The organism is Mucilaginibacter sp. SMC90 (genome assembly GCF_022811725.1).
Classification (GTDB): Bacteria; Bacteroidota; Bacteroidia; order Sphingobacteriales; family Sphingobacteriaceae; genus Mucilaginibacter.
Window position 1 is genome coordinate 749,729 of the sequence record NZ_CP094527.1, and the last position, 461,373, is coordinate 1,211,101.

General features: G+C 42.2%; 407 protein-coding genes, 2 tRNA genes and 1 riboswitch (2 of these 410 only partly in view). Of the genes, 233 read left to right on the top strand and 176 right to left on the bottom strand.

The genetic code is table 11. The annotated features are described in order from the left end of the window. Together MTO98_RS03325 and MTO98_RS03330 are read right to left on the bottom strand one after the other, a co-directional pair. Nucleotides 1-40, bottom strand: the 5' end (the start) of a protein-coding gene (locus tag MTO98_RS03325) for an FAD:protein FMN transferase (RefSeq protein WP_243485215.1). Its footprint begins 899 nt before the window's first position; 40 of the gene's 939 nt are visible here — the first part of the coding sequence; its start codon is at nucleotides 38-40; its stop codon lies beyond the left edge, outside the window. A 482-nt stretch (nucleotides 41-522) separates the two neighbouring features. Continuing rightward, nucleotides 523-999, bottom strand: a complete 477-nt coding sequence (locus MTO98_RS03330) for an Lrp/AsnC ligand binding domain-containing protein (RefSeq protein ID WP_090532141.1) — start codon at nucleotides 997-999, stop codon at nucleotides 523-525. A gap of 152 nt (nucleotides 1,000-1,151) precedes the next feature. Here MTO98_RS03330 and MTO98_RS03335 point away from each other — a divergent pair. The 4 genes from MTO98_RS03335 (at nucleotide 1,152) to MTO98_RS03350 (ending at nucleotide 8,876) form a co-directional block, all read left to right on the top strand. Further along, nucleotides 1,152-1,262 (top strand) — tRNA-Asp (locus tag MTO98_RS03335). Nucleotides 1,263-1,587: 325 nt separating this feature from the next. Continuing rightward, nucleotides 1,588-1,983 carry a DUF1801 domain-containing protein gene (locus MTO98_RS03340; RefSeq protein ID WP_243485216.1) on the top strand — a complete coding sequence of 132 codons (396 nt, stop codon included), beginning with the start codon at nucleotides 1,588-1,590 and terminating at the stop codon, nucleotides 1,981-1,983. 204 nt (nucleotides 1,984-2,187) lie between these two features. Then, nucleotides 2,188-5,610 carry a ThuA domain-containing protein gene (locus tag MTO98_RS03345; protein WP_243485217.1) on the top strand — a complete coding sequence of 1,141 codons (3,423 nt, stop codon included), beginning with the start codon at nucleotides 2,188-2,190 and terminating at the stop codon, nucleotides 5,608-5,610. A gap of 221 nt (nucleotides 5,611-5,831) precedes the next feature. Then, nucleotides 5,832-8,876 (top strand): FG-GAP-like repeat-containing protein, encoded by a 3,045-nt coding sequence (locus tag MTO98_RS03350; protein ID WP_243485218.1) that lies wholly within the window; start codon nucleotides 5,832-5,834, stop codon nucleotides 8,874-8,876. A gap of 81 nt (nucleotides 8,877-8,957) precedes the next feature. Here MTO98_RS03350 and MTO98_RS03355 read toward each other — a convergent pair whose 3' ends face one another. After that, on the bottom strand, nucleotides 8,958-9,530 hold the full coding sequence (locus MTO98_RS03355) for a porin family protein (RefSeq protein WP_243485219.1): 573 nt from the start codon (nucleotides 9,528-9,530) through the stop codon (nucleotides 8,958-8,960). A 193-nt stretch (nucleotides 9,531-9,723) separates the two neighbouring features. On the opposite strand from MTO98_RS03355, the gene MTO98_RS03360 reads away from it, so the two are divergent. The 6 genes from MTO98_RS03360 (at nucleotide 9,724) to MTO98_RS03385 (ending at nucleotide 15,262) form a co-directional block, all read left to right on the top strand. Then, nucleotides 9,724-9,939 carry a hypothetical protein gene (locus tag MTO98_RS03360; RefSeq protein ID WP_243485220.1) on the top strand — a complete coding sequence of 72 codons (216 nt, stop codon included), beginning with the start codon at nucleotides 9,724-9,726 and terminating at the stop codon, nucleotides 9,937-9,939. Between the two features lie 64 nt (nucleotides 9,940-10,003). Beyond that, complete coding sequence (locus tag MTO98_RS03365; RefSeq protein WP_371825401.1) at nucleotides 10,004-11,755, top strand: S41 family peptidase; 1,752 nt, start codon at nucleotides 10,004-10,006, stop codon at nucleotides 11,753-11,755. 127 nt (nucleotides 11,756-11,882) lie between these two features. Beyond that, complete coding sequence (locus tag MTO98_RS03370; protein ID WP_243485221.1) at nucleotides 11,883-12,383, top strand: hypothetical protein; 501 nt, start codon at nucleotides 11,883-11,885, stop codon at nucleotides 12,381-12,383. 251 nt (nucleotides 12,384-12,634) lie between these two features. Further along, nucleotides 12,635-13,510, top strand: coding sequence for a flagellar motor protein MotB (locus tag MTO98_RS03375; protein WP_243485222.1), 876 nt, complete (start codon nucleotides 12,635-12,637; stop codon nucleotides 13,508-13,510). 375 nt (nucleotides 13,511-13,885) lie between these two features. Further along, nucleotides 13,886-14,461: a hypothetical protein gene (locus MTO98_RS03380; RefSeq protein WP_243485223.1), complete on the top strand. Its 576-nt coding sequence runs from the start codon at nucleotides 13,886-13,888 to the stop codon at nucleotides 14,459-14,461. Between the two features lie 144 nt (nucleotides 14,462-14,605). Beyond that, entirely contained in the window at nucleotides 14,606-15,262 is a 657-nt protein-coding gene (locus MTO98_RS03385; protein ID WP_243485224.1) for a metal-dependent transcriptional regulator, read from the top strand. 143 nt (nucleotides 15,263-15,405) lie between these two features. Here MTO98_RS03385 and MTO98_RS03390 read toward each other — a convergent pair whose 3' ends face one another. Together MTO98_RS03390 and MTO98_RS03395 are read right to left on the bottom strand one after the other, a co-directional pair. Continuing rightward, on the bottom strand, nucleotides 15,406-15,903 hold the full coding sequence (locus tag MTO98_RS03390; RefSeq protein WP_243485225.1) for a hypothetical protein: 498 nt from the start codon (nucleotides 15,901-15,903) through the stop codon (nucleotides 15,406-15,408). Between the two features lie 250 nt (nucleotides 15,904-16,153). Then, nucleotides 16,154-17,137 carry a pyruvate dehydrogenase complex E1 component subunit beta gene (locus MTO98_RS03395; RefSeq protein ID WP_121233488.1) on the bottom strand — a complete coding sequence of 328 codons (984 nt, stop codon included), beginning with the start codon at nucleotides 17,135-17,137 and terminating at the stop codon, nucleotides 16,154-16,156. A 153-nt stretch (nucleotides 17,138-17,290) separates the two neighbouring features. Between MTO98_RS03395 and MTO98_RS03400 the strand changes: the two genes are divergently transcribed. Continuing rightward, nucleotides 17,291-17,635 (top strand): hypothetical protein, encoded by a 345-nt coding sequence (locus MTO98_RS03400; protein ID WP_243485226.1) that lies wholly within the window; start codon nucleotides 17,291-17,293, stop codon nucleotides 17,633-17,635. 5 nt (nucleotides 17,636-17,640) lie between these two features. Here the strand turns inward: MTO98_RS03400 and MTO98_RS03405 are convergent, their stop codons facing one another. Together MTO98_RS03405 and pdxA are read right to left on the bottom strand one after the other, a co-directional pair. Further along, nucleotides 17,641-18,828 carry a DUF5009 domain-containing protein gene (locus tag MTO98_RS03405; protein ID WP_243485227.1) on the bottom strand — a complete coding sequence of 396 codons (1,188 nt, stop codon included), beginning with the start codon at nucleotides 18,826-18,828 and terminating at the stop codon, nucleotides 17,641-17,643. Between the two features lie 83 nt (nucleotides 18,829-18,911). After that, on the bottom strand, nucleotides 18,912-19,967 hold the full coding sequence (gene pdxA / locus MTO98_RS03410; RefSeq protein ID WP_243485228.1) for a 4-hydroxythreonine-4-phosphate dehydrogenase PdxA: 1,056 nt from the start codon (nucleotides 19,965-19,967) through the stop codon (nucleotides 18,912-18,914). 296 nt (nucleotides 19,968-20,263) lie between these two features. On the opposite strand from pdxA, the gene rsmA reads away from it, so the two are divergent. The 3 genes from rsmA (at nucleotide 20,264) to MTO98_RS03425 (ending at nucleotide 22,201) form a co-directional block, all read left to right on the top strand. Continuing rightward, nucleotides 20,264-21,043 (top strand): 16S rRNA (adenine(1518)-N(6)/adenine(1519)-N(6))-dimethyltransferase RsmA, encoded by a 780-nt coding sequence (gene rsmA / locus MTO98_RS03415; protein ID WP_243485229.1) that lies wholly within the window; start codon nucleotides 20,264-20,266, stop codon nucleotides 21,041-21,043. A gap of 61 nt (nucleotides 21,044-21,104) precedes the next feature. Continuing rightward, a complete protein-coding gene (locus tag MTO98_RS03420; protein ID WP_243485230.1) occupies nucleotides 21,105-21,686 on the top strand; it encodes a hypothetical protein in 582 nt (193 codons plus the stop codon). Between the two features lie 50 nt (nucleotides 21,687-21,736). Beyond that, on the top strand, nucleotides 21,737-22,201 hold the full coding sequence (locus MTO98_RS03425; RefSeq protein WP_243485231.1) for a hypothetical protein: 465 nt from the start codon (nucleotides 21,737-21,739) through the stop codon (nucleotides 22,199-22,201). A 418-nt stretch (nucleotides 22,202-22,619) separates the two neighbouring features. On the opposite strand, the gene MTO98_RS03430 is transcribed toward MTO98_RS03425, so the two are convergent. Next, nucleotides 22,620-23,042 carry a VOC family protein gene (locus tag MTO98_RS03430; protein WP_243485232.1) on the bottom strand — a complete coding sequence of 141 codons (423 nt, stop codon included), beginning with the start codon at nucleotides 23,040-23,042 and terminating at the stop codon, nucleotides 22,620-22,622. 167 nt (nucleotides 23,043-23,209) lie between these two features. Between MTO98_RS03430 and bshA the strand changes: the two genes are divergently transcribed. From bshA to MTO98_RS03445, 3 genes are all read left to right on the top strand, one after another. Continuing rightward, complete coding sequence (bshA, locus tag MTO98_RS03435) at nucleotides 23,210-24,352, top strand: N-acetyl-alpha-D-glucosaminyl L-malate synthase BshA (RefSeq protein ID WP_243485233.1); 1,143 nt, start codon at nucleotides 23,210-23,212, stop codon at nucleotides 24,350-24,352. A 107-nt stretch (nucleotides 24,353-24,459) separates the two neighbouring features. Beyond that, a complete protein-coding gene (locus tag MTO98_RS03440) occupies nucleotides 24,460-24,651 on the top strand; it encodes a hypothetical protein (protein WP_243485234.1) in 192 nt (63 codons plus the stop codon). A 551-nt stretch (nucleotides 24,652-25,202) separates the two neighbouring features. Then, nucleotides 25,203-25,267: riboswitch (Fluoride riboswitch) on the top strand. 57 nt (nucleotides 25,268-25,324) lie between these two features. Next, nucleotides 25,325-26,707, top strand: a complete 1,383-nt coding sequence (locus MTO98_RS03445) for a voltage-gated chloride channel family protein (protein WP_243485235.1) — start codon at nucleotides 25,325-25,327, stop codon at nucleotides 26,705-26,707. Between the two features lie 5 nt (nucleotides 26,708-26,712). Here MTO98_RS03445 and MTO98_RS03450 read toward each other — a convergent pair whose 3' ends face one another. Both MTO98_RS03450 and MTO98_RS03455 read right to left on the bottom strand, forming a co-directional pair. Beyond that, nucleotides 26,713-27,459, bottom strand: a complete 747-nt coding sequence (locus MTO98_RS03450) for a bifunctional 2-polyprenyl-6-hydroxyphenol methylase/3-demethylubiquinol 3-O-methyltransferase UbiG (protein ID WP_243485236.1) — start codon at nucleotides 27,457-27,459, stop codon at nucleotides 26,713-26,715. Between the two features lie 165 nt (nucleotides 27,460-27,624). Then, the gene (locus MTO98_RS03455) at nucleotides 27,625-28,245 is read right to left on the bottom strand and encodes a polysaccharide deacetylase family protein (RefSeq protein WP_243485237.1); all 621 of its coding nucleotides are present in this window, start codon (nucleotides 28,243-28,245) and stop codon (nucleotides 27,625-27,627) included. Between the two features lie 101 nt (nucleotides 28,246-28,346). Here MTO98_RS03455 and MTO98_RS03460 point away from each other — a divergent pair, with 101 nt between their 5' ends. From MTO98_RS03460 to MTO98_RS03480, 5 genes are all read left to right on the top strand, one after another. Continuing rightward, nucleotides 28,347-29,792: a TolC family protein gene (locus MTO98_RS03460; RefSeq protein ID WP_243485238.1), complete on the top strand. Its 1,446-nt coding sequence runs from the start codon at nucleotides 28,347-28,349 to the stop codon at nucleotides 29,790-29,792. A 36-nt stretch (nucleotides 29,793-29,828) separates the two neighbouring features. After that, on the top strand, nucleotides 29,829-31,166 hold the full coding sequence (locus MTO98_RS03465; RefSeq protein ID WP_243485239.1) for an efflux RND transporter periplasmic adaptor subunit: 1,338 nt from the start codon (nucleotides 29,829-29,831) through the stop codon (nucleotides 31,164-31,166). A 261-nt stretch (nucleotides 31,167-31,427) separates the two neighbouring features. Next, nucleotides 31,428-32,435 carry an NAD(P)H-dependent glycerol-3-phosphate dehydrogenase gene (locus tag MTO98_RS03470; protein ID WP_243485240.1) on the top strand — a complete coding sequence of 336 codons (1,008 nt, stop codon included), beginning with the start codon at nucleotides 31,428-31,430 and terminating at the stop codon, nucleotides 32,433-32,435. Between the two features lie 32 nt (nucleotides 32,436-32,467). Further along, the gene (locus MTO98_RS03475; protein ID WP_243485241.1) at nucleotides 32,468-32,779 is read left to right on the top strand and encodes a hypothetical protein; all 312 of its coding nucleotides are present in this window, start codon (nucleotides 32,468-32,470) and stop codon (nucleotides 32,777-32,779) included. A gap of 44 nt (nucleotides 32,780-32,823) precedes the next feature. Continuing rightward, complete coding sequence (locus MTO98_RS03480; protein ID WP_243485242.1) at nucleotides 32,824-33,144, top strand: hypothetical protein; 321 nt, start codon at nucleotides 32,824-32,826, stop codon at nucleotides 33,142-33,144. A 215-nt stretch (nucleotides 33,145-33,359) separates the two neighbouring features. Here the strand turns inward: MTO98_RS03480 and MTO98_RS03485 are convergent, their stop codons facing one another. The 4 genes from MTO98_RS03485 to MTO98_RS03500 form a co-directional block, all read right to left on the bottom strand. Next, nucleotides 33,360-35,222: a DEAD/DEAH box helicase gene (locus tag MTO98_RS03485; protein ID WP_243485243.1), complete on the bottom strand. Its 1,863-nt coding sequence runs from the start codon at nucleotides 35,220-35,222 to the stop codon at nucleotides 33,360-33,362. Between the two features lie 203 nt (nucleotides 35,223-35,425). Beyond that, entirely contained in the window at nucleotides 35,426-36,067 is a 642-nt protein-coding gene (locus tag MTO98_RS03490; protein WP_243485244.1) for a response regulator transcription factor, read from the bottom strand. After that, nucleotides 36,054-37,988 (bottom strand): ATP-binding protein, encoded by a 1,935-nt coding sequence (locus tag MTO98_RS03495; RefSeq protein ID WP_243485245.1) that lies wholly within the window; start codon nucleotides 37,986-37,988, stop codon nucleotides 36,054-36,056. Before MTO98_RS03495 ends, MTO98_RS03490 begins: the two co-directional genes overlap by 14 nt. Before the next feature lie 136 nt (nucleotides 37,989-38,124). After that, entirely contained in the window at nucleotides 38,125-38,592 is a 468-nt protein-coding gene (locus tag MTO98_RS03500; protein ID WP_243485246.1) for a DUF4293 domain-containing protein, read from the bottom strand. A gap of 129 nt (nucleotides 38,593-38,721) precedes the next feature. Here MTO98_RS03500 and truA point away from each other — a divergent pair, with 129 nt between their 5' ends. Together truA and MTO98_RS03510 are read left to right on the top strand one after the other, a co-directional pair. After that, a complete protein-coding gene (gene truA / locus MTO98_RS03505) occupies nucleotides 38,722-39,516 on the top strand; it encodes a tRNA pseudouridine(38-40) synthase TruA (protein WP_243485247.1) in 795 nt (264 codons plus the stop codon). A 216-nt stretch (nucleotides 39,517-39,732) separates the two neighbouring features. Further along, a complete protein-coding gene (locus MTO98_RS03510) occupies nucleotides 39,733-41,481 on the top strand; it encodes an ABC transporter ATP-binding protein (RefSeq protein WP_243487911.1) in 1,749 nt (582 codons plus the stop codon). A gap of 119 nt (nucleotides 41,482-41,600) precedes the next feature. On the opposite strand, the gene MTO98_RS03515 is transcribed toward MTO98_RS03510, so the two are convergent. Further along, a complete protein-coding gene (locus tag MTO98_RS03515; RefSeq protein ID WP_243485248.1) occupies nucleotides 41,601-41,804 on the bottom strand; it encodes a hypothetical protein in 204 nt (67 codons plus the stop codon). A 416-nt stretch (nucleotides 41,805-42,220) separates the two neighbouring features. Between MTO98_RS03515 and MTO98_RS03520 the strand changes: the two genes are divergently transcribed. The 5 genes from MTO98_RS03520 to MTO98_RS03540 all read left to right on the top strand — a co-directional run bounded on the left by MTO98_RS03520 (nucleotide 42,221) and on the right by MTO98_RS03540 (nucleotide 46,376). Next, entirely contained in the window at nucleotides 42,221-43,099 is an 879-nt protein-coding gene (locus MTO98_RS03520; protein ID WP_243485249.1) for an ABC transporter permease, read from the top strand. A 90-nt stretch (nucleotides 43,100-43,189) separates the two neighbouring features. Then, a complete protein-coding gene (locus MTO98_RS03525; RefSeq protein ID WP_371825402.1) occupies nucleotides 43,190-43,483 on the top strand; it encodes a DUF3098 domain-containing protein in 294 nt (97 codons plus the stop codon). An 89-nt stretch (nucleotides 43,484-43,572) separates the two neighbouring features. Continuing rightward, entirely contained in the window at nucleotides 43,573-44,367 is a 795-nt protein-coding gene (locus tag MTO98_RS03530) for an undecaprenyl-diphosphate phosphatase (protein WP_243485250.1), read from the top strand. Between the two features lie 270 nt (nucleotides 44,368-44,637). Beyond that, nucleotides 44,638-45,369 carry a tRNA pseudouridine(55) synthase TruB gene (gene truB, locus MTO98_RS03535; protein ID WP_371825422.1) on the top strand — a complete coding sequence of 244 codons (732 nt, stop codon included), beginning with the start codon at nucleotides 44,638-44,640 and terminating at the stop codon, nucleotides 45,367-45,369. 80 nt (nucleotides 45,370-45,449) lie between these two features. Next, nucleotides 45,450-46,376 (top strand): bifunctional riboflavin kinase/FAD synthetase, encoded by a 927-nt coding sequence (locus MTO98_RS03540; protein WP_243485252.1) that lies wholly within the window; start codon nucleotides 45,450-45,452, stop codon nucleotides 46,374-46,376. Between the two features lie 82 nt (nucleotides 46,377-46,458). Here the strand turns inward: MTO98_RS03540 and MTO98_RS03545 are convergent, their stop codons facing one another. After that, nucleotides 46,459-47,082 (bottom strand): LysE family transporter, encoded by a 624-nt coding sequence (locus MTO98_RS03545; protein ID WP_243485253.1) that lies wholly within the window; start codon nucleotides 47,080-47,082, stop codon nucleotides 46,459-46,461. A 178-nt stretch (nucleotides 47,083-47,260) separates the two neighbouring features. On the opposite strand from MTO98_RS03545, the gene MTO98_RS03550 reads away from it, so the two are divergent. Together MTO98_RS03550 and MTO98_RS03555 are read left to right on the top strand one after the other, a co-directional pair. Continuing rightward, nucleotides 47,261-48,187 (top strand): cobalamin-binding protein, encoded by a 927-nt coding sequence (locus MTO98_RS03550; RefSeq protein WP_243485254.1) that lies wholly within the window; start codon nucleotides 47,261-47,263, stop codon nucleotides 48,185-48,187. Between the two features lie 186 nt (nucleotides 48,188-48,373). Further along, nucleotides 48,374-50,932, top strand: a complete 2,559-nt coding sequence (locus MTO98_RS03555) for a family 20 glycosylhydrolase (RefSeq protein ID WP_243485255.1) — start codon at nucleotides 48,374-48,376, stop codon at nucleotides 50,930-50,932. Between the two features lie 222 nt (nucleotides 50,933-51,154). Here the strand turns inward: MTO98_RS03555 and MTO98_RS03560 are convergent, their stop codons facing one another. The 4 genes from MTO98_RS03560 to MTO98_RS03575 all read right to left on the bottom strand — a co-directional run bounded on the left by MTO98_RS03560 (nucleotide 51,155) and on the right by MTO98_RS03575 (nucleotide 57,245). Continuing rightward, nucleotides 51,155-53,233, bottom strand: a complete 2,079-nt coding sequence (locus MTO98_RS03560; RefSeq protein ID WP_243485256.1) for a TonB-dependent receptor — start codon at nucleotides 53,231-53,233, stop codon at nucleotides 51,155-51,157. 354 nt (nucleotides 53,234-53,587) lie between these two features. Continuing rightward, nucleotides 53,588-54,715, bottom strand: coding sequence for a TlpA disulfide reductase family protein (locus MTO98_RS03565; RefSeq protein ID WP_243485257.1), 1,128 nt, complete (start codon nucleotides 54,713-54,715; stop codon nucleotides 53,588-53,590). Between the two features lie 102 nt (nucleotides 54,716-54,817). Then, nucleotides 54,818-56,005, bottom strand: coding sequence for a TlpA disulfide reductase family protein (locus tag MTO98_RS03570; protein WP_243485258.1), 1,188 nt, complete (start codon nucleotides 56,003-56,005; stop codon nucleotides 54,818-54,820). Nucleotides 56,006-56,063: 58 nt separating this feature from the next. Further along, complete coding sequence (locus MTO98_RS03575) at nucleotides 56,064-57,245, bottom strand: formimidoylglutamase (protein WP_243485259.1); 1,182 nt, start codon at nucleotides 57,243-57,245, stop codon at nucleotides 56,064-56,066. Between the two features lie 190 nt (nucleotides 57,246-57,435). Here MTO98_RS03575 and MTO98_RS03580 point away from each other — a divergent pair, with 190 nt between their 5' ends. Together MTO98_RS03580 and MTO98_RS03585 are read left to right on the top strand one after the other, a co-directional pair. Continuing rightward, on the top strand, nucleotides 57,436-58,404 hold the full coding sequence (locus MTO98_RS03580) for an NAD-dependent epimerase/dehydratase family protein (protein ID WP_243485260.1): 969 nt from the start codon (nucleotides 57,436-57,438) through the stop codon (nucleotides 58,402-58,404). 281 nt (nucleotides 58,405-58,685) lie between these two features. Next, complete coding sequence (locus MTO98_RS03585; RefSeq protein ID WP_243485261.1) at nucleotides 58,686-59,975, top strand: HAD-IB family phosphatase; 1,290 nt, start codon at nucleotides 58,686-58,688, stop codon at nucleotides 59,973-59,975. On the opposite strand, the gene MTO98_RS03590 is transcribed toward MTO98_RS03585, so the two are convergent. Then, nucleotides 59,972-60,451 (bottom strand): universal stress protein, encoded by a 480-nt coding sequence (locus MTO98_RS03590; protein ID WP_243485262.1) that lies wholly within the window; start codon nucleotides 60,449-60,451, stop codon nucleotides 59,972-59,974. The two genes, MTO98_RS03585 and MTO98_RS03590, sit on opposite strands and share 4 nt — an antisense overlap. Nucleotides 60,452-60,533: 82 nt before the next feature. On the opposite strand from MTO98_RS03590, the gene MTO98_RS03595 reads away from it, so the two are divergent. Next, a complete protein-coding gene (locus tag MTO98_RS03595; protein WP_243485263.1) occupies nucleotides 60,534-61,487 on the top strand; it encodes a tryptophan 2,3-dioxygenase family protein in 954 nt (317 codons plus the stop codon). Nucleotides 61,488-61,616: 129 nt separating this feature from the next. Continuing rightward, nucleotides 61,617-62,687 carry a branched-chain amino acid aminotransferase gene (locus MTO98_RS03600; RefSeq protein ID WP_243485264.1) on the top strand — a complete coding sequence of 357 codons (1,071 nt, stop codon included), beginning with the start codon at nucleotides 61,617-61,619 and terminating at the stop codon, nucleotides 62,685-62,687. Nucleotides 62,688-62,908: 221 nt separating this feature from the next. On the opposite strand, the gene MTO98_RS03605 is transcribed toward MTO98_RS03600, so the two are convergent. Both MTO98_RS03605 and MTO98_RS03610 read right to left on the bottom strand, forming a co-directional pair. Continuing rightward, nucleotides 62,909-63,457 carry a histidine phosphatase family protein gene (locus MTO98_RS03605; protein WP_243485265.1) on the bottom strand — a complete coding sequence of 183 codons (549 nt, stop codon included), beginning with the start codon at nucleotides 63,455-63,457 and terminating at the stop codon, nucleotides 62,909-62,911. An 18-nt stretch (nucleotides 63,458-63,475) separates the two neighbouring features. Then, nucleotides 63,476-63,757 carry an ATP-dependent Clp protease adaptor ClpS gene (locus MTO98_RS03610; protein WP_112568816.1) on the bottom strand — a complete coding sequence of 94 codons (282 nt, stop codon included), beginning with the start codon at nucleotides 63,755-63,757 and terminating at the stop codon, nucleotides 63,476-63,478. Nucleotides 63,758-63,856: 99 nt separating this feature from the next. On the opposite strand from MTO98_RS03610, the gene MTO98_RS03615 reads away from it, so the two are divergent. Further along, on the top strand, nucleotides 63,857-64,720 hold the full coding sequence (locus MTO98_RS03615; protein ID WP_243485266.1) for a hypothetical protein: 864 nt from the start codon (nucleotides 63,857-63,859) through the stop codon (nucleotides 64,718-64,720). Between the two features lie 94 nt (nucleotides 64,721-64,814). On the opposite strand, the gene MTO98_RS03620 is transcribed toward MTO98_RS03615, so the two are convergent. Next, the gene (locus MTO98_RS03620; RefSeq protein WP_243485267.1) at nucleotides 64,815-67,532 is read right to left on the bottom strand and encodes a carboxypeptidase-like regulatory domain-containing protein; all 2,718 of its coding nucleotides are present in this window, start codon (nucleotides 67,530-67,532) and stop codon (nucleotides 64,815-64,817) included. Between the two features lie 204 nt (nucleotides 67,533-67,736). Next, a complete protein-coding gene (dcd, locus tag MTO98_RS03625; RefSeq protein ID WP_243485268.1) occupies nucleotides 67,737-68,273 on the bottom strand; it encodes a dCTP deaminase in 537 nt (178 codons plus the stop codon). Nucleotides 68,274-68,484: 211 nt separating this feature from the next. Here dcd and MTO98_RS03630 point away from each other — a divergent pair, with 211 nt between their 5' ends. From MTO98_RS03630 to MTO98_RS03650, 5 genes are all read left to right on the top strand, one after another. Further along, a complete protein-coding gene (locus MTO98_RS03630) occupies nucleotides 68,485-69,129 on the top strand; it encodes a 4'-phosphopantetheinyl transferase superfamily protein (protein ID WP_243485269.1) in 645 nt (214 codons plus the stop codon). Beyond that, nucleotides 69,126-69,881 (top strand): lipoyl(octanoyl) transferase LipB, encoded by a 756-nt coding sequence (gene lipB, locus MTO98_RS03635; RefSeq protein WP_243485270.1) that lies wholly within the window; start codon nucleotides 69,126-69,128, stop codon nucleotides 69,879-69,881. Before MTO98_RS03630 ends, lipB begins: the two co-directional genes overlap by 4 nt. Then, nucleotides 69,881-70,600, top strand: a complete 720-nt coding sequence (locus MTO98_RS03640; RefSeq protein ID WP_243485271.1) for an SGNH/GDSL hydrolase family protein — start codon at nucleotides 69,881-69,883, stop codon at nucleotides 70,598-70,600. Before lipB ends, MTO98_RS03640 begins: the two co-directional genes overlap by 1 nt. Before the next feature lie 67 nt (nucleotides 70,601-70,667). Beyond that, the gene (locus MTO98_RS03645) at nucleotides 70,668-71,075 is read left to right on the top strand and encodes an antitoxin Xre/MbcA/ParS toxin-binding domain-containing protein (RefSeq protein WP_243485272.1); all 408 of its coding nucleotides are present in this window, start codon (nucleotides 70,668-70,670) and stop codon (nucleotides 71,073-71,075) included. Next, nucleotides 71,072-71,533, top strand: a complete 462-nt coding sequence (locus MTO98_RS03650) for an RES family NAD+ phosphorylase (protein ID WP_243485273.1) — start codon at nucleotides 71,072-71,074, stop codon at nucleotides 71,531-71,533. Before MTO98_RS03645 ends, MTO98_RS03650 begins: the two co-directional genes overlap by 4 nt. Nucleotides 71,534-71,536: 3 nt before the next feature. Here the strand turns inward: MTO98_RS03650 and MTO98_RS03655 are convergent, their stop codons facing one another. Continuing rightward, on the bottom strand, nucleotides 71,537-72,964 hold the full coding sequence (locus MTO98_RS03655) for an L-serine ammonia-lyase (RefSeq protein WP_243485274.1): 1,428 nt from the start codon (nucleotides 72,962-72,964) through the stop codon (nucleotides 71,537-71,539). A gap of 142 nt (nucleotides 72,965-73,106) precedes the next feature. Here MTO98_RS03655 and MTO98_RS03660 point away from each other — a divergent pair, with 142 nt between their 5' ends. Together MTO98_RS03660 and MTO98_RS03665 are read left to right on the top strand one after the other, a co-directional pair. Further along, complete coding sequence (locus MTO98_RS03660; protein ID WP_243485275.1) at nucleotides 73,107-73,583, top strand: DUF5684 domain-containing protein; 477 nt, start codon at nucleotides 73,107-73,109, stop codon at nucleotides 73,581-73,583. Continuing rightward, nucleotides 73,583-73,942: a DUF2752 domain-containing protein gene (locus MTO98_RS03665; RefSeq protein WP_243485276.1), complete on the top strand. Its 360-nt coding sequence runs from the start codon at nucleotides 73,583-73,585 to the stop codon at nucleotides 73,940-73,942. The genes MTO98_RS03660 and MTO98_RS03665 overlap by 1 nt, the downstream gene beginning before the upstream one ends. On the opposite strand, the gene MTO98_RS03670 is transcribed toward MTO98_RS03665, so the two are convergent. Continuing rightward, nucleotides 73,936-74,670: an RDD family protein gene (locus MTO98_RS03670; RefSeq protein ID WP_243485277.1), complete on the bottom strand. Its 735-nt coding sequence runs from the start codon at nucleotides 74,668-74,670 to the stop codon at nucleotides 73,936-73,938. The genes MTO98_RS03665 and MTO98_RS03670 overlap by 7 nt on opposite strands. A 90-nt stretch (nucleotides 74,671-74,760) precedes the next feature. Here MTO98_RS03670 and MTO98_RS03675 point away from each other — a divergent pair, with 90 nt between their 5' ends. From MTO98_RS03675 to MTO98_RS03705, 7 genes are read left to right on the top strand one after another with little or no spacing between them, the layout of a single operon-like run. After that, complete coding sequence (locus tag MTO98_RS03675) at nucleotides 74,761-75,723, top strand: stage II sporulation protein M (protein ID WP_243485278.1); 963 nt, start codon at nucleotides 74,761-74,763, stop codon at nucleotides 75,721-75,723. Continuing rightward, a complete protein-coding gene (locus MTO98_RS03680; protein ID WP_243485279.1) occupies nucleotides 75,724-76,596 on the top strand; it encodes a hypothetical protein in 873 nt (290 codons plus the stop codon). It begins immediately after the preceding gene. 7 nt (nucleotides 76,597-76,603) lie between these two features. Further along, on the top strand, nucleotides 76,604-77,368 hold the full coding sequence (locus MTO98_RS03685; RefSeq protein ID WP_243485280.1) for a DUF4129 domain-containing protein: 765 nt from the start codon (nucleotides 76,604-76,606) through the stop codon (nucleotides 77,366-77,368). After that, on the top strand, nucleotides 77,365-78,546 hold the full coding sequence (locus MTO98_RS03690; protein WP_243485281.1) for a DUF4350 domain-containing protein: 1,182 nt from the start codon (nucleotides 77,365-77,367) through the stop codon (nucleotides 78,544-78,546). Before MTO98_RS03685 ends, MTO98_RS03690 begins: the two co-directional genes overlap by 4 nt. A gap of 2 nt (nucleotides 78,547-78,548) precedes the next feature. After that, nucleotides 78,549-79,526: a MoxR family ATPase gene (locus MTO98_RS03695; RefSeq protein ID WP_243485282.1), complete on the top strand. Its 978-nt coding sequence runs from the start codon at nucleotides 78,549-78,551 to the stop codon at nucleotides 79,524-79,526. An 8-nt stretch (nucleotides 79,527-79,534) separates the two neighbouring features. Beyond that, nucleotides 79,535-80,881: a DUF58 domain-containing protein gene (locus MTO98_RS03700; RefSeq protein WP_243485283.1), complete on the top strand. Its 1,347-nt coding sequence runs from the start codon at nucleotides 79,535-79,537 to the stop codon at nucleotides 80,879-80,881. Between the two features lie 3 nt (nucleotides 80,882-80,884). Next, nucleotides 80,885-82,039: a hypothetical protein gene (locus MTO98_RS03705; protein ID WP_243485284.1), complete on the top strand. Its 1,155-nt coding sequence runs from the start codon at nucleotides 80,885-80,887 to the stop codon at nucleotides 82,037-82,039. Here the strand turns inward: MTO98_RS03705 and MTO98_RS03710 are convergent, their stop codons facing one another. The 5 genes from MTO98_RS03710 to MTO98_RS03730 all read right to left on the bottom strand — a co-directional run bounded on the left by MTO98_RS03710 (nucleotide 82,040) and on the right by MTO98_RS03730 (nucleotide 89,523). Continuing rightward, nucleotides 82,040-82,831: a mechanosensitive ion channel family protein gene (locus tag MTO98_RS03710; protein WP_243485285.1), complete on the bottom strand. Its 792-nt coding sequence runs from the start codon at nucleotides 82,829-82,831 to the stop codon at nucleotides 82,040-82,042. Nucleotides 82,832-83,198: 367 nt separating this feature from the next. After that, nucleotides 83,199-84,830, bottom strand: coding sequence for a chaperonin GroEL (groL, locus tag MTO98_RS03715; protein WP_243485286.1), 1,632 nt, complete (start codon nucleotides 84,828-84,830; stop codon nucleotides 83,199-83,201). Between the two features lie 146 nt (nucleotides 84,831-84,976). Then, on the bottom strand, nucleotides 84,977-85,252 hold the full coding sequence (gene groES / locus MTO98_RS03720; RefSeq protein ID WP_090530466.1) for a co-chaperone GroES: 276 nt from the start codon (nucleotides 85,250-85,252) through the stop codon (nucleotides 84,977-84,979). Between the two features lie 584 nt (nucleotides 85,253-85,836). Continuing rightward, entirely contained in the window at nucleotides 85,837-86,598 is a 762-nt protein-coding gene (locus MTO98_RS03725) for a hypothetical protein (protein ID WP_243485287.1), read from the bottom strand. Nucleotides 86,599-86,784: 186 nt separating this feature from the next. After that, nucleotides 86,785-89,523: a DNA gyrase/topoisomerase IV subunit A gene (locus tag MTO98_RS03730; protein WP_243485288.1), complete on the bottom strand. Its 2,739-nt coding sequence runs from the start codon at nucleotides 89,521-89,523 to the stop codon at nucleotides 86,785-86,787. A gap of 343 nt (nucleotides 89,524-89,866) precedes the next feature. Between MTO98_RS03730 and MTO98_RS03735 the strand changes: the two genes are divergently transcribed. The 4 genes from MTO98_RS03735 to MTO98_RS03750 all read left to right on the top strand — a co-directional run bounded on the left by MTO98_RS03735 (nucleotide 89,867) and on the right by MTO98_RS03750 (nucleotide 94,094). Continuing rightward, nucleotides 89,867-90,532: a hypothetical protein gene (locus MTO98_RS03735; protein ID WP_243485289.1), complete on the top strand. Its 666-nt coding sequence runs from the start codon at nucleotides 89,867-89,869 to the stop codon at nucleotides 90,530-90,532. A 282-nt stretch (nucleotides 90,533-90,814) separates the two neighbouring features. Beyond that, entirely contained in the window at nucleotides 90,815-92,713 is a 1,899-nt protein-coding gene (locus MTO98_RS03740; RefSeq protein WP_243485290.1) for a DNA topoisomerase IV subunit B, read from the top strand. A gap of 230 nt (nucleotides 92,714-92,943) precedes the next feature. Beyond that, nucleotides 92,944-93,435, top strand: a complete 492-nt coding sequence (locus tag MTO98_RS03745; RefSeq protein ID WP_243485291.1) for a cytidine deaminase — start codon at nucleotides 92,944-92,946, stop codon at nucleotides 93,433-93,435. Continuing rightward, on the top strand, nucleotides 93,435-94,094 hold the full coding sequence (locus MTO98_RS03750) for a GDSL-type esterase/lipase family protein (RefSeq protein ID WP_243485292.1): 660 nt from the start codon (nucleotides 93,435-93,437) through the stop codon (nucleotides 94,092-94,094). Before MTO98_RS03745 ends, MTO98_RS03750 begins: the two co-directional genes overlap by 1 nt. A gap of 69 nt (nucleotides 94,095-94,163) precedes the next feature. On the opposite strand, the gene MTO98_RS03755 is transcribed toward MTO98_RS03750, so the two are convergent. Beyond that, a complete protein-coding gene (locus MTO98_RS03755; RefSeq protein WP_243485293.1) occupies nucleotides 94,164-94,592 on the bottom strand; it encodes a nuclear transport factor 2 family protein in 429 nt (142 codons plus the stop codon). Nucleotides 94,593-94,763: 171 nt separating this feature from the next. On the opposite strand from MTO98_RS03755, the gene MTO98_RS03760 reads away from it, so the two are divergent. The 5 genes from MTO98_RS03760 (at nucleotide 94,764) to MTO98_RS03780 (ending at nucleotide 99,553) form a co-directional block, all read left to right on the top strand. Then, nucleotides 94,764-95,276 carry a YdeI/OmpD-associated family protein gene (locus tag MTO98_RS03760; RefSeq protein WP_243485294.1) on the top strand — a complete coding sequence of 171 codons (513 nt, stop codon included), beginning with the start codon at nucleotides 94,764-94,766 and terminating at the stop codon, nucleotides 95,274-95,276. Between the two features lie 16 nt (nucleotides 95,277-95,292). Beyond that, the gene (locus tag MTO98_RS03765; protein WP_243485295.1) at nucleotides 95,293-95,628 is read left to right on the top strand and encodes a winged helix-turn-helix domain-containing protein; all 336 of its coding nucleotides are present in this window, start codon (nucleotides 95,293-95,295) and stop codon (nucleotides 95,626-95,628) included. A 117-nt stretch (nucleotides 95,629-95,745) separates the two neighbouring features. Then, a complete protein-coding gene (locus tag MTO98_RS03770; protein ID WP_243485296.1) occupies nucleotides 95,746-97,752 on the top strand; it encodes a TonB-dependent siderophore receptor in 2,007 nt (668 codons plus the stop codon). A gap of 153 nt (nucleotides 97,753-97,905) precedes the next feature. Then, nucleotides 97,906-99,048: a cytochrome-c peroxidase gene (locus MTO98_RS03775; RefSeq protein WP_243485297.1), complete on the top strand. Its 1,143-nt coding sequence runs from the start codon at nucleotides 97,906-97,908 to the stop codon at nucleotides 99,046-99,048. A 10-nt stretch (nucleotides 99,049-99,058) separates the two neighbouring features. Next, the gene (locus MTO98_RS03780; protein WP_243485298.1) at nucleotides 99,059-99,553 is read left to right on the top strand and encodes a molybdopterin-dependent oxidoreductase; all 495 of its coding nucleotides are present in this window, start codon (nucleotides 99,059-99,061) and stop codon (nucleotides 99,551-99,553) included. 438 nt (nucleotides 99,554-99,991) lie between these two features. Here MTO98_RS03780 and MTO98_RS03785 read toward each other — a convergent pair whose 3' ends face one another. Both MTO98_RS03785 and MTO98_RS03790 read right to left on the bottom strand, forming a co-directional pair. Beyond that, nucleotides 99,992-100,294 (bottom strand): DUF4286 family protein, encoded by a 303-nt coding sequence (locus MTO98_RS03785; RefSeq protein ID WP_243485299.1) that lies wholly within the window; start codon nucleotides 100,292-100,294, stop codon nucleotides 99,992-99,994. Nucleotides 100,295-100,409: 115 nt separating this feature from the next. Continuing rightward, nucleotides 100,410-102,218, bottom strand: a complete 1,809-nt coding sequence (locus MTO98_RS03790; RefSeq protein ID WP_243485300.1) for a tetratricopeptide repeat protein — start codon at nucleotides 102,216-102,218, stop codon at nucleotides 100,410-100,412. A gap of 184 nt (nucleotides 102,219-102,402) precedes the next feature. Here MTO98_RS03790 and MTO98_RS03795 point away from each other — a divergent pair, with 184 nt between their 5' ends. From MTO98_RS03795 to MTO98_RS03805, 3 genes are read left to right on the top strand one after another with little or no spacing between them, the layout of a single operon-like run. Next, a complete protein-coding gene (locus tag MTO98_RS03795; RefSeq protein WP_243485301.1) occupies nucleotides 102,403-104,265 on the top strand; it encodes a prolyl oligopeptidase family serine peptidase in 1,863 nt (620 codons plus the stop codon). 6 nt (nucleotides 104,266-104,271) lie between these two features. Next, the gene (locus MTO98_RS03800; RefSeq protein WP_243485302.1) at nucleotides 104,272-105,918 is read left to right on the top strand and encodes a sensor histidine kinase KdpD; all 1,647 of its coding nucleotides are present in this window, start codon (nucleotides 104,272-104,274) and stop codon (nucleotides 105,916-105,918) included. Nucleotides 105,919-105,921: 3 nt separating this feature from the next. Next, nucleotides 105,922-106,614 carry a response regulator transcription factor gene (locus MTO98_RS03805; RefSeq protein WP_243485303.1) on the top strand — a complete coding sequence of 231 codons (693 nt, stop codon included), beginning with the start codon at nucleotides 105,922-105,924 and terminating at the stop codon, nucleotides 106,612-106,614. 175 nt (nucleotides 106,615-106,789) lie between these two features. Here MTO98_RS03805 and MTO98_RS03810 read toward each other — a convergent pair whose 3' ends face one another. From MTO98_RS03810 to MTO98_RS03835, 6 genes are all read right to left on the bottom strand, one after another. Further along, a complete protein-coding gene (locus MTO98_RS03810) occupies nucleotides 106,790-107,416 on the bottom strand; it encodes a bifunctional 2-polyprenyl-6-hydroxyphenol methylase/3-demethylubiquinol 3-O-methyltransferase UbiG (protein ID WP_243485304.1) in 627 nt (208 codons plus the stop codon). Between the two features lie 3 nt (nucleotides 107,417-107,419). Beyond that, entirely contained in the window at nucleotides 107,420-108,310 is an 891-nt protein-coding gene (locus MTO98_RS03815; RefSeq protein ID WP_243485305.1) for a hypothetical protein, read from the bottom strand. Between the two features lie 33 nt (nucleotides 108,311-108,343). Continuing rightward, complete coding sequence (locus MTO98_RS03820) at nucleotides 108,344-109,657, bottom strand: metallophosphoesterase (protein ID WP_243485306.1); 1,314 nt, start codon at nucleotides 109,655-109,657, stop codon at nucleotides 108,344-108,346. Nucleotides 109,658-109,672: 15 nt separating this feature from the next. Further along, the gene (locus MTO98_RS03825) at nucleotides 109,673-111,178 is read right to left on the bottom strand and encodes a sigma 54-interacting transcriptional regulator (protein WP_110585774.1); all 1,506 of its coding nucleotides are present in this window, start codon (nucleotides 111,176-111,178) and stop codon (nucleotides 109,673-109,675) included. 124 nt (nucleotides 111,179-111,302) lie between these two features. Continuing rightward, the gene (locus MTO98_RS03830) at nucleotides 111,303-112,400 is read right to left on the bottom strand and encodes a VWA domain-containing protein (protein ID WP_243487913.1); all 1,098 of its coding nucleotides are present in this window, start codon (nucleotides 112,398-112,400) and stop codon (nucleotides 111,303-111,305) included. A gap of 187 nt (nucleotides 112,401-112,587) precedes the next feature. Next, nucleotides 112,588-113,466 (bottom strand): PfkB family carbohydrate kinase, encoded by an 879-nt coding sequence (locus MTO98_RS03835; protein ID WP_243485307.1) that lies wholly within the window; start codon nucleotides 113,464-113,466, stop codon nucleotides 112,588-112,590. Nucleotides 113,467-113,665: 199 nt separating this feature from the next. On the opposite strand from MTO98_RS03835, the gene MTO98_RS03840 reads away from it, so the two are divergent. Together MTO98_RS03840 and MTO98_RS03845 are read left to right on the top strand one after the other, a co-directional pair. Further along, the gene (locus tag MTO98_RS03840; protein ID WP_243485308.1) at nucleotides 113,666-114,085 is read left to right on the top strand and encodes a DUF4440 domain-containing protein; all 420 of its coding nucleotides are present in this window, start codon (nucleotides 113,666-113,668) and stop codon (nucleotides 114,083-114,085) included. Nucleotides 114,086-114,285: 200 nt separating this feature from the next. Continuing rightward, nucleotides 114,286-114,771 (top strand): adenylyltransferase/cytidyltransferase family protein, encoded by a 486-nt coding sequence (locus MTO98_RS03845; RefSeq protein WP_243485309.1) that lies wholly within the window; start codon nucleotides 114,286-114,288, stop codon nucleotides 114,769-114,771. 5 nt (nucleotides 114,772-114,776) lie between these two features. On the opposite strand, the gene MTO98_RS03850 is transcribed toward MTO98_RS03845, so the two are convergent. Continuing rightward, nucleotides 114,777-115,628, bottom strand: a complete 852-nt coding sequence (locus MTO98_RS03850; protein WP_243485310.1) for an AraC family transcriptional regulator — start codon at nucleotides 115,626-115,628, stop codon at nucleotides 114,777-114,779. 127 nt (nucleotides 115,629-115,755) lie between these two features. Between MTO98_RS03850 and MTO98_RS03855 the strand changes: the two genes are divergently transcribed. After that, nucleotides 115,756-116,730, top strand: a complete 975-nt coding sequence (locus MTO98_RS03855) for a phytanoyl-CoA dioxygenase family protein (RefSeq protein ID WP_243485311.1) — start codon at nucleotides 115,756-115,758, stop codon at nucleotides 116,728-116,730. A gap of 230 nt (nucleotides 116,731-116,960) precedes the next feature. Here MTO98_RS03855 and MTO98_RS03860 read toward each other — a convergent pair whose 3' ends face one another. The 4 genes from MTO98_RS03860 to hemW all read right to left on the bottom strand — a co-directional run bounded on the left by MTO98_RS03860 (nucleotide 116,961) and on the right by hemW (nucleotide 120,868). Beyond that, nucleotides 116,961-117,842, bottom strand: a complete 882-nt coding sequence (locus tag MTO98_RS03860; RefSeq protein WP_243485312.1) for a cupin-like domain-containing protein — start codon at nucleotides 117,840-117,842, stop codon at nucleotides 116,961-116,963. Between the two features lie 68 nt (nucleotides 117,843-117,910). Next, the gene (locus MTO98_RS03865) at nucleotides 117,911-118,846 is read right to left on the bottom strand and encodes a cupin-like domain-containing protein (RefSeq protein ID WP_243485313.1); all 936 of its coding nucleotides are present in this window, start codon (nucleotides 118,844-118,846) and stop codon (nucleotides 117,911-117,913) included. Nucleotides 118,847-119,089: 243 nt separating this feature from the next. Further along, nucleotides 119,090-119,635, bottom strand: a complete 546-nt coding sequence (locus tag MTO98_RS03870; protein ID WP_243485314.1) for a fasciclin domain-containing protein — start codon at nucleotides 119,633-119,635, stop codon at nucleotides 119,090-119,092. A 111-nt stretch (nucleotides 119,636-119,746) separates the two neighbouring features. Then, on the bottom strand, nucleotides 119,747-120,868 hold the full coding sequence (gene hemW, locus MTO98_RS03875; RefSeq protein ID WP_243485315.1) for a radical SAM family heme chaperone HemW: 1,122 nt from the start codon (nucleotides 120,866-120,868) through the stop codon (nucleotides 119,747-119,749). Nucleotides 120,869-120,973: 105 nt separating this feature from the next. On the opposite strand from hemW, the gene MTO98_RS03880 reads away from it, so the two are divergent. The 8 genes from MTO98_RS03880 to MTO98_RS03915 all read left to right on the top strand — a co-directional run bounded on the left by MTO98_RS03880 (nucleotide 120,974) and on the right by MTO98_RS03915 (nucleotide 129,616). After that, complete coding sequence (locus tag MTO98_RS03880) at nucleotides 120,974-121,681, top strand: hypothetical protein (protein ID WP_243485316.1); 708 nt, start codon at nucleotides 120,974-120,976, stop codon at nucleotides 121,679-121,681. 168 nt (nucleotides 121,682-121,849) lie between these two features. Further along, nucleotides 121,850-122,794 carry a DUF4271 domain-containing protein gene (locus MTO98_RS03885; RefSeq protein ID WP_243485317.1) on the top strand — a complete coding sequence of 315 codons (945 nt, stop codon included), beginning with the start codon at nucleotides 121,850-121,852 and terminating at the stop codon, nucleotides 122,792-122,794. 18 nt (nucleotides 122,795-122,812) lie between these two features. Then, on the top strand, nucleotides 122,813-123,571 hold the full coding sequence (locus tag MTO98_RS03890; protein ID WP_243485318.1) for a uroporphyrinogen-III synthase: 759 nt from the start codon (nucleotides 122,813-122,815) through the stop codon (nucleotides 123,569-123,571). A 252-nt stretch (nucleotides 123,572-123,823) separates the two neighbouring features. Continuing rightward, nucleotides 123,824-125,143 (top strand): SUMF1/EgtB/PvdO family nonheme iron enzyme, encoded by a 1,320-nt coding sequence (locus tag MTO98_RS03895; protein WP_243485319.1) that lies wholly within the window; start codon nucleotides 123,824-123,826, stop codon nucleotides 125,141-125,143. Between the two features lie 65 nt (nucleotides 125,144-125,208). Further along, entirely contained in the window at nucleotides 125,209-126,012 is an 804-nt protein-coding gene (gene gldL / locus MTO98_RS03900; RefSeq protein WP_243485320.1) for a gliding motility protein GldL, read from the top strand. A 42-nt stretch (nucleotides 126,013-126,054) separates the two neighbouring features. Continuing rightward, nucleotides 126,055-127,572: a gliding motility protein GldM gene (gene gldM / locus MTO98_RS03905; RefSeq protein ID WP_243485321.1), complete on the top strand. Its 1,518-nt coding sequence runs from the start codon at nucleotides 126,055-126,057 to the stop codon at nucleotides 127,570-127,572. Between the two features lie 6 nt (nucleotides 127,573-127,578). Beyond that, nucleotides 127,579-128,556, top strand: coding sequence for a gliding motility protein GldN (gldN, locus tag MTO98_RS03910; protein WP_243485322.1), 978 nt, complete (start codon nucleotides 127,579-127,581; stop codon nucleotides 128,554-128,556). A gap of 664 nt (nucleotides 128,557-129,220) precedes the next feature. Then, the gene (locus MTO98_RS03915) at nucleotides 129,221-129,616 is read left to right on the top strand and encodes a hypothetical protein (protein WP_243485323.1); all 396 of its coding nucleotides are present in this window, start codon (nucleotides 129,221-129,223) and stop codon (nucleotides 129,614-129,616) included. Nucleotides 129,617-129,689: 73 nt separating this feature from the next. Here the strand turns inward: MTO98_RS03915 and uvrC are convergent, their stop codons facing one another. The 4 genes from uvrC to MTO98_RS03935 form a co-directional block, all read right to left on the bottom strand. Next, nucleotides 129,690-131,510 (bottom strand): excinuclease ABC subunit UvrC, encoded by a 1,821-nt coding sequence (gene uvrC / locus MTO98_RS03920; protein ID WP_243485324.1) that lies wholly within the window; start codon nucleotides 131,508-131,510, stop codon nucleotides 129,690-129,692. Between the two features lie 79 nt (nucleotides 131,511-131,589). Beyond that, complete coding sequence (locus tag MTO98_RS03925; protein WP_091215597.1) at nucleotides 131,590-131,973, bottom strand: four helix bundle protein; 384 nt, start codon at nucleotides 131,971-131,973, stop codon at nucleotides 131,590-131,592. A gap of 51 nt (nucleotides 131,974-132,024) precedes the next feature. Continuing rightward, the gene (locus MTO98_RS03930) at nucleotides 132,025-134,289 is read right to left on the bottom strand and encodes a transglycosylase domain-containing protein (RefSeq protein ID WP_243485325.1); all 2,265 of its coding nucleotides are present in this window, start codon (nucleotides 134,287-134,289) and stop codon (nucleotides 132,025-132,027) included. Nucleotides 134,290-134,292: 3 nt separating this feature from the next. Then, the gene (locus tag MTO98_RS03935) at nucleotides 134,293-137,283 is read right to left on the bottom strand and encodes a tetratricopeptide repeat protein (RefSeq protein ID WP_243485326.1); all 2,991 of its coding nucleotides are present in this window, start codon (nucleotides 137,281-137,283) and stop codon (nucleotides 134,293-134,295) included. A 45-nt stretch (nucleotides 137,284-137,328) separates the two neighbouring features. Here MTO98_RS03935 and MTO98_RS03940 point away from each other — a divergent pair, with 45 nt between their 5' ends. The 10 genes from MTO98_RS03940 (at nucleotide 137,329) to MTO98_RS03985 (ending at nucleotide 144,620) form a co-directional block, all read left to right on the top strand. Continuing rightward, a complete protein-coding gene (locus MTO98_RS03940) occupies nucleotides 137,329-137,559 on the top strand; it encodes an AtpZ/AtpI family protein (RefSeq protein WP_243485327.1) in 231 nt (76 codons plus the stop codon). Then, nucleotides 137,556-137,942: a hypothetical protein gene (locus tag MTO98_RS03945; protein WP_243485328.1), complete on the top strand. Its 387-nt coding sequence runs from the start codon at nucleotides 137,556-137,558 to the stop codon at nucleotides 137,940-137,942. Before MTO98_RS03940 ends, MTO98_RS03945 begins: the two co-directional genes overlap by 4 nt. 32 nt (nucleotides 137,943-137,974) lie before the next feature. Then, complete coding sequence (gene atpB, locus MTO98_RS03950; RefSeq protein ID WP_371825403.1) at nucleotides 137,975-139,039, top strand: F0F1 ATP synthase subunit A; 1,065 nt, start codon at nucleotides 137,975-137,977, stop codon at nucleotides 139,037-139,039. Between the two features lie 47 nt (nucleotides 139,040-139,086). Then, complete coding sequence (atpE, locus tag MTO98_RS03955) at nucleotides 139,087-139,296, top strand: ATP synthase F0 subunit C (RefSeq protein ID WP_090530334.1); 210 nt, start codon at nucleotides 139,087-139,089, stop codon at nucleotides 139,294-139,296. 107 nt (nucleotides 139,297-139,403) lie between these two features. Further along, nucleotides 139,404-139,895, top strand: coding sequence for a F0F1 ATP synthase subunit B (atpF, locus tag MTO98_RS03960; RefSeq protein WP_243485330.1), 492 nt, complete (start codon nucleotides 139,404-139,406; stop codon nucleotides 139,893-139,895). Between the two features lie 113 nt (nucleotides 139,896-140,008). Then, nucleotides 140,009-140,551, top strand: a complete 543-nt coding sequence (gene atpH / locus MTO98_RS03965) for an ATP synthase F1 subunit delta (protein WP_243485331.1) — start codon at nucleotides 140,009-140,011, stop codon at nucleotides 140,549-140,551. 43 nt (nucleotides 140,552-140,594) lie between these two features. Continuing rightward, entirely contained in the window at nucleotides 140,595-142,169 is a 1,575-nt protein-coding gene (atpA, locus tag MTO98_RS03970; protein WP_243485332.1) for a F0F1 ATP synthase subunit alpha, read from the top strand. 145 nt (nucleotides 142,170-142,314) lie between these two features. After that, nucleotides 142,315-143,202, top strand: coding sequence for an ATP synthase F1 subunit gamma (gene atpG, locus MTO98_RS03975; protein WP_243485333.1), 888 nt, complete (start codon nucleotides 142,315-142,317; stop codon nucleotides 143,200-143,202). 277 nt (nucleotides 143,203-143,479) lie between these two features. Then, nucleotides 143,480-143,908, top strand: a complete 429-nt coding sequence (locus MTO98_RS03980) for a hypothetical protein (RefSeq protein WP_243485334.1) — start codon at nucleotides 143,480-143,482, stop codon at nucleotides 143,906-143,908. Between the two features lie 160 nt (nucleotides 143,909-144,068). After that, nucleotides 144,069-144,620, top strand: coding sequence for a transposase (locus tag MTO98_RS03985; protein ID WP_243485335.1), 552 nt, complete (start codon nucleotides 144,069-144,071; stop codon nucleotides 144,618-144,620). A gap of 111 nt (nucleotides 144,621-144,731) precedes the next feature. Here the strand turns inward: MTO98_RS03985 and MTO98_RS03990 are convergent, their stop codons facing one another. Then, nucleotides 144,732-145,232, bottom strand: a complete 501-nt coding sequence (locus tag MTO98_RS03990; RefSeq protein ID WP_243485336.1) for a hypothetical protein — start codon at nucleotides 145,230-145,232, stop codon at nucleotides 144,732-144,734. A gap of 80 nt (nucleotides 145,233-145,312) precedes the next feature. Between MTO98_RS03990 and MTO98_RS03995 the strand changes: the two genes are divergently transcribed. The 3 genes from MTO98_RS03995 (at nucleotide 145,313) to MTO98_RS04005 (ending at nucleotide 146,691) form a co-directional block, all read left to right on the top strand. Further along, entirely contained in the window at nucleotides 145,313-145,600 is a 288-nt protein-coding gene (locus MTO98_RS03995; protein WP_243485337.1) for a hypothetical protein, read from the top strand. After that, complete coding sequence (locus tag MTO98_RS04000) at nucleotides 145,542-146,432, top strand: DUF4349 domain-containing protein (protein WP_243485338.1); 891 nt, start codon at nucleotides 145,542-145,544, stop codon at nucleotides 146,430-146,432. Before MTO98_RS03995 ends, MTO98_RS04000 begins: the two co-directional genes overlap by 59 nt. A 61-nt stretch (nucleotides 146,433-146,493) precedes the next feature. Further along, on the top strand, nucleotides 146,494-146,691 hold the full coding sequence (locus MTO98_RS04005) for a hypothetical protein (protein ID WP_243485339.1): 198 nt from the start codon (nucleotides 146,494-146,496) through the stop codon (nucleotides 146,689-146,691). A 67-nt stretch (nucleotides 146,692-146,758) separates the two neighbouring features. On the opposite strand, the gene gldB is transcribed toward MTO98_RS04005, so the two are convergent. Then, nucleotides 146,759-147,796, bottom strand: coding sequence for a gliding motility lipoprotein GldB (gene gldB, locus MTO98_RS04010; protein ID WP_243485340.1), 1,038 nt, complete (start codon nucleotides 147,794-147,796; stop codon nucleotides 146,759-146,761). A gap of 148 nt (nucleotides 147,797-147,944) precedes the next feature. On the opposite strand from gldB, the gene MTO98_RS04015 reads away from it, so the two are divergent. Next, on the top strand, nucleotides 147,945-149,594 hold the full coding sequence (locus MTO98_RS04015) for an NAD+ synthase (RefSeq protein ID WP_243485341.1): 1,650 nt from the start codon (nucleotides 147,945-147,947) through the stop codon (nucleotides 149,592-149,594). 110 nt (nucleotides 149,595-149,704) lie between these two features. After that, nucleotides 149,705-153,445, top strand: coding sequence for a S8 family serine peptidase (locus MTO98_RS04020; protein WP_243485342.1), 3,741 nt, complete (start codon nucleotides 149,705-149,707; stop codon nucleotides 153,443-153,445). 28 nt (nucleotides 153,446-153,473) lie between these two features. Here MTO98_RS04020 and MTO98_RS04025 read toward each other — a convergent pair whose 3' ends face one another. Beyond that, nucleotides 153,474-153,968 carry a hypothetical protein gene (locus MTO98_RS04025; RefSeq protein ID WP_243485343.1) on the bottom strand — a complete coding sequence of 165 codons (495 nt, stop codon included), beginning with the start codon at nucleotides 153,966-153,968 and terminating at the stop codon, nucleotides 153,474-153,476. A gap of 244 nt (nucleotides 153,969-154,212) precedes the next feature. Between MTO98_RS04025 and ggt the strand changes: the two genes are divergently transcribed. Further along, entirely contained in the window at nucleotides 154,213-155,934 is a 1,722-nt protein-coding gene (gene ggt / locus MTO98_RS04030; protein WP_243485344.1) for a gamma-glutamyltransferase, read from the top strand. A gap of 149 nt (nucleotides 155,935-156,083) precedes the next feature. Then, entirely contained in the window at nucleotides 156,084-156,527 is a 444-nt protein-coding gene (locus tag MTO98_RS04035) for a MarR family winged helix-turn-helix transcriptional regulator (RefSeq protein ID WP_243485345.1), read from the top strand. 26 nt (nucleotides 156,528-156,553) lie between these two features. Here the strand turns inward: MTO98_RS04035 and MTO98_RS04040 are convergent, their stop codons facing one another. Beyond that, on the bottom strand, nucleotides 156,554-157,336 hold the full coding sequence (locus MTO98_RS04040; RefSeq protein WP_243485346.1) for an SDR family NAD(P)-dependent oxidoreductase: 783 nt from the start codon (nucleotides 157,334-157,336) through the stop codon (nucleotides 156,554-156,556). 46 nt (nucleotides 157,337-157,382) lie between these two features. On the opposite strand from MTO98_RS04040, the gene MTO98_RS04045 reads away from it, so the two are divergent. From MTO98_RS04045 to MTO98_RS04055, 3 genes are all read left to right on the top strand, one after another. Further along, nucleotides 157,383-157,532 carry a hypothetical protein gene (locus MTO98_RS04045; RefSeq protein WP_243485347.1) on the top strand — a complete coding sequence of 50 codons (150 nt, stop codon included), beginning with the start codon at nucleotides 157,383-157,385 and terminating at the stop codon, nucleotides 157,530-157,532. A gap of 162 nt (nucleotides 157,533-157,694) precedes the next feature. After that, a complete protein-coding gene (locus MTO98_RS04050; protein ID WP_243485348.1) occupies nucleotides 157,695-158,195 on the top strand; it encodes an FKBP-type peptidyl-prolyl cis-trans isomerase in 501 nt (166 codons plus the stop codon). A 76-nt stretch (nucleotides 158,196-158,271) separates the two neighbouring features. After that, nucleotides 158,272-159,198, top strand: a complete 927-nt coding sequence (locus MTO98_RS04055) for an FKBP-type peptidyl-prolyl cis-trans isomerase (protein ID WP_243485349.1) — start codon at nucleotides 158,272-158,274, stop codon at nucleotides 159,196-159,198. A 5-nt stretch (nucleotides 159,199-159,203) separates the two neighbouring features. On the opposite strand, the gene MTO98_RS04060 is transcribed toward MTO98_RS04055, so the two are convergent. From MTO98_RS04060 to trxA, 10 genes are all read right to left on the bottom strand, one after another. After that, nucleotides 159,204-160,517: a deoxyribodipyrimidine photo-lyase gene (locus MTO98_RS04060; RefSeq protein ID WP_243485350.1), complete on the bottom strand. Its 1,314-nt coding sequence runs from the start codon at nucleotides 160,515-160,517 to the stop codon at nucleotides 159,204-159,206. Then, complete coding sequence (locus MTO98_RS04065; RefSeq protein WP_243485351.1) at nucleotides 160,507-161,415, bottom strand: TIGR01777 family oxidoreductase; 909 nt, start codon at nucleotides 161,413-161,415, stop codon at nucleotides 160,507-160,509. The genes MTO98_RS04060 and MTO98_RS04065 overlap by 11 nt, the downstream gene beginning before the upstream one ends. Before the next feature lie 211 nt (nucleotides 161,416-161,626). Then, nucleotides 161,627-163,075: an SDR family oxidoreductase gene (locus MTO98_RS04070; RefSeq protein WP_243485352.1), complete on the bottom strand. Its 1,449-nt coding sequence runs from the start codon at nucleotides 163,073-163,075 to the stop codon at nucleotides 161,627-161,629. Between the two features lie 32 nt (nucleotides 163,076-163,107). Further along, nucleotides 163,108-165,228, bottom strand: a complete 2,121-nt coding sequence (locus MTO98_RS04075) for a hypothetical protein (protein WP_243485353.1) — start codon at nucleotides 165,226-165,228, stop codon at nucleotides 163,108-163,110. Between the two features lie 184 nt (nucleotides 165,229-165,412). Beyond that, entirely contained in the window at nucleotides 165,413-165,727 is a 315-nt protein-coding gene (locus tag MTO98_RS04080) for a Dabb family protein (RefSeq protein ID WP_243485354.1), read from the bottom strand. A gap of 45 nt (nucleotides 165,728-165,772) precedes the next feature. Beyond that, nucleotides 165,773-166,165 carry a hypothetical protein gene (locus MTO98_RS04085; RefSeq protein WP_243485355.1) on the bottom strand — a complete coding sequence of 131 codons (393 nt, stop codon included), beginning with the start codon at nucleotides 166,163-166,165 and terminating at the stop codon, nucleotides 165,773-165,775. A gap of 12 nt (nucleotides 166,166-166,177) precedes the next feature. Then, on the bottom strand, nucleotides 166,178-166,747 hold the full coding sequence (locus MTO98_RS04090; RefSeq protein WP_243485356.1) for a hypothetical protein: 570 nt from the start codon (nucleotides 166,745-166,747) through the stop codon (nucleotides 166,178-166,180). Between the two features lie 77 nt (nucleotides 166,748-166,824). Next, the gene (locus MTO98_RS04095) at nucleotides 166,825-168,159 is read right to left on the bottom strand and encodes an AarF/ABC1/UbiB kinase family protein (RefSeq protein ID WP_243485357.1); all 1,335 of its coding nucleotides are present in this window, start codon (nucleotides 168,157-168,159) and stop codon (nucleotides 166,825-166,827) included. Nucleotides 168,160-168,163: 4 nt separating this feature from the next. Next, complete coding sequence (locus MTO98_RS04100) at nucleotides 168,164-168,817, bottom strand: TetR family transcriptional regulator C-terminal domain-containing protein (protein ID WP_243485358.1); 654 nt, start codon at nucleotides 168,815-168,817, stop codon at nucleotides 168,164-168,166. Nucleotides 168,818-169,085: 268 nt separating this feature from the next. After that, nucleotides 169,086-169,382: a thioredoxin gene (gene trxA / locus MTO98_RS04105; RefSeq protein WP_243485359.1), complete on the bottom strand. Its 297-nt coding sequence runs from the start codon at nucleotides 169,380-169,382 to the stop codon at nucleotides 169,086-169,088. 200 nt (nucleotides 169,383-169,582) lie between these two features. On the opposite strand from trxA, the gene MTO98_RS04110 reads away from it, so the two are divergent. Further along, nucleotides 169,583-170,464, top strand: a complete 882-nt coding sequence (locus tag MTO98_RS04110) for an alpha/beta hydrolase (RefSeq protein ID WP_243485360.1) — start codon at nucleotides 169,583-169,585, stop codon at nucleotides 170,462-170,464. Nucleotides 170,465-170,625: 161 nt separating this feature from the next. Here MTO98_RS04110 and MTO98_RS04115 read toward each other — a convergent pair whose 3' ends face one another. From MTO98_RS04115 to MTO98_RS04135, 5 genes are all read right to left on the bottom strand, one after another. Beyond that, a complete protein-coding gene (locus MTO98_RS04115) occupies nucleotides 170,626-171,456 on the bottom strand; it encodes a DUF6263 family protein (protein ID WP_243485361.1) in 831 nt (276 codons plus the stop codon). Between the two features lie 60 nt (nucleotides 171,457-171,516). Beyond that, nucleotides 171,517-171,903, bottom strand: a complete 387-nt coding sequence (locus tag MTO98_RS04120) for a hypothetical protein (RefSeq protein WP_243485362.1) — start codon at nucleotides 171,901-171,903, stop codon at nucleotides 171,517-171,519. Nucleotides 171,904-171,951: 48 nt separating this feature from the next. Further along, complete coding sequence (locus MTO98_RS04125) at nucleotides 171,952-172,821, bottom strand: hypothetical protein (protein WP_243485363.1); 870 nt, start codon at nucleotides 172,819-172,821, stop codon at nucleotides 171,952-171,954. 76 nt (nucleotides 172,822-172,897) lie between these two features. Further along, complete coding sequence (locus MTO98_RS04130) at nucleotides 172,898-173,044, bottom strand: hypothetical protein (RefSeq protein WP_243485364.1); 147 nt, start codon at nucleotides 173,042-173,044, stop codon at nucleotides 172,898-172,900. A 190-nt stretch (nucleotides 173,045-173,234) separates the two neighbouring features. Beyond that, nucleotides 173,235-174,479: an alkaline phosphatase family protein gene (locus MTO98_RS04135; protein WP_243485365.1), complete on the bottom strand. Its 1,245-nt coding sequence runs from the start codon at nucleotides 174,477-174,479 to the stop codon at nucleotides 173,235-173,237. Nucleotides 174,480-174,633: 154 nt separating this feature from the next. Here MTO98_RS04135 and MTO98_RS04140 point away from each other — a divergent pair, with 154 nt between their 5' ends. Then, nucleotides 174,634-175,866 (top strand): serpin family protein, encoded by a 1,233-nt coding sequence (locus tag MTO98_RS04140; protein ID WP_243485366.1) that lies wholly within the window; start codon nucleotides 174,634-174,636, stop codon nucleotides 175,864-175,866. A 17-nt stretch (nucleotides 175,867-175,883) separates the two neighbouring features. On the opposite strand, the gene MTO98_RS04145 is transcribed toward MTO98_RS04140, so the two are convergent. Beyond that, entirely contained in the window at nucleotides 175,884-176,738 is an 855-nt protein-coding gene (locus MTO98_RS04145; RefSeq protein ID WP_243485367.1) for a LysR family transcriptional regulator, read from the bottom strand. Between the two features lie 89 nt (nucleotides 176,739-176,827). On the opposite strand from MTO98_RS04145, the gene MTO98_RS04150 reads away from it, so the two are divergent. After that, nucleotides 176,828-177,799, top strand: a complete 972-nt coding sequence (locus MTO98_RS04150; RefSeq protein WP_243485368.1) for an alpha/beta fold hydrolase — start codon at nucleotides 176,828-176,830, stop codon at nucleotides 177,797-177,799. Between the two features lie 70 nt (nucleotides 177,800-177,869). Here the strand turns inward: MTO98_RS04150 and MTO98_RS04155 are convergent, their stop codons facing one another. The 5 genes from MTO98_RS04155 to MTO98_RS04175 all read right to left on the bottom strand — a co-directional run bounded on the left by MTO98_RS04155 (nucleotide 177,870) and on the right by MTO98_RS04175 (nucleotide 182,596). Then, a complete protein-coding gene (locus MTO98_RS04155; RefSeq protein WP_243485369.1) occupies nucleotides 177,870-179,099 on the bottom strand; it encodes an RNA polymerase sigma factor in 1,230 nt (409 codons plus the stop codon). A gap of 172 nt (nucleotides 179,100-179,271) precedes the next feature. Beyond that, nucleotides 179,272-179,625, bottom strand: coding sequence for a YciI family protein (locus MTO98_RS04160; RefSeq protein ID WP_243485370.1), 354 nt, complete (start codon nucleotides 179,623-179,625; stop codon nucleotides 179,272-179,274). A gap of 293 nt (nucleotides 179,626-179,918) precedes the next feature. Beyond that, nucleotides 179,919-180,710, bottom strand: coding sequence for a cytidylyltransferase domain-containing protein (locus MTO98_RS04165; protein ID WP_243485371.1), 792 nt, complete (start codon nucleotides 180,708-180,710; stop codon nucleotides 179,919-179,921). A gap of 168 nt (nucleotides 180,711-180,878) precedes the next feature. Further along, entirely contained in the window at nucleotides 180,879-181,595 is a 717-nt protein-coding gene (locus MTO98_RS04170) for a DUF4397 domain-containing protein (RefSeq protein ID WP_243485372.1), read from the bottom strand. A gap of 200 nt (nucleotides 181,596-181,795) precedes the next feature. Continuing rightward, complete coding sequence (locus MTO98_RS04175) at nucleotides 181,796-182,596, bottom strand: SDR family oxidoreductase (RefSeq protein ID WP_243485373.1); 801 nt, start codon at nucleotides 182,594-182,596, stop codon at nucleotides 181,796-181,798. 133 nt (nucleotides 182,597-182,729) lie between these two features. Between MTO98_RS04175 and MTO98_RS04180 the strand changes: the two genes are divergently transcribed. After that, complete coding sequence (locus tag MTO98_RS04180) at nucleotides 182,730-183,098, top strand: helix-turn-helix domain-containing protein (RefSeq protein ID WP_243485374.1); 369 nt, start codon at nucleotides 182,730-182,732, stop codon at nucleotides 183,096-183,098. Between the two features lie 71 nt (nucleotides 183,099-183,169). Here MTO98_RS04180 and MTO98_RS04185 read toward each other — a convergent pair whose 3' ends face one another. The 8 genes from MTO98_RS04185 to MTO98_RS04220 all read right to left on the bottom strand — a co-directional run bounded on the left by MTO98_RS04185 (nucleotide 183,170) and on the right by MTO98_RS04220 (nucleotide 192,432). Then, nucleotides 183,170-183,997 carry a hypothetical protein gene (locus MTO98_RS04185; protein WP_243485375.1) on the bottom strand — a complete coding sequence of 276 codons (828 nt, stop codon included), beginning with the start codon at nucleotides 183,995-183,997 and terminating at the stop codon, nucleotides 183,170-183,172. 138 nt (nucleotides 183,998-184,135) lie between these two features. Next, nucleotides 184,136-184,546 carry a DUF2000 domain-containing protein gene (locus MTO98_RS04190; protein WP_243485376.1) on the bottom strand — a complete coding sequence of 137 codons (411 nt, stop codon included), beginning with the start codon at nucleotides 184,544-184,546 and terminating at the stop codon, nucleotides 184,136-184,138. A gap of 15 nt (nucleotides 184,547-184,561) precedes the next feature. Continuing rightward, on the bottom strand, nucleotides 184,562-185,515 hold the full coding sequence (locus MTO98_RS04195; protein WP_243485377.1) for a bifunctional helix-turn-helix transcriptional regulator/GNAT family N-acetyltransferase: 954 nt from the start codon (nucleotides 185,513-185,515) through the stop codon (nucleotides 184,562-184,564). A gap of 201 nt (nucleotides 185,516-185,716) precedes the next feature. Next, nucleotides 185,717-188,272: a phosphocholine-specific phospholipase C gene (locus MTO98_RS04200; protein WP_243485378.1), complete on the bottom strand. Its 2,556-nt coding sequence runs from the start codon at nucleotides 188,270-188,272 to the stop codon at nucleotides 185,717-185,719. A gap of 149 nt (nucleotides 188,273-188,421) precedes the next feature. Continuing rightward, nucleotides 188,422-189,561, bottom strand: a complete 1,140-nt coding sequence (locus MTO98_RS04205; RefSeq protein ID WP_243485379.1) for a TIGR03364 family FAD-dependent oxidoreductase — start codon at nucleotides 189,559-189,561, stop codon at nucleotides 188,422-188,424. Between the two features lie 50 nt (nucleotides 189,562-189,611). After that, complete coding sequence (locus MTO98_RS04210; protein ID WP_243485380.1) at nucleotides 189,612-190,955, bottom strand: DUF5690 family protein; 1,344 nt, start codon at nucleotides 190,953-190,955, stop codon at nucleotides 189,612-189,614. Between the two features lie 4 nt (nucleotides 190,956-190,959). Continuing rightward, complete coding sequence (locus MTO98_RS04215) at nucleotides 190,960-191,646, bottom strand: HAD hydrolase-like protein (RefSeq protein WP_243485381.1); 687 nt, start codon at nucleotides 191,644-191,646, stop codon at nucleotides 190,960-190,962. A gap of 207 nt (nucleotides 191,647-191,853) precedes the next feature. Beyond that, complete coding sequence (locus MTO98_RS04220; protein ID WP_243485382.1) at nucleotides 191,854-192,432, bottom strand: helix-turn-helix domain-containing protein; 579 nt, start codon at nucleotides 192,430-192,432, stop codon at nucleotides 191,854-191,856. A 250-nt stretch (nucleotides 192,433-192,682) separates the two neighbouring features. On the opposite strand from MTO98_RS04220, the gene MTO98_RS04225 reads away from it, so the two are divergent. From MTO98_RS04225 to MTO98_RS04245, 5 genes are all read left to right on the top strand, one after another. Continuing rightward, the gene (locus MTO98_RS04225; RefSeq protein WP_243485383.1) at nucleotides 192,683-193,267 is read left to right on the top strand and encodes an HD domain-containing protein; all 585 of its coding nucleotides are present in this window, start codon (nucleotides 192,683-192,685) and stop codon (nucleotides 193,265-193,267) included. Between the two features lie 179 nt (nucleotides 193,268-193,446). After that, nucleotides 193,447-196,770 (top strand): SusC/RagA family TonB-linked outer membrane protein, encoded by a 3,324-nt coding sequence (locus MTO98_RS04230; RefSeq protein ID WP_243485384.1) that lies wholly within the window; start codon nucleotides 193,447-193,449, stop codon nucleotides 196,768-196,770. A gap of 37 nt (nucleotides 196,771-196,807) precedes the next feature. Then, on the top strand, nucleotides 196,808-198,385 hold the full coding sequence (locus MTO98_RS04235) for a SusD/RagB family nutrient-binding outer membrane lipoprotein (protein WP_243485385.1): 1,578 nt from the start codon (nucleotides 196,808-196,810) through the stop codon (nucleotides 198,383-198,385). Between the two features lie 75 nt (nucleotides 198,386-198,460). After that, entirely contained in the window at nucleotides 198,461-199,558 is a 1,098-nt protein-coding gene (locus tag MTO98_RS04240; RefSeq protein ID WP_243485386.1) for an alkaline phosphatase family protein, read from the top strand. Between the two features lie 215 nt (nucleotides 199,559-199,773). Beyond that, nucleotides 199,774-200,619 (top strand): metallophosphoesterase, encoded by an 846-nt coding sequence (locus MTO98_RS04245; protein WP_243485387.1) that lies wholly within the window; start codon nucleotides 199,774-199,776, stop codon nucleotides 200,617-200,619. A gap of 388 nt (nucleotides 200,620-201,007) precedes the next feature. On the opposite strand, the gene MTO98_RS04250 is transcribed toward MTO98_RS04245, so the two are convergent. The 5 genes from MTO98_RS04250 to MTO98_RS04270 form a co-directional block, all read right to left on the bottom strand. Beyond that, complete coding sequence (locus MTO98_RS04250; RefSeq protein WP_243485388.1) at nucleotides 201,008-201,973, bottom strand: Gfo/Idh/MocA family protein; 966 nt, start codon at nucleotides 201,971-201,973, stop codon at nucleotides 201,008-201,010. Between the two features lie 154 nt (nucleotides 201,974-202,127). Further along, nucleotides 202,128-203,201: a DUF4148 domain-containing protein gene (locus MTO98_RS04255; RefSeq protein WP_243485389.1), complete on the bottom strand. Its 1,074-nt coding sequence runs from the start codon at nucleotides 203,199-203,201 to the stop codon at nucleotides 202,128-202,130. Nucleotides 203,202-203,320: 119 nt separating this feature from the next. Continuing rightward, on the bottom strand, nucleotides 203,321-204,211 hold the full coding sequence (locus MTO98_RS04260) for a class I SAM-dependent methyltransferase (RefSeq protein WP_243485390.1): 891 nt from the start codon (nucleotides 204,209-204,211) through the stop codon (nucleotides 203,321-203,323). A gap of 123 nt (nucleotides 204,212-204,334) precedes the next feature. After that, complete coding sequence (locus tag MTO98_RS04265; RefSeq protein ID WP_243485391.1) at nucleotides 204,335-205,087, bottom strand: ABC transporter ATP-binding protein; 753 nt, start codon at nucleotides 205,085-205,087, stop codon at nucleotides 204,335-204,337. After that, nucleotides 205,084-205,815: an ABC transporter permease gene (locus tag MTO98_RS04270; RefSeq protein WP_243485392.1), complete on the bottom strand. Its 732-nt coding sequence runs from the start codon at nucleotides 205,813-205,815 to the stop codon at nucleotides 205,084-205,086. The genes MTO98_RS04265 and MTO98_RS04270 overlap by 4 nt, the downstream gene beginning before the upstream one ends. A 166-nt stretch (nucleotides 205,816-205,981) precedes the next feature. Here MTO98_RS04270 and MTO98_RS04275 point away from each other — a divergent pair, with 166 nt between their 5' ends. The 4 genes from MTO98_RS04275 to MTO98_RS04290 all read left to right on the top strand — a co-directional run bounded on the left by MTO98_RS04275 (nucleotide 205,982) and on the right by MTO98_RS04290 (nucleotide 209,203). Continuing rightward, complete coding sequence (locus tag MTO98_RS04275; RefSeq protein WP_243485393.1) at nucleotides 205,982-206,686, top strand: SDR family oxidoreductase; 705 nt, start codon at nucleotides 205,982-205,984, stop codon at nucleotides 206,684-206,686. A gap of 33 nt (nucleotides 206,687-206,719) precedes the next feature. Next, nucleotides 206,720-207,319 (top strand): PspC domain-containing protein, encoded by a 600-nt coding sequence (locus MTO98_RS04280; protein ID WP_243485394.1) that lies wholly within the window; start codon nucleotides 206,720-206,722, stop codon nucleotides 207,317-207,319. A gap of 4 nt (nucleotides 207,320-207,323) precedes the next feature. Then, nucleotides 207,324-208,310 (top strand): LiaI-LiaF-like domain-containing protein, encoded by a 987-nt coding sequence (locus MTO98_RS04285; protein ID WP_243485395.1) that lies wholly within the window; start codon nucleotides 207,324-207,326, stop codon nucleotides 208,308-208,310. 209 nt (nucleotides 208,311-208,519) lie between these two features. Further along, the gene (locus tag MTO98_RS04290) at nucleotides 208,520-209,203 is read left to right on the top strand and encodes a carboxypeptidase-like regulatory domain-containing protein (RefSeq protein WP_243485396.1); all 684 of its coding nucleotides are present in this window, start codon (nucleotides 208,520-208,522) and stop codon (nucleotides 209,201-209,203) included. A gap of 159 nt (nucleotides 209,204-209,362) precedes the next feature. Here MTO98_RS04290 and MTO98_RS04295 read toward each other — a convergent pair whose 3' ends face one another. From MTO98_RS04295 to MTO98_RS04305, 3 genes are all read right to left on the bottom strand, one after another. After that, nucleotides 209,363-209,986 (bottom strand): NUDIX hydrolase N-terminal domain-containing protein, encoded by a 624-nt coding sequence (locus MTO98_RS04295; protein WP_243485397.1) that lies wholly within the window; start codon nucleotides 209,984-209,986, stop codon nucleotides 209,363-209,365. A 64-nt stretch (nucleotides 209,987-210,050) separates the two neighbouring features. Further along, entirely contained in the window at nucleotides 210,051-211,025 is a 975-nt protein-coding gene (locus MTO98_RS04300) for an integrase core domain-containing protein (RefSeq protein WP_243484318.1), read from the bottom strand. Nucleotides 211,026-211,216: 191 nt separating this feature from the next. Then, nucleotides 211,217-211,954, bottom strand: coding sequence for a hypothetical protein (locus tag MTO98_RS04305; protein WP_243485398.1), 738 nt, complete (start codon nucleotides 211,952-211,954; stop codon nucleotides 211,217-211,219). Nucleotides 211,955-212,084: 130 nt separating this feature from the next. Between MTO98_RS04305 and MTO98_RS04310 the strand changes: the two genes are divergently transcribed. Continuing rightward, complete coding sequence (locus MTO98_RS04310) at nucleotides 212,085-213,344, top strand: prephenate dehydrogenase (protein WP_243485399.1); 1,260 nt, start codon at nucleotides 212,085-212,087, stop codon at nucleotides 213,342-213,344. A 272-nt stretch (nucleotides 213,345-213,616) separates the two neighbouring features. Here MTO98_RS04310 and MTO98_RS04315 read toward each other — a convergent pair whose 3' ends face one another. The 4 genes from MTO98_RS04315 to MTO98_RS04330 form a co-directional block, all read right to left on the bottom strand. Then, nucleotides 213,617-214,222 carry a hypothetical protein gene (locus tag MTO98_RS04315; RefSeq protein WP_243485400.1) on the bottom strand — a complete coding sequence of 202 codons (606 nt, stop codon included), beginning with the start codon at nucleotides 214,220-214,222 and terminating at the stop codon, nucleotides 213,617-213,619. A 157-nt stretch (nucleotides 214,223-214,379) separates the two neighbouring features. Then, on the bottom strand, nucleotides 214,380-214,778 hold the full coding sequence (locus MTO98_RS04320) for a nucleoside deaminase (protein WP_243485401.1): 399 nt from the start codon (nucleotides 214,776-214,778) through the stop codon (nucleotides 214,380-214,382). An 81-nt stretch (nucleotides 214,779-214,859) separates the two neighbouring features. After that, nucleotides 214,860-215,732 carry an alpha/beta fold hydrolase gene (locus MTO98_RS04325; protein ID WP_243485402.1) on the bottom strand — a complete coding sequence of 291 codons (873 nt, stop codon included), beginning with the start codon at nucleotides 215,730-215,732 and terminating at the stop codon, nucleotides 214,860-214,862. Nucleotides 215,733-215,862: 130 nt separating this feature from the next. Then, complete coding sequence (locus MTO98_RS04330; RefSeq protein WP_243485403.1) at nucleotides 215,863-216,423, bottom strand: TetR/AcrR family transcriptional regulator; 561 nt, start codon at nucleotides 216,421-216,423, stop codon at nucleotides 215,863-215,865. A 290-nt stretch (nucleotides 216,424-216,713) separates the two neighbouring features. Here MTO98_RS04330 and MTO98_RS04335 point away from each other — a divergent pair, with 290 nt between their 5' ends. Continuing rightward, nucleotides 216,714-218,426: a hypothetical protein gene (locus MTO98_RS04335; protein WP_243485404.1), complete on the top strand. Its 1,713-nt coding sequence runs from the start codon at nucleotides 216,714-216,716 to the stop codon at nucleotides 218,424-218,426. Between the two features lie 98 nt (nucleotides 218,427-218,524). Here MTO98_RS04335 and MTO98_RS04340 read toward each other — a convergent pair whose 3' ends face one another. Then, a complete protein-coding gene (locus tag MTO98_RS04340) occupies nucleotides 218,525-219,352 on the bottom strand; it encodes a hypothetical protein (RefSeq protein ID WP_243485405.1) in 828 nt (275 codons plus the stop codon). Between the two features lie 564 nt (nucleotides 219,353-219,916). Here MTO98_RS04340 and rplC point away from each other — a divergent pair. The 29 genes from rplC to rplQ all read left to right on the top strand — a co-directional run bounded on the left by rplC (nucleotide 219,917) and on the right by rplQ (nucleotide 235,398). Next, the gene (rplC, locus tag MTO98_RS04345; protein WP_243485406.1) at nucleotides 219,917-220,534 is read left to right on the top strand and encodes a 50S ribosomal protein L3; all 618 of its coding nucleotides are present in this window, start codon (nucleotides 219,917-219,919) and stop codon (nucleotides 220,532-220,534) included. 1 nt (nucleotide 220,535) lies between these two features. Beyond that, the gene (gene rplD / locus MTO98_RS04350) at nucleotides 220,536-221,168 is read left to right on the top strand and encodes a 50S ribosomal protein L4 (RefSeq protein WP_121233539.1); all 633 of its coding nucleotides are present in this window, start codon (nucleotides 220,536-220,538) and stop codon (nucleotides 221,166-221,168) included. Nucleotides 221,169-221,170: 2 nt separating this feature from the next. Continuing rightward, nucleotides 221,171-221,461 (top strand): 50S ribosomal protein L23, encoded by a 291-nt coding sequence (gene rplW, locus MTO98_RS04355; RefSeq protein WP_091215952.1) that lies wholly within the window; start codon nucleotides 221,171-221,173, stop codon nucleotides 221,459-221,461. 8 nt (nucleotides 221,462-221,469) lie between these two features. Next, on the top strand, nucleotides 221,470-222,297 hold the full coding sequence (rplB, locus tag MTO98_RS04360; protein ID WP_243485407.1) for a 50S ribosomal protein L2: 828 nt from the start codon (nucleotides 221,470-221,472) through the stop codon (nucleotides 222,295-222,297). Then, nucleotides 222,297-222,563 (top strand): 30S ribosomal protein S19, encoded by a 267-nt coding sequence (rpsS, locus tag MTO98_RS04365; RefSeq protein ID WP_022832979.1) that lies wholly within the window; start codon nucleotides 222,297-222,299, stop codon nucleotides 222,561-222,563. The genes rplB and rpsS overlap by 1 nt, the downstream gene beginning before the upstream one ends. A 6-nt stretch (nucleotides 222,564-222,569) precedes the next feature. After that, nucleotides 222,570-222,998 (top strand): 50S ribosomal protein L22, encoded by a 429-nt coding sequence (rplV, locus tag MTO98_RS04370; protein WP_090529276.1) that lies wholly within the window; start codon nucleotides 222,570-222,572, stop codon nucleotides 222,996-222,998. Nucleotides 222,999-223,004: 6 nt separating this feature from the next. Then, complete coding sequence (rpsC, locus tag MTO98_RS04375; RefSeq protein ID WP_090529273.1) at nucleotides 223,005-223,877, top strand: 30S ribosomal protein S3; 873 nt, start codon at nucleotides 223,005-223,007, stop codon at nucleotides 223,875-223,877. A 162-nt stretch (nucleotides 223,878-224,039) separates the two neighbouring features. Next, the gene (gene rplP / locus MTO98_RS04380; protein ID WP_090529269.1) at nucleotides 224,040-224,462 is read left to right on the top strand and encodes a 50S ribosomal protein L16; all 423 of its coding nucleotides are present in this window, start codon (nucleotides 224,040-224,042) and stop codon (nucleotides 224,460-224,462) included. Between the two features lie 124 nt (nucleotides 224,463-224,586). Further along, nucleotides 224,587-224,796 carry a 50S ribosomal protein L29 gene (gene rpmC / locus MTO98_RS04385; protein ID WP_090529266.1) on the top strand — a complete coding sequence of 70 codons (210 nt, stop codon included), beginning with the start codon at nucleotides 224,587-224,589 and terminating at the stop codon, nucleotides 224,794-224,796. Between the two features lie 19 nt (nucleotides 224,797-224,815). Beyond that, nucleotides 224,816-225,070 (top strand): 30S ribosomal protein S17, encoded by a 255-nt coding sequence (rpsQ, locus tag MTO98_RS04390; RefSeq protein WP_090529263.1) that lies wholly within the window; start codon nucleotides 224,816-224,818, stop codon nucleotides 225,068-225,070. 1 nt (nucleotide 225,071) lies between these two features. Next, complete coding sequence (gene rplN / locus MTO98_RS04395) at nucleotides 225,072-225,440, top strand: 50S ribosomal protein L14 (protein ID WP_090529260.1); 369 nt, start codon at nucleotides 225,072-225,074, stop codon at nucleotides 225,438-225,440. 1 nt (nucleotide 225,441) lies between these two features. After that, complete coding sequence (gene rplX / locus MTO98_RS04400; protein ID WP_121233543.1) at nucleotides 225,442-225,771, top strand: 50S ribosomal protein L24; 330 nt, start codon at nucleotides 225,442-225,444, stop codon at nucleotides 225,769-225,771. After that, nucleotides 225,771-226,334, top strand: coding sequence for a 50S ribosomal protein L5 (gene rplE / locus MTO98_RS04405; protein ID WP_112574510.1), 564 nt, complete (start codon nucleotides 225,771-225,773; stop codon nucleotides 226,332-226,334). The genes rplX and rplE overlap by 1 nt, the downstream gene beginning before the upstream one ends. Beyond that, the gene (gene rpsN / locus MTO98_RS04410; RefSeq protein ID WP_091215973.1) at nucleotides 226,327-226,596 is read left to right on the top strand and encodes a 30S ribosomal protein S14; all 270 of its coding nucleotides are present in this window, start codon (nucleotides 226,327-226,329) and stop codon (nucleotides 226,594-226,596) included. The genes rplE and rpsN overlap by 8 nt, the downstream gene beginning before the upstream one ends. Nucleotides 226,597-226,735: 139 nt before the next feature. Next, nucleotides 226,736-227,134 carry a 30S ribosomal protein S8 gene (rpsH, locus tag MTO98_RS04415; RefSeq protein ID WP_090529247.1) on the top strand — a complete coding sequence of 133 codons (399 nt, stop codon included), beginning with the start codon at nucleotides 226,736-226,738 and terminating at the stop codon, nucleotides 227,132-227,134. A 17-nt stretch (nucleotides 227,135-227,151) separates the two neighbouring features. Then, nucleotides 227,152-227,709 (top strand): 50S ribosomal protein L6, encoded by a 558-nt coding sequence (gene rplF, locus MTO98_RS04420; RefSeq protein WP_112653529.1) that lies wholly within the window; start codon nucleotides 227,152-227,154, stop codon nucleotides 227,707-227,709. Nucleotides 227,710-227,714: 5 nt separating this feature from the next. Further along, entirely contained in the window at nucleotides 227,715-228,065 is a 351-nt protein-coding gene (rplR, locus tag MTO98_RS04425; RefSeq protein ID WP_091215983.1) for a 50S ribosomal protein L18, read from the top strand. Nucleotides 228,066-228,077: 12 nt separating this feature from the next. Then, entirely contained in the window at nucleotides 228,078-228,596 is a 519-nt protein-coding gene (rpsE, locus tag MTO98_RS04430) for a 30S ribosomal protein S5 (RefSeq protein ID WP_090529238.1), read from the top strand. Nucleotides 228,597-228,602: 6 nt separating this feature from the next. Beyond that, entirely contained in the window at nucleotides 228,603-228,782 is a 180-nt protein-coding gene (gene rpmD, locus MTO98_RS04435; RefSeq protein WP_110585874.1) for a 50S ribosomal protein L30, read from the top strand. Nucleotides 228,783-228,786: 4 nt separating this feature from the next. Continuing rightward, nucleotides 228,787-229,233, top strand: a complete 447-nt coding sequence (rplO, locus tag MTO98_RS04440; RefSeq protein WP_090529235.1) for a 50S ribosomal protein L15 — start codon at nucleotides 228,787-228,789, stop codon at nucleotides 229,231-229,233. Between the two features lie 5 nt (nucleotides 229,234-229,238). Next, the gene (secY, locus tag MTO98_RS04445; RefSeq protein WP_243485408.1) at nucleotides 229,239-230,582 is read left to right on the top strand and encodes a preprotein translocase subunit SecY; all 1,344 of its coding nucleotides are present in this window, start codon (nucleotides 229,239-229,241) and stop codon (nucleotides 230,580-230,582) included. 6 nt (nucleotides 230,583-230,588) lie between these two features. Then, nucleotides 230,589-231,380: a type I methionyl aminopeptidase gene (gene map, locus MTO98_RS04450; protein WP_243485409.1), complete on the top strand. Its 792-nt coding sequence runs from the start codon at nucleotides 230,589-230,591 to the stop codon at nucleotides 231,378-231,380. A gap of 64 nt (nucleotides 231,381-231,444) precedes the next feature. Continuing rightward, a complete protein-coding gene (gene infA / locus MTO98_RS04455; RefSeq protein WP_022833270.1) occupies nucleotides 231,445-231,663 on the top strand; it encodes a translation initiation factor IF-1 in 219 nt (72 codons plus the stop codon). Nucleotides 231,664-231,667: 4 nt separating this feature from the next. Beyond that, entirely contained in the window at nucleotides 231,668-231,784 is a 117-nt protein-coding gene (gene ykgO / locus MTO98_RS04460; RefSeq protein ID WP_022833269.1) for a type B 50S ribosomal protein L36, read from the top strand. A gap of 99 nt (nucleotides 231,785-231,883) precedes the next feature. Beyond that, entirely contained in the window at nucleotides 231,884-232,261 is a 378-nt protein-coding gene (rpsM, locus tag MTO98_RS04465; protein ID WP_090529226.1) for a 30S ribosomal protein S13, read from the top strand. Nucleotides 232,262-232,398: 137 nt separating this feature from the next. Further along, on the top strand, nucleotides 232,399-232,788 hold the full coding sequence (gene rpsK, locus MTO98_RS04470) for a 30S ribosomal protein S11 (RefSeq protein ID WP_112574505.1): 390 nt from the start codon (nucleotides 232,399-232,401) through the stop codon (nucleotides 232,786-232,788). A gap of 67 nt (nucleotides 232,789-232,855) precedes the next feature. Continuing rightward, nucleotides 232,856-233,464: a 30S ribosomal protein S4 gene (gene rpsD, locus MTO98_RS04475; RefSeq protein ID WP_110585879.1), complete on the top strand. Its 609-nt coding sequence runs from the start codon at nucleotides 232,856-232,858 to the stop codon at nucleotides 233,462-233,464. A gap of 179 nt (nucleotides 233,465-233,643) precedes the next feature. Beyond that, complete coding sequence (locus MTO98_RS04480; protein WP_090529218.1) at nucleotides 233,644-234,636, top strand: DNA-directed RNA polymerase subunit alpha; 993 nt, start codon at nucleotides 233,644-233,646, stop codon at nucleotides 234,634-234,636. 210 nt (nucleotides 234,637-234,846) lie between these two features. Further along, nucleotides 234,847-235,398: a 50S ribosomal protein L17 gene (gene rplQ, locus MTO98_RS04485; RefSeq protein WP_243485410.1), complete on the top strand. Its 552-nt coding sequence runs from the start codon at nucleotides 234,847-234,849 to the stop codon at nucleotides 235,396-235,398. 189 nt (nucleotides 235,399-235,587) lie between these two features. Here the strand turns inward: rplQ and MTO98_RS04490 are convergent, their stop codons facing one another. Together MTO98_RS04490 and MTO98_RS04495 are read right to left on the bottom strand one after the other, a co-directional pair. Next, the gene (locus MTO98_RS04490; protein WP_243485411.1) at nucleotides 235,588-236,094 is read right to left on the bottom strand and encodes a GNAT family N-acetyltransferase; all 507 of its coding nucleotides are present in this window, start codon (nucleotides 236,092-236,094) and stop codon (nucleotides 235,588-235,590) included. A 492-nt stretch (nucleotides 236,095-236,586) separates the two neighbouring features. Then, entirely contained in the window at nucleotides 236,587-236,877 is a 291-nt protein-coding gene (locus MTO98_RS04495) for a hypothetical protein (RefSeq protein ID WP_243485412.1), read from the bottom strand. Between the two features lie 258 nt (nucleotides 236,878-237,135). Between MTO98_RS04495 and dnaK the strand changes: the two genes are divergently transcribed. Then, nucleotides 237,136-239,031 carry a molecular chaperone DnaK gene (gene dnaK, locus MTO98_RS04500; protein ID WP_243485413.1) on the top strand — a complete coding sequence of 632 codons (1,896 nt, stop codon included), beginning with the start codon at nucleotides 237,136-237,138 and terminating at the stop codon, nucleotides 239,029-239,031. Between the two features lie 194 nt (nucleotides 239,032-239,225). Here the strand turns inward: dnaK and MTO98_RS04505 are convergent, their stop codons facing one another. Next, nucleotides 239,226-241,499 carry a glycoside hydrolase family 31 protein gene (locus MTO98_RS04505; RefSeq protein WP_243485414.1) on the bottom strand — a complete coding sequence of 758 codons (2,274 nt, stop codon included), beginning with the start codon at nucleotides 241,497-241,499 and terminating at the stop codon, nucleotides 239,226-239,228. Nucleotides 241,500-241,636: 137 nt separating this feature from the next. On the opposite strand from MTO98_RS04505, the gene MTO98_RS04510 reads away from it, so the two are divergent. Both MTO98_RS04510 and MTO98_RS04515 read left to right on the top strand, forming a co-directional pair. Then, on the top strand, nucleotides 241,637-242,017 hold the full coding sequence (locus MTO98_RS04510) for a hypothetical protein (protein ID WP_243485415.1): 381 nt from the start codon (nucleotides 241,637-241,639) through the stop codon (nucleotides 242,015-242,017). Nucleotides 242,018-242,377: 360 nt separating this feature from the next. Further along, nucleotides 242,378-242,764 carry a hypothetical protein gene (locus MTO98_RS04515; protein ID WP_243485416.1) on the top strand — a complete coding sequence of 129 codons (387 nt, stop codon included), beginning with the start codon at nucleotides 242,378-242,380 and terminating at the stop codon, nucleotides 242,762-242,764. An 80-nt stretch (nucleotides 242,765-242,844) separates the two neighbouring features. Here MTO98_RS04515 and MTO98_RS04520 read toward each other — a convergent pair whose 3' ends face one another. Both MTO98_RS04520 and MTO98_RS04525 read right to left on the bottom strand, forming a co-directional pair. Beyond that, nucleotides 242,845-243,747 carry a sugar phosphate nucleotidyltransferase gene (locus MTO98_RS04520; RefSeq protein ID WP_243485417.1) on the bottom strand — a complete coding sequence of 301 codons (903 nt, stop codon included), beginning with the start codon at nucleotides 243,745-243,747 and terminating at the stop codon, nucleotides 242,845-242,847. Nucleotides 243,748-243,843: 96 nt separating this feature from the next. Beyond that, a complete protein-coding gene (locus tag MTO98_RS04525) occupies nucleotides 243,844-244,959 on the bottom strand; it encodes a M42 family metallopeptidase (RefSeq protein WP_243485418.1) in 1,116 nt (371 codons plus the stop codon). Between the two features lie 314 nt (nucleotides 244,960-245,273). On the opposite strand from MTO98_RS04525, the gene MTO98_RS04530 reads away from it, so the two are divergent. Beyond that, a complete protein-coding gene (locus tag MTO98_RS04530; RefSeq protein WP_243485419.1) occupies nucleotides 245,274-246,170 on the top strand; it encodes a DUF6340 family protein in 897 nt (298 codons plus the stop codon). Nucleotides 246,171-246,235: 65 nt separating this feature from the next. Here MTO98_RS04530 and MTO98_RS04535 read toward each other — a convergent pair whose 3' ends face one another. Beyond that, complete coding sequence (locus tag MTO98_RS04535) at nucleotides 246,236-246,670, bottom strand: GNAT family N-acetyltransferase (protein WP_243485420.1); 435 nt, start codon at nucleotides 246,668-246,670, stop codon at nucleotides 246,236-246,238. A gap of 214 nt (nucleotides 246,671-246,884) precedes the next feature. Continuing rightward, a complete protein-coding gene (locus tag MTO98_RS04540; protein ID WP_371825423.1) occupies nucleotides 246,885-248,381 on the bottom strand; it encodes an acyl-CoA carboxylase subunit beta in 1,497 nt (498 codons plus the stop codon). Nucleotides 248,382-248,532: 151 nt separating this feature from the next. On the opposite strand from MTO98_RS04540, the gene MTO98_RS04545 reads away from it, so the two are divergent. The 5 genes from MTO98_RS04545 (at nucleotide 248,533) to can (MTO98_RS04565) (ending at nucleotide 253,260) form a co-directional block, all read left to right on the top strand. Further along, a complete protein-coding gene (locus MTO98_RS04545; RefSeq protein ID WP_243485422.1) occupies nucleotides 248,533-248,865 on the top strand; it encodes a hypothetical protein in 333 nt (110 codons plus the stop codon). Nucleotides 248,866-248,947: 82 nt separating this feature from the next. Beyond that, the gene (locus tag MTO98_RS04550; RefSeq protein WP_371825404.1) at nucleotides 248,948-250,552 is read left to right on the top strand and encodes a SulP family inorganic anion transporter; all 1,605 of its coding nucleotides are present in this window, start codon (nucleotides 248,948-248,950) and stop codon (nucleotides 250,550-250,552) included. A gap of 12 nt (nucleotides 250,553-250,564) precedes the next feature. Beyond that, complete coding sequence (can, locus tag MTO98_RS04555) at nucleotides 250,565-251,281, top strand: carbonate dehydratase (RefSeq protein ID WP_243485423.1); 717 nt, start codon at nucleotides 250,565-250,567, stop codon at nucleotides 251,279-251,281. A gap of 552 nt (nucleotides 251,282-251,833) precedes the next feature. Further along, a complete protein-coding gene (locus tag MTO98_RS04560) occupies nucleotides 251,834-252,583 on the top strand; it encodes a YoaK family protein (protein WP_243485424.1) in 750 nt (249 codons plus the stop codon). A 20-nt stretch (nucleotides 252,584-252,603) separates the two neighbouring features. Further along, on the top strand, nucleotides 252,604-253,260 hold the full coding sequence (gene can / locus MTO98_RS04565; RefSeq protein ID WP_243485425.1) for a carbonate dehydratase: 657 nt from the start codon (nucleotides 252,604-252,606) through the stop codon (nucleotides 253,258-253,260). A gap of 267 nt (nucleotides 253,261-253,527) precedes the next feature. Here can (MTO98_RS04565) and pruA read toward each other — a convergent pair whose 3' ends face one another. Beyond that, the gene (gene pruA / locus MTO98_RS04570; protein WP_243485427.1) at nucleotides 253,528-255,165 is read right to left on the bottom strand and encodes an L-glutamate gamma-semialdehyde dehydrogenase; all 1,638 of its coding nucleotides are present in this window, start codon (nucleotides 255,163-255,165) and stop codon (nucleotides 253,528-253,530) included. Between the two features lie 182 nt (nucleotides 255,166-255,347). Between pruA and MTO98_RS04575 the strand changes: the two genes are divergently transcribed. The 3 genes from MTO98_RS04575 to MTO98_RS04585 all read left to right on the top strand — a co-directional run bounded on the left by MTO98_RS04575 (nucleotide 255,348) and on the right by MTO98_RS04585 (nucleotide 257,350). Then, nucleotides 255,348-256,484: a hypothetical protein gene (locus MTO98_RS04575; RefSeq protein WP_243485428.1), complete on the top strand. Its 1,137-nt coding sequence runs from the start codon at nucleotides 255,348-255,350 to the stop codon at nucleotides 256,482-256,484. Between the two features lie 18 nt (nucleotides 256,485-256,502). Further along, a complete protein-coding gene (locus MTO98_RS04580; protein ID WP_243485430.1) occupies nucleotides 256,503-256,886 on the top strand; it encodes a DUF1801 domain-containing protein in 384 nt (127 codons plus the stop codon). A 116-nt stretch (nucleotides 256,887-257,002) separates the two neighbouring features. Further along, entirely contained in the window at nucleotides 257,003-257,350 is a 348-nt protein-coding gene (locus tag MTO98_RS04585; protein ID WP_243485431.1) for an MmcQ/YjbR family DNA-binding protein, read from the top strand. Nucleotides 257,351-257,934: 584 nt separating this feature from the next. Here MTO98_RS04585 and leuS read toward each other — a convergent pair. Further along, the gene (gene leuS, locus MTO98_RS04590) at nucleotides 257,935-260,739 is read right to left on the bottom strand and encodes a leucine--tRNA ligase (protein ID WP_243485432.1); all 2,805 of its coding nucleotides are present in this window, start codon (nucleotides 260,737-260,739) and stop codon (nucleotides 257,935-257,937) included. A 662-nt stretch (nucleotides 260,740-261,401) separates the two neighbouring features. On the opposite strand from leuS, the gene MTO98_RS04595 reads away from it, so the two are divergent. The 4 genes from MTO98_RS04595 to sucD all read left to right on the top strand — a co-directional run bounded on the left by MTO98_RS04595 (nucleotide 261,402) and on the right by sucD (nucleotide 265,964). Beyond that, on the top strand, nucleotides 261,402-262,199 hold the full coding sequence (locus MTO98_RS04595; protein ID WP_091216080.1) for a hypothetical protein: 798 nt from the start codon (nucleotides 261,402-261,404) through the stop codon (nucleotides 262,197-262,199). Nucleotides 262,200-262,514: 315 nt separating this feature from the next. Then, nucleotides 262,515-263,294: a hypothetical protein gene (locus tag MTO98_RS04600; protein WP_243485434.1), complete on the top strand. Its 780-nt coding sequence runs from the start codon at nucleotides 262,515-262,517 to the stop codon at nucleotides 263,292-263,294. Between the two features lie 317 nt (nucleotides 263,295-263,611). Next, complete coding sequence (dctA, locus tag MTO98_RS04605; protein ID WP_243485436.1) at nucleotides 263,612-264,838, top strand: C4-dicarboxylate transporter DctA; 1,227 nt, start codon at nucleotides 263,612-263,614, stop codon at nucleotides 264,836-264,838. 247 nt (nucleotides 264,839-265,085) lie between these two features. Next, nucleotides 265,086-265,964, top strand: coding sequence for a succinate--CoA ligase subunit alpha (gene sucD, locus MTO98_RS04610; RefSeq protein WP_110585905.1), 879 nt, complete (start codon nucleotides 265,086-265,088; stop codon nucleotides 265,962-265,964). A gap of 460 nt (nucleotides 265,965-266,424) precedes the next feature. Here sucD and MTO98_RS04615 read toward each other — a convergent pair whose 3' ends face one another. After that, nucleotides 266,425-267,636 (bottom strand): asparagine synthetase B, encoded by a 1,212-nt coding sequence (locus tag MTO98_RS04615; RefSeq protein WP_243485437.1) that lies wholly within the window; start codon nucleotides 267,634-267,636, stop codon nucleotides 266,425-266,427. Nucleotides 267,637-267,884: 248 nt separating this feature from the next. On the opposite strand from MTO98_RS04615, the gene MTO98_RS04620 reads away from it, so the two are divergent. From MTO98_RS04620 to MTO98_RS04640, 5 genes are all read left to right on the top strand, one after another. Then, on the top strand, nucleotides 267,885-268,388 hold the full coding sequence (locus MTO98_RS04620; protein WP_243485438.1) for a hypothetical protein: 504 nt from the start codon (nucleotides 267,885-267,887) through the stop codon (nucleotides 268,386-268,388). Between the two features lie 105 nt (nucleotides 268,389-268,493). Continuing rightward, nucleotides 268,494-268,931, top strand: a complete 438-nt coding sequence (locus MTO98_RS04625; RefSeq protein ID WP_243485439.1) for a peptidylprolyl isomerase — start codon at nucleotides 268,494-268,496, stop codon at nucleotides 268,929-268,931. Between the two features lie 80 nt (nucleotides 268,932-269,011). Further along, complete coding sequence (locus MTO98_RS04630; protein ID WP_243485440.1) at nucleotides 269,012-269,518, top strand: DUF5606 domain-containing protein; 507 nt, start codon at nucleotides 269,012-269,014, stop codon at nucleotides 269,516-269,518. A gap of 166 nt (nucleotides 269,519-269,684) precedes the next feature. Beyond that, nucleotides 269,685-269,948 carry a type II toxin-antitoxin system HicA family toxin gene (locus MTO98_RS04635; RefSeq protein ID WP_243485441.1) on the top strand — a complete coding sequence of 88 codons (264 nt, stop codon included), beginning with the start codon at nucleotides 269,685-269,687 and terminating at the stop codon, nucleotides 269,946-269,948. After that, nucleotides 269,941-270,333, top strand: coding sequence for a type II toxin-antitoxin system HicB family antitoxin (locus MTO98_RS04640; protein ID WP_243485443.1), 393 nt, complete (start codon nucleotides 269,941-269,943; stop codon nucleotides 270,331-270,333). The genes MTO98_RS04635 and MTO98_RS04640 overlap by 8 nt, the downstream gene beginning before the upstream one ends. A 54-nt stretch (nucleotides 270,334-270,387) precedes the next feature. Here MTO98_RS04640 and MTO98_RS04645 read toward each other — a convergent pair whose 3' ends face one another. The 6 genes from MTO98_RS04645 to rlmH form a co-directional block, all read right to left on the bottom strand. Then, nucleotides 270,388-271,104, bottom strand: a complete 717-nt coding sequence (locus MTO98_RS04645; RefSeq protein WP_243485445.1) for a hypothetical protein — start codon at nucleotides 271,102-271,104, stop codon at nucleotides 270,388-270,390. 86 nt (nucleotides 271,105-271,190) lie between these two features. Beyond that, entirely contained in the window at nucleotides 271,191-271,598 is a 408-nt protein-coding gene (locus MTO98_RS04650) for a Dabb family protein (RefSeq protein WP_243485446.1), read from the bottom strand. 61 nt (nucleotides 271,599-271,659) lie between these two features. Beyond that, nucleotides 271,660-271,962, bottom strand: a complete 303-nt coding sequence (locus tag MTO98_RS04655) for a hypothetical protein (RefSeq protein ID WP_243485447.1) — start codon at nucleotides 271,960-271,962, stop codon at nucleotides 271,660-271,662. A gap of 1 nt (nucleotide 271,963) precedes the next feature. After that, nucleotides 271,964-272,245 carry a hypothetical protein gene (locus MTO98_RS04660; RefSeq protein ID WP_243485448.1) on the bottom strand — a complete coding sequence of 94 codons (282 nt, stop codon included), beginning with the start codon at nucleotides 272,243-272,245 and terminating at the stop codon, nucleotides 271,964-271,966. Between the two features lie 469 nt (nucleotides 272,246-272,714). After that, entirely contained in the window at nucleotides 272,715-273,659 is a 945-nt protein-coding gene (locus MTO98_RS04665; protein WP_243485449.1) for a cation diffusion facilitator family transporter, read from the bottom strand. Nucleotides 273,660-273,824: 165 nt separating this feature from the next. Further along, nucleotides 273,825-274,298 carry a 23S rRNA (pseudouridine(1915)-N(3))-methyltransferase RlmH gene (gene rlmH / locus MTO98_RS04670; RefSeq protein ID WP_243485450.1) on the bottom strand — a complete coding sequence of 158 codons (474 nt, stop codon included), beginning with the start codon at nucleotides 274,296-274,298 and terminating at the stop codon, nucleotides 273,825-273,827. 63 nt (nucleotides 274,299-274,361) lie between these two features. Here rlmH and MTO98_RS04675 point away from each other — a divergent pair, with 63 nt between their 5' ends. After that, nucleotides 274,362-276,170, top strand: coding sequence for a DNA mismatch repair protein MutS (locus MTO98_RS04675; protein ID WP_243485451.1), 1,809 nt, complete (start codon nucleotides 274,362-274,364; stop codon nucleotides 276,168-276,170). Nucleotides 276,171-276,364: 194 nt separating this feature from the next. Here the strand turns inward: MTO98_RS04675 and MTO98_RS04680 are convergent, their stop codons facing one another. The 5 genes from MTO98_RS04680 to MTO98_RS04700 all read right to left on the bottom strand — a co-directional run bounded on the left by MTO98_RS04680 (nucleotide 276,365) and on the right by MTO98_RS04700 (nucleotide 285,648). Then, nucleotides 276,365-278,908, bottom strand: coding sequence for an outer membrane beta-barrel family protein (locus MTO98_RS04680; RefSeq protein ID WP_243485452.1), 2,544 nt, complete (start codon nucleotides 278,906-278,908; stop codon nucleotides 276,365-276,367). An 802-nt stretch (nucleotides 278,909-279,710) separates the two neighbouring features. Then, the gene (locus MTO98_RS04685; protein WP_243485453.1) at nucleotides 279,711-280,523 is read right to left on the bottom strand and encodes a DUF4249 family protein; all 813 of its coding nucleotides are present in this window, start codon (nucleotides 280,521-280,523) and stop codon (nucleotides 279,711-279,713) included. Then, nucleotides 280,514-283,318 (bottom strand): TonB-dependent receptor, encoded by a 2,805-nt coding sequence (locus MTO98_RS04690; RefSeq protein WP_243485454.1) that lies wholly within the window; start codon nucleotides 283,316-283,318, stop codon nucleotides 280,514-280,516. Before MTO98_RS04690 ends, MTO98_RS04685 begins: the two co-directional genes overlap by 10 nt. 594 nt (nucleotides 283,319-283,912) lie before the next feature. Beyond that, the gene (locus MTO98_RS04695; RefSeq protein ID WP_243485455.1) at nucleotides 283,913-284,617 is read right to left on the bottom strand and encodes a LytTR family DNA-binding domain-containing protein; all 705 of its coding nucleotides are present in this window, start codon (nucleotides 284,615-284,617) and stop codon (nucleotides 283,913-283,915) included. Beyond that, a complete protein-coding gene (locus MTO98_RS04700) occupies nucleotides 284,614-285,648 on the bottom strand; it encodes a sensor histidine kinase (RefSeq protein ID WP_243485456.1) in 1,035 nt (344 codons plus the stop codon). Before MTO98_RS04700 ends, MTO98_RS04695 begins: the two co-directional genes overlap by 4 nt. Nucleotides 285,649-285,876: 228 nt before the next feature. Between MTO98_RS04700 and MTO98_RS04705 the strand changes: the two genes are divergently transcribed. Both MTO98_RS04705 and MTO98_RS04710 read left to right on the top strand, forming a co-directional pair. Beyond that, nucleotides 285,877-286,245: a glyoxalase superfamily protein gene (locus MTO98_RS04705; protein WP_243485457.1), complete on the top strand. Its 369-nt coding sequence runs from the start codon at nucleotides 285,877-285,879 to the stop codon at nucleotides 286,243-286,245. Between the two features lie 479 nt (nucleotides 286,246-286,724). Further along, complete coding sequence (locus tag MTO98_RS04710) at nucleotides 286,725-287,282, top strand: transposase (RefSeq protein WP_243485458.1); 558 nt, start codon at nucleotides 286,725-286,727, stop codon at nucleotides 287,280-287,282. 457 nt (nucleotides 287,283-287,739) lie between these two features. On the opposite strand, the gene MTO98_RS04715 is transcribed toward MTO98_RS04710, so the two are convergent. The 4 genes from MTO98_RS04715 to MTO98_RS04730 all read right to left on the bottom strand — a co-directional run bounded on the left by MTO98_RS04715 (nucleotide 287,740) and on the right by MTO98_RS04730 (nucleotide 292,296). Then, on the bottom strand, nucleotides 287,740-289,839 hold the full coding sequence (locus MTO98_RS04715; RefSeq protein WP_243485459.1) for a putative porin: 2,100 nt from the start codon (nucleotides 289,837-289,839) through the stop codon (nucleotides 287,740-287,742). Further along, on the bottom strand, nucleotides 289,839-290,654 hold the full coding sequence (locus tag MTO98_RS04720) for a purine-nucleoside phosphorylase (protein WP_110587356.1): 816 nt from the start codon (nucleotides 290,652-290,654) through the stop codon (nucleotides 289,839-289,841). The genes MTO98_RS04715 and MTO98_RS04720 overlap by 1 nt, the downstream gene beginning before the upstream one ends. Beyond that, nucleotides 290,638-291,681, bottom strand: a complete 1,044-nt coding sequence (gene lpxK / locus MTO98_RS04725) for a tetraacyldisaccharide 4'-kinase (RefSeq protein WP_243485460.1) — start codon at nucleotides 291,679-291,681, stop codon at nucleotides 290,638-290,640. The genes MTO98_RS04720 and lpxK overlap by 17 nt, the downstream gene beginning before the upstream one ends. Before the next feature lie 156 nt (nucleotides 291,682-291,837). Beyond that, entirely contained in the window at nucleotides 291,838-292,296 is a 459-nt protein-coding gene (locus tag MTO98_RS04730; protein WP_243485461.1) for a hypothetical protein, read from the bottom strand. Between the two features lie 121 nt (nucleotides 292,297-292,417). Between MTO98_RS04730 and MTO98_RS04735 the strand changes: the two genes are divergently transcribed. The 6 genes from MTO98_RS04735 (at nucleotide 292,418) to MTO98_RS04760 (ending at nucleotide 301,921) form a co-directional block, all read left to right on the top strand. Next, nucleotides 292,418-293,326: a serine hydrolase gene (locus MTO98_RS04735; protein WP_243485462.1), complete on the top strand. Its 909-nt coding sequence runs from the start codon at nucleotides 292,418-292,420 to the stop codon at nucleotides 293,324-293,326. Nucleotides 293,327-293,780: 454 nt separating this feature from the next. Further along, nucleotides 293,781-296,141: a TonB-dependent receptor gene (locus MTO98_RS04740; RefSeq protein WP_243485463.1), complete on the top strand. Its 2,361-nt coding sequence runs from the start codon at nucleotides 293,781-293,783 to the stop codon at nucleotides 296,139-296,141. Nucleotides 296,142-296,448: 307 nt separating this feature from the next. Further along, nucleotides 296,449-296,976, top strand: coding sequence for a hypothetical protein (locus MTO98_RS04745; protein WP_243485464.1), 528 nt, complete (start codon nucleotides 296,449-296,451; stop codon nucleotides 296,974-296,976). Nucleotides 296,977-297,154: 178 nt separating this feature from the next. Then, nucleotides 297,155-297,898, top strand: a complete 744-nt coding sequence (gene fabG, locus MTO98_RS04750) for a 3-oxoacyl-[acyl-carrier-protein] reductase (RefSeq protein WP_243485465.1) — start codon at nucleotides 297,155-297,157, stop codon at nucleotides 297,896-297,898. A gap of 223 nt (nucleotides 297,899-298,121) precedes the next feature. Beyond that, complete coding sequence (locus MTO98_RS04755) at nucleotides 298,122-300,203, top strand: hypothetical protein (RefSeq protein ID WP_243485466.1); 2,082 nt, start codon at nucleotides 298,122-298,124, stop codon at nucleotides 300,201-300,203. A gap of 521 nt (nucleotides 300,204-300,724) precedes the next feature. Further along, nucleotides 300,725-301,921 (top strand): acyltransferase, encoded by a 1,197-nt coding sequence (locus MTO98_RS04760; RefSeq protein WP_243485468.1) that lies wholly within the window; start codon nucleotides 300,725-300,727, stop codon nucleotides 301,919-301,921. Between the two features lie 208 nt (nucleotides 301,922-302,129). Here MTO98_RS04760 and MTO98_RS04765 read toward each other — a convergent pair whose 3' ends face one another. From MTO98_RS04765 to MTO98_RS04820, 12 genes are all read right to left on the bottom strand, one after another. Next, complete coding sequence (locus MTO98_RS04765) at nucleotides 302,130-302,453, bottom strand: septum formation initiator family protein (RefSeq protein WP_243485469.1); 324 nt, start codon at nucleotides 302,451-302,453, stop codon at nucleotides 302,130-302,132. A 203-nt stretch (nucleotides 302,454-302,656) separates the two neighbouring features. Beyond that, nucleotides 302,657-304,030, bottom strand: a complete 1,374-nt coding sequence (locus tag MTO98_RS04770) for a DEAD/DEAH box helicase (protein ID WP_243485470.1) — start codon at nucleotides 304,028-304,030, stop codon at nucleotides 302,657-302,659. 184 nt (nucleotides 304,031-304,214) lie between these two features. Continuing rightward, nucleotides 304,215-304,751: a signal peptidase II gene (lspA, locus tag MTO98_RS04775; protein WP_243485471.1), complete on the bottom strand. Its 537-nt coding sequence runs from the start codon at nucleotides 304,749-304,751 to the stop codon at nucleotides 304,215-304,217. A gap of 332 nt (nucleotides 304,752-305,083) precedes the next feature. Continuing rightward, the gene (gene eno / locus MTO98_RS04780; protein ID WP_112575826.1) at nucleotides 305,084-306,379 is read right to left on the bottom strand and encodes a phosphopyruvate hydratase; all 1,296 of its coding nucleotides are present in this window, start codon (nucleotides 306,377-306,379) and stop codon (nucleotides 305,084-305,086) included. 529 nt (nucleotides 306,380-306,908) lie between these two features. Beyond that, nucleotides 306,909-307,646, bottom strand: a complete 738-nt coding sequence (locus MTO98_RS04785) for a DUF2490 domain-containing protein (RefSeq protein ID WP_243485472.1) — start codon at nucleotides 307,644-307,646, stop codon at nucleotides 306,909-306,911. Between the two features lie 454 nt (nucleotides 307,647-308,100). Beyond that, on the bottom strand, nucleotides 308,101-309,228 hold the full coding sequence (locus MTO98_RS04790) for an ABC transporter permease (protein WP_243485474.1): 1,128 nt from the start codon (nucleotides 309,226-309,228) through the stop codon (nucleotides 308,101-308,103). A gap of 122 nt (nucleotides 309,229-309,350) precedes the next feature. Continuing rightward, the gene (locus MTO98_RS04795; RefSeq protein ID WP_091218636.1) at nucleotides 309,351-310,115 is read right to left on the bottom strand and encodes an ABC transporter ATP-binding protein; all 765 of its coding nucleotides are present in this window, start codon (nucleotides 310,113-310,115) and stop codon (nucleotides 309,351-309,353) included. A 518-nt stretch (nucleotides 310,116-310,633) separates the two neighbouring features. Next, nucleotides 310,634-310,840 (bottom strand): DUF2945 domain-containing protein, encoded by a 207-nt coding sequence (locus tag MTO98_RS04800; protein ID WP_121233578.1) that lies wholly within the window; start codon nucleotides 310,838-310,840, stop codon nucleotides 310,634-310,636. A 695-nt stretch (nucleotides 310,841-311,535) separates the two neighbouring features. Further along, nucleotides 311,536-312,249, bottom strand: coding sequence for a siderophore-interacting protein (locus MTO98_RS04805; protein ID WP_243485476.1), 714 nt, complete (start codon nucleotides 312,247-312,249; stop codon nucleotides 311,536-311,538). Between the two features lie 76 nt (nucleotides 312,250-312,325). Beyond that, a complete protein-coding gene (locus tag MTO98_RS04810) occupies nucleotides 312,326-313,177 on the bottom strand; it encodes an AraC family transcriptional regulator (protein WP_243485478.1) in 852 nt (283 codons plus the stop codon). A gap of 103 nt (nucleotides 313,178-313,280) precedes the next feature. After that, nucleotides 313,281-313,607 carry a DUF6686 family protein gene (locus MTO98_RS04815; protein WP_243485479.1) on the bottom strand — a complete coding sequence of 109 codons (327 nt, stop codon included), beginning with the start codon at nucleotides 313,605-313,607 and terminating at the stop codon, nucleotides 313,281-313,283. Nucleotides 313,608-313,696: 89 nt separating this feature from the next. Next, nucleotides 313,697-314,620, bottom strand: coding sequence for a DUF6607 family protein (locus MTO98_RS04820; protein WP_243485480.1), 924 nt, complete (start codon nucleotides 314,618-314,620; stop codon nucleotides 313,697-313,699). Between the two features lie 489 nt (nucleotides 314,621-315,109). On the opposite strand from MTO98_RS04820, the gene MTO98_RS04825 reads away from it, so the two are divergent. Next, the gene (locus MTO98_RS04825; RefSeq protein WP_243485481.1) at nucleotides 315,110-317,554 is read left to right on the top strand and encodes a hypothetical protein; all 2,445 of its coding nucleotides are present in this window, start codon (nucleotides 315,110-315,112) and stop codon (nucleotides 317,552-317,554) included. On the opposite strand, the gene MTO98_RS04830 is transcribed toward MTO98_RS04825, so the two are convergent. Next, nucleotides 317,544-318,089 carry a DUF892 family protein gene (locus tag MTO98_RS04830; protein WP_243485482.1) on the bottom strand — a complete coding sequence of 182 codons (546 nt, stop codon included), beginning with the start codon at nucleotides 318,087-318,089 and terminating at the stop codon, nucleotides 317,544-317,546. The two genes, MTO98_RS04825 and MTO98_RS04830, sit on opposite strands and share 11 nt — an antisense overlap. A 632-nt stretch (nucleotides 318,090-318,721) precedes the next feature. Between MTO98_RS04830 and MTO98_RS04835 the strand changes: the two genes are divergently transcribed. Then, nucleotides 318,722-319,276 (top strand): hypothetical protein, encoded by a 555-nt coding sequence (locus tag MTO98_RS04835; protein WP_243485484.1) that lies wholly within the window; start codon nucleotides 318,722-318,724, stop codon nucleotides 319,274-319,276. A 131-nt stretch (nucleotides 319,277-319,407) separates the two neighbouring features. Beyond that, nucleotides 319,408-321,591 carry a TonB-dependent receptor domain-containing protein gene (locus MTO98_RS04840; protein WP_243485485.1) on the top strand — a complete coding sequence of 728 codons (2,184 nt, stop codon included), beginning with the start codon at nucleotides 319,408-319,410 and terminating at the stop codon, nucleotides 321,589-321,591. A 220-nt stretch (nucleotides 321,592-321,811) separates the two neighbouring features. On the opposite strand, the gene MTO98_RS04845 is transcribed toward MTO98_RS04840, so the two are convergent. Both MTO98_RS04845 and MTO98_RS04850 read right to left on the bottom strand, forming a co-directional pair. Next, nucleotides 321,812-322,183 (bottom strand): response regulator, encoded by a 372-nt coding sequence (locus MTO98_RS04845; protein WP_243485487.1) that lies wholly within the window; start codon nucleotides 322,181-322,183, stop codon nucleotides 321,812-321,814. Between the two features lie 133 nt (nucleotides 322,184-322,316). Continuing rightward, nucleotides 322,317-322,898, bottom strand: coding sequence for a thymidine kinase (locus tag MTO98_RS04850; RefSeq protein ID WP_243485488.1), 582 nt, complete (start codon nucleotides 322,896-322,898; stop codon nucleotides 322,317-322,319). 73 nt (nucleotides 322,899-322,971) lie between these two features. Between MTO98_RS04850 and MTO98_RS04855 the strand changes: the two genes are divergently transcribed. Continuing rightward, nucleotides 322,972-324,042: a hypothetical protein gene (locus MTO98_RS04855; protein WP_243485489.1), complete on the top strand. Its 1,071-nt coding sequence runs from the start codon at nucleotides 322,972-322,974 to the stop codon at nucleotides 324,040-324,042. A gap of 220 nt (nucleotides 324,043-324,262) precedes the next feature. Here MTO98_RS04855 and rodA read toward each other — a convergent pair whose 3' ends face one another. The 9 genes from rodA to MTO98_RS04900 form a co-directional block, all read right to left on the bottom strand. Further along, complete coding sequence (rodA, locus tag MTO98_RS04860) at nucleotides 324,263-325,528, bottom strand: rod shape-determining protein RodA (protein WP_243485490.1); 1,266 nt, start codon at nucleotides 325,526-325,528, stop codon at nucleotides 324,263-324,265. Continuing rightward, the gene (gene mrdA, locus MTO98_RS04865) at nucleotides 325,525-327,558 is read right to left on the bottom strand and encodes a penicillin-binding protein 2 (RefSeq protein WP_243485491.1); all 2,034 of its coding nucleotides are present in this window, start codon (nucleotides 327,556-327,558) and stop codon (nucleotides 325,525-325,527) included. The genes rodA and mrdA overlap by 4 nt, the downstream gene beginning before the upstream one ends. Continuing rightward, nucleotides 327,555-328,073 (bottom strand): rod shape-determining protein MreD, encoded by a 519-nt coding sequence (locus MTO98_RS04870; RefSeq protein ID WP_243485493.1) that lies wholly within the window; start codon nucleotides 328,071-328,073, stop codon nucleotides 327,555-327,557. Before MTO98_RS04870 ends, mrdA begins: the two co-directional genes overlap by 4 nt. Continuing rightward, complete coding sequence (gene mreC, locus MTO98_RS04875) at nucleotides 328,066-328,899, bottom strand: rod shape-determining protein MreC (RefSeq protein ID WP_243485494.1); 834 nt, start codon at nucleotides 328,897-328,899, stop codon at nucleotides 328,066-328,068. The genes MTO98_RS04870 and mreC overlap by 8 nt, the downstream gene beginning before the upstream one ends. A gap of 89 nt (nucleotides 328,900-328,988) precedes the next feature. Next, the gene (locus MTO98_RS04880) at nucleotides 328,989-330,011 is read right to left on the bottom strand and encodes a rod shape-determining protein (RefSeq protein WP_090528947.1); all 1,023 of its coding nucleotides are present in this window, start codon (nucleotides 330,009-330,011) and stop codon (nucleotides 328,989-328,991) included. Nucleotides 330,012-330,283: 272 nt separating this feature from the next. Then, nucleotides 330,284-331,810, bottom strand: a complete 1,527-nt coding sequence (gene purH, locus MTO98_RS04885) for a bifunctional phosphoribosylaminoimidazolecarboxamide formyltransferase/IMP cyclohydrolase (RefSeq protein WP_243485495.1) — start codon at nucleotides 331,808-331,810, stop codon at nucleotides 330,284-330,286. Nucleotides 331,811-331,960: 150 nt separating this feature from the next. After that, the gene (locus MTO98_RS04890; protein WP_243485496.1) at nucleotides 331,961-332,326 is read right to left on the bottom strand and encodes a four helix bundle protein; all 366 of its coding nucleotides are present in this window, start codon (nucleotides 332,324-332,326) and stop codon (nucleotides 331,961-331,963) included. 95 nt (nucleotides 332,327-332,421) lie between these two features. After that, nucleotides 332,422-333,000 carry a phosphoribosylglycinamide formyltransferase gene (gene purN / locus MTO98_RS04895; RefSeq protein WP_243485497.1) on the bottom strand — a complete coding sequence of 193 codons (579 nt, stop codon included), beginning with the start codon at nucleotides 332,998-333,000 and terminating at the stop codon, nucleotides 332,422-332,424. A 113-nt stretch (nucleotides 333,001-333,113) separates the two neighbouring features. After that, entirely contained in the window at nucleotides 333,114-333,620 is a 507-nt protein-coding gene (locus tag MTO98_RS04900; protein WP_243485498.1) for a DUF5004 domain-containing protein, read from the bottom strand. Nucleotides 333,621-333,710: 90 nt separating this feature from the next. Between MTO98_RS04900 and yiaK the strand changes: the two genes are divergently transcribed. After that, on the top strand, nucleotides 333,711-334,703 hold the full coding sequence (gene yiaK / locus MTO98_RS04905; protein WP_243485499.1) for a 3-dehydro-L-gulonate 2-dehydrogenase: 993 nt from the start codon (nucleotides 333,711-333,713) through the stop codon (nucleotides 334,701-334,703). 253 nt (nucleotides 334,704-334,956) lie between these two features. Here the strand turns inward: yiaK and MTO98_RS04910 are convergent, their stop codons facing one another. Next, the gene (locus MTO98_RS04910) at nucleotides 334,957-335,682 is read right to left on the bottom strand and encodes an RluA family pseudouridine synthase (RefSeq protein ID WP_243485500.1); all 726 of its coding nucleotides are present in this window, start codon (nucleotides 335,680-335,682) and stop codon (nucleotides 334,957-334,959) included. A 136-nt stretch (nucleotides 335,683-335,818) separates the two neighbouring features. Further along, nucleotides 335,819-336,634, bottom strand: a complete 816-nt coding sequence (gene panB, locus MTO98_RS04915) for a 3-methyl-2-oxobutanoate hydroxymethyltransferase (RefSeq protein ID WP_243485501.1) — start codon at nucleotides 336,632-336,634, stop codon at nucleotides 335,819-335,821. Nucleotides 336,635-337,016: 382 nt separating this feature from the next. Here panB and carA point away from each other — a divergent pair, with 382 nt between their 5' ends. Further along, entirely contained in the window at nucleotides 337,017-338,117 is a 1,101-nt protein-coding gene (gene carA, locus MTO98_RS04920; protein WP_243485502.1) for a glutamine-hydrolyzing carbamoyl-phosphate synthase small subunit, read from the top strand. 115 nt (nucleotides 338,118-338,232) lie between these two features. After that, nucleotides 338,233-338,730, top strand: coding sequence for a helix-hairpin-helix domain-containing protein (locus MTO98_RS04925; RefSeq protein WP_243485503.1), 498 nt, complete (start codon nucleotides 338,233-338,235; stop codon nucleotides 338,728-338,730). Between the two features lie 199 nt (nucleotides 338,731-338,929). On the opposite strand, the gene MTO98_RS04930 is transcribed toward MTO98_RS04925, so the two are convergent. Continuing rightward, nucleotides 338,930-339,790 carry an RNA polymerase sigma factor RpoD/SigA gene (locus MTO98_RS04930; protein WP_090528912.1) on the bottom strand — a complete coding sequence of 287 codons (861 nt, stop codon included), beginning with the start codon at nucleotides 339,788-339,790 and terminating at the stop codon, nucleotides 338,930-338,932. A gap of 335 nt (nucleotides 339,791-340,125) precedes the next feature. Further along, entirely contained in the window at nucleotides 340,126-342,648 is a 2,523-nt protein-coding gene (locus MTO98_RS04935; protein ID WP_243485504.1) for an AsmA-like C-terminal region-containing protein, read from the bottom strand. Between the two features lie 141 nt (nucleotides 342,649-342,789). Between MTO98_RS04935 and MTO98_RS04940 the strand changes: the two genes are divergently transcribed. The 4 genes from MTO98_RS04940 (at nucleotide 342,790) to MTO98_RS04955 (ending at nucleotide 346,246) form a co-directional block, all read left to right on the top strand. Then, nucleotides 342,790-343,464 (top strand): NAD-dependent epimerase/dehydratase family protein, encoded by a 675-nt coding sequence (locus MTO98_RS04940; RefSeq protein ID WP_243485505.1) that lies wholly within the window; start codon nucleotides 342,790-342,792, stop codon nucleotides 343,462-343,464. 157 nt (nucleotides 343,465-343,621) lie between these two features. After that, entirely contained in the window at nucleotides 343,622-344,428 is an 807-nt protein-coding gene (locus MTO98_RS04945; protein ID WP_243485506.1) for an alpha/beta hydrolase, read from the top strand. Between the two features lie 321 nt (nucleotides 344,429-344,749). Further along, on the top strand, nucleotides 344,750-345,616 hold the full coding sequence (locus MTO98_RS04950; protein WP_243485507.1) for an AraC family transcriptional regulator: 867 nt from the start codon (nucleotides 344,750-344,752) through the stop codon (nucleotides 345,614-345,616). 87 nt (nucleotides 345,617-345,703) lie between these two features. Beyond that, nucleotides 345,704-346,246, top strand: a complete 543-nt coding sequence (locus MTO98_RS04955) for a YbhB/YbcL family Raf kinase inhibitor-like protein (RefSeq protein ID WP_243485508.1) — start codon at nucleotides 345,704-345,706, stop codon at nucleotides 346,244-346,246. A 370-nt stretch (nucleotides 346,247-346,616) separates the two neighbouring features. Here the strand turns inward: MTO98_RS04955 and MTO98_RS04960 are convergent, their stop codons facing one another. After that, nucleotides 346,617-348,110 carry a family 43 glycosylhydrolase gene (locus tag MTO98_RS04960; protein WP_243485509.1) on the bottom strand — a complete coding sequence of 498 codons (1,494 nt, stop codon included), beginning with the start codon at nucleotides 348,108-348,110 and terminating at the stop codon, nucleotides 346,617-346,619. A 138-nt stretch (nucleotides 348,111-348,248) separates the two neighbouring features. Beyond that, entirely contained in the window at nucleotides 348,249-349,130 is an 882-nt protein-coding gene (locus tag MTO98_RS04965) for an AraC family transcriptional regulator (protein ID WP_243485510.1), read from the bottom strand. A 305-nt stretch (nucleotides 349,131-349,435) separates the two neighbouring features. On the opposite strand from MTO98_RS04965, the gene MTO98_RS04970 reads away from it, so the two are divergent. The 11 genes from MTO98_RS04970 (at nucleotide 349,436) to MTO98_RS05020 (ending at nucleotide 367,272) form a co-directional block, all read left to right on the top strand. Then, on the top strand, nucleotides 349,436-350,884 hold the full coding sequence (locus MTO98_RS04970; protein WP_243485511.1) for an arabinose isomerase: 1,449 nt from the start codon (nucleotides 349,436-349,438) through the stop codon (nucleotides 350,882-350,884). Nucleotides 350,885-351,433: 549 nt separating this feature from the next. Beyond that, on the top strand, nucleotides 351,434-353,140 hold the full coding sequence (locus MTO98_RS04975) for a ribulokinase (protein ID WP_243485512.1): 1,707 nt from the start codon (nucleotides 351,434-351,436) through the stop codon (nucleotides 353,138-353,140). Between the two features lie 7 nt (nucleotides 353,141-353,147). Continuing rightward, nucleotides 353,148-353,846: an L-ribulose-5-phosphate 4-epimerase gene (locus MTO98_RS04980; RefSeq protein WP_243485513.1), complete on the top strand. Its 699-nt coding sequence runs from the start codon at nucleotides 353,148-353,150 to the stop codon at nucleotides 353,844-353,846. Between the two features lie 2 nt (nucleotides 353,847-353,848). Beyond that, complete coding sequence (locus MTO98_RS04985) at nucleotides 353,849-355,360, top strand: glycoside hydrolase family 27 protein (RefSeq protein WP_243485514.1); 1,512 nt, start codon at nucleotides 353,849-353,851, stop codon at nucleotides 355,358-355,360. Between the two features lie 41 nt (nucleotides 355,361-355,401). Then, nucleotides 355,402-356,892, top strand: coding sequence for an L-arabinose isomerase (gene araA, locus MTO98_RS04990; protein ID WP_243485515.1), 1,491 nt, complete (start codon nucleotides 355,402-355,404; stop codon nucleotides 356,890-356,892). A 488-nt stretch (nucleotides 356,893-357,380) separates the two neighbouring features. Continuing rightward, nucleotides 357,381-359,081, top strand: a complete 1,701-nt coding sequence (locus MTO98_RS04995) for a sodium/solute symporter (protein WP_243485516.1) — start codon at nucleotides 357,381-357,383, stop codon at nucleotides 359,079-359,081. A gap of 213 nt (nucleotides 359,082-359,294) precedes the next feature. Then, a complete protein-coding gene (locus tag MTO98_RS05000) occupies nucleotides 359,295-360,467 on the top strand; it encodes an aldose epimerase family protein (RefSeq protein WP_243485517.1) in 1,173 nt (390 codons plus the stop codon). A gap of 7 nt (nucleotides 360,468-360,474) precedes the next feature. Further along, complete coding sequence (locus MTO98_RS05005; protein WP_243485518.1) at nucleotides 360,475-362,445, top strand: alpha-L-arabinofuranosidase C-terminal domain-containing protein; 1,971 nt, start codon at nucleotides 360,475-360,477, stop codon at nucleotides 362,443-362,445. A gap of 3 nt (nucleotides 362,446-362,448) precedes the next feature. After that, nucleotides 362,449-363,453, top strand: coding sequence for an arabinan endo-1,5-alpha-L-arabinosidase (locus tag MTO98_RS05010; RefSeq protein WP_243485519.1), 1,005 nt, complete (start codon nucleotides 362,449-362,451; stop codon nucleotides 363,451-363,453). Nucleotides 363,454-363,728: 275 nt separating this feature from the next. Beyond that, on the top strand, nucleotides 363,729-364,706 hold the full coding sequence (locus MTO98_RS05015; protein ID WP_243485520.1) for a glycoside hydrolase family 43 protein: 978 nt from the start codon (nucleotides 363,729-363,731) through the stop codon (nucleotides 364,704-364,706). A gap of 337 nt (nucleotides 364,707-365,043) precedes the next feature. Next, a complete protein-coding gene (locus MTO98_RS05020; RefSeq protein ID WP_243485521.1) occupies nucleotides 365,044-367,272 on the top strand; it encodes a glycoside hydrolase family 2 protein in 2,229 nt (742 codons plus the stop codon). A 532-nt stretch (nucleotides 367,273-367,804) separates the two neighbouring features. Here MTO98_RS05020 and MTO98_RS05025 read toward each other — a convergent pair. Further along, nucleotides 367,805-371,356 carry a VCBS repeat-containing protein gene (locus MTO98_RS05025; protein WP_243485522.1) on the bottom strand — a complete coding sequence of 1,184 codons (3,552 nt, stop codon included), beginning with the start codon at nucleotides 371,354-371,356 and terminating at the stop codon, nucleotides 367,805-367,807. Between the two features lie 243 nt (nucleotides 371,357-371,599). Here MTO98_RS05025 and MTO98_RS05030 point away from each other — a divergent pair, with 243 nt between their 5' ends. After that, on the top strand, nucleotides 371,600-372,916 hold the full coding sequence (locus MTO98_RS05030) for a vanadium-dependent haloperoxidase (protein ID WP_243485523.1): 1,317 nt from the start codon (nucleotides 371,600-371,602) through the stop codon (nucleotides 372,914-372,916). A gap of 452 nt (nucleotides 372,917-373,368) precedes the next feature. On the opposite strand, the gene MTO98_RS05035 is transcribed toward MTO98_RS05030, so the two are convergent. Then, nucleotides 373,369-377,409, bottom strand: a complete 4,041-nt coding sequence (locus tag MTO98_RS05035; RefSeq protein ID WP_243485524.1) for a two-component regulator propeller domain-containing protein — start codon at nucleotides 377,407-377,409, stop codon at nucleotides 373,369-373,371. Nucleotides 377,410-377,556: 147 nt separating this feature from the next. Between MTO98_RS05035 and MTO98_RS05040 the strand changes: the two genes are divergently transcribed. The 9 genes from MTO98_RS05040 to MTO98_RS05080 all read left to right on the top strand — a co-directional run bounded on the left by MTO98_RS05040 (nucleotide 377,557) and on the right by MTO98_RS05080 (nucleotide 393,353). Then, entirely contained in the window at nucleotides 377,557-380,781 is a 3,225-nt protein-coding gene (locus tag MTO98_RS05040) for a TonB-dependent receptor (RefSeq protein ID WP_243485525.1), read from the top strand. A 24-nt stretch (nucleotides 380,782-380,805) separates the two neighbouring features. Next, nucleotides 380,806-382,746 carry a RagB/SusD family nutrient uptake outer membrane protein gene (locus MTO98_RS05045; protein WP_243485526.1) on the top strand — a complete coding sequence of 647 codons (1,941 nt, stop codon included), beginning with the start codon at nucleotides 380,806-380,808 and terminating at the stop codon, nucleotides 382,744-382,746. Nucleotides 382,747-382,767: 21 nt separating this feature from the next. Beyond that, nucleotides 382,768-383,466 (top strand): DUF3823 domain-containing protein, encoded by a 699-nt coding sequence (locus MTO98_RS05050; protein WP_243485527.1) that lies wholly within the window; start codon nucleotides 382,768-382,770, stop codon nucleotides 383,464-383,466. Nucleotides 383,467-383,559: 93 nt separating this feature from the next. Continuing rightward, complete coding sequence (locus tag MTO98_RS05055) at nucleotides 383,560-385,401, top strand: glycoside hydrolase family 2 protein (RefSeq protein WP_243485528.1); 1,842 nt, start codon at nucleotides 383,560-383,562, stop codon at nucleotides 385,399-385,401. Between the two features lie 11 nt (nucleotides 385,402-385,412). Continuing rightward, on the top strand, nucleotides 385,413-387,485 hold the full coding sequence (locus MTO98_RS05060; protein ID WP_243485529.1) for a beta-L-arabinofuranosidase domain-containing protein: 2,073 nt from the start codon (nucleotides 385,413-385,415) through the stop codon (nucleotides 387,483-387,485). Nucleotides 387,486-387,499: 14 nt separating this feature from the next. Continuing rightward, complete coding sequence (locus MTO98_RS05065; protein ID WP_243485530.1) at nucleotides 387,500-388,525, top strand: family 43 glycosylhydrolase; 1,026 nt, start codon at nucleotides 387,500-387,502, stop codon at nucleotides 388,523-388,525. A gap of 33 nt (nucleotides 388,526-388,558) precedes the next feature. Continuing rightward, nucleotides 388,559-389,698 (top strand): sialidase family protein, encoded by a 1,140-nt coding sequence (locus MTO98_RS05070; RefSeq protein ID WP_243485531.1) that lies wholly within the window; start codon nucleotides 388,559-388,561, stop codon nucleotides 389,696-389,698. A gap of 174 nt (nucleotides 389,699-389,872) precedes the next feature. Beyond that, nucleotides 389,873-390,943: a cellulase family glycosylhydrolase gene (locus tag MTO98_RS05075; RefSeq protein ID WP_243485532.1), complete on the top strand. Its 1,071-nt coding sequence runs from the start codon at nucleotides 389,873-389,875 to the stop codon at nucleotides 390,941-390,943. Between the two features lie 319 nt (nucleotides 390,944-391,262). Further along, nucleotides 391,263-393,353 carry a hypothetical protein gene (locus MTO98_RS05080; RefSeq protein WP_243485533.1) on the top strand — a complete coding sequence of 697 codons (2,091 nt, stop codon included), beginning with the start codon at nucleotides 391,263-391,265 and terminating at the stop codon, nucleotides 393,351-393,353. Between the two features lie 505 nt (nucleotides 393,354-393,858). Here the strand turns inward: MTO98_RS05080 and MTO98_RS05085 are convergent. Both MTO98_RS05085 and MTO98_RS05090 read right to left on the bottom strand, forming a co-directional pair. Continuing rightward, nucleotides 393,859-394,665 (bottom strand): phytanoyl-CoA dioxygenase family protein, encoded by an 807-nt coding sequence (locus tag MTO98_RS05085; protein ID WP_243485534.1) that lies wholly within the window; start codon nucleotides 394,663-394,665, stop codon nucleotides 393,859-393,861. Nucleotides 394,666-394,933: 268 nt separating this feature from the next. Beyond that, a complete protein-coding gene (locus MTO98_RS05090; protein ID WP_243485535.1) occupies nucleotides 394,934-395,710 on the bottom strand; it encodes an SDR family oxidoreductase in 777 nt (258 codons plus the stop codon). 226 nt (nucleotides 395,711-395,936) lie between these two features. On the opposite strand from MTO98_RS05090, the gene MTO98_RS05095 reads away from it, so the two are divergent. Then, nucleotides 395,937-397,100, top strand: coding sequence for a hypothetical protein (locus tag MTO98_RS05095; RefSeq protein WP_243485536.1), 1,164 nt, complete (start codon nucleotides 395,937-395,939; stop codon nucleotides 397,098-397,100). 3 nt (nucleotides 397,101-397,103) lie between these two features. On the opposite strand, the gene MTO98_RS05100 is transcribed toward MTO98_RS05095, so the two are convergent. Then, the gene (locus MTO98_RS05100) at nucleotides 397,104-398,132 is read right to left on the bottom strand and encodes an LD-carboxypeptidase (RefSeq protein WP_243485537.1); all 1,029 of its coding nucleotides are present in this window, start codon (nucleotides 398,130-398,132) and stop codon (nucleotides 397,104-397,106) included. Nucleotides 398,133-398,315: 183 nt separating this feature from the next. On the opposite strand from MTO98_RS05100, the gene MTO98_RS05105 reads away from it, so the two are divergent. Further along, nucleotides 398,316-399,590: a formylglycine-generating enzyme family protein gene (locus tag MTO98_RS05105; RefSeq protein WP_243485538.1), complete on the top strand. Its 1,275-nt coding sequence runs from the start codon at nucleotides 398,316-398,318 to the stop codon at nucleotides 399,588-399,590. Between the two features lie 396 nt (nucleotides 399,591-399,986). Here MTO98_RS05105 and MTO98_RS05110 read toward each other — a convergent pair whose 3' ends face one another. Beyond that, nucleotides 399,987-400,718, bottom strand: a complete 732-nt coding sequence (locus MTO98_RS05110; protein ID WP_243485539.1) for a GntR family transcriptional regulator — start codon at nucleotides 400,716-400,718, stop codon at nucleotides 399,987-399,989. A 481-nt stretch (nucleotides 400,719-401,199) separates the two neighbouring features. On the opposite strand from MTO98_RS05110, the gene MTO98_RS05115 reads away from it, so the two are divergent. Continuing rightward, nucleotides 401,200-402,582, top strand: coding sequence for a right-handed parallel beta-helix repeat-containing protein (locus MTO98_RS05115; protein WP_243485540.1), 1,383 nt, complete (start codon nucleotides 401,200-401,202; stop codon nucleotides 402,580-402,582). Nucleotides 402,583-402,829: 247 nt separating this feature from the next. Here MTO98_RS05115 and MTO98_RS05120 read toward each other — a convergent pair whose 3' ends face one another. The 3 genes from MTO98_RS05120 to MTO98_RS05130 all read right to left on the bottom strand — a co-directional run bounded on the left by MTO98_RS05120 (nucleotide 402,830) and on the right by MTO98_RS05130 (nucleotide 404,963). Then, a complete protein-coding gene (locus MTO98_RS05120) occupies nucleotides 402,830-403,228 on the bottom strand; it encodes a response regulator (protein WP_243485541.1) in 399 nt (132 codons plus the stop codon). 218 nt (nucleotides 403,229-403,446) lie between these two features. Then, complete coding sequence (locus MTO98_RS05125) at nucleotides 403,447-404,010, bottom strand: dihydrofolate reductase family protein (protein ID WP_243485542.1); 564 nt, start codon at nucleotides 404,008-404,010, stop codon at nucleotides 403,447-403,449. A gap of 164 nt (nucleotides 404,011-404,174) precedes the next feature. After that, the gene (locus tag MTO98_RS05130) at nucleotides 404,175-404,963 is read right to left on the bottom strand and encodes a CHAD domain-containing protein (RefSeq protein ID WP_243485543.1); all 789 of its coding nucleotides are present in this window, start codon (nucleotides 404,961-404,963) and stop codon (nucleotides 404,175-404,177) included. A gap of 513 nt (nucleotides 404,964-405,476) precedes the next feature. On the opposite strand from MTO98_RS05130, the gene cynS reads away from it, so the two are divergent. From cynS to MTO98_RS05145, 3 genes are all read left to right on the top strand, one after another. Then, nucleotides 405,477-405,917 (top strand): cyanase, encoded by a 441-nt coding sequence (cynS, locus tag MTO98_RS05135; protein ID WP_243485544.1) that lies wholly within the window; start codon nucleotides 405,477-405,479, stop codon nucleotides 405,915-405,917. Between the two features lie 87 nt (nucleotides 405,918-406,004). Beyond that, complete coding sequence (locus MTO98_RS05140) at nucleotides 406,005-406,667, top strand: carbonic anhydrase (RefSeq protein WP_243485545.1); 663 nt, start codon at nucleotides 406,005-406,007, stop codon at nucleotides 406,665-406,667. A 24-nt stretch (nucleotides 406,668-406,691) separates the two neighbouring features. Next, nucleotides 406,692-407,573 carry an AraC family transcriptional regulator gene (locus MTO98_RS05145; RefSeq protein WP_243485546.1) on the top strand — a complete coding sequence of 294 codons (882 nt, stop codon included), beginning with the start codon at nucleotides 406,692-406,694 and terminating at the stop codon, nucleotides 407,571-407,573. A gap of 165 nt (nucleotides 407,574-407,738) precedes the next feature. On the opposite strand, the gene MTO98_RS05150 is transcribed toward MTO98_RS05145, so the two are convergent. Beyond that, the gene (locus MTO98_RS05150) at nucleotides 407,739-408,530 is read right to left on the bottom strand and encodes a (Fe-S)-binding protein (protein WP_243485547.1); all 792 of its coding nucleotides are present in this window, start codon (nucleotides 408,528-408,530) and stop codon (nucleotides 407,739-407,741) included. A 79-nt stretch (nucleotides 408,531-408,609) separates the two neighbouring features. Further along, on the bottom strand, nucleotides 408,610-409,908 hold the full coding sequence (locus tag MTO98_RS05155) for a (Fe-S)-binding protein (RefSeq protein WP_243485548.1): 1,299 nt from the start codon (nucleotides 409,906-409,908) through the stop codon (nucleotides 408,610-408,612). A gap of 205 nt (nucleotides 409,909-410,113) precedes the next feature. Here MTO98_RS05155 and MTO98_RS05160 point away from each other — a divergent pair. After that, a tRNA-Phe gene (locus MTO98_RS05160) sits at nucleotides 410,114-410,186 on the top strand. A gap of 176 nt (nucleotides 410,187-410,362) precedes the next feature. Next, nucleotides 410,363-411,262 (top strand): UbiA family prenyltransferase, encoded by a 900-nt coding sequence (locus MTO98_RS05165; RefSeq protein WP_243485549.1) that lies wholly within the window; start codon nucleotides 410,363-410,365, stop codon nucleotides 411,260-411,262. 125 nt (nucleotides 411,263-411,387) lie between these two features. Here the strand turns inward: MTO98_RS05165 and MTO98_RS05170 are convergent, their stop codons facing one another. Next, on the bottom strand, nucleotides 411,388-411,870 hold the full coding sequence (locus tag MTO98_RS05170) for a hypothetical protein (protein ID WP_243485550.1): 483 nt from the start codon (nucleotides 411,868-411,870) through the stop codon (nucleotides 411,388-411,390). A 46-nt stretch (nucleotides 411,871-411,916) separates the two neighbouring features. Between MTO98_RS05170 and MTO98_RS05175 the strand changes: the two genes are divergently transcribed. After that, a complete protein-coding gene (locus MTO98_RS05175) occupies nucleotides 411,917-412,402 on the top strand; it encodes an ABC transporter ATPase (protein WP_243485551.1) in 486 nt (161 codons plus the stop codon). Nucleotides 412,403-412,519: 117 nt separating this feature from the next. On the opposite strand, the gene MTO98_RS34235 is transcribed toward MTO98_RS05175, so the two are convergent. Continuing rightward, complete coding sequence (locus MTO98_RS34235) at nucleotides 412,520-412,654, bottom strand: hypothetical protein (RefSeq protein WP_256464361.1); 135 nt, start codon at nucleotides 412,652-412,654, stop codon at nucleotides 412,520-412,522. A 329-nt stretch (nucleotides 412,655-412,983) separates the two neighbouring features. Between MTO98_RS34235 and MTO98_RS05180 the strand changes: the two genes are divergently transcribed. Then, nucleotides 412,984-413,385, top strand: coding sequence for a hypothetical protein (locus tag MTO98_RS05180; RefSeq protein WP_243485552.1), 402 nt, complete (start codon nucleotides 412,984-412,986; stop codon nucleotides 413,383-413,385). Nucleotides 413,386-413,445: 60 nt separating this feature from the next. Here MTO98_RS05180 and MTO98_RS05185 read toward each other — a convergent pair whose 3' ends face one another. Both MTO98_RS05185 and MTO98_RS05190 read right to left on the bottom strand, forming a co-directional pair. Then, nucleotides 413,446-414,132 carry a PAS domain S-box protein gene (locus tag MTO98_RS05185; protein WP_243485553.1) on the bottom strand — a complete coding sequence of 229 codons (687 nt, stop codon included), beginning with the start codon at nucleotides 414,130-414,132 and terminating at the stop codon, nucleotides 413,446-413,448. A gap of 87 nt (nucleotides 414,133-414,219) precedes the next feature. After that, nucleotides 414,220-415,464 carry a BamA/TamA family outer membrane protein gene (locus MTO98_RS05190; protein WP_243485554.1) on the bottom strand — a complete coding sequence of 415 codons (1,245 nt, stop codon included), beginning with the start codon at nucleotides 415,462-415,464 and terminating at the stop codon, nucleotides 414,220-414,222. A gap of 90 nt (nucleotides 415,465-415,554) precedes the next feature. On the opposite strand from MTO98_RS05190, the gene MTO98_RS05195 reads away from it, so the two are divergent. From MTO98_RS05195 to pyrH, 8 genes are all read left to right on the top strand, one after another. Further along, nucleotides 415,555-416,214, top strand: a complete 660-nt coding sequence (locus MTO98_RS05195) for a hypothetical protein (protein ID WP_243485555.1) — start codon at nucleotides 415,555-415,557, stop codon at nucleotides 416,212-416,214. Nucleotides 416,215-416,366: 152 nt separating this feature from the next. Continuing rightward, nucleotides 416,367-416,837, top strand: a complete 471-nt coding sequence (locus MTO98_RS05200; RefSeq protein WP_243485556.1) for a hypothetical protein — start codon at nucleotides 416,367-416,369, stop codon at nucleotides 416,835-416,837. 189 nt (nucleotides 416,838-417,026) lie between these two features. Further along, on the top strand, nucleotides 417,027-417,464 hold the full coding sequence (gene rplM, locus MTO98_RS05205) for a 50S ribosomal protein L13 (RefSeq protein ID WP_090529488.1): 438 nt from the start codon (nucleotides 417,027-417,029) through the stop codon (nucleotides 417,462-417,464). A gap of 25 nt (nucleotides 417,465-417,489) precedes the next feature. Continuing rightward, complete coding sequence (gene rpsI, locus MTO98_RS05210) at nucleotides 417,490-417,876, top strand: 30S ribosomal protein S9 (RefSeq protein ID WP_110587286.1); 387 nt, start codon at nucleotides 417,490-417,492, stop codon at nucleotides 417,874-417,876. 18 nt (nucleotides 417,877-417,894) lie between these two features. Then, nucleotides 417,895-418,737, top strand: a complete 843-nt coding sequence (gene rpsB / locus MTO98_RS05215; protein ID WP_121233668.1) for a 30S ribosomal protein S2 — start codon at nucleotides 417,895-417,897, stop codon at nucleotides 418,735-418,737. 167 nt (nucleotides 418,738-418,904) lie between these two features. Then, complete coding sequence (gene tsf / locus MTO98_RS05220) at nucleotides 418,905-419,756, top strand: translation elongation factor Ts (RefSeq protein WP_243485557.1); 852 nt, start codon at nucleotides 418,905-418,907, stop codon at nucleotides 419,754-419,756. A 183-nt stretch (nucleotides 419,757-419,939) separates the two neighbouring features. After that, nucleotides 419,940-421,064 carry an N-acetylglucosamine-6-phosphate deacetylase gene (gene nagA / locus MTO98_RS05225; RefSeq protein WP_243485558.1) on the top strand — a complete coding sequence of 375 codons (1,125 nt, stop codon included), beginning with the start codon at nucleotides 419,940-419,942 and terminating at the stop codon, nucleotides 421,062-421,064. A gap of 125 nt (nucleotides 421,065-421,189) precedes the next feature. After that, nucleotides 421,190-421,894, top strand: coding sequence for a UMP kinase (gene pyrH, locus MTO98_RS05230; RefSeq protein ID WP_091220417.1), 705 nt, complete (start codon nucleotides 421,190-421,192; stop codon nucleotides 421,892-421,894). Nucleotides 421,895-422,140: 246 nt separating this feature from the next. Here pyrH and MTO98_RS05235 read toward each other — a convergent pair whose 3' ends face one another. Beyond that, on the bottom strand, nucleotides 422,141-424,582 hold the full coding sequence (locus tag MTO98_RS05235; protein ID WP_243485559.1) for a M1 family metallopeptidase: 2,442 nt from the start codon (nucleotides 424,580-424,582) through the stop codon (nucleotides 422,141-422,143). Nucleotides 424,583-424,930: 348 nt separating this feature from the next. On the opposite strand from MTO98_RS05235, the gene MTO98_RS05240 reads away from it, so the two are divergent. The 4 genes from MTO98_RS05240 to MTO98_RS05255 all read left to right on the top strand — a co-directional run bounded on the left by MTO98_RS05240 (nucleotide 424,931) and on the right by MTO98_RS05255 (nucleotide 435,347). Next, nucleotides 424,931-427,711, top strand: a complete 2,781-nt coding sequence (locus MTO98_RS05240; protein WP_243485560.1) for an ABC transporter permease — start codon at nucleotides 424,931-424,933, stop codon at nucleotides 427,709-427,711. Between the two features lie 142 nt (nucleotides 427,712-427,853). Beyond that, nucleotides 427,854-430,283 carry an FtsX-like permease family protein gene (locus MTO98_RS05245; protein WP_243485561.1) on the top strand — a complete coding sequence of 810 codons (2,430 nt, stop codon included), beginning with the start codon at nucleotides 427,854-427,856 and terminating at the stop codon, nucleotides 430,281-430,283. A 188-nt stretch (nucleotides 430,284-430,471) separates the two neighbouring features. Continuing rightward, nucleotides 430,472-432,832 (top strand): ABC transporter permease, encoded by a 2,361-nt coding sequence (locus tag MTO98_RS05250; RefSeq protein WP_243485562.1) that lies wholly within the window; start codon nucleotides 430,472-430,474, stop codon nucleotides 432,830-432,832. A 121-nt stretch (nucleotides 432,833-432,953) separates the two neighbouring features. After that, the gene (locus MTO98_RS05255) at nucleotides 432,954-435,347 is read left to right on the top strand and encodes an ABC transporter permease (protein ID WP_243485563.1); all 2,394 of its coding nucleotides are present in this window, start codon (nucleotides 432,954-432,956) and stop codon (nucleotides 435,345-435,347) included. A gap of 271 nt (nucleotides 435,348-435,618) precedes the next feature. Here the strand turns inward: MTO98_RS05255 and MTO98_RS05260 are convergent, their stop codons facing one another. Next, complete coding sequence (locus MTO98_RS05260) at nucleotides 435,619-436,029, bottom strand: BrxA/BrxB family bacilliredoxin (protein WP_243487916.1); 411 nt, start codon at nucleotides 436,027-436,029, stop codon at nucleotides 435,619-435,621. Nucleotides 436,030-436,229: 200 nt separating this feature from the next. Here MTO98_RS05260 and MTO98_RS05265 point away from each other — a divergent pair, with 200 nt between their 5' ends. From MTO98_RS05265 to ahcY, 3 genes are all read left to right on the top strand, one after another. Continuing rightward, nucleotides 436,230-437,096: a M23 family metallopeptidase gene (locus MTO98_RS05265; RefSeq protein ID WP_243485564.1), complete on the top strand. Its 867-nt coding sequence runs from the start codon at nucleotides 436,230-436,232 to the stop codon at nucleotides 437,094-437,096. Nucleotides 437,097-437,214: 118 nt separating this feature from the next. Beyond that, a complete protein-coding gene (locus MTO98_RS05270; protein WP_243485565.1) occupies nucleotides 437,215-437,598 on the top strand; it encodes a polymer-forming cytoskeletal protein in 384 nt (127 codons plus the stop codon). A gap of 126 nt (nucleotides 437,599-437,724) precedes the next feature. Next, nucleotides 437,725-439,041, top strand: coding sequence for an adenosylhomocysteinase (gene ahcY, locus MTO98_RS05275; protein ID WP_243485566.1), 1,317 nt, complete (start codon nucleotides 437,725-437,727; stop codon nucleotides 439,039-439,041). 88 nt (nucleotides 439,042-439,129) lie between these two features. On the opposite strand, the gene MTO98_RS05280 is transcribed toward ahcY, so the two are convergent. Then, nucleotides 439,130-441,529 carry a hypothetical protein gene (locus MTO98_RS05280; RefSeq protein ID WP_243485567.1) on the bottom strand — a complete coding sequence of 800 codons (2,400 nt, stop codon included), beginning with the start codon at nucleotides 441,527-441,529 and terminating at the stop codon, nucleotides 439,130-439,132. 231 nt (nucleotides 441,530-441,760) lie between these two features. Between MTO98_RS05280 and MTO98_RS05285 the strand changes: the two genes are divergently transcribed. Then, a complete protein-coding gene (locus tag MTO98_RS05285) occupies nucleotides 441,761-442,159 on the top strand; it encodes a hypothetical protein (RefSeq protein ID WP_243485568.1) in 399 nt (132 codons plus the stop codon). Between the two features lie 511 nt (nucleotides 442,160-442,670). Then, a complete protein-coding gene (locus MTO98_RS05290; protein ID WP_243485569.1) occupies nucleotides 442,671-443,267 on the top strand; it encodes a hypothetical protein in 597 nt (198 codons plus the stop codon). Between the two features lie 91 nt (nucleotides 443,268-443,358). Here the strand turns inward: MTO98_RS05290 and MTO98_RS05295 are convergent, their stop codons facing one another. Further along, nucleotides 443,359-444,357: a polysaccharide deacetylase gene (locus MTO98_RS05295; protein ID WP_243485570.1), complete on the bottom strand. Its 999-nt coding sequence runs from the start codon at nucleotides 444,355-444,357 to the stop codon at nucleotides 443,359-443,361. Beyond that, complete coding sequence (locus tag MTO98_RS05300) at nucleotides 444,338-444,874, bottom strand: hypothetical protein (RefSeq protein ID WP_243485571.1); 537 nt, start codon at nucleotides 444,872-444,874, stop codon at nucleotides 444,338-444,340. Before MTO98_RS05300 ends, MTO98_RS05295 begins: the two co-directional genes overlap by 20 nt. A gap of 55 nt (nucleotides 444,875-444,929) precedes the next feature. On the opposite strand from MTO98_RS05300, the gene MTO98_RS05305 reads away from it, so the two are divergent. Continuing rightward, the gene (locus tag MTO98_RS05305; protein WP_243485572.1) at nucleotides 444,930-445,646 is read left to right on the top strand and encodes a pyridoxine 5'-phosphate synthase; all 717 of its coding nucleotides are present in this window, start codon (nucleotides 444,930-444,932) and stop codon (nucleotides 445,644-445,646) included. Here the strand turns inward: MTO98_RS05305 and MTO98_RS05310 are convergent. The 3 genes from MTO98_RS05310 to MTO98_RS05320 form a co-directional block, all read right to left on the bottom strand. Continuing rightward, the gene (locus tag MTO98_RS05310; RefSeq protein ID WP_243485573.1) at nucleotides 445,643-448,000 is read right to left on the bottom strand and encodes a gliding motility-associated C-terminal domain-containing protein; all 2,358 of its coding nucleotides are present in this window, start codon (nucleotides 447,998-448,000) and stop codon (nucleotides 445,643-445,645) included. The genes MTO98_RS05305 and MTO98_RS05310 overlap by 4 nt on opposite strands. Before the next feature lie 163 nt (nucleotides 448,001-448,163). Next, nucleotides 448,164-451,091: a gliding motility-associated C-terminal domain-containing protein gene (locus MTO98_RS05315; protein ID WP_243485574.1), complete on the bottom strand. Its 2,928-nt coding sequence runs from the start codon at nucleotides 451,089-451,091 to the stop codon at nucleotides 448,164-448,166. Then, nucleotides 451,045-451,596, bottom strand: a complete 552-nt coding sequence (locus MTO98_RS05320) for a hypothetical protein (protein WP_243485575.1) — start codon at nucleotides 451,594-451,596, stop codon at nucleotides 451,045-451,047. Before MTO98_RS05320 ends, MTO98_RS05315 begins: the two co-directional genes overlap by 47 nt. Before the next feature lie 127 nt (nucleotides 451,597-451,723). Here MTO98_RS05320 and gcvP point away from each other — a divergent pair, with 127 nt between their 5' ends. The 3 genes from gcvP (at nucleotide 451,724) to MTO98_RS05335 (ending at nucleotide 455,669) form a co-directional block, all read left to right on the top strand. Next, nucleotides 451,724-454,615, top strand: a complete 2,892-nt coding sequence (gene gcvP / locus MTO98_RS05325; protein WP_243485576.1) for an aminomethyl-transferring glycine dehydrogenase — start codon at nucleotides 451,724-451,726, stop codon at nucleotides 454,613-454,615. A gap of 57 nt (nucleotides 454,616-454,672) precedes the next feature. Beyond that, nucleotides 454,673-455,047 (top strand): antibiotic biosynthesis monooxygenase, encoded by a 375-nt coding sequence (locus tag MTO98_RS05330; RefSeq protein ID WP_243485577.1) that lies wholly within the window; start codon nucleotides 454,673-454,675, stop codon nucleotides 455,045-455,047. A gap of 202 nt (nucleotides 455,048-455,249) precedes the next feature. Next, the gene (locus MTO98_RS05335) at nucleotides 455,250-455,669 is read left to right on the top strand and encodes a response regulator (protein ID WP_243485578.1); all 420 of its coding nucleotides are present in this window, start codon (nucleotides 455,250-455,252) and stop codon (nucleotides 455,667-455,669) included. Here MTO98_RS05335 and MTO98_RS05340 read toward each other — a convergent pair. Then, entirely contained in the window at nucleotides 455,666-456,436 is a 771-nt protein-coding gene (locus MTO98_RS05340) for an MBL fold metallo-hydrolase (RefSeq protein ID WP_243485579.1), read from the bottom strand. The genes MTO98_RS05335 and MTO98_RS05340 overlap by 4 nt on opposite strands. Before the next feature lie 82 nt (nucleotides 456,437-456,518). Here MTO98_RS05340 and recJ point away from each other — a divergent pair, with 82 nt between their 5' ends. The 3 genes from recJ (at nucleotide 456,519) to MTO98_RS05355 (ending at nucleotide 460,645) form a co-directional block, all read left to right on the top strand. Next, on the top strand, nucleotides 456,519-458,216 hold the full coding sequence (gene recJ / locus MTO98_RS05345) for a single-stranded-DNA-specific exonuclease RecJ (protein WP_243485580.1): 1,698 nt from the start codon (nucleotides 456,519-456,521) through the stop codon (nucleotides 458,214-458,216). A gap of 157 nt (nucleotides 458,217-458,373) precedes the next feature. After that, nucleotides 458,374-459,114, top strand: a complete 741-nt coding sequence (gene lptB / locus MTO98_RS05350; RefSeq protein WP_243485581.1) for an LPS export ABC transporter ATP-binding protein — start codon at nucleotides 458,374-458,376, stop codon at nucleotides 459,112-459,114. Nucleotides 459,115-459,121: 7 nt separating this feature from the next. Next, on the top strand, nucleotides 459,122-460,645 hold the full coding sequence (locus MTO98_RS05355) for a GH3 auxin-responsive promoter family protein (protein WP_243485582.1): 1,524 nt from the start codon (nucleotides 459,122-459,124) through the stop codon (nucleotides 460,643-460,645). A 232-nt stretch (nucleotides 460,646-460,877) separates the two neighbouring features. Here MTO98_RS05355 and folP read toward each other — a convergent pair whose 3' ends face one another. Next, nucleotides 460,878-461,373: the 3' portion of a dihydropteroate synthase gene (gene folP, locus MTO98_RS05360; RefSeq protein ID WP_243487917.1), read on the bottom strand. The gene runs 383 nt beyond the window's last position; the window shows 496 of its 879 coding nt (coding positions 384-879); its start codon lies off the right edge, out of view; it ends in the stop codon at nucleotides 460,878-460,880.

Below are 461,373 nucleotides of genomic sequence, written 5' to 3' on the forward strand. Positions count from 1 at the left end.
AGACTGTTAAATTATCGGTTAAAGTTTTTATAGCCAGCATAATAATAATCTTTTAAGTATCTAAAATGAACACAAAATGTATTGTAATATACCTTACGCAGGTTAAATCAATTACGCTACATTAATCCTTTACAACAACGAAAGTAACGGCGCTTTATGAAATTGAGATGAAAAAGGCCTTTGGATTAATGTAATTAACTGATTTTGACATTTTTTAACACATTGATGATAAAAGAGTGTGATGATGCAGGGAGGTATAAACAGCAAAATGGTAAATTGATGTCATTGAGGAACCACCAGGGAAGTCCCGGAAAAAATTGTAATGATATGTAAACATATTTTAAGATGGTGGCCCCCGCGCGCCTTCACTAATATATTATACCTCATTATGCTTTTTTCAGGATTTACGTGATGATTATTCACAGCAGTGACATAGCTCCATAAGTTCATTTTCATAAAAAACAAACGCCCATAGCCCGGTAAAAACCAGGCTATGGGCGTTTTAATAATTTGAGTAAAAATTTATTCCAGCGTTATTTGCCTCCTGATACTTTCTTCAAGCGAAATGAAGGTTTCGGTACGTTGAATACCTCTCACACCCTGGATCTGTTCATTCAAAACTTCGCGCAGGTGAGTAGTGTCATGACATACTATTTTAGCAAAAATACTCCATTCGCCGGTAGTATAATGCAGTTCAACAATTTCTTTGATCGTTTTTAGCTGTTTCACAGCTTCGTTATACTGTGATCCTTTTTCGAGGTAAATACCCAGGAATGCTGTGATGTCATATCCTAATTTTTGCGGATCTACCTCAAGGCTGGCCCCTTTTATTACACCCATCTCCTCTAACTTTTTCATCCGCACGTGTATGGTTCCGCCAGAAACAATCAACTCTTTAGCTATCTCGGTATACGGAGTGGTAGCGTTTTTCATTAATATTGATAAAATCTGGATGTCAAGATTATCAATTTCTAAATTTTGAGCTTTTCTGTGGGACATAAATTTGAATATCTATATTGAAATACAAGTTTAATTAAAATTCAATTAAAAATAAAATATTTTTGTTGAAATATTTGCAAGAAATAGATAGTCCTATTAAATTTGTATCAAGCAAAAGGGAAATGCTTACCTGTTCTTTAAACGAAAAACAATGTTGGGTGGTGAAATTTTTGGCAGACACACCTCCTTGTCCCGGTGGCGGAGATTATGGAAAACCCGTAAGGGCTAACCACTCTGTGAAGGTTCGAATCCTTCCCCAACAGCAAGTTTAAGTACAAAGTCAGAAGTCTTGAGTCAAACGACTTAGAACTTCAGACTAACGACTTAAGACTTACAACACTGTAGGATGGTGAAATTTTTGGCAGACACACCTCCTTGTCGCGGTGGCGGAGAAATTGGGAAACTTTTAGCAATAAAAATAACCACTCCGTGAAGGTTCGACTCCTTCTCCTACAGCTCTTCTCATAATTTAGGTTTATAATTGGTTAGTAAAGGCCCCTGCCCATCAGGGGCTTTGCTGTTTTTATAGGTTTTTTTACCATGCTTCAGGCAAAAAAATATTGTAGCTTAGTATCACAAGCTAATCTCATGACCCCTTCAGAATATATTCTTGAACAACCAGCAGATAAGCAAGCATTTTTAACGGGCATACATAATGTTATAACTGGTAACGATAACTCAGTTACAGCCCAGGTTGAAAACATGATGGGTAAGCAAATGATCCTTTACAAAGAAAAGGGTTACATGAAATATGCACTTGCAATGGCAAAGGGCTATATATCCCTGCATTGTTTGCCTATTTACATGAACCCGGCGCTGCATGCAAAGTATGTTGAATTACTGCCTGCAGCTAAATTTCAAAAAGGTTGTATCAACTTTAATAATGCCGAACAGCTTCCCCCGGGTATATTTTCGGCACTTATTATTGAATGCTCCGGAATTGATATTGCTGAAGTGCTTGAAAACCGGAAAAAGAAGAGATAGCACTCTGATCTGTAATACAAGTAAAAACCGTCATTTTTAAAATAAAAATAATGTGTCATTTTTACACATTGGGTATTGTTTCGTAAATATTTAGTTATAAATTTGGTAGGCAGCAATTTATTGCAATCGATTGAGTAACTTGCTGCAAAAACCCTAAATTCATTAATATTAAAACCAATTAATCCCAAAACACAATAAGTCGATATGAAGAAAATCGTCCTGATAGTTTTTGTGGCATTTAGCTGCATTTACTTATCCTGTAACAAAACACGCCCGAATAAGCCGCGGGTACTTATCTTTTCAAAAACCATGGGCTTCCACCACGCATCTATTGATGCCGGCATAGTCGCTATCAAAAAACTTGGCGAAGAGAATGGCTTTGATGTGGATACCACAAAAAATTCGGCCATGTTTAATGAGGATACACTTAAAAAATATTCAACGGTTATTTTTTTAAGTACCACCGCCGATGTGCTTGATTACAGGCAGGAAGCAGCTTTTGAACGGTACATACAAGCCGGAGGTGGCTATGTAGGCATTCACGCTGCAGCCGATACTGAATATGACTGGGGCTGGTATGGCCGCCTGGTTGGTGCCTGGTTTTATGACCACCCGGGCATTCATGACAAAAACCCTAATGTACAACCCGGCACCTATAATATAGTTGATGCCAATAACGATGCTACTAAAGATTTGCCAAAAGTTTGGAAACGTACCGACGAGTTTTACAGTTTCCGCAAACCATTGGCCAGCGATATACATGTGCTGATCACGCTTGATGAAAGCACCTATAAAGGCGGCAAGCGCATGGGGTTGCATCCTGCTACCTGGTTTCATGATTTTGACGGTGGCCGCGCATTTTATACTGCTATGGGCCATACCGACGAAACTTATAAAGAAGCCGGTTACCTGAAAATGCTGCTTGCGGGTATCAAATATGCTATAGGCGAAAACAAAGAATTGGATTACAGCAAGGCAAAAACCCAATTGCCGCCGGATGAAGATCGTTTTAAGAAAACGCAATTATCTACTGGCGAATTTTTTGAGCCTACCGAAATGACCATATTGCCGAACTTTGATATTATGGTGATCCAGCGTCGGGGCGAGATCATGCTGTACAAGCACGATACCCAAAAAGTTAAACAGGTTGGCTTTTTTGATGTGTATTGGAAAGCCCACGTGCCCAACGTAAATGCCGAGGAAGGTATGCTCGGCCTCGCTAAAGACCCTGATTTTGCAAAAAATAACTGGATCTACATTTACTACAGCCCTGCTGATAGCTCGGTGAACCGCCTTTCGAGGTTTACCTTTAAAAATGATACACTGGATAAAAAAACCGAGAAAGTTATTTTAGAGGTGAAAGCTCAGCGCGATATCTGCTGCCATACAGGCGGTTCGATAGCTTTTGGGCCGGGGCCTGATAAAACCCTGTTTTTCTCGGCTGGTGATAACTCAACGCCGTTTGATGAAAAAGGACAAAAATATGTAAGCAGCGGTTATGCTCCTTTAGATGACAGGCCAGGCCATTTACAGTTTGATGCACGTCGTTCGGCTGGTAACACCAATGATCTTCGCGGTAAAATTATGCGCATTAATCTTAAGGATGATGGCACATACGAAATCCCTGAAGGCAACCTGTTTCCGAAAGGAACGCCAAAAACCCGCCCCGAAATTTATGTTATGGGCGATAGGAACCCTTACCGTATCTCGGTAGATCAAAAAAATGGTTACCTGTATTGGGGCGAAGTTGGGCCAGACGCACACAATGATAGTTTAGATACACGCGGCCCAATGGGTTACGACGAGGTTAACCAGGCAAAAAAAGCGGGCAACTTTGGCTGGCCGTATTTTGTGGGCGATAATAAACCTTATCATCTTTATGATTACGCTACCGGCAAATCAGGTCCGGCGTTTGATCCTAAACATCCGGTTAATAATTCGCGTAATAACACAGGTTTAACCGATTTGCCGCCGGCACAACCAGCATTTATCTGGTATCCGTATGGCCCGTCGGCTGATTTTCCGCAGGTTGGTGCAGGTGGCCGTAACGCTATGGCTGGCCCGGTTTACTATACTGATATGTTTCCGGAAGAAACCCGCCTCCCGGATTATTATAACGGCAAGTTTCTGGAATATGACTGGATGCGCGGCTGGATAAAAGCTATCTCACTCACCCCTGAAGGCGACTTTGATAAAATGGAGCCATTCTTCCCTAAATTGAAAGTAAACTCCATGATTGATATGGAGGTTGGCCCTGATGGCAGGCTTTATGGTTTGGAATATGGTAGTGGCTGGTTTTCGCATAACCCCGATGCCGGATTGTTCCGTATTGATTATATCGCCGGAAACCGTCCGCCGGAAATATCATCGTTCAAGGCCGAAAAAACCTCTGGCGTTTTACCATTCACAGTTAAACTTGCTGTTGCAGCTACCGACCCGGAAAAAGACAATATCTCTTATACCTGGAACCTGGGCAATGGGGTAACTAAGGAAACAACTACACCATCACTTAGCTACACTTATACAACAGCAGGCGATTTCAAAATTACCGTTGAAACAAAAGACGACAAAGGCGCATCAAGCAAAAGCGCTCCGGTTAGTGTATATGCAGGTAATGAACAGCCTACGGTTAGTATCAATATCAGCGGCGGTAATAAATCATTCTATCTGCCGGGCGTACCATTCAAATACGCGGTTAACGTAACCGACGGACCGGATACCAAGAATGTCGATCCGAAACGTATCTATGTTGGCCTTGATTACATCGAAGGGTTTGACAAAGCACAATCGGCAGCACAGCATGAACAAGGTGAGCCCGAAAACCGTGGCAAAACCCTTATGTTAACCATGGACTGCAAAAGCTGCCATAAGGAAGATGGCAAGTCAATAGGCCCGTCATTTGTACAGGTAGCGGCCAAATACAAAAAAGACCCTAATGCCATGGCCAAGCTTACCCAAAAAGTAATAAAAGGCGGTGCCGGTGTTTGGGGTGAAACTGCTATGTCTGCCCATCCAAATATTAAAAAGGGTGATCTTGACCAGATCATCAACTGGGTGCTTTCGCTTGACAATAGCGATCAAAAGCCGTCATTGGCTGCATCGGGCACGATCATGCCTGCTCCGCCAGAGAAACAGCAATCGGCAGCGTTGGTTTTATCGGCCAAATACACTGATGAGGGGGGTAACGACATCAAAAAATTAACAGGAAGCAGCATTGTATCATTAAACAGCAGTACTTATCTGTTTAAAGGCACCGAAAAATTCAATGGGTTTACTGCCTTTAAATATAACGGCATTAACCTGATGATCTATCCTGGAGCTGAAGGCTGGTTTGAGCTGGACAACATCGATCTTTCAGGTGTACGCTCTATCAACCTAACCAACTTCTGGCAGGCACCGCCAACTGCACCACTTAATTTTGAGTTGAGGATTGATTCAGAAACGGGTGCCCTTGCAGGCAAAGGCAGTATGCCGGTGCCGGCCAAGGATGCCAAAGGCGGCGCGGTGCACATAGTACTTACACCGGTTACTGACGGAAAAATGCACAAATTATTCTTTGTGTATAAACCCGCAAGCAAGGCAGCTATGACAGCCGGGGTAACATCGGTTGTGTTTAGTGCAAAATAGATGTAATCTGTAAGTTTGGGTAGGCATTACAAGTTCGTAGTGCCGTTGCCCAATTAATTGACAAGCAGTTTTATATATAACAAAGTAACAAGACCGGATCATAAATAGATGATTCGGTCTTGTTATTTTATGGGTAATGAGTTCGCATTGTTAAGATAGTTTCCGATCACTTTAATATTATATCTTAGCGCAAATTTTTCAACTTGAACCTTGCACTTCTTATGATATTACAACGTATCGGTGCCATTTTATCAGTTTTTTTATTTATCGCTGTAAATGCCGCTGCTCAGGCGCCGGTTGTAAACGCGTTCACTCCTTCAAGTGGTCCCGTTGGCACATTAGTTAATATTGATGGTTCCCGTTTTAATGCGAGTGCTTCAGGCAATACTGTTTATTTTGGGGCAGTAAAGGCCAATATCATATCGGCAAGTAATACACGTATAACCGTCAGCGTTCCAAAAGGTGCAACTTGTCAGCCTATTACTGTTACCAGCAACGGGCTTACCTGTTACGCCAGTCAACCTTTTATAACAACCTTCAACAGTATTCCTTTTACCACTGCCTCATTGAACGGAAAGATTGATATTCAATCCGGAAATTATCCGTATGGTGTTGCCATAAAGGATTTGGATGGCGATGGCAAGCCTGATATTGTAGTTGTTAACAGTGGTAATGATAACGTTTCATTTTTTAAAAACAACAGCGAGCCGGGGGCTCCATCCTTTGCTTTGGCTACTCAAAAAGCAGTGAATAATTATTCAAATGGTTTAACGGTCGACGATTTGGATGGGGATGGTAAACCAGATGTTGTAGTTGCAAATTTTAGTAACAACACTATTTCTATATTCAAAAATACGTCTGCTAATAACCAGATTAATTTCGATAACGCCATTACATTTAATACCGGTCAAAGCCCATATGCCATCGCTATTGCCGATTTCAACGGAGATGGCAAACCTGATCTGGCGGTTACAAATGAATATAGTTATCCCTCATACATTTCGGTATACACAAATTCAACCACGCAAAATGGGCAGATATCTTTTTTAGCAGAAAGGGATTTTCCTTCATTAACCAATTCAAGAGGTATAAGTGCAACCGATGTAGATTTAGATGGCAAAGCAGATATCATAGTGGCAAGCCAGGACGGCTTTGTTTCGGTATTTAAAAATACATCGGCCGGCAGCACCATCAATTTTGATGCAAAAATAGATTATAATGTACCATCAAGCGGCGGCGGGGCCGAAAGTATTGTAGTTTTGGATTTTGATGGAGATTTAAAGCCGGATATTGCAGTTGCTGATAATAATTTGCCCGGAAGTGTTTCGGTATGGAAAAACAATAGTTCGGTGGGTTCAGTTTCTTTTGTCAGCAGGCAGGATTTTTCAACAGGCCAAAATCCTTTTAGTATTTGTGCCGGCGATATTAATGGAGATGGCAAGCCAGACCTTGCCGTAACCAACCAGGTTGATAATACGATATCGGTACTGATAAACAGCAGCTCATCGGGTAATATTATGTTTAATAGTAAATTAAATTTCCCGACAGGTGATTATCCCCGAAGCGCCAATATGGGTGATATAGACGGAAATGGCAGGCCTGATCTTATTGTGGGGAACAACGCTGGCAGCACGGTGTCGATATTGCTGGCAAACATCCAAAAATTGCCATCAATAATTACTTTCCCACCCCCGGATGCAATGATTATCGATAACAACAATATTCTGCATCCTGGAGCAACCAGTACAAATACAGATCCCGCAACCCCTATCACTTATACCAGCAGCAATCCTGCGGTTGCTTATGTAGATGTAAATGGATTGATCCATGTAATTGCACCTGGTGTAACAGTAATAACAGCATCGCAAAGTGGCAACGATAATTATGATCCGGCAACCCCTGTACAGGAAACATATACCATTAAAGAGAACCTGATACTCTATTTACCTCCTTTTACAACCAAAACAACCTGTACCGCCGACTTCAATGCTAACGTTAGCAAAAGCAACGCTACAATACCTGTAACTTATACCAGTAGCAACCCGGCTGTCGCCACCATAAATGCCCAAGGCTTAATCCACATTATAGGCCCTGGAACGACAATTATTACAGCCAATCAAACGGGGGACGAGCAACACAATTCCGCCACCCCGGTATCTCAGCAACTGACGGTCGTATCACCGGTTAATCCAACGGTAACTATAACCGTTGATAATGCCCCGGCTTGCGAGGGCTCATCTATAAACTTTACCGCTACACCGGCCAATACCTCTGGAGGGGTAATAAACTACCAATGGAAGATAAACGGCATAAATACCGGAACTAATAGCCCAACCCTAACAATAACATCAGCCGCAGCAACCGATGTTTTCAGTTGTACTATTACAGAAAACGGAGCGTGTTCTCTACCTGTAAATTCTAACAATATAAGTAATATCCATTTTTTCCCTTATCAAACCCCTTCGGTTACAATAACATCTTCGGCCACAGGCCCCGTGTGTAGCGGAACCTCCGTTAACTTTATTGCAATACCAACTATTGATGGGGGCAATCCAACCTATCAGTGGAAAATTAATGGGATAACAGCAGGTGGCAATCAAGCTACTTTTAGCAGTAATACCCTAAACAACAACGATAAAATATCTTGTGACATCAGCTACAATAACTCCCTTTGCTTAGTTAATGCAAGCGCTACATCAAATATCATTTCAGCAGATATAATATCTAATTCAGGCCCGGTACTAACAATTTCAATAAGCGCTTCGGAAAGTAATATTTATGAAGGCTCAATAGTTGATTTTATGGCCGTTCCCTCAAATGCGGGAGTAGTAAGCAGCTATCAATGGCAAATAAACGGTATAAACGCCGTAAATGGTAACAATGCTACATTCAGCACTAATCAACTGAAAAATAACGATGAAGTAACATGCATAGCTACTACTACCAACGCCTGTAGCGTGCCTGTAATTAGTAACCCGATTAAAATAACGGTACAACTTTTAAATGTTAATATACCAAATACCTTTACACCCAATGGCGATGGGGTAAATGACTTTTGGAGTATTCCCGCTTTATCAAGCTACCCCGGCTGTTCTGTGAAAATTTTCACCCGGTATGGGCAGATGGTATTTGATACAAAAGGGTATGGAAATCCGTGGGACGGAACCTATAAAGGTAAATTATTGCCAGCGTCAACATACTACTATGTTGTTAAACTGGATAATAAAAAAATGCCTTTCAGCGGTTATGTTACTATTATCAGGTAGAGTAATACATCACACAATAATACAAACAGGGCTGTATTACAAAATACAGCCCTGTTTAACATATCCTTACAAACTTCAAGCTTAAAAAATCTTAAAGCCTACGCTCAATGCCCAAAGGTTTTGGCGTTTAGCAAAGCTATCGCTCACTTTGGTTAAACCGCCTTCATAGCGTAAGTCGGCGGTGATAGAGCCGATATCGACACCTGCACCGGCTTGGAAGCCAAGGTTGCTTTTGTTAAAATCGCTGGCGGCGTTGTTGATATTGCTACCCAAACTTACACTTTGATCAAGCGCGTAGGTGTAAATAGGCCCTGCCATAATGCGGAAATTAAGGTCTTTTTCGCCAAATGATTTACCTATCAGTAATGGTACGTTCAAATTAGTGAATCTTACTTTACCACTAAAAGCGGTGTTATTGTCGTTTGACTCAAATTTACCACCGGTACCGCTCAGGTAAAGCTCGGGTTGTAAATAAACGCTGTTACCGATACGGGCAAACAAACCTGCCTGGTAACCGGTCAGGTTTTTGTCGCTGACATCGTCAAAATGAATTTTTGAAAAATTGACGCCACCTTTTACCCCTAAAGAAAACTGTGCCCTGGCACTGAGGCTTACTGCTATCAGTAATGCCGCACTTAATAGATACTTTTTCATGATTTTCAATGTTAAATGTAAAGCCGTAACGCACATCATCCTTAAAATTGTATACAGCTCTACGCTATTAATTTAGTTTGGTTTATAACCCGGCCTGTATTAAGGCCGTATTAGGCATTATCAATACGCGAGCCAAATATTTAAACAGCAGCAACTTGGTATTTTTTATATTTTTGCTGAAAATAAATTAAACATGGCTGAAATCAGTATTACAAACAAGGACTGGGAACGCGTAAAAATTAAAATTCAACGTAAATACAATCATCTTACAGATGAGCAGTTGAAATACAGTGAAGGACAAGAAGAAAACCTGATTATCAAACTGATGGACCTGGTAAACCGTGACCGTAAGTATGTGGTTTTCACCTTAAAAAAGGCCCTGGTTAATATTGATACCAACCGACTGTAAAATAGACACTACGGTTATACAAACTGGAAAGCTTTTTTGTATTTTTATTTTTTTTCGAGGATAAATGATGAAACAGGGGTTAGTGTTCAAAAAAGGATACAAAAGAGCAGGTCTATTTGCAGGTATTGCATTGCTGGCCGCGGGCGTAGTAGGTTTTAATGACGACCTGTTTCAGATCTCGAAGAACCTTGATGTTTTCGCTTCGGTTTATAAGGAGGTTAATATTAATTATGTCGATGATATAAATTCGGCCAAATTGGTTAAAACCGGTGTTGATGCTATGCTTGATGGCCTTGATCCTTATACCGAGTTTGTTCCCGAATCGGAAATTGAAGATTATAAGCTGCATTACGTAAGTACCCAATATGGCGGTATCGGTGCCAGTATTTTTGTACGTAACAATAAGATATTTGTATCGGAGGTTTTCTCGGGTTTTCCTGCTCAAAAAGCTGATGTACATCCCGGCGATCAGCTTTTGAAAATAAATGATGTTGACCTGAACGGTAAAAATAACGACCAGGTAAGCCAGCTGCTCAAAGGCTCAAAAGGAGCCCCGATAAAACTGTTCATCAAACGCGATAACATACCTCAGCCTTTTGAAAAGAACCTGGTCCGTGATGAGATCAAGCAGCCCAACGTATCATATTTTGGTATGGTTGATGGCAATATGGGCTATATTAAACTGGATAAGTTTCTTGAAAACTCAGCAGCTGAAGTTACCAATGCCCTTACAGAACTAAAAAAGAAAAATCCCAGCGGTATCATCCTCGATCTTCGCTCAAATGGCGGCGGCATATTGCAGGAAGCGGTAAAAATAGTGAACCTTTTTGTGCAGAAAGATGTAGAGATCGTATCGCAAAAAGGAAAAATAAAGGAAAAGAACTTTACTTACAGCACTATCAGTACACCACTTGAACCCGAATTGCCCCTTGTTGTATTGGTTAACAGCCATTCAGCATCGGCAAGCGAAATTGTTGCCGGTTCATTGCAGGACCTTGATAGGGCGGTAATTATAGGGCAGCGCAGCTATGGTAAGGGCCTGGTGCAGCAAACGTTTAATTTGCCATACAATAGCCTGGTAAAAATTACCATAGCCAAATACTATGTACCATCGGGCCGTTGTATCCAGGAGTTGGATTATACGCACCGCAAAGATGACGGCAGCGTGGTGAAAGTGGCCGATTCACTTATCCATGAGTTTAAAACAAAGAATGGCCGCTCTGTTTATGATGGCAGCGGCATTTATCCTGATATCTTCATTAAACAGGAAAAGTTTGCAAACGTTACACAGGCGTTGGTTGGCAAGCTATTGATATTTGATTATGCAACCGTTTACCGCGATAAGCACAATAAAATATCAGATGCACGTACGTTTAAATTATCTGATGGTGATTACAACGATTTTGTGAAGTATCTGGCAGATAAAAACTATAGCTACACCACCACATCCGAAAAATTGCTTACCCGTTTAAAAACCGAAGCTACCAGGGATAAACAATTCAACGATATTCAGGCTGAGTATGAAGGTTTGAAAACCAAGTTAATGGCCAGCAAAAAGAATGACCTTATTCAACATAAAGACGAAGTAAAACAGGTGCTTGAAAACGAAATAGCTTCACGCTATTACTATGAAAAAGGCCGGTACGAAACCAACTTTAAATATGATAAGGAACTTGCACAGGCCGTAAAAACCATGCAGGACAAAGCTCAGCTGGCCTCTATACTCAAAGGCGAAGGCAGTTATAAAGTTATCGGTAAACCGGTGCTTGCTATGGCTGCTAAAAAAGCAGCAGATAAGGACAGCGACGACGAATAGATTGGTTATCAATCAGTCCCCTCTCCATTGAAACATTGTAACCAATTAGTTACCCGTTACAACACATAATTGGTTAAACTTTTATGTTGCGTTATTGTCATACCTACAAACAAAACAATAACACAACATGAAAAAGATAATTTTAACAGCTGCCATTTTAGTAAGCAGTTTAACTGTAAAAATAGCCAGCGCCCAAATAAGCTTAAGCATTAACATTGGCAGCCAGCCCGCCTGGGGCCCTGTAGGTTATGACCATGTAGACTACTACTACCTGCCCGATATTGATTCTTATTATGATATCAACGCCCATCAGTATGTTTATTTTGATAACAATACCTGGGTTCATGGAGCAGCTTTGCCACCACGTTTTGGTAACTATGATGTGTATAAAAGCTATAAGGTAGTGGTTAATGACCGTAACCCATGGGTTCGTAACGATGTTTACAAACGTAAATATGCCTCATACCGCGGCCGCCATGACCAGGTTGTAATTCGCGATAGCCATGACGAAAAATATCGTAATCATTATGTTGAACATAGAACTGTACGCAGGGGAGATGTAAAGCATAGGGCAAACCATGACAACCGTGGACATGATGGTCATGATGACCATGGCCACCGCAATTAAGGTTTGTATTGTTATAATTTTGATTGTTTTTATGAAGGACTGTCCCCCAAAAAGGACGGTCCTTTTTTATGGAAAATCCCTCCAATTTTGGCTGTGGATGACATTACCAGGCTTCGGCACAAAAGTTGCCGACTTATGTCACACTCAGGTTAACTTTATTGTTTATCAGTATATGTTTAGCTGTAAACAAACATTATATTCGTTATTTAGTTAACCGATTTATTGTTAAATAATTTAAATCAATTTACACTATGAAATACCGAATATCCATTTTGGCGCTGCTTGTAACCGCAGTATTAGGCCAAAGCTGTGTAAGCAGCAAAAAGTACAAGGAGCTGGATGCCAATTATACCCAGCTGCAAAATAGTACTAAAGACCTAAGCATCAAATATCAAACCAGCGAACAGGCCCTTGCAGTAGCTAATAGCCGCAACAAAAGCCTTGAAGAACAAATTGCCCTGCAAAAGTCAAACGTAACAGCTTTGCAGGATGCTTTGAACAAATGTTTGAATTCAAGCAGTCAGGGTAATGTTAACATTTCAAAACTGGTTGATGAGATCAATGCATCAAACCGTTATATTCAGCAATTGGTTAACGCTAAAAACAAAAGCGATTCACTTAATATGGTGTTAACCAACAACCTTACACGCTCATTAACTCCTCAGGAAACCCAGGATGTTGATGTAAAGGTGTTGAAAGGTGTAGTTTATATCTCTTTGTCTGATAACATGCTGTACAAATCAGGCAGCTACGAAATATCTGATAAAGCAGGCGCTACCTTAAGCAAAATTGCTAAGATCATCATGGACTACAGCAATTACGATGTATTGATTGAAGGTAACACCGATAACGTGCCTATTTCGCAGAAAAATATTCGTAACAACTGGGATTTAAGTGCTTTGCGTGCATCATCAGTGGTGCAGGCACTGCAAACCACTTACCAGGTTGATCCTAAGCGTTTAACTGCTGGTGGCCGTGGCGAGTACAATCCAATTGCGGATAATTCAACTCCAACGGGTAAAGCTCAGAACAGGCGTACACAGATCATCATAACACCAAAACTTGACCAGTTTATGGATTTGATTGGTAAAGCACCGGCAGATCAACCAACTGCGCCTAAACAGTAATTTAGTTTAATTTTGTTATTCTAAAGCCACTCCAATATTGGGGTGGCTTTTTTTTTGCTGCTATTATTGTATGTTTTTGCATACAATAATAGCAGGAGCTGCTTTTCTGGCTTAAGGCGCTAAACTCCTTTTTTTGCATCCTTGATTTTTAATTATTAGCCATAAAATGCCGCTATTTTAATTGAAAACATTGCTCATTTAATTAATACAATAACAATCTGTACTAACTAAATGGCTGTTACTTAAATTCAGTTTAGTACACTAAGGTAATGATAGCAGTGGCATTTATTTTGAATAAACAGCGCAACAGGTATTAAAACAGTTAAACCATGAGCTTTAACCATAGTCATACCTACATAACTTATTACACGCTTTATGAAAAAGATCGTTTTATCGGCAGTTATATTGTTAAGCTGCTTCACTTCAAAAATAGCTTCGGCCCAGGTTAGTGTTGGTTTAGGTATTAACATTGGCAGTCAGCCCGATTGGGGCCCTGTAGGCTATGATCATGTTGATTACTATTACATGCCCGATGTTGATGCCTACTATGATGTACCAACCCATAATTATGTTTACTTCGAAAACAATGTTTGGGTACACCGCAGGTTTTTGCCTGCAAGGTACCGCGGATATAATATGTACAATGGCTACAAAGTAGTTGTTAACGAGCGTAACCCATGGATGCGCAATGCATACTACAGGGATCATTATGCCGGTTATCGTGGCCGTCATGATCAGGTTATAATCCGTAACAGTCGCGATGTAAGGTATGCCAATCACTGGCGCGGCGGTAACCGTTATGTAAGCCGCACCGTTTATCACGGAAATAATGGCTGGCACGGCCGTAACCCCAATAGGGGAGGTGGCTGGCATGGCGGCGGTGATCACGGGCATGGCGGCTGGCACGGCGGTGGCGATCATGGTCATGGTGGTGGTCACGGTCATCATTAATAAAGATATTCATATAACAAGGTGGGCTTCCCGAAACGGAGGCCTATATTGTTTTAGCTCTTGTTTGCACCCAATTAGTAACGTTTAACATATCATAAGCGTCCTCCTTTTGCTTATGTTTGTATTTTATCAAATCCATTACTGATGTACACGCTGTCGGAAGAAAATTATTTAAAAGCTATTTATCGCCTTGCATCGCAGGGAAAGGATTTTAAAATAACACCTACTGCCATAGCCGAATCTCTTAATAACAACCCGGCATCGGTGGTGGATATGATCCGTAAGCTTACCGAAAAGCAACTGATTGAGTATGATAAAAAGAAAGGTGTTAGGTTAACGCAGCAGGGCTTAAAAGATGCTATATTAATTGTACGCCGGCATCGCCTTTGGGAAGTTTTTTTACTGGAGAAGCTGGGTTACCATTGGGATGAGATCCATGATATTGCCGAAGAACTGGAGCATATTAATGATGCAACTCTTGCCGACAGGCTGGATAAGTTTCTGGGTTTCCCGGAATATGACCCACACGGCGACCCAATTCCCAAAGCCAATGGCAAAGTGCCTAAATCATATTCGGTAAGCTTGTCTGAACTTAAACCCGGCTCGCAAAGTAAGGTTGCTGCTGTGCGTGATACCAGCAGCTCGTTTTTGCAATACCTGCAAAAACTGAACATAGGGATAGGCACAAAAATTCAGTTAATCGAAAAAATCCCGTATGATAATTCGCTGGTGATCAAAATTGAAAACCGTGAGGATACTACGGTTTCGCAAAAGTTTGGGGAAAATATATTGGTGGATTGATTTTGAGGTGAAAGGTAAAAGGCAAAAGGCTGCTTTAGCTTCGATACACAAAATCAGACAAAAAGAATAAAGATGAATAGTAGCCTCCTAAATAGGATTAGTAAAAACCTTTAACCTTTCGCCTTTTACCTTTCACCTCAAAACTAAGGTTTCCCCGTTATGGTTGATGATTGGGCAAGTTCTGCGTCTACGTCCACATCAAAATAGAGACGGTAAATTTCCCAATCGTTTTTAGGCTTATAAAACATAAAAGTGATACGTGCAGGCTGGCCTTCATGTTTAAGCAGGTAGCTGTACAATACCAGGCTGTTTGAGGCTTTACGTTGCATTATCAGGTCCTTGCCCAGGTACTTTCCTATAACGCTGCGCATGGAGTCTATTTTGACGATAAGCCCGGTAAGCCGGGTTGAATCCATCAGCTTATTGGTCTTGAAAATATCTATAACCGCGCGGGCAGTGCTTTGCTTATCATATTCTTTAAAAAATTTATCGATATGGGTTTGTACCCCTGCTACCGGGGCTGCGGCCAGTGTACTTGCAGCTGCAGGCTGGGTTTGTGCCGAAGCAGTATTCGCGAAGAATATCAGTGCTGATAATAAAGAAAATAATGGCTTAAATGCTTTAAAGTAGGTGTAACGCATGTTCAAAAAAGTTAATTTTTAAAAGTAGGTATTTTTTATAAATCCCCCAATACCGGCTGCTAAGATGATTGAAATGTGGCAATGCTGGCCCTCATTTTTTGCAAGCGACATGCCGCCTGCTTTTCCCTTTGCTGTTTGTTGAAATGACGGCGGTTTTCAGCGACCAAGTCCCGGCGTGCAGTTCCTTACCAAACAAAAAGAGCCCGGTATTTTCATATCGGGCTCTTTTGATATTTTATTTAAAAAACGATTACTTGGTAACGTACAATACTTCTTTAACCGCTTTGATCACCCTTTCAGGATTTGGCAGGTATTCCTGGATCAAAGTTGGAGCGTAAGGAAGCGGAACGTCGCCACCCATGATACGCAGGATAGGAGCATCAAGATAATCGAATGCATCTTTTTGTACTTTGAATGCAACCTCGGTAGCAATTGAACCTAAAGGCCAGCTTTCTTCAATAATTACCAAACGGTTTGTTTTCTTTACCGATTCAATAACTGTAGCGTAATCAATAGGGCGTACAGTACGCAAATCAATTACTTCAGCATGGATACCTTCTTTTTCCAGTTCGGCAGCAGCAGCAATAACCACTTTCATGATCTTGCCAAAGCTAACCAAAGTAACATCGCTACCTTCTTTAACAACTTTTGCTTTACCCAGGGGGATATAGTAAGTTTCTTCAGGAACTTCACCTTTGTCGCCATACATTAATTCCGACTCCATGAAAATAACCGGGTCCGGATCAAGAATAGCTGATTTTAACAAGCCTTTAGCATCGTAAGGGTTTGATGGAACAACCACTTTTAAGCCCGGGCAGTTAGCATACCAGTTTTCAAAGCACTGGCTGTGCTGTGAGCTAAGCATACCTGCGTTACCGGTAGGGCCGCGGAAAACAATTGGCACTGAGAACTGGCCGCCACTCATTGACATCATCTTGGCAGCGCCGTTGATGATCTGATCGATAGCTACCAGTGAAAAGTTGAAAGTCATGAACTCGATAACAGGACGTAAGCCGTTCATCGCCGAGCCAATGCCGATACCGGCAAAGCCCAATTCAGAGATAGGCGTATCTATAACACGTTTTGCGCCAAACTCGTCCAGCATTCCCTGGCTTACTTTGTACGCGCCGTTATATTCGGCAACCTCTTCACCCATCAGGTATATATTCTCGTCGCTGCGCATTTCTTCGACCATGGCCTCTCTTAGCGCTTCTCTGAATTGTATTTCTCTCATTATAGTAAAATGATGTTTTTTTGCGAACGCAAATATAAACACTAATGTGTTAAATGCAATTAACCGTGGTATTGGTTTGATTTTTAATACATATATTTTACATTTTAAATCGAAAAGGACTTAAATGAGAGGGCTTGAACGGGAAATTAAACGATGAATTATACAGTAAAAGATAATAAAGTAACGTTTGCCGGAAATATCAATGTTGATTTTGAATATCCTGTGGAGGAAGTTTTTGAGGCCGGTGATATTTTAATTGTTATATTAAAAATACCAAACGTGGTTCACTACCGTCGTAATGTTTTTGCATTTGACAGGCTGGGCGATTTTTTGTGGCAGATCAAGGATGTGCCGCTATATTATGAGGGCAAAGATTGCCCTTTTGTCGGGGCATTAATCAATGATCAACACGAATTGGTTTTATTTAACTGGTGCGATACAGCAGTAATTGTAGATCCCAGCACAGGTGATCTCATCAGGACTTACCAAACCAAATGATCTGCCTATATCTTTATCCGGATATTGATCTTATCCAGCAAACCCGTAAGCCACACCATTACAAAGGCAAATATGATACACTTAATAAGGCCTCCGGTACCTTCGCTCATGTATTCGGGGTAGCCTATCCGGCTCATTTCATATATAGGATAAAATAGGAAAGGTACTATATAGCAGGTAAAGGTATTGGTGCCGGCAGGCTCTATTACCTTAAACCAGTTGTATTTGTTTTTAACATCAACCAGGAAAATAAAAAAGGCATATACCACCAGGCTGATGCCGGTACAAATAAGTACCCATGATGGCGTATCGCGTTCTTTAGAAATGCCGCCACTGAAATAACGTACAATAAAGCCGAGGTTGAACAAGATTATCGCTATCAGGATCATGGCCACCCAAAGCATTTTCATTTCGTTGTTGGCCTTAAGGCGCATGTAGAGCACCGATATAAATACCCCTGCCATGGTAAACGATTGCATAGCACCATTACCAGCTATCCAGATATAACCTTGCAGCTTGTCGATAAAATCAAGAAAACCGAAATGAACATCGAGGTTAAAGAACATGAAGAACATCCAGGCGGCCAGCTGTATCCATAAATGTCCGTCGGAGTAATAATAGATAAGGGCGCAAAGCATGTATGACCAGCCTATCAAGCCTAAAATACCCCACCAGGTAAAATGCAGCCAGGTATGTCCGGGATCGCTGGTACGGTAAAGGGCGGCCATACCTGCAAGCAGCAATATACCAAAGCCCTGTAATAAATACCGTTTGATAGGTGGCGTATCCTTGCTGTAATCTAAAAAGATGAAGAAAAAACTGAATGTAACCAGGCTTTCCCAAACAGGTTTGGGCAGTAGTGTGGTGGCTTCATTATAGGTTTCCATATTTGCATGAAAAAAACCTATAAAAATAAGCGCGAACGAACGGCTCACTATCCGCGACAAAAGCTTGAAATTATCGCCCTGCTTTAACCTGTTTTGAAAGGCGAAGGGGATTGATAGCCCGACTATAAACAAAAATGCAGGGAAAATGGTATCGGCCAAACCCAGCGCATCAACATTTGAGCCCGCGTGTTTTAGCCATGTTGGGGTATTCGGAATGCCATCCAGGTCATTCACAAATATCATCAAAAACATTGTTACAGCGCGGAAAGCATCAATTGAACGTATACGACTCAGAAAATTACTCATTCAGACATGTAAATGCACATAGCGGCGTAAATGTTTTAATTTAACGGCAATTAAATTGAAACATTACTATTACATAGCTTTTTTTAATCTCTGTCGCGGCTCAGCTTGCTAAACAAAAGCGGATTTTCATTGAGTTCAAGTCCTTCCCGGCGGTTTTTTACAATGTGAATAGCAGTAAATAATGCTTCGCGGAATGAAATCTCCGAGGCTTGGTTTTTACCCGCTATATCATAAGCGGTGCCATGATCGGGCGAGGTGCGTACAAAATTTAAACCGGCTGTAAAGTTAACGCCCGATTCAAAAGCTATCTGCTTAAAAGGGATCAGGCCCTGGTCATGGTACATAGCCAGCACAGCATCAAACTGCAGGTAGGTACCGTTAGCAAAAAAGCCATCTGCCGAATACGGGCCAAATGCAAGGATGTTGTTTGAGCGGGCTTCCTCAATGGCAGGTATAATAATATCCTTTTCTTCACTACCGATAAGGCCGTTATCTCCTGCATGCGGGTTAAGCCCTAACACAGCAATTTTGGGTTTGCGGATCCAGAAATCATTTTGGAGGCTGCTGTTCATCAGCTTTAACTTAGCCAATATTTTTTCGGCAGTAATGCTTTCGGCAATTTTTGATACAGGGATATGTCCGGTAACTACGCCAACGCGCAAGGTATCGCTCACTAAAAACATCAGCGATTCGGCGGCACCGTCGTATTGCTGCAAATATTCGGTATGGCCCGGAAAGTTGAATTGCTCGCTTTGAATGTTATCCTTATTGATTGGAGCGGTAACCAGGGCATCTATATAACCTTCTTTCAGGTCATACACGGCACGTTCCAACGATTTAAAAGCGTATTTGCCGCCTGCTTCGGTAACCTGGCCCAACTCTATCTTCACATCCTCTTCCCAGCAATTGATCATGTTGGGTTTGCGGAAATGCGTTTGTGACGGATCATTGATCACTAAAAAGTTAAGCTCATTAACATGGGTTGCACGACGGTGAAAAGAGGCCACCTTGGTATGTCCGTAAACAATAGGTGTACAATACTCATAAATTTTGCTATCGGCCAAAGTTTTAATAATTATTTCTAACCCGATACCGTTTACATCGCCAATGCTGATCCCAATTTTTAATTTATCGCTCATTTCTTTATGTGGATTCCACCGATTAAATTATGATTTCACCGATTTTTAGCAGTGATTTCAGAGGATTTAACAGTGATGATTATTAATGGTTTATAAAAGCTTAACCAACCTTTTGCCTTTTACCATTCGCCTTTAACCTTTAATGGTTTATAAAAGCTTTAGTGTTTAAAGTAAACCTTTTACCTTTAACCTTTCGCCTTTAACCTATCTTTGCACCTGCAAATAAAAGATTTTAAGCTTACAGTTCCTGATAAAAGCACAAATATGATTTAATTTGCTCAAATATTTGATTAATAATGACATTGGTAAGGGCAAAAAAACATTTAGGGCAACATTTTCTTACTGATAAAAACATAGCAGCCAAGATAGTTGACAGTCTGAGGCCCGAAGGGCGTTTCGGCCACGTGCTTGAAGTGGGGCCGGGGATGGGCGTGCTGTCTGATTTCCTGCTGCAAAAAACTGAATACGAAACATCGCTTATAGATATTGATACGGAGTCATACGATTTCCTGAAAAAGAAATATCCGCAGTTAGGCACACGATTGATCAATGCTGATTTCCTGGAGCTTGATTTTCAAAGCATCTTCCCCGAAAGTTTCGCCATCATCGGTAATTTCCCTTATAATATCTCATCGCAGATCCTGTTTAAAGTGCTTGATAATCGCCAACAGGTGGTTGAGGTAGTGGGCATGTTCCAGAAAGAAGTAGCCGAGCGCTGTGCCGCAAAACCGGGGAGTAAGGAGTACGGCATCCTCAGTGTGTTTTTACAGGCCTACTACAAGGTTGAATACCTGTTTACGGTAAAGGCTGGCGTGTTTAACCCGCCGCCTAAAGTGCTTTCGGCGGTGATCAGGCTTACCCGAAATGATAAGCAAACGCTTGATTGCGATGAGAAACTGTTTTGGCAGATAGTAAAAGCAGGTTTTAACCAACGCCGCAAAACTTTACGTAACGCCATATCATCACTTATTAACAAAGAGAAACTAACTGATGAGCCAGTGCTTGACCTGCGTGCGGAAAGATTAAGTGTGGACGATTTTGTGAAGCTGACTAACCTGGTATCAGCAACGAGATAGGTTTAAAAAATAATTTATGGAAATTGCGTGGTAATTACATCTTATCCGTAAATTATTAATCATGAAAAAACTTATCACAGTATTAGTAGCAGTTTTTAGTGCGTTTAGTGTAATGGCGCAAGCTGATAGCACAAAAACTGTCAAGATCAAGGCTTCCGATTCGTTGTACCGCCATTTGCCTGATGCAAAGGAAAAGCAGCCGCTAATTATTGTTAACTCAAATATCATTAGCGGGCTTGGTCAAATAAACCCTAATGATATCAGTTTGTTCACCGTATTGAAGGATGGGAATGTTCCGGCAAGCCTGGCCAACCTGAGTAAGTTTGGTGTAATAATGATAACACTTAAAAAGGGAGCGAAGATTGAAACAAGCACCTTCAATGATATAAAAAAGAAGTTTAATATAAAAGGGAAAGCCAGATTTGCTATAGATGGCTATTTTGTTGACGATGAAAGCATGCTAATTTCTGCACAGGACATTAACGAAATAAACCTAACCTGGAAAAAGAATAAAGACGCATCATCAGATGTTACAATCAATATATGGATGCTGGTGCCTGAAGCCCGCAAAGGAGGTGTGTATAGATCGAACCCCAACGCTAAACCGGGTGAGATTTATATAAGAGGACAGGCATCAAAATAATTTTATTCCGGATAAAATCTTTTCTTTTGCTGCTCGTCATACTATAATATATGTACGCCTTTATTTTAGCACTGCACTCCCTTATCCGCTGGTTTGTTTTAGCCAGCTTACTATTTACCCTCTATCGTGCTTATGCCGGATGGCTTGGTAATAAAGCTTATTCAAAATTTGACGACCGGGTGCGGATTATCACCGCTACCATTGCCCATATTCAATTAACCGTTGGGCTTTGGCTGTATTTTATTAGTCCGATAGCCAATTACTTTATCAGCCACTTTAAAGAAGCGGTGCACGAGCGGCAGATCCGCTTTTTTGGTATGGAGCATATAACTATGATGCTGATTGGCATTACGCTGATCACCATAGCTTCGGCAAAAGCTAAACGGAAAACAACTGATCAGGAAAAATTTAAAACTATGGCTATCTGGTTAACCATTGCCTTACTGGTTATATTAAGCTCTATCCCATGGTCTTTTTCACCGTTGATCAGTCGACCGTTGTTCAGGCCGTTTTAGTGCGAATTGATTTCTCGCAGAGGTGCCATAGCCGTTAACTTAAGGGCGCAATTTGGCTCAAGCCCTTTAAAATCCCCTCTTGAGAGGAGGCGCGAAGGAAAAAGCGGGAGGAGGGGTGTGTTATACAAGCGATAAGCCGCTCGCAGACTAACACCCCCCTCCACCCCTCTCAAGAGGGGAATCGCACATCCCCACGCATTTGAGGAGTTTTTTTCATTAAATTAACGGCTATGGCAGAGGTGAAAAGAAAAAACTTCGCGCCTTTGCCATAGCCTATATTAATTGCGTCGTCATCAGCTGCCTACCATCAGGTCTCATCTGCAATTCGATCATTTGTTTGCAAATAGACCTCAACTTAAGATGACAATGTGTTAATTAGTACGTACTAAGTCCGAAATCGAACATCCGAAATCCCAAATCAAAGCACCTGGTTAAATTCCAGCCGCTCGCCATCAGGCCCGGTGATGTTGAAATACTTGCAGCCATTTTTCCAGAATTGCAGAAACACAGGCTCGGGTTCAAGAATGTTTAAACCGGCCTCCTTAATAGTTTTAAAAGTAAGTTCGATATCATCAACATCAAACGCCACATGATCTACATGGCCGTTTGAGCGTGACCGGATCTCTGCTAATGAGGCTTCCGGAAGTTGATATAGCTCCATGATCATATTGCCGCGCTGCATCATTATGCAGGTACCTGTTCCATCGTTATCTGTAAACGGAGCCTGCATTGCGTTACTAAAGCCCAGCAGGGTGTAAAATTGCTGTGATACTTCAATGTTGGTTACCGGTATGCCTATATGTTGTATGCCGTTAATTGCTAAATTTATAACGTTTGTCATGTTGATAATCAGCTATTTGTTTATGCAGCTAATATACATTTAAACATACGTAATAAACTTAGGTTGGGCGGTTGTGTATTGACCATTATCATCCGGTCATCATTTTACACAGCCTTAACACATTTGATGTAAATTGCTGTTAAACTTGCACCAATTAAAACATATTAATGAAAATCGGAATTGTTTGTTACCCAACCTTTGGCGGAAGCGGGGTTGTTGCCACCGAACTTGGTAAAGCTCTTGCAGACCGCGGTCACCAGGTTCATTTTGTGACCTATAACCAGCCGGCCCGGTTGGATCTCTTTTCTGAAAATTTATTCTATCACGAAGTTTCGGTTGCCAACTATCCGCTGTTCGATTTTCCGCCCTATGAGCTGGCCCTGGCAAGCAGGCTGGTTGATGTGGTGCGCCACGAACAGTTGGATGTATTGCATGTTCATTACGCCATACCCCATGCTTCGGCTGCGTTTATGGCAAAGCAGATATTAATGACCTATGGTATTTATATCCCGGTAGTAACTACGCTGCACGGTACCGATATTACATTGGTAGGTAAAGACCGTACCTTTAAACCGGTTGTAACTTTTTCAATAAATCAAAGCGACGGTGTAACAGCTGTATCGCAAAACCTTAAGGACGATACCTATAAGTTTTTTGATATAAAAAAGGACATCCTTGTGATCCCTAACTTTATTGATCTTACCAGGTTCAGCCTTAAACCTAAAGATCATTTTAAGAAAGCCATTGCCCCATCGGGCGAAAAGATCCTGGTGCATACCTCCAACTTCCGTAAGGTAAAACGTACCGAAGATGTGGTTAAGATCTTTGCTAAAGTGATCAAAAAAATCCCTTCTAAATTACTGATGGTAGGCGATGGGCCGGAACGTTCCATGTGTGAGCAGCTTTGCCGCGATTTGGGTGTTACAGATAATGTGCGCTTTTTGGGTAAGCAGGATGCTGTTGAAGAGATCCTTTCGGTATCTGATTTGTTCCTGATGCCATCACAATCAGAAAGCTTTGGCCTGGCAGCGCTTGAAGCTATGGCTTGTAAAGTGCCTGTGATTAGTAGTAACGCGGGTGGTTTGCCCGAATTAAATGTTGACGGCTTAACCGGATTTTTGAAAGATCCGGGCGATGTGGACGGCATGGCCGAAAAAGCAATATTTATTTTGGAAGATGAAGAACGTTTAGCTAAATTTAAAGAAAATGCGCTGGCGCACGCCAAAGAGTTTGAATTGTCGACCATTTTGCCCAAGTACGAAAACTTTTACCTTGAGGTAATTGAGCAAAGCAGGACTAAGGCTATTTAACCAACAGTTGTAATAAACCTGATACAATTCTAAAAATATTCTTAAAAAGTTAAATTTTATCGGTTTCGTTAATTAATTTAGTTTTTCACTCCTAAAAGTTAAAACTTATGGCAAAGCACACACTAAAAAGCGGACAACTCCTTAAGTACATCGGAAAAAAATGGAAAAACCTTCACATAGGCCATCCATTAAAATTTATGGGGTACGATGGGAATGGTTTCGCCGACATCTGGGTGGAATACCAGGGTAAATTAATGCTTCTGGCACTTAAGGATGTGGAAACACTAAGCGTAGCTTAAGTAGAATAACTTGAGCCGGTTGGTTCAAACCAACCTGGAAAAATAGCCTTACTCATGCATTCGTGCTAAGTAAGGCTATTTTGTTTTAATGAGTTTTAAGGAGGAGGCACCTACGGAGCCAGTACATGTGCTTCATTTTTCTATAAACATGGTACTCCTACGGAGTTTGAACGGCAGGTTCACAAAACTCCGTAGCTGTACCCTGTTTATAGCCTGCGCAATTGAGAGATATTCGGCTCCGTAGGTGCCTCCTGTTTGTACATTGTCTAAAGTGACTTCCCAGGGAAATTGCTTTTAATAATGTATGCCGATAGGAAGCGAATGAATAATAAATTTTTACACTAATTTTTTCGAACTAATCGAATTACACGAATTTTTTAATTGATTAAATTTGAAATTCGTGGCATTTGATTAATTGTGGTAAGTATGAAAAATAATTCGTGTAAAAATTTCTTACTTCGATTTTATTAAACACATTAGATTATTAAAAAAACGATTTTCCTGAGCGATTTTCCCTATTTTATTTTTAACAAAAGAAACCTATCTTAGCCTCATCAAAAGGAAATGGTGTCTTCCTACTTAACCGCCCTAAAAAGCTGATGGCGCCTACAGATAATTAATTCACAGGCTTTGCCCTGTGCTAATTTTTTGTGGGTAAATAAATATCAGCATTATGCAAAATCAAATTTTTTCTTCTCAGCATTTCGCAATCCTTAAAAACGCTCTCCGGTGGACGGTCATTGTTATTCCTATTGCAGTTGTTATAGGCAGCGCTGTAGCTTTGTTCCTGTGGCTTTTGAGTTGGGCCATTCATTTTCGGTTTGCTCATAACTGGTTGCTGTATTTGTTGCCGCTGGCGGGTATCGCCATATACTTCATCTATAAAATCTTCGGCGGTTCGGCAGAAAAGGGGAATAATTTAATTATTGACGAAATTCATAATCCTGGCGGCGGCGTTCCTAAGCGCATGGCCCCATTAGTGCTGATCACTACTATTATTACGCATTTGTTTGGCGGTTCGGCCGGACGCGAAGGTACAGCAGTACAAATGGGTGGGAGCTTAGCCCAAATGATAGGTAAATGGCTTAAGCTAAATGAAGCCGATACGCAAACGGTACTTACCGCAGGTATAGCAGCGGGTTTCGGAGCTGTGTTTGGCACACCATTAACAGGTGCTGTTTTTGCTATGGAAGTATTAACTATTGGCCGGGTGCAGTATAGCGCCTTACTTCCATGTCTTATTGCAGGCATTGTTGGTGATGTTACGGTGGCCGCCTGGGGTGTTCATCATACGCCTTACCATATTGATATTATCCCTGTTATTCCGCATTGGTTTTCGGGCTATATTTCAACTGATCTGTTGCTGATCATTAAAACTATAGTAGCTTCTATCGCTTTCGGGCTGGCCAGTTACCTGTTTGCGAAAATGGTTCACGGTATTAAAAGTTTTTTTTTCAAACACGTAAAAAAGCCCTGGCTTATCCCATTTATCGGCGGGCTTATTATTATTGCGCTTACCTTTATAAATGGCAAGCCCGATTATTTAAGTTTAGGTGTAGATGCCGAACATGTGGGTGCTGTTACTATTCCATCAGCTTTCCATGCCGGCGGTGCCGATACCTGGAGCTGGCTTTGGAAAACCATTTATACCACCGTAACCTTAGGTACAGGTTTTAAAGGCGGCGAAGTAACGCCGTTGTTTTATATCGGCGCTACTTTGGGCAATACCTTATCCGGCTTGCTCAATGCTCCTGTAAGCCTGTTTGCTGCTTTAGGTTTTATTGCAGTTTTTGCGGGAGCAACCAATACTCCGTTGGCCTGCACTTTTATGGGCATAGAGCTTTTTGGTGGAGAGCATGCGCTTTTGTTTGCCATAGCCTGTTTCACTGCTTATCTTTTCAGCGGGCATACGGGCATTTACGGCTCCCAAAGAATAGGGGTAACTAAGTCAAATGATGGCCCGGCCGATGATAAAACACTTTCAGATGCCATGAAAAGGCGCGGGTATTTATATCAGAAACTGGCAAAATATAGTTTCCTGAAAGGGAATGCGTAAGCTTTCTATTTAGTAGCCGTAACTATAATGTAAGGTGATAATAATTTAGATTCTATAGGAACGATTTTGGTGAAAATCTTACCCGCTATCCAAACCATTTTAGTAATAGTTTTAGCTACGGCTGGTTTCTTAGCCTTATCCTCCAGCCAAACAGAAAATTTACCGTAGTAGTAAGCTTCAACATTTTTTAGTCCCAGTTCTTTACAGTAACTGGCCAGCAGAGTAGGATCCATGCTGCTGATGTTATGCTTTTCGTAATTATGGAGATCGTAGTTGCGCTGCACCCAGCCATTAACACCGGTAAAGTTAGGTAGGGTAATGAAGAGTGTGCCGCCGGGCTTCAGAAACGAAAGGTGTTTTTCAATGATATCTTTGGTATCGTTAAAATGCTCAATCAATCCGCATGAAAGCACCAGGTCATATTCGGTTTCGGGTTGATATTTGAACAGATCGCCTTCAATAACCGCTACGTCCCGGTCATTAAGTTGGTTAACATCCAATACTTCCTTTAAAACTTTCGGATGAACATAAAAATCAAACAGTGTAGTTTTGAGCCCGAAATACTTTTTTAAAAAAATAGCAAAATAACCAGGAAAGCCGCCAAGTTCAATAGCGGATGCCGGTTTATTGGTATCGATGATGTTTTTTAACAGCTTATGAAAGGTATAGTTAGCAGGCACATTAAAAGCCAGGTCTTTTTTTGATTCCCAATAACCGGCCCAAAATGCCTTGTCGGTGAGTTCGTTGCTCATGGTTGCAAATGTATAAAAAGTAGGCAGTATTCGGTAGGCAGTGTGCAGTTGGTAGTTTTCATTGTACAGTGAGCAGCGAGTTAATAAACGGAAATGTTTAAACAACTTACAGTCGCTAACCGGGTACTGACAGCTGCTAACGGGGTACTGCCCGCTCAAACCTGCTTACTGCAAAGTATTAAAACCATATCCTTCCTTACTCCAAACTTCAAGGGCCCTTGGCAACACGTATTCCAGCCGTTTAAAAGCTTTGATACTATCGTGAAATACGACCATCGATCCTGCTTCGGTATGCTTAAGCACCCCTTTTAAACAAACTTCGGGTTCAAGCGAAATATCAAAATCACCGCTGAGTACATCCCACATAAAAATATTCAGATCGGGTTTGGCAGCTTTCAGCGCGCGGGCCTGGGCCCTCTTTATTCTTCCATAAGGCGGGCGGAACAGGGAGGTATTCAGTAATTTGTCAGCCTGTAAAAAATTATCGAGATAGGTTTGAGTGTCGGTTTTCCAGCCTTTAAGGTGATTGAAAGTATGATTGCCAATAGCATGGCCGTCGGCTTTTACCTGTTCAAAAATATCGGGGTGTTTACGTACATTGTCGCCAATGCAAAAAAAGGTGGCTTTGGCATTATATTGTTTTAAAATATTTAATACAGCGGGTGTAACAATTGGTATAGGGCCGTCGTCAAAAGTGAGATAAATGCAACGGTCAGTTGATCTTATATCCCAGGTAAGTTCGGGATAAAGCTTTTTCAGCAGCCAGGGAGTTTTAACCAGGTACATACAGATGAGGTAGTTTGTGTTTTATCCCTATTAACAACATTTAACAAAAATAAACACTGCAATGTAATGAACAGTTGCTTACCATTGTATAGAAAAACCTTATGAAACTAAAATTACTACTATCAGTTAAAGCAACGCTCATTTGCACAATTTTATTTTCGGTATGCGGTTTTAATGCCGGCGCACAGGAAGTAATAGGTTTGCAAAAAGCGGTAGACCTGGCCCTTGATCGCAACCTTACTATCAAACAGGCCGAATTTACAGCCGCAATAACCAACGAAGACCTTAAGCAGTCAAAATATAACCAACTGCCTAACTTAAATGTTAGTCCGCAGGGATCATTCAATTTTGGCCGTAATATCGACCCTTCAACCAACTTATTCAGTAACCAGCGTATTTTAGCCGTTAATGGTAACTTTACCTCGCAAGTTACCCTGTTTCAGGGTGGGCAATTACGCAATACTGTAATTCAGAATAAAATTTTGCTTGATGCCGATAAAACCAATGTTGCCAAGGTAAAAAACGACCTTATCCTAAACGTGGTTACCACCTACCTGCTGGTATTAACCAACCAGGACCTGGTGACTGCTGCCCAACAACAAATTGATGTATCCAAAATAGCTTTAGACCGTGCCCAGAAAAGCTTTGACGTTGGCAATCAAACCCTTGCCGATCTGTCGCAGGCCAAAGCACAGCTATCAACTAATGACCTGAACTATACCAATGCCGAAAATCAGCTGGAGCAATCATTGCTGACTTTAAAGCAATATATGGAGATGGACCCCGGCACTGATATTAAAGTGGAAAGGCCCGATATCAGTAAGCTGAATAACGTTAAAACTGTGTATGATGCACAGGAAGTTGTTAAAACCGCTATGGCTGTAAACCCTGATGTGTTACTGGCTGAAGAACGTCAGAAAGCTGCTGCGCAGGGTGTTAAAATTGCAAGGGGTAATTATTATCCGTCTGTAGTATTATTTGGCGCTGCTGGATCATACTTTTCTGATGCTAAGAACACACCTTTTGGTGCTACGCCAACCGGTAGATTTGATACTGTTGGTTTTGTACAAAATTCACAACAAGCGGTTGTGGTGCCTAATTACAAAGTTGGTTTCAAGAGTAATCCGTTTTTCAGGCAGCTGAGTGATAACTTTAACCAATCGGTAGGAGTAAGCTTGCAGATCCCTATTTTTAATAGGTTTCTGTCGCGCACTGCCGTTAGGAAAGCAAAACTGCAGAATCAAAATGCCGAAGTTACAGCACAGCTGGCACGCAATAACCTGAGCAAGATCATTTACCAGGCTGTATGGGATTTGCAAGCCGCCGATAAACGCTATCAATCGGCAACGCAAACCTTCAATGCAAATAAAGATGCGTTTAACATTATACAGCAACGCTACACTGTGGGCCTGGTTAACTCGCTTGACTATAACACCTCGTTAACCAACCTCAACAAATCGCAGTTTGATATGATTGAGGCGCAATACCAGGTGATTTTCAGGAGCAAAGTCATTGACTATTATTTAGGCAACCCTATAACACTTTAATAAAATCTTAACCGTAAAATATCCAAATTCACCGTCATGGGAAAAACTACTAAATATATTCTGATAGGTCTTGGAGCACTGATTGTCCTGCTGATCATTGCTAAGGTAACGGGCCTAATAGGTAAGCCCGCGCTAACCCAGGTAGCTACCGAAAAGGCCGAAACACGTGAAATAAACGAAACAGTATCGGCCAGCGGAAAGATCAAACCGCATGTTGAGGTTAAGATAAGCCCTGAAGTTTCAGGTGAGGTTGTTGAGCTGCCAATTAAAGAAGGTGATGTGGTTAAAAAGGGCCAGCTGCTTTGCAAGATCAGGCCGGATATTTTAAAATCAGGTTATGACCGGGCCATTGCATCATACAATACACAAAAGGCCAGTGTGGGTAACTCAAGCCAGATGCTTAAGCAAGCTGAAGCAACTTATGCTAACCAGGCTGGTATTTACAAACGCAGTAAAGAGCTTTTTGATAAAAAGGTATTAACTATTTCGGAATTTGAAAATGCCAAAGCTGCATATGAAGGCGCTAAAGCATCGCTTGAGGCTGCCAAACAAAATGTAGTAGGGTCACAATACGGTTTGGCCCAGTCACAGGCATCGGTTAAGGAAGCGCAGGATAACCTGGCAAAAACCACCATTTACTCGCCGGTTGATGGTGTTGTTTCAAAACTATCTGTTGAAAAAGGCGAACGTGTTTTGGGTACCCAGCAGTTTGCCGGTACCGAGATCATGACTATCTCTGATTTGAGCAAAATGGATGTTAACGTTGATGTGAACGAGAACGATATCAACCGGATCTCTCTTGGCGATTCATCAAAAATTGAGGTAGATGCTTTTTTAGGAAAGAAATTTACAGGTGTGGTAACTGAAATAGGTAGTTCGGCAAACGTAGTAGGTACATCTGCCGATCAGGTAACAAACTTCACTGTTAAGGTGAGGATCAATGCCGAATCATATGCAGCCCTGTTGAAAAAAACGGCAGATAACCCGTCGCCGTTCCGTCCGGGCTTAACTGCTACTGTTGATATCAGCACCAATTCGGCCAAAGCACTATCAGTACCAATTCAGTCGGTAACTACCCGCGAGGAAAAGAAAGAGGAGAACGGCCCGCCGAAAGCAGATGACGATAAAAGCAAACCACAAATTAGCCCTGTAGCTAAGGAATATGTATTTGTATTGAATGCAGGTAAACTGAAACAGGTACAGGTAACCACCGGTATCCAAAATGATAGCTATATTCAGGTGTTGTCTGGCCTTAAGGGTGGCGAAGAGGTTGTATCAGCGCCATATTCGGCCATTTCAAAAACGCTTAGTGATGGCCAAATGGTTCAGAAAGTTGATAAATCAAAACTGTTTAACGCAGATAATAATAAGTAATTGATTTTAGATGTGCAGATGATAAGTTAGAATTTAGCGCCCGGCGAAAGCCGGGCGTTTTTCGTTTTATTATACAAATGTCATTGCGAGCGCAGCGCGGCAATCGCACGGAGGCAGAGCCGCTCTGTATAATATGCGATTGCTTCGTCGTCCCTCCTCGCAATGCCATGTGTGGTTTCCATTCATTCGCCAATCTGCATAATATTTCATTAATTTGCTTTGCCGTTTAAAATCAGGCAGCGATATTTCTATTATTTATTGATGGATAAAAAATTAAACAAGATCACAGTTGTTGGCGGAGGGAGCTGGGCTACGGCCAATATCAAAATGCTTATCGACAACACTTCCAAAAAGGAAATTTTTTGGTGGATGCGTAACGCAGAAGCTGTGGAACATCTGCAAAAGTTTGCACGCAACCCGCACTACCTTAGTTCGGTTGAGATCAAGCTTCCCGAACAAAATATATCTACCGACCTAAAACCCCTTATAGCGGCTGCCGATATTGTGTTGCTTAACGTACCTGCTGCTTTTTTAAAAGAAGCACTGAAAGGTATTACTGCTGCCGATTTGAAAGGGAAAAAGATAGTATCGGCTATAAAAGGTATTGTACCCGACGAAAACCTGATAATTGCCGAATTTCTTCATCAAAAATACGATATATCGTTTGATGATTTTATGGTGATCAGCGGCCCATGCCATGCCGAAGAAGTGGCGTTGGAAAAATTATCATACCTCACAATTGCTTCCGGAGATACTGAACTGGCGTCGCAGTTTGCAGGCATGATCAATACCCGGTACATCAAAACCAATATATCTGACGATATCTATGGCACCGAATACGGCGCTGTTTTAAAGAATGTTTACGCTATTGCCAGCGGTATTTGTCATGGTGTAGGCTATGGCGATAACTTTCAGGCAGTGCTTATATCAAACGCCATCCGCGAATTGGAACGTTTTGTGGCCGCTGTACATCCAATCGACAGGGATATTAAAGAGTCGGCATACCTTGGTGATTTGCTGGTTACTGCGTATTCGCAATTTAGCCGTAACCGCACATTTGGCAATATGATAGGTAAGGGATATACCGTAACATCTGCCCAATTGGAAATGAATATGGTTGCAGAGGGTTACTATGCAGTAAATTGCCTACACGAGGTTAATAAACAATATGGGGTAAGTATCCCTATTTGTGAGGCCGTTTATGCTATTTTATATCAAAAACGCTCACCTGTGATAGAAATGAGAAATTTGGCCGAAAAATTGAGTTGAATTTATTAAATGAAACTTAATTACTGTCACTTATGAAAAATCTATTTAAAGTAGCCTTGTTTGCTGCGGGTACATTTATGGTTAACCCCGGCTTTGCTCAAACACATAAAGATTCGACCCTTGGCGGTAAAATCAGCAAAACCACAAAAAAAATAGGTCACAAAACATCGGAGATTGCCGTAAAAGGTGCAGCTGCGGTAGCAGATAAAAAATACGCCGGCAAGGTTGGCCCTAATGGCGAAACCATTTACATAGATAAAAATTCACATTATTTTTATGTAGATAAGAAAGGTCATCGCGTATACCTGAAAAAATCTCAGCTGGTTGATAAACCTGCTCAATAGTTAAATTTGACAAAGGCATAGCCGTTTTAAAATCCTGATCCGTCATGAAAAAGTTTGCTCCGATATTTGCTGCAGTTGCAGGTATATTACTGATATATTCTTGTTCAACCGCACCGGCACCCAATAAACAACTGGAAGGTAACTGGAAATCAAAAGATGGTTCAACCAAACTTTCCATAACCGACAAGAATTTTATTATGGATGACGGACAGGCCAGTAAAGAAGATTATTTTGTAAAAAATGATACCATTTACACCTCATATCAAGGGAGCAGGCCTTATACTAAGTTTTGCATTAAGGAACTTACCGATGGTAAACTGACGCTTTGTTATCCTGATTCGGATATTGTTGAATTTAGCCGTTAAACAACAAAAGCCTTTATTCCCGTATGCAGCGGTTAAAAGGCTTTGTTAACAAAACTAAACTAAAACTAATGCTTCTTACTAAAGGAAGCTCATGAAAACCACCCTGTGAGTTTTAAGTCTCAAGTCGTAAGTTCTAAGTCTAAAGTTCATCGCTTTTCTACTTTGAACTCAAGACTTTCGACTCCGGACTTAAAACCCACCCGGTGGTTTGTAAATTAAAATCTCCTTCTGCGTTCAGGGCGATCTTCGCGAGGTTTGCCGGAAAAATCACGGAAACCACCACCACTGTGTTCGCGCTTTTCGCTGCCACGGTAGCCACCGCCTTCACGACGTTCGCCACCACGGTAACCGCCTTCGCGACGATCTCCGCCACGGTAACCACCGCCTTCACGACGTTCGCCACCGCGATATCCACCTTCACGGCGCTCACCGCCACCACGGTTATCACTGGTACCTTCTCCTGAAATTTCTATCCTTACAGGACGACCTTTATGTTCGGCTTCTTTAAAGCTGGCCATCACTTTATCAACGTCTTCGTTCTGCACTTCAAAGAAAGAGTACACACCTTTAACATCGATCTTACCTACGGTACGACCGCTTATTTTGGTGGTGTTACAAATGTAACCCAGCAAATCGCCGCGGTTAAATTCGTCAACTGAACCTAAGTTTATAAATAAACGGGTAAAGTTGCCACGTACGCCGTTACCGCGTTCGCCACGATCTTCAAACCTGTTACGGCCTTCTTCAACGCTGGCATTCAGGTCGGGAGCGTTTTTGTAATAATCAAGGAAACGGTTAAACTCAATTGAAGCAAAGCGTTTAATGAAATCCTCTTTAGTGAAATCTTTAAATTCCTCGTAAATACGTGGTAAGTATTGATCAATTTGCTCTTCGTTTACAGTTACGTTGTGTACTTTGTGAACTATAGAGAATAATTGTTTTTCGCAAACGTCAAAACCTGTAGGGATTTCGGCTTTTACAAACTTTTTACCAATAACACGCTCAATCTGGCGAATCTTACCTAATTCTTTAGCGTTTACGATAGAGATTGATACACCTGTTTTACCTGCACGGGCTGTACGACCGCTACGGTGAGTGTAATTTTCAATTTCATCAGGTAATGAATAGTTAATAACGTGTGTTACGTCGTTAACGTCGATACCACGGGCTGCAACGTCAGTAGCAATTAACAATTGCAGGCTGCGCTCACGGTAGCGTTTCATTACTTTATCGCGTTGTTGCTGTGAAAGGTCACCGTGCAATGAATCGGCATTATAACCGTCTTTGATCAGTGATTCAGCAATTTCCTGGGTTTCAATTTTAGTACGGCAAAATACGATACCAAAAATGTCAGGGTTAAAGTCAACAATACGTTTAAATGCGGCATACTTGTCACGGGCACGTACTATGTAGTACTCATGCTCGATATTGGCATTGCCGGTGTTTTTTGCGCCCATGGTAAGCTCAAACGGATTATCCATGTACTTTTTGGCAATCCGCCTAACTTCTGCAGGCATGGTGGCCGAGAATAGCCAGGTTTTTTTCTCTTCGGGTGTGGTAGATAAGATACTATCAATGTCTTCCTGAAAGCCCATATTGAGCATTTCGTCAGCCTCATCCAATACTACATACTTCACAGCCGAAAAGTCGATAGCCTTACGGTTTATGATATCAAGCATACGACCAGGTGTAGCAACTACGATCTGCACGCCGCGTTTGATCTGGCGTAACTGATCCATAATGCTTGCACCACCATAAACGGCAACAACGTGTACGTTGTTCATTTTTTTGGCGTAATTCTTAATGTCGTTCGCGATTTGTAAACAAAGTTCGCGTGTTGGGCATAAAACAAGTGCCTGTGGATGATTTTCTTCGAAATCAAGCAGTTCCAACAGTGGTAGGCCAAAGGCAGCAGTTTTTCCGGTCCCGGTTTGGGCTAATCCGACAAAATCGTTGCTGCCTGTTAACAATACCGGGATTGACTGCTCCTGGATTGGTGTAGGATTTTCAAATCCTAACTCAGAGATGGCATTAACAATATCATGACGGATTCCCAGTTCAATAAATGGGTTGTTCATGAATTAAAATAACGAATTTGACAACATCGTCAAATCGGGCGCAAAGATAGTGTTAATGTTTTGTAATTACAATAGTGAAATCAATATGAATTGATGCTTTGTTGTTTTATTGTGAATTTGGTGTTAATTGATTGAAAAAAAATAAGTTAATTATTGATTTTGCAATGCATCCGCTTCTTTTTTAAACCTTGTTTCACAATTTTTTAGCTTACAATTTTATTATTTAAAGCAAAAACTATCAGTTCGGTGATATTTTTTACTTCCAGCTTACGGAAAATATTTTTGCGATGAGTTTCGATAGTGAGGCTGCTTAAAAAAAGTTTATTGGCTATTTCTTTAGTTGTAAGCCCGTTTTTAAGCAACTGAATGAGTTCGATCTCCCGTTTGGTAAGTTTGTATTTTTTGATGAGGTCATCATTATATGGTTGCTTAAATATCAAGGGCTTGGCATGATGAAAATATGTGTTACCATCAATAACTGTATTAATAACGTTGATGAGCTCTTCGGTAGTTGAAGCTTTTGGGATGTAACCATCGCCATATAGCATACATTGCTTAATTATAGAACTTTCCTCATACATCGATATAAAGATGATTTTGATGGAAGGGAAATTTTTCCTGATCTGCACGGCCGCTTCAATGCCGTTCATGTGCGGCATTAGCACATCCATCAGTATCAGATCGGGCTTTTTGATATTGAGCAGTTGCAAAAGCTGTTTGCCGTTAAGCACCTTATCAATAATTTGCATATTGGGTACTTTGGCCAATGATTGCTCCACCCCAAATGAAAAGGTGGGATGATCTTCTGCAATAATGATGTTTATGGTGTCTCTATTTGTTATCATTTGCCTCGTCGGTTTTTAAAACAGGTATGGTAATTATAAAGGTTGAACCATTATTGCCGCTGTCGATATGAATGATACCATTCAGAAATTCAACCCGCTTGGCTATGTTCCTTAACCCTATGCCACTTTTGTTGGTGACATTGTTCATACCAATGCCGTTATCTTCAATAATGATCTGGATGTAGGTATCAAGCAGAGCCAGCTGAACCGATGCTTCGCTGGCATCTGAATGTTTGATGATATTGGTTATCAATTCGTTGATGATCCGGTAAATGATCATAGCCGTAGTGCGGTCTATTGATTTTTCATCACCCTCAATAACCAGCTGAAACCTTGTTTTGCCATTGTAGTTTAGTTCATCTATGCGGTTTTGCAATGAAAAAAACAGGCCATCGTTAATAAAATCGTGAGGTAACAGGTCATGTGCTATTACCCGTACATCATCTGTTATTTTGGAGATAAGTTCCATTGTACGCTGGTAATCTGCTGTTTCCTGTTTATCCCGCACTTTATCAGGCGTATTGCTCAGGTGCAGTTTCAACGTGCTCAGGGTAGCGCCAACATCGTCATGCAGATCGCGGGCAATACGTTCCCGTTCGCTCTCCTGTACTTTAATGATTTCCTGCGCCCAGCTTTTGCGCAGTATCACAGTTTCATTGAGTGCCCGGATACTGTTGTTTTTTTCGTCTTTATATTTAAATACAAACATAACAGTGAGTGCCAGGATCTCGAAAGTGAAGGCGATAGTGATGTTGCCGGGTTCAATAAAAAACAGTTGACCAACCTGCAATGTGTTTAATATAAAATCAAGAAATGCCATCAATAAAAAAATAGTAGAGATGGAATAAAGAATAGTGTAGTAATGCCGCCTGATGATTCCGGCAATAATATTAAGCACCAGCAGTAATAGCCCCGAAAATGATAAATAATAGGCAGCCTGCCGGCCGATAGATGCAAATTGGTTATTGGCCGGGAGCGCAAATGAGTTAAATAGTACAATTGCCAACGCCACAAGAGCCATGATTTTGTACGCCCTGAAGATTTGGTAAAACAGCGGGAATTCCTGTTTTTGATTTACAAAAAGCTGAAAAATATTGAAAGAGAGGTACACCGGCAACAGTAGGAACAGGGATTTTGGTAAAAGCACCCAAAGGTTGTATATCCAGTCGGGAAAGGTAAATGAATCAAATAAAAACTCGTTGAGGTTGAAGCCGATAAGCGTGAGCACATATGCCGCATGCCAAAGGTGGATGCTATTTTTTAATGCAAGCCAAAGCAGGATGTTAAAGACCAGCGCAAACAAAAAATAGCCTATAAACTTGCCTATTAAAAAGGAGTAGTGTGTTTCCCAATCTAAATAATCCTCAACAGTAGTGATATCAGTAGGGAAGTAGATATTATCGGCATTGAAAGTTTCGGCTTTAACCAATAGTAATTTCGATTCGTGGGGTTGGAGTACTATTTTGAATGATGTACTGCGTACAGGATATGGCCGTTTATCAAGCGGGTCAAGGCTTGAGGAACTACCCACATAAATAAGTGAATCTTTGTTTTTATTAGCCTCGTAAAGGCTGAAGGTAATGTTGTTATTGTAAAAGCTCCATAAAATTGGTAAACGATAGGTTGTATCGTTTTTTACATGTACAGCAAGCCAGTAACTACTGTTGGTAAAACCCTGGTTAAAGGAACTTATACCCTTAGTTTCTGTAAACCTGCCTGCTTTTAAGCTATCAAATACTGCCGCCGGCGAAAGTTTACGGCTGCCATCCTTAAACCATGTATAATAATTACTCAGGTAATCGTTTATCGGGCCTTTAATGAACAATGTATCCACCCGCTGTGCCGAAGCCAGAAAGCAGGATAATATCAGCCATGAAAAGATAAGGCCTTTAAGTTTGGCGGGTTTTAATAGCCTGTTCATTAGGTTTGTTCATCAGTAAAATTAGCAGTTTTGATATATTTACTAATACCTGTTAACAGGTAATTGCGAACAACTTAATGAAAAAGCGTTTAAATAACGCCAAGGACATTCATAAAAACGTATAGGATAAGATTTCTTATCTCAACCTGTCGGCAGATTTTACCAGCTTCTCATCTTTTTTGATGCTTTTTTGTGCAAAGATGATCAATATGATGCTTAGTGAAGTAAGGAACAGGCCAATGCCCATGGAGTGTGTATCAAGGGTAATGTTGCCTGCTGTGCCTTTAACGGTTTGTGCCATCCAAAAGCTATAGCCAATAAGTACAAGTATAGCACTGTAGCAAAAGGCTATTTGCTGCTTGCGATTTTTATATAAAAAGATAATAACCAATGGAACAAGGGCCACAATAGCTGTAATAGCAGTAAGCGCCACAAACGTTTGGGTATGTTGTTGTACGCCGTTCACATCCTGGTAAATGCCTGTAACCATTATACTGGAAGGTTTATCATTTATATAAATGTTGTGGGCAAGCGGAAAAAAGAAAAGTGCAAACAGCACAAGGCTGGCGAACAAAAGGTAGATGCTTTGGATGCGTTGAAGCATGATATTAAATTATTATATGGGCAAATATAATTGTTTTGGTTATAGAGTGTAGCCGATTTGTTGCAGCGCTGAAATACTATGACCAAATTATGAACCCGCCATCGGCGGCAGATTATTAACTTTGCCATCGTGAACACCAATCAGCGTTATTTTATTGAACTGGCTTATAACGGTACTGCCTACCACGGCTGGCAGGTGCAGCAAAATGCTGTAAGTGTACAGGAACTATTGAACAAGGCCCTGAGTACCATATTGCGGCAGCCAATAGAAACAACAGGCTGTGGCCGTACTGATACCGGTGTACATGCCAAAGAGTTCTTCGCACATTTTGATGCCCCCCTACCCCCTGAAGGGGGAGTAAGCGCATTAGAAGGCATCCCCTTCAGGGGGCGGGGGGGGCTAAACGCCCTGCTCCCCTACGATATTGCCATAAAAAACGTTATCCCTGTTCATGCTGATGCACATGCCCGGTTTGATGCTACTGCACGCTCTTATCAATATCACATCCACTTTAATAAAGATCCTTTTTTGCACGGGGCTTCGTGGCAATTACGTGATATGCCCGATCTTGACCTGATGAACCAGTCGGCGGCTGTCATGATGGAATATATTGATTTTAGTTGTTTTAGCAAGTCAAATACCCAGGTTAAAACCAATAATTGTAAAATAACCCGTGCCGAATGGGTGAAAACTGAAAACGGAATAGTTTTCCATATAACTGCCGATAGGTTTTTGCGTAACATGGTACGTGCCATAGTAGGGACATTAATGACGATTGGCAGGGAAGAAATGAAGCCCGAAGGCATCCGTAATATTATTGAAAGTAAAAACCGTTCAAACGCAGGTACAAGTGTACCCGCCTGCGGATTGTATTTGACCGAGGTTAAATATCCCTATCAGCTTGGCACTCCATTAGCCCCCTAACCCCCTGAAGGGCGAACGATGGCGGAGGGTTGGTGAGATTGGATGATATATAAATTATACTTTAACTTTGAAATAGTGGCTAAAGAAAAAAAAGATACTAAGCAAGAAGCTTCAACATCAACGAATGGGGAAGCGATCAAACAAGCAGCACCCCCTTCAGGGGGCGGGGGGGGCGTAACCGGAAAGGCCCTTGACTGGAAGCTACTTGGCAGGGTAATGCATTACGTTAAGCCCTACAACAGAACGTTTGTTATAGCTACTTTCCTGACCATTTTTATAGCTGCCAATGCTTTGCTGCAGCCTATTTTGATTCAACGTACGCTGGATGTTAATATCCTGAACGATGATTACAACGGTTTGGTTTTTATGGTTGAGATCATGATAGCCCAGCTTATTATTCAAACCATTGCTCAGTATTATCAAACTTACTCAACCAACGCGCTTGGCCAGTATGTCATCCGCGATTTAAGGATCGATATTTTTAATCATATCACCAGCCTGAGGCTGAAGTACTTTGACCGCACTCCGATTGGTATGCTGATAACCCGCACAGTTTCCGATCTGGAAACTATTGCTGATATTTTTTCGGAAGGGCTGATCTCTATCATGGGTGATATGCTGCTGGTTGTGGCCGTGATTGGCTATATGCTTTGGCAAGACTGGAAACTGGCCCTGATCACCCTGATACCAATGCCTTTTTTGTTTGCTTCAACTTATGTATTTAAAGAGGCCATCAAATCATCGTTTCAGGAGGTGCGTACCCAGGTAGCCCGGCTCAATACCTTTTTGGCCGAGCATATTTCGGGCATCAGTGTGATCCAGATATTTGCCCGCGAAGACCAGGAAATGCGCAAGTTTAAAGCGGTGAACGAAAAATACCGGGATGCCAACATCCGCTCAAATTGGTATTACTCGATATTTTTTCCGGTGGTCGAAATTCTGTTTGCTATATGCATGGGGTTGCTGGTTTGGTATGGCTGTAAGCGCATGTTGTCTGATAGTCAAATGATGACCATTACGGCATCTGGTAAAGGTATTACACCAGGTTTGATCACCAGTTTTATCGTACTGCTCAACATGCTGTTCAGGCCTATCCGTCAATTAGCTGATAAATTTAATACCCTGCAAATGGGTATGGTTGGTGCCGACAGGATCTTTAAAGTATTGGATACCGACGAGGTGGCCGAAAATAAAGGTACACTTACCACAGGCAGATTGCAGGGCGATATCAGTTTTGACAAAGTTTGGTTTGCCTATAATGATGAAAACTGGGTGCTCAAAAACATCAACTTTCATATTAAACCCGGTGAAACATTGGCTTTGGTTGGTGCTACCGGTGCTGGTAAATCATCAACCATTAATATCCTGAACCGTTTTTATGAAATAGGCAAAGGATGTGTTAGGGTAGACGGGCATGATATTCATGATTATGATGTTAGCTATCTGCGTTCGCAAATAGCTACCGTGATACAGGATGTTTTTTTATTTAGCGATACCATTGCCAATAACATCAGCCTGAATAATCCTGCCATCACCCGCGATCAAATTATAGCCGCTGCCAAAGATGTTGGTGCGCATGATTTTATTGAGCGGTTACCCGGCGGATACGATTATAATGTGATGGAGCGCGGCTCAACGCTCTCGGCAGGGCAATCGCAACTGATCTCTTTTATCAGGGCATTGGTTTATAATCCGGCAATTTTGGTTTTGGATGAGGCAACTTCGTCTGTTGATACTGAAACGGAGATCCTGATCCAGAATGCCATCAATAAACTAATGGAGGGCCGTACAGCCATAGTGATAGCCCACAGGCTCTCAACCATTCAAAATGCCGACAGGATCATCGTACTTGACCACGGCGAGATCATGGAAATGGGTACACACCAGGAGTTGCTAAAAATTGAGAACGGCCACTACCGTAAGTTATATGACCTGCAGTTTAATTCGGCAGGGATTGCGAGGTGAGTTTGGGATATATAAAACCATGTCATTGCGAGGTACGAAGCAATCGCACGGAAGCATGGCCGCTCTGTATAGTATGCGGTTGCCACGCTATCGCTCGCAATGACATTTAAAATACTAAGCTATTTCTTCGGTACACTCTTAACCGAATGCACCGGCTGCTCTTCTTTTTCATGCTTTTTGGCGATATCGCCGCCATGAGGATTATCAGCATGATATTGTTTATCTTCTTTATGTACCTTGCTTTTGTGGCCATCATCAGCCGGCCTGTGGGTTGGTGTATCTGATGGCGAAGGCTTATCTTTTTCGTTTGCTGGCTTTGTCATAGTTTTAATAACAATAGCAATGGCGCTTTGTTTAACTCCAGATTTATATCAGAATTAACAGTTTAATTTGTCTGAACCAGGATTTGATGGGATTTGTCTGATTTAGCGGATTTTGTCTGAACCGGAATTTTTTGAATTAAGGAATTGTCGAATGCAAAAACAAATTCTGTAATTTATATAATTCGTTTAATTCGAGTTCAGATAAAAAATCAACGCAATCAACGAAATCAAAAAATCAACGGTTAGCTGTTAATAAATGTTAAATATGTTAAGGTAAGTTGTTATTAAACATATTTATAAGCAATAAACTTTTACCTTTAGGGTGGGTTTCTTATTTTCGCACAAATATGATGTTAACATGAGAGGGCAGGCTATCTCAAATCTCAGGTCTAATATCTCACATCTAACAAAAGTAAATGGAAGAATTTGAAGCAAGCGCATCCTCAAAAAAAACAAAAACCATATACATTTCAACTGTATTTGGTATTGCCATGGTGCTTTTAATGGTAGGATTGTTGGGTTTAATACTGGTGTATGCTAAAAATATCTCGAGCTATGTTAAAGAAAATATAGTGCTTAATATTTTTGTTGATGATGCTGCCCACGAAAGTGATGTACTGCAGCTTCAAAAACAATTGGATGGCAACATAATAGTAAAGCAAACCCAGTATGTGAGTAAAGAGCTTGCCGCCCGTAACCTGCAAAAAGATCTTGGCGAAGACTTTGTGAAGTTTTTAGGTTATAATCCGCTGTCGCAATCTGTTGATGTTTACCTGAAAGCAGAGTACGCCAATAATAAAGACATTGAAAAGTTTAAAGCCGAACTGCTTAAAAACCCCTTGATAAAAGAGGTTAAATACCAGCAATCACTTGTTGATCAGATGAACCAGAATGTGACAACCATCAGTTTGATCATTCTTACATTTGCCGGTATTTTTGTGGTGCTTTCGGTAGCGCTGATCAATAATACAATAAGGTTGGCCATTTACTCGCAACGGTTCCTGATCAAATCAATGCAGCTGGTTGGGGCAACCAAAGGCTTTATCCGTAAGCCGTTTTTGTTGTACGGTATCTGGCATGGTTTATTAGGCGGACTGATTGCCATTATCCTGCTAATAGGTACCTTATATGTAGCTTACGATAATGTACCCGACCTGGTGTTTTTACAAAACTACACTGAGTTTGGTATAGTGTTTTTAGGTGTTGTTGGCCTGGGTATTTTTATATCGGGCTTTAGTACCTTTTTAGCAGTTAACAAGTTTTTACGTTTAAAAATATACGATCTGTACAGATAGAGGATAAAGGCAAAAGGTTAAAACTGAAAGGTTTTGCCAGGGCTTTAAGTCAATAATTAATTAACTCGATAATTCAATCATTAAAAATATATGGCACAAAAATTTAAACCAACCGCTCCTGTAAAAACAGCTGCCACAGCTTCGCCGGCAACAGCAGGTGCTGCAAAAGCTACTGCGCCGGTGCAACAGGTACAATTCATATTTGATAAAAGCAATTACCGTATGCTGATCATCAGTGTGGCTGTTGTTGCTTTGGGCTTTGTGCTGATGTCTGGCACTACAGATATTTACAGTACTACTAAAATAGTTGTAGCCCCAATTGTAGTTTTGGGAGGCTTTGCTTTAGGATTCTTCGCTATTCTTAAAAAGCCATCGGCTAATTAATAAAGTATTATGCTGATTTTTACAGCAGGTTTGTTTAAGCAACCTGCTGTAAATAACATATACCTCTACCTCAACCCCTTAAATTTCCAATGAATCTCATCCATGTTATTATCCTTGCAATAATTGAAGGGATAACTGAATTTTTGCCTGTTTCGTCGACAGGACACATGATTATTGCCTCATCAATTATGGGCATAGCTTCCGATCCATTTGTTAAGCTTTTTACCGTTGCCATACAATTAGGCGCCATATTATCAGTAGTGGTATTATATTGGAAAAGGTTTTTGCAATCGGTTAATTTTTATTTAAAATTATTTATAGCATTTATCCCTGCTGCCGTGTTCGGCTTTTTATTTAGTAAAAAGATCGACGCGTTAATGGAGAGCGCTCTTACCGTAGGTATTACGCTTTTTGTAGGCGGCATTATTTTGTTATTTGTTGATAAATGGTTTAACAAGCCGGTGATTAAAGAAGAAAAGGAAATCAGCAATTTGACAGCTCTTAAAATAGGTTTTTTTCAGTGCCTCGCCATGATTCCGGGTACCTCACGTTCGGCGGCTACTATAGTTGGCGGGATGAGTCAAAAGCTGAGCCGTACTGCTGCAGCCGAGTTTTCTTTCTTTTTAGCGGTGCCTACTATGTTTGCTGCGACTGCAAAGAAACTGCTTGATTTCCATAAAGACGGGCATGTTTTTACCGGCGAAGAAATTAAATTATTGGCTATCGGCAACGTTATAGCATTTATTGTGGCTATGCTGGCTATTAAAACCTTTATTACTTTTCTTGAACGCAAAGGATTTAAACTGTTTGGTTGGTACCGTATTGTTATAGGTGCTATCATTATCGGCTTGATATATAGCGGCCATCCACTGCAAACGATATAGAATTACTGAGATATTAATTTTATAAAACGCCGGATCATCATCCTTATTTAAAGATGATGATCCGGCGTTGTAATTTAAGGAGATCGATTTTAAAAGACGCAGCTCCTGTAGAGCCGAAGAAATTAAGGTTGTTTATAGCCTAAGCCGGAGTGATTTAGACTCCATAGGTGCCACGTGTTGAATGTTAGTTTTATACGCAATTTCCCTCCCTCCTTCAATCAATCCTAAAATCGTACCTTTGCCAAAAAGCGGATAATTTGATCCGGGTAAATAAAAGATTTGAAGAACACGTACACCAAAATAGAAGAATTTGCTGAAGGCCAGCTGTTGTTAGTTAACAAGCCATACCAATGGACAAGCTTTGATGTGGTTGGCAAACTTCGTAATTCGTTTAAGCCGTTAAAACTTAAGGTAGGCCATGCGGGCACACTTGACCCACTGGCTACAGGGTTACTCATCATCTGTACCGGTAAAATGACCAAGCAGATAGATACTTTCCAGGCCGAAGAAAAGGAATATACCGGTACTATGGTATTAGGCGCAACAACGCCATCATATGATATGGAAACCGGGCCCGACAAAAGTTTCGATATCAGCCAACTGACCGAAGAAATGCTGCGTAATAACTGCGGACAGTTTATCGGCGACATCCAGCAATATCCTCCGGCACACTCAGCCATAAAAGTTGATGGTGAGCGCTTGTACGAAAAGGCACGCCGCGGCGAAGATGTGGAGCTAAAGCTGCGTAACGTAACCATAATGGAATTTGAGCTAACCCGTATTGAACTGCCCGAAGTTGATTTCAGGGTAGTGTGCAGCAAGGGTACCTATATTCGCTCATTGGTGAATGATTTTGGAGCTGCTTTGAATAACGGGGCTTATCTGTCAAAATTAAGGCGTACGCGCAGTGGCAATTTCAAAATTGAAGATGCCTGGGAGGTGATGGAGCTGGTAAATACTGTAAGGGAATTAAAAGTATCAGATGTGCATACAGCACGGTAAAAGAAATTTACAAAGCGCAAACACTCCGGTTGTTAATCCCATCAACTAAAAATTAACTTTGTGTTTTACTCATATCATTAATGAGGGTTTATAATAATATTGACGAATTTACAGCGGTAAACAATGCAGTAGTCACCATCGGTACATTTGATGGGGTACACATTGGTCACCGGAAAATTATATCAGGTATTAAGGAACTGGCCGAAAGCACAGGCGGCGAAACGGTCATCCTTACTTTTTTTCCGCATCCGCGTATGATCTTGCATCCGGAAGATGAAAGCCTTAAACTGATAACCACCATAGCCGAAAAGGCCGAGCTTATGGATCAGCTTGGTGTCGATCACCTTATTATCACCCCATTTTCAAGAGACTTTTCTAATCAATCTGCAGAAAGCTATATCCGCGACGTGCTGGTAAATAAGATCGGTACAAAAAAAATAGTGATAGGTTACGACCATCGTTTTGGAAAAGACCGGAAGGGCGGCCTTGAAGATTTGCAGCGCCTCGGTCCGGTTTATGGGTTCGATGTGGTAGAGATTCCTGAGCAGGATATTAACGAGGTAGCTATCAGTTCAACCCGCATCCGCAACGCTTTGTTAAGTGGCGATATTGATTTGGCTAATGCTTTTTTAGGCTACCCTTTCTTCATCACCGGAAAGGTTGTTCGGGGCGATCAGATCGGCAGACAGATTGGTTACCCAACGGCCAATATTGTGGTTGAAGAGAAATATAAGCTTATTCCGGGCGATGGTATTTTTGCGGTTACGGTTATCGTATCCGATCAAAAATATAAAGGGATGGCCTATATAGGCAGTCGCCCAACGGTGAATGGCCTTACCCGTAATATCGAGGTGAATATCTTTGATTTTAACGAAGAGATCTATAACCAAACCATCCGGATGGAATTTCATCACTATATCCGCGGCGACGTTAAGTTTTCATCGCTTGATGAATTAAAAGTACAGCTGGCGCAGGATAAGGTGGATGTGTTGAATCTTGAATTTTAAAGGAACCATGATTTTAGTGATTTAAAGATTACCTTGAATTTGGTATCGATTATATCAGGCAATCTTTAAATCAAGGTTCAGTCTAATGTTTAAAAAACGATAGATAGATCTGTTTCACAACATGATATGCAGCAAATGCAAAAAACAGAACCGCTATACTGGTATTGATGAGTTTGGTGCTTAACGCAAATCGCTCCTGAATGTACTTGGCAAATTTGGCATAGATAAACAGACATAGAAATGCGCCTGCTGCCGAACCTAAACTGAAAATTACAAGGGCTACACGACCGTCGAGAATCCACTCATGGGTTATAAGGTAGGTGCCTGTAACCATCCAAAAGGGTACCTGCATAGGGTTTAAAAAGCCCAATAGGATCCCATATTTAATACTGGCATGTTCAGAATAGTTAGTTTTTGGCGGGGCGTTACGATGGATCCAGGTGATGTAGCCCATCACACCAAATAAAACAACCATGATCCAATCGATAATGGTACCAAGTTTCAACTGCCCCGAAAGCCAGCGGGCAGCATGCATGATGAAATAAGTAAAGAAAAATTCGACAGCCGAAAATGCGGTTATAAAGCGCACTGCTTCCTTAATGCCACGGTTTATAGTGATTTGTACTAAAGTCAGGTTTATGTTGCCGGGTGGTATATAGCCTATGAAATTAGCTATAAGCCCGATGAAAAAAGTCAAAAATATCATCGCAGCAAAGATAGGTTGTTAATTGAAGTTGGCAAATGGGTGGATGTGCAAATTTCAGATGTGTAAATGTGCAGATGATTTTCATTTTTTCATCCCAGTTCAACAATCTGACATCTGTAATCTGCACATTTGCACATCGGTTCATCTTCCTTACATTTGCAATCTTTAATTTGTTAACATGCCAACAGAAAAAATAGTTTCATTACTGCCGGCCGCCACCGAAATAATTTGCGCTTTAGGACTTGAAGAGAATTTAGTGGGCCGCTCGCACGAGTGCGATTTTCCGGAGTCGGTAAAGCAGCTACCCGTATGTACCGAAGCTAATTTTCCTGATGGTTTAAGCAGTGCCGATATCGATGTAAAGGTTAAAGAGATCCTGGCCGATGCACTTTCGGTTTATACCGTTAAACGTGAACAGATCAAAGCTCTCGCTCCTGATGTTGTTGTAACCCAGGCCCAGTGCGATGTTTGTGCGGTATCCCTGAAAGATGTTGAAGAGGCGCTGGAAAACTATCTTGATAAGCAGGCTCAGATTATATCGCTGCAGCCCAATAGTCTTGATGATATCCTAAACGATATTACCAGCATTGCTAATGCACTTAACGTACAGCAGGCAGGTGCCGAGCTGGTTGAAAATTTGCGGGAACGTGTTGATATCATAAAACACAAACTGAAGTTTATTGACAGTAAGCCTACCGTTGCTTGTATTGAATGGCTTGAACCTTTAATGATATCTGGCAATTGGGTGCCCGGCCTTATAAATATAGCCGGCGGAACACCGGTATTGGCTCAGGAAGGCAAGCATTCGCCATATATTGAGTGGGATGATATCCTGCAGCAGGATCCTGAAATTATCGTAGTAATGCCTTGTGGCTTTAGTATAGAACGTACAATGCGCGAGATCAACCTGCTGCTTGACCGTCCCGGTTTTTCATCACTCAAAGCAGTAAAGAACGACAGGTTTTATATTGCCGATGGTAACCAATATTTTAATCGTCCCGGCCCGCGTATCGTTGATTCCATTGAGATCCTGGCCGAAATTATCCGCCCGAAACAGTTCATATTTGGGTATGAAGGCGAAGGATGGATCAAGTTCTCTCTTTGAGTCTTAGGTCGAAAGTTTTAAGTGTTAAGTAAGAAAATAACAAAGTAGACAGATAACTGTAATTTGTCCGAAATGTAGACTTAAGACTTTGTGCTTTAGACTAAATACTTCTTTAAATTACTTATTAAAATAATTTAAAAAGTAATATATTTACTTGTCTGCTATCTCTCAGGCAAAGGATCAATTATGAACAAAATTTTTATGCTGATGGTTATCGCTGCTGTTTTTGTATGCAGCGGGTTTAAAATTAATGATGATAAAAAACCGAACGTTGCCGAGCTTTATCTAAACTGGCAGGTGATGGACAACAACTATCAGAATAAAAATGAAGCCCTTACTGCCCTGGTAATTACTAACAAAAGTCATGAAACTTTACCGGCAGGAGGGTGGAAGATTTATTTTAATTCGGGGCGTGGTTTTACAAAAGCAGCTGTAAGCAATAATGCCCTTATCGAACAGGTTAACGGCGATATGTACAGTATAACGCCAACTTCAGGTTTTAAAGACCTTAAACCCGGCGCAACCGCCCGTATTGAATTTGTGTGCGATGATCCTGTAGTGAATATTACAGATGCTCCTGAAGGCCCTTACCTGGTTTGGGATAATGCTCCTGAAAAAGGCTACTCTTTCGGCTCATATGATATCACGCCCTATAAACCAACTTACCAAGGCTTAATAACCCCCGAAATTGTTTATGACAGAAATAAAACAGTTTCCGATATCCCCGCTGGTCAGTTAGTAAAAGTTTTCCCTACGCCGGTAAGTTATAGCCTAAGCAACGGCAGTTTTTCGTTCTCTCCGGGAGTTCGGATTTCCTCTGGTGATGCGCGGTTTAACAAAGAAGCCGCGGTTTTGCGTAATTACATCGCTGCCATCTTCGGAAAAAAGGAAGCCGTTAAATCTTCTGCCAATGTCATTTCATTTGAATACAAAGCCGGCCTGGGCGAAGAAGCTTATGAGTTAAGTGTCAAATCATCTGCTGTTACTATCCGTGCATCTACAAGCACCGGCATATATTACGGCATCCAATCATTCAAAAGCCTGATCCCGGCGAGTTCCTTGGCCAAAACACCATCCTCAGTACAAATTCCATGTGTAGAGGTTGCCGATGCACCGCGTTTTGCGCATCGGGCGGTGATGCTGGATGTTGCCCGTAACTTTCAATCAAAACAACAGGTATTGAAACTGCTGGAGGCTATGAGCCTGTATAAACTGAACACACTGCACCTGCATCTAACAGATGATGAAGGGTGGAGGATAGAAATTCCATCATTGCCAGAGCTTACCTCGGTTGCTTCAAAACGGGGCCATACGCTGGATAGCAAACATCATTTGCCACCGTCACATGGTTCTGGTCCGGAGGTTAACAATCTTTTCGGCACCGGCTATTACACCAGGGCCGATTATATCGAGATCCTGAAATATGCCAGCGATCGCCATATCACCGTAATACCTGAGATTGAAACACCCGGCCATGCCCGCGGAGCCATCAAAGCAATGAACGCCCGCTATGACCGCCTGATAGCCGAAGGCAAAAAAGCCGAAGCTGAAAAGTATTTGTTGTACGACCAGAACGATAAATCAGATTACCGCTCAGTACAATACTGGAACGATAACGTGATCGATGTATCGCTGCCATCAACCTATAACTTTGTTGAGGCCGTAGTTAATGACCTCATTAGTACTTATAAAGAAGCAGGCGCACCGCTGCCAACAATTCATTTTGGTGGGGATGAAGTGCCTGCCAATGTATGGGAAAAATCGCCAGCTTATGCGGCGCTTAAGGCTACTCATCCTGAAATACAAAGCACCAATGATCTTTGGTATTATTTTTATGGTCGCGTTAATGAGATCCTGAAAGCTAAAGGGATCCTGCTTTCGGGTTGGGAAGAGATGGCACTTCGTAAAACCACGCTGGATGGTCAGCCGGCATATGTACCTAATCCTGATTTTACAAAAGAGCATTTACAAGTTGATGTTTGGAACAACGTATTAGGTGCCGGACAGGAAGATTTGGCCTATCGTTTAGCCAATGGCGGTTACAAGGTTGTATTGACCTGTGTTACCAACTTGTACTTTGATATGGCCAACTATAAATCATTTGATGAGCCGGGCTATTACTGGGGCGCATTTTTGGGTATAGATAAGTTCTTTTCATTCATCCCGTATGATTATTTTAAAAATGCCGATGTTGATAAACAAGGCAACCCGATAAACAGGAATATCTTTATCGGCAAGCAACGCCTAACCGACTATGGTAAAAGTAATATAGTAGGCTTGCAAGGCGCATTATGGGCCGAGACAGTTAAAGGCCCTGAGCGAATGGATTATATGATTTTCCCCCGCTTGCTTGGTTTAGCTGAACGTGCCTGGGCGCAGGACCCGGCCTGGGCTACTGAAAAAGATCCGGCAAAAAGTAAAGAAGCATACCAGGTGGCCTGGTCAAACTTTTTGAATGTGTTAGGTAAACGTGAATTACCACGTTTAACTTATTACAATGGCGGTTATGACTATCGTGTGCCGAAACCGGGTATTAGTCTGCAGGATGGTAAATACCTGAGTAATGTGGAGTTTCCCGGCTTAACTATCCGTTACACAACCAATGGTAAAGATCCGGATGCCTCAAGTAAAGTTTATACGGGTCCGGTTAATTATAATGGTGGTGTTATTAAATTCCGTGCTTTTGATCCTAAAGGCAGGGGGGGTAATGTTGCCGAGGGAGGGAATAATAACTTGAATCCGTAACTCAGTTTGCAGTTTTAGGTTTGCAGTTTGCAAGCCGGAAAAAGGCCCTGTGTTTTGCGCAGCAAAACACAGGGCCTTTTTAAGTTTATCAGTTACTATTAACTGTGAAAACATGTCATTGCGAGCGTAGCGTGGCAACCGCACGGAAGCGTATCCGCCCTGTATAGTATGCGATTGCTTCGTCGTTCCTCCTCGCAATGACATTTTTTTGTCTGATAGCCATTAATACATAAAATTCATCCCAACCGAGTAATTTCTTAACGGTGCCGCATTGTAATAACGGTTACCCACCGCATTCAAATCATTCCCCAGGCTGTATTTTTGGTTTAGCAGGTTATCTGCGGCAGCAAATATTTCAAAGTGTGTTTTACGACCGATGATTGGCTGATAGCTAACCCTGGCCTGTAACAGATTGTATTTTGGAGCATATACAGTGCTGGCATCATTAAGCGGAATTTTTGAAGTAAATGTATGCTGTACAAACAAAGCCAGGTTTTCGGGAAACCTGATCTGCACGCTGCTTACAAATACGTTTTTAGGTACACCGGTTAAGCTATTGCCCGAATAATTAGCATCGGTAACAACATAATCCCTGAACCTGAAATGGCTGTATGTAAATGATTCATTGAACTGTAATCCGCGGATAAAACCATATCGGCTTGGCCGGATGATCCAATAGTATAACGAGGCTTCGGTACCAAGCTGATTAGTACCGCCGGCATTGATGTAATGTTCGGTTTCATCGGCATTAAGGCGACGTACTATAGCGTTGTTTAAACGATAGTAATAAACCGAAGCATCAAGCATAAAAGTTTCATCGCTGTTGCGCAGGCGAAAACCGGTTTCGTAGTTCCAGCCATATTGGGCCTGCAGGCTTGTGTTTACGATGTTGTCGGTCGGCCTTACCTCGGCAGTGGTAGGGCTTGAATAACCGCGACTCACGCTTGCCCGCCAGGCCAGTGCATTAATGATCTGGTATGACAGGGCCAGCCTTGGCATCAATTGTGCACTAAAATTGCGGTTGGTGAAATCGTTTTGGTTAAGCGGATATATGTTCTTAAAATCATAACCATAATCGTTTAAGCTTACTGCAGCCTCAATATGCAGGCGTTTATAAACATCGGCAGCATAGCGCACAAATACAAAATGTTGGTTGGTGTGGATATCATCAACAGTTTGAGTAGTATCCTTTATGCCTTTGTTATTGCCGTAATTGGCAATGTGCGAATTGGTTTGCTGCCATTCAAAACCCAGGTCAACTTTCCAGTCAAGGCTTGGTTTTTTATCACCGCTTAACTCAAAGTAAGTGCGGAAGCCATAGGTGTTTTCGCTGCGTTGTTCATAATTGGTAATGAATGGGTTGGCAAAATCAACATGATTGCCAAATACCGCCAGCACGTTGCGGATATGGTCGTTAAAATGATATTCGTTAGTTAAGCCGCCCAAATACATTTTGGTGGTTATACCTATACGTTGCTGAATGGCACCGGGTAAAGTTGGCGTAGGCTGACGGGCAAGTGTTGGATCTGTATTGTATTGGGCAAGTGTTAAACCGCCAGGTGTTTGATAGGCAAGGTCGGAATAGATACCCAGCGCTTTTAAAGTGTTTTTGCCGCTATAGTTCCAGCTATCTGCCAGTTGCAGGTAGTTGCGGTGCGTATCGCTGTTTTGCCTGTAGCCATGATAGGTTTGGAAGCTTTGGTTAATATTAAGCAGATAATTAGCGGTTTTTAATTGTACTGCTGCTTTTTCATGAAACAAGCCATATGAGCCGCCATTTACGCCGGCCGAAATATAAGTGCTGTCATTATACCGGTTAAGCGGGCTAAGAATCACTACCCCGCCCGAATTAGCTCCAAATAAGCTGCCATCGGGGCCTTTTAAGATCTCAACCTTTTGTATAGAGGCTATGTCAATAGCATTTAAATAACTATTGCCTCCTGCGTCGGTAAGCGGGATATCATCAAAATAGATCTTTACATCCCGCACCCCAAAAGGCGAACGGAGTAAACTTCCCCTGATGGATAAACGATAGCTCCCCGGCGAGCGTTCTTCGGTGCGTACCCCCGGAACAGTATTTAATGCATTCACAAATGAGTTATCGGGTTGGATCCTGAGCTGGGCCGCGCCAAGTACGCTTACCGATGCCGGAACGCTGATAACCGGTTGATCGCTCAGATAGCCTTTTACAATTACCGTTTTAAGTTCAGTAGTGTCTTTTTTAGATGGGATTTTATTTTGTGCATAGGTTGTTATTGTGGTAGCGAGCACCAAAATTATAATGGTAAATGATTTTAACATAGGTAGATGATCAGGGACGTTGTCAAAAATAGGTGTTTATACTTATAAACATATACAGCAGGTTTGTAAATATCTTGATGTTGCAGGCTCTTTTCCTTCTACTTAGAGACTGTTTAAAAACGATACTTTTTGAATGTAGAGACGCATATTTGCGTCTTACGCTTGCAATTTACGGCAGCTAAGACGCTTTTGAAGTCGGCCTATCCTTCGGGAGACGCAATTATGCGTCTCTACAAAAATATTTTCTTTCATTTTTTAATATTTTCTTATAGAAATGAGGAAACCCGGGTTAAACAAAACGCCTTAACAAATTGTTTTTGTTAAGGCGTTTTGTTTAATGACTAAATTTTATGATTAGATCTTTCCAAAGATCTGGGCAAGCTTATTCTCCAGGTCTTCGCCTCTCAGATTTTTACCTATGATCTTTCCGTTAGGATCTAACAAAAAGTTTTGAGGTATGCCGCGTACTGCGTACAGATCAGCAGCTTTACTGTCCCAGAATTTTAAGTCAGATACATGGTTCCAGGTAAGGCCATCTTTGTGGATAGCTGCCAGCCATTTATCTTTAGCATTTGGCCTGTCAAGAGATACGCCAAGAATAGTGAAGTTTTTGCCTTTGTAGGTATTGTAAGCCTTTACCACATTAGGGTTTTCGCGGCGGCAAGGGCCGCACCATGACGCCCAAAAATCTATCAATACATATTTGCCACGGAACGATGAAAGACTGATCATTTTACCGGCTGTATCAGCTTCGGCAAATTCAGGGGCTGTTGCGCCTAAAGCCACGGCTTTTATTTTGGGCAGGCGTTCGGCAAATTTTTTACCTGCTTCGGTTGCTTTAATAGCTGCACTGAAATTGTTGAATAATGGTGCAATATCCACGTAGTCGGCACTGTAAGCGTATGATTCCAATGCGTTAAGGCTCACATATGAATCAGGGTTTTCCTGGATGAATTTTTTATTTACCAGTGCATCCTGATCGTCGATCTTTTTTTCTTCGGCGTTCAGTTCGGCCAGCTGCTCAGGCGTAGCGGTTTTACGTTTTGCCGAAAGTGCTTCATAAGCATCGTTGATAGGCTTTTCGGCCAAATTATATTTTTCGTTATCGTTATTGGTTTTGGTGCCTTCAATTTTTGCGTCAGCAATTTTGTCAGTTGCGGTTACGGTGATGGTACCAGGCTCCAGGTAAAGGGAACGGTAATCTTCTGAACTATGCAGGCCGGTTCCTTTTGGATTGAATAAAATGTATCCACTTAAAGGCGTTGCACCTGTTTTACCGGTAAATTTAAAGTTGCCGCCATTCAACACTGTGGAGTCAACGATGGTTTTACCGTCTTTACGATATTGTACATATACCTTTGCGGGTGCGTCGTAATTACCAATTTTACCCTGAACGGTATATTGGGACTCCTGTGCAAAAGCCAAAGCCGGAACGCTTGCTATTGCTGTTAATGCTATTTTTTTAATTGAGGTCAAGTTCATAACGCAATATAATAAAATTAGCCGGCTATAAAATAACCGGCTAACTCCGTAGCTAATTTGACATAGTTTTGAATATAGCCGCTAACAGGCTATAACATTGAATCAGTTATATTTTCCAAACAATTGTTCCAGTTTGGCATCGAGATCCTCTCCACGTAAATTTTTTGCTATGATCTTTCCCTGTGGATCGATCAGGTAGTTTTGAGGGATGGATGTTACCGAGTACAAGGCGGCTGCCTGGTTGTTCCAGAATTTGAGATCGGATAGTTGTGTCCAGTCAAGTCCGTCACTTTTAATGGCAGCTAACCAGGCCGATTTTCCGTCGGGCCTGTCTAACGAAACCCCAACTACAGTAAAGTTCTTGTTCTTAAACCTTGCATAGTTACGTGCTACGTTAGGGTTTTCCTGGCGACAAGGGCCGCACCATGATGCCCAAAAATCAAGCAATACATATTTTCCCCTGAATGATGACAGTTTCACCGGGTTACCGTTAACATCGTTTTGGATAAAATCCGGTGCTTCAGAACCAATGGCAGTTACTTTCAAGGCCGCAAGCTGTGCCTTCATCATTTTACCGGCCTCGGTATCTCTGATATTTTGAGATAGCGAATTATATAATGGCTCAACTTCGCTAACATCGGGGGCCGGACCGCTTACCGAAGTTAAAGCAAGCAGACTTAAATAGCTATCGGGGTTGGCTGAAATAAAGCTTTTCAAGGTTGTTTTCTGTTCTGTTTGCAATGCTTTATACCTTGCCTGCATGGCACTTCTGAAAGCTGCCGATTTTTGCTGTTCAGGTGTAGCTGCTTTGGCCTCCGCCATCAGTTTTTCGCCTTTTTGGTTGATGGCTTTTAACTGGGCCTGAAGTTTTACATTATCAATATTAAGCTGTGAACCTGTGATCTGTGCTTTATCGATAGAATCTTTACTGGTAATGGTGATAGTACCTTTTTCCAGGAAAAAATCCAGATCATCGGCAGTTTTAGAGATCAGGCCTCCGTTTTCAGCGTATTTGTAATTGCCGTCGATAAATTTTTCCAGCGGTAAACCTTTATAATTTACAGCTATTGTGGCATTAACCGGGTTAATGATAGTACCTGTAAATGAAAATGCGCCATTAACCACATTGGCCGAATCGGTAACATTGTTAGCGCCTAACTGATATGATAAATATACTTTGGCCGGCGTGGTGACATTGCCCAATTTGCCGTTAATAACAAAAGTATCTGTAGCCTGGGCAAGCGCCGTTACCGGCAGCATGGCGGCTATATAAAAAAATAATTTCTTCATTAAAATATATAAAAACTCTACGCTGCTAACGTTTGAGCATGGGTTAAAATTGTGAATATCAATTTAATTTTTGATAAGTACGCCACCAAAGATCGGGTAATTCGCCCGATGTTGCTGTTTTATAATCAGCGTAACTGCAGGGCACCAAGTGAAAACGCTCGTTAGGTGAGCCTGCCGAAGGGTAGGGTACCTGCATCCACCAACGGTCGGACTTTTTGCTTTTTACAAATACCACTTCCTGGTCTTCATGGGTTAAACTGGTTTTGTAGATCAGGTATTGCGATTTTGGATTGAGCGGAAAATCACGCTTGCGGTTATAAAAACCATCAATAAAATACCAGATCATTTGCGCCAGCTGCCAGGCTGTTTGCCCATTACTATCATAGGCCGGATTAAATTCGTAAAAGCCAATAGAAGTGAGCTTATCGTTGAAACCTGCATAACGGCAAAGCTGGCAGGCTTCTTCGCCATAAAAGCCATTTGGCGTGGCATTGGCATTTCCCATGGCATCGGCAGACCGAATGGCACCAATATCAAAACTTACCATACTGGCATTGCGGATGGCTGGTTCGGTAACTGCAACGTTGCCGCTTAGTTCGCCCAGGCGGTGAACGTCAAAATAAAGTTTGTCCATCACCCGTAAACTGTCCTGGCTTACAAAATAGGTTTGATAGCCGAGATTGCTGAAATTAAACAGGTAGTTAGGGTCATGCAGGAATATTTTGTTGAGATAAGAGCCCGATGTGGTTTCGATACTGCCACCGTGATTATCTTCATCCAAATCAAAATGCGAGTCGATCACCACCAGGTCAACCTTTTGTTCAAGTTCCTCATAGCCCAGATACTGAGCATAGGTAATATCCTGTCCCCCGCCTAAAATAACGGGAATAATATCTTTTTTGATCAGCTCGCTCACTACGGTTTTTACTGCGAAGTAGGTATCAGTTACCTTTTCGCCGGCACGGATATTGCCAAGATCGGCAATTTTTACAGAATAGCCGCCTTCATTTAACTGGTATAGTTTTTCGCGGATATAATCGGGACCCAGTGAGCAGCCGGAGTTGCCAACTGCATTACGATCATCCATAACACCAATAATAGCGATGTCCGTTTTCTCTTCCAGATCAGGGAAATCCACAGAGTAATGCACAATTTTATCGCCAAGCTGGCTGGTGTAATAGCCTTTTTTAGGTGCTATCTTTTTAAGATCGATCGGCGTAAAAAAATCAGCTAATGACATAATTGTTTAATGTGCAGATTTCAGATGTGCAAATGTGATTATAAATGTGCGGATTTCAAATGTGCAGATGTGCAAATGATTTTAAGGTATTTTAGATTACATTTTATTGCCTTATAAAGCAGTTCATACCGAAGATGTGCGCATCAAAAATAATCTGCACATTTGCACATCTGAAATTTGAAATCTGCACATGATCTTAATAACAGGCGCAACTGGTTTTCTCGGGGCCGAACTGGCAAAACTTTTGGTAACCACTACCGGCCAATGGATCCGTTGTACCAAAAGGGCAAGTTCAGTTATCCCCAGGTTATTATTGCCTTACCAGCAAAATATCGAGTGGGTTGATGCCGATATGATGGATATTTTCGCACTGGCCGATGCGCTTGATGGTATTACGCAGGTTTATCACTGCGCCGCCTGGGTATCATTAAAGCAGGCTGATAAAAAGCCGATGATCAGCACCAATGTTACCGGCACTGCCAACCTGGTTAACCTTTGCAACGAACGGGGAATAAAGCTGGTGCATGTAAGCTCAATTGCGGCCATCGGCAGTGCAAAGCCCGGCGAGCTAATCACAGAAAATCATCACCTGGAGCAATCAACAGAAAATGATGGATATGCTATATCTAAATTAGAGAGTGAGATGGAAGTTTGGCGTGGCATTGCCGAGGGTTTGAATGCTGTTATTGTTAACCCATCGCTCATCATAGGTGCAAGCGCAGGTACCGAAGGCAGCGGCGCTTTATTCAATACAGTACGCAAAGGACTTAAATTTTATACCTCCGGCACCATAGGTTTTGTTGATGTAGAAGATGTTGCCAAATGTATGGTAGGTTTAATGAACAGCGATAAAACAGCCGAGCGTTATATCATCAGTGCTGAAAACCGTGACTATAAAGGCATGGTTACCGACATAGCGAATGGCTTTGGTATTAAGCCTCCTGATATTTTTGCTAAACCATGGATGATGGAACTGGCCTGGCGTGGAGCAGCCGTTGTGGCAGCCGTTACAGGCGGCGATCCGGCTATCGATAAAACATCTGCACAGGCAGCCTCTCTAACCCGCGAGTTTGATAATTCAAAAATAAAAAAGGCGATAGGGTTTGAGTTTAAGCCGGTAAGCAAAACGATCACCGAAATTTGTGAGGCGTTAAAATAGTGTTGAATATTAACGGTTAACAGGAGGCACCTACGGAGCCGGCACTTTGGATGGTTTTTTCTATAAACACGATACTCCTACGGAGTTTTGAAAATAATATTTGACGCTCCGTAGGAGTATCGTGTTTATAGTTGAAATTACAAAATCAAGTCAGACTCCGTAGGTGTCTCCTAATATTAAAGCGATTTCTCCATTTTTAATAAGGGTAGCGCGATAGTTTAATTTAAACTACAAACTCCCTATACTTCCTCAGCAAATTTTTTTGCACCTTTGCACGCAAGATGGAACAGTACTTTATTATTGATTTCGACAGCACCTTTACACAGGTTGAGGCCCTTGATGAACTGGCCCGTATATCGCTCAAAAATCGTCCCGACCGCGAAGATATTTACAAGCAGATAGAAGATTTGACCAATGCCTCAATGGAAGGTAAACTATCGTTTACCGAAAGTTTAGAGCGCAGGGTGAAACTGCTCAATGCCAACCGCGATCATTTAAAGCAACTGATCAGCCATCTTAAAAAGAAAGTTTCTACCTCTTTTTCACGTAATACCATCTTCTTTAAAAATCACCAGGACGAGGTTTTGATCGTGTCAGGTGGTTTCAAAGAGTTTATTACCCCGGTAGTAACCGAATACCACATTAAAAAAGAAAACATCTACGCCAATACTTTTGTGTTTGACGAGGAAGGCAATATCATAGGCTATGATCGCGAAAACCCGCTTTCGCAGGAAGGCGGTAAAGTGAAGCTGTTGAAAGAACTTCAATTACCGGGCGATATTTATGGTATTGGTGATGGTTATTCTGATTTCCAGTTGAAGGAATCGGGCATGATCAAAAAGTTCTTCGCCTTTACGGAAAATATCGAACGTAAATCGGTAGCAGAAAAAGCCGACCATATCACCCCAAGTTTTGACGAGTTCCTTTACTTGAATAAACTGCCGCGAGCTATCTCTTATCCTAAAAACCGCATTAAATGTTTGGTTGTGGGTAATGTTGATGAAGATGCTTTAGATCAGCTTAAAAAAGAAGGCTACAACATGCGTCACCGCGAAAGTGTTGAGGAAAAATATCTTGAAGAAGCCGGTGTGTTGTTTTGCGATGAAGAGAATCAACCAAGTGCCGAGCAGGTTCAAAACGCTGGCAGGCTAAAAGTAATAGGCGTTTTTGGCAAATGTAACCGCAAGCTGGCCGATGCCGCTGTTGAAAACGGGATCATCATATTTGACGATCCGAGGCATAACCCGCACAGCAACGACTTTCTGCCTAAAAGGGTAATGGCTTTCATGAACGAAGGTAAAACACATACCAGCTGTAATTTTCCGGATTTGCAGCCGCCACGGGTTAATAATGCACACCGTTTAATTCACATCCATAAAAACGTACCGGGGATCCTGGCTAAGATCAACGATGTATTTGCCCGCCACAATATCAATATCGTGGGCGAGTTCCTGGTTACTAACCCGCAAATAGGCTATGTAATTACCGATGTTAATACAGGTTATGATACCGAGGTACTGAATGAGTTAAAAGCCATTGAACATACCATCAAATTCAGGCTTTTATACTAATGTTTCGCTTCGATATAAGGTACAACCAATACAGGGATTAATGATTTGTTGATCACCTGTTCGGCAACGTTACCTAAAAAAAACTTATCGATACCTGTGCGGCGGTGCGTACCTAAAACTATAAGGTCGGCATCAAACTCTTTGCTGCACTCTATAATGCCATCGGCGGTTGAGCCATAATGTGTAAAGTGAGCTATTTGCAGCCCTTCGCCCCATTCTTTTGCGGTTTGGTTGAGTAATGTGGCAGACCGCTCGGTTTGTAATGTTTCCAATTCCGTTCCCGGCAGGTTCAAATTAGGTTCAAAAGGGGTACCAAGCAGGCCGTCCTGTGTATCAACTGGCATTACAACAGGCTCAACTATATGCACCAAACCAACTTCGGCGCTATAGGTATGCGCTATATCAAAAGCGTAGGACGCTGCATAACGTGAAAATTCGCTTTCGTCAATGCCGATGAGTATCTTCCTGATCTTCATAATAATATTGTAAGGTTTGTATCCATATAACAACCTAATACGGATATGTTTTAGCAGCATACTATTTTATTACCTTTGAAACATGCATTTCTCTCCCGAAATTGAAGACCGATTAAACCGCCTGCAGGAAAAGTACGAAGCCATGGGCCAGGATATGAATTCATACCTTGATGGTTTACTTTATGCCGATTTTTTAACCTATTGGGATTATATCCACCTGGATACCTTGCTGAGTTTACAAAATCCTAAAACGCCTTTTCCTGACGAGGAGATCTTTATCATTTATCACCAAATCACCGAACTTTATTTTAAGCTTGCCCTGCATGAGTGTAAGCAAATTGCCGAAGCGAGCCCGCTGACCCCTGAATTTTTTACCGCACGCTTAAAACGCATCAACCGGTATTTTGGTGCTTTGACACACTCGTTTGAAATTATGGTTGATGGGATGGAGAAAGAACAGTTCCTGAAATTCAGGATGTCTTTATTGCCGGCAAGTGGTTTTCAATCAGGCCAGTATCGTATGATTGAGATCTATGCTACTGATTTTATAAACCTGGTTGCTAAAGATAAACGCGACGAATTGCAGCATGATACCATTGAAGAACAGTTTGAATACCTGTACTGGAAGTTTGGTGCAACTGAGCTATCTACCGGCAAAAAAACGTTAACGCTTAAACAGTTCGAAAAAAAATATTCAAAAACGTTTATAGAACTGGGCAAGGCTGCTGCTACGCATAACTTTAATACATTGGCCAAACAGTTTGAATCAGCTTCGCAACTTACAAAGGAGCTGCGTAACGAGTTGCGCCAACTGGATATTAACGTAAACGTTAACTGGCCACTTTCACACTATAAATCGGCAGTGCGCTACCTTAACCGCGAACCTGAAGATATTAAAGCAACGGGCGGTACCAACTGGCAAAAATACCTGCCCCCGCGTTTTCAAAAAAGGATCTTTTATCCATGGGTGTGGACAGAGGATGAAAAGGATAACTGGGGCAAAGCCTGGGTTGATGACGTGCTGAGCGGTGTTTAAGGTTCGCAATTGTATTGTCAAAATGATATTTTAATGTGTGATAATCACCATTTAAGCTTGTGTTTTTTTGGCATAGGATATAAAAATGCCTAACTTGCCATTTTCTATTATTTATTAATTTATAATGCCATGACCGAGACATTGGACATCAAGATCAGCAGGACAACTGCTTCCCGTTTGCAGCAAACGGACTTCGACAACTTACCTTTTGGAAAAACTTTTTCTGACCACATGTTTGTGGCCGATTACGCAGACGGTGAATGGAAAAATCTCTCGGTCATTCCCTACGGCGAAATTGGTCTCAGCCCAGCTATTTCAGCACTTCATTACGGACAAGCGTTTTTTGAAGGCCTGAAAGCCTATAAACATGCTGATGGAAAAATTACCGTTTTCCGTCCGGATAAAAATGCGATCCGTTTCAACAAATCGGCCGAACGCCTTTGTATGCCAACCTTGCCCGAAGAGATCTTCCTGCAAAGTATAGCTACAGTGGTTGACCTTGACCGCGATTGGGTACCTTCAAAGCCAAACCATGCTTTGTATATCCGTCCGTTTATGTTCGCTACGGATCCTTACCTGGGTGTAACACCGTCTTCTACTTATAAATATATGGTATTGGTTGGCCCGGTTGGTCCGTACTTTTCAAAACCATTACGTGTTAAAATTGAAACACATTATACCCGCGCTGCCGAAGGTGGTATGGGCTACGCTAAAGCTGCCGGTAACTACGGAAGCTCTATGCTGCCTGCCCGCAAAGCAACCGAAGAAGGTTTTGATCAGCTGATCTGGACTGATGCTAAAGAACATAAGTTTATTGAAGAAATGGGCGCAGCTAATGCTATGTTCCTGTTAGATGGTAAACTGATCACCGCCGAAGCAAAAGATACCATATTAGACGGCGTAACCCGTGATACGGTTATTGCTTTAGCTAAAGAGTGGGGTATTCCGGTTGAAGAACGTAAAATTTCGGTAGCCGAGATTGTTGAAGGTGCTAAAAATGGTAAGTTGACCGATGCTTTTGGTGCCGGTACTGCCGCTACTATTGCTCCTGTAGCTTCAATCAGCTATGAAGGTGAAGAATATTTCCTGAGCGATCCGAAAACGCGTGAGTTTTCGAACAAGGTATTTGATACACTTGACGCTATTAAATATGGCTTAACACCAGATACTCGTGGTTGGAACTATTTGGTTAGCGAATAATTTTCTGCTTCATATAAAATGCAAAACGCCCCGGATTTTCCGGGGCGTTTTGCATTTTATATGTCTCCATGTCATTGCGAGGAGCTGTATGGGTAAAAGCATCTGGCGCGACGTGGCAATCTCGTAGCTATGCATATCGAATATGCAAAGCCGTTAAGCATAGCTACGAGATTGCCACGCTATCGCTCGCAATGACATGATTTGTTTAAAAGGTTTATATCTTAAAAACTACACCCAGCCGCAGGTGTAATTCCTTCTTTATCCATTGCTAATGATGGTTTGCCTTTTTTAAAGGTTACTATCCAGATGCTGTCGAAATCATTATCCGGCCATTGCAGGTCTTTAACTTTAAGGCCGAGGGCTTTTAGTATGGGTTTTATCTGGCTGTGCTCCCAAACGATAAGAATTGTTCCTTTTTTGGAGGATAATTCATTGGCTACACTTCCGGCATCCTCTTCCTGAAATTTACTGTTGATAGTCAGGTTATATTTTACCGCTAATGGAGACACAGTTTGAAACATTCTTGAGCGCGGGGTGGATTTGCCCAAATTCAAGGCCGGTACATAAATGTAATCGGGCAGGCCAAATTTGGCCTTTAAAACCTCGGGTAGTTTGAGCGAACGGTTAAAACCGGCGCATGAAAGGTTGTCGCCCGCATCAGGCTTTTCGGCATGACGAATAAATATCAGTTTCAGGTTTTTTCCCTGTCCGCAGGCGGTTAGGCTTGCCCAGCCGGCTATTAAAAAAAGTAAAAGCAATTTTTTTATCATGCCGGTTGTTATTGGTGTTTATTCTACGGAAACTGTTAAACCTTCCTGCTGAAGGATCTTGCGGTAGATCTCCATTTCGGTAAAGGAGCCTTCAAGTACGGCGCATTTGCCTTCGTTGTGTACTTTCCATGCTATCTTTTCGGCTTGTGGCTCAGAGTAATCCAGGTATTTCATCATGCAATGGATCACGTGGTCAAAAGTGTTAAAATCATCGTTCCAGAGTATTAAACGATGTGTCTCTTTAAGTCCTGCAAGTAACTCTTCGAGGGTAAATGTTTCTTCCTGTACTTCGGTTGGCATACGTAACTACAAATTTACTCAAAAACAATAATAAAAGTGTTAAAATCGTGTTCCATGGTCTTAAAAATCATGTTACACATAACCCCTAAAAAATTTCACATGAAAAAAGCATTCCAGGCTTTTGTTTTAACATTAGCTGCACAATTTTTGGCAGCTAATCATTCATCCGCTCAAAACGCAAAAAATATCCTTCAAGGGCCGCCTGTTAATATTACTGTTGATGGCGACCTGAAAGAGTGGGGCGATAGCCTGCGTTACTATAACGAAGAAAAGCGGCTGAACTATGCATTGGCCAACGATAAAGATTATCTGTATGCTGCTATCCGGGTTAGTGACAGGCTTGATAAAATCAAAGTACTGAACGCTGGCATTACACTAAGCATTGATCCTAAAGGAAAAAAGAAAGATAGTTTTATGTTAACCTTTCCGTTGGCGGCCCCGGGCGATAAGCCGGATTTTGCAAAGCCAAAAGATGATAATGGCGAAATCACCCAGGCAGATCGTGATGAGCTGATGCGCGAGCGTATAACCAAGCTGCGATATATTAAGGTTGTTGGGTTTAAGGACATTGAAGATGAGATGATCACTACATCAAATACATACGGCGTTAAAACAGCTATAAATTATGATGCCAATGGCGATCTGGTTTATGAAGCCGCGATACCGTTAAGTTTTTTTCATGCAGGTAATGACACCTTTAGGAGCGAATGGTCCTTTAACTTTAAGATCAATGGCTTTCAGCGTCCAACCGGCGGTGGTGCAGAGGGGGGCCAGGAGGGCGGAGGCTTTGGAGGCGGTGGCGGCCGCGGTGGAAGAGGTGGTGGTATGGGCGGTGGCCGGGGCGGAAGAGGCGGCGGTCGTGGAGGCATGGGCGGCGGTGCAGGACGCGGTGCCGCTGGTGGTTCGGGCGAAATGTCAAAATCAGTTGATTTTTGGGAGAAATATTATTTGAGCAGCAAATAAGTTTGTTTCAAACTATAAAGTCCGAAAGATTTAAATAACATTAATGCTTAAATCTTTCGGACTTTATAATTTCGCGCTTACGGCTTTCCGCGCCTTATTCTACCTTATACCTGTAAACCTGCCTGCCCAAATTGCCATCAACATCAATGCCTTCAATAATTACACGGTATACGCCTTTAGCATCGGCATTAAAAAAGCTCATTGATGTATTGCCATCCTTATCTGTTAACAAGCCGGGTGCCCAGTAAATGGTGCTTCGAAGGTCCTGCATTTGGGTATTAGTTTTAGGATCATCATATTTAGGCGAATAAAACTCCCGCGCTTTATAATACCCTTTAGGCGCATAAGTGACAATGCCCGGCGCATATTTGTTATAAACTGTTTCTCCTCCGCGTTTGGTAGTGATCACTAAAACGCCACCTGAGCCTCTTGACCCATAAATTGCTGTGTTGCCTATGGTTCTTAATACCTCAACAGTAGCTACATCACTCGGAGTAAGGTTGTCCAGAAAATCAGAGTCAACATAAGTGCCGTCCAGAATGATTTGCATGGGGGTTCTTGGACTGCGGTTTGAATAGGGGACCCCATTCCTGAACGTTACAAAATTAAGCCGGCCCTGCAATACCTGTGAAAGCAAGCCGCCTCCATACATCAAGTCTTTACTGGTAAGTGTTTGATCTGCATTGCCCGCTCCGTTTAGGTTAGCTGAATTTTTAAAAGGGTTGTCCCGTTTCTCGCGGATCACTACTTCTTTCAATACAATGGTATGATTGCCTATGCCGTACTTTACCTGCTCATCATATAGTTTTTTACTATTTAAAAGATAGGCCGATGCACCATCGTTGATGTTAACCTGTATATCGGGTGCATTTTTATTAGGACCTACGGGCTGTGGGGTTACATTGTCCAGCGTAATGTCGAGATTTTTACGGTCTTTGGCTGTACGGGCCTGGATCACAAATTTGACGCTGTCCCTAAACACAAGGTCTTTAAAAGTGAACTTACCTTCAGCATCTGCAACAGTATCAATAATAAAAGTTCCACCCGATGTTGAAAACAGGGTAACCCTGCCATTAGCTACCGGTTTGCCGCCAAATGTTTTGAGGTGCCCGGTTACTTCTAATGTTTTTTCTGGCTTGAAAACTATCGGTGTGAATTTATCAGCCAGCAGTTGTTTCCATTCAAAACGATGATATCCCTGGGTAAGCATCAATACATCAAGATTGGCTTTGGTTTCGGTATTGATATTTGTAAAATAATAGTTGGGCTTTTCGATATATCCTTTAAGGTCTGAAGTAAGCAGCAATGTTGAGAATATCGAACTTTCATTTATCTCGTTGGTAGTAACTTTTGACTCATCAATAACCGATGCCGAAAAGCTGCCCACAATAGGTTTATCTTCGCTGTTTTTAGCATTGAGGTTGATGGTTACTTTTTCGCGCGGTTTATAGCTTTGTTTTTCTGTTGTTACAGCAAGCTTAAGCTGGTCCGGATTTTGAACAAAAATGAGGCGCTCGTTCAAAGGCTCGCCAGTTGCCGAAAAAAGGGTAAACTGTACTATGCCCGACGGGAATTTATTTTTAGGTATGGCGGCCGAAAAAGACGTTGCCCCGTCCTTGCTTTTACCTGCATAGCAAAGTTCGCCGCCTGATTGTGCTATGAGTGTTAAACCCGATAATGAAGCAGCGCCGTTACCAGTATTTTTGCCGGGGATAATTGATACAAATACCTTATCATCACGCATGCTGTTAACGCTTAATAAAAAACCATTATCAACTGCTTTGGGTAAGTCAAAAATGCCTTCAGAGCCATCGGCATAACTAATATGTGCCTTGTAGGTTTTACCGCTTTCGGGTTCAAAGGCTACGATACCCATGCCAAAATGACTTTCGCCTAATTGAGTGATCTGGTTATTTTGATCATCGGTGATAAATCCCTTTATGTCGGCCCCCAGCCCATCAGCACCAACAGCTTTAAAGGCTACTTTTTCAAAAACGCCATTAATTAAATTACCGCTTTCGGGGAAAAACTGAACATCTACCTTGCTTGATATTGTTTTTATAGGTACGGCCTTAGCAACAGTATGTTTGTCATCAAGCTTAACCTCGGTATTAATATGCCCTGTGGTGATGGAAGCCTGCAGGCCGTTAATAAAAGTGGCCGTAAGGTTACCTTTATCATCTGTAACGCCTTTTCCTCTTGATACAGATTTTCCGTTTAGCTCAACTTCATAGCTTACGGGTTTGTTAACGTAAGCCACGCCATTGAGATCGGTATAGGTAATAATGGCAGTTACTTTTTGCTTGCCATTTAATGTACTGTAAGTATAGGCTGTTTTGGTGAATACTTTGTTACTGATTCCATTTACCACGGTAATAGTTTTATCGAAGAAATAAGCCTCTCCTTCGTTACGCATCCAGTTGGTATAAGCACGGATCCGGTAGTTTCCTTCGGCCATGCTATCGGCCAGTGCAAAATCACCTGCGGCCAGGCCGGCTGTTAAAGGGAGTTTTAGACTGCGTTTTACCGAGTCGTTATCGTCAATAAGGTCAACATTAAGCGTTTCGCTGTAAGCCGAAAGTTTATGTTCACTACCGATAGTGACATATGCTTTAAACCAGATATCCTCGCCAATGGCATAAGAGGGTTTATCAAAATGAAGATAAACTTTTTCCTGCGGATGGTCGGTACGCCATTTATCAAGTTGCGCAATGATTTTTGTTACCAGTTCATCATCGGGTTTTACAAAAGCTAAAATAGCACCAATAATAAAGGTGATAAAGATCCCAACCGATAGGCGTTTGAAGTTCATAGAAAGAAAATCTTGAACTACCAAGGTACGTAAAAAAGTATTTACGCTTTTATAACAAGTGTATTACTAAGTTCTAAGTCTGAAGTCGTGAGTTTTAAGTCTGAAGTCGAAAGTCTCAGGTACTAAGTCTGGAGTTGAAGTTCGATTTTCTACAATTAAAACGTAATACTTAAGACTTTCGACTTAGAACTTAGTCCTTAAAAACTACCATTTATTTTTCCACATCATACTCTCAACCGGACGTGTAGTTGGGTTGTTGTATTTAGCGTTTGCCTTACTGTTGTATAATGTTTCAATATCCCCTTCAACCACAAAATAAATAAGCTGGCCAATAGGCATGCCGGGATAAATACGTACCGGCTGGGCACATGAAATTTCAAGGGTCCAGGTATTGCAAAAACCAACATCCCCTTTACCTGCCGTTGCATGAATATCAATGCCTAAACGCCCGGTGCTTGACTTGCCTTCTAAAAACGGTACATGGCGATGGGTTTCGGTATATTCCATAGTTACGCCCAGGTATAGTGTATTGGGTTGCAGCACAAAGCCATCTTTCGGAATTTCAAAGCCATCAATCTCATTATGGACCTTAGCATCAAGAACACGGTTGCGGTAAGTAGCCAGGTATTTGCCCAAATGCACATCGTACGAGTTGGTACCCAGATATTCGCGGTTAAAAGGTTCAATAATTATATGGCCTTGTTCAATTTCTTCGAGGATGCGCTTGTCAGATAGTATCATACGGGCAGGTTGTTGCTGGCGCTAAATTATGAAAATTAGCCCAATTGCGGCCTGCTTTTATGAACAATATCGCTCTGTAAAATACGTTCAGTTAACGCGGAAACAGTTACTAAACCTAATATAATTCAGCTGATTATGAATATGTAAATACGCTTATACAATTTAATTTTTTTTGACATATGTTTGCAACCTATTTTGCAATTTTACTCTTATGGCAATAGCATACAGGCAGCGTATAGATGATGATACCGAGTTTGCACTCTGGCGTATTGAAGAGGAGGCTACAGACCTGTATAGCCAGTTACAACTTGATCAGCAGGAAAAGGATTTTGTAGAAAGCCTGAGCAATGGCAAACGCCATTTGCATTGGTTGGGTACACGGGTGCTGCTACGCAAAATGCTCCATACCGATGAGTATATTGACTGCAAAGTTGATGAACATGGTAAACCTTACCTGGTAAACCTGCCTTACCATATCTCTTTAAGCCATTCATTTGATTACGCGGCCGTAATGATCAGCAAAACGCATAAGGTTGGGATAGATATTGAACAGATTAAGCAAAAGGTTGAGCGGATTGCCAACAAATTTATGCGTAAAGAAGAATTAGCATTTATAAACGGCCCGCAAAAGATCGAGCAGTTATACGTTTGCTGGTGTGCCAAAGAAGCTGTTTACAAATGTAATGGGCAAAAGGAGGTTTCATTTGCGGATAATATTTTTTTGGAACCTTTTCAATTTGAGCACCACGGCGTAGTGGATGCACAATTGCATAAAAAAAATAATATTACTGATTACACTGTAGGCTATATGCAGTATGAAGACTATATGATAGGCTACGTAAAGGGCGAACAATGAAAAACAAAAAAGTATTTTTTCAGGATTGGGGCCTGATCGATTACCAGCAAGCCTGGGATAAGCAGGAAACTATTTTCAGCGAAACGGTTAAAACCAAAATAGAAAACCGCAACCGTGAAACGGCTTATGAAGCGGCAGCGAAAAGCGCCGGGACCACCATTGCTTACGATACCATTGAAGCCGACGAAACTTTTAACTACCTGGTATTTTGCGAACATCCGCACGTATACACCCTTGGTAAAAGCGGTAAACCCGAACACTTATTATTGGATGAGGAAGGCCTTAAAGAAAAGGAGGCTGTTTATTATCCTATAAACAGGGGCGGGGATATTACTTATCATGGGCCAGGGCAGATCGTATCATACCCAATCCTCGACCTGGATAATTTTTTTACCGATATACACCTGTACCTGCGTACACTGGAAGAGGCGGTGATCCTTACCCTGGCTGATTTTGGGCTGAAAGCCGGCCGTTATGAAGGTTATACCGGTGTTTGGTTTGATGCCGATAATGAAAAAGCCCGTAAAATATGCGCTATGGGCGTACGTTGCAGCCGCTGGGTAACCATGCACGGGCTGGCGCTTAACGTAAATACCGACCTTAGTTATTTTAAAAACATAGTGCCCTGTGGTATTGATGATAAAGCTGTTACTTCCATGCAGCAGGAGCTTGGCCGGCAGGTTGATATTAATGAAGTTAAAAAAATCCTTAAACACCATATTTCCGTACTTTTTGGTATGGAGATATTATAATGAAGGGAGTATTTTTAAGTTTACTAACAGCAGTTGCGCTATCGGCCTGTGCCGGCAAAAACACACCGGCACCGGTAAGTTATAACCCTCCGCCAAAACCAGTTACAGTGATACAGGATACCTTAACATACCTCGCCCTCGGCGATTCATATACCATTGGCCAGTCTGTACCTCCGGAGCAGGCATTCCCCAACCAACTGGCTAACCAGTTAAGTGGTTTTAAAATAAATGCGCCAACCATCATCGCCCGCACCGGCTGGACAACCGATCAGCTGATTGAGGCTATTGATAAAAGTGATATCAAAAACAATACTTATGATATGGTGACCCTGTTGATAGGTGTTAATGATCAATACGGGGGACTGAGCCAGGAAAATTACCGTATTAAGTTTGAACAGGTTTTAAATACAGCCATCAAATTTGCAGGCGGCATCCCTGAGCATGTGTTTGTATTGTCGATACCTGATTATGGCGTTACTCCTTTTGCTCATGGTAATGATGCTGTAATAGGGCCTGAGATAGATCAGTTTAATGATATTAACCGTAAAATAAGTGCCAGCGCTAAAGTTAATTATGTTGAAATTACGGTCATCTCCAAATTGGCGGCAAATGACCTTACATTACTGGCAAGTGATGGTTTGCATCCGTCAGGTAAAATGTATGGAATGTGGGTTGATAAATTGAAAGCAGATGTAGGCGCTGTTTTTGCTAAGAAATAAATTGAAAATGCGATTTGTTTTTTGATGACAATTGTCGTAAATTTATAGTCAATTTACAAATGATGCTATGAGCAATCCAAAGCCCTATAAATTTCTTGATGACGATGACGTTAATTTAACCTTTATGGTAAGGGAAGGGATTTCATTTCCTTATCTTACTAAATTATCAAATCATATTCATTTTAATATAGACGACTGGGCTTCATACCTTCATCTTTCCGAGCGGACTATTCAACGTTATAAGAAGGAAAATAAAACTTTTGATCCCATCTATTCTGAAAAGATAGTAATGATTGAGTTGCTTTATAAGAAGGGTATCGAAGTTTTTGGTGACGAAAATAAATTTTATGCCTGGATGGATTATAAAAGTATTCCCCTGGGTGGAGTAAAGCCTAAAGAGCTTTTGGATACAGCTTTTGGTATCAATATGATCCGCGATGAACTTGGGCGGATTGAACACGGTATACTTGCATGATCGTTTATCGCTTAAGTAAACAAGCTTACATTAAAGACTTAAGCGGCAGAGGTGCCGAACTAAACGGCGGCCGATGGAACAGTAAAGGAACCGCTGTAGTTTACACTTCTTCATCACGTGCATTGGCTGTACTTGAAGTTGCCGTACATACACCGCTTGGGTTTATCCCTTCTGATTATTTTATGGCAACGATTGAGCTGCCCAACGATTCAGCGATTTTTAAGCTGGAAGTTGATCAACTCCCCGAAAAATGGAACAGTAACCCGCTGATAAAAGCAACACAACAAATAGGGGACAGCTTTGTAAAAGCCAGTAAATATTTGGCCCTGCAAGTACCATCGGCAACTGTTGCCGGCGATTTCAATTATCTGTTAAATCCTTTGCATCCCGATTTTAAATCAGTAAAAATTATAACTGCCGATTTTTTTGAATTTGATTCAAGATTGTTTAAAAAGTAACAATTAACACTCCGGCAAACTGATTGGGATATTGATCGCTAACCCGCCGTCGCTTGTTTCCTTATATTTTGAATTCATATCCAATGCGGTTTGCCACATGGTTTTTACCACTGCATCAAGGCTTACTTTGGCTTTTTCCGGGTTGCTTTGCAGTGCAAGCTGTGATGCTGTTATTGCTTTAATAGCTCCCATGGTATTACGCTCAATGCAGGGTACCTGTACCAACCCGCCAATAGGATCGCAGGTAAGGCCGAGGTGATGTTCCATGGCTATTTCGGCGGCCATGAGTACCTGGCGCTGTGTGCCGCCCATACATTCTGTTAAAGCTGCTGCAGCCATGGCTGATGATACACCAATTTCAGCCTGGCAGCCGCCCATCGCTGCCGATATGGTAGCACCTTTTTTAAAGATACTTCCAATCTCGCTTGCGGTAAATAAAAAGTTGATGATCTTTTGCTCGGTATTACCCTCGCAAAAAGCAATGTAATATTGTAACACGGCCGGGATGACACCCGCTGCTCCATTGGTTGGCGCGGTAACTACACGGCCAAACGAAGCGTTTTCTTCATTAACAGCTAACGCAAAACAACTTACCCAATCTAAAGTGTTTTTAAAGCTATCGCCCGTATTCCTGATGGCAACAATCCATTCGTCGTAATTACTGTATTTATTATTGCCGATAAGCTTAGCGTTTAATTTAGCTGCGCGCCTTGCCACATTTAACCCGCCGGGTAATTGACCGGTTGTATGGCAGCCCCTGTAAATACACTCCTTTAACGCTTTGAAAATATTTAACGCACCTGCGCGGGTTTCCTGCTCACTGCGCCAGGCCAGCTCGTTTTCGGCAACAACTTCCGAGATTCGGAGGCCCGTTTTGATGCACCAGTGCAGCAGGTCGGAGGCTGTATCGATAGGGAATGGCAGGTCTACTTCGGCTTTCGATTGGCCCGAATCGCCTTCTTTAACCACAAATCCACCGCCTATAGAGTAGTAGGTTTCTGATATAGCTTTACCGGTATTTAAAAACGCCTGGAAGGTTACGGCATTTGGATGGTAAGGCAAACTTTCATTAAACAGAAACATTAAATCTTCTTCGGCATAAAAACTTACCGGTAGCACACCACCTAATATCAACTGGTGCGAACTTTTGATGTGCGCAATTTTGGGCGTTACCTGATCAACCTCAAAAGTAACAGGGTCATCTCCGCTCAGGCCAAGCAGTATGGCTATATCGGTGCCGTGCCCAACCCCCGTTTTGGCTAATGAACCGTATAATAATATCTTAACTTGCTGCACAAGAGGTAAGACCCCCAATTGCTCAAGCGACTGTACAAATTGTTGCGCGGCACGCCACGGGCCAAGCGTATGTGAGCTTGACGGGCCTATGCCTATCTTAAACATATCAAAAACCGAAATCTGTTCTCTTTGCATCAGGGCCAAAATTAAGGATTTATTACGATTGCATGCTTTGTAATAAATCCGTTGTTCTCCTTAGATTCTATTTAAAAAATTTATATTTTGCAGTGAACTTAAACAAACAAAAAACCATAAAACTTAAACACTAAACAAAACTATGGATTCTTACACTTCATCTTCCGACATGTCTGCGGGCATGGCTGGGGCTATTTTTGGTGCATTTTTCATCCCGTGCCTTATTATCTGGGTTATTGTGGTGATTGGTAGTTGGAAAGTGTACACCAAAGCAGGCAAACCTGGTTGGGCGTCAATCATTCCAATTTACAACATCATTGTGCTACTTGAGATAATCGGAAAACCAATATGGTGGATTATCATGCTTTTGATCCCTTGTGCCAATATAATTTTTGGTATTTGGATGATTAACCTGTTAAGCAAAAGCTTTGGCAAAAGTGAAGGTTTTACAATTGGTTTGATTATCCTCCCGTTTATTTTTTATCCGGTCCTTGGATTCGGAAGCGCGACCTATTTAGGCCCATCAGCCAAAGAAGCGCAAGGTGCTAAGCCATTTAACCCAAATGATTATCGCGATCCCTTCAATAATCAAAATAACCCACCATCACAAAACTATTAATGTGGTTAAGCAATAAAATGATATCTGCATTCTGCAGCCAGTTTGGTTTTATCCACTGGCTGCAGGGGCATTTATTACCCTGTCCTTTTAAATATCTTACTGGTATTGATTGTCCTGGTTGCGGTTTCCAGCGCTCAGTTATGGCCCTGATCCAGGGTGACTTTCAAAAAAGTTTTATACTCTATCCTCCAGCTATTCCACTAATCCTGTTTTTTTTATATGGCATAGCCGATAGGCTTTTTAAACTTGATAATGAAAAGGCCGTTATAAAGAAAACAGTATTCATGATCAACGGCAGCTTTGTGCTTATCAGCTATTTTTTAAAGATGTGGCACCTATATGGGCATGCGGCTTATTGATACGGCTCAGACATGGCGCTTACATGGCTGTAATCTTTAACAATGGCCTGTAAAAACTGCAGGTCGTTCATGTCTGGCGGTAATGCGGATATTTTTAAATGCTCTTTTAATTTTAGTGCCATATTGTAAACTACTACAGCATTATATGTTTTCATGTAATTATGTATCACATCGGCTATCAGCCTTACATCGTTGTCGTTTAATTCAACTACCTCTTTAAAGGCAGGTTCGTAATCATCATCTGATGGCCTGAATGTTAAGCTGTCAATTTTGGTACGCGGATGTGTTTTTACCATAGCTGTTCCGGCCACAACATCACCTATACGTTGACCATTTTCTGTTACCAATGCGCAAAGCAATGCGCCAAGATTAAGGGTAATGCCGAAATCAACCATCCGCATTAACCATCTTAACAGGTACTGTCCAAAACGCGGGCGACTGCCATTAAGGCTAATTACGCGTATTTTCATAATGCGTTTGCCAACGCTTTGACCATTCAGCAGGGTTTCGCAGGCCAGGTCATAAAATACAAATATCACTGCCATTATAATTCCACATATGATCAGCGCTGTTTCGGGCATTTTACCGACGATCAGAAAAATAAAGATGAAATAAAATGCTATGAAAATTGCATAGTCAATTATTCGGGCAACTATGCGCTCGCCGAGGCCGGCAATCTCATAGTCTATATCAATATTTTGTGTTGTGTGTACGGTTATGGTTTGCATCTTAACAAAGATATATTTGTTAGTGTAAATTATGATTGCATATTAAAGATTTGTGAGTATTTTAACAAAAAATCTAACCCTCCTTTTAAAATGCGTGAAGCGCTGTTTATTAAACAAAACACCGAAAAATGGAAGGCCTATGAAATCAATAAGCCAACCGATCCGGATGAGCTTGCAGCTGCATTTATTGCCATCACTGATGATCTGGCTTACGCTAAAACATTCTTCCCTCAATCAAACACAACCAAATACCTGAACGGGCTTGCATCAACCTTTCACCAGGATATTTACAAAAACCAAAAGGAAAATAGCAACCGGTTTGCCACTTTCTGGCGGTATGAGTTGCCTTTGCTGTTTTTTCAGCACCGGAGGCAGCTATTATATTCACTTATATTTTTTGCTGTTTTTACCTGTATGGGGGTACTTTCGGCCAAATATGATAATCATTTTGTAAGGCTTATCCTTGGCGATGATTATGTGAATATGACTAATGACAACATAGCAAAGGGCGATCCTTTCGGGGTGTATAAAAGCAGTTCTTCGGGGCTGATGTTTTTGCAGATAGCTATTAATAACGTATATGTTGAACTGCGCTTTTTTGTAATGGGCTTGTTTTTTTCGGTGGGCTCGTTATATGCCAGTTTGATGAACGGCGTGATGCTTGGCTCGTTCCAGTATTATTTTTTTAGCAAAGGGCTTGGCATCCAGTCTATATTGGTGATCTGGATCCATGGTACGCTTGAGATGTCATCGTTTATTGTAGCCGGTGGTGCCGGGCTGGTGCTGGGTAACAGTTTGCTGTTTCCCAAAACATATACACGTTTGCAATCATTAAAAAAAGGCGCTCTTGAAGGATTAAAAATTACTGTGGGCCTTATCCCCATCATATTATTGGCGGCTTTTTTTGAAAGCTTTGTAACACGCCATACCGAAATGCCGGTTTGGTTAAGTATTATTATATTAGCCGCATCATTACTGTTTATGATATGGTATGTAATACTATATCCGGCAAAATTGAATAAAAACCTAAACTATACTAATACCGATCATTAAATGAAATATATTATTGAACTGAGGCGGATCCGTGATTTTGGCGAGATAATAAATGACACCTTCACTTTTCTGAAACAGAATTTTAAACCGCTTTTTTCATCATTGTTTGTTATCTGCGGCTTTTTTGTACTGGTTGGAACGGTTACTACAGCATTTTCGCAAATTTCAATTTATGATAGTGCTGCTTCAACCTCATCTGCCGATTACAATAGCGGCCTTAAAGTGGGCTTGGGCATTATTACAAATGGGCTGGTAACCATATTGAGCCAGTTCTTTATTTATTTGACTACACTTTGCTTTGTAGCTGTTTACCTGGAAAAAAAAGGAGAAAAGCCAACCCCGCAAGATGTTTGGAATTATTTTAAGCATTACTTTTTTCGTTCATTAGGATCGGCCTTTTTATTGTTGCTCTTGGCCTGCCTGGGTTTCGTTTTTTGTATTATACCCGGCATTTACCTGGTAACCGTTTTTTACCTGGTGCTCCCCATAATGGTTATGGAAAATGCCAATTTCAATTACTCATTTAATAAATGCTTTAAGCTGATAAAAGATTATTGGTGGACAGTTTTTGGGATCATGTTTGTTTGCTCGCTCATTGTAAGCGTATGCAGCTCTATCGCCACTATACCACTAACGCTTGTTGCTTCATTACGCTTGTTTGTTTCAATGAAATATGTTTCGTGGCCGGTCATGATATTTTTTAGTATGCTGCAAAATATCCTGATGCTTACTTATGCTATCCCAACCATAGCCATAGCACTATGCTACTTTAGCCTTGAGGAAAGAAAAGACGGAACCGGCATCTTAGAACGTATAGAAGCATTTGGCACACATACTGATAAGGCCGACGATCTGCCTGCCGAACAATACTGATTAAGCCATGCCTAAACCGATACTAATCATATTAATGCTATTGTGCTTTGCCCTTGATCCGGCGGCGGCTAAAGTAGGCGGAAAGGCTGTTGCTGTAAAAACAGATAGTGTTTCTAAAAAGAAACCTGCCGTTGTACATATGGATAGCTCAAAGGTTACTGTACGCCGGTTTAATGAAAACGCACTTGACAAATACCGGAGCGATAGCGATTATCAGTACAACGACAAAAGCATAGGAAATGAGCTTTCATTTTGGGATAGGTTTTGGAACTGGTTTTGGCGTAATTTATTTGGCAGCTTAAGCGTAAATCCCGGTCTCGGAGTTTTCTTGAAATACTTCTTTTTAATACTTGCCATAGGTGCGTTGATCTTTTTTGTTATGAAGCTGCTCGGTATGGATATGGGCAACTTGTTGCTTGGTAAGTCGCGTAAAACTCCGCTGGCCTACACCGAATCTGCGGAGAATATCCATGAGATCAATTTTGACGAAGAGATTGAAAAAGCAATTTCAAATCATAATTACCGTTTAGCCGTTCGCCTGCTATACTTGCGGAGTTTGAAACAGCTGAACGACAACGGCCTTATTCAATGGCAGCCAGAAAAAACCAATTCTGCATACGTATATGAGTTAAATAATCCATCTGTAAGGCAGTCATTTGTATCGCTAACCCGGCAGTTTGAATATGTATGGTATGGTGGGTTTAACATTGACGGCGCCGCTTTCGGTAATATTAACCAGTTGTTTCAAAACTTTAAAAAACAGCTGTTATGAAAGACCTCAAGATCTATTTTATAATAGCCACAACGTTGTTTGCCGTTTATGTAATAGCAAACATGAACAAACCCAAAGAGGTTAACTGGACACCCACGTTTAGCAATACCGACAAAATTCCATACGGTACGCAAGTACTTTATGAACGCGTCCGGGATATCTTTCCTGGTGCTGTGGTCAAACCTAAACGCCAGGCCATCTACAACGTTATTACCGAAGATTCCATCAAAGGGTCATCATACATTATCATAGCTGCCAGCCTTAATATTACCAAACCCGATTTTAAACAGCTTAAAAATTATATCACTGCCGGCAATGATGTTTTTATAGCTGCGGGATTTTTAGGGGCCGATTTTGAAAAGGAACTCAAAATAAGTATCACTAATAAATTTATGGTTAATGGTAACGATCATACATTGATACACTTTGTAAACCCGGCCCTGTCGCCCGAAGTGAATTACTTTGTTGATAAAGGTGTTACTGCCGGATATTTTGCAAAATTTGATACGGCCAGGGCTGTAGTTATAGGCGAAACCGATGATCACAAAGCCAACTTACTGAAATACCCTATTGGAAAAGGTAACCTGTATTTAACGCCAAACCCGGGCATGTTTACCAATTACAGTCTGCTGAAACCGCAGGGAGCGGAATGGGCCTCCACAGCACTGTCTATGGTAAAGAAAACACCTGAAATAGTTTGGGACGAATATTATACCCAGGGCACCGGCGAGGATGACTCGCCAATGAGGGTTTTTCTGGGCAATGCGCAGTTAAAGGCTGCTTACTACCTTGCCTTGTTTAGCCTGCTGATATTTGTACTGTATGAAGTAAAACGGCGTCAACGAATTATTCCCGTTATTAAACCGCTTGAAAACTCAACCGTTGACTTTGTTAACGTAGTAGGGCAGGTGTACTATGAGCGAAGGGACAATATCAACATTGCGAGGAAAAAAATACAATACTTCTGGGCCTTTGCCCGTGAAACTTACAGGCTAAAAGCTAACCGCCCCGGTCCTGAGTTTGTAGAAGAACTGGTTAACCGTACCGGCGTAACTGAAGATATTGCCCGTGGACTATCCGGCGCTTTTATTTTTATCAGCACCCATGACATTGTAACCGATCAAGAGCTTATCAGGCTCAACCAACTTATTGAACAATTTTATATCCAATCCAGGTAAATATGGAAAACGAATTTTTTGAACAACGCACCGATCTCAGTAAGCTAAACACCGCCGTTGAGCAAATAAAAGCTACACTGGCAACCATCATAGTAGGTCAGCATGATTCAATCGATCTGCTTATTGCAGGGATCCTGGCCGATGGGCATATCCTTATTGAGGGCGTACCGGGCGTGGCTAAAACACTTACAGCAAAGCTTATTGCTAAAACTATAGATGCCCGGTATTCACGCATCCAGTTCACGCCAGATCTAATGCCGTCGGATATTTTGGGTACATCGGTTTTCAATCCAAAAACAACCGAATTTGAATTTAAGCAGGGACCGATATTCGGTAATATTATCCTGATAGATGAGATCAACCGTGCACCGGCAAAAACCCAGTCGGCCTTGTTTGAGGTAATGGAAGAGCGGCAGCTTACCATCGACGGGCACCGCTATAAGATGGAAGAGCCTTTCACCGTTTTTGCAACGCAGAACCCGGTTGAGCAGGAAGGTACCTACCGTTTGCCAGAAGCGCAGCTTGACAGGTTTTTGTTTAAGATAGAAGTAAAATATCCAACGCTTGAAGAAGAAATAACTATCCTGAGTCGCCAGCATCAGCAAAAAACTACCGATCAGCTTAGTCTGATCAAACCATTGCTGGCAGCGGCCGATATTAATGATTTACGCCGGCAGGTGAGGGCTTTACATGTTGAAGATAAAATATTGGAGTTTACAGCGAAGATCATCCACGAAACACGCAACAGCAAATCACTGCAGCTGGGTGGTTCACCACGGGCGTCGCTGGCTATTGTAAATGGTGCCAAGGCGCTTGCAGCTACAAGGGGCCGTGATTTTGTAACGCCCGATGATATTATTTACGTTGCTGCGCCTGTATTGCGCCACCGCATTATGTTAACGCCCGATAAGGAGATGGAAGGTGTAACGCCCGATGAGGTAATAACCCAGATAATACAAAAAATTGAAGTGCCACGATAGTAAAGCGCGTGAAAAAGCTATTCGGATTATTATATACCAACCTGTTTTTAACTAACCGTTTATTCGGGGCGGTGGCAGCCTGTGTGGTATTATATTTACTTTCTTTTTTCTTTCCGTGGCTGGGTATTGTGCCTGATGTGGCTTTTTATGCTTTGTTATTATTGGTATTTGCCGATCTGTTTATACTATACCGTATATCCGAAGGTGTATTTGCCAAACGCCTCGCTCCCGAACGGCTGAGCAATAGTGATGAAAATGAATTAAGCATTTATATCGAAAACCGTTATGGTTTCAGGATAAACGCGGGTATTATTGACGAGATCCCTGCGCAGTTTCAGAAACGTGATGTTTGGTTTGCCACAACACTTGCACCTGGCGAGCGTAAACAGATCAATTACATGCTGAGGCCTACGCGCAGGGGCGAGTATGAGTTTGGGTTTATCCGCGTGTTTGTACGTTCGGCCATTGGCCTGGTATCTAAACGATATAATTTTGAGCAGTTGGAAATATTGCCAGTTTATCCTTCGTTTCTGCAAATGCGCAAATATGAACTGATGGCCATTTCAAACCGGCTTACCGAGATAGGTATTAAAAAGATCAGGAGGATTGGCCACAGCATGGAGTTTGAACAGGTAAAATCCTATGTTCCGGGCGACGACTACCGTACTATAAACTGGAAAGCTACAGCACGGCGGGGCGACCTGATGGTGAACTCCTATACCGACGAAAAATCACAGCACGTTTATTGTATCATTGATAAATCAAGGGCAATGCGGATGCCTTTTGAAGGACTGAGCCTGCTGGATTACGCCATTAACGCAAGTCTTGTACTTTCAAACGTAGCCTTGCTTAAAGAAGATAAAGCCGGGCTGATCACCGTTGGGGAAAAGATAGGTTCAGTAGTACCTGCTGATAAGAACTATGCTCAGATCAACAAGATAATGGAGGTTTTGTACAAGGAGAAAACCCGTTACCTGGAGACCAACATGGAGGCACTTTATACTACTACGCGCAGGGTATTAAAGCAACGCAGCTTGGTGGTGTTTTTTACCAACTATGAAAGCCTCCCTGCATTGCAGCGACAGCTGCCGTTTTTACGGCGTATAGCTAAATTTCATTTACTATTGGTGGTTTTCTTTGAAAATACCGAGTTAAAAACCCTGGGCGAACAGCCAGCCAAAGATGTTGAAGGCATCTACATCAAAACCATCGCCGAAAAGTTTGCTTATGATAAAAAGCTCATGGTAAAAGAACTGGCCAGCTACGGCATCCAGTCGATATTGACAGCACCGCAAAATCTTACTATCAATACGGTAAACCGTTACCTGGAAATAAAAGCTAAGCAAAAGTTATAAAATATGACAGGCCTGTTGTATCCTTTAATGAAGCTCGTTTCTTTATTAGTAAAAAAAGGTAACGATTATATATTTAAGGAAAACGATTATAGGCCGGCTGATCCAATTGATAGTATTCCTAAATCGCCACCATCAGATTTTATATTGTTAGCCATTAAGGCATTCATTGAGTCAGGAAAAAGTGTCGAAGAGGTTAAAACCATGCTTCATGAGTTGAATGTACCCGATGATAAAACTGATTTGGTAGTTAATATAGCTGAAAAAGTTTATAAAGACTGGTGTGATCGGAAGCAAAAAGCGAATAGCAGGAGTGTAGGGATTTTATCGACAACAAAATCAGTAAATATTCAAGAACTTCCTGATGATATAATTGCTTCGCCCGTTATCGTGCATTTAAAACCGAGGGAGCAGTATATCGACTTTTTTATTGCGCTTATAGGTAAAGAAACATATCGGAATAAAGCAACTGAAGAATTACTTTACTTGATGATTACTTATGCAACATTTTTATCACCAGTTAAGCTTAATAGCATCGCACAAATTTACCAAGTGGCATTTAATGGTTTTGGTGGGGCACATAGTGCTATAAAATTGAGAGTAATTAAAGTAAATGACCAACGAGAAAACTTTTTCCCCTACCTGACTACTAAAACCTCTGCACCTTTTAAAACAAACGAAGTGTTTGAATGGGAAAACAACAGCGGTTTTAATACAGAAGCAGAAATTAGAGGAACGAGGAATGATAAGGTTGCGTTAAGCTTCTTTGCAACTGATTATGCTGTCAACAGAGAAAAATATCTTAATAAGGCTGAAATTAATATCCGAATTTCTGCGTTTGCTTTGTATATCTACGAGTTTAAAGGCCAAGATAATACTTCATCGTCAAACACCGCTTCTGTTGTTATTCCTAATCTGAAGAATTCGGGAAAACAGAGCATGTATAATTTTACAGGGACTGTCTTAAATATGAGCACGTCTTCTATATCTTTAAAATCTACCAGTTATGTTTTAACTGTTAGATTATTTAAGAATACCGATGGCCAAAATCCAACTACTATAGAAGTATTCGTAAATACCGAAAACATTAAGTCGGGACGTATGAGAAAAAATATTGTAGTAAAAGGCACGCTTTGGCTTCAGGGCGAAATAGCTGATTAATCAAAATCCCGGCTTCGGAAAATTAACACCACCCTTTGCAAGCTCTTTTAACATTTGTTCCTGCAGGTTTATCTTGGCGTTAAGGAAACTGGCAGGCTCAACCCAAACATTAATGGTGAACCTCACACAATCGTTATCCAGGCTGATAACGCCTACGCGTGCGGCCGGATCATGCAGGATATCTTTATTGGCATTAACTACCTGGGTCATGATAGCCTTTACCTTTTCCATATCGTTGTTATAGCCTACGCGCATTTCAAAATCAAGGCGGCGGCGGCCCTCGCGGGTTATGTTTACGATAACCTCGTTAAACAGCTTTCCGTTGGGTATAATGACGGTTTTGTTATCGGCAGTAATAAGTACGGTATAAAACATTTGTATAGATACCACCCGGCCATCCTGGCCCTGGGCTACAATACTGTCATCAAGCTCGAATGGTTTTAGTAGGAGGATCAGTACACCACCTGCAAAGTTTTGAAAAGTACCGGATAAGGCTAAACCTGCTGCCACCGAAAATGCACCGATGATTGTGGTGAAAATGGTCATTTCCCAGCCTATGATGTTCATTACCCATATCACGAGCAATACATATAAGGCTGTAATGGTAAGACTCAAAAAAAAGGGTTGCAGCGATGAGTGTATCCCGCGCCTAACCATACGCGTACGCAAACGGTTACGCAACCATTTGATAAACCAAATACCAATAAAAAATATGATTATTCCACCTAAATAATTGGGGCCGCGGGTTATAAGCCAATGGTGGAACTGCGTGTAAAATTCGTCCAGTTTCATAACTGGGCGCAAAGTTAATAATTATCTATTAACTGTACAGGGAAACGAAGAGCTCGGGGCCCTTGAATAACACCCAGTCAACCAAGGTGCTTTGGATTTGCTTCGTTTTTTGAGATAGACGTTTCATAACCTGTATTATTCAAATCCTGTGCCTGTTTAGGGCTGTATCAGATTTGTTATGCAAATTTAGGTTTTAAATAAGGTGCATAGTCCAAAAATTAATCAAATGATTAATAAATGACTGTTGCTTTACCTTAGCGTGACTATAGCAACCTGTTTAAAAGCACAAAACCCTGTATGCTTTTGCATACAGGGTTTTGAATAGTATATATTTCCGTACACCCCTTTAGGGGGCCGGGATGTGATATTACATCATACCGCCCATACCGCCACCCATTGGTGGAGCACCAGCTGGAGCATCTTCAGGATCGTCGGCCAATACAACTTCTGTTGTTAACAACATAGCTGCAATTGAAGCTGCGTTTTCTAAAGCTACACGACCTACTTTAGTTGGGTCGATAACACCTGCAGCAATCAGGTTTTCGTATTTATCGGTACGTGCATTATAACCAAAGTCGGCAGTGCCTTCTTTAACTTTTTGCACAACGATTGAACCTTCGATACCTGCGTTTTCGCAGATCTGACGTAAAGGCTCTTCGATAGCGCGACGGATGATCTGGATACCAGTGTTTTCGTCTTCGTTATCACCTTTAAGGTCAGTTAAAGAAGCAACCGCACGGATGAAAGCAACACCACCACCTGCTACGATACCTTCTTCAACAGCGGCACGTGTAGCGTGTAAAGCATCGTCAACACGGTCTTTTTTCTCTTTCATTTCAACTTCGGTAGCAGCACCAACGTAAAGTACAGCAACACCGCCAGATAATTTGGCTAAACGCTCTTGTAATTTTTCGCGGTCGTAATCAGAAGTTGTTGATTCGATCTGTGATTTGATCTGGCTTACGCGACCTTTGATCTCTTCTGCAGAACCTGAACCATTGATGATAGTAGTATTATCTTTGTCGATAACGATTTTCTCAGCAGTACCTAAGTAGCTAAGGTCAGCGTTCTCTAATTTGTAACCTCTTTCTTCAGAGATCAAAGTACCACCAGTAAGGATAGCAATATCCTCTAACATAGCTTTACGACGATCACCAAAGCCTGGAGCTTTAACAGCAGCAACTTTCAGTGAACCGCGGATCTTGTTAACTACCAAAGTAGCTAAAGCTTCGCCGTCAAGATCTTCAGCAATGATCAATAATGGTTTACCAGTTTGTACTTGTTTTTCAAGGATAGGAAGCAATTCTTTCATCGAAGAGATCTTTTTGTCGTAGATCAGGATGAAAGGATTTTCTAATTCAGCTTCCATTTTGTCAGCATTGGTTACGAAGTATGGAGAAAGGTAACCACGGTCAAACTGCATACCTTCTACAGTTTTAACTTCAGTTTCGGTACCTTTTGCTTCTTCAACAGTGATAACACCGTCTTTACCAACTTTTTCCATTGCTTCGGCAATTAACGAACCGATAACCTCGTCGTTATTTGCAGAGATAGAAGCAACTTGTTTTATTTTGTTATTGTCTTCGCCAACAGTTTGTGACTGAGTTTTCAGGTTTTCAACAACAGCAGCAACAGCTTTGTCAATACCGCGTTTCAAATCCATTGGGTTTGCACCGGCAGCTACGTTTTTAATACCTGCAGTTACAATAGCCTGAGCTAAAACGGTAGCAGTAGTAGTACCATCACCTGCAATATCGGCAGTTTTTGAAGCTACTTCTTTAACCATTTGTGCACCCATGTTTTCAAGGGCATCTTTTAATTCAATTTCTTTAGCAACAGTAACACCGTCTTTAGTGATGGCTGGTGAGCCAAATTTTTTGTCGATGATTACGTTACGGCCTTTAGGGCCTAAGGTTACTTTTACTGCGTTAGCAAGGATATCAACACCGCGTTTTAAGGCGTCGCGTGCTTCAACATTGTATTTAACTTGTTTTGCCATTTTGTTTTTAAGATTTGAGATCTGAGATTTGAGATGTGAGAAAACTCCATTTCAAATTCAAATCGTTTAATTTTTTTTTAGTTTTCGAGATAAGGATTTAAGAGCACTTTTGTCTCAAATCTCATATCTAACATCTCATGTCTAAATTAAAGAACTGCGTAAATGTCTGATTCACGCATGATTAAGTACTCCTTACCTTCGTAGGTAATTTCAGTACCAGCATACTTACCATATAAAACCTGATCACCAACTTGTACGGTTAAAGGCTCATCAACTTTTCCCTGTCCTACAGCAACGATAGTTCCACGCTGAGGTTTTTCTTTAGCAGTATCAGGAATGAAGATACCTGAAGCGGTTTTCTCTTCGGCTGCTGCAGCTTCTACTACAACCCTATCGCCGATAGGCTTAATGTTTAATGACATAGTTATAACTGTTTTATTTTATTTAAGTTTTCAGCCCGATACGCAACATCAATTATGCCAAGTGGGGATTATGGCAAGTATTGACAGGTTAAACTGTTTTAATGTCAGCAAAAGGTTATTCGCATTTTGCGGCTTAACAATTTTTTAACCCAATGGTGTCAGGATGTCAGTATGATTTAAGGATGACGATCCCGATTTTCAGGTTGTTTCCTTACTTTCGAATTGCTGTTGCTTTTTAGCTGAGAAACTTGTTGCCGCATTTGTTCTAAAGAAAGTTTAGGTTTTTTGGAGATGGCCTGTTCGGCCAATTCGTTCATTTCTGAAAATGATATATTGTAATTCATCTTTAATGTATTTCATTCATGATCGATCAACAAATATGCTATTTATTGATCGATATAAGATGAAGGGCAAGTTTAATGGAGTTCATGGCCGTTGACTTCAGTCAACGGAATAATAACAAACAACAAAAGGGCTTTAGCCAAAATGTCGCATGAAGAGTTGGGCTAAAGCCCAGTTGTTGTTTATAACCGTTGACTGAAGTCAACGGCAATAAAGAATATTTCGATTTTTTGACAGCTTTCTTAAGCCGTCTTTCTCACCGCAGATAATTTTTTCAATTCATCCTTAGCCTTTGCAAACCAGATCTTATTGCTTTTACGTTCAACAGGGCTGAGGTGCGCCTGTTCATTAAGCATATCGGTGAAAATTTGCCAGGCATCCTCATCGCGGCCGGCGCGGGCAAGGAATAAGCCGTATTCATAGCGGGGTTCAAAATATGAGTAGCGCCCCTTCATTAATTTAAATTCATTTTCGGCCTGCTCTGCCTGGTAAGTAAACTCAAGCGATTTGGCATAAAGGATATGCGCTTTTGAGCGGGCAAATTGGGGCAGCTTATAAAGCTTTTTGGCAATGGGGATCACCTCGCTATACTGGCCTTTTTCAAAATAAGCTACAATTAACTGGGCCATTACATGCTCGTTTTCAGCAAAGGCACCGGTAAGGCTGTTTTTGTAGATCTCAAGTGCTTTATCGGTAAGACCGGCTTCAAGATAGGCATCTGCCAATTTTACACGATTGGCAAAAGTATCGGTAAACCTCACCTCGTCTTCAAGCCGTTTGATTTTAGCTCCGGGGTTTATAACGGCTTCAACATTTATTTTAGGTGCACGGATACCGTGGTTAGAGAGTATTTCACTGTATATATAGTACAGGCTGCCAAATACGGGTATGATTAAAAGTATCCACAGCCATTTTTGCTGGGTACCGCGCCGAAAGCTATGTATAACACAAAAGCCCTCTAATATCAAAATAAGATAGTAATAATTGCCGCCACCGAAGTACATGCCTGTTTATGATATAAGATTTAGTAATACCCAAAAATAACCAAAATGCGGCTGCAAACAAGGGTGTTTATAGCTGTTAGGAGATTTTTTGCTAACAGCCTGAATGTAGATATGCTGATACTGATATTTTTTGGTAGCTGAATTGAAATAAAAAAGCCGCCGGTTATTTGCACCGGCGGCTTAATATTAAAACAACCCTAACTGTCCCTGATCGTCCATGTCAATATCATCCGGATTGGTGATCTCGAAGTCGATCTTTTTTGGTGGTTTTGGCGATTCTTCAGATTGATCGGGTGATTCCGTTTGCGCATCTCCCGGAGAAACTATCGGCTCATCTTCATTTACCGCTGTCGATACTGGAACGGGCTCTTCAGTGGTATCGGTTTCGGTAGTTTCCGGCTCCTCGTTAGCTCCATCGCTAATCAGCTCAACTGATTTTACCGGGTGCTGTGAAAGCCGGTTGCCCATAGCTTTCATGCCTTTCACGTCAATAACATCTGCTAAATTCAGTTCAAGGGTTTCGGGCGTTTGGTCCTTGCCTTTAAGGTGTGTCATACTTATTATCGGCGCGGTATGACCAATCAGCACCATTTTTGAGCCGGCTTCTTCGCTAATAAGGCTTACTTGCTTACCAACCGCTATGTTTTCAAAAGCGAAACGTTTAACCAGATAGTTTTTGGATTTGCCTTCAATGTGCACCATTGAAAAAACTGCCTGTGGATCATATTTTTCAATAATGATCATCTTATCATCAAAGTGGTTATTGAGGTCAAAGCTGCTTAGTTCATAAACGCCGTTATTGAGTACGGTAAGTATACGGTCGTCGCCATCAAACTCGCCCAGGTATTTGCCGCGGCTGTCGGCATTCAGGCGTTTCAGTATATCATCATACCAGATCTTGCGGCCCGCCAATGTTGATACGCCCTTGCTTTTCAGGATTATCTTTTTAACCGGGTATTTGGTGATGATATTACCCATCGAACCGCGGCCTTTAATAGCTATAGAAGCAAAGTCCTCATCAAACTGCAGTTTTTTAAGTTTAGAATGAGGTTTAAGCTGTACGTTCACTACCTCGGCCTCGCCATTAGGGTTGGCAGTAAAGTACAATACTTTTGAGCCCTTGGTACCCTTGGTCAGGTCATATTCCTTATCGCGGGTTACGCCCACTACCGAGAAGCGTTTGATATAACTGATGCCGCTTTCGCCATCCTTATATATCATGTTATAAACGGTACGCTCATCATTCTTTTTAAATACGGCAACATGGATAATGTCTTTACCGACAAAAACCTTGTCCTGCACTTTGGTGATCATGCAGCGGCCATCGCCCCTGAAAACAATGATCTCATCAATATCCGAGCAATCGCCAACGTACTCAACCGAATCATCTTTTTTCAGTCCGGAGCCGATAAATCCGTCGGCCCGGTTAACGTATAGTTTGATATTAGCTAATGCTACCTGTGCGGCTTCAACCTTATCAAAGGTGCGCAGTTCGGTTTTGCGTTCGCGGTCCTTACCGTATTTATCCTTCAGTTTTTCAAACCAGGCAATGGTATATTCGGTAAGATGTTTCAGGTGATGTTTAACCTGTTTGATCTCGTTTTCGAGCGCCTTCATTTGTTCATCCGCTTTTTTCACGTCAAAGCGGGTGATGCTGCTCATAGGTTTATCTATCAGCTTTTTATAATCTTCGGGCTGTATAGTGCGGTAAAACTGCGGGAAGAAAGGCTCAAACAAACGGTTCAATACCTCCAGCACTACCTCAAAATTACCCGAGTTTTCGTACTCAGGGTTTTTATACATGCCTTCCTGGATAAAGATCTTAAGCAATGAGCTAAAGAAGATCTTTTCCATCAGGTCTTTCAGTTTGATCTCCAGCTCCTGTTTAAGCAGGTCTTTAGTGAAGAACGTGCTCTCGGTAAGCATATCGTTCACGCTCATAAAGCGCGGCTTATCATCCTGTATTACACAAGTGTTTGGCGATATGGATACTTCGCAATCGGTAAAAGCGTAAAGCGCGTCGATGGTTACATCGGGCGATATGCCTGGGGCCAAGTGAATGATGATCTCTACGTCCTTGGCGGTGTTATCCTCAATTTTTTTGATCTTGATCTTGCCCTTGTCATTGGCCGAGATCACGCTGTCAATCAAGCCACCGGTGGTAGTGGTGAAAGGTATTTCGGTAATAGCCAGCGTTTTTTTATCGCGCTCAATAATTTTAGCCCTTACGCGTACTTTACCGCCACGCTGCCCTTCATTATATAATGAAGCATCGGCCATACCTCCTGTAGGGAAGTCAGGCATCAGGTTAGGGCGCTCGCCTTGCAGCACAGCAATGGAAGCGTCAATTAACTCAATAAAATTATGAGGTAATATTTTGGTAGCCAAACCAACCGCAATACCTTCAGCACCCTGCGCAAGTAGCAAGGGGAACTTTACAGGCAGGGTAATAGGCTCTTTATTACGACCGTCATAACTGGCTTGCCAAACAGTAGTATCCGGATTAAAAACAACATCAAGCGCAAATTTTGATAAGCGCGCTTCAATATAACGGGGGGCCGCTGCCGAGTCGCCTGTTACCGGGTCGCCCCAGTTTCCCTGGCAATCGATCAAAAGGTTTTTCTGACCAATTTGAACCATGGCATCACCAATGGAAGCATCACCATGCGGGTGATATTTCATGGTATTACCAATAACGTTGGCTGCCTTGTTATAGCGCCCGTCGTCCATTTCCTTCAATGAATGCAGTATACGACGTTGTACCGGTTTTAACCCATCGTTAATATGCGGAACTGCCCTGTCAAGAATTACATATGATGCATAATCAAGAAACCAATTTTCATATAACCCATCGAGTGAGGTAATAGTATGTAGTTTTTCTTCATTAGGATTGGGTGTATCGTTTTGATGCAGATCTTCACTCATTATTCAATAAAAACTTTTGGATTGGTAAAGATACGGATTATGTGTTGATGTGTATGATGAGGTATGCCATATTTTAACGGTAGCTTATTTTGTATTTATAACAAAATTGTTACGTTTGGGCGAATTTAACAGGTAACAATTGTAAATTGCAAGCGTAAAACTTATTTGTGCGGCAAATAAATAGTCAACATCACCGTTAATACATGACGGTTAATTTGAGCATTGCAGGATGTTGATTAATTAATTTGTTATTATATTTACCTATGGTGCTTTAACCGGAGATTTTTCACTGGTTACCCCTAAAATGAAAACTATTTTGATGTTAAACCGGCCCTTATTACTTATGGCTTTATCACTGCTGTGTTTTGTAAAAAGCATTGCCCAGATAAGCCCCCGGCCGCTATATGCTCAAAATAATAAGAAACACACTGCTGCAAAAGTAAAACCAAGCTACCCAAAGTCTAAAACATCGGCTACAGATCAGTTTAAAGAGTTTACCAGGCTTTTGGCCCAGGCCAATGTAATTTATACTCCGCCTAAAGGTTTTAAAGAGATACCGGCCCCTGATGATGAAGATTTTTCATTTGACTACGCACTGCAGTTACCAGGACAGGATTTTGAAGTATGGTTTCAGGTAAAATCACAAAAAGAAAATTATACCAGTTATGAGCAGGGGCAGTATGATATTGACAGGGAAACTGAAAATCCCGATTCAATATATATAAACATGAGCAGGGCCCAGGCTATTGCTTTTACCGGCGAAAGGGATAATTTTATCCGGAGTATACCGGTTAATGTTTTAAACAGGTACAAAGCAGATGCCGGCAAATCATACCTGTTAAACCTGCTCGATCTGCCTGCAACCAAGCACTATAAATATGCCCTGCTTATAGCTTTGCAGCGCAACCATACCGGTACTATTATGGCTGTTTGTTTTACCAACGATAAAGGCCCCGAGTTTTTTAAAAATGTGGATAAGGCAAGTAATTGTTTAAAGTTTAAGCCTTAGGGGATAACTAAACTTTACTGTGTCATTTAGAACGAACCGGAGGGGGAGCGCGTTGGGGTGAGGAGAAATCTTCTACACCATAAAAGTTTGGTAGCATGGCGTATAAGATTTCTCTTTCGCGCCACCCCGCAAGCATCACATGCTCTATCGAAATGACATTTTTCTTTTTTTGACTTCCCAAATGTTAATAAGTTGATATCTGGCCCCGGCTAATTAAGCAGGAAGTTTTATTTTTGCAAATAGGCGTATTTTGCGCTGTTTAAAATTTTCTACTTTATATACATGGCAGAACCAGTTAATTACAGTGAAGATAGTATCCGCTCCCTTGATTGGAAGGAGCACATTCGTTTACGTCCCGGTATGTATATTGGTAAACTGGGCGATGGCTCTGCTTATGACGATGGCGTTTACGTATTGCTCAAGGAGATTGTGGATAACTCGATAGATGAGTTTGTAATGGGATCGGGCCGTACCATTGAGGTAAACATGAGCGATCATAAGGTATCCGTTCGTGATTATGGCCGCGGTATCCCTTTAGGTAAAGTAATTGATTGCGTATCTAAAATCAATACTGGCGGTAAATACGATAGCAAGGCCTTTCAAAAATCGGTAGGTTTAAATGGCGTGGGTACCAAGGCGGTTAACGCGCTTTCCAATTCGTTTACCGTACAATCATACCGCGACGGCCGTACCAAACTGGCCGAATTTGCCAAAGGCGAACTTATTAGGGATGAAAGCGAAAAAGATACTACTCAACGCAACGGTACAGCTATCAATTTTATTCCTGATGATACCATTTTCAGGCATTACCGGTTTATCCCGGAGTTTGTTGAAAGTATGATCTGGAATTATGTGTTCCTGAATGCCGGGCTTACCATCAATTTCAATAATCAAAAGTATTTTTCGGAACGTGGCCTTTATGATCTGCTTACGCGTAATACCGATGCCGAGACTTTGCGCTACCCTATCATTCACCTTAAAGGCGAGGATATTGAGATAGCCATGACCCACGGGCAGCAATATGGCGAGGAATATTACTCGTTTGTTAACGGCCAAAACACTACGCAGGGTGGTACGCACCAGGCAGCCTTTCGCGAGGCGGTGGTAAAAACGGTACGTGAGTTTTATAAAAAGGAGTTTGATGCTTCAGATATCCGGGCTTCAATTGTTGCTGCTATTGCCATAAAAGTGCAGGAGCCGGTGTTTGAATCGCAAACCAAAACAAAGCTGGGCTCGCAAAATATTGGTCCGGAGGGGCCATCGGTACGTGGTTTTATCAATGATTTTGTTAAGAAGGAGCTTGATAATTACCTGCACAAAAATAAAGAAGCCGAAGAAGGTTTACTGAAACGCATCCTGCAATCGGAACGTGAGCGTAAGGATATTGCCGGTATAAAAAAGCTGGCTAATGAACGCGCCAAAAAGGCATCGCTCCATAACCGCAAGCTACGCGATTGTAAATTACATTTTGACGATACACACGAACGTAAACAGGATACCACTTTATTCATTACAGAAGGTGACTCGGCCAGCGGATCGATCACTAAATCGCGCGATGTGATGACCCAGGCGGTGTTTAGCTTAAAAGGTAAGCCGCTTAACTGCTTTGGCTTAACCAAAAAAGTGGTATATGAAAACGAAGAATTTAACTTGCTTCAGCACGCCCTGAATATTGAGGACGGTCTTGATGCTTTACGTTATAACAATATTGTAATAGCTACCGATGCCGATGTTGACGGTATGCACATCCGCCTGTTGCTGATGACATTTTTCCTGCAGTTTTTTCCGGATTTGGTGAAAGCCGGTCACGTATCTATCCTGCAAACCCCGCTTTTTAGGGTTCGTAATAAAAAGGAAACCATTTACTGCTACAGTGATGAAGAGCGCCGTAATGCAATAGCTAAATTGGGCAACAAGCCAGAGATAACCAGGTTTAAAGGTTTGGGTGAGATCTCGCCTGATGAATTTGGCTTGTTCATTGGCAAGGATATGCGCCTTGACCCTGTAATATTAAGGGACGCCAACATTAAGGCGCTGCTTGAGTACTTCATGGGCAAAAATACCCCAACGCGCCAAATGCATATCGTAAATAACCTGCGTGTTGAAAAGGATGATGAAACCATCAACCCAACAATAGCTAAAGAAGCTGATGCGGAAGAAGAATTGCCGGTAGCAGTATAAAGAACCATGATTTGCCTTATTAAAGGATTCCCCTGAATTGCGTAGCATAGGGGGAATCCTTTAATAAGGCTTTTTCAGATAATCCAAAAATCAAGGTTAATGTATTCTGGGAAGTTTTGATCATGTATTTTTTTTATCATGTAAATCAAATAATCCTAAAAATCAGGGTTCTTATTGAAAAATTTCCTTATCTTGTTTCCCCCGATTTTTTTAACAGGGGTTGATAACTTATGATAAGTCACGAAATTAAAATAGCCTTTGATGAATATAATTCACTGGCCGATCTCGATAAAGCCGATAGGCAATTGTGCCTCGAAGCACAAAGCGCATTAAAAAATTCACATTCTCCATATTCAAAATTCCGGGTTGGCGCAGCACTTCGCTTACAAAGCGGGAAAATTTTACATGGCAGCAACCAGGAAAACGTTGCATATCCATCAGGCCTATGTGCCGAGCGGGTAGCGCTGTTTAACTGGGGAGCCAACCACCCCGATGATCCTATTGAGGCCATGGCAGTAACTGCTCATTCGGATGATTTTCCGATTATAAAGCCCATTACATCATGCGGCTCATGTTTACAGGTATTAGCTGAATGCGAAAAGAAGCAAAATCAATCAATAAAAATTATATTGCACGCCGAAGATGGCCCGGTATGGATCATCAAAGGCATTGAAAACCAATTGCCGTTTTTATTTTTTGAAGAACGTATAGCTACCCCGTAATGAAACTAAAACTTTTTTTACTCTTTATCGGCCTCGCATTTAGCGCCGGTGTATCGGCTCAGCAGGGCTTCCCGTTTGATAACGAGATCAGGGCGTTTAAACACCAGGATAGCCTGAGTTTTCCAAAACCAGGTGGTATTTTATTTATCGGCAGCTCATCTATCCGCAAGTGGACGGATCTGGAACAGCGCTACGCAGGCAAACCAATCATCAGGAGGGGCGTAGGCGGCTGTGAGTTATGGCAGGTAGCAGATTACTACACGCCATATATCCTGTTCCCTTACAAGCCGCGCAAAATTTTTGTTTACGCCGGCGAAAATGATATAGCAGCAGGCAAATCGGCGCAGGACGTTGCTGCTTCGTTTTCAAAGCTTTGGGAACTGATCCATCAGAAATTACCCAATGCCGAAATATATTTTATGTCAATAAAACCGAGCCCTGTGCGCGCTAAATATTACGATGTTGTTTACGCTGCCAATGAGCTGGTTAAAGGTTATCTGAAGGGAAAACCGAAAAGTTATTATGTTGACCTGGTTCCAGCCATTTATAAACCGGGAACTACCCAGCCCGATTCAAGCTTATTTAATAATGATTACCTGCACCTTAACAGCAAAGGCTATGATAAATGGCAAAAGGTGCTTGATCCGCTGGTGAAATAAAATAAAAAAGGCCCCGCACCAAACGGGGCCTTCACCTACTTACATATTAAACACTAAACTAAAACTTGCTTATTTAAAAACGCTGTACACGTTTGTGATTTTCCAGCCGCTGCCGGTGTTGGTAACGGTTACATAGTTGCTGCGGGTAAAAGTGCTGTATTTCATATCAACTTTTACAACAGCAAGGTCATTATTGCTTTCAACAATTGAAGTGCTGGTAGTGCAATCCTGCTCGGTATTTCTGTTAGCTTTTAAAAGGTCAACCACTTCGGTTTTGCTAAAACTTAATACTTTAGTACCGCGTAACATGTTGAACTTTGCCGATTGATCCACAACTTCGCTAAAGCCTTGTATTTTACCGCGGGTCATGGCGTCTATATAGGTATTGATGGCGTAATTTTTGGTTAAATTATCGCCTTCCATTTTATCTGTTGCTTTTGCTGCAGTGCCTATTACTAATAAGGCTAAGCCAAGCATGATTGATTTTAAGGTTTTCATATTGTTGTTGTTTTTAGGTTTTTAAATTTTAAATTGTTTTTATACTCATAAGACATCGCTACCATGCATTACGTTACAGCCTGTACAATTAAATATTACGATTTAACAAACATTTAACATTTTCGCATATTTTTAGGAATGATGGCAGTGATAAGCTATTAAATAATACTTATGGTTGATTTTAATACCATTATATTACAATTTGCCGAACAGGGCGAGAAAACAGGTTGGACCTACATCGAGATTCCGGCTGATGTAGCGCAGGAGATGAAACCCGGAAATAAAAAGTCATTCCGTGTAAAAGGTAAGCTTGATGAGTTTGAAGTGCGCGGCATGGCCCTGATGCCAATGGGCGACGGGAATTTTATCATGGCTTTGCGCCGGGAGATCTGTAAAGCTATTCATAAACATCGCGGAGCTATGTTAAGGGTGCGGCTTGAACCAGATGATGATTTTAAATATGTAATCCCGGATGATTTACTGGAATGCCTGGAATATGAACCCGAAGGCGGCGAATTTTTCAATAGTCTTGCCGAAAGCCATCGCGGATATTTTATAAAATGGATTGAGAGTGCCAAAACGGAAGCTACCCGCGCAAACCGTATAGCCAGCACAGTTAATGCCATGGTACGCCGTATGGATTACGGGCAAATGCTTCGTGCTCAAAAAAAAGCGAGGGAATAAATATAAAAGCATTGTTATGACTATCCCTCCATTTAAACTTAACGGCCGGATCTGGTTAGAAATAGACGAAGAAAAAATACTTGGCCATGGCCGGGTTGAATTGCTTGAGCGCATCCACGCTTCGGGCTCCATCAGGCAGGCTGCCTTGCAAATGAAAATGTCATACAAGCAAGCCTGGGATTTGGTTAACCATATAAACGACGGTTTCAAACAACCACTCGTGATCTCAAAAAGAGGAGGCAAGGGAGGCGGAGTAGCTTTACTTACGCCTTTTGGGCAGGAGGTTATTAAAGAGTTTAGGGAATTACAGCTGAAATTCTTTCAGTTTTTGGAAGTAAACGGGAAAAAGTAGGGGTTTTATTGATTTTGTAGCCAAAAATTTCAGAATTGGTATCGGTAGGTGAATAAATTATCGGATCTATTCTGCATTTTTGCGTTATGCTTTTAAAAATATAACGAAAATCACCATATGAGAAAACAACTACCTATTTTATCACTGTTTTTTATTGCTGTATTGATGTTTTGCCATAGTAACACTATCGGGCAAACGGCAGATACAAGCAAAAGTGTGTTTAACCTTGGCCAGGTAAATATTATCGGTATAAAGGATAGCGTGCGGTCAAGCAAGCTTAATATCAACACACTTAATCTGTATAACCGTTATGATGTTTCGCATGCGCTTAATTTGTTGCCTGGTGTTACTTTAACAGCGGTGGGCCCAAGAAACGAATCGGCTATTAACGTGCGCGGTTTCGATATCAGGCAAGTGCCTGTTTATCTTGATGGTGTGCCGCTTTATGTACCTTATGATGGCTATGTCGACCTTGCCCGGTACAATACTTTTAATTTGTCGGAGATCATCGTATCTAAAGGATATTCATCTGTATTGTTTGGTCCGAATGCAGAGGGCGGTGCAATCAACCTCATTAGCCGCAAACCAGCTAAGCCATTTGAATTGAATGCTGTTGCCGGTTACTTAAATGGCGGGTATCGATTGAATACTAATATTGGCGGCACTTTTGGTAAATTTTATTACCAGGTATCAGCCTCACAATTAAAACGCGATTACTTTCCGCTATCTTCAAAATTCACACCTGTTAAAAATGAAGACGGCGGTCACCGGGATAATTCATACAGTAATGATGTTGACCTGAGTGGTAAAATTGGTTTTACCCCAACAGCATCACAGGAATACGCCGTTGGTTACACCTATCATCATGGAACAAAAGGTACGCCTGTATATGCCGGTGACGATACCCAGAACTCTTTATTTAAAAGCCCCCGTTACTGGAAATGGCCAAACTGGGATACCCGCGGTTTGTATTTGTTGAGCAACAATAAACTTAATAGCACCAACGTGATCAAAACCCGCTGGTACTATGATCAGTTTAAAAACGAGATTGATAGTTACGATAATGCATCGTACAACACTATTACCAAGCCTTATGCCTTTAAGAGTATTTATGACGATTATACGCTGGGCGGTAACGTAACTTTTGAAAACACCGATCTGAAAAATAACAACTTCAGTGTAGCAGCCCATTTTAAACAGGATGTACACCGCGAGCATAATATAGGTGAGCCAACCCGCCGCAATGCAGATAACAACTTTTATATAGGTGCCGAAGATACTTACCATATTACATCGGCCTTGAAAGTAAATGCCGGTGTTGCTTATAACGACAGGCGCAGCACACAGGCCCAGCAATATACCAACAACACCATAAGCGATTTGCCGGCGAACAGTAACGGCGCATGGAATGTTCAGGGCTTAATTCAATACGATGTTGACAACGCCAATTCGTTAAGTTTTTCGGTAGCACGTAAAACCAGGTTTGCGACCATTAAAGACCGTTACTCCTATAAATTTGGTACAGCGATTCCTAACCCCGATCTGAAAGCAGAAGACGCATTGAACTATGACCTGAGTTATCACTCGCTAATCGGTGGCAAATTGTCATTACAGGCATCGGGTTTTTACAGCAAGATCAATAACAGTATCCAAACGGTAAATAACGTAGCTGTTGATCCGGTAACAAAAACTAACCAGTCGCAGGTGCAAAATGTTGGTCGTGCAGAGTATTATGGTGCTGAGTTTGCAGTTGGTTATCCTATCATCCCACAGTTAAGGGTTGATGCTAATTATACCCTGATCGTACGTAATAATCTGTCGGCCCCGCAAATTCGGTTTACCGATGTGCCTAAAAACAAAGTATTTGCTTCGCTGCAATATTCACCGCTTGCAAAACTGTATTTCCTGGCATCTGAAGAATATAACTCAAAACGGTACAGCACCAGCTACGGCACAATATCAGGAGCATTTTACTTAACCAATGTAAAAGCACATATTACCCTGGTTAAAGGGTTTGCTATTGAAGGCGGTGTTAACAACCTTTTCGACAGGAATTATACACTGGTTGAAGGGTATCCGGAAATGGGCAGAAATTACTTTGCCAACGTGATTTTTAACTACTAATTTTAAGGTATAACTCTTAAAAACAGTTTTACAGAAACGGCATAAAATAGATAGCCGTCATTGCGAAGAACGAAGCAATCCCCGATAAGCAGAGCCGCTCTGTACAGTTCGCGATTGCTTCGTTTCTCGCAATGACGATTTGTAATAATCAACGTGAAGGATAACCGACAGGCGCAGCGTAAACTACAACTTTCCCCCAGTACGGCTAAAGTTTGGCTTATACTATGCCTTTTGCTTATGGTTGCTGGTTTAACCGCTTATACCAGTACAGAGCCGGTTATCCCCATGGGGGATTATGTATTTAATTACCCCGCCAATTTCGGCAACCGGCTCAATGTGCCTGCTGATAACCCTACCACCCAGCAGGGCGTTTATTTGGGGCGATTACTTTTTTATGAGCCTAAACTATCTGCAACCAATACAATATCGTGTGGCAGCTGTCATCAGCAATCACAAGCATTTACCGATGGTAAGGTTTTAAGCGTAGGTGTTAATAATGGATTGGCCACGCGTAATTCCATGTCGCTGGCTAACCTGCTTTGGGCACGAAAATTTTTCTGGGATGGCCGCGCCGCCGGGCTTGAAGAACAGGTTTCATTCCCGCTTACCAATCCGCACGAAATGGGGCAGTCCATAGAGGTATCCGTAAAAAAACTGAGTAACACTAAATTATACCCCGGCTTATTCAAAATTGTATATGGCGATAGCACAATAACCGGCGAACGCATAGCAAAGGCAATAGCACAATTTGAGCGCACGCTAATCTCGGCCAACTCGCTCTATGACAAATACTTGCGTAATGCTTATAAACCTACAGTTGACGAATTAAAAGGGATGGAGCTTTTTAACCGCGGCCCTGATCCGGAAAAAGGTATCCGCGGAGCAAACTGTACCCATTGCCATGGCGGACCAAAAACTTACCTGGAACTTTTTCATAACAATGGACTCGATAGTATCTCAAAAGATGAAGGCATGGCTGCCTTCACTGGCTTGGTTACCGATAGGGGCCGTTTTAAAGTGCCAACCTTGCGTAATATAGCCTTGACTGCGCCATATATGCATGACGGTCGTTTTAAAACCCTTGATGAAGTTGTTGACCATTACAGCGAACATATTAAGCAATCGGTATCATTAAGCGCTTTTTTGCAGGGTGAATCAAACGAAGCGGGAGGAAAGTCATTAAAGTTATTGCCGAAGGAAAAAAAACAACTGATAGCCTTTCTGAATATGCTTACCGATTCTACCTTTATAACCGATAAGCGGTTTGCTGATCCTCATCAATCAACAAAAAATTAAATACCATACCATGAAAAAATATGCCATTGTGCTTTTATTATTAATAACGGGTTTAGCAACTAACGCCCAAACCGCAACAAAAGAAGCTGTAGTAAAAGTAACAGGAGAGGTAACAACCCCGCTCACCATTGGCAGCGCGGACCTGCAACAATACAAGCAAACCACGGTTACCCGTAAGGACAGGGACGGAAAAGACCATACTTATTCGGGGGTGATAGTATCTGAGATCCTGGCAAAAGCCGGTGTTACTTTAGGTCCGGAACTACGAGGCGAAAACCTGGCCAAATTTCTTTTGGTTGAAGCCAGCGACGGCTACCAGGTACTTTTTGCCCTGGCCGAACTGGACAAAGGTTTTACAGATCGTACTATCATTCTTGCTGATAAAATTGATGGCCAGCCCTTAGCCCCTGCAGATGGCCCGTTCCGCATTATTGTTCAGGATGAAAAAAAACCAGCCCGCTGTATAAAGCAGGTAACTGCAATGAAAGTGATGTTCGCGAAGTAACCGAAGCGTATATTGATAATTTTTTAAGCAGCATTTATTCGAATAAGTATAAAGAAAAATTTATACACGAATGTCATGCAGATTAACGACAATTAATCGAATTAGGAATTTTAGCAAATTATTATGCCACTAAGAGGCTGTTTAAAAACGATTGTTTTTAATGTAAAGACGCATCACATGCGTCTTCCGCGTTTAATTTTCGACGGGATTAGAAGCCTTTTGAATCGGCTCGTCCGCTGTGAGACGCATGTGATGCGTCTCTACAAAAAACTTTCGATTCGTTTTTAAACAGCTTCTAAAGCAAGCTTATTAAATTGCGGGATTGAATGATTGCAGCACCAGAGGTGCTAAAGGTTTGTAGAAAATAGAATAAATGAAGTTTTAGTGTGCCAGAGGTACACAACTTTCGGCGCGCCCTGCATCCCTGGCACAATTAATTTATTCCACCTCTTCCATCAGGGTGTTAAACATCACAAATTTTTCGTTGAATTTTTCCTGGTGGGTAGCCTGGAATTTGTGCAGGTGATTCATGTAAAATTGCCGGAAATGTTCAATGCTGTCGGCATTGTACTGGATGCAATAAGTAACCCCTTCATTAGGCGAATCAATAACAGTCAGGATGCGGTATGAACTGAAATGCCCGGTAGCCATTATAGCCGGGATATGGATGGTTTTGATATAGTTAAGCCATTCTTCGTGAATGGACTCTTCAATTATTATGGTATCGTTATATACAATCATCTTGTAAAATTAGTTATTTAAGTTGAATGGTTGATTAGGTGGGTGGTTGGCAGATTCATAACAGAAGCAATTAGAAAACCACTCACTACTTAACCCAATCAACCACTCACCATATTTAAGACGCATCCGGTTTATCGCCCCTTAATAATCTGAAACGTTTGCGGGCTTCGTTGATCCACAGGCTGCCCGGGTAATCGGTTATAATTTTCTGGTAGTAGTTTTTGGCGATGGTTTTATCGTTAAGCCTGTTTTCGTAAATATCGCCCAGCATAAACACAGCATCGTCTGCCCATAAATCTGCCGGATGCTCTTCAATTATTTTTTTTAATAAAGGTACCGCGCCTGCAAAATCTTTTTGCTGGATCAGGATACGTGATTTCGACATCATGATATCATCATCCAAACTATTATTAGGAAACTTCTTACTTATGCTGTCTAATGTTATTACTGCTTTTTCGGGATTTTGGGCAAAGATCTGCAAATCGGCGCGGGCATACATTTTAAGCGCGGCCCCTGTGCTGTCGGCTACCAGATTGTCCTGGATCAGCAGTAACAGGTTAAGAGCGTCGTTAGCTATCAATTGCGATGTGGCAACTTTCAGCACATCTAACTGTCCCTTTGCCCAGGTAAAGTCGCCGGTATAATAGGCCAGTTTTGCGTTTCTGAACAAGGCATCCTGGCCTGTGGCAGTAGCCGGAAAGTCCTTTTCAACCTGGCTATAAAGCAATGTGGCTTCCCATGGCTGGTTATTGAGCAGGTAAATGTCGCCTAAATCCAGCTTGCAATCGGCCAGGAGGGCAGGCCTGATATCGCTGAGTTTTGTAGCATCTTCCAGTAACTTTTGAGCATCTTTTAGTTTATGCAGTTTAAAGGCCTGCAGGTTTGCGAGTTTTTGCATGGCAAAAGCGGTGCTGGCGTTGCGGCCGAACTCGGTGAGCAGGTCATTATAATCCTTTTCAAGGCCAAGTAAATCTTCGGGCAGGTATTTACCCGATGTTACTTTAAGATTTTTGGTATTGATAAGTTCAATTTTTGAGGGAATGTATAATGGAGTTGCTTTTCCCTTGCTAATGATATATTCATATCCGCGGATAGCTTCGTCAAAAGCTTCATTAGCAATGAAGGTACGGCACAAATCATAAATGCTGTTACCATCATCGTTTTGCCTGCGGCTCAGGGCGAGCGCCTGGTTTAGTGCCAGGTCAAACTCTTTTTGCTGCAGGTATTGCCATGTAAGCAAATCAGCGTATACAGTTTGCTGCGGATCTTTTTGGATACGCCTCAATAAAGCTGTTTTAAGCATATCATAATCGGCACCACCCTCATACACATTTGAAAAAGCGTTTTCGGCTTGGTTTATAAAGTTGGGGTTTTGAGGCAAAAAATTCAGGTATTCATCGGTAAGCGATACCTTGTCGCGCTTAAAGCGATAAAGGTTAATGAGCTCGTAGGTAAACACATTATCATTCTTCAATAGCTTACGTCCCTGCTGAAATATCTTGATAGCATAATCAATGTTAGCACTTTGATAAAACTGGGACGCCAGCGCAGCTATTTCACCCTGATCGGCAGGGAGGCTTTTGATCAGGTCGTCATAAATAGCATCGGCCTTGCTCATATTGCCTTCCTGCGTATAAATGTTACCCATCATTATGGTATACTGATGATCATCAGGATGGCGGCGGATAAGTTTTTTGGTGATACTTTCGGCCTCGTCAAATTTCTTGAGGCTAAGTAATGTATTTACATATACACTGTAGTAATTCTCGTTGTTTTGTTTGTACAGTTTTTGGTAAATCTCGAGTGCTTTTTGTGGTTCGCCGTTAGCATTGTATTGCTTGGCCAGCAGCAGGTCATTATCCTGCGCAAGCAGCGGGGTGCTAAAGCAAAAAACAAAAATAATAACGATATATAAAGCCCTCATCTGTTCAAAAATAATCAATTAATAGAATTGCTTAAGCCGGTTTGGTATATTATTTATATAACGGTTTATAAGGGTAAAATTATAGTGACATTTTGATTACATCGAAGTTATTTATCTAATTTGACGTAATTAATAAAATAGGATCCTTGTAACTATGCTGAGCCGGGCCAGATTTTTTTTTATTGTGAGTTGCATCATCGCTTTCTTTTCCTGCAACGGGAACAAGGTAAGGCAAATACCTATTATCGACTTTTTTAAAACCCCCGAAAGAAGTTTTTACCGCATTTCGCCGGATGGTAAATATGTATCATACCTTAAGCCATACAAGGATAAACAAAACATTTTTATACAATCTTTAGCCGATGGTAAAGAACGGATGGTTACCCGGTTTGAAGATTACTCTATCCGTGGCGATTACTTCTGGACTTTTAATAATCAGCTTGTTTTTTCGCAAGACCTTATCGCTACCGATTCGGTTAAGATGTATGCCTTTGATGTAGCAACCGATAAAAGCCGTACGATACTTTCGCTCGGTAACGTAAGGGTAGGACTGGTTAACCGTAACCGGCAACAGCCCGATATCATTACCATTAAAACAAATGAGCGTGATCCCGGCAATTTTGACATTTACCGTCTTGATGTAAAAACAGGCGAAATGAAGACCTATCTGCTTAACCCGGGCAATATTACCGAATGGTTTGCAGACGCAGACGGAAAGATCAGGCTGGAAAGGGCATCAGACGGCGTAAACGAAACGATCTTATTCCGCCCGGATGAGAATAAACCCTTTAGGCCTATTATCGAAAATAACTTTAAAAACGCGGTAAAGCCCATCGCATTTACCGGTGTTAAAAATTACTTTTATGCCCTCTCAAACGTAAACCGCGATAAGATGGCCCTGGTTGAGATCAATGCTGAAGATGGCAAAGAAGAGCGTACAATTTTTAGCTGCAATAAAGCGGATATTACCAGTTTTGAATACTCAAAAAACAAACGCCGTATAGAGTTTACCGGCTGGGACGAGGCTATGCCGCGCAAGCATTTTCTTGCCCCCGATGTTGAGCAAATGTACCAGACCATTCAGCATCAGCTTAAAGATAATGAGATAAGGGTAGTTGATCGTGATAGCTCTGAAAATAAATTTATCCTCAATACTTATACCGATCGTAACCCGGGCTCGTACTATCTTTTTGATAAAAGCACCGGTAAGTTAACTAAGTTGGGCGATATCAATTCAAGCCTTTTGCCGGCAGAGCTATGTGCTATGAAACCTATATCCTACAAAGCCCGGGATGGTTTATTGATAAATGGTTATTTAACACTACCCCAGGGAGATAAAAAGGATAATTACCCGGTAGTAGTTATGCCGCATGATGGCCCGTGGGGGCGTGATACCTGGGGATATGATGATCAGGTGCAGTTTTTAGCCAACCGTGGTTATGCTGTATTCCAGGTTAACTACCGCGGATCAACAGGATATGGTAAAGCATTTCGCAGTGCCGGATATAAACAAGTAGGCGGCAAAATTCAGGATGATATTACCGATGGGGTACACTGGCTTATCAATACCAAAGTTGCCAATCCTAAAAAGATAGCCATATTTGGCGGCCGTTTTGGTGGTTTTTCGGCACTTTACGGAGTTTCGTTCCACCCCGAGCTTTATAATTGTGCTGTGGTACAATACGGGCTCATTAACTTTTTTACCTATATTAAAGATGCCCCGCCATTTGTTAAACCATACTTGAAAATGACCTACGAAATGGTTGGCAACCCCGAAACAGATGCCGACCAGCTGCGGGCAATATCGCCGGTTTTTCATACCGATAAAATTAAAGTACCTTTAATCATATTTCAGGGTGCTAAAGATCAGCGGGCCAATATCAGTGAGCTTAATCAGTTTGTACGCGAACTGCGTAAACGCAATGTTGACGTGAAATATTTTTTAAAACCCAACGAACGTGCATATTTCAGAAGCGAGCATAACCGTATGGAAATGTATGCCGAAATAGAAAAGTTTTTGGATAAAAATATGCGGGTTAAACCATAAGCCGACATGGCAGTACAGAAAAACGCTTACCGGCAAAACTTCACGCTGATCACTATTTTCCTGGTGTTCATATCCATCACTTTTGTGGTAGCCTTGTTTATTTCTTATAACCTTACTGCCAAGTATGTTGAAAACGAGTTTGCCTCAAAAAAAATAGAAGTACTTGAACAAACCATTAAGCCCTACAATGAGTTTTTTCAAAATAAAATTCCCGAAATAACCTCATACCAGGGTTTTTTGGATTCTGCATCGGCAGGTAAATATGCCGCCTCGGTTTTTCATGACTATAGCTTTGTGCGCCGTATTATCTTTTATGATGCCCTTATTGGTGGCACCACTGCTATAACTGTACGAAAAAACAATTTGAGCATAGCGGCTAAAGCCGTTTATCAATATTGGCACGTTAACAACAAGGTTTACGGGGCAGGGCTGCGGAAAATGGTTAATGAGGATGATTTTAGGGAAATGGCCATTAAGCTGAGTAATTATGTGGCATTTTCGGATACGTCGCGCGTGTCAAGCCAGGATGAGCTTTTTAAGGCTTTTTGGGATGTGAAGCCTGACAAAATAAGCTATACCAATATCCTGCGCCGCGAAGATGTACGCATTTATCGTGATATGCAGATGCAGGGCAATAGCAAAGGGGCATCGTACAAGCAAAATATGATGACCTTTTACCTGGACCCCTACCTCATGAAGGTAAAAAACACGCATCCCGAGCTTTATGAAAATGTTTCGATAACCCCTGTTGTTTATGACCCTATTGATAGTGAAGGCGATAAACTGATTACTGAAGTATCATTTCCGGGGGCTTTTTCTGATTATAAGCTGTTTTTTAGTTCGGCACAGGGATATTTAACAGCCGAGATTAACCGCCGCTTTATGCCCATTGGGGCCATAGTGCTGTTGATGACTTTGGTTTTAATGTTAATAGGCTGGCTTATTTACCGTAACCTGAATGTGAATATGAAGCTTTTTAAGCTTCAGTATGATTTTATCAACAATTTTACCCATGAATTTAAGACCCCGGTAAGTGTAATTAAAATTGCCGGTTCAAACTTAAGGGGAGATGGTGAACTTACCGAAAGGCAACGGCGCCACTATGGTAAAATATTGGACGAAGAAGCAGATAAGTTGAACGAGCTCATGAACAAGTTGCTTTCGTTTACGCAAATTGAAAACAAATCCATTACACTTAAACGGGAAGGGATTGATATAGAGAATTTTATTAGCCGATATATTGATACCTTTAAAATAAAATATGCCGATTTTAAAATTGGCTATAAAATTAACGGAGTTGAAACTTTTTACACCGATCCGGTATTATTAGGGAGTGTTTTCCAAAACCTGATTGAAAATGCGTACAAGTACTCGCACCCTCAGCAAAAGGAGTTGTTTATCAATATTTCGCATGAAAGGCGCAATATTGTATTTTCATTTGCTGATAAGGGCATAGGGATACCAAAAAACGAATTGAATAATGTTTTTAAAAAGTTTTACAGGATAGAGAACCAATATAATCAAAACGGGAGCGTTGGCCTGGGTTTGGCATTTTGTAAAGAACTGGTTAATTTTATGAACGGCGATATAGCTGTTTACAGTAAAGTAAACGAAGGCTCGGAATTTATAGTTACGCTTCCATACGAAAATTAAGATATGAACAAAGAAATTAAAATTGCGCTGGTTGAAGATGATGAAAACCTGCGTTTCCTGGTTGCAGAGCGTTTGCAGTCAGAAGGTTACAAAGTACTGGAAGCCGGCAATGGTAATGATGCCGAGGCCATGATCCTGGCCGAGCAGCCTGACATTGTACTTTTAGACTGGATGTTGCCTGGTAAGCCGGGCTCGGAAGTTTGCGCAAATATTCGTGAAAAGGGTTTTGATAGGCTAATTATCATGATGACCGCCAAAGCCCAGGATGTAGACAAGATAGAGGCCTATAACTTTGGTGTTTCTGATTACATTACCAAGCCTTATAATATGGATGTGATGGTGGCCATGATTGAAAATAAGATCAAATTTTCGCTCAATAGCGAAAAGCCCGAGTCATACCGTTTTGCCAATATGGAGCACCTGCCTAACACGCACCTTCTTATTCGTGATGGCCGTAAAATAGAATTAACCATTCTCGAAAACAGGATCCTGCTGTATTTCCTGAAAAACAAAAACAAGGTAATAAACCGCGAGGAGCTGATGATGGAAGTTTGGGGTTATAATGCTGATGTAAACACCCGTACGCTGGATATGCACATAGTTCGCCTGCGTAAAAAAATAGAAACCAATGCCGATTCGCCGCAATACTTACAAACAGTAAGGGGGATTGGGTATAAGTTTGTTTATAACCAGTAGTTTCAGTTTGCAGTTTCGGGCGGGCAGTTTGCAATTCTGCAAATAGGCCTTTAAAAATATATCATTGCGAGCGAAGCGTGGCAATCTTGTAGCCAATGCATGTCAAACCTGTATAGCTACGAGATTGCAACGTCGCTCTTCGCTCAATCCTATGTAGCTCCTACAGCAGTGACATTTAGGATGATAACTTCCTATACACCCTTGCCACGATAAAATCCCCAAAAAAGGTTTTATCATCAACAACAGCATACCCTGCAGCATTAAAGCGCTTTTCAATGGCTGGCAGCTTGCTGGCTTCTATTCCACAAAGCAGTCTGAAAAAAATAAACATGCTTTTAAGCATTACATTTTGCCACCACCTGCCGGTAAGCTGAAAATCGGCATTGAGCCAAAGCCCACCAGGTTTGAGCAGGTTATGCAGGTGATTGAAAACATTATCCACCGTTTCGTTCACAAAATTATCAAACAGGAAAGGTGTTATCACTACATCGAAACCGGCGGTGAGTTTTACATTTTCAACAGCGTCATTTATAAAAACAACTTCATTTTGCCCAGTTGTTCTTTTCTTTGAAAGGGCAAGCATATTGGCCGAAATCTCTACATAAGTGATCTGTAAGCCTGCCGGATGTATTTTGGTAAGTTCATCAAGGATCCAGCCTGTGCCACCGCCTGCTATGAGTATTGTGCTGTTTACCGGCACAAAGTTTAACAAATATACCTGTGAGTTTACCAGCGCCTTACCGTAAACCAGTCTTGAAAGCCGATCATAAAACCATGCCGAGTTATCGAAATTGGCGGCCATGGTTTAATGAACAAGATATTTAAAGGAGTTGAAAACCACAATGGTGATGTACTGTAAAATCAATACGCCATTCAGATAAAAAAAGTAATAATACTCGCTTTTTTCCCTGGCCGATTTAAAGATGAGCCAACCGGTTAGGAACATGGTAAGCGTAAGTGCAAAAAAATCGAGGCTAAAGCCATTTTGCCTGAACAGGAACATCAGTACAATATAGCCCGCAAGTAATACCTGGCAAAACAGGTAAGCATACTTTTCGCCCCAAACAGCAGGAATGGTTTTAAGCCCAACTTTACGGTCATCGAACAAATCACGAATATCAAAAGGGATTGTTAATGCACCTATAAATAAAAAGCGTTTGGCTATGAGTATGGTGGTATCACGCATGGTGATATCAGTTAAGTGGCTATGCATTGACTCCAATACGGGGAACAGTACGCAGCTCATTGTCCATACCAGGGTTATTAAAAACGGCTTTAGGCCCGGGATATTTCGTAAGCCAAACTTATGATCACCTACACTAAATAAAGGCAAACTGTAGCCAAATGATAAGATACTGAGGAATATGAGCAATATCTTTGATTCGGTAGTGATGATGAAAAACAGTGGGATCAGTGACAATAAGGATACTATGGTAAACGTTACCATCAGCCTGTAATGTGCAAAAAACCAGCGCACCCTTCTGTAAGGCGATCGTTGAGGCTTGGCCGGCCGGGCAATAAGTACACAAAAATTATATATACCAAGTGTTGAAGTAAATAACAAGCCCAAAACCGGGAACACTGGTCTTGATCCTATTAAATGAAAGGTGAGCAAAGCCTGTGCTACCGCACAAAGCGACATGAAAATATTACTGAAGAGCAGAAAATCTAAAACTTGTTGTAATAATTTCTTCATCGGTAACGAGGGCGCAGCGTATGCCAGGATCTCTTAAGAAATTGGTAGCGACGGATCGTGGCCTGCTTTTAATGTAAATATCGTAATCTCCGGCAATATTCCAACCCTTCCGGTTAAGCCAACAAAGCCAAAACCAACGTTTACATATAATTGTTGCATGTTTTCCTGGTAATGGCCTGCCCATTCGTTATAAACATATTTTATAGGGCTGTACTGGAAATGTTCGGTACGTACGCCAAACTGCATGCCGTGAGTATGGCCTGCAAACATGGCGTCAATTTGCGGATACTTAGGCAATACCTCGGCCCTCCAGTGTGATGGGTCATGTGAAAGCAGGAGTTTTACCGGTAAATCATCTGTGTTTTTTACTGCAAGGTCCATGCGGCCATATTTAGGGAAGCGGCTGTATTCGCTCCAGTTCTCGATACCTAAAATGCCTATTTCTTCCCCATTTATTTTGAGGCGTCGGTTTTCGTTAAGCAGCAGGTCCCAGCCCATATTTTTGTGGGTGGCTATCAGGTCCTGATGGTTTTTCTTTTTGTCTCCCAGTTTATACCAGTCACCATAATCGCCATAATCGTGATTACCGAGGGTTGAGAAAACGCCGAGCGGGGCTTTCACCTTGCTGAAAATATCCTGGTAATCGGTCATTTCTGATGCTTCACCATTAACCAGGTCGCCTGTAAAAAATATGAGATCAGGTTTTTCTTTCAGCAGCATTTCAACGCCGCCAAGCACTGCTTTTTTGTTATAGAAACTACCCGAATGAATATCCGAAATTTGCCCTATCCTTAACCCATCAAATGCCTTTGGCAGGTTTGGCAGGTACATGTTTTGATACCATACGTGATAGTCATATGACCCTTTGGGCATCGCTGTTTTAATAGCGGCCAAGGGAACAGCAGCCGCAAGCAAACCAGCTTTTAGCAGAAATTCTGATCGCGGGATGGTTTGGATATTAGTGGTAGTGGCAGGAGCAGCTTGATTATGAGAAGCAGTAGGAGTTAGGGTAGGCGTAGTAGCTGCGGATGTTTTCCTTTTTAGCAGAAACTTTCTTCTGATATCATCGGCAAAAATGAACAGTATGAAAGTGAACTTACAGATGAGCAGGATAAACGTAATCAGCAAACAAGCTGCCCGTACACCGGTGCCCGCAAAGTCTGCGTAGCCGCCTGTTATAAGTGCTGCAATACATAGGGCCGAACATCCCCAATAAAAAATGGCGAAAGCTTTTGATTGCAGCAGTCGCCATTTTTGGAATGCGCCACGAATGCCCTGTAAAACATACCGGTCAATCAGCAGCTCAATTATTATCCAGAATAAAATACTCAGCGCTTTAAAAATCATATCAGCGCAATATATTTAGTATCGGTCGTCGTCAATATCAAGGTCGTCGTCATCGGGTTGCAAGTTAAACAAACTGTTAAACATATCCGAAAACGCAAAGCCATTATCAAGGAAACCTTTATTCAATTGTGAAAATTCCGACAGGCCGTGAAGTACAAACTCCATCAGCAGCAATTGCTGGCTTTCGCCTAAGCGCGGGTGGATCTTTTTAACCAGGTCTTTCAAACCGGCAACTTCTTCCAGTGCTTTTTTGTACTCCTGCATTGGCATATCATCAACCAAAGCTACGTTGTTGCCATCGCCAAACCAGTTGATGATAGCAGCATATGGATTAGGTGCTTTAGCTTTTTTAGCTTTTTCCGGATCGGGGAAAAACGAGAGCAGCAGGCTTTTAATTGCTTTACCTATCAGGATGTTGGCCACTTTGCCCGGGCCCTCCAGCTCACCTTCGTAAACAAGCTCGATTTTACCGGTGATGGCCGGGATCACGCCTAAAAAGTCGGTAATACGTACAAAAGTTGTTTTTTCGTGGTTGATGATCATCCTGCGTTCGGCATTGCTGATCAGGTTTTCGTAAGCCGAGATCGTTAAACGTGCAGATACCCCCGATTTTTTATCGATATATTCCGAGTTACGGGCTTCAAACGCAATTTGCTCAACCAGGTTTTTTACCAATCCATCAGCCTCGATAGCTATGCGCTGATCGTCGGTGAGAGAAGCCTCTTGTTGAGTGATCTTGCGTGAAATTTCAACCGAACGCGGGTAGTGCGTCAGGATCTGACTTTCAATACGGTCTTTAAGCGGCGTAACTATCGAGCCACGATTGGTATAATCTTCAGGGTTGGCCGTAAACACAAACTGAATATCCAGCGGTAAGCGTAATTTAAAACCACGGATCTGGATGTCTTTCTCTTGCAGGATGTTGAACAGCGATACCTGGATCCGGGCTTGCAGATCGGGCAATTCGTTAATTACAAAGATACCGCGGTGTGCACGGGGGATCAATCCGAAATGGATCACACGCTCATCCGAATAAGTTAATTTTAATGTAGCCGCCTTGATAGGGTCAACGTCGCCAATTAAATCGGCAACAGTAACATCCGGGGTAGCCAGTTTTTCGGTGTAACGTTCCGAGCGATGGATCCAGCCAATAGGGGTATCATCGCCCTTTTCGGTTATGATACTGTGGCCAAACCACGAAATAGGGTTGTAAGGATCATCAAACAATTCAGATCCTTCAATATAAGGAATATACTCGTCAAGCAGGTTAACCAGCAAACGGGCAATACGGGTTTTAGCCTGGCCGCGTAAGCCCAGTAATAAAATGTTGTGGCGCGACAGGATTGCAGTTTGCAAATCTGGAATAACAGTATCTTCAAAACCTATGATGCCCTCAAAGCCGCCTTCGCGTTTTTTAAGCTGTTCAATCAGGTTAGCACGTAATTCATCTTTAACCGAGCGGCTTTTGTAGCCTGTTTGCTTTAACTGGCCGAGGGTTTTTATATCCAATAGTTTACTCATTCTTATATTATGATTTCACCGATGAAGATTTGATTTCACCGATTTTTTTATTTGTTGGGATTCCACAGATTATTTTGTGATCTCGCCGATTTTTAACTAACCTCTAATCTCCAACCACCAATCTCTACCTTACAGTCTTTCTTCTGTTTTTGATGTAATCCTCAAAAATGTATTCACCAAGGCCGTTCAGGGAGCTGTAAAACGCTTTGCCGCCGTTTGTTTCTGTGAATTTACGCACAAACTGTTGCAAATAGGGGTCTTTAGCTATCATAAACGTGGTGATCGGTATTTTTAACCGTTTACATTGGGCAGCCATGTTAAGGGTTTTGTTTACCACTTTCCTGTCAAGGCCAATGCTGTTTTTATAATACCTGGTTCCTTCCTTTAAACAAGTAGGCTTGCCATCGGTGATCATGAAAATTTGCTTGTTGTGTGTTTTACGACGACGGAGCAGATCGGTAGCCAGTTCCAAACCTGCATAGGTATTGGTATGGTAAGGGCCAACTTGCAGGTATGGTAAATCCTGCAGGGTTATAGGCCATGCATCGTTACCAAAAACAACAATATCCAATGTATCTTTAGGGTATTTGGTGCGGATCAGTTCGGCAAGGGCCATGGCTACTTTTTTAGCCGGAGTTATCCTGTCTTCACCATAAAGGATCATGGAGTGCGAAATATCGATCATGAGCACAGTTGAGGTAAGGGTTTTGTAATCCATTTCCTCTACTTCCAGATCGCGTTCGGTCATCATAAAATCGCCTATGCCATGGTTAACCTGGGCATTATGGATAGATTGGGTCATATCGATCTGGTCTAGGCTGTCGCCAAACTCAAACTCGCGGCGTTCGGCATTTTTTTCATCACCCTGCCCCGATTGCGGAGAGCGGTGATTGCCTTTGCCCGATTTTTTTAGCTTGCCGAAGATCTCTTCCAGGGCCGATTGCCTGATACTTTGCTCAGTTTTTGCCGTGATCCTGAATTCACCATTCTCATTGTTTTCATCAAGGTAGCCTTTTTGTTTCAGCTCGTCGATGAAATCGCCCATGCCATAGTCATCGTTGGTGAGGTTGTATTGCTTATCGAGTTCGTTAAGCCAGGCTAAAGCTTCGCCGGCATCGCCCGATGTGTAATTGAGCAACTCGAGGAATAATTTTAATAGTTCGTCAAATCCGCCTTTAGGGATTTGGTTGGGCTTAAATTTGGAAAATCCAAAACCGCGCATATTTTGTCCTTTCTGTACATAAAGGAACGGAATATTTTGATGAAAAGTTTTGCTGTGTAAGGGATAAAGTAAATTGTTAGGTAAGTATGACAATTAGATTTTGGATTTCGGAATTGGTATTTCGGATTTAAAAGTCATTTTCTATCTCAAAAATAAATCCGAAATCGAACATTCGAAATCCGAATTTCTAAATGTATGCTAAACTGTTCAGCAATTCAGCCGGATATACCGGGTTGGCACCGCGCTGGCTGGCTACATACGAGCCAACGGAGCAAGCTTTATCAACCACTTGCTGCATTGGTTTCCCAGCCAGCAAACCTGATACAAAAGTAGCCAGGAACGCATCGCCGGCACCTACGGTGTCAGCAACTTTTACAGGGCAGCCAGGGCTATCGTAAAATTCGTGATCATGCCATACCAGCGCGCCATGTTCGCCGCGGGTTACACAAATGGTTTGGCTATGGTATTTGGACCGGAATTCGCCAATTTTATCACGCAGTGGGGCGCTTCCGCCGCCTATGAGCAAATCGGCCTCCTCTTCGTTCATTTTCACCACATCGGCACGGGCAACCAGCGTTTCGATAGTTGATAGCGTATAATGAGGCGGACGAAGGTTTACATCAAATATCTTTAACGCAGGGGTTTCGTCAAGCAGGTTTAACAAGGTTTCGCGGGTAGTTGTAGTGCGGCATGCTAAACTGCCGAATACAATGGCCCGTGCTGCCTGGGCAGCCTTAACGAGTGCGGCTGACGGCTGTATGTTATCCCATGAAACAGGCTGGGGAATAATGTAAGTGGCGGTATTATTTTCATCAAGCTGCACGGTAACCTCGCAGGTTGGAAATTCATCATCTTGCTGAATCAGGTCTGAGTACAGATCATTGCTTTTTAAAAAGCCTATCAATGCATCGCCCGAATTATCCATACCAACCGAACTTGCAAACGCTGTTTTAACCCCTTGCTGTACCAGATGCCTGGCCACATTCATAGGTGCGCCGCCGGCCTTTTTACCATCGCCAAAAGCGTCCCATAAAACTTCGCCGAAGCTTAATACCTGATTTCCCATAGTTGAAATTGTTTTTTAGTGTCGATGAAAACCAAATATACTGTATTAAGTTGGATTTTATTTTTGTGGAAACTGCATGATACAGGTTGTCAGGCCTTAAATTAAGCGAATTGAAGAATTAGTGGAATTTTTCCATTTAATTATGTTAATTCGGGCAATTCTTAAAATTCAGGTTCAGACAAAAAGCTACCTTTATTATATGAAAAGAATATTACTGAGTTTTGTGGTTTTGCTTGTTACAGTTTCATGCTTTGCGCAGGACAGGCAAGCGATCCTGAAAGTGATGCATACGCAGGAAGAAGCCTGGAACCGTGGCGATATTGAAGGGTTTATGACAACCTACTGGAAATCAGATTCGTTGGTTTTTGTAGGGAAGACTGGCCCCACCTATGGCTGGCAAACAACACTTGAACACTATAAACAAACCTATCCTGACAAGGCTGCTATGGGGCAGCTTACTTTCAATATTATACAGATAAAAGTGCTTGACAAAGCTAACGCCTTTGTTTTAGGCGGATGGAAGCTAACCCGCGAAAAGGATGCCCCGGGCGGTTATTATACGTTATGGTTCAGGAAAATTAAGGGCGAGTGGAAGATAGTTTGTGATCACACTTCGTGAAGAGGTGGTTGGAGCCAAGAGATTTTTGAATAGACAATAGAGATTTGGAAGCGTAAGGAATGAGCGATTCCCCTCTTGAGAGGGGTGGAGGGGTGTGTTTCTCTTCGCTTGATGAACACGCCCCTGCTGCTGCACATTCCACCGCGCCCCCTCTCAAGAGGGGAATTTAAAAGATACCGGATCTCAAAAAATACTACTGCATGAAAAGAGGTTTGGTAATTGGGAAGTTTTTGCCACTGCACATAGGGCATATGGCTTTGATTGGTTACGCGCTTGAGCATTGTGATGAGCTTGTAGTGGTTATTGGGGCCAGTGATGATGAGCCCATTGATGGAGCTATCAGGCTTGACTGGCTCGAAAAAACCTACGCAGGTAATGAAAAGGTTAAGCCGGTATTATTAAGTTACGATGAGGCTATGCTGCCGGGCATCGGCGATTCGATAGAAAACATGTCGAGACTTTGGGCCAGCTATCTTAAAAAGAAATTGCCTCCTATTGATGTCATATTTGCTTCGGAGGCTTACGGTGCTTACATGGGGCGGTTTTTAGATTGTGAAAGTATTATTTATGAAGAATCCTGCAAAGTTGTCCCTGTAGCGGCTGCAAGGATCAGGGAAGAGCCTAACTTATACCTGCACCTTTTACCCGACGCGGTTAAGGAATATTATAAAAACCAGGTTGGGTAATTCCGTTATACTTTATCAACCCAATCCCTCTTAAAATCGGAAGGATTTTTACCGACTATTTTGTTGAAAAGTTTATTGAAATATGATAAGCTTTCAAAGCCCACAGCGTAGCAGGTTTCGGTTACATTTTTATCCTGCATCAGCAGGTTTTTGGCTACATCAACCCGGTATTGGTTCAAAAAATCGGTAAAAGTCATTTTAGTTTGCTTTTTGAAATACCGGCAAAAAGCTGCGGTGCTGAAATTTACTTTAGCTGCTATCACGTTTACATCGGGCTTAAGATTGTAGTTACTGCCTATATATTCATAAACAGCTCCCATCCTGATCTTATCTTTTAAAAAGAATTGCAGTTTTAACTCATCATTATTTAAAACGGTAAATTCATTTGAACCGGCCAGGATATTGAAGATCTCCATCAATCCCAGTAATTGCTGAAACGAGCCCATCCCTGGTAATAGCTTTAGTTTTTGCACTGCCAATATTCTGGTTTCGCCATAAAAAGCAACGCCGTTGGCCGCCCTTTTGAAAAGCTGCTCAATGGCCGAAAATTCGGGCGTGATGCCTATCGCAGTGCCCATAAAATCTTCTTTCAATTGCACCACTATTTGGTGGTATTCGCTCCGGAGGCGGTAATCAAAATTGAGATGGGGGAGGTTACTGCCAATAAGAACTAAGTCCTGCTGGGTATAGCCGGAGATATGCGAGCCAACATGCCTGATCCCGGCATCGGCCTCCACGTAAACCAACTCATATTCCGGGTGATAATGCCACAGGAAAGTGTTCCTGAGCCGGGGCGAAAAAAGTTTGAACGATTTGCCCGGTTCAAAATCTACCTTCTCTAACTGGATTTTATCCATGCTGTATTGGATATTTGATTTTATTAAAGATAGTTAATTGATCAATACAGAGCAAATTTTGATCATTGTGCAGGATAGCCCGACTTCAATTCAAGCCTAATTTTGAGTTATAAATCAAGTCAGAATTATGAAGACCGAAAACGCAACCATGACCATGGCAACCGCACCTGCAAATGCCCATAAAGAGATTCCCGGCAACCCATCGACCGCAAAATCAAGCCAAATAGGGCTGAACAAACGTGTTAACAACGAGCCGTTAAAAATACTGAGCGAAGCCGATTGGCAATTTTGGATAAAGAATGGTTACGTGATCATTAAAAACGCGGTATCTAAAGCCCAGGTTCAGAAGCTGGCCGATTACCTGTGGCAATATGAAGGCAAAGATGCCAATGACATAGACACCTGGTATAAAAAGCCCAATGCGCAAATGCAAATGACCGAGCTGAACAATACCGGCATGGTTGAAATTTATAATCAGCAGTTTATGTGGGATAACCGCCAATACCCGAAGGTCCACGCAGCTTTTGCGGATATCTGGGGTACGGAGAAACTATGGGTAACTATAGATAGGGCTAACCTGAATTTTCCGCTTCGTCCCGGATTTGAATATAAAGGGTTTATCCACTGGGATTACGACCCTGAAACCAAGCCACAAAACGTGCAGGGTGTATTGGCCCTTGCCGATCAAACTGACGAAAACATGGGCGGTTTTCAATGTATCCCCGAATTATATCGAACATACGATGCCTGGAAATTAACCCAGCCTCAAAATAGGGATCATTATAAACCTGATACTACCGGCTTCGAAATTGTCAAAGTAAAGCTGGAAGCCGGCGATCTGTTGATATTTAACAGCCTGCAGCCGCATGGTATCAGGCCTAATACAAGCAATGATAAAGTACGCATAGCCCAGTACATTTCCATGATGCCCGCTCAGGAAGATAATGAAGAACTAAGGCAGTGGCGTATCAACAGCTGGCAAGGACGCGAAGCTATGCAGGGCTACGCTTTTCCGGGCGATCCGATGGAACGTGAAAAGCAAAACCCGGTAGCTGAGCTTAGCGAGCTTGGTAAAAAGCTTTTGGGATTAGAGCGTTGGTAGGTTGTTGTCAGGATAAAAGCAAGGGATTGTGCGATTCCCTCCCTTGGGAGGGTGTAGGGAGGGGTTTCAGCGAGATACTTGGACGTTGCAAAATCGCATAACCCCTCCCTGCCAACACGCAATCCTGACGCGCCCCTCCCAAGGGAGGGAATTAAAAAACAAAAAAGCGATGGATAAAATCCATCGCTTTTAATATCATGACTTAAAACTAAAAACTTAATACTTCCAACTTAAAAAGGTTTCCCTGCGGCAAGTTCCCGGTTGGCCCATTTAACAGCCAGGCCTTCGCGGTATTTAGCGTATTTGCCTTTGAACATCATTTTTAATGCGCTGTCAACACCACCTTTAATGGCCAGGTTGTACAGGCTTGCCGCTTTACGGCTGATACTTGCATCCCAGGCGCGCAGGCTAAGGGAATATGAGCCATCAACATATTTCATCCAGTGCCAGTAACCGGTAGGCATAAACAGGGTATCGCCGTGTTCAAGAAAAACTTCGATGCCTTCAACGCCGTCAAGCGCCGGAAATTTTTTAACATCGGGGTTTAGTACATCATAATCTTCCAGTGCATAGGTGGCATTGGGGATACAGTACAGGCGGCGCTTCCACTTATTTTCGAACAGGATCACATGTTTGCGGCCCCCAAAATGGGTATGGAAAATATGCGGAAGGTCGATATCGTAATGTAAAAATGTAACCGAGTTTGAGCCGCCGAAAAACATGGCAGGCATACTCTCTAAAAAGCCGCCCATCAAATCTTTTGGTAATACAACATCATCTAAAAGCTGCGGCGCTTGCTTAAATATATTAAAGAAAAAAATCCTTAATTCGGTTGGTTTACTGCGGATAAGGTCGATATATTCATCAAAAGGCATTTCGGTTGCCGATGAATTGATGGGCTTTGACGGATCGGCTTTGGAGTTATCATACAGTGGCACCACTTTGCTGCCAACAACCTGTTTTAAATATTCGGGTGTCCATTTTTCGCGGGCAGGCCAGCTTTTGGTAAGCCCTTTGATAACCAGCGGGCGACGAGGGTTCAAATAATTCTTCTTAAAGTCTTCGGGAGAAATATTTTCAACCGTATCGATCGGGTTAAGAATGAAGCACATAATAGTTATATTACTTTAGGAGATTACGCTTATTTTAAAATAAAGTTACAGTATTGTTTCTTACCTATTTAAAAGCATTCAAAATAACGAAATAAACCCCAAAGTAGTATAAATATATTCTTAATATTATGGCCTGCCTGAAGCAGTGCGTTATTGGCACGTTTAATAGCCAGGCCCTCTTTCCAGTCCATATATTCCTTTTTAAAGCGGGCCTTCATGATATTGTCAAACTTGCGCTGTACGGTTAAATTGTATAAACTTTTGGCTTTAATAGCCCATGATTTATCCCATGCACGTAAAGAAATGGAGAATGAACCGGTAAGGTATTTCATCCAGTGCCAGTAGCCGGTAGGCATGAACAAGGTATCGCCGTGCTCTAAAATAGCTTCCTGGCCTTCAATACCGTCAAGTGCCGGAAATTTGGTAAAATCCGGATTTTCGATGTCGTAATCTTCAAGGGCATAGGTGGCAAACGGAATGCAGTACAGGCGTTCGGTCCATTTCTGGTCAAACAGCATCACGTGTTTACGGCCATTAAAATGTGTATGGAAAATGTGCGCAAGGTCAATGTCGTAGTGTAAAAACGTTACCGAACCGGCACCGCCAAAAAACATGTTGGGATATTTATCAAGGAAGCCGCCCATCAAATCAGATGGAGAACGGTAATCGTCCAGTAATCTGGGGGCGTGTTTAATTGGGTCGAAAAGGAAGATCCTTAAATCGGTAGGCTGTTTTTGGATGAGATCGATGTAATCGCCAAACTTCATTTCAGTTGCTGAGGCATTGATAGCTTTAGATGGATCGGCCTTTGAACTGTTATACAGCGGAACGGTTTGATCGCCAACAACTTCTTTCAGATATTCAAAAGTCCATTTTTGAAGGGCGGGCCAGCTTTCAGTCGCTTTACGGATTATAAGCGGTTTGCGTGGATTTAAGTAATTGTTAACAAAATCCTCTTTGCTTATATTGTCTACACTGTCAATAGGTGTAAGCTTTATACTCATTTTCACAAATTAATTAACGGCCAAAATTAATTCTTTGTAAAAAATATGTAAACGAATTAAGAGGATTTTGAAACTATAATGACAGTTTTTTAGTTGGCAATTTGCCGTTTGCAGCGGGCAGTTTTCTTTTTTGGTTTGCAGTTTTGATGGAAAAAAGAATGCCGTTAGCGGTTTTAGCTAACGGCATTCTTTTAATAAAATCGCCTATAGATAACTGCAAACTGCCTATGGGCAACTGCAAACTTAATTTGGCATCAGCACTGCATTCACTACATGAACAACACCGTTGCTTTGGGCAACATCGTTAATGGTGATCCAGGATTTGCCCCCTTTTTCGTCAACGAGATATAGCTTGGCCCCCTGAGACATTACCGTTATTGTACCGCCGCTTAGTGTGCTTAACTCCGTTTTGCCTTTACCTTCTTTTACCTTGGTCAGCAAGTCGGCAGATGTAAATTTGCCGGATACTACATGGTAGGTTAAAGTTTTGATGAGCCCTGCCTTGTTAGCTGGTTTCATCAGGTTATCAACTGTGCCGGCCGGTAATTTGGCAAATGCTTCATTAGTTGGTGCAAATACAGTATAAGGTCCTGCTGCTGATAGTGTTGGCGCAAGGCCTGCTGCTTTTATAGCTGCCACAAGTGTGGTATGATCTTTTGAACCGGATGCGTTTTGTACAATGTTTTTTGCGGGCGACATAACGGCGCCGCCAACTGTTTTTTGAGCGTAGGCTTTTGGAGCAGCGGCACAAATAAGTACTGCAAAGGCTGCGATGAATAGTTTTTTCATAATTTAATAGTCAGGATGCGTATCCTTTAAAGATACGGTTAGTAAAGCTAAACAGTTTCAAACACTATTTTGCTTTGTAACAATGTATTGACCGTTGATGAGGCAAATGGTTTAAAAAAATAAGCCGCCGGCTACATTATCTGCATACAATTTGCCCATAGGTGTCAAATAAATCACATTGTCTTTTTGAGTGATCCATTCCCTGTCAAAGTATTCGGCTGCAGCTTTAAGTAATTCGTCAGATGCACCTTTGGCTATCCGGTTAAGCTGGTTCAGGTCGAGCCCCCAAATGGTGCGTACCGATGTCATAATATACTCGTTCAGGCGGTTTTCTTCGGTTAGTTCCTCCGTTTCGGCAGGTAGTTTTCCGGTTTCGAGCACTTGCATGTATTTGGCATTATTGGCTATGTTCCACTGTCGCGTATCGCCATTATAGGAATGGGCCGATGGGCCAATACCTAAATATTTTATTCCTTTCCAGTAGTTGGAATTATGGCGTGAATACTGGCCCGGCTTGCAAAAATTGGAAATTTCATAGTGTTCAAAACCATGTGCCTGCATGGCATCCATCAGCACCATAAACTGCCCGGCGCTTTGCTGCTCGTTCATGGGCGGCTGCCTTTTTTTGCTGATGAAAGCTGCCAGTGCAGTTTGCGGTTCAACCGTCATGGAGTAGGTAGATATATGCGGAACATTTAGCTCAAATACCTTATCCAGGTTTTGTTTCCATTTGGTATCGCTAAGCATGGGGTATCCATAAATCAGGTCGACAGTAATGTTTTCAAAACCGGCATCCTGCGCCCGTTTTACCGACGACTCGGCTTCCTGCCCGCGGTGTACACGGTTCATCCAAACCAAATCCTCATCAAAAAACGATTGAATCCCTATACTGAAGCGATTGACCGGTGTTTGCCTAAGGTTTTTGAGCTTATCCGCTTTCAGATCATCGGGATTAGCCTCTAAAGTTATTTCGGCCGTTGATGATACGGTGTGGAGTTCGGTAACAGTATTGATGATCCCGCTGATCTCGTCGCCATTTAAAATAGAAGGGGTACCACCGCCAAAATAAATAGTTTCGATAGTTTCGCCGTTGAGATAGCTCTTTTGCAGTTTGATTTCGCTAACCAAAGCGTGCAGCATTTCATCCTTATATTTTAGTGATGTACTGAAATGAAAATCGCAGTAATGGCAAGCCTGTTTGCAAAAGGGGATGTGTATGTAAATTCCTGCCATGGGGCAAAGGTAATGCAATTATTTTTTTGACTAAAGTTGGTATTGGTGAATAAGCCACAAAGGCATTTTTCTTTCTTTATCTTTAGTTATCAATTATTTCAGATTATGAACTTAAAAAGGACTATATTTTTATATATGTTTTTGTTGTTGGGGGTTATGGCCAATGGTCAGCAAAGCAACAAAACTATCCAGGTTAATATTCACAAACTATTTAATGCCCGTCCGGTAACTACTGTTACCAATGGTAAGTTGCAAAGCTGGGTGACCGGCATTGATGGAGGGGGTAAAGGGGATGGTTACCTCACCGCTGCCGCCGCAAAACTCAATGGCGATAAAAATGCACATGCTTTACCGGATGACCCGCTGATACCCGCCAATTCATCTCATCCTGCAATAATGCTTCATTACACAAATGGAGACAAAGGAAACCAAACCCGAAATGTTGCCGGCATTGATAGTTTTAGCTTCGAGGTACCTCATAAAAAATATTCGGGCCTGTATTTGAGCCTTACCAGTTCAGAGGGGGCATCGCAACTGCATATCAGGCTAAGTTATACCGATGGCAGCGAAACCAGGGATTTTCTCTTACCCGATTATTATGCCGATATTCCCGAAAATGACCCAAACATAAGCTATGTTGTTCATGACCAGGCTAAATGGGGGCCTGGAAATAAGATGACTGAAAGCGATCATCATAATATTGACGTGCTGAATATCCACCCCGATCCGAAGCGGATTCTTGAAAAAATAACTGTTAGTAAAGATAATAACGGGTACCTGGTATTCTGGGCTGCTACCGGCACCACTAAATAATTTATTTCAATTAAGTGGTATGTGGTAAACCACTTGAAATAAGTTCAAAAAAAAGTTTGTTCATGAAATTCTGGTTCAGATAATTACCCTACTTTTGCAAAAAAATAATAAGCCCTGTTTTAAGCTTTGAGGACTCATTTGGTTATTTGGTGTTGCCTGCTTTTTTTGTTGAATAGTGTTGCTGCTTTTGCGCAGCAGGATTCAACAGTTGCCGACACGACTGTAAAATTGCCTGTGCGTGCTTTTCGTCCAGGTAACTCGGTGCTTGATTCGGTGGCTAACGCTATGCAAAACAGGGATAAGTTTATAGCTGATTCTGTAGCTATGCGTTACCTTCGGGTGCCTGATGCAGCCATGCGCGCCGAATATGCTGATAGCGTTTTTGCCAGGGAATTATACCACGGTTACGGTTTTCTGGACATTCATTCAAGATCAAAAAGCAGGGTGATGGAAGGCCATTATCGTCCCTCTCGCGATCCATGGATCATTGTGATCATTATCGTTATGCTATTGTACACGGCTATTCTTAACCTTGCCTTAAGCAAAGATGTGAGTAACGTATTTACATCTTTTTATAGTAAACGGGTACTTTCAATAGCCGGTAAAGAAGAAAGCCCGGTAAGTTCATGGGCCTTTCTTGGTTTATTTTTGTTGTTTTGCGCCACGTTTGGTTTGTTTTTATACCAGCTGGCGGCATACAAAGGCGTTTATTATAAAATAGCAGGAAGCGGGCTGTTTACTTTTCTGACTATTGTAATCATCGTGCTGTTTTCGCTCAAGTTTTTAATACTCAAGTTTTTAGGATTTGTGTTTGATATTAATAAGCTGGTGAGCGAGTACCTAAATATTCTGCATCTTACCTATTTTAACATTGCGTTTGTTTTTTTGCCAGTGGTTATTTGTTTTAGCCTTCTTGGGGCACAATATATCCCGGTTTTACTGACAGCTACGCTTATTATAATCATCGTAATTTTTATATGGCAATATATCAGGAGCAGCGTAAATATAATTTCTACCATTCGATTTCATAAGTTTTATTTATTTACGTATCTTTGTGCCCTCGAAATTTGCCCTGTTTTGATTTTAATAAAGGCATTGAATATTAAAATTTAGGTTATTAAAAGCACTGAATTGGAAGATAGAAAGAAAAAGGTTAAAAGCATACTGGTTACTTTGCCTAAGCCCGAAAATGATAAAAATCCTTATGCCGAGCTGGCTAAAAAGCTTAACCTGAAAATTGATTTCAGATCATTTATTCATGTTGAGGGTGTGCCCGCAAAGGATTTCAGAAAAGAAAAGATAAACCTGGCTGATTTTAGCGCGGTGATCTTTACCAGTCGTAACTCGGCCGATCATTTTTTCCGTATATGCGAAGAAATGCGGTTTGAGGTGCCGGTTGAAATGAAATATTTCTGCCTTTCAGAAACCATAGCACTTTATCTTCAAAAGTATATCCAGTACCGTAAGCGTAAGATATTTTTTGGCAAGCAAACAGCTGCCGATCTTGCTGAGGTATTGAAAAAACATTCGTCCGAAAAATTTCTTTACCCATGCTCGGATGTGGCTGCCGAAGAAACACAGCGCTTTTTGCTGGAGAATGGATATAATTTTACTCCGGCAGTGCTTTTCCGTACTGTTTGCAGTGATCTCTCTGACCTGGCCGATGTGTTTTACGATGTTATTGCATTTTTTAGCCCGTCAAGTATCCAGTCGTTGTATAAAAACTTTCCCGATTTTAAACAAAATAATACCCGCATAGCTGCTTTTGGTGCAACTACCCATAAGGCAGTGCTTGAAGCTGGTTTAATTTTGGATGTACCGGCTCCAACTCCAGGCGCTCCGTCAATGACGATGGCTATAGAGCAGTATGTTAAGCTTGTAAATAAGTAATTTAGAAATTTATTTAACCGGCTGCAACTTTTTGCAGTATTTACCCGTATAACCGCTAACTAATTGTCATATTAACAATTGGTTAGCGGTTTGTTAATTATATGGCGTTTTGTGCTGTATTGGTAAGATAACTACACAGTTTATCGGTTCAAGAGGCCAAAATATCGTTTTTTATAGCTTACATTGAGTAAAATGTAATATATTCGGGCGTCGCATTGTGTTATAGTTATATAACTGATTTTGAATTGTAAAATGAAGCAGATATACTTTTTAATAGTAGTTTTAGCAGGTAGTGTATTAAGTGGTTGCGGTCGTGGCGGCGGTGACAGGGGGGAAGTTGTGGGTGTACCTGCAAGGTCATTCAGGGCCGAAGTTCCATACGGTATGGTTTATATTCCGGGCGGTAGCTTCCTTATGGGGCAAACTGATCAGGATGTAACCTTTGCCCAAATTGCACAAACCAAGCAGGTTACTGTTTCTCCCTTTTTTATGGATCAAACCGAAACCAGTAACAGTCAGTACAAAATGTTTGTGAACTGGGTGCGCGATTCGATAGCTATCTCAAATTATATCAACGATAACAAATATTTCATCCAGCCAAAAGCTGGTGCCGGAAATAACAATGCAGGTGGTAAAAGATTCATCAACTGGGATTTTGTAAAGAAAAATCCTATCTGGAGCAGCAAGGGCGGCCAGGCAAGCAATGCTCAGAAATTACAGGGCATGTATTACCAGGGCGATGACCGCGTGTTTGATCGTAATGAGGTTGACGTGCGTTTGCTGAAATATAACTACGCGCTGTTTACCCTGCGCGATGCTGCTGATCATCATAACGATAAAACCAAGCGCCGTTCTGACTTCATTGTTCGTGATACTGTTGCCGTATATCCTGATACGCTTGTATGGCTGAGTGATTTTTCATATGCAGCAAACGAGCCAATGGTTGAAAGTTATTTTTCACATCCGGCATTCCGCAATTATCCGGTTGTAGGTGTAACCTGGAGACAAGCAAGGGCTTACAGCGTATGGCGTACACGTTACAATGATGCTTACAAAGATAAACGTCGTTTACCTCACCGTGCACCTTACAGTTTACCTACAGAAGCTGAGTTTGAATACGCAGCCCGTGGTGGCAGGATTGGTACAGATTATCCATGGGGTGGTCCTTACATTAAAAACGCCAAAGGTTGTTTGCTGGCAAACTTTAAGCCTGGTCGTGGTAATTACACTGACGATGGTGGTGCGTATACAGTTCCGGTCCGTTCATATTTCCCTAACGATTATGGGTTATATAATATGGCAGGCAACGTGGCCGAATGGACACTATCTGCCTTTGACGAATCGGCATCGACATTTGTGCATGACCTTGCCCCAACCTTTAATTACGAAGCTAAATCTACCGACCCCGAAATATTGAAACGTAAAGTTGTACGCGGCGGTTCATGGAAAGATGTGGGATATTTTCTTCAAAATTCAACCCGGACCTACGAATACCAGGATACCGCTAAATCATATATCGGTTTCCGTTGTGTAACCCATTATTTAGGGCGCGACATCACAGATAAACGCTAATTGAAAATTAGTTAGAGCAAGCAAATCAAATCAAAAAATAAAAAGTTTACTTCTGAATTATTATTATGGCTGGAAAGAAAAAACCTTACGGAATAGGTAACATCGTATCATGGGGTGCTACAGTGGTGATTATAGGGTTAATGTTTAAGATTTTGCACTGGCCTGGTGCCACCTACTGGATAGCGGGAGGGCTTATTACTGAAGCTATACTGTTTTTTATATTAGGTTTTCAGAGAGAAGACAAAGAAATTGACTGGGTGCGTGTGTATCCCGAACTAAGCGAAGATTTTCAGGGCGAACTTCCAAAATCAACAGTAAGGGGTGGGAGCAGTAATGCAGGCCCGTCAACAACTGCTGCTTTGGATAAAATGATGGAAGATGCTAAAATTGGCCCTGAACTGGTACGCAGCCTTGGTGATGGCTTACGCACATTTGGCGATAAAGTAGCTGCCATATCACGCGTTACCGACGCGGGTGAAGCTACCATAGCTTTTACCGCTAAAGTTAAAGATGCAACTGCAAGTTATGATAAGCTGAGCAATTCATTTGAAAAGGCATCGGCCAATTTAACCGAAATGGCTAATTCAAACATTGATTCAAAAGCTTACCATGACCAGGTTAATCAATTGGCTAAAAACTTATCGGCACTTAATGCCGTATACGAGCTTGAGCTGCAAGATTCAAGCGCGCACTTAAAATCAATGAATAAATTTTACCAGAACCTTGCGCTTACCATGAACAACTTCAATGAATCAATGGATGATTCAAAACAGTTCAAGGAAGAGGTTGGTCGTTTGGCTAAAAACCTGGCGTCATTAAACTCCATTTATGGTAACATGCTTACGGCCATGAACCAGCCGCGTGTTTAATTATAATTAATTGATTGATTACCAAGAAAAGAATTAGAATAGATGGCCGGAGGTAAGGAAACCCCAAGACAGCGAATGATAGGTATACTATACCTGGTACTATTGGGCCTGATTGCCCTTAACGTACCGGATAGCCTGTTAGACGCGTTTAAGAATATTACTAATAGTTTGGATGCATCAACCAAAAACGTTGATACTGGCTTACAGGCTACATACAGCGCTTTTGAAGCTTCCAAGCTAAAAGAACAGCCAGAAAGAGCTAAGCTTATTTTAGATAAGGCTAAACATGCAAGCGCTATAGCTGCTGAGCTAAATACTTATATAGAGGAGTTAAAAGCTAAGTTGATTGCAGAAGGTGGCGGTATTAACAAAGAGATCGATGATGTTGATGGCAGGGACAACCTGGATATCTCTCCCCGCATCATGATCAACCAAAGAAATGGAGAAAAGCTTAAGGCTAAGATTGATGAAACCCGTGAAAAGTTACTGGAAGCATTAGGTAAAGATAGCGTTGGTGTACAGTTTTCGCTAAATACCACAGCGCCTAAGCCGCATGGTGATGTGAAAAAATCATGGCAGGAAGCCAACTTTGGAGATGGTATTCCGTTGGGAGCAACACTTACCACATTAGCCAAAATACAAACCGATAATAAAAATGCCGAAAATGAGGTTGTAAAAAAGATATTGGGTAAAATTGACCAGGCGCAGGTAACTTTAAATCAATTTAAAGCTGTAGTAGTGCCGTCAAGCAACTATGTAATTGCAGGGCAGCCTTACAAGGCAGAAATTTATTTGTCTGCTTATGATCAAAACTCAAACCCGAGCATTACTGTGGGGGGCGCATCGATACCAACCAGCAATGGTGTCGGTACTTACACAACTACCGCGAGTGGTGAAGGCATGCATACTTGGACTGGCCAGTTGTTAGTAAAACAGGTTGACGGACCGCCTAAACCATATCCAATTAGCGGATCTTACATGGTAGCAAGACCTTCAGCAGTTATTTCTCCTGATAAAATGAATGTGCTGTATATCGGTGTTCCTAACCCAATATCGGTATCTGCGCCGGGTGTAGCAGCAGGCGACTTAAACGTACATTTTAGCGGCGCCGGTTCTTTAAGCGGTTCAGGTGGCCACTACACAGCTACAGTTAGCAGCATTGGTAAAGCTACGATTTCTGTTAGCGGTGCCAAAGGAGCTGCATTAGGCTCAACAGAGTTCCGGATCAAAAGAATCCCTGATCCTAAGCCACAATTTGCAGGTAAAAGCGGTGGCAACACCAGTTCGGCCAATATCAAAGCACAGGACAGGCTTTTTGCCCAGCTTGATAACTTTGACTTTGATGCTAAATTTAACGTAACACACTTTACTATGCTGGTTGTAAAACCACGTCAGGACGCTATTATTTTATCGGGTTCGGGTGGTGATTTAACCAGCGCTATGCACAGTGCTTTAAATACAGTTACACCAGGAACTACGGTTATATTTAAGGATATCATCGCGGTAGGACCTGACCATTCACCACGGTCACTTGACCCAATTGTATTATCCGCAAATTAAACGCGTATGAAAAAGAGAATTTTAGTTGTTATCCTTTGTTTGGCTTGTGTAAGTGCCTTTGCTCAAAAAAAGCGCACCAAAAGACCGCCTGCAAAAAAGACAACCACCGCCAGACAAACAACGCAAAAACCTGTACAGGTTCAACCGGATAACGTTACCAGTCAGCAGCCTCTTGATACTGCACGTAAAATAGCAGCAAAGCCTTTTGACAGGCCGCTTGATGGCTACTACAAAAAGAGTAATATTTTAAATGCTAAGGTTACGCCTTATCCTAACTTGCGCGAAAATGATGTTGCCTTTGCAAAACGTGTTTGGCGTGAAATTGATGTGCGTGAAAAGATGAATCAATATCTGGCTTCACCTAAAAGCCGTTTAATTGATGTATTGCTTGACGCTATCAGCAGGGGCGAGCTTACAGCGTATGATCCTACTCCGGGTAAAAAAGATGATCCTGGAGGTGACGGTTTTACTACTCCTTTAACAGGTGCACAGGCCCGCGGCCGTTTAGCATCTGACAGCAGCGTGGTTGAAAAACGTGATAAGGATAATAATGTTATATCATCTACCATGGTAGCCGGCGAATTTAACCCGGATAGCGTGCTTAAATTCCGGATCAAGGAAGATTGGGTATTTGACAAACAGCGCTCGGTATTTGAGCCTCGTATTATAGGTATTGCGCCACTAATTAAACCTAAAGGCGCAGGTTCACTTGATATCGACTTTCAGCCTGCTTTCTGGGTGTATTTCCCGGAAGCCCGCCCGATACTTGCTACTAAAGAGGTGGTTAGCCGCAGCAGCGATGCTACCGGTTTAAGTTTTGATGACGTGTTTATCAAACGCATCTTTACCAGTTATATCGTAAAAGAAAGTAATGATAAAGATGAGCGTATAAAAGATTACGCCCAGGGTATTGATAAGCTTTACGAATCGGAAAGGATCAAGAAATCCCTTCTCGACTGGGAGCTTAACCTTTGGCAATACTAATAGTTAAAGATTAAACAAGATTTTTATAAAACGGGCGATGAAAACTCATCGCCCGTTTTGTTTTATATGCCTATTGTATCATGATAACTAAAAGCGAGTAGTAAAAAAAGTAAAATAACATCGATCTGGTAATTCTTTGTCATGTTGAGCGATAGCAAAACATCTTATTCAATAAGCATAACGATCTTACAGGGCGAATAAGCTACTTCGTTCCTATACATTACATAAATTAAAAATGGTGTCATGCTGGGGTTCTCGAAGCATGGTGGGCAGGGCCTCTGCGCGCGACCCTTCGACGGGCTCAGGGTGACAGACCGCTATTTGTAATTCCTTTTTAGAGTCGACCGTATTTTTATTTTTAAATATATAATGACGGGCATAGATGTAATCCGCTGGCATTACTTATTCCCTTTAGTTTATAGGCCATTCTCACCTCCCGCCTGACCAATAACTTAAAGCTTTCGACCAACTCCTCAAAAAATCCGACCAACTCCCGAAAGTGGGGTAAATAGTGCGTTTTTAGGGTTTGCAGAGTACTTTCAGGGCTTTGTCTATTTATATCAACAGCTGGTATAACGCTTTTTAGCAGTTAAAATATATGTTGTTCATTTGATCATTGAAAACAACAACACAACATATTTAAAAACATTAAAACCTTAACGCCATGAAAACCTCACTAAAATTATCAGCCTTATTTGTATTATTAACCGCAGGTGTATTTGCTACTACAGTAGCTAAAGCCGATGAAGGTAAAATAGATGTTGCCCCTAAAGCCAAAGAAGTGGTGAGCTTTAAAGCTCTTGACCATGACCGCGGTATCCAGTTAAACTTCCTGAAATCCGAAGATGGAAAATCATTTGTAAGGTTTTACAATAAAAATAATGAGCTTATATTAAAAGATTACGTAACAAACAAAACCGAAGTAAGTAAAGGCTATGTGTTAACCGAATTGGAAGATGGTGAATATACCATGGAGGTTACAACAAATAACCAGGTGGTTAAAAAATCAGTTCACGTTTATAGGGATGGCGATCAAAAATCATTCTATATAGCTCAATAAAAATTACTCTCCACTATATAACGAAGGCCAGGTTCATTGAACCCGGCCTTTATTGTTTTAAATAAATAAGGGATTAGCCCTGTCCGGCGTCTGCGCCTGTGTTAAAATAGGCTAATATCGCTTTAGCCTGTTTAAGATTTACTACTTCAAGCAGTATCTCCTCATTAGCTTCACGGATCTTTTTTACCGATTTGAAGTATTTAAGCAGTTTTTCGGCTGTGGTTTTGCCTATGCCTTCTATCAGTTCAAGCTCGGTTACCAGTGTGCCCTTGTCTCTTTTTTTACGGTGGAAAGTAATACCAAAACGGTGCGCCTCATCGCGCAGGTGCTGGATCACCTTAAGGGTTTCCGATTTTTTGTCAAGATATAATGGATATTGGTCATTAGGATAATAAAGCTCCTCCAGGCGTTTAGCGATGCCTATTACGGTTACTTTTTTATCTATGCCCAATAATTTAAGGCTATGCATGGCAGATGATAACTGGCCTTTGCCGCCGTCAATTACTATCAGCTGGGGTAATTCGGTACCTTCGTCAAGCATCCGGCGGTAACGGCGGTGTACGGCCTCTTCCATCGTGGCAAAATCGTTTGGCCCCTCAACGGTTTTAACATTAAAATGCCGGTAATCTTTTTTGGAGGGCTTACCATCTTTAAAAACCACAATGGCCGATACCGGGTACTTGCCCTGAAAGTTGGAGTTATCAAAACACTCAATATGACGCGGCAACTGGTTCATGCGTAAATCTTTCATCATCTGCGTAAGCAAGCGCTCAGTACGGATCTCCGGGTTCAGCTTTTCATACTGGTCAATTTTTTCCTTTTTAAAGAACTGAACATTCTTTTGCGAAAGATCAAGCAGCTTGCGTTTCTCGCCGAGTTTGGGTACCGTGAATTTGATGTTAGGATGGTCCTCAAGGTCAATATCAAACGGTACGATGATTTCCTTGCTATCGCTGCTATAACGGCTCCTGAACTCGGATATGGCCAGTGTAAGCAATTCCTCATCGCTTTCATCCAGTCGTTTTTTTAGCTCGATGGTTTGCGTTTGAATGATGGTGCCGTTCATTACCTTCAGGAAGTTAACGAAAGCCAGTTTCTCTTCAGATGCTATGCTGAAAACATCTACATCGGTAATAGATGAGTTAACAACAGTTGATTTGCTTTGATAATTTTCCAGCAGCTCAAACTTGCGTTTAAGGCGATGGGCTAATTCAAAGTTCATCTCCATGGCAGCGGCTTCCATCTCGTTTTTTAAACGACGAAGCACTGCACCTATTTTGCCATTGAGGATATCTTTGATCTCTTCAATACTGTTATCATAGTCGGCCTCGGTTTGATAGTTTTGGCAGGGGCCTTTACAGTTGCCCAGCTGGTATTCCAGGCAAACCTTAAACTTACCCTTATCAATATTTTCGCGGGTAAGCTGCAGGTTGCAGGTACGTAGGGGATAAGTTTCCTTTATAAGCCCTAAAATGTTATGCATCATGCTTACAGATGCATAAGGACCAAGGTATTTTGAACCGTCTTTAACTATGCGGCGGGTCCAGAAAATACGCGGATAATTCTCGCTTTTAATGATGATCCACGGGTAGGTTTTATCATCCTTAAGCATTACGTTATAACGCGGCTGATGCTTTTTGATCATGCTGTTTTCCAGCAGCCAGGCATCTACCTCTGTGTCAACAATGGTGAAAGTAATAGCACGGATCTTGGATACCAGCACCCTTGTTTTGGCATTGATATGGATATCCTGGTTAAAGTACGAACCAACGCGATTGCGCAGATCCTTGGCCTTGCCAATATATATCAATTCCTGCTCACTATCCCAGTATTGATAAACCCCGGGCTTGTGAGGGATGTTTTTTAAAGCACTTTTATAGTCGAATTGGTTCATTAGTTCATTAGTTCACTGGTTCATTGGTCTGCTTGGTGATTGCCCTCTGCTTTACCAATAAAACGTGTTTTATCGTTTATTACTCTCCCTTATCGTTACCGTTCCGCTTGCCAATGAATTTAAGGTATGCATTTAATTTAATATGAATGACCTGGAGTTTTTCAAACAGATCGTTAAATTGCTCCTCGGTTATAAGATTCCTTTTCTTTGATTTTTGCAGCCAACCTTTTGTTTCCAAAATTGAACCACGACTAAAGTAACAGAAATTGCGATTTTCTTTGTAGTGGTACCTTCCATAGCCTTCCGCAATATTCGCACTGATAGAATCAGCTGAACGGACTATTTGTTTTCCAACAGTATCCTTGGTAAAATAGTCCCATCCACTTACAAGAAACCAAATTTCATCACTGAAACTATCGGCCAATCTGTATACTTCTAAGTCTTCGAGCGTGTGATGACTCATACTATTGAACTATTTACCAATGAACTAATGAACAAGTGAACCAATGAACCATCAGAATCCCAATTTCTTATCCACGTCGGTAGTTCCTTGTTGCTGCTGGTTGTAAGCACCGCAATCCAGTATGATGCTTACACCATTTGCCGGCGCATCAAAATCTACATTCTTTTTAATGCCGAGGGCCTGGTTGGCATATACCTTTTTCATGTACATAGCAAATATAGGCAGGGCGCTATTGGCTCCTTCGCCAAGACGGGTACTCTGGAATGCGATATCGCGGTCTTCGCAACCTGTCCATAAGCCTGTAACCAATTGCGGGGTTATACCAATAAACCACCCATCCGAGTTATTTTGGGTTGTACCTGTTTTACCGCCGATAGGGTTGCGTAAACCATATTTGTAGGTTAACCTTGAACCGGTGCCATCTTCAATAACGCCTTTAAGCATGTAGGTCATTACATAGGCTGTTTGCGGGTTCATGGCCTGTACAACACGTGGCGTATGGGTATACAATACGTTGCCGTTTTTATCTTCGATACGTAAAATATAAGTAGGCTCTGTCCATAAGCCATGATTGGCAAATGCCGAATAAGCCGCAGTCATTTCAAAAACGGATGCATCAAACGTACCCAGGCAAATTGATGGGTAAGGCGGCACTGCAGAAGTAATGCCCATTTTCTTGATCAGGTCAACAACGGGCTCAGGTTTAACTTCGCCCATAACGTGAGCTGTTACCCAGTTTTGCGAGTGTGCCAACGCCTGCCTTAAAGTAATAAAGCCCGGCAAAGTTTCGGATGGCGATGAACGTGGGCACCATGGCGCACCGTAGCCACGAATGGTATCAGGTACGTTATTGATCTTCATACAGGGTGAGTAGCCATTATCAATAGCCACGGCATAAGTAAATGGTTTGGCTGTTGAGCCTACCTGGCGTGTGCCGTTTTTTACCTGGTCGTACTTAAAGTGTTCAAAATTGGTGCCTCCAACCCAAGCCTTAACATAACCGGTAGTTGGGTCCATACTCATGAGGGCATTCCGCAAAAGCATTTTACAGTAAATAATACTGTCAATAGGGCGCATCATGGTATCGATATTGCCATGCCAGGTAAACAGGTTGAGCATGGTTTTAGTCTTGAAGTTTTCTTCAATTTCCTCGTCAGATTTTTCCTGTTGTTTCAATTGCTTATACCTGTCAGACTTTTGCATGCCCTGATCAAGTAAAAACTTAAAGTTGTGAATGCTTTTGTACAAGTTGCGGCCGCGCCAGTGATCATTGAACTGGGCTTGCAAGTCCTTCATATAATCGCGCTGTGCATCCTCAGCATATTGCTGCATGGTGGCGTCAATAGTAGTATATATTTTTAAGCCATCACGGTCAAGATCATAGGGACTACCATCCGGGCGGTTGATATTTTGTTCCTTGAAAATCTTTTGAAGCTCCTTTTTCAACACCGAACGGAAGTAAGGCGCAAGGCCATCAAAATGGTTGTTCTGGTGAAAATCAAGACCAAGAGGTTTCTGTTTAAACTCTTCAGCCTGTCCGTCGCTCAGGTATTTTTGCTCGGCCATACGGTTCAGCACCAGGTTACGCCTTTTAAGTGCGTTATCCGGGTGACGGATGGGTGAATAGATGCCCGGACCATTAACCATGCCTATTAACAGCGCAGCCTGATCGGGCGTTAATTTATCGGGTGTAGTATTAAAATAAGTACGTGCTGCCGATTTGATACCGTAGGTGTTATAAGCACCAAAATCAACCGTGTTAAGGTACATGGTCAGGATCTCTTCTTTGGTGTAATGACGTTCAAGTTTAACGGCTGTAACCCATTCCTGTAACTTTTGGATGATCCGTTTAAATGGATTGGCTGATCGTTCAGAAAAAAGGTTAAGCGCCAGCTGTTGTGTTATGGTACTGCCTCCCTGTTTTTGCCCGATGAGCAAATGAGCGAAAATGGTAAAACTACGACCAAAGTCAATGCCCGAGTGGTCGTAAAAGCGTTTATCTTCTGTAGCAACCAACGCATTGATCACATTTGGTGATAGCTCACGGTAAGTAACGTTTGACCGGTTTTGAATATAATAAGTACCCAATACCTGCTTATCCGACGAGATGATCTCTGTAGCCTGGTTACTCTTCGGATTTTCCAGATCGCGGAATGACGGCAGCTGGCCAAACACATCAAAAATGGTAAGCGTTATCATGATAACCACAAAAAAGAAAAGGGCTATCACAATACGCCATATATACCAATTGTATCTTCTTATATCTGCGGGCTGAAGTTGATTTTTCGAGTTAAACCTTGTGTTAGTGGTTCTCATTTTTTAATAAAATTTCTGGTAGTAGTCAAAATAACTATCCAATATACTTTGGGTTGCTAATTTATCCAGATTTTCTTTGGTAATGATAAAAAAGCTGTATTTATCCCTTGGTACCTTCATAATATCAGGCAGCAGGGGAACAATGGTGCGGGCGTAGTCCTTGGCATCGTCAAGGCTGTAAAAGCGGCCAACATAAATCAGCTGGTTATTATCACCAACATTTTTTACATGGTGGATAACTTCGCTTCGGGTATATCGGGTACGGTTAAATTGCCCTACTCCAAAACGTGTAGAGGCCAGATTAGTTGTACCGCTGGCAACATTTATCACAAAGTAATAATTGCTGCTATCGCGCTTGCTGAATATGTAAGTAACAGTGGGTGTTTTACTGATAGCAGCCGTAGGCGTGGTTGCAATTGAATCCTTTTGTTTTGGTGCCGGCTGTGCAGCAATATCCCTTGAAGTATCAGGCATTTTATGTTGCGGCAGCGGGATCTGCGTTAAAGCAAGCTGTTTTGGCTGCTGGGTAACTGTTGGCTGAATTTGAGGTGCCGATGTTTTGGCCCCTGCTATTACGCGCGTATCCCTTTCAGGCAAACGCTCCTGGGGCGTTATATTTTGGGCCGATGGCGTATACGGCGGGCGGTATTCTGTTTGTTTTTGATATGCTACCGGCGGGGTAAAAGGGATCTCGTTAGGATCATCATTAAATAATACCACCGGGCGGGCAGCTATTTCGGCTTTGTTGGAATCAATGTAGGCCAGATGCTGGTTAACCAAGGGGGCAATAAGCTTATCGTGCGGGTATTTTGCAGCAATCAATTGTAAATCGGCTTGAAAGGGGGGCAGCTTTTCCATATGCCCGGCGGCTAAAGCCTTTAGATAATAAAGCTGTGCTGCATACCGGTTGTCGGGATATTTGTTGAGCAGATCATTGGCTTTCTCAATTACCCTTGTGTATTGTTTTTGAGCATACTGGTCATATACATCATTATAGAAGCCGTTAAATTCCGCGTCTACATCGGCCAGTTTACGGGCATAGTCCGGATCAAGAATAACCTTGGCAAATACGCTTTCCGGATACTCTTTTAATAACCTGTTTTTATAATCAGTTGATTTTGCAGCGTCAATATCTGTATAAAGCCTGTATAGGTTATAGTATATTGAAGGCTTGTCATTGCTTTGCGGAAAGCGAGTAAGCAAAGTTTCGTAGGTGGCAATGGCTTCCTTTTTATCTTCCAGCACATCGCGGTAAAAATTAGCCATTTCAAAATAGGCATTATAGATCCTGATGTTTGATTGTTGTAACAAGGCTGGGGTGAGCGGAAGATTTTTAACCAGGTCCTGCCGGTAAGTACCGGCCGATACGTTTGTGCTGTTATAAGCTACGCTGCCAACCGGAGCATCAGGATCATTAACCTGCGAGCCAAGGCCGGTATTGGCTGTTGGTATACCCGTATTTGAACGCCTGCTCCGGCGCCAGTTATCCTCAAGTTTACGGTTGCCCCATAAACGCTTAAAATCGTTATAGCCCTGGCTTATGGCACTGCTGTTGTAAAAATAAAATGTGCTGCCGCTGGTTTTATTTTGGGCCGATGAATTATTCCTGTCGAACGTGTTTGACATTACCCCATTATTGGCATTGGCTGCTGCACCTGCGCTGGCCTCCAGTGCGGCCTGTTGCTGCTGGCGTGTTTTGCGGGCTACCATTTCATCTATGCGGGTATCGCGGGCTTTCTCATCTAAGGCGGCAAGCATCTGCAGGGTATCCTCGCGCGAAATGGTTTCAAGCAGGCGGGTAAGGATCTGCAGGTTATCTGCCTTTTTGCGGATAAGTTGGTATCCCGGATAATTTACCGACAGGTTATTAAGTGTGCTGTCATAATAAAGCCTGGCGCTTACATAATCGGCTTTGTTTTTAAAGTTGATATCTGCAATACGTAAGTATGAAAGGCCCTTTTGATTTTGATTTTTGGTGCTTACACGTACCGATTTTTTATAGCTTTTCAGGGCGTTGTCGATTTCCCCAGCTTTAAACTGTTGCTCACCGATCTGATAATATACCTGGTCGAAAAAGTCAATATTGTCGCTGTTTTTAAGCAGGGCACGCAGCAGATCGATCTTATTTGCCTTAACACCATTTTGATTGTCGCGAATGCGGATACGGTTAAGATTGGCATTAAAAGCCATTTCAAAGCTTGCATTGCTTTTAACTATGCGGGTATAGTTTTCATAGGCATCGGCCGGCTTAAGGTTAAGCTCCTGTAGCTGGCCTAAAATAAATGTCCAGCGGAGTTTGAGATTGCTGATATAGCTGTATTTGATAGCCAGTTTAGCCATCTCTTCGGCTTCGGCATAATTTTGAGTTATGATGTCATACTGCAGTTTGGCTGCATAAACATCGGCAGTAATATTTTTTTTAGGGTTGATATCCTGCACTGCCGAATCAATTACCAATTTGGCCAAAGGTAACTGGTTAAGGTATATGAGTCCGCGGGCTTTCCATACCAGGGCTTCCTGTTTCAAATTAGCCTGCTTACCAAATGAACGGGTTACATAATTAAAATATTCAATCGCATCAAAATAGTTGGCCTCCAAATATCTTGCTTTGCCCAGCACCAGGTAAGCATCGCCCAGGTAGTGACTTTGTTCCTTGATACTGATGATCTTGTTGGCTTTTACTATAGCATCCTCCAGGTCTTTATCCGGAGTGCCTGTTTGAGTGGTAGTATCGGGATATACGTTTAGGATCTCATTATACGCATCAGGAAAGGAGGTGGTGTAGCTTTCCTGCTTAAGCCTTAAAATTTCGTTTGCGTTGAAAAGTATATTGTAATGGGCAGTAAGGTTTTGCATGGTGCGGTTAAAGCCGCTTTGTTTTTCAAGCGAACAACCGGCTGCTATTAGTATAACTGCAAACAGAAAAAAAATGCTGGTGTTTGATATATAGGATGATGATAATCGCCTCAATGCAATACGATAGTTTAAAAGCATTGCTAAAATACTAAAGATTATGCAATAGGTTTAATAAATTTGCGGATGCCGGAAAATGAACAAAATAACGAAGATGAGGTTGGTAAGCCTTTAAGTGCTTATGCCAAATACAGCAGCATCGGTTTCCAAATGGTGGTTGTTATAGGTATTTTTACCTTTGCAGGCTATAAAATTGATGAAGCCGGCAAACATGATGTAAAATGGGCAACTGCTGCATTGGCTCTTGTTGGTGTTTTTATTTCTTTGTATATCGTTATCCGCTCTGTAAAAAATTGAAACTGCGTACCGTTATCTTATTGTTTGTGCTGCTTGCTGTTATTATAGCTTTGCCGCCGTTTTTATTAAGCAGATCAAGCTATGCCGGCTGGATCGATCCTCATTTTTGGTTAATATTCGGCTTTATCACCGGGCTCACGTTTATTACCACTATTTCGATACTGATTGTGGCTAAAATTAACCAGGAAATATATGCCCAAACGTTTCTTGCAGCTACCATGGTCAAACTTTTGACCTGTATGTTTTTTTGCCTGTTTTTTTTGGTTAAAATCAAAGTAAACGGGGTGATATTTATCGCCAATTTTTTTTACGTATATTTCTTTAACCTCGTCTTTGAAATTTACGGTTTGTTACGTACCTTGCGCAACCAAAAATTAAAGTAAAAATCTCACTGTTAATGGATTTTAGCCCTGTTTTGAACTCAAAAAAAATCACCTTAGGTATCATTTTAAGCGTTTTTTCGCTGTTTGTAACGTTAAAAGCTAACGCTGTACAGGAAAAAAATGAGTCTTCAACAAGTGTTGAAAGTAAGGAAACCAAAAAATTTGACCCTAACGAAACCATTCTTGAACACATTGCAGATTCGCATTATTTCCACGTTGGTGGAAAGGTTGCGATACCTCTGCCGGTATTGCTTTATACCGATGGTGGACTGGAGTTTTTTATGGCTTCGAAATTCGGTGCAGAAGGCGAAGAAGTTTATCAAGGCAAGTATCACACATACGCACTTGTTAAGGATAAAGTAAAAGCTGTTGCTGCCGATGGTAAAACCGTTGACGAAAGTGCCAAGGTTTTTGATTTGTCAATTACCCGTAATGTGCTTTCGATGTGGATGTCGGTAGTATTGCTGATTATCATATTCGGTAGTGTTGCCGCTTCGTACAAAAAACGTGTAGGTAAAGCACCAAAAGGTTTACAATCATTATTGGAGCCACTTATCCTGTTTGTTCGTGATGAGGTTGCATTGCCAAACATTGGTTACAAGTATGCTAAGTTTATGCCGCTGTTGTTAACCATATTCTTTTTTATCCTGATCAACAACCTGATTGGTATGGTGCCGTTTTTTCCGGGAGGTTCAAACCTTACCGGTAACATTGCATTTACCATGGTGCTTGCAGTTATTACCCTTATTGTAGTTAACGTTAATGGTAATAAATACTATTGGAAACACATATTTGTTCCTGACGTACCGTTTTGGCTTTACCCTATCATGTGGGTGGTTGAAATTGTTGGTATTTTTTCAAAGCCTTTTGCGTTAATGGTGCGTTTGTTTGCAAATATGATGGCGGGCCACGTTATTGTATTGGCATTGATCTCTTTGATTTTTATATTCCAGACACTTTGGGTGTCGCCGGTATCAATAGCTTTCGCTTTGTTTATCGACGTGCTTGAGTTGCTGGTTGCTTTCCTGCAGGCTTTCATCTTTACAATGCTTACCGCGTTGTTTATTGGCAGTGCTGTTGAGGAGCATCATCATTAATAATTTGTAATTAATAATAACACTATATTCATTTAAATTTAAAAACAATGGTTGGAAGTATTGCTGCATTAGGTGCAGGTTTAGCAGTTATCGGTGCTGGTATTGGTATCGGTCAAATCGGTGGTAAAGCGATGGAAGGTATCTCTCGTCAGCCGGAAGCTGCTTCAAAAATTCAAACTGCCATGATCATCGCTGCTGCACTTGTTGAAGGTGTTGCTCTTTTCGGTGTGATCGTAGCACTGTTGGGTAACCACTAATTTTTACCCTTCAAAAAATTAAGGACCGGTTGGTGTAACGGTTGGTTGCACACCGGTTCTTACTTGAAAAGTAATTTAATAGAATCATAGTATAACGTTATCATAAAATGGAGTTAGTATTACCTGATTGGGGTTTAGTTGTCTGGACAACAGTCACATTTTTGTTTTTGCTTATTTTATTAAGGGCATTTGCCTGGAAACCTATCATGGCCGCTATTGGCGAGCGTGAGCGTTCAATTGAAGATGCTTTATTGAAAGCTGAAGCTGCTAAGGATGAAATGAGCCGTTTAACCAATGAAAACGAAGCATTGATTAAACAAGCCCGTGCCGAGCGCGATCTGATCCTGTCTGAAGCCCGCAAAGCTAAAGAGCAAATAGTATCTGATGCTAAAGAGCTTGCACACAAAGAAGGTGCACGTATGATTGAGCTTGCCCGTGTTGAAATTAACAATCAGAAAGCTATTGCTTTGGCTGATGTTAAAAACCAGGTAGCTACGTTATCTTTAGAAATTGCTGAGAAGATCCTTCGCAAGCAATTTGAAGATCAGCAGCAGCAAGACGAATTGGTTAGCCAATTATTGAAAGAAGTGAAGTTATAAGATTTCGGATCTGGGATGTTGGATTTCGGATTTATTCCGGTATCTACTGAACAATTTAAACACCGAAATTCAAAATAAAAATTCCGAAATCGAAAATTCGAAATTAAAAAGAAATGTCAGAAGTAACAGTAGCATCGAGATACGCCAAATCACTTATCGACCTTGCGCAGGAACAAAACATTGTTGATGCGGTAAAGGCTGATATGGATCTTTTTTTACATACTTTAAAAGGAAGTTCTGAACTGGCCGCTGTTTTGGCTAACCCTATTATTTCACAAGCTAAAAAGATCAGTATTCTTGAAGCAGTGTTTAATAATAAGGTAACTAAAGTAAGCATCTTGTTCTTTAAGCTGATGATAAACAAAGGCCGTGGCGGTGTTTTGTATTTTACTGCCCAGGAGTACATCAACCTTTTCAACGTTAAAAGGAACATTACTAAAGCTAAAGTTACATCAGCTACAACATTATCTGACACCAATAAAAAGACATTGGTAGATGAATTACAGAAAGCTATCGGTGGTACAGTTGTGTTGGATACTAAAGTAGATCCTGCATTAATTGGTGGATTTGTGCTTAATGTAGGTGACAGGCAGGTTGATACCAGCATTGCTGCAAGCCTTAAGAAGATGAAAAAAGAATTTGCTGAAAAAGCATAATTAATTAAGTATTAAAAGTAAAACTCTAAATAAATTTTAAACAATGGTAGAGGTAAGACCAGACGAAGTATCAGCAATTTTGCGTCAGCAGTTGGCCGGCTTCAAGTCAGAATCTGAATTAGAAGAAGTGGGTACTGTACTCCAGGTGGGTGACGGTATCGCACGCGTTTATGGATTAACTAAAGTACAGTCGGGCGAGTTGGTTGAATTTGGCACTGGATTGCAAGGCATCGTACTTAACCTTGAAGAAGATAACGTGGGTGTGGTATTGTTAGGTAAATCTGACGATATTAAAGAAGGTGATACCGTTAAACGTACCAACAGGATTGCATCAATTAACGTAGGCGAAGGTATGCTTGGCCGTGTTGTTGATACTTTGGGTGCACCTATCGATGGTAAAGGACCAATCTCCGGTCAAACTTACGAGATGCCGCTTGAGCGTAAAGCTCCGGGTGTAATCTACCGTCAGCCGGTAACCGAGCCATTACAAACTGGTATCAAAGCTATCGACGCGATGATCCCTATCGGCCGTGGCCAGCGTGAGTTGGTTATCGGTGACCGTCAAACCGGTAAAACTGCGGTTTGTATCGATACTATCATCAACCAAAAAGAATTTTACGATGCAGGTAAACCTGTAATCTGTATATATGTAGCCTGCGGACAAAAAGCATCAACTGTTGCTAACATCGTTCGTACGCTTGAAGAGAACGGCGCTATGCCTTACTCAATCATCGTTGCTGCAAACGCATCTGATTCTGCAACCATGCAGTTCTTTGCTCCGTTTGCAGGTGCTGCAATCGGCGAGTACTTCCGTGATACAGGCCGTCCGGCTTTGATCATCTATGATGACTTGTCGAAACAAGCTGTTGCTTACCGTGAGGTATCGTTGTTATTACGTCGCCCACCGGGCCGTGAGGCTTATCCTGGTGACGTGTTTTACCTGCACAGCCGTTTATTAGAGCGTGCCGCTAAGATCAACTCAAATGATTCTATCGCACAGCAAATGAATGACCTTCCTGAGTCTATCAAAGGCATCGTTAAAGGCGGTGGTTCATTAACAGCGCTTCCGATCATCGAAACACAGGCTGGTGACGTATCTGCATACATCCCAACCAACGTAATTTCAATTACTGACGGTCAGATCTTCCTTGAATCCAATTTGTTTAACGCAGGTGTTCGTCCGGCTATCAACGTAGGTATTTCTGTATCACGTGTAGGTGGTAACGCGCAGATCAAATCAATGAAGAAAGTTGCCGGTACTTTGAAACTTGACCAGGCACAGTTCCGTGAGCTTGAGGCTTTCTCAAAATTCGGTTCTGACCTTGATGCTTCAACTAAAAACGTGCTTGACAAAGGTATCCGTAACGTAGAGATCCTTAAACAAGGTCAATACTCACCGGTAACTGTTGAAAAACAAGTTGCTATCATTTACCTGGGTACTAAAAACTTAATGCGTAACGTACCTGTAAACAAGGTAAGGGAATTTGAAGCTGAATTTACCGACCAGTTAGAAGCTCGTCACCCGGAAGTTTTAGCTGCCCTTAAAGCAGGTAAATTTGACGACCAGCTTACCGGCGTACTGGAAACAGTAGCTAAAGAACTGTCAGCAAGGTATTAATATTAGATTTGAGATGTTAGATGTGAGATATGAGACCTGTCTCTTCCACATCTGACATCTTTATATAAATTAGATAAACAGATTGAAGGTACAGATATGAGATTATCTCAAATCTCATATCTCAAATCTCACATCTCAATAAAGAATGGCTAATTTAAAAGAAGTAAGAAACAGGATCAAATCTGTATCATCAACCCAGCAGATCACCAAGGCTATGAAAATGGTTTCGGCTGCTAAGTTGAAACGTGCTACCAACGCTATTATTCAGCTGCGTCCTTACGCAAGTAAGTTGAAGGACCTCCTGGCTAACTTATCTGCAAGTTTGGAGGATAACACTTCTCCTTATCTTCAGGAGCGTGAGCCGGTACGTGTATTGGTAGTTGTGGTATCATCAAACCGTGGTTTGGCTGGTGCATTTAACGCTAACGTTATTAAAACAGCTAACAACCTGATTGCTGAAAAATATTCAAAGCAGCTTGCTGCCGGTAATGTTTCAATAGTTGCTATCGGTAAAAAAAGCCAGGAGTTTTATCAAAGGCGTAAGTACAACGTAATTGGTAACAATAACGACCTGTACCTTGACCTGAACTTTGAAAATGCTTCAAAAATTACTGAAAGTATTATGCAAGGCTTTGTTAACGGCGACTATGACCGTGTAGAGCTGGTGTATAACCACTTCCGTAACGCTGCGGTACAATACCTTATCACTGAGCAATTATTACCAGTGCCAAAACCTGAGAAAAAGGAAGAGGCTAAAACTGCTAACGTTGATTACATCCTTGAGCCGTCACAACAGGAAATAGTTGAGCAATTGATACCTAAAAATATCAAGATCCAACTTTACCGCGCTGTATTGGATTCAAATGCATCTGAACATGGTGCCCGTATGACAGCGATGGATAAAGCAACCGAAAATGCCGGTGAGCTTTTGAAATCATTGAAGCTTTCATACAACCAGGCCCGCCAGGCAGCCATCACTACCGAGCTTACCGAGATCGTGAGCGGTGCGGCAGCCCTTTCAGGCGGTAACTAAGTTTAAAATACTTTTATATAGAAAAGGCTTTCCGGAAGGAGAGCCTTTTTTGTTGGTGTCTGAACCATGATTTACTGGATTAAAGGATTTTTGGGATTTACTTTTCGGTTTTTATATTGGTCGAATACTGGTCGAAGTTTAGCGATAGCGTAACTTCGACCTAAAATGGCGCAAGCATTCTGCTTGCGAAACCAATAACCTAAATCTATATTCGTATCAAATGGGGGCCCAAATATACTTTTCACGAGCACCAGTAAACGAGTCGTAATAGGCTTAAATGATGGAAGAGATCAAATTAAAAAAGGTAATATTAAATTTAAGTATTTTGGTGTTTGCAATATCTCTCACGCAGGAATGCTATTGTACTTCAGATTCTTGTGGCAATTCGGCCATGGCATTGATCGTGGGACCATTGGGACTTTGTTTTGGAGGCGCAGGTTTTAGCTGGTTGGCAAATCCTTTCTTATTTATTGCGTGGTTTTCTTTTAGGAAGAAACCGTTAAATGCGGTTATTACCAGTGTGATATCGGTAGCTTTAATGCTTTCATTTTTATTTTTTAAACAGATAATCTCAGATGAGGCAGGGAATTACTCCGCAATAGTTGGTTATAAGCTGGGATATTGGCTATGGGTGTTAAGTGGAGGAATAATGCTTGTTGGTAGTATATTAATCTTGTATAGGCCGGAGGGTAACAATAACATATGAAAATTATACTAACCAATTGGATAACATAATATATGAAAATTATACTAACCAATTGGATAACTCTACGGTCTGGTCGAAGTTTAGCGTAGCGTAACTTCGTCCTAAAATGGCGCAAGCATTCTGCTTGCGAAACCAAATACCTAAATCTATATTCGTATTCATGGGCCGCAAATACACCTTTCACGAACACGATCAACTTTATTTTGTAAGCTTTGCTACTGTAAACTGGATAGACGTTTTTGTGAGGCGAGTTTACTGTGATATAATTGTCGACAGCCTTAAGTATTGTATCGAAAATAAAGGGTTGGAATTGTACGCCTGGTGCATCATGTCGAGCCATGTGCATTTGATCATCAGCACCGAAAAAGGTAACTTATCAGATATCCTACGTGATTTGAAAAGACATACATCCAAAACAATTCTAAAAGCCATCGCAGAGAACATTCAGGAAAGTAGACGTGAATGGCTATTATGGATGTTTGAACGCGCAGGAAAACGCAATGCAAACAATGAGCAATATCAGTTTTGGCAGCAAAATAATCACCCTATAGAATTGTCAACCCACCAAATGCTAATACAACGATTGGATTATTTGCATAATAATCCGGTCGAGTCAGGAGCAGTAGATTATCCTCCAAATTACTTATACAGCAGCGCGAAGGATTATTATTTGGATGAAAATGGACTGTTGCCTGTTATTCGTTTAAGCTGAAAGCTTAAGTCATTTTAGGACGAAGTTACGCTATCGCTAAACTTCGACCAGTGAAGGAAAACAATCGTGTTTTCCACGACATAAATAAATAAAAGAGGTGGCGGCTATCTATTATAAAACAATAAGGTCAACTTCGGCATTGATCTCGTTTGTGGGTGTTACTTTATCCCAGATATGCACTTTTACATGGTAGGTTTGGCCCGAAGCCATAGGGCGGCCAACGGTTATAGTTCCCTGCAATTCGGTGGCTTGCGCCGGCGGATAGCCTTCAGTCCCTTCAAATAAGTCGGCCGCATTAAGCATGGATTTTCCGTTTTTATCGGTAACCAATAGCGAGAGGCCCGGATAAGCCTTGCCATCCTTCAGCCCATAATTTTCAACACCAAGTGCCGCTATGGCAATTTTGGTGTTAAGCTGCACCTTATTACTGGTTAATTTATTACCTCCCGCGTCTACCAGTATCGCATCCTGAACACCAAATCCTTTATAACTTAGTTTTAAACCAGTAATAAGATCTGTTTTAACTCCCCGGCTAAAGTTGCAGCCAGGCAGTATAATACAGCATAGCATTACTGATGCTATTAAAATTGAATATAATTTTGAGGTTTTCATGGTTCAGGATTATTGAGGTGTTAGCTTCTTCTGTTTGTATCAACAAATAAACAAAAATAGCTAATAGATTTATTTATAGTTTGTTCCATTTTCTTTTGATTTTGTTGCATACAGAATCGCCTGCCTCAGGATTTGGGAATCGGCAGGATTTTAATGCTTGCAATATTTTTCAAATCAATCAAAAATCCGGGAATCAAATAATCCCAAAATCAATCAGCGAAATCAACGCAATCATAACAAAAATCAACGGTCAGGGTTACCTCTTGCCTGTCTTTGGTATCAATGTATACCAAAGAAAATTAAACAGTTATGAAAACAAAATTATTCCTGGCGTTGCTGGCGGGCGTATTGCTGCTGGGCGCATGTAAAGGCTCAAATTATGAAGCCATCCGAGATGATAAGGCTGCATCAAATACTGATGCTGCGTTGGCCAATGCAGATAGTACCTCGGCCGAAAGCACTGCCACCAAACTGGTAAAAACCGCCGATATGCGTTTTAAGGTTAAAAACGTTCGGCAAACGGGCGATGCTATTGCCGCACTCACTGCAAAAATGAACGGAATGGTAATGCATCACCAGATGCAGGCCAATATTGAAAGGAGCGAAGATATCCGTATTAGTAAGGACTCGGTTAACCGGGTTTCGGCTTTTAGTACCACTGCCGATATGACCGTGCGCGTACCTTCAGACAAACTGGAAGACTACATGACCGAAGTAGGGCATATGGGTACGTATGTCACCATGCGTAAAATGGATATTGAAGACCGTACGCTGGATTACTTGTCCGAAAAATTAAAACTCAAGAACCGGCAGGAGCTGGTCGCTCAGCAAAAACAAGGCAAGGTGATCATCAAAAACCCGGTTAACGTAATGTTGCTGAAAGATGACATGGTTGACCAGCAAATTGGCGGCATGCGTACCGATGCCGAAGTTAAATACAGCACCGTAACCCTGAGCTTTTATCAAAGCAATACTATTGTACAGGAAACAATAGCCAATGATGACCCTTCGGCTTATCAATTGCCTTTTTTTAAGCGTTTGACCATAGCTATGAACAATGGCTGGAGCTTGTTTATTGAGCTTATGCTGGGTGTGGCCAATATCTGGGTATTTATTATGCTGTTGGTGGTTTTATGGATGTTGTACCGTTATTACAGGCGTAAACACCCGGTATGGTTTGCCAGCGGCATAAAATCATAAAAACTTTGTCGCTTTTTCGGTAAACATTTCTATTTTTGCGCAAACATTAAAAATCGGTACCATGGAATCAATGGAAAATGCTAACGCAGAAGGTCATTACAAATTATTAACTGTAGCTATTGTTATCGGTATAGTAGGCGTGTTCCTGCGTTTTGCCGGCGATGCCAACACTGGCTTCATGTACACTTCTATTTCAAATGTTATTATGATCATTGGTATCCTGATCGCTTTGAAATGTGTTTTCGCAATCATGAAGTAACAAACCTGTAACAGGGAAATGATATAAAAAAAGCGCTTTCAATTTGAAGGCGCTTTTTTTGTGCTTGTTACTTGGGGTGATAGCCCGATTGGTTCAGGATTTTTTGGGCGTCTTTATCGGCCATCAGTTGCGGCAGGGTAACGTCAGAGTGCTTATCCATGTATTTCTTTACTATTTGCCAACCGGTCCAAACGGCAAGTTTTGGGGCCGATTCATTTTTTTCACCAAAACCCGGGGTAAAAGGTGCTTCAGTAAGGTACTTCTGAATTTTCTGGTAATCCGTTTCATACAGTAAGTTTTCCTGTAAAAAATACCCCCATATTTTACCTTCAAATTCATTACACCATTTTAGTTGCGCGGTGGTGTAGCGGATCTTAGTGCTATCTGCCATATCAGGCAGCACCCTATCCATAAAATACATGATCTTGCCGTTGTAGATCATTTTATTAAGCAGGGCTTTGTCATTATCATCTTCCGGGAACATGTCTTCTCGTGCAATGCCCTCAACAACCCTCGGCGTAATGTTGTCGGGAGTAAACCACCTGGAAAGATAATGTGGAAAAGCATTGGTAAGTGAAGGGTAAAAACGAGAATCTGCACCCAGGAAAAGATCTATACCCACACCAAAATAGCCATCGCCAATGGTGGTTTGCGCCTGGAAGCCAGAAATATAGGCATATACACGCGGCAGGCGTTTTTGCGGGTAGTAATATTTAATGTATTTAAAAGCTTCGGTAAGGCTGGCATTTTGCTGATCCATATTAGGGAAGGCGGCATCAGCATCGTGCTTTAGGTCATTATAGGCTTTGCCTGTAAATACCTGCTGCAATGCTTTAAAATAGGTGGTATCCCCGGTACTGCCAACCTGTAAAATACGTTCAATAAAATCAGGGTAAAAGCTGCCGTATTGTTTTTGTAGATATGCCGACTGTAATGCCATAGGCTTATTACGCATAGCGTCAAAATCATGGTCGAACCGTTCAATTTTAACGTTGACGTTGATATTGCTCACATCAACTTTTTTGTTGTGCGTACAGGCGCTTAATATCAGGCCGATGGAAAAAATTAAGTAAATTTGCTTTGCTATATACCGGGTAGGGTTCATCTTTATCCTTTAAGGCAAAAGTAATTTTATTTGCATAATGTTGCTACTATTGTTAAGTCAATAGTCAACAGTCTGTAGTCTTGGGTCGCGAGTCGTATTTTTTGACTTTAGACTAAAGGCTTCTGACTTAAGACTAAATATATATACTATGAAAATCGCGTTAGCACAGCTCAACTATCACGTAGGTAATTTTGAATCGAATACCCAAAAAATCATCGATCATATTATAAAGGCAAAAAACCATGGTGCCGACCTCGTTGTATTCGCCGAATTATGTGTTTGCGGCTATCCTTCGCGCGATTTTTTGGAATTTGATGAATTTATTGGTTTGTGCGACGAGGCCGCCAAAAAGATAGCCGAAGTATGCATAGATGTGGCCTGTATTATAGGCCTGCCAACCCCTAACCATAAAACTGAGGGTAAAGACCTGAGTAATTCGGCCTATTTTATTGAGAATGGTGAAGTAAAGGCGGTAGTGAACAAAGCCTTGCTGCCTAATTACGATGTGTTTGATGAGTATCGTTATTTTGAGCCTTCAACGGAGTTTAACTGTATCGAGTTTAAGGGCAAGCGTATTGCGCTCACCATTTGTGAGGACCTGTGGAACACTATCGAAAACCCGTTGTATGTTACCCGCCCAATGGATACCCTTATTCATCAGAAGCCGCATGTAATGATCAATATAGCGGCATCGCCTTTTGCTTATAATCATGATGAGGAGCGTATTGAGATACTGAGTGATAATGCCAGCCGTTACAAGCTGCCTTTATTGTACGTTAATCACGTAGGTGCCCAAACCGAGCTGATATTTGATGGTGGTTCGTTAGTGTTTGATAACACCGGTAAGCTGGTTGACGAAATGCCTTATTTTGAGGAAAGCTTAGCTTACTACACGCTTAATGACGATAATACCTTAACGTTTGATCATCCTACAACCATAAAGGCTGAGCGCCCGGGTGATATCGAGCAGATCCACCAGGCGGTTATTCTTGGTATTCGTGATTATTTTTATAAATCAGGTTTTAAGCAGGCAATTTTAGGCTTGTCGGGCGGGATTGATTCGGCTGTAGTGTGTGCTTTGGCTGCTGAAGCGCTTGGGCCGCAAAATGTGATGGCTGTATTGCTGCCTTCTCGTTTCTCGACAGATCATTCATTGAAAGATGCGCAGGATTTGGTTGATAACCTTGGCTGTAAGCACGAAATAGTACCTATTAAAAGCATTACCGAGGCATTTGAAACAGCATTAAACCCGCAGTTTGATGGTTTGCCGTTCAATATCGCCGAAGAGAACATCCAGTCGCGCAGCAGGGCTGTTTTGTTAATGGCAATGTGCAATAAATTCGGCTATATTTTATTAAACACCAGTAACAAGAGCGAGGCCGCAGTTGGCTATGGCACTTTGTATGGTGACATGTGCGGCGGTATCTCGGTTATTGGCGATGTTTACAAAACCCAGGTATTTGAGCTTGCCCGATACATTAACCGGGATAAGGAGATCATCCCTATAAACTCTATCGTTAAACCACCATCAGCCGAGTTAAGGCCTGATCAAAAGGATACCGACTCGTTGCCCGAATATGATGTGCTGGACAAGATCCTGGCCGAGTATATTGAAAACAGATGCTCATCGGCAGAAATCATCAGGATGGGGTATGATGAAGCAACTGTTCGACGGGTTATAAAGCTCACCAATTCGGCCGAGCATAAGCGTTATCAAACGCCGCCTATCTTAAGAGTATCGCCCAAGGCATTTGGCATGGGGCGCAGAATGCCAATTGTGGGCAAATACCTGTCGTAACGGCTAATTTTTTCACTCTTTAATTGTCAAGTTTACGAATGTTGTAAAGCAAAGCCTGTTTTGTTTTAGTTAAGGTTGATTTTTCTTAAAATTGCCTATCTTTCAAACCAATGATCAAACTTTACACAATTGTTTCTTTCGGCTTTTTGCTGTTTTTTGCAGCGGGCGGTGCTATGGCTCAGCAACCTTTAATAAGTGAAAAAAGCCGGGTGCAGCTTAATGATATCTCGCAGCAATCGCTCTCAAACTATAAGGCATCGCATGAAAGGGCGGTATCATTGGCTGCCACACACGGATGGACATTATCCCGCCGTACAAGAAATGGTAACCTGATCACCTTGCAGGGCGTTAATAAATTAGGCTTTCCTATATATCTTATAACACATAATAATACAACAGCAGCAGCCACCACGGGCACAAATACTTTGCAGCCAGGCGGATCATTAGGTTTAAATTTATCAGGTTCATCTGATTTTTTGACTAATAAGCTGGCCATATGGGATGGCGGCGCGGTATATAAGGCACACCAGGAGTTTGCAGGCAAAACCATCACCTTAAAAACTACCGAACCGGTAAATGACCATTCATCGCACGTAGCTGGTACTATGATAGCCAAAGGTATTTACGCGCCGGCTAAGGGGATGTCATTTGGGGCAACTTCCCTTCAGTCATATGATTTTAATAATGATGAAGCCACAATGAGTGCTGCGGCGGCCAATCTTCTATTGTCAAATCACTCATATGGGGTAGTAACGGGCTGGGATTATAATGATTCGGCCGGGCGTTGGGAGTGGTATGGCCTACCCGGCGACACGGTAGATTATAACTTTGGTTTCTATGATACTAAAACAGCCAATTGGGATAAGATAGCATATACAGCGCCATATTATCTAATTGTTGAATCGGCAGGAAATGAGCGTTCAAGTAACGGCCCGGCAGTCGGCGAAACCTACTATGGTTATAAAAGCAGAACCGATCAAACATTTGTTAACAAAGGGGCCCGGCCGGCCGGGATCAGCAATAACGACGGCTACGATATTATAAGCACCAGCGGCAATGCAAAAAACATACTTACCGTAGGTGCCGTTTATCCGCTTTTATATGGGCCTAAAGAGCGTAGTGACGTAGCCATAGCCCCTTTTAGCAGCTGGGGGCCAACGGATGATGGTCGTATCAAGCCCGATATTGTGGGCGACGGTGTAAATGTGCTTTCGGTAGGTGTTGATAACAGCACATCATACCTTACTTTGTCTGGTACCTCAATGGCTGCCCCTAATGTTACCGGCTCGCTTTATTTACTGCAGGAGTATTATGCCAAGCAAAACGGAGGGACATTTATGAGGGCGGCCACGTTGAAAGGGCTGGTTTGCCATACTGCTTTTGATGCAGGTAATGTTGGCCCCGATTATGTGTATGGCTGGGGCCTGCTCAATATGGCCGAAGCCGCACAGGCATTGACCGATAATGGAGGCAAAAGTATAGTAAGCGAAAAAACACTTTCACAAGGACAGGTACAAACTTATAATGTAGTAGCATCCGGTAACCGCTTACTTGCTGCTACCATATCGTGGACCGATCCGCAAGGTACGGCAACATCAGAAGGTACTATCAACAACCGCACCCCTAAATTGGTGAATGATCTTGATATCCGGGTAAGCGATGGTTCAACAACTTTTACGCCATGGGTACTTGACCCTGACAGGCCTGGTTTTGCTGCTACTAATGGAGATAATATCCGTGATAATATCGAACAGGTATATATTCCTAATTCAGTGCCGGGGCGAAGTTATACTATTACTGTATCACATAAAGGATCCCTGTCTACAGGTTCGCAGGCTTATTCGCTTATTGTTACCGGTGTTGGCGGTACTACTTACTGCGCCTCGGCCCCGCTGTCAGATGCCGATTCAAGAGTGGATAATTTAAAGCTGGCAAATGTTGATAATACCCCGGCAGCAGGCTGCAAAAGTTATTCGGACTATACTAATCTTACCGTTCGGCTTGAACAAGCTAAAACATATCCGCTCAGCATTACACTCGGTACTTGCGGCGGTAATTTTAATAAAGCTGCAAAAGTATTTATAGACTGGAATGCCAATGGTGTTTTTGAAGATAATGAACTGGTGGCAACAACAGGGATCATTAACGGAACCGATACATATAATACAAACATTACGGTACCGGGAACGGTTGTTGCCGGTGCTTACAGCCTGATGCGGGTTGTACTTACTGAAACCGGCGACGCATCGGCCATTAAAGCCTGTGGAAGCTATGATAAAGGCGAAACCCAGGATTACCGGGTGCAATTTTTACAAACCAGTATTGATGCAGGCGTCATTGGTATCGTTAGTCCGGGTAGCAGTGGTTCATGCTCGGCAAGCACACCGGTTACCGTAAGAATTAAAAACTTTGGTAATGCGGCTATTAATAATATCCCTATAACCGTTACAATTACCGATGCAAATAATGTCACCACCACTTATAATGAAACCTATAAGTCGTCATTGCCTGCATTGGCCGAAGATAATTTTACTTTCAGCCAGGAATTTAACGCCATTGCGGGGGCATCTTATACAATTACCGCAACCAGTAAACTTACCGGCGATCCGGTTAGCGGCAATAATTCGGTAACAGCCAAAGTAGTGATCAATTCGCCTGCAACCATCGGCGATCTGACTGCTTATTATTGCTCATCTACCAAACAGTACGAGTTATTTGGAACCGGCGATGGTACCGTTTTATGGTATCAGAATGCTGCTGATGACTTACCTATTGCTGCCGGGAGCGAAGCCCTGACAACACAGGCACCGGTTAACAATACTTACTACGCAGGTGTTAATGATTTTAAAGGCACAATAGGGCCAGCTACTAAAAGTGTGTTTACGGCTGGTGGTTATAATCAGTTTACGCCATACGTAACCGTAAATACCAAGGTGCCTGTATTAATTAAAAGCGCACGTCTTTACATTGGTAATTCTGGTAAAATAACATTTAATGTATCCAACGCTAACGGGCAGATAGTATCTACTGCTACAATAAACGCTGTTGCAACCCGTACTACGCCTTTGGCCGGTGCACAGCCCGATGACCCTAACGATCAGGGACGGGTTTATGAACTCAACCTGTCATTACCGGCTGCAGGCGATTACCAGATCTCAATTGATTTTGCCGACCAGGCTACCATATACCGGAGCAATGGCGGCGTAACCGGATATCCGTTTACAATAGGTGATATATTCAGTATTACCGGTAACAGCGCTACCGCAACTAATGGTGATACCGAGGGCTATAAAGACTACTATTATTATTTTTATGATATGAAGGTGCAAAGCCTGGGTTGCGCATCTGCCGCCCGTAAAGCGGTAACTTTAAGTAAACCGGTTGTTACCCAGGCCGGTAATACGCTTAAATCAAATTTTACTGATGGTAACCAATGGCTGCTAAATGGCACTGTAATAAGCGGAGCTACCGCGGCAACTTTTGATCCTGTACAAAGCGGGAAATACCAGGTGCAGGTTACTTTAGCAAATGGTTGTGTAACACAATCAGATAACTTTTTTTATGCTAAAGAAGGCGTTACAGGCAGTAAAGGCGAAATTGGATTAAGTGCATTTCCAGTGCCGGCAAGTACCGATTTAAATGTGGTATTTGCTGTTAAAGAGGCTACTACCATGAAACTGTCGCTCGTGAATTCATTGGGCGAAAGTGTTTATCAAAGTAATCAGCAAAATATTGATCAGGGGCCTTACAGTACCATTTTGAATGTGAGCAGGCAAACACCGGGAATCTATATATTGAAAGTTTTGCTGGGGCAGAAGATCTATTCACAAAAAGTTATCATCACCCGTTAGGCAGGTGATGATAGCTTTTTTATTTTTTTTAGAAAGTGTATTTTACACCCAAACCTGGGGCGATATCAAAAAATGGCCCTCTTGCCAGCTCAAGCCGTGGGTTAAGGTCAAGACTAATAGCAATAGGGGCCGAAGGCAGTACATATTCTAAACCGATAACTGCATCGGCACCTATCAGGATATGTTTACCATTATAGTATTCGTCGTCGCCGCCAAAACGTTTGTAATAGCCACTGCCTACCGAACCAAGGTGACCACCAAAGCCATAGTAAAAGCTCAGTTTATCAACGTTAAAGGCTTGCTGGTTTAATTCATATAAACCAGTTAACACCGCACCATGATCGCGGATGCCCAAAATACCTTCAAGTGCTGTGCCTTTATCCATAAAGTATTTAACAGAAGGGCCTATTTCGTATGCACCAAATTTTAAACCTACTGCAGTTTTATAATCCTGGGCTTGTGAGTTTTTGCTAATAAATAAAAGGGAAACGGAAAGGAATAAAAGGTACGTTAGTTTTTTCATGCAGATAAATTTAATGATTGACAATATTGTAGCTGTAACAAAAAAGTGACCAGCTTGTTTAGCCTTATTTTAAGCTTTTTTATTTCATGCAAATAAACGGCAGAATTACCTTTTTATGTTACCCGTATGTTAAAAACATTGAAATTTGGTTTGTATCTAATTGGTTATAAGGGTAAAAGAATGGATTCGGATTGTTAAATTTTGCGGTATAATGAATTAAATTAGTGAAAATTAAATTGTTATAATGGCTGTGACATATCTTAATGCAAATAATCCGAAATGCCTGATCCTGTTTTTATCTGCAATGTTTTTTGCTTTGGCAGGATGTGCACCGGGGCAGCTCGGACTTAACAACAGCGGTCAGTACCGTAACGGAATGGTGGTTTGTGCATATCCCGATGCAGCACAGGTAGGGCTTGATATTTTAAAAAAAGGAGGCGACGCGGTTGATGCCGCCGTTGCAGTACAGTTTGCTTTAACGGTTACCTTGCCCGAGGCCGGCAACATAGGCGGCGGCGGTTTTATGGTTTACCGCTCGGCCAATGGGCAAACAAATACATTGGATTTTAGGGAAAAAGGCCCGGCCGCTGCCAGCGCCAACATGTACCTTGATTCGGCCGGTAATGTGATACCTGATATGAGCTTATATACCCATAAGGCATCGGGCATTCCGGGCTCGGTTGACGGTATGGTTGAAGCTCACAAAAAGTATGGCAGACTGAAATGGGCCGATTTGGTTGAGCCTGCCATTAAGCTTGCCCGTAACGGTTTTAAAATAACTCAACATTTAGCTAACGATCTTAATCATGCCGCCGAACAGTTTAAAAAGTTAAATCCGGGTAAAAGTTATTTGATAAAGGATACAGAATGGAAAGCGGGTGATTTACTGGTACAGGAGGATCTGGCGAAAACATTTGAACAGATCCGCGATAAAGGCCGTGATGGTTTTTATGACGGACCGGTTGCCGATTTATTGGTTGCCGAAATGAAACAAGGCAATGGCCTCATTACTAAAGCCGATCTGAAGAATTATCACGCCGTTTGGCGTAATGCGCTTGTTGGTAACTATAAAGATTACAAGATCATCACCATGCCGCCGCCCTCAAGTGGTGGTATAGCTTTATTGCAGTTATTGAAATCAGTTGAGCCTTATCCGCTTAAGCGATGGGGCTATAATCAGGATTCTACCATGCGGCTTATGGTAGAGGCCGAGCGCCGGGTATACGCAGACCGCTCCAAGTATCTTGGCGATCCTGATTTTTATAAAGTGCCGGTTGATAGCTTGCTCAAGCCTGCGTATATCACATCACGTATGAAAAACTTTAGCTGGGATGCTGCAACGCCAAGTGCCAGCATTAAGCCGGGATCATTTATTGGCTACGAAAGTGACCAAACTACGCACTACTCTATTGTCGACCGGGACGGCAATGCAGTATCTGTTACCACTACATTAAACGATACTTTTGGCTCGAAGATATTTGTGGCCGGGGCGGGCTTTTTGCTCAACAACGAAATGGATGATTTTAGTTCAAAACCCGGCGTGCCAAATATGTATGGACTTATCGGCGGCAAAGCCAATAGCATCCAGCCGGGCAAGCGGATGTTATCGTCCATGACCCCCACAATTGTTGAAAAGGGAGGCAAACTGTTTATGGTAGTAGGTACTCCCGGCGGTTCAACAATTATTACCTCTGTTTTTCAAACTATAATTAATGTAATTGAATTTAATCAGAATATGCAACAGGCCGTTGTTTCAAAACGTTTTCATAGTCAATGGCTGCCCGATGAGGTAACCATTGAACAGAACGGTGTTGATAGCGCTACAGTTAGCAAACTCCAAAGCAAAGGATATAAAATTGTAACCACCAAATCTATTGGCAGGGTAGATGCAATCCTTAAAACACAATGGGGTTACTACGAAGGCGGAGCCGACCCGCGAGGGGATGATACTAAGATGGGGTGGTAGGTTAGTTCACTGGTTCATTAGTTCATTGGTGTTCGGCGTAAATGTACCAGCATAATTTTTAGCCATGAAGTACCAATGAACTAATGAACCAGTGAACAAATGAACAAACCCCTTGCGTAATCAATAAGCATTTCTTACGTTTGGTATGCATGCATAATAATGTAAAACACCAGGAAACTATTGACTATTTTATAAAAATAGTATGGCAAACTATGGCTAACCGGTACAACCAGTTGGTTACAGAATTTGGCTTTACACAATCAATAGGATACCTGCTTATTAATATTGACGAAAAAGAGGGTACCACCGTATCACAGGCGGCTGCCTTGCTGGGGCTTAAATCAACCAGTTTATCGCGCATGCTTAGTCAGCTGGAAACTACGGGGCTAATTTATCGGGAAAGTAACGAGGGGGATAAGCGTTCGGTTAAAATATATCTTACGCCACTTGGTAAAGAAAAACGGCACCAGGCCCGCGTAATAGTAAGACAGTTTAATAATTACCTGGATGCCAACATTAGCGAAGCGGATAAATTACATCTTATAGAAACCCTTAAAAAGCTAAATAAGCTTACGGTTAATTATAAGCCGTAAAACTGGCTGGTATTATCAAAGCAAACTTATCTTGCCCCCTGAGCTCTGTTTAAATGCAAGCCGCCATCAACTATTTGAGTTGTCCCTGTAATATAGCTTGCATCGTCAGATGCCAAAAAAACAGCTGCTTTCGCTACATCCAGGGCCGTTCCGGATATTTTTGCCGGAATACGTTGTTCAAGATCTTTTCGATAGTCGATATCATCAACCGCCCTTTGGTTCATTTGGGTAAGGATCATACCTGGAGCTATGTTGTTTACCGTGATCTGCTTATCAGCCAATTCCATTGCTAATGAATGGCTTAGGCCTTTAATAGCCGATTTAGAGGCGCAATAATCAGTTTTGCCAGGACTTACAACTTCTTCATGAATGGATGTGATATTAATAATCCGGCCATGACCGCCCTGTTGTAACCGATGTTTGACAAAATTTTGGCAGCATAGGAAAATGCTGAATAAGTTTGTTCGCATGGTATGCTCAAATTCTTCAAAGCTGAGCTGATGAATATATTTGTCGACACTTCTGATACCGGCACTATTTACTAATATATCTATCCTCGGAAAGTATTGAAGAATAGTGTTGTATAATAATTGTACCGATTGAGGGTTACTTACATCGCATTGAATAAATAAGCCGCTGCGTCCGGCTTGTTTGATCTTTGATAAGGTAACCTGAGCTGCCGCTTCATCATTTAAATAAGTAATAATGACATCAGCACCATTAAGGGCAAATTCGGTGGCAATACCCCGACCTATTCCAGATTCACCTCCGGTAACCAAAGCGATTTTATTATCAAGATTCCTCATCATTATTTATCTAAAGTTCAGATCACTAATATAACGTTATCGATAGATAATGGCATTTAAACAAGCGGTAGCTTGCCCTCAAAGCCCCACCAAAAATGCAATGTTTAACATAAAAACAAACGGCTATCTTTTTAAAACAAATTCTAAACAGGTTGTACTATCAACGATAAAGGAAAACCTTCTCAATGCTGCCATGTAACAAATGCACTTGTTCTGCCACACTTTTACTTACAATTGAACGTTTTACCTTCAAAATATGCCTTAAGTGGGGTTTTAAACGGTGCCTGCTTTTTATTAATTGTTAAAAAGTGTTAAGCTGCCGTTTTTCTATTTTAAAAGAATAAATTTGCCTTTTGAATTGATGAACAGAATACTGATAGTTTTATTGCTTTTAGGCGTTATTACAGGCGGTTGCGTAAAATCATCTGTTAGCCCTTTGGTACAATATAATAAGCAAAAAGAAATTGATAGTACTATCATAGCCGATTACCTTACTGCTAATAGTGGTTTGAATGCTAAACGGATTGACACAACAGGGGTATACTATATAGTGAACAACGGTGAAGGGGGGACAGGAAATGTACTTTATACCAACTCAACCCAGGTTACGGTTGGCTTTACGGGCAAGATACTAACATCGGGTTTTGTATTTGCCCAAACAGACCAGTTTCACCCAACGTACGTATTGGGTAACGTAATAAAAGGCTGGCAATTAGGTATCCCACAGATAAAACCGGGAGGTAAAGTGCGCTTGCTGATCCCATCGCGTTATGCTTATGGGCCATATGCGCAGGATTCGATACATTTGCCGGCAAATTCGGTACTTGATTTTCAAATTCAGCTATATAACGTAACCAATTAATAAAGCCTGATAAAACGGATAGAATAGGCCAGTAAAGCAAAAGCTTTTGGCGGTTAAAAAAGACAAATTATAATAAATGAAACAAACAATTTTTACGCTCTTAGTACTTATCTCTATAGGCTTTATGTCGTGCCGGAAAGACAGGAACGATCCGGATATCAAACAATACGATCAAACCCAGATCCAGAATTATATAGCTGCAAATGGCATAACAGATATGCTGCGCGATACAACAGATGGCGATACATCAGGTATTTATTACAAGATCATTTCGCAAGGCCGCGGTACTCCTTTGGATTATTCAGACCAGATTTCATTTGTATTCACCGTTCGTTCGCTCGATGGTAAGTTTATCTCGCTTGACTCGCTTAATGCAAACCATTTTTACGGTTATTTAGGCCATGTGAGCAGCTCACTGCCAAGAGGTTTGCAGATAGCTATCCACAACCTTATAAAGTATAAAGGTACATCGGCAAGGGTTATTGTGCCGTCTCGCCTGGCTTATGGTATTAACGGTTACGGATCGGGCAGTTCAAGTAATGCCAACACCCATATTGCCGGTAACCAAAGTTTGGATTACTATATCAATGTAGTTTCAAACCAGGAGTTGTATGATGATGCCATCATTAGCAATTATATAAAAACGAAAGGCCTTAACGGATTTACTAAAACAGCAGACGGGGTGTACGTAAAAGTAGCTACGCCAGGTACAGGCGTAGACCTTATCAATATTGACTCTTATATCACAAATACCTATTCGGGTAAGTTTTTAAATGATGTTGTGTTTGACAGCACCTCTTTACAAGGCGCTACCTCATCATCTTTTACGGTAAGTGACCTGGTTAAGGGTGTACAGGAAGGTTTAACAGGACAAACGGCGGGCGCTGCTGTATCTATAATAACACCTTCAAGATTTGGTTATGGCACTGCGGGCAGTGGCACATCGATATCTGCAAACGTTGTACTTTATTTTGACTTTACAATAGCTACCGTTAGTAATTAACATACTTATTTAGCCAGCGCTTTTTTAAATGCTGCTAAACATCTGTCGCGCGCCTTGCCGTGATCAATAATGGGTTTTGGATACCTGCTGAAGTCAGCATATTCCGGAACCCATTTTTTTATGTATTTAAGTTCCGGGTCAAACTTTTTAGTTTGCGCTTCGGGATTAAAGATCCTGAAATATGGTGCAGCATCGGTACCTGAACCTGCTGCCCATTGCCAGCCGCCAACATTGCTTGCCATTTCATAGTCCAGGAGTTTGCGGGCAAAATATCGCTCGCCCCAACGCCAGTCAATCAGGAGGTCCTTACTTAAAAAGCTGGCCACTATCATGCGCACGCGGTTGTGCATAAAACCGGTTGTATTTAACTCGCGCATACCTGCATCAATAATCGGGAAACCGGTTTCACCTTTACACCAGGCCTCAAACTGTTTTTCATCGTTTATCCAATGAATGCGGTCGTACTCAGGCCTGAAGGCATGATCCATTGTGTGCGGAAAATGGTGGAGTATCATCATATAAAATTCACGCCATATCAATTCATTGAGCCAGGTTTTGTCGTGGTAACCATGTGCTGTAGCTGCCAGCTCACGAATGCTCACCGTGCCAAAACGCAAATGCATGCCAATATGCGATGTGCCTTTAACAGCCGGAAAATCGCGCTGCTCTTTGTAATCTTTAATTACACTTTCATAGCCTTTATCGGGCAGGGGCATAGCGCTTTTTTCAAAGCCCATTTCTTTTAATGCAGGTATTAATGGTGCAGTGGTTTTATATAGGTTTTTAAGGTATTTTTTTGTTGGATAGGCCGTTAAATAAAATGGTTTTAACGTACTGTACCATTTGCGCTGATATGGCGTATAAACGGTGTACGGTTTGCCATCATCTTTAACTACCTCATTCTTTTCAAAAATTACCTGATCTTTATAAGTTTTGAAGGGAATATTATGCTTACTGAGTTTCGCGCGTACATCCTCGTCGCGCTTAGCGGCATAAGGTTCATAATCGTGGTTGGTATAAACTTCGGCAATGTTATATTCTTTAATGAGTTTATCCCAGGCGTGTTCTGCTTTATCATAAAGTACCAGTAAGCTGCCACCATGCTTGTGCAATTGGGAGTTTAGGGCTTCAATAGTTTGGTAAATAAAAGTAACGCGGGCGTCGTCTTTATCTTCCAGTTTGTCCAGTATTTCTTTATCAAAAATAAAAACCGGTAAAACGGGATTGCCGCTTTTGAGGGCATGGTAGAGGCCGGCATTATCATCAAGCCGCAAATCACGGCGGAACCAGAATAAAGTTAAAGGTATTTTATGATCCATAAATTTCATTTAGCGCCGCGTCTATATCGGCGTATTTAAATTTAAAGCCGGCATCCTCAATTTTTTGTGCCGATACTTTGGTACTGCCCAACACTATACTGCTCATTTCGCCCAATAAAAGTTTAAGAACAAAGCCCGGTACATTAGGTGCCCACAAAGGTTTATTTAATTGTTGGGCCACTGCCCGTGTGAGCTGTTTATTGGTAACAGGATTTGGTGCTACCATGTTGTAAACACCACTGAAACTTTTATTTTCGATCCCCAGTAAATACATCTCAACCACATCCCGCCAATGGATCCAGGGTACCCATTGCTTACCGCTGCCAATAGGAGAGCCAACATAAAATTTAATAGGTTTTGCAAGTGTTGGCAATGCTCCGCCATCGTTATCTAATACCACTCCAGTACGAAATTTCAAAGTTCGGATCCCGAGTTTTTCACCTTCATCAACAGCAGCTTCCCATAACACACAGCATTGAGATATAAAATCATTGGTAGGTGCGCTTGTTTCATGCATCAGTTCGTCTCCCCGGTTACTATAATAGCCAATACCCGATGCAGAGATTACCGATGTAACCTGGTGCTGTTTACGTTTCATGAGGTCATATACCAGTTCAATCGATTTTACACGACTATCAACCAGGTCTTTTTTGCGGGCATCGGTCCACCTTTTTTCGGCTATGCCTGAGCCTGCCAGGTGTACTATAGTATCAGCCCCATCAATGCAATGTTCATCAATAATACCTTTGCCGATGTCCCATACAAAGGTTTTTACCTGGGCATCGCTACCCGCCTTACGGCTTAAATGACTTACGGCATACCCTTTAGCTAACAAAGCTTTGGTAAGGTGTCTGCCCAATAATCCAGATCCGCCGGTTAATAGTATACTTCGTGTCATTTTACTTTGTATCATTTTTGCGTTGCAGTCATTATGTCATTTTCACTCATGTAATTATGCTGCGCGTCATTGTGCTGCGCGTCGTTAGGTCATTTGCTGCGCGTCATTAGGTCATTTGCTGCGCGTCATTGGGTCATCATGCTTAGCAATGACTTAATGACTAATGACACAAAGTAAATGACGCGCAGCACAATGACGCAAAGCAAATGACCTAATGACCTTTTTCGGTGTAATTTACAATTTCCCTTGCCATGCCGTTAAATATAAAAAGGTGAAACGGCCACATGGCATACCAGTATAGGCGGCCCCACAGGCCGTTGGGCCTAAAGGTAGCTACCTGGCTTAAACTTTGCCTGCCGTGACGTTCAATTATTTTAAACTCAAGCCAGGCTTCGCCCGGTAGTTTCATTTCGGCATATAACAACAGGCGTTTGTTTTCTCGGTCGGCCAGTAAAACGCGCCAGAAATCAATTACATCACCCGGACTTATATTAATATTACTGGTGCGGCCCCTGCGCGAACCAACACCGCCGAAGATCTTATCCAAAAAACCGCGAATGTTCCAGATCCAGTCCCAATAATACCAGCCGCGGTTGCCACCAATAGAAAGCACATTGGTAAACACTTCATTTGCCGGGCGTTCAAAAGGCATTTTTACCTTGTACTCCTGCGTGCCATTTTGCGGTACTTTGATCTGATCCATAAAACCGGGGTTGAGGTAACCCTGGTTAAAAGCGTCCTTCCAACTGGATACTATGGAGTTTTGCTCTATTTTAACAAAAGCCAGCTCAAGGCATTCCTGGTAGGTAAGGCATTGGCGGGGCACTACATGGTCAATACTGTGATCATGCATAATGGTTTCGTTCTTCATGCTGTTCACCAGGCTTTGCGCCAGCGTATAACTTGTTGAAGTAACAAAGTACAGCCAGTATGATGATATTTTGGGCGAGAGAAAGGGAATGGTGACAATATACCTTTTTAACTTGCGCACCTTGGCATAGGTAAGCATCATCTCTTTAAACGAAAGGATATCAGGCCCACCAATATCAAATGTGCGGTTAAAGGCTTTTTCGTTCAGCATTACGCCTTCCAGATAACCCAATACATCGCGAATGCCTATAGGCTGACATTTGGTGTTAACCCATCTGGGCACCGTCATAACAGGTAGCTTTTCGGTGAGGTCGCGAATGATCTCAAACGAAGCACTGCCGGAACCTATGATAATAGCAGCACGCAAAACAGTTAATGCTGCTTTAGCCTCTTTTAATACATCTTCTACATGTCGCCTTGATTCCAGGTGCTGTGAAAGATTATCGTCGTTAGTGATGCCGCTCAAAAATATGATTTGCCTGCACTTTGTTTTATCAAGCGCCAGTGCAAAGTTATGTGCGGAAAGGGCTTCGAGTGCGGCAAAATCCTGCGTTTGTGCCATAGAATGCACCAGGTAATAAGCAGCGTCCAGATCGTCGGGAAAGGCTTCAATTTTTGACTCCTTAAGCAGATCGCCTGTGATGAGCGTAACCTTGCCGCTAAAATCACTATGTTCATGAAAACGGCGTTTATCCCGCACCAGGCAAACCACATCATGGCCTTTCTCCAGTAAAACCGGGATAAGCCGTGTACCTATGTAGCCGTTTGCACCAGCAAGCAAAACCTTCATGCATAGTGAAACAACAAAAAAGTCAGGCTGTTTTACAATCCCAATTTAAATCCAAGGCCATAAAACCTGCGGTTGTCGGTAATGTCTGATTTTTTGTTTTGCCATATGTTGCGGCCATTAGCAAACACTTCAAGGTTTTTAAATTGTTTGGTTTTCAGATTATAGCCAAAGTAGATATTCTGTAACGAAAATGATGATCCCATTGCACTTGGGTTATAAGCTGTATAAGGATTGGCATAGTTACCTTCACCTGTCTTGTATAATATATCGAGGCCTGTAAAAATGCGCTCAATCTCAAGGCGGTTAACCCAGCCGCCTGTCCATACGTTATCGCCCAGTGCAATGTCTCCGGTACCCAGGTTTGAGCGTTGTTTAATATTGGTAGTGTTAAGCCCTGTAATGAAACGGGTTGACGCTTTATTAATAACATTAAAGTTTACGCCAATGCGGTTGCGCTTATATTTTGAATCAGCATATCCTAAAGTGGTTATGGAACCATTAGATCCATAAGGTAAATAATATAATACAGGAATGGTAAGGCCTCCGCGTTCAAAATTGTAATTAACGGATACCAGGGCCGAAAGACTAATATCAGCACCTGCTGTGTAAACATTAAAAGCTTTTAGCATATTGTAGGATGCCGACGGATAATAGTTGATAAGGTAATAGTATTCAGCATTAAGTGGGCTATTAGATGCATTTCCATTGGTAAAATCATTAAGGTGTTCGCCATCGCTCTGCAAAAGCCGGTTTTGTTTTGAATAGGAGCCATATAGTTTTATACCAACAATATTGATACCGGCGAGTGAAGAAACGTTTACAGACGTCGATGCAAAAGGAAAAATCCTTTTAAAGTCGGTATTGTTTGCCCCAATCAGGTCTTTTTTTGAATTCAAAACTGTTACAAAGCCACCTTGAATATCAATACTGTTTTTGAACGCAAGGCTTAACGATGGCGTTAATAAGTAGTCTTTACGTTTATAATAGCTATGATTGGTGGTAGTTGAACTATTGACGAGCTGGTTAATAGTTAGTGGATCGGTGCCGCTATAGGTGGTTGATGTTGTAACATTAGCAATGGAATCGCGTGTATATCGATAGGTGAAATCAACAGCCGGTTCAATACTGAAATTACCGATGGTTTTCTGGTAACTTAAGTTATCCCGAAGCAGTAGAACATTTTTGCGATCAATATTTTTAGAAACGCTGTTGGTTTGCTGAAAATTGTCAGGGCCAACACCTGCGCCTGCTATTTTTGAATTATTATCCTCGGTATAGTTATAATGATTATATGTTGCTGATAAGCTGTTTTGAAGGCCTTTCGCCAGTTGCGAATTTAACCTGATGCCTCCATTAAAGAGATTTTGTTTGGCGTGCTCAGCTATATTTGTCTGGATTTGGTTGTTAGGGTCGCTGGTGTTATACAGGTCGACGTTATCATAATTAAAGCGTGTAATCTGGGGCACGTATGTTGCTGTAGCACTGAGCGTATTATTTGCACCAAGTTTAACATCGGCATAACCATTAAATTTAAACCTATCAAAACCTAATGGTGTTATAATATTAAATTGTTGAGTTGCTGAAATTGGAGAAACATCCCTTAAATATGTAGCAGAAATACCGGCATTAATAACATCTGTATTTTTGTAACCTGATAGGTAATACTGATGGTAAACATTGGTGGGGCTTTTAAGGTCTGTAATATCTGAAGTATTCCGTATACTAACAAGGTTGGTTTGCCCAGCCGCTTCAATGCCCGATTTGCCCGGTTTATTTCGTCTGGTTTTTATCAGCAATATTTGTTGTTGCGGCAAAGCTCCACTTACTTGTGCCGCTGCATTTTGGACCAGTGTTATCTCTTCAATATCATTAATGTTGTAAGCGTTTACATCATTAATAATATTGCCGTCAACCACATATACCAAGTAATTGCTATTGGTATAAATGCCGTAAAACCATACATTAAGTGCGTCGCTTATGTTAGCAAAAGGCTGGCGCTGGAGGTCGGCCCCTTTTATGGTAATACTTTGTGTGAATTTTTTATCAAGCCGTACCCTTCCCAAATCGTAATGAGAAGTATCATTTTGTGAATAGGCTTTTGAAAATGAAAGGCAAGTTGCCAGTGCAATAAGGTAGGTTAATCGTGAATACATGAATAGGTCAAAAATAAATAAGGCCAAATGTATGTCATTTAGCCTTATTTGTAATGATTTAATTTACGCTTTACAGTAATTGACTTTAAATTATAATTACAAGGATGGATTTGGAAATTCTATACAAATTTTCAGAAAATCTTTTTTGACGTAAATTACTTTCCATACTTAAGCTGGCCATTAATTAGATATTTACGCTGTCAACCACAACTACTTTACTGCAAAGCGGTTTAGCGTACTCTTCGGCAAATATTACGTGGGTAGGGTCAACCTGGTAAGCTTCCTGCGCTTCGGGAGTATCAAACAAAATCAGTAATGATACATCATATGAACGGTCAATCACATCGCGGTTAGTATCAGCCGGTACGCCGATATGAATGTCGCGAATGTGCGGAATAGGGAGCAGGATGTTAAGGCCCTCAATCAGTTTATCTTTATCAGCTTTGTTTTTAAGCCAGAAGTGTACGTGATGGACGAATGTGTTTTGAAGTATTGGCATAGAAGTATATTGTTATTAAGTTTTACGTTTAAAAAGTTTTGTGAACTAATTTGAATTAGAAGGTTTATTTAAGATCCCATTTAAATAGGTCTGAAAATTCTGGTGTCCATTCCTCGACGGATCTTTAAGGTCGATCATATCCCCCAACCCGGTATCAAATATTTGCCAGTTATTTTTTAGTGCGAGATCTATCAGCGGATAAATAGCGGATTCTCCATATAAACTGAGCATGATGTTAGTTGAAGGTAGGCCGTCATCAAAATAATCTATTGCAAAATCATCTCCTTTTATTTCACGATGATCGCCATCTTTAATGATAGTTTTAAAATGGGTTTCAAAGGCATGGGTAAAGGATGTAGGAATTAACTGATTCTCATTCACATCAGTCAGATCTGTAATTTTTTGGCTCGAATTAAATAGAACGATATCCCAACTCATGGTAAAGGTAATTTAATGCATACAACCTATATAAATTTTGGATTTTATTGAAAATGCACTAATAGGTTGAAGCGCTTTTAACGCACTGTCAGCACTTGATTTTTTTTCATAGATGCCCCGTACCAGTGCTATTGTCTTGGCTTTTGAGCCTTCTTTATAAAGGTTGAGATATTCAAGACTTAAAAAATCAGAAGCCTCGCGCCGTGGATAATAATCGCCCGCATACATATCATCATCATAATTATCGGGAAGAGCGATAAGGTCTTTAGCCTTATTGTAATGTCTGTCCATCGTATCAATGGGAATCCCAAAAGACTGGTTAAGTTCAAACATTTTATCCCTTAAAGAATAATAATTAACGCCCGTGTCTGCAACTACAACATAGTAGTCTTCATATTGATCGGCCATATCATCGGTTTCGGAACTATCCTGAGCAGTTGCTTTAACGGTGCTTAAAGCTTTATGAGATGCGGGTAAAACTTTAACCTGCTTTATTTGGGCAGAAGCCGTATTTACGATTGATGGCTTTGATTTGCAGGCTGCCAGTAAACAGACTATTATAAGCAGGCAATATATTTTCATACGTGGCTATAGGTATAATCAAATATAGCTGAATTATTTAATCGCTGCTCACTGCAAACTCAAAACTGCTAACCGACTTAATACTCCAGCACCACATGCGGCTTAAAAGTATCTGTTTTTACTTTAGCCTTCAGCTCATGCAAAATATTGTATAAGCCAAAGTTGGTACGGTTTACATAAATAAAGTGCTTTACACCGCGGGCCTGTTTAAACTCGGGCATTTTAGATATGCGCTCACCAAAGCCATAAAGCTGATCAAAAAATTCAGTCTGGCTAAAATCAAAAGTATCGGTGATGTATGGCTGGGCAAACAGGCTGATCATATCTTTATATTGGGTATAATAAAACTCGATCTGCGCCGGGGTATCATCCTTGTGGATCATGTCTAACTGGCGGAATGCCTTAATGGTTTCTTCTTTGTTGTCTAACAAATTGGTTGAGGTAAGGGAAAAGAAGGGATAGTAAAAGTCCTCGGGCATTTCCTTAATACAGCCAAAGTCAATAACGCCCAGTTTACCTTCAGCCGTGATCATGAAATTGCCGGGATGCGGATCGGCGTGTACGGCGCGAAGCTCATGCTGCTGGAAATTATAAAAATCCCATAAAGCCTGACCTATTTGATTGCGTAGCTCCTGCGATGGTTTGGTGGCTAAAAACTCTTTCAGGTGTTTGCCTTCCAGCCAGTCCATGGCAATGATACGCTTGCTGCTGAGCTCCGGGTAATAATTAGGAAAAACAACATTGTCAAGATTGGCACAAGCGTTGGAAAACTCAACAGAGCGGCGAACTTCCAGCTCATAGTCGGTTTCTTCCAGCAGGCGTTCTTCAACCTCTTTCATATAAACATCCAGCTCCTTTTCGCTCATGCCCAGCATCCGGAAAGCGAAGGGTTTAACCAGTTTCAGATCGGATGAAATAGAATCGCCTACACCGGGGTACTGGATCTTTACGGCCAGCTTTTTGCCATTTAACTCGGCCTGGTGAACTTGGCCTATTGATGCGGCGTTGGTTGAGCGGATATTGAACTTGTCATAAATCTGATCAGGGTTTTTACCAAAATATTTCCTGAACGTTTGTACAATAAGCGGCCCTGAAAGCGGCGGCGCATTATATTGCGATTGGGTGAATTTATCAACGTAAGCTTGCGGCAGCAGGTTTTTATCCATGCTGAGCATTTGCGCCACTTTGAGCGCACTACCTTTAAGCTCACTTAATGACTGGTAAATATCGGCCGCATTATCCTCGTTCAGCTCCGATTTATCCAGATCGGGGTTAAACAGTTTTTTGGAGTAATGCTTAATATAATTGCCGCCAATTTTAATGCCTGTTTTTACAAACTTGGCCGACCGCTGTACTTTGGTAGTAGGTATACTATTTTGTTCGGGAGTTGCTCCCGGAGTTTCATCTGTCATAATCTCAAAATCCCATCTTATCTTTTATCCCGCCGTTTTGCACTAAAAACTTACCGTACTCAAAAAGGTTGTCGATAGGCGAACGCTGGAAAAGATCAAAAGTTACATTAATACCCTTTTCAATGGCCTCGTCGGTTTTTTCAAAACCTGCCGAATTATCATTGATCCAAAAATTAAGCACGAAGACGAACTGGATCCATAAGGCATCTTTATACTTTTTTGAAAAATATTTACGGTCGCTCAATTCGGTGCTTTCAATGCCTTCCTTCAGGATCTCATCAGCAAAGCTTTCAAAAATATCTTTTAGCGGACTGAATACTTTTGGTGTTGTAAAACCTTTGGGCTGCTTTTTAATGCTGTAAACTGCAAAGCTGCGGCTGCTTTTCAGCAGTTCAAAAAAGCCATAAAAAAAGGATAAAGCTTTTTCGCGTGCTGTATAGCCTTCCCAAACTTCCTGGGCACGGATCTCGGCCAGCGTTTTATGGGCAAAGCCTGCCCAAATGCCCTGTTCAACAGCCTCAAACGAACCATAAAACTGGTAAAACTCAGCTTCGCTCATTTCATTTTGCTTAGCAAAAATATAAACCGACTTGGGCTGTTCACCTTCGGTCAATACATAATCAATATATGCGTTCTGGATGCTTTCGATAGTTGCCATGTTGATTGGGATTTAGTTTAATAAGTTAAAGTTACGAATAGGCTGTACTTTAGATCCTCTCCAAAAGTAATATTCGACCATTGGACAGCCGGTATTGATCAAATACGGTATCGACTCACCCCCGACATCGCTTCGCTTGTCACCCCTCTCTGCGCAAGCACAAAGAGGGAATGTTATTTTTTCAACCCTCTTTGCGGCGAAGCCGGAGAGAGCGGGGGGTAGCGAAGCGCCGACCGGGTGAGGCCATTATGCGCCACGTTGTTCGCTTTTACAAAAACTGCTCTACCACCTGCTGTAACTGCCGGGCCTGCACTACGCCGCTTTGACGCCATTTACTTTGCCCATTTTGAAAAATCATAAGGGTGGGCACGCTTTGTATACGGTATGCACTGGCCGCCGCAGGGTTTTTATCTATATCTATTTTGATGATCTTTACCTTATCTCCTAACGCTGTTTTTACATCGTGCAGTATAGGCGGCATCATTTTACAAGGCCCGCACCACTCGGCCGAAAAATCGACCAGTACCGGTGTTTCTGATGCTATTATTTCCTGGAAATTTGCCATAAGTCTTTTTAGTTAATGGTTAATAGTTCATGGATCATAGTTCGTAGAAATGGTTCTTCGCAGCAGTGCCTGTTATAATACTACATGCCTGACTATGAACTATCATCCATGAACCATGAACTACTCAAATTTAACCAATAACTTACGTAAAAGTTTAGTGTTTAAATGGCAAAGCATCGGTTATAAAGTATATTTACTTTATGCAAACAAAACTACGTATCTGCCTAATACTGGCGCTCTTTGTACTACCCTTTGCAGGCATGGCACAGGATGCCGTGATACCGCTTTGGCCAAACGGGGCACCGGGTTTTGAAAATCGCCGCAATGAGCCGGAGCAGGCTAAAGATTACTGGGTGAAAAATATTCACAATCCTTCGCTTACTGTTTTTTTACCACCTAAGGATAAAGCCAATGGGGCTGCAGTAGTGGTATGCCCGGGGGGCGGCCACCGGCTGTTGGTATATACTGCCGAAGGGGTTGACCCTGCCAGATACCTTAATAGTTTAGGTGTTACTGTTTTTGTGCTGAAATACCGCTTGGGCAGGGATACACTATCGCCATACAAAATTGACGTGCATGCCAAACAGGATGGTTATCGGGCTATGCGGCTGGTACGCAGCAAAGCAGCAGAATATGGGTTGGATACAAATCGTATCGGGATGATGGGTTTTTCGGCAGGGGGTGAGGTGGTTGATATGGTTGCCTACGGCGAGGGTAAAGCTGATCCGAAAGCAGCAGATCCGATAGACAGGTTAACTGCCCGGCCATCGTTTTTGATCCAGATCTATCCCGGGCCGCTTTATATTCCTGATAAATTACCTTATGACGCGCCGCCTGCGTTTTTATTGGCTGCCGATGATGATGTTTGTTGTTCGCCATCGGTAGTAAAATTATTGCAGCGTTATCGCGAAGCAAAAATACCGGTTGAAGTACATATTTATACCCAGGGCGATCATGGCTTTAATATGGGTAACCGTTCAAAACTGCAAAGCATCAGTACCTGGCCCCAACGTATGGCCGACTGGCTGGCCGATAATAATTACCTGCATCCAGTCGCAGCTAAAAAGATGAAGGTTCATTAAATATTAAATGCGAAAAAATAAAAAGAGAGGCATATGCGTTTGGCTTAACCGCATAGCCTTCTCTTTTAACAATAGCCCCTATTGTACCCCTACGTTCGGGGACTAATGTATCTTGTGGCAGCTTTCAGTTAAGGCTGCGTTTGTTATGCAGATTTTTTGCATTAATTTATTTTTGTACAATTTTCCAACACCTCGGTGCGCCTGTTAAGGGAATAAGTAACATCATTAACAGATTTGTAACTGAGAGTTGTTGTTTTTAGCGATGTTACCAGTACTACCCCCGAAAAATTATCTACTACCAGTACCCCATTCACATTGCTGTTTTGTTCTGTCGATGATGATGTACTGGTGAGCATCAGATTGGTGTACTTATCAGGTTCTGCCGATTGCTGTACCGTATAAGTAGTGTTTACTTTCTCGTTGCCGGGCGATAGGTTGCTTGTCCAGCTGGTGCCTGTTTTTAATGCAGCCGAATTATCGCTAACTAAATCTAAACGCGAACCCCTTGTAAACTGATCCTGTTTAAAGCCTGCAAATAACAGCAGTGTATCGTTAGCATATCGCTCATCCGGATCATTCACGTCAGTTATGATCCCGTTTTTATCAATAGTAAGTGTTACTGATTTGCCAATAAGGCTTTGAAGTGCCATCTGGATGTATGAACTGCTATCGGCAGTTTTATCGGAGTCATATTCCAGTTTTTTATTAAATGCATCCAGCGTGTCGGTAATCTGCTTTGTGGTAACGGTTAAAATAAACCCGGTTTCGGTAACGCCGGTTACTTTGTAGTGCTTTGATATTGAGGATCTTGTATTGATATTAAACGTTTGATTACCCCGCTGTAATACACTTGCCGCACTTATATAAGTTGTTTTATTGTACTCGTCGCCTTGCTTAAGCAAAAGCTCGCGACGTTGAGCATTGCCTGTGCAGGCAATAAACAGCAATAAGGCAGTTAAAGCTGTTTTTGTATTGAACATGTATTTTTTCATACTTAACCTGTTTGTTTGGTACTCACGGTTTTTAAAGAAAGATCAGTAGTTATATACCTGTTAATGACCTGGCATATGGGTAGGTGGCGGCATGTGCGTAGGCGGCGGCATATGGGTTGGTGGCGGCATATGAGTAGGCGGTGGCATGTGCGTTGGTGGTGGCATATGGGTTGGCGGCGGCATATGCGGCCCTGGCCCCGGTGGTGGCGGAGTTAGGGGGATATTAGGCGGCTTAATCGGCGGCACCGGTATAACAGGTTTATAGGGCGGTGGAGGCAGCGGCGGCAATACCGGTGGAGGTATAACCGGTGGCGGCGGTGTGTAAGGCGGAATAGGCGGCGGTACGTTCCAATCGGACTGATTGTTTCTGCTTTGTGCAGATGCCCGTTTAGTGCTTATGACCAAAGTTACGGACACGACTAATGCTGCTATGATTATTTTTTTCATGGCTTTATGTTTTTTATATGAAATAATTATGCTTTACTGAGTATAGAGTTATCGTCGGTTTAAGGAGAGTGGATAACCGACGGAGAACACCATATTTGCCTTATCATTGGTATACCGGGTAAGGTTTGCAAACCCTACCGCTAAGCTTAAAGGTGCCGGGAATGGCCTGATGCCTGCCGAAATGCCGAGGTTCATGCCTGTCCATTCCGCGTTTATATTTACATGCTGGATAAGCTCATAGGATACGCTGCCAAACACAGCTGTGCCATGTTTTCCCCGGCCTGCTGCAATATCTTTGGGGCTTTTTTCATAAAACCTGCCGCTGCCTATACCTACTGTATAACTAAGCCTCGAACAACCGGGAGTTAATGATTTAATGGTTTGTATGGCGTGGCTTACTGCTAAATAAAAGGTTGATCCGGAGGCATCCGATTGCCTTGCGTTGGCAAACATTTGCAATGCGCCTGCCGATATACTTGTTCCGGCAAATAATCTGCGGCTTACAATAAAATTTCCCGAAAAGTCCCTGAACTTGTGTACATCGGTCATATTTAAACTGGCAGCAAAGTTTATTGCTTTTGCCGGGTTACCAACACATGCTCCTACCGAGGTAATCAGATCGGCTTTGTTGTTTCTGTATGCCTCGGGGTAAGTTGCGCCGATACCTCCAAACAAATAAGTGCCATATCCGCCAAAGCCCGATGGTATCAGGATACCGCCTGGGGCATCGCTGGGGTAAAGCTCATTTTGTGCCTGGGTTGTTTGCAGGTTAGTTTGGGGCGTCGGTGCCAAAAAATCGTCCATTTTTTGCGTGAGCTCCTTTTCAAATTGGTTTTGACTATAAGCATTTTGGGTACTCAAACAAAGTGCCGTTATGGCGCAGCACATGAGTATCCATATATTGGTTTTACAGATCATCTTAGTAAACAGGTTAGGTGTCAATGGTTGTGTCAAGCAGATCAATGCTGTTTGGCAGTGATCTAATGTATGCAATTTAGATGCAAAAAAGCAATGGCCAGTTTTTCGTTTTATAGATAAAATGGCAGCTTAATAGCGTGCTAATGGTAACAGCATTTTGAAAGCCCGGTATCTTGTTATTTGCGGGCCCGGCAGCAAGGGTACATGCTTGTGACTTTTCCATTGTGATTTTTGGGTTGTTTTTATATCACAATTTTACGGAGCCGCTATTGGGTGTACAATACCAAGTGGTTTGTATTTTGGTAGTAAAGTGATTTTTTGAAACAGAAGTATGATAAATGCAAATCCCCTCTTTGCAAAGCAGCGAGGGGATTTGCCAGGAGGCATCAATACCACCTAATAAATTAGGTTATCTATTTCTTCTCATCTAATACAACCCACCTGTTCACGGTATTATTTACCCCTTCAATAACAACCTTATAAAATTTAGAAGGCATATTCTTAACGTCAACCAGCGCATGCTCATTGGTAACAGGCACGGTAGCTAATAATTTATATTCGTCGGTTTTGCCTTCTTTAAAGGTATTACCGGCAGATACCCAAATTTTTACATTGCCCTTATTGTCGAGGGCTTTCCAGCTAATATCCAATGAACCTTGAACATAATTAGATGTAGCCTCTGCAACAGAAACAGTGCCAATAAGCGATATGCCGTCCATTTCGCGTTGTTGCGCTTCGGGCACTTTTACGTTCAGAAAGCTGTTGATTGATGGGGTAATGTCAACAATGCCCGGAGTATAATATTTAGCATAATTGTTAAGTGGGCGGTAGCTGGTAACCATCCAGGTTGAACGCTGGCGGGTGCTTTGACCACCATGATCTTTACCGTTTGCTTCACTGCGGCCGTGATCTGTTGTGATGAAGATGAGCCAGTCTTCTTTAAAATGTTGCTTTCTGTATTGTATTGCCGCCCAGATCTTACCAACCTGCGCATCCATTTTTTCAATAGCATCGTAATATTGAGGACTATCGCCGTATTGGTGGCCCATATCGTCTGTATACTCCAGGTAAACCCATGAAAGGTCGGGAGCTTTATCTTTAATGCATGCTGCCGCCGAGGCTGCAACCTGCTCATCTATCAGGTGCATATAATTACCGGCTTTATCATGCGGAAATTTAACGGTATCCAGTTCATAGCCATCGTAAGCATAATCGGGATGGATGTTTCCGGCTTCGGGTAATTTATCACCAATGAGCTTGGTCCGGTTGTCGGTCCAGCTGCTGAATATAGCTGTTTTTTTGTCAGGATAAGCATTTTTAAACATCCTGAACACATTCCAGTAATTGTAATTTGGAGCTTTGATATCATTGCCCCAAACATTGTGTTTGTTAACCCAGGTAGCGGTAAGTAAACTGTTGTAGCCATTGGCCGATATGGTTGGTGTTTGCGAATAGCCGCCTTTTTCGCCGCCAACATGTGCACGTAGGTAGGTGCCTTGTTTGGCTATCAGCTTAAGATTAGGGGTATTTAGCTTTTCAATCACATCGGCGGGAATGCCATCGGCAATAATAAAAACAGCTTTTCGGGTTTGTGCAGCGGCATTCAGCCCGGCAGATAGCAACAGCGCTAAAGTTGCAGTTTTAAGTAGATTTTGCATCGGTGTAAGCAAGTATTTTTTAAAGGACTAAACTACGGCATTTTAAAAGTACAGACGTTAAAAAAATGTTATGCTTTTTATCGGCAATAAATTTATAACAGGCTGTAGCGTAATTCATTTACCGTTCGTAATGATTAATTGTAAACCTAAAACTATGATGCGCAAAATAACCTTACTCGGTCTTGGAATTTTAGCAATAACAGCCTGTAAAAAAGGGGGGAATGGTCCTATCAACAACGGGCCGGGTAAAGATCTGGTGCTTTCGGCAATTGAGCAGCAACAAATTGGGCCTGGTAATGCTTTTACACTTAAACTGTTTAAAGCTAATGTAAACACAGTTACAGACAATCAAAACCTGATTGTTTCTCCGCTAAGCGTGAGCTTTGCCATGGGCATGACCAGCAATGGGGCCAGCGGACAAACGCTCACAGATATCCGTAAAACGATGGATTTTGATGGCTTTACCGAAGACCAGGTAAATGCCTACCATCATAACCTTATCACCAATCTTCCTGATCTTGATCCCAACACAACACTTAAAATAGCCAATTCCATTTGGTATGCTAATAATTTCACCCCGCTGCCCGCATTTATAAAAACCAATACCGATTTTTATAACGCCGAAGTAAAAGCGCTTGATTTTACAGATAAAACAGGATCGACAAATACCATTAACAGCTGGGTAAGCGGACAAACTAATAATAAGATAACCAAAATCATTTACCAGGTTGCTGATGGGGCCCGCATGTACCTTATCAATGCCATTTATTTTAAAAGTAGTTGGAAAAAGCGCTTTGACGCTGCTAAAACTTATAAAGCGCCATTTCACCTGAGCAGCAGCAGCACTGTACAGGCCGATTTTATGACCAATAATGATGTTGATCTTAAAGCTGCTTTTACCGATGATGCCAGCGTGGTTGAGTTGCCTTATAGCAACAGCAAGTACAGTATGGTAATGATCATGCCCGATGCCGATTTGAAAACCTTCGCCCTCGGCCTTGATTCGGCTAAGTGGAATTTGTTGATGAGTAAACTCACCAACGCCAAATCAACTATTACACTGCCTAAGTTTAAATTTAGCTATGGTATCGACTTAAAGGATATCCTGAAATCATTGGGTATGAGCATAGCCTTTAGTGACCAGGCTGATTTTAGCCGGATTAGCGGAAGCGGCCTTACCATAACCGAAGTGAAGCACAAAGCCTATATCGATGTGAATGAGGACGGTACCGAAGCTGCAGCGGTAACATCTGTAGGTGTGGGGCTTACAGCAGCGCCAACAAAAAACATCGTTCTGGATAAGCCATTTATTTTTGCTATCAGGGAAATGAAAACCGGTTTGATATTATTTGCAGGAATAGTTAATGACCCTACAAAGAGCGAATAAAAGTTTTCATTATTATCTCAATACATTTCCACAAATGCCTTCAAAGCCCCTGATTGCGGTACATTTTTACGATAGATGAGTACTGTTGACATAGTGCCCAGTTCTTTGTTGAGCATATGTGTTTTAAGTTTACGGCCCTGGTAATACTGCTCAATAAGTTCGGCTGGAAGAATGCTGATGCCTAAGCCTGCTTCTACCAAGTTGATGATCCCTTCGAGCGAGTTCAGTATGATGCTTTTGTACTGGATAATGCCTTTGGCGTTAAGCCATGCTTCCAGGCGCGCCCGGAAAACGCATCCCTGGTCAAATACAATTATTTTAAGAGGTTGGGCCATAAGTAATTCCTTTAGCTCGGGGCCATGGGCCGGGGCAATGATCACCAGCTGTTCTTCTTTAATATGTAGCTGTTCCAGCTCCGGCGAATTGATGGGGGCTGATACAAAGGCTGCATCCAGTTTATAATTGATCACGTCATTGATGAGGTCGCTGCGCATTTGCGATTTAAACTCCAGGTCAACATCGGGATAAGCTTCTGTAAAACGGTTAAGGATATCGGGGACCTTGAACGCCATAGTGGTTTCAATACATCCTATTTTAAGGTTGCCGCTTACCTGGCTAAACTTTTTAATATCCTTTTTAGCTTCCTGCATTAAGTGGGCAATCTTTTTGCTGTATTGCATCAGCGTTTCGCCCGCGCTTGTCAAGGCCACTTTACGTGATGTGCGGGTGAACAGATCGGCTCCAAATTCTTCTTCCAGGTTTTTTATACGTGCTGTTACGTTTGATTGTACGGTATACATTGCCTCGGCCGCTTTAGTAAAACTTCCGTTAGTTGCTACCGCTTCAAATATTTTGAGATCATTGGTGTTCATAAATCACTATTTATGATTTTTAATATCATTATTAATCGTTTTTAATAATCAAATATCGGTATTAAATTTGAATCATCAAAACACAGCAAATGAAAATTAAAAAACTGATAATAAACGCTTTGGTTGCAATTACCTTTGTTGCAGGAGCTAATGCGCAATCAACCCAAAACTCAACTTTAAAAAATCAAACCATGGAAACCAATCAAATTCATTACCGTAACATTAAAGCCAATGGCTTAAATATTTTTTATCGTGAAGCAGGGCCCAAAGATGCACCTACCATACTGTTGCTGCATGGCTACCCAACTTCGTCGCACATGTTCAGGAACCTGATTCCTGCATTAAGTACAAAATATCATGTATTGGCTCCTGACCTTCCGGGTTTTGGATATTCAGATATGCCTGATCATACTCAATTTAAATATACATTTGATAACCTGGCCAATACCATGCAGGCTTTTATTGACGAGCTTGGCCTTAAACGTTTTGCCATTTATATATTTGATTACGGTGCACCAACCGGTTTAAGGCTGGCTTTGGCTAATCCCGAAAAAATAACCGGCATTATCTCTCAAAATGGCAACGCTTATGAAGAGGGCCTGAGTACCGGCTGGAACCCAATTCAAAAATACTGGAATGATCCGAGCCAGGAAAACAGGGATGCTTTGAGGGACTTCGTAAAAGAAAAGATGACCAAATTTCAATATTTTGAAGGTGTTTCTGATCCGTCATTAATTGCTCCTGAAAGTTATACTCTTGATCAGCAAACCCTTGATCGTCCCGGAAATGTTGAAATTCAGCTCGACCTGATGCTTGATTATCGCACTAATGTAGCCTTATACCCTAAATTTCAGGCTTACTTCAGGGAGTATAAACCAAAATTGTTAGCCGTTTGGGGTAATAAGGATCCGTTCTTTTTACCTGCCGGTGCCGAAGGTTACAAAAGAGATAATCCTAATGCAACTGTTAAGTTTTACAATACAGGTCACTTCGCCCTGGAAACACATGCCAAAGAAATAGGTCAGGATGTGCTTGACTTTTTAGGCGGATTACCTAAGTAAGCCCATAGTTATGCTGAGCAGAGTGATTTGCAAAATCAAGCCTTACGAAGTTTCAAGAACTTTGTAAGGCTTAGCTGTTTTCAAGCTTATCTATTTTGTTTTGTATAACGGCAGTATCGGCAGGTGTTTTTATCAGCGTTAGTGCCTTTTCAAAATTTAGTTTTGCTTGCATATTATCGATGCCGGTATAGAGCTCACCAAGCAGGGTGTAGTAAAACTGGTTGCCGGTGAGCTGTAGCTTTTCGGCTTCAATAATAGCTTCTTCGGGGCTGTTGGCTTTGGCCAGGGCGAAGGTGCGGTTAAGTGCCGCTATGGGCGAGTACGCTATTTGCAGCAGGCGGTTATAAAGCTGGAGAATATTCTCCCATTTTTCTTTGGAATCAGTTTTTTGGGTATGCCAGTAAGCTATACTGGCTTCAAGGTGGTATTTTGATAACCGGGTGCCGGTAGTGGCTTGATTTAAATACCAGGCACCTTTGGCTACGAGCTCCTGGTTCCATAGGTTAGTGTCCTGATCGTTGTATAAGATTAGTCCTCCGTTTGGGTCTGTACGTGCTTCAAAGCGCGATGCATGAAAATACATGAGCGAAAGCAGGGCGTTAACCGGCGGCTTGTTGGTGCTTTCGTTTTCAATAAGCATATGGCAAAGCCTCATGGCTTCAAAGCAAAGGTCTTTACGTAAAACCTGGTTTTGACTTACAGAATAATAACCTTCGCTAAACAGCAGGTATATGGTGGTGATCACGTTTTCAAGCCGGTTGTCAATTTCTGCGGGGCCCGGCATCTCAATTTTTATTTTCTCGTTCCGGATCTTTTCTTTGGCCCTAAACAGGCGTTTGTTGATGGTTTCTTTGCTGGTAAGAAAAGCTTCGGCCACTTCATCGATCCCGAAACCACAAAGTATGCGTAACGAGAGACCGATCTGTGCCTCGGGCGGGATGGCAGGGTGACAGATAGCAAACATCATTTGCAATTGACTGTCGGTAATGTTTTGAGGTGAGAGGTCGATATCCTGTTCATAAGCATCTTCAGTTTTTATTTCCGGGGATACTTTGCTTTCAAAAATGGTGTTGCGCTGCAGGTGGTTTTTCGCCTTGTTTTTTGCTACGTTATAAAGCCAGGCGGTTGGGTTGGGTGGAATGCCTTTATAACTCCAGGCCTGGGCAGCCGTGAGGAAGGTATCACTGGCAATATCTTCTGCAATTTCCATCTGGTCAAACCCAAAGCGGCGGCACAGTACCGATACTATTTTACGGTACTCGGTGCGGAATAAATGGGGGATGAGTTCGGGATTTTGCATGGAGGGGTAAACAAAAGGCTTATAGTAAGAGTAACATCTCCACCACGTCATTATAAGGCACGAAGCAATCCCCTACTTACAGAGAAACCTGCATAGCTGATTTGCTTATCGGGGATTGCTTCGTGCCTCGCAATGACGGTGGGGGGATAGTGCTTTATGTTTTTATAAAAATTTAATGCACTCCATCATTCTTAGCAATTTTTCGCACCTCAACGGTATTGCCCGGCCCTTGTAATACAGGGCAGCCTTTGGCAAATTCAACGGCTTCTTCAACCGAATCGGCCTTTACCGTAACAAAACCACCAATGGTTTCTTTGATATCGCCGAAAGGGCCGTTGGTAACTACGCCGCCGTGACCTACAATTTTAGCATCGGCAAAAGGCAGACCGGTGCCGCTCACAAACTTATTTTGGGCAGCTATACCGCCAATCCAGTCCATAGTTTGTTTCATCCAGATCTGGATTTGTTCGGGAGATGCTATCTTATTACCATCCTCGTGCCTGAAAATTAAAACGAATTCGTCCATCTTTTTAAATTTTAAAGGTTAATAAATATATGAATTACACCTCTATATCAAATGAGATTGACGGAATAGGACAAGGGGGGTATTTATTTCGGACTTTTTTCTGAACCCGGATTTTTAGGATTTGCAGGATTACAGGATTTTTTCTGAACCTGAATTTTTTGAATTAAGGAATGGACAAAATTACGAAATCCTATAAATTCTTTAATTCGATGAATTCGGGTTCAAAAAATTTAGAAGGCGCAATTATGGAAGATCACAACCTAATCTCCAATCACTAACCTCTAATCTCTAAATCAAGCCATCGCAAACTCGGGCTTAACTTCGCTCAGGTGTTTGTTATACCAGTTGGTGCTGTTATGGGGAGCGTTAATTTCGTAGATCTCAGGTTTCAGTTTCAATAAATTAATAATATCCTGGCATGAAAAACGATTACAAACCGGGTATAATTCTTTAAATACACGCTCGATGAAATAAAAATCTTCAGGATGGTCAAGTGCGAAACGGTGCGACATGGAGTAATCCAATCCTGTTTCTAACGTTACATTGCCTATGTTAAAAATAAGCGGGTTTTCGTATATATATGGTGAAGTATGCTCCAGATCATACGGGCGGCCGGCATTTTCCCAGGCTTGTTTCAGGCAGGCCATGGTCATCACCTCAACATCGTTACCATCGGGGTAGGTGGCCGGGTACAGGTTGCTTACATAATCATATTTTTGCCTGTAGCTGAAAAAATATTCCAGTACTTTATCAATGATCCGCGGATCGATCAGCGGGCAGTCGGCCGGGATTTTTACAACTACATCGGCATTGAAAAACTTAGCTGCCTGGTAATGCCTGTCGAGCAGGTTGCCCAAACTGCCTCGATAACATGAAATGTTAAGGTTTTCGGCCTCCTGAGCTATAACATCATCTTCATTGCCTTCTGTGGTTGCAATAACGATGGTAGCCTGATGCTGGATCATGCCTAACCTTTCAACCATGCGGGCCAACAAAGTTTTACCCTGTATTGGCAGCATTACCTTACCATATAAACTACTTGATGCCATGCGGGCCGGCACTATGATCACTACACGCTCATCCATCTTTTCCGGAAATTTGAGGTTTACTTTAAAAACATTAACGGGTTAAATGTATAATGGCAAGGTTTAAATATGGCGAAGTTTATATTATGAAATTGTTAATCAGTACATGTTTAAAAAAAATAAAACCCGGGCAAGCGCGCCGGGTTTTACAACATAGGTATAGGTTATTTAATAATAGAAAACATTGGTTTGAATACCTGCACTTAATTTTTTATCATCGGTGGCTGTTGCAATGCCCTGTAACCAAATAGTATATACCGAACCTGCACGAAGGTTAACATTAGTGAGACTGGCCAATACTGTAGTAGTACCTTTTTGGCGAATGTTGAGTGTATAAGTGGTGCCGCCTTTAATGGTTACAAAATCCGACACTTGTTTATAAGCTTTGTTTGATGCCAGCACACTATCTTTTGAAGTGACAAGGTCAACCGCGCCTGTACCGGCACTTAAGTTTGCCAGGCGGATACTGGCCATCCCTGCAGCCGGCTGAACAATGGAGTCGGCTACAAAAATCACGTCACGTTTGCCTGTTGTGTTGGCCAGGTATACCGAATAAAGTTTTTTAGCTGTAAGGTCGATGGTATCCGCTGCAACTTTTTGCTTTGTGCCCGAAACATAAAAAGTAGCCGTTCTTTTACCGGGGTACGCATTAACGTAATCTATACCATGACCGTAGCGGATTGGGAAGGTGTTAGCCCTGTTTGGCTCAAGATAAAAATCAACCGGATCAGAATCGGGAGAGGCATTGATAACAGAAACGAGCGCCACCTCCGGCTGCACGTAATTGTTATGGTCTTTTAGGCATGAGCTAAGTGAAGCTGCCAGCAAACACATCATCCCGATAATGCCTGCCCGCCTTGTTAATTTTTGCTGAACTGTTTTCATAAACTAAAATATTGGTGTAAACTGATATTTTAACTTTACGTAATCAGCAGGCATTACGCTACTTTGGGTTTCAAATTTTAACCCAGGTGTTATTTAGCATAAATACGTTTGGGCTTGGGTTTTATTATATAAACTACACGGGTTTCGATTGTAAAAAAATAGCGGATACTTCAATATCCGCTATTACAGTTTGGGCATGGTTATACTATGGGTATCGTGCCCCCGTCAATAGTAAATTTGCCGCCGTTTAAATAAGCGGCCCTGTCTGATACCAGGAAAGCTACCAGCTCGGCAACCTCTTCAGGTTCGGCAGGGCGGCCCATAGGGATGCCCCCCAACGAATCCATAATGGTTTTGAGTGCGGCTTCCTTATCGCCACCGTTTTGTGAAGCAAGATTATCGATCATACCCTGCGCACCACCGGTATTGATAAAGCCAGGTGCTACAGTGTTAACACGCACACCTTTTGGGGCAAGTTCTTTAGAGATACCTTTGCTGTAATTGCTCAATGCAGCTTTTGCCGCTGCATAAGGTAGCGTAGCTTCAAAAAGCGGCATTTTACGTTGGATAGATGAAATATGCAATATTACGCCCTGCCTTTGATTAAGCATGGCTGGCAATAATCCCTTATCTAAACGTACGGCCGCCATTAGGTTGGTTTGTAGTGCCGCTTCCCAATCTTCATCACTTAGCGCCATAACACCTCCGGCAGGTGATTCTGAACCGCCAAGGTTATTGATCAGGATATCGATGCCTCCTAACCTTTCAAGTGTTTCTTTTACTACTTTGTCGGTACCGGCTTTGGTACTCAAGTTGGCCTGGATAAAATTTTCGGGATGGATATCTTCAGGCTGCGTGCGGGCTGTAGTTACAATACTGGCGCCGCCCTTATGCAAACGTTCAAAAATGGCTTTACCTGCGCCTTTGGTACCGGCGGTTACGAGGATCTTTTTGCCTTTAAATTCGTTTGGGTCGATATTGAAATTTGCTTTTGCAATCATTTTACTTCTGTTTTTGTTTATTTGATCATACAAAGTTCAGGAAGTATCATAGCCAGGTCAAGTACGGAAAAACGATTCAATACGGATAAATTTTTCCCTGTAGCTTTGCTTGAAGTGTCAAAACAGATAAATTATGTACGAAAGGAAATTACCCATACAACAGGAATGCGGGCTTGACCTGATACGTGAAGTGGTATTTGGCAAGTGGAAAATCCATTTGTTATATTTTATATCACAGGGCATCAGCAGGCCGGGGCAGCTGCAAAAAAATATTCCGGAGGCAACGCGAAGGGTTTTAAATATCCAGCTTAAACAATTGGAAGATGACGAGCTGGTTGCTAAAACTGTTTATGACCAGCAACCGCCTAAAGTGGAATATTATTTAACTGACCTCGGGAAATCGGTAGTGCCTATCATTAATGAGCTTGGGCAATGGGGCGATGCACACAGCGAACATTTGCGAAGGGTGATCAGCAAAAGGTTGGTGTTGCCAGAGGCATAAAAAAAAGAGAATGCCTGTTATTATCGTAAACAACAGGCATTCTCTTTTAATGCGATTGGTATTATCCTTATTTATACTTTTTTAAAGCCCATGATCTTGAAGTTGCTCACCAAAACTTTCGATCCGTTTTTGTACTGCATCGGGGCGCTGATGTAAAGGTTTTTGGCTGTAGTCGGCATAAAAGCCATCGTATCGGCCAGTTTGGTTTGATCAAGGTAAACTACCATACGGTCGCCATCAACTACCAGCGACACGTGCATTTTTCGGTTGGTGAATGTGGTGAGGTCAAATGTGCTGTTAAGGTATTTACTCAGGAACTCGCTATTTATCGATACATCGTTATTGTTATAGTACTTAAGTTCAACATAAGCGCCTCCGCTGCTAATGTAATCGCGCACGCTGTTATCTGTTACAAAACCAAAAATTACGGGGTAGATATCACTTATTTTATCGGCTGCGGCAAGTATGTCAAATTCAACAGTAAAATGTTTAGGGTAAAAAAGCTGTTTGGTGAATTTGTAAGTGGCATTATCAGCAAGGGCCATCCATTTACCGCTTTCGCCGCCAACTGAAACTACTGTGGCCGATCCGTTGGTTTTAAATGTTTTGGCCGATGAGCCAACCGCGATCCCCGAAAAGTCTTCGGCAAATAATACAGTATCTCCCGAAACAAAATCAAACCCCGAATTGATAATTACCTTATTACTTTTAGGCGTTTCGGAGCCTGATGATGCCGTAGAAGATGATGACGAGGTTTTTTTGTCAAAAGCATCACTTGCTTTTTGAGCTGCTTTATCTTTTGCTTTTTGCAGTAAGCTGCCGAATTGCGCATTGGCGTTAAACCCTGCAATTAAACCGGCTGTTGTTAACAGGCTAAACAGTAGTTTTTTGTACTTCATAATAGATATAGTGTTTAAGTTTCAACTGCAATAAACAAAAAATATCATCAACTGTTTGTTAAGTTTATTCACATTTGTTATACAATAGTTAATTTATCTATAGTTCAAGGTAATTTAGGGGATGAAGAAAGCTTTACCTCATTCGTGAAATTTTAGCCCATCGAGTGCTTTATCAACCTTTTTGCTATCGCCGTACACCACAATGCCTGCCAAATTAAGGTCTGCATCAGCATGAAGGGCAATCTCCGACAGATTTTCCATTTCGGTTTTCGTAGCAAATAATTCCTGAGTGTAAATGCCAATTTGAAGCTCCCTTTCCCTTGCGCGGTTGAAGGCCCGCTGGAGCTGAGCTGCATTATCTGCCCTGTAAACAAGTACAGGATATTTTATGAAAGGCATATACTGATTTCCTGTGGCCGTAACAAGTTTTCCGCCGTGCGTGTCGGGATTGGCTATTGCCACGGAACTGGCCAAAAAGGCAGTTACGTTAAGCTTTTGCCACATGGCCAGTTCGTTTTTAATTACGATAGCTATTTTTACCGGGTTCATAAACTAATTGGGTATTTATTTAAGTATAAGTTCCATTTGAATATTAGCCCGTTCATAAGGCGATGGCCTTCCTGCTATTTTCACAAAGCCCAGTTTATGATAAAGGCTGATGGCCGGTTTTAAAATGGTGTTACTTTCAAGATAAAGTTTGTGGCCGCCAAGTTCTTTTGCCTTTTCAATAATAGCCTGGCCCAATAAAAAACCTATGTTTTTGCCTCGTGCTTTTGGTGAAACCGCCATTTTAGCAAGCTCGAAATCATAATCCGGGTCATCCATTTTTATTAACGCGCATACGCCTGCGGGTTCATCATTATAAAGGGCAACCAGTATATGGCCTCCGTTATTAATGATATAACTATCGGCGTTATCAAGAGCTTTGTAATCGGCTTCTTCCATTTTAAAGTAATTGGAGATCCACTCTTCATTTAGCGCTTTAAATGCCTCGGAGTAACGGGGTTCATAAGATACTATGTGGACTTTATTGCTTTCGCGTATTTTTTGATGTTCCTGCACCCTGCGCAGTAATGATTTTTGTTCAAGCAGATATTCCCATTCTTCAATGGCTTTCCACAGATCATGATTGGCCTGCGACAGAATTTCTTCTACGGCGTTGGTAACATCAGCATATTGATCCTTGATCTTAAGAGCCGCATCAAGCCCTTTGGCCGATAGGCTCACCATGTTCCGGCGGCCATCTGTTTTATCTTTTTTTTCAACAACAAAACCATTTTTTACCATCTCGGCTATGATCTTACTTACCGAAGGGTGCGAATGGCCAATCTCTTTAGCGATTGAAGTTATTGTAAATTCCCCGCCATTTTGCAACACATAAAAAACCGGGAACCATTTGGGCTGAAAATCGATATCATATAAATTGTAGATCCTGGCTGCATCTTCTCCAACGGTTTCAGTCAGCATCCTTAGCCGGCTGCCTATGGCCATTTTTCCTACTTTATTAAAAAATTCCATTACTGTGTAATTAATTATGTAACTGATTACGCAAATATATCATGTTGTTTTTAAAACTCCAAACAGTCGGCTATAGATTAGTGTAATATGTAATTCATAAAACCGGGATAACAAGGAAGTGCTTTTGTCGAGGCACCAGCTATTGAAAGCAAAAAACCGGGCTGGCCGGCCCGGTTTTACATTGCTAAATGTATTTAATAATTATGCTAATGCTTTGCCCATTAAAGGATCGCTAAAGGTTGGTTTACCTGTTTCCACGCGGCCTGCAAAGCGTTTTCCGAATTTTTCAAATCCATCAATCTTTGCGCTGAAATCATACCAGCCATAGCTTTTGCTTAGGCTTAAAACAATAGTTGAGCTGGCCCCTGCTTTTACCGAAACTTTATGGTCGCCGGTTTTGTAGCCATGATCCGTTACTGCTATGGCTTGTGCTTTGTTGGTGTGATTGGTTATTTTCAGAGCAATATTACCGGTTAATTTGCCTGCAACCTGCTCGTATTCGCAAGTAACATCAACCTGTGGGTCGGCAGCATTTCCCTGGTACTCGCGGAAAAAACCGTTAGGGCCATAGGTACGCAAATGGTATTCGCCGTTTTCAAACTCGTGTAAGGGCCATACATCAGCCAGCGTATCACCGGCTTTGACGGTATAGGCCCAGGTACGGAGGTCTTCCATTTTCTGCGGATCGTTCATCGTTGCGTATTTGCCGGGAGCGTATACGTTAAAAGGCGAGCCTAAAGCTTTTGCCCCAAATACTTTGTTGCTTGCAGTAAATTTAACTTCAAACGATTTTTTATCAGCGCTCAGTTTACCATCAGCATATAGTTGGTAAGGCAGGGCGGATGATGGTTTAATGCCTTTTTCCTGCTGCGGCATGTATGGCGAAGAATGCGGGTCTTTATTGATCTGCGCAATTTCATCGGCTGTAAGCAGCTTATAATCTGAAGGTAGTTTTTTAAATTGCGCCTTGTGGATACTTTCTAAAAATGCTTCTCTGGCAACAAACTCCGGGTTTTCTATCTTTTCGCCATTGTAAGGGCGAAACACGCTTGAAAGATCGCCGCAAACAGTGCGCCGCCACTCGCTGATATTGGGTTCTGTTACTTTTTTGCCTGTTTTGTGGCTTAAAAAGCTTTCTAAAAATTGTAATGTCGAAGTGTGGTCAAATACCTCGGAGTTAACCCAGCCGCCGCGGCTCCATGGTGAAGCAATTACCAATGGAACACGGAAACCTAAACCTATCGAACTTTCACGGTCAAATACTTCGGGGAAATTGTTACGGGCTTTTTCCTGTTCTAAAGTAACAAATTCAACACTTGGATCAATTCCTTCAGATACTTTACCGGTACCCGGTTTATGCGGGTTAGGTGCAGTGAAAGGAGGGATATGGTCAAAGTATCCATCGTTTTCATCGTAAGCTAAAATGAAAACTGTCTTTTTCCAAACATCAGGGTTTTGTGTAAGGATATCAAGCACTTCTGATACATACCATGCACCGTACCAGGCCGAACTTGGATGATCGGAAAAATGCTCGGGGGCCGATAGCCAGCTCACTGTTGGAAGTTCGCCACTTTTTACATCGGCACGAAACTGGTGCAAAACATCTCCTTTAGGTACCAATACCTCACGGTCGGTACCGTCATCATTATATTTCAGCGGACTTAGCGTGCGATAATGCGGATCATTGGTGTTGGTTACAAAGCCCTTTTTGTGCAGGTTTTTTTCACGCTGCGAAAGGCTTGCAAACTTGTTGGGGTCGGTGCCGGCCATGTCTTTTTTAGTTTGCTCCAGATCCTGCTGTTTTTGTTTAAGCTGTTTTTGCAGATGGTCTATATGCGCGTTGCCGGCAGGCAAGGCAGCTATTTGCTTTTCAACGGCTGCAATTTCATCAGGCAAAATAGTTGACTTTTTTTGCAGATGGGCGATGTGCTTATCGTATAGTTTAATGTTATATTGCCCGAAAAATTCCAGCGGGTTATCCTGGAAGTTTGATAGCCATGGATCTTCCTGGCCCTGTAAGCCGGTGTCAATGGCTATTTCATTTTGGTAATGTTTCCATGATATGTTATGATCTTCTAACCGTTCGGGAAAGGTAGCCCAGTTAAGGGTTCCGTAATCCATATCATCGTTCCAAACGTGAGCAAGCGAGTTTTCATGCTGCTCGGCACGGACAGTGCCGGTCCAGAAATATAGCCTGTTAGGGTTGGTGCCTGTTAATGAGGAGCAAAAGTTTTGATCGCAAACGGTAAAGGCGTCGGCCAGTGCATAGTAAAATGGAATATCCTCACGATTGTGGAAACCCATTGTTAAAGGCATGTTAGAATATTCCTTAATGCTGTTACGTTTTACGTTAAGCCATTGATCAAACTTGCCATCGTTACGGGCATTAACCTGGTTGGCCCATGAATGCGGTAATGAGCTCATCCATGTTGCTTTGGTGTTTTTGATGTCAAGGTGAAAAGGAGCATAGGTTTCGCCTTTTTTGTTTGATTGCAGCCAAACCTTGTTTTTATTTGGAAGATCGATTGCCCGGGGATCGTTATAGCCACGTACCCCTTTAAGCATACCATAAGTATGATCGAACGAGCGGTTTTCCTGCATGAGGATCACAATGTGCTCAGCATCCAGGTATGTGCTGCCCGGTGCCGGATTAATAGCCATTGCTTTTTGAATAGATTCGGGTAAAATGCTGGCGAGGCCGGCTGCTCCGGTAAGTAATGCCGCTTTTTTTAGAAAATCTCTCCTTGAATCAGACATGTTTTTGTTTTATTTGGTTCATGGCCTATGGATGATAGATCATGGTTGTTTTTAGTTTTATGTATGGCGACGGCCAATTTAACATGGTTGTTTTTAAATCTTCAGGATTTATGGCTGTTTTTTAAAATCTATGATCTATGAACCATGAACTATTTGTCTTTCCGTTGCGAAATCACCTGCTCGCAAAGGCCAAATGATAATGTCATGCCGTTACCACCAAGGCCATTGATCAGGGTTACTCCTGGTTCAATATCAACAACAAGTTCATAAGCGCCGTTGGTCATTTTGGGGTAAATGCCGTGCCATGACTGCAGCATCTTCCAATCCTTAAAATTGGCAAAGGTATGTAAGTAGTCGATTATTAAATTATTAATAAATTCCTTGTCAAACGGGTCATGAACCAGGCCATATTCATGCGAATCGCCTATGGTGAGTTCGCCGCTGCCGTTTTGGGATGCCATAACATGAATGCCCCATTTTAGGTGCGTGGCATATTGCTCTTCGTAACGTTTGCGCAAGGCAGGCAGCGATGCCGCCGCCTGAAAACCGGGGTAATGGATCATGGATAAGCCGCCGCATAAGGAAGGGCCAATGCGCCACTCATCGGGCTGTGTTACCAAACGCATCATTTGTAGTTTACATTTGGTGATTTGTGTTTGTGCAAAAAGCTCAGGATACAGCGTTTCAAAATCGGCACCGCTGCAAACGTAAATTTCGTCGGCTTCCCAGCTTTGGGTACCCGAACTAACTTTTGGATGTTCGATGCGGCTTATGGCGGTGTTCCAGTGAAACTCTACGCCAAATTTTTCGGCAAGATAAGAGGCCACCTGCCCTACAGCCACGCGCGATTCTATAATCATTTCTTCCCCGCTCCACAACGCACCTTTTAAACCATCGGTATTTATGGCCGGCGATTTTGAAACAGCTTCGCCAGGGGTTAGCACAGCGCAGTCACGGTATTGCTTGTTTACATCTACATATTCTTCTATTACCTGCAATTCGTCATCATGGTAGGCAAGGTGTAACGAGCCAACCTCGTCATGCCAGATATTAGCTTCGGTGCAAACTGTTTTCCAGATGCTTCTTGACAGCATAGCGCGTTCAAACATCGGCCCTGTAGCCTGGCCAATTGGCCATACCATACCGAAGTTGCGAATAGAGGCACCCACCGCGCGCTCATTACGCTCAAATACTGTTACCTTATAGCCACGAATGGCCAAAGCGCGGGCTGTAGCCAAACCTACAATACCTGCGCCTATGATTATAGCACTTTTGTTATTTTCGCTCATTATATTATTCATTAGGTCATTGAGTATTTGGTCATTTTTTGACTTTGCACTCAGGACTGCGGACTTATAGTTTGAAAATTTATCTGTTCACCACTATTTTCAGCTTCATTCAATTTTTTTTTATCGCGGGTGGCACTTTGTAAAAAGTATACGAGTGATAAAACCCCGCAGATACCGCCAACCAGTGCTACTATCATTACGCCTTCCTGAAAAAACGTTCCCCAGCTTATTGACGGGCGGCCAAGCTCCTTTACCAATAAAACGCTCACGCTGCCCAGATAACCCATCGAATCGGCGATGTACATGATAAAACCAACATTACTTTTATAGTGAAATGATGCTATCATCCGTTCAAAAAATATTGCATTGTAGGGTACATAGCCCATATACAAACCCAGGCCAACGCAGGTCATCCACAGGGTTGGGCTCATCATTTTAAGGGTAAACATGGTGGTTGATATACCTACCAGAACGCAACCTGCAATGATCATTAAATGAATGATACTAAAGGCACGGAGATTTTTACGCACCAGGATTAGTAAACTCATTGCTACTAATACTACCAATGAAATTTTAATATCGGTGGTGGTAAAAATACTGTTATCCTTAATGCCGAGGCTTGCCCATATCTCCACTTCAAAGTTATCGCGCACATCGCGCATAATGGTGAGGAGTACGTAAACAATGAGTGTGAGGATAATTCCAGGTAAAAAACGGATGACAAATTGTTTACGTTCGGCGGCGTTCATCGGGGTACGTTCGGCCCGTAATTGCTTATCTTCGGCCGTTGGTGCCGGAATAAGTTCCATACAGCCTACAAAAAATAAAAGTGGCAACGCAAATACGGCCCCTGTTAAAAAGGGCATGTAATATTCGTTTACATGAAAACTACTTATTAAAGTGCGCCCTGTTGTTTTTACAAAGCCCGATGCAAAAATAAGGCTGATAGATAATACCGATGCCATGAACTCGGTTGAGCGGCGGCCTTCCAGGTAACCAAAAACCAATCCCCAGATAAGCCCAAGCGGAAATCCATTAATAAAAAGAAACGCAATATTCCATGGGGCAGGCACAAATGCAAAAGCAAGCAGGGCAGCCCATGCAATACCGATAAGGGTTAAAATATATTTTGCACGGGTTTTACTGTTTACTTCGGCTATAAATTTTATGCCGTAAAATTTACTGCTCATGTAGCCGATAACCTGCGCTATAACCAGCCAAACTTTGTAATCAACATGAAAATATTCATGACCAGTGAAAGTTGCAGCTGCAAATGCCTTCCGGAAAGCATACATAGAGGTGTACGTTCCGAAAGCCGAAACCGCCGCCAAAACCGAAATCAAAGCATAAGGCCATTGGGCTACTTTTGCACGTAAACTTTCAATCAGCCTCATATACTTATTGGTTTATGATTTCAATTACCTGTGCAATATCGTCAATAACATGGGTAGGATTATAGGCCTCCAACGCTGTGCGGGTAAAGGCCCCGGTGGTTACTCCTATTGAGTATTTGCAGCCCGCGTTTTGTCCTTCACGTACATCAACCTCAGTGTCGCCTACTTTGGCAACTTCCAGCGCATTGGTGATGTTTGACTCCTGCATCATTTTGCGGATCATAAAGGGGTGCGGGCGACCAAGCTCTACCTCATCCGATCCAACCATATAGTCAATTAATCCTTTTTCACGCCATTGCAGGCGATTTATAATGGTATCGGCAATATCGCGCGAAAAGCCGGTATTGATACCAACTTTAGTGCCTTGTTCATGCAGTTTGGCAAATGTTGCTTCTACGTTTGGCAACGGTTCAATACCAGGCTCAAACTTGTAGAAATTAATCATTTGCTGTACAAATTCTTTATGGATAGTGTTTACCAGGTTGTCGGTAATAACTGATTGGTCTGCTTCATATTCCGCGAGCATTTTACGGATAGCGAGTGGCTTTTCATAGCCCATCAACGGATCTATTTTTTCCAGTTCAACGTTGTAACCATACTTTTGCATTGCTGCTTTAAAAGTTTTGCTCACCTCATGATCATCCTTAACCGTAGTGCCGGCTATATCAAATACCACCAATTTAATGCCCATAGTAACAAAAAACAATTGTTTAGCAATACTAAACTTTTTTTATTAAAATTAAACTAAATTAGTGTTAAGGTTTGGTTAAGGGTTGGGTGAGTGGTTTATTGAGTTGATTAGGAGAGTGGTTGTTTTGTGTTTAAATTAAAGACACGCTACTACATTTTTGCACTCTAAAACTACTCACTCAATCAACATAATCAACCACTCACCAACTTACTTCTTCTCTTCAAAAAAATAAATCACCAGCATGCTGGCAGTAGTGTTGCCCATGTTTTTAGGCGTATGAGGTATGCGGCCATCAAAAAGCATACTATCACCCTGGTCAAGGGTTATGGTATCATCGTTAAACTGATAAGCTATCTGGCCCGATAATATATACTTATATTCAAACGCCTCTGTTTCAACAAGAGGGCGGGAGGCATCAGGTTCAAGCTCAAGTATTACGATATCAACGGTACTTTTACTTATTGACTGGGTAAAAATGCGCTGATAATGAAAGCCGTCAGCATGTTCCTTTTCAAAATGATCATATTCGTGCTTACGCTTTACTAAAACAGGCATATGATCACTTTTTGAACGTATGTCTTTAAAAAACTCGTTCAGATCTATCTCCAATGCTTTAATAATATCTATTAATACAATGAGTGAAGGGATGGTGCGGCTGTTTTCAATTTGCGATATCAGCCCTTTGCTTACGTTGGCCCTTGCGGCAAGTTCTTGTACAGTTATGTTTTTTTCGCGGCGGCGTTCTTTTATCCGGTTACTGATCTGTATCAGTATATCTTCTTCCATTATATATTGTGTTATCCTGCTGTTTGCGGCGCAAAGTAATTAATACGCATAGTTATCCAAAATGATTTTTTTGTTACCCAAATGCATATTTTCTTTTTACGAACAAAAAAGAGTTTTAGTTTAAACGGATGTTGGAGGGGTGTTTGTATTAAGAAAAATTTAAGTATAAGTACATAAGGCTATAATTCACAAACAATTAATATTTAAATAACCTTTGTCATGTTTATTTGCACCTAAAAATTTTATTTATATGGCACCATCCCAATATAATCCGAAAGCTGTTGTTGATGAGGTATTTTCGTTATACGAAAAATTTGGCGATGCAGATTATATAGGAGAGCCTGTTTCCCAACTGGAGCATATGTCGCAGGCTGCAGCCCTGGCCCAATCTGAGGGTTATGACGACGAGGTTGTTCTCGCTGCATTTTTTCATGATATAGGCCATCTTTGTGCTGATGCCGAAGAGGCAGGAAGCATGGAGGGTATGGGCAACATTGATCATGAACGCCTGGGTGCCGATTACCTTCTTGAGCGTGGATTTTCTGAAAAAGTTGCCAACCTGGTACAGGGGCATGTAATTGCTAAAAGATATCTTACCTATAAATATCCCGAATATTATAACCACCTGTCGGATGCGAGTAAAGTTACCCTTGAGTTTCAGGGCGGCGTGATGACAGCCGAAGAGGCGGCCGAATTTGAATTGAACCAAGATGCAGAACTTATCATCAAATTGCGTTACTGGGACGATATGGCCAAAGAAGTGCATGTGCCTGTAAATAACATCGATCATTTAAAGGCCATTGCCCTCACGCACCTGAAAATCATGAACGAGTAGTTAGTCATATTAAGTTTTTGTGATCAATTTATAATCTGTTTGTTACAAAAATCACCTGCTTAACACAGGGTGAACATCAAGTTAAGCATAGTTTAATACTAAATTGGTTTACTAATAATAAACAAAGTTTAGTATTGCTGCATGAAAACATCCTTTTTTTCACCCTTAAATTTTAGCAGATGACTAAGTTTTACCAAAAATTAACAATCGTTTTTTTCGCATTGTTTATTTGTTTGGTGCCGGTATTGGTAATGGCCCAAACAAAAATTACCGGAAAGGTCACTGACGAAGCGCAGTTGCCTTTACCTGGCGTAAGCGTTACAATCAGCGGTACTAAATCAGGTACAGTAACTGATGTAAACGGTGCATATAGTATTTATGCTTCGAGCGGCCAAACATTGGTTTTTAAATACGTTGGTTACTCCGCACAAAGTGTTACGGTAGGTAACGGCACTATTTACAACGTTAACTTTAAAGCCGAGAACAAAGTACTTAACGAAGTTGTGGTAACTGCGTTAGGTATAAAGAAAGAAACCAGGCGCATTGGCTATTCCGTTCAGGAAGTTAAAGGCAGCGACATGGTTAAAGCGCGCGAACCCAATGCTATTAACGGCCTGGCCGGTAAAGTAGCAGGCTTAAACGTTGGTATTAACCAGGAGCTGCTTTCTGCACCTACTGTGTTACTACGCGGTTCGCCTATTAACTTTTACGTTGTAGATGGTATCCCGATCACAACCGATACGCAAAATATCACCGCCGATGATATTGATACGTACACTATATTAAAAGGCCCAACTGCAGCGGCCTTATATGGTAGCCGTGGTATCAATGGTGCCATCCTGATCACTACAAAAAGAGCTAAGAGCGATACTAAAGGTTTTACAATTGAGATTAACTCAAGCACGCAGTTTAATCGTGGTTTCATTGCTATACCTAAGGTGCAAAACAACTATGGTGGTGGTGATAACGATAAATATGCTTTTGGTGATGGTTCTGGTGGTGGTGTTAACGATGGTGATTACGATGTTTGGGGCCCGCGTTTAAACAGTGGCTTATTATTACCACAATACGATGGTGAGTATGATCCTACTAAAACTTACACCACAACTTTTAAAGATGGTTCAACCTTTACAGGTAATATCAAACCAACCCCATGGGTTGCCCGTGGTGTTAACAACCTGGAGGGTTTCCTTCAAACAGGTTTATTAACCAATAACAATATTGCTATTTCGTCATCGTCCGAAAAATCAAACGTACGTATGTCGGTTTCGCATGGTTACCAACGCGGTATTACACCTAATACAGGTTTAAATACTGTAAACTTTAACCTTTTAGGTAGCTATAACCTGAGTAAAAAATTCAAAGTTGAAGGTAATATCAACTTTAACCGTCAGTTTTCAAACAACGTACCTGACGTAAGCTACGGCCCTAACAGTATCATTTACGGTGTTGACGTATGGACTGGTGCCGACTGGAATATCGACGATATGCGTGATTACTGGCAAAAAGGTAAAGAAGGTATTCAATCAAAATTTGTTGAATACAAACGTTACCAAAACCCATGGTTTCAATCATATGAATGGTTAAGAGGCCAATATAAAAATGATATCTACGCATGGGGCTCATTTACCTACAGCCCAACCAAAGATCTGGATATCATGTTGCGTTCAAACATCAGTACTTATGACTTGTTGCGTACCGAAAAAGAACCATTTTCGGCACACCCTTATGGTGATGAGCACAACCATGGTAACTATCGTGAAGACCGCCGCGATCTATTTGATAACAATACAGACCTTTTAATCAAATATAACCTGAATGATATCGGTCATACAGGTATTTCGGTTAACGCGCTTGCAGGTGGTACTTTACGTAATTTGAAGTATACGTCATCATTCACCACCACCGACCAGTTGCTTATTCACGATGTTTACACTTTCCAAAACTCGATAAACCCGGTAAAAGCATACAGCTTCGGTTCAAACCTGATCACTACAAGTGCTTACGCATCGGCCGATATCAGCTATAAAAACTATTTTACTGTATCAGCAACAGGCCGTACCGAAAAATCATCGGCACTGCAAAATCAATCCTATTTTTATCCTTCGGTAAGCTTAAGTACCCCAATATCTGAGTATGTAAAACTGCCTGAGGTAATCTCTTTCCTGAAAATCAGGGGTAGTTATGCTAACGTTAAAGATGGTGGTACCAATGCTTATACTGGCCCTGCCGGTTACCCGCTTGGTTATGGTGCCCAATATCAAACACCTTATGGCGGCCCTGGTTATACAAGTACAACGCCTGCTTACATCCTGGCCCCATCTTACGGTAACATAACCGCGGCTACAGCTCCAACTAATGCTATCGATCCTAAATTAAAACCAAGCTCAAGAAGTAACTATGAAGGTGGTTTGGAAATGCGTTTCCTTAAAGATCGTTTAGGTTTAAGTGGTACTTACTTTGTTTACAAAGATGGTCCGCGTTTGTTTAGCCAGCAATTGTCTGAAACCAATGGTAGTGCCCAAACCTTCCTTACAAACGGTATCACAACCCGCCGTAACGGTTATGAGATCTCGGTTAACGGAACTCCTGTTGTATCAAGCAAATTTAAATGGGATGTGTTGCTTAACCTAAGTACTTACAAAGAGGTTTATACATCATTTGCCCAAAACCAGACAGGCCTGGTACAGGGCGACCAGATTTTACATATTGGTGATCGTGTTGACCAGATCTTTGGCAGCGTTGAAGCTAAATCACCAGATGGAAAAGTTATCCATGATAATGCAGGCTTGCCTACTTACCTGCCTAAAACACAACTTTTAGGTAATTCGGACCCTGATTTTAGCTGGGCTGTCAACAACAAATTCAGGTATAAAAGCTTCTCGCTTTCATTCCAGTTTGATGGTATGGTTGGCGGTAAAATACAGGATTTGGTATACACCAAGTTGATGCAGGGCGGTCGTGGCGCTGCTACCGATGAAGGTATTATAGGTGCTGCCCGTTTATATGAATCAGAACATTGGGGCGATCCGGGTTTTAGAGGTTCAGTTAATGCTGATGGTACACCAATGTTAGGCCATGACGGAGTTACGCTTGCTGCCGGCAGCCCGCAGCCAGTATATGACCCAATCAGCGGTAAAATAACTAACTCTGGTGCCTTGAAGTTTGCTCCTAATACAACCCCTGTAAAATATGTACAGGATTATGTAAGTAAATTTTACGCTGATGCGGAGCACACTGTAATCAGCAGAACTTATGCCAAGTTAAGGGAAGTTGTTATCGGCTATTCGTTGCCACAGTCAATAACCAAAAAGCTGTCATTATCAAAGGTTGATTTTTCGATAGTTGGCCGTAACCTGCTTTATTTCTTTAAAAAGGGCTACAAAGATATCGACGTTGACCAGTACCCTGGCCGTGATCAATTTGGATCGACTATAGGCAGTACCGGCTTGCAAACCCCTACGGTAAGAAGCTATGGCTTTAACATCAACGTGGTTTATTAAGCTATAATAAGTAGTAACAACTATAAAACATTGCACAATGAAATCATTAAAATATAAAATAGCTTCTTTAGCAATCCTGGCAACCGTGTCGTTGGGCTGTAAAAAGCAATTTGACAGTGCTGTTCAAAACAAAAACCTTCCTATTTCGGGTTTGTCGCCGGCACTGTTATTACCTAATATCGAAACAAGTATGCTTGCACCTGCCTTTGGTCAGGACGAGCGTCAAAACCAATACACCGCATGTAACTATTTTTACTACGGCGATAACAGGTATTGGACAGGTAGCGCTTCATTAAGCTATACCCCACTTACTAACGTAGTAGCAATGGAGGGAGAGGCAAATGCACTTGCTGCCACCTTATCAAAGCCATACCTTGCTCTTGCCAAATTTTTCAGGGCATTTTACTTCGTGAATATGAGCCTTAAGGTTGGCGATTTACCAATGACCCAGGCATTGCAGGGACTAAAAAATACAACCCCGGTTTACGACACCCAAAAGCAGATCTTTATAAACTCACTTGCTTTGCTTGAGAGTGCTAATAAAGATCTTGGCGAAATGATTGCGGTAAACAAAATTACCCAGGGTACTTATGTTGTTGATAGCAAATACGATTTCTTTTATAAAGGTGATCTTTTGAAATGGCAAAAGGCGATCAACACCTACCGCTTAAGGATCCTCATCTCGTTAAGCAAAAAAGTTAGTGATGCCGATCTGAACGTTAAAGGCCAGTTTGCATCTATACTTGGCGACGCTGTAAAATATCCTATCATGACATCGATGGATGATAACCTGCAGTACATTTATGATGGCGTATTTACTTTTTACCCAAACAGCTCACGTAACTTTGGTAATGATGCAACACGTTATAATACAGGCGCTACCTACATCAATTTACTGGCATCGTTAAAAGATTTGCGTGTAATGAAAGTTGCTGAACCTGCAAGGGGCCTTAAATTCGATGATACCGATTTCAGGTCATTCGTAGGGGGTATATCCGGTCAGGATCAAAGTACTATGGCTGCTTTGGTTCAGGCAGGAAAAGTATCACTTATCGGTCGTCACCGTTACTATGAAACCCTTGTGGGCGAAAACACTTTTATCGTTAGCTATCCCGAAATGTGCTTTAATATTGCTGAGGCTATTAATCAGGGCTGGGTAGGGGGTAACGCCGAAACATGGTACAAAAACGGCATTTTTGCTGATTTTGGTTTCTATGGTGTTAACGATGGTGCCAACACAGTTCTGTTTCAAAAAAGCGGCGGTTTGTTAGGCGACGATGTATCTTACAACGTTAACTTTAGCTATAACGATTATTACAACCAACCGGCTGTTAAATACGCCGGTAATAACGTTGATGGCTGGAAACAGATCCTGACACAAAAATATATCGCTTTTGCCCGTAACTCGGGTATGGAGGCTTATTACCAATGGCGTCGTACCGGCGTACCTACTTTTAGTGTAGGTGCCGGTAATACTGATAACGGAGCAATTCCGCTAAGGTTCCAATACCCAACTAATGAGCGTAGTGCAAACGCTGCTAACTATAAAGCAGCGGTACAAAGCCAATATGGTGGCAGTGATGATATTTTCCAATTAATGTGGTTGCTTAAATAACACCAAATTATAAGTTTTAATTATCTACATAAAGGCCCCGATACTTAGGGGCCTTTATTATTAAAAGCAAAAACTATGAAAAAAGCTATCTTGTTAACACTATTAGCGCTGGGGCTAAACGGCGCTTATGCCCAGCAGCACAAAACCCAAAATGTGGTTATCGTTACTATCGATGGCCTGCGCTGGCAGGAAGTTTTTCGCGGTGCAGATTCCGCCATCATCAACTCAAATGATACACAGGATAAAAGCGATGTTCGAAAAAACTTTTGGACGGATGCGCCTGCAGATCGTCGTAAATTGTTGATGCCTTTCTTTTGGAGTACAATAGTTCAAAAAGGGCAATTGTACGGTAACCGCGACCTGGGCAGTAAGGATGAAGTAGCCAACCCATATCACTTTTCATATCCGGGTTATAACGAAATATTTACGGGGTTTCCGGATAAGCGCATGAATACCAACGATGGTATCTACAATCCTAATATGAACGTGCTTGAGTTTTTAAACAAACAAAAAGGTTTCGAAAATAAAGTTGCGGCTTTTGCATCCTGGGAGCGCTTTTCGCAAATATTAAGCCCGCAGCGTGCCGGTATTTTAGTTAATGCAGGTTTTATGCCACTGGATGTTCCTGGTATGAATGACCGTTTAAAACACCTGAATGAATTGCAACTGGAAGCACCGCGTTATATCAGCGACTCGACCCGTATTGACTTCCTGACCTTTGAGTTTGCCAAAAATTATATGATGCAGTATAAGCCGCGCGCTTTATATGTTTCATTTGATGAGCCGGATGATATGGCACATGGTGGCAATTACAAATTTTATCTTGATCGTATTAAACAGGAAGACGGTTTTATAAAACAACTTTGGGACTATATCCAATCAGAGCCTGCATATAAAAATAAAACCACACTAATCATAACCTGCGACCATGGCAGAGGCGACGAGCCGATAAAAAAATGGCACGATCATGGATCGGACGTGCTGCACTCCGAGCAAACCTGGTTTGCCGTTATCGGGCCGGATACTCCTGCTTCGGGCGAAATGAAACAGGGTGAAACCACTTATCATAAACAATTGGCGCAAACTATAGCCAATTTACTGGGTTTTGATTTTAAAGCTGCTGCGGGTCACGAAGCTGGCGATGCAATAGGTAGTGTTACCGGTAAAAAATAATTAAAGGCTTAAAAAGCTGATCATTTTGCTGCCCGGATGAAGTGTAAATGAGAAACGTTTAAGGTAACTGTCTGAATCGTGATTTTCAGAGCGGCTGAATTTTCAGAATCAATATCACATTCTGTTTGTTCTTAAATCCTGAAAACTTTGATTCAGACAGTTTCTTAACTTTTATTTAACACCCCAGACCTACCTTTGCAATAAAATAATAGCCTATGACCTCGCGCCGCGAATTTTTTGGTACTGCCTTAACGGGAGTAGCCGCTTTAAGTCTTTTGCCTGCCGTTAATAGCTTTGCTACCGAAAATAACCGGTATAGCCGCGTTACCAGGACTAAACTAAAACTAAGGTTTGCTTTAGCTTCTGATATCCACTATGGCCAGCCGGAAACCGATTTTCCTTTACATACCGGCAACATGGTTAAATGGCTTAACGAGGATCATGAAAAAAATCATCTGGATTTTGTGATCGTTAACGGCGACCTGGTACATAATCGTCCCGATCTGCTTCCCGAGATCAAAACCAGGTACCTTGATAAATTAAATGTTCCTTATCATACTATACCGGGTAATCATGATTTTGCAGATGCTACAGTTTGGAAAAACGCTTTTGGTTACGAAGATAAGTACACGGTAGAATTTGGGGATATTGCTTTTGTATTGGCCCACACTGCTGATACTAAAGGCATTTATACCTGCCCCAACAATGCTTTCCTCAAAGCATCATTAGATAAATTTGCTGATAAGAAGATCGTTTTTGTGGTACTGCATATCCCACCTACCAAATGGGTTAAAAACGATGTGTTTGTTGATTGCCCCGAAACTATCCAATTGTTGCATGCTTACCCTAATGTGAAAGCTGTTTTTCATGGTCACGACCACCTTTTAGATGGTGTGCGTTATACTGATAAACTCCCTCATTTCTTCGATTCGCATATAGGCGGCGATTGGGGTACCGACTACAAAGGCTATCGTATTGTAGAGGTTGACGAGCAAAATGCAATTTACACTTACCAGGTAAATGCAAGTCAAAACCCGGTGCTTAATTCGGCTAAACTGTAATTAGGATTTCGGAATTTATCCTGAGAGATTAGCAACCATGTCATTGCGAGGAGCGGCATGGGCAGGTGCATGAGGGCGACGTGGCAATCACGTAGCTATGCAAACCGGTAGTACTTCCGTGCGATTGCCGGGCTACGCTCGCAATGACATTTTTTTGTTTACTACAAGTTATAATTTTCCATCGGATATTTCCCTTTTTTGGTGCAAGTGTTGTGCGAACGGTTGCGGGTATGCTCACTTGTGCTGGTCCGAATGTCTGTCTAAAAAAATCAGTTTAATAGATAACCTTACGTTTACATGGCGTAGAAGGCACAAGTTAACCCTGCACAGGCAATCACACAAAACTTGCGCCAGTGGAGGACCAGTTTGGAAACAGTTATTTGTTAAGCTAACGCTCCACCGGATATTTTAACCCTATCTGCTCCCTCGCCTGATCTATCATAGCTATCATTTGCCGGGACAACTCATAAGGCAATACAGGGCTTTCTGTTTTTCCTTGTTTGATGAGCTCGCAAAAATGAATAATTTCATAGTTTAATCCTCCTGCAGTAAACGGTTCATCAAACTCCACCGTGCGGCCATCGAGGTAGCTGATAGTTGCTTTTGCCGGGTTCCACCAATTTTTGTGGATAGTTATATGCCCCAGTGTGCCCACTATTAATGCATCGCCTTTGCCGTGCATATCAAAGCCACAATACAACTGTGCGTAACCATTTTGATGCAGCGTTTGGAAAATGGCAAACATATCAATCCCGGTTGCGCCAAACCTGCCCATGGTTTGGATATCCTGCATGGGGCCAAGCCAGTCGAGCGCTAAAAATGCTTCGTAAATGGCAATGCCCATCAGGCTGCCGCCAACCAGGTCAAGATTATAATTCGGATGATCGGGAGGGCAATCGGCCACTGCCGATCCCGCCCGCACATAACCTACCTGGCCAATCGGGTCATTGATCAGGTATTCTTTCAGCTTAGGATATAATGGGAAAAATGGGGGCTTCATTCCCTCCATGAAAAGCAATCCGGTTTGTTTTACAACGGCAAGTACCTCATCCAGTTCGGCAAGATTAACAGTTACGGGTTTTTCACAAAGCACATGTTTGCCTGCTTTAAGAGCGGCTATACTATAAGCAGCATGGCTATCCGGAAGGGTTGCGATGTAAACAGCATCGATATCGCTGGCCAGCAGCTCATCAACACTTCTGCAGGCCTTACCTCCGTATTGCGCAACAAAGGCATCAACAGTTTCGGGTCGGCGCGAATAGGATGCTACAATTTCAATATGCGGTACAGCTGCAAAGCCCTGCATAAACCTTTGCGCAATGCGCCCGCAGCCAATGATGCCCCATTTTATCATAGTTCTAAGTCTGAAGTCTTAAGTCGAAAGTTGATATTTCAAGTATATAGCTTTAAATGCAAAAGTCCCAAGTAAATAATTTTATTACTTACTCAGGACTTTCAACTTGGGACTTAAGGCTTAAGACTTAGTGCTTAAGACTTCCGACTTAAAACTATTGATATTGAATATAAATCGGATACGGTTTGTATCTTGATAAAACCTCCTCAGGTGTCAACATGTGGTGAGGTGCTTTTTTGATATCGTTTTTGTAGAACAGTTTAAACCCTGTAAACTGTACCGGCTCCTGGTTAATGAAGTAGCGGTAGGTACCGGTTTTCAAATCAGGTTCGCCCCAGCCGTCCATATCCATTACCAATTGAATTTCAGGATGTAATTTGATGTTCTTGTAGTTGGTCACCATCTTTTTGGTAAAGCGGTGAACTACCAGGATTTTTGGTGGCAGGCCATTTTTCTTAACAATTTTGGTAAGATAGTCTGATACGTAGTTGATATCATCAGCATCATAAGTACCTATCTTTTTACCCGGGTGGGTTCCGTCTTTCATCGAAAATTCAGGATCCATACCAAAATGTACCTGTGGCAATTCAAGGTATTTTTCAAGCAATGGCAATTCTGCACGGATATTGCTTAAAGCTACCTGAACATCTAAAAATACAATAGCATGGGCTTTTTTAGCTAATACCAGTACACTGTCTATCTGTTTAAACGGCATGCGGTAACGGAATTTTCCGTCTTTACCACCATCGCCCTGGGCCACAACCGCAATATAGTGCAGCGCTGGTTGTACCGGGGTTTTAGGATCGGCTTTTTCCCAATGCTTTACTTCTCCTTTTAATTTAGCCAACATTTCATTTGGCGGTAATTCGCCCAAAATACCCATCTTCTTTGAATAAAGGTTACCATAAAAAGCAACCACACGCTTAAACGGTAAAATAGCACCACCTATTGGGTAAGGGGTATTTTTAACTGGCCACCTGCCGGTTGTATCACCGTGCGCGTTGAATTTCATCAACGAGTCGTAAAGTTTTTTGTCGATAGGGGGGTAAGTGGATTTTTTAACGCTTAGCGTATCCGCTGTTTCGGCCTGGGCCGAATCACCTTTAACTGCTGCGGCTGTTTTTTTACTGTCGGTTTTGCCATTGTTGCCATTTTGCGAGCAGCTGTTTAAAAGCAAAGCTGCCGACGCGATAAAGGTGGCGGAAAGTACAAGCGTTTTTAATTTCATTTTTATAACGTTCAATATAATGCAGGTGTATGTAAGGTGTGTTTAATTAATTTAATTTACAGCCACTTATAAGTAGCAATAGTGTTGGCTCGGTTGCCGCCAAAGATAGATATTGGAAATTAATTACTTTTAATTTTATGAAACTTTCCAAAAACCCCTAAAGGTAGTTTTGGGCCGGCTGTGGCCTGCAGGTAAAGCTCTCCAATTTCGAGGTTTTGCACCTGCGGGAACGAACTTTTGATGAGGTTTTCAACAATTACAGATGAGAAGCCAAGCGAATAAGTATTGAGGATCAGGAAATGCTCTTCAGGGTCGAGCAGTTGGGTTACATCACGCATCATCTCGGTGATGTTATCTTCCAGTTTCCACTTTTCGCCGTTTGGGCCATTGCCATATGCTGGCGGATCAAGGATGATCCCGTTATATTTTTTGCCGCGTTTCAATTCGCGCTTAACAAACTTTAATGCATCCTCAACTACCCAGCGTATATCTTTCAGACCGGAGATCTCCTGGTTTTCATTGGCCCAGGTTACTACTTGTTTTATAGAATCAACGTGAGTAGTATCTGCGCCGGCAGCTCTTGCTATTAACGATGCGCCGCCAGTGTAGGCAAACAGGTTAAGTACTTTTGGCTCGGGTGTTTTAAAGCGTTTTACATTCTGGCTGATATAATCCCAGTTTACGGCCTGTTCCGGGAAAATGCCCACATGTTTAAACGAAGTTAATCCCAGCCTGAATTTAATGGCAGCTTCCTTGTTTTTGTAGTCAACATGCCAGCGATCGGGAGTTTTAGGGTCTTTTTTAACCCATTCGCCAGTAGTTGCCGAACGGCCCTTAAATTTAATATGGTGTAAGCGCTGCCACTCAGAAGCAGGCAGGGTTTTGTTCCAAACCGCCTGTGGTTCGGGGCGGATGAGTATAGTATTCCCAAAGCGTTCCAGCTTTTCAAAATCGCCGCAATCAATCAGCTCGTAATCTTTCCAGTGCGTTGGGGTAAGTAATTGGATCATTGTTTTTAAGTCAAAAGTATTGAGTTTTAAGTCGAAAGTTTAAAACATTGACTTAAAATTTCGGCAAATATAACGATATATTACGGTTTGACTTTTAACTCAAGACTTCAGGCTCAGGGCTTATTATAATTTTTCCTTAGCTGCCTGCATAAACTTGCTGGCAAATACAAAGTCGTTAAGTTCCTTATTATCTGTATGGGCAATTTCCTTGTTGCTGCCTTCCCACCATTTTTGCCCCTGGTGTAAAAAAAGAATATGATCGCCAATACCCATTACCGAGTTCATATCATGGGTTACCACAACTGTGGTTATGCTGTACTCCTGGGTAAGTTCGGCAATGAGCTCATCAATTAATATCGAAGTTTTAGGGTCGAGGCCAGAGTTGGGTTCATCCACAAAAAGATATTTTGGCTGCATGGAAATGGCGCGGGCAATACCAACACGTTTTTTCATACCGCCGGATAGTTCGGCTGGGTAAAGTTTGTTTTTACCGGCAAGATTAACCCGTTCTAAACAAAAATTGGCACGCTCAAGCTTTTCTGCTTTTGATCTGTTGGTGAACAGGTTTAACGGAAACATGATATTTTCCTCAACTGTCATAGAATCAAACAGGGCCGAATTCTGAAAAAGCATCCCAATGCTTGTACGGATAGGCACACGCTGTTCAAAATCCATTTGGGTGAAATTTTCATTATCAAAAAAAACCTCGCCCTTTGAAGGCTCATGCAGGCCAACAATACATTTTAGCAACGTTGTTTTGCCCGATCCCGAACCGCCTATGATCAGGTTATTTTTACCTTCGTGAAAAATTGAACTGATCCCTTTAAGAACGTGATTTTCGCCAAAGGTTTTATTAATATCTTTAATTTCGATCATAGCATTAAACGGGTGATAACAAGGTCGGCAAATAAGATCATCACACAACTAAATACCACGCCCTTTGTGGCCGACTGGCCTACCTCAAGCGCACCACCCGATGTGTAAAAACCCTGGTAAGCACAAATGGATGCAATGATAAAGCCAAAAACAATTGCTTTAACAAGTGCTACCCTTACTGTTAAACCATCAAAGCCATCACGTACCCCTACAATATAATCGGCAGGTGTAATGTCTCCGGAAGCAACGCAGGCAATATAGCCACCTGTAATGCCTAAGGTGATAGAGGCAATAACCAGTAAAGGCACCATGCTCATACCCGCAATGATCTTGGGCGATATCAGATACCCCGGCGCATTAACACCCATAATTTCGAGGGCGTCAATTTGTTCGGTAACCCGCATGGTTCCAATTTGCGATGCAATGCTTGAGCCAACACGCCCGGCCAGTACAAGTGCCGATATGGTTGGACTAAATTCAAGGATGGTGGAGTCGCGTGCTATTTTACCCGCTATACTAAGCGGCACCAGCGGGCTTGACAGCTGGAAAGCTACCTGGATAGTTGTTGCAGCTCCAATAAATACAGATATGATTGAGATAATGCCCAACGATCCGATCCCTACTGATACCATTTCGCGCATTACTTCGGCCCAGTATACACTGAACTTTTCGGGCTTTCTGAAACTTAAACGCAGTAAGAGTATGTATCTTCCTAAACTTTCAAACATTTGCCTTTTATAAAAATTGGTTAAAAATACGCTTTTTTACCTTTAACCCTAAATGGTCAGTAGTTAAACTGGTCATTTAAATTCAATTTTGTAAGCGTTTCAATTATTACGCTTACGTAAATTGCGGACATAAAGCTTCACTAACTATAAAATTAATTTAAACAATATGAAAAACGTACTCATTACCGGTTCAACTAAAGGCATGGGCCGCTCAATTGCAATTGCTTTTGCTAATGAAGGATTAAACGTGGCAATTTGTTCGAGGAATGAGCAAGAATTATTAAATTTTAAAGATGAGCTGGAACAAGTTGATGCCGGAGTAAAGGTTTTTGCCATGAAAGCCGATGGCAGTAAAAAGGCTGAGCTGCTAAAATTTGCCGCTGCCGCCGAAGCCGAACTGGGTTTTATTGATGTTGTGGTAAATAACCTGGGTTCGTTTATACCTTCAAGCATATTGGACGATACCGAAGATACGCTTCAGGTACAGATGAATACCAACCTGATGCCGGGCTATGAGTTGTACCGTTATTTCGGTAAAACCATGGCAAATGCGCGTAAAGGACACTTCTTTAATATATGTTCGGTAGCGGCTATAAATCCTGTGCCGCAAGCTGGTAGTTATAGTGTAACAAAGTATGCATTGTTAGGTCTAACAAGAGTAATGAGGCTCGAGATGCAGGAGCATGGTGTAAAAGTTACCGCCGTAATACCAGGATCAACGTTAACGGATTCATGGAAAGGTGCGGTGGTTGATCCAAATACCATGGTGCTGCCCGAAGATATAGCATCGGCAATCATCAATATTTACAGGATGAGCACCGGTGCCAATGTCGACGAAATCATCATCAAACCTGCGCCGGGCCAGTTATGATAAATCAACTTTAAACATAAACGAACATAAATTATGGAAAAGAAACTTCATCGCGATGAGCACCACAAGGTAATAGGCGGTGTTTGCGCGGGCCTTGCCGAGCACTTCGGTACGGATGTGGCAATTATCAGGGCGATATTTTTAGTAACTCTCATTTTAAAAGGCTTTAGCCTACCCATATATATAGTACTGTGGATAGTGTTGCCAAAAAAAGGCTACAACTTTACGCCCGGTGTTGATTACAGGGTACCACCCCAGGATAATCCTTTTGCAAACGGACCACAATCAGGTCCTTTTTATGACCCTAAATTCGGTAACCAGCCTTTTAACCCTCCTCCATTTGTAAATCCGCCTAAAAAACAGGCTTCAACAGTGGGGCTAATATTTGGTGTGGCGATGATACTTTTGGGTTCGATATTTTTGCTTAATGAGCTCGACCTGATGCCTGATTGGGATTTTGAAAGCCTTTGGCCTGTAATGCTGGTAGGGGCGGGCGTAGCGCTTATAGTTTCGGGAGTGAAGAAACAACCCTGGGAAAAACAAAACTGGCATGCCAATGAGGTAGCTGATGCACCTGAAGCAGAATCAACTAAAGAAGAAACAGAAACTAAAGATACACCTCCAACTATATAACATCATGAAAAGCGATAAACTTGTTCCAGGCGCGATCCTGGTATTGTTGGGAGTAGTATTCCTGCTGGATAACTTCCACGTAATAAATTTTGACTGGATGAACATCCTGTACCTGTGGCCTATATTTTTGATCATGGGCGGTATCAGTCTGGTATTCGCCGGCAACCGGTCGCCGCTGGCCACTATTCTTAAACTGGCGGTAGTAATTGGCTGCTTTGCATTACTGGTGTTCGGCAACTTTGGTAAACGCTACCATTTTTGGCCAAACGCATGGACCTTTCACAGCGATGATTACGATAATGACAACGACGATGATGACAGCGATACCACCAATACCGACCAGGGCGTAGTGAAAATAGGCGGCGATAAAACCTTTAAAGAGGAATATAGCGCCGGTATAAAACATGCCCGTCTCAATATAAGTGGCGGCGGTACTATATACAACTTAAGCGATACTACCGCCGATTTATTCAGTGCCCAAACACAGGAGCTTTACGGTAAATATACTTTTAACCACAGTAAAGACGATTCGGTATATGTGCTCAACCTTAATTTGAAGAATAATAAAGGCTTTCATTTTGACTCAAACGACCGGAAAAACAACAAAGCTGATATCAAATTAAACACAAATCCGGTGTGGGATATTGACGTAACTACGGGTGCAACAGATTTAAATTTTGATCTTTCAAAATTCAAAATAAAAACTCTATCTTTAAAGGGCGGAGCAGCATCGTTTGATGTTAAGCTTGGAGCCCCGGTTGGCACCACAAATGTGGAAGTTTCAACAGGTGCATCTGAGGTAACAATAAGCGTTCCGAAAGGTGCCGCCTGCCGTATCACATCCAATACCGGGCTTTCATCAAACGAGTTTGATGGCTTTAGTAAAAAGAGTGATAACGACTACGAAACCGACGGCTTCGATGCCGCAAAAAACAGGATCCTGATCCATATGAGTGGCGGTATCTCTGATTTTAAAGTAAACCGATATTAACCTAAATCCTGAGTAAAAAGATACCGGGACATAATACAACAATAATGAATTGCCAGCCGCTCCATCAATTTGATGGAGCTTTTTTTTGTACCAGATTGTAGTGCTGATTCAGGTTTTTGTCATTAAAGCCGTATCAGGGGCGAAAAAGTGTTAAATTGAAAACCTTTGGAACAAAAAATAAGTTTAATTTACAGCACAAATAATCTACTATGAAATACCAATACCTTATATTATCTGCATTACTATTTTTAGCCTGCACTGTTAATGCCCAAACTACGGTTAAGGGTACCGTTTTTGAGTTGGGTAAAAACAACAAAATGAGCAACGTTTTTGTGCGCGACAATCAAAACAGGCAAATGACCCTTACTGATAATAAAGGTAATTTCAGTATCCGCACCGAAACCGGGCATACCCTTATTTTCAGTTCGCCAGGGTATGTATCGGATACCTTATACGTTACCGACTTTACCAACAAGAAAATAGAACTGGTTGCGCAAACCATAGCCTTAAGGCAGGTTAACATCAGTGCCAGGCGCGAAAGCTTTGACGCCCACAAGGAATATCCGGAAGTATATACCCGGGCAAAAGTTTATCCGCTTTCGCCAACCTCATGGTTTAGCAAGGAGGCAAAAGATGCCCGCCGTTTAAAAAAATACTTTAAACACGAGGAAGAAGAACGCCATGTTGATGAGGTATTTACTATGAGCTATGTGCAAAGTATCATCCCGCTGCGCGGCCAGGAGTTGGAAAACTTTATGACCCTTTACAGGCCGTCATATGATTTTATTAAAAATAACAACGGCCCTTCACTGGCGGTTTATATCAACGATTCGTACAAGAAATACCAGGCCTTACCTGCAGATAAACGCACTTTGCCCGATTTGAAGGAATAGTTTTTGATGGCAGCCTTTAAAAAAGGCTTGAAAACAATAAGAAAGCGTCATTGCTAGTTACGAACCAATCCCAAATCATACAGAGCGACTCTGCTAATCGGGGATTGGTTCGTACCTTGCAATGACGTTTGTTTTAAACTGCTCAATACAGCGTTACGATCAATCCGCCCAAACACTGATATCATTATTGATGATCTTTTGATAAAGCAGCTCAATCTGGCTTTTCAGGATCCTGTCTTCTGATAGCGGAGGCAGGTTATCAATATCAAAGTATTGTACGTCCAGCACATCAAAGCCTTTATTAATATCGGTAGTAATAGCTTTACAGTAAAACACCATTTTATATACATAAAAAGGCTGCGGCGGGTGCGGATGCATTTTTTTATCGAATACCGCAAGTAACCTGTCGACGGCAACCTGTAATCCAGTTTCTTCCCAAAACTCTTTAATAATGGTTTCTTTAGGGGTATATCCTATATCTCCCCAACCGCCGGGTAACGACCATTTACCATCGCCGCTTTCACGGGCCAGCAATATCTTATTATCCGGCGAAAGCAGGATCCCCCTTAAATCAACCTTGGCGGTAGGGTAGTCCGTAGCTTGCGGAAATAACAGGTTAATGGTTTCGGTGCCGTAGCCGCTAACCTCGTCAAACATTTTAGTGCTCAGGTGCTGTAGTTCCTGGTAGCGTTCAATATCATATTCGTTTTTAGCATATAACAAGCCGGTATCGGCAACAGAACGTAGTTGGGTTATGAGGGAAAGTAGATTGGTGTTGGGCATAGTGTTTATAAAATTATGTCATTGCTGTAAGTGTTTAGTAATTCGGAGACAGAATCAGGTGTTTTTATTTGTTGTTTAAGGCTGCCATTTCAATAGGTTTTTTGCCGTTAATACCCTGATGCGGCCTTTCCCAGTTATAGTAAACGAGGTACTTGAGCAATTCATCCTCCAATTCTTCGAAGCTGTCAAAATCGGTGTCTTCGATCAGATCTTCTTTAAGTGTACGCCAAAAACGTTCTACCTTGCCGTTCGTCTGCGGGCGGTAAGGTTTCATATATCTTCTTTTGATACCAGTTTCCACCAACATTCGTTCAAAGGGATGGTTTTTCTTATTTAAGCTGGTAGAGGTGCCAAATTCAGGGCCGTTATCAGCGATGATCTCTTCGAACTGAATACCAAATTCGCGCTTAAGGGCTTGCATACAGCGCAGCGAAGTAAACATGGTGGTCAAGGCGGTAATATCTTCCATCACCTCTGCCCAGGCAAGACGGGAATGATCGTCCAACACACAAAGCAGGTACAGCTTCCTGTTTTGTCCCCTGATCACACTTTTACTCAGGTGATGACAGTCTATATGTCCTAACTGGCCCATGCGTTCCTTGATGATCTTTCGCTTTACTTCCTTATCTGTAACAGTTAAACGGTTCTTGTTGTGTCGCTTCAGGATGTTGTACACCCCTGAAGGCGATGGGGTAAAGTTATTAGCTTTTTGTTTAAACCGGTCTGCTATCTCGAACTTATTGCAGCCTCGCGAACGCAAATCGAGCACTTGCTGTTCATCCTGGGGATCAGGACGCCGTGTACTGTACTTAGGCCCACGTTTACCAGGTAATAAGTCGAGTTCATTACCGGATTGTTTAAACCGATTGTAATACTTCAGAAAACTTCTCCGGTCGGTATCATGAGCCAAATAAAAGTCTTTAGCGAACCTAAAACCCGGGTGTTCCCCACGCTTTACCTGCTCATATTCGCTGATTAAAAAACGATACTTACTGAGATAGTTTCGCTTTAAGGTGAGGTCAGTAGTGTTTATTCGCATAACAAAATTAGCTTAGTTATATAAAGCTAATTCTGTCTCCGAATTATCTAACCTTTACAATTGCGAGGAGCGGGGCTGTCTGTGTGTACGACGCGACGCGGCAATCCCGTAGCCGGGTATATCAGCCCTGTATAGTATGCAATTGCCAAGCTGCGCTCGCAATGACATGGGTGTATAATTCCGAAATAAACTTATCCTCTGCCTAACAGCTCGTCAAGCTTGTTGCGTTCGGTTTGGAGTTCACGGGCAAGTTTCTTTTCTTTTTCGTTGGCTTTAGCTTTGAAGGCTTTGTACTCTTCGTCAAGCTCTTCGTAAAGTTTGATGCGGTATTTAGCTTCGCGGCTATGGGCACCGGAACGGGCTATAACTATAACTGCAACAACGCCAAAAACAATAACCAGTCCCCACATTACCAGGTTGTAGGTTGCTTTGGTAAATGGAATACCGAGCAGGCTGATTTCGTCGCGTTTTGCATTTGATTCATTCAAGGCCTGCTCCTTACTGTTGGCCTCAGTTTTAAGGCTTTCAACATTTTTTCCCTGCTCGGCAAGTTGGGCTTTAGCTTCTTTAAGCTGGCGCCGTTCTGTATTAAGGGTATCCTTCATATTTTTCCACAAGGCGGAAACCAACGGCTGCTGATAGTGGTATAATTTGCTGAGCAGGTATTGATACTGGCCGTTAAGACTTTTATCTTTCTGCAGGGCCGAATCGGCGGCAGTTGCCCTTGGCTGCGCGTAAGCAGGCCTGGCAGGTACTGTTACCGCCGGATTTTTAAGCGCTGCCGGGCTCGATTTTACAATGGGCGGAATAGCATTAGGTTTTAAGGTAGCGACTTTCCTTTTGGCACTGTCCTGAGCAAAGGTTGCTGTAACACTGCCCGTTATTATCGCTATTAAAACCGTAATCGTAAGTAGTAAATGCTTGTTCATCAAGTGTAAAATTAGGTATATGCTATTAACAAAACAGGATATCTACGGTTTTTATTATATATACCCTGCTATTTTGAGGCTAAAATAAGCTTTCGTACGTAATTAACCTACTCATAGTTATATTAGCGGCATGAATATAGGTATCATCGGTTTGGGCGATATGGGTCGTCTGTATGCAAAGGCTTTCGCTAAAGCGGGTTATACCGTATCAGGCTGCGATCTGCCCGCCAATCGCCAAAAACTGGAAGAGGAGCTTACACCCTTTGGCATTTCTGTTATGGATAACGGCGGCGACGTTGCCCGCATTAACGATCTGATCATCTATTCTGTCGAGGCTGAAAGTATGGAGCGCGTAGTGGCCGAATTTGGCCCTTCAACCAAGTATGGCGCTATTGTGGCAGGGCAAACTTCAGTTAAATCTCCGGAGATAGCAACCTTTGAAAAGCACCTGCCTGCCGATGCCCAGATAGTTACTTTTCATGGTATGCACGGGCCGGGCTTTGAGCCTGCCGGGCAAACCCTCATCCTGATCCCGCACCGCTCAACGGACGATGCTTATCAGCGCATGTACGATCTGTTTACGGCCATAGGCAGTAATATAGTTGAAATTGCCGACTACCATGAGCATGACCGAATTGTTGCCGACACCCAGGCTGTAACCCACGTTGGGTTTGAAAGTATGGGTACGGCCTGGAAATCGGCCGGATTTTTCCCATGGGAGAATGCCTCCTATATAGGCGGTATCGATAATGTGAAGATCCTGACCACACTTCGGATTTTTAGCTATAAAGCCCACGTTTATGCCGGGCTGGCTATCCTTAACCCTTATGCCCGTCAGCAGGTGAAGCGCTATGCCGAATCAGAATCGGAGCTGTTTAAGCTGATGATCAAGGAAGAAGCAGATTCATTTAAGCAGCGCATTTATCGTGCGCGCGACTTTGTTTTCCACGAAAGCCGTAAGCCCATTATGCTTAATGATACCGTAATGAAGGAGTTTTCGCTTTCCCAGCATGCCGATCATCAAAAGCCTAATTCGCACCTGAGTATATTAAGTATGGTTGATGCCTGGTACCACCTTGGTGTTAACCCTTATGATAACCTAATTTGTCAAACTCCGCCTTTCCGCCTCAGGCTGGGTATTGCCGAATATTTGTTTAAGAACGAAGAACTGCTGGAAGAATCATTAGAAACAGCCCTGTATGATAAAACCATCCGTGGCGACGATCTGGAGTTTCACTCGGCTGTAAGGGAATGGTCGGCCATTATTGGGTATGGCGATATGGAGGGCTATAAGAAACACTTTAACGATACCCAGGCATTTTTTAGTCACCGGCTTGAAGAAGGCAAAGCGCAAAGTGCCGAGCTGATCCGCAGGCTGATGATGGAGTGATTTTGATTTGGGATTTCGGATGTTCGATTTCGGATTTAGGCTTGATTAAAGTGTTCAACTTTTTAAGGTGTGAACACTTGTTGTTTTTTGTGATTTGGTTGTTGTTGATAGTCAATTGTTTATAAAACGAGTAAAGTCATTTATTCGCTGCTTTGAACAGCTTGATATTGATAATCAAATGGTTGTGATTTTGGCTTGTAAAATGTTGAACACCTGTTTTTTCAAAAATTGAACACTGACAGGAGGGTGTCAGTAAATAGCCATTTGAGAAGTTAACTATAGGATTCGAGGAACTCATCTATCGTATCTTCACTATCCATATTCAGAATGGCGTTAGCTAACTTTACTTGCCCTTTAGATAATGCAATGGCTGTTAATGCTGTTGCGGCTAAGTCTAAATCCCAATATTGACTCATAGCAAGTTTTGCAAGATCGGCTAAGTTTTCAATTGTTTTATTATAGTTTGGCTTTAAAGCACTTGGTAAAGGAGGATTATTCTTGTGCCTTTGTATTTCAATTACCGAAATCAGTCCAAGTATATTATAGTCCACAATTTGTTTCTGTAACGATATCCGAACCAAATGAGGAACCGAATAATATGATGCCAAGCCAACATCTCCCTGATGGTGTAACTCGTTCCATAGTTCTTGGTAGATTTGGTTAACCGTTTGTTTATTGTCTGCGAGCTCAAGTTTCTTCAAAGCGATTGAAGCATCATATAATGTTCCTCTATAACCACCTTCTAAGGTCGACCACCTTGGGTCGTCAAGCTCCAATACCGGTTCATCTACTGATTTCTTAGGGAAGAAGTCGCCTAACTTTATTGTCATAGGTTGTTTGTTTCTCAAAGATATATTAACGGATGTAGTTTCTACCATCGGTATCGGTTATTGGTACTAACAATGGCCTTCATATGTATGAATTAGCAAGGTAGGTTAAGCTGAAAGCTTAACCTATTTTAGGACGAAGTTACGCTGTCGCTAAACTTCGACCAGTAGAAATACGGTAATCAGCTACAATTCAATTGGTAGTTTATCACGGATACCGAATAACCTCGGGGGCTTTAGCCCATGAAGCAACCTCGGCAGTTAAAATCGGAAACCGAGGAGTGGTTCCGCCTAATTCGCCGCAGGTTTTACTAAAAATGACCTGTTTTATTTTATGATGCCTGATCACATATGAACAAAGAATACAGGGCTCTACATTGGAATACAGAATTGCGCCTTCACAGCCACCATGATATTTTACCGCGTTTAGCACAGCCAATGTTTCCGCGTGGCGGGTGATATCTTTTAACATACGGCTCTGCTCAAAAGCTTCGCCGATGATAACACCATCTTTAACTATAACGCAGCCAACGGGGCTTTCGCCTTCGGCAGCAGCGTGTTGGGCCAATTGAAGGCAGCGTTGCATATATGGTTCATGATCTATCATAGTACATAAAATATATAATCAAAAATAAGGCCTGCTATAGCTAATTGCTATAACAGGCCTCTGTTTTTAAAAGTTTAATTTTTATTTACCAGTCTTTTTATCCAGGAACTGCCTTATGGTTGCGGCTATTTCGTTACCGTGGCTTTCCAAAGCAAAGTGGCCTGCATCATATAAATGATATTCAAGGTTTTTTACGTCTTTTTTAAAGGCCTCGGCACCGGCTACCGGGAAGATATAATCGTTTTTACCATACACGATCAGCATTTCGGGGTTTTGTGTGCGCAGATATTCCTGCCATTTAGGATATAAATCGACATTGGTGCGGTAATCATAAAAAAGATCAAGCTGAATTTGTCCGTTTTCGGGTCTTTCGAGGTGACGGAGATCTATTTCCCAGTTATCAGGACTGATCAGGCTTGTATCGGCTACGCCATGAGTATATTGCCATTTGAGGCCATTAGCATCATGAAAAGTTCTTAAAGTGGCTTCGGCAGTTTTGTCGTTATGATCTTTCCAGTAAGCTTTGATAGGGTCCCAGAATGTTTCCAGGCCTTCGTCATAAGCACAGCCATTTTGAACAATGAGGGTTTCCACATGTTCGGGATTGGCCGAAGCTATACGCCAGCCAACAGGTGCGCCATAATCCATCAGGTATAAGCTATATTTAGTGATCTGAAGCTGGCTTAAAAGCTCGGTCACAATTGCGGCATAGTTTTCAAATGTATAAGCAAATTCTGCAATTGGAGGCTGTTCACTTCTTCCGTAACCGGGATAATCAGGTGCGATCAGGTGATATTTGTCAGACAGGTCGCTGATGAGGTTCCGGTACATGTGCGATGAGCTTGGATAGCCATGCAGTAGCACTAAAACAGGTGCATCTTTTGGGCCTGCTTCGCGATAAAAAATGTTCACGCCATTGATATTAATGAAGTGATGTTGTGTTTGATTTTTCATGATGTTTAATTTTAAAGTAATTGTTTGAAAATTGATTTATTACCGAACGTTCGGTAAATTATAGTGATGTAAAAATGATTCTCTTTATTTAGCTGCTGCCAAGAGCGCTTACTGCCCAAGCGTATTTAAATTATGTTGTTAATAATTGTTGGATCTTTTCAAGGCTATTTTTAAAATAATTGTTATCGCCGGTAGCCCCGGTTAGCACAAGTGAACCCTGAATTGTTTGATTGATGAGCTTTGCATTTTGCTTTGCCCTATCAGGCGATATGCCCATATCAACGGCTACATCGGCAAATCCATCGGCAAGCAGGTTAAAGCAATTAGTAACCCCGGTTTTAAAGGCAGAGGCATCTGTACCTACAGAAAGTGTGCGAAGCAGGCAATTATTAGCGCCGCCGTTATACAACTCATCAACAGAGGCTATCATTTTTTTCAACCTTGCTGCTGCCGGTATGTTTTTATTTGCCGATTCTGCTACTATGTGCTGCAGTATCCATTGTTCCACAATTTCAAGGGCATGTTTTGCCATTTCCTTTTTGCCATTAGGGAACCGGTGATACAAACTGGCCTTTTTTAAACCGGTAGCTTTTGCCAGGGCCTCCATCGATGCGCCGTCGTAACCTAACTCGCTGAAGGTTTCAAATAGCTTCAGGTCTACATTTTCGGGGTTAACTTTTTGAGTGCGCATGTTTGTGGATTTATTTGTACCTGTATTCGTTTCTAATTATGATTCAAATATACCGAACGTTTGGTAAAATAAAAACATTTATTGAATTATCCCTGAATTATGCCACAGGATCGGTAAAAAATACCACTAACGCGATAGGCTCCTTCAAAAAAGGGCTCGTAATAGCTGCGACTATTGACAGCAATAAATTCCTCATCCAAATCTGCCCGCAATAGCTTATATTAGTTTAAGTTTTAATAACCAATTAATTATACCTCCCGGTTCCCTGTTTATCATTTAAAAAGCCGCAAATGAAAAAGGTATCGTTGTTATTCGTATTTCCTGTGATCCTGTTCGCTACGTATTTGTTTGCTTTTCAGGGTAAAAAGGCGGGAGGGCAGGGTAATTTGAGGGCTGCCTCTCCGGTAATGTGCGGATCAGGTATACCAGGCGACCTGGATACAGCGGGAAGCGGCAAATTTATACAACGCTTACCCGGCTGGGGGCATCACAGCTATGCTATAACTGCCCATAACGATAGTGCACGGTTTTATTTTAACCAGGGCTTAACCATGTACTACAGCTACCATATGAAGGAGGCATTTGCTTCATTCAAAGAAGCGTCGCGCTTTGATCCTTCGGCTGCTATGGCATGGTGGGGGCAGGCTTTAAGCCTTGGCCCTTATTATAACGCCGGTGGTCCTTATGTGGCACCTTCCGGTTTGCCCGCTGTTTTAAAACAAATGAATGCAGCGGTGGCAGATGCTCCCGAAAAGGAAAAGGCAATGGTGGCGGCGATGAACCTGCGCTATCCGCAGGGCGGCACCAACTCAAGTAACAACGAGGCTTATGCGCGAGGTATGAAAAAGCTTATGCAGCTCTATTCAACCGATGCCGATCTTAAAATGTTATACATTGATGCCGTGATGCTCATTCATCCCTGGGATTTTTGGGCCCCGGACGGCACCGATAAACCGTGGACTGCCGAACTGGTTGCGCTGTGTAAAAGTGTTTTGGATGCCAATCCTGACCACCCTGCGGCGCTGCATTATTATATCCACCTAACGGAGGCTTCACGTAATCCCGGCGCTGCACTGGCCAATGCGGGCGCATTAAAAAAACTGTTTCCCGGTATTGGGCATATGGTACATATGTCAAGCCATGTTTATCAGCGCACCGGTTTATATTTTCAGGGCGTGGATGCCAACGAAAAAGCGGCTAAATGCATTTTAACCTATGCGGGTATGTCAAAAAATTTAGGGCTTACCAAAATCAACTCGCACTTTTATGCTGTAGAAACGCTTTGCGCCTTTAATGGAGCCATGTACCAGCGGGGGATAGAAGCCGCGCAGCGTTGCCGCAATGCTGTAAAACCCTCGGCGGGGGATACTTATTCGCAATACCTGTATATGATGCCCGTGCTTACCATGGTGCGGCTTGGCAAATGGCACGAACTGCTTAAAGATAGCATCGGCCCCAATCCCGAATGGGCTTATGCACGGGTACTGCACCATTTTGCCCGGGGATTGGCTTTTTTGTATACAGGCGGGCAGGACTCGGCTGTTGCCCAGCTTGCTTTGCTGCGTTCAAGGCTTGATGATGCCCCTTTAAAACAGCGGCATATTCCGTTTAATACCGCATTGGAGGGTGCAACCGTAGCCGAAAATATATTGAATGGAGCTATTTTGTTAAACCGTAATAAATTTGACGATGGTATGGCTGCTTTTAAAAAGGCAGTGGAGGTTGAGGACAATATGATTTACGCCGAACCAACCGAATGGCCTATCCCGGCGCGGCAGTTCATGGGCGCTTACCTGCTTAAAACAGACTATAACCCACAGGCCGAAACCGTTTACCGCGAAGACCTGGAACGTAACCCCGGCAACGGCTGGTCAATGCTGGGAATGTATCAAAGTTTAAAAGCTCAAAACCATACCGAAAAGCTTCCATATTACAAGGCGGGCTTCACGCGTTCGTTTTCACATGCCGATGAAGTGCCCACAAGTTCGGTGGTTACTAATTGAAAATGCTGCCGCAGACGGGCCGCTGTTTCGCATCTTAATATCAGTAACATAAAATAATTGGTGCAGGATAAGCCGCCGGTAAACAGAAAGGGGGAGAGTCAGTGTCCTTCAGTAACAGGTAAAGTTTTAATTACCTCCAGTTTTGCTTTTCCCATCCATGCCGCTACTTCCGAAAACGAGCTCCAGTATGAGCCCAGGATCTGCCCTGTACCGGCAAGTACAAACAAATCTACCACGGCGGCCTGGATACCGGCAACCGTTTGGCGGCTCAGGTCTTTAGGCGGGCTTATGATCTTATCGCCAAAGGTTAGTTTAAGCTCAAGCTCAACGTTAACATCGTCTGTTGCAAGGAAAAAGCGGGTGGTTTCATCGGCTGCAAGGAGCTCCCTCATTCGTTCGGTAAACAGTTCCAGCGGGCTGTTAGTAATTGCTATCGCGTTATCTGTGCGTCTTACCTGTACGCCAACGGCCATTGGGCCAAGCACATTTAACAGCTCCTTAATTTTGAGGCCGAGCGTAGTAATCGGTTTAAAAAGCCCGAACTCTTCAGTACTATCGGTAAAACGCTGGCAGGTTTTTATGTAGATGCGTTTATGACAGCGCACCGTTTCATAAACATCTATAAGCTGGTAATCCTCGTCGGTGATACAAATATCAACTCCTGCAATCAGGTTTTTAAGTTTGGCCTTAAACCGGGCTTTACTATCGGGCTGATTGGTACGCGTTATAAAATCAAACGTCCGCTTTTTAGGGATGATGGTAAAATCGGCAATTGGCTCAAGGAGCAGGTGATAGGGGCAATTAAGCTCGTGTGTTTCGTTCCAAACCACGCACAGTTCAGTGTTAAGCTTACGTTTAAGCCAGATGCCGTTGGCAATAACCCGTAGCCTGTTGGCCAATCCGCCCTGTGGTTCTAAATAGATCATACCCTTTTATCGGGTATAAGTATAGGGAATAATTAGTGCAGGAGAAAGGACTAAATTAAGTATATGTGGATGATTACTAAATGAAAGAAAGTAAAATACACCATATATGATGCTAATTGCGTGCCACAGACCGTAAAATCAGGGAATTTGCCTGTACCCCGGTTGCCGGTTTAAAACCAGCTCATTTTCTGCACTTTTGGGGCTCGGGCATGTTACGGGCCTTCGTTATCATCGCAGGCAATGATCTGAACAATTATTGCCCTGATTTCTGTTAAACTTTTTAAAAATTTCTTCAGCATGTCATCAGTTTTACGCCGCTAATCAGGCAGTGGTCGGTATGATGCCGCAAAACAGCTCCAAAAAGTCAAAAAATCAAACCGGCTAATGCTTAGCCAAATACCTTTCAAACATATGTTAAAACCCGGACGCAAAAATTATAAAAAAATAACTTACTAACTATTTGATAATTAATACAAAGTTTCTATCTTTGCCGTCCCTTTCGGGGGAGAAATATGCCTTGAACGAAGCCCTACTGCTTCGATGGGCACAAAAACAATTAAAAAAATGTCAGGAATTATTGGTAAAAAAGTAGGAATGACCAGCATTTTCGACGAGACAGGGAAGAACATTCCTTGTACGGTAATCGAAGCTGGCCCTTGCGTAGTAACACAAGTTAGGTCTGTGGAAACAGACGGATACGCTGCTGTTCAGTTAGCGTATGGCGACAAAAAGGAAAAAAACACTTCTGCCCCTTTAAAAGGACACTTCCAGAAAGCCAACACCGCTCCAAAGCGTAAATTGGTTGAATTCAAAACTTTCGAAGATCAAAAATCATTAGGCGACACCGTTACTGTCGAGATTTTTGCTGCGGGAGATTTTGTTGATGTGGTAGGTACCTCAAAAGGTAAGGGTTTTCAGGGTGTGGTAAAACGTCACGGTTTTGGCGGTGTGGGTATGCAAACTCACGGTCAGCACAACCGTTTACGTGCGCCAGGTTCTTTGGGTGCGTCATCATGGCCATCACGTGTATTTAAAGGTATGCGCATGGCAGGTCAAACCGGAAACGCCCGTGTTAAAGTACAAAACCTTGAAGTAGTTAAGGTTTTCGCGGAGCAGAATCTGTTAGTAGTTAAAGGTTCCATCCCCGGAGCTAAGGGTTCATTCGTAATAGTGGATAAATAAGATGGAAGTTAACGTATTAAACGTATCAGGTAAAGAAACAGGTGCCAAGGTGCAGCTTCCTGAGTCGGTTTTCGGTATTGAGCCAAATGATCACGCTATCTATCTTGATGTTAAGCAATTTCTTGCTAATCAGCGTCAGGGTACACACAAATCAAAACAGCGTAATGAAATTGCAGGTTCAACCCGCAAATTATACAAACAAAAAGGTACAGGCGGTGCCCGTGCCGGTGGTATCAAATCACCATTGTTTAATGGTGGTGGCCGTGTATTCGGTCCGCAACCGCGCGATTATAGCTTTAAATTAAACAAAAAGCTTAAATCACTGGCCCGTAAATCAGCTTTATCATACAAAGCAAAAGATAACAATATTTTAGTGTTAGAGGATTTTAGCTTTGATAGCATCAAAACTAAAAACTACATTAAACTGGAGGCCGATCTGAATGTTACTAATGAAAAAACATTATTAGTAGTAGCAGCTGCCGAAAATAACAATGTGTATTTATCAAGCAGGAACCTGAAAAAAAGCAAAGTAATTTCAGTTGAGCAGCTTAACACATATGATGTGTTAAACGCAGGCAAGCTGTTGCTTACTACAGGTGCTGTTAAAACTTTGGAGGAAGCATTAGCTAAGTAATTATGGAAATTTTAAAACAACCCCTACTTACTGAAAAAGTTACTCAGTTAACTGAAAAGCTTAACCGTTATGCTTTCAAAGTTGATCACAGGGCTAACAAAATTCAGATCAAAAATGCCATTGAGGCAATGTATGGTGTAAATATCACTGCGGTGAACACCATGAAATACGTCGGTAAACTAAAAACCCGCAATACTAAGGCTGGTGCCGTTCAAGGCCGCTCAGCTACTTACAAGAAAGCGATCGTTACGTTGAAGGACGGAGAAGTAATTGATTTTTACAGCAATATATAATTATAGAGATGGCAGTAAAGAGATTTAAACCGGTTACCCCGGGTACCCGCTTCAGAGTTGATGTATCTAACTCAGATATCACAACAAACGTACCTGAAAAGTCGTTGGTTGTAGCAGCCAACACAAGATCGGGCGGTCGTAACAATAGCGGTAAAATGACTATGCGCTACTTAGGTGGTGGTCATAAACAAGCATACAGGTTGATTGATTTCAAACGTAATAAATTTGACATCCCGGCAAAAGTTGCAACTATCGAGTATGATCCTAACCGTTCTGCACGTATAGCCCTGCTACACTTTGCAGATGGTGAAAAAAGGTACATGATTGCTCCGGAAGGCTTAACCGTTGGTACAATAGTAACAGCAGGTGAAACAGCAGCTCCGGAAGTTGGTAACACTTTACCATTAAAGAACATTCCACTTGGTTCAATCATCCATAACATTGAGTTAAACCCTGGTCAGGGTGGTGTAATTGCCCGCAGCGCAGGTACTTACGCTCAATTATCAGCACGTGATGGTAAATATGCCATCATCAAATTGCCTTCAGGCGAAACACGTATGATCTTGTCAACTTGTTTGGCAACTATCGGTACCGTTTCAAATGGCGAAAGAGCAAACGCGGTGTTAGGTAAAGCAGGTCGTAACCGTTGGTTAGGCCGCAGGCCAAGGGTACGTGGTGTAGCTATGAACCCGGTAGATCACCCTATGGGTGGTGGTGAAGGCCGTGCCTCAGGTGGTCACCCACGTTCACGTAAAGGTTTATTGGCTAAAGGCTATAAAACCCGTGACAAGAAGAAAACATCGGATCGTTACATCATTGAAAGAAGGAAGAAATAATGGCTCGTTCAATAAAAAAAGGACCTTACATCGATCATAACTTAGACAAAAAAGTTATGGTGCTGAATGATGCAAATAAAAAATCAGTTGTAAAAACATGGTCACGTCGTTCCATGATCTCTCCTGATTTCGTTGGTCATACATTCGCTGTACACAACGGTAACAAGTTTATCCCTGTGTACGTAACAGAAAACATGGTTGGTCACAAGCTGGGAGAGTTTGCACCAACCCGTACATTCCGCGGACACGCAGAAAAGAAAAAATAACAGGCAATGGAAGCAACAACAAAAATTAAAAAGTCTGTACTGATCAGGCAACAAAAAGAAGCTGCGAAAGCTCTTGTAGGCGGCGCTTCTGTTGCTAAGTTACAAGACTGTCCAACTTCACCACGCAAAATGCGTTTGGTGGTTGACTTGATCCGCGGTGAAAACGTTGAGAAAGCGTTATACATATTGAAATTTACTAACAAAGAAGCTGCTATTCGTGTAGAGAAACTTTTGTTATCAGCCATCAAAAACTGGGAAGCAAAAAACGAAGGCAAACGTGTTGAAGACAGCAACCTTTTTGTTAAGGAAGTATCTGTAGGCGGTGGCCGTCAGTTAAAAAGATTACGCCCTGCTCCGCAAGGAAGAGGATACCGTATCCGTAAACGCTCAAACCACGTAACACTTGTTGTGGATAGTAAAAACGATAACAATTAATTTGAAATGGGACAGAAAGCACATCCAATAGGTAACAGGTTAGGAATCATCAGAGGTTGGGATTCTAACTGGTTCGGTGGTAACAACTACTCCGACAAATTAGTTGAAGACGAAAAGATCCGCAAATACCTTTCAGCTCGTATTGCTAAAGGTGGTGTATCAAAAGTAGTTATTGAGCGTACTTTAAAACGCATTACCGTAACTATCCACACTGCCCGTCCGGGTATTGTGATCGGTAAAGGCGGTCAGGAAGTTGATAAGATCAAAGAAGAGTTGAAAAAACTTACTAAAAAGGAAGTTCAGATCAACATTTTTGAGATCAAACGCCCTGAGCTTGATGCACAATTAGTAGCAGAAGGCATTGCAAAACAATTAGAAGCACGTATCTCTTTCCGTCGTGCCATGAAAACCACAATCGCAGCAACCATGCGTATGGGTGCCGAAGGTATCAAGGTAATGACTTCAGGCCGTTTAGGCGGCGCTGAGATGGCACGTAGCGAGCAATATAAAGAAGGCAGGATTCCTTTGCACACTTTCCGTGCTGACATTGACTACGCATTAGCAGAAGCATTAACTACCTATGGTAAAATAGGTGTTAAAGTTTGGATCTGCAAAGGCGAAGTTTATGGCAAACGCGATCTTTCTCCAAACATTGGCGGTACCAGCAGCGCAAGCGGCAAAGGTGGCAGGCCAGAAGGCGGTGCACCAGGCTTTGGTGGCCGTGGTAATGAAAGAGGCGGCGAGCGCGGCGGTGAGCGTCGTGGCGACAGGAAACCAGGTGGCGATCGTCGTGGCGGTGGTAACCGTCCAGGCGGACAAGGTGGAAACCGTCCGGGTGGACAAGGTGGAAACCGTCCAGGTGGCCCGGGTAAGAGATAATTAAAGCAGATTTGAGATGTTAGATTTGAGATATGAGAAAACATATCTCACAGACATCTGAAACTGTAAAGTAAAAAAGATAATAACAAGATAAGAGGTTTTGATTAGAGATGCGGATGAGCAGTCTCAAATCTCAAATCTCAAATCTCAATACTTAAAAAAATGCTACAGCCAAAAAGAACGAAGTTCAGAAAGATGCAAAAAGGCAGGATGAAAGGTTTAGCCACCCGTGGTGCTGAACTTTCATTCGGATCTTTTGGTGTTAAATCACTCGAAGCGGCATGGATCACCAGCCGTCAGATCGAGGCTGCACGTATCGCTGTAACACGTTTTATGAAACGTGAAGGACAGGTTTGGATCAGGATATTCCCTGACAAACCTGTAACCAAGAAACCTGCAGAGGTACGTATGGGTAAAGGTAAAGGTGCTCCTGAATACTGGGTTGCGGTAGTACGCCCCGGAAGGATCATTTTTGAAGCCGAAGGCGTGCCTTTGGAAGTTGCTAAAGAGGCTTTACGCCTTGCAGCACAGAAATTACCAGTGCAAACTAAATTTATTGTACGTAGGGATTACGTAGAAGCATAAATTGAGGAGTTAGTTGAAGAGTTGTAAAGTTTTAATGTTGTGAAGTTAGATGCCGAATTTCACCATTCAAATAAAAACAATACAACGTTTAAACTTACCAACAGACAACAAATAACAAAGAAAAATGAAGAACTCAGAAATTTTGGGCCTATCAACTGAAGAGATTGTTGCTAAGATCAGCGAGGAAAGGGCTACCCTAACCAAATTGAAATTTGCTCATGCAGTTTCAGCTATTGAGAACCCGTCCCGTATAACCAAAGTACGCAAAGGAATTGCTCAGTTAAATACTGAATTAACAAAACGTAAAGCGGCGGCCGCTTCTGAAAAGAATTAATTTTTTAAACATTAATAAAATGGAAAGAAATTTAAGAAAAACACGTACCGGCCTTGTAGTAAGCAATAAGATGGAAAAATCTATTGTTGTGGCCGTTGAGCGTAAGGTGAAACACCCTATCTATGGTAAATTCGTAAAGAAAACTACCAAATTCAAGGCTCATGATGAAAACAATACTTGTGGCGTAGGCGATACAGTATTGATCATGGAAACCCGCCCGCTGAGCAAAACCAAAAACTGGCGATTAGTTGAAATTTTAGAAAGGGCTAAATAAGATGGTACAACAGGAATCAAGATTAACAGTAGCCGACAATAGCGGCGCTAAAGAAGTTTTAGTGATCCGTGTATTGGGTGGTACCGGTAAAAGGTATGCATCAATCGGCGATAAAATTGTGGTTACCGTAAAAAGCGCTTTACCATCAGGTAACGTGAAAAAAGGTACCGTATCAAAAGCCGTAGTTGTGCGCACTAAAAAAGAGATCCGCAGAAAAGACGGTTCATATATCCGTTTCGACGATAACGCAGCTGTGTTGTTAAACAACCAGGACGAGCCAAGAGGTACACGTATCTTTGGCCCTGTTGCAAGGGAACTGCGCGAGAAACAATTTATGAAAATTGTATCATTAGCACCGGAGGTATTGTAACATGGAAAAGAAAGTAAAATTAAAGATCCGTAAAGGCGACCTGGTTAAAGTTATCGCCGGCGATTCAAAAGGATCACAAGGCAAAATCGTTGAGGTTTTGGTAGATAAGAACAGGGCTATTGTTGAAGGTGCCAATATGGTATCAAAACATACCAAACCTAATGCTGCTAACCCTAACGGCGGAATTGTTAAACAAGAAGCTGCTATACATATTTCAAACCTAATGCTGGTTGATCCTAAATCAGGAAATCCAACCCGTGTTGGCCGTCAAAAAAATGACGCCGGCAAATTAGTAAGGGTAGCAAAAAAATCAGGGGAGGAAATTAAGTAATGACTTACGTACCAAGATTAAAATCAAAATACAAGGAAGAGATCCGCACCGCACTGAAAGATAAATTTCAGTACAAAAGCGTAATGCAGGTTCCTAAATTGCAGAAAATTGCCATTAACCAGGGTGTAGGTGGTGCAACTACCGACAAGAAATTGATCGAAAACACCATCACTGAGTTAACTACCATCACTGGTCAGCAAGCAGTATCTTCAAAATCTAAAAAAGATATCTCAAACTTTAAATTGCGTAAAAATATGCCGGTTGGCGTACGTGTTACCCTGCGTGACAACACAATGTATGAGTTTTTGGATCGTTTAATTGCTGTTGCCCTGCCACGTATCCGTGATTTCAAAGGCATCAACGATAAAGGTTTTGACGGAAGAGGCAACTATACATTAGGTATTACTGAGCAAATTATCTTCCCTGAGATAAATATTGACAAAATCAATAAAATCCAAGGTATGGATATTACCTTTGTAACCTCCGCAACAAACGATGTTGAAGCATTGGAGTTGTTGAAACAATTTGGTTTACCATTTAAAAATCAAAATAGCAATGGCTAAAGAAGGTGTAAAAGCACGTGAAGTAAAGCGCGCAAAATTAGTAGCTAAATTCGCTGAAAAAAGAGCTGCTTTGAAAGAAGCAGGTGATTACGCTGCTTTAGATAAATTACCAAAAGCATCATCACCGGTAAAATTGCACAACCGTTGCAAATTAACCGGCCGCCCTCGTGGTTATATGCGTCAGTTTGGCATTTCACGTGTTACATTCCGTGAAATGGCTCTTGAAGGCAAGATCCCGGGAGTGAAAAAAGCAAGCTGGTAAAAAATTTAGAGATTAGAGGTTGGAGGTTAGTGATTAGGTTCGCTAACCTCCAACCTCTAATCTCTAATCTCATAAATTTAACCGATGGAAGGTCGCCCCGGATGTTACGGGAAGGAAACCACCGTCATAACACAATAAAATGAATACAGATCCAATCGCAGATTATCTTACAAGAGTAAGGAATGCTATTAAAGCCAACCACCGGGTTGTTGAAATTCCTGCATCAAATCTGAAGAAGGAAATCACTAAGGTGCTTTTCGACAAAGGTTACATTGCAAATTATAAGTTTGAGGATAATGGTCCTCAGGGCACTATCAAAGTTGCTTTGAAATACCACCCGATAACTAAAATTTCTGCTATCCGCAGCATTTCGCGCATCAGCAAACCAGGTTTGAGGAAATACGCAGGTATGGAAAACATGCCACGTGTATTAAATGGTTTAGGTATCGCCATCCTGTCAACTTCTAAAGGCGTTATGTCTGATAAAGAAGCTCGTCAGCAAAATGTTGGTGGTGAGGTTTTATGCTACGTTTATTAACAGAAGAAATTTAAGCAATGTCAAGAGTAGGAAAAGCACCGATAGCACTGCCACAAGGAGTAACCGTTACAGTTTCAGCAGATAATGTTGTTACAGTAAAAGGTCCTAAAGGCCAGTTGCAACAGGCAATTGATAGCGATATCACTATTGCACAGGAAGACGGTCAGTTACTGGTTCAACGCCCGTCTGATCAAAAACGTCACAAAGCATTACACGGTTTATACCGCGCGCTTTTAAATAACATGGTAATTGGTGTAACTGAAGGTTACAAAGTGACCCAGGAATTAGTGGGTGTAGGTTACCGTGCTACCAATACAGGTAATACATTAGATTTAGTGTTGGGTTTCTCTCACCACTACGTATTTGAATTGCCACAAGAAATTAAAGTTACAACCACTGCTGATAAGGGTAAAAACCCTACCATCATCCTTGAGTCAATTGACAAACAGTTAATTGGTCAGGTTGCAGCCAAAATCCGTTCATTACGTGCTCCAGAGCCTTACAAAGGTAAAGGTATCAAGTTCCAGGGTGAGATTTTGAGAAGAAAAGCAGGTAAATCAGCATCTAAAAAATAATCGTCATGGGAGCTAAACTATCAAGAAGAGACAGGATTAAAAAAGGCATCAGGAAACGCCTTTCAGGGTCATCAGAGCGTCCCCGCCTGTCAGTATTTAGAAGTAATAAAGGTATTTATGCGCAGATCATTGACGATGTTACCGGCAAAACTTTAGTTTCAGCATCATCTTTATCAAAAGATTTTGCGGCTGAAGGTACAAAATCAGATCAATCAGTAGCTGTAGGCAAACTGGTAGCTTCAAAAGCTATCGCTGCAGGTATTAAAGATGTGGTTTTCGACAGGAACGGTTACTTGTACCATGGCCGTGTTAAGTCACTGGCTGAAGGTGCACGTGAAGGTGGTTTAAACTTTTAATCGAACAGAGAAATGTCAACAATCAACATAAAAAGAGTAAAAACAAGCGAGATCGAATTAAAAGACCGCTTGGTAAGCATACAGCGTGTTGCCAAAGTAACCAAAGGCGGCCGTACTTTCAGCTTCTCTGCTATCGTAGTAGTAGGTGATGAAAACGGTGTTGTAGGTTACGGCTTAGGTAAAGCTAAAGAGGTAACTGAAGCTATTGCTAAAGGCATTGATGATGCTAAAAAGAACCTGGTAAAAGTTCCAATCATTAACGGAACTGTACCTCATGAGCAAATTGGTAAATTTAGCGGTGGTTTTGTTTTTATTAAACCAGCTGCTAACGGTACCGGTGTAATTGCTGGTGGTGCTATGCGTGCCGTATTAGAGTCGGCAGGTGTACACAACGTATTGGCAAAATCAAAAGGTTCATCAAACCCGCACAACGTGGTAAAAGCAACCGTATCGGCATTAGCCCAGTTACGTGATGCAAATACAGTAGCACAACAGCGCGGTATTAGTTTAGGTAAAGTATTTAACGGATAATCAGTCATGGCTAAGATCAAAATAACACAGATTAAGAGCGTGATCGACAGAACGGAACGCCAGAAAAAAACAATCCAGGCTTTAGGATTGCGTAAAATTAACCACAGTGTGGAAGTTGAGGCTACACCTGCTATAGTTGGGATGGTTAGGAAAGTGAACCACCTGGTAGCGGTTGAAAATATTTAATATCATGAATTTAAGTAATTTAAAACCTGCAGAAGGTTCAACCAAAAATAGAAAAAGAATTGGCCGTGGTACAGGTTCTGGCCGTGGCGGTACGTCAACCCGTGGCCACAAAGGCGCCGGTTCACGTTCAGGTACCAGCACCAAGGTAGGCTTTGAAGGCGGTCAGATGCCTTTACAGCGCCGTGTGCCTAAGGTAGGCTTTAAAAACCCTAACCGTGTTGAGTACACAGGTGTAAACCTTGACGTACTTCAGGAATTAGTAACAAAATTTTCGCTTACTGCTGTTGATTTTGATACTTTGAAAGAGCACGGTTTGGTATCACGTAACGACCTGGTTAAGATCCTGGGCCGTGGTGAGCTTACTGCCAAATTAGAAGTTAAAGCACATGCATTTACTGCTACAGCTCAAAAAGCTATTGAAGCTGCAGGTGGTACCATAGTTAAGTTATAATTTCGATGAAGAAATTTTTCACCACATTATCCAATATCTGGAAAATCGAAGATCTGAGAGTGCGTATTATTAACACACTCTTATTTCTTTTAATATATCGTGTAGGCTCATATGTTGTTTTACCCGGCGTTAACGCTGCGATAGCATCAACCCAAAAGGCAGAAGGATTAGTAGGATTGCTGAATATGTTTGCAGGAGGTTCGTTTTCACGTTCCTCTATTTTCGCATTAGGTGTTATGCCTTACATTTCGGCTTCAATTGTGGTGCAACTGCTGGGTATTGCCGTTCCGTATTTCACTAAATTGCAAAAAGAAGGTGAAAGCGGGCGCAACAAGCTTAACCAATGGACCCGCTACCTAACAATTGGTATTACCTTTTTACAAGCTATAGGTTACCTTAAATCGCAGGTTGCTGCTGATGCAAGGACTATTGCCGACCCTTTCACCTTCCTCTTCCTTAACACTTTCGTGTTAACGGCAGGTACATTATTTGTAATGTGGTTAGGTGAAAAGATCACTGATAAAGGTATCGGTAATGGTATATCACTCATCATCATGGTGGGTATCATAGCCCAGTTACCAATGGCGTTTACTACCGAGTTTATTTCGCGTAATGGCGGTGCCGGTGGTTTGATCGCTTTCATTGTTGAGATCGTTGGTCTTATTGGTGTAGTAATGTTTACTATACTGATAGTACAGGGAACACGTAAAATTTCGGTGCAGTACGCAAAACGTATTGTGGGTAATAAACAATATGGCGGTGTGCGCCAGTATATACCTTTAAAGGTAAATGCTGCCGGTGTAATGCCAATCATATTTGCGCAGGCATTGATGTTTATCCCACAAACTGTATCGCAGTTTTTCCCTAATGTATCATCAAACGGTATATTAATAGCTTTAGCTAACTATAACTCATGGGAGCATAACCTGTTATTCGGTATCCTGATCATCCTGTTTACTTACTTCTACACAGCTATTACGGTTAACCCTAACCAAATGGCTGATGATATGAAGAAGAACGGCGGTTTTATCCCGGGTATCAAACCAGGCCGTACTACTGCTGAGTTTATTGATGGCGTAATTTCAAAGATAACTTTACCAGGATCAGTATTCCTGGCTATTATAGCAATCATCCCGGCACTTGCCAGTTTGGTTGGTGTATCTCCGGTATTTGCAAGGTTCTTTGGCGGTACTTCGCTGATCATCCTGGTGGGTGTTGTGCTGGATACATTACAGCAAATAGAAAGTCATTTGTTGATGCGCCATTATGATGGTTTAATGAAAACCGGACGAATTAAGGGACGTACAGCTATGCCTGCCGCTGCCGGTACCAGTCCGACAGCGATTTAATTAGTAATGTCAAAAATCAATTATAAGTCTGTCGAAGAGATAGAACTCATAAGAGAAAGTTCTTTACTTGTTTCTAAAACACTCGGAGAGATAGCTAAGGTTATTGCTCCGGGTGTTAAAACAATTGAACTGGATAAACTTGCCGAGACCTTTATACGGGATAACGGCGGTGTTCCTGCCTTTTTAAACTATCACGGATTTCCTTACTCACTGTGTATCTCCCTGAATGATCAGGTTGTACACGGCTTTCCCGGATCACATGTTTTAACCGAAGGTGACCTGGTATCTGTTGACTGCGGTGTTATTTTAAATAAATACTACGGCGATTCGGCTTATACCTTTGCCATTGGCGAAGTAAGCGACCAGGTTAAAAAGCTGATGCGTGTTACGCAAGAATGCTTGAAGCTGGGTGTTGAGAAAGCGGTTGTAGGAATGCGTATAGGCGATATAGGCTACGCAGTACAGGAGCATGCCGAAAAGAACGGCTTTGGTGTAGTAAAGGAGCTGGTAGGCCACGGTGTAGGTTTAAAACTGCATGAAAAGCCTGAGGTGCCTAACTATGGCAAACGCGGTGCTGGTATCAAGCTGGAAGAAGGAATGGTTATAGCTATCGAACCGATGATCAATGCCGGCCGTGCCGGTGTTAAGTTTTGGGATGATGGCTGGACGGTTTCAACATCTGACAAGAAGCCTTCGGCACATTATGAACATACTGTAGCTGTACGCAAAGGCACACCAGACATTTTATCGACGTTTGATTACGTAGAAAATGTTTTAAAAGAAAAAAATAATAATTAAATAATTTTTTATTAATTTTGCATCCCGGTTTTAGGGCGGATAATTAAGTAATAATCAACAAAATATGGCTAAACAATCTTCGATTGAGCAAGACGGTACAATTAGAGAGGCATTGTCAAATGCAATGTTCAGGGTTGAACTTGAAAATGGTCATGAGATTATAGCGCACATATCGGGCAAAATGCGTATGCACTACATCAAGATTCTTCCTGGCGACAGGGTAAAATTGGAAATGAGTCCGTACGACTTAACAAAGGGTAGAATAACCTATAGATATAAATAAAAAGATGAAAGTTAGAGCATCCATCAAAAAGCGCAGCGCTGATTGCAAAATCATCCGCCGTAACGGGAAACTTTACGTTATTAACAAAAAGAACCCGAAGTTTAAACAACGCCAGGGCTAAGAAAAATTAATTTTGAATTAGTGAATTAGTGAGTTGCTGAATTTATCAAAAGCAATAACTCACCCAATCACTAAATCACTAAATCACTAAATAAACAATATGGCAAGGATATCAGGTATTGATTTACCAAAGAATAAAAGAGGAGAAATCGGACTTACTTACATTTTCGGTATTGGCCGCTCAACAGCTCAAAGAATTTTGACTGAGGCTGGTATTGATTTTAATATCAAAGTACAAGACTGGACCGATGAGCAATTATCTTCTATACGCGGAATTATTAACGACCAGATTAAGGTTGAAGGTGCATTGCGTTCAGAAGTGCAACTTAACATTAAACGTTTGATGGATATTGGTTGTTACCGTGGTACACGTCACCGTAAAGGTTTACCATTACGTGGTCAGCGTACTAAAAACAACTCACGTACCCGTAAAGGTAAACGTAAAACAGTTGCTAACAAGAAAAAAGCTACTAAATAGTGATTGGTGGTTAGAGGTTGGAGATTGGTTTATTGCCGCTTGATAACCTTTAATTAGTCAGGAATACCTCATTAAGTAATTTTTACGGGTCCGGGTTATTGAAGTAACCCAGTAATTCGTAAGTAACAACAAAAAAAATGGCTAAAGCTAAAAAAGTAACCAAGAAACGCATTGTGATTGTTGAGCCAGTTGGCGAAGCGCATATCAATGCTACTTTCAACAACATCATCATCACCCTTACCAACAAAACAGGCCAGGCTATTTCTTGGTCATCTGCTGGTAAAATGGGCTTCAAAGGTTCAAAAAAGAATACTCCTTACGCTGCCGGTCAGGCTGCTGCCGATTGCGGTAAAGTTGCTTATGACTTAGGTTTACGTAAAGTTGAAGTATTTGTAAAAGGCCCTGGTGCCGGTCGTGAGTCAGCTATCCGTACTTTGCAAACTGCAGGTATCGAAGTAACTACGATTAAAGATATTACACCGCTTCCACACAATGGTTGCCGTCCTTCAAAAAGAAGAAGAGTTTAATTAACATATTTTTTAAAGCTAAGATTCTGCAGCTGCAGGCTGCATGATACTTTAAGAACACACAAAAATGGCCAGATATACAGGACCAAAGTCCAAAATTGCCCGTCGTTTCCGTGAGCCGATCTTCGGTCCGGACAAAGCGTTAGATCGTAAAAACTATCCACCGGGTCAGCACGGTGCGTCAAAACGTCGTGGAAAGCAATCAGAGTATTCAACTCAGTTGCAAGAAAAACAAAAAGTTAAATACACTTATGGTGTATTAGAGCGTCAGTTCGAAAACTTATTTCACCGCGCTTCTGCTAAAGAAGGTATCACAGGCGAAAACCTGTTGAAATTTCTGGAAGCTCGTTTAGATAACGCTGTTTTCCGTTTAGGTATTGCTCCTACACGTTCGGCAGCACGCCAATTGGTTAACCACAAACACATCACTGTTAACGGTGCTGTTGTAAACATCGCTTCATATGCATTGAAAGCTGGTGATGTGGTTGCAGTACGTGAAAAATCTAAATCATTAGAAGCTATCACTACTTCAGTAGCCGGAAGAAGAATCAACAAATACAGCTGGTTAGAGTGGGATGCAAATGCCTTAACAGGTAAATTCCTTAACTATCCTAACCGCGATGAGATCCCTGAAAACATCAAGGAAAACCTGATCGTCGAGTTGTACTCTAAATAAGATATGAGATATCAGATGTGAGATTTGAGAGTTTTTTCAAATCTCATTTCTGGTTTTCGTATATATGCAAATGACAAACAAAAGGTTTGGATAAACGTTTGGATACCAGAGAAAACTCTCACATCTCAAATCTCACATCTAAAATCAATTAACAAGTAAACAATAAATAAAGGATATAAATGGCAATTTTAGCATTTCAAAAACCAGACAAGGTTATCATGCAAAAAGCAAATGATTTTGATGGTACGTTTGAATTTCGTCCGTTAGAACCAGGCTTTGGTGTAACCATTGGTAATGCTCTGCGTCGTATCTTACTTTCATCACTTGAGGGTTATGCAATTACTTCTGTACGTTTTTCGGGAGTAACTCATGAATTTTCAACCATCAAAGGTGTTGTTGAAGACGTAACCGAGATCATCCTGAACCTTAAACAAGTTCGTTTTAAGAAAACAGGTGAATCTGGCGACAGCGAGAAAATATTTGTTATTGTAAATGGCCAGGATGCATTTAAAGCAGGAGATATTACCAAATTCTCTAACAACTTTACTGTATTAAATCCTGATTTGGTACTTTGCAACATGGACCCGGCTGTAACGCTTGAAGTTGAGCTTACAGTAGGTAAAGGCCGTGGTTACGTACCAAGCGAGGAGAATAAAAATCCTGACGCTAACGTTGGTGTTATAGCTATCGATTCGATCTATACCCCGATCAAAAACGTAAAATATACCATCGAAAACTATCGTGTTGAGCAAAAAACCGACTATGAAAAATTAGTATTGGATATTGCTACCGATGGTTCTATCCATCCTGAAGATGCTTTGAAAGAGGCAGCTAAAATCCTGATCCAGCACTTTATGCTGTTCAGCGATGAAAACATGATGCTTGAAGCACAGGCTAAAGAAGAAACTAAAGAGGTTGACGAAGAGATCCTGCACATGCGCAAGATCCTTAAAACTGAATTGGTTGATCTTGACCTTTCTGTACGTGCCCTTAACTGCCTTAAAGCTGCCGATATCCGCAGCCTGGCCGATCTGGTATCGTACGATGTTGCTGACATGTTAAAATTCAGGAACTTTGGTAAAAAATCGTTAACTGAGATCCAGGACCTGGTTAAATCAAAAGGCTTATCTTTTGGTATGAACCTGTCTAAATTTAAGTTGGACGAAGAATAAGATATGAGATGTTAGATTTGAGACATGAGATTTTCTCGCTCTTAAAATCTAACATTTTTTATTTGTAACAAACGAGATTGGGATAATAGATTAGAGAGTTTAATTCTCATATCTAACGTCTCACATCTCAAATCTAACATTTAAGCGAAAGCATAATTCCGAGGGCTTGAGCCTATCGCCCAACGGTATGCACGTGAAATATATAAAACAATGAGACACGGAAACAAAAACAATCACTTAGGCCGTACTACCAGCCACCGCAAAGCGATGCTGGCTAACATGGCAACTTCGCTTATTTTACACAAGCGTATCACTACAACATTAGCAAAAGCAAAAGTTTTACGCGGTTATGTTGAGCCACTTTTAACAAAATCAAAAAGCGATACTACGCACTCTCGTCGTACAGTATTTAGCTACCTGCAAGATAAAGACGCTACTTCGATCCTTTTCCGCGAGGTTGCTGAGAAAATTGCTAACCGCCCAGGTGGTTACACCCGTATCATCAAGTTAGAAAACCGTTTAGGCGATAACGCTGAAATGGCAATCATCGAGCTTGTTGATTACAACACTGTTTACGGTAACGATGCTGCTGCTCCTGCTAAGAAATCAACCCGTCGTCGTGGTGGTGCTGGTGCAAAAGCTAAAACTGCTGCTCCTGTAGCTGCAGAAGAAGCTGTAGTAGTTGAAGATGTTAAAGAAGAACCAGCTGCTGAAGCACCTGCAACTTCTGAAAACGAAGAAAACGCTGAAAAAGGCGAATAATTAATTATTCGTTTCAACAGATACTAAAGCGTCCTGCTCATTGAGCAGGACGCTTTTTTTTGGACTGCTTTATAGAACCATATCTGCGAGCATAGGTTTGGAATCGCGCGCTTTATGAGCATGCATCGTGCGCTGCAACCCCGTGGCTCTGGTGTTCAAATTCTTCGTCAATCCTTTTGCAAAGACACTTTATTCGTGCGGTGATTGACGGTGACGGCGGAAGGTAAGTAGGCCTTCAACGTCATCAATTAATGAAAATCCGCATTTATCCAATATCCTTCTTGATGGCAGGTTATCGGCATACGTATGCACGATGATAGCTCGTACAAATTCATGGTTAAATGCCCATTGTGAAAGCAGTTGCAACGCTTCGGTAGCGAAGCCTTTGTTATGCTGGTTGGCATCGATCATGTAACCTATCTCGGCTTCTCCCTTGTCATTGGGATATCCCGCGAACCCCATGCCGCCGATGACGGTGTTGGTGCTTTTAAGAACGATCTCCCAATCCGTATACCAAAGGTATTTATTGGGAAAGGCGAGCGTGTTGGGCAGCCAGAAATTATCGAAGGCATCATCAATTTCTTTGATATACAATGGATCGACCAGCATGGCCGAAGGGGTTAAGCCGATAGATAGTTCCAGCAGCTTGCGGTTTTGCTTAAGTAACAGTAATTGTTCATGTGTTAACGGTATCATCTTTAACCGTTGCGATTGAATAAAAAACATTGGATGTTTGGAATTAAATAACAATAAAAAACCAGTTCGCTTTTTTTAAGTGAAGGCACAGCCGGTGTGTTGTTGGCTGTTTGTTATACAATTCCAGGCCGTGTAGTGAGCCTGTTGAGTGCGTTAAGTAACAGAGGCGTTTTGTTTGTTGATATAAAAATAAGGATTTTAATCAGAAACCCTGAATACTTTATAAAAACGTAAAGTGCGTTAGGGATAGTAGCGGAAAGCCCACAGCGCGGATTGGGTCTGCGGGTCGGAAAAGGCGAGGACTTGTAGCGGATAGCCCGGGCCGCAGGCAACGCCATTATTCAGAACCGTTGATTAAGGAGATTGCGCTGATTTCACTGATTTTTTTGTTGTCTGAACTCGAATTAGACGAATTAAAGAATTTTTAGAAATTACCATGGCATTCTGCTAACTTCTTAATTCCATAAATTCCGGTTCAGACAAATATCCCCTTCACTCATCAATATAAAACTTGATATCACCAAACGGGCTACGACCTTCCCGCACAAATTTTCCATCTATATTATAAAGGACATCGCCAAAAAGTGTCCGGCCTTTCCTGATCAGGTTGTCGTCAATGTTACAAACCACGTCGCCAAACATTCCCTGGCCTTTTTTAACCACCTTGCCATCTATGGTATACAATATGTCGCCAAAGCGCCCCTGGCCTTTCCGCACGTAGCTGCCGTCGATAGTGTATAGTACTGTTCCAAACCTGTTATTACCCTCCCTGATATATTTCATAGCGGTGTTATAATTACGTGTTTCAAATTAAGAGATAAACTGACAAGTTACAAGTCTGGCAGCAACCTTTTGCCTTTCAACTTTCGCCTTTTACCTCATTCCTCCTGCCAACCTGTCATTGCAAAGTAAGCTATCCTGCCGCCTTGTTCATGAACTGACAATTAGAGGTAATTTTTACTGCCATTGGCATATTGGCACAAGCATTGATAAACAGCAGTGGTAAGTAAACAATAAATAAAAAAGAAAAAACAATCATATATGTCTAAAATAATTGGAATCGACTTAGGAACAACAAACTCCTGCGTTGCTGTAATGGAAGGCAACGAGCCTGTAGTTATAGCTAACAGCGAGGGTAAACGTACTACGCCGTCTGTAGTAGCTTTTATTGATAATGGCGAACGTAAAGTTGGTGATCCTGCAAAACGTCAGGCTATCACAAACCCTACAAAAACCATTTCGTCAATCAAACGCTTTATGGGTAACCAGTTTAATGAAGTTACAAGTGAAGCGGCTCGTGTACCTTATAAAGTAGTTAAAGGTGACAACAACACCCCACGTGTTGAAATTGGCGACCGTAAATATACCCCACAAGAAATTTCTGCAATGATCCTTCAGAAAATGAAGAAAACTGCCGAAGATTTCTTAGGTACCGAAGTAACTGAAGCGGTTATTACCGTTCCTGCTTACTTTAACGATGCACAGCGTCAGGCTACCAAAGAAGCCGGTGAAATTGCAGGTTTAAAAGTTCGCCGTATCATTAACGAGCCTACTGCTGCTGCTTTGGCTTACGGTTTTGATAAAGCACACAAGGATATGAAAATTGCTGTGTTTGACTGCGGTGGTGGTACGCATGACGTATCTATCCTGGAGTTGGGCGATGGCGTTTTCGAAGTAAAATCAACCGATGGTGATACTCACTTAGGTGGTGACGACTTTGACCAGGTAATTATTGACTGGTTGGCAGAAGAATTTAAAAGCGACGAAGGTATTGATCTGCGTAAAGATCCAATGGCTTTACAACGTTTAAAAGAATCGGCCGAGAAAGCTAAAATTGAATTGTCAAGTTCAGCTCAAACTGAAATTAACCTGCCATACATCACTGCTGTTGATGGCATGCCTAAACACTTGGTTAAAACTTTAAGCCGTGCTAAATTTGAGCAATTGGCTGATAGCTTGATCAAACGTACTATCGACCCTTGTAAATCAGCATTGAAAAATGCAGGTTTAAGCACTTCTGATATCGACGAAGTGATCCTGGTAGGTGGTTCAACCCGTATCCCTGCTATCCAGGAAGCTGTTGAAAAGTTCTTTGGCAAAGCTCCTTCAAAAGGTGTTAACCCTGACGAAGTTGTTGCCATCGGCGCTGCTATTCAGGGTGGTGTATTAACCGGTGAGGTTAAAGATGTGTTATTGCTTGACGTTACCCCACTTTCATTAGGTATCGAAACTATGGGTGGCGTAATGACTAAATTGATCGAGTCAAACACTACTATCCCTACTAAAAAATCTGAAACTTTCTCAACCGCCAGCGACAGCCAGCCATCAGTTGAGATCCATATATTACAAGGTGAGCGCCCAATGGCTGCGGGTAACCGTACTATAGGCCGTTTCCACCTGGATGGTATTCCACCTGCACCTCGCGGTGTACCACAAATTGAAGTTACTTTCGATATTGATGCTAATGGTATCCTGCACGTATCTGCAAAAGATAAAGCTACAGGTAAAGAGCAAAAGATCCGTATCGAAGCTTCTTCAGGTTTAACTGATGCCGAGATCAAAAAGATGAAGGACGAAGCTGAAGCAAACGCTGATGCTGACAAAAAGGCAAAAGAAGAAGTTGAAAAGCTGAACGCTGCCGATGCCCTGATCTTCTCGACAGAAAAACAACTGAAAGAGTACGGCGATAAGATCCCTGCTGATAAAAAAGCACCTATCGAAGCTGGTTTAGCTAAATTGAAAGAAGCTTATTCAGCTAAAAACTTTGATGCTATCGAAGCTGCACAAACCGAGCTTAACGCTGCCTGGACTGCTGCATCTGAAGATATGTACAAAGCTTCTGCCGAAGGCGCTCAAGGTGCACCAGCTGGCGATGCCGGAGCTCCGCAAGACAACTCTGACACTGTTACAGATGTTGATTTTGAAGAAGTGAAATAATTAATTTTGTTTCGATAATATAAAGCCCGGTTTGGTTAATTCCAGGCCGGGCTTTTTTGTGGGATGAAGATTCATACATATTCTATACGCCCGTCATTGCGAGGTACGAAGCAATCCCCGAGATGCAGAGCGACTATGCAAGTCTCCCTGTAAAGTAGGGGATTGCTTCGTACCTCGCAATGACGGGTTGAGATTTAGGCTCTGATTAACATTACTTCAACCTCTCCGCTTTTATTCTCAATAATTTCATCTTTTAACCCAATCCCCCCAAACCCGTGCAAAACAAATTTCAATTGCATAAACCGCGATTTAAACTCCCCCTCAACCGCTGACAAACTGATGCTTTTATTCACAGGATCAAAACGGATCACACGTTTATAATAAACACCCTGCTCATAATCATATGACACGCCATCATCTTCATAATAAATAAAACTATTAGCCTCGTTTCCATTCCAAATGTGGACCTGCAATGCCCCATCACCTTTTTCATTGGTACTTTGCACAACACTTTGCATCGGGATAATACTGCCGGCTTTTACAAATACGGGTAAATCCGTTAGTGGGGCGGAAACATTGACTATTTGTTCACCTTCATAAAATTCATTGCTGCTTAACCGGTACCATGAACCTTTGGGTAGGTAAATATCTTCGGTAAGTTTTGTGCTCTTTACCGGAACAACCAGCATGGCATCGCCAAACATAAATTCATTTTGAAAACGCTCATCAAAAACATTTTCATCAAAGCTGTGCTCAATGGCCAATGTGCGACTTACCGGTAAACCAGTTTGATTTGATTGATAAAAGCTGCTGTACAGGTAGGGCAGGAGTTTATACCGTTGTTCAATGTCTTTTTTGATGATCTTTTCATTATCCTTGCCCCATTCCCAGGGCTCACGCATTTTGCTGCCCTGTATGGCATGATTACGGAACATCGGGGTGTAAGTACCCAGAGAGTTCCAGCGTACCATCAGCTCCGGTGTAGGGTTCCCGCTGAACCCGCCTATATCTACGCCAACGAAGCTCATGCCTGTAATACCTAAGCTGTTTACCAACCGCTGCCCCAATAGCATATGGGCATCGGTACCGGTGTTATCGCCCGTCCACACGGCCGAATAGCGTTGTGTGCCGGAGTAAGCGGCACGGGTAAGCACAAAAGGTCGTTTATTACCCAGGATCTTTCTTGTGCCCTCATACGTGGCACGGGCCATTTGCATCCCGTAGGCATTACGCACCTCGGGCATAAACTTGTCGCCAAATTTTACTAACCAGGGAATATTTTGCCCCCAGGCGGCAGGTTCATTCATATCGTTCCAAAAACCTTCAACGCCGGGACCGGTAAGGGCGGTGAAAGCTGCGCCCCACCACTCTCGAACATCCTCCCTGAAAAAATCGGGAAAGTGACAGCGGCCGGGCCATACATAGCCGGTATAATTTTCTCCATCGGGGTATTTGGCAAAATAATCCCGCTCAATGCCCTCATCATATTCTTTATATCCTTGTTCAACCTTTATACCCGGGTCAACAATGGTAACCAGTTTGAAGTTCATCGCCTTCAGTTTATCCAGCAATTGTTTGGGTTTGGGGAAGGTTTTTTTGTTCCAGGTGAAGATCTTGAAATCGTCCATGTAGTCGATATCGCAATACATCACATCGGCAGGGATCTGTTTTTTGCGAAATGTTTGGGCGATGTTCAGCACCTCATCAGCACTCATATAACTCCATCGGCATTGCTGATAGCCGAGGCTCCAGAGCGGCGGCATTTCCATCCGGCCGGTGAGCCAGGTATAATCTTCAATAATTTTGGCAACGCCCTGCGCCCCGAAGAAATAGTAATTCAGATCGCCGCCATCGGCACCGAACCAGCTCGTTTCCTCATCGGTAGATGCGCCGAAGTCGAAATAGCTTTTATGTGTATTATCGAGGAACAAACCATAGGTAAGCCCGCTATGCAGACCTATGAAAAATGGAAAGGTTTTATAAAGCGGATCAGAGTCGGGCGTGTGGTTAGGCGCATCGGTATTCCAGTTTACATAGGCCGCTCCGCGCCTGTCAAGGTTGCCGGTTTTTTCACCAAGACCGATGAACCTTTCGCCTTCAAATAATCGGCGGTAACAGGTTACACGCTCTCCCTGCCAGTTTGTGCCAAAGCGCGCGTCATCCTCGCTTAATGAAATGCCTCCGGCTGTAAAAAAGTTAAACCGCAATGACGATTTCTGAATGCTTAGCTTTAAGGCCGAAGTGGTAATATCAATGTTGGCAGATGATTCGTCAAAGTCAAAATCAGCCAGTGGCTGCCTGACCACCGCAAATGAAGTATCATCGGGATTAAAGTTTTTACTGATATTTACCCTGATAATAGTCGGGCTGTAGATGTAAACCCTCGCTTCGGCTTCGGCGGTTTTGATTGTTAAAATACCCTCTTGTTGTTTAAAGCCCTGTACGTTACCTGCTATTTGTAAATTCATGCCTGTGGTGTACCCGGATAGATAGGGTACTTAAAGGCAACGCCATTTGGTTGGGTTGGTTTTGTTAAATGTGGATTGGCCGGTTATATTTGACAAGGTTATATGTAAAATTCTAAATGAAGGTACTCCACGACATCATGCTTCCCATTTATGCTATGTATAGAGATAAAAGAAATTTTGGCTCTCAGGCAGCTTCTAACGGGGCGAAAACTATATGTGCGGTATTTTTATTTTTAATTTTTAACCTCTTTCGGGATACGTTTGTGTTAATCTTCATTAGCAAGGCCTGCTATAATAAGTACAGGTTAGTTTTTGACAATGACCATTATGTTTTAATTGCTTTGGCGCTATTTCTAAGTGTTTTTTTTATCTCAGGTAAAGAATTGGAAGAAGAACATCAAAGAGTTGAAATTGACAGTTATGCTTCGGCGGTACCCATTATAATATTTATTATCATCATTTTTATTACTTTGGGGTTAAGCCTTCACTTACATGATATTTTTGAAAAGAACCCTTAACTTGGTTACTAACCGAAGAGGGTGTTAATAAAGTCTGATACGGTATTGATTCATGTTTACATGATTAATCTGATACGGACTATGCTTTTCCTGTTTTGAAAACGTTGCACGGATTTTTCTTTTCCATCCTCAAAAACGACCAACCGGCTTTCCCGCCCGATCAACGCCTTGTAATTTTCGACCAACTTGTAAAATGCTGATAATTAGTATGTTTTTAGCGTTTGCCGAGTGCTTTTTGGCATTGGTCTATATTTATAAAGCGCTGGTATAACACTTTTTAGCAGTTAAAATTAATGTTGTTCATTTGATCATTGAAAATAACAAACACAAAATATTAACGATACTTAAAAGCTCAAAATCATGAAAACTTCAATAAAATTATCAGCATTATTCTTCTTATTAAGCGCAGGTGTTTTCGCTACTACAGCTGCTAAAGCAGCCGATGTTACTCCTAAGGCTAAAGACGTTGTATCCTTCCGCGCACTTGATCACGACCGCGGTGTTAAATTAACTATAGCGAAATCAGATATAGGCCGCGCATTTGTACGTGTTTACAGCAAGCAAAATGAGCTTTTACTGAAAGATGTGGTATCAACCAAAACAGATGTTGAAAGAGGCTATGTTTTAACCGGCCTTGAAGATGGTGACTACGTAATGGAAGTTAAAACCGATAACCAGGTGGTTAAGAAAACCCTGCATGTTTACGAAGAAAACAACCAAAAAACATTCTTTATTTACCAGGACTAATTTTTAATTAAGCATATATAAAAGAAGCTCCCGTTCGGTTACCGACGGGAGCTTTGCTTTTTTAATGAGATCAGCGATATTTAGTCCCAAAGTTTTTCAGGATATACGCCGTTAGCTACCAGTTCAGATATGCTTTTTTGAACGATAGGCTTATCTTCTTTATATGTAACACCAAACCATTTTGAACCGGTTGGGATCACTTTAAATGCAGCAGTACCATCTTTGATCAGTTTATCTGCAGCCAATGGGATAAAGAATTCGGCTTTAGGATTGTTTTCGTTAGCAGCAACAAAGTCCACAAACATTTGCTCGCTTTGTTTAAAAATAGCCGGTGTAAAGCCCCAGAAATTCATTGATACACGGGTATCGTTAGGAAGTGCATACTCGCCGGTAGCATCTTTATAAGCTACGCTGCCATCTTCTTTAAAGTAAACTTCGGTACGCTCGTTAATTTCAACCATGTTGCCGTTGTCGTCAACTTTGCACACGCCACGTGATACAGAGCCATAGTCAGACAGGGTACGGTCAATCTGGTAACCGATCAATGAATACAGGTCATCTTTAACTTCGGTAGTTAAAAATTTAGCCATTTTTTCAAATGCATCATAACCATAGTAATCATCAGCATTGATCACGCAAAAAGGCTCGTTTATTTGGTTACGTGCAGCAAGCACGGCATGAGCTGTTCCCCATGGTTTAGCGCGCTCAATTTCTTTATCAATACCGAATTGCTTAAGGTCATAGCTCTGGAAAACATAATCTGTTTCAACACGGCCAGCCAGTTTAGGCTCAAAAATAGATTTAAAGCTATCAACAAACTCTTCGCGAATGATAAATGTAACTTTACCAAAACCTGCTTTTATTGCATCATATATTGAATAATCGATGATAGTTTCGCCATTAGGGCCAAAGCCGTCAACTTGTTTCATGCTACCATAGCGGCTGGCCATTCCTGCGGCCAGTATCAATAAGGTGGGTTTCATAGATAGTTTGAGGGGATTTTATTAAAAATCTGTTTTATGATTAATGTTAATAAGGAATGGATTTCTGCTCTTATTGTTTTACAAATTTCACTTTTGTTATTTGATATACCTGAAATCCTGTCCGGCCTGGATGTTTAAAAGCGACTCATATATCAAACGGATCACGTTGTCAACATCTTCTTTATGAATCATCTCTACAGTGGTATGCATATAACGTAAAGGTAATGAGATCAGTGCCGATGGTACGCCATCATTGGAGTAAGCAAAGGCATCTGTATCGGTACCGGTTGAACGTGATGATGCCTGGCGCTGGAATGGGATCCCTGCTTTTTGGGCACTTTCAATAAGCAGCTTATTCAGATTGTTCTGAACTGCAGGTGCATATGATACTACCGGACCTTTACCGCAGGCCAGATCGCCCTGGGTAATTTTATTGATCATTGGTGTTTGCGTATCATGCGTTACGTCGGTAACAATGGCCACATTAGGTTTTATTTTATGGGCTATCATTTCGGCGCCGCGTAAACCTATCTCTTCCTGTACCGCATTAACTATATATAAGCCGAAAGGTAGTTTTACATTGTTTTCTTTAAGCAAACGGGCTACCTCGGCAATCATGAAGCCACCTGCACGGTTATCAAGTGCGCGGCCAACATAATAACGGTCGTTAAGGATCATAAACTCATCCTCATAGGTGATAACACAACCTACGTGGATGCCCAGCTTTTCAACCTCTTCTTTTGAGGTGCAGCCGCAATCTAAAAAGATATTTTTAAGGGTAGGGGCCTCTTCCTTATCACCGCCGAGGCGGGTGTGGATAGCCGGCCAGCCGAAAACAGCTTTAACCACGCCGTTATCTGTATGGATGTTTACACGTTTTGAAGGCGCAATCTGATGATCTGAACCGCCGTTACGGATAACATATATTAAACCATCATTGGTAATATAGTTCACAAACCATGAAATTTCATCGGCATGGGCTTCAATAACTACCTTATAATCGGCTTTGGGATTGATGATACCAACCGCAGTGCCATAATTATCAACATAATGAGTGTCGATATAAGGTTTCAGGTATTCGAGCCAAAGCTCCTGGCCTTTCCATTCAAAGCCGGTAGGTGAAGGGTTATTTATATATTTTTCAAAAAACGCGAGTGAAGTTTCGTTTACAACAGCTGTATGTTGCGGAGCGTCAGTTTTCTTTTTAGCCATTTTTATTTAAAAGTAATTAAATGGTACTGCAAAATTTCGGCAGTTTGTTATTGGTAGCTAAAGTAACGATTTCATATTAATTAAAGTGTTTTTTTGTTAAAATGTTGGGTCTGGGCCATAAATCAATTAAATTTTAACAATCTTTTAATATACTCCAATATTCGCCCGAAAAAAATTGCGTTAGCATTAAACGTTGTTGCAAATATTTAGTCACAATTAAGGTATTTTTTTGTTTTGATACAAAAATGACCGGGTATTTCATTATGCTTTCATGCTTATGTTATACCTTTCCGCGATATTTAATTTTAATAAAAGTGAAACTATTCAGGCTTACTTGTATCTTATTTGCAGCATGTTTTTTAGCGGCATGCAGTGTACCTCAATATGTAAATGTTCCGGTTGATTATGCACCGAAGCAGACCTTTAACCGGGCAAAAACAACTATAGTAGTTATTAACCACTACATGCCCGATTCAACCCGTAACCGGGGCAAGCGCGTACTTACCACATTTAAAGCTGCTGCCTATACTGCTATAAATAACGCAGCAATCCAGCTGCATGCACTACCGGGTGTAAAAGTTGTTCAACTTGTGGACTCGGTTAATTTTACCGCCAATACCGATTCGGTTAAGTTTTTGGCCAAAAAATATAAAGCAGCTTATGTACTGGCGTTCGAGGATTTTAAGGGGGAAACCAAATGGAAGCAGGATTATTATAACGGCGTACCATCTGTTTACCGGGTATCGGTGGTTAACACAAGTTTTACATTATATGAAGCAAACGGCATCTACTTCAGAAAGCTAAATGGCGAGGCCGAGATAAACGACAGTAACCCATATGGCAATGCATCCAGTTTACTTGCCCACGGAGGCCCATTATTTGATGCCATCCGAAACTCGGCATTGGACGCACTTAAGGATTACCTGCCATATACAGAATACCATGACCGCCCCTTATACGCTAACGGCGATCAGCTGAGCAGCTCGGTTGAACTGATCAAGGCTGGTAAATTTGATAAGGCTTTCCAGATATTAAATCCTCTTATTGATGGGCCTGACTTGAAACTTGCAAGCCGTGCAGCTTATAACCTTGCTGTGGTTTATGAAGCCCAAGGCGATATTGATGCAGCACTTGATGTTGCCAAAATATCCAACCAAAAACAACCGAATGATTTTGCCAAAGCTATTATTGTTGATTTGATGAAAGAGTAATTATACAGATGAAAGCAGAATGCACAAGGCCTAAAGCAGTTGAGGGTTCGGTAGCTTACTTCTTGTTATTCCTGCCCTGGAGAAGGAATGAGTTGTTTTTCGAGGATCTCGTAATCGAAGCCGTTTTTTGTGAAGAGTCGGCCGGTATGCGTGAAGCCGTGTTTTAAATAAAAACCGATGGCCGATACCCGGGCATTGCACCATAATAATGTACCTCCGTTGGTAAGGACAAAATCGGTTATATGCTCCAGCATCGCTTTACCTATCCCTGTTTGTTGAACAGATTCATCAACCGCAAATTTTCTGAACTGCCAATCGTTGTCTTTATTAAAAAGAGATACTACCGCTACGATATAGTTATCTTTAAATGCTGCAAAGTGATAACCGTGGTTATCCTCTTCCATCTCCATTTCATAAAGCTTGCTTTCGGGATATAATATACTTTGCCTTAACCGCCAGGTAAGTTCCGGGCGGATTTGTTCGATGGAGATATTTTTCATTTCGGATTTCGGATGTTCGATTTCGGAATTGGAAGCAAAGATAAACAAATCTGATTTTCTATTGGAGAAGGCACAAGTAATCCCGGCACTGGCAGCCGCACAATACTTGCGCCCGTAAAAATGGGGTTGTAAACCTTTCGCCTTTTACTTTTAGCCTTTCACCTACAATGGAATAAAAAAAACAAATCCGAAATCGAACATCCGAAATCCCAAATTAAAGCGGAATATTCCCGTGCTTTTTCCTTGGGTTGTTCACTACTTTATTTTCCAGCATTTTAAATGCGGCAATCAGTTTAATGCGTGTTTCGGCGGGTTCAATTACCTCATCAATAAAGCCCCGTTCGGCAGCGCGGTAGGGGTTGGCAAAAGTATCCGAATATAGCTGTTCCATCTCCAGCCATTTGGCCTCATGATCTTCAGCTTTGCTGATCTCGCGTTTAAAAATGATCTCGGCAGCGCCTTTGGCACCCATCACTGCAATTTCGGCCGAAGGCCAGGCAAAATTCATATCGGCACCGATGTGTTTGGAATTCATTACATCATATGCGCCGCCGTAAGCCTTGCGGGTGATCACCGTTATCCGCGGCACAGTGGCTTCGCAAAAAGCATACAGCAGTTTAGCGCCGTTGGTGATAATGGCATTCCATTCCTGGTCGGTACCGGGCAAAAAGCCGGGCACATCTTCAAATACCAGCAGCGGGATGTTGAAGCAATCGCAAAAACGCACAAAACGGGCGGCCTTGGTTGATGAATTGATATCCAGTACACCAGCCAAAAAAGCAGGCTGATTGGCTACTATGCCAATGCTCCGGCCTGCCAGGCGTGCAAAGCCAACCACAATGTTTTCGGCAAAATCTTTATGAACCTCTAAAAATGAATCTTTATCAATGATGTGATCAATGATCTCGCGGATATCATAAGGAGTAGAAGCAACTGAAGGTAAAAGCGTGTTAAGTTCGGGCCGCAGCTCATCGCCGCTTTCATAGGGAAGAGGAGGGGCTTTATCCTCACAGTTTTGAGGCATATAGCTCAGCAGGCTTTTGATATGCTGAATAGCTGCTATTTCATTGGCACAGGCAAAATGCGTAACACCCGATTTGCTGGCATGGGTATTAGCGCCACCGAGCTCTTCGGAGGTTACCACTTCATGAGTAACCGTTTTTACCACATTGGGCCCGGTAACAAACATGTACGAGGTATGTTCAACCATTAAAATAAAATCGGTAATGGCGGGAGAATAAACAGCGCCGCCTGCACATGGCCCCATAATGGCCGATATTTGCGGAATAACGCCGGATGCCATGGTATTGCGGTAAAAGATATCGGCATAGCCGCCAAGGGATACCACCCCTTCCTGGATGCGTGCGCCGCCCGAATCGTTCAGGCCAATAAGGGGAGCACCGTTTTTAAGGGCAAGATCCATGATCTTGCAGATCTTTTCGGCGTGAGTTTCGGACAGTGAGCCGCCAAAAACGGTAAAATCCTGTGAAAATACATAGGTGAGCCGGCCGTTTATAGTGCCGTAACCTGTAACAACACCATCGCCGGGATATTTTTCTTTCTCCATGCCAAAATCAATGGAGCGATGGGTAACCAGCATCCCGATCTCCTGAAAGGAACCTTCATCCAATAAAAAATGTAAACGCTCACGTGCCGTTAATTTTCCTTTTTTATGCTGACTTTCAATACGTACAGGGCCTCCGCCCTGCATGGCTTCTTGACGTTTAAGCCTTAACAGATCAAGCTTTTTATCCACAATTCAGGTTGTTAGTAATTGCTTAAAAATAGTAATTATATTGTAAGAAAAGCTTTTGCTTACTTATTCTGATATTTTAATAACGGATTTTTATATATTTGTGTTGATGAAGATCAGGAATAATAAAATATGGGTAGTGGCGCTGTTCATGACCGTCTTTGTAATAAAGATGGGCATTTCGCTTGCTCCCCTGTTTTCATATCTTGATAACAAAACGGTTAGCGCGGTGATCCTTCAATTGGAGCAGGAAAGCAAAGCTGAAAAAGAAAGCCCTGAAAAGGACCTCATGAAGGAAAAGAAAACCTTTGATGAGTATGATCTGCACACCATTAGCTTCATCACCTTCATTACAGAAAGCAAGGTTCTCCACAACCAGGAAAATGCTTTATACAAACAGGTGTACCATCCTGTAGTCCCTACCCCGCCGCCCAACGTTTAAAATGAATTTAACCGGATACTTCCCTATCCGGATAGCAATGCTTTTTAATTCATTTTAAAATTTTACTCAATCTTTCATTCTTATGCAAATCAAGCAAGGTGAGGCTGCTATGGGCAATCTCAACCTGAAAAAATATTTTTTGTCCAAAAACTTAAAAAGGGACATTCCTTCAAGTATTGTAGTATTCCTGGTGGCTTTGCCGCTATGTTTAGGTATAGCGCTGGCATCGGGCGCACCACTTTTTGCAGGTGTGTTAACGGGCATTATTGGCGGGATAGTAGTGGGTACGCTTAGCGGCTCGCAATTAAGTGTGGCTGGCCCTGCGGCTGGTTTAACAGTAATTGTACTTAATGGTATCACATCATTAGGTGCCTACGAAACATTTTTGTTAGCCCTGGTACTTGCCGGTATTTTCCAGATCATTTTGGGCATAGTTAAAGCCGGTACCATTGCCAATTATTTTCCATCATCAGTTATTGAAGGAATGCTGGCGGCCATCGGGATCATTTTGATCATGAAACAGTTTCCGCACGCAGTTGGCTATGACGCTGATTTTGAAGGCGACGAAGGTTTTAGGCAGATTGACGATCATAATACTTTTTCAGGTATAACGCGGGCGTTTGCCCGTATAAACTATGGCGCAGTGATCATAAGTATAGTCTCCCTGGCTTTTATGATCTACTGGCCTAAGTTTAAAAAACTGGCCATTGTACCGGCACCATTGCTGGTAGTTTTGGCCGGTATCGGGCTAAGCCTCGCGTTTTCCGGAACAAGCTTTGCCTTGCTTGATAAGCAGTTTGTACGTATTCCGCTGGTGAATAGCAGCGCTGAGTTTTTTGCGCTGTTTAAATCTGCGGATTTTAGCCAGATAGGTAACAAGCAGGTTTGGATAACGGCTGCCACTATAGCCATTGTGGCCAGTCTGGAAACCTTGCTGAGCCTTGAAGCTGTGGATAAAATTGACCCTATTAAACGCATATCGCCAACCAACCGCGAACTACTTGCTCAAGGTGCGGGCAACATAGTAAGCGGTATGCTTGGCGGCCTGCCCATGACCGCGGTTATTGTGCGTTCATCGGCAAACGTAAATGCCGGTGCGCGTACCAAAATGAGCGCTATTATACATGGTATATTTTTATTGATTGCGTTGCTGGTCATACCGTCCTTAATTAACCATATCCCGCTGTCGTGTTTGGCAGCGATCCTGCTGATGACTGGGTATAAACTGGCTCGTATAAGCCTTTTTAAACATATGTGGCACCTTGGCTTGAGCCAGTTTATCCCTTTCGTTGTTACCATTGTAGCCGTTGTAATGACCGACTTGCTTATTGGTGTGGGCATAGGCATGATGGTAGGGATCTTTTATATTCTGCGTACCAATCTGCGTAATCCTTATTTCTATCATTTTGAAAAAAACGGCAATAAAAAAGTTATCAGAATCAAACTGGCCGAGGAAGTATCCTTCCTGAACAAGGCTGCCATACAGGTAACGCTTACCAGCTTGCCACAAGGTGCCGAAGTGGTGATTGACGGATCAAATTCGAGATATATTGATCCGGATGTGCTGGAGATCATCCACAATTACAAGCACAATGCTTATACAAAAGGCATTATAGTGCAACTGAGCGATGTAAAGGATAAGTACGATGTACCTCCTTTAAAAGAACTGGTTTATAACCCCAACTAAATTTAAAAGACAATGTCAACACAAGAGAATACCAACGGCAAAGCCGTAATAAATACAAACAACATTAAACTGGCTCAATCAGATAGCTATAACACTTTAATTAAAAACAACGCCGCCTGGGTTGAGCGTAAACTGGCCGAAGACAGCGAGTTTTTTACCAACCTTGCTAAAGGTCAAAGCCCCGAAGTACTTTGGATAGGCTGTTCAGACAGCCGCGTGCCTGCTAATGAGGTAACTGGTACTAAACCGGGCGAAGTATTTGTACATCGCAATATTGCCAATGTATGCGCCCACTCGGATATGAACATGCTGAGCGTGCTTGACTACGCAGTAAATGTGCTTAAAGTAAAACATGTTATCGTAGCCGGTCATTACGGTTGTGGCGGCGTTGCCGCTGCTATGAGCAACAAACAATTCGGTTTAATTGATAACTGGCTGCGCCATATTAAAGATGTTTACCGTTTGCACGCCAAAGAGCTTGACGCTATTACCGACGAGGCAGAGCGCGTTAAACGTTTGGTTGAACTGAACGTTACTGAGCAGGTTTACAACCTATGCAAAACCACTATCATTCAAAATGCCTGGAAGGAGCGCCACGACCTTGAAGTACATGGTTGGGTAATTGACCTGGCCAGTGGTTTGGTTAAAGACCTTAAAGTGACCAGCAGCAGCCCTCACAACTTAGGCTATGTATATGAGTTTAATGTTGAAGCGGTAGCTGCGCACTAATATTATTTAATTAGGGCTTCCGACGCTGTAAGGGGCGAAGGGAGGTTTGATTGTTAAGTTGATCCCGGCTTTCAGGAAGTGGCCGGGATTTTTTTGTGCCAAATCCTCCTGGAGAGGGTTTAAAAAGCGGGGTTTGCGCGATTCTCCTTTATAGCCCATAAAAAGACAATAGAGGAGTTTAAGGTGTGGAGGGCTGTGCGATTCCCTCCCTTGGGAGGGTGTAGGGAGGGGTTTCAGCGAGATGCCTTGTCGTTATAAAGGCGTATAAACCCCTCCCTGCCAGCGCGCAATCCTAACGCACCCCTCCCAAGGGAGGGAATTGTCTTTTACTCCCTTGAGAAGGGTGGAGGGTATGTTTAGCAATTCAGTTATTGAATAGCGGGCGAAACCCCTCCCTGCTCTCGCTCTTTGCTCCCGCGCCCTCTCTCAAGAGGGGAATTGAAAAAAGTATTCCCAGGCTGTTTAAATTATTATCCGTTGCATCAAACAAGCCGGCATAAACGCGGTTAAGTTTTTTGTAATTTTAGCAGAAACCTCTGCCGCGAAATATTTATGCTTAAAGCTGTAAAAGATCAACGTACCCTAAAAGAAAACCTGATGCTGGCTTCGTCGACCGCGTTTGTGGCCGGGGTTACCAATGTGGCAGGAATGCTGGCTTTTCTTGTTTTTACATCCAATATAACCGGGCATGTGGCAAACCTTGCCAAGCATATTGTTGAACAGAATTACCACCAGATGATCATTTTTGTAGTTTGGCTGATGATGTTTTTTGCGGGGGCATTTGTATCCAGTTTTATTATTCGCTCGTTTGAAGATAAAAGCCGGTGGAAGGCCAATTCTACCCCAATGATAGTTGAGGCTGTTATTTTATTGATAGTTGCCATTTACGGGCATAACTTTTACAAGGAAACACAACTGGAGCGGGAAATTGTGATCAGTGCTATTTTGTTTTCGATGGGTTTACAGAACAGCCTGGTATCCAATATCTCTGGGGGACTCATCAAATCAAGTCACTTAACGGGCTTATTTACTGACCTGGGCAGTGAGGTGGCCGAATGGTTTCACCCGCGCACAAAAAATACAGAAGCAGCAGGTAATAAAATATTGATCAGGTGTACGGTACTTGGATTTTATTTATTTGGAGGATTGGCCGGCGGTTATTTCTTTAACCTGTATGAGTTTGCCATTTTTTACTTTATCCCCCTTATTTTGCTCACTATAATGTATTACGACATTTCGCCGCTTGCATTGCATAAACTAAGCCGTATGTTTGCACCGGGCAAACGCCAAACCGCATCTTAAAACATCAATCTTAAAAAATTATGAGTTCTCAAATTCATGACACCAGTCACATAACCTATGAAGGTTTACTGGAAGGAAACAAAAAGTTTATTGAAGGCGCTTTAGCCGAAGATCCAGAATACTTTGATAAGCTGGCAAACGGTCAAAAACCACCGGTACTATGGATTGGCTGTGCCGATAGCCGCGTACCTGCCAATCAGATCACCAATACTGCCCCCGGCGAGATCTTTGTGCACCGCAACATTGCCAACATGGTTATCCACTCGGACATGAACATGCTGAGCGTGCTTGACTACGCCGTTAATGTACTTAAAGTAAAGCATGTAATAGTAACCGGCCATTACGGCTGTGGTGGTGTTAACGCCGCGATGGGTAATAACCAGTTCGGCCTTATTGATAACTGGCTGCGTCACATTAAAGACGTTTACCGTTTACATGCCGATGAGCTTGACGCCATAACCGACGAAACTGAGCGCAGCAACCGCCTGGTTGAATTAAATGTGATTGAAAACGTGAACAATCTTTGCAAAACATCCATTGTGCAAAACGCCTGGACAAATGGGCAGGAGCTTTCTGTTCATGGCTGGGTTTACAGTTTAAGCACCGGCGCTATCAGCGATATGAAGGTAAGCACATCCAGCAACGAAAAGATGGATGCTGTGTTTAAGTTTAAATAAGAAGAGAAGCAACACAGCAAGATTCAAGAATTAAGAATCAAGAAGTCAAGATTCAAGAGAAAAAGATTAAATAAAGGAGAATATACACAAAACGTCATTGCGAGGTACGAAGCAATCCCAAACTAATACAGATCGGCTCTGTAGGTCGGGGATTGCTTCGTGCTTCGCAATGACGTTTTTATTTGAGGTCATCTATTTAAAGAAGCTCATTCTTGCTTCTTTAATTTTGACTTCTTGCTTCCTGAATCCTGACTTCTTGACTCTCTTCTAAACTTCCTTCGCCAAAAACGGATACCTGTAATCTTTTGGTGGATCAAAGGTTTCTTTGATGGTGCGTGGTGATACCCAACGTAACAGGTTGATCATTGATCCCGCTTTATCGTTAGTGCCTGATCCCCTGGCACCGCCAAATGGCTGCTGACCAACTACTGCACCTGTCGGCTTGTCATTAATATAGAAGTTACCTGCCGCGTTGCGTAAACGGGTGGTAGCTTTCTCAATAGCATACCTGTCTTGCGAAATGATTGAGCCTGTAAGCGCGTAGATGGATGTTTTATCTACAATGTCAAGGATTTCATCAAATTTATCGTCTTCGTAAACGTAAATAGTAAGTACCGGGCCAAAAAGCTCCTCGCACATGGTTACGTAATACGGGTCTTCAACTTTCAATACAGTTGGCTCAATGAACCAGCCCTGGGTTTTGTCATAGCCGCCACCTGCAACAATTTCAACACCTTCGTCAGCTTTGGCTGCATCAATGTATTTGGCCAGTTTATCAAATGATGCTTCGGTGATAACAGCGTTAACAAAATTCTCAAAATCCTCTACCGGGCCAATTTTAAATGAGGTGATGTCGCGCTGCATGTTTGCTTTAACCGCAGGCCATAATGAGGCCGGGATATAAGCCCTTGAAGCAGCCGAACATTTTTGGCCCTGGTATTCAAACGCGCCGCGAACAAGGGCCGTACTTACCACGTCGGCATTAGCACTTGGATGGGCAAGCACAAAGTCTTTACCACCGGTTTCGCCTACAATGCGTGGGTAGGTTTTGTATTTGTGAATATTGGTACCAATTGTTTGCCAAATGTTCTGGAATACCTTGGTCGATCCGGTAAAGTGGATCCCGGCAAAATCAGGGTGGTTAAAGATCACCTCGCCTGCAACAGGGCCATCAACATAAATGAGGTTGATAACGCCATCAGGTACGCCGGCTTCTTTAAAGATCTTCATGATCACATTAGCAGCATAGATCTGCGGGTAAGCAGGTTTCCAAACCACCACGTTGCCCATCATGGCTGCTGATGCAGGTAGGTTACCGGCAATAGCAGTAAAGTTGAAAGGCGTTAATGCAAACACGAAACCTTCCAACGGGCGTTGTTCTACCCGGTTCCAAACGCCTTTGCCTGATACAGGTGGCTGTTGTTTGTAGATCTCGGTCATGTATTCTACGTTAAAACGCAGAAAATCGATCAGCTCACATGCCGAATCAATTTCGGCCTGGTAAGCATTTTTCGATTGGCCAAGCATAGTTGCTGCATTGATCTCGGCACGGTATGGTCCGGCTATCAGTTCGGCAGCTTTCAGGAATATGGCAGCGCGTTGTTCCCATGCCAGGTTTTCCCAGTCGGCCTTGGCTGCAAGGGCAGCATCAATAGCAGCAGTAACATGGCTTGCATCGCCTTCGCTGAAAGTAGCGAGTAAATGTTTATGATCATGCGGCGGACGAATTTCCAGCTTGGTGCCGGTACGTACTTCTTTGCCGCCAATGTACATAGGTATATCTAATTGTTGGGCACGACCGGCTTCTAAAGCTGCCTTAAGCGCCACACGCTCCAAACTCCGCGGGCCGTAATTTAAAACGGGTTCATTTACCGGTGCCGGAACATTAAAAAATCCTTTAAGCATAGATGGGTAATTTATGTTGCCGCAAAGATAAGGATTTTGAGGGGGAAGGTTGGGTAGGGGAATGTCAAAATGTAGTAGATGTTGGTTAGCTTATTTTCTATTATAGGTTAGTGATTATTAAATTTATTATTTACATTTAATAATTGCTAATCAATATTTTAACATAAACTATCACAATTCATATGTTTTTCTTTTACGATGACGGTCTTGATGAGGACAAAAAGAGAGATATAGCATTTCAAACTGTAGTCGGCATAAGAGATACTATAAATCTGGCTAAGAAACAACAGCAGCCTGCTACTTATGAGCAATCTTTACGGTTGATCTATGACTTAGATCCTGAATTATACAGGGATTTCGACCGAATATTAACAGAAAAAAACGACAATGATATAGTAAAATTATATAGAGAGGAAGCAAAACTTCAGAGTGAGATCAGTGGAAAAAAGATTGAGCCAGAAGATCTCATCGAAAAAGAAATTGATCGTCTTAAAACCTTAAAATCTGATGCTGAAGCGAAATTACAGGATGTAAAGCACATAAATAGGCGAATTGCGCAGTTATATAGTGCAATCGAAAATTTAAAACCAAGACATTTAACAGAAAACGCAATTCTAATTCGAGATTTTGCTCAACTTGATCATTCAACAGTGTTTGGGGAAAAAATAATGTCGGATTATAAGTATGTAGATTATGTGCTACAAAAAGACAGATTTCTCAGATTACGTTTATTACATCCAGACAGAGAGGAGCATATAACAGGTGCCGACTTGATTTATGAGCAGTATGATTTAATAAATAATAAAGTAAGATTTGTTTTTCTTCAATATAAAACATGGGATAATAGTGGAATACTATATTTCTCGCAGCATGAAAATTTGAAGCCCCAACTGCTCAAATTAAAGACTACTTTATGCGACTGTGAATTTTGCGATCCCCCAATATCGGAAGACTTTAATTATAGGATGCCTTATTGCTGTGCTTTTTTAAGACCGACAGATAAATTGCAAATAAAAAACAGCAAAATGGTGTCAAGTGGATTGCTAATACCAGTTTGTAAATCTTTAGTTTATAGCGATAAGCAAATCAAATTGGATAAACGAGAATTAAAATATGAAACCTTAAATCATTATGTATTTGAAAAAATGTTTAATAATAATTTGTTAGGCAGTCGATGGTTTGATGCCGATGATGTAGAGGAGTTTTATAAGGAAAAACTTATTTTGGAATCTCATGATACCTTGAAGATATATGCTCGTGAGTTCGTTAATTCAAAGGTTCCTGTATTATTGGATGACAATGATGAACCGCCATTTTAAAAAATCTTATAATTTGAAATGCAGCTCACTCCAATCGACTATTTCTATCTCACCAAAGAAGAGCCCAACAAAAGCTGTCTTCTTGCCCTGCGGGATATTATCCTGACACAAGATCCGGATATCACCGCCGAGTGGAAATATAACATGCCATTTTTTTACTATAAAGGCAAAATGTTTTGCTACCTGTGGGTGCATACCAAAAAGCAATGGCCGTTTTTAGGAATGGTTGAAGGGAAACACCTGCATCATCCCGATCTTACTTATGAAGATCGTGCACGTATCAAGATCATGGTTTTTAACCCGATGGAAGACCTGCCCATTGATACCATTCGTTTTATTTTGAACGAGGCTCTTGACCTGTATAAATCCGGTTTGATAAAATTGCCAAAGAAGAAGCGATAAATTTTTATGTATAGACGCATAATTGCGTCTCCGATTATGCAAGACCGTAAACAGTTAATTACCTTGCATTCGGGAGACGCAGTTATGCATCTCTACGGTATTTATAGAAGATGACCATGACCATCGAAACCCTTCAATCCATTTGCCACAAGCTCCCTGGTGTAACCGAAGATATTAAACTGGGCGAACACCTGTGCTTTAATGTTGGTGGCAAATCATTCCTGTTTACCTACCCTGACGGTGTGCCGCCTTCAGCCTCGTTCAAAGTACCTGCCGAGAATTTTGAAGAGATCATCTCCAAGGAAGGCCTGGAACCACAGCCTTACATTGCCCGGTACAAATGGGTGCTGGCACGTGATATCAGTAGTTTAGGCCAAAAAGAATGGGAGCATTACATCAGGCAATCGTACAGGCTTATTGCTGATAAGTTACCGGGGAAGGTAAAGAAGGAATTGGGTTTGTAAAACAATAAATAAACAGCTTGTCATTTTAGACAGGGCAGAGATGGACATGTGCGTCGAGGCGAAAGAGAAATCTTGTACGCCATGCAAATCCGGTAAGCATGGTGGTTTATCCTGGCTTACAAGATTTCTCACTCGTTCCTTGTTTCGAAATGACATTTTTATTTGAGATTTAACAAAAAAACCTTTCATTGCAAAGCAATGAAGGGCAAATGATATGCTATTCAAAAGTCTCTTGCTGCCGCAAGCGTCCTCGCTTGTGGCCCGCGTTTAAGTTGAACTGAAGCTCAACCCGGTGCATAACTTAGCATGATACCCACAAGCGAGGACGCTTGCGGTAGCGATGAAATCTTATACGCCCTGCTGAACGGTCATGAACAGTTCCTCTTGCTGCCGCAAGCGTCCTCGCTTGTGGCCCGCGTTTAAGTCGAACTGAAGCTCAGCCCGGTGCATAACTTAGCATGATACCCACAAGCGAGGACGCTTGCGGTAGCGATAAACGGGTATAAATAATTAAGGGTTTTGCGTCGCAAAACCCTTAATTATTTAGGCTATTCAAAAGTACCCTCTTCAGGGGGCGGAGGGGGCTAAACCACCATATTCACAATCCGGCCTTTTACCACGATCACCTTTTTAGGGGCTTTGCCGTCGAGGTATTTTTGTACATCGGGGCTGGCCAAAACAGCAGCTTCTATTTCTTTTACATCAAGACTTAAGGAGATGCTCAGGTTCATTTTCATTTTACCGTTGATAGAGATCGGGTAAGCAAACTCATCCTCCACCAAATACTCGGCGTTAAATTTAGGGAATGGTGCATATGATAAAGTACCATCGGCATTGCCCAGTAACGACCATAGCTCCTCGCAAATATGCGGTGCGTATGATGAAAGGATGATCACCATATCCTGCAATATAGCGCGGTTATTACATTTCAGATCTGTTAACTCATTCACAGCGATCATAAAGCTGGAAACTGAAGTGTTAAACGAGAAACGTTCGATATCTTCCTCAACCTTTTTAATGATCTTGTGCAGCGATTTCAATTCGGCTTTTGACGGAGCGGCATCACTTACACCAAATTCCCAGGCATCATTATGGAACAACCTCCAGAATTTACGCAGAAATTTGAATACACCTTCGATACCATTGGTATTCCATGGCTTGCTCTGCTCCAGCGGGCCTAAGAACATTTCGTACATGCGCAGGGTATCGGCACCGAAACGGGTTGCTATATCATCAGGGTTAACAACATTGTAGTACCTTTTTGACATTTTTTCAACCTCAACGCCACAAATGTATTTGCCGCCCTCGAGAATAAATTCGGCGTCGGCAAATTCAGGTCGCCATTGTTTAAACTTCGCAATGTTTAGTACTTCGTTTTCAACAATATTAACATCAACATGTATCGGCGTAGTTTTATGTTCTTTGATCAACCCGTGCGATACATAGGTGTTGGTGCCACGGCCTTCCTCATCAATCAGCCTGTAAACAAAATTACTGCGGCCCTGGATCATACCCTGGTTGATCAGCTTTTTGAATGGCTCTTCCTCAACTACCAGGTCAAGATCTTTCAAAAACTTGTTCCAGAAACGGCTGTACAATAAGTGCCCGGTAGCATGCTCGCTGCCGCCGATGTACAAGTCAACGTCTTTCCAGTATTCAATAGCCTCGCGGGATGCAAATTCTTTATCGTTTTGTGCATCCATATAACGATACCAGTACCAGCTTGAACCGGCCCAGCCCGGCATGGTGCTTAGCTCATAAGCCAAACCGCCTTCGTATTTCCAATCCTCGGCACGGCCTAATGGTGGTTCGCCGGTTTCAGTTGGGAGATATTTATCAATTTCGGGTAGTAATAAAGGTAAATGGCCTTCATTAATTAAATGAGGCAACCCTTCTTTAAAGTAAACCGGCACCGGCTCGCCCCAGTAACGCTGACGGCCAAAAATGGCATCACGCATCCTGAAGTTAACTTTTGCCTTACCCGCACCAATCTCTTCCAGCTTGGTAACAACAGCAGCGGTTGCTTCTTTGTAAGCCAGGCCATTTATAAAATCGGAGTTGATGTATTTACCTTCTTTGGTTGGGTCGGCTTCTGTTTCGATGTTTTGAATATCGATGATCGGTACTATCGGCAAATTAAAATGCTTTGCAAACAGGTAATCGCGCTGATCGCCGGATGGTACAGCCATAACCGCGCCTGTTCCGTATCCTGCCAAAACGTAATCAGCAATCCAGATCTGAATTTGCTGACCGTTTAATGGGTTAAGCACATAGCTGCCGGTGAAAGCGCCGGATACAGTTTTGGCATCAGCCATCCTGTCCAGTTCTGATTTATTTTTGGTTTGGGCGATGTAAGCTTCGATATCTGCCTTTTGCTCGGGGGTAGTAAGTGAAGCCACCAGTTCATGCTCAGGGGCAATTACTAAAAAGGTAACACCGAAAATGGTGTCAACACGAGTGGTGAAAACCTCAATAAATTCGGTATCCAAAGCGGCGTTATGACCTGATTTATCTATTGGGAATTTAACGCTCGCACCGGTACTTTTGCCTATCCAGTTCCTTTGCATTTCTTTCAAAGGCTCGGGCCAGTCAATAGTATCAAGGCCTTGCAACAACCTTTCGGCATAGGCGGTGATGCGCATGCTCCATTGGGTCATCTTTTTTTGTTCAACAGGGTAACCGCCACGCTCGCTGAAGCCGTCTTTTACCTCGTCGTTTGCCAATACGGTACCGAGGGCCGGGCACCAGTTTACGGTGCTTTCGCGCAGGTAGGTAAGGCGGTATTTTAATAGTTCGGCCTGCTGCTCCTGGTTGCTTAACGCTTTCCATTCATCGGCAGTAAAACTTGATATTTCATCATCGCTAACGGCATTAATGCCTGCCGAACCTTTGGCCTCAAAATGAGCGACAAGCTTTTCAATTGATTCGGCCTTGTCGGCATCTTTATTATACCAGCTGTTAAACAGCTGCATGAAGATCCACTGCGTCCATTTGTAATAATCGGGCGAGCTGGTGCGCACCTCGCGGCTCCAGTCGAAAGAAAAACCGATCTGATCTAACTGACGGCGATAGGTTGCAATATTATCTTCGGTGGTTATGGCAGGGTGCTGACCGGTTTGAATAGCGTATTGCTCGGCCGGTAAGCCAAAGCTATCATAACCCATCGGGTGCAGCACGTTGAAACCTTTAAGGCGTTTGTAGCGTGCAAAAATATCAGAAGCGATATAGCCCAGCGGGTGCCCAACGTGCAGACCGGCCCCTGATGGGTAAGGGAACATATCCAGCACATAATACTTGGGTTTACTGCTTTTATCTTCGGCTTTAAAGGTTTGGTTTTGGGCCCAAAACTGTTGCCATTTTTGCTCTATCTCTTTAAATTGGTAGTCCATTTGATTTTTTACGCGTATGAGGTTGCGAAATTAAGCATTTCCCTATTAGTTTAGTAGTTATTAGTGGATTAGTTAGGGAATTGTATACAAAAGGTGCAATTTTAAAATCCTTTATTGAAAGCTACTGTGTATACGGCTCTTTTTAAATTTGTAACTAAAAAAGATATTATTTCGACAAACCAGGGGTGAAATTTGTGCGCCGCAGGTGAGCAGAAAACTTCTGCACGCTGCTTTTATATGCATAGTTATAGGGATTGATGTAAAAGATTTTTCGCTATCGCTCAAGAGATAGTTTCTCCTAACCACGCCCGCACATTTTCAAACAGGTTCGTTGAAACGACATTCGGTTTTATTTATGGATATTCATTGACAAGATGTGTAAACACGCCCTTCTTTCAAGAGGGGAATTGCACTTGCCCCGCTTTTAGTTCCTTAAGTTGACAGCGTTGCTCCCAAGAAGGAAAATAGCATAATCTAAGTTTTCTCAACACCCGCCACTATAACAAAGTCAATAGGAGCTTTTAATCTTGGCTAACCTTTTGCATGCCTGGCCCGTACAAATGGACACGAATAACATTATAACCATCTACCGTTAAAAACTTCAAAACTTCTTTAATTATTTGATAACAAGTTAAATTTGCGGGCGATTTAAAATCCTAAACATGAAACACAATTACAAAATTATAGCATTGCTGCTTACCGGCATTGCTGCCATTTACACCTCTTGCCATAAACTTGATATGGCACCTAATAAAAGTACGGTAAGTAAAAAAGATGCGAGCGTACAGATAGCACAAAGCCTTGTTGGTATTTTTAACCCCGAAAACGGAGGGTTTGATTTTAAGAATGGTTTAAGTATGCCAACCGATCTTTCGCTGAACAAAAAAGGTAAAATCAAAGTTCAATCAGTTGATCCTAAACCGGAGTGCGGCGCTAAAAAAGATACTACGATATCGTTAAATTTAGATCAAAGCGATACTTCCAAACTTGATATTTGGGCTAAGGTTAAGTATGAGCTTACCTGTACCAATGGCATACCTTCGGGCGTTACGGCTAATGATAGCTTAAACATGACCATGGTAGGCGGCGATTTTTCAATGATTTTAAAGATGGGCGAAAACCTGACTTTAAGAAGCCTTAATCCGGGTGTTGAACATGCTAAATATTCATTTGATGGCCCTGTAAACTATTATGCTAAAGTTGGTTACACTAAACCTACCGCAGACCAGCCAAACGTTGAGGGTACTTTTAATTATAATTTTAAATCAATTGTAGTTGACCCAACAAAGGATCCGGATTTTATTTTAAGCGGAGGAGCTACTTTTTCGAGTAAAGGAAGTATCGGAAAAAACACCTGGAACTATAAAGGAACAATTATGTTTTTAGGTGGTCACAAAGCTAAGATCACTATTGATGGCACTGCTTATACTGCCGATTTGATGACCGGCGAGGTAAATTAGTCCGAATTTTTTTTAAAAAAGCCCTGCTCCATAACCCGGACGCAGGGCTTTTTACGTTTTGAATTTTTAATAATCAACGTTTTGTGCCGGGGAATATTTTCTACAAATATTTCTCGAAATGGGGAAAGTCTGCGGTGGAGATATCTTGTTTTGTATTCCTATCAGGAATATAAATTGATGAATGTGTTTATTTGAAATAAAAAAATCTATCAAAATCACAGATCAGGTTTTTTTTTGCGAATTATTTCACCAGTGGTATGCTTGTTGCCAAGTATCATAAAAAGAGATCTAAACTTTAATCTGATAACCACGTTTATGAAACTAAATCTACGCAGTATATTACCTTTATTAGCAGGTGTAGCTGTTCTTTACTCGGCCTGTACAAAAACAGGGGTCAATTCAAAATCCGATTCATCAACTACAAAAGTAAGCGATAATGTAGCAAGCTCTGCAATTGCAGATAACCTTGCAAAATCATTAGCGGGTTCATTTGGCGGCGCCAGCGTTAACGACGGTGTTACCCCATCAACTAATGCTACATCATCAAAGCTTAAAGTACAAAGCACTTACAGCTGCGGTTTTTATGTTGATACCAGCCTGAACGTTGTGTTTAACCAGGGCGATACCCTGAAAGCAACCAAAACTGGCGGTACTAAATACTACTTTGTGTGCGATGGCAATAAAACTGTTGGTTATGATTCGGTTGATTCGTTAAACACTGTGGGCAGTGGTCCGGGTTATTCATTTGTTTACAACATTGTGCAGAAGTATAAAGTTAGGGGCCTTAATACCAATAACTCCAACTTTTCAATTGACGGCCCAATGAAAGCCTACATCGATAACGAGTATACTAAATATAAAACTTTTAGCAGGGTGCACAACACTTATGTGTTTGCTAACCTTTACGTACACGGCGATGATAACTTTGATATCACCAGCGGTACTGCTACTTTCCGTTCGGAAGGCAAAACAAACGGCGGTGGCTGGGATTACAGCGGTACCATTGTTTTCCTGGGTAACCATAAAGCTAAATTGACTTTCCTTAACAAGATATTTTTAATTGACCTGATAACCGGTACATCAACACCGGCCTAATCACAATCTTTCAATCAACAAATCATGCCCTGTGCCGGTTTCCGGTACGGGGCTTTTTTGTGCGTCCATAATAACTTACTATATTGTGGACAAAAGCTTTGTTCTTTTTAGAGCATAGCCATCAATTTAAACATGAAATAGGTCCCCTTTTGAGAGGGGGCGCGCAGGAAAGGAGCGATAGCAGGGGTGTGTTTATGCGATTAACTTAGCAAAGCAGAAACACAACCCTCTCTCAAGGGGGGAATCGCACTGTCCCACGCTTTTCATGGTTTTTAAATTAGACGGCGATGGTCTGATTAAGGGCATCTATCAAAACCATGAAACGCCTCTTATCAAACCTAACTTTCCAGGTACTTATTGCTATTGCCCTTGGGGTAGTGGCAGGCTTATACGTTAAAGGATTTGCCCCCACTGCCGAGCTCATCAGCAAAACATTCATCAGCCTGATCACCATGCTGATTGCACCTATCATATTTTTAACTATTGTGCTGGGCATTGCCGGCATGAGCGATATGAAAAAGGTGGGCAGGGTAGGCGGTAAGGCTTTACTGTATTTTGAGATCGTTACCACATTTGCGCTTATCATTGGCGTTACTGTGGCCAATATCATTAAGCCTGGTGCCGGCTTTGAAAACCATGCCGCAAAAATGGACACTACTAAGCTGGCCGTTTACGAGAAAGCCGCGGCCGAAATGCACTGGGGCGATTTCATTGCTCATATTGTTCCATCAAATGTGTTTAAAGCTTTTGCCGAAGGCGATATTTTGCAGATCCTGTTTTTTGCCATACTGTTTGGTTTTGGATTGAGCCGGATGGGTAAAAGCGGTGAAGCTGTTATCGTGCTGTTTGATAAGCTTTCGAAAGTGTTTTTTAACATCATGAAGATAGTGATGAAGGTTGCGCCGATAGGGGCGTTTGCCGGTATGGCTTTTACGGTGAGCAAATATGGCATCCAAACATTAAAGCCGCTGGCCCTGCTCATGGGCTCGGTTTACCTGACTATGTTCCTGTTCATATTTGTGGTATTGAACATCATTTGCAGGCTGTTCAAATTCAGTCTTTGGGAGTACCTGAAGTATATCAGGCAGGAGATATTGATTGTGCTGGGTACCTCATCGTCCGAATCGGCATTGCCGGCCATGATGGAGAAGATGGAAAAGTTTGGCTGTTCCAAATCGGTAGTAGGTTTAGTGATCCCTACAGGCTATTCCTTTAATTTGGATGGCACCACGATCTATCTTTCCATGTGCGTGATATTCTTGGCGCAGGTGTTTAATATTCCGCTTTCGCTGGGGCAGGAGCTAACTATTATCGGTATATTGATGATCACCTCAAAAGGAGCGGCGGGCGTTACAGGCAGTGGTTTTATTGTGCTTACCAGTACGCTCACTGCCATTAAAATTATCCCGGTTGAAGGTTTGGCGATATTAATAGGTGTTGACAGGTTTATGTCGGAAGCACGGGCTATAACCAATGTGATAGGTAATGGTGTGGCAACAATTGTGATAGCGAAGAGTGAGGGGGAGTTTAGGCCACAGGAATGATTGCGGATTTGGGATGTTCGATTTCGGATTTTTTATTGGAATTACACAGATTGATTTTTGATTTCACCGATTTTGTCAGTTCAGGCAGTAACCATCTTTGCGCCTTAGCGCCTTTGCGTGACACAACCGAATATTATACCCCAACCCTTTAAAAGTCACTTTTATGTTAACATATAAATTTAGATTACAATAGGGTTTGACATTCGGGCAAAAACTTTAGCTTTGCCGTACTAAAACGAAAAAACCAATGAGTGTACTCGTAAATAAAGATTCAAAAGTTATTGTACAAGGTTTCACCGGTAAAGAGGGTTCATACCATGCCGAGCAAATGATTGCTTATGGCACTCAGTTAGTTGGTGGTGTTACACCAGGTAAAGGTGGCCAAAGCCATTTAGACAGGCCGGTTTTTAACACGGTTAAAGATGCCGTAGTTGCAACGGGTGCTGATGTATCCATCATTTTTGTACCTCCTGCTTTTGGTGCAGATGCCATTATGGAAGCCGCTGAAGCTGGCATTAAGGTTATTGTTTGTATCACCGAAGGTATCCCTACAAAGGATATGATTGCGGTTAAAGAATATCTTACCGATAAGGATGCACGCCTGATTGGTCCAAACTGCCCTGGTATCATCACTGCCGATGAAAGCAAAATTGGTATCATGCCAGGCTTTATCTTCAAAAAAGGTAACGTTGGTGTGGTTTCAAAATCAGGTACTTTAACTTACGAAGCGGTTGACCAGGTTGTTAAAGCCGGTTTGGGTATTACTACAGCTATCGGTATCGGTGGCGACCCAATTATTGGTACACCAACCAAAGAAGCTGTTGAATTATTAATGAACGATCCGGATACTCATGGTATCATCATGATTGGCGAAATTGGCGGAAATATGGAAGCTGATGCTGCCCGCTGGATCAAAGCAAACGGTACTAAGCCGGTTGTAGGTTTCATTGCAGGTCAAACAGCGCCTCCGGGCCGCCGTATGGGCCACGCAGGTGCTATTGTTGGCGGTGCCGATGATACTGCTGCTGCTAAAATGAAGATCATGGCCGAGTGCGGCATCCGCGTGGTTGAATCACCAGCTGAAATTGGTGCTGCCATGGCCGAAGAATTGGCTAAGTTAGCGTAATGCTGAAGGCTGAAAGCCGAAGGCAAAAAGCTTTTATAATATTTAAGAATCCCGGTCAGGTTTGGCCGGGATTTTTTATTTAACGTATAATAAAATCATGTGGACTTGCGCTCGTTTGTAACGAGTGCTAAATATGGTTTGGCGATTGTATCGCCTGTTGCGTTATAAACGCAAACCCAGGTTACGCACTCGTTGCAAACGAGCGCGAGTATAGAATAAAATAAAAAAATATGTCATTGCGAGCGCAGCGCGGCAATCTCGTAGCGAATGCATGTCCGCCCTGTATAGCTACGGGATTGCCACGTCGCCCAAGTGCTTTTGCCCATGCAGCTCCTCGCAATGACATATTTTAAAAATAGCTTCGTCGTCAGCATCTTCCAGACACCAACGATTATAAATGGCTGCGAGTTTCATAGCCTTAAGCTTTCGGCTTTCAGCCTTTTGCTTTAAGCTAACAACATCAGGTTTTCTGTTTTTTCTTCTTCGCAGCTGGGAAAAGTACGTTATTCAATATCAGCCTGTAGCCCGGTGAGTTGGGGTGAAGTTTCAAATCCGTCGGCGGATCGTTTACGGCGTGTTGATAATCTTCGGGGTCGTGACCGCCGTAAAATGTCCATTGGCCTTTGCCATATTCACCGTGAATGTAGCGGGCTTCGTTGGCAGTTTTCATTTCGCCCATAATGGTAACGCCGGGCTTGAGCATGTTTTTGTTATAGGCCGTGGTTAGGCCCATGAATCCCTTGATAACCTTGTCATGATCTTGCGTAAGCATACTGGGTACAACATCCCATTTAGCCGAAAAATCAAACAGCGTAAAGAAATCTCTTGTTCTGTCAACCTGACGGGTAGTGGTCACATCAATATTGCTGAACGAATGCGAAATGGGGTTCATATCCAGCGTGAAATTCTGGAAGGCAAAAGTCTGGCTGAAATCGAGTTTGGATTGTGCATCCTGATCGGCGGCATCACCATCAAACATGCGTTCGCAGATGTCGGTGTTTGCAGCGGACAGGGCAATGTCAAAAGTATCGGTACCAGAGCACATGGCAAACAGGAAGCCGCCGCCGGCACAAAAATCACGGATGTTTTGCGCTACGGCCAGTTTCATTTTTGATACCTTGCTAAAGCCCAGTTTATGGGCCATGGCCTCCTGGATCTTGATATCATCGGTATACCATTGTGCATACCGGAAAGCACCGTAAAACTTGCTGTACTGGCCGGTAAAATCCTCGTGATGTAAATGCAGCCAATCGTACTTGGGCAGTTCACCGTGGATCACTTCCTCGTCGTACACCAGGTCGTACGGGATTTCAGCGTATTTTAAAACCAGGGTAACGGCATCATCCCAGGGCAGTTTGTTTTTTGGAGAGTAAACCGCCATCCGGGGGGCTTTCTCCAGTTTAACCAGGTCCATGTTTACCGATGGATCGCTTACCTCGGTAATAATTTCGTTGGCTTTGGCATCGGCAATAACTTCATAACTTACCCCGCGAATCTTGCATTCTTCCTCAACTTTCTGGCCGTATTTCAGCATAAAGCTCCCGCCGCGGTAGTTTAACAGCCAATCAACCTCTTCGCCATTTTTGAGCACCCAAAAGGCGATACCGTATGATTTTAGATGATCTTTTTGCTCATCATCCATAGGTATCAATATAGATGCGGCTTTTGACATTAAAGGCAAAAGGTAAAAGGCGAAAAGTAAAAGGAACTTTAACTTTAGAGGCAAAAGGCGAAAGGTAAAAGGTGAAAGGTATTTGCTGCTTGATTGGTTATCCACGATCCTTGATGATTTGTTTACTGCCGGGTTATCAAATGTAACGAATAAACGGCTAATGTATTTTAACCATTTTTAACACACGGAACCTTCGGGCTTTGGGCACGTTGTTTTAATTTTATGGCGCTGTTAAATCCTGGCCTTAAATGAATTTATCCGTTATTATCAGAAATATATTCCTTTGTGTTGTTGTGCTTGTTTTTGGTTTGCCCGCATATGCTCAAAACGGCAACCCGGCAATGCGCCTTAATCGGGATGTGTTAATTAAGAAGCTTACGGAGGCTGATAGCGGTCTTGTTTTTAAGCGGGATACAGATATTAGCCTGCTGCCTAATTTTGTTGCTGTTGATGCCAACGGAAGCCAGGCCCAGCTGATCGGTAAGCCCGATGAACTGATGATAGTAAAATGGACTTACGTTTTCAGGGCTGATGAAAAAACAAATCTCATAGAACTGCAAAAACTGGCCTGGTTTGCCAACACGCTGGGCGACCAGGAAGGGCTCGACTGGTTTTTTGCTCAATTAGCCGAGCTTGGCAAGGATTATAAAAAGCCAATTTCGGAGATCAAGATGTTTGATTCAAAAAGAAAAGGAGAGATCTCCTATTCGCCTAAAGAGAAGACGCTTACCATGACATTTACACCATGGTGATTAATAAAATAGCAAACCTTTAACCTTTTACCTTTCGGCTTTTACCTTCTTCTTTAATCCTCAATTTTATTACCTTTGCCAACTGTTTTCTAAAAAAACAAAAAAATGAGCAAAGCAATAATTAAAACCGAAAAAGGCGACATGACCGTAGAATTTTACGATCAGGATGCCCCTAATACCGTTGCTAACTTCAAGAAATTAGCAAAATCAAACTTTTATGATAACGTGACCTTTCACCGTGTTATCCCTAATTTTGTGATTCAGGGTGGCGATCCAACCGGTACCGGTGCAGGTGGCCCAGGCTACAAAATTGATTGCGAGCTTACAGGCAACAATCAGTACCATGACCGTGGCGTGCTTTCAATGGCTCACGCAGGCCGTAACACTGGTGGTTCACAGTTTTTTATCTGCCACAGCCGTGATAACACTGCTCACCTTGACCGCAACCATACCGTTTTTGGTAAAGTGGTTGAAAATGTAGAGGTTGTTGATGCTATTCGCCAGGGAGATAAGATTTTAACCATCGAAGTTATTGAAGATTAAGTGAATAGTTGATAAGGCGGATGATTTATCTGTCATGACAGTGGGTCATTCGCTTCATCAATCCGACTAACAAAAAATATATGAATTTACAGGGAATTGTATCAGTATCAGGAAAACCAGGTTTATGGAAAGCTTTGGCGCAAAACAAAACCGGTTATGTGCTGGAAAGTTTAGACGCTCAAAAAACAAAGCTTGTAGCTAACCTTTCTACAGCTAAGTTAGCTGCTTTAAGCGAGATCACTATTTTTGGTGTTGAAGACGATATCAGGTTAACTGATGTACTTGAGCGTATGAAATCAGCATCAAACATACCTGATGTTAAAGCCGACGGCAAAGCGTTGCGTACCTTCTTTTACGAAGTAGCACCAGATCATGATGAAGAAAAAGTTTACTCATCAGATATTAAAAAGGTAATAGCCTGGTTTCAGATATTAAAACCGCTTCCAATTTTTGAAGAGGCCGATCCAACCCAAGCGCCTGCCCCGGTTGCAGAAGAACCGGTTGCCGAAACAGTAACTGCTGAGCCGGAAGCCGAACCTGCCACCCCGAAAGCAAAAGCTAAAAAAGCCACAAAAAAAGCCGAATAATCGGCTTTTTTTGTGAAATAACGCCGCTTATTTGTAACTAAAAATTAGTTGCAAATAAGCGGCGTTATTATTAGCTTTATATTTTACTTCAACGGTTGAAGGAATTACCCATAGATATGTAGAAAGGGGATTATTATGATAAATAAAAAAGCATTAACGAAAGACAATGTCAAGACAAGAAAAACTAATCGTTCGTCTACTATCTGTCCCTAAAGATTTTACGTGGGATGAGTTGGTCAAAGTATTAAATTCATTTGGATACGAAGAGTTAAAGGGTGGGAAAACCGGAGGATCAAGAAGGCGGTTTGTTGACGGAGATAAGAATATTATAACGCTTCATAAACCCCATCCTGCCAATATTGTAAAGGGTTATGCAATAAAGGAAATTATCGAACATTTAAAGCTGAAAGGGCATTTAAAAGATGAATGATATCATACAGTATAAGAACTACTACGGATCGGTGCATTTTAGCGCTGATGATGACGTGTTTTATGGTAAGGTTTTAGGAATCAGTGATTTGGTTAACTTTGAAGGCTCATCGGTAAAAGAGCTTAAAGCTGCATTTGAAGAGGCGATTGAGGATTATATTGATACTTGTAATACTATTGGTAAATCGCCTGATAAAACTTACAAAGGCACATTTAACGTTCGCGTTCCTTCAACCCTGCATAAAGAAGCATCAGTATTTGCTGCAATTAACAATATCACATTAAACGAGTTTGTTAAAATGGCAATGCATTTCGCGCTTCAGCGCAAGGAGCAGATCATCAAAAGATCTGCTGAAAATGATAACGAAATGATAGGGATAGCATAAAATAAAAAGAGCCGATTATTCGGCTTTTTTTATTTTATGAGCATTTTCTTATTTTTACTCCGTATCAGTATAAGCATCTCCACCAATAAATATAATGGTATTTGTTGGATGCGCGGGTGAACCGGTAGCGCCAAGGGCGAATGACTTTTTGATCACCTTGCTGCCGTAATTCAACTCGATGGTATTGCCATATATTTTGTAAGTGCCACTTGTCGCTGTTTTTTTCCAGGCAGTTGCGCCAGGAGTCATAACACCTCCGTTTGACCCTTCGGCAAAATGGGTGTCGTCAACAAAGTTTATCTTTTTTATTACGAGGGCATTGGTGCCATTTCCGTAGTCGCCGCCGCTTACTTTTTCGTAACCTTTTTTCAGTTTAACAGATCCTGTGTAAGCGTATGCGGGAAACCAATTCCCTGCCCCTAACTTATAGTCGTGGCTTTTGCCCTCACTATTGGTAAGATAGAAGGTTGTTCCCGTTTTTTTCCAGGTTCCCCAGGCTTTTGGCCTACTGCTTTTGGATGCTGCAACATCCAACGTTTCGATAGGCTCATCGCCAACATCAAAATATTCGCCATTTTTAAATAATACAACGGGCTCAAAAGCTATGGCTGCAGGGTAGCCGCTTACCGCCCTGAAATACCAGCCTTCAACGGCAGGCGCGGTAACTATTAACTTGTGATGAACGCCCCTGTTTTTTTTATTTACAGTGGCGCTTAAATGTAAAGTGAAACTTGAAATAGCAAGGCAAATTGCCAGGTGTTTAATTTTCATGTCATTTAGTGTTTTGGTTAACTGTATTAATTAACTAAAACATAAATGATTGGTTTGGAGGAATTTGATTAAGTTTTTGTTAAAAACTATGCATCCTGCGCATCATAAACAATAACCTTTTCCCAAAGGTGACTGCAGTTTTTGATAAACTCCAGGTGAATAGGGTGAGTTTGATAAGTAGCTTGGCCAGCCAGGTCGCTGAAGAACATGAGTTCGGATACGGCCCATGAATTATCAACTACGTCGCGTTTTTCGGTGCTGGCAACAACGCCTACGCGCAGTTTACGCACAGTTTCAATTTTGGCAAGGGTTTTAACACCGGCTACCAGTTTATCGCGGTCTTCAGTTGAACCTGGGTTTTTAAGCCAGAAAAATACATGGTGAACTATTGGCCATTCTTCTTTCTGCTCTTTTAATGATATTGCCGATGCGGTAACTGTGCCAGCAGCCAGTGCGGCGGTTGTAGCTATGAATTTTCTTCTGGTTGATTTCATAAGAGGTTAAATAATGGCCTTTAAAGTAGCAATAAATTATAAATAATCACCAATACCTTCTTTAAGGGTAACCGAAAATGTTGGCAAGGCACTCCTCAATATCTTCTCTCATGGCGTCATAATTAGAAGGGCAATCGGCCACATATTCCTTAAACCGGTACATGAATATTGGTATAAACCAAATAATCCTGATGATATCCCGATCTATATGTTGGTCATTATCGAAATCCAGCTTTAACAAAGCAGTTTTAAGCTCATTATATTTATCCTGATCAAAAATGCCTTCTTTCAATTTACCCAGAAAGCCGTCCAATCCCCAGCTCTCGTCAATTTTGTTTATGGCTAATAAATCTTCAATATTCATATCAAAACACATCTAAAACATAAAGAAGCCCAATAATAGGTGCTACATTAAAAAATATCACGAGGCCGATATTTTGATCTTGCGCCTCTCTTTTTGCATAGCGGGACAGGAATATAAGAAAGGCTATGTAATAGATGAACGGAAAAACGAATATTACGGCCAAAAGCAGTCCGGCCGGGCCGATAAGCTGGCCCCAGCCTGTTGTAATTGGCCATAATACCATCCCTGCTATCTCCAGAATAGTAATTACGGAAAGTGCTTTTAAGGTTTTGGCTTTGCTCATTTTTAGATGACCGTTTATTATAAAAATAAACAAAATCAGCTTATTAAGAAAAAGTTGCGCTCATTTTGGACAGGAGGCTGAAAACTTACTATTTATGCTGAATAGTAAATTAATATCCGTCAGGATATGTTTGGAAGTGAACGTGAATTTATTTTCGTTTATAAAAAGAAAATAGCCGCAATGACAGGTAATACGTTAAAAAATATTACCACCCCGATATTTTGGTCTTCTGCCGCTTTTTTCGAATAGCGGGACAGAAAAATAATGAATATGGCATAGTAAATAAAGGCTATCACGAAAACTGGCACCACAACAAATACTCCCAGTCCGGGCGGGTGCGTTGAGATGATTTCAACAGGCCACACAACAGCGGTTATCAGCTCAATAAAAGCAACGACTGAAATAAATTTTAGGACTTTAGCTTTGTTTATTGATAAATTGACCATCTATTTAATGTAGATAAATAACCTTATAAACACTCCGGCTGCTTGCATTCCTCTTCCGAAAATTCGGGTTCAAAGGTGCTGTGGCTGATATCCAGATGTTCCAGGCGGTGACGAAGATCATGTTTAATGTTATCAAAATCGGCCATTGATTCGGGACTGATCACGAGGTGAGCTGTAAGAGCGTTTTCGGTAGTGCTGAGTGCCCAAACGTGCATGTGGTGTACATCAATTACGCCTTTGGCTTTCTTAAGTTCGGCCTTGATCTTACCCAGGTCCATTTCGGCAGGTACGCCGTCCATTTCCAAACGCAGACTGGCTGTAAGCAGGCTCCAGGTGCCGCGTAATATCACAAAGCCTATTATAAGGCTCACTACGCTATCAATCCAGTATAGCTTGGTAAAGTATATGATAAGGCCGGATATCACCACCCCAAGCGATACTATGGCGTCAACAGCCATGTGAAGGTATGCGCCTTTAACATTAAGGTCGGTATCTTTATCTTTAACAAATAACCAGGCTGTAAAAGCATTAATGCCAATGCCTATAAAGGCAACCCAGGCCATGGTACCGCCCGATACCGTTTCGGGGTTCATGAAACGCATAATGGCTTCATAAATAATGAACCCGACAGCTACAAATAATATTACCGCGTTAAAAAACGATACGATGATAGTCGATCTTTTATAGCCGTAAGTATACTGGCTGTTCGCGCTTACTTTAGTAAGTTTAAAAGCAAGCAGCGCCAATGCAAGCGAGGCTACATCACTCAGGTTATGACCGGCATCAGTTAACAACGATAAGGAATGGGTGATGAAGCCTGTAATGGCCTCAACTACCACAAACACCGAGTTAAGCACAATGCCCCAGATAAAAGCCGAATTTAAATGATCAAGCTTAGGGGCGTGGTCATGGTGATGGTGCCCATGCCCGTGCGAATGTGAGTGTGAATGATCGTGACCTGCTGACATTTAACAAAGGTAGGGAAAGATGTGCAGATATGCAGATGTGCAAATGTGCAGATTCATGGATTGTTCATTTTCTGAACCGGGATTAAACGGATTAAAAGATTTACAGGATTTTTGCAATAACGGAAAGAAAATCAGCGCAATCAACGTAATCATAAAAATCAACGGTCACTCATGATGATAAGGCTCGCCCTTCATAATGGTGTAGGCCCTGTACAACTGCTCCACAAAAAACAGGCGTACCATTTGGTGCGAAAATGTCATGCGCGAAAGGGAGATCTTGTCATTGGCCCGCTGGTAAACGGAAGCGTCAAAGCCATAAGGCCCGCCTATAATGAAGATCAGATTGGCAGATGTACTGATCTCTTTTTTATTGATGTAAGCCGCAAACTGGGTTGAAGTAAATTCGGAGCCTTTCTCATCCATCAATATCACAAAATCAAGCGGGGTGATTTTTTTCAGGATCAGTTCGGCTTCTTTTGCCTTTTGTTGCTCCGGGCTTAAGGCTTTGGTATTCTTAAGTTCTGGGATTTCGGCAAGCTCCAGTTTAGTGTAATGCTTTAGCCGTTTTACATATTTATCTATGCCTTCTTTCAGGTAGGCATCCTCAGTTTTGCCAACGGTAAGGAACGTGATTTTCATATATGAAACAAATAAACGTTTATTTAAAATATATGTGTTTATTTTGGTTGAATTTATCTGCAAATGGAACAAACAATTATAACCGACTATACCCAACGGGCAAACCTTGCCGCTGCCGAAGCCGCCAAATATAAAAGTCTTGCCAATACTTACTCGCTTATGCGACTTGGCATCTTCGCCATGGTGGCTATCACTATAGCCTCCGCCATTCACTACGATGATTTCAGCATCATTGCTGTTGCTTTTGTATTGCTGGTTTTTGCCTTTGCCTGGCTGGTAGCGCGGCAAAGCGCTTTTGAAAAGCAAAAGCAGTACTATGACGACCTGCAACAGGTAAATGAAAACGAAATAGGCAGTATCCAAACGCACAGCAATATCTACAACGATGGCGCGCGGTATGGTAACGACAAGCATTTTTATACGTCGGATCTGGATATCTATGGTAACGCGTCCCTATACCAGCTCATTAACCGCACAGCCACCACGCCGGGGAATAATAAACTGGCCGACTGGCTCAACGCCCCGGCAAGTAAACAAACCGTATTACAGCGGCAGGAATCCGTTAAAGAAATAGCTGCCGGCAACAGTTGGAAACTCGACTTGCAAACACGCCTTATCTTCGCTATAAAACAGGACGTGAACCAGCTTAAAAACCTGTTCAAATACCTGCATATCCCGCTGGGTATGCCCGGCGAAAAATGGCTTGCCACTTACACCAAAATAGCACCTTACCTTTTTACCGGGTTGTTGATTGTTGCTTATTTCTATCCCCCTGCAAAACTTGTTGCCACGGCTGTTGGCTTGTTTAATATGGGCGTGGTATTTTCAAAAGCGGCCTATATTCGCAAAGCCGATCTTATTGCCGGTAAAATAGGTGACACTTTATCCAATTATGCCGATGTGTTTAAGTGTATTGAAGATCAGCAATGGCAGGCCGTCTATAACAATACACTGGCTCAGCAATTAAAAACCAGTAAAACATCGGCCAAAATAAAAGAGCTTGGCCAACTGATCAATAAGCTTAATTACCACCTTAACATTATTATAGGCTTTGTACTCAACCTGTTTTTTTTGTGGGATATCCGCCAGATCATTGCTATTGAAAACTGGAAACGCCAAAACCAGGATAGCCTTGAAGCGGCTTTTGATGTTATTGCCGAGTTTGAATCGCTGGTGAGCCTGGCAGGTTTAGCTATAAACTATCCCGACTGGAGTTTCCCGGTTATAGATGACAGGCCAGGGTATACCCTCACGGGCAAAGCTATCGCCCATCCGCTTATTGATGCTGCCAAACGCATTGAAAATGATTACGAGCTTGATAATGCTTTTAAAGTAGATATCATCACCGGATCAAACATGGCTGGTAAAAGCACTTTTTTGCGTACTGTAGGCATTAACACCGTGCTGGCCTTAAGCGGTGCACCTGTTTGTGCCAAAAGCATGCAGGTATCGGTGATCACCATGATCAGCTACATGCGGATCAAAGATTCGCTAAATGAAAGTACCTCAACTTTTAAGGCCGAGCTTGACCGTCTGCAAATGCTGCTGGCCGCAGTTGAAAACGAGCCTAAAGTGTTTTTCCTGATAGATGAGATGCTGAGAGGTACTAATTCGGTTGATAAATATCTCGGCTCTAAAGCGGTTATTGAACAGCTGATCCGCAAAAATGCGGTTGGTATGGTAGCCACCCATGATCTGCAGATCGCTCATCTCGAAACTAAATATCCTGATTACGTTCGTAATTTTTATTTTGATATCCAGGTGGTGAATGGCGAAATGCTGTTTGATTACAAGATCAAGCATGGCGAGTGCAAAACGTTTAACGCGTCGTTGCTGCTCAAACAGATAGGTATTGAGGTGGATTCGGAGTAGCCCCATTCGTCATTGCGAGGTACGAAGCAATCCCAAACTACACAGAGAAACTTGCAATAGCCACTCTGTAAGTAGGGGATTGCTTCGTACCTCGCAATGACGGACGTATAAAAATAAAAGAGCCGGAAGCATTCACGCTTCCGGCTCTTTTATTTTATTTTCCTGATTCTAAAAGTCTTGACTTCTAAACAAAATTATCTGCCTGGGCCTCCCTGGCCACCGGCTTGATCGCCTTGTTTTTGGTCATCATTGTTAACGCCTTTTTTCTGCTGATTAGGGTTACTGAAGCTAAGCTTACCAAAGCTATAGCTAAACGTTATGCCAAACGAGCGGAATGGGAAAGCTGTTGAGCTGGTTTGTGTAAAGCCAGGGCTGTTGATGTTTTGATCAAAGTGTTTATCCCTTGCAAATGGTTGTACGGTGTTAAAGCCGATAGCCAGTTTTTTATCCATAAACTGTTTTTTGAAACCAAATGCATAGATGCCGAACGATGGGTTAGTACCCTGAATGGTACGGCGCGATGAGTTGGTAAAGCCAAACAACTCGGCAAGGAAATTATGCGGGAACTGGTACGATGCACTACCAAAAGCAGAGTATTGTAAATAAGTACCTGTTGCCGATGAGTTTTCAATAAATACACCCTGCGGACTTGGGCTATAGGTAAACGCGTTAATGCTGGCACGTAAGGTCAATGGCTTAATAGGGCTTATTGATCCGAAAAAGCTTGCACCAATTGAATTGTTTATACCAACGTTTGAATAGGTGGTACGGGTAGCTATTACCGGTTTATTGTTTATGGTATCAGTTATTGGCGTTGCTATACCTTCAATCAAATCGCTGGTGTGTTTATAATAAACAGAGAAGTTAAGCACTGATGATTTTATAAACGTGTTATAGTTTAATTCAACAGTTTGCGAAATTTCAGGCGATAAATTAGGATTACCTACAGTTTGATTTTGCACGTTACTGCGGTTAATGAACGGGTTCAAAAACTGAAGGCTCGGGCGCTGAATACGTTTGCTGTATGATAATTTAAGCGTGTTGGCACCAAATTGTTTTTGCAAAGTTAAACTTGGGATGTAGGTAGTATAGCTTGCTGTAAAAGGCTCTAAAGTTTGGAAGCCAGAGCTGCCTTCTTCCTGGAAAGGATTTTGCGGGTCGCCTTTTATCCTGGTGTTTTCAACACGGCCACCTACTAATATCGAGTAGCTTTTAGGCAGGGTAAATGTTAACACAGTATAGCCTGCGTATACATTCTGGTTATAATCATACAGGTTTGAATTTAACGCATCCCTAACCGGGTTGAGGCCTTCAGTATCAGTGTTAAATATATCATAATTACTGTTGATGCGGCGTTGTATAGTTTTAGCACCTGCCTCAATTTTTAACAGTTTGTTTACAGGTAAGGTATAATCTGCCTGTCCGGTATACTCGTTGTTTTTACCATTATTATCACCTATCTGGCTTGGGTTAACAGCAGTAAAGATGCTTGTATAATCGGTTGTAATATCGCTATGGCTCCACTGACCTGATATGATCAATTCGTGGCCTTCTTTTTTGAATTTGTGCGTGTAGTCGATATTCCAGTCAAAACCGCCAAAATGATTGTGTGAGGTGGTTCTGCCGGTGTAGTCTAATGAGGTGCTATTCAGGGTACGGTTGTAATCACCACCGCCATCGGTGTTAAAACCACCGTCATTTAATCTGAAAGTAGTGTTGATGCTGTTAAAGGCATTGAATTCGTACCCGGCTGTAACCGAACCTATAGCTCCGTGCCTTTTTATCCTGCTTGAGGTGTTATTGTGGTTATGCAAATCAACTGCTGGATCAGTTCCGTTTGCAGGAGTATTGATCACCTGGTCGAAAGTGGTTAACGAAGTTTGTGGCCATGTTAAGTTACCACCGGCATTAATACCTAAACTGAAACGGTTTTTGTTATAGTTGAGGTTAACGTTGCCGTTATTTTGACGCGTACCTACACCGCCGCTCACCGAACCACTAACGCCCGAAACATTTTTTTGTTTAGTGATGATATTAAGGATACCGCCCGAACCTTCGGCATCGTATTTAGCTGATGGAGAAGTTACAACCTCAATGCTCTTGATCTGATCGGCAGGAATGGTTTTCAATACATCAGATAAACTTGCTGATGTTGCACCTGACGGCTTTCCGTTGATCAGCACTTTAATGTTCTGATCGCCGCGGATAGATACGTTGCCATTAATGTCAACGTTTACCAAAGGTACTTTTTGCAGTACATCGGTAGCGTTGCCGCCCGCTGCTGTCAGATCTTTTTCGGCGTTATAAACTATCTTGTCAATCTTGTTTTCGATCAATGCAGCCTGGCCAACCACCGAAACTTCTTTCAATGCGTGTGAGCTTGGGGCCAAAAAGATCTGGCCAAGCTTAGCATCAGGTTTTGATGGGGTAGTGGTTACCTGGTCAACATATTTAGTTGGATAACCAATAAAAGATATAGCCAGTTTATATACGCCCGGCTTTATATTGTCCAATTTAAAGTTTCCTTTTTCATCGGTTACAACCCCGGTAATTGGCGATTTGCCGCCGCTGCGGTATAAACCAACCGAGGCGTAGTCCATTGGTTTTTTTGTAAGCGAATCAACGATAGTGCCTGATATTCTGCCCGTTGTGGTAGGTCCGCCGCCGCCCACTCCAAATTGGGCCTGAGCCGAAAAAGCAAAGCAGAATAATGCAATAAGTATGTAAAAACGTTTCATTTAGTGTTATTTTGATAATTGGAGGCGAAAATACCCTAAATGTTACACGCTTAAATTTTATTTTTTTACTAAAAGTGCAATTGTCATGTATTAGTTACACTAACATGATATAAACCGTAGATTTTACAATAGGCGTTTAAACAAGCGTTTACAATACGGTGACAAAGGGGGGGTATCAACAAAAAACGTCATTGCGAGGTACGAAGCAATCCCCGATTAGCTGAGCAGCTATAAAAGTTCAGCTTGTGGTCGGTGTTTTCACCACAGGTGTTCGGAAGATGAAATTATCTCTACTTTTTAAATAAAAAAATATGTCATTGCGAGCGTAGCGCGGCAATCTCGTAGCCAATGCATATCCGCCCTGTATAGGTACGGGATTGCCACGTCGCCCCAAGTGCTCTTGCCCTCGCCGCTCCTCGCAATGACATAGCTTTTTTAACCAGCATTCCCAACCGATCTGAATCTTCCGAACACCTGTGGTGTTTTCACCGCACCATATGATTTACTGGTCGATTGTTCAATCTAATGACTGCGAATATCGGAAGTTTACGGCCGGGTTGTAAGGCAAAAGTGGTGCGGTGAAAACACCGACCACAGGCTAAAACCTGAAAAAAAATGCGATGATATGTTAAAAAATCACCATTGATAATCAATAACTTACAATAACGTCATTATAAGGTACGAAGCAATCCCCGATTAGCTGAGCGGCTATAAAAGTTCGCCCTGTATAGTTTTGAATTGCTTCGTACCTCGCAATGACGGTGGTAAGATCACATTTTCTCTTGAGAATGTGCCTTATTTTTTACTGCGTAGTTACCCTCAAATTTAAAGTATCGGCCTGCATGGCGGTAAATATGCCCAGGCCATTAACCACATTGGTTGGGGTGTTTACTAAGTTTTGTGAACTGCCGCGGGTATTGGTGGTAAGTACATTGATGTACTCGTCATTTACTCTTAGCAGTATCACCTTATAAAGCCCGTAGTATTTAAAGGTAGTTTGGGTAATGTTATATATCGAAGTTCGTTCGGTATTGATCTCAAAGCTTGGGTTCCTGTTACTCCTTACTGCTATGATTTCAAAGGGGTTACTGTCAGTATTTTTGAAAAGCAGTATATGCTGTAACGAATCGGGGTTTGTCCAGGTCACTGTTTGGAGTACCTTATCGTTATAAGCCTGATCAAGCGTGTTTGGCTCATGGAATACACTATCGGTCAGTTTAAACCCAATGGGTTTTCCGGGCATAACTGTTGATGCACTTATTGCCACATTGTTATAATTAAACTGCATGGTGTAAGTTTTACCTGCTGTTATAAATGCAGCATCACTATAGGTATAGGTACCGTTTGTTCCTTCGGTAAGCTTTACCGATTGTGTGCCGTTGCTGATATTGATGGTAAGCCCGGTAATAGCAGATCCGTAAGTAGCCGTGTCGGTTAAGTCCTTTTGTTGATATACCTTTAATGACAGTGGCTGTCCGGCAACAAGGTAAGCTTCAACAACGGGTTTATTCACCGCATTAACGTCAGATGAGTTTTTTTTGCAGGCCGATGCCATGATCAGGAAGCCGGCTATCAATGCAAAGTTTATATATCGTATGTATGTTTTTATTTCCATCTTAAGCTTAATGTAACGTTAGGGGTAAAGCCGAGGTAGTTGACATCGGTAGTGATAACCTGGTTGTTTTGCATTTGGTATTCGCGGTACCAGATATTAGTGTGGTTATAAACGTTGAACAATGATAAACCTATCGAGCCTATTTTGTTTCCGTCTATCTTAAGCAGGTCATATGATACCGACATATCCAACCTGTGATAGGCCGGCAGGCGTTCGGCATTTTTATCGCTGATGTTAAGGTAAGTGATACTGTTGCCGTCAACCGTTTTTATGGTGTAGCTGGATAGGGGCGCAGTGTATGGGTGGCCTGTACTGAACAGGAAGGTGGCCGCAAAGTTCCAGCGTTCGTAATGATACATGTTAATGGATTTAAATTCGTGACGCACGTCCTGGTCCGCGGCGTAATAATCGTTACCGAAGGCCGAGAATTTGTTCTGGGCCCGTGCAAGGGTGTAGCTGATCCAGCCGGTATAACGTCCCATTTTTTTCTGTACCAAAAACTCAACACCATTAGTGCGGCCTGTTCCCTGGTAAAAATCTTCCGTAACGCTTTGGGTTTGGTTCTGGCTGGCATCCATCCTGAAGCCGCCACCGGCAACTTGCGTTTGCCTTACCGTGTACTGTGTAAGGCCGCTAAGCGTTTTGTAGTACCCTTCAACACTAAACAAAAACTGATCGGTTTCATAACTTGTACCCAATATGTAATGCCTCGCCATGCCAACCGGGATATTGCTGTTATTGGATAGCACCCAGAAATTACGGTTGCCGCCCAAAATATCCTCCCGGATAACCTGGTTTTCAAACTGGTAAAACTGCCCGGTTGCACCTTTTATTGTAAGCTTGTCGGTAAGGCTATAACTTGCCGAAAGCCGTGGTTCAAAGTAGGGTTTGGCTGTTGGGCCAAAATAACTTGCACGCAAACCGGGCTGGATATGAAATTTATTGTTTGGATCGATGGCCAGCTCGGTGTAAAAACCAGCCAGTACCGCATTGTTGTGTTGATTAATAAGTTTGCTGGTGTCATTTTGGGTGTACTCATAGTCTATTTTTTTGTATGACGCAAAACCACCAAATAGTAGCTTGTATTTGTTGCTGGCCGTCCATTCCCATTCAGATTTGTAGCTCACATCCTTCAGGTTGTTGGTTTCGAGCGTGCCTGTACTAAGGGTATGTGAAATACCATTGGTATCGATCTGTGCAAAACCTGAGGTGCTGCGGTTTCTGTCATTAAAATAAGACGAGTAGGTAATGTAATTATTGGAGTATAGTTTTTTGTTCCACTGTCTGAACCATTTGATACTGCTGCCTAAGTTGCCATATTTAGTGTAATCTGTTATGTTGATCCCGCTGCTGCCCGATGACAGGAATGAGGGCAGGCCCAGTTGCCTGCTGTTATCTGTTTTATCAGTACCGGTGTATAAGCTCCATGACACTTTATCTTTTTGACTTATACTATAGGTATACTTGGCATCAAAATCATAAAAGTATGAGCTTGGCGTAATTTGGTTGGCAAAGCCCCCGCCCCCGCCAAAGCCGCCACGGCCGCCACCTCCACCCGGGCCGCCGCCCTGTGTAGTTGTTTGGTTAAACTGGTTAAAGATCTTATTGTAAAACGGCCCCTGGTATGAGCGCCTCACCGCTAAAAGCAAGGTCGACTTATCCGACAGCGGTGTTTCCAGGTAACCGCTGGCGCTTAGTAAACTTAAATCGGTGCCAATGTTAGTTTCGTTCTTGTTACCCTCCTTGCCGTTAAGTTCTGTAACGCTCGAAAGCCTGCCGCCATATTTGGCCGTAAAGCCGCCTTTATACAGTTGAACATCTTTAATGGCGCTGGCGTTAAAAGCGCTGAAAAATCCGTAAAGGTGATCAACCTGGTAAATGGTGAAGCCATCCAGTACAACCAGGTTCTGATCGGGCGTGCCGCCACGTACATAAGCGCCGGATGAGGATTCGTTTGTGCCGCTTACACCGGGCATCAGCTGAAAGGCCCGCAGCACATCTTTATCGCCCATGGTTGGCAGCTTATCTAAATTGGCCGGCGAAAGCTGTAACACGCCCACCTGCCTGCTGTCGGTATTCATAACGCCGCTTTTTTTACCTGTAATGGTAACTTCATTTAAGCTGTTGAGCGATGAATATAAACCGCAGATCAACGGCGAATTCATCTTTTCGCTGCTCAGCCTGAAGTAATCGGTTTGGTAACCCGTATATGAAACCTCCACTACCGATGTATCTGAAGGTACCCTGAACATGGTAAAATAACCATCGGCATTGGTCATCACATTAAGATCGGTTCCGCGGATCTTAACTGTTGCCGAAGGGAGCGATTCGCCTGTTTGCTGATCGATGACCCGCCCATTAATACTAACCAGGAAATGTTTAGGCCTGGCCTTAGGAGCCTCAATTTCTTTGGCCTTCACCGCATTGGAAGCCTGAAGCGATAGCTTGTTTAGCTTTTGTAACCTGGCCAGGTCATCCGTATTTTGAAGAATGTAAATTGTTCCGCTTGATTCAATCCAATAATGCAGGTTGTTTTCATTACAAACCTTGGCAATTACCTCCTTTAACGGTTCTTCAAAAAAGTGTTCCACAACATCCATTTCATGCAATGGCTCCCGTTCAAATACAATGCGGACCTTGTAATCCATAGCCAGTGTATCAAATAGCTGATCAAGAGGGCATGAAAAAAAATGGTTAACTACAATTTTTTTAAGTTTTTGCTGCGTTTGCTGACCCTGAGCCACCATACCGCAAAACACGAATGAGGTTATTAACAATAGGGAAAATTTCTTCATGTAGGGGTATATATTCTTTCGGTGCCGAAAATGCACCTTGTTTTGAAGCAGCTCAAATAAAATCGACCATGAGAGACTTTGTGTCGACAAATTGCCCGGATGTGTGCTAAGGGGGATTGCAGGGTAGCAGGTTATTTTGCTGAAAAAGGAGGGGCAAGTGCGATTCCCCTCTTGAGAGGGGCGGAGGGGTGTGTCCAGGCATTGATAAGGTCTGTAGCAGAAACACACCCCTGCTACCACTCGTTCCTTCGTGCCCCCTCTCAAGAGCAGGGCTGTTGCATATTAATTCGATGAGCTTTAAAAATCGCACGGTCGAGCGTCTACGCTCGAGTGTTGGCTTTTTTTTGAGCGTCCACGCTCGCGTAACAACATCAAAAAGGTAAGCGTGGACGCTTACCTGAGCAATAATTCAAGCGAAAGACGCTTGAACTTGCAACTATACATTAGAATGCAACAGCCCTGCTCTCAAGAGGGGATTGAAAAGCATGTCATACGAAGAAGAACGACGAGGCTACCGCACCGAAACAAAGGCCGCCCTGTATAGTATGCGATTGCCACGCCGCGCTCAATGACATGGTTTTTGTAAGTTAAAACTTACACTTTCCCGATCATCCTGTTGATCACATCACGATAGCCATCGCTTAACGGTATTTCGGTGTTGATCAATTTGATACGTGCGCGGCGCATTTGCGATACATGGTCAAGATTTACCAGGTATGATTTATGTACCCTGAAAAATTGATCTGGTGGTAATTGTAGCTCAATGGCTTTAAGACTGATACGGGACAATACCGGTTTTTGCTGATTAATGAGGTGTACTTTGATATAATCCTTAAGGCCTTCGATGTATTCGACCTGGTCAAAGCTGATTTTGATAAGGTTATAGTCAGCATGTAAAAATAAATAGTTTTTGGTTGTAGGCTGCGGCACGTAACTGCGGCGAAGCTCATACAGGTCAAGTGCTTTGTGGCAGGCCTTCAAAAAGCGGTCTAAGGGTACGGGTTTAACCAGGTAGTCAACCACATCAAGTTCAAAGCCTTCAACCGCAAATTTTTCATAAGCGGTTACAAAAATTACCATGGGCCTTTGGGTAAGACTTCTGACTAACTGCAGGCCGTTGATGCCAGGCATATATATATCGCTGAAAATAAGATCGATCTGTTCTTTTTGCATGGCTATGATAGCTTCGCCCGCATTACGGCACCGCGCTACCACCTGTATGGTATTTACGTGTTTCAGGTTATCTTCAAGCAGATCAAGCGCCAGCGGCTCATCGTCAATTATTAAACATCGCATCATTTAAGTTCCAATTGCAGCATAACTATATAAGCCTGCTCGTTTTTATTGATATATAGGTTGTGTTTGCCCGGGTATAGCAGTTCGAGCCGGCGTTTAACATTGGCAAGGCCAATGCCCGAAGCATTATCCTTGTTGTCTTCGGCCGGGTTGTAAACATTTTGTACGCTAAAACGCAGGTTCTTTTCATCAGTGAAAAGTGTGATGGCTATAGCTGGTGCCTCAATGTCTCCCGTACCGTGTTTAAATGCATTTTCAACAAAGGGGATCAACAACATGGGCTCGATAGTTTTTTCGGGAGATTTAATATCGGAGCTGAAACTAACTTTCACCTGGTCGCGAAAACGAAGTTGCTGTAATTCAATATAACTGCGGAGATAATCTTCCTTTTGGCACAATGTAACCTTTTCTGCATCGGTTACATAAAGCATATATCGCAGCAATTTAGAAAGCTGGATGAGTGTAGGTTCAACTGCCGACGGGTTTAAACGCGAAAGCGCAACGGCGCTGTTGATCACATTGAAAATAAAATGCGGACTGATCTGCGAGCGTAAAAAAGCCAGTTCGGATATCAATGAAGCATTATCAATATCCTTTTTTTTGTTAATGGCCTTAAACTGGTCGGCCAGGTAATGATATGCAAAACTCCCGGCGGTGATAGATAACAAAGGAAATATCACCAGGAATGGTCCCTGCGGCCGGTGATGCTGCCCCATCCACGGAAAATGCGGAACAGGAAAATAGTGCCGCACTGCCATTAACACAATATTGAATACCACAAAGGAGCCCAGCAACGAAATAAAATAAAGCCAGATATTGGTTTTTAATAAACGTGGGATAAGTAAAAAAGCGTTAAGATAAAACTCGGCTGCCAACACCAGGTTAAAACTGATGATGTGCCCCAGCGAAAAAGCGGGTTGTGGGAAGCCGCGCATATCCGGCCTGGAAATTACGGGCGTAAAAATGATTAGTGCCCAAAATAACAGATGGATACAGATTTCGATAATCAGCGCCGGTTTTATCCGTTTAAACATATCATGCTAATGTAGCCTCATTTTAAACCCATACTTAATGTAATAGACGAGGGGGCAAAATGTGCCGACGAAAGTACTGTATCTGTTGCGTGGAAACCTAATTTCAGACACTGTTGCAGGCATATTTAACATCTATTAACATTTGATGCCAGTTGATTGAAAACAAGCGATTTCGCTATACAAAGCCGGTGATATTTTCCGTTAAATTTGTTTAACAATTAATTACCTATGTCAATAATAAAACCAATCCTCCGAATTTTTGATTACGATAAGGCCATAGAGTTTTACATTACCTGGCTCGGCTTTAAAACCGATTGGGAACATATGCCCGAAGGTGTGCCGGTATATATACAGATTTCGTTGCGTGACGTGGTGCTTTACCTCTCTGAACATCACGGCGACGCCAGCCCCGGCAGCCATGTTGCAATTGACGATTTTACGGAGCTAAGGGATTACCACGCTCATTTAATAGCCAAAAAATATAAATACAACCGCCCGGGTTTGGAAGTACCCGAATGGAATGATAAAGCTATTACCATGACTGTTCATGATCCTTTTGGCAACAGGCTAACATTTGGTGAAGAATTGAAAGGGTAAACTGTCATCTGCCCGCATTCCATCCACGGTTTTTAGCCCAAGTGTTGTGTGGTTGGCCGGAGGGACGCTCACTTGTGCTTTTTTATACTTTTATAATTGTACTTAACTATGTCCTCAGCTCTGGCGCACAAACTCGTTTTTTAGCGCAAGTGTTGTGTGGCTGGCTGGAGGGACGCTCACTTGTGCTTTTTTTCCAAAGGCACAAGTCATCCACCCTCATGCCAACCACACAAGACTTGCGCCAGAAAACTGACCTTTAGAACAAGACGCTTTATTAATTATAAAACGTCCATGACACGCCAAACTTCTTTTTTTAACGCAAGTGTTGTGTGGCTGGCTGGAGGGACGCTCACTTGTGCTTTGGACAAGTCCCAGAGCCATAAGTCACCTCCCCACATTCCTGCCGCACAAGACTTTCGCCAATCTAAGAACTTGTGCTTTTTTATACTTTTATAATTGTATTTAACTATTTTCAGTGCGTGAGTACTAAATATAAATTCGCTAATCCAGAGGGGATCTACTTCGTAACTTTTTCTGTGGTTCATTGGGTGGATGTTTTTACAAGAAACATATATCGCGATATCTTGCTTGATAGTTTTCGTTATTGTATGAAGGAAAAGGGTTTAATTATTTATGGATTTGTTATTATGAGCAATCATGTTCATTTGCTCATAGGCAAAAATGGTGATCAAAGTCTATCAGCTATTATGCGGGATATGAAAAAGTTTTCGTCTGTTAAAATTATCAGGGAGATCATAGAAAATCCGATAGAAAGTCGAAGGCACTGGATGCTTAAACTCTTTTCCGATACAGGAAAAGCAAATTCAAACAATACACATTATCAGTTATGGCAGCAAGAAAATCATCCGATAGAAATTGAACCCAACTCAAATATGTTTGATCAAAAATTGGGTTATATTCATCAAAATCCCGTTAAAGCAGGATGGATTAACGAGGCTTCTGCATATGTTTACAGTAGTGCTTCTAATTACGAAGAAAAAGGTGGCATTTTGAGAGAAGTTGAAGTAGTATATTAAAGTTAGTTCCAGAAGGCACAAGTCATCCGCCCTAATGCCAACCACACAAGACTTGCGCCAAAAAAGGGTAGTTCCAGAGGCACAAGTCATCCGCACTCATGACAGCCACACAAGACTTGCGCCAAAAAAGGGGGACGCTCACTTGTGCTTTTTTTTCCAGAAGGCCAAAGTCATCCACCCTCATGCCAACCACACAAGACTTGCGCCAGAAAACTGCCAACCACACAAGACTTGCGCCAAAAAAGGGTAGTTCCAGAGGCACAAGTCATCCGCCCTCATGACAGCCACACAAGACTTGCGCCAAAAAAGGGATAAAGCTATTACCATGACTGTTCATGATCCTTTTGGCAACAGGCTAACATTTGGTGAGGAATTGAAAGGGTAAACTGTCATCCACCCTCATGCCAACCACACAACACTTGCGCCATAAAACTGACCTTTAGAACAAGACGCTTTATTAATTATAAAACGTCCATGACACGCCAAACTTCAGGATAGCGTCCTGTTGAGGGTAGCGGTTAACTGTGTAGTAGCCTTTGCTAAAAGCCCGCTGGTTGATGTAGTCATAAGCAACAAACAGGTTGGTGCGTTGCAGCGTTGCCTTAAAGAACACGCCAAATATCGGATATGATGAAAACGTTACATTGGCACCGTTATAAAACTGGCCCAACCCCGGTGCATATGACGGTGCAACGTATTCTGTATTATACCTTGCGTTTACACCCATACTGGCATGCAGTACGTTAAGTAATGTTCTGTTAACGTAAAGATTACTATAGGCATACACCTCGGGCGTGCGAAGCGTATTCTGATAATCGGTTTTTTGATATACCACGTAGTTATCAAAATGCAGGCTATGGTAAGTGAAGTTTTTACCCAGGCTTATTTTTAACAGGTTGATTGAATTGTTAAGCTGAGCCGGGCGGGCATCAGTACCGCCATCCTGAGCTGTAAAATAAAGGTAATTACTAATCAAAAAGTATTCGGCCTTTAAGTCAAATTGCAGGGCATTGTTAATATAGTTGAACGATGCGCTGGTAGTTTTTTGATTACTGAAATCGTTATGAAAAATATAATGATTGGAAATCCAGTTGTTATACACCAATGGCGGCGAGCTGTTTTGAGAATAAGCCTCTAAAACGATCTTACCGGTTTTTTTACCGCCGGCCAGTGTAAGTTTGGCATCATACAGATAGTTGCCGAAATCACGTCCCTGGGCAATCTGCCTGAAATCGGCATCGAGGGCAATACGGTCGCTGAAACGGTAGCCCAACTTGGCTTTTAATGTAATATCCTGGAAGGTGTTATGTTGTACCTTGTCCTGGTGTATATATTTTGCGCCATATTGGTTCAACGTGGTATCGCTTACATACTGGTTGTACGAGTAAAAATCATGTACGAGCCCCAGGTCAAGCTTCAACTCGTTTTTAACGAACTTTACCGATTTACTTCGGAGATAAAAACTGTACGAAAACTCATTTTGAATATGCGTGACGACCGTTGAATCGCGAGATCGGTTATTACTGTAATAATAATCGGGGAACACATTATAGGTGTCAACACCGCTTTGCTTGTACAGGTACCTGCTGTTTGATATATGCAGGGTATGTGATACGCGCTGGGTAGGCAGGATCTTTGAATTATCTTTTCCTTTATTCAAACTATCTATCCGGCCTAAATAATAAAATTGCTTAATGTAAAGGCCTTTATCGTTCCAATTTTCATAGCTGTAGGGCAGGCGTACAGCAGCCCTGTCTTTTGAAAAGGCATTGTTTACATTGGTACTGGTAAATACCGAATCATTGAGAATACTGCCGGTTTCGGGCGCTTTAAGGTTATTGAACAACAAGTTGGCCAGCAGGTTATATCGTTTGCTTTTTGATTCGTACCAGGTAAAAATGGAGGCGTTCAAATCGCTCACGTTTTGCCCCAGCACGTTATTATAGTTGTAAAATCCCCTTGACCCGTTGAAATTTAAGTTAAAGCCAATATTCCAGTTGGGCTTTATATTTTGCGTATGGATGATATTAAACAACTGTATGGCCGACCCACCGAACGCATTGTACAAAGTAAGTTTGGTATAAGGCACCCGCGTGTTATAGTAGTTAATATCCTGGGGCTTTAATGCATAAATATCAAGCGAATGCAAACCCAGATCAAAACCTATCGTTTGGCTGGGTTCAAAAAGCAATGGGCGTTGCGACAGGCCAATATTACCTAAATGAATGCGGGGGCTCCGCGGATCAATAAGCGGACTGTAGATTTCAAAATTAGTAATCCCGGTATCAATAGGGAATAGCTGTGTACTGTCGTTCAGCAAACGCTCATTAGTAACGCGGATGAATTTAGAACTGAAAACCACCGAATCTTTTTTGTTTTCTTCTTTCCGCCGTAAACTGTCAAGCAGCTGGTCGTCGGTCATCTGTTTTTCCTGCCGGCGCGCGGTATCGCGGGTTGGCAGGTTTCGGGGATTGGTACGGGTTCCGTATTGCGCAAAAGCTGCCTGTACCGATAAGCACATCAGCAATAAAAAAATATATTTGAGCTTTTGGCGCATTAATTACCAGCTATCAGTTCTTTAAGTATCTGGGTCATTTTCGGTTCGGCTTCCTGCGCTATAGCAAGGATCTCTTCAAGCGTTATTGGCTTCAGTATTTCAGGGAAGCCCTCATCTGTTAATACCGAAATGGCAAACGTCGGGATGCCCATGTGATTGGCAACAATAACCTCGGGTACGGTGCTCATGCCAACGGCATCGCCGCCTATAATGCGCAGGTATTTGTATTCGGCGCGGGTTTCCAGGTTAGGGCCGGTTACCGCCACGTAAACACCTTTATGACAGGTTATATTATGTTTTTGAGCGATGGCCAGGCCTTTTTCGATCATATCATGACGGTATGGTTCGCTCATATCCGGAAACCGTGGGCCAAGCTCTTCATAATTGCGGCCAACCAGCGGGTTTTGAGGCTGCAGGTTAATATGATCTTCAATGATCATCAGGTCGCCCTTTTTAAAATCGGGGTTAAGAGAACCGCTGGCGTTTGATACATATAGCGTTTTAATGCCCAGGTATTTCATCACCCTAACCGGGAAGGTGATCTGCTGCATGTTATAGCCTTCATAGTAATGCAAACGGCCCTGCATGGCAACAACTTTAACGCCTGCAAGCGTACCAAAAATAAGTTTGCCCGAATGGAACTCAAGGGTGGAAATAGGAAAATCAGGAATGTTAGAGTACATCAGCTGTTTTTCAACTTCAATTTCTTTGACAAGGCCACCCAAACCGGTGCCTAAAATTATACCCACTTCGGGTTCAAAATCGCCAATACGGTTTTTGATATACCGGGCGGTGCCTTCAATATTGTCTAACATATGTTTGTACTAATTCGTCAAATTGTTGTTGCCCGTTATTTAAAAAACTAATGCCTATTGGCAGTACCAAAACAGGCAGTTTTTTAACCATCGGAAGCAGGTCCTGTTCCCCTAAACGCTGCGCATCCTTTTCTGTTGTGATGATCACTTTTTTTTGTGATGTGCAGGCCGAAAACTCATCGGCAAGTTTACTGATATTTTTTAAGCTAAAACGGTGATGATCGGGATAATTGTGGTGAACAACCAGCTCTGTTTGCTTTTTCAGGTATGCTAATAATGGTTTTGGATTAGCTATCCCGGTAAGCAGGAAAACGGTAGTTTCATCGTCGATGGCATTTACGGATGTAGTTCCATCCATAGTTTGTGCAGCCAGATAGTTGATAGTTGTAAAAAATAACGACTGGTGCGGGTAAGGTTTGATCCGTTTAATCACGCGGCCTTGTTCCAGGTCGGTTAGTGACGACGGGCATTTACTGACGATGATCACATCGGCCCTTTTGCGCCCGCTAAATGCTTCACGCAGGTTACCTGCCGGGAGCAGGAAATGGGGCTCGTTAATGCGGCTATAATCAAAAAGTAAAATGCTGAAGCCCGGTTCAAGGGCGCGGTGCTGATAGGCATCATCTAAAATGATAACATCATGAGTGTCCTTTAACTGCTCAACACCGGTTACACGTTTCTCACAAACAGCAACGTCAATATCCGGAAATTTGTGTTTGAATTGTGCAGGCTCATCGCCAATATCGGAGGCTTTGCTTTCGGCAGTAGCCATTAAAAAACCTTTGGTAGCGCGACCGTAGCCCCGGCTAAGTGTAGCTATGTTATAATTGCCCTTTAATAACCTGATGAGGTATTCGGTCATCGGGCTTTTGCCTGCACCCCCAACATTCAGGTTGCCCACTACGATCACCGGCATTTCAAACCCGGTACTTTTAAAGATTCCCCGGTTATAGCACCAGTTACGGATACCCACAACCAGGCCGTAAATCAGCGAAAAAGGGATTAAAAGCCAGCGCAGGAATATCATATATGGTTTTTCTCAACCCGTCATTGCGAGGTACGAAGCAATCCCCAAATTACAGGTCCGCTCTGTAGAGTTCGCGATTGCTTCGTACCTCGCAATGACGCATTTCTTCTTTTAAATTTCTGAAGAACAGCAAAGTTAATATTTGATACCAATTTACTACGAGCCTATCACCCCAAACTGCTTTAAATGATGCGTAAAGTGTTTACCATGCCATATGATCCATTCATAATAATCCAATGGGCCGAAGCCACCGTGGATCACTTTAACATTATTCGTATTGAAATACCTGTCGAAGGTATCCAGCTCTTTCATTAATTGATTAATAGCCGTTTCCAGGTCAGGATAAGTTAGCGTATCGGGCAACTCTTCCAAAATAATATTGCGGGGCATTTCGTTGTCGGTGTAAATGCCGTTTTGCTTACGTGCGTCGGTGTTTTCATGAGGCCCATCCCAGGTTGGCACTTTAATGCCGTTGGTGTATTGAACCTGGGTTATAAGGTGCTCTATCATTTGTTGAGGTGTCATTTTACCCCAAAGTGGCTTAGCCTGCGCATCAAGGTTAAGGAATAAGCGATACAATACTTTGCGATTAGTGATGTCAACAAACTGGCTCATGAGGTAACGGGTTTTTAGCAAATATAAAAAACATAGTATTTTGAGTAGTACCTCCACATGAAACCGATGGTTGCCTGTTATTTTAAAATTCGTATTTTCATCTGTTAAGATCGCTTATCCCATGAAACATAAACTTACCTTTCTGATGCTGTTATTTGCTGCATCGGCCTTTGCTCAAACCGATAGTAAACTCATCGCTAAATTAAATGATGCGGTAAAAGATTTTCACGGCCAGGTTGGGATCTATGTGCATAATCTGAAAACAGGTAAAACTGCTGAGATCAATGCTGACACATTGTTCCCTACAGCAAGCATGATCAAAGTGAGCATTCAGTGCGGGGTGATGGATAAGATAGAGAAAGGTGAGCTAAAGTATAACCAAAAGCTGGTTTACCGCGATTCCTTGCTTTATGCCGGTGAAGACCTGCTGGGCTCTTTTAAGGATAAAGATACCGTACAATTAAGTAAAGTAGCCATGCTGATGATCACCATGAGCGATAATACAGCGAGTTTATGGCTGCAAAAGCTGGTGGGCAGCGAGTACATCAACAATTGGCTCGATCAGAATGGTTTTAAGGTGATGCGCGTAAATTCAAGCGCTCCGGGCAGGGAAGCTATGCGCAAAATTTACGGTTGGGGTGTGAGTACCCCGCGCGAAATGTGCAGCTTGTTCATCATGATCAGGGAAGGAAAGGCCGTGAGCCCTGCAGCCAGCGAGCGTATGTACCGCAATATGGGCCGCATTTATTGGGACGAACATGCACTGTCGCAGATGCCCCCTTACGTGCATACCATATCTAAACAAGGAGCGGTTGATGAGTCGCGCTCAGAAACAGTACTGGTAAATGCCCCGCACGGCGATTATGTTTTTTCGATCATCACTAATCACAACAAAGACACCAGCTGGACACCCAATAACGAAGCCGGACTGCTCATCAAAAAAGTATCGGCCCTGCTATGGTATTATTTTGAACCTGCTGATAAGTGGCAGCCAGCAGATGGGGTGGATAAGTTTATGCTGAATGAGTAGACTATATTGTTTCCTGCTATAAATTCATCTGCCCCAAGTGACCTGCGAGTAACTATCGGCGAACCTGAAAAAAAGTGATAGCGTGTAAAATATATTTAAAGGATGGTGTGAGAGGCCGCGTTAGTGATAGGAGCGGATACCGGCCTTGTGGCTAATGCCTGTGCAGTATGAGCGCATAGCACGGGCCACAGGCAACGCCCATATTTATAAATGTTGATTAAAAGCCACATCTTCCACAATCCAACATTTACCATCTTTCCTCAAGCTTACCTGCTTATAAAACGTTTCTTCTTAACCCATTATGTAAGCATGGTATAGCCCCCAAAACGCAGATAATATATTTTATAAACTTTAAGTAATATTTATGCGGGATAGCTGTTAATTGTTAGTCATTTGCTATTATTGACAATCGATTACAATGTGTGATCTGTACACATTTAAATACACCTATTTTATGCGTAAATTATTTACTTTATTACTATTTTTTGCTATCGCATTTTCGGCCCGGAGCCAAACCACGGGCGATTTTTCGGGCACGGTTACCGATAGCAAGAACCAGCCCATTGCCGGCGCTTCGGTTTACTTGCTCAATACCAATTATCAAACCAGTGCCGACAGAAGTGGGAAATTCAGTTTAAAAAATGTCACATCCGGAAAATATACCTTGCATATCAGTGCTATTGGTTATGCGGCTAAAAATATACCCGTAAATATGATCGGCACCAGTCGCCCGATAGCCATCCAGTTAAATGACGCAAGCAACCAGTTGGATGAGGTTACGGTATCGGCTCAAAAAACGGAAGAACAGGCCCAGCGTGTGCCTTTCAGTATTTCAACACTATCGGCCAGGCAAATACAGGATTACCGGCTTTGGGATTTGAAAGATCTTACCGCCATTGTTCCTAACTTAAACTCGGGCGCTCCCGGCGATGGCCGTACGGTAACCGGTATTCGTGGTATTGTTACTACATCATATGACCCTGCTGTTGCAACTTATGTTGATGGTGTAAACCAATACGGGCTGGATACTTATATCCCACAGTTGCTTGATGTGGATAGAATAGAAGTTTTGAGGGGGCCGCAGGGAACACTTTATGGCCGTAATGCAACCGGTGGCGTAATCAATGTGATCACCAGGCAGCCATCAAACACGGTGAGCGGATTTGCAGGCATCGACATTGGTAATTACAACCAGCAACGTTATACATTGGGCATTAAAGCACCATTGGTAAAAGATAAATTATATTTAGGCGTAGCTGGTATTTATTCGGGTTTCAACGGTTTTTATACCAATACGTTTAATAATACGCATTTTGACAAGCAGCATTACTTTTTGGGTAACTATTACCTGAAGTTTTTGGCTACGTCAAAGCTTGCTTTTACGCTGAATGTTAAAAACTACAATAACCGTAATAACGGAGCATTCACTTTAGCCGGTTCGCCCGATGACGCTTTGAGCCATCCGTTTGAGGTTAATCAGAACGCGACCACCAAAATGGTTGATAATACGTTCCAATCGTCATTAACGGCTAATTACAGCGGCAGTGATTTTAACTTTACCTCCCAAACCTCTTACCAGGTAAACAACCGTTACTATACCACGCCTATTGATGGCGATTTTTCGCCTATCGACGCCGTATCTATTGTAAATAATTACGGTGGTAAATGGAACAAAGTGAAAACCACTATTCAGGAGTTTCGCTTTACCTCGCCTGCGTCATCAACTTCAAAACTGAAATGGGCTGCCGGTACTTATGGTTTTTATCATTACGCGCCAAACAGGCAGGGCACCTACTTTGGTGAAGATGCAGCAGCCGTTGGATCGCCGATGACTGATTTTACAAGCATCAATACCAATACTGATCGTAATTATGGCTTGGCAGTTTACGGACAAGCTACTTATGCTATTAATGAGCAGTTTGACATTACCGCAGGTTTGCGCTATGATTACGAGCATAAAAAAGAAAACATAATGGGCGAGTTTTTGCCAAATGGCGGCGAATCAATAGTTACCCGTTCGGACACATCATCAACTGCACACTATAAAGCTTTTACGCCTAAAGTGAGTTTTGCTTACCATGCATCGGCACATAATAACCTGTTTGCTACTTACAGCCGTGGCTTCCGTGCGGGTGGTATTACCGAGCTGGGTTCCGATCCATCGTCTCCGCCGCTTTATTCTTTTAAACCCGAATACAGCAATAACTATGAAATTGGTTCAAAAAATGACTTTTTAGATAACCGCCTGCGCTTAAATGTAACCGCGTTTTATACCCGCGTCACCGACGCCCAGGTACCTACATTGATATTGCCTGACGCAATAACTATTACTAAAAATGCAGGTAAGCTAAACAGTAAAGGTATCGAGGCCGAAATTAACGCCACTCCAATCAAAGGCCTGGAGTTTGATTACAATTTTGGATATACCCACGCGCGTTATACCTCCCTGGTTGTTGGCAGCAATGGTGAAGAAGTGAACTTAAAAGGTAACAAACAAATTTATACGCCTAACATTACCAGTATGTTGGCTTTGCAATATGGTTACGATCTGGGCGGTCCGCAGAAAACAAAGCTGATTGCCCGCGGAGAATGGCGTTACCTTGGCGACCAGTATTTTGACCTGGCTAACCAAATTGAGCAAAAAGGCTACAGCAAATTCAACGCAAGGGTAGGTGTAAGCACCAAAAGGTTCGGTCTGTTTTTCTGGGAGAGCAACATCGCCAATAAAAAATACATTGACTATGCCTATGATTTCGGTGCAACACACTTAGGTAACCCACGTACCTATGGCGTATCGTTGAATACTACTTTTTAATCGATGTAGATAAGGAGGCACCTATGGAGCCAAAGCATCTCATCAATTTTCTATAAACACAGGGCTCCTATGGAGCCTTTTGTTATTTATATACCTTGCCCGTACATTTAAGTGTTCACGCTCTTGGTTTGTGGTGAAAGATCGACTCCATAGGAGTCACATGTTTATAGCATTTTTGCAAAAAAGATTTGCTCCGTAGGTGCACCCTTTCTGCCGCAAAACCAACAATGGTTATTCTGCCCTATGCCATCCCGGATATTTTTTGTTAATTCAGTCAAAATCTGATCGTTAATAAATCTTAATTTTCATGAAAAAGAATATCCTGCCGCTACTCATTGCTATTATAAGTATTGCCGTCACTTTTCCCGCACATTCGCAGGTTATTACCAAATACGGCGATAATGTAAGTACGCTTGACGGCATCATAAAAGCTTATTACGGTGTAGTCTCCGTTAAAAAAGGCGAGAAAGTAAGCTATGAGCGTGACAGTCTGCTGCATATATCCAATGCCCATGTTGGTGCAGGTTACACCGATAAACAAGGCAGACAGCAGTTCAGCTATATGACGCTGAAGCAATACCACAAACTGGCGGACCCATCGCTGTCAAAAAATGGATTTGATGAACGGGAAATAGCCCGACGGGTTGAAAAGTTTGGTAGTATTTACCACGTTTGGAGTACCTATGAATCGCGCAACACGGCCGATGGCCCTGTAACCGAACGGGGTATCAATAGTATTGAATTGTTTAACGACGGCACCCGTTTCTGGATCCTGGCCTTGTTTTATGATGGCGAACGTAAGGACAACCCTATCCCGGCGGAATACTTGAAATAAGTCTAAAGTCCTGAGTCGGAAGTACAAAGTCCTGGAATTATCGCAGGAATTTAAGTTCTGCTCCTTACTGACTTTAGACTTAACACTTTGAACTTCTGACTCAAGACTTCCGACTCAGCACTTTAGACTTTCCAACTAAATACCTAACTTCACCGCCCTGAAATCATATACTTTAATTATGAAATTATTAGAAGGAAAAACCGCGTTGGTTACCGGCGCATCAAAAGGAATAGGCCGCAAGATTGCCGAAAAGTTTGCTGAGCATGGCGCTAACGTAGCTTTCACTTATTTATCATCTGTTGAAAAAGGCCAGGCCCTTGAGCAGGAATTGCAAAGCTTCGGTACTAAAATAAAAGGCTACCGCTCTGATGCTTCTAAATTTGATGAAGCTGATAAACTGATCACCGATATTGTTGCTGATTTCGGTACGCTTGATATTGTTGTTAATAATGCAGGCATCACTAAAGACGGCTTGCTGATGCGCATGACCGAAGAGAACTGGGACGAAGTGCTTGACGTAAACTTGAAATCGATATTCAACGTTACCAAGGCTGCTTCAAAAATCATGATGAAAAACCGTAAAGGTGTGTTCATTAACATGAGTTCGGTTGTTGGTGTGCAGGGTAATGCTGGCCAGGCCAACTATGCTGCTTCAAAGGCAGGTATCATAGGTTTCTCTAAATCTGTTGCCAAAGAGCTGGGGTCACGTAATATCCGCACCAATGTGGTTGCTCCGGGCTTTATCCGCACCGAAATGACCGACGTGCTCGACCCTAAAGTTGTTGAAGGCTGGGCCGCCGCTATCCCGCTTAAACGCGCCGGAGAAGTTGAAGACGTAGCTAATGCTTGTGTGTTCCTTGCATCAGATATGGCAGCCTACATCACCGGGCAGGTTATCCCTGTTGATGGCGGTATGTTGTAAGAAATAAAATACTAAATATCTTCACCACGCGTCATTGCGAGGTACGAAGCAATCCCCAATTAGCAGGTCCGCCCTGTACAATAGGGGATTGCTTCGTGCCTCGCAATGACGTTTTTAGTTAAATGGGAAAAACTTATTCCCCTCGTTTCACAATAATTTCGCATTTTGCAGGTAATGTTTATTGGGCCGGATGATCTGCGCCCTGATGATACCATAGCTACAAATGTTTTCACTTACATGGGGTTCTGTTTCGGGATGGTGGTTGCCCGCCGGCTTATTGCTGGGTTTGGCATATGCCTGGCTCATGTACCGCAAACCGGTTGATTTAAGCAAAAACTTACGTTTTATATTGGCCGCTATCCGTGTGGTTACCGTATTTTTCATAACGGTGCTGCTTATCTCTCCCCTGGTAAAATCGGTTAAGTATGAGCCGCAAAAACCGCTGGTACTTATTGCACAGGATAATTCGTCGTCCATCAATATCTTTAAACCTGCAGGTTTTAATTCATCTACGTTTATTGATGACCTGGCTAAACTGAAACAGGAACTTGGCGATAAATACGATGTGCAGGAGTTCAATTTTGATAAAGACCTGCACCCCGGTCTTTCAAAAAGCTTTGGCGGTAAACAAACGGATATAGCAGGTGCACTGCACCAACTTAACGACAGGTTTACTAACCAGAATATAGGCGCATTGGTGTTGGCTACTGATGGTTTATACAATCAGGGGAATGATCCTCAATATGAGGCCCGGAATATCAAAACCGGTATCTACACCATTGCCCTTGGCGATACCACCGCTAAGCGCGATCTGCTTATCGGCAACGTAAACTATAACAAGACCGCCTTTTTGGGGAACGATTTTGTGATAGAAGTGCTTGCCACAGCCTATCAAAGTAAGGGCGAAAACATGAGCCTTTCGGTTACCGAAGATGGCAAGCAGGTTTATACTCAAAGCATCCCGGTAACGGGAAACGACTTTAAGAGGATCATTCCCATAAAACTGAATGCGGCAAAAAAAGGTCTCAGGAAGTACAATATCAGCATAGCCCCTATAAAAAACGAGCTTTCGGCCCAAAACAACAGCGAAACTGTTTATGTAGAGGTGTTAGATGCAAGACAAAAGGTGTTATTGCTTTATAATGGCCCGCATCCAGACTTAACGGTTATAAAACAGGCCATTGAAACCAACAAAAACTTTGAAGTAAAGGCCAGTTCTATCGCTGATGCTGCAGCTGTTAAACCGGCAGATTACAGCCTGGTGGTCTTATACCAACTTTCGGCGGGAGAATATGCTCCGATAAAAAATTTTATAGCGAAAAGTAAAATACCGGTTTGGTATATAGTTGGCTCGCAAAGTAACCTGCAGGCTGTTAACAGTGAGCAAAATACGGTGCGTATAAGTGCGGGTCGGGCCGAAACACAGGAAGTGGTGCCCTTACCGGCGAATGATTTTACAGCTTTTACATTGTCTGATTCGGCACGAAAAAAAATTGCTGTCTTTCCGCCGCTGGTAGCCCCGTTTGGAAGTTATGGAACAGCTGCGGGCACTTCTGTATTATTGAGGCAAAAGATAGGTGCCGTGGCTACCACATACCCTTTGTTGGCTTTTGGCGATGAAGCCGGCCGTCGTATTGCTGTATTAACGGGTGAGGGCATCTGGCGCTGGCAATTGGCCGAGTTTCAAAACTATGGCAACCGAAATGCAACCGATGAACTGTTAAGTCAAACTGTACAGTATTTGACTGCTAATGCCAATCGTCAGCGTTTTCGGGTTTATCCTGCCCGCAATGTATTTGATGAAGGAGAAAGCGTGATCCTCAATGCCGAGTTGTATAACGATGCACTTGAACTGATCAATACCCCCGATGTAAAGATAGAACTGAAAAGCGCAGCAGGAAAAAGCTATAGTTTCCTGTTTACCCGTACTGGCCAAAGCTACCAATTGGATGCAGGCCCTCTTCCGGTAGGCGAATACACTTATAACGCCTCTACCCAAAATGGCAAGCAGGACTTTAAGGCATCTGGTCAATTCACTATAAAGCAGCTTAATCTGGAAGCCCGTCAAAGCGCTGCTAACCACACATTACTCAATGGCCTCGCCAAACAAAGTGGCGGACAAATGATCAAGCCATCACAAATTAATCAGCTTGCCGAACTGATCCGCAAAAACGAGGACATCAAAACCGTGGTTTATGAGGATAAACACTATAGCGATTTGATAGATATGAAATGGCTGTTTGTATTGATCCTGTTGCTGCTATCAACCGAATGGTTTTTGAGGAAACGGGAAGGAAAAGTTTAAATTATAGAGTCAAGACGGCAAGATACAAGAGTCAAGAAAAAAGCGAGGGTACAAGTTAAAAGAGAAAATAAGAAAAAAGTAATGGTCCAGTGCGATTAAGCCTGTGGTCGGTGTTTTCACCGTACCACATGATTTATTGCCCAATGTTTAATGTAGAGAATGTTAAATTGGGAGGCTTATGAGTGGTGCGGTGAAAACACTACAAGTATTCGGAATATGAAATTATCTCTTAAAAAAGTATGTCATTGCGAGCGTTAGCGCGGCAATCTCGTAGCCAATGCATGTCTGCTCTGTATAGCTACGAGATTGCTTCGTCGTTCCTCCTTATAATGACATGGCTTTTTTAACCAACATTTCAGCCGATCATCATCTTCCGAAAACACCGGCCACAAAGCAAGTATATATCCTTATACCCCTCTCTTCCCCGATAGAGATAACGTAATATTCTTACTATAGAGCAGGATCAACATTGACTAGCAAATAAAAATCAATAGATTACGATATAAATTTCCTCATCATTAATGTCCACCTCAACATCCGCCGCCGGCCTGGATATCTCCGGCAAACATAAACTTTCGGGCCTCGATCATTTGCGGGCTTTTGCCATTGTGTTTGTGTTTTTATTCCATTACCAGTTTTACGGTCACCCAGAATGGGAAAATAAAATCGGAAGTTTTGGATGGACAGGTGTCGACTTATTTTTTGTTTTGAGCGGCTTTTTAATTGCCGGACAGCTTTTCAATACTGTAGCCAGGGGTAAAAGCATAGCTATAAAGGAGTTTTTTATCAAACGTTTTTTCAGGATCATTCCGCCATACCTCGTTGTGATAACCCTATATGCCTGTATTCCATTTTTGCGCGAGCGTGAGCATTTTGCAGCACTGTGGAAATATCTTACGTTCACTTTCAATTTTGGGCTCGATCTGCATCAAACCGGCACGTTTACGCATGCTTGGTCGTTATGTGTAGAAGAGCAATTTTACTTGTTGTTACCATTAGCCTTTTGGTTTTTTAACTATTTGAAGGCCGGTAAAAAAGCTATATACCTGATAGCTGCTTTATTTATCGGCGGCTTCATTATAAGGTATGCTGGCTGGCATTATTTTATTGAACCCGTTTTGTCAGAAGATGGGATGGGTGCAGTGTGGAACGAATTTATTTACTACCCAACTTATAACAGGCTCGACGGTTTGCTTACAGGCGTAAGTATAGCAGGCGTTTATACTTTCTGCCCGCACATAAAAGCTAAAGCCGTCAAATACAGCAATGTATTGATATTAACGGGTTTTGCAATTTTGATAGCTTCTTATTTTGTAGCTACACCACAAGCCAGCTTTAACACTACCATGTGGGGTTTTCCGTTAATTTCTGTAGGATATGGTTTGGTTGTGGCTGCTGTAGTGAGCCCTGGTAATATATTTTATAAACTCAAATTAACCATTACCAGCCAAATTGCTACGCTATCTTACGGTATTTACCTTATTCATAAGCTCATGATCCACCTTACGCAGAATCTCCTTTCTGCTGCAGGTATGAATAAAAACAGCAATCTTATGATGTTGTGCTGTATTATAAGCAGTGTGGCCGGGGCATTGGTGTTAAGATACGCCATTGAAAAACCATCATTAAAGCTCAGAGATAAGGTTTTGCTTAAATGGCAAGGTGGTCAATCGCTAAAACACGGAGAGGGAGTTTTGATGCAGGAAAATCGCTTTTAACACATGCAGATAGAAAAACTATAAATGAAAAATTTTCACACTAATTTTTACGTATTAATCGAATTACACGAATCTTAAATTAATTAAAAATTAGTGTAAGTCGATTAATTGTGAATGGTTTGAAAAGCATTCGTGTGGAAATTTTTCAGATGAGATTTATTAAAACAGATCGAATTATTTGAAATCGATTTCCTGAATTTGGATAGCCTTACTTCTCCTTTGTTTCGGGCACTACCACGTAAACATCCTCATTAGCTTTTTTCATGAGGTATTTCTCGCGGGCAAATTTTTCCATTTGCTGTGGGTTGGTGGTAAGCTCTTTAAGCTCTTTAGTTACCTGGTCGGTTTGGGCTTTGTAGAAATCGCGCTCAATCCTTAGTTTTTTAACCTGTTGATGGTATTGGTATTGGGAAAAAAGATCGTTCCTGTCGAAAAATATCATCCACACAACAAAGGCAATAGTAACCAGGAAAAACTTGTTCTTGAAAAGGTCAATAAGGCGTTTCATTGATACCGGCTGAATGATTTTCATTTAAAGCTATTTAATTTTTTCGACGGATACAAATATGCTTATTAACTTATTAACAGGGAAGTTTTTTTGGTGAGTGGTTGATTGAGTTGATTAAGTGAGTGGTTGTTGTTTTGGTGAATGTTTTATTGGGTTGATTAAGTGAATGGTTATTTTGTTTTAAAATTAACCACTCACTTAATCAACCATTCACCAATCAACCTCACTTAACCTCTTCTCGCTCCACTCATGCCGCTGGCTCCACCTGGCCGGCCCGCCTCTGAACGGCTGCCGCCTGATCTTTTATTGCCGCCTGAACGGTTATTGCCAGCCGAACGGCTATTGCCGCTACCGCTGCCACCAGACCTGCGGTTGCCGCCGCGACCACCGCCACCACCTCGTTGACCACCGCCTGAACCACCTTTTTTAGGTGCTTCGTTTATTTTAGCTGCCATTGCCGCCGGACTAAGCGGGTAAGGGTGGCCTTCCTCAACGGGGATCTGTTTGGCTATAAGCTTGTGGATATCTTTCAAAAACTCCAGTTCTTCGGCATCGCAAAATGAAAGTGCTATACCGTTAGCGCCTGCCCGGCCTGTACGGCCAATGCGGTGTACATAGGTTTCGGGTACGTTTGGCAGTTCATAGTTAATAACGTGGGTAAGGTCATCAATATCGATACCACGTGCTGCAATATCTGTGGCTATCAATACACGGGTTGTGCGGTTTTTAAAGTTGGTTAAAGCCCGCTGCCTTGCATTTTGTGATTTATTACCGTGAATGGCTTCGGCTGTGATACCAACACGGTTAAGGTCTTTAACCACTTTATCTGCACCATGTTTGGTGCGGGTAAATACCAGTGCCGTTTTAATTTCCTTGTCTTTCAGGATATGGATCAACAACGACTTTTTATCGCCCTTATCAACATAATAAACCGCTTGTTGTATGGTATCGGCAGTTGAAGAAACCGGCGTAACCTCAACTTTTTCCGGATTGTTCAGAATGCTATCAGCCAGGCTTTGGATCTCTTTGGGCATGGTTGCCGAAAAGAACAGCGTTTGCCTTTTGGCCGGTACTTTGGCAATGATCTTTTTAACATCATTAACAAAGCCCATATCCAGCATGCGGTCGGCCTCATCCAATATCAGGAATTTAACATGCTCCAGGTGAACATAACGCTGGTTCATTAAATCAAGTAAGCGACCCGGGGTTGCTACTAAAATATCAACACCGCGACGCAATGCATCAACCTGCGGGTTTTGCGATACCCCGCCAAATATGACCAGGTTTTTAAGGCCTGTATGTTTACCGTAAGCAGTAAAGCTTTCGCCAATTTGCAGGGCAAGCTCGCGGGTAGGGGTTAAAACCAAAGCTTTGATGGTTTTTTGCTCTTTGTGGGCTATCCTGTCCTGGTGTAATAATTGCAGGGTAGGGATAGCGAAGGCCGCGGTTTTGCCGGTACCTGTTTGGGCACAGCCCAGTAAATCCTGGTGCTGTAATATGATAGGAATGGCTTGCGCCTGTATTGGGGTAGGTGTAGTATAGCCCTCAGTTTTTAAAGCCCTGAGGATAGGCTCAATTAAATTTAAATTTTCGAATGACATTTGATCGTTTGTAATGTATAATGTGCTAACGCGAAAGCATAAGCGGATCTGAAGAGTTTGCTGGGCTCAAAACCGTAAGCGAACGGGTAATTAGCCGCAAAGATACGCTTTTTATTGTTAAGAAAATTTTAAGCCTTTATGAACCTGTTAGATGTAAGGTTGTAAAGCATTAACGTGTAAATAATTATGCAGGAGAAGTCTCGGCATCTGCTGCCAGTTTCTTTCTTTTGGCATCACGGTCCTTTTGCCATGACTCCAGCAGGATGAGGCCCATGCCAATCATGATGGATACATCTGCCACGTTGAATACGCCGGTTTGGAAGATCCCGAAATTCATGTGCATAAAGTCGGTTACACTGCCGTATAACATCCTGTCATACAAATTGCCTGCACCGCCCGCAATAACCAAAACAATACCTATGGTGGTCAATTTACCTATTGATGGTTTTAACATTACGTAAAAAACACCAAAGGTAAGCGCCAATAAAGGCAATAGCGATAGCAAAATGAATTTCCAGGGGTTTTGCAAAGAATCGCCGAGGCTTAAAAAAGCGCCGGTATTTTCGGCGTGTAGTATGGTGAAAAAGTTTTTGATAACAAAGATGCTATCTGTAAAGTGAATATGCTCCCTAACGTAAATTTTTGTAACCCTGTCAAGTCCGATGCTTAAAACCAATATCAGCACTATACCCAATATCCTCAAGATCCCTTTTCTGTTCATCAGTTTATTTTAACAAATTATTATAACGTAACTGCCTTGGTTTAATTATATGGCTTTGATTGAGCGGCAAAGGTATAAAAATACTTGTTAGCAAGTATTTGTTTATGGAAGATCTGAGATAAGTTAAGCATAACAATTAAAAAAAACACCTGTCATGCTGAAGAACGAAGCATCTTCTTCGCTCTGTATAGCGGCTCTGCTTATTGAAGAAGATCCTTCGATATCGCTCAGGATAACAATGCGTAGCGGTTTACGCCTCTCTATTCGGCCAGATTGTTAAAACAAAAAAGGCCACCTGCATAACACAGATGGCCTTTTGATATCTCAAAAGATTATTTTTTAAAGTATTTGAAATCTTTACCGATGAATTTTGCGTTAGCGCCTAATTCTTCTTCGATACGTAGCAGCTGGTTGTATTTAGCGATCCTGTCTGAACGTGAAGCCGAACCAGTTTTGATCTGGCCGCAATTTAATGCTACAGCAAGATCTGCAATGGTTGAATCTTCAGTTTCGCCCGAACGGTGGCTCATTACTGAGGTGAAGCCGTTAGTTTGTGCTAAAGTAACCGCGTTGATAGTTTCGGTTAATGAACCAATTTGGTTTACTTTTACCAGTATTGAGTTAGCAATACCTTCGCTAACACCTCTTTGTAAACGTTTAGTGTTGGTTACAAATAAATCGTCGCCTACTAACTGTACTTTTTTACCGATTTTGTCGGTTAAGATTTTCCAGCCTTCCCAATCGTCTTCAGCCATACCGTCTTCGATAGAGATAACAGGATATTTTTCAACTAATTCAGCAAGGTAATCAGCTTGCTCAGCGCTGGTACGGATAGCACCTTTTTCGCCTTCAAATTTAGTATAGTCGTATTTTCCGTCTTTGTAAAACTCAGATGCAGCACAGTCAAATGCGATGAAGATATCTTCGCCTGCTTTGTAACCTGCTTTTTCGATAGCTTTCAAAATGGTTTCAACACCATCTTCGGTACCTTCAAAAGTTGGAGCAAAACCACCTTCGTCACCTACAGCGGTTGATAAACCACGGTCGTGAAGAATTTTTTTCAGGTTGTGGAATACTTCGGTACCCCAGCGTAAAGCCTCAGAGAATGAAGGAGCGCCAACCGGCATGATCATAAATTCCTGGAAAGCGATAGGAGCATCAGAGTGTGAACCACCGTTAACGATGTTCATCATCGGGATTGGCAATGTGTTAGCGTTTACACCACCGATGTAGCGGTATAAAGGCTGACGGCTTTCCTGTGCAGCAGCTTTAGCCACAGCTAATGAAACACCTAATATAGCGTTAGCACCAATTTTACCTTTGTTTTCGGTGCCGTCAATCTCAATCATTAAAGCATCGATAGCATTTTGTTCAAACACATCAATACCCTTTAATTCAGGAGCTAAAATGTCATTTACATTAGCAACTGCCTTTAAAACGCCTTTGCCCATGTATTTTGATTTATCGTTATCACGAAGTTCAACAGCTTCGTGAACGCCGGTTGATGCACCTGATGGTACAGCAGCGCGACCGAATGCGCCATTCTCAGTTAAAACTTCTACCTCAATAGTAGGGTTACCGCGCGAATCTAAGATCTGGCGGGCATGCACATCAATTATTATGCTCATAGTGAATTGTCAGAGTGTGGTTTGAATGAATACTATTATATAACGGCGGCTAAGTTAATGCCTAAATAAGGAAAACGCAATTGAAATTTTGTATTTGTAACGATTATTGGCAATTAATGATGCGATTTAACATGAATTTAATATAGAATGAACTGTTTTTTCATGAAAACTTAGATTTTTTGAACAAGAATCGGGCTATTTTGAGATTGATTAGTGTTAAAATCGATGTGCTTTTTTATCCAGTTGTCGTGTCCTCACAACAACACGAATGATCAGTTGCCCCGAGGATACGGTAACCGGGCGGATATTTGTCAGAACCGTGATTGCTACGATTAAGGGATTACCAGGATTACGATTATTTGATGATACAGTTCGGTAATCCCTTAATCTTAAAAATCATTGTTCAGAATTATGGCATTACCTGTGGCCGCACTATCCGCTCATACTGCACAAGGCATTAGCCACTCCGAGAAAATCATGGTTTAGACTGTATCAGCGAAATCAACGTAATGATTCCAATCAACTGTGATTAATCACTTGTAGTAGGCACATGCTCACGCTGTACTGCATTTTTTCGCTGAATGCGGTACATCAGGATCAGCATAATATTATTCTTATCGCTTTGAGCAGTAGCCGAGTAATTATACTGGTTGATCCAGCCGGCCTGCAATATAAATGATTTATCAAACTGATAACCCAGCGCTGCCGAAACCCGGTTGCGCTCAAAATTGGGCACTTTGTTGTTCAGGAATACCTCGTCAAAGGCAGAAATAAACCAGGTTTTGGCCACAATTTTGGTGTTATTAAGTGGCACAAATACGTTGAGCCTGTAACGGAAGCGGTTACGGTAATCGCCGTTAACCCAGCGTTGCTCCACGCGGTAGCGATGCTCCAGCTTTAAACGGTACAGGAACTGGTTACTGGTGATCTGTTCCCAAAAGCGGGTTTCGTTAATGGTAGGGCCTTTGCCAACATCCATGTAATCGTAGGTGCTGTAATGGCCGGTGCCTAAAAGCGCAGTGAAGTTTTTATCAATATCATAGCTTACACCCGCCTTTGCTTCATAGTACTGAAACTGGCTGAATACATTATTTGTACGGGTTTGAAATTCGGTATAGCCACCCCATTTATGAGAGCTGTCACCGGGGAGCACAACGGTAACTATGCCCCAGGTACCTATTTTTGAATCTTGTGCCTTAACAATAATTGAACATGTAGTTAATGTAAGAAATGTTAAAACGGTAATACTAATGGATTTGATTGTCATTGCAGGGGTGTTTCTGCAAAGATATTTCCTAAATATTACCTGAATGTTAATATTAACACGGTTAATGTTAACATAGTGTTAAGGCTTGAATTTTATTGATAATATGTTTGCAGACTTAGAAGCTGTTTTAAATTGATGAGTATTTTCTACATGTAGATAAAACTTTATCGACGTTGGTTTTAACAAACGGAACAATGAGCACCGATAAGAGGGCTTCAGCCTAAATCTGCATGCGTAATTGGGCTAAAGCCAAGACTTTTCAACTTCATTGCAGTTGGTTAAAACCAATAGCAGCGAATATTTTGCATTTTTAAACAGCTTCTTACAAAGTTTTCAAAACTTCCTAAGCCGCGATTTGAGATTTCATAGGTGCCAAACAGAGAAGCTTCGAAGTAGTCAATCCACAAATCTTAAAATCCTGACTCTTATTTCTGAACGTCTTGTATCTTTCCCGTTACTCCCATTTAAACGTTTTTACCGCTACAGCATATATGCCAATAAACCAGGCAAACAGGATCAATAACTGGTGGGTTACATCGCCTAAGCCTGCGCCTTCAAAAGCTACCTTACGCATAGCATCATTTAAATGTGTAAGCGGTAATACTTTGCTAATGTATTGCAGCCAGGAAGGAAAAGCAGTAATTGAAAAAAAGGTGCCTGAAAGCAAAAACTGAGGCAGCGTAATGATATTTGAAAGTGGCGGTACCGAACTTTCATTTTTGGCAATGCCCGATACGGTAAAGCCAAAGCCCATAAAAATGATCAGTCCAATGGCTGAGAGCACAAGCATGTTTAATATTGTTGTTACCCCGTGTATGAGGGTGAACTCAAATGCATAGTGTCCAACCAGGATAATAAATAGCGCTCCTGACAGGGAAAACACTAACCTGGCAATGGCCTCGCCTAAAACAATGCTGTAGCGCTTAACCGGCGTAGCAAAAAAGCGTTTGATAACAAGCGTTAACCTCAAGCTTAGGAATACGAATGCTGTGCCAAAAACACCGCTGCTTAATAATGAAAAGCCCAACTGTCCGGGCAATATAAAATCGATGTATTTATATGGACGACCGCTTACGGTTTCTTCTTTTAAATCAATAAGATTGGGAACTTTGACTGTTGTATATGACTGAATGCGGGCCAGTTCTGCAGATTGTACCTTGTAAAAAATATTATTCAATGCCGATTTTAACACGCTGCCTTTATCGCCCGATGCCTGGCTGTATTGCACATGAACAGTCATAGATGCGGGTGGCGCAAACGGTTTCAGATCAAGAATAGCATCAATGTTGCCCTTCGCCAGATTTTTGGACATCTCATCGGGAGTTTGATCGGTGATGAGGTGCATGATCTTGTTTGTTTTCAGTGCCGTATAAACAGGGTTATTGGCCGAAGTATCACTGCCTTTGGCAACGCCCACATCTATTGACATACCGCCCCCGCCAATGTTGGCAAAAACAATAATGAATATTAATGGAAAAGCCAGCGTAAACACCACCGCCGATGGGCTGCGTAATATCGACCGGAAACTTGCCCGGGCAATGGCCAGGGTTGCTTTTATGTTACTGTAAGGTTTTTGGTTCATTTTAATTATATCATTTTGCCTGCGGCGTCATTATGTCATTGAGTCATTTTGGTCTGGCGGCGTCATTAGGATATTGAGCATGGCGATGTGCTAACTGCAAACTCAAAACTGCCGACTGCAATCTATCCTTCCCGCCACTCTTTACCTGTGAGGTTGATGAATACATCCTCCAGGTTGGCAAGCTTTACCTGTTTTTTACGTTCAAAACCCGATGCTACCAGCTCGTCAATAAAATGATCGGGGGTATCAATGCCGATGATATGGCCGCCATCTACAAACGCAACACGGTCGCACAGTACTTCGGCTTCATCCATATAATGTGTTGTGATCACCACGGTAGTTCCCTGGTCGCGGATCTCGCGGATCAGGTCCCAAAGGTTACGGCGGGCCTGCGGGTCGAGGCCGGTTGTGGGCTCATCTAAAAATATGATCCTCGGATTATTGATGAGTGTGGTAGCAATTGAAAAACGCTGTTTTTGTCCGCCCGAAAGATCTTTGTATTTAGCCTTCGCTTTATCGGTGAGGGCAACCTTTTCAAGCATCTCCATTGGCGTTTTATCGATACCATACAAGCCCGAAAACAATACTATTAGCTCCGAAAGGTTAAGGTTGGGATAATATCCGGCTGCCTGCAGCTGTACGCCTATACGCTTTTTGATACTGTCGGCATCGGTTTCAATGTCGAAACCATCCACTATGATACTGCCGGATGTTTTATCACGAAGGGTTTCAATAATTTCGAGGGTAGTGGTTTTGCCGGCGCCATTTGGACCAAGCAGGCCGAAGATCTCGCCTTCATAAACTTCAAAACTAATGCCTTTAACGGCTGCAAAATCGCCATAGTTTTTTACCAGGTTGTTTACAGTGATGATAGGTTGTTTTGTCATAGGGTAAAAATGCATCAGATTAATGAAATAACCATGAGTTTTTCGGCGAACTACAGAATTTTTACGGTGAAAAAGGGAAGACTTTAATAAAACGTTATTGCAAGGTACCTACTGTGTGTATACATCTCTTTAATTTTAGCATTAATAAAAAAATGTCATTTCGACGAACCAAGGGTAGGGGTTTGCGCATCGGAGGTGAGGAGAAATCTTCTACGCTCTGCTTTTACAGGTATAATTGTAGAGTCCGATGTAGAAGATTTCTCTTTCGCTCCACCTCTCAGCCCGCCCATGCTCTATCGAAATGACATTTTTTTATAAGATGTGTACACGCAGTAGGCAAGGTACGAAGCAATCCCAAATAGGCAGGGTTGCTCAGTATAGTTCGCGATTGCTTCGTAACTCGCAATGACGTTTTTATTGATTTAACAATTTACAATACTTTATTCTTCAAATAAAAAAGCCCGGATGCTTACCACCCGGGCTAAAAATACTTTTCGCAAATATTCCCCTTCGGGGGTTTAGCGGGCCTTTATTTCACTTTCAGATTTCAGCACTTTGCTGCCGTTTTTCTGTTCAATTTCGTAAGCCGGCTCCTCTTTGCTGGCGTTGCGTTTAACTTTTGCGCCTTTTATGGTTTTGCTTACCGGCTCATCATGCTTTTTAACAATGTGGCCTTCAGCTTCTGATTTTCCCCATTTCCAGGTTACTTCATCTCCTTTTTTCATATGCTACCCTTTTTAGGGTAACGTGTATGGTGGCTTATTGATTTAATAAAGATGAAATAACAGCTCCCTCGGGGTGCCGGGCATTATTTTATTAAATGACCGATAGCGTGAACGATAGATACGGCATGTTCCGCAGCTTTCATAACCAAATGGATCAATTGAATTGCAAGTAGAGTTTTCATGGCATTTATTATTGTTGTTGTTTAGTGATCCAAAATTGCGCACAAATGGCACCCTACCGTTAGGTTTATTAGGCGAAGCAAGTGCAGTTATCGGTGAATGGAGGTAAAACATCGGAGAAATGCCGGTAAAAAATTGATATTGTCGGTAAAACTTTAAGGAGTAGGGCCATTATTTTCTCCGTTGCAATGGCGGGATGCAACGAGCAATATATTTAATATTGGGGCTGTAAAGCATAAAAGCCGATTTGCTAATCGCAAATCGGCTTTCGGTTTTCATAGGTAGATGAGTATCTCAACTCACAAGGTTAGCCAACGTTTGGATAACCGTTACTATATGCTCCTGCAAGGTGACCATAATAGCTATAAGCGGGTTGTAAAATGTTTTCATGATAATGTTATTTGCCGCAAATATGTACCGCTGGATTTTTGTTAAACATACATTTTAGGCGAAACGGTATAAAATGTCGGTGAATACGCCAAGAGTACGGAATAAGCATTTATCGGTTTGAACTTTTACGACCAAAAGCCATGTGCCCTGATCTGGCTTGAAGGGTATCCCTGTAATTTCAGCAGTTTGCGTAATTCGCCCACCATGGTATGGTTGCCGGCAAGGTAAAATACCGAATGCTCAAGATTGTATTGCTGTTCCATTACCCATTGTATGAGGCTGTGGTGGCCGTAAACATCATTACGTTCAATAGGCATTAAGGGCGATTTAAAATATTCGCCAAATAAGCCGCGGTGATTTTCATCGGCCATAACTATTGCGCCCGAAAAGCGGGTTGAAGGCAATACCATTTGTTGCAAGGCCAGCAGGTGTCCCATGCTGCTTTCATCGCCGAGGCCTATGATGGCAGGTGTGCTTGCCGGTGCATGGCGGGTTGAACGGATCTTGAAATAATGAATAGCGTCGCCGGCCTGTATTTGTTTAGCCCACTTGCTGCCTGGCCCGCTATGTGCTGCATCTATATAAAGGGTGCAGGTGTGGGTTTCGGCATCCCAGCCGGCGGGAGTGTAATCGCGGTAGGTAAGATTATCAACCTTTACCTTTATATAGGGTATTTCATGCCAGTTCTGCATATCGGCCAGGGGCAAATGCAGGTCGATCTCGATCATGGTTGATGGCTCCCAGTGCCTTACTTCAAGCACACTGCCACTTTGTAAAAGCTGGCTTTCAAACAGGCTGCCGGCCTTTCTTTTTAATTTATGAAGAGTGGATGTTTCCATGGTTGTTGTATTTGATGTTACAAAGAAACATGGAAATTTAGCCTAAAAAAATAGTAATATCGGGGTAAAGGTTGGATTATCTGCGGTGTTTGTCCCTGAACTCAAGCGGGGTGATACAAGCCGATTTTTTGAACAGCCTTGAAAAATAGGTGTGGTCATCGTAACCAAGCGTGTGCGCAATTTCCTTTACATTGAGGGGGCTGTAATAAAGGAGCCTTTTTGCTTCCAGCATTACTTCCTGGGTTATCCAATAACTTACCGGGAACCCGGTAGTTTTCTTTAAAACTTCGTTAAGGTATGATTCAGAAACGTTCAGCATTCCGGCATATGCTGAAGGGCCTTTAACCTTGCGAACGTTTCTCAGCAGTAGTTTTTTAAATTGATGTGATATTTGTGCCGGTCGTGACAATTGTTTTTCTGGTGTATAAACATTGCTAAAGGTAGCTGCCGCCATGCCGGTAAATGATTGTATAAGCGATTGTAAAACAGGTAAAAAGAAGGCGTTGTTGCTATCTTCCCTGTTTTTTTCGCGCAGCAGGCAAAGGATTTGTTGGTATTGCCTCAATTCAACGTCATTAAGCTGGTAAGGCTGTTGCAGGAAAAGCTGATTCTCGAAAATATTACGAAAGTCGGATGGGATGTGCTGGGTATCTATGGCTACATACCAGCCGCCGGCAATCTCATTACGTATACGATGATGTACCTGCCCCGGCAAAATATAGTAAAAAGTGTTTTGATGAAATTGAATTTCATTAAAATCAATCATTAATGATGCTGTGCCGTTTTCAACCAAAAAAAACAGGTAATGATCATCGCGATGAGCGCCCATCGGTCCTTTTTTTGATTCTTCCTCGCCACTTTCAAAGTGCCTGACCTCAAATCCCGAACTTGAGCGTTCAATTAATTGATGTACGGGAATATCTTTCATATTTATAGTATAGATGTCTTTATTAATTATGTTAACGTAATGTTTAACCGGGAGGATGCACTCCTTTTACGGTTAAGAGATATTAAATATAGCAACTGCGGGTTTATTTACTCCCGTCAACCAGTGCATAAATCTCCTGCATGTAAAGGGCTTCATCCATGGATGCATGAAAATCTTCCCACTCGTCAACTGTAAAAGTAAGCTGGATATCATTAACGGGTGTACGCATCACTACGCGTTCCTGCCCATCAGGAAACGGGAATGAGTGGTCATTGAATTCCAGATCTATAGCAAAGTTTTTAAACTGGATAAATTGATCGGGCGTAAAGCTAAGGATCAGGTTATGGTGCCATATAAATATGCATTGGCATTCGGAGCAGCGGCTTACTACCGATGTTCCCTTTTGACTGAGTATTTTGGCATCGCACATAATTCTGTTAATTTAATTTGAATTTGTGCCTGCTCTGCCGGTTAAGTGTTTGATGTAAACAACTAAACTACAGAACAGGACTTTATATTTTAAACATTGGTAACCAGGTAGTTGTTAATGAGTTTGCGGGCTTCTGTTTTACTTTTCTGAGCATCCCATTTTTCTTTTGCCGATTGATCGGCAAGGTCAAAAAGGCGTTCATACAATAGTTTGCCGTCTACTTTTCCTTTTAGTTTGATGATGGTATTTTGAGCATAAACTTCATCCCATACCTGGCGAACGGCTGTCCAGTAGGGTTGTTGTTTTTGCCACCAGCCTTTGGCAAAAGCAAATTTGCTTTCGTCGGTTTTAGTAAATTCTTCGTAGCCTTTTTCGCGGGCCAAAAGCTTATCACCGCCATTTGAGCGAATTATTTTTTGATTATCCTGCTCAAACATCCAACCGTTGGGCGTTAAGTAAATACGGTTGCCGCGGCGCAATACATTATAATCGTTGCGTTTGGTAAATTCACGGCGGGGCAGGGGCGAATCGCATTCGCTTTGCCAAAAATGTTTACCATCTGCATGGATCCAGGTGCCTATACTTTCATAACGCGGACTGTCATCAACCTGAAAAACTTTTTGCACCCAGCGGCCTTTAGCTTCGGCTGCTTTTAAGGTGCCTTTTTTCCAGGTACTGCTTTGGTCAAAGTTGAGCAGGGTAGGTTCTTCGTACACCCAGTCTTCGCGCCAGTGTTTTATTACCGCACTGTCACCTATAACCAATAAATGCTGTATAACTATTTTTTTTGGCGAGTCTTCTTCAACGGCTGCCCATTCATATCCCCATGAATGGTATTGCGGATGGTTGCGGTATGCCGTATCGGGCGAAAAAGTTTCGGCATAATCAAAAGTTACTTTATAGAAGCCGCCAAGCGCGCGAATGGCGGCGCGGTCCTGATCTAATTTTGATTGTGCCCAAAGGCTGGTCTGTATGGTGCTTAACAGGATTATCAGGAAAAGGAATTTCTTCATGAACAGGGTAATTTATTGCTGTGACGCTTTAACATCAACAAAGAAATACCTTATTTAGAATAAATCCAAATAAAAATAAAAAAACCTTATTGACAATTTAGTTTTTTTAATTAAAACAATTGGCTGCAAGTACACTTAACTACAGCAATGCTGTAATCACATAGGGCGTTATCTAATCTTGCTGCATTGAATTTTTACTGTGTCAACCCTTAATGTTTTATTCATTTTATTCATCTTGGTAGTTTGGCCTGCCAATAACTATATTTAAGCGTAAAATATTTTTTAGCTATAAGCTGCTTTATACAGTTTAATCATATAAAACAATATATATTATTCAGCGTATTATTGGTGTACCCCCTTAACGATAATAAGTTTTGCTGAGTTGAAACGCCAATTATGACCAGTTTTTCTAAACATTATTTCGAGACCTTAAAAAATTCTGTACTTACAATTACGGGTTTATCAAATATTGCCCCGGCAGATTGTAAAATGCTTGAAAATCAAATTCTTGAAAAAACCAAGCAGCGGGTTAGCGAAACAACGTTAAAGCGGATTTATGGTTTTGCATATAGTAAGTTCAATCCATCTATGTTTACCCTGAATACGCTGTCGCGCTATTGTGACTACGAGGGCTGGGACGATTTTTGTAAAAAGCAGGAGGCCGAATCAGTAAAACAAAGCAGCACTACGGTTGATTGGGACCTTTTGAAAGCAAATGCCGGTAAAATAACTTCTTTTACGCTGCAGGCAATTAAAAACAAAACCGGCGTCCCTTACCCGCAAACCATCAGGAGGCAATTTATTGATGATCATTTTGCAGCCTTTTTGAGGGGAAGTTATACAGCAACAGTATTCGCAGCGCCGGCAGGGTACGGTAAAACGGTGGCGCTTTGCCATTGGATCGATGAAAAGATCCAGCAAAACAGCCATGATATTGTGCTTTTTTTTAGCAGCAGCGCTTTAATGAATGTGTTTTTAAGCGGTCGCGATTTAAACGATTGGATGCTGGGTTTGCTTGGCTATTCAATAGAAGAGGACATTGTAGCTTTACTTGATGTAAAGCAACGTAAGGAAGGCCGCTTTTTTCTGATCGTTGACGGGGTTGATGAACATATGTTTAAGAACGATCAGTTTCAACTGATTATGAACCAGTTGATTGACATTTTTTCATTTTATCAATCGCATGAATGGTTTAAGCTGGTTTTAACCATGCGTTCATCAACGTGGATTAATTATAGCCACATGATTGAGATGGAACAAAGCCCATGGTTTGAGGGTTTTTTTAGTTCGCATAGTCAGCCCTCAAACGTACCGTTGTTCAGCGTGCAGGAAATAAAGGAGCTTTGTCTTAAAATTAATCCTGCTATAAAGAATTTTATAGCAGTAAATGTAGTTGAGAATTTTAATCATCCGTTATATTTTCAGTTTTACTATAAACAGCATAAAAAGAACTTTTCGCTCAACGATGCTGATCATGTGAGTGTTTATGAGCTCATTTCAAATTTTGTTTTGAACAAAGTTTATATGGGCCAGTATTCGGCCGATAAAATATACCTTATCCAGGCCATAGTTGAGCAGATGAGTTTTGCTAATGGTGTGTTTGAGGCAAGTAAACTTAAACTTATCAACCTCATTAAGCAATATAGTCACGCTTATCTTGAGTTGTTAAGTATCGGCTTTATTCGTGAGTTGAATACCAGCAGTGATTTTGAATACAGAACTTTAATTGAGTTCAGTAACGATCATTTTTTAGAGTTTTCCATATCCAGGTATCTGCTGCGTAAAAATGATAACCTTTTTAATATCGACCTTATAAATATTATTAACCAATATTTTACAGGCGAACGTAAGTTATCCATATTAAAATGGAGCATTATTTATGCTATTAAAAGCGGGCAGCAGGAAAGTTTCCAGCTTTTATCACAAACCCGCCTTGCAACCAGCGAAAAATCAAACCTCATCATTTTTTTAGGCGATTTACTTGAAAAAGAATTAGGCACTTTAAAAGATACCGAAACGCTGATACAGTATTTTAAACAGGATTGCAGCGATGAGTTATTTGATTATTTGTTTGGCCTGGAATTTATAAATAATGATTACGCCAAAACCCTGCACACGCTGCTTAAGTTTGAACTTTCGGAGAAAAAGACAATCCTGGTTTACACTGGCCTGGCCACAATAAGCATATTGAGGCTTGATATTAATAAACTTGAAGATTATCTTAAAATAATGAGCGGTTTCGGCGCTACCAATTATTTTGAGTTTTCCGTTAACCCATTAAAGTGCATCAATACAATTTATCAATACCTTAAATACGGCGTTGTTAATAAGGAGTTTTTTAAAGAGCTCACCAGGTTTTATTTCCGGCCTCCCCTCAATCTGGAGGCCTCTGCCTCAAATGACCTGATATTTTTACTGGCAGCGCACTCTTTAAAACTATGTAACAGGCCGTTAAAAACACTGCGTTTTATTGCAGTGCTTGAAAAGTATTACCATTTGCCTAACAATGCAACGTCTGTATATGGCTTTTTTTTAAACCGGATAAAGACAGAAGAATATCTTGCGCTCGGTGAAATCAAAAAAGCCATGTCGCTATATTTTGAACTTGATGAGGCATACAGGAAAACAGAAGGGGCTTTTACCCCGCTTATGATAACATCATTTAACTGCATTAAAATTATAGTTAGCTTCAACAACAGGCAACTTTCATTGGCCGACGATACACTTGAAGAGTGGGCAAACCTTATTATTAATGAAATGGATTACAAGTTATCACGCGTGTACATGTTTGCTTTTTTATTAAGAAATCAGAACGCTGTCAAACATCCGCCCGAAAAAGTTTACAAGCATATCAGCTATATGTTTTTGAAAACAATGAGCGAAGCCGGTTTACGTCCTGATATATTCTTAAAGCAAAATAGTTTTATAAGCTGATAGCTGCATTTTGATCATTGTCATACTTCGCTATCAGGAAATTATAAAGCGTATGACTGTTTTTTGAATTGTTTAAATATTCTTTCACAAATTGGTTCATGGATATGTTGTTTTTCTCGATGGCTGTTAACCGGAGAACCTGAATCGAACTTTTTTCGATGCTTGTAACATAATTCAGGTATGAAAGGATGCACATATCACGCAGTACCTCATTATCGGTTTGTTGATGAATGGTTGTAAACTCATCTTCAAGCAGGGAGATAAGGCCACTGCAGTTATCAAACGAATAGCGTTGTTGAAGTTGCGCATATATACCATCCATGCGGGCAATTTGCTGTTCGGTTTCGCTGATGGTTTCTTTTATTGGGATATTGATATCTTTAAAGGTGTCGGTATCGGTAATTTCTAAAAGTCTTTCAGCTAAGTGTGCCTGGGCACAGTAAATCCTGTTAAGATGGTCGGTGAAAAAGATGGCCAATTTATCTGACTCCGATTGTGCTGGGTAAGGGGGTACCATACGGGTGTTTTTTTTCATTAATAATTATCAGTCGTCGTTAAATAATAATGCAGCTGTTACATTGAAGCTTTGCTTTAAAAGGCTGATTGACCGATAAAACAGAGGAATGAGATATTGATAGGAAAATAACCGACCGGTTAACCGGCTTTTAGAGTAATTTGAGCAAATGCTAATTGTGCTAAAGTTATTTTTTGTTGTTTATTAGGCAGCAAGTTTATACAATATTCATTCTTTAATGTGATAACGAAATAAACAACTTTGTTTGCTTCAATTAATCGTCAGGGCATTATTAAATAAATCTACAATACGCAGGTCAAAAGGCGTACCGATTTTGTAGCATACACGTAAAAAATGCAATTGTAATATATAAGTTACCTTTTTTTTAGGTTTTTTTTGAGTGAGGAAATGTGATTTTCCTGATAGTTATAAAATATAACTTAAGCTTTGAGTTTTTTGTTATGGTTATACATCATAGTATACAGAGGTGTTTAATTTATAACCAGGTACATCAAACCCGTTGTTTTTTTTAAGATATTCACTTGTTCAGAATGTCTCCAGAATTAAATAGTCAGATTTAATTTTTTTAACGTATAAATTATTATATCGCTGAAATTTTATGTAGCATTGCTATTGTTTATACTCATTATTGATTGAAAAAGACCTTTGCCATAGTCATGTTAGTTACCCATTTGCTTAATTTGCTGGGGTATATGGCGCTTAATCAATATTTTGTCAATAAATCAAATAAGGTAATAGCGCGTCAGATAGCTAAAGGCAAATACAACAGCCATGACCTTATTGAAATCAGGATCAAGCAGAATTTACCTTTTATTCATGATTGGGATAGTTATGTAAACATTTCCGGACAGTTGCAACTGGAAGGTGTTTCATACAATTACGTAAAACTCAGGGTTACCCGCGATACGCTTTATGTGCAGTGCATCCCCAATTATGAAACAACAAAGCTGCTTAATGAAAATGTGATCTGCGCTAAAAAGCTCAATAGCGCACCCATCAGTAAGCGTAACCACGAGTCGTCAGAAAAGAAACTGGGCAGTGATGCTAAATATAATTGCCCCGAAATTTCATACTCTTTTATAAAGCCGGCAGAGCCTGTTCAGCCTCCCGGCACATTTATTTATATCAGCATACCTGATGCCTTTGTGTCAGTTGGCGGTCAACCGCCAGAAATGGCACTTGCCTGAATTTATAGCTGATAATTAATCTGTTCCCTCAATTTTAATGACATGCATTGTTGCGCCATGATGTGCTATGCGCATGCATGGGCTATTGTTGTGTGCGAACAGCAAACCCCTAATCTTTTTAATTTGAATAAATGAATACCCTTTATAAAATTTCATTAACCGCGTTTTTTACGGGCTGCGCAGGATTAGCCCAGGCGCAACACAAAAGCGTTAAAGATACACTGCAGCTTGATAGTGTTATCATTAAAGAAAGCAGGCCAAAACATTTACCCAATGTATCGGGCACTAATATTTTTGCCGGTAAAAAAACCTTTGATGTTTTTTTGGATGCTGGTAAGGCTAACTTAGCTAATAACAATGCCCGCATGGCATTTGCCAAAGTACCGGGTGTTAACGTGTGGGAGATGGATGGTGCCGGCCTGCAGCTTAACATAGGTACCCGTGGTACCGATACTCACCGGTCTATCGAAACCAATATCAGGCAAAATGGCTACAATACCAATTCTGATATGTTTGGATATCCCGAAAATCATTACAATGTTCCATTTCAGGCTATAAGTGAAATCCAGATTGTACGCGGCTCGGCGGCATTGCAATTTGGCAGCCAGTTTGGCGGTATGGTTAATTTCAAGCTTAAAGAAGGCGATAGCACTAAAGTGTTTGGTTTTGAAAGCGAACAATCGGCAGGTTCAAACAGGTTTTTTAACTCGTATAATGCTATTGGCGGCAAAGTGGGCAAAGTTAGCTATTATGCCTTTTACAGCGCGCGTACCGGAGATGGCTGGAGGCCCGACGCTGCCTTTAATTCACGCGCTTACTATGCCAATATTAAATACCAGTTTAATGATAAGGGAAGTATTGCCTTGCAATTTTCACGGTCTGATTACAGGCAGCAAATAGCAGGCGGTTTAACCGATGCGCAGTTTGATGCCGACAATCGTCAATCAACCCGTGCGCGTAACTTCTTTAACCCGGAAATTAATATCCCGGCGTTATTGTTCAATTATCAGTTTGATAAAGATACCAGGCTGGAGGTTACTTCGCACGTGTTATTTGGCCAGCGTAATAGTGTACAGTTTATCAACACAGCTAATATTCCTGATACGGTTAATACAAGCCTGAAAACTTATAACCCGCGCCAGGTTGACCGTGATTATTATGCGGCTTTCACTACCGAGGCCCGTTTGCTTCATAATTATAAACTGGGCGATCTTAAGAGCTCATTTACAGCTGGCGTAAGGTATTTTGAAGAAACCACCAAGCGTAAACAAAAAGGTACAGGCACAGTGGCCTCTGATTTTGACCTGAGCCTGGTTAAAGATTATGGAATAGATTTAAGGTTGCATACCTTAAACTACGCTGCTTTTGTAGAAAATATGTTCCAGGTAACAGAAGCATTTACAATTACTCCCGGTGTTCGCTTTGAACAAATTAACACAACAACATCTGGTGTTATTGTAAACCGTACTGTGCCGGTAAGCTATAATGACAAGCGTAATTTTCCGTTGTTTGGTACAGGGTTACAATATCAGCTTGCTGATGGAAGCCAGTTTTATGGCAACTTTTCACAAGCTTACCGCCCTTACATTTATGCAGCTGTTACTCCTGCCGATCAGTTAACGATCATTGACCCTAACATTAAAGATAGCAAGGGTTATGATGCAGATCTGGGTTACCGCGGACATATCAACACTGTATTTAGTTTTGATGTCAACGCCTTTTATGTTTACTATGGCAACAGGGCGGGTACTTTAACCCAAACGGATGCCAATAATGTAAGCCACCTTTATATGACCAATATTGGCAATGGCGTAGCTAAAGGTGTTGAGGCGTTTACTGAAGTTTCGCTGATCCGTTCGTTTGACAAATCGGCAGGAAGTGATCTCCGTTTGTTCAACTCGCTGTCATATACCCATGGCCGTTACACCAGTGGTTCCATAAGCCAAAATGGCAAAAATGTAAGCTTAAAAGATAATCGTCTTGAAGGTACTCCGGATTGGATAGATCGCGCAGGTTTAACGTTTTTAAGCGGCCACGTAAGCAGCACGCTACAATACAGCTATGTTGGCAAAAGCTTTAGTGATGCTAATAACACTGTTCTTAACCCGACAGGAGCAACCGGTATTGTACCGTCTTATCATTTGTTTGACTGGGCTTTCAATTATAGTTTCCTTAAAAACTATCATCTTACTGCCAACGTGAACAATATTTTTAACGCTAAATATTTTACACGCCGTATTAACATGTATCCTGGCCCGGGTATTTTACCTGCCGACGGACGTACGTTTAACATTGGCTTTGGTGTGAAGATTTAGGCCTTAGCCCAGGAGAAGCGCATAGTTGACTCACCCGGTCAACGCATCGTTGCACGGCCCTCACTTTGGCTACGCCGCAAAGAGGGCAGAAAGCAAAAAGCAAAATCCCCTCTTTACGCTTGCGTAGGGAGGGGGTAATGAGCATGGCAATGTAGAGGTAAGGCAAAAACGGCCCTTCAAATTAATGGAGGGCCGTTTTATTTATACTGATAAGGATTACTTATTTGTTGACGTGTTTTTTTACGATCTCGGATAGTGCGGTAAGGTCAAAAGGTTTGGCAAGGTAGCCATCGGCATTACCGGCCTTGGCTATTTCTTTAATATTGCTCACTGCCGAAATAATGATCACGGGAATGTGGCTGGTAGCCGGATCATCTTTTATTCCTTTACTTAGCTGTTGCCCGTTGGCGTCGCTGCTCCAATCGGTAAGCCAGTTGTCAAGCAAAATCAGGTCGGGGTTAATAGTGGTTAAGGTGCGCAGGATGCGGGCGTTATCAGATTGTATTACTTCATAGCCTTCTTCCTCCAATACATACACCACGGTGTCGCGGATATCTTTATCGTCCTCTATAACTAAAACCTTTTTGGCCATAAGTTTGATTGATTGCTAAATACTTTATTAAAATGCCCGCCTTTGGGCCGGCTTTGTTTAAGTATATAACAAACAAATACCCGGTATTTGTTTTACTTATAGTATTAAATAAAAAATATATTATTGGTTAAATTTAGCCGGCAACGTTATTATAACAAGCACGGCAGCGGGGCTCATAACTTTCTTTTTCGCCCAACAATATTTTTGAGTTATCATGCACTAAACGGTAAGAGTATTGGGCCGGATTACCACATCTTACACAAACAGCCTGTAGCTTGGTTACCGATTCGGCAATGGCCATAATGGCTGGCATGGAACCAAAGGGGCGACCTTTAAAATCCATATCAAGGCCTGCTACTATTACACGTACACCGCGATTAGCCAGCACGGTACAAACTTCGGGCAATTCATCGTCAAAAAACTGGGCCTCATCAACACCTATTACATGAGCATCGCTGGCCAGCAATAAAATGGCCGAAGCGCTATCAACCGGGGTGGAAGTTATTTTGCTGGCATTGTGTGAAATAATGGCATCCTCACCGTAACGGGTATCAGCTTTAGGGCTAAAAATTTCAACCTTAAGCCGGGCTATACGGGCGCGGTTAAGCCTCCTGATCAGCTCTTCGGTTTTACCCGAAAACATTGATCCGCAGATAACCTCTATACTGCCGCCTAACTCACTTTTACGCCTGAAAACCTCTTCGTGATATACCATTTATGACTTTTATAGTCGGCAAATATCAGAATTTAATCCTATTTTTGATAAGCATTTTCCTAACATTGAGGCCATGAAGCAAATGGATGTATTTAAAAAGATAGGTGGGATTTTAAAGGAGCTTAATGATCAATATGACTACCTTGCTGCTGATCCCAGCGAACTTAACGAACTTGAATTAGAACTTTTTGTAGCCAACGCCCATTTTTTAAAAGACCATGCCGAAATTTTGCGCCGTATCAACGAGCGCGCGGCAGCTCCCGCACCTCCAACCGAAAAAACAGAGCCGGTAGCTGAGCAACCAAAACCGGTGATACCGGTGGTTCCGCCTGCGCCTGTTACACCGCCGCCTGTAAAGCGCGAAGCTTTATATGAGCAGCGCTTTTTTGAGCCGGTGGTGCAGCAGCAGCATATTCCTGTTCCGGTTGATAAGATTGAGCTTACCAGCAATGCTGAGCCTGTGGCCCCTGTGCCTTTTAACAACCCGGTAAAAATTGAGGTGATAGATACGGAGCCGGCAATAAAAGAAACAGTTGAACCGCAGATAAATATCGCTGCCGAAAAAGAGGTTGACAGTTATTCGTTTCAGCAGGAGATTCAGGAAGGGAGCGGTTTTGAACTTAATTTAAATGAAGCAGATACGTGGGATGATGAAGCCGACCGTTTTGAGCAGGAAGAACTGATAAGCCAGCTTCCCGAAAAGCCCGTTGAAATAGCCCCAATAGCCGAGCAGCCAAAATCTTTGCCTGTAATTGAGCCGGTAAAGCCTGCTGAACAGCCTGTTACCGCAACAGCGCCGGCAGATACGACCAGCCAGCAGGTACTTACCTTCAACCAGCGGATAATGGCCCAAAAGGCCGAAAAAACTAATGTTGCAGCAACAAGTACTACTACCGAGCTGCCTGTTACCGATCTGAAATCGGCCATAAACCTGAACGATAAGTTGTTGTACATTAAAGATTTGTTTAATGGTTACAGCCTGGCCTACAGTGAAGCTATAGAGATAGTGAACCGCTTTAATACTTTTGAAGAGGCTGAACGTTTCCTGAAAACAAATTACGTAGTGAAAAATAATTGGGAAAGTAAGGCATCAACAGCTGATAAATTTTATGCTTTGCTGCGGAGAAGATATCCTGCGGCGTAAGTTAGAAGTTCTAAGTCAAAAGTTCTAAGTCGGGGGTTCAACGTCGAATCTTGGATTAGGTGCGTTGGGATCTGCTTTTAAACAGGTTCTTTATGATCGGACCTATGACTTTAGGCTCAAGACTTAGAACTTAGAATTTTGTGTTGACTTTAGGCTCAAGACTTAGAACTTAAAATTTTGTGTTGACTTCAGGCTTGGGGCTTAATATTTCTGACTTGAGTTAAACGTTCGATTTCCTGTTCGAATCAAGCTTGATGAGCGTGAACAGGAGCATAGTAAAGCTTAACAACGATGAGCCTCCATAGCTGATGAACGGTAAGGGGATCCCGATAACAGGCACCACGCCGATAGTCATACCGATATTTATAACCACGTGAAAAAACAGCACAGAAGCAACGCCATAACCATAGATACGGGTAAACGGCGAACGTTGCCGCTCGGCTATGAGAATAACACGTAATATCAGGAACATAAACAGGCTTATTACCGTTAATGAACCGGCAAAACCCCATTCTTCGCCAACAGTACAAAAAATAAAGTCGGTACTTTGCTCGGGCACAAATGAGTATTGGGTTTGTGTACCATGCAGGTAGCCTTTGCCCCAAAGCTTACCGGAGCCTATAGCTATTTTTGATTGGTTTACGTTGTAGCCTTTCCCTTTTAAATCGGTAGTGATGCCCAGTAGTATGTTAATACGCTCTGTTTGGTGCCTCTTTAAAACATGGGTATAAATAAACTTTACGCTAAACATAAATGCTATGGAAATAGCAAGGCCAATAACCATAGTTTTAATGAGCTGCTTGTTACGCTTAAATAAAAAGATAATAAACGCAGTTATTGCAACCAGGATCAGTATAATATAAAGTGGGTTATACAGTAACGATGTAACAAAGAGAGTAATGAACAGGCCTGCAATGATCAGGAAATATGGTGACAAGCCTTCGCGATACAAAACAAATATTAAAGAACAAAATACAAGTGTTGAACCGGTATCGGGCTGCAGCATGATCAGCAGCATCGGGAACCCTATGATGGCCGCAGCCATTAAAAATGATTTGGGGTCGGTAACGCGGATATTGGTGCCGCTTAAATATCGCGCCAACAGCAAACACGTGGCAAACTTGGCAAACTCTGAGGGTTGTAGCCGAAAGCCGCCACCCATGTTTATCCAGGCCTGGTTACCACCTACGTTTCTGCCTATAATCAATACAAGTACGAGTAAAAATACAATTACCACATAAAATGCGGGGGCCAGGGCGGCAATAAACCGGCTTTCGAGTAGCAATATTACAATACCAACCACAATTGATACACAGATGTAAATGAACTGTTTACCGTAATTGGTAGATGTATCTACAATGCTGGAGTGGTTAGCGTCAAAAACTGCGGCGTGGATATTGAACCAGCCAATTACACAAAGTATCAGGTATATAAAAACCGTAAGCCAATCTACGTTAAAGAAGAAACTACGTTGCTGGGTGCTCATGACTTGCTCCTTCCGCCTGTTAACGATTTAATCCAGTTTGCCGGTTTGTTATTATAAGCCGCTTCCTGCCTCTCTTTTTTTATCGAATCGGCCTTGAATTTCTTAATTGAATCGGCTTTGAATTTTTTTATCGAATCGGCCTTCACAGCTCTGATGCTATCACGCCTGCGTTCTTTTTGCAGGTCTTGAGCATAAAGGCTAAGATCGGGCAGACGGTTGGCATTTGCAAAATAATCAACTGTAAACCCCGATTCGCGCGGCGTGATCTTGCCTTTTAGATATTTTTCAACTATAAAGCTGGCAATAGGTGCAGCCCAATGCGCACCCTCGCCAGAGTTTTCTACAACAACGGCTATTGCAATTTTAGGGTTATCGCGCGGGGCAAATGCCACAAATACCGAGTGGTCCTCACCATGCGGGTTTTGCGCCGTACCGGTTTTGCCGCACATAATAATGTCTGGTATTTTTGACCTGCGCGCTGTGCCGTTTTCAACCACGGCCTGCATGCCGTTAATAACCGGTTCAAAATATCCCGAATCTATCCCCACATAATTTTTTTCTACGTATTCCTTTTTGATGACGTTTTCGGTGCCGATAGCTTTAATAAGGTGTGGTTTGTAAAAAAAGCCGCGATTGGCAATGGTACACTCCAGGTTGGCCAGTTGTAATGGGGTAGCTAATAACTCGCCCTGGCCTATAGCCAACGCAGCAATAGTGCTTGACCGCCAGCCGCCTTTATGGTAAGTGTTATCATAATGCAAAGGCGTTGGTACGTTGCCCCGGCTTTCTGCCGGCATGTCAAGGTCAAGCCGGGCACCAAGACCAAATTTCATTACGTTATTTCGCCATGCATTGAAATTGGCCTCTGTGTTTTTTACCCCATACCGGTCAACAATGCGCTGAAACACCATGGTAAAGTAACCGTTACATGACTCGGCTACCGCTTTGGCCATATTTACCGTGCCGTGCGCTTCGCCATGGTTACAATGCACTATGCGGTTACCCACCCTGTAATTACCGGTGCAGTAAAAAGTTTCGTTAGGATTGATAATGCCTTCTTGTAAGGCAATTAATGCACTCAAAGGTTTAAAAGATGAGCCCGGTGGGTACTGCGCCTGTATAGGCCTTATGAAGAATGGCTTATACGGGTTGTTGTACATTTTGGCAAGGTTATTACCACGCTGACGGCCTACCATCAGGTTGGGGTCATAAGTAGGGCTGCTTACATAACACAAGATCTCGCCTGATGATGGCTCAATAGCCACAATACCGCCCAGCTTATTTTGCATCAGTTTTTCGCCAAGTCTTTGCAAATCGATATCAAGGGATGATGTAAGGCGCTCGCCCGAACGGGGTACGGTATCAAGCGCACCATTGGCAAATGAGCCTTTAAAAGCGCCATGTGAATCAACCATTTGAACCTGTACACCACGCTGACCGCGAAGTACATTTTCATAAGCTTTTTCTACACCGGTAACACCAATATAGTCGCCAAGGCGATAATAGCCGTTTGATCGTTTAATGTCCCTGTCGGTAACCTCGCCAATGAACCCCAAAAACTGCGCAGCTACAGAATCCGGATAAGTTCGTATGGTGCGGGGCACAATTGAAAAGCCCGGAAATTCAAAAAGTTTTTCCTGCAGGGCTGCGTATAACTCTACTGGTAGCTGTTTTTCAAATACCGATACGGTATTAGGTGATTGCCTTTTTGCTTTAATAAAACGTTTATCAAAGCCCTCTTTGTCGATGCCGATCATTTTGCAAAGCAGCAGGGTATCAAGAGGCTTAACTTCTTTGGGGTTAACCATTACATCGTAAATAGGCTCATTTTGTACCAGGATCTTTCCGTTACGATCAAGTATTGGCCCGCGGGCGGGATAAAGTATGGTGGTACGCCTTACATTGCTGTTTGCGTATATGGTATAGCGGTCATCAACTATCTGGATATAATAAAGCCTCCCTAACAGGGCTAATATAATAGCTATAAAGATACCGGTAACAACGTAGCGGCGTTCAAAAAACTTATTCATTTACGTTCTTTCCTTCTGAAAAATAGCAGGCCCGAAATTAGTATTAAAAATACGGTAAACAATGAACTCAAAACAACACGGCTTAGTGTGTATTGTATTTCAGAAAAACTAAAAACCTCTAAATTAAGCAGGAAAAAATGGTGGAATAAGGTTAGTATCAAAGCGTAAGTGAAAAACCAACGGAAACCCATGATACTTAATGTAGGTTCGGGCTCATTGTCAAAACCATCCTTTTGCACAGTTATACTAATGAACAGTACCCGTACTAACGCCAGCACAACGCAGGCAGCTGCGTGTAAACCAGGGGTATCATAAAAAGCATCAATGGTAATACCTAAAACAAAGGACAGTACAAACAATAGTACGTTAGGTACCTCAAAAGGAAGTAAAAGAATAAAAAGAATATAAAAATACGGCGTAGCGAGATTATAAAACGTAATGTTTTTTAACAGGAATACCTGCATAAAAGCCAATACGATAAACCTAAGAAGATTAACAAGGATAATCCTACTCATTTTTGTTTTGTACGGCCTCCAGTCCCGTTTGTTCACCTGCAAATTTGTTATTTACCACGTAAACGTATTGCAGTTTTGTAAAATCTACGGCTAAGGCTACCTCAACATTGATGAGTAAACCACCGCCTTTGGCGTGCAGGTTAGTAATTTTACCAAATGGTATACCTGTAGGAAAAAGCGAGTAACCGGAGGTAACCACCGTATCACCCATTTTAGGTTGTGCGTTATTCTGGATGTCTATTAATAACCCCCTGTGCGGATCAAGATCATTGCCCCATACAAATGAGCCAATATCCTTAGTGCCGGCAAGCATAGCACTAAACCGGGTGTTTTTATGTAAAACAGATTGAATAATGGCTAAATGATCAGTTACTTCAATAACCTGGCCCACTACCCCGGCCCCGGTTATTACACCCATATCTTTTTGTATCCCGTCCCTGCTGCCCCTGTCAATAGTAATGTAGTTGCTGCGTTTATTAAAAGAGTTATTGATCACTTTGGCTACAATATAACTATACTGCTGTTTGTAAACAGTGTCGTTAACCTTACGTTTTTCAACACTGTCAACATAAAAAGAGGCTTTAAGCTGGCCGCGAAGCTTTGCATTTTCGCGGGCAAGGCTATCGTTGGTTTCTTTTAATGACAGGTAGCTTTTCAACGCATCAACCTGTCCGTACAGTGTGCCGGTTACCTTACTGGTTGAGTTAATGAAAGATGCTTTTTGAAACGAGTTGTATTTAATATAAATAAGCAGCGAGCTAATCTCAAAAATCAGGAATAAAAAAAACGCGTTATACTTAGTTATAAATATCCAAAGGTTACGCATTGATCAGTGAGTTGTTGAATGGTGAGTAGTGAGTAGTTGTATGAATGAGCGATTAACCACTCACTATCCTCTACTCACCACTCACTAAACTATTGCATTAAAAATTTAAAATTACCGATGTTTTTAAGGGCGGTACCGGTTCCGCGTACTACGGCGCGAAGTGGGTCTTCGGCAACGTGAACGGGAAGTTTGGTTTTGGCAGCCACACGCTTATCCAGGCCGCGCAATAATGCACCGCCACCGGTTAAATAGATCCCGGTTTGGTAAATATCGGCCGAAAGCTCGGGTGGAGTAATCTCCAATGCTTTCAATATCGCTTCTTCAATCTTTGAGATCGATTTATCCAAACAATGTGCAATTTCTGTGTATGATACCATGATTTGTTTTGGCACGCCTGTCATCAGGTCACGACCCTGAACAGCAAAATCGCCCGGCGGCTCGCTCAACTCAGGAAGGGCAGCGCCAACCTCAATTTTAATTTTCTCGGCGGTACGGTCGCCGATCATGATGTTATGCTGACGACGGATATATTGAACGATGTCTGAGTCAAAGTTGTCACCCGCTACGCGGATAGACTGGTCGCACACGATACCTGATAAAGCGATAACGGCGATCTCGGTAGTACCACCACCAATATCGATGATCATGTTGCCCATAGGCTCTTCCACATCGATACCGATACCTACGGCAGCAGCCATTGGTTCGTGTATCAGGTAAACCTCTTTAGCGCCGGCAATTTCGGCCGAGTCACGCACTGCACGTTTCTCCACCTCGGTAATACCCGAAGGGATACAGATCACCATACGCAGCGATGGAAAGAACCATCCCTTGCCCTGGTTGATCATTTTGATCATCCCGCGGATCATGTGTTCGGCAGCGTTAAAATCGGCAATTACACCGTCTTTAAGCGGGCGCACGGTACGGATATTATCGTGCGTTTTACCTTCCATTTGCATGGCCTGTCTGCCTATGGCAATCACTTTATTGGTTGTTCTGTCAAACGCCACGATCGAGGGTTCGTCAACAACAACTTTATCGTTATGTATAATGAGGGTATTTGCTGTACCTAAATCGATAGCAATTTCTTGTGTAAAAAAGTTAAATAAACCCATCTGGTATTTCTTTCAGTATGTTATGCAAAGTTTATAAAAATACGCTTAAATAAATTAGCATTTTGCAATCTTAAGCGTTAAAAAATCACATTTATTGTGTTGCGGTTGGGTTGATAGAGCTTATTTATTAAGTGGTTGACTGGATTTACAGGTAAATTAAGTTAAAACAGGTCAAAAACATTTTTCCTTTTCACCAAATCAATCTCTACTCTTTAATCAAACGTTTTTAACCGATAAACTACTCACCTAATCAACCCAATCAACCTTTAAATTTAGTGTTTAAAGTGGCGTACGCCTGTAGTAACCATGGCTAAGCCTTTTTCGTTGCACATGGCTACCGAAAGCTTATCATTAATTGATCCGCCTGGTTGTAAAATGGCAGTGATACCTGCTTCGGCAGCTAACTCGGCACAATCAGGGAACGGGAAAAATGCATCAGATGCCATTACCGCACCATTCAGGTCGAAACCAAAACTTTGTGCTTTGATCACCGCTTGCCTAAGCGCGTCAACCCTTGATGTTTGACCAACACCACTCGCCATCAATTGATTATTTTTAGCAAACACAATGGTATTTGATTTGGTATGCTTTACAATTTTGTTGGCGAAGTACAAATCTTTTAATTCGGCCTCGGTAGGAGCTTTTTCGGTAACGGTTGTCATTTGGGCTGGGCCTTCAATAACTGCATCTTTATCCTGCTCAATTACACCGTTCAATAAAGTTTTGAAATGTTTAACGGGCAGTTCAACCGGCTGGCGAACCAATAGGATGCGGTTCTTTTTGCCTGAAAGGATTTTTACGGCCTCATCTGTAAACGCCGGAGCGATCAGCACTTCATAAAATAATTTGTCGATCTCAGTAGCTGTTTCAGCGTCTATCTCGGCATTGGCAATAATTACGCCGCCGAAGGCAGAAACCGGGTCGCAAGCCAAAGCATCAATCCAGGCTTGTTTAATGGTTGAGCGGGTAGCTACACCACAAGCATTGGTATGTTTAAGGATGGCGATGGTAGGCTCGGTAAACTCATCGATGATGGCAACAGCAGCATCAACATCAACCAGGTTGTTGTATGAAAGCTCTTTACCGTTCAGTTTGTTAAACATGGCATCAAGGTTACCATAGAATGTACCTTTTTGATGCGGGTTTTCGCCGTAACGTAAAACCTGGCTGGTTTGGATACTTTGTTTAAATACCGGAAGCGGTTCGGCCTCGTTAAAATAGTTGAAAATATGAGTATCGTAGTTGGACGATATGTTGAATGCTTTTTGAGCAAATGAGCGGCGCTGATCAATTGTGGTAACACCATCCTGCGTTTTTAGGATATTTTCCAGACCGGCGTAGTCATCTTTTGAAGCTACGATCACTACATCTTTAAAGTTTTTTGCAGCTGCGCGAATCAAAGAAATACCGCCGATATCGATCTTTTCGATAATATCTTCGGCGCTGGCACCTGATGCTACGGTTTCTTCAAACGGGTACAGATCAACAATCACCAAATCAATTTCAGGAATTTCGTATTGTGCTATTTGCTGTTTATCGCCATCATGATCTCTGCGGGTTAAAATACCACCAAAAACCTTAGGATGCAGTGTTTTAACACGGCCACCAAGGATAGAAGGATATGAAGTAAGGTCTTCAACCGGGATCACATTTACACCTAAATCACGGATAAAAGTTTCGGTACCACCGGTTGAATAGATATTTACACCAAGGCGGTTTAACTCATGAATAATGGGCTCTAAGTTATCTTTGTAATAAACAGAAATTAAAGCATTTTTTATTTGAACTGACTGGCTCATGTACACGCTGTTTTTTGAGCCGCAAAGGTAGTAATTAGTGATTAGAGATTGGAGGTTAGAGATTAGTTTTTTTTAATCAATGTTTTTGGAAGCTATTGGAGGTTAGAGATTTGGAAATACTCTTCTTGAAAAGTGTGTTTTTTGAAGGTGTTAATTGTCGAGTTGCTTCTTTAGATAGGAAATATATCCATTAATCATGCGCATGCATTCCTCACAATCTTGCCGCAGGCTGCTTAAAGTTTGGTCATCTATGAGGCTGTTATCAAAGGCAATTATCAGATGGTCGATAGTTTCGGCCGCGGATCCACGGGCATTTACAAGAAATTTGGAGGCATCTAAATAATGAAATCTGCCGTGTCCTTCGGCAATATTGTTCCCGATAGAACGGGATGAACGAATAATTTGATCTGTTAAGCGATATTTTTCCTCCGCAGGAAACGCTTTAACTAATTCAGTGATGTTGTTTCGAAGTACACGGGCCTTTTTCCAAACCTCGAGATCAGTAAAAGCCCCCATAAAGTATCCTGAAACTTAGATTTTTTTAATAAACGTAACCTTAAAACTAAAAAGAAAGCCTAATCTCTAACCTCCAACCTCAAATCTCTCAATAATCAACTCTTCATTTTCTTCAACAGCGCCTCTACTACTTTTGGGAAATGATTATGCTCCAGCTGCTGCCCTTTAAATTTTACGATCTCAAGGGTATCTCCTGGTTCTATCTTGAATTTTGATTGGTGGATGATCTCGCCTTCGTCAAAGTTTTCGTTTACAAAGTGGATGGTTATGCCACTTTCTTCTTCTTTATCTTCCAGTATTTTGCGGTGTACATTATCGCCATACATGCCTTTGCCGCCGTATTTAGGTAACAGGGCAGGGTGCAGGTTAATGATCTTATTAGGGAATGCTTTTAATAATGATTGTGGTACAAGCCATAAAAAGCCGGCAAGTACAATCAAATCAACCTGCAGGTTTTTTAGCAGACGGATAACGTCGTCCGTTTCATAAAATTCGTGACGGCCAAAAATATGTGATGGTACTTCAAAATTATCGGCACGCTGTAAAACGTAAGCTTGCGGGTTATTGGTAAGTATCAGTACAACTTCAGCATCGGCATTGCGTTTAAAATGCTCCATCAGTTTTTGAGCATTTGAACCCGAGCCTGAAGCGAAAATGGCAATTCGTTTTTTCATCGATAATATGTTTTTCAACGGAGATGAACCTAAATAGTTTCATCAGGCTGATTATTTACTTGTTATTGAAACTATTATAATAAAACCATTTTACAATTTAAAACTATTTTATGTTACTGGGTTGCGGTTATTTTTTGCCTTATAAACCCGTAGCGCATAATGCGCCTTTTTTTTGTTGCCGAATAATTGGGTTCAACATCTCCTGTTTCCAATACCATCGAATAATTACCCAAGGTAACTATTTTAGTGTTCTCAAACGGCTTTGAAGTACCGCCCGATGCTTTGGTGGTATCCTTGCATACAATATCTGAAATTAAAAATAGTTTATTGTCTGTAAGCGACCATCTTCCCTTTACAGTATCAGGGTTACATTGAAAGTTAGTGTAACTGCAGGAATTGTCGGCGTTGAAAGTAAAAAGCTGGATATCTTCGCATGTTTGATTTAGGGTATCTAACGAAACCTGGGCATCACCAACATAATTGGTAACGGTTATGGAGGCCAATTGCCAGTTACCGGCTAATAATCCGGGTATATGGCTTAAGTTATCTTTCTTGCATGAATTAACGATCAGTGCAATGCTTACTACAAACAGGAAAAATAACAGCGCAGTTCTTTTCATTTAATTAATGGCAAAATTATAAATTATGGTTGATTACCTTGCATCAGTACACTGTAATAAACGTTATAAATAAAATTTATTTCAAATTCTATGCGTGTTCCATTTGAAAAGCTTAAAGCAGAATTTAAAAGAGTATTATCAGAACTTGCTTTTGCTGAGAATAAAGCCGAAGTTATAGCAACTGTTTTTGCCGAAAATAGCAGGGACGGCGTTTATACCCATGGCTTAAACCGGTTTCCTGTTTTTGTTAAATATGTTAAAGATGATCTTATAAATATTAATGCCGATCCCGTTAAGCTAAATGCCTTTGGGGCCATTGAACAATGGGAGGGTAACCTTGGGCCGGGAATTTTAAACGCACGTTTTGCCATGAACAGGGCAATAGAGCTTGCTGCAGAAAATGGCATAGGCTGTGTGGCAATAAAAAATACCAATCATTGGATGCGCGGCGGCACATATGGCTGGCAGGCTGCAGAAGCCGGTTTCATTAGCATTTCTTTTACCAATACTATTGCTAACCTACCGCCTTGGGGTGGGGTCAGTCCACGGCTTGGTAATAATCCGTTGGTTATTGCCGTGCCCCGTAAAAATGGACCTGTTGTTTTAGACATGGCTATATCCCAATATGCTGTGGGGAAATTAAAACAATATGAGGCTAATAATAACGAGCCGCTTCCGCTGCCCGGCGGTTATGACAATGAAGGAAAACTTAGTACCGATGCTGCTGCAATATTAAAGTCGGAACGGTTACTGCCTGTTGGGTTTTGGAAAGGATCGGGATTATCACTGGTGTTGGATGTGTTAGCTACTGTATTAAGCGGGGGCAAGTCTACTGCCGAAATAACTAAAAGCGAACAGGAATCGGGTATATCCCAGGTTTTTATTTGCATCAAACCTAATGGCAGCGAGCAAACCGAAAGCCTGATCAATGAAATTATTGATTATACCAAAACCAGTTTGCCCGAATATGAAGGCGCTTCAATTTCTTATCCCGGCGAAGGCACTTTAAGAACAAGAGAGAAGAATTTAAAGGAAGGTGTTCCGGTTGATGAGCGGATTTGGAACGAGGTGTTGAATATGTAGATAAGGTTATGCGGCGGGAATGCTATATAAATTTGCCTGTGGTTAGTGTTGCCACTATAGATGTTTGGAAAATGAAACTATTTAAACCCATGTCATTGCGAGCGCAGCAATCTCGTAGCTAATGCATGTCCGCTCTGTATAGCTACGAGATTGCTTCGTCGTTCCTCCTCGCAATGACATGGTTTTTTTGCCACCATTTTCAACTGATCTGCATCTTCCCAGCACTTGTGGTGTTTCCACGGCCCCACACAAATCAACCCACCATCATCCCCTCAAATTTTTCCCAAAAACCGTCACGCGGAACAGGAGCAATAATGGCAACAGGCTCGTTTTTCACCGGGTGTACAAAAGTTAGCTTCCGGGCATGCAAACAAATGCTTTTGCGCAGGCTGCCGCGTGGGTAACCATATTTATTATCGCCCACAATAGGGCAACCAAGGGTTGAAAGCTGCACCCTGATCTGGTGCGGGCGACCTGTTATCGGGTCAACCTCAATCAAATAATATCCATTTAGCTCGCCGACAAGTTTATAACTTAACTCTGAGCGTAAGCTTCCCTGCACTTCGCGGTCATGGGCTTTGGTTACGTTTTTTTGCGAGTTTTTTACCAGCCAGTGTACCAGGGTGCCCTCCTCGGGGAAAGGTTTTTTGCGCACTACTGCATAATAAGTTTTATGCATTTCGCGGGCTTTAAACATTTTGTTGATCCTGTCGAGTGCTTTGCTGGTTTTAGCAAAAAGGATCACACCGCTTACCGGCCTGTCCAACCGGTGTACTACACCTAAAAATGCGCCGTTAGGCTTGCTGTATTTTTGGGCTATGTATTTTTTAACCTTTTCATCAAGTGGCTCATCGCCGGTTTCATCAACCTGTACAATATCGCCCGCGCGCTTGTTTATGCCAATAAGGTGGTTGTCCTCATACAGAACATCCTTATCGGTAATATCGTTACTGGTATAATTAAATTCGGGACGAGGCATTTTTATTTCGGATTTCGGATGTTCGATTTCGGATTTAATTTTTGATTTGCAAATCCTGCATCTTTATTTTTAGATTGTAGATGTGCCAATTCCGATTTATTCATCATCTGAAATCTGCACATCTATAATCTGCACATTAATACTGTTCCTTTTCGTTAGGGAAGCTGTTGCTTTTTACGTCGCTATTATAATTTTTGATAGCGTCGTGCATAATATCGTACATGTTGGAGTACTGACGTAAAAAGCGCGGCTTAAAGCCTTTGTTAATCCCCAGCATATCGTGAATCACCAGTACCTGTCCGTCGCAATGCTGACCGGCACCAATACCTATGGTTGGGATCTGGAGGCTTTCGGATACTTCCTGTGCTAATTTAGCCGGGATCTTTTCCAGCACTATGCCAAAGCAGCCAAGCTCCTGCAGCTTAAGGGCATCTTCGCGCAGCTTTTGCGCTTCGGCTTCATGTTTGGCTCGTACAGTATATGTTCCGAACTTATATATAGATTGCGGCGTAAGACCAAGGTGTCCCATTACCGGGATCCCGGCTGTCAGGATGCGGCTAACCGATTCGGCTATTTCAACGCCACCTTCAATTTTAACAGCATGTGCCCCGGCTTCCTTCATAATGCGGATTGCTGAATTTAATGCTTCCTTCGAGTTGCCCTGGTATGATCCAAAAGGCAAATCGACAACCACCAATGCACGCTTGGCTGCACGTACTACAGATGCTGCGTGATAGATCATCTGATCGAGCGTGATTGGCAATGTAGTTTCGTGACCAGCCATCACATTGGAAGCAGAATCGCCAACGAGGATGATATCCGTTCCGGCGTCATCAACTATAGTAGCCATCGAATAATCATATGCGGTAAGCATAGAGATCTTTTCGCCACGAACCTTCATCTCCTGGATGGTATTGGTGGTGATACGCTTTATTTCTTTATTTACAGACATTGATAAATGTTTTATCGCAGTGCAAAGGTACGTATGATTTCGGATTTCGGAATTTTGATTTCGGATGTGATTTTTTGATTTCGGATTTCGGAATTTCGATTTCGGATTTTTCTATTTTTTGATTTGCTCAAGGATTACTCTCCAATAAATAAAACCGAAATCCCACATCCGAAACGGCGCAGCCCTCTTGAACGCCGTTGAATACTATTAATGGTGAAAAATCCGAAATAAAAAATTCCGAAATTCCACATCCGAAATCCGAAATTATTTCCTACTTTTGCGCCGTGAATCCGGAAGTTCCTTACTTCATTATTTCTATCAGTTTTCACGGGGCTTTGAACCAGGCGATCCGATCATTTAACCCTTTCAATTTTTTTAAGCGATGAACTATTTGACCAAATTACCGGCTATATTGCTGCTTGCTGATGGCACCGTTTTTTACGGAAAAGCTGCGGGCAAAATGGGTACTACTACCGGCGAGATTTGTTTTAATACCGGCATGACCGGCTACCAGGAAATTTTTACCGACCCTTCGTATTTTGGGCAAATTATGGTGACCACCAATGCGCACATTGGTAACTACGGTATTGCCAATGAAGAAGTTGAATCGGGCAGGATCCAGATTGCAGGTCTGGTTTGTAAAAACTATAACATCGCATTCAGCCGTAAACAGGCAGATGAATCAATACAGGATTATTTCCAGGAGCAAAATATTGTAGGTATCTCTGATATCGATACCCGCCAGCTTGTTCGCCACATTCGTGATAAAGGTGCTATGAACGCCATTATTTCATCAGAAATATTGGATCTTGATGAGCTGAAGGCTAAGCTTGAGCTGGTACCTTCAATGGATGGCCTTGAGCTTTCATCGCAGGTATCAACTACCGAAACTTATACTTTTGGCAGCGAAGATGCTCCTTACCGTGTAGCGGTGCTTGACCTTGGCGTAAAGAAAAACATCCTTCGCAATTTTGATTCGCGCGAAGTTTATGCTAAAGTATTCCCGGCAAAAACTACTTACGCCGAAATGGAAAAGGATTTTGCCCCTACAGGCTACTTCATTTCAAACGGCCCCGGCGATCCATCGGCTATGCCTTACGCAGTTGAAACTGTAAAAGAAATTTTAGCTGCTGATAAGCCAATGTTTGGTATTTGCTTAGGTCACCAGTTATTGGCTTTGGCTAACGATATCCCAACACAAAAAATGTTTAACGGTCACCGCGGTTTAAACCACCCGGTAAAAAATATCATTATTAACCATTGCGAGGTTACTTCACAAAACCACGGTTTTGGTGTAGTACCGGATGCTGTTCGTGCTTCAGAAAAAGTGGAAATTACCCACGTTAACCTGAACGATCAGTCGATAGAAGGGATCCGCGTAAAAGGTAAAAAGGCATTTTCGGTACAGTATCACCCGGAATCATCACCTGGTCCGCATGATTCAAGGTATTTGTTTGATGACTTTATCAAGCTGATGAAATAAATTGCAGATGTGCAGATTTTAAATGTGCAGATGCCGAAAGCCTTTCAATTTAGTTTGGAAGGCTTTTTTGTTTTTCAGGATTCCTTTATAACTTAGTTGTATACCTGCCTGAATTATGAAGAAATCAATTAACCTGCTTTTATCAGCAGAAGAGAAAGCTATTCTCCGTGCCCAAAAAACTAAAATAGCCGATCTCGTAAGTTTCGCGCCGGATGAAATAGGAATGATATTAAATGCGGATACTGAACGTGCCCGAGAGATCAATGCGCTTATTGAATTTCAAAGTATTCCGTCATTAGGGATTAATTTTGCAACGGAGCTGATACAGCAAGGGTATTATTCGTTAGAACAATTAAAAGGTAGAGATCCTGTTGAACTGTTTAATGCATTTGAACGGCATGTGGATGCCTGGGCCGATCCTTGTGTAGAGGATTCATACCGGTTACTTGCCCATTATATAAAACATGGTGATACAGGTAAAAGCTGGTGGCATTTTACTGCCGAACGGAAAGCTTACCGGGCTCAATATGGTTTCCCTGCGGATAGGCCTGCTAAGGCATGGTACGAGTTACCGCAATATCGCAAGGGGAAGGAGTTTGTAGGGGGGAAGTAGAGATGTCGCTGTCTCGATCAGTAAAAAAAATATGTCATTGCGAGCGCAGCGTGGCAATCGCTTGCTGTACAGGGCGGCCATGCCTCCGTGCGATTGCCACGCTGCGCTCGCAATGACATGACTTTATATCACAAAAAAAACGCGAATGATTTACTCATTCGCGTTTTTGGTATAAAAACTCAGGCGGATATATCCTGGATTAGTTTAAGTATGATTGCAACAGGTTTGATTTTGAATTGTGACGTAAACGCATCAGAGCCTTGTCTTTCAACTGGCGAACACGCTCACGGGTTAAATCAAATTTTTCACCTATTTCCTCTAACGAGTGAGGTGCATGGCCACCAAGGCCAAAGAATAACATTAATACTTCGCGGTCGCGCTCGGCTAAAATGCCTAACGAACGTTTAATTTCCTGTGATAATGAATCGGCCATTACTTCGGTATCGGTTGCAGCATCAGAGCTGGCCAATACGTCAAGCAAAGTGTTTTCTTCACCCTGGATAAATGGTGCGTCCATTGAAATCTGGCGACCGGCATTATTCATCGAATCGGCAATTTTATCAACCGAAATTTCCAGGTTGTCTGCAAGTTCTTCGGGTGTTGGTTGTCTTTCAAATTCCTGCTCCAGTTTTGAAGCTGCTTTGTGAATTTTGCTTAGTGAACCAATTTGGTTCAGTGGCAAACGCACAATACGCGATTGCTCGGCAATGGCCGACAGGATTGACTGACGGATCCACCATACGGCATATGAAATAAATTTAAATCCTTTGGTTTCGTCAAAGCGTTTTGCTGCTTTAATTAAACCAAGGTTTCCTTCGTTTATTAAGTCGCCCAGGGTTAAGCCCTGGTTTTGGTACTGCTTAGCAACCGATACCACAAAGCGAAGGTTTGTTTTTGTCAAACGTTCTAACGCTACCTGGTCGCCCTCACGGATCTTTTGCGCCAGGATCACTTCCTCTTCAGCAGTGATCAAATCTACCTTGCCAATATCATGCAGGTATTTTTCGAGCGATGCTGATTCACGGTTAGTGATTGATTGGGATATTTTAAGTTGTCTCATTTTTTAATACAGATTATTAAGCTAAAAACGGTTCAATAAGATACATGTGCCGGGTTAAACAACCGGAGATAAAACAGACTACATTAAACTTTGCTTCCTTCTTTTTTTGTGAACCCGGGATAGTATTTATATTTTTAAAACGAGGGTTTGCTACTGATATTATTGCTGTAAGGAGCGAGCGGTTTAAAAGTTTTAAAATAATGTGCTAACCAATAAATGTTTAATCAACATATTACTCTACATTGAACAGCACAAAGATAAGCATTTATTTGCTATTATAGTGTCATTTAAACACCATGAAACAACGGTTAAAGTGAAGATAATATGAAGTTGATTTAATCTTTAGCCGGTTCAGGTGTTTGCTGGTTATCGTCTGTCTTCTGGTCGTCATCATTCTGCTTGGTTTTTTTGTGATTTTTATTCCATTTTATTTTTATTTTACCATCATCGCCATCGGTGGCAAGTATGTGTAAAACAATGCCTTTCATACGTTTTTTATTACGTTCGGTTTCGTCTTCAATTTTGCTGTCGTTTTTGGGGTTACGCAAAGGAACATCAAGAGCTATGTTTGTGCCTCGCGATAATGAATAAGTACCCTCCACATCCATATTGAGCACACTTGAATTAATTTGCATGGGGGCTATTTTGATCTTATCGCCGTTGATATCAAACTGGGCCTTCAGATCGCCAAATGTTATATTGTCCAGATCCCTGAAAGGAAAAGCAAACTTGCCCACACTTTTTATTGGCGAGAAATTAACTAATGCGCCTTCCTTTAAATTAACCATCGCAGTACCTCTTATCGACTTGGGTACCAGGTTCCCCGCATTATTAATTCCCCCTTTAATATCGGCCCTTGCCGAAAGGAAACCACGCAGGTTATCACTCGTAAAATCCTTTAGTCCGAAGTTATTAAACGATGCGAAAAAAGTATTAGTATTTACATTTTCAATAGTGGTACTTATTGCAAAATTGTTGGTTGGACCTTGCAATACCAGTCCGGCCATTTTTAATGAGCCGCCTGCACTTTTGAGGTTCACATTACGCACCTTCATGGAGTTATCGGCCAGTAAAATATCGGCTGTTACATCGGTAGCTAAAAACTTTTTGTAGTAAAGTTTTGCTACGCGGATGTGCAGTTCGGCTTGCCCTTTATCAAAAGCGGTGTTTAGCTGGCTGGTCATCTTTTTACTTGCCGACCGGCTCATACCCTTGCTGTTGCTGCTGTTACTGCTGCTTTGTTCTGATCCTCCCCGGCTATTCAGAAAGCTTAAAAATTCGCCCAAACGAATTTCAGGACTGGTAATTTGCCACACTATAACGATTTTTTCGGGGGCGTTGTAATATGAATTTAAAAAGTTACTCACCTTACCCTGCATGTTAACTATGCTGCTGCCATTTTGCAGGCGGATATTGTTTATATAAAGATCTTTTTCGGTAAACTTTAGTGCAATGGAATTGTTTTTAAACACTAACCCACGGGGTATATAATTCACATCGGCATTTTTGATATCAACATTGCCAGTTATCAACGGTTTGGTGAATTTGAAATTAACAATATCGGCTTTATAGGCCAGTTTAAGGTCGGCAATGCCTTTGGTAAACCTCAGGCTTTCATCTCCAATAACAGAGTTAAGCTTGCTGACCGGAAAACGCGAGCGGAAGATTCCTGTAGCCACCGGTGTATTCAGGTTATTAATAAATGCAGTATCAATGGTGAAGGGGATATCCTTATAAGTACCGTTAAAATGGTAAAGCTTTATTACAGAATTTTCATCGCCCAGGCCTTTACCGTCAATATAGTTATTGCTGAAAATACCCTTGAAACTACAGTTCTCAATAGTGCCGCCCTGGGTTTTCAAAACATTGTCCTTTACTTTAGCCGTAACATAAATGGAGGGATCTCCGCCACCGCCAAAGCTCCCTTTCAGGTCGCAGGTAACATCGATAGGTTTTGTAAGGTCGAACATTTTGAGGCTTTTGGTGATGTTGGCAGCCAGTAGGTTAGCGGCGCTGGTCCACAAAATATCATTAACCTTCAGGTTGATAGTAAATGGGGTTTCGGGCTTTTTAAGTTCAAATTTGGCGGCAACGTTAAAAGCGTCATCTCCTATATTTAAATTATTAGGTGCCACATTAATAACCTGCAAATCATAGTCATAGCTGATATCAAAATGTCCTTTCAATAACCTGTTTTTCATGAAGCTCCCTTTTTTTGTATTAAAGGAAAAGCTGTTTGCCATGGCGTTGAGGTCGATAGCCGCATTCCATGCTTTATTGGGGTAATCCAGACGGCCCTGAATGTCATTTACCGCAAATTTGAACAGTTTGTAGGCATGGCGGTCATCAACCACAAAATTCACCTTGCTTAATGAAAACCTTCTGATTTGCGTTGACGAGCTGGTTTGTTTCTCTTTCGGGTCTTTTTCAACTTTTGGTTTTGCTTTAAATATCGATGTATTGCTGTAGCCGGTGCTGTCGGTAAACAGATCAATGTCGGCATTGCTGATATCTATTTTATTGATCACTACTTCGCCTTTAATCAAAGCCGATGCATTTACTGATACTTCAAGGTCTTTAGCGGTAAGTAATGTATGATGATGTTCGGCCCAGCGATTATCTTTCAACACCACATCTTTCAACTCCACGGATACACCGGGGAAGCCTTTAAATAGTGTTGGGTCAATGGTACCGATGGTTAAAGTACCGTTCAGGTTTTTATTAAGCTCGGATGTGATCATGGCAAGCACCTTCTGCTTGTTATAACTAACATACACAGTTAAGGCAACGAACAGAATTATAATTAAACCCACAAGCGCTCCGGCGATCTTTAAGGTTATCTTTAACCATTTAGGCATTTCAACTAATTTATTGTTAAAGCGTTATGGTTATATAATTGTTTGTATTGTAACATATAATTAACACGCGGTATAGGAATAGGAAAATAAATCTGCAATAAGGTACAATATTTTTTAGGTATAATCGGCTACATCAGTATCATGGAAACAACTAATAAAATAAAGGCAGTCATTACAGGCGCTACCGGCATGGTAGGCGAAGGCGTACTGCACCAATGTTTAATGAGCGATAAGGTTGAAACCGTATTGGTGATCAACCGTAAACCCTGCGGCTTAACACATCCTAAGCTTAAGGAAATCATTCATGCCGATTTTTTTAACCTTACGCCAATCCAGGATCAGTTAGAAGGTTATGATGCCTGCTTTTTTTGTTTAGGGGTTTCCTCTGTAGGCATGAGCGAAGAAGCTTATTATAAAGTAACCTACCTGCTTACCATGCACGTGGCCGAAATTCTAAGCCGTATTAATCCTGATATGACATTTTGTTATATATCGGGTGCCGGTACCGATAGTACAGAAAGCGGTAGCAGCATGTGGGCCAGGGTAAAAGGCAAAACCGAAAACGACCTCATGAAACTGCCTTTTAAACAGGTATTTAATTTCAGGCCGGGCTTTATGAAAAGTTTTAAGGGCGCAAAAAATACACTTTCGTTTTATAAATACATCAGCTGGATGTATCCCATAGGCCGCCTCATTTACCCTAAAGGCTTTATTACGCTGGAAGAAGTTGGCAAGGCCATGATCAATACGGTGAACCGTGGTACCGGCCGCTGGATCCTTGACGGAAAGGATATTGTAGCCATGGCCCACGGATAGCCGGTTATGATATACAGATAGCATCGTCATCAAAAGCCGATATGTCGTTACTGTAGTTGATTTGTTTTTCTGATTAAGTTTCTGATTTTTAGTTTATTATGTTTTTGGATTGAGATTTGAATTGATATGCTAATAACACTAATCAACAACATTATTTGTGAAAACTAAACTCCGAAACAAAATGGAAACCAAATCATTAAAAAGCTGCCTGAATAAATATTTAGTTGCAGTAATTATTTTATCAGGCAGCCTGTTTGCGTTTAATAACGCTGCCCGGGCGCAGGTTAAAAACATTGTATTAGTTCATGGCGCTTTCGCCGATGGCTCGGGCTTTAAGGCCTTGTATGAAATTCTTACAAAAAAGGGGTACAATGTTACCGTAGTCCAAAACCCATTGACCTCGCTTAAAGATGATGTTGATGCAGCTAACCGGATCCTGGATAAACAGGATGGCCCAACGGTTTTGGTTGGCCACTCTTACGGCGGTACAGTAATTACCGAAGCCGGGAATAATTCAAAAGTAGTAGCACTGGTTTACATCGCCGCTTTTGCACCAGATAAAGGCGAAAATACCATAAAGTGGGTGCAATCGGCCCCTCCGGCACCTGAAAATGGAATTTTGCCTCCGGATGATAAAGGTTTTGTTTACTATGATAAAGCTAAATTTCATGGTGGTTTTGCCGGCGATTTAAGCAAGACGGAAGCCGATTTTATGTTTGCATCCCAGGGGCCAACTTCAGTTCAGTGCTTTATAACTCCTGTTGCCGAGGCCGCGTGGAAAACCAAGCCGAGCTATGGTATAGTTGCTACAGAAGACAAAAGTATTGTGCCCGACGTTGAACGTACCATGTACAAACGTGCCAATGCTAAAATAACCGAAGTGAAGGGTAGCCATGTGATCTTCATTTCACAGCCCGAAGCCGTTGCCAAAGTAATTATTGAAGCAGCAAACGGCGTTAAGTAAAAGGTAGTTTTTGTTACAGTTTAAGCGGAACCGGCGATTGCCTGTCCCGCTTTTTTATTGATATAATTGTTAGTTTTACTGTATAGGTGTTCGGAAGATTTTTGAGCAAGCGATATGTGATCCCCTCCCTTGGGAACCAAATTTTTAAATTCCCCTCTTGAGAGGGCGCGCGATAGGAAAGAGCGGTAGCAGAGGTGTGTTTATGCGATAGAATATTAAAGCAGAAACACACCCCCTCCACCCCTCTCAAGAGGGGAATCGCACAAGCCCTTGCTTGAATTATCTTCCGAACACCTATGGTTTTACCCCTAATAATCATCAATGGACGCCATAACCGTACCCGAAGCCGTTAAAGATAAACCGCAAATAAAAGCAGGCGAGATCTCTTTTGTATACTACCGGGAGCGGGGCGACCTGTTCAAAAACCAGGTGGTTTTTAATCAGTGTGCTATCAGTTTTGTACTTAACGGACAAAAGGAACTTTACCGCCATGCCGATTGTACAGTCATCAGGCCCGGCCAGGGCTTGCTGATTCCCGAGGGTAACACCCTGATTGCGGAGCATGTGGTAAAGGGGACTTCAAGAGATGAGCTATATAGCAGCTTCATCGTCTTTTTTCCACAGCGGCTGATAGCCGATTTCTTTTCAAAGCACTGTATTAGCACGAAAAATACGCTGCCTGATATGCCGCCTTACATACTTTTTTCAAATACTACATATCTTAACGAATATTTAAGGGGAGTTAGAGTTTTGGTTGATGGGGGGCAGCAACTTTCATACCCGGTAGCACTTCATAAACTGGAGGAATTGCTGCTCATTATTTATGAACTATATCCGGTACAGTTGATCGCTCTTTTTGGCGAAGGGCAAGATACCACAGGTTTATCACTGCAAAAACTGGTTGAAAATAATCTGTTTAATAACCTCACGCTTGATGAGCTGGCATTTTTGGCCAACCGAAGCCTGTCGTCATTTAAACGCGATTTTGAGAAAGCTTACGGCTTATCCCCTCAAAAATATATCCGCGACAGGAAACTGGAATCGGCCTGTGCCGAACTGAAGAAAGGCCGTAAGGCCAGCGAGCTTTATGGAACTTATGGCTATGAAAACCTGTCCAATTTTAATACGGCTTTCAAAAAAAAGTTTGGCGTAACCCCGGCAACTTATGGCCAGCAGGTTGTAGTTTGAGCCTCCTGCACTACTATTTGAACCGTTTGCAATAACAGTATAATCAGCTGCAAAGGCAACTTTGTAGTGTAATTAAATACTGTTATTATGAAAATGATCTTCTCCTTATTAGTAGGCCTTCTTATAACTAAGGCCGCATTTTCCCAAACGTTTACGTTAAAAAGCGCCGACCTTGGCGGGCAGTTCAGCAATGAATTTGTTGCCGGTAATTTTGGTTGTAGTGGCGGTAATAAATCGCCGCAATTAAGCTGGATCAACGCGCCGGAAGGTACCCAAAGCTTTGCGATAACTATGTATGACCCGGATGCTCCAACTGGTAGCGGCTTTTGGCATTGGGTTATGGTAGATATACCTGCAAATGTTCATGAATTAAAGCAAGGTGCCGGCGATGTTAAAAGCGGCATAGCCCCACAAGGAAGTTTGCAAAGTATTAATGATGTAGGTGCCCCCGGCTACCAGGGCCCATGCCCGGGAGTCGGCGAAGGCGATCATCGTTATTTGATCACCGTATACGCTTTAAAAACAGCTAAGCTGGGTACAACGCAAGCTTCAACAGCGGCTTTAACGGGTTTTATGCTGGGTAAGCAATTGTTGGCCAAAGCCTCGTTGATAGTTTATATGAAAAGATAGCCAAAGCAGTTATGGGTTAAACAATTCCCTCCCTCGGGTTTAAGTTAACCCACAAAATTCACCAACCTGAATTTCAACACGAGGCACCTACGGAGCCGGGAAATATGCCCCTTTTGCGCTATAAACACGCGGCCCCGATGGAGCCGGTAATATTTACAACATAACGAATATGGCCGACTTGCCAAGCGGCCTCAGAGAGGCCACGTGTTTATAGACAAAATTCAAACAGATATTGGACTCCAGCGGAGTCTCGTGATCGTAAACTTGCTTTCCAAGCACTGCTTAGCGCGCACTTAGATTTTGTGGGTTAACTTAAACCCAGGGGAGGGAATCGCACAATCTCTCGCTTTTATTATTTCAACGCTCGTTTCTACCTGATCGCAACCTGCAATTTAAGCACCCTGTTCTTCTCCGTTGAAAAACTTGCCCCGCCGTCATTGCTTATCGATGCCACATTATTTGGATCGGTTAAAATATCGCTGTAAGCAAAACCATAGCATCCCTTTGTAGTAACCGATTTGATGACAACAGCGTACCGCTTACCGGCAATCACAGGAATGTTGGGCTTTACCGCAATATTTCTGGCCGACCAGGAAATGGAATCAACAGTTAAAGTAGCAGCAGACAATGCATTGCCCGTAGGCCGCCCGGCATTGTCAAGCTCAAACACCTCGACAGATAAGCCCGCGTCTGGATGCCCTGTTTGAAATGTTGTAAAGCTGATGCCGGCTAAAGTACCGCTTTTGCTTGCCGTGAAAGTTTGTGAGCGCTGAACATTTTTGCCGATATCGCAGCCGGTTGTAAAATCTTCGGTTGGTTTGTTAGAAACGGAGTTCCTGGTGAAATTGGCTGTTTGCTCGCATTGCATCGGGTTGATGGAACCATCGGCTGCAAAGGTTAACGGAGCCCAATAAAAGTTTGCCAGTGCTTCATTTTTTGCAGCATTGTTCCACAAGTCGCTGCCAAAAAGGAAAATGGTTTCTGAGTTCAGCTTAATAGTTGATACAAACGACGGCTGGCCTCCGCAGGAATTATCACTGATCTTTATCCCATCCGACCATGGCCCCAGTGGCGACGGTGCTGTACGATAAGATGCGCCTGTGCCTGAGCAATAACCACAATTTGGGTCGGAATAAATGAGGTAGTATTTGCCTTGACGTTTAAACAGGGCAGGGGCTTCGGTATTACCGTTAGTAATTGATTTTACATGTTGGCCGGTGCCAGTTAAATAGTCGGCGCTTAGTTTTTCAATTACAATGCTGCCTTTGGTGCGCCAGTCGGTATAGGCCAAATAGCCGGTGCCGTCATCATCGACAAAGGTATCATGATCGCCGTTGTTTAGCCCAGCCACCGGCATTTCGCTGTTTACAGCCAGGGTTGGTTCTTTAACTTCGGTGAAAGGGCCAACCGGGGTTTTGCTTGTGAATACCCGGTAGCCTACGCGGTTATCATAAACGTTGATCCACAGTACGTAGCGTTTTGTTTTTTTATTGTAGATGACATGCGGGCGAAAGCAGCCATAAGTTTTGCCATCGCAGCGGGTTTGCCAAACAGGTGTTTGGGCATCAAACATAAAGCCCCTGTCGGTCCAGTGCTGCAAATCGGTTGATGAATACGTTTTAAAGCCACAAAAGGGCGCAGTTTTATTTCCCCACTCAAAACCGCAATCATAACTGGTGCCGTACAGGTAGTACACCCCGTTAAATAAAGCTATCTCACCATCATGCGCATCAACAGCATTGCCAAGGTTGTCAAATTTGGTTACCTGCCTGCCGTTTTTGTCGAAATTTTTAATGCTTTGCGCCGCTGTAAACCGGGCAGCGAAAATGATGGCTATAAAGCTAAGCAGGATAAGTTTTCTCATTGGTTTTTTTATTGTCGATCTGTGGCGCTACTTCACCGGCGCAAAACAGGTATCATAAGTTGAACCAAATTTATCCCATAGCATGAAAGCATCGGTTACACTTTTTGATATTAGGTTTATCATTTATGATAGCAGGTTTTAAGGATCTCCCAATGCCCGTTTCCGGTAATCGGTAGGGGCAATGCCCGTTTTTTCTTTAAACAGTTTTGAGAAATAGAAATACGATTCAAACCTGAGGTCGTAAGCAATTTGTTTAATGGGGATCGAAGGATCGTTCAGCAACTCTTTGGCACGGTCAATTTTTAACTGGATGTAATATTGCCCCGGCGATAACCCCGTATGGTTTTTAAAGGCTTTCCTGAACCACGAATAACCTACACCCAATTGAGACGCAGCCTGCTCTGGCGAAAAATCGGCAGCTATATTTGACCGGAACAACAGTCTTGCCTCATTGATCAATACTTCGCGGCCGTCGCTCACTGCGTTTTGCCTGCTCACAGCATGAAAACTCCCCAGCAAATGCATTACTGCACCTGATATCTGGGGTTGATAACCTGTATCTTCCTGTTGTGTTTTTTCGATAATACTGTTAAAAAGGGCAAAAATATTTTCATTGAAACCGATGCTCAGGCAAGGCGCTTCAGGTTTAAAGAAACTTTTATCAATAAGGTTGTCCATCACTTCGCCTTTAAAACCTATCCAATATTCGTCCCACCCGGTTTTCTCGTCAGGTTTATACCGGTGCCGCTCTCCCGGAAACAGGACAATTACACTGCCTGCCTTTACTTCGATCCGTTTACAGCTGTCAGATTCAAAAAGACCTTTCCCCCGGGTAATATAAATTACCTGGTATTCGTTCAGTACCCGGCCTGTGTGCCAGTTAAAATAATGGTGTGCCGGATGCGCTTTGCCGGGGTATGAGCCTGATGCCTCTATATGGGTGCACCCGGTATTCAAAACACATAATCCCCAGTTTTCATCTTCCTTACTTACGGGCAGGTATTTGTAGTAATTGATCATATGGTAATGATTGCAGGCATCAATAAATACATCTTAAATATCAAAATGTGTATTGATGCCGTGGTTTATATGGCAATATTTGACTCACACCAAATTATGATGAGTCGTCTAAATCAATATTCGTTACAGAGCGTGTATAACGCTGGTTCCCATTTAAAAATTCGTTATGTATATTGTATAACACAAACGCTCCGCCCCTAAAGTGGAAAAATAACCTGTTTTAAACAACATCTAAATTAATATTAGTTTTATAGTTTTCTAATTATCAGCCAAATCCACCCATCCCTAAATAATTAAACCTCAAAATGAATACCTTCAGCAAACAAATAACCTCCGGACTTAAAATAGGACTTTTTGGCATAGGACTTAATACTTATTGGGATCAGTTTGAGGGACTTGAGCAGCGGCTTTCGGGCTACGTGGATGAAGTGGCAGATAAATTGGCCGGCTTTGGTTCGGGAGTGGTTAATCTTGGATTGATAGATACGCCGCAAAAAGCATTTGAGGCCGGTAGCCGTTTTCGTCAGGAAGATGTTGACCTGATTTTTCTGTATGTTACTACCTATGCGCTGTCATCAACCGTACTGCCTGTTGTAAAAAGGGCCAAAGTACCGGTGGTGATCTTGAACCTTACACCGGGAGCAGCTATCAATTATACAGCATTCAACAAAATGGATAACCGTACAGCAATGACCGGCGAATGGCTGGCCTACTGCTCTGCCTGTCCGGTACCCGAAATTGCCAATGTGTTTAAACGGGCTGCTATCCCGTTTTACCAAATAACGGGTATGCTGCATAGCGACCCGCATGTTTGGCAACAGGTTGAAGAATGGATAGCCGCAGCTAAGGTTGCTCATACCATGTACCATAACACACTGGGGGTTATGGGGAATTATTATGGTGGAATGCTGGATATCTACTCGGACCTTACCTTGCAGTGCGCCACATTTGGCGGACATATTGAAATTATGGAGGTTGATGAATTATCCGGTTTACGCGATACAGTTCAGCAGGTTGAACTGCAGGATAAGATCAATGAATTTCATGAACGCTTTGACATCCAGCCTGATTGTTCAGACTTCGAGCTTGAGCGCGCGGCAGCAACAGCCGTTGCCTTAGATAAATTGGTGGCCAAATATGGCCTGGGTTCTATGGCTTATTACCACAAAGGCACCGGCAATGCAGTTAATGAGAATACCATGAGTTCGGTGATCCTGGGTAATTCGCTGCTCACTGCTGCGGGTATCCCGGTAGCTGGTGAGTATGAGATCAAAAACGCCCAAGCCATGAAAATAATGGACAGTTTTGGCGTAGGTGGTTCTTTTACAGAATACTATGCCATGGATTTTAACGACGATGTTGTGCTGATGGGGCATGATGGCCCATGCCACCCGGCCATTGCCGAAGGCAAGATCAAAGTAAAACCATTGCAGGTTTATCATGGAAAGGTAGGCAACGGCCTTTCGGTCGAAATGTCTGTAAACCATGGCCCTGTTACCATGCTTTCGGTTGTGGAGACGGCAGGCGGCAAGATCATCTTCCTGGTAGCCGAAGCTGAATCGGTACCAGGGCCGATATTGGAGATAGGTAATACCAACAGCCGCTATAAATTTACCATAGGGGCCAGGGCTTTTGTGGAGACCTGGAACTCACACGGTCCTGCGCATCACTGTGCCGTAGGCAAAGGGCATATCGCATCAAAAATTAAAAAACTGGGCGATTTGTTGGGGGTGGAGACGGTGAAGGTTTGTTGAGAGTAGGTTGTTTTATTGTAGATAAAAGCTTTGGATGCCCGTTTTAGGAGGCACCTACGGAGCCTGAAATCTTTCTCATTTATACTATAAACACGATACTCCTCTGGAGTGTGAAAAGCATGAACCTGTAAAGCTCCGGCGTTTTGCAGGTTATAGATTCTGCGCAAATTTACTTCCTCCGGCTCCATAGGAGCCACATGTTTATAGGAAAAGTTGCATCCTAATAATAGGCTCTGTAGGAGCCTCCTTGGCTCTGAATTTTATAAGATAAGTAACATTATTGTTCGGAAATTAAACGTTTTACCATTCCAAAACGGCGAATCCGCTTTATTTTGATGTTTTTATATTGTTAAAACAACACTAATTATTGCTTCCGGGTTTATTCTCTTTCACAACCATTTTTAGGGTTGTTTTGCCTGTGTAGTAACTTTTTTACAGGGTTGCTGGTCTTGCTATGCCATTAATGCATTTTATCCGAATAAAATTTTAAATAAAATTTCTCTTTGTCAAAAATTAAGTGTTATTTCGACAATAATTATAAATCTTTATATGAGCAATAACCAATTAGTGATCGGTGTCGATTACGGTTCCGATTCCGTGCGCTCCGTTATAGTGAACGCGGCCAATGGAGAAGAAATAGCATCATCAGTATTTAATTATCCCCGCTGGCGTGATGGCAAGTATTGCGTACCTGCCGAAAATCAGTTTCGCCAGCATCCGCAGGATTATATCGACGGACTTAAAGCCACCATTAAAGATTGTATAGCACAGGCCGGCGGCGAGGCCATCGCAAAAAATATAAAAGGCATTTCTGTTGATACCACCGGCTCAACCCCTGTAGCGGTTGATGCCACCGGTACCCCGCTTGCCCTAACTCCGGGTTTTGAAACTAACCCCAATGCCATGTTTGTATTGTGGAAAGATCATACCTCGGTTAAAGAAGCAGCGCAGATCAACGAGCATGCTACAAAATTTGATACCAATTATTTGAAATATGTTGGCGGCATTTACTCATCTGAGTGGTTTTGGGCCAAGTTACTACATGTGCTAAGGGTTGATAAAAGCGTACGTGATGCCGCTGCCTCATGGGTGGAGCATTGCGACTGGATCCCCTTCCTGTTAACAGGTGGTAGCGATGTTAAGGCTATTAAACGCGGCCGTTGTTCTGCAGGGCATAAAGCCCTTTGGGCCGAGGAATTTGACGGTCTGCCTCCTGAAGAATTTTTTGTTTCCCTTGATCCGCTACTGGCTGGTTTCAGGGATAAATTATATGAAGATACATACACTGCCGATGAAGCAGCCGGAAACCTCAGCGCAGAGTGGGCGGAGATATTGGGACTCTCAACCGATGTAGTTGTAGGTACCGGCGCTTTTGACGCGCACATGGGCGCTGTTGGTGGCCAGATTGAACCTTACCACCTGAGTAAGGTAATGGGTACCTCAACCTGCGATATTTTGGTGGCCCCATCGTCAGAGATGGAAGGCAAGCTGGTACGCGGGATCTGCGGGCAGGTTAACGGCTCTGTTATCCCGGGCATGGCAGGTTTAGAAGCTGGTCAATCAGCCTTTGGCGATACTTATGCCTGGTTTAAAAACATCCTGGCCTGGCCATTAAATAACCTGCTTTCACAATCGCAGGTAATTGACGCGGCTACTGCCGAAGCTTTGAATGAAGAAATTTCTGAAATGATCATCCCAGAACTCAGCAGGCAGGCAGCATTATTGCCAATTGAAGAAAACAATGAGCTGGCTATTGATTGGTTTAATGGTCGCCGTACGCCCGATGCTAACCAGGAATTAAAAGGCGCTATCACAGGTTTAGGTTTGGGCAGCGATGCACCAAGGGTATTCCGTGCATTGGCCGAGGCTACCTGCTTTGGTGCCAAAAGCATTGTCGACCGCTTTATCAGCGAAGGTATCCCGGTAAAAGGCATCATTGGTATTGGCGGTGTGGCTAAAAAATCATCTTTCGTGATGCAAATGATGGCCGATGTTTTGGGCATGCCTATCCGCATTCACCAGTTTAAACATACCTGTGCTTTGGGCGCGGCGATGTTTGCAGCGGTTGTAGCAGGAATTTACCCAACTGTTGAAGAAGCCATGGCTGCTATGGGTCGTGGTTTTGACGTAGTATACGAGCCAAACATTGCGCTGAAAGAAGTATATCAGCAGCGTTATAATCAATACAGCACATTAGGCAGGTTTGTTGCCGCTGAGGTTGCCCTGAAAAATAATCCTGAACTGCAAAACGCATAATAACAAAATGAGTAAATATGATCATATAAGGCTTAGTGCCTATAATGCCAACATGCAGCTGCCTAAACTTGGCCTTGTGCTGTTCACTTTTGGCAACGTAAGCGCTGCCGACAGGGAATTGGGCGTATTCGCCATTAAACCAAGCGGCGTACCTTATGAAGACCTTTCGCCGGAGAAAATGGTGATTGTTGATTTTGACGGAAATACTGTTGAAGGTGACCTACGCCCATCAAGCGATACCAAAACACATGCTGTGCTATACAAACACTGGGATGGCATCAACGGTATTGTGCACACGCACTCTACCTACGGAACCGCCTGGGCACAGTCGCAACGTGATATCCCTATCTTTGGTACCACCCATGCCGATCATTTAACGGTTGATATACCATGCGCCCCACCCATGAATGATGAAATGATCAAAGGCAACTACGAGTACCAAACCGGTTTCCAGATCATGGAATGCTTTGAAGAAAAAGGACTGGATTATAAAGAGGTTGAAATGGTATTGGTGGGTAACCATGCACCATTTACCTGGGGCAAAACTGCCGAAAAAGCGGTTTACAACAGCGCCGTGCTGGAAGCTGTTGCCCAAATGGCCTACCTCACCGAGCAAATTGATAAAAGCGCCCCACGCTTAAAAGATGCGCTGATCAAAAAGCATTACGAACGCAAACACGGACCTGATTCATATTACGGACAATAAATATGAGAAAGATGGAAACTTTTTTAGCTCCCCTCTCGAGAGGGGACGCGGAGGGAAAGAGCGATAGCAGGGGTGTGTTATACCAGCGGTATAGCAAAGCGGAAAAACACACCCCTCCACCCCTCTCGAGAGGGGAATCGCACATCCCTCGCTTTTTTAAGTACGCCGCTTTTTTCCTGCTGCTTTGTTTTTTCGCCTGCACCCGGTTATCGGCACAGGTAGCAGCTACACCGCCTATGGGCTGGAACAGTTATAACTGTTTTGGTTCGGCAGTACATGAAGATGAAGTTAAGGCCAATGCCGACTACATGGCAGAACATCTCAAGCAACATGGCTGGGAGTATGTAGTTGTGGATTTTTTATGGTCGTACGATAACCCTCCGGGAAGTAACATCGGCAACCCATTCCAGTTACGTTTACAGGATGGCTCATATGTGCCATGGCTTACTATGGATAAATGGGGCCGTCTTACACCTCAGCCTACCAAATTCCCATCGGCTTTTGGCGGTAACGGTTTTAAACCGCTGGGCGATTATATCCACAGTAAAGGTTTGAAATTTGGCATCCACGTTATGCGCGGTATCCCAAGGCAGGCCGTTTGGTCAAAATCGCCGGTAAAAGGAACCAATGGCATCACTGCCGATATGGTGGCCGATACCAACTCAAAATGCCCATGGATGAACCATATGTATGGTTTGGATATGAAAAAGCCTGGTGCGCAGGAATACCTGAACTCGCTGCTGGAGCTTTATGCCTCATGGGGAGTTGATTTTATTAAGGTGGATGACCTTTCGCGCCCATACAGTAATGCAGAGGTTGAAGGTTACCAGAAAGCCATTCAACAATGCGGCAGGCCGGTTGTGCTAAGCCTTTCGCCCGGCGAAACCCCGGTTGCACAGGCTGCACATGCTACCAAATATGCCAATATGTGGCGCATGGCCGATGATTTTTGGGATAACTGGAAAGAGATCTTGCATATGTTTGATTATGCCAAAAGCTGGGAAGGCGTAAGCGGCCCCGGTCACTGGCCCGATTGTGATATGATCCAGATCGGTAAGCTGAGTAAACGTGGTCCGGTAGGACAGGAGCGCTTCAGTCGCTTTACCGAGGATGAAGAGTATACCCACATGACGTTTTGGAGTATCTTCCGCTCGCCCCTGATGATAGGCGGCAACCTGCCCGAAAACCGCGATTTTGAGTTGAATCTTTTTACCAATGACGAAGTAATTGCGGTAAATCAAAAAGGATCAAGTCCAAAACAACTATACAAAAAAAATGGTGCTATGATCTGGTATTCACAGATCCCAGGCAGTAAAGACATTTATGCGGCCTTTTTCAATATCGGTGATGATGACAAATCCGTAGCCTTGAATTTCAAAGACCTGGGCCTGAAAGGTAAAGTAACTGTACGCGACCTGTGGAAAAAGCAGGATGTTGGCCAATATAAAGCAAGCTATCAGCAAAAAATTAACAAACACGGTGCGGCGCTATTCAGGCTGTCACCAAAAAACTAAATCACTAATTCAATAAATCGCTAAATCACTAATTGACATATATGATCGATCTGAAAACATTTGAAGTATGGTTCATTACCGGGAGCCAGAATTTATACGGAGAAGAAACACTAAAAAAAGTTGCCGAGCACTCGCAGGAAATTGCTAAAGGTATTGATGGTGCTGCCAATATCCCTGTACGTGTGGTATACAAACCTGTTGTTAAATCAACCGAAGAAATTTATAACACCTTACAGCAAGCTAACGTTGCCGAAAACTGTATCGGTGTTATTGCCTGGATGCATACTTTTTCGCCTGCCAAAATGTGGATCAGGGGCTTAAGCATCCTTAAAAAACCGATGCTGCACCTGCACACTCAATACAACCGTGATATTCCATGGAGCTCAATCGATATGGATTTCATGAACCTGAACCAAAGCGCCCATGGCGACAGGGAATTTGGTTTCATGGTATCACGTATGCGCATTAACCGCAAAGTAGTTGTTGGTCACTGGCAGGACAGCGAAGTGTTGAAAGACATTGAAAGCTGGACTCGTGCAGCTGCCGGCTGGTACGATTGGCAAGGTGCAAAATTTGCCCGCTTTGGCGATAACATGCGCTTTGTAGCTGTTACCGATGGCGATAAAGTTGAGGCCGAATTGAAATTTGGTTTCGCAGTGAATACTTATGGCATTGGTGATCTGGTTGCTGTTGTTGACAGCATCAGTGATGCCGAAGTTAAAGCCCTTACCGATGAGTACGAGGCTACTTATACCATGGCCGACGACCTTAAACAAGGTGGTGCAAGGTATCAATCAGTTTATGACGCAGCTAAAATTGAGCTTGGATTACGCAAGTTTTTACAGGATGGCAGCTTTAAAGGTTTCAGCGATACGTTTGAAGATCTGCATGGCATGATCCAGTTACCGGGTATTGCTTCACAACGTTTAATGGCCGATGGTTACGGTTTTGCCGGTGAAGGCGACTGGAAAACTGCTGCTTTAGTACGTGCCTTTAAAGTAATGGGTGCCGGCCTGCCTGGCGGTAACGCTTTCATGGAAGATTATACTTACCATTTCGACCCGAACAATGCGCTGGTATTAGGCTCGCACATGCTGGAGGTTGACAGCAGCTTAGCTAATGGTAAAGCATCATTAGAAGTTCACCCATTGGGTATTGGCGGCAAGGCTGATCCTGCACGTTTGGTATTTAACGTAGCCGGTGGCGCTGCCCTTAATGCATCAATTGTGGATATGGGCAACCGTTTCCGTTTGATCGTTAACGAAGTTGAAGCCATTGAGCCGGTTGAAGACCTGCCAAACCTGCCGGTTGCAAGGGTGCTTTGGAAACCACTGCCTGATATGAAAACTGGTTGTGCAGCCTGGATCTATGCCGGTGGAGCACACCACACAGCTTACAGCCAAAACCTGTCGGCCGAGCTGATCAATGATTTCGCTGATATGGCTGGTATCGAGTTTTTACGCATTGGTAAGGATACTAAACTTGATCAGTTCAGGAACGAGATCAGGTGGAATGATGCGGCTTATAAATAGCCCCCTCTAAATCTCTCCCTGAAAGGGGGACTTAAAAAGACTTACGAAGTTTTTAAAACTTCGTAAGTCTGAAAATAAACCGTCATTGCGAGGTACGAAGCAATCCCAAACTATACAGATGGGCTTTGCATATCAGGGATTGCTTCGTACTTCGCAATGACGCGATGATGAAGGAATTTGCGCAGTTTGCGTTAGGGATAGGAGCGGATACCGGCCCGTGGCTAAGGCCTTGTGCAGTATGAGCGGATAGCCCGGCCGCAGGCAACGCCATCCTGAATTTGAGATTTCGGATGTGCGATTTCGGAATTTTCTGAACTCGATTTTATGGAATTAAAGAATTTGTCGAATTCGCTTAGCATTCTGTCAATTCGTTAATTCTGGTTCAGAAAAAAATGAGAAGAATATAAACTTAACCAATGCTTTAAAAAGCCCTCTCCCTTTAGGGGAGGGTTGGGAGGGGCAAACTAAACTAAATTTTAAACCTAATAATGAACAAATTTGCAACTATCGATTACGTGATCTTCGTAATCTATTTTATTGTGGTTACGGGCTACGGGTACTGGGTGTACAGCCGTAAAAAGGTCAAAGGCGTATCTGATAGTCATGACTTTTTCCTGGCCGAAGGTTCACTCACCTGGTGGGCTATCGGGGCCTCGCTAATTGCATCAAACATATCGGCCGAGCAATTTATAGGTACCAGCGGCCAGGGTTTTGAAGTGGGCCTTGCTGTGGCAGCTTATGAATGGGTTGCCGCTATTGCGCTTATCATTGTGGCTGTGTGGTTCATCCCCATTTTCCTGAAGAATAAGATCTTCACCATGCCGCAGTTTTTGCACAACCGTTATAATGAAACGGTGAGCTTTATTATGGCCATTTTTTGGCTGTTGCTGTACGTGCTGGTGAACCTTACCTCTATACTTTACCTGGGTGCTTTGGCTATCAACAACCTGATGGGTGGTGGATACCTGCATGAAATTATCATTGCGCTTTCAATTTTCGCATTGTTCATTACCCTGGGTGGTATGAAAGTTATCGGTTTTACCGATGTGATACAGGTTTTAGTATTGATTATTGGCGGTCTGGCCACAACGTATATCGCGCTTACTTTGGTGAGCGAGCATTTTGGTTTGGGTAAAGACGCGATGGCCGGTTTAAACAAAATGATGAGCGATGCGCCTGATCACTTCAGAATGATGATGGCTAAACCTAAACCGGGTGCGCCGCAGGAAGAGATCAATAAATACCTGGCCCTGCCTGGTATTGCCATGTATTTTGCCGGCCAGTGGATCGTGAACCTGAACTATTGGGGCTGTAATCAATACATTACCCAGCGTGCTTTGGGTGCCGATTTGAAAACTGCTCGTACAGGTATCTTATTTGCCGGTTTAATGAAACTGGCTATGCCCGTAATTGTGGTTTTACCGGGTATTGCAGCTTATGTATTATACAAGAACGGCGCATTACAGCAGGAGATGGCAACCGGCGGTCATTTTAAAATAGACAATGCTTATTCGGCTATCCTTGGGTTTTTACCTACCGGCTTAAAGGGACTTTCGGTAGCGGCGCTTACGGCTGCAATTGTGGCATCGTTGGCGGGTAAAGCAAATAGTATCTCTACCATTTTTACGCTTGATATTTACAAAAAGCATATCAATAAAGAAGCCAGCGAAAAAAGTATGGTAGTATTCGGAAGGCTTACTATTGTGGCGGCCCTGGTATTCTCTATCATACTTACCTGGAAAGATTTGTTAGGCATAGGCGGTGAAGGCGGCTTTACCTTCATTCAAAAATATACAGGCTTTATCAGCCCCGGCATATTTGCTATTTTCATTTTAGGTTTCTTTTGGAAACGTACTACCAGCGCAGCTGCGATAGCAGGTATTTTAACAAGCTTTGGTATGTCGGTATTGTTCAATAACTACGCGCCAAGGCTGTTTGGTAACGAAACTATCCTTTACACGGCTTTCCCGAACGGCAAAGGCGGGTATGAGATCCCTTTCCTGATTTGTATGGGGCTATCATTCCTGTTCACTATGATCGTAACGATAGGTATCAGTTTAGCCGGACCGAAGGTTAACCCTAAAGCGCTCGAAATTCCGCGCAGCATGTTCAAGGTTGAAAAATCGACCATGGCATTAATTATAGTTACACTTATACTGCTTACCATGCTTTATGTGAAGTTCTGGTAAATGGTTAAAATATTTGATTTTTGAATAAGAAAGTCCCGCGCGAGGCGGGCTTTTTTTAATTAAATATTTTAAGTGTTTTTTTAACAATTATAAATTAATTTTTATACATTGGTCTCGCTGATCCCTAACCATCAGTTAAACCAATTTATTTGCTCCGGAAATTATAAATGTTAAACGGCAGTGCTGTAAAAAGGCAAGCTAAAACCTCAAATTATGAAGAATAACAGGAATTTATTAATGATGTTAAGCTGTTCGGCAGCGCTTTTTGCGGCTTGTAACAGTAATCCAAAAACAACTGATTCAACCGTGAACGATTCAACTTCGGTAACTACCCACACTATACCCGATTCGGCAAACTTTGAGGCCGATGTACAAGGGCAAAAAGTAAAACTATTCACCCTTAAAAATAACAGCGGCGTAACAGCGGCTATCACCAATTATGGCGGCAGGCTGGTAAGCTTACTGGTACCCGATAAAGATGGTAAACCTACCGATGTTATTTTGGGGCATGACTCATTGAAAAGCTATCAGAAACCAAAGGAAACTTTTTTCGGCGCCATCATCGGCCGTTATGGCAACCGTATTGCAAAAGGTAAATTTTCGTTGGACGGTAAAACCTATCAGCTGGATGTAAACGATGGTGTTAATACACTGCACGGCGGCTTTAATGGTTTTTACCGCAAAGTATTTTTGGCTAAACAACTAAGTGCTTCGCAACTGGAGCTTACCTACGTATCAAAAGATGGGGAAGGCGGTTATCCCGGCAATTTAACAGCTACTGTAGTTTATACTGTGGGCGATGATAATTCGCTTAAAATAGAGTACAAAGCCACTACGGATAAACCTACCGTAGTTAACTTAACCAACCACGCATATTTTAACCTGAATGGTGCGGGCAGTCCTACTATCACCGATAACGTAATGCAAATTAATGCTGATGCATTTTTGCCTGTGGATACCACACTTATCCCAACCGGTAAATTACAACCTGTTAAAGGCACTCCGTTTGATTTTACCATATCTAAAGCTATTGGTAAAGACATTGGCACTGCCGATGAGCAATTGAAAAATGGTAAAGGTTATGACCATAATTTTGTATTAAACAAACATGACCTGGCTACCCCGGTTGCTACAGCTAAAAGTACCGTTACCGGTATCACTATGGAGGTATTTACCGAAGAACCAGGGCTGCAGTTTTACTCGGGCAACTTTTTAACCGGCGAAAGCAAAGATGGCAAAGGGGGGAAAGCTTATCCTTACCGCTCGGCATTTTGTTTGGAAACACAGCATTTTCCGGATGCGCCAAACAAACCGGCATTTGCTTCGACTGTGTTAAAGCCGGGCCAAACTTACCATACCGTTACCATCTACAAATTTTCCAAATAAGTAAGCCATGTTAAAAAGGACTTTTTTAACGTTGTGCGCTGCCGGTATTTTTACTATGGCAAATGCGCAAACACAATATACCATTGCAGCTGATAAGGTGAAAGCACACATTCAGCCTACCATGTATGGGATATTTTTTGAGGATATTAATCTTGCGGCAGATGGTGGTGTTTATGCCGAATTGGTGAAAAATCGCTCATTCGAGTTCAATATGCCCCTGATGGGATGGAAAGAGCAGAAAAAGGACGGGGGGGACGGCAGAACAGAAGTGATCAACCGTGCTGTTGAACGGCCGGAGAATGCCCATTTTATAAAAAGCTATATTACAAGCGACGCTGGCTTTTACGGATTCTCGAACGAGGGTTTTCGCGGCGGGATGGGTGTTAATGAAGGTGAGGAATACAGCTTTTCGGTTATAGCAAAACAGGAAGGGGATACCAACGTAAAACTGAACATTGAGCTACACGGCGATAATGACGCCATTATAGGTAAAGCCGAGCTTACGCCAACAGATAAAGAATGGAACCGTTACAGCGTAAAGTTTAAATCAAGTGCTACAACACCAAAAGCGCAACTGTATGTTTGGATGAGCGGCAAAGGCGTCATTGATCTGGATATGATCTCCCTGTTCCCCGAGCATACCTGGAAAAACCGTCCCGGTGGTTTGCGTGCCGATCTGGTACAAAAACTGGCCGATATAAAGCCCGGCTTTTTACGTTTTCCCGGTGGATGTATTGTTGAAGGACGTGAGCTAAATAACCGTTATCAATGGAAAAAAACAATAGGCCCGGTTGATAAACGCGAGAACATCATCAACCGCTGGAATACGGAATTTAAGCATCGCCCTGCACCCGATTATTATCAAACTTTTGGTTTGGGTTTCATGGAATATTTCATGACCGCCGAAGATATCGGTGCGTCGCCACTCCCAATCTTGAATTGTGGTATGGCCTGCGAGTTTAATACGGCTGAGCTGGTGCCTTTGGATAAGCTTGATCCTTATGTACAGGATGCGCTCGACCTGATTGAATTTGCCAATGGCGATGCCAGCACTAAATGGGGTAAACTGCGTACAGATCTCGGTCACCCGGCACCTTTTAATTTAAAAATGATAGGTGTAGGCAATGAGCAATGGGGACCGCAATATGTTGACCGCTGGAAAATTTTTACCAAAGCGATTAAAACTAAATATCCGAATATCAAGATCGTATCGGCTTTAGGGCCATCGCCGGATGGTAAAGAGTTTGATCTGTTGAATAAAACATTCCGCAGTTTAGGAGCCGACATTTTAGATGAGCATTATTATGCGCCGCCAAAATGGTTCAGGGAGAATGCCCGCCGCTATGATAATTACGATCGTAAAGGCCCTAAGATCTTCGCTGGCGAATATGCTGCACAAAGTGTTGCAACTGTAAGTCCGCAAAATAAAAACAACTGGGAATGCGCACTTTCTGAAGCGGCTTTCATGACCGGTTTGGAACGTAATGCCGATGTAGTGAACATGGCTTCATACGCCCCACTTTTTGCTCATGTAGATGGCTGGCAGTGGACACCAAACCTGATCTGGTTTGATAACCTGAAGAGCTACGCCACGCCAAATTACTATGTGCAGCAATTGTTTTCGCTAAACAAAGGTACAGATGTAGTGCCGCTTACCCTGAACAACGAAGCTGTAGCCGGGCAAAATGACAGCTATGCTACCGCCAGTTTGGATAAGAACACTAACGAACTGGTGATCAAATTTGTGAACACCAGCACATCGGCACAAAACGTAAGCTTTAAAATTACAGGTTCAAAAGGTTATCAAAAGCAAGCTACCGTTACTACGCTGAAAGCTGATAACAAGGACGCCGAAAATTCATTGACCGCACCTACAGCAGTTAGTCCTGTAGAAAGTACGGTTGATGTTTCGGGCAATACCCTGAAACTGGCAATTGAACCGTACTCGTTTAAAATAGTGAGGCTTAAAAATAAATAGCAATTGAAAAAGATCCTTCTGATCATATCCTTATTGTTCCCGGGCATTATAAGTAATGCCCAGGAACTAAGGACTAATATATCGGTGCACGACCCGGTAATGACCCGGCAGGATAGCGTATATTATATTTTCTGCACGGGAAATGGAATCGCTATGTGGTCATCAACTGATAGGGTACACTGGAAGGCCGAGAAACCGGTATTTGCAACAGCCCCGCAATGGGCGGTTGATGCTATCCCCGGTTTTAAAGGCCACATCTGGGCACCGGATATTTCATTGTATAAAGGTACTTACTACCTGTTCTACTCGGTATCAGCCTTCGGCAAAAATACTTCGGCCATTGGTTTGGCAACAAATACAACGCTGCATACCGATGATCCTAACTATAAGTGGGTTGATCATGGTAAAGTGATCCAATCCATCCCCGGCAAAACTAACTGGAATGCTATCGACCCTAATTTAATAACCGATAAAGATGGCACACCATATCTGGTATTTGGTTCCTTTTGGGATGGCCTGAAACTGGTGAAGCTGAATAAAGACAGGCTGAGCATTGCAGAAGATCTTGATAAGATCCCAACTATCGCTACCCGCAGAAAAGCCATCTCCGAAAATCTTCCGGCTGTTGATGGTAACCCGGTTGATGCGGGCGGTAATGCTATTGAAGCGCCGTTTATTTTTAAACACGATAAATATTTTTACCTCTTTGCCTCAATAGATTATTGCTGCAAGGGGCCGAAGAGCACTTATAAAATGATCATCGGTCGCTCAAAAAATCTGAAAGGGCCGTACCTGGATAAGGACGGTATTGCCATGAACAAAGGCGGCGGCAGTATCCTGCTGGCCGGTGATGCCAATTGGTATGGTGTAGGCCATAATGGTGTAAGCACTTTTGATGGGGTTGATTATATCATCTTCCACGGCTATGACGCTGCGGATAGGGGGATTTCAAAATTGAGGGTAGAAAAACTGGATTGGGTTGATGGATGGCCGGTGATAGGGAAATAGGTTAAATCGATTGAATAAACTTATGTCATTGCGAGCGATAGCGTGGCAATCACGTAGCTCATGCATGTCCGACCTGCATAGCTACGTGATTGCTTCGTCGTTCCTCCTCGCAATGACATGGTTTTTATTTCCGCAGGTTTAAGCGTCGGCGCTTGAACCTATTTTTGTGTAAGTGTCCACGCTTACGCACACCTGAAATAACTAATAACTTGAGCGTGGATGCTCACATTTTGTATTATTCAAGCGTGGACGCTTGAACATGCGATAAGGACATTATGAAAATATCAAAAAAAATAATCGCTTTAGTCATAACTGTCGGCAGTTTAGCCTCAGCCCAAGCCGCTCCCCGTGATACCACTTTCCACGCCGATGGTAATCCTATCATCAGGCATAAATATACTGCTGATCCGGCGGCTATGGTTTATAAGGGTAAAGTTTACCTGTACACCGGGCATGATGAGGCAGCGCCGGGACATAATGGCTATACCATGCATGACTGGACCTGCTTCACTTCGACCGATATGGTGAACTGGACAGAGCACCCATCACCACTGAATGTTAAAGAATTTAAGTGGGCAAAAGATGATGCCTGGGCGTCGCAGGTGATAGAACGGAATGGTAAATTTTACTGGTATGTGGCTGCTGAACATGCTACTATTCATGGCAAAGCTATTGGGGTAGCGGTATCTGATAGTCCGCTGGGGCCGTTTAAGGATGCCCGCGGCAGTGCTTTGGTTACCAACGATATGACCAAAGCCGTAAAGCATTCCTGGGATGACATTGACCCGACGGTTATGATTGATAAAGACGGACAGGCCTACCTGTTTTGGGGCAATGGCATTTGCTATTATGCCAAACTCAAAAGCAACATGACCGAACTTGACGGCGAGATCAAGACCATCACCTTGCCACATTACACCGAAGCGCCGTGGATCCACGAACGTAATGGTTGGTACTACCTGTCGTACGCTTATGAGTTTCCCGAAAAGATAGCTTATGCTATGAGCCGGAATATTAACGGCCCATGGGAGTATAAAGGGATCATCAATGAGATTGCCGGAAACTCAAACACCAATCACCAGGCTATAATTGATTTTAAAGGCAAATGGTATTTTATATATCACAATGGAGCGCTGGTGCCTGATGCTGGCAGTTTTCACCGTTCGGTTTGTATCGATTATTTGTATTATAACAAAGATGGCAGCATCAAACGGGTTGTCATGACCAGCGAAGGCGTGAAGCCGGCGAAGTAGTTTTATTGTAGAGACGCATCACATGCGTCTCCGGTATGCAGATCAATTGCGGAGGTGCGTTTGTCCTGACGGGAGACGCATGTGATGCGTCTCTACTATAAGGAATGTTACAAAATAAGAAGCAGGAAAGGCCGATACCTTTCCTGCTTCTTATTTTGGGGAATCTTCCTGCAACAAATCGTATCAACTTTTCTTCAAAACCAATCAAACGTAACTAAACGTTAAAATCGCTTCAAATTATCCTATATTTTTAGTGCGAAATAATTAATTCAAAAGCCAATACGGCCGGTTTAAATGGTTTGTCGGAACTGTTTGGCCGGCTTTATCACCTCAAATTATGAACATTAAAAAGTTTATTGTTATCGCTGCTGCCGCGCTTCCATATTTTGCCCAGGCGCAGGAATGGCATCCTAAAAAGGCCGTTTTAATGACGCGCTTTGCCAGGGATGTGGACCCGAAGAACGTTTTGCCAGAGTATCCCCGCCCGCAACTGGCGCGCGAAAAATGGTTGAACTTAAACGGCCTGTGGCAGTATCAGCCGGGAACTGCCGGTGAAGCTGTTCCAAAAGGCAAGTTGTCGAAGACTATCCTGGTGCCCTTTCCGGTTGAATCGGCATTATCTGGCGTAATGGAACAACACGACAGGATCTGGTACCGTCGTAAATTTACAGTTCCTACATCATGGAAAGGCGAACATATCCTGCTGCATTTTGGTGCGGTTGATTATGAAAGCGAAGTGTTTGTTAACGGCAAAAGCTTTGGTAAACATACAGGCGGCTATGATCCGTTTAGCTATGATATTACATCAGCTATTAAAGGTGCGGGTGAACAAGAGATCACCGTACGTGTTTATGACCCTACCGATGACGGCGGTTTCCCACGCGGTAAACAAACACTGCATCCACAGGGAATTATGTATACCTCAACCACTGGCATCTGGCAAACTGTTTGGTTAGAGCCTGTTCCTGCTGTAAATATCAGTGATATCAGGATCACACCGGATATTGATCAATCAGTAGTGAAGCTGAATGTTGATGCTGCAACTGCTGCCGGTTACACCGTTAGTGTAAAAGTAAAAGATGGCGGTAAAGTTGTAAGTTCAGCTTCCGGCAAACCCAATGCGGAGTTTACAGTACCTGTTCCTAACGCTAAACTATGGTCGCCAGATTCACCGTTTTTGTATGACCTGGACATTACGCTTGAAAAAGGCGGTAAAAAGGTTGATGCTGTGAGCAGTTACGCAGGTATGCGTAAAATTTCGGTAGGCGAGCAGGATGGTTACAAAAAACTGTTCCTGAATAATAAATTCCTGTTCCAGATCGGTCCGTTAGATCAGGGGTTCTGGCCAGATGGGATCTATACCGCACCTACCGATGCAGCCATCAAGAACGATCTGCAAATGATCAAAAACTTTGGTTATAACATGGTGCGCAAACACATTAAGGTTGAGCCATACCGCTGGTATTATTGGGCCGATAAACTGGGCCTGATGGTTTGGCAGGATATGCCATCGGCAAATTCATATACTGAACATACGCCGCCGGTAGATACAGCTGCCTACGCTTCAGAACTTACCCGTATGGTTAAAACCCACTGGAATTCGCCTTCTATTGTAACTTGGGTGGTATTCAACGAGGCACAAGGACAGCACAATACACCTGAATTGGTTAGCTTGGTGCGTAAACTGGATAATTCAAGGCTTATTAACCAGGCCAGCGGTGGTAACCATTTTGGCGTGGGCGATTTCCTGGATATCCACAGCTATCCGCCGCCTGCTGCTCCGTCGAGTAAGACACAGGTATTGGCATGCGGCGAGTACGGCGGTATTGGTTACATCATCCCGGGTCACGTTTGGAAAACAGGCCCGACTTATATCATGATGGATAACCAAAAAGCTTATACAAATTTGTATGATGAGTTTGCTAATGACCTGGTGATCTACAAAACCAACGAAGGCTTAAGCGCCGCGGTATACACTGAAACTACCGACGTAGAAGTTGAGCTGAACGGCTTGCTTACCTACGACAGGGAGATAGTAAAAGGCCCGGTTGCAACCATCAAAGCATCAAATGATAAGGTCATTCACGATGAAGAGTATATCCGCGAGGTGCTGCCGTCATCAAAAGAAAAAGCACGTACCTGGAAATATACTTTTGACAAACCTGCTGATGACTGGTTTGGCGAAAAGTTTGACGACAACGCCTGGAAATCTGGCGAAGCCGGTTTTGGCACTGCCAATACACCGGGTGCTGTAGTAAAAACTGTTTGGGATGGTAAAGATATCTGGATCAGGCAGGAGTTTATGCTGAATGTATCCGGCGTAAATAAGGATGACCTGGTACTGTCACTACATCATGATGATGCCTGCGAAGTTTATATCAACGGTGTTAAGGCTGCCGTAAAAGAAGGTTATACTTCAGGTTATGCCATCATCCAAATGTCTAAGGAAAGCAAGGATGCCCTGCGGTTGAATGGTAAAAATGTGATAGCGATCCATTGTAACCAAATTCAGGGAGGTCAGTATATTGATGCAGGCATTTCAGCAATGAGTAAAACAAAACCATAATATTGGTTTAGATATTAATGAGAACGCCCGGGCAATTTGCCCGGGCATTTTTGTTTTTAATCCCAATACCTGTGCTATCCTTTCCGCCACCGCCCGGCTCCAGCCGGGTGGTAACTATCAAGCGGCCTCTGGCCGCCGAAACCGGAGTAGCAGGCCAGAGGCCTGGAAATGATTGCCACTCGGCTGGAGCCCATAGCCGTTAACTTAAGGCAAAAAAACTCTTAAAAAAGCGTGGGATTGTGCGATTCCCCTCTCGAGAGGGGTGGAGGGGTGTGTTATTCTATGTGCGGCTTATCGCTTATATAACACACCCCTGCTACCACTCGTTCCACCGCTCCCCCTCTCGAGAGGGTCTTTCTTGCGCTTGTTTGCAACGAGTGCTTAATATGGTTTGGCGATTGTATCGCGTTATAAACGCTATGCCAGATGAAGCGCTCGTTGCAAACAAGCGCAAGTATGAGCCGGGTAGAGGGGTGAGCGAAATCCAGACTTACGAAGTTTTTAAAACTTCGTAAGTCTTATAAGGGAATATTTAGCCCTTTCTCTTTCTACCATTATAACTTGTTATCGTCACATCACCAGCATTACCATCTAATTCCAATACCCTTGACGATTGCGACAAATACGTTGATCCATAATAAAACTCAATACGTTTTTTGCTGCCGTTTTTAAGGTTAATTTCCGCATAAAAATCGTCAGGTTTTAATTTGATATACCGCATAGCAATGTTAGCCCCATTATTGCGGAATACCTTAACACTATCCTGATTTTGGGTTGCTACCAATAGGTCACCTTTGGCCGATTGGATATTTGCGAGCGCTTTACCATCCCCTGCAACATAAATACCACTATTGGCTACCGATAGCGGAGCAAAGCCGCCTTTTCCATTGCCTTTCATGTATAAACCCATAAATGCATCATGCCTGCCGGTGAAAGGTTCCATACCGAAGTCGTTACCAACCATTACCAGATCGAGGTTGCCGTCGTGGTCAACGTCTTTGGCTATCATACCATAAACAGGGGCCATCTGCGCATCTTGCGGTAGTGCACTGATACTAAATGTACCAGTGCCTTTACCGGTGATAAGGCTGGTATTCATATCATTTGCTTTAAGGATGACAGCACCTTCCTTGTCTTTTTCTGTCCAGAGGTCATTCATGGTAGCATGACCAAATCCGCGGTAGCTTGGGTATTTTTTACGGATGGAGATCACCTGGCTGATCAGGTCATCGCGGGTATGCATCGGAAAAGGTTTTTGTGAACCGTCTTCATCTTTCAGGTAACAAAATATCATGGCATCGAATGAACCGTTGCCGTCCAGATCTTTACCCATAATGGTCATGGGCTGCTCAAACGATGCTTTGTAATTGGAGTTTTGACCCAGGTTGCCAGCTACATAATCGATATTGCCGTCATTGTTGAAATCGCCGGCAACAAGGCTGTTCCACCAGCCAACATGGTCATCTATGCCCGATTTGATCTTGCTGAACCCATGTCCATTGTTTTTATAGAAAGTAATAGGCATCCACTCGCCAACAACAACCAGATCAACTTTACCGTCCTTGTCAAAATCCGACCATAAGGCGTCGGTGATCATGCCGCCGTGGGTCAAATCGGAGCAAAGTTCATTGGTTACATCGGTAAATTTGCCGCCATCATTCCTGAGCAAATGGCTAACCGGTGATGAAGGGTATGCACCCGAAACCGATCTTGAACCCACAAAGAGGTCGAGATCGCCATCGCCATCAAAATCGGCAGCGCGTACACATGAGCCGTTATCATATTCCACGGGCACAGCGGCAAGGTCGCGGGTAAAATGGCCTTTGCGGTCGTTAATATAGAGCCTGTCCTGAGCGGTGGTATGGCCTTTTTGAAACTCATAACTGCCGCTTGCGATGTACAGGTCGGGGAAGCCATCACCATTGGCATCAAATAACAAAGCGCCCATATCCTCTTCGTCTTTGATTTCTTCGTTTACAAAGCGGTTATTATCCATGGTGAAATGGCCGCTTGCATCCTGCATAAAAAATACACCTCTGTTGCCTGCCGATCCTCCAACAAAAAGGTCGTCATAGCCATTACCATCAATATCACCAACGGCAATGGCAGGCCCATATTGGCTCAACTTATGGGGTAGGGTGGGTTGTATGTTGTAGTCAATGGCATCTTTTTCCTGCTGCACATATTTTATGCCTGTTGAATTGTTAACGTCCTGAAACACAGGAATGATTTTGCCCGATGCATCAGACGGGAAATAACCCGACGCGTTTTTATATTGCAATGCGAGTGTTTGATTAGCTTTTACATTGGTAAGCAACTGGGTTTTGCCATCGGGCCAGCGCACGCGCAGCGAATCGACCGTAGCTGATGAGCCGATACCGAAATGCCCGCGGGCGTCATCGGTACTCATGTAGCCGCGACAGGGCTGCTGATCGTAAAATTGCTGATTGCCTTTGTAGTAGATCCGGATGGTTGCACCAATACCACCTATGTTTTTGCTATCGCCCTGTAAGGAAACGGTCAGGTAGTTATGATCTTTAGCCACCTGTGTTTTGCTGTTGGCGGTGTTTTCATAAACAAAAGCATCGTCATCTATATTGTTGATCACCAGGTCAAGATCACCATCATTATCCAAATCGGCATAAACACCGCCGGTTGAAAACGTGGGTTTTACAATACCCCAATCTTTCGATTGATCTTTAAACAAATATCCGCCTGCATTTCTGAAAGCATAGCTCGGTGTTTTCACTACCGGGAATGAATCGGCCGCGGCCAAAGTGGTATTTTCTTTAACGGTACGGCCCTGGTCGTTACTATAAAGGGCGTGATCCAGATCGGTAACATCGCGGGGATATCCATTGGTGATCATCATATCGCGATAGCCATCGTTGTCAAAATCGGCCACGAGGGGAGTCCAGCTCCAATCGGTTTGATAAACACCTGCCTGGTAGGCAATCTCGCTGTACTGCGGATGTCCTGCGGGCGTTTGTCCCTGATTTAGCTGCAGTACGTTACGGATATACTGATGCTCATAATTGAATTTTTTATTGTTGATATAGGTGATATAGTTATCGCCTACGAGCATGGTTTTTTTGCGAACATTCTCTTCGGGGAGCATCTCCAGCGATACCAGATCGGCCTTGCCATCGTTGTTGATATCAACCATATCCGATCCCATTACTGACCAGCCCGTGTGTTTAAAATACTCTCCTGCACGATTAGTAAACGTGCCGTTTTTATTATTCACCCACAGTACATCGTTAGATATAAAGTCATTGCCCACGTAAACATCCGGCCAGCCATCGTTATTCACATCGCATATCGATACTGAGTTGCCGAAGCCCTCTATCAGGATGCCTGCCTCTTTGGTTACATTGGTGAACGTGCCGTTGCCGTTATTGCGGTAAAGACGGTCATTATTCTGCGCGCTGCCATCGGTTAATTTGGGGCGATAGGCTACCGGTGTTTCCTTACCTAAAAAATTGGTGAGCAGGTACATGTCCAGGTCGCCATCGTGATCGTAATCAAAAAATACTGCCTGGGTACTATAGCCGGTATCCTGCAGGCCGTATGCAGCTGCCGATTCTTTAAAAGTCGGCACCCCATCTTTATTGGCCGCCTGGTTAATGTACAGCAGGTTTTTGCGATGATTTGGATCGCTTTTGAACGATGAACAAACATAAATATCCGGCCAGCCATCGTTGTTGATATCCACTACAGATACGCCAGCGTACCAGTCGCCGTTCCCGGCTACACCTGCGGCATCGGTAACGTCTCTAAAGGTTAGTGCGCCCTTGTTGATGTATAATTTATTAGCCACCATGTTGCCTGCAAAGTAAACGTCGGGTAAGCCGTCGTGGTTAAAATCGCCAATGCCAACGCCGGCCCCGTTATACAGATACGGATGATTGAGGATGTTGATGCTGTCACTTTCGGTAATGGTATTCTTGAAATCGATGCCGGTTTTTGAAGCATCAAGCAACTTGAAAAGCGTTGGACCGGATGGTTTTTTTGAACAGCCAACACCTAAAAACAGTAACAATAAGGTAGATAGTTTAAACGCTTTGAGTAAACTTTTTATCATGCAAATACGGTTAATAATTAATTAATGGTTTATGCTTTGGTTGAGCTCTAAGTTATTGGTTTTAACGCAATAAGCCATTGTAAAGAAAATGGATTTTATAATTTTTGATTCTGCAAATTGTATCAAAAGTTAGTTATTTACTATCGGCTCATATTTTAATATTTATTAACTGTTAGCTTTGATCTGAACCCTTAGTTGAGGGAGAAACCAATTAAACTGACCAAGCCCTTTCTGTTCATCATAATGAAGAGATTATACTTTGCCCTTATCGTTATTATAAGCTGCTCCTCATGCGGTAAAAAAAGCTGGGAAAAACCGGCCGAAAATCCTGATTTTATCCATAGATCAATAAAAGATGTTACCGATGTGGTGCGACATGATATTTATTCGCCGCCGGTTGCCAGCCGCATTTATGCTTATATCAGCGTAGCTGCCTATGAGGCTTCGCGTAATGGCGACAAGCATTACCTGTCGCTTGAAGGCCAACTGAAAGGGCTTGATTCGGTACCCAAACCTATTGCCGGTAAAAAATACTGCTTTACGCTGTCAGCGTCCCATGCTATTTTAACTGTTGGCAAAATATTGATCATGAGTGAGGGCAGGATTGAAGGTTTTCATGACAAGCTGATGGAGGAGTTTAAAGAAACCGGCATGCCCGATAGTGTTTACAATAATTCGATAACGTACGGCAAGCTAATTGCCGACAGGATCATCAAATGGGCAGCTAAAGATAACTACAAGCATACCCGTTCATTATCAAAATATGATGTGCAAACTGACGATGCCAGCTGGAAACCAACTCCACCGGCCTACATGAAGGGGATCGAACCTCATTGGAATGAGATCCGTCCGTTTTTACTTGATTCGGCACAGCAGTTTAAGCCTACCCATCCGTTTACTTTCAGTAATATTCCGGGTAGTAATTTTTATAAACTGGCCATGGAGGTATATGATACCGGCAAACATCTTACCGATGACGAGGCCGATATCGCTACCTTTTGGGACGATAACCCCTTTAAGGTAAATATCAATGGGCATACCATGTTTGCCACTAAAAAGATTTCTCCCGGCGGGCATTGGATCAATATTGCCGCACTGGTTTGTCGTAAAGCCAAGGCCGATTATATAAGAAGCTCTGAAGCTTATGCCAGTTTAGCAGTTGTTATTGCAGATAGCTTTATAAATTGCTGGGACGAAAAATACCGGAGCAAGGTGATCAGGCCCGAAACCTACATCAACCAGTATATTGATCAAAGCTGGATGCCACTGCTGCAAACGCCGCCGTTTCCTGAATATACCAGTGGGCATAGCGTTGTCTCTACAGCATCAGCAGTGGTGTTAAGTAAATTGTTTGGCGATGAATTTCAGTTTATAGACTCAACAGAAATGGAATTTTCCATTCCGGCCCGTAAGTTTAAATCTTTTAAAGCTGCGGCCGAAGAAGCCGCTATCAGCAGGTTTTATGGCGGGATTCATTATATGCCGTCAATTACCAATGGCGTTGATGAAGGCGACAGCATAGGGCAATTTGCGCTTACTAAATTGCATACGAGGAAATAAAGGAATGACCATATATAGATATTGAACCTGCACCGGATAAAAAAGTGTGGGGGATTGTGCGATTCCCCTCTTAAGAGGCTACTATGTGTACACATCTTTTTAATTTTAGCATTAATAAAAAAATGTCATTTCGACGAACCAAGGGTAGGGGTTTGCGCATCGGAGGTGAGGAGAAATCTTCTACGCTCTGCTTTTACAGGTATAATTGTAGAGTCCGATGTATAAGATTTCTCTTTCGCTCCACCTCTCAGCCCGCCCATGCTCTATCGAAATGACATTTTTTTATAAGATTTGTACACACAGTAGCTTAAGAGGGGTGGAGGGGTGTGTTTCCGCTTTTATACACCAATTGCATAAACACACCCCTGCTACCGCTCTTTCCTTCGCGCCCCCTCTCGAGAGGGGAGTTTAAAATCTTTTCACGCTATAGGGCAGACGCTTGAACCTGCGTTTTAAACCTGCTTCACCTTACTCCGCTTAGCCTGCTGATACTCCGTAGGCGTAGTACCAAACTGTTTCAGGAAGTTACGGCCCAGGTGCGATTGTGAGCTGTAACCCACCATATTAGCTACCTCATAAATTTTATAATCGCCCTCTTCCAATAACTGGGCAGCGGCTTTTAAGCGGGTGATATTGATAAGTTCGTTAATAGTAAGGTTTGATATGGCTTTGACCTTACGATACAGCGTTGGTTTACTCATGTTCATAAGGTTTGCTATCTGCTCTACATCAAGCTCGGCATTCTGAATATTTTTATAGATCACGCCGTTCAGCTTATCCAAAAAGCTTTCGTCAGGTTTTGAATATGCCATCGACTTGATGTGCGCAAGCGGCGAACTTGCAAAATGATCTTTTATTTTGTTGCGGTTAATGAGCAGGTTAGCTATCTGTACCTGCAAATGCTCGGGCGAAAAAGGTTTTTCGATATAGGCATCGGCACCAACCTCAAGGCCTTCAATTTTGCTTTGCAGGGTGTTTTTAGCGGTGAGTAATATGATTGGGATATGGCTGTAATCAAAATTAGTTTTAATGGTTTTGCACAGCTCAAACCCATCTATTCCGGGCATCATTACATCGCTTATAATTAGCTGGATGTTTTCTATCCCTATCATATCCAGCGCTTCCTGTCCGTTAAGGGCTTTAATAACCGAATATTTGTCGCTCAGATCATCCGAAATAAAATCAAGTATTTCCGGGTTATCATCCACTAAAAGTATAACTGGTTTCATAAAGTCAATATTCTCCTCTCTGTTACTTAGGTCTGCCTGTTCATATTCATCGGGGGTAATATGCAGGTCGAATTCTTTTTCCTGGTGAACAGGCAAAGTAAGGTTAAATATATTAAAATCGTTAATAGATTTATTCAACACTAACAAACCTTTGTGCAATTCGGCCAGTGAACGAGATAAAGATAAACCTATGCCGGTGCCGATTTGTTTTTCCGATTCTTTCATTCTGAAGAACGGTTCAAAGATCCTTTCGCGCATTTCAAACGGGATCAGGTGCCCGTTATTCCTTATTTCGATAGTAAAGGTAGGGTCGTTGTCGGGATGGTCAAGCATTTCAATCTCAACAACAGTGGTACTATATTTAATGGCATTATTGATAAGGTTACTTACAATTTTGGTAAATGCTTCAATATCTACATAGGCATAAACGGTTTTAACCGGGTGTATAAAGGTGTAGCTGAGGTTTTTTTGCTCGGCCATGGGTTTAAAACGTAAAAAAGTATCAGCAAGCAGATCATTGATATCTGTTTTAACAAAGCTTAAGCTAAAACCATTGGTTTCGGTTTTCCGGAAATCAAGCAGCTGGTTGGTAAGGTCAAGCAGCCGGTTGGTATTCTTTTCCATGATCTTCAGATTATTTTGAATTTCCGGAACATGTTCAGCTTTCCTGATCACCTTTTCCATGGGGCCCTTAATAAGGGTTAATGGTGTCCGGATCTCATGGGCTACATTGGTAAAAAACTCAATTTTGGCATTGTAAATTTGTTTTTCCTTATCGTTTTCAAGGATTTCGATAATTCGTTTATTTTTTTCGCGGGTTTTGCGATGGTAGCTTCTGAGTAAATAATAGCCTGTTAGTAAAAATAACATGCTGTAAGCTATGTATGCCCAAACGCTTTCCCAAAAAGGAGGGGCAATGTCAATTTCAAGACTTGTTTCCTTTTGGGTCCAGATACCATTATTGCCTGCGGCTTTTACCACAAAAGTGTAATGACCGGGCTGCAATTGGGTAAAATAAACCTTACGGTTACGTTTAAGTTCGGTCCAGCCTTTATCAAGCCCCTTCATCATATACTTATATTGGGTCATTTCGGGCGATGGAAAACTCAACGCTGCGAAATCGATACTAAATGACGACTGATTATGATCAAGGTCGATTTTTTTTGTGCTGATAATGGATTGACTTAGTAGCGAATCGGCTCCATTTACAGAAATTTCCTTGTTGTGGACCTGGAACCCGGTTATATAAACCGGAGCTATAAAGTGATTTATCTTAAAATTGGCAGGATTAAAACTAACCATGCCACGTACACACCCAAAATACATGGTACCATCGGCATCTTTAAAAGATGAGTTGTAGTTAAACTGATCACTGAGAAGTCCATTTGCTTTGGTATAAGTTTTAACGGTTTCTGTAGCGGGATTAAAGCAAACCAGGCCACGGGTAGTACTGATCCATAAATTTTTATGATTGTCTTCCTCTACTCTGAAAATGTAATTGCTCGGAAAACCTTTGTTGCTGTCATAAAACGTATAACCATCAGTTTCCGGGTCATATTTCCATAGGCCCAACCCTTCGGTGGCAAACCATAACTTGTTGCTGCTATCCTCAAAAACACCGTTAACAGTGGTGGTGTTAAGTACGTTTTTAACCGGATAACGGTAGTTTAGTTTAGTGATTGTATTATTAGTAGGGTTATAACAATAAATGCCGTCGCGCACAGTTCCAACCCATATTTTGCCGTTATGATCTTCGGTCATGGAGTACACAAAATCATAAGGAGGCAGTTTATCTATCAGGGTAAAATCCTTTGTTGCTAAATTATACCTGTACATGCCGCGGGTAGTGCCAATAAAAATGAGCCCGCTGCGGGTTTTACAAAAGCAAATTATAAAGTTGCTTTTAAGATCATTATTTTGATTACCGGCCAGGTAAACACGTTCAACTTTGCCGGTTTTAATGTTCATTACGTCAAGGCCCCGTTCAAAAGTACCCACAAAAAGTTCATTGCCTATAGGCAATATCCCATGGATATTAGTATTGGAAATGCTGGCGCTTCCGCCGGGATAGTAGTGGGTCCAGGTACTTTTATCTGGCGATAGTTTGTTAAGGCCGTTATCTTCAGTACCCATCCACAGGTTGCCATACATGTCTTTATTAATTTCACGTACTACATTTCCTTTAAGCGAATTTGGCTCGGGCTCGGGATAATACTTATCAAAGGTTGAATATTGTTTAGGGTAATAATTAAGGCCGCCAAAGTAGGTGCCAACCCAAACACCACCTTCCGAATCTTTAAAAAGACAATAAACAGCGTTATCTGATATCGAATAAGGATCGTTAAAATGTTTTCTGAGGTTCAGGAACGTTCCCTTTGCTGAATCATAAATGAACACGCCTGATTCTGTTGCTATCCAATATTCGGTATCGCTGTATTTTAAAAAATCCCGTACATAAATAGCCGTTCTATCCGGGTTGTAGTTAAGCAGGTCTCTATAGCTGCCTGTTTGGGCATCAAACTCTTTAAACCCATGACCATTGGTGGCTACAAATATTTTGTTGTTGCCGGCGTAATAGATCTTTTCAATATACTTTGAAGTAACCTTATCTGTTGGTTTAAACAAGTTATAGCCGGTAAAGGTGCGGTTTGCCTCATCCATTTTCTCCATAACGCCCGATGAAGCAGACACCCAGATAGTGCCGTTGAAGATCACTACAGATGTTGCCTCAAAATGTTGCCATGGCCAAAAATCAGTTTTCTCGCCGGTTTGGGGATTGTATCTTATTAATGAAGCTCCAGCTATAAACCAGCAATTATTATGTTCATCAAAGGTAATACTGCGCACGCCGTTGATGTTGGCGTTATTAATATGTGTAAATGTTTCGGAGAGTGAGTCATACTTATCAAGCCCTTCATCAGTACCTATCCAAAGGGTGCCTTGTTTATCAAGGGACAGGGTATGCACCATATTATTAGATATCGTATTCTTATCGGCCGGGTTGTGCCTGAATGTTTTAAAGGTATAACCGTCAAAGCGGTTTAGGCCATCTTTGGTGCCAAACCACAAAAAGCCGCGCTTATCCTGAAGGCTGCAATAAACAGTATTGTGCGATAAACCATGTTCAACCTGGTAATGCCTGAAATAGTAAGTTTGGGCATTACAAATGCCGCATGATACTGTAAAAAGTAGTAAAAAAATGTATAGTGGTTTCAAAATAATTAGCTTAAAGCAAATATAACCAATCTGTTGCAGCGTTTTCATCTTCCCTAAAATTGATACTTTTTGACTAAGTATTGATATGATTTGGTTAATCGCCGGGGCTAAAATCCCTTTTCTTTGAAGCATTGATTTTAGATATGTCAATTGTACATTTTTAAAATCAAAACTTAACCAATTAATAGATCATTTATGAGAAAATTTTTACTACTCAGGCATGGGGGAAATCCTCATGTACAGTGGCCGCCCAGTAAGTGGGGCCCTAAAGTAATGCTAATCGCTTTTTTCATCATGACCGGTTTCCTTTTTTCATTTAGTGCATCTGCACAAAATAAAATTAAGGTAACAGGTAACGTGGTTGACACCACCGGGCAGGTACTTACGGGCGTTGCCGTACGCGTACAAGGCACGCAAGGTGGCACCACAACTGATGCACAAGGTAATTTCAGCATTAACGTACCGGGTGCAAACAGCACTTTGGTTTTTACGTACATCGGCTTTAATTCGGTAGAATTACCCTTAAACGGGCAAACGACTGTGAAAGTGCGTTTACGTGCAACAAATTCTGCATTGCAGGAAGTTGTTGTTACGGGTTACGGTACTCAGAAAAAAGCGTCTATCACCGGTGCTATCTCAACCGTTACCAGTAAAGATCTTGACCGTGTACATGCCGGTTCAACAGTAAGTACAGGTTTGGCTGGTAAAATTCCAGGCGTAACGTTCAGGATGTCTGAAGGCAGGCCAGGTGCAAGCGCCAGTATCCAGATCCGTAACATGGGTACACCTTTGTATGTAATTGACGGTATCCAACAGGATGAAGGCCAGTTCAACAACCTTGCTCCTAACGACGTTGAAAGTATCTCTGTACTGAAAGATGCATCGGCCGCTATTTACGGTGTACGTGCTGCTAACGGTGTTGTGGTGGTAACTACCAAAAAAGGTAATGGCGATGCACGTATCAATATTGATGCTTACACCGGCTACCAAAACTGGTACAGGTTTCCTAATGTACTTACAACCTCGTACGATTACATGCGTTACAGAGCTGATGCCGAGGTTAACACCAATGGCTCAACCAGCATTACCCAGGCCGAACTTGATAAATACAAAGCAGGGACAGACCCGGCTTATCGCAGCTTTAACTGGCGCGATTATGTTTTGAAAAGCAATAATAATGCTCCTCAAAACTCGGTTAACGCTAACTTTACCGGCGGTAACGACAAGGTTACTTATTATGTATCAGCAACTAACCTGTTTCAGAATTCACAGTTAGGTAAAGAGTATAAGTTTAACCGTTCAAATATCCAGTCAAACGTTTCTGTTAAGGTTGCCAACGGTCTTAAAGTAAGCATGGACATTAACGGTCGTATCGAAACCCGCGAAAATCCGGGTGTACCGGGTGGTGATGATTATTTTCTTGCCCGTTTTGCTGTATTAAGGAACACTCCGCTTGAGCGTCCTTATGCTAATGATAACCCTGATTATCTGAACAAAATCAACAATACTGAATCAAATTATGCCTTCCTTAACAAAAAGCTTTCGGGCCTTTATCACAGCGACTGGCGTGTATTGCAAAGCAATTTTGGTTTAGAGTACCAGATTCCAGGTGTTAAAGGTTTAAACTTAAAAGGCTTATATTCATATTATATTGCCGATTATTTGCTTAACAACCAGGAGTATACTTATAACGCTTATACCTATAGGCCTGAAACTAATACTTATGAGGTTACAGGCGGTAGTACCAACCCTTGGCGCGAGCGTGAACAACGTAAAGAGTTTGCCAAAACTTACCAATGGCAAATCAATTACAATAATACATTTGGCAGACATACTGTAGGTGCAACATTTGTATCTGAACGTATTGAGTTAAGGCACCTGCGTAACTGGATACATGCTTCGCCAATTTCAAACAACCTGCCGCTGATCTATTTTCCAACAGCCGATCAGTACCAGGACAGTGATAATACAGAAACCCGTATCGGTTATATTGGACGTGTAAACTACAATTACGATAACAGGTATTATTTAGAGGCTTCGGCAAGGCGTGATGCGTCATACCTGTTTGCTCCCGACAGGCGTGTAGGCTATTTCCCAGGTGTATCTGCCGGTTGGCGTATCACCCAGGAAAGTTTCATGAAGAAACTGCTTGGCGAAAATTCAATTCTTAGTGATTTAAAGTTCCGCGGATCATACGGTGTATTGGGTGATGACCGCGACCCTTCAAATACAGCTAACCCTATTGTTACCCCTTATGCTTACCTAACCGGTTATAATTATAACCAGGGCACATATATTTTTGATGGTAACGCAGTTATTACATCAAGGGATAAAGGTGTTGCAGTAAACCGTATTTCATGGTTAAAAAGTAAGATTACCGATATAGCTGCAGATTTCAGCTTATTTAACAGTAAACTGAATGGTACGGTAGATTACTTTTACCGTAAGCGTACCGGTTTATTAGGTACAAAGAATGATGTTGTTGTGCCAATAGAAATTGGTTACTCATTACCACAGGAAAATGCAAGCAGCGATTCACAACGTGGTTTTGAGGTATCGCTTAATTATAACGGCAAAATTGGTAAAGTTGGCTATAATGTAGGCGGCAACTTCGGTTACACACGTCAAAAAAACCTGCAAAGTTACAACCCGTTATTCTTCAACTCATGGGACCAGTATCGTAACTCAACCGAAAACAGGTTTTCGCATATTGACTGGGGTTACCAGGTTGTTGGCCAGTTTACATCTCAGGAACAAATTAATAATTACACCATCAACAATGATGGCAAAGGTAACCGTACCTTATTACCGGGCGACCTGATGTATAAAGATCAGAACGGTGACGGTAAAATTGACCAGTATGATGAGCGTCCGATAGGTTTTGGTTATGGCACACAGCCTAACATTAACTTTGGCTTTACCATAGGAGCTAATTATAAAGGCTTTGATTTCCATGCCGATTTCTCGGGCGGTGCAGGTTATACCTGGTTCCAGAATTATGAAACCCGTTGGGCATTCCAGAACAATGGTAACTTAAATGCCATATTTGAAGACAGGTGGCACCGTCAGGATATGTTTGATGTAAACAGTCAATGGGTTCCTGGTAAATATCCCGCAAACAGGGTTAACCCTGGTTTCGGTCATAGCGATTATGAGCTTAACGGCCAGCGTAACTCAACATTCTGGTTACATAGTGTAAGGTATTTAAGGGCCAGAACTTTAGAACTGGGCTATTCATTACCAACCGAAATGCTTAAGAAAGTAAAGATAAGGAGAGCGAGATTTTATGTTAACGCGTACAACATGTTTTCATTCGATAACCTGAAACAGTATGGCGTTGATCCGGAAACTACCGATGATAACGGTTTACAGTTCCCGCAGAGTAAGGTACTCAACTTCGGTGTTAATTTAACCTTTTAATTAATTCCTAAAGTTTAAAATTAAATGAAAAAGATTTCAATAATAACAATGCTGGCAATCTCGGTAGTAGCGGGATCGTGCAGAAAAGATAGTTCATTTTTAGATGTGCCGCCTAAGCAGGTATTGCCAACAGATCTGGCATTTTCAGATCCTGCCCTCGTGCTTTCTATTCTTGGTGACCTTTATGACAGGCAACGCGATTTCTCAAGTTTAGATGGTTACCCTTCAAGAGAATATCCTTTGTCGCCCAATAATGACAGGGAACCCGGATGGCGTACATTTGCTGATTTTAGTGAGGCTTTCCCTTCAGAAAATGGAAGCAGCTTCCTTGTACAGCGTACAGGCTGGGGCTATAATGAATGGGCAATATGGGATTACGGTTATATCCGCGACCTGAACCTTTTCATTCAGCGTGCTACAGCAGCAACCAAACTTTCGGATGGCGATAAAGCCCGGTTTATTGCAGAGGCCCGTTTTTTACGTGCTAACTATTATTTTGAAATGGTTAAGCGTATGGGCGGTGTGCCGTTAATTACCGATCCATTGGCTTATGACTATTCAGGCAATGTTACCGCACTTCAAAAGCCTCGTGCTAAAGAATCAGAAGTTTATGATTTTATTATCAGCGAGGCCGAAGCCATCAAATCAATATTGCCTGCCGATGTTAATCAAAAATCAAGGGCTACTAAAGCCGCTGCTTTAGCAATGGAATCAAGAGCTGCATTGTATGCAGGTTCTATAGCTAAGTACGGCGCATCTACACCTCAGGTTGCACTGGCCGGAAACGAAGTTGGTATTCCTTCAACCCAAGCCAATGCCTATTACACCAAGGCATTAACTGCTTCTCAGGAGATAATAAATGGTTCGGCAGGTAGCTATCAGCTATACAGAGTACTTCCGGACCTGAGCGATAACTTCGCTGCCATCTTCCTTGATAAAAGCAGTGTAAACCAGGAAGCTATATTTGTAGAAGACTTCAAAGCCAATGCAGGCAAAACCCATGGTTTTACAACCAATGATCAGCCATATTCAAACTCTGATGAAGGTGGTGATGCTGGTAGGTTAGACCCCTCATTAAACATTGTTGAGGCATTTGAAAAACTGGATAATACTTATGCGCCTATGGCAACCAGAGACGGTGCCGGCAACCCGATCTATTATTCTAACCAGTTGGATATTTTTTCGGGCAGAGATGCCAGGCTTGCAGGAACTGTGTTGTTGCCAAGCGGTTTATTTAAAGGAAAACGTACCGATGTTATGGCGGGCTATCAATTGGCCGACGGATCGATCATCACCAGCACTGATGCTTCTTTACCTCAGGAAGTACCTGGTTTAGGCCGTGTGCAGGTTGTAGGTCAGGATGGTCCGGTTAACGGTTTGGAGTTCCGTACACAAACAGGTTTTTATATCCGTAAATATCTTGATCCAACTGTAGGATCTGGCCGTCGTGGTCGTGGTAGTGATGTTAACTTTATCCGTTACCGTTATGCCGAAGTATTATTGAATGCTGCTGAAGCTGCATTTGAACTTGGCCAAACCGGTACAGCCCTTGGTTATATAAACCAGGTAAGGTCACGTGCAGGTTTAACTACACCATTAGCAGCACTTACCTTTGACAGGATAGTACATGAACGCCGCGTTGAACTTGTTTTTGAAGGTCATACCTTGTATGATATGAAACGCTGGAGACTGGCTGCAACAGTTTGGGATGGTGCGCAAATGTCGGTTGCTGATTTAGTTAGCAATATTGGCAGTGCTACCAAGCACAACACCCAGCCTTTTGGTTTGTGGCCTTATAAGTATTACAATCCGGGTAACCCTAACAATGGTAAATGGATATTTAAGGAAGTGAAACCAAGCGCAGTGACAGGGGCCAATAAATTCCAGTTAGGTAATTATTATTCACAAATTGGTGATGATATATTATCAGCAAACCCTAAAATTGTAAAACAACCAAATCAATAAGGTATTAATAAATTAACCATCATGAAAATAAAATTTCATCATATCATACTGGGGCTCTTGCTTGCTACCATGGGTTGCAAGAAGGACAATTATGATGCGCCCTCATCAAAACTTAGCGGTCGCCTTACTTATAAAGGCCAGGAAATAAACGTTGAATATAACCAGGTGCCTTTTGAGCTTTATCAACCAGGCTTTGGTAAAAATGCACCTATCAGGGGTACTTTTCAACAGGATGGTACTTATTCAACCTTGTTGTTCAATGGTAATTACAAATTCACTATCCCTGCAAATCAGGGGCCTTTTATGTGGAAGAGCGCAACCGCCGGCAAACCAGATACAGTAGCTGTTACTGTTAGCGGAAGCCAGACAATGGATGTTGAGGTAACACCTTATTACCTTATCAATAACGCTAAAATAACTGCAGCAAATAAAATTGTTAATGCCGTTTTTGATATTCAAAAGGTTATCACCGATGCTAACGCTAAAAATATAGGTTCGGTAGTATTGTATATCAACAAAACCCAGTTTGTATCTGGCAGTGATAACATTGCAGCTACAGAAGTTGCCGGCTCAGCTATAACAAGCACAACCGGTGTAAGCATCAATGTTAATGTTCCTACCATAACACCTACGCAAAACTATGTTTTTGCCCGCGTAGGACTTAGAATAGCAGGTGTTGAAGACATGATCTTCTCGCCTGTGGTAAAGGTTAATTACTAAACTTTAGTAATCCGGCCCCGCCGCAAGGCGGGGCTTTTTTTATCCCTCCTGCTTAATTTAAAAGAATTAATAACCCCATACTATTTTTAACTGATGAAGAAACTATCGCTTTGCCTGTCTCTTTTTGTCTCTGCTTATCTATCTGCCAACGCGCAGCAGGGCGAATGGCACCTGATTAAAGACAAGATCACCACTCCCTGGGCCGAAAAGGTTGACCCTAAAGCTCCGCTTCCTGAATATCCGCGCCCGCAAATGGTACGTGGTAACTGGCAAAACCTGAATGGCTTATGGAACTATGCCATAGTACCAAAGGCAACTACAGGGCCTGCAAGATATGAAGGTAAGATACTGGTGCCTTTTGCGGCTGAGTCGGCACTATCGGGTGTTGGTAAAACAGTTGGCAAGGATAGCATGTTGTGGTATAAAAGCACCATCAGCTTAAACAAAACATTAAAAGGTAAAGATGTACTCATACATTTTGGTGCGGTTGACTGGCGCACCGAAGTATTTGTAAACGGTAAAAGCGCCGGTATTCATGAAGGCGGCTTTGATCCTTTTACGTTTAATATTACCCCTTACTTAAAAGGTGGTTCAAAACAAGAAATTACTGTAAGCGTTTGGGACCCTACAAATGATGGCCCGCAGCCGCGTGGTAAACAAGTAAAAAGCCCCGAAGGTATCTGGTACACTCCTGTTACCGGTATCTGGCAAACTGTTTGGCTGGAAGGCGTAGCTAAAACGCACATTGAAGCCACTAAACAAACTCCTAATATTGATGATCACACACTCTCGGTTTCGGCCGAAGTTAACAATAGCCAGCCGGGCGATAAGCTGAAGATCAGCGCCTGGAATGGCAAAACCCTCGTATCCGAAAAAACAATTGATGCCGGTGAAACTGCTGTGCTTGATATCAAAGATCAGCACTTATGGTCAACCACCGATCCATTCTTATATGATTTAAAAGTTGCCGTTATCCGTAATAATAAAGCAGTTGACGAGGTAGGCAGCTACTTTGCTATGCGTAAAATTTCGCTTGGACCCGATGCTAACGGAATCCAGCGCATGTTGTTGAACAACAAGTTTGTATTTCAATATGGCCCGCTTGATCAGGGTTGGTGGCCAGATGGCTTGTACACCCCGCCAACTTATGAGGCAATGACTTTTGATATTGACAAGTTAAAGGAAATGGGCTTTAACATGATCCGCAAGCATATTAAAGTTGAACCAGCCCGCTACTATGCTTATTGCGATAAAACGGGGATGCTGCTTTGGCAGGATATGCCAAGCGGCGATTTGGGTAACCAATGGGAAAACCGCCCGGGAGTACTTGACCGTGCAACCGATCAGCAGCGCACGCCTGAGTCTGAGGGGTACTATCGTAAAGAGTGGAACGCCATCATCAATTCTTTATATAATTATCCATGCATTGTAGTTTGGACTCCGTTCAACGAAGCATGGGGCCAGTTCAAAACTGTAGAAATCACAGAGTGGACTGAGAAAAAAGATCCGTCGCGCTTAGTGAACAGCGCAAGCGGTGGTAACTTTTATGACACCGGCAACATTGTCGATCTGCATAACTATCCGCACCCTGCTATGCCCCGCCCGGAGATCTTCGGTAAAACAAAAGCCGTTGTGCTGGGTGAATTTGGTGGCCTTGGATGGCCTGTTGATGGCCATACCTGGCAAGCCAATAAAAACTGGGGTTACCAAAACTTTAAAAACGGCGATGATTTGTTTAAGAAATATTCAACCTTCACTGACAGGTTGGAAGAATTGATCAAAGTTGGTCTTTCGGCCGCGGTATATACGCAAACAACAGACGTTGAAGGCGAAGTGAACGGCTTCATGACCTATGACAGAAAGGTGATCAAAATGCCTGTAGAATTGTTACAAAAAGCCAACAGCAAACTATACAATCCGGCGTTAGTGAAATAATATCTTTACGTATGACTATTAAAAACAGTATAAAATCAATGCGCAGGGAGGTTTGTCTTTCCGTGGCTATGATATTTGCGGGCTTTGCAACGGCAGGTGCCCAGGGAGTGAAAGCAACAACGGTTACAACAGTCGACAATAAAAGCCCAAACGCTTTTTATATCAATAACCGTGCGCCGCTGCAAAGACAATATTTTACCAAATTGCCTACCGGCAGCATCGAAGCTGGCGGATGGTTAAAGAAAATGCTGGAACTGCAACGCGATGGCTTAACCGGTAACCTGGGCGAGATTAGCGTTTGGCTTTCAAAAACCAACAACGCATGGCTTAACAAAGAGGGTAAAGGCGAGTATGGTTGGGAAGAACTTCCGTACTGGCTTAAAGGCTATGCCGATATAGCCTATATGCTGAAGGATAAAAAGATGATGGCCGAAACCAAATTCTGGATAGATGCTGTACTGAACAACCAGCGTGACAACGGCGATTTTGGTCCGGCGGTTGAGCGTAATGGGAACCGCGATTTGTGGACTAACATGCCAATGTTGTGGTGCCTTCAATCTTATTACGAATACACCAAGGATCCGCGGGTTATCCCTTTCATGACCAAGTACTTTAAGTATGAGCTATCGGTACCCGACAGTAAATTTTTAAAAGACTACTGGGAAAATAGCCGTGGCGGCGATAACATGCTGAGTGTTTACTGGTTGTATAACCGTACAGGCGATAAGTTTTTGCTTGATCTGGCTACCAAGCTTGATAAAAACACTGCCGACTGGCGTCAGGCCAATAACCTGCCCAACTGGCATAATGTTAACGTAGCCCAGTGTTTCCGCGAGCCGGCAACTTATTATCTGCAAAGCCATGATAAAAAAGACCTGGACGCTACTTATAATAATTTTAAACTGGTAAGGGATATTTACGGACAGGTTCCGGGTGGTATGTTTGGTGCCGATGAAAATGCCCGTAAGGGTTATGATGACCCGCGCCAGGCTGTAGAAACCTGTGGTTTGGTAGAGCAGATGACATCCGACCAGATGTTACTTGGCAATACCGGAGATCGTTTCTGGGCCGAGAATTGCGAGGATGTAGCTTTCAATACTTTCCCCGCTGCCTTTATGCCCGATTACCGTGCGCTGCGTTATTTAACTGCGCCTAACATGGTAGTAAGCGATGGAAAAAACCACCACCCGGGTATAGCCAATGAAGGTCCGTTTTTAATGATGAACCCTTTCGGCAGCCGTTGCTGCCAGCATAACCACGCCGCTGGCTGGGTGTATTACGCCGAAAATAGCTGGATGGCCACCCCTGATAATGGTATTGCCGCTTTACTTTATACAGAAGGTAAGGTTAACGTTAAAGTTGGTAATGGCACTCCGGTAAGTATTGCCGAAACAAGTCATTATCCTTTCCAGGATCAGATCAATTTTACAGTTACTACACCTAAAGCAGTTGATTTTCCGCTTTACCTGCGTATCCCTGAATGGTGCAAAGGCGCATCAGTAAAAATCAACGGTGTTGCTGTGGATGTAAATACATCAACCGGCGATTATATCCGTTTGGCTAAAAGCTGGAAAAATGGCGATAAAGTGACCCTTCAATTGCCAATGCAGTTGAAAGTACAGGAGTGGGCTAAAAACAAAAACAGCGTAAGCGTTAGCTATGGCCCGCTTACCTATTCATTGAAAATTGAGGAGCAATATACCAAGGGAGATAACCTGAAAGATGCACAGGGCGATTCGCACTGGCAGCCAGGTGCCGACCCGAACAAATGGCCATCTTATAATATCTATGCAGCATCACCGTGGAATTACGGTTTACTGATAGATGAACAACATCCTGAAAAATCGATAGAAGTTGTTCACCGTACATGGCCGAAGGATAACAATCCGTTCACCAATACAAACGCGCCTATCGAGTTAAAAGCTAAAGGAAAGCAAATCCTTGGTTGGAAGATAGATGAAACCGGCTTATGCGGTGTGTTGCCACAAAGTCCTGTAAAAACAGAAGAGCCGGCTAAAGAGCTTACATTGGTACCTATGGGCGGCGCAAGGTTAAGGATTTCGGCTTTCCCTGTTGCTGAATAATGATGAGTACTCCGATGATGAAAGGAATATTATGCGGTTTAATGATGATGGCTGGTTTTACTGCCTTAGCACAGGATGCTGCGGTTAAAAACCAACCACCGTCACCGCTGTACCGCGACCCTATTTATGATGGTGCCGCCGATCCTGTTTTGGTTTATAACAAAGCCGAAAAGGAATGGACAATGTTATACACCCAGCGCCGGGCCAATGTGCAATCGCCGGGAGTAGCTTTTTGTTATGGTACTGCCATAGGTGTTGCTACGTCGAAAGATCATGGGCATACCTGGGTTTACCGCGGAGCATTAAACCTTGAGCATGAACGTGGTCAAAACACCTTTTGGGCACCCGATGTGGTTTTTGATAAGGGAGTATACCACATGTTTGTAGTGTATATCCGCGGCGTGTACAGCCAGTGGGGAGGCGATTCGCACCTGGTACATTATACCAGTAAAAACCTGTGGGACTGGAAATATGAAGGTCCGCTGAACTTGCCCGATCATAACATCATCGATCCAACATTGATGAAACTGCCGGATGGTAAATGGCATATGTGGTACAAGGATCAAAAATTGGGCAGCATCACCATGACAGCCGAAAGCACTGATCTTGTTAGCTGGAAAGCATCTGATAAGCCTGCCATTGAAGGCCGCGCGCACGAGGGGCCAAAGATCTTTTGGTTTAAAGATTATTACTGGATGATAACCGACGAGTGGCAGGGGCAGAGGGTTTATCGTTCAAAAGACGCTAAAACCTGGGAACATCAGGGTTTGGTGCTGGATAAGCCCGGTCACCGGCCGGAGGATACACCGACAGGTGCCCATGCGGATGTGGTAGTAAGCGAGGGCCATGCCTATATCATTTACTTCACTCATCCGGGCCGTAAAAAGCATTTTGAAGATGGTGGGCTTGATGCCGATGGCGCTTATAGCTATTCAACCAAGCGCACATCGATTCATGCCGCCGAACTGGAGTTTAACGGTGAAACGCTGGTTTGCGACAGGGATAAGCCATTTGGTTTCTGGCTTGCCGACGTCAAATAATATCAACGGAAATAAAAAGAATATAAATTGGTTATGCGGCAGATATTCATTTGGTTAATGGGTGTGTTTGCCCCGGTGATGGTTCTGGGGCAACACAATGCCGTTAAGAACAAAACTATTGCTTGGGATCAAACCACTTTAAAGCAGGTTGGTAATAAAAACGGTAATTACGCCCGCATGATCCAGTTAAGTGACGGCAACCTGTTTTGTGTTTATGAAAGCGCCGGAGGCGTTGAATGCATTACAAGCAACAACCTTGGTAAAAGCTGGGGTCAACCTGTAGTAATCGCTAAACCCGCGCCGGGGGTAAACATGGCAGTGCCCGAGATCTTGGAACTAAAAGATCACTCGTTACTGGCATCGTACAATCCTCGCCCGCATAAGGTAAACGGAGGTTGGGACACCACTAAACGATTTGCCATTTGTACTAAAAAAAGCTACGATAAAGGCAAAACCTGGACGGATGAACGTTTGATTTATGAAGCCCGGTATAGCTTTGATGATGGTTGCTGGGAGCCATCGCAAATTCAGTTGCCATCCGGAGAGATCCAGTTGTTCTTTTCAAACGAGGGGATCTATACCCAATCGAACGAGCAAAATATTTCCATATTTAGGTCAAACGATAACGGCTTAAGCTGGACAAAACAGCCTGAAATAGTATCCTTCAGACCCGGGCATAGGGATGGCATGCCGGTGCCCATCCTCCTGAAAGGAAAAAATGAGATCGCGTTTTCGATAGAGGATAACGCAGGCGCAACTTTTAAGCCATCCATTATCCGTAACAGCATCGGCCAAAACTGGCAAAAAACAGTAGGCTCTGATGATGCCGAACGTACATACGCGCTCACACCTAAATTGCAGGATACGGTTTATGCAGGTGCGCCTTATTTAAGGCAACTGCACAGCGGCGAAACGGTGCTGTCATACCAAAGTACCCAAAACCGTAACCATAACTGGGAACAGGCCTGCATGCAGGTAGCTTTGGGTAACAATGATGCTAAGGATTTTGCGAGTGTACAAACGCCATTCAATATTCCGCTTAATAAACACGGATTATGGAATGCGTTGTGTGTGCTTAATGATGATACCATAATTGCGTTAACATCAACAAATGCGTTTGGGAATGGTACTGAGATTTGGATGATAAAGGGTAGAGTGGAAAAGAAGAAATAAAGAGCGAAAAGCGGGAGCTTGTGCGATTCCCCTCTTGAGAGGGGCGGAGGGGTGTGTTTCTCCAATAGACGATAAACGCTGCAGAAACACACCCCTGCCATTCCACTATCCAAAGCGCGCTAAGAGGGGAATTAAAAAAACAGAAACAGGAATTAAACTATTAAACACAAATAAATGCAAACAAAATTAAAAGTATTGGCCCTTGCTTTGGCAATGCCATTGGGGATGAGGGTAATGGCGCAGCAGAAAGCGCCGGCGCAGGTATGGTCGCAGGAAAAGGCGAAAACATGGTACGCGCAGCAGCAATGGCTGGTTGGAGCTGATTTTATTCCAAGCACTGCTATAAACCAGTTAGAAATGTGGCAGGCCGATACTTTCGATCCTAAAACAATAGATAAAGAGTTGGGCTATGCGCAAGGTATTGGAATGAATGTAATGCGTGTGTTTTTGCACCATTGGGCCTGGGAACAAGATCCTGAAGGTTTCAAAAAACGTATGGACGAGTACCTTGCTATTTCCAGCAAGCATGGTGTAAAAACTATGTTCGTGTTTTTTGACGACTGCTGGAATAAAGTACCTAAAACAGGTAAGCAGCCGGAGCCTAAACCCGGTATCCACAACTCGGGATGGATGCAGGACCCCGGCCAGCCTGCGTCTGATAACGCGGCAAACTCGCCTGTACTTGAAAAATATGTAAAAGATGTATTAAAGCGTTTTGCCAATGATAAACGCATTTTGCTTTGGGACTTGTACAATGAGCCGGGCAATTCAGATAAGGGCAACAAAACTTTACCCTTGCTGAAAAGTGTTTTTAAATGGGCAAGGCAGGTAAACCCAAGTCAGCCGGTTAGTGCCGGCGTGTGGCGCTGGGATTTGGAAGAATTAAATAAGTTCCAGATAGCCAACTCAGACATTGTAACTTACCACGATTACACGCCAGAGGCCGAACATCTGAAAACTGTACAATTCCTGAAAATGAACGGCCGCCCGTTGATTTGTACCGAGTACATGGCACGTCCGCGCAACAGCCTGTTTGGCACTGTATTGCCAATGCTTAAAAAAGAAAATGTAGGCGCCATCAATTGGGGTTTTGTAAGTGGAAAAACCAACACCATTTATGCATGGGATACCCCAATGCCTGACGGCAGCGAGCCTAAATTGTGGTTTCACGATATTTTCCGTAAGGATGGTACAGCTTATATACCTGAAGAAACAGCACTGATCAAGAAATTGACCGGAAGGTAGTAGATGTGCAGATTTCAGATGTGCTGATGTGCAAATGATTTCCGAATGCTGAAACCAATGTTGTAAATAAAGGCGCACCTGTTGCTGTTCGCCTCCGGTGTTAACCTATCACACAAATCTGCTTATCACCTGAAATGCAGGTTTATTACAGACTTACGAAGTTTTTAAAACTTCGTAAGTCTTGTTCCCCGCTAATACATACTACCCTTAAACCAATTGCGCCTATGAATAAGCTTTTTAATTACATGATGCTGGGCCCGTTAAGCAAGCGGCATCTTATAGGTGGCTTATTCACGTGAGTAACTAAATAAAAAATAACATGATTCGTCAATTAAAACATTTCGCGCTTTGCGGGTTTCTGTCATTGGTGTTTTTTAAAACCGAAGCCCAAATATCAGGTAATAAAAACCTTAAACCTGCAGCTGACGTAAGTGTAAAGACAAATGCCTCAAACGTTACAGTGACCTGGCCCGCGGGGGCTAATAGTAATGGCCGGCTTGTTTTAAACTTAAAAAATGACGAGCCGCTATTTAGCAGCGTTCAGTTAAGTAAAGCCGGGGTTTATAAGCCGGTAATTGAAAACGTCGATCCCCAATTTATTCTTACCAAAGGTAAGCGCGATCTCATCTCTCAAAATGGCTGGAATATCTTTTTTGATAAAGTACCGCTAAAACCGCATCATTCTTATAAAGTAGATTTTCATAAAAAATCAATAAGCATAAGTAGTAAAGGTACCCGAACTGTAATTACTATACCGGGATTAGAAGCGCCTGATTTTAAAGGCGATCTGGAAATAACGCTTTACAATGGACAGCCCCTGTTTAACGTAGCGGCGGTGATATCAACCCATATTGATTCAACAGCAATTTTGTACGATGCCGGGTTGGTAGCCCAAGCGCAGCCTGTTAAAGCTGTAAGTTACAGTGACGTTTATGAACACCTGCAAACAGATGATATCAGCATGCCCGATACTGCTAAAAATCTTGCGGTAAAATATCGTACCATTATCGGGAATAACGAGAAGGGGAGCATTGCAGTATTTCCTGCCCCCCATCAATATTTTTATCCTTTGGATGAAGCTTTCAACCTGAAATTTGTTTGGTACGGTAATAATTACCGCAAACTGCTACCGGGTTACGGCCTTGGTATCAGGCAGGAATTACAGGGCGATAAGCGTTTTGTTCCCTGGTTTAACGCGCCTCCCGCAACCAAACAGCGGCTCAACTTTTTTTGCCTGCTTGGAACTGATGGCGCAGATGCCTTGCTGGGCAAAGTAAAGCGATTTACCCATGATGATAGCTACAAACCACTTCCCGGTTATAAAACCATGGCAAGCCATTTTCACAATGAATTTATCATGAGCGTGGTACTGGCTGGCAAGCCTGTGCCGGATAGCCCGTCGTTTGTAAAAGTATTTAAGCGGGAGGGGATTAACATTGTCCATTTAGCTGAGTTTCATTATACAGCGCATCCTAAAGGCCCGGATGAGCAACGCCTTAAAGAATTGAAAGCTTTGTTTGACCAATGCAGCCGTTTATCTGATAAAAACTTTTTGTTATTACCGGGCGAAGAACCTAACGAGTTTTTTGGTGGCCACTGGCTGGCATTTTTTCCGAAACCTGTTTATTGGATCATGTCGCGCAAAGCAGGTACACCTTTTGAAAGTACTGATGATGAGCATGGCAAAGTTTACCACATAGGCGATAAAACGGATATGCTTAACCTGCTCAAAGCCGAGAACGGTTTGGCCTGGACGGCGCATGCCCGTACCAAGGGTTCAACCGGTTTTCCGGATGCTTACAAAAAGGAAGATTTTTATTTGTCGGACAGGTTTTTAGGCGCAGCCTGGAAAGCTTTACCGGCAGACTTGTCCGAACCTCGTTTAGGTAAACGCGTGTTTGACCTCATGGATGATATGAACAATTGGGGGCTGAAAAAGAAAGTGCTTTCTGAGGCCGACTTGTTCAGTATCGAACCTGAAAATGAAATGTATGCCCACCTCAATATAAACTATTTAAAACTCGCCAAACAGCCTGAATATAAAAATGGCTGGCAGCCTGTACTTGATGTGCTGGAGCAGGGCAAATTCTTTTCAACCACCGGCGAGGTTTTGATTGAGGACTTTACGGTAAATGGCCATTCATCGGGCGAAACTATTGCACTCCCGGCAGATGGTAAATGCACCGTGAACTTTAAAACCAGCTGGACGTTCCCGCTTAATTTTGCCGAGATCATTTCGGGCGATGGCAAGAAGGTTTATCGTGATCGTATTGATCTTACCTCCACCCAGGCATTTGGTGCAAAAACATTTAATAAAGTACTGAATATGAAAGGCCGCAAATGGGTACGCCTTGAAGTTTGGGATGCTGCAGTAAATGGTGCTTATACGCAAACGGTTTGGTTAAAGTAAAAACCTAAAACCTATGTAGCCGAGCGGTAGGAGCCAGTAGCAGCTAACTTAAGGAAGAAAAAGCGATGGATTGTGCGATTCCCCTCTTGAGAGGGGCGGAGGGGTGTGTTATTCTACGTGCGGCTTATCGCTTGTATAACACACCCCTGCTACCACTCGTTCCATCGCGCCCCCTCTCGAGAGGGGATTTTAAAACACTTATGCCAAATTACTCCCTTAAGTTAACGGCTATGGGCTGGAGCCGAGCGGCGGCGGGGAACCAAATAAAAAAATGTCATTGCGGGCGCAGCGCAGCAATCTCGTAGCTTATGCATGTCCGATCTGTATAGCTACGAGATTGCCACGTTGCCCCAAATGCTTTTTGCCCATGCGGCTCCTCGCAAAGACATGTTTTTTATTTTACAGGGATTTTAACCAGCGCCCGTTCTGTAAAAAAACTTTTCAGGCCGGCCAATTTTCCGGTGCGCACAAGATAACTGATCAATAAGGCAATTAGCATATATTTTTACTTAACAATACTTGCAAAACGTTGATAAAAAGCTGTAGGGCTGTCGGCATGCTTGGGCTCATATTTACCTGCAATAATAGGGATGTATATTACCCGGCGGCGGCTTTCTTCACCAATTACGGTTGATTGGGCTACGCGGTGCCATAAGCGGCCATCATGTATGGTCAGGTCGCCTGCTGTGGGGATAATAGCTACCTCATTTTCGTCGGTATCATGATCAAGGAAATACTTTTTACGGAAAAGCATCTGGTAAAGGTTTTGCTTATGTGTGCCGGGCAAGATCCGTAAACCGCCGTTCTCTGGTTTCAGCGTGCTCAGGTGAATGCCAACATTAAGCATCGGATTTAATTTCTGTCCATGGAAAATATCACGCAGGCCGTCTGTGTGCCAGCCCATTTTAGTAAAGCTGCTTTCGGGCCCGTTCACATAGTGATTAAAAACCATGCCGTCCTTTTCGTCTGTGCCCAACCGTGAGCCTTCACCTATCAGGTTAAGCAGTACCTGGAAACGCGGATCCCTTGTAAATTCATCTAAAAGGCTATTGTGCTGATTAATGAAGGCAAAGCGCTGTACAATAGGCGAGCCATCAACGTCTTTGCCATATTTAATAGGTACGCCGTTTACTTTTTCTGTTTTGTTATTTAGCCAGGTTGTTTCAACCTGTTTTGACGCATTTATAATGTCGGTAACAGTTTCGGGCTTAATGAAGTTTTTGAAATGGATAAAGCCGTGCTGATTGAAAAAAGCCTGCTGTTCGGGTGTAATTGTTGAGCCTAATGTGAATTTTTGATATGACGTTGCCATGTGGTGGAAAAGATATAAAGTACCTGAAAATTGAATTTGTAACACTGGGTACCGCCTGAGCGATATTGTAGAAAAGGATCTGGTCCTTTTTTAAAGGGAATTAACAACAACAGCTGCACATGACCCTTTTCATCAAGGGCATTCGCATAGGGCATGCAAATAATATGTTGTGCTTATTGTTCAATGTATATTAAGTCTATCTTTTTAGTAGACTAATGCAAATGTAAACAAATTGTTAATGATGCCAAATATTTCTTAAAATATTTTTTTAATGCTTGTAAAGGCCTGCAGTTATCTTTTCAATCAGGCTTTTAGGGCTAATTGCTGCGGCAGTAGCCGAGAGTTTATTTAAGAAACCCGGAATTATTTCGGCTTTTTTATTGAACATTCCTTTTATGCCAATTGCTGCAACTTCATCAGCTGTCATATTAAATTTGGCAGCCAGGTCGGCAAGGGCATCCATTCCGGCATGGTGGGCGAAGTTTGTATCCGTTGGGCCGGGACATAAGCAGCTTACTGATATTGGCGTGTTTTTAAGTTCATATCTCAAAGCACGGCTAAATGATAATACAAAGGCTTTGGTTGCCGCATATACCGCCAATGTTGGTACCGCCTGGTAAGCTGCCGTGCTGGATACGTTGAGGATAAAAGCCTGTTGCTGTAGCTTTAAAAGAGGGATAAAGTGGCTGGAAAGCTCAGTAACTGCATTCATATTAACCTGCATCATGCTGGTTTGCACAGCTATATTTAGTTCGCCAAAATTTCCCCATACGCCATACCCGGCATTATTTATTAATATCGATATGGGGCTTTTTAAACTTTTAACCCAGTCAAATAGCTGAAGGGCCGCACCCGCGTTTGAAAGATCAATAGCCAGATAATCAGCTTTAACATTATAGTCGGCTTTAATTTGGTTGGATAGTGCAATTAAATCGCTTTTCGATCGGGAAACTATTAACAGATTGTACCCTTTTTGAGCTAATAGTAAAGCCATCGATCGTCCAATGCCTTTACCGGCACCTGTTATTAAAGCGTATTGATCCATCGTTCTGTAAAATATATCGGCATGCAAGTTTAGTTAAAAAAAATCCACTAAACTTGTAGACTATTTAAAATGTTATTACGTTTGTGTAGTTATGAACAGCGCTCCGCCATGTTTTCATTTTTTAAGCCATAACCAACAAGGTTATTGTTGTTGCCGGTAGTAAACATTAACCGGTCTCCCTTCGTTATATATCAACAACAAATTATCACAAGCTTAAAAATTGATCATGACCACTCATTATATAAAGCATTTATTCGCGGCTTTTGTAATAATTATTTTTATATCATATGCGCTTCCCGTATCGGCGCAACTATCGGCTGCTGTAAGATATAAACCCATCCTGTTGCACGATACATCTGCCCATGGTTTAACTGAAGATAATTATTCGGCCAGGTTAGTTACCGGGATGCCCGACAAACCTCTTGTTGATAATGCTGATGCCGGTTTTGAAAGCGACCTGGAAAGCGAGTTGGATACTCATGCAGGCCGCAAAAAGCTGATGGGATATTTAAAAGAATTTTCGGCAGGCAATACCAGTGAAACTAACTATAACCAGGCAAAAGTTAAAACTTACTACAAGCTTGCCAATGTATTTGCCAAACTGCATTTGTATCCCCTGGCTATGAAATGCTTTTTTAGGGCGATGGTATCTAAAAAAGATGCAAATAATTTTGTACCTGCTGCCACCGATTCTGTTAGTATGGATACAACCGGCCGGCAATTACATTTAAACAGCGGATTGCTGGCTATTAATGCCAATGACGATTCTGTATTTGTAAATGCGCCGGTTCAGTTGAAGGATAAAAAGGAAAAGAAAAGCAAATCAATTACTTATAACCGGATTGTTAACACTTTTAACGACGGGAAAAAGGCCGCAGCTTACGCGTTGCTGTTTCATGTAAAACAGCCAAAGCCCGGTAAGCCAACTGTATTTGTAAGGGCTAATACGGGTCATACATTTATTACGCTCATTAAGTATAATACCGATTCAACAACGGTTTCTGTTTCTTTTGGATTTTACCCTAAAAAGGATAATATATTTTCGGCTACCCCGTGGGAACCTGAAACTTCAGGTACATTTAAAAATGATGAGGCGCATCAATGGGATGAAGTGATGGGTAAATTCATAACCGAACGCCGGTTTAAAAGGATCCTGAAGCTAACCCGTCAATATGACGGATTGGAATACCACCTGTCAAAAAATAATTGTACCGATTTTGCATTGCAGGCGGCTTCATACGCCGGTTTCGGGGTTACTAATTCAAAAGGTTCGTGGCCGTTGGGGCATGGCAACAATCCGGCAACAACAGGGCAAAGCATCATAGCAGGCGGTATTTATGATAATGATAAAACCGATTTGTTTATTGATTTTGACGAGGCTTTAAAATAACCATCAGAGCGAACGGAGAGTACTTCCGCCAATGCCAACCTCAAAAGTATGCGGTATGCCGCACCTGAGCGCGAAGTTATTTTTTTGATGTCCCACCGGAAAATCGAAGCAAACCGGGTAGTCATATTCTGTAATTTTTTCGGTAACGATATCATAAATGGTGCGGCCAAATTCTTCGCCTGCAACATCGGGTTTTAACTGAAAGCCACCAATGATCAATCCTGCCAGATTTGAAAGCTTGCCGCTTTGTTTCAGGTTCCAGAACATACGGTCGATATTGTAAAGATACTCATGGGTGTCTTCAACAAATAATATCTTGCCATCAGTATCCAGATCTGACGGTGTACCCGATAGTGTTGTGATCAGGCTCAGGTTACCGCCTGCCAAAGTAGCTTCAGCCTTGCCGGGGCGATTTTGTATCACTGCAGGCGATGAGTAAGTTAAGCTTTCACCAGTTAATGCCTGTTTAATGGATTGAATAGTGGCTACCTGCATAGCATCGGCTTTTGTCCAGTCATCCGGGAAACTGTTACACATTTTTGAATGAAGGGTTGCAATTTTGAAATTGCGGTTGATGTGACAGTGTAATGCAGTGATATCGCTGAAGCCGATGAGCCACTTGGGATGTTTTTTAAATTGCTTAAAACTAAGCCGATCAATGATCCTGACCAATCCATAGCCGCCCCTTGCGCACATAATGGCCTTGATCTGCGGGTTATCCAGCATTTGTTGTAAGTCTGCCGTCCGCTCTTCATCCGGTCCTCCATATATAAAATCCTTTTTGCCTGTGTTATCGCCAACTACCACATTGAACCCCCAGCTTTGCATAAGTTGTATAGACGGAATAATATCAGCCAGGCTGATATACCCCGACGGACTGATAATGCCTATGGTATCACCTGCTTTTAAATATGGAGGGATTTTATAATGCGTATCAGCGTAAGTAATTTCAGGAACGGCTGCCCATGCCCCGGATGTTGATAATGCGGCCCCGGCAGTTACTAAGGAGGAGATGAAGCGTTTTCGGTTCATTTTTATACCTGTAGCATTTTGATGCAACACGGTTGATAAAAGTATGAAAAACAAGGTAATAAGTAATGGATGCCGGGGCAGGTAAATAACGGGTTGTTTACAGTAGGATTTAAGCCGGATTACCTTATAATCTTTACACAACCGGAGCATGTCTTTGCGCAAAGATTACTAAGTTTGAATTTGATGAAGATTAAGCATTTCCTATCTACCGGAGTTATAATACTGGCACTGCCCATTCTGGTACTATTGTCCCTCGTTTTCCAAAGCTGTCACAGTACCAACAAATCGAGCAGCGACACTGACAGCGCAACATCCCGACCCATAGCTAATGCCCCGGCAGCCGGTTTTAAAATCAAAGCTGCTATTTCGTGCACCAAAAATGGAATGGTGAGGGAAGATAGTATTTTATACATGCACCAGGGAGGCGAATCATTTAAGCCTACAGTGATTAATGTGGTTAACACAGCAACAAATAAATCCAATGCTGATATGGCCTGGATCCCAGGTGGTACCTTTAGTATGGGTGGGGTTAATCCAACTGGGATGACAGACGGAGGTATGGAAGCGATGGATGATGCCAGGCCTGTTCACCGGGTATTTGTCGACGGTTTTTATATGGATAAAACCGAGGTGACCAATGCCCAGTTTGCCAAATTTGTAAAAGCTACCGGTTATGTAACCGTGGCCGAACAAAAACCTACAGCGGCAGAGTTTCCGGGTGTGCCGACAGCTGATCTGGTTGCCGGATCCGTTGTTTTTACGCCTCCAAATCATAAAGTGCAGCTAAATGATATTTCGCAATGGTGGTCGTTCCAAAAAGGAGCGGATTGGAAACATCCGCTTGGCCCCGAATCTGATTTAAAAGGAAAAGAAAATTATCCGGTTGTACAGGTGGCCTGGGAAGATGCTGCGGCTTATGCCAAATGGGCCGGAAAGCGCCTGCCTACAGAAGCCGAATGGGAATTTGCCGCAAGGGGAGGTAAAGCCGGTGAGCTATATCCCTGGGGCAACCAGTTAAAACAGGATGGGCGCTGGATGGCCAACACCTTCCAGGGATCTTTTCCGGATCGTGATAACGCCGAAGATGGTGAAACCGGTTTGGGTCCTGTAAAAAAGTATCCTGCAAATGCCTACGGTTTATATGATATGGCAGGTAATGCCTGGGAGTGGTGTGCTGATTGGTACCGTAACGATTATTATAACAGCTTTAATCCTAATACAGTTGCCCGCAATCCGCAGGGGCCCGCTGCTTCTTTTGATCAGCAGGAGCCCGGGCAGAAAAAAAAGGTTCAAAGAGGGGGCTCATTTTTATGTACCGATCAATACTGTACGCGCTACATGGTAGGCTCAAGGGGCAAAGGCGAATACCGTTCGGCAACTAACCACGTTGGGTTTAGATGTGTGCAGGATGTTAAGCATAGCAATAATCCGGCACAGCTTACCCGGAAAGCACTTTGATGTTATTGTAAAAGTTACTCAGGAACAATGGGTGGCAGGGGCTAAGCATTTCCGCTTTCAAAAAAGGCTATAAAAAAAAGAAGCACTCCTGATGGGCAGGAATGCGTTCTAACCAATTATAAACCTAAATTATGAGAAGAGCTGTAAATCCGGGGTCGAACCGGTAACGCTGCCTTGTCAGCTATTTACATGATGGTACAAATATACGTGTAATCCTTACATTTATTGTCATCTTAATATGAAAATTTTACTTTTATTGGTATTTTTTTATAAATGACAATTAGTTTATAGATAATTGGCAACGAATTGCGATAGTTCAAAAAAAGATGAAGGTTTTATAAAGGGTAATGCAGTAAAGAGGGGCTTCAATTTCAGTTGCCGAATGCAAAGTCAGGATCAGCTTCTACGACTTTCAACTGTATATACAAAGCTTTCGGCTTTGTAATAGCCAAGGTTATACTCCATTGGGCGCTCTCCCTGATCGTAAACAAATCTTTTTCTGAACAATACAGGGCTGCCGGCTTCAATTTCAAGCTTACCGGCTATAAACTTATTGGCTTCAAGTGCGCTGATTTCTTCTTTTGACAGGTTTGCAATGGTAGAATATTCGTCTTCCAGCATTTCATAAAGAGGGCGTTTAAAATCTTCTTCGCCTGTAAGGCCTATTCGCGGGTGAAAGTAAGAGATGAAGTAAACAAAAGGACTATCACTGCTGCCCCGCAGGCGTTCCATTTTTACTATTTTTTTCTCTGTGCCTATATCAAAGAAACTGGCGGTGCTTTCGTCAGGAAACACCCAGCTTACATGTAGTTCATAGTTTTTTACGTTAATGCCCCTCGCTTTCATCTCCTGCGAAAAACTGAGCCAGTTCATTGATTTTGAGCTGATTCTTGAATTTGCGACTTTGGTGCCAAAACCTTTTTTTCTGATCAGTAATTCTTCGTAAACTAACTTATTAATGGCCTGGCGCAGCGTTGTGCGGGATATAGCCAGTTTTTTAGCCAGCTCAACCTCATTAGGCAGTAACTTGCCCGCCTGGTAAGCAGGGTCCTTGATTAGTTCCCTGAGCAATTGCTCAGCTTGTATATGGAGGGGGATAGGGCTTTTATGATCGATGGCTAATTTCATAGTGGATTTACTAACCTTAATAAAGTATAAATGCAGGTAAATATAGTAAAACGTATATCATGTATTTACATAGTTTAAACTGCTGTTTTTAGTTTGATGTACATGGAATAATATATTGCAAGGTATGCTAAAGACGAGATGATTTATTTGGTTTTTATCAGTCTAATTATCAGTGGATATTTGCATTAGTTATTTTATTTTCAGTGGTTGATAATGTAAATGTTGATACAAATGAGCACGGTATTGTTTTAATATTGAAAGGCGTATCAAATTTTAGCCCCAAAATGCGTTTTTACGCTATCCGCATGCTATGGATAGAGCGCATAAATAACACCCTTTTTGCGTTGTGTAATTTTACTATGCCAACTGCAAGGCAACAATATCTGAAAAATAACGTATAACAGATAGTTCTGCATAGTGCAGATGTTTTGATTATCAATACGTTTGATTTAATATGATCGGCGCTATTTAAGATTTATAAATGGGAAAAAACAATTACTTAATACACGTGATAGCCGGTGTGCTGGTGATATCATGTTTCGCAAGATGTTCAAAAAGTGTAAACAAAATTGAAAAGCCGGCAGCTCCGATTCCTGAACAGGTTAATGCTGAGCAAAGTTTAGCTACAGCGGCTGTAACTAACTATACTTATACCGTTAAAACTACCGAGTGGATGGTTGACGGGACAAAGATCCCTGCCGGAGCTAAAATATACATCCCAGCAGGTAAAAGGGGGGCTTTATTGCTTAAGAACTTTAAAGGGACAGCCGCCGCTCCTATTTTAATTATAAATCAGGGAGGCAGGGTTTCATTTACAACAGCAACCACAGCTTCATACGCTTTCAAAACACAAAATTGCCAATATTTTAAGGTGCTTGGCAATAGCGTATCAACAATTAAGTATGGTTTTGATGTAAACGGAGGTAATATAGGCATGACCATGGATGACCTGAGCACCGATTTTGAAATTGCGGGTGTTGAAGTGCGTAACAGTGGTTTTGCCGGCATTATGGCAAAAACTGATCCCACGTGTGATCCCGCAACTCAGCGGGGCCGGTTTGTTATGAAAAATGTATTGATTCATGATAATTATGTTCACAAAACCGGTGGGGAAGGCCTTTACATAGGAAATTCATTTTATGAGGACGGAGTTTCTACTTCCTGTGGTACTGTTTTACCCCACGATGTAGTGAATACCAAGATTTATAAAAACCTTGTTGATTCAACCGGTTCTGAAGGGATCCAGGTTGGAAGCGCTACTTCAGGTTGCGAAATTTATAACAATACAGTAAAAAATCCGGGGAGAAGCCCGTTTTCTGCTTACCAGGATAACGGCATACAAATAGGCGAAGGCACTGGCGGTAAATGTTATAATAACATTGTTAAAAACACGCCGGGCGATGGTATTATCGTTCTTGGATTTGGTGACAACGTAGTATTCAATAATTACATTATCAATTCAAAATCCTACGGGATCTTTGCCGATTCGAGATATACTCCTGGAAAGAATTTCCAGTTTATCAATAATACCATTGTTGGTTCGGTGTTGGGAGGAATAAAGCTAAATTCCGAAACTATCCCGATGAATACTGTTATTAATAATGTACTTATACAGCCGGCGTCAGTGCAGGCAATAATTAGGAAAAGCACGGGTGTTAAATTAACGGCTTCAAATAATTATGTAAGCACAGATGTAAACGCTTGTAAGTTTGTAAATTATGGTGGCGATAATTTTCATTTACAATCATCATCACCACTTATCAATAAAGGCGCTAACGTTTTATCTTACGGAATTAGATTTGATTATTACGGCACTGCGCGCCCATCGGGTACAGCTTTTGATATAGGTGCCACGGAGTATTAAGCATTGCGATAATATCATATAGCAAACGCTTTTTTGCCTGCAGACAAAAAAGAGATATTATAACAAATAAGCCAAAATCGCCTCTTAATTAACTTAAGAGGCGATTTTACTATTTATAGCTATACCCTAAAGTAGGGGCATGTTTTGATTATAATGTTGTTCCGTGAGGCTTTCATCAAATGGAGCAAAAGAAAGATTAAAGGCAGCTTATCAGACTTTTTGTTTTGAACAGAAGATCGGTGGCCTTTTATAATTTTGAACGTTCGATACAGGCGTTTAACACCTGCTCAAGTACCGGTCGCGAAACCGGTTTACTGAAAAAGCCGGTAACAAAATCATAGCTCAGCGCCCGCTCGCGGTCTGTTGGATCAATTGATGATGAAAATACATAAAGCAGTGGTTTAACCGGCAATGAGGGTTGCAAATTGTTAAAGCCCTGAAGAAAATCCCAGCCATCAAACCTTGGCATTCTGATATCCAGAAAAATAACGTCAGGGTGATCGGAAGGATTATCTGAAAAAGATTTTAACGCCTCTTCACCATCATAGCTATGTGTAATAGGGTTAAAAGCTTCAATCCCGGCAATGATTTTATCCAGGATTATATGGTCAAGTTTACTGTCGTCAATAAAGAGTAATTTAAACATGATCGGCAATTATAATATTTGTTGCATAAGATAGGATATATTATCCGTTTTTTAAAGAAATGATGTTATTACTACGTTTAAATTTACAACCAGGAGGAATTGTTGCTATTTTAATTTATTTATACGGCAATTGAGCAAGTGCGATAACAGGAGTTGCGATTTTTTCTTGAATGGCAATGTTAATTTTAAACAGGGGAAAGGTTTTTATCGCCAGATGGCTACCTATTTATTTCGTACCATAATTCCACCATCCCGCTTTTGTGAACTGTTACATTTTTTAAGTGTAATGCCAGTTCTCGTCCTATGTGATCGAAAAAGGGAATCCCATCGCCTAAAATAACGGGCAGGATTGACTGTCTTATTTCATCGGCCAGGTTTAACTGAATAAAATCTTTGGTAAGTTTTGTACCGCCTACCAACCAAACATTTCTATAATTTGGTTTTAGTTGTTCATTCACAAATTTATTCAGATCGCCGGAATAAATTTTAATATTGGACCTCTCAACCGGCAGGTTTCTGTGGGTTAATACGATGGTGGGCACATCTCCGTAAGCCCAGCCGTAAGATTTTGAAAGCTCTAAAGCGTGTTCATATGTGCGGGCCCCCATTACATAGCAATCAATCGTTTTTAGAAACTTGTTAGCGTCCTGTTCTGTAACACTAATTCCTTGTTCGTAATTGTCGGATGTTTCAAACCACGAAATACTATTATCTTTTTTGGCAACGTAGCCGTCAAGACTCGAAACCATGTGTATGGTTATTTTAAATGTATCTGTTGCCATTTGCATATTAATATCAGGAAGGAGTACTTTTTACATATATCGGTGTTGGTTAAAGTATGCAAAAAGCGATACGTCAGCACAATAATTCATTTAACGCCGGTTATATGAAAATACAGTATATGATCATGCCATTTTCCAGATTGGTATAGTAAAATGTCAGCCTGTTAATCCACTTGTTCAATAGGAAGTTCGGTAACTGTAGTTGCCTGCTCCCTGAAATTCATGGTTAGCTTTGCGAGTTGTTTTTTAAGTTTCGCTGCCTGTTTCTCTAACCCGTTAAAAAGTTCGTAATTATCGTCGGTTTTCTGGGATGATAGCAATGTAACAGCCAGTTGATTATCATGCCAGTTGCCTATAGCATCCTGTACCTGGTCAAGGTAAGCTGCATTGAAGGGCATATCCAATTCATGGCTTACAAGGGGATAATTATAAAGCAGCACTTTCAGTTGCTTACGGGAAGTATGCAACTCTTCGCCAAAGCGAAGCTGGCTTAAGTCTGCCGCTATTATTTCCAATTGTTGCCGGTAGTATAGGGTAAGGTGTAGTTTACTGACAGGGCTGATACTCTTCATGAGCCTGCGCCGTGTTTTTCGGAGCCAGATCCGATGCTGATCCCTATCGGCGTTAAACACCAGGGTAGAGGTTTCCATGATCTGCTGTTGTTCTTGAATAAAGATGCTTTCATGTACCGTTTCACCCAGTTGCTGGTTTATGTAAGCATTCCTGATTTCTCCGGCCTGCTTAAAGATTTTACGTACAGGTTTGAACTGTTTTTCAAGCACAGGTTCCTTCGTTGCACTATCTGCCAGGATTATAAGCGCCCGTAATTTTTTCACGCCGGTGCGAAAGTGATGCAGGTCTTCCTGTTCGCTGTTTTTAGAAAAAGAGCGGAGGTGGCGTTTCATTGATCGCCATACTTTGACCATGTATTTCCGCTCCTTATTCTTTTTCATAATGACCGGTACGCTGATGTTGATCTTTGCTGATATCCTGAATAACGGATGTGCTATATTCAAAAATACAACTAAAATCGATCTCTGAAGGCAATAATGAATCCGTTTGATATGATTATTCGTTTTTCTGATACTACCTGAAAAACGTCCGTCAGATGCCTTTTTCAAAACTCCCAGATACTGGCTAATGTAATAAATGCCAGGTGATGGTTTTTTTAAAATCTAACTGACAAGGCATCTCTGAATATAGAAAGTACATGTAAAGTTATCCGCTTTGTTTTTTGGATTTTACTGTGGCCATTATTTCTCCTGGTTGCCTGTTAAACTTTTTCCAAATTACAGAAAGGCGTTGTCTGTAATTTTATAGCCCTTAGCGAAATGTTTTGAATTATAATAATTTTCATGGAGTGATTAAAAATGCCAATCGGTAAAATGTACCGCACCTTAACTGTTTACTACCGTGTTAATGGATTAGCGGCCAGTACTTTTGAATAGTTAAAAAAAACAAAAGAAATGGACAGAAAAACAGCAACTGAATTGATTATTCAAAGCATCAAAAGTAAAAAAGTTAAATTCCAGGACCTGGCAAACGCCATTGGCAGTAGTTTAATATGGACTATACACGCACTGCATGGGCAGGCCGCTATGGATAAGCAAGCCGCTGAGAAAACAGGAGAAATATTATCATTATCCCCCGAACTTATAGAATCATTGCAGGAGATACCGCTAAGAAGTGCATTACAACCTACGCCAACAGACCCAACTTTGTACCGGTTAACTGAAATGATGCAAAATTATGGCCCCGATATTAAAGCAGCTATTAATGAGCTGTTTGGCGACGGTGCCATGAGTGGTATCGATTTTACGATTGACATAGAGCGTGTTGAATCGCCTAATGGTGCCCGTGTGAAACTTATTTTAGATGGCAAATTTTTACCATTTAATAAATTTTGATCAAGTAACAGGAGCATACAGCAGGGATAAAACGCTTTATGCTCCTGAATAAATTTCAAAACCGCTTAAAATAAAAAATGTAAAATCATGGAATTAAAATTAGTTCAAACAGATAGCTATAAGGCGCTGCTCAAAGCCAATAAAGATTGGGCAACTAAACGCCTGGCAGAAGAGCCTGAGTTTTTTAACAAATTGGCTGCGGGGCAAAGTCCGGAAATATTATGGATAGGATGTGCCGACAGCCGCGTTCCGGCCAATGAGGTGACGGGTACCCGGGCAGGAGAGGTATTTGTACATCGTAATATCGCAAACGTAATCGTACATTCGGATATGAACATGTTAAGTGTTTTGGATTATGCGGTAAATGCGTTAAAAGTTAAACATGTGATTGTTGCCGGTCATTATGGTTGCGGCGGGGTAACCGCGGCCTTAAGTAAAAAGCAGTTTGGATTGATCGACAATTGGTTGAGGCACATAAAAGATGTTTACCGCATTCACAGTCATGAGTTGGATGCCATTGCAGATCATACTGAAAAGGTAAACCGCCTGGTAGAGCTTAATGTGGTAGAACAGGTTCATAATTTATGCAGAACTACTGTTGTGCAAAACGTCTGGAAAGAACGGACAGATCTGGAAATTCACGGATGGGTGATTGATTTGAAAACCGGGCTTATTAAAGACATGAATGTAACGCAAAAGGATGCGCACAGTTTGGGATACGTATATGAACTTAATGAAGAAGCCGTTTAATGGTCACTTACATTACAATTGGGCATGAAAAGCGAATTTAAAGTATATGATATTTGTGAATTTTCGTTAGATAGGCAGCAGGACATTATTGTAAGTCGTTTTGCTGTTTATTTAAAAAACCTTAAAAGTCTTCATTTTCCGCATCGTCATGATTTTTATCATTTGATTTTGTTTACTCATGGCGGCGGCAGCTTTTCTATTGATTTTCAAAATTTTAAGATCATTCCATACAGGGCCTATTTCATGGCACCGGGGCAGGTGCATGGCTGGGATTTTGAGGGTGATATGGACGGCTATGTAATTAATTTTTCTGTGCAGTTTTTCCAGTCGTTCCTGCTGAAGTCAGATTACCTGGACCAGTTTCATTTTTTGAACGGTATTGCAGCTGATTCGGTGATTGACATTGAAGAAGAGCAACACGATTTAATTATAGAAATTATGGATAACGCCGTTCGTGAAATGGAAAAGCAAAGCAGGTTTAAAAAGGATGCAATAAGAGCCTGGATTTTGCAATTGTTTTTGCAGATCGGGAATATGAATGTAAGAAATGAAGTACAGGCCGCAGAATCTTATAACACCACGTTGTTAAAGAATTTTGAAAAGCTGATTGAAAAAAATTATCTGGACCTGCGTTTGCCTAAGCAATATGCTGAGCTTTTATTCATTACCCCCAATCATTTAAATGCGCTTTGTACCGGTATGCTGGGAAAGCCTGCAGGAGATATGATTAGAAACAGGATCGCCCTTGAGGCTAAACGTATGTTGATTAATTACAGTCGTACTGTTACTGAAATTGCTTACGCGTTAAACTTTGAAGATAACTCCTATTTCTGCAAATTTTTTAAAAAGCAAACGGGCGTATCCCCTGAGAGTTTCCGAAAAAGTATTCACGCAGACGCTAAATAATTGCCGGAAATTTTATTGTTAATAAAGGGCAACTTATTCCGCCAACATCTTATTTATTAAAACGGGTAAAAACTCCGCTCGTTCTTTTAACATCGTTATAATTTCGTTTCCTGATATTTTCATAGATCGCAAAAAAACATCTCTTTCTGTAATATGTAAAAATGATCACAAGCCATTAGCCCTCACTGTGATCTCGGCAATATCAAGCACTTTTATTTCCTGTTCCATATCCTGATTTTTTACGCCATCTGTAAGCATGGTCATACAAAACGGGCAGGCGGCAGCTACCACCTGTGCCTGTACCTGTATAACATCGGCTATGCGCTCCATGTTAATGTCTTTTTTACCAGGTTCCGGTTCCTTAAACATTTGGGCACCGCCGGCACCGCAGCACAAGCCATTTGATTTGCAGCGCTTCATTTCAACCAGTTCAGTATCAAGTATTTCAAGGGCAGCGCGGGGTGCTTCGTAAACATCATTTCCACGCCCTAAATAGCACGGATCATGGTAAGTGATCCGTTTGCCCTTAAAGCTTTCGCCACCTTCCGCTTTGAGTTTACCGCCATCAATTAACTGTTGAATAAGCTGGGTATGGTGGATTACCTCATAATTTCCCCCCAATCCCGGATACTCATTTTTGATGGTGTTGAAACAATGAGGGCAGCCTGTAACTATTTTTTTGATGTTATAACCGTCCAGCACCTGGATATTCATCATAGCTTGCATCTGGAACAGGAACTCATTGCCTGCCCGCCTGGCCGGATCGCCGGTACAGTTTTCCTCCGTACCTAAAACAGCGTAGCTGATGCCTACATGCTGCAGGATCTTACAAATATCACGGGTAATTTTACGGGCGCGTTCGTCAAAGCTGCCGGCACAGCCAACCCAAAACAATATTTCCGGTTCTTTGCCCTGTGCAGCCATTTCGGCCATGGTAGGTATCTTTATTTCACTCATAAATTAGTCATTGGATCATTTGGTCATTAAGCCATTGGCCGCGATGCAACGGCTCAATGACAAATGACTTAATGAATTCTTATTCCTCTGCCCAGTTAAACCTGTCGGCCTGGCTGTATTTCCAGGGGGCTCCATTATTTTCAACATTGCTGAACATGTTGTTCAGGCTCGCCGGGGCCTGCGATTCTTCCATTACAATATAGCGGCGCATCTCGGTTATAATCTCCAGCGGATTGATATTTACGGGGCAGGCCTCTACGCAGGCATTGCAGCTTGTACAAGCCCATAACTCTTCCCTGGTGATATAATTATCAAGCAGCGATCTGTCATCATTGTGATCTTTGCCATACTTATCGAGGCTGTTACCTATTTCGGTGATCCGATCGCGGGTATCCATCATAATTTTGCGCGGCGATAGCAGCTTACCTGTAATGTTTGCGGGGCAAACCGAAGTACACCTGCCGCATTCGGTACAGGTATAAGCCTCCATGAGGTTTTTCCAGGTAAGGTCGGTTGCATCCTTAGCGCCAAAACGACCCGGTTCTCCGGTATTTTCAGGCGTAAATGACGGGTCGAGCATTGCCTTCACTTCATTGGTGACAGCCTCCATACTGGTGAACTTGCCTTTAGGGTTCAGATTGGAATAATAAGTATTGGGAAAAGCCAGCAAAATGTGGAAATGCTTTGAATAAGGCAGATAGTTTAAAAAACACAAGATCCCCACAATATGAAACCACCAGCAAACCCGCTCGGTAATTACCAATGCCGAAGCATTATTGGGCAGCAACGGAGCCAGCAATGAACTCACCGGAAAGCTACCGGCAGTAACATAGTGGCTAAAATGCAGTAATTGTAATTTATAGTCGGCCGCATTCATAGTCAGGAACGCGGTCATGAGCAATACTTCGGTAATGAGGATATAGTTGGCATCCGATTTTGGCCATTGGGTCATCTCCGTACCGGTAAAGCGTTTGAGATGAACAACGTTGCGCCTGCAAAGGAAAACAATACAAGCAATAAGCACCAGTACAGCAAGTACCTCAAACGCACCTATCAGGAAACCATATAAACCGCCAAGAGGATGCGAAAAGATCCGATGTGAGCCAAAGATTCCGTCAATCATGATCTCCAGTACTTCGAGGTTAATGATGACAAAGCCCACATAAATAAAAAAGTGCATGATGGCAGCTACCGGGCGTTTGGTCATTTTAGTTTGCCCTAAGGCAATTTTTGCCATAACCTTCCAGCGCAATGCAGGCTGGTCGTTACGGTCTGTATCCTTGCCCAACAGTATATTACGGCGTATTTTGGCTACATTTTTACTGAACAGGTAAATAGCGGCACCTAATATAATTATGAATATAATTTGTGCAATCATTATGCGTGCATAGTATTTGTTCAAAGTTAAATGAATTGTTTAAAGCGCGAAATGTTTTGAGATCGAAAAAAAAATCAAAAATTAAGTAGCTGATTTTCTGAATAGTTATTTAAAAAAGTAGGGTTCATTTAAACTTTTTTCAAAAAAAAGTTTTCAAACATGAAAAAAAGGCTACATTTGCACTCCCCAATCACGGGAACGGTTTGGTACCATAGCTCAGATGGTAGAGCAAAGGACTGAAAATCCTTGTGTCACTGGTTCGATCCCAGTTGGTACCACAGAAACAGAAATCCTCTTAGTTAACGCTAAGGGGATTTTTTGTTTTAATACTGCTATTAGAGAAGTTATAGGCCCTTCCTAACCTCAGAATTATATTGTGGTTACAACAGATAATTCCGGGCAAATGAAATATTTGTGTAGATTTAGGCCGTTCTATTCAAATTCTGCCCATAGCATGAACAAGGGACTAAGACTCCTTTTTTTCGGTAATTACTTTGTTGGCTTTTTAGCAATTGCCTTTAACCTGGAGGCTACCGCCCAGCTGCACATGCCGCATAATTCATTACTATATTATGCCTTGTTGTTTATGCTCCCTATTATTTATTACACCTATGCTTATCAACATCAGTCTATCGATCCGGTAAAAGCCGATCCGCGAAGCCGTTGGTATGCCCAAAACCGCACATTTGTACAATATAGCCAGGCTATTATGCTTGGTTTGTCGGCCATCATCTCTGTGGTGTTGTTTGTAAAATATGATGATCGTTTACTGCATCTCCCGCTAATTCACTGGATCTTTCTCGGCATCATTTTGATTACGGCCACTTTGTATTATGGATTGTTGCCGGGTGGTTTAAGTTTAAGAAATGTAGGTTGGCTCAAAGCCTTTGTAATTGGATTTGTATGGGCATGCTGCGCAAATCTTGCCCCTATGGTAATGACACATGTTGAAACCGGTTATGTTTATCCTTATTCAATTCTTTGGCTGTTTTTATTTGTTAAAAATTGGATGTTTTGCACTGTGAACGCCATTATATTTGATATTAAGGATTATCCCACAGACGCCAACAGGCAACTAAAAACCTTTGTAGTACGGTTCGGTCTTAGGCAAACCATCTTTTTTATTTTGATACCACTATTAAGTATCGGTTTGTTATCGCTCATATGCTTTACCCTTTACAGGGGCTTGTTACCAATACAGATACTTATCAATTGTATCCCCTTCCTGCTCATGCTGTATGTTGTATATACTATGCGCAAAAGACACAGTCTTGTTTACTATCTTATTTTGATTGATGGAGCATTGCTCGTAAAAGCCATCTGCGGTATTGTGGCCATGACCATCACCAACTGATCATTGCCGGATTAAATAAACTCAGCTGTAGCTACGCCCGTAACCGCCTTTTTAGGTTTGGGATGGAGTATCCTGCTATTTCATAACCCCGGCAAATTCAGAAAGAAAAGTAGAAATCAGAGTTTCTACAAACCTTTCATCCTGAAATAATTCATTGCATTTTTCAGGCTGTCAAACCGGGCCGGGTTCATATTGTATACCGGTAAATTAAGAGTGGTGGCCATTGAATCGATATTACCCTGTGGGTCTTCATAGGTTTGCACAATAATATCGTCGGTTTGGGTGTTAAATTTGAGCATGCCCGTGGTATCGCCGGCCGTATAGTCAACATTGGTGAGGCGGTGCAGGTTAAATGAAAAATACTCCTGCTTACCCTGTTGATAAGTTTTTCGGAGGCGAATAAAATAATCGGTGGTGAGGTTTAATTCCCACTTTTTAAGGTTGTTTTCGCCGGTTGGGTTGAAACAGGCGTTTAGGCATTTATTGCTCCAGTTAAGCCATTCCTGTTCGCTCATTTCGGCTTTAAAACCGTAATTTAGCGCACTAAAGGCAAATATTGATGTAATGAGCATGGTTTTTCCGATCGCCGGAATATTTGATGTTTTCATGACAGCAAGGATGTTACCCGAAATTAATAAATTGATATTTTTGGAAATGAAATTTTCTCCACAGTCAAGAGTTTGGATCTATCAGTCGGACAGGAAATTATCCGACCAGGAGGTGTCTGCAATACAGCCCGAACTGGACAGCTTTACTACCGGTTGGACTGCCCACAATAATCAGTTGAAGGCTAAGGCCGAGGTTAGGTATAACCGCTTTTTTATTTTAATAGTTGACGAAAGCCAGGCAGGAGCCAGCGGTTGTTCAATAGACAAGTCGGTTCACTTTATGCAACAGGTTCAGCAGCATTTAGGTATCAATCTTTTCGACAGGTTTAATCTGGCTTATCGTGAAGGGGAAGAAGTGCTTTCATTACCGCGCCACGGTTTCGAGGCTAAACTAAAAGACGGTAGTATCAACAGGGAAACAATTGTTTATAATAACCTGGTGCAAAATTTAACCGAGCTTGAAACTAAATGGGAGGTGCCATTTAAAGATAGCTGGCACATTCAGTTGTTCCGTGATATTGTAACGGCATAATAAGTAATCACTGAATTTTTTGAATTATAGCTAATTACACGAATCTTTAATTTGGATAAAGATTCGCGTAATTCGCTATAATTGTATAATCCCTGTAAGTTATTCGTGTAGAAATATTTATTTCTTTTTAGCCGGGGCGATAATAGGTTTTACTGCATCTTTTTTACCCGATTGATAATCGGAAGGTGCCTTACTGCTGCCTTCGGCTGCGGGTTTCTTTTTTTCTTTGGTAGATTGTTTGTTCTTGCTCATAGTTTTTATTTTAATATTTGATTGCTTAGCGGATTACAGATATTTGTATCCTTTAAACGTGATAACAACAGGACTGGATAAAACAGACTGTTTGTACAGCCCGATGGTAAGGAAGGAAACGGATCGCTTTAGTTTTTAAAACGTATATCTTTACACGTATTATTAATGCGTTTTAATTAAAGGTATGGCTTTTAAAGTGCATAACCGCTAAACACACAGTAATTTATATTATATAAAATTTAATGTGGCGCTGAGCACATAAATGTTTAACTTTGCGTGTAATTTTTTGACATAAACTATTTATAGTACTTTATAAAATAAGCTAAAAAATGAAAGGCTTCATCTCAACCAAAACTTACGGATTTTTAAACTACGTAGTAGCCCTGTTAATGATCTCAACTTTATGGACTTTTGGTGGTACCATACACGTTGGTGGTGCTGCATTGTTCCTTCCTTTGATAATTGGCTGGCTGCAGTTGATCATGGCTATCTTCGCTAAAAACGAAATGGGCTTTATTAAACAATTCCCGATGGTTATGCACAATGTGGGCGATGTAATTATGGGTTCATTTTTATTTTGCTCGCCATGGGTTTACGCTTTTTCTGACAGAATGGTATTACCGCAATTAGTTTTTGGTGCTTACCTTTTAATTGTAGGCTGCTTTACCAAAGGTTCTCCATTTATTAACCCACAGGTTGAAGAAGATCACGATGTAAGCTACAACGCATAATTTTTTTCTTCAAAAAGATATAAAAACAAAAAAGGCATTCACTGAATGCCTTTTTTGTTTTTATATGCCAAGCTCTTTGGCTTGTTGCTCTTCGCGCTGGTTACGCATTATTTTAGTGAAACCCCTGTGGTTGTGTTCTTCATCAAACAACGGGAAAAACAGCCCGCTTCCCCAAAAGCGCGATCCATCTTTACGCACATGATAGCGTTCGTCGATAGCTCTCCCCATGCTTAACGCTTTTTTTAATTCAATTTCAGGTTTACCGGCAGCTACATCTTCAATTGTGAAAAAAATACGGGCATTAAGTCCTAAAACTTCCTGTTCGGTATAGCCGAGTACTTTTTGGGCACCGGTGTTCCAGCTGTTGATATTTCCGTTTTTATCGGTGGTAATTACAGCGTAATCTTCAAGGCTGTCAAGTACCTGTCTGAAAAATTCTTCGCTCATCCTGAAATAGGCGTCATCAAAAATATCTTTGTCGGTAGCAGCGTCATCAACAGATTGATAATCAATGAAAATACTGGTTTTGTCAACCCCGCATACCAGTTGCATGGGTTCTCGGGTTATGCGATAAAAGGTTTCATAACCAGGAGGCAGGTTATTCAGCCCGGGCTTGGCTTTAACAGGCACAAGGGTGATGTCTACAACTTCTTCTGTTTGCTGATTTACGGTTACTTTAACTAATACATATTCGAAACCTTTTTCAATAAGGTCGCCAAGTAGTTGTGAGGTTAACGGAGTACGCATTTTACTGTAGATTGCTTGTTTGAAAAAATCAGTACAAAAATGACACCACTTTATAAACGGTTAACCCCGGACCGGAGAGGATCATAGTTAAAACACTTCGTTGAGTCCTAAAAAGAAACCGCTTGAGCCATAAGTTCCCTTGGCATAATCAATACAGAGATTGGAGCGTGTGTATTTATTAAACAACAGCCGCAGGCCCGCGCCGCCGCCGGGTTCCCAGTACCTGAACAATCTTATACGTTGCTGGTTGTTTGCTGTTTCGGCATTGATAAATGCAACGCCGCTGAGTAGCTTATTGGATGTGAGCGGAAAACGGTATTCCGCTTCATTATATACAAACGACATGCCTTTGAAACGGCCTATGATAAATGCCCTGCCAATGCGGCCATAAGCATCACTGCCTGTGCCGGGTAGTTCAAGATAGGGCAGGGCACCATTTAACAGGTAGTTTGACCAGTGCCAAACTGCAAATACATGTTCAGGATTGGTTGACGATAGGCTCCAGTACTTCCTGAATTCAAATTTTACCTGCATGGCGTTGCGGTTGCTGCCAAGCCAGGTTTGATTACTGCGGAAAACAATATCGGCATAGATCCCTCTGAACGGACGGTTTGGCTGATCGCGATTGTTGAACTGGAAGTTAAACAACAGGCCGTTTGCCTGGTAAGAGTTAACCGGGAAGCCATTTCGGATACTGTAGCGGTAGTTGTGTGTTTCGGTTATGGGGATATCCTTGCGGTCGTCATCAATATGGCTATAGTAATTAAAGCTCAGGCCTGCTCCTACATATATATGATGTGCAAGTTTGCGGTAGATGCGCTCATTGGCTTTGATATATAGGTAACGTATGGGAAAGGCGTTTGGATTGTTTTCAAAGTGGGTGTTGTTCATGAAAAAGTTCCCTTCGCCAAAACTGCGCCTGCCTGTACCAAGGCCATTGTCCATAGCAACGGTTTTTCCTATTTGTACGGTACCCTGAAGGTTCCACTTATTTTCGGCCGAGAAAGCGTTTTGCTTAAACTCGAAGGTAGAGAGCCCGCCGGTTGAAAGGTAAAAGCCTGCATTGATTACTGAAAGGGTTGTATTGGCCGGATTGCCGAAGTATTTTCCACTCGATGAAATTACCCCAACAGCGAAACCGACACTTGGGTTATAAGCCGCAGATGGCAATACAGACCAGTAGGTGCGGTTTTGTGTTTGCGTAGTTTCCGCCAACGATTTACTGCTTTTGCCGCTGAATATAGAAGCTAAAATACCGTTGGCATCTACCTGTGATTGTAACGAATCAACCGGATATGCCAGTGTTTGGGCAAACAGATTGCCGGTACACATAAGCACAAACAATATTAAAATAAGCCGGTAAACAGCGCGCGCCAATTGATCAGGGGTTTATAAGTGTTCCCGCTAAGATATTTATATCATATGAATGTAAAAAACTTATTACAAGATAAAGGAGAGGATAAGCCACTGGATTTTGTTGAGGTACTATCAATTTGTAGTTTTACGGTTATGCTGAGAAATATTTCGCTTTTGATCGTATTGTTTTTTGTTAGCAATCAAGCCAACACAAATAGCTTGAAGGTTGATTTGAAGAAAGATAGGTATCTTCTAAAAGCAGAACACGGTGGTGTGAACGATAAGATAATTGGAAATTTGAAGCTGTTTGATATTTACGCAAATCAGTCGTTTACGCGATTGAAATTTGCAAAGCGGGTTGTCGGTAATCATGTCGTTTTAAAATGGATAAATGCTGGAGGTTGGGCTTTTACTATTTATGAAGTAATATCAGTTGTACCGGCGGATACTGTATATCAGGAAAAGATACTGGGATGGGATTCTGTTACAAAAAAGGATGTTATAAAAAGCGGGGAGCGTATTAAGCTTAAACCGGGAAGTTTTACTTTTCATACTTATATAATAAAACCGGCTACTGGCAAGCGCTTGATTTACACAACAGAAGTTAAACAAGGTCTTACGGAATATTGGATTGGCCGCGAACGTTTTTATCCTCTTTATGAATCAATACCCTTAGGTATGCGTTATCCTAACCTACCCGAAATTTTGAGATTGGTTCAGGAGTAGTAAATTCCCGTGTTAGGGATAGAAGTGGATACCGGCCACGAGCGTAATGCCTGCAGGCGTATGAACGGATAGCCCGGGCCGCAGGCAACACCGATATTATCTTTTTAAAGGTTACTTTTTGAAGAGGTGCGGTATTAAGTAAAAATCAGTTAATGAAACAGCATCTTAATTTAATTATTACAGCGGCTTCACTGTTGATTATTTTAACCGCCGGGTTGCTTTTAACTGGTTATAATACCTGGAATGTAAACGAATTTGTGACTTTGAATACCGTGAAAATGGTTGAAGCCGATGATAATATTATTGATTCAACTATGGGGCCGGCCCTTATATCTGCCTATTTGTGCAAAATAAAGAGCAATTCAAATGAAGGCTCTATTCCCTATGCAGATGTTTACGTTTGCAAGTCATTTAAACTCGATTCGATTTTAGGCGATACTATTATAATTCTTGATACGCAACTGAGAAAAGAAATTTCAGGAAATCCGGATATATACTGGACCGGGATTCAGAAAGCAAAAAGCTGGAAAGCATGTAAGGTAGCTGTGCCGTCGGATCAATTAAGCAAAATCAGGAAGTATCCTTATCTGTATGCGCAGGTAACATTGATCACTGATGATTGAGTAATTCAAGAGCATCTTTTATTTATTACTGATTTACAGGCTTACCCCAAAATGCCCGAAGCGGAACTGCTTTTAAAACACAGTAATATTTTCCTTAAAATCTATTTGCTAATAAGATAATTAACCCTATCTTTGCAGTCCCGAAAATACGGGGTATAATAAACGTTTAAACAATTTAATTTAAAGCAAGTGAATACGTTAAGTTACAAAACTGTCTCAGCCAACAAAAAAACCGTTAACAAACAATGGGTTGTTGTTGACGCCGAAGGCGAGATTTTGGGGCGCTTGTCCACTAAGATCGCAATGATCATTCGTGGTAAAACCAAGCCTGATTTCACCCCAAACGTAGACTGTGGTGATAATGTGATCGTTATCAACGCAGACAAGGTAAAACTGACCGGCAACAAACTAAGCGACAAGGTTTATGTTCGTTACACTGGATATCCAGGTGGTCAGCGTTTTATTTCTCCTAAGGAGTTATTGGCGAAACATCCTACACGCATCATCGAGAAAGCGGTACGTGGTATGTTACCTAAAAATCGTTTGGGCAAAGCATTATTCGGCAATTTGCATGTATATGCAGGTGCTGAGCATCCTCATGCAGCGCAAAACCCAACAGCCATTTAATTTTTAATTTTTAAGGAGAAAAAAAATGCCAACAACTAACACTTCAGGCAGAAGAAAAACAGCCGTTGCCCGCATCTACCTTACAGAAGGAAATGGTGCGATCATCGTTAACGGTAAAGATTACAAAGAGTATTTCCCTACTTTGCCATTGCAATACATCGTTACTCAGAGCACTGAGGTTTCTGGTAGCACCGGAAAATTTGATGTTAAAGCAAACGTTGCAGGTGGTGGTGTAAAAGGACAGGCAGAAGCCGTTCGTTTAGCTATCGCTAAAGCTATTGTTGAACTTGATGCTGAAAAGAAACCGGCATTACGTGCTAAAGGCTTAATGACCCGCGATGACCGTATGGTTGAGCGTAAGAAACCAGGTCGCAGGAAAGCACGTAAGAGATTCCAATTCAGTAAACGTTAATCACAGGAGGACAACAAAATGGCAAGAACAACTTATCAGGATTTACTGGACGCTGGTGTACACTTTGGTCACCTTACCCGCAAATGGGATCCGAAAATGTCACAGTACATTTTCATGGAGCGTAATGGTATCCACATTATCGATTTAAATAAAACCTTAACTAAGGTTGAAGAAGCTGCTGCAGCTATAAAACAAATTGTAAAATCAGGCCGTAAGGTATTATTCGTAGCTACAAAGAAACAAGCGAAAGATATCGTTGCCGATTACGCAAAAAGCGTAAACATGCCATACATCACCGAGCGTTGGTTAGGTGGTATGTTAACCAACTTTGCTACCGTACGTAAGTCGATCAAAAAGATGTCAAACATCGATAAATTGACTAAAGACGGTACTTACAGCAACCTTTCTAAAAAAGAGCGTCTGATGATTCAGCGTGAGCGTATCAAATTAGAAACCCTTTTAGGTGGTATCTCTGATCTGAACCGTTTACCGGCTGCATTATTCCTGATCGACGTTAAGAAAGAGCACATCGCGGTTTCTGAAGCATTGAAGTTGAACATCCCTACATTTGCTATGGTTGATACCAACTCTGATCCTTCAAACATCGACTTCCCGATCCCTGCAAATGACGACGCTACAAAATCAATTTCATTGATCACCAGCATCATCATCAAAGCTATCGAAGAAGGTTTAGATGAGCGCAAACGCGAAAAAGAAGACGAAGCAGAAAAAGAAGCAGTAGCTGCAAAAGCTAAAGCTGATGCTCCTGAAGTTAACGAAGGCGGTAAAAGAACCCGTAAAGTTGCTGAAGTAGCTGCTGAAGGTGAAACTGAAGCGCCAGCTGCTGAAACAGAAGAATAATCTTCCTTGTTAACCCTTTTAGGGAACAACAAAAAATATATTAATTCTCTCACCTCAGCAAGGGGTGGGAGATTTTTAATATTAAAAATAGTTGCGGGTTACAGTAGGATAACACCATAACGGTAACTTGTAACCCGATAAAAAAAATCTTAAAACTCAAAAAAAACATGTCTACAGTACAAATTTCTGCAGCCGACGTAAACAAACTGCGCCAGCAAACCGGTGCCGGTATGATGGATTGCAAAAAAGCATTAACCGAAACTAACGGTGATTTTGAAGCAGCTATCGATTTTTTAAGGAAAAAAGGTGCTAAAGTTGCAGCAAGCCGTCAGGACAGGGAATCAAACGAAGGTGTTGTTATTGCACGTACTTCGGCTGATTTTAAAACCGGCGTTATTATCGAGCTTAACTGCGAAACTGACTTCGTAGCTAAAAACGCTGAGTTCATCGCTTTCGCTAACGAAATTGCTAACAAAGCTGTTGAGGCTACACCAGCTTCAATTGAAGAACTTTACGCTCTTTCAATTGACGTTGAAACTACCCGTGTTACAATTGGTGAGGCAATCATCGAAAAAACCGGCAAAATCGGCGAAAAAATTGGCGTATCTAAATATGAGATCGTTACAGGCGAAAAAGTTGTTGCTTACATCCACGGTAACTTCCGTTTAGGTGTATTGGTAGCTTTGAGCGCTAATGGCGAAGGTGCAGAAGAGGCTGGTAAAGACGTAGCAATGCAAATTGCTGCTATGAACCCAATTGCTTTGGATAAAGACGGCGTTGATGCTTCAGTAATTGAGCGTGAGCTTGAAATTGCTAAAGAGCAGATCCGTGCAGAAGGTAAACCAGAAGCAATGGTTGAAAAAATTGCTGCCGGTAAACTGAATAAATTCTACAAAGACTCAACCCTGTTAAACCAGGAGTTTGTGAAAGATTCATCTAAGAGCATTTCACAGTTCCTTGACTCGGTTGAAAAAGGCCTTACAGTAACCGCCTTTAAGCGAGTAGCTTTAGGAGCTTAATTATATTATCCCCCGATGAAAATCGGGGGATTTTTTTTGCCCTGTTTGATCGCCCTCAAAATCATGTCATTACGAGGAGGGACGACGAAGCAATCGCACGCTATACAGGGCGTTTATGCACAGTTCGCGATTGCCACGCTACGCTCGCAATGACATAATGGTTAAATACGTAATTATTAAATCATGTCTATCCTCGCCCTTCACAACCTTAAACTCATCTCAGCCGGCACCATCGCCGAAGGCAAAGCCGTTTTAATTTCAAACGGTACCATCACAGATATTATTGACGAAACCATCATCCCTGCGGATGCTGTAAAGAAAAACCTGAATGGCGCATACCTTGCCCCCGGGTTTATCGATCTGCAGATCTACGGTAGCGGCGGTAAGTTATTTGCCGGTACACCAACAGTTGAGGCACTTGAGCAGTTGGAGAATGATTTGCTGAACCAGGGAACTATAGGCGTATTTGCCACCATCGGTACCAATACCAATGATATTGTTGAAACGGGTATCGAGGCGGCTAAAACCTATCGTGAAAAAAGTAAAGGCGCTTTTTGGGGCTTGCACTTGGAAGGCCCATATCTAAACCCGGCCAAAAAAGGGGCACATCCCGAAAAGTTTATAAAAAAAGCTACGCTTAGTGAGGTTAAAGGCTGGTTGGAAAAGGCTGATGGTGTTGTTAAAATGATTACCATAGCACCCGAATTGCAGGATCAGGAAGTGATTGATTACTTATATAACCAGGGCATCATCATATCGTCTGGCCATAGCAATGCTACTTATGCCGAAGGCAAATCATTTTTAAAGAAACCGGTACAGGCCGTTACACACTTATTTAACGCCATGCCGTCCATGCATCACCGCGATCCTGGATATATCCCTGCTATTTTTGAGGAAAGGCCTTATACCAGTATTGTGGCCGACGGCATTCACGTTGATTTTGCTATGATACGTTTAGCCAAGCGCGAGCTGGGCGATAAACTTTTCCTGATCACTGATGCGGTTACCTCAACCAAAGAGGGCGCTTACCAGCATGAGCTTAGGGGTGACAGGTATACCATGCCCGACGGTACATTATCAGGCTCATGTCTTACTATGCTTAAAGCGGTTGAAAACTGCGTTAAGAAAGTTGGTATTGATTTGGCCGAGGCCGTGAATATGGCATCATTATATCCTGCCGAGCTGGCATCGCAAACAAAAAAGGGTAAAATCGAAAAAGGCTTTGATGCCGACCTTGTTGTATTTAACGCTGATTTTGAAGTGCTTGAGACTATATTAAAAGGCGATTTTTTAACAAAGACAACATAAAATTTTAACACTGCAATTTATTCGTTATTTTTGACGAACTACTCTCGTATGAACAGAGCTTTATCAATTCTTGATATCAACAAAAGCAGGCTTCATCTATTTCTATTATTAGCAAATCACACCAAATGAAATACAAAAGAATATTACTGAAACTTTCGGGCGAATCGCTGATGGGCGCAAGGCAATATGGTATTGATAATAACCAGGTTTTGCAGTATGCTCATGACATTAAAAACGTTTATGATGCCGGTATTGAGATTGCGATTGTTGTTGGCGGCGGTAATATCTTTAGGGGATTGAGTGCCGAAAAATCAGGCATGGAACGTGCACAGGCCGATTATATGGGTATGCTTGCAACAGTTATTAACTGTATGGCACTGCAAAATGCTTTAGAAAGCATTGGAGTTGAAACCCGCCTGCAATCGGCCATTAAAATGGAACAGATCTGTGAGCCGTACATTCGCCGTCGTGCTATGCACCACCTGGAAATGGGCAAGATCGTGATCTTTGGTGCCGGTACAGGTAACCCTTATTTCACTACTGATACTGCCGCATCTTTACGCGCTATTGAAATCAAAGCCGATGTGGTATTAAAAGGTACCCGTGTTGATGGCATCTACACTGCCGATCCGGAAAAAGATCCTACAGCTACCCGTTACGACGAAATCACTTTCCAGGAAGTATATGACAAGGGTCTAAATGTTATGGACATGACTGCCATAACCCTTTGCCAGGAAAATAAGCTGCCTATCATCGTATTTGATATGAACAAAGAAGGAAACTTCATGAAAATTGCCAAAGGCGAAGATATTGGTACGCTGGTAAAGTAAGTTTAAAGCTCAAAGCCGAAGGCTCAAAGCAAAAAGCCATAAAGACAACTATTGAAAAACAGAAAGACCGCCTTTTTATAGGGGCGGTCTTTTGTATTTAAAAGGCTGTTTAAAAACGAATAAGAAAAGCGTCATTGCGAGGAACGAAGCAATCCCCGATTAGCAGGTCTGCCCTGTATAGTTTGGGATTGCTTCGTTCCTCGCAATGACGATCCTGGAGTTGTCATTTTCTAACCTTATGCTTAATTATTTAGCATCATTAATAGCTTTGATGGCGTCATCCGCAGCTTTTGCAGATGCGTCATTTTTCATAGTTGTACGTGAAGCTTTGATGCCTTCCAATTGTGTAACCACAAAAGGTGCTGCACCATAAACTTTAAATTTGATACCTGCATTCTTAAGTTCCTCAATACCTTGCTGAGCGTATTCAGGCTTATTAACTTTAGCGGTCATATCGGCAAAGTTTTTAAGCGAGTTGAATTTTTCCTGGATACCTGCTTCAACAAATGCATGATAAACAAAAGGCCACTCGGCATCATTACCGTTAGCGGTGTACAGGTTCATGATAGCGGTTGTTAACGCTCCCTTATTATCCTTTTCAAGACCTTTGGCCAAGCTAATGGCTTTAGCCGGATCAAGCATACCTATCGCATTTAAAGCAGCGCCCTGAACAGCATATGATTCGCTTGACATTGATTGGGTAAATAAGGTCATGTTGCCGCTTGCTTTTAATTTACCTAAGGCAGTGATTGCAGCTGCCCTAACCAGCGTATTATCATCTGTTTGAGCTAATGAGATCAGTATTGTCTGGGCGGCGTTGCGCACATCATCTTTGGTAAGATTTAATGCTCTGATGGTTTTAACACGCAGACCGTAATATTTGTCTTTCAGGGCAGCAATCAGGATTTTTTGTGCTTGCGGACGGGTTTGATCTGATGTCGCAGCATCTATAGCCTCAAAGCGGTCAAGGTAATTGGGGGCATTGAAATACTGGAATGAAAACTCTTCAATGGTTTTATTGTCAGTTTTCTTAGTAAGGAGGATCTTATCAGCATCAACGTTAACCAGATCGGGCTTGCCGGCCAGCTGGTAGCTGATAGAATCAACTTTATCATTCATCCATTCCTTATGGCGTACTTTTTTGCCGCCCTGGTAAATATCAATGGCCATTGGCAATTTAAAGGTTTGGCCATCCTGGGTTTGTTTCAGGTAAACAGTTTCGGTTTTAGTTGCCTCATCCCATTTATAGCTGATGTTCAATATTGGGTGACCTGCGCCATAATACCACTGGTTAAAGTACCAGTTAAGGTCCTGGCCGCTGGCTTCTTCAAACGCTAAACGTAACTGTTGGGCCTCGCCATTTTTAAAGGCATTTGTTTTAAGATAAATGTTAAGGCCTTTAAAAAATGCAGCATCTCCTAAATAATTGCGGAGCATGTTAAGGATGCGGCCTCCTTTTTGATAGGTCACAGCGTCAAAAACGTCTTCTTTATCGGCATAATAAAAACGTACCAGGTTTTTAGTGTTTGCGCCAGGCGAGCGCAGGTAGCTCTGCATATCGGCATAGTTATGTGCATCGGCCTCATCCTTACCATATTTATGCTCGGCCCAAATAGTTTCGCTAAAGTTGGCAAACGATTCATTTACGGTAAGATTACTCCAGCTTTCGGCGGTTACATAATCGCCAAACCACTGGTGAAAAAGCTCATGAACTATGGTACTGCGACCATTATTGTAGTTAGCATCTATCAATTCGCGGTGAGTTGCCTGTACATAATCACCATGCAGGGTAGCTGAAGTATTTTCCATAGCACCGCTCACATAATCGCGCACCACAATCTGTGAGTATTTAGCCCACGGAAAATCAACACCTAAGGTTTTTGAATAAAAGTCGATAGCTTCTGGTGTAAAGCCAAATATCTCTTTAGCGTAAGGAGCATACTTGGGCTCGAGGTAGTAGCTTACCTCTTTATCTTTCCATTTGTCTTTATAGATCTTGAAGTCGCCAACTGCCATCATAAACAAATACGGCGAGTGCGGTAATTCCTGCTTCCAGGTATCTGTACGGGTGCCATCGGCATTTGTTTTTTGAGCAGTTAGTTTACCGTTTGATAAGGTTACGTACTTTGCAGGTACGGTCATCGTGATCTCTTCGGTAGTTTTTTGACTTGGCTTATCAATGGTAGGGAACCAGGCCGATGAACTTTCGGTTTCGCCCTGCGTCCAGATCTGGGTTGGTTTATCCTTCTCAGTACCATCGGGGTTAATGAAGTATAAGCCTTTTGCATCGTTAATGGCTGCGCTGCCCTTTTCTTTCAGTTCGTTAGGTTTAGCGGTATAATCGATATAAATGGTATAGCTTTCGTTGTTACGATAAACTTTATCAAGCTTGATAGCTACCGAAAGGCTATCCTGATAAGTAAACTTTAACGGTACGTTTTTACCATTTTTTACTACCGAAATATTTTTAAGGTCCATGCCTTTGGCATCAAGCCTTAAACTATCGGTTGGGTAAAAATGAGGTTTTAAGGTAACCCATTCTTTACCATACAGGTAGCGTTTTTTGTAATCAAACCTAACATCAAGTTTGGTGTGGACAAGGTCGTTGATTTTGGTTGGTACGGCACGGTAAATTTTTAATGCCGGATTTTCGGGCGGAGGGGCTTGCTGCCCGTAGGCAGTTGTCATAGCTGCGGTAAGGGCACACGACAGCATGAGCTTTGTAATTAATTTGCGATCAGTCATATATAGTACAAAAAATTTGCTTTTTAACAGCTGTTAAGGATAGTTAATTTTCAAATATACGTCCCTGCAGCTAAAATGTTTTGTGCGTAAATCACCTATGACGCGCGGGAACGGATTATGTTACTAACAGGGCGCATAAAACCGAACACCAGATGTACGCTTTCGTACAGTAGCGATGGTTGTTTTTATGTAATGTGTTGATATGTAATAAGTTACATTAATGGCACATATTTTATTTAATAATAACAGTTGTGTACTGCCTTTTGATAAACTAATAACCTGTTTTGGGAAATGAACTTAGATGACCACGTTTGGAACCTGGCTTCAAAGAAGTTAGCTCGTGAAGCTTCGGATGAGGAATTGCGTGAGCTAAATGCTTTGCTGGCCAAAAATCCTGAACTGCACAGCCAGCTAAAGCTAATGTCTAAGTGGTGGGATGAGGGGGAAGAGAAGCCTGAAAATGAAGGTTCGGCTTTGTTTGATAAGATACAGGCAAAGATCAAAGATATTGAAGGTACGGCACCGGTTGAAATTGCCTGCATGGGTTCTGAATTAAAGAAGGTACAAGCCCCGGCAGCGAACCGCAAGAGCAACAAAAAGTTAAATCAACATAAACCGTTTTCAAACAGCACAGCCATGATCAAAAATTATCTCAAAGTTGCATTAAGGCAATTGCGCAAGCAAAAAATGTATACCGCTGTTAAAATTGGCGGCTTTGCGTTTAGCATTGCAGCCTGTTTGTTAATTGCCCTGTACATTCGTGATGAGTTGAGCTTTGATAAAAGCTACCCTAATGCCAATAATATTTACCGCTTAATAGGCGACTACCATGATGGCAGCTCGCATGAAAAGGGCGTTGACTGGCCTTCGGTAATGGGGAAAGTGATTAAACAGGACTTTCCGGAGGTGGAAAAATCAGGCCGTTTGATGCCTAACTCGTTGTTTTGGGGTGCTGGTGCCAACGAATTAAAACGGGCCGACCAGGCCGATAATACCCATGAGGAAGGTTTTGCCTATGCCGATCAAGGGCTGATAGATATTTTGAACGTACCAATGGTTTACGGCGATGCTAAACATGCCCTTACGGAACCTTTGAGTATAGTGATCTCAAAAAGTAAGGCTGATAAATATTTCCCCGGTCAAAATCCGGTAGGTAAGGTGATATATTTAAATAATAATAAAACCAAGCCTTTTAAAGTTTCGGCGGTAATGCAGGATATGCCCCATAACTCACACCTGCATGAGTTTAAGTTTTTATTAACCCTTGCCGGTGTCGAATTCTGGAACGGGGAGCAGGCTACCTGGGATGCCAACAACTATCATATTTACATGGTGTTGAAACCGGGTACCAACATAGCTCAGTTTGAAAAAAAGGTTAGCAACAATATTCTTAAAAACTATTACGTACCTAACATGACGCGTAATGGCGATAAGCGCGCAAGCCGGGTAATGGATATATTTAGCATGAAAGTGCAGAATATCCAGGATATCAATTTGCGCTCGTATGATATTCATGATGGCATGTCGCACGGAGATATGCGGTTTATCTGGCTGTTTGGTGCGGTGGCCGGCTTTATCCTGGTTATTGCCTGTATCAATTTCATTAACCTATCAACCGCAAAATCGGCCAACAGGGCCAAGGAGGTAGGGTTGCGTAAAGTTGTTGGCTCGCAGCGCAGCGGTTTGATCAGGCAATTTCTTACCGAATCATTGATGTACAGCTTTTTCTCCTTTGTTTTAGGGTTGATATTGGCCTGGGCGCTACTGCCATATTTCAATATACTGGCATCCAAATCACTGAGTATGCCATGGGCAGCCTGGTGGCTGGTGCCGGTGGTATTGGTATCTGCATTTTTAATTGGCGTTGTGGCCGGTATTTATCCTGCCTTTTACCTTTCGGGCTTTAAACCTGCCGATGTACTTAAAGGGAAATTAAGCACGGGCAGCAAAAGCTCGGTGCTCCGGAACGCGCTGGTGGTTTTCCAGTTTACAACATCCATTATTCTCATTATAAGCACAGTGGTTATTTATAACCAGATGCAGTTTATCCTCAATAAAAAAGTTGGTTTTGAAAAAGACCAGGTAGTGATGATTCAGGGTACAAACACGCTCGATAACCAGGTAAAGGCATTTAAGAATGAGTTGGTAAAACTGCCAACGGTAAAAAGTGCCACCATCAGCGATTTTCTGCCGGTTTCTGGTACCAAGCGTAATGGCAATGGGTTTCATAACGAAGGTAAAGAAAAAGAAGAAGCTGATGTGGGCGGTCAGTTTTGGGATGTTGACCATGATTACCTGCAAACGCTGGGCATTAAACTGGTAGCAGGCCGCAATTTTAACCCGGATATGAAAACCGATTCGCAGGCGGTGATCATTAACCAAACCATGGCCAAAAGGCTTGGCCTCAAAAATCCGATAGGTAAAAAGATAGTTAATTATGGGCCTGGTAAAACCATTATTGGGGTAGTTCAGGACTTTAATTTTGAATCTATGCGTGATGGCATAGAGCCGATGGTGCTTCATCTTGAAGCAAGTGAATCAATAGTATCTGTAAAAATAAAGGCGGGTGATGTAAAGAATGCTTTAGCGCAGATAACTACTACCTGGAAGCAGTTTGCACCCAATCAACCCATCAGATACACTTTTATGGACGAGCGCTTTGCCAGTATGTATGCCGATGTACAGCGCATGGGACGTATTTTTACCAGTTTCGCGGTATTGGCTATTGTCATCGCTTGTCTGGGCCTGTTTGCCCTGGCAGCCTTTATGGCCGAGCAACGCAGTAAGGAAATCGGTATTCGTAAGGTATTAGGTGCTACTATTGGCAATATCACTACCATGTTATCCATGAATTTTGTAAAACTGGTATTTATTGCCATTGTAATAGCAACGCCTATAGCCTATTACGCCATGACCAAGTGGTTGCAGGATTTTACCTATCGTGTGCCCCTGAGCTGGTGGATGTTTGCCATTGCCGGTATAGCCGCAATTGTGATAGCATTGATTACAGTAAGCTATCAAAGTATTAAAGCCGCATTGATGAATCCGGTTAAGAGTTTGAAAGCAGAATAATTTGATTTCTGATTTCAGAGTTTCGATTTCGGATTTTTTATCAAATGGCTTGAGCAGGTAACAGTTCAATAGGATAATTAACACAGATTTAGGGCTTTAAAATCATGTAAATCCTTAAATCTTATAAATCAAGGTTCAGAGTATGTTAAAAAGTTATTTAAAAACAGCGTGGCGGTTTTTGTTAAAAAACAAAACCTTCAGTTTGATCAATATAGTGGGCTTGGCTACGGGCACGCTTTGCTGCCTTTATATATTGCTTTACGTGCAGGATCAGTATAGCTATGATAAACAACATAAAGATGTTAAAGACATTTATCGCATTACCACATCGCTTGAATTAACCGGCGATAAACATGACGGTGCCACCAGTTCACCGCCTATTACGCCGGCCATGAAAAGCGATTTTGGGGAAGTATTGCAATACACCCGCCTGGTAGCTACCGAGGGTTTTGGTGCCAAGCAGCACCTGTTGCGTTACAAGGAAAAATCATTTTATCAGCAAGGCGCTGCTTATGTTGATTCAACCTTTTTTGATGTGTTTAACTTTCATTTTGTTGCAGGAAATGCCAATAAAGTGCTGGCCGAGCCTTACACCATTGTATTGCAGAAACCCGTTGCCGATAAGCTTTTTGGCAGTGAGAATGCAGTGGGGAAAATGATCTCTATTGATAATTCTTTTGGTAAGCACGATTTTAAAGTTACCGGAGTGGTAGACGAAAGCGCTGGTCAGTCGCACATTAAGGTAAGTATGTTTTTAGCTATGAACAGCGGGGGGCTGGGGCAGTATGTACGGCAAAACAATACCTGGGCAGGCAACAACTTTTTGTACGCTTATGTAAAACTACGCCCGGATGCTAATGCTGCTGCGCTTGAAAAAAAGTTTCCGGACTTTTTAAATAAATACGCCGCCGACCAGCTGAAAGCCATCGGCATGAAAAAGACTTTGCACCTGCAGCCGGTAACTACAATTCATACAACGCCGGGGCATGAACATGAGCTTTCCAAAACGCTTGACCCCGCCTTCCTGTACATTATGATACTGGTGGCGGTGCTGATACAGGTTGTGGCTTGTATCAATTTTATGAACCTTTCAACTGCGCGTGCATCCAAACGCGCTAAAGAAGTAGGTGTACGAAAAGTAATAGGGGCCGGTCAGGGTGATCTTATTAAACAATTTCTCGGCGAATCATTTATACTGGCATTTATAGGTGTGGCTATAGCTTTGCCTTTGCTGATTTTCCTGCTCCCTTATTTAAACCAGATAACAAAAACAGATATTCATTTATCGTTTTTTAGTAATTATAAGCTTTGGATAATGCTGGTGAGTATGGTTGTGGTTACCGGCTTTGTGGCGGGTAGTTACCCGGCCTTTTACCTGTCGGCATTTAAAGCTATTAAGGTGATTAAAGGAAACTTTACCAGCCATATTTCTGCGGCGGGGATCCGAAGATCGTTGGTTGTGTTTCAGTTTGTATTATCTATAGTATTGATAACAGGCATCATTGTGATATACAGCCAGCTCAACTTTGTAAAAAATAAAGACCTTGGCTTCGACCAGAAGCAAAAACTGATCTTTAATTTTTATACCGAAACCACTCAGGGCAAAATGAAAAATTTTGCAAATGATTTGAGGGAATTGGCCGAGGTTAAAATTGTAAGCAATGCTGATAATTACCTGAGTCAGTTTGTACCTCATGATCATGGGGTGTATACTGCCGGCGGCAATATGGCTACAGCAACCGACGCGCAAAACATTATTACCGATGAGTTTTTTGCCAAAGCCAACGGTATCAAAATAATTGCCGGCAGGGATTTCCGTATTGGCGATACCACCCGTGTGCTTATCAACGAAACTTTATGTAAACGATTGGGGATAAAACCAGAGGCTGCCCCCGGTACCAGGCTTTACACCCAGTATGCGCCAGATCCGGTAACTTTTGTTGAAGTGGCCGGTGTAATGAAGGATTTTAACTACAACTCGCTGCATACCGATGTGAAGCCATTTATGCTGGTTTATCGTAATGATCCGCGGCAGTTTAATGCAATGGTGGTTTCAACCGATAGTAAGAATTACAAATCGCTGCTGGGCAAAATGGAAGCCCTGTGGCATAAGGATATAGCCGATGCACCTTTTGAATATTCGTTTTTAGATACCGAAGTACAAAAGCAATATGAAACCGAGGTTACTCTGTCGCAAATTATTAATGTTTTTACGCTGATGGCCATCGTGATCTCCTGCCTTGGCTTATTTGGCTTGGCAGCTTTCAGCGCCGAGCAGCGTAGTAAAGAGATAGGGGTACGCAAAGTGCTTGGGGCCAGTGTAACCGGTATTGTACAATTGCTGTCGAAAGATTTTGTAAAGTTGGTTTTGATAGCCCTTGTAATAGCCACGCCAATAGCCTGGTGGGGCATGAACAAATGGCTGCAGGCATTTGAGTACAGGGTAGCCATAAGCTGGTGGATGTTTGCCCTGGCCGGTATGCTGGCATTGGTAATAGCGCTACTAACAGTAAGTACGCAAGCCATCAAAGCGGCAAGGATGAACCCGGTGAAGAGTTTAAAGGCGGAGTGATTTTGATTTCGGATTTCGAATATTCGATTTCGGAATTTGTCTGAACCGGGATTTGAAGGGTTTTTTGATTCTCAGAATTTTTAGACCTGATAAATTCCAAAATCCGGCAAATCCATCAAATCCGGGTTCAGGCAATTATACGATAGGCACCAATGAACTAATGAACAAGTGAACCAATGAACTAAGTCATGTTAAAAAATTACATTAAAATCGCGTTCCGCAACATTGTTAAAAACAAGGTACATGCCTTTATTAACATCGCGGGTTTATCGGTAGGGATGGCGGTGGCCATGCTTATCGGTCTTTGGGTTTGGGATGAGTTGTCGTTTGATAAATACCATAGTACCTATAACAGCATGGGGCAAATTATGGTGAGCCAGCAAGGAAATGACGATGCAATCACTTTTAGATCAACTGTGGTGCCTTTGAGTGCCGATTTACGAACCCGGTATGGTGAAGATTTTAAGCGTATTTCGCTTTTTTGGCCGGGAGAACATATTCTGGCACTTGGTGATAAAAAAATAACACAAACCGGTGGTTGGGCCGAAGGGGATATGCCCGCAATGCTGGCCTTAAAAATGGTTAAAGGCAGCTACGCCGATTTTAAAGATCCATCGTCAATGATCATATCACAATCAGTGGCTAAGTCGCTTTTTGGTGATACCGACCCTCTTAATAAAATCATTAAAGCCGATAATAAAACAAACCTGAAGGTTATAGGTGTTTACGAAGATCTGCCGCGTAATACCACCTTTTATGAAACACGGTTCCTGATGCCGTTTTTCAATAAAGACAATTGGTGGAGCACGCAAACCGCGGCATGGGATAATCACGGTTGTTCGTTGTTTGTTCAACTTGCTGATAATGCGAATTTTGATAAAGTATCGGCTAAGATAACTAACATTACCAAGGCGCATTTCAAACCTTTTAATGAAACCATCCAGGTTCATCCCATGAGTAAATGGCATCTGTATAGTGAATTTAAAAATAGAAAACCTGTAGGCGGACTTATCGAAATGGTTTGGCTATTCGGTATTATTGGTGTATTTGTACTTTTGCTGGCCTGTATTAATTTCATGAACCTGAGCACTGCCCGCAGTGAAAAACGCGCTAAGGAAGTAGGGATCCGGAAATCTATCGGTTCGATGCGTTCGCAGCTAATTAACCAGTTCCTTAGTGAATCGGTAGTGTTTTCCTGCCTGGCATTGGTTGTAACCTTTGCACTGGTTTTGATAACGCTTTCTCCATTTAATCACATTGCTGATAAGCAAATAGCATTACCCTGGGGTAATGTCTGGTTTTGGTTACTGGTTTTAGGTTTCACGTTGTTTACGGGCATAATAGCCGGCAGTTATCCGGCATTTTATTTATCGTCATTTGAGCCTGTTAAGGTATTAAAGGGTACTTTCAAGGTAGGCCGTTTTGCATCGATGCCACGCAAAGTACTTGTAGTTGTACAGTTTACAGTTTCCATAGCGCTAATTATAGGTACCATTGTTGTGTTCAGGCAGATACAATATGCCAAGAACCGCCCGGTGGGTTATTCACGTGCCGGATTATTAACCATTGACATGAAGACTCCCGAAATTTATGGTCACTATGAGGCTTTGCGTAATGAGCTGATCCAAACCGGGGCAGTAGAAGATATGGCTGAATCAAACAGTACAACTAACGAGATCTGGGCGCGCAACGGTGGATTTGAATGGGAAGGGAAAGACCCAAAATTTGAACCCACTTTTGCTTCAATCGCCATAACGTATGACTACGGACATACGATAGGCTGGAAAATTACTCAGGGGCGTGATTTTTCCAGAAGTTTTCCTACAGATACCGGAGCTTTTATAATGAATGAGTCGGCGGTGAAAATGACTGGTCTTAAAAATCCGGTGGGTAAGATCATCCGCTGGGGGAACACTCCGCATCTTGTTACCGGTGTTGTTAAAGATATGATCATGGAATCGCCTTATAATAAGCCGGTACCCTCTATATTTATGATGATGCCGGGATGGGTTAATTTTATAACCGTAAGGGTTAAGCCAACAATGCCAATGCCGGAGGCTTTGAAAAAGATAGAACCGGTATTTAAAAAGTACAACCCCGGAAGCCCCTTTGATTTTAAATTTAATGACGATGAATACGCACATAAATTTTCTGACGAACAACGTATCGGGAACCTGGCTACCATTTTCGCGGTGTTAGCTGTATTTATATCATGCCTTGGCTTGTTTGGCCTGGCTTCCTTTGTTGCCGAGCAACGAATTAAGGAAATAGGTGTGCGCAAGGTACTTGGAGCATCGGTAGCTAACTTGTGGCGATTACTATCTACAGAATTCGTAGTGTTAGTTACCATATCGCTGTTTATCGCCATACCAACAACTTATTATTATATGAACAACTGGCTGCAGAGGTATGAATACCGGTCGGTAATAACCTGGTGGATCTTCGCGGCATCGGGCGTGGGTGCTGTAGTCATTACTTTATTAACCGTAAGTTATCATGCTATAAAGGCGGCATTGGCTAATCCGGTTAAAAATTTGAGATCAGAATAAACTTGTCATTGAGTCATTCGCTCCGCGTCATTAAGCCATTTTTGTATGACGATAACCAAAACAAAATGGAGCAAAAAAATGACTTAATGACGCGCAGTAAATGACCTAATGATATAATATCATGTTTAAAAACTATTTAACCGTTGCGTGGCGTAACCTTGTTAAGAACAAGGCGCATACGCTTATTAATATTACCGGCCTTTCGGTAGGGATGGCGGTGGCTATGCTCATTGGGCTTTGGATCTGGGATGAGCTGTCGTACAATAAAAACTTTGATAACTATGACCGGATAGTTCAGGTTTGGCAAAACCAAACTTTTAATGGTGTAACCAGCTCACAAACGGCCATGCCTATTCCCTTGGGCTATAAGTTGCGGAATGAGTATAAGCATGATTTTAAATATGTAGTGCTTTCTACCTGGACGGACGGACATATTATGGCCTATGGCGATAAAAAGCTTACTAAAAGTGGTAACTATATGCAGGCCGAAGCCCCCGATTTATTTACCTTGAAAATGCTGAAAGGGACGCGTTCGGGCTTGAAGGATCCGTCGTCTATTTTGCTTTCGGCTTCGCTGGCCACGGCATTGTTTGGAGATGCCGACCCAATGTTTAAGACCATTAAAATTGACAATGTATGGAATGTTAAAGTAACCGGCGTTTATGAAGACATGCCACATAATTCCGACTTTCGAGACCTGGGTTTCATTGCCCCCTGGGATTTATATATTACCACTGCGCCATGGTTAAAAAACGCAAGTACACGCTGGGGCAATAATTCATGGCAGATCTTTGCGCAGTTAAAGCCCGGAGTTGATATAAATAAAGTATCTGCTGAAATAAGGGATATTAAGTTGACCAGTATTAAAGCTCAGGGCGACGCCTATGGCGCACTGTCGAAACCGCTTGTATTTCTGCATCCATTAAGCAAATGGCACCTGTACTCTAATTTTAAAGACGGTATTAACGTTGGGGGCGACATCCGGTTTGTGTGGATGTTTGGCATTATTGGTGTGTTTGTATTGATGCTGGCCTGTATCAATTTTATGAACCTGAGTACAGCCCGGAGCGAAAAACGCGCAAAGGAAGTAGGGATCCGTAAAACTGTAGGCTCATTAAGAAGCCAGCTGATCAGCCAGTTCTTCATCGAGTCGGTAATATTGGCTTTGTTCGCTTTTCTTATTTCAGTTTTGCTTGCGCAGCTTACCTTGCCGTGGTTCAATGGCGTGGCCGATAAAACAATGCAGATTCTTTGGGGCAGTGTGATTTTCTGGATACTGGGTTTAAGTTTCAGTATTATCACCGGCCTTATAGCAGGGAGCTACCCGGCATTTTACCTTTCATCGTTTCAGCCGGTTAAGGTTTTGAAAGGGACGTTCAAGGCCGGTCGTTATGCTGCAATACCACGTAAAGTATTGGTAGTGCTTCAATTTGCTGTATCGGTTACGCTGATTATAGGGACTATCATTGTTTTCAGGCAAGTGCAGTACACCAAAAACAGGCCTATCGGCTATGACCGTACTGGTTTGGTACAGATAGATATGCGCACTGATGAAATCCATAAACATTTTGAATCCGTACGGAATGATCTTCTTAAATCAGGCGCTATCATTGAAGTAGCCGAATCGGGCAGTCCGCTTACTGCAGTATACGCTAATAACAGCGGCTTAAACTGGCGCGGAAAACCTGCCGGCCTGTTGGATGATTTCGGCACGATAACCGTAAGCCCCGAATTTGGTAAGGTGGCCCAGTGGAAAATAATTGAAGGCCGTGATTTTGAGCGCAACAAAGTAGGTGATTCACTGAGCATGATTGTAAATGAAACTGCCGCCCGTTTCATGAATTTTAAACACGCCGTAGGCGAAACGATAGACTGGGGCAAAAAATTTAAGATCATTGGTGTAGTGCAGGATATGGTGATGTCATCACCGTACGAACCGGTTAAGGCGTCGATATTTTTGTTTGATAGGGATCCTGGCGGCATTGTTGATATTCGTTTAAACCCGAAAGTCAGCGCACATGATGCTATAGCTAAAATAGAATCTGTTTATAAGCAATATGCTCCGGGCAGTCCATTCGAATATAAATTTACTGACGATGAGTATGCGCGTAAATTCAGCAACGAAGAAAGGATTGGCAAACTGGCAGGATTCTTTACCTTACTGGCAATTTTTATCAGTTGCATGGGCTTATTTGGTATGGCTTCGTTTATGGCAGAACAGCGGACAAAAGAAATAGGCGTGCGCAAAGTATTAGGTGCATCAATATTCAGCCTGTGGCGTCTAATGTCGAAGGAGTTTGTGATCCTTGTTGCTATATCTTTATTATTTGCTATTCCTACCGCTTACTATTTTATGCAGGGCTGGCTGCAGGATTATAAGTACCAGGCAGAATTGTCATGGTGGATATTTGGCCTCACCGCAGTAGGAGCTATTGCTATAACATTGCTAACGGTAAGTTATCAAAGTATAAAAGCCGCATCTATGAACCCGGTAAAGAGTTTGAAAACGGAATAGAGAGATTAGTGGCTGGAGATTAGAGGTCAGATAGATTTCGGATTTTTTTGTTTGGATTACACAGATTGATTTTTGATTTCACCGATTTTTTCTGAACCAGGATATTTAGAAATAAGTGAGGTGAAATAATTGAAAAGACAAGCAATTCTGTAAATCCTTTCATTCTGTAAATTCGGGTTCAGACAACATCAAAGAAAAAGAGCTGAAGGATTTTCCCTCAGCTCTTTTATGTTTTTAGCTTTCTGCTTTAAGCCTTCGGCTTTCCGTTTAATTAGCAATATTGTTCAAATGCACCAATCAGGTTATCGGCAATCATTTGCGCCGGCCTGCCTTCAATCTGGTAACGCTCAATCATGTGCACCAGTTTGCCGTCTTTAAACAACGCCATTGCAGGTGATGATGGTGGGTAAGGCAGCATATAATTACGTGCTGTATCTACAGCGTCCTTTTCCATACCGGCAAACACAGTTACCAGCTTATCTGGATGTTTACCGTTGGCGGCAGCAATTTTAGCAGCCGGGCGTGCATTTGCAGCAGCACAACCACATACCGAATTAACCATTACAAATACTGTACCTTCGCTTTCAATAGCGTTTTTTACAGCATCCGCATCTTTCAATTCCTCAAATCCAACCTTGGTCAGGTCTTCCCGCATTGGGGCTACTAAATATTCTGGATACATCATTTCTTTTTGCTTTACAATAAAATCAGTATCACAAAAATAAGAAATGATACTTGTTTTACGTTTATAAAAACTTAATAATAACAATTGGTTGACGATTATCGTACAACGTTATTCTATTGACAGCCTGTTTACATACATTTAATATTGTTTTATTATTGGTAATTTATAACTTGCATTCCCTAATTTATTTAAACTTGATGAAGCCTAAAACATCTGATATTAGTACCGTTGTTATCATCAACAAAAATCAACAGCATACCAAATCATTACAAATAAAAACCAAACATCTTAACAGGCTTAAACATTATGCGTGGAGTATAGCTGCCGTTGTTTTGGTACTTGGCGGGCTGGTATTTTATCTTCATCATAAAAGCGCTGCACAGGAAGCCGAAAACCTGCAGCTACAGGCGCAGATTGCTAAACTTAAAGGCTCTATGCCGGTAGCTAAGGCAGAAGTAAGTACCCAGGGTACAGCGCAATCATATATACAATCTATCGAAGTAAAGCTTAAAACAATAAACGAATATTTAAGAAGGCGGGGCCTGAAGGGTTTTGCTGTAAAAGGTACCGGTGGCAGCGGCAATAATGAGGCTGCTAAACTTCCGGATACCGAAGCCTACAGCCTGTATGATGATTATCTTAAACATTTAACAAGCACCATTGCGTTTACGCCAATGGGCTACCCGAGGATAAGCTCATTTACTTCATTTTTTGGTTACCGGAGTGATCCCTTTAATTCAGAACATGCCGAGTTTCATCCGGGTATTGATTTTCAGGGCCATCGTGGTGATGAAGTAAAATGTACTGCAAGCGGCAAAGTTGTTTTTGCAGGATGGGCAGGCGGATACGGCAATTGTATAAGGATCAAACATATTAATGATTTGGAAACCTTGTACGGCCATCTTTCAAAAATTGAAGTAAAGGTTGGCCAGCAGGTTACGGTTGGCGATAATATAGGCAAGGTAGGCTCTACCGGCCACTCAACGGGTACACATTTGCATTACGAAGTGCGTAAAAACGGTAAACCAATTAACCCTGTAAACTTTTTAACCCTGAATAAATAAGTTTTAAGTCTTAAGCCCAAAGTCATAAGCTCTGTGACGGGATCATTTGCGGCTCTGCAAATAAAAATATCGGCTTGCGACTTAAGGCTTACCACTTTGAACCAAATACTTTAAAAACATGGCTATTTTTTCTAAAAAAGATAAGATTGCGCTCGACCTGCAGGCAATTTCAACCCTAATTAGTGAAGGCAGTGTATTGGAAGGTAATTTAAAAGCCCCGGCATTTGCACGTATTGACGGATTGGTTAATGGCGATGTAACTATTGACGAAGGCCTGATCCTGGGTGAAAAAGGTGAGGTGAAAGGTGATATCAACACCAAAGAAATTGTTGTTTACGGAACTGTAAATGGTGATATCATTGCCTCCTCGCTTGAAATAAGAGCTACCGGGCATATTACAGGTAATATCAAAACACAAAACTTAGTGGTGGAAACCGGTGGTGTTTATAACGGCAACCTGAGCATGCACCAGGGAGAGAAGCAGAAGCAGTTGCAGGCCTGAACTAACCGTTATTATTGCTTTACAACTGCTTTACAACCTGTTGCACATTCTTGTTGGTGAACACCAAACATTTCATTTTCACAAGGATATAAGTTAACTTTGTACTTTCAAAAATAAAATATCGATATGTCATCAGTAGAAACTGCATTCGTTAAATACAAAGTAAAAGATCTGTCGCTGGCAGAGTGGGGTCGTAAAGAAATTGAACTGGCTGAGGCTGAGATGCCTGGCTTAATGGCTTTACGTAAAGAGTATGGTCCGAGCCAGCCGCTTAAAGGCGCAAGGATTGCCGGCTGCCTGCACATGACCATCCAAACAGCTGTTTTAATTGAAACCCTTATTGCTCTTGGCGCCGAAGTTACCTGGTCGTCATGTAATATATTCTCAACCCAGGACCACGCCGCTGCTGCTATTGCTGCTGCCGGTATTTCTGTTTATGCCTGGAAAGGTATGAATGCAGAAGAGTTTGACTGGTGTATTGAACAAACTTTATTTTTTGGTGAAGACCGCCAACCGCTTAATATGATCCTTGATGACGGCGGCGATTTGACCAACATGGTATTAGATAAATATCCTGAGCTGATTGCAGCAATTAAAGGTTTATCAGAAGAAACTACTACTGGTGTACACCGTTTATATGAGCGTATGAAAGCCGGCACATTACCAATGCCTGCTATTAACGTTAACGACTCGGTTACCAAATCAAAATTTGATAACAAATACGGTTGCCGTGAATCATTAGTTGACGCTATTCGTCGTGCTACTGATGTGATGATGGCTGGTAAAGTGGCTGTTGTTTGCGGTTATGGCGACGTAGGTAAAGGCTCTGCCGATTCATTGCGTAACTCAGGTGTACGTGTTATCGTTACCGAAATTGACCCTATCTGTGCGTTGCAAGCTGCCATGGAAGGTTTTGAGGTTAAAAAATTAGGTACTGCTATTAAAGAAGCTGATATCGTTGTTACAGCAACAGGTAATAAAAATATCGTTCGCGAAGAGCATTTCCGTGCTTTGAAAGATAAAGCTATCGTTTGTAACATCGGTCACTTTGATAATGAAATTGACATGGCCTGGTTAAACAGCGCTTATGGCAATACCAAAATCGAAATTAAACCGCAGGTTGATAAATACACCATTGAAGGTAGCGACGTTATCGTATTGGCCGAAGGTCGTTTGGTTAACTTAGGCTGCGCAACAGGGCACCCAAGCTTTGTAATGAGTAATTCGTTCACCAACCAAACTTTAGCTCAGCTGGAACTTTGGACAAACGGTGCAGCTTACGAAAACAAAGTTTATACCCTGCCAAAACATCTTGATGAAAAAGTAGCCCGCCTGCACCTTGCCAAAATTGGTGTTGAGCTGGAAGTACTTGACCAGGATCAGGCCGAATACATTGGTGTAACCGTTGAAGGTCCGTTTAAACCGGAGTACTATCGTTATTAATCTTTAAGGTTATAGGCTAAAGCTGAAAGGTTTTTGCTTTGAAAATATAAAGGCATGGTGTTAGCACCATGCCTTTTTTGTTACAAAATTATTTTGAAGAGCCTGAATTTGCAAATATGTTAACAGAGTAACCTAACTGTATTTGAGTGAAGTTATTGTTGAACGTATGCCAATCATATATCCAGCGAAATCTGAAAAATAATTTCGAATCTTCGTTGGTTTTGATAAATGCGTCAAAATTGGCCTGTCCTAAACCATTATTTTTTTCAAATTTATAGTCGTTATTGAAAGCTTTTTGAAAAATGTATGCAACTCCAATGTTAGCACCATACCTGCTGTCGGGTTTAAAACCAACTTGCATGCCCAGAGACAAATAGCCATTATTAATTGCCACTGAATTTTTTGTGGCGGTGTCTTTTATACTTTGTACTCTTGTACGATACCAATAAGTACCGATATCTAAAAAGTTCCATGTTAGTTTTGATTGAGGATAAGAAAATTTTATAATATTGGCGGTAAATCCAAATGAGGCTAACTGGTACTGATACTGCTTAAGCGGATTGATACCTTTTCTTGATGAAAACGCACTATCCAAAACAAGAAATTTATTATTTCCATCAAGTTTTGAAAATAGGAGTTTGGGCTCGATTGAAGACATCCAGGTGTAATATCCTGATGGATATCTTTTTTTCGCCACCTCAATTGTATCAACAGGCACATTTCTGGTCTCCTTTATAACACAGGAGGGGTTTTCTTTAACATATTTAACTATGCTCTCAGAGTTCTGGAAATGAAGTATTTGATTGATAATTACCAACCAATTCCCTTTACTTTTTTTAAAAAGCTGGCCGGATGGGTGGTCCTTAAGATGTTTGGCGGCGCTAATTGAGTCGGTAAATATGATTCTATCATTTTTGTTTGTTCTGATAAGCCATTCCACACTGTTTTGCTCTATTTGAGTGCCTGGATTTTCCTTTATGTATTTAATTGCGCTGGCAGAATCCTGAAAGAAACGGCGCTGTTTTTGTTTAATAAGCCATTTGTCATTATCTAAGGCATTAGAAGGATTTTTTCTTACAAATCGTTTTGCACTCTCAAAATCAAAAAAAGTAATTGTTGAATCGTGGGCATTATCATTTACAAGCCACGCTTTTTTTAACATTACTTTATATTTTGTTATTGTGTCAGTGTTCGATTTTAGTTGTTTTACGGTAGGCTCAATTCTTTTAAAGCCATAGGTCCCAAAATCGTATTTTGAAATTTTTTCATCCGTTTCTTCCTTTCTTTTTGGATTAAAAATCCAGTCTGTAAAGCTCCAAAATGATGAAGTTGGGCTGTATTTAGTATTTATATTTATTTTACGTTTCGCCTCAATTTGTAAAAGGCCATTGGGTTGTTCCTGATCAAGGCCAACAAAATCTGAAAAGGCAGCGACCGACAATATTTGAGAGCGCTTTTCCTTTTTTAATTCCACGATAGAGGCCTGTGGGGTAAGGCTGAATGTTTTATTAGCCGGGCTGTAATCTTCTTTATCATTTTCTAAAGTAATATCAAGCTGAAGTAAATTGGAAAACAAAATATATCTATTCAATCCATTGATGCCACCACAATTTAAACAATATAATTTTACTTCTGAAAGATGCTCAGGGTCATGTTTACCGGATATGCTGATAGGGGTTGTGTTTTTGAATTCCAGGGAACCCCGTGATTTTGGACTGGTATTTTTGGGATCAATCACGCGCACAATTATGTTTTTTATAGTCCCGTCGTCCGTTTCCACGTCTACACTTTTAACCTTGTGCCATGCCACTGGATAGCTCAATGTGGCATCATAGTAGTTTGAGGCATTTGATATGAGAATACTATTAACGATATTTTTTTTTAAGATCATATGTGCTGTTACCGGCTCATCGTCCAAGAACTCAAGTTTGCTTTGAATGCTAAAAAACAGCTCAGCTCCTTTTTTGCTTAAATTTTCAAGAGATTGTTTTGAATTTGTAATAGTGTCTCTGGAAATCATTTGTTTTTTAAAAACCGTATCAAAAGATGTTCTGGTAAACTCATCAAATACATCCGGATTGCTGCTAACACCAATGGCTTTTTCTGGCTTATTTTCAGATGAAATATTAGATGTGTTTGTCGAATTTATATCGGTATCACTTACTGTCTGCAAGGTATCTGTTTCGGTCGTGGCATCCGAGTCGGGTTTAGCATCCACTTTACCCAAACTGGTTACCAAGAATGAATAGCTATTGATTTCTATTTTATTGAATTCATAATTATAGGCGTTGCCTTCGTAAATGAAGGAGCCGACAACTCTTTTGGGCTTTACTTGGGCAGATGTGTTACTTGTTACTGCCGATAATAGTATGATAAAGGTCAAGTAAAATAAATAGCTTGCAAAAAATCGGCCTGGGAAAATTTCTTTTATAAAAGAGTTATCGCATAGCCTTGTTGTACTGGTAATAACAGGTGATAATGGGTTCATAATGATAGGGTTAGGTTCTAAAAATATTAATAATATTTTAGATATAAAATACCCGTTTATGGTTATATTATAATTATTGTTGCTGAGTGACAGTATAATAAGAATTGACTCTATTTAATAATTATATTTTGTATCCTGCTATTTAATTAGTGTAGCTTTAATGGTAAATCTTACCCGTTTATGCGCATTAAAATACTGCACCTGCCTGTTATTCTTAATACTGAAGTGTAAATGTTTTGGGCAGCAAGGGTTACTGTTTATCTATTACTTGCACCCGAAAACTGGCATACTGAAAAATTTGCATTGCCGTCGCCCTTTGTTGCTATGTTGCCATTTAAGGGTACGGAAGATATCCGCTTTTCGCCAGACTGGGCTAAGAAAGGCAGCGACGATTATTGGACCGATGCTTTTTTATGGACAATAGCAGATAAAACCACTTTTACTCAAGCCCTCCTTGAAAAGTACCGGCATGATTACTATACCGGACCGGTAAACGCTAATTTAAAAGAAGCTAAAATTGATATCGCAATTGCTATGCCCGTAAAAGTAAAACTCCAAAATGCAAAGAAGGATGATATCGATATCCAGGCATTTGAAGGCAAAGTTGAGATAATGGATTATACGAAGTAAAACCCATCAAGTCTCAATCTTCGGATCCATGCTTAAAATGAAGCTCGGTGTTAATATTTCCACTGTTTATTTTGAGGCATCACCGCAGCCGTATAAACATAAAGTTTGGGACAACTGGATGACCTTAATGAAGGTTTGTAACAAGGTTTCCATTAACCATTCCTCGAATCACATAACAACCAATACCATTAATGGGTTCCGTCAGCGCTTATATAAGCCAGCTTTTATTGTGAATATTTTCGTAATTAATATGAAAAGCTGAAAAATTATTATCAATAAATAAGAAATAATACGAATGAAATAAATTGTAACAAACATGATACATTTTTAAAAATTCATATTAAATTTACAATTCAATAACGGGTATCTATACCCGGATTTGTGATAAGGTTTAGGTTTAAAGCCCCATGCAGCGAGTGCTATGGGGCTTTTATTTTTTACACGCTCTTAACTTTTTTTAACGAATACCCAGTGTGCTTTACCTTAACTTTGATCATAAATCTAAACTATTATGCATTTCAAAACGTTTTTTACGTGTTTGTTAGTTGTTTTATTGAAATGCGCTTGCTATGGCCAGCAAACCGTTCCAGCATATTCGCTAACTAAACCCGAAAACTGGCATACCGAAACCTTTGCGCTTCCTCCGCAGTTTGCAAATAGCTTGCCTCTTAAAGGTACCGAGGATATCCGCTTTTCGCCCGATTGGGCAAAAAAAGGCTCAGAAGGTTACTGGACGTACGCATTTTTATGGATAATTACCGCTAAAACGACTTTTACCAAAACTCAACTTGAAAAATACATGTGCGATTATTATACAGGCCTGGTAAAGGCTAACTTAAAAGAAGCAAAAATTGATACCGCGATTGCTGCACCAATGAAGGTAAAACTTCAAAATATCAAAGCAGATAACACGGATACTCAGGCTTTTGAAGGTAAGGCCGAAATGACTGATTATATGACACAGGATCAGCTTGTTCTTAACTTCCGGGTTCACATTAAAAAAGCGAAACCTGGAACTAATGTTACCACAGTTTATTTTGAGGCATCACCGCAACCTTATAAGCATAAAGTTTGGGTGCAGTTGGATGAGCTTGATAAAGGTTTATGACACGGGAAGAAGAAGACTTACCAAGTTTTCAAAACTCCGTAAGTCTGGGTATTTGAAACTGCCAACTGCCACTGCAAACCGCCAACTGAATTCAGGGCGCTTCACTAAACTCTTCGTCCACACTTTCACGCAGATCATATAACAGCCATTGCTTACCTGCAATCGATCTTGTTTTTGATTGCAGCAGTTTAATAAAATCATTAACGCCTACAGGTTCGTTACCGTTGCCGTGAATAAGCACTATACTACCATTTTGCGGCTGCTGGCCTTTGGCCAGCCAGGCATCGGTACCAACCGGGATCAGGCCAAAATTGGTGATCTGGTATACCAGTTGCTGATCAGATACCAAGCCTGGGAAGCGAAAAAATACCGAAGGTAACAGGCCGTTGCGCAGCATCGCCTTTTCTGTTTCCAGCACTTCATAATTGATATCGGTGCCGGGTTCAAGTAAGAAGTTTTCTTTAAGCGGGGCCTTCAGGCTTACCCGGTGATTGAAGGAATGGTTGATCCAGGTAATGTAGATCTCGCGGTTGGCCTGCATTTGTTTAAGCCAGGCTAAATCCTGCGGGTGTTGCCGCATCCATACTCCGGTTACCGAAAGCGCGATAGGTACGGGGCGCTCCACTTTTTTAAATTCGGTGAAAATATTAGTAAAAATGCGTTTATCCAGCGGGCGGTGCGATGGGCACAGGTCGGCGGTAAGGCTGATACCGGTTTGTTTGGGGATCCCGCTTTCAATCCCTGCATCCTGAATATTGATCGACTGTTTTTCGGCTTTACTGAGCGCTTTTTGATAGGGCGTACTTTTAAAAAACTCCCGTGCCTGTTCCATGCTCATGGGCTTTACCTGGTAAAAGCTGCTTTCGTTTATTTTAGTTTCAAGCGTTTGCGGGTTCACCATGAGCAGGTAATTACGCCCTTCGTTGTCAAAACGGCGAAGGATCATCCAATCCTGAGGATAGTTGTGCGCCCATCCGTAGTAAACTTTATAATTTTCTATTTTACGATAGATGGTTTGCGCAAAGGTACTGGTAAAAAGAAGAATGAGGATAAAGAGCGATAAAGATATCTTAAGAAATTGTTTGTTCATGGGTACTTGTTTTCCAGTTTCTGCCGGTAATGATACTACTTGTAACTAATATCAACATAAAAATGGTTATTGGAATAAACATGAAACTATCAAAATGCGGATGCCTGGTTATTTCTGTAGATTGATTACCTAAAGCCGAAAGCGGGGGATATATCGTCCAGCCACTTTTGGCGTTAGCATCCAGTGTTTGCTCCAAAAGTAAAACTATCCGGTATATCCTTATCAGCATAATAATCAACAAAAAGTCGCTTGTTATTAAAACGATGTTGACTATTTTGTTTTTATAACGTGTAACAATAGCACGGATAAAATAGATCAGCGTAGTAAAAATGGAAAAAGTCCCCAATACCAAGAGCTGAAAGGGTGATACTGACATCACAAAATAAGTATCGTGCATGTTTATATCAAGTGTCATACTGCCGTATATCGTTCCTGACAAAAAAGGCCAGCAAAAAAAGGCCAGCACATATATGGCAAGTAGTACGCACAGCTCAATAACAATTTGTTTAGGTTTCATGACCTAAAGTTAAATATATCGGGCATTTTATCTAAATGATATATAACTTTGAAATATGACCCGTCTATCTGTCAATATCAATAAAATAGCCACTTTGCGTAATTCGCGTGGTGGTAATAACCCCGACCTTATCCAGGTTGCTAAAGACTGTGAACGTTTTGGGGCACAGGGAATAACCGTACACCCCCGGCCAGATGAACGCCACATCCGTTATAACGACGTGTTTGAGCTTAAGAAAATTGTTACTACCGAGTTTAATATCGAGGGCAATTGCCAGGAACAAAAATTCATCGACCTGGTGTTGGCTAACAAACCGGAGCAGGTTACTTTGGTGCCTGATGTGTTAGGGCAGATCACCTCAAACCACGGCTGGGATACCATCACTAACTATCATTATTTAAAAGATATGATAGCAGTATTTAAAGATGCCGGGATCCGGGTTTCCATCTTCGTTGACCCTATTGCTGCAATGGTTGAAGGGGCTGCCAAAACCGGAACTGATCGTATTGAGCTTTACACCGAAGGGTATGCTACTCATTTTCCGCAGGGAAAAGAACTGGCTATTGCTCCGTATATTGAGGCCGCAAAAGCCGCACAGCAGGCTGGTTTAGGGATTAATGCCGGGCATGACCTGGATTTGCATAACCTGAAATACTTTGCCGAGAATATACCGGGCCTGCTTGAGGTAAGCATTGGTCATGCCCTGGTGAGCGACGCCTTGTATTATGGTTTGGAAAATACTATCCAGATGTATTTGAGGCAGTTGGCCTAACGAATAATGCTTAAGTTACCCGATAATAAGCCGCATCCTGCACTAAGGTTAATGATATAATAATAACTGCCCGAAGGTAACGGCCTGCCATTATAGGTGCCGTTAAACGGGCGGTTATATCCTTTTGCATCATAAATGTTTTTTCCGTACCGGTTAAATATTTTTACGGTTGCCGATGGGTAGTTTTCCATGCCGGCAATTTTCCAGTAATCATTAATGCCATCGTTATTGGGGGTAATAGTATTGGCGATATTAAGGGATGAGAGGCCTACGCTTACATCAACTTTGGTACGGGTACTTTCGCAGGCATTGCTAAAACGGCTTATGTAATAGCTTCGGTTTGAAGTAATGTTCACTTTAAATTTACCATTCGCCTCCTCATCAAGCGGTGTAGCATCGCTTTCGTTATCATAAAGCCTGTAAGTTGATGTTGCAATCGGGTTACTAACCGGTATTACGGTTTCGCCCGGCCCGCATAACTGGAAGCTGCTTACCGATGGCGGATCAAGAACAAGCTCCTGGTTAAGTAGGGTAATATGATAAGGTACTGCACAGCCTTCGGGATCAATAGTGAGGGTATATGTTCCGCCGGGAAGCTTGTCGATATCCAGTGTGGTGCGAATTACCTCTCCTGCTTCATTAGTCCACTTCAATGACGGCGCGGCACCATTAGTATTGATCAGTTTTAAGTTACTAATGCTCCCGTTGGCAGCATCGCATGAGGCGTTAACTTTTTGAAGCCCTGAATCATCTATACCGGGATTTGAACTTGTCAGGGTTACAGGGATTGATTTGGCAAAGCAATTGCCGTTATAACATTTGGCATAGTAAGTGCCAATACCTACATTTACGAGCGTAGCCCCCCCTGACTGAATAAGCTGATCCTGGTCAGTATACCAGTCAACCCCAATAACATTCTTTAAGTTTTGCAGGGTGATAGAGCCATTGTTTTTAAAGCAGGTTGGGTTTACCTTTACGTAATCGGTTGTTGAGGTAGAAATAACCGGCTGGGTAAATTCAGACGAGTTGTTGTTAAGTGTAGCATTTGCCACCAGTTTTTTATTATGAAGATCGCTGGTAAACTTCCAATTGCCGGCCGCATCTGCAATAATTGTAGCCAGGTATTGTACAGGGTTACAAACAGAGCAATCTGTATTGTCATTATAAATGTAAACAGCTGCTCCGGGTGATGCTGTTCCAGAAAATTCGGTTGCGCTGTTTATAAGTACGTTGATGTCGGGGACAGCCGTGCCCTTTGATATGAGATACGGGGTTGTATTGCATGAAATGCTGTTTTTGGCTATATTGATATTGGTTGATTCGACAGAGTAAAAGGCCCCGCCATCATTACTGAAAATATTAATATTATTATCGTTGTTATCACCTATCAAAGCATTATTACATTTAAACAATGACATACCCGAATTGCCGGGTATGCTGCTTTGCTTGTTGCGGATAAATAAGAACCCGTTTACCGATACAAACTGAAATTGTGTAGCACAAAAATCATTATCGGTTATCTGTGTATTACTACCCTGAAACCGCACCAATATTGAGGCACCGGTTACGCGGTTGTCCTGTCCGTTTACATCAAGCGAAAGCGAATTATTGATAAATTTATTGTCGATCCCGTTCAGGGAAATGGCTGTGGCAAAATGGTTCCTTTCCTTTAAAGAAACGCCTCCTACCGATGAATTGTCTGCAGTGATCTCAAGAGCATACCCTAACTCCAAAACGTTTGTCCCCGATTCATCGTAGCCAATAAAGTTTGACCGGATATTTATGTTGTCGTTGTTTTTTGAATCAGTTAATGAGTTAGTGCCGCAATAAACGCCATAGATATTATCATAAAAAACGTTTCCTTTATCGGGTGCGCCTATGGTAATGTTAGTGCAATCATAAGCAGATATAGCCGTAAAAAGAAGGTTCCCGTTAAAATTTACCAGTTTGCTGCTGTAGCCTTTTATGCATAAACCATATATTTCAACATTGGTGACCTCGGTCATAAGCAGGGCTGCAGCTTTAGTACCCGGAAAAGTATAGCTGATATCCGGTATAATATAAACCCGAGCATCGCTTCGGCCATATTTTTGGCCCGGTTGTGTACTGCCATCTATTATTAAGTTTGAGGTAACCTCGGGCAATTGCGTATATAGCGTTATGGTTGGGTTGCCCGACAAATTAAAATTAATAATATCCTGTTGCATTGTTCCGTTGGCGGCTGCTTTGGTAAGAGCATCACGTAATGTGCCCGGTCCGGTATCGGCATTACTTGTAACCGTAAATACAGTTGCCATAGCGCGCGAACCGGCCAGTGCCAGGAATAACGTAAACAGCAACAACCGGTGTTTCATGGTTGCGATTTGGGGCTTGAATGTAGTTTATAATTAATTGGCAATAAACTGGTTGATATTGTCCGATAGTAAGTTACGATTTTGTTGGCAATAACGCTACAATGCCAAATGAGTTGTTTACTTCGCCTGACTTTAGATTAATAAAAGGAGGGAATCTTGATATTTACCTGATGATTGTTAAACTCCCCGAAAGCAGGTTGCAGCTTTTGCCGAGGTTTAAAATATAGTAATAAACCCCTGCCGGAAGTTTGCTGCCCTTGTAAGTTCCGTCGAACGGTATGCCGTATCCCTTTGATTCAAATACCTTTTGGCCGTACCTTGTAAATACTTGTACGATGGCCTGGGGATAGTTTTGGGCATTATTTATCTTCCAGTAATCGTTATTGCCATCGCCGTTTGGCGTAAACGTGTTAGGAATATCAATTGCCGACAAACTGATGGTTATTTGTGCTGTTGCCCGTTCGCTTTCGCACTGGCCATTAACCTGGCTTATATAAAAGATGCTGTTGACGTTTGCACTGATCTTAAAAATACCATTTGTTTGCTCATCCAGATAAGTTGGATCCGTTAACGAATTGTAGAGGCGGTACTTATTGCCAGCAGCCGGAGAGTTTACAGTTAGCAAAGCTTCGCCGGGGGCGCACAATTGTAAGGGATTAATTACTGGAGCGTCTATCGTGCTATTCTGGTTGGAAATATTAAATGCTATGCCAGCCGAAGGGCTGCAGATACTGCTTCCGGAGTCGTGGACCTGAAGGCTGTAGGTGCCTTCGCCAACGCCGGTAAGATCCTTTGATGTAGATAGATGATTACCAGCTTCATCAACCCATAAATAGGTATAGGGCGGCGTGCCGCCGGTTACCTGGATGTTTTTAATACTACCGGCTTTTAACCCACACTGATCGTTTGTTTGGACTATCGAATTGCCATTTATTTGCAAAGCAGGGATATCATCAACCGTAAAATCATGCGGGTAAAGTGTTTCGCAACCGTTGGCATCAGTAAAGTAAACTTTATAAGTGCCGGGTTTAAGGTCGTGCGGATTTGCGTCTGAGCCTGCAGGCTGACCGGTAGCATCAATCCATCGCATGCTTTTAACAAGGTTATCAGTTATCAAACTAATTGAACCGCTGCTTTGCCCCGCACAACTTTTGACGATATAAGCGCTATATGTAGGATAAATTGTGGCCGGAGTAGCTTCGATAGTATAAACCTGACTCGTTTTACTACAGCCGAAATCGTTACTTGCAATTAACTGATAATTGCCGGCAGCGGCGTTTGGTAAATCGATGCCTGAACCAGCTGTATTATTATTAGCTGTATTGATCCATTTGTAATGAGTTGCTCCGGGAGCGGTTATGCCTTTAATACTGCCGTTGTTTTGGCTACAGGTAGTGGGGCTGCGTACCACATTGTTTTCATCAAGTGTTATGCCGTTAACTTCGGGTATCTCGATCTCAGAAGAATATACGGGGCCACACTGGCTGTCGTCGGTAACTTTTAACGTGTACATACCGGCTGGCTGTCCGGTCAGGTCATTGGTATTGGCTACTTCCTGGTGTTGGGCATTGAGCCAGCTGTATTTGATGTTGCCGGTGCCGCCAGTAATGATAATGTTTTTTATAGCCCCTGTAGATTGGCCACAATTGGTAGGCTGGATATTAGGATTTGTCTGGTTGATTATAATGCCGGTTAAGCTTTTTACTGTTACGGGCCCATAACTTTCTACACAATTATCAGATGTAATTACTTTCAAAGTGTAGTTACCGCTGGGGACATCTGTTAAATATAATGACTGGCCAAATTCCTGTTGATTTTGATTGTACCATTTCGTTGTTTTTATCGAAAAGTCATTTTGATTTTTAAATCCTAAACCGGTTATTGATCCATTGTTATCACAGCTGTTTGTGATTTGTAAATAGCTATCGTCAAATACCGGCTTGGTATCCCGAAGGCTAAAAACAGTACTTTTAACATTACAATATTCGCCCAGGAAAGCGGTAAAAGTGTAATCACCTGATGGTAAATTATCAATATCAACAGTAGTTCCTTTAAGCTCACCATTTTCGTTACGCCATTCTACGTGCGTATTGTTAACCACTGCTATCCCTTTTATACTGCCATTATTATTACCGCATGATGGGTTTTTGATAACCGCTTGTGAAATATCAAATCCAACTTTTGCAAAGACAGAAGTACGCCCATTGAGTGATGCCGAAGCGGTAAAACCGGTGGATTGGAGGTTGCTGGTAAATTGCCATGCTCCTGTGTTGTCGGCAACTACCGAACCTATGAAATGCGTAGGTTCGCACAATTGACATTCGCTATCGCTAAACACCTCAACGGTTGCTCCCGGCGTAGCTGTACCCTTTATTGTACCGTTAGCAACTGTGGTTATTGAAATGTTTGGAATCGGGCTTGCCGGATTTCTTACGTTGTAAGCGTTTCCGGTACTTTTGCAACTTATGCTATTGCGTTGAATGAGAATGTCATTACATTGATAGGCATCTATAGCAGCATAATCACTATTTCGATATATTATATTATTAATGTTATTGGCATCAGCAGGATCGGGGCCCCCAATAATAGCTTTTTTTACATATATTAATTCAAAAGGTGTTGTTGATGAACTGTTGACGTCGGGTTGTAAATTTCTATCAAGATTGGTTTTATTTGATTTTATATTTACCACTCCATTCATGTACTCAATGTGTGTAATACTTCCGTAGTTGTAAATATTATCAATAATGTCTAATTGATCGATATAGTCAAATGCAACATAATCGGCAATTCCTGTAGTACCCGCAGTTTTATACCCTATCGTATTGTTTTTAAAAAGACATTTATCAACAGGAACCGCATTTGAGCCAGTTCTTGGATCATAGCCAGATACTCTACTTTCTCTGGTATAGTCTTCGCAAACAAAAAAGTTACCTTCAGCTCGAGTCTCTCCTCCAACTAATACATCATTTGCATTTATATAAAAATTTCCTGTCCAGGCAGTAGCACTTGGTTTTTCTGTGTTAGGATCAATACCGAACCAGTTAGCTGACATGGTGACATGGTTGCCTCCTAAAATGTAGACGCCCATATCTACAAACCCAAAGGTATTTCCTTTGCCAGCTTTTCCGATAATTATATTTTGATGAGTTGATAATACTTATAGTATTGCTGTTGCCGCCTCTTCCGGCAATAAAATCAAAAAATATACCATCAATTTCGATATTATTAATGCTCTGGCCATTGAAAATGACTATATAATCAGGATATAGATTATCAGTCATTTTTATGGTAATTTTTGTATCGCTAATGCCTATCTTATTGCCAGGTTGTGTACTGCCATCAATAACTAAATTCGATGAAAGTAAAGGAAGGCTTGTCTGAACTTTTATTGTCCGTCCCGCCTCACTCAAATCCGGCAAATTAAAATTGATGTAATCTTTTTCGGCAATGCCATTGGCTGCCGCAAGAGTGAGTGCTTCGCGCAAGGTTCCCGGCCCCGAATCGGCATTGCTGGTTACCACAAAAACTGCCGAAAAGCTTTTAAAACTGATGAAAAGAAAAATTGTGATAAAAAGTAAAATGCGCCCCGCCATGTTTAGGTATTCACGAGCCAAAATACATTTTTTTCCTGTAAATGCATTGTCAATATCATATTAGCTAATTGTTACTCAATTTGTAAAATCGTACCTTTGCGGTAAATTTAAGAGGGACGATTAATTCATGAAGTTGAATACAACCTATCAGGAGCAGTTTCAGTCGAGGCACATTGCTCCAAGTGAGGCCGACACGGCCAAAATGTTAAAAACCATCGGTGTAAGTACGCTTGATGAATTAATAGGGCAAACAATACCGCAAAAGATCAGGCTTGCAAAACCGCTTAACCTGCCCGCAGCAAAAAGCGAGTTTGATTACCTGAACACCTTAAAGCAAACTGCTTCAAAAAACAAAGTTTTCAAGTCGTTTATTGGCAAAGGTTACTATGATGTAATTGTACCTGGGGTAATTCAGCGTAACATTCTTGAAAACCCCGGATGGTATACGCAATACACTCCGTACCAGGCCGAAATTGCACAGGGCCGTTTGCAGGCTTTGTTAAACTTCCAAACCATGATCATTGATCTTACCGGTATGGAAATTGCCAATGCTTCACTGCTTGACGAAGGTACTGCTGCTGCCGAAGCTATGTTTATGCAATACACTTTGCGTAAAAATAACAACACCAAGGTTTTCTTCGTTTCTGAAGAGTTGTTCCCGCAAACTATTGATATATTAAAAACCCGTTCAGAGCCTTATGGCATTGAACTAAGAATAGGCGACCACCGTACCGTTGAATTGACCGACGATATGTTTGGTGCTATTGTACAATACCCTGCAGGCGACGGCGCAGTTTACAACTACGCCGATTTTGCCGCAAAAGGGCATGAAAAAGGCATTAAGCTTACAGTTGTTGCTGATATTATGAGCCTTGCCCTGTTAACGCCTCCGGGCGAGTGGGGGGCCGACATTGTTGTTGGTTCGTCACAGCGTTTTGGAGTGCCTATGGGCTTTGGCGGCCCGCATGCTGCTTTCTTTGCAACTAAAGAGGAATACAAACGCTCAATCCCGGGCCGTATTATTGGTGTTACTATTGATAGTGCTAATAACTATGCGCTGCGTATGGCGCTTCAAACCCGCGAGCAGCACATCCGCCGCGATAAAGCAACTTCAAATATTTGTACCGCACAGGCACTATTGGCTATCATGGCTGGTATGTATGCAGTATATCATGGCCCGGATGGTATTAAGTTAATTGCCGAAAGGATTCACGGATTAGCTGTATTATTAGCTAAAACTTTAGGGCAGCTGGGTTACGAACAGCTTAACGAATCATATTTCGATACCGTTAAATTTGATGTAGCCCATTTGGCAGGCCCAATTCATTCTGAGGCTTTAAATAATGAAATGAACCTGAACTATGAAGGTTCGGTTGTTACTATATCTGTTGATGAAACAACTTCGGTTGAGGATATCAAAACCATTGTGAGGTTCTTTGCTAAAGTAAAAGGCAAAACCCTTAATGATGTTGATTTTGACGGCATTAATGCAGGTCTTGAAACTGTTATCCCTACAGCGCTTCAGCGTACTTCGGCTTACTTAACACATAGCTTGTTCAATACCCACCGGTCTGAACATGAGATGCTGCGTTACATCAAATCATTAGAGGCAAAAGACCTTTCTTTATGTCATTCAATGATAGCTTTAGGTTCATGTACTATGAAACTAAACGCTACCACCGAAATGGTACCTGTTACCTGGGCCGAGTTCAGTAAAATTCACCCATTTGCCCCAACCGACCAGGTTGGTGGTTACATGCAATTGTTTGACGAGATCAATAACTGGTTAAGCGAAATTACCGGTTTTGCAGCTATGAGCCTGCAGCCAAATGCAGGTGCTCAGGGCGAATATGCAGGTTTAATGGTTATCCGCGCTTATCACCTTGACAGGGGCGATGCCCACCGCAATATTGCTTTGATCCCTTCATCGGCACACGGTACCAACCCTGCATCTGCAGCAATGGCCGGCATGAAGATCGTGGTGGTTAAATGCGATGATAACGGTAATATCGACGTTGCCGATATGCGCGCCAAAGCCGAGCAATATAAAAACGAACTTTCATGTTTGATGGTTACTTACCCGTCAACCCATGGTGTATTTGAAGAAAGCATCATCGAAATTTGCGAGATCATCCATGAAAATGGTGGCCAGGTTTATATGGACGGTGCCAACATGAACGCGCAGGTTGGTTTAACAAGCCCCGCCAATATCGGTGCCGACGTTTGCCACCTTAACCTGCATAAAACATTCTGTATCCCTCACGGCGGTGGCGGTCCGGGCATGGGGCCTATCGGTGTTGCAAAACACCTGGTGCCTTATTTACCAGGTCACGCTGTGGTTGATATCGATAAAGGAAAATCAATCCATGCGGTTTCAGCAGCACCATGGGGTTCGGCTTCTATCCTGATCATATCACACGCTTATATAGCAATGATGGGTGCCGAAGGTTTGACTAACGCTACCCGTTACGCCATACTGAATGCCAACTACATTAAAACAAGGCTCAAAGAACATTACCCGGTGTTATACACAGGTGCCAATGGCCGTTGTGCGCATGAAATGATTTTGGATTGCCGCTCATTTAAATCGGCAGGTATTGAGGTAACTGATATAGCCAAACGCTTAATGGACTATGGTTTCCATGCGCCAACTGTATCTTTCCCTGTAGCTGGTACTGTGATGATTGAGCCAACAGAATCAGAACCAAAGCACGAGCTTGACCGTTTTTGCGATGCCATGATCTCTATCCGTCATGAAATTGCTGATGTGGTTGACGGCCTGTCTGACAAAATAAACAACCCGTTAAAAAATGCACCTCATACCGTAGCCGTAATTACAGGTAACGAGTGGGAGCATCCATATACCCGCCAAAAAGCGGCATTTCCGTTGCCTTACGTAGCCGCCAACAAATTCTGGCCATCGGTGGGCAGGGTTAATGACACATACGGCGATAGAACGCTGATCTGCTCATGCCCTCCGTTAGAAGAGTACGAGTTTGAAGAAAGCGTGATAGAATAATCTTCATTAAGCCCCCGCCCAAAGCGGGGGTTTTTGTTTTATGTAAATTATTAAAATATGAATTCAGATAATTTTGAACGTAATTCAAAAGTTTCCCGGTTTATGGGGGATTTGGAGGGACTCATTGCCAAAACACCGCCAACGCCGTATTATGCAGTAATATTTACCTCGGTGCGCACCCCGGGTGATGATGGTTACGGGGATATGGCTGCTGAAATGGAAGAGCTGGCACGGAAACAGGAAGGTTTCCTGGGCGTTGAATCGGCCCGCAACGATGTTGGAATAACGGTGTCTTATTGGCAATCGGAAGAGGCGATTAAAAACTGGAAAGCTAACGCCCGTCATCTGTTTGCCCAGCGGCAGGGGCGCGATAAATGGTATCGGAATTATATGGTACGTATTTGCAGGGTTGAGCATGACTATACTTTTTAAAGTATAATATTCAACGGTTAGTTTTTGCCTTTAATTTTGGTTTATAGGAACTTTATTTATTTTTCAAAATCAAATAAAATGCCATAGAACGGGTTATTTGATTGAGTTTGTGACAGATATTATTTTTAGTATTTACAACTAAAAGGAATATAACTTTTTAAATTGTGGCCTCGTATAAAGAGGGAGCGCTTAAATTATAAATATGAACATTAACAATAAAGCCATTAGTGTATTGCTGGTTGATGATGACGAAATAAATAACTTCATCTCCATAAAACTGATAAAGAAAGCTTTACTCAATACCGAAATTATGGCTTGTCTGAATGGGAAATATGCTATAGAGCAACTTTCTGATATTCAGCGTAAAGATCCTAATAAACTGCCCGATTATATTTTACTTGATATTAATATGCCCATCATGAACGGCTGGGAATTTTTGGATGAGTATAAGCGCCTCAACCTTGATCCCCTGGGCAAAAGCAAGATCTATATTATTTCCTCATCTGTTTTTAGCAACGATATCAATAAGGCACGTTCATATCCCTTAGTGAAGGATTTTATTTCCAAGCCGCTTAACGTTGAAAAAATAAAAGAACTTTTTGAGGTAGCTACAGAAAACTAAACAGGCTTAACTTTAAAATGTTCGCCTTCTGTTTCTACCGTTCCGATAGCAAACGATTTGGAGTGGTAAAACAGGCATTTCCAGCCTTCGGCGGCGGCCTTTTTACCATATTCTTCACGTAGCATCATGGCCTTGCGGCCGTCCATGTCATACTTGGCTATGAACTTTCTTAGCAGCTGCTCGGGTTCGGGAAGCTCATCACCGCCAAAAAATACTTTTTCGCCCTCTATATCAAACCAAAACACCTGGTGTGCAGGGCAATGACCACCAGAGTGTTCATACCTGATGCCTGGTTTAAACTCGCCGTTGCCTTCAATAAAAGTGATCTTTGCGCTTGCCCGTAGGGCTTCAAATATTTCAACGTGGTATGATGAACCCTTACCGCTGATGCCAAATTCCCATTCCTGTTTATTGATCACGTGCTCGGCCTCAGGAAAGCTGGGTACTAATTTACCGTTACGCTCAACTACCAAACCGCCGGAGTGGTCATAATGCAAATGCGACATCATTACCAAGGTAACGTCATCCGGATCAAAGCCCGCGTTGCGGATGTTCTGGTGCAGCATCAGTTCATCACGGGTATCTTTAAAACCGAGACCTGTATCCAATACTATCAAATCCGTTTTAGTTTTGATGAGGAAGGGGTTAACGTGAATGAACAACGAAGCCGGACGATCTTTCGGGTTGTCAGTTTCCGGGTTGAACGGGATAAATTTCTTGGTTGCATCAACCGAATAAGAGCCCTCACCTAAAGCAAAAAATTCCATAGTAAACGTAGTATCAGATTTTGAAGTAACTTTGGCTCTTTAACAGAGCATAAGTATATTTACTGTTTCAAGCTGCAAAGATATGAATAAACGTTGGGCGCTAAAGGATAATACAAACCATGATGATGTAATAAAATTAGCCGCCGAACTCAATATCGATACCGTTTTAAGCGCCATGCTTGTGCAGCGCGGTATCACCACTTTTGAGGATGCCCGTTACTTTTTCAGGCCAGATCACCGGCACCTGCATGATCCATTCCTGATGAAGGATATGGAAAAGGCTATCCTCCGCATTGAGCAAGCTATGGCAGCCGAGGAAAAGATCATGATCTACGGTGATTATGATGTGGACGGGACTACAGCTGTTGCGCTGACTTATAGTTTCTTCAAAAAGCTTTATAATAATATTGAGTATTACATCCCCGACCGCTATAAAGAAGGTTATGGGATCTCAACACAGGGGATTGACTACGCTGCCGAGCAAGGTATTACCCTGATCATAGCGCTCGATTGCGGGATTAAATCGATTGATAAAATTGACTATGCCAATGAAAGGGCTATCGACTTTATCATCTGTGATCACCACTTACCGGGAGCGTCGATCCCGGCAGCGGTGGCAGTACTTGACCCCAAACGCGAAGATTGTGAATATCCATACAAAGAGTTATCCGGCTGTGGCATTGGTTTTAAGCTGATCCAGGCTTATGCCGAAAAGAACAATATTCCGGTTGAAGAAGTTAACTGCTATCTCGACCTGGTGGTGATCAGCATTGCCTGCGATATTGTTCACATCAATGGCGAAAACAGGGTATTAGCGCACTTCGGTCTGCAAAAAATAAATACCGATCCTTGTATTGGAGTTAAAGCATTAATGGAGATAGCGGGCCGCAATAGCACGTATACCATATCGGATGTAGTGTTTTTGCTCGGGCCGCGGATCAACGCAGCCGGCAGGATAGACGATGCCAAGCATGCGGTTGAATTGCTGATTGCTACAGATAAAGACGCTGCCAAAGAAAAAAGTGCGATGATCAACGTGCGTAATACTGAGCGAAAAGGGCATGACCTGAGCATCACCGACGAAGCGCTGGGTATGATTGACAATGATGAGGTATTGATTGCCCGTAAATCAACCGTGGTATTTAATGAAGGCTGGCATAAAGGCGTTATAGGCATTGTAGCATCGCGCCTTACCGAGAAATATTATCGCCCTACCATAGTGCTCACCCGCTCAAACGGACATGTGGCCGGTTCGGCGCGCTCTGTTTTGGGGTATGACCTGTATGAGGCCCTTTGTGGTTGTAAAGATCTGCTGATCCAGTTTGGCGGGCATAAGTATGCCGCAGGTCTAACCATGGCCCCCGAAAACCTGGAAGCTTTTATTGAAAAGTTTGAAGAAGTGGTAAGCTCCACCATAAAACCGGAACAATTGATTCAGCAAATACAAATTGATGCCGAATTACGTTTAAGCCAGATAGAAGCGAAATTTTTCAGGATCTTGAATCAGTTTGCGCCTTTCGGCCCTGAAAATATGGCCCCTGTTTTCATAAGCAAAAATGTGTATGTTAGTGGTAATGCCGGTTTGGTAGGCGGCTCACACATCAAAATGAGCGTAATGCAGGAAGATTCGGCAGTATTTGATTGCATAGCCTTTAACCATGGTCAATACCTGGAACAATTAAAACAGGGCATGCCGTTTGAAATGTGCTACTCGATAGAGGAAAACGTTTGGCGCGAAAGAAGAACGATACAATTAAACGTGAAGGGGATACGGTTTTAGTGATTAGAGGTTAGTGATTGGAGATTAGTTGGGTTGGCCTGTAGTTCATGGATCATAGTTCATAGTTGAAAGTTTTTATCAGCGAAATCAAAAGAATCAACGGTTAAAAATAATCGGTGAAATCAAAATAAACAATCGGTGTAATCCCGGTAAAATAATGATACTAAGAGCAGATAATTTAGTTAAGAAATACAAGCAGCGTACCGTTGTAAACGATGTATCGTTTGATGTGGCGCAGGGCGAAATTGTTGGTTTGCTGGGGCCTAATGGTGCCGGTAAAACTACATCGTTTTATATGATTGTAGGCTTGATAAAGCCTAACGAAGGTACTATACACCTGGATGATGAAAACATAACCCAGGACCCGATGTACCGCCGCGCCCAAAAGGGGATAGGCTACCTGGCGCAGGAGGCATCAGTGTTCAGGAAACTTTCGGTTGAAGACAATATCAAGGCAGTGCTCGAAATGGGCAACATGTCGAAGGATAAGCAAAGAGATAAACTGGAAGAACTGATAGACGAGTTTAGCTTGCACAAGGTGCGCAGAAACCGTGGCGACCTGCTATCGGGTGGAGAACGCCGCCGTACCGAGATTGCCCGTGCGCTGGCTGCCGAGCCAAATTTTATCCTGCTTGATGAGCCTTTTGCCGGTGTTGACCCTATTGCGGTTGAAGAGATCCAGGCGATGGTGGCGAAGTTGCGTACGCGGAATATCGGCATCTTAATAACCGACCACAACGTGCAGGAAACGCTGTCGATCACAGATCGCGCTTACCTGCTTTTTGAAGGTAAAATATTAGAATCAGGCGTGCCCGAGGTTTTGGCCGAGAATGAAATGGTGAGGAAAGTGTATCTTGGGGCAAACTTTGTGCTGAAAAGAAAGGTTTTTCCTCAATAATAGTCCTATGACCCTCTTTAACTCCGTATTTACCTGGTTCATGAAAAAGCGTATCCACCAGATAGAGCTTTTTATGAAGTACCCGAATGAAGTGCAGGAAGAATGGTTTGAACAACTGGTATCGGTTGCTGAAAACACGGAGTGGGGTAAAAAATACCATTATAAAAGTATCGAAAACCTGAGCCAGTTTAAGGAGCGGGTTCCGATTCAAAACTACGATACGCTGAAGCCTTACATAGAGCGCATGCTCAAAGGCGAAAAAAATGTGCTTTGGCCATCAGAGATCCGCTGGTTTGCCAAATCATCAGGTACCACCAGCGATAGGAGCAAATTTATTCCGGTAAGCGAAGAGGCACTTGAGGAATGCCATTTTAAAGGCGGGAAAGACCTGCTAACCATCTATTTCAATAACCAGCCCAACCCCCGCATGTTTACGGGGAAGATATTAACGCTTGGGGGGAGTCACCAGATCAGTCAGCTAAGCCAGGATACTTCATTTGGCGATCTTTCGGCAGTGATCATGAAAAACCTGCCCATGTGGGCAGAGTTTCACCGTACACCGCACCTGGATATTGCCCTGCTCGAAAACTTTGAGGAAAAGATTGAGAAAATAGCGCATGCCACTAAGGATGTAAATGTTACCAGCATCAGCGGTGTACCCACCTGGAACTTGGTGCTGTTTAAACGCATTCTGGAGATCACCGGTAAAAATAACCTGCTGGAAGTATGGCCCAACCTGGAGATGTATTTTCATGGAGCCGTGAACTTTACACCTTACCGCGAGCAGTTTAAAAAACTGATCCCGAACGAGGAAATGTATTACCTCGAAAATTATAATGCATCAGAAGGTTTCTTCGGCATACAGGATACCAAAGAGCCCGGTGATATGCTATTGATGCTTGACTATGGTATTTTTTATGAGTTTTTACCACTCGAAAATCTGCATGATGAAAATCCTGAAACGCTTACTCTTGATGAGGTAGAGCTGAACAAAAACTATGCGCTTATCATATCAACTAATGCCGGGCTGTGGCGCTATATGATAGGGGATACTATTAAGTTTTCTTCGCTTTCGCCGTTCCGGATCCAGATCACCGGTCGCACAAAACATTTTATCAACGCTTTTGGCGAGGAAGTGATCATCGACAATGCCGAGCGTGCATTGGAAGAGGCCTGTACACAAACCGGTGCCATTATCAGGGAATATACCGCAGCCCCTGTTTATTTTAATGGTGATGAATGCGGTGCCCACGAATGGATCATTGAGTTCGAAAAAAAACCTGCCGAATTTGAACGTTTTGTTGACCTGCTTGATGAAACCCTGCGCCGCATTAATTCCGACTATGATGCTAAGCGTTTTAAAGATCTGGCGCTACGTCGTCCAATAGTTCGTCGTGCGCCGGATGGCACTTTCTTTAATTGGATGAGAGAGAAGGGTAAGCTGGGTGGACAGCATAAAGTGCCACGTTTGGCTAATGATAGGGAATATGTGGATGCTATTTTGAAGATGATGGAGTTGGTGGGGAATTAGAATCAGGACTGCAAGATTTAAGAAGCAAGAGAAATATAAAGTTGCTTGGGTGGATCGAGCAGCTATACAAAACCTGAAAATTAAAATCTATGTCATTGCGAGGAGCAGCATGGATAGAAGCATTGGGGCGACGTGGCAATCTCGTCGTTATGCCTGTGAGATATGCAAAGCCGCTAAGCATAGCTACGAGATTGCCGCGCTATCGCTCGCAATGACATGTTTTTATTAAATATCAGTCGTTATTGCCTGCTCTGGCCACCCCACGACAAGCCTCCCAAATCTTTACCGCCTCCACAGCCTCTTTCACATCATGCACCCTTAAAATATTCGCCCCTTTCATCAGCGCAATGGTATTCAACGCAGTAGTACCATTCAATGCTTCAGCAGAAGTATTACCCAACAAACCATAGATCATCCTTTTACGGGAGATGCCGGCAAGTACAGGCAGACCCAGCAGATCAAACTCATTCATCCGGCTCATTAACTCATAGCTATGCTCCGCTTTTTTTGCAAAACCGAAGCCAGGATCAAGGATCACATCATGTACACCAAGCCGTTTTAACTCGCTGTATTTCGATATAAAATAATCAAACACTTCGCTAAATACATCATCATATTCGGCCAGTTGGTTCATCGTTTGCGGAGTGCCTTTCATATGCATTAATATGTAAGGCACATTTAACCGGGCAACTGTGGCAAACATATCTTCATCCAGCATACCACCCGAA

Coding starts and splice junctions, on each gene's coding strand:
- MTO98_RS05000 (WP_243485517.1), top strand. CDS start 359,295: ATGAAGAATAACAGGAATTTATTAATGATGTTAAGCTGTTCGGCAGCG.
- MTO98_RS05290 (WP_243485569.1), top strand. CDS start 442,671: ATGCATTTCAAAACGTTTTTTACGTGTTTGTTAGTTGTTTTATTGAAA.
- MTO98_RS04735 (WP_243485462.1), top strand. CDS start 292,418: ATGAAACATAAACTTACCTTTCTGATGCTGTTATTTGCTGCATCGGCC.
- MTO98_RS03405 (WP_243485227.1), bottom strand. CDS start 18,828: ATGAGTAATTTTCTGAGTCGTATACGTTCAATTGATGCTTTCCGCGCT.
- rplP (WP_090529269.1), top strand. CDS start 224,040: ATGCTACAGCCAAAAAGAACGAAGTTCAGAAAGATGCAAAAAGGCAGG.
- MTO98_RS03395 (WP_121233488.1), bottom strand. CDS start 17,137: ATGAGAGAAATACAATTCAGAGAAGCGCTAAGAGAGGCCATGGTCGAA.
- yiaK (WP_243485499.1), top strand. CDS start 333,711: ATGCGTGTTCCATTTGAAAAGCTTAAAGCAGAATTTAAAAGAGTATTA.
- MTO98_RS05035 (WP_243485524.1), bottom strand. CDS start 377,409: ATGAAAACGCTGCAACAGATTGGTTATATTTGCTTTAAGCTAATTATT.
- MTO98_RS04260 (WP_243485390.1), bottom strand. CDS start 204,211: ATGATCCAATTACTTACCCCAACGCACTGGAAAGATTACGAGCTGATT.
- MTO98_RS03500 (WP_243485246.1), bottom strand. CDS start 38,592: ATGCTTCAACGCATCCAAAGCATCTACCTTTTGTTCGCCAGCCTTGTG.
- MTO98_RS05140 (WP_243485545.1), top strand. CDS start 406,005: ATGGAATTAAAATTAGTTCAAACAGATAGCTATAAGGCGCTGCTCAAA.
- MTO98_RS04635 (WP_243485441.1), top strand. CDS start 269,685: ATGTCAAGACAAGAAAAACTAATCGTTCGTCTACTATCTGTCCCTAAA.
- MTO98_RS04585 (WP_243485431.1), top strand. CDS start 257,003: ATGACCATCGAAACCCTTCAATCCATTTGCCACAAGCTCCCTGGTGTA.
- MTO98_RS04535 (WP_243485420.1), bottom strand. CDS start 246,670: ATGAAAAATATCTCCATCGAACAAATCCGCCCGGAACTTACCTGGCGG.
- MTO98_RS03520 (WP_243485249.1), top strand. CDS start 42,221: ATGGAAGAATTTGAAGCAAGCGCATCCTCAAAAAAAACAAAAACCATA.
- MTO98_RS04900 (WP_243485498.1), bottom strand. CDS start 333,620: ATGAAAAGAACTGCGCTGTTATTTTTCCTGTTTGTAGTAAGCATTGCA.
- MTO98_RS04855 (WP_243485489.1), top strand. CDS start 322,972: ATGAAGCAAATGGATGTATTTAAAAAGATAGGTGGGATTTTAAAGGAG.
- ggt (WP_243485344.1), top strand. CDS start 154,213: ATGGCTGTGACATATCTTAATGCAAATAATCCGAAATGCCTGATCCTG.
- MTO98_RS04720 (WP_110587356.1), bottom strand. CDS start 290,654: ATGTTAGACAATATTGAAGGCACCGCCCGGTATATCAAAAACCGTATT.
- MTO98_RS04700 (WP_243485456.1), bottom strand. CDS start 285,648: ATGTTTAAACGGATAAAACCGGCGCTGATTATCGAAATCTGTATCCAT.
- MTO98_RS03490 (WP_243485244.1), bottom strand. CDS start 36,067: ATGATAACAAATAGAGACACCATAAACATCATTATTGCAGAAGATCAT.
- MTO98_RS05070 (WP_243485531.1), top strand. CDS start 388,559: ATGCGGCAGATATTCATTTGGTTAATGGGTGTGTTTGCCCCGGTGATG.
- MTO98_RS04025 (WP_243485343.1), bottom strand. CDS start 153,968: ATGAAAAAACTAACGTACCTTTTATTCCTTTCCGTTTCCCTTTTATTT.
- MTO98_RS03730 (WP_243485288.1), bottom strand. CDS start 89,523: ATGAGTGAAGATCTGCATCAAAACGATACACCCAATCCTAATGAAGAA.
- MTO98_RS03475 (WP_243485241.1), top strand. CDS start 32,468: ATGAAAAATCTATTTAAAGTAGCCTTGTTTGCTGCGGGTACATTTATG.
- MTO98_RS04935 (WP_243485504.1), bottom strand. CDS start 342,648: ATGCCTAAATGGTTAAAGATAACCTTAAAGATCGCCGGAGCGCTTGTG.
- MTO98_RS04810 (WP_243485478.1), bottom strand. CDS start 313,177: ATGAAAGATATTCCCGTACATCAATTAATTGAACGCTCAAGTTCGGGA.
- MTO98_RS04155 (WP_243485369.1), bottom strand. CDS start 179,099: ATGCAAAATCCCGAACTCATCCCCCATTTATTCCGCACCGAGTACCGT.
- MTO98_RS04240 (WP_243485386.1), top strand. CDS start 198,461: ATGAAAAAAGCTATCTTGTTAACACTATTAGCGCTGGGGCTAAACGGC.
- MTO98_RS04255 (WP_243485389.1), bottom strand. CDS start 203,201: ATGAAATTAAAAACGCTTGTACTTTCCGCCACCTTTATCGCGTCGGCA.
- dnaK (WP_243485413.1), top strand. CDS start 237,136: ATGTCTAAAATAATTGGAATCGACTTAGGAACAACAAACTCCTGCGTT.
- MTO98_RS03545 (WP_243485253.1), bottom strand. CDS start 47,082: ATGATATTTTTGACTTTTTTCATCGGGCTTATAGCTAATTTCATAGGC.
- MTO98_RS03615 (WP_243485266.1), top strand. CDS start 63,857: ATGAAAAAAGCATTCCAGGCTTTTGTTTTAACATTAGCTGCACAATTT.
- MTO98_RS05100 (WP_243485537.1), bottom strand. CDS start 398,132: ATGAACCGAAAACGCTTCATCTCCTCCTTAGTAACTGCCGGGGCCGCA.
- MTO98_RS03360 (WP_243485220.1), top strand. CDS start 9,724: ATGGCTGAAATCAGTATTACAAACAAGGACTGGGAACGCGTAAAAATT.
- MTO98_RS03525 (WP_371825402.1), top strand. CDS start 43,190: ATGGCACAAAAATTTAAACCAACCGCTCCTGTAAAAACAGCTGCCACA.
- lpxK (WP_243485460.1), bottom strand. CDS start 291,681: ATGATATTCCTGCGCTGGCTTTTAATCCCTTTTTCGCTGATTTACGGC.
- MTO98_RS04120 (WP_243485362.1), bottom strand. CDS start 171,903: ATGAAAAAAATAATCATAGCAGCATTAGTCGTGTCCGTAACTTTGGTC.
- rlmH (WP_243485450.1), bottom strand. CDS start 274,298: ATGAAAATCACGTTCCTTACCGTTGGCAAAACTGAGGATGCCTACCTG.
- MTO98_RS03450 (WP_243485236.1), bottom strand. CDS start 27,459: ATGAGCAACGAACTCACCGACAAGGCATTTTGGGCCGGTTATTGGGAA.
- rpsB (WP_121233668.1), top strand. CDS start 417,895: ATGGCAAGAACAACTTATCAGGATTTACTGGACGCTGGTGTACACTTT.
- MTO98_RS03750 (WP_243485292.1), top strand. CDS start 93,435: ATGAAACTAAAACTTTTTTTACTCTTTATCGGCCTCGCATTTAGCGCC.
- infA (WP_022833270.1), top strand. CDS start 231,445: ATGGCTAAACAATCTTCGATTGAGCAAGACGGTACAATTAGAGAGGCA.
- MTO98_RS04190 (WP_243485376.1), bottom strand. CDS start 184,546: ATGAACCCGGTAAAAATAGCTATCGTAATTAAAAACGAACTGGCCATG.
- MTO98_RS05270 (WP_243485565.1), top strand. CDS start 437,215: ATGGCTATTTTTTCTAAAAAAGATAAGATTGCGCTCGACCTGCAGGCA.
- MTO98_RS03925 (WP_091215597.1), bottom strand. CDS start 131,973: ATGAGTCATCACACGCTCGAAGACTTAGAAGTATACAGATTGGCCGAT.
- MTO98_RS04310 (WP_243485399.1), top strand. CDS start 212,085: ATGAATATAGGTATCATCGGTTTGGGCGATATGGGTCGTCTGTATGCA.
- MTO98_RS04070 (WP_243485352.1), bottom strand. CDS start 163,075: ATGAAGGTTTTGCTTGCTGGTGCAAACGGCTACATAGGTACACGGCTT.
- MTO98_RS04220 (WP_243485382.1), bottom strand. CDS start 192,432: ATGGAAGAAGATATACTGATACAGATCAGTAACCGGATAAAAGAACGC.
- MTO98_RS04065 (WP_243485351.1), bottom strand. CDS start 161,415: ATGACACGAAGTATACTATTAACCGGCGGATCTGGATTATTGGGCAGA.
- MTO98_RS03530 (WP_243485250.1), top strand. CDS start 43,573: ATGAATCTCATCCATGTTATTATCCTTGCAATAATTGAAGGGATAACT.
- MTO98_RS04285 (WP_243485395.1), top strand. CDS start 207,324: ATGAAAAGCGATAAACTTGTTCCAGGCGCGATCCTGGTATTGTTGGGA.
- MTO98_RS04640 (WP_243485443.1), top strand. CDS start 269,941: ATGAATGATATCATACAGTATAAGAACTACTACGGATCGGTGCATTTT.
- MTO98_RS04600 (WP_243485434.1), top strand. CDS start 262,515: ATGAAACTAAATCTACGCAGTATATTACCTTTATTAGCAGGTGTAGCT.
- MTO98_RS04660 (WP_243485448.1), bottom strand. CDS start 272,245: ATGAGCAAAGCCAAAACCTTAAAAGCACTTTCCGTAATTACTATTCTG.
- tsf (WP_243485557.1), top strand. CDS start 418,905: ATGTCTACAGTACAAATTTCTGCAGCCGACGTAAACAAACTGCGCCAG.
- MTO98_RS03780 (WP_243485298.1), top strand. CDS start 99,059: ATGAAAAAATATGCCATTGTGCTTTTATTATTAATAACGGGTTTAGCA.
- MTO98_RS04550 (WP_371825404.1), top strand. CDS start 248,948: ATGCAAATCAAGCAAGGTGAGGCTGCTATGGGCAATCTCAACCTGAAA.
- MTO98_RS04680 (WP_243485452.1), bottom strand. CDS start 278,908: ATGAAACGTTTTTACATACTTATTGCATTATTCTGCTTTGCTTTTTCG.
- MTO98_RS05305 (WP_243485572.1), top strand. CDS start 444,930: ATGACCCGTCTATCTGTCAATATCAATAAAATAGCCACTTTGCGTAAT.
- lipB (WP_243485270.1), top strand. CDS start 69,126: ATGAAAAACAAAAAAGTATTTTTTCAGGATTGGGGCCTGATCGATTAC.
- MTO98_RS03350 (WP_243485218.1), top strand. CDS start 5,832: ATGATATTACAACGTATCGGTGCCATTTTATCAGTTTTTTTATTTATC.
- MTO98_RS04975 (WP_243485512.1), top strand. CDS start 351,434: ATGAGCAATAACCAATTAGTGATCGGTGTCGATTACGGTTCCGATTCC.
- MTO98_RS03705 (WP_243485284.1), top strand. CDS start 80,885: ATGACAGGCCTGTTGTATCCTTTAATGAAGCTCGTTTCTTTATTAGTA.
- rplF (WP_112653529.1), top strand. CDS start 227,152: ATGTCAAGAGTAGGAAAAGCACCGATAGCACTGCCACAAGGAGTAACC.
- pruA (WP_243485427.1), bottom strand. CDS start 255,165: ATGCTTAAAGGATTTTTTAATGTTCCGGCACCGGTAAATGAACCCGTT.
- MTO98_RS05320 (WP_243485575.1), bottom strand. CDS start 451,596: ATGGCGGGGCGCATTTTACTTTTTATCACAATTTTTCTTTTCATCAGT.
- MTO98_RS03800 (WP_243485302.1), top strand. CDS start 104,272: ATGGCAGTACAGAAAAACGCTTACCGGCAAAACTTCACGCTGATCACT.
- can (WP_243485425.1), top strand. CDS start 252,604: ATGAGTTCTCAAATTCATGACACCAGTCACATAACCTATGAAGGTTTA.
- MTO98_RS04965 (WP_243485510.1), bottom strand. CDS start 349,130: ATGATCAATTACTACAAATACCTGCCCGTAAGTAAGGAAGATGAAAAC.
- MTO98_RS05250 (WP_243485562.1), top strand. CDS start 430,472: ATGTTAAAAAATTACATTAAAATCGCGTTCCGCAACATTGTTAAAAAC.
- MTO98_RS04880 (WP_090528947.1), bottom strand. CDS start 330,011: ATGGGTTTATTTAACTTTTTTACACAAGAAATTGCTATCGATTTAGGT.
- MTO98_RS03820 (WP_243485306.1), bottom strand. CDS start 109,657: ATGATTTTTAAAGCGCTGAGTATTTTATTCTGGATAATAATTGAGCTG.
- MTO98_RS03430 (WP_243485232.1), bottom strand. CDS start 23,042: ATGACAAACGTTATAAATTTAGCAATTAACGGCATACAACATATAGGC.
- atpG (WP_243485333.1), top strand. CDS start 142,315: ATGGCTAATTTAAAAGAAGTAAGAAACAGGATCAAATCTGTATCATCA.
- MTO98_RS05330 (WP_243485577.1), top strand. CDS start 454,673: ATGAATTCAGATAATTTTGAACGTAATTCAAAAGTTTCCCGGTTTATG.
- MTO98_RS04215 (WP_243485381.1), bottom strand. CDS start 191,646: ATGGGCATTAAATTGGTGGTATTTGATATAGCCGGCACTACGGTTAAG.
- MTO98_RS05175 (WP_243485551.1), top strand. CDS start 411,917: ATGAAATTTTCTCCACAGTCAAGAGTTTGGATCTATCAGTCGGACAGG.
- ykgO (WP_022833269.1), top strand. CDS start 231,668: ATGAAAGTTAGAGCATCCATCAAAAAGCGCAGCGCTGATTGCAAAATC.
- MTO98_RS04630 (WP_243485440.1), top strand. CDS start 269,012: ATGAATTTACAGGGAATTGTATCAGTATCAGGAAAACCAGGTTTATGG.
- MTO98_RS03870 (WP_243485314.1), bottom strand. CDS start 119,635: ATGAAAAAACTATTCATCGCAGCCTTTGCAGTACTTATTTGTGCCGCT.
- hemW (WP_243485315.1), bottom strand. CDS start 120,868: ATGGCAGGAATTTACATACACATCCCCTTTTGCAAACAGGCTTGCCAT.
- MTO98_RS04675 (WP_243485451.1), top strand. CDS start 274,362: ATGGAACAAACAATTATAACCGACTATACCCAACGGGCAAACCTTGCC.
- MTO98_RS03695 (WP_243485282.1), top strand. CDS start 78,549: ATGGAAAACGAATTTTTTGAACAACGCACCGATCTCAGTAAGCTAAAC.
- MTO98_RS05025 (WP_243485522.1), bottom strand. CDS start 371,356: ATGATAAAAAGTTTACTCAAAGCGTTTAAACTATCTACCTTATTGTTA.
- MTO98_RS05255 (WP_243485563.1), top strand. CDS start 432,954: ATGTTTAAAAACTATTTAACCGTTGCGTGGCGTAACCTTGTTAAGAAC.
- MTO98_RS03585 (WP_243485261.1), top strand. CDS start 58,686: ATGGAACAGTACTTTATTATTGATTTCGACAGCACCTTTACACAGGTT.
- MTO98_RS03760 (WP_243485294.1), top strand. CDS start 94,764: ATGGTTGATTTTAATACCATTATATTACAATTTGCCGAACAGGGCGAG.
- MTO98_RS03860 (WP_243485312.1), bottom strand. CDS start 117,842: ATGTGCTTCATTCTTAACCCGATCGATACGGTTGAAAATATTTCTCCC.
- cynS (WP_243485544.1), top strand. CDS start 405,477: ATGGACAGAAAAACAGCAACTGAATTGATTATTCAAAGCATCAAAAGT.
- lptB (WP_243485581.1), top strand. CDS start 458,374: ATGATACTAAGAGCAGATAATTTAGTTAAGAAATACAAGCAGCGTACC.
- MTO98_RS04170 (WP_243485372.1), bottom strand. CDS start 181,595: ATGAAAACAGTTCAGCAAAAATTAACAAGGCGGGCAGGCATTATCGGG.
- MTO98_RS04040 (WP_243485346.1), bottom strand. CDS start 157,336: ATGATGAGGAATCTTGATAATAAAATCGCTTTGGTTACCGGAGGTGAA.
- MTO98_RS04615 (WP_243485437.1), bottom strand. CDS start 267,636: ATGTCAAAAGCCGCATCTATATTGATACCTATGGATGATGAGCAAAAA.
- MTO98_RS03370 (WP_243485221.1), top strand. CDS start 11,883: ATGAAAAAGATAATTTTAACAGCTGCCATTTTAGTAAGCAGTTTAACT.
- MTO98_RS03935 (WP_243485326.1), bottom strand. CDS start 137,283: ATGCTTTTAAACTATCGTATTGCATTGAGGCGATTATCATCATCCTAT.
- gldN (WP_243485322.1), top strand. CDS start 127,579: ATGAAAAAGAGAATTTTAGTTGTTATCCTTTGTTTGGCTTGTGTAAGT.
- MTO98_RS03650 (WP_243485273.1), top strand. CDS start 71,072: ATGATCGTTTATCGCTTAAGTAAACAAGCTTACATTAAAGACTTAAGC.
- MTO98_RS03850 (WP_243485310.1), bottom strand. CDS start 115,628: ATGGATAAAATCCAGTTAGAGAAGGTAGATTTTGAACCGGGCAAATCG.
- MTO98_RS05015 (WP_243485520.1), top strand. CDS start 363,729: ATGAAAATATCAAAAAAAATAATCGCTTTAGTCATAACTGTCGGCAGT.
- MTO98_RS03735 (WP_243485289.1), top strand. CDS start 89,867: ATGGCTTTATCACTGCTGTGTTTTGTAAAAAGCATTGCCCAGATAAGC.
- leuS (WP_243485432.1), bottom strand. CDS start 260,739: ATGGACTACCAATTTAAAGAGATAGAGCAAAAATGGCAACAGTTTTGG.
- MTO98_RS04325 (WP_243485402.1), bottom strand. CDS start 215,732: ATGAAAAATCAAACACAACATCACTTCATTAATATCAATGGCGTGAAC.
- carA (WP_243485502.1), top strand. CDS start 337,017: ATGAACTATTTGACCAAATTACCGGCTATATTGCTGCTTGCTGATGGC.
- MTO98_RS04330 (WP_243485403.1), bottom strand. CDS start 216,423: ATGCGCACTCAAAAAGTTAACCCCGAAAATGTAGACCTGAAGCTATTT.
- MTO98_RS05310 (WP_243485573.1), bottom strand. CDS start 448,000: ATGAAACACCGGTTGTTGCTGTTTACGTTATTCCTGGCACTGGCCGGT.
- MTO98_RS03755 (WP_243485293.1), bottom strand. CDS start 94,592: ATGAAAACCTTAAAATCAATCATGCTTGGCTTAGCCTTATTAGTAATA.
- purH (WP_243485495.1), bottom strand. CDS start 331,810: ATGAGCCAGTCAGTTCAAATAAAAAATGCTTTAATTTCTGTTTATTAC.
- rplQ (WP_243485410.1), top strand. CDS start 234,847: ATGAGACACGGAAACAAAAACAATCACTTAGGCCGTACTACCAGCCAC.
- MTO98_RS04280 (WP_243485394.1), top strand. CDS start 206,720: ATGGAAAAGAAACTTCATCGCGATGAGCACCACAAGGTAATAGGCGGT.
- MTO98_RS05120 (WP_243485541.1), bottom strand. CDS start 403,228: ATGTTTAAATTACTCTTTATTGACGACAGTAAACTTGACCATATAATC.
- groES (WP_090530466.1), bottom strand. CDS start 85,252: ATGTCATTAAACATTAAGCCTATCGGCGATAGGGTTGTAGTAGAAGCT.
- MTO98_RS05055 (WP_243485528.1), top strand. CDS start 383,560: ATGAAGAAACTATCGCTTTGCCTGTCTCTTTTTGTCTCTGCTTATCTA.
- MTO98_RS04315 (WP_243485400.1), bottom strand. CDS start 214,222: ATGGTAGAAACTACATCCGTTAATATATCTTTGAGAAACAAACAACCT.
- MTO98_RS04060 (WP_243485350.1), bottom strand. CDS start 160,517: ATGGATCATAAAATACCTTTAACTTTATTCTGGTTCCGCCGTGATTTG.
- MTO98_RS04145 (WP_243485367.1), bottom strand. CDS start 176,738: ATGAACACCAATGATCTCAAAATATTTGAAGCGGTAGCAACTAACGGA.
- pdxA (WP_243485228.1), bottom strand. CDS start 19,967: ATGAGCGATAAATTAAAAATTGGGATCAGCATTGGCGATGTAAACGGT.
- sucD (WP_110585905.1), top strand. CDS start 265,086: ATGAGTGTACTCGTAAATAAAGATTCAAAAGTTATTGTACAAGGTTTC.
- MTO98_RS34235 (WP_256464361.1), bottom strand. CDS start 412,654: ATGAGCAAGAACAAACAATCTACCAAAGAAAAAAAGAAACCCGCAGCC.
- MTO98_RS03515 (WP_243485248.1), bottom strand. CDS start 41,804: ATGACAAAGCCAGCAAACGAAAAAGATAAGCCTTCGCCATCAGATACA.
- MTO98_RS03815 (WP_243485305.1), bottom strand. CDS start 108,310: ATGAAGAAATTATTACAACAAGTTTTAGATTTTCTGCTCTTCAGTAAT.
- rplW (WP_091215952.1), top strand. CDS start 221,171: ATGGAAATTTTAAAACAACCCCTACTTACTGAAAAAGTTACTCAGTTA.
- MTO98_RS04160 (WP_243485370.1), bottom strand. CDS start 179,625: ATGGACGAATTCGTTTTAATTTTCAGGCACGAGGATGGTAATAAGATA.
- MTO98_RS04480 (WP_090529218.1), top strand. CDS start 233,644: ATGGCAATTTTAGCATTTCAAAAACCAGACAAGGTTATCATGCAAAAA.
- MTO98_RS03840 (WP_243485308.1), top strand. CDS start 113,666: ATGAAAAGAATATTACTGAGTTTTGTGGTTTTGCTTGTTACAGTTTCA.
- MTO98_RS04235 (WP_243485385.1), top strand. CDS start 196,808: ATGAAATCATTAAAATATAAAATAGCTTCTTTAGCAATCCTGGCAACC.
- rpsC (WP_090529273.1), top strand. CDS start 223,005: ATGGGACAGAAAGCACATCCAATAGGTAACAGGTTAGGAATCATCAGA.
- MTO98_RS03365 (WP_371825401.1), top strand. CDS start 10,004: ATGATGAAACAGGGGTTAGTGTTCAAAAAAGGATACAAAAGAGCAGGT.
- MTO98_RS03385 (WP_243485224.1), top strand. CDS start 14,606: ATGTACACGCTGTCGGAAGAAAATTATTTAAAAGCTATTTATCGCCTT.
- MTO98_RS04290 (WP_243485396.1), top strand. CDS start 208,520: ATGAAATACCAATACCTTATATTATCTGCATTACTATTTTTAGCCTGC.
- rpsN (WP_091215973.1), top strand. CDS start 226,327: ATGGCTAAAGAAGGTGTAAAAGCACGTGAAGTAAAGCGCGCAAAATTA.
- MTO98_RS04815 (WP_243485479.1), bottom strand. CDS start 313,607: ATGTGCGATGCCAAAATACTCAGTCAAAAGGGAACATCGGTAGTAAGC.
- MTO98_RS04180 (WP_243485374.1), top strand. CDS start 182,730: ATGTACGAAAGGAAATTACCCATACAACAGGAATGCGGGCTTGACCTG.
- MTO98_RS05285 (WP_243485568.1), top strand. CDS start 441,761: ATGTTTTGGGCAGCAAGGGTTACTGTTTATCTATTACTTGCACCCGAA.
- MTO98_RS05295 (WP_243485570.1), bottom strand. CDS start 444,357: ATGAACAAACAATTTCTTAAGATATCTTTATCGCTCTTTATCCTCATT.
- MTO98_RS04545 (WP_243485422.1), top strand. CDS start 248,533: ATGAAGATCAGGAATAATAAAATATGGGTAGTGGCGCTGTTCATGACC.
- panB (WP_243485501.1), bottom strand. CDS start 336,634: ATGTCTGTAAATAAAGAAATAAAGCGTATCACCACCAATACCATCCAG.
- MTO98_RS04520 (WP_243485417.1), bottom strand. CDS start 243,747: ATGAAACCCACCTTATTGATACTGGCCGCAGGAATGGCCAGCCGCTAT.
- MTO98_RS03510 (WP_243487911.1), top strand. CDS start 39,733: ATGCATTACGTTAAGCCCTACAACAGAACGTTTGTTATAGCTACTTTC.
- mrdA (WP_243485491.1), bottom strand. CDS start 327,558: ATGAATAAGTTTTTTGAACGCCGCTACGTTGTTACCGGTATCTTTATA.
- fabG (WP_243485465.1), top strand. CDS start 297,155: ATGAAATTATTAGAAGGAAAAACCGCGTTGGTTACCGGCGCATCAAAA.
- MTO98_RS03785 (WP_243485299.1), bottom strand. CDS start 100,294: ATGATTGTATATAACGATACCATAATAATTGAAGAGTCCATTCACGAA.
- MTO98_RS05060 (WP_243485529.1), top strand. CDS start 385,413: ATGACTATTAAAAACAGTATAAAATCAATGCGCAGGGAGGTTTGTCTT.
- MTO98_RS05040 (WP_243485525.1), top strand. CDS start 377,557: ATGAGAAAATTTTTACTACTCAGGCATGGGGGAAATCCTCATGTACAG.
- MTO98_RS04035 (WP_243485345.1), top strand. CDS start 156,084: ATGCATAATAATGTAAAACACCAGGAAACTATTGACTATTTTATAAAA.
- gldB (WP_243485340.1), bottom strand. CDS start 147,796: ATGAACCCTACCCGGTATATAGCAAAGCAAATTTACTTAATTTTTTCC.
- rplV (WP_090529276.1), top strand. CDS start 222,570: ATGGAAGCAACAACAAAAATTAAAAAGTCTGTACTGATCAGGCAACAA.
- MTO98_RS04510 (WP_243485415.1), top strand. CDS start 241,637: ATGCTTCCCATTTATGCTATGTATAGAGATAAAAGAAATTTTGGCTCT.
- MTO98_RS04655 (WP_243485447.1), bottom strand. CDS start 271,962: ATGAATATTGAAGATTTATTAGCCATAAACAAAATTGACGAGAGCTGG.
- MTO98_RS04820 (WP_243485480.1), bottom strand. CDS start 314,620: ATGAAGAAATTCCTTTTCCTGATAATCCTGTTAAGCACCATACAGACC.
- MTO98_RS03710 (WP_243485285.1), bottom strand. CDS start 82,831: ATGAAACTGGACGAATTTTACACGCAGTTCCACCATTGGCTTATAACC.
- MTO98_RS04175 (WP_243485373.1), bottom strand. CDS start 182,596: ATGATTGCAAAAGCAAATTTCAATATCGACCCAAACGAATTTAAAGGC.
- MTO98_RS05185 (WP_243485553.1), bottom strand. CDS start 414,132: ATGCGTACTCCGTTAACCTCACAACTACTTGGCGACCTTATTGAAAAA.
- rpmC (WP_090529266.1), top strand. CDS start 224,587: ATGAAGAACTCAGAAATTTTGGGCCTATCAACTGAAGAGATTGTTGCT.
- MTO98_RS04230 (WP_243485384.1), top strand. CDS start 193,447: ATGACTAAGTTTTACCAAAAATTAACAATCGTTTTTTTCGCATTGTTT.
- MTO98_RS03460 (WP_243485238.1), top strand. CDS start 28,347: ATGAAACTAAAATTACTACTATCAGTTAAAGCAACGCTCATTTGCACA.
- can (WP_243485423.1), top strand. CDS start 250,565: ATGTCAACACAAGAGAATACCAACGGCAAAGCCGTAATAAATACAAAC.
- map (WP_243485409.1), top strand. CDS start 230,589: ATGTCAAAAATCAATTATAAGTCTGTCGAAGAGATAGAACTCATAAGA.
- MTO98_RS03725 (WP_243485287.1), bottom strand. CDS start 86,598: ATGTACTTCGGTGGCGGCAATTATTACTATCTTATTTTGATATTAGAG.
- MTO98_RS05355 (WP_243485582.1), top strand. CDS start 459,122: ATGACCCTCTTTAACTCCGTATTTACCTGGTTCATGAAAAAGCGTATC.
- mreC (WP_243485494.1), bottom strand. CDS start 328,899: ATGCGTAACCTTTGGATATTTATAACTAAGTATAACGCGTTTTTTTTA.
- MTO98_RS03595 (WP_243485263.1), top strand. CDS start 60,534: ATGCATTTCTCTCCCGAAATTGAAGACCGATTAAACCGCCTGCAGGAA.
- dctA (WP_243485436.1), top strand. CDS start 263,612: ATGAAACGCCTCTTATCAAACCTAACTTTCCAGGTACTTATTGCTATT.
- MTO98_RS04020 (WP_243485342.1), top strand. CDS start 149,705: ATGATCAAACTTTACACAATTGTTTCTTTCGGCTTTTTGCTGTTTTTT.
- MTO98_RS04625 (WP_243485439.1), top strand. CDS start 268,494: ATGAGCAAAGCAATAATTAAAACCGAAAAAGGCGACATGACCGTAGAA.
- atpE (WP_090530334.1), top strand. CDS start 139,087: ATGGTTGGAAGTATTGCTGCATTAGGTGCAGGTTTAGCAGTTATCGGT.
- lspA (WP_243485471.1), bottom strand. CDS start 304,751: ATGAACAGAAAAGGGATCTTGAGGATATTGGGTATAGTGCTGATATTG.
- MTO98_RS04890 (WP_243485496.1), bottom strand. CDS start 332,326: ATGGGGGCTTTTACTGATCTCGAGGTTTGGAAAAAGGCCCGTGTACTT.
- MTO98_RS04575 (WP_243485428.1), top strand. CDS start 255,348: ATGTTTTTCTTTTACGATGACGGTCTTGATGAGGACAAAAAGAGAGAT.
- MTO98_RS05020 (WP_243485521.1), top strand. CDS start 365,044: ATGAACATTAAAAAGTTTATTGTTATCGCTGCTGCCGCGCTTCCATAT.
- MTO98_RS03810 (WP_243485304.1), bottom strand. CDS start 107,416: ATGGCCGCCAATTTCGATAACTCGGCATGGTTTTATGATCGGCTTTCA.
- MTO98_RS04705 (WP_243485457.1), top strand. CDS start 285,877: ATGTCAATAATAAAACCAATCCTCCGAATTTTTGATTACGATAAGGCC.
- MTO98_RS04015 (WP_243485341.1), top strand. CDS start 147,945: ATGAAAATCGCGTTAGCACAGCTCAACTATCACGTAGGTAATTTTGAA.
- MTO98_RS04050 (WP_243485348.1), top strand. CDS start 157,695: ATGAACAGAATACTGATAGTTTTATTGCTTTTAGGCGTTATTACAGGC.
- atpF (WP_243485330.1), top strand. CDS start 139,404: ATGGAGTTAGTATTACCTGATTGGGGTTTAGTTGTCTGGACAACAGTC.
- MTO98_RS04960 (WP_243485509.1), bottom strand. CDS start 348,110: ATGAGAAAACTTATCCTGCTTAGCTTTATAGCCATCATTTTCGCTGCC.
- MTO98_RS05265 (WP_243485564.1), top strand. CDS start 436,230: ATGAAGCCTAAAACATCTGATATTAGTACCGTTGTTATCATCAACAAA.
- MTO98_RS04845 (WP_243485487.1), bottom strand. CDS start 322,183: ATGGCCAAAAAGGTTTTAGTTATAGAGGACGATAAAGATATCCGCGAC.
- MTO98_RS04830 (WP_243485482.1), bottom strand. CDS start 318,089: ATGAAAAAAAACACCCGTATGGTACCCCCTTACCCAGCACAATCGGAG.
- rpsH (WP_090529247.1), top strand. CDS start 226,736: ATGAATACAGATCCAATCGCAGATTATCTTACAAGAGTAAGGAATGCT.
- MTO98_RS05050 (WP_243485527.1), top strand. CDS start 382,768: ATGAAAATAAAATTTCATCATATCATACTGGGGCTCTTGCTTGCTACC.
- MTO98_RS04690 (WP_243485454.1), bottom strand. CDS start 283,318: ATGAAGAAATTTTCCCTATTGTTAATAACCTCATTCGTGTTTTGCGGT.
- MTO98_RS03835 (WP_243485307.1), bottom strand. CDS start 113,466: ATGGGAAATCAGGTATTAAGCTTCGGCGAAGTTTTATGGGACGCTTTT.
- gcvP (WP_243485576.1), top strand. CDS start 451,724: ATGAAGTTGAATACAACCTATCAGGAGCAGTTTCAGTCGAGGCACATT.
- MTO98_RS04130 (WP_243485364.1), bottom strand. CDS start 173,044: ATGGAAAAGTCACAAGCATGTACCCTTGCTGCCGGGCCCGCAAATAAC.
- MTO98_RS03745 (WP_243485291.1), top strand. CDS start 92,944: ATGATAAGTCACGAAATTAAAATAGCCTTTGATGAATATAATTCACTG.
- MTO98_RS03340 (WP_243485216.1), top strand. CDS start 1,588: ATGACCCCTTCAGAATATATTCTTGAACAACCAGCAGATAAGCAAGCA.
- MTO98_RS04340 (WP_243485405.1), bottom strand. CDS start 219,352: ATGATCTATTTAGAACCACAGGGCGGATTGGCCAACAGGCTACGGGTT.
- MTO98_RS04005 (WP_243485339.1), top strand. CDS start 146,494: ATGGAATCAATGGAAAATGCTAACGCAGAAGGTCATTACAAATTATTA.
- MTO98_RS04580 (WP_243485430.1), top strand. CDS start 256,503: ATGCAGCTCACTCCAATCGACTATTTCTATCTCACCAAAGAAGAGCCC.
- MTO98_RS05150 (WP_243485547.1), bottom strand. CDS start 408,530: ATGAGTGAAATAAAGATACCTACCATGGCCGAAATGGCTGCACAGGGC.
- MTO98_RS03555 (WP_243485255.1), top strand. CDS start 48,374: ATGAACAAAATTTTTATGCTGATGGTTATCGCTGCTGTTTTTGTATGC.
- MTO98_RS04685 (WP_243485453.1), bottom strand. CDS start 280,523: ATGGAAATAAAAACATACATACGATATATAAACTTTGCATTGATAGCC.
- MTO98_RS03465 (WP_243485239.1), top strand. CDS start 29,829: ATGGGAAAAACTACTAAATATATTCTGATAGGTCTTGGAGCACTGATT.
- MTO98_RS04000 (WP_243485338.1), top strand. CDS start 145,542: ATGAAAACAAAATTATTCCTGGCGTTGCTGGCGGGCGTATTGCTGCTG.
- MTO98_RS04785 (WP_243485472.1), bottom strand. CDS start 307,646: ATGACAATCAAATCCATTAGTATTACCGTTTTAACATTTCTTACATTA.
- MTO98_RS05085 (WP_243485534.1), bottom strand. CDS start 394,665: ATGGCAACGTCATATCAAAAATTCACATTAGGCTCAACAATTACACCC.
- MTO98_RS05080 (WP_243485533.1), top strand. CDS start 391,263: ATGATTCGTCAATTAAAACATTTCGCGCTTTGCGGGTTTCTGTCATTG.
- MTO98_RS04110 (WP_243485360.1), top strand. CDS start 169,583: ATGCAAACAAAACTACGTATCTGCCTAATACTGGCGCTCTTTGTACTA.
- rplD (WP_121233539.1), top strand. CDS start 220,536: ATGGAAGTTAACGTATTAAACGTATCAGGTAAAGAAACAGGTGCCAAG.
- MTO98_RS05195 (WP_243485555.1), top strand. CDS start 415,555: ATGAATGTAAAAAACTTATTACAAGATAAAGGAGAGGATAAGCCACTG.
- MTO98_RS04150 (WP_243485368.1), top strand. CDS start 176,828: ATGAAAATTAAAAAACTGATAATAAACGCTTTGGTTGCAATTACCTTT.
- MTO98_RS04740 (WP_243485463.1), top strand. CDS start 293,781: ATGCGTAAATTATTTACTTTATTACTATTTTTTGCTATCGCATTTTCG.
- MTO98_RS03605 (WP_243485265.1), bottom strand. CDS start 63,457: ATGATAAAAAAATTGCTTTTACTTTTTTTAATAGCCGGCTGGGCAAGC.
- MTO98_RS03570 (WP_243485258.1), bottom strand. CDS start 56,005: ATGAAGAAATTATTTTTTTATATAGCCGCCATGCTGCCGGTAACGGCG.
- MTO98_RS04840 (WP_243485485.1), top strand. CDS start 319,408: ATGAATACCCTTTATAAAATTTCATTAACCGCGTTTTTTACGGGCTGC.
- MTO98_RS04245 (WP_243485387.1), top strand. CDS start 199,774: ATGACCTCGCGCCGCGAATTTTTTGGTACTGCCTTAACGGGAGTAGCC.
- MTO98_RS03930 (WP_243485325.1), bottom strand. CDS start 134,289: ATGAGAACCACTAACACAAGGTTTAACTCGAAAAATCAACTTCAGCCC.
- MTO98_RS04995 (WP_243485516.1), top strand. CDS start 357,381: ATGAACAAATTTGCAACTATCGATTACGTGATCTTCGTAATCTATTTT.
- MTO98_RS05235 (WP_243485559.1), bottom strand. CDS start 424,582: ATGACAACTGCCTACGGGCAGCAAGCCCCTCCGCCCGAAAATCCGGCA.
- trxA (WP_243485359.1), bottom strand. CDS start 169,382: ATGGCAAATTTCCAGGAAATAATAGCATCAGAAACACCGGTACTGGTC.
- MTO98_RS03390 (WP_243485225.1), bottom strand. CDS start 15,903: ATGCGTTACACCTACTTTAAAGCATTTAAGCCATTATTTTCTTTATTA.
- MTO98_RS04645 (WP_243485445.1), bottom strand. CDS start 271,104: ATGAAAATTAAACACCTGGCAATTTGCCTTGCTATTTCAAGTTTCACT.
- MTO98_RS03375 (WP_243485222.1), top strand. CDS start 12,635: ATGAAATACCGAATATCCATTTTGGCGCTGCTTGTAACCGCAGTATTA.
- groL (WP_243485286.1), bottom strand. CDS start 84,830: ATGGCAAAACAAGTTAAATACAATGTTGAAGCACGCGACGCCTTAAAA.
- MTO98_RS04515 (WP_243485416.1), top strand. CDS start 242,378: ATGAAAACTTCAATAAAATTATCAGCATTATTCTTCTTATTAAGCGCA.
- MTO98_RS04985 (WP_243485514.1), top strand. CDS start 353,849: ATGAGAAAGATGGAAACTTTTTTAGCTCCCCTCTCGAGAGGGGACGCG.
- MTO98_RS04055 (WP_243485349.1), top strand. CDS start 158,272: ATGAAACAAACAATTTTTACGCTCTTAGTACTTATCTCTATAGGCTTT.
- MTO98_RS05300 (WP_243485571.1), bottom strand. CDS start 444,874: ATGAAACCTAAACAAATTGTTATTGAGCTGTGCGTACTACTTGCCATA.
- MTO98_RS03825 (WP_110585774.1), bottom strand. CDS start 111,178: ATGAGTAAACTATTGGATATAAAAACCCTCGGCCAGTTAAAGCAAACA.
- MTO98_RS03830 (WP_243487913.1), bottom strand. CDS start 112,400: ATGCGCGGTTTTGGATTTTCCAAATTTAAGCCCAACCAAATCCCTAAA.
- MTO98_RS05240 (WP_243485560.1), top strand. CDS start 424,931: ATGAACTTAGATGACCACGTTTGGAACCTGGCTTCAAAGAAGTTAGCT.
- MTO98_RS04715 (WP_243485459.1), bottom strand. CDS start 289,839: ATGCGCCAAAAGCTCAAATATATTTTTTTATTGCTGATGTGCTTATCG.
- MTO98_RS03480 (WP_243485242.1), top strand. CDS start 32,824: ATGAAAAAGTTTGCTCCGATATTTGCTGCAGTTGCAGGTATATTACTG.
- MTO98_RS05125 (WP_243485542.1), bottom strand. CDS start 404,010: ATGGCAACAGATACATTTAAAATAACCATACACATGGTTTCGAGTCTT.
- atpH (WP_243485331.1), top strand. CDS start 140,009: ATGTCAGAAGTAACAGTAGCATCGAGATACGCCAAATCACTTATCGAC.
- MTO98_RS03550 (WP_243485254.1), top strand. CDS start 47,261: ATGCCAACAGAAAAAATAGTTTCATTACTGCCGGCCGCCACCGAAATA.
- MTO98_RS05045 (WP_243485526.1), top strand. CDS start 380,806: ATGAAAAAGATTTCAATAATAACAATGCTGGCAATCTCGGTAGTAGCG.
- MTO98_RS04595 (WP_091216080.1), top strand. CDS start 261,402: ATGAAACACAATTACAAAATTATAGCATTGCTGCTTACCGGCATTGCT.
- MTO98_RS05105 (WP_243485538.1), top strand. CDS start 398,316: ATGAAGATTAAGCATTTCCTATCTACCGGAGTTATAATACTGGCACTG.
- MTO98_RS04980 (WP_243485513.1), top strand. CDS start 353,148: ATGAGTAAATATGATCATATAAGGCTTAGTGCCTATAATGCCAACATG.
- MTO98_RS05075 (WP_243485532.1), top strand. CDS start 389,873: ATGCAAACAAAATTAAAAGTATTGGCCCTTGCTTTGGCAATGCCATTG.
- MTO98_RS05280 (WP_243485567.1), bottom strand. CDS start 441,529: ATGAACCCATTATCACCTGTTATTACCAGTACAACAAGGCTATGCGAT.
- MTO98_RS04115 (WP_243485361.1), bottom strand. CDS start 171,456: ATGAAAAAATACATGTTCAATACAAAAACAGCTTTAACTGCCTTATTG.
- MTO98_RS04755 (WP_243485466.1), top strand. CDS start 298,122: ATGTTTTCACTTACATGGGGTTCTGTTTCGGGATGGTGGTTGCCCGCC.
- MTO98_RS04335 (WP_243485404.1), top strand. CDS start 216,714: ATGAAAAAGGTATCGTTGTTATTCGTATTTCCTGTGATCCTGTTCGCT.
- recJ (WP_243485580.1), top strand. CDS start 456,519: ATGAATAAACGTTGGGCGCTAAAGGATAATACAAACCATGATGATGTA.
- MTO98_RS05115 (WP_243485540.1), top strand. CDS start 401,200: ATGGGAAAAAACAATTACTTAATACACGTGATAGCCGGTGTGCTGGTG.
- gldL (WP_243485320.1), top strand. CDS start 125,209: ATGGCTGGAAAGAAAAAACCTTACGGAATAGGTAACATCGTATCATGG.
- MTO98_RS04165 (WP_243485371.1), bottom strand. CDS start 180,710: ATGGATGAGCGTGTAGTGATCATAGTGCCGGCCCGCATGGCATCAAGT.
- MTO98_RS03455 (WP_243485237.1), bottom strand. CDS start 28,245: ATGTACCTGGTTAAAACTCCCTGGCTGCTGAAAAAGCTTTATCCCGAA.
- MTO98_RS04870 (WP_243485493.1), bottom strand. CDS start 328,073: ATGAGTAGGATTATCCTTGTTAATCTTCTTAGGTTTATCGTATTGGCT.
- rplO (WP_090529235.1), top strand. CDS start 228,787: ATGAATTTAAGTAATTTAAAACCTGCAGAAGGTTCAACCAAAAATAGA.
- rpmD (WP_110585874.1), top strand. CDS start 228,603: ATGGCTAAGATCAAAATAACACAGATTAAGAGCGTGATCGACAGAACG.
- MTO98_RS05315 (WP_243485574.1), bottom strand. CDS start 451,091: ATGGGCGTCTACATTTTAGGAGGCAACCATGTCACCATGTCAGCTAAC.
- MTO98_RS03600 (WP_243485264.1), top strand. CDS start 61,617: ATGACCGAGACATTGGACATCAAGATCAGCAGGACAACTGCTTCCCGT.
- MTO98_RS03345 (WP_243485217.1), top strand. CDS start 2,188: ATGAAGAAAATCGTCCTGATAGTTTTTGTGGCATTTAGCTGCATTTAC.
- MTO98_RS03985 (WP_243485335.1), top strand. CDS start 144,069: ATGGGCCGCAAATACACCTTTCACGAACACGATCAACTTTATTTTGTA.
- ahcY (WP_243485566.1), top strand. CDS start 437,725: ATGTCATCAGTAGAAACTGCATTCGTTAAATACAAAGTAAAAGATCTG.
- MTO98_RS03610 (WP_112568816.1), bottom strand. CDS start 63,757: ATGCCAACCGAAGTACAGGAAGAAACATTTACCCTCGAAGAGTTACTT.
- MTO98_RS04090 (WP_243485356.1), bottom strand. CDS start 166,747: ATGAAAATATATTGCCTGCTTATAATAGTCTGTTTACTGGCAGCCTGC.
- MTO98_RS04200 (WP_243485378.1), bottom strand. CDS start 188,272: ATGTCTGATTCAAGGAGAGATTTTCTAAAAAAAGCGGCATTACTTACC.
- MTO98_RS03540 (WP_243485252.1), top strand. CDS start 45,450: ATGAGGGTTTATAATAATATTGACGAATTTACAGCGGTAAACAATGCA.
- rpsS (WP_022832979.1), top strand. CDS start 222,297: ATGGCTCGTTCAATAAAAAAAGGACCTTACATCGATCATAACTTAGAC.
- MTO98_RS03665 (WP_243485276.1), top strand. CDS start 73,583: ATGTGGTTAAGCAATAAAATGATATCTGCATTCTGCAGCCAGTTTGGT.
- MTO98_RS04955 (WP_243485508.1), top strand. CDS start 345,704: ATGAAAATGATCTTCTCCTTATTAGTAGGCCTTCTTATAACTAAGGCC.
- MTO98_RS03980 (WP_243485334.1), top strand. CDS start 143,480: ATGATGGAAGAGATCAAATTAAAAAAGGTAATATTAAATTTAAGTATT.
- MTO98_RS03330 (WP_090532141.1), bottom strand. CDS start 999: ATGTCCCACAGAAAAGCTCAAAATTTAGAAATTGATAATCTTGACATC.
- MTO98_RS03740 (WP_243485290.1), top strand. CDS start 90,815: ATGGCAGAACCAGTTAATTACAGTGAAGATAGTATCCGCTCCCTTGAT.
- MTO98_RS04275 (WP_243485393.1), top strand. CDS start 205,982: ATGAAAAACGTACTCATTACCGGTTCAACTAAAGGCATGGGCCGCTCA.
- MTO98_RS03675 (WP_243485278.1), top strand. CDS start 74,761: ATGCGTGAAGCGCTGTTTATTAAACAAAACACCGAAAAATGGAAGGCC.
- MTO98_RS05180 (WP_243485552.1), top strand. CDS start 412,984: ATGAAAGGCTTCATCTCAACCAAAACTTACGGATTTTTAAACTACGTA.
- MTO98_RS05090 (WP_243485535.1), bottom strand. CDS start 395,710: ATGGATCAATACGCTTTAATAACAGGTGCCGGTAAAGGCATTGGACGA.
- rpsM (WP_090529226.1), top strand. CDS start 231,884: ATGGCAAGGATATCAGGTATTGATTTACCAAAGAATAAAAGAGGAGAA.
- MTO98_RS03590 (WP_243485262.1), bottom strand. CDS start 60,451: ATGAAGATCAGGAAGATACTCATCGGCATTGACGAAAGCGAATTTTCA.
- MTO98_RS05340 (WP_243485579.1), bottom strand. CDS start 456,436: ATGGAATTTTTTGCTTTAGGTGAGGGCTCTTATTCGGTTGATGCAACC.
- MTO98_RS04850 (WP_243485488.1), bottom strand. CDS start 322,898: ATGGTATATCACGAAGAGGTTTTCAGGCGTAAAAGTGAGTTAGGCGGC.
- MTO98_RS04125 (WP_243485363.1), bottom strand. CDS start 172,821: ATGATCTGTAAAACCAATATATGGATACTCATGTGCTGCGCCATAACG.
- secY (WP_243485408.1), top strand. CDS start 229,239: ATGAAGAAATTTTTCACCACATTATCCAATATCTGGAAAATCGAAGAT.
- rplR (WP_091215983.1), top strand. CDS start 227,715: ATGGGAGCTAAACTATCAAGAAGAGACAGGATTAAAAAAGGCATCAGG.
- MTO98_RS04265 (WP_243485391.1), bottom strand. CDS start 205,087: ATGATCGAAATTAAAGATATTAATAAAACCTTTGGCGAAAATCACGTT.
- MTO98_RS04970 (WP_243485511.1), top strand. CDS start 349,436: ATGAATACCTTCAGCAAACAAATAACCTCCGGACTTAAAATAGGACTT.
- MTO98_RS04800 (WP_121233578.1), bottom strand. CDS start 310,840: ATGAAAAAAGGAGATGAAGTAACCTGGAAATGGGGAAAATCAGAAGCT.
- pyrH (WP_091220417.1), top strand. CDS start 421,190: ATGAAATACAAAAGAATATTACTGAAACTTTCGGGCGAATCGCTGATG.
- bshA (WP_243485233.1), top strand. CDS start 23,210: ATGAAAATCGGAATTGTTTGTTACCCAACCTTTGGCGGAAGCGGGGTT.
- MTO98_RS05095 (WP_243485536.1), top strand. CDS start 395,937: ATGACCACTCATTATATAAAGCATTTATTCGCGGCTTTTGTAATAATT.
- rpsK (WP_112574505.1), top strand. CDS start 232,399: ATGGCTAAAGCTAAAAAAGTAACCAAGAAACGCATTGTGATTGTTGAG.
- MTO98_RS03770 (WP_243485296.1), top strand. CDS start 95,746: ATGAGAAAACAACTACCTATTTTATCACTGTTTTTTATTGCTGTATTG.
- MTO98_RS04745 (WP_243485464.1), top strand. CDS start 296,449: ATGAAAAAGAATATCCTGCCGCTACTCATTGCTATTATAAGTATTGCC.
- MTO98_RS04495 (WP_243485412.1), bottom strand. CDS start 236,877: ATGAAATATATCAGGGAGGGTAATAACAGGTTTGGAACAGTACTATAC.
- MTO98_RS03845 (WP_243485309.1), top strand. CDS start 114,286: ATGAAAAGAGGTTTGGTAATTGGGAAGTTTTTGCCACTGCACATAGGG.
- MTO98_RS04765 (WP_243485469.1), bottom strand. CDS start 302,453: ATGAAAATCATTCAGCCGGTATCAATGAAACGCCTTATTGACCTTTTC.
- MTO98_RS03880 (WP_243485316.1), top strand. CDS start 120,974: ATGAACTTAAAAAGGACTATATTTTTATATATGTTTTTGTTGTTGGGG.
- MTO98_RS05245 (WP_243485561.1), top strand. CDS start 427,854: ATGTTAAAAAGTTATTTAAAAACAGCGTGGCGGTTTTTGTTAAAAAAC.
- MTO98_RS04930 (WP_090528912.1), bottom strand. CDS start 339,790: ATGAGACAACTTAAAATATCCCAATCAATCACTAACCGTGAATCAGCA.
- MTO98_RS04270 (WP_243485392.1), bottom strand. CDS start 205,815: ATGTTTGAAAGTTTAGGAAGATACATACTCTTACTGCGTTTAAGTTTC.
- rplB (WP_243485407.1), top strand. CDS start 221,470: ATGGCAGTAAAGAGATTTAAACCGGTTACCCCGGGTACCCGCTTCAGA.
- MTO98_RS05260 (WP_243487916.1), bottom strand. CDS start 436,029: ATGTATCCAGAATATTTAGTAGCCCCAATGCGGGAAGACCTGACCAAG.
- MTO98_RS04525 (WP_243485418.1), bottom strand. CDS start 244,959: ATGGCTAAAAAGAAAACTGACGCTCCGCAACATACAGCTGTTGTAAAC.
- MTO98_RS05165 (WP_243485549.1), top strand. CDS start 410,363: ATGAACAAGGGACTAAGACTCCTTTTTTTCGGTAATTACTTTGTTGGC.
- MTO98_RS05130 (WP_243485543.1), bottom strand. CDS start 404,963: ATGAAAAAGAATAAGGAGCGGAAATACATGGTCAAAGTATGGCGATCA.
- MTO98_RS03670 (WP_243485277.1), bottom strand. CDS start 74,670: ATGCAAACCATAACCGTACACACAACACAAAATATTGATATAGACTAT.
- rplC (WP_243485406.1), top strand. CDS start 219,917: ATGTCAGGAATTATTGGTAAAAAAGTAGGAATGACCAGCATTTTCGAC.
- MTO98_RS04080 (WP_243485354.1), bottom strand. CDS start 165,727: ATGCCAATACTTCAAAACACATTCGTCCATCACGTACACTTCTGGCTT.
- MTO98_RS04185 (WP_243485375.1), bottom strand. CDS start 183,997: ATGAAGTACAAAAAACTACTGTTTAGCCTGTTAACAACAGCCGGTTTA.
- MTO98_RS03580 (WP_243485260.1), top strand. CDS start 57,436: ATGATCTTAATAACAGGCGCAACTGGTTTTCTCGGGGCCGAACTGGCA.
- MTO98_RS05170 (WP_243485550.1), bottom strand. CDS start 411,870: ATGAAAACATCAAATATTCCGGCGATCGGAAAAACCATGCTCATTACA.
- MTO98_RS04075 (WP_243485353.1), bottom strand. CDS start 165,228: ATGTATTCACGATTAACCTACCTTATTGCACTGGCAACTTGCCTTTCA.
- atpA (WP_243485332.1), top strand. CDS start 140,595: ATGGTAGAGGTAAGACCAGACGAAGTATCAGCAATTTTGCGTCAGCAG.
- rsmA (WP_243485229.1), top strand. CDS start 20,264: ATGACATTGGTAAGGGCAAAAAAACATTTAGGGCAACATTTTCTTACT.
- MTO98_RS03420 (WP_243485230.1), top strand. CDS start 21,105: ATGAAAAAACTTATCACAGTATTAGTAGCAGTTTTTAGTGCGTTTAGT.
- MTO98_RS04825 (WP_243485481.1), top strand. CDS start 315,110: ATGCTTGAAAATCAAATTCTTGAAAAAACCAAGCAGCGGGTTAGCGAA.
- MTO98_RS05145 (WP_243485546.1), top strand. CDS start 406,692: ATGAAAAGCGAATTTAAAGTATATGATATTTGTGAATTTTCGTTAGAT.
- MTO98_RS04045 (WP_243485347.1), top strand. CDS start 157,383: ATGGCATTTAAACAAGCGGTAGCTTGCCCTCAAAGCCCCACCAAAAAT.
- MTO98_RS05030 (WP_243485523.1), top strand. CDS start 371,600: ATGAAGAGATTATACTTTGCCCTTATCGTTATTATAAGCTGCTCCTCA.
- uvrC (WP_243485324.1), bottom strand. CDS start 131,510: ATGAACCAATTCGACTATAAAAGTGCTTTAAAAAACATCCCTCACAAG.
- MTO98_RS03485 (WP_243485243.1), bottom strand. CDS start 35,222: ATGAACAACCCATTTATTGAACTGGGAATCCGTCATGATATTGTTAAT.
- MTO98_RS04100 (WP_243485358.1), bottom strand. CDS start 168,817: ATGGCAACTATCGAAAGCATCCAGAACGCATATATTGATTATGTATTG.
- MTO98_RS03990 (WP_243485336.1), bottom strand. CDS start 145,232: ATGAAAACCTCAAAATTATATTCAATTTTAATAGCATCAGTAATGCTA.
- MTO98_RS04925 (WP_243485503.1), top strand. CDS start 338,233: ATGAAGAAATCAATTAACCTGCTTTTATCAGCAGAAGAGAAAGCTATT.
- MTO98_RS04695 (WP_243485455.1), bottom strand. CDS start 284,617: ATGATGCGATGTTTAATAATTGACGATGAGCCGCTGGCGCTTGATCTG.
- MTO98_RS04195 (WP_243485377.1), bottom strand. CDS start 185,515: ATGGAATTTTTTAATAAAGTAGGAAAAATGGCCATAGGCAGCCGGCTA.
- MTO98_RS04540 (WP_371825423.1), bottom strand. CDS start 248,381: ATGCAGGGCGGAGGCCCTGTACGTATTGAAAGTCAGCATAAAAAAGGA.
- MTO98_RS05110 (WP_243485539.1), bottom strand. CDS start 400,718: ATGAAATTAGCCATCGATCATAAAAGCCCTATCCCCCTCCATATACAA.
- nagA (WP_243485558.1), top strand. CDS start 419,940: ATGTCTATCCTCGCCCTTCACAACCTTAAACTCATCTCAGCCGGCACC.
- MTO98_RS04305 (WP_243485398.1), bottom strand. CDS start 211,954: ATGAACAAGCATTTACTACTTACGATTACGGTTTTAATAGCGATAATA.
- rodA (WP_243485490.1), bottom strand. CDS start 325,528: ATGAGCACCCAGCAACGTAGTTTCTTCTTTAACGTAGATTGGCTTACG.
- MTO98_RS03765 (WP_243485295.1), top strand. CDS start 95,293: ATGACTATCCCTCCATTTAAACTTAACGGCCGGATCTGGTTAGAAATA.
- MTO98_RS04095 (WP_243485357.1), bottom strand. CDS start 168,159: ATGACAGATGAAACTCCGGGAGCAACTCCCGAACAAAATAGTATACCT.
- MTO98_RS03660 (WP_243485275.1), top strand. CDS start 73,107: ATGGATTCTTACACTTCATCTTCCGACATGTCTGCGGGCATGGCTGGG.
- rpsI (WP_110587286.1), top strand. CDS start 417,490: ATGCCAACAACTAACACTTCAGGCAGAAGAAAAACAGCCGTTGCCCGC.
- MTO98_RS03355 (WP_243485219.1), bottom strand. CDS start 9,530: ATGAAAAAGTATCTATTAAGTGCGGCATTACTGATAGCAGTAAGCCTC.
- MTO98_RS04910 (WP_243485500.1), bottom strand. CDS start 335,682: ATGCCTCGTCCCGAATTTAATTATACCAGTAACGATATTACCGATAAG.
- MTO98_RS04950 (WP_243485507.1), top strand. CDS start 344,750: ATGGACGCCATAACCGTACCCGAAGCCGTTAAAGATAAACCGCAAATA.
- MTO98_RS03440 (WP_243485234.1), top strand. CDS start 24,460: ATGGCAAAGCACACACTAAAAAGCGGACAACTCCTTAAGTACATCGGA.
- MTO98_RS03940 (WP_243485327.1), top strand. CDS start 137,329: ATGCCGGAAAATGAACAAAATAACGAAGATGAGGTTGGTAAGCCTTTA.
- MTO98_RS04760 (WP_243485468.1), top strand. CDS start 300,725: ATGTCCACCTCAACATCCGCCGCCGGCCTGGATATCTCCGGCAAACAT.
- MTO98_RS03895 (WP_243485319.1), top strand. CDS start 123,824: ATGAAGCAGATATACTTTTTAATAGTAGTTTTAGCAGGTAGTGTATTA.
- MTO98_RS04790 (WP_243485474.1), bottom strand. CDS start 309,228: ATGAACCAAAAACCTTACAGTAACATAAAAGCAACCCTGGCCATTGCC.
- rplE (WP_112574510.1), top strand. CDS start 225,771: ATGACTTACGTACCAAGATTAAAATCAAAATACAAGGAAGAGATCCGC.
- MTO98_RS03855 (WP_243485311.1), top strand. CDS start 115,756: ATGAAGACCGAAAACGCAACCATGACCATGGCAACCGCACCTGCAAAT.
- MTO98_RS04320 (WP_243485401.1), bottom strand. CDS start 214,778: ATGATAGATCATGAACCATATATGCAACGCTGCCTTCAATTGGCCCAA.
- MTO98_RS03790 (WP_243485300.1), bottom strand. CDS start 102,218: ATGAGGGCTTTATATATCGTTATTATTTTTGTTTTTTGCTTTAGCACC.
- MTO98_RS05200 (WP_243485556.1), top strand. CDS start 416,367: ATGAAACAGCATCTTAATTTAATTATTACAGCGGCTTCACTGTTGATT.
- purN (WP_243485497.1), bottom strand. CDS start 333,000: ATGAAAAAACGAATTGCCATTTTCGCTTCAGGCTCGGGTTCAAATGCT.
- dcd (WP_243485268.1), bottom strand. CDS start 68,273: ATGATACTATCTGACAAGCGCATCCTCGAAGAAATTGAACAAGGCCAT.
- MTO98_RS04730 (WP_243485461.1), bottom strand. CDS start 292,296: ATGAGCCAGTTTGTTGACATCACTAATCGCAAAGTATTGTATCGCTTA.
- MTO98_RS04140 (WP_243485366.1), top strand. CDS start 174,634: ATGATGCGCAAAATAACCTTACTCGGTCTTGGAATTTTAGCAATAACA.
- MTO98_RS04295 (WP_243485397.1), bottom strand. CDS start 209,986: ATGCCCAACACCAATCTACTTTCCCTCATAACCCAACTACGTTCTGTT.
- MTO98_RS03655 (WP_243485274.1), bottom strand. CDS start 72,964: ATGCAAAGAGAACAGATTTCGGTTTTTGATATGTTTAAGATAGGCATA.
- MTO98_RS04505 (WP_243485414.1), bottom strand. CDS start 241,499: ATGAATTTACAAATAGCAGGTAACGTACAGGGCTTTAAACAACAAGAG.
- MTO98_RS04250 (WP_243485388.1), bottom strand. CDS start 201,973: ATGATAAAATGGGGCATCATTGGCTGCGGGCGCATTGCGCAAAGGTTT.
- MTO98_RS03865 (WP_243485313.1), bottom strand. CDS start 118,846: ATGAGTATAAAGCTTACACCTATTGACAGTGTAGACAATATAAGCAAA.
- MTO98_RS03915 (WP_243485323.1), top strand. CDS start 129,221: ATGAAAACCTCACTAAAATTATCAGCCTTATTTGTATTATTAACCGCA.
- MTO98_RS03495 (WP_243485245.1), bottom strand. CDS start 37,988: ATGAACAGGCTATTAAAACCCGCCAAACTTAAAGGCCTTATCTTTTCA.
- MTO98_RS04805 (WP_243485476.1), bottom strand. CDS start 312,249: ATGGAAACATCCACTCTTCATAAATTAAAAAGAAAGGCCGGCAGCCTG.
- MTO98_RS03575 (WP_243485259.1), bottom strand. CDS start 57,245: ATGTCATTAGCTGATTTTTTTACGCCGATCGATCTTAAAAAGATAGCA.
- MTO98_RS04210 (WP_243485380.1), bottom strand. CDS start 190,955: ATGAGGCTGATTGAAAGTTTACGTGCAAAAGTAGCCCAATGGCCTTAT.
- MTO98_RS04135 (WP_243485365.1), bottom strand. CDS start 174,479: ATGCAAAATCTACTTAAAACTGCAACTTTAGCGCTGTTGCTATCTGCC.
- MTO98_RS03685 (WP_243485280.1), top strand. CDS start 76,604: ATGCCTAAACCGATACTAATCATATTAATGCTATTGTGCTTTGCCCTT.
- rpsD (WP_110585879.1), top strand. CDS start 232,856: ATGGCCAGATATACAGGACCAAAGTCCAAAATTGCCCGTCGTTTCCGT.
- MTO98_RS03425 (WP_243485231.1), top strand. CDS start 21,737: ATGTACGCCTTTATTTTAGCACTGCACTCCCTTATCCGCTGGTTTGTT.
- MTO98_RS03645 (WP_243485272.1), top strand. CDS start 70,668: ATGAGCAATCCAAAGCCCTATAAATTTCTTGATGACGATGACGTTAAT.
- MTO98_RS04490 (WP_243485411.1), bottom strand. CDS start 236,094: ATGATACCGTTAACACATGAACAATTACTGTTACTTAAGCAAAACCGC.
- MTO98_RS04560 (WP_243485424.1), top strand. CDS start 251,834: ATGCTTAAAGCTGTAAAAGATCAACGTACCCTAAAAGAAAACCTGATG.
- MTO98_RS03620 (WP_243485267.1), bottom strand. CDS start 67,532: ATGAACTTCAAACGCCTATCGGTTGGGATCTTTATCACCTTTATTATT.
- MTO98_RS04300 (WP_243484318.1), bottom strand. CDS start 211,025: ATGCGAATAAACACTACTGACCTCACCTTAAAGCGAAACTATCTCAGT.
- MTO98_RS04770 (WP_243485470.1), bottom strand. CDS start 304,030: ATGTCATTCGAAAATTTAAATTTAATTGAGCCTATCCTCAGGGCTTTA.
- MTO98_RS03640 (WP_243485271.1), top strand. CDS start 69,881: ATGAAGGGAGTATTTTTAAGTTTACTAACAGCAGTTGCGCTATCGGCC.
- MTO98_RS03805 (WP_243485303.1), top strand. CDS start 105,922: ATGAACAAAGAAATTAAAATTGCGCTGGTTGAAGATGATGAAAACCTG.
- MTO98_RS04665 (WP_243485449.1), bottom strand. CDS start 273,659: ATGTCAGCAGGTCACGATCATTCACACTCACATTCGCACGGGCATGGG.
- MTO98_RS04085 (WP_243485355.1), bottom strand. CDS start 166,165: ATGAGTTGGGATATCGTTCTATTTAATTCGAGCCAAAAAATTACAGAT.
- rplN (WP_090529260.1), top strand. CDS start 225,072: ATGGTACAACAGGAATCAAGATTAACAGTAGCCGACAATAGCGGCGCT.
- gldM (WP_243485321.1), top strand. CDS start 126,055: ATGGCCGGAGGTAAGGAAACCCCAAGACAGCGAATGATAGGTATACTA.
- MTO98_RS03630 (WP_243485269.1), top strand. CDS start 68,485: ATGGCAATAGCATACAGGCAGCGTATAGATGATGATACCGAGTTTGCA.
- araA (WP_243485515.1), top strand. CDS start 355,402: ATGATCGATCTGAAAACATTTGAAGTATGGTTCATTACCGGGAGCCAG.
- MTO98_RS03400 (WP_243485226.1), top strand. CDS start 17,291: ATGAATTATACAGTAAAAGATAATAAAGTAACGTTTGCCGGAAATATC.
- MTO98_RS05065 (WP_243485530.1), top strand. CDS start 387,500: ATGATGAAAGGAATATTATGCGGTTTAATGATGATGGCTGGTTTTACT.
- MTO98_RS04650 (WP_243485446.1), bottom strand. CDS start 271,598: ATGAAATCAACCAGAAGAAAATTCATAGCTACAACCGCCGCACTGGCT.
- rplX (WP_121233543.1), top strand. CDS start 225,442: ATGGAAAAGAAAGTAAAATTAAAGATCCGTAAAGGCGACCTGGTTAAA.
- MTO98_RS03445 (WP_243485235.1), top strand. CDS start 25,325: ATGCAAAATCAAATTTTTTCTTCTCAGCATTTCGCAATCCTTAAAAAC.
- MTO98_RS05155 (WP_243485548.1), bottom strand. CDS start 409,908: ATGATTGCACAAATTATATTCATAATTATATTAGGTGCCGCTATTTAC.
- MTO98_RS03690 (WP_243485281.1), top strand. CDS start 77,365: ATGAAAGACCTCAAGATCTATTTTATAATAGCCACAACGTTGTTTGCC.
- MTO98_RS03470 (WP_243485240.1), top strand. CDS start 31,428: ATGGATAAAAAATTAAACAAGATCACAGTTGTTGGCGGAGGGAGCTGG.
- rpsQ (WP_090529263.1), top strand. CDS start 224,816: ATGGAAAGAAATTTAAGAAAAACACGTACCGGCCTTGTAGTAAGCAAT.
- MTO98_RS04940 (WP_243485505.1), top strand. CDS start 342,790: ATGGAAACAACTAATAAAATAAAGGCAGTCATTACAGGCGCTACCGGC.
- MTO98_RS05335 (WP_243485578.1), top strand. CDS start 455,250: ATGAACATTAACAATAAAGCCATTAGTGTATTGCTGGTTGATGATGAC.
- MTO98_RS03380 (WP_243485223.1), top strand. CDS start 13,886: ATGAAAAAGATCGTTTTATCGGCAGTTATATTGTTAAGCTGCTTCACT.
- eno (WP_112575826.1), bottom strand. CDS start 306,379: ATGAGCATAATAATTGATGTGCATGCCCGCCAGATCTTAGATTCGCGC.
- MTO98_RS05005 (WP_243485518.1), top strand. CDS start 360,475: ATGTTAAAAAGGACTTTTTTAACGTTGTGCGCTGCCGGTATTTTTACT.
- MTO98_RS03560 (WP_243485256.1), bottom strand. CDS start 53,233: ATGTTAAAATCATTTACCATTATAATTTTGGTGCTCGCTACCACAATA.
- MTO98_RS04620 (WP_243485438.1), top strand. CDS start 267,885: ATGAATTTATCCGTTATTATCAGAAATATATTCCTTTGTGTTGTTGTG.
- MTO98_RS03680 (WP_243485279.1), top strand. CDS start 75,724: ATGAAATATATTATTGAACTGAGGCGGATCCGTGATTTTGGCGAGATA.
- rpsE (WP_090529238.1), top strand. CDS start 228,078: ATGTCAACAATCAACATAAAAAGAGTAAAAACAAGCGAGATCGAATTA.
- MTO98_RS05190 (WP_243485554.1), bottom strand. CDS start 415,464: ATGTGTACCGGCAATCTGTTTGCCCAAACACTGGCATATCCGGTTGAT.
- MTO98_RS04225 (WP_243485383.1), top strand. CDS start 192,683: ATGGCACCATCCCAATATAATCCGAAAGCTGTTGTTGATGAGGTATTT.
- MTO98_RS04205 (WP_243485379.1), bottom strand. CDS start 189,561: ATGAGCGAAAATAACAAAAGTGCTATAATCATAGGCGCAGGTATTGTA.
- MTO98_RS03565 (WP_243485257.1), bottom strand. CDS start 54,715: ATGAACTTGACCTCAATTAAAAAAATAGCATTAACAGCAATAGCAAGC.
- MTO98_RS04795 (WP_091218636.1), bottom strand. CDS start 310,115: ATGACAAAACAACCTATCATCACTGTAAACAACCTGGTAAAAAACTAT.